293 protein-coding genes, 4 tRNA genes, 3 pseudogenes and 1 riboswitch (1 of these 301 cut by a window edge) are annotated in these 338,029 nt (G+C 66.5%); of the genes and pseudogenes, 119 read left to right on the forward strand and 181 right to left on the reverse strand.

Annotated elements, in window-relative coordinates; genetic code table 11:
• The 11 genes from truB to RCO38_RS18705 form a co-directional block, all read right to left on the reverse strand.
• Positions 1 to 760 carry the 5' portion of a tRNA pseudouridine(55) synthase TruB gene (truB, locus tag RCO38_RS18655; RefSeq protein WP_308329933.1) on the reverse strand. The gene continues 206 nt to the left of window position 1, outside the view, so only the first 760 of its 966 coding nucleotides appear in the window; the start codon lies at positions 758 to 760; the stop codon falls past the left edge of the window.
• 2 nt (positions 761 to 762) lie between these two features.
• Positions 763 to 1,137 carry a 30S ribosome-binding factor RbfA gene (gene rbfA / locus RCO38_RS18660; protein WP_066159687.1) on the reverse strand — a complete coding sequence of 125 codons (375 nt, stop codon included), beginning with the start codon at positions 1,135 to 1,137 and terminating at the stop codon, positions 763 to 765.
• A gap of 14 nt (positions 1,138 to 1,151) precedes the next feature.
• Complete coding sequence (gene infB, locus RCO38_RS18665; RefSeq protein WP_308329935.1) at positions 1,152 to 4,007, reverse strand: translation initiation factor IF-2; 2,856 nt, start codon at positions 4,005 to 4,007, stop codon at positions 1,152 to 1,154.
• Between the two features lie 32 nt (positions 4,008 to 4,039).
• The gene (nusA, locus tag RCO38_RS18670; RefSeq protein WP_308329936.1) at positions 4,040 to 5,539 is read right to left on the reverse strand and encodes a transcription termination factor NusA; all 1,500 of its coding nucleotides are present in this window, start codon (positions 5,537 to 5,539) and stop codon (positions 4,040 to 4,042) included.
• 48 nt (positions 5,540 to 5,587) lie between these two features.
• On the reverse strand, positions 5,588 to 6,163 hold the full coding sequence (rimP, locus tag RCO38_RS18675; protein ID WP_308329937.1) for a ribosome maturation factor RimP: 576 nt from the start codon (positions 6,161 to 6,163) through the stop codon (positions 5,588 to 5,590).
• A gap of 157 nt (positions 6,164 to 6,320) precedes the next feature.
• Positions 6,321 to 6,542: a DUF2788 domain-containing protein gene (locus RCO38_RS18680; RefSeq protein ID WP_066159673.1), complete on the reverse strand. Its 222-nt coding sequence runs from the start codon at positions 6,540 to 6,542 to the stop codon at positions 6,321 to 6,323.
• Between the two features lie 19 nt (positions 6,543 to 6,561).
• A complete protein-coding gene (locus RCO38_RS18685; protein WP_308329938.1) occupies positions 6,562 to 7,293 on the reverse strand; it encodes a DUF2189 domain-containing protein in 732 nt (243 codons plus the stop codon).
• A gap of 122 nt (positions 7,294 to 7,415) precedes the next feature.
• Positions 7,416 to 9,011 (reverse strand): ABC transporter ATP-binding protein, encoded by a 1,596-nt coding sequence (locus RCO38_RS18690; protein WP_308329939.1) that lies wholly within the window; start codon positions 9,009 to 9,011, stop codon positions 7,416 to 7,418.
• Positions 9,008 to 10,042, reverse strand: coding sequence for an ABC transporter permease (locus RCO38_RS18695; RefSeq protein ID WP_308329940.1), 1,035 nt, complete (start codon positions 10,040 to 10,042; stop codon positions 9,008 to 9,010). The genes RCO38_RS18690 and RCO38_RS18695 overlap by 4 nt, the downstream gene beginning before the upstream one ends.
• Positions 10,042 to 11,067, reverse strand: coding sequence for a microcin C ABC transporter permease YejB (locus RCO38_RS18700; protein WP_308329941.1), 1,026 nt, complete (start codon positions 11,065 to 11,067; stop codon positions 10,042 to 10,044). Before RCO38_RS18700 ends, RCO38_RS18695 begins: the two co-directional genes overlap by 1 nt.
• Position 11,068: 1 nt before the next feature.
• Entirely contained in the window at positions 11,069 to 12,850 is a 1,782-nt protein-coding gene (locus RCO38_RS18705; protein WP_308330222.1) for an extracellular solute-binding protein, read from the reverse strand.
• Between the two features lie 101 nt (positions 12,851 to 12,951).
• On the opposite strand from RCO38_RS18705, the gene fabI reads away from it, so the two are divergent.
• Positions 12,952 to 13,749 carry an enoyl-ACP reductase FabI gene (gene fabI / locus RCO38_RS18710; RefSeq protein WP_308329942.1) on the forward strand — a complete coding sequence of 266 codons (798 nt, stop codon included), beginning with the start codon at positions 12,952 to 12,954 and terminating at the stop codon, positions 13,747 to 13,749.
• A 28-nt stretch (positions 13,750 to 13,777) separates the two neighbouring features.
• Positions 13,778 to 14,659: a DNA ligase gene (locus tag RCO38_RS18715; RefSeq protein WP_308329943.1), complete on the forward strand. Its 882-nt coding sequence runs from the start codon at positions 13,778 to 13,780 to the stop codon at positions 14,657 to 14,659.
• A 13-nt stretch (positions 14,660 to 14,672) separates the two neighbouring features.
• Here the strand turns inward: RCO38_RS18715 and RCO38_RS18720 are convergent, their stop codons facing one another.
• Together RCO38_RS18720 and RCO38_RS18725 are read right to left on the reverse strand one after the other, a co-directional pair.
• Positions 14,673 to 14,888: a YdcH family protein gene (locus tag RCO38_RS18720; protein ID WP_308329944.1), complete on the reverse strand. Its 216-nt coding sequence runs from the start codon at positions 14,886 to 14,888 to the stop codon at positions 14,673 to 14,675.
• 30 nt (positions 14,889 to 14,918) lie between these two features.
• The gene (locus tag RCO38_RS18725; protein WP_308329945.1) at positions 14,919 to 17,201 is read right to left on the reverse strand and encodes an arginine/lysine/ornithine decarboxylase; all 2,283 of its coding nucleotides are present in this window, start codon (positions 17,199 to 17,201) and stop codon (positions 14,919 to 14,921) included.
• Between the two features lie 158 nt (positions 17,202 to 17,359).
• Between RCO38_RS18725 and RCO38_RS18730 the strand changes: the two genes are divergently transcribed.
• From RCO38_RS18730 to RCO38_RS18765, 8 genes are all read left to right on the forward strand, one after another.
• Entirely contained in the window at positions 17,360 to 17,785 is a 426-nt protein-coding gene (locus RCO38_RS18730; RefSeq protein ID WP_308329946.1) for an NfeD family protein, read from the forward strand.
• A 51-nt stretch (positions 17,786 to 17,836) separates the two neighbouring features.
• Positions 17,837 to 18,754, forward strand: coding sequence for an SPFH domain-containing protein (locus RCO38_RS18735; protein WP_308329947.1), 918 nt, complete (start codon positions 17,837 to 17,839; stop codon positions 18,752 to 18,754).
• 38 nt (positions 18,755 to 18,792) lie between these two features.
• A tRNA-Ser gene (locus RCO38_RS18740) sits at positions 18,793 to 18,882 on the forward strand.
• Positions 18,883 to 19,386: 504 nt separating this feature from the next.
• Complete coding sequence (locus RCO38_RS18745) at positions 19,387 to 19,947, forward strand: polysaccharide biosynthesis/export family protein (RefSeq protein ID WP_308329948.1); 561 nt, start codon at positions 19,387 to 19,389, stop codon at positions 19,945 to 19,947.
• Positions 19,948 to 19,949: 2 nt separating this feature from the next.
• A complete protein-coding gene (locus tag RCO38_RS18750) occupies positions 19,950 to 21,047 on the forward strand; it encodes a hypothetical protein (RefSeq protein ID WP_308329949.1) in 1,098 nt (365 codons plus the stop codon).
• A 14-nt stretch (positions 21,048 to 21,061) separates the two neighbouring features.
• Entirely contained in the window at positions 21,062 to 22,663 is a 1,602-nt protein-coding gene (locus tag RCO38_RS18755) for a GumC family protein (protein ID WP_308329950.1), read from the forward strand.
• A gap of 13 nt (positions 22,664 to 22,676) precedes the next feature.
• Positions 22,677 to 23,528, forward strand: a complete 852-nt coding sequence (locus tag RCO38_RS18760) for a CpsD/CapB family tyrosine-protein kinase (RefSeq protein ID WP_308329951.1) — start codon at positions 22,677 to 22,679, stop codon at positions 23,526 to 23,528.
• A gap of 129 nt (positions 23,529 to 23,657) precedes the next feature.
• The gene (locus RCO38_RS18765) at positions 23,658 to 25,205 is read left to right on the forward strand and encodes an O-antigen ligase family protein (protein ID WP_308329952.1); all 1,548 of its coding nucleotides are present in this window, start codon (positions 23,658 to 23,660) and stop codon (positions 25,203 to 25,205) included.
• A gap of 19 nt (positions 25,206 to 25,224) precedes the next feature.
• On the opposite strand, the gene RCO38_RS18770 is transcribed toward RCO38_RS18765, so the two are convergent.
• Together RCO38_RS18770 and RCO38_RS18775 are read right to left on the reverse strand one after the other, a co-directional pair.
• On the reverse strand, positions 25,225 to 25,527 hold the full coding sequence (locus RCO38_RS18770) for a hypothetical protein (protein WP_308329953.1): 303 nt from the start codon (positions 25,525 to 25,527) through the stop codon (positions 25,225 to 25,227).
• Between the two features lie 255 nt (positions 25,528 to 25,782).
• Entirely contained in the window at positions 25,783 to 28,209 is a 2,427-nt protein-coding gene (locus RCO38_RS18775; RefSeq protein ID WP_374694556.1) for an AMP-binding protein, read from the reverse strand.
• Between the two features lie 293 nt (positions 28,210 to 28,502).
• On the opposite strand from RCO38_RS18775, the gene RCO38_RS18780 reads away from it, so the two are divergent.
• From RCO38_RS18780 to RCO38_RS18835, 12 genes are all read left to right on the forward strand, one after another.
• Positions 28,503 to 29,468, forward strand: coding sequence for a glycosyltransferase (locus tag RCO38_RS18780; protein ID WP_308329955.1), 966 nt, complete (start codon positions 28,503 to 28,505; stop codon positions 29,466 to 29,468).
• Between the two features lie 115 nt (positions 29,469 to 29,583).
• Positions 29,584 to 30,279, forward strand: a complete 696-nt coding sequence (locus tag RCO38_RS18785; protein ID WP_308329956.1) for a WecB/TagA/CpsF family glycosyltransferase — start codon at positions 29,584 to 29,586, stop codon at positions 30,277 to 30,279.
• Positions 30,280 to 30,456: 177 nt separating this feature from the next.
• Complete coding sequence (locus RCO38_RS18790) at positions 30,457 to 31,356, forward strand: ExeA family protein (protein WP_308329957.1); 900 nt, start codon at positions 30,457 to 30,459, stop codon at positions 31,354 to 31,356.
• Between the two features lie 86 nt (positions 31,357 to 31,442).
• Positions 31,443 to 37,892 (forward strand): type I polyketide synthase, encoded by a 6,450-nt coding sequence (locus RCO38_RS18795; protein ID WP_308329958.1) that lies wholly within the window; start codon positions 31,443 to 31,445, stop codon positions 37,890 to 37,892.
• Positions 37,889 to 38,881, forward strand: a complete 993-nt coding sequence (locus tag RCO38_RS18800; RefSeq protein ID WP_308329959.1) for a glycosyltransferase family 2 protein — start codon at positions 37,889 to 37,891, stop codon at positions 38,879 to 38,881. The genes RCO38_RS18795 and RCO38_RS18800 overlap by 4 nt, the downstream gene beginning before the upstream one ends.
• 32 nt (positions 38,882 to 38,913) lie before the next feature.
• A complete protein-coding gene (locus RCO38_RS18805; protein ID WP_308329960.1) occupies positions 38,914 to 43,542 on the forward strand; it encodes a MupA/Atu3671 family FMN-dependent luciferase-like monooxygenase in 4,629 nt (1,542 codons plus the stop codon).
• Complete coding sequence (locus tag RCO38_RS18810; RefSeq protein ID WP_308329961.1) at positions 43,542 to 44,261, forward strand: 4'-phosphopantetheinyl transferase family protein; 720 nt, start codon at positions 43,542 to 43,544, stop codon at positions 44,259 to 44,261. Before RCO38_RS18805 ends, RCO38_RS18810 begins: the two co-directional genes overlap by 1 nt.
• A 44-nt stretch (positions 44,262 to 44,305) precedes the next feature.
• Positions 44,306 to 45,529, forward strand: a complete 1,224-nt coding sequence (locus tag RCO38_RS18815; protein WP_308329962.1) for a glycosyltransferase — start codon at positions 44,306 to 44,308, stop codon at positions 45,527 to 45,529.
• Positions 45,516 to 51,527 (forward strand): non-ribosomal peptide synthetase, encoded by a 6,012-nt coding sequence (locus RCO38_RS18820; RefSeq protein ID WP_308329963.1) that lies wholly within the window; start codon positions 45,516 to 45,518, stop codon positions 51,525 to 51,527. Before RCO38_RS18815 ends, RCO38_RS18820 begins: the two co-directional genes overlap by 14 nt.
• Positions 51,524 to 52,468, forward strand: a complete 945-nt coding sequence (locus RCO38_RS18825; RefSeq protein WP_308329964.1) for a hypothetical protein — start codon at positions 51,524 to 51,526, stop codon at positions 52,466 to 52,468. The genes RCO38_RS18820 and RCO38_RS18825 overlap by 4 nt, the downstream gene beginning before the upstream one ends.
• Positions 52,469 to 52,561: 93 nt before the next feature.
• Entirely contained in the window at positions 52,562 to 54,016 is a 1,455-nt protein-coding gene (locus tag RCO38_RS18830; protein ID WP_308329965.1) for an undecaprenyl-phosphate glucose phosphotransferase, read from the forward strand.
• The gene (locus RCO38_RS18835; RefSeq protein ID WP_308329966.1) at positions 54,006 to 54,902 is read left to right on the forward strand and encodes a hypothetical protein; all 897 of its coding nucleotides are present in this window, start codon (positions 54,006 to 54,008) and stop codon (positions 54,900 to 54,902) included. The genes RCO38_RS18830 and RCO38_RS18835 overlap by 11 nt, the downstream gene beginning before the upstream one ends.
• Before the next feature lie 22 nt (positions 54,903 to 54,924).
• Here RCO38_RS18835 and RCO38_RS18840 read toward each other — a convergent pair whose 3' ends face one another.
• The 7 genes from RCO38_RS18840 to RCO38_RS18870 form a co-directional block, all read right to left on the reverse strand.
• Positions 54,925 to 56,040, reverse strand: coding sequence for a polysaccharide deacetylase family protein (locus RCO38_RS18840; protein WP_308329967.1), 1,116 nt, complete (start codon positions 56,038 to 56,040; stop codon positions 54,925 to 54,927).
• A gap of 22 nt (positions 56,041 to 56,062) precedes the next feature.
• Positions 56,063 to 57,277, reverse strand: coding sequence for a glycosyltransferase family 4 protein (locus RCO38_RS18845; protein ID WP_308329968.1), 1,215 nt, complete (start codon positions 57,275 to 57,277; stop codon positions 56,063 to 56,065).
• Entirely contained in the window at positions 57,274 to 59,232 is a 1,959-nt protein-coding gene (asnB, locus tag RCO38_RS18850) for an asparagine synthase (glutamine-hydrolyzing) (protein ID WP_308329969.1), read from the reverse strand. The genes RCO38_RS18845 and asnB overlap by 4 nt, the downstream gene beginning before the upstream one ends.
• Positions 59,232 to 60,128, reverse strand: coding sequence for a glycosyltransferase family 2 protein (locus RCO38_RS18855; protein ID WP_308329970.1), 897 nt, complete (start codon positions 60,126 to 60,128; stop codon positions 59,232 to 59,234). The genes asnB and RCO38_RS18855 overlap by 1 nt, the downstream gene beginning before the upstream one ends.
• A gap of 184 nt (positions 60,129 to 60,312) precedes the next feature.
• Positions 60,313 to 61,956 carry a PKD domain-containing protein gene (locus RCO38_RS18860; protein ID WP_308329971.1) on the reverse strand — a complete coding sequence of 548 codons (1,644 nt, stop codon included), beginning with the start codon at positions 61,954 to 61,956 and terminating at the stop codon, positions 60,313 to 60,315.
• Positions 61,957 to 62,026: 70 nt separating this feature from the next.
• Entirely contained in the window at positions 62,027 to 63,031 is a 1,005-nt protein-coding gene (gene galE / locus RCO38_RS18865) for a UDP-glucose 4-epimerase GalE (protein ID WP_308330223.1), read from the reverse strand.
• 80 nt (positions 63,032 to 63,111) lie between these two features.
• Entirely contained in the window at positions 63,112 to 66,063 is a 2,952-nt protein-coding gene (locus RCO38_RS18870) for a sensor domain-containing protein (protein WP_308329972.1), read from the reverse strand.
• Positions 66,064 to 66,306: 243 nt separating this feature from the next.
• Here RCO38_RS18870 and RCO38_RS18875 point away from each other — a divergent pair, with 243 nt between their 5' ends.
• The 6 genes from RCO38_RS18875 (at position 66,307) to RCO38_RS18900 (ending at position 71,647) form a co-directional block, all read left to right on the forward strand.
• Positions 66,307 to 66,657 (forward strand): RNA-binding protein, encoded by a 351-nt coding sequence (locus tag RCO38_RS18875; protein ID WP_308329973.1) that lies wholly within the window; start codon positions 66,307 to 66,309, stop codon positions 66,655 to 66,657.
• Positions 66,658 to 67,019: 362 nt separating this feature from the next.
• Complete coding sequence (locus tag RCO38_RS18880) at positions 67,020 to 68,207, forward strand: ABC transporter substrate-binding protein (protein ID WP_308329974.1); 1,188 nt, start codon at positions 67,020 to 67,022, stop codon at positions 68,205 to 68,207.
• Positions 68,208 to 68,300: 93 nt separating this feature from the next.
• Complete coding sequence (locus RCO38_RS18885; RefSeq protein WP_308329975.1) at positions 68,301 to 69,164, forward strand: branched-chain amino acid ABC transporter permease; 864 nt, start codon at positions 68,301 to 68,303, stop codon at positions 69,162 to 69,164.
• Entirely contained in the window at positions 69,161 to 70,171 is a 1,011-nt protein-coding gene (locus RCO38_RS18890) for a branched-chain amino acid ABC transporter permease (protein WP_308329976.1), read from the forward strand. Before RCO38_RS18885 ends, RCO38_RS18890 begins: the two co-directional genes overlap by 4 nt.
• Positions 70,168 to 70,932: an ABC transporter ATP-binding protein gene (locus RCO38_RS18895; RefSeq protein ID WP_308329977.1), complete on the forward strand. Its 765-nt coding sequence runs from the start codon at positions 70,168 to 70,170 to the stop codon at positions 70,930 to 70,932. The genes RCO38_RS18890 and RCO38_RS18895 overlap by 4 nt, the downstream gene beginning before the upstream one ends.
• 1 nt (position 70,933) lies before the next feature.
• Positions 70,934 to 71,647 (forward strand): ABC transporter ATP-binding protein, encoded by a 714-nt coding sequence (locus RCO38_RS18900; RefSeq protein ID WP_308329978.1) that lies wholly within the window; start codon positions 70,934 to 70,936, stop codon positions 71,645 to 71,647.
• 6 nt (positions 71,648 to 71,653) lie between these two features.
• On the opposite strand, the gene RCO38_RS18905 is transcribed toward RCO38_RS18900, so the two are convergent.
• Positions 71,654 to 72,421, reverse strand: a complete 768-nt coding sequence (locus RCO38_RS18905) for an IclR family transcriptional regulator domain-containing protein (protein WP_308329979.1) — start codon at positions 72,419 to 72,421, stop codon at positions 71,654 to 71,656.
• A 140-nt stretch (positions 72,422 to 72,561) separates the two neighbouring features.
• Between RCO38_RS18905 and pobA the strand changes: the two genes are divergently transcribed.
• Together pobA and RCO38_RS18915 are read left to right on the forward strand one after the other, a co-directional pair.
• Positions 72,562 to 73,734 carry a 4-hydroxybenzoate 3-monooxygenase gene (pobA, locus tag RCO38_RS18910; RefSeq protein ID WP_308329980.1) on the forward strand — a complete coding sequence of 391 codons (1,173 nt, stop codon included), beginning with the start codon at positions 72,562 to 72,564 and terminating at the stop codon, positions 73,732 to 73,734.
• A gap of 67 nt (positions 73,735 to 73,801) precedes the next feature.
• Complete coding sequence (locus RCO38_RS18915) at positions 73,802 to 74,713, forward strand: CoA transferase (RefSeq protein WP_308329981.1); 912 nt, start codon at positions 73,802 to 73,804, stop codon at positions 74,711 to 74,713.
• A gap of 11 nt (positions 74,714 to 74,724) precedes the next feature.
• Here the strand turns inward: RCO38_RS18915 and RCO38_RS18920 are convergent, their stop codons facing one another.
• Positions 74,725 to 75,417 carry an aspartate/glutamate racemase family protein gene (locus RCO38_RS18920; protein ID WP_308329982.1) on the reverse strand — a complete coding sequence of 231 codons (693 nt, stop codon included), beginning with the start codon at positions 75,415 to 75,417 and terminating at the stop codon, positions 74,725 to 74,727.
• A gap of 112 nt (positions 75,418 to 75,529) precedes the next feature.
• Here RCO38_RS18920 and RCO38_RS18925 point away from each other — a divergent pair, with 112 nt between their 5' ends.
• Complete coding sequence (locus RCO38_RS18925; protein WP_308329983.1) at positions 75,530 to 76,003, forward strand: Lrp/AsnC family transcriptional regulator; 474 nt, start codon at positions 75,530 to 75,532, stop codon at positions 76,001 to 76,003.
• On the opposite strand, the gene RCO38_RS18930 is transcribed toward RCO38_RS18925, so the two are convergent.
• Positions 75,991 to 77,067, reverse strand: coding sequence for an AI-2E family transporter (locus RCO38_RS18930; RefSeq protein WP_308329984.1), 1,077 nt, complete (start codon positions 77,065 to 77,067; stop codon positions 75,991 to 75,993). The genes RCO38_RS18925 and RCO38_RS18930 overlap by 13 nt on opposite strands.
• A 118-nt stretch (positions 77,068 to 77,185) precedes the next feature.
• Here RCO38_RS18930 and RCO38_RS18935 point away from each other — a divergent pair, with 118 nt between their 5' ends.
• Positions 77,186 to 78,406, forward strand: a complete 1,221-nt coding sequence (locus RCO38_RS18935; RefSeq protein WP_308329985.1) for a glycosyltransferase family 4 protein — start codon at positions 77,186 to 77,188, stop codon at positions 78,404 to 78,406.
• Positions 78,403 to 79,182, forward strand: a complete 780-nt coding sequence (locus tag RCO38_RS18940) for a PIG-L deacetylase family protein (protein WP_308329986.1) — start codon at positions 78,403 to 78,405, stop codon at positions 79,180 to 79,182. The genes RCO38_RS18935 and RCO38_RS18940 overlap by 4 nt, the downstream gene beginning before the upstream one ends.
• Before the next feature lie 15 nt (positions 79,183 to 79,197).
• Here RCO38_RS18940 and RCO38_RS18945 read toward each other — a convergent pair whose 3' ends face one another.
• The 3 genes from RCO38_RS18945 to RCO38_RS18955 form a co-directional block, all read right to left on the reverse strand.
• Positions 79,198 to 79,710 carry a bacteriohemerythrin gene (locus tag RCO38_RS18945; protein ID WP_308329987.1) on the reverse strand — a complete coding sequence of 171 codons (513 nt, stop codon included), beginning with the start codon at positions 79,708 to 79,710 and terminating at the stop codon, positions 79,198 to 79,200.
• A 137-nt stretch (positions 79,711 to 79,847) separates the two neighbouring features.
• A complete protein-coding gene (locus tag RCO38_RS18950) occupies positions 79,848 to 80,672 on the reverse strand; it encodes a TraB/GumN family protein (protein ID WP_308329988.1) in 825 nt (274 codons plus the stop codon).
• A 1,446-nt stretch (positions 80,673 to 82,118) separates the two neighbouring features.
• A complete protein-coding gene (locus RCO38_RS18955) occupies positions 82,119 to 82,295 on the reverse strand; it encodes a hypothetical protein (protein ID WP_308330233.1) in 177 nt (58 codons plus the stop codon).
• Positions 82,296 to 82,324: 29 nt separating this feature from the next.
• On the opposite strand from RCO38_RS18955, the gene RCO38_RS18960 reads away from it, so the two are divergent.
• Entirely contained in the window at positions 82,325 to 83,665 is a 1,341-nt protein-coding gene (locus tag RCO38_RS18960; protein WP_374694563.1) for a PKD domain-containing protein, read from the forward strand.
• 100 nt (positions 83,666 to 83,765) lie between these two features.
• Here the strand turns inward: RCO38_RS18960 and RCO38_RS18965 are convergent, their stop codons facing one another.
• On the reverse strand, positions 83,766 to 86,105 hold the full coding sequence (locus RCO38_RS18965) for a YgiQ family radical SAM protein (protein WP_308329989.1): 2,340 nt from the start codon (positions 86,103 to 86,105) through the stop codon (positions 83,766 to 83,768).
• A 207-nt stretch (positions 86,106 to 86,312) separates the two neighbouring features.
• Between RCO38_RS18965 and RCO38_RS18970 the strand changes: the two genes are divergently transcribed.
• Positions 86,313 to 86,924, forward strand: a complete 612-nt coding sequence (locus RCO38_RS18970; RefSeq protein WP_308329991.1) for a GyrI-like domain-containing protein — start codon at positions 86,313 to 86,315, stop codon at positions 86,922 to 86,924.
• A 127-nt stretch (positions 86,925 to 87,051) separates the two neighbouring features.
• On the opposite strand, the gene RCO38_RS18975 is transcribed toward RCO38_RS18970, so the two are convergent.
• From RCO38_RS18975 to RCO38_RS18985, 3 genes are all read right to left on the reverse strand, one after another.
• A complete protein-coding gene (locus RCO38_RS18975) occupies positions 87,052 to 87,255 on the reverse strand; it encodes a DUF2783 domain-containing protein (RefSeq protein ID WP_308329992.1) in 204 nt (67 codons plus the stop codon).
• Positions 87,252 to 88,955, reverse strand: coding sequence for an FAD-dependent monooxygenase (locus tag RCO38_RS18980; protein WP_308329993.1), 1,704 nt, complete (start codon positions 88,953 to 88,955; stop codon positions 87,252 to 87,254). Before RCO38_RS18980 ends, RCO38_RS18975 begins: the two co-directional genes overlap by 4 nt.
• Before the next feature lie 82 nt (positions 88,956 to 89,037).
• Complete coding sequence (locus tag RCO38_RS18985; RefSeq protein ID WP_308329994.1) at positions 89,038 to 89,898, reverse strand: helix-turn-helix transcriptional regulator; 861 nt, start codon at positions 89,896 to 89,898, stop codon at positions 89,038 to 89,040.
• A 79-nt stretch (positions 89,899 to 89,977) separates the two neighbouring features.
• On the opposite strand from RCO38_RS18985, the gene RCO38_RS18990 reads away from it, so the two are divergent.
• The 11 genes from RCO38_RS18990 (at position 89,978) to RCO38_RS19040 (ending at position 100,184) form a co-directional block, all read left to right on the forward strand.
• A complete protein-coding gene (locus RCO38_RS18990; RefSeq protein WP_308329995.1) occupies positions 89,978 to 90,874 on the forward strand; it encodes a crotonase/enoyl-CoA hydratase family protein in 897 nt (298 codons plus the stop codon).
• A gap of 127 nt (positions 90,875 to 91,001) precedes the next feature.
• A complete protein-coding gene (locus RCO38_RS18995; RefSeq protein ID WP_308329997.1) occupies positions 91,002 to 91,541 on the forward strand; it encodes a bactofilin family protein in 540 nt (179 codons plus the stop codon).
• An 86-nt stretch (positions 91,542 to 91,627) separates the two neighbouring features.
• Positions 91,628 to 93,316: an ExeA family protein gene (locus RCO38_RS19000; RefSeq protein WP_308329999.1), complete on the forward strand. Its 1,689-nt coding sequence runs from the start codon at positions 91,628 to 91,630 to the stop codon at positions 93,314 to 93,316.
• 13 nt (positions 93,317 to 93,329) lie between these two features.
• Complete coding sequence (locus RCO38_RS19005) at positions 93,330 to 93,959, forward strand: general secretion pathway protein GspB (RefSeq protein ID WP_308330001.1); 630 nt, start codon at positions 93,330 to 93,332, stop codon at positions 93,957 to 93,959.
• Between the two features lie 61 nt (positions 93,960 to 94,020).
• Entirely contained in the window at positions 94,021 to 95,583 is a 1,563-nt protein-coding gene (locus tag RCO38_RS19010) for a glycosyltransferase family 39 protein (RefSeq protein WP_308330002.1), read from the forward strand.
• Positions 95,580 to 96,305 carry a class I SAM-dependent methyltransferase gene (locus RCO38_RS19015; RefSeq protein WP_308330004.1) on the forward strand — a complete coding sequence of 242 codons (726 nt, stop codon included), beginning with the start codon at positions 95,580 to 95,582 and terminating at the stop codon, positions 96,303 to 96,305. Before RCO38_RS19010 ends, RCO38_RS19015 begins: the two co-directional genes overlap by 4 nt.
• 391 nt (positions 96,306 to 96,696) lie before the next feature.
• Complete coding sequence (locus tag RCO38_RS19020; protein ID WP_308330005.1) at positions 96,697 to 97,650, forward strand: UDP-glucuronic acid decarboxylase family protein; 954 nt, start codon at positions 96,697 to 96,699, stop codon at positions 97,648 to 97,650.
• Positions 97,647 to 98,597 carry a glycosyltransferase gene (locus RCO38_RS19025; RefSeq protein ID WP_308330006.1) on the forward strand — a complete coding sequence of 317 codons (951 nt, stop codon included), beginning with the start codon at positions 97,647 to 97,649 and terminating at the stop codon, positions 98,595 to 98,597. The genes RCO38_RS19020 and RCO38_RS19025 overlap by 4 nt, the downstream gene beginning before the upstream one ends.
• Complete coding sequence (locus tag RCO38_RS19030) at positions 98,594 to 99,004, forward strand: GtrA family protein (RefSeq protein ID WP_308330007.1); 411 nt, start codon at positions 98,594 to 98,596, stop codon at positions 99,002 to 99,004. The genes RCO38_RS19025 and RCO38_RS19030 overlap by 4 nt, the downstream gene beginning before the upstream one ends.
• On the forward strand, positions 99,001 to 99,588 hold the full coding sequence (locus RCO38_RS19035) for a hypothetical protein (RefSeq protein WP_308330008.1): 588 nt from the start codon (positions 99,001 to 99,003) through the stop codon (positions 99,586 to 99,588). Before RCO38_RS19030 ends, RCO38_RS19035 begins: the two co-directional genes overlap by 4 nt.
• Positions 99,585 to 100,184, forward strand: coding sequence for an ABC transporter ATP-binding protein (locus RCO38_RS19040; protein ID WP_308330009.1), 600 nt, complete (start codon positions 99,585 to 99,587; stop codon positions 100,182 to 100,184). Before RCO38_RS19035 ends, RCO38_RS19040 begins: the two co-directional genes overlap by 4 nt.
• Before the next feature lie 14 nt (positions 100,185 to 100,198).
• On the opposite strand, the gene RCO38_RS19045 is transcribed toward RCO38_RS19040, so the two are convergent.
• On the reverse strand, positions 100,199 to 101,365 hold the full coding sequence (locus RCO38_RS19045) for an acyl-CoA dehydrogenase family protein (RefSeq protein ID WP_308330010.1): 1,167 nt from the start codon (positions 101,363 to 101,365) through the stop codon (positions 100,199 to 100,201).
• 110 nt (positions 101,366 to 101,475) lie between these two features.
• On the opposite strand from RCO38_RS19045, the gene RCO38_RS19050 reads away from it, so the two are divergent.
• From RCO38_RS19050 to RCO38_RS19070, 5 genes are read left to right on the forward strand one after another with little or no spacing between them, the layout of a single operon-like run.
• Positions 101,476 to 102,681 carry an acetyl-CoA C-acetyltransferase gene (locus tag RCO38_RS19050; protein ID WP_308330011.1) on the forward strand — a complete coding sequence of 402 codons (1,206 nt, stop codon included), beginning with the start codon at positions 101,476 to 101,478 and terminating at the stop codon, positions 102,679 to 102,681.
• Between the two features lie 19 nt (positions 102,682 to 102,700).
• Complete coding sequence (locus tag RCO38_RS19055) at positions 102,701 to 104,860, forward strand: 3-hydroxyacyl-CoA dehydrogenase NAD-binding domain-containing protein (protein WP_308330013.1); 2,160 nt, start codon at positions 102,701 to 102,703, stop codon at positions 104,858 to 104,860.
• A gap of 3 nt (positions 104,861 to 104,863) precedes the next feature.
• The gene (fabG, locus tag RCO38_RS19060) at positions 104,864 to 105,607 is read left to right on the forward strand and encodes a 3-oxoacyl-ACP reductase FabG (protein WP_308330015.1); all 744 of its coding nucleotides are present in this window, start codon (positions 104,864 to 104,866) and stop codon (positions 105,605 to 105,607) included.
• Positions 105,608 to 105,634: 27 nt separating this feature from the next.
• Positions 105,635 to 106,240 (forward strand): chromate transporter, encoded by a 606-nt coding sequence (locus RCO38_RS19065; protein WP_308330017.1) that lies wholly within the window; start codon positions 105,635 to 105,637, stop codon positions 106,238 to 106,240.
• On the forward strand, positions 106,237 to 106,833 hold the full coding sequence (locus RCO38_RS19070; RefSeq protein WP_308330019.1) for a chromate transporter: 597 nt from the start codon (positions 106,237 to 106,239) through the stop codon (positions 106,831 to 106,833). Before RCO38_RS19065 ends, RCO38_RS19070 begins: the two co-directional genes overlap by 4 nt.
• Before the next feature lie 6 nt (positions 106,834 to 106,839).
• Here the strand turns inward: RCO38_RS19070 and RCO38_RS19075 are convergent, their stop codons facing one another.
• The 4 genes from RCO38_RS19075 to RCO38_RS19090 all read right to left on the reverse strand — a co-directional run bounded on the left by RCO38_RS19075 (position 106,840) and on the right by RCO38_RS19090 (position 110,013).
• On the reverse strand, positions 106,840 to 108,078 hold the full coding sequence (locus RCO38_RS19075; RefSeq protein ID WP_308330021.1) for a Yip1 family protein: 1,239 nt from the start codon (positions 108,076 to 108,078) through the stop codon (positions 106,840 to 106,842).
• Between the two features lie 91 nt (positions 108,079 to 108,169).
• The gene (locus RCO38_RS19080) at positions 108,170 to 108,502 is read right to left on the reverse strand and encodes a hypothetical protein (protein WP_308330023.1); all 333 of its coding nucleotides are present in this window, start codon (positions 108,500 to 108,502) and stop codon (positions 108,170 to 108,172) included.
• Between the two features lie 36 nt (positions 108,503 to 108,538).
• A complete protein-coding gene (rlmB, locus tag RCO38_RS19085) occupies positions 108,539 to 109,282 on the reverse strand; it encodes a 23S rRNA (guanosine(2251)-2'-O)-methyltransferase RlmB (protein ID WP_308330025.1) in 744 nt (247 codons plus the stop codon).
• A 41-nt stretch (positions 109,283 to 109,323) separates the two neighbouring features.
• The gene (locus RCO38_RS19090; protein ID WP_308330026.1) at positions 109,324 to 110,013 is read right to left on the reverse strand and encodes an ABC transporter ATP-binding protein; all 690 of its coding nucleotides are present in this window, start codon (positions 110,011 to 110,013) and stop codon (positions 109,324 to 109,326) included.
• Here RCO38_RS19090 and RCO38_RS19095 point away from each other — a divergent pair.
• Positions 110,012 to 110,689 carry an arylesterase gene (locus RCO38_RS19095; RefSeq protein WP_308330027.1) on the forward strand — a complete coding sequence of 226 codons (678 nt, stop codon included), beginning with the start codon at positions 110,012 to 110,014 and terminating at the stop codon, positions 110,687 to 110,689. The two genes, RCO38_RS19090 and RCO38_RS19095, sit on opposite strands and share 2 nt — an antisense overlap.
• A gap of 7 nt (positions 110,690 to 110,696) precedes the next feature.
• Positions 110,697 to 111,782, forward strand: coding sequence for a tRNA 2-selenouridine(34) synthase MnmH (gene mnmH, locus RCO38_RS19100; protein ID WP_308330028.1), 1,086 nt, complete (start codon positions 110,697 to 110,699; stop codon positions 111,780 to 111,782).
• A 4-nt stretch (positions 111,783 to 111,786) separates the two neighbouring features.
• Here the strand turns inward: mnmH and RCO38_RS19105 are convergent, their stop codons facing one another.
• From RCO38_RS19105 to RCO38_RS19210, 22 genes are all read right to left on the reverse strand, one after another.
• Positions 111,787 to 111,975 (reverse strand): hypothetical protein, encoded by a 189-nt coding sequence (locus RCO38_RS19105; protein ID WP_308330029.1) that lies wholly within the window; start codon positions 111,973 to 111,975, stop codon positions 111,787 to 111,789.
• A gap of 33 nt (positions 111,976 to 112,008) precedes the next feature.
• A complete protein-coding gene (locus RCO38_RS19110; RefSeq protein WP_308330030.1) occupies positions 112,009 to 113,199 on the reverse strand; it encodes a PLP-dependent transferase in 1,191 nt (396 codons plus the stop codon).
• Between the two features lie 5 nt (positions 113,200 to 113,204).
• Complete coding sequence (locus tag RCO38_RS19115; RefSeq protein WP_308330031.1) at positions 113,205 to 113,729, reverse strand: phosphoribosyltransferase; 525 nt, start codon at positions 113,727 to 113,729, stop codon at positions 113,205 to 113,207.
• Positions 113,730 to 113,785: 56 nt separating this feature from the next.
• On the reverse strand, positions 113,786 to 115,174 hold the full coding sequence (locus tag RCO38_RS19120) for an adenylosuccinate synthase (RefSeq protein WP_308330032.1): 1,389 nt from the start codon (positions 115,172 to 115,174) through the stop codon (positions 113,786 to 113,788).
• 13 nt (positions 115,175 to 115,187) lie between these two features.
• On the reverse strand, positions 115,188 to 116,360 hold the full coding sequence (locus RCO38_RS19125) for an ATP phosphoribosyltransferase regulatory subunit (RefSeq protein ID WP_308330033.1): 1,173 nt from the start codon (positions 116,358 to 116,360) through the stop codon (positions 115,188 to 115,190).
• A gap of 68 nt (positions 116,361 to 116,428) precedes the next feature.
• A complete protein-coding gene (locus RCO38_RS19130) occupies positions 116,429 to 116,605 on the reverse strand; it encodes a DUF2065 domain-containing protein (protein ID WP_308330034.1) in 177 nt (58 codons plus the stop codon).
• 21 nt (positions 116,606 to 116,626) lie between these two features.
• Entirely contained in the window at positions 116,627 to 117,511 is an 885-nt protein-coding gene (hflC, locus tag RCO38_RS19135) for a protease modulator HflC (RefSeq protein ID WP_308330035.1), read from the reverse strand.
• Between the two features lie 26 nt (positions 117,512 to 117,537).
• Positions 117,538 to 118,878 (reverse strand): FtsH protease activity modulator HflK, encoded by a 1,341-nt coding sequence (gene hflK, locus RCO38_RS19140; RefSeq protein ID WP_308330036.1) that lies wholly within the window; start codon positions 118,876 to 118,878, stop codon positions 117,538 to 117,540.
• A 56-nt stretch (positions 118,879 to 118,934) separates the two neighbouring features.
• Positions 118,935 to 120,113, reverse strand: coding sequence for a GTPase HflX (gene hflX, locus RCO38_RS19145; RefSeq protein ID WP_308330037.1), 1,179 nt, complete (start codon positions 120,111 to 120,113; stop codon positions 118,935 to 118,937).
• Entirely contained in the window at positions 120,110 to 120,406 is a 297-nt protein-coding gene (gene hfq / locus RCO38_RS19150; protein ID WP_308330038.1) for an RNA chaperone Hfq, read from the reverse strand. Before hfq ends, hflX begins: the two co-directional genes overlap by 4 nt.
• Positions 120,407 to 120,446: 40 nt before the next feature.
• Positions 120,447 to 121,781, reverse strand: a complete 1,335-nt coding sequence (der, locus tag RCO38_RS19155; protein WP_308330039.1) for a ribosome biogenesis GTPase Der — start codon at positions 121,779 to 121,781, stop codon at positions 120,447 to 120,449.
• 51 nt (positions 121,782 to 121,832) lie between these two features.
• A complete protein-coding gene (bamB, locus tag RCO38_RS19160; RefSeq protein ID WP_308330040.1) occupies positions 121,833 to 122,960 on the reverse strand; it encodes an outer membrane protein assembly factor BamB in 1,128 nt (375 codons plus the stop codon).
• A gap of 11 nt (positions 122,961 to 122,971) precedes the next feature.
• Positions 122,972 to 123,643 (reverse strand): YfgM family protein, encoded by a 672-nt coding sequence (locus RCO38_RS19165; RefSeq protein WP_308330041.1) that lies wholly within the window; start codon positions 123,641 to 123,643, stop codon positions 122,972 to 122,974.
• 62 nt (positions 123,644 to 123,705) lie between these two features.
• Positions 123,706 to 125,001, reverse strand: a complete 1,296-nt coding sequence (gene hisS, locus RCO38_RS19170; protein ID WP_308330042.1) for a histidine--tRNA ligase — start codon at positions 124,999 to 125,001, stop codon at positions 123,706 to 123,708.
• A 42-nt stretch (positions 125,002 to 125,043) separates the two neighbouring features.
• Positions 125,044 to 126,336 carry a flavodoxin-dependent (E)-4-hydroxy-3-methylbut-2-enyl-diphosphate synthase gene (ispG, locus tag RCO38_RS19175; RefSeq protein ID WP_308330043.1) on the reverse strand — a complete coding sequence of 431 codons (1,293 nt, stop codon included), beginning with the start codon at positions 126,334 to 126,336 and terminating at the stop codon, positions 125,044 to 125,046.
• A 2-nt stretch (positions 126,337 to 126,338) separates the two neighbouring features.
• Positions 126,339 to 127,217, reverse strand: coding sequence for a RodZ domain-containing protein (locus RCO38_RS19180; protein ID WP_308330044.1), 879 nt, complete (start codon positions 127,215 to 127,217; stop codon positions 126,339 to 126,341).
• A gap of 7 nt (positions 127,218 to 127,224) precedes the next feature.
• Positions 127,225 to 128,100 carry a type IV pilus biogenesis/stability protein PilW gene (gene pilW, locus RCO38_RS19185; RefSeq protein WP_308330045.1) on the reverse strand — a complete coding sequence of 292 codons (876 nt, stop codon included), beginning with the start codon at positions 128,098 to 128,100 and terminating at the stop codon, positions 127,225 to 127,227.
• Positions 128,101 to 128,105: 5 nt separating this feature from the next.
• Positions 128,106 to 129,233 (reverse strand): 23S rRNA (adenine(2503)-C(2))-methyltransferase RlmN, encoded by a 1,128-nt coding sequence (gene rlmN / locus RCO38_RS19190; RefSeq protein WP_308330046.1) that lies wholly within the window; start codon positions 129,231 to 129,233, stop codon positions 128,106 to 128,108.
• Between the two features lie 21 nt (positions 129,234 to 129,254).
• Entirely contained in the window at positions 129,255 to 129,680 is a 426-nt protein-coding gene (gene ndk / locus RCO38_RS19195) for a nucleoside-diphosphate kinase (protein ID WP_308330047.1), read from the reverse strand.
• 112 nt (positions 129,681 to 129,792) lie between these two features.
• Positions 129,793 to 131,070 (reverse strand): pseudouridine synthase, encoded by a 1,278-nt coding sequence (locus RCO38_RS19200; protein ID WP_308330048.1) that lies wholly within the window; start codon positions 131,068 to 131,070, stop codon positions 129,793 to 129,795.
• Positions 131,039 to 131,695 carry an SMC-Scp complex subunit ScpB gene (scpB, locus tag RCO38_RS19205; RefSeq protein WP_308330049.1) on the reverse strand — a complete coding sequence of 219 codons (657 nt, stop codon included), beginning with the start codon at positions 131,693 to 131,695 and terminating at the stop codon, positions 131,039 to 131,041. The genes RCO38_RS19200 and scpB overlap by 32 nt, the downstream gene beginning before the upstream one ends.
• Positions 131,696 to 131,836: 141 nt before the next feature.
• Entirely contained in the window at positions 131,837 to 132,862 is a 1,026-nt protein-coding gene (locus tag RCO38_RS19210) for an RluA family pseudouridine synthase (RefSeq protein WP_374694557.1), read from the reverse strand.
• Between the two features lie 32 nt (positions 132,863 to 132,894).
• Here RCO38_RS19210 and RCO38_RS19215 point away from each other — a divergent pair, with 32 nt between their 5' ends.
• Entirely contained in the window at positions 132,895 to 133,698 is an 804-nt protein-coding gene (locus tag RCO38_RS19215; protein WP_308330226.1) for an outer membrane protein assembly factor BamD, read from the forward strand.
• Between the two features lie 90 nt (positions 133,699 to 133,788).
• A complete protein-coding gene (locus RCO38_RS19220) occupies positions 133,789 to 134,547 on the forward strand; it encodes a PP2C family protein-serine/threonine phosphatase (RefSeq protein WP_308330050.1) in 759 nt (252 codons plus the stop codon).
• Between the two features lie 27 nt (positions 134,548 to 134,574).
• Here the strand turns inward: RCO38_RS19220 and zapE are convergent, their stop codons facing one another.
• The 8 genes from zapE to RCO38_RS19260 form a co-directional block, all read right to left on the reverse strand.
• Positions 134,575 to 135,672, reverse strand: a complete 1,098-nt coding sequence (gene zapE / locus RCO38_RS19225) for a cell division protein ZapE (protein ID WP_308330051.1) — start codon at positions 135,670 to 135,672, stop codon at positions 134,575 to 134,577.
• 13 nt (positions 135,673 to 135,685) lie between these two features.
• Positions 135,686 to 137,113 (reverse strand): dihydrolipoyl dehydrogenase, encoded by a 1,428-nt coding sequence (lpdA, locus tag RCO38_RS19230; RefSeq protein ID WP_308330052.1) that lies wholly within the window; start codon positions 137,111 to 137,113, stop codon positions 135,686 to 135,688.
• Positions 137,114 to 137,178: 65 nt separating this feature from the next.
• Positions 137,179 to 138,444 carry a 2-oxoglutarate dehydrogenase complex dihydrolipoyllysine-residue succinyltransferase gene (gene odhB, locus RCO38_RS19235; protein ID WP_308330053.1) on the reverse strand — a complete coding sequence of 422 codons (1,266 nt, stop codon included), beginning with the start codon at positions 138,442 to 138,444 and terminating at the stop codon, positions 137,179 to 137,181.
• Between the two features lie 92 nt (positions 138,445 to 138,536).
• On the reverse strand, positions 138,537 to 141,413 hold the full coding sequence (locus RCO38_RS19240) for a 2-oxoglutarate dehydrogenase E1 component (protein ID WP_308330054.1): 2,877 nt from the start codon (positions 141,411 to 141,413) through the stop codon (positions 138,537 to 138,539).
• A gap of 246 nt (positions 141,414 to 141,659) precedes the next feature.
• Complete coding sequence (locus RCO38_RS19245; RefSeq protein WP_308330055.1) at positions 141,660 to 142,034, reverse strand: ArsR/SmtB family transcription factor; 375 nt, start codon at positions 142,032 to 142,034, stop codon at positions 141,660 to 141,662.
• A 136-nt stretch (positions 142,035 to 142,170) separates the two neighbouring features.
• Positions 142,171 to 144,072 carry a propionate--CoA ligase gene (locus RCO38_RS19250; protein WP_308330056.1) on the reverse strand — a complete coding sequence of 634 codons (1,902 nt, stop codon included), beginning with the start codon at positions 144,070 to 144,072 and terminating at the stop codon, positions 142,171 to 142,173.
• 107 nt (positions 144,073 to 144,179) lie between these two features.
• Positions 144,180 to 144,776: an isochorismatase family protein gene (locus tag RCO38_RS19255; RefSeq protein WP_308330057.1), complete on the reverse strand. Its 597-nt coding sequence runs from the start codon at positions 144,774 to 144,776 to the stop codon at positions 144,180 to 144,182.
• Between the two features lie 72 nt (positions 144,777 to 144,848).
• A complete protein-coding gene (locus RCO38_RS19260) occupies positions 144,849 to 145,640 on the reverse strand; it encodes a TetR/AcrR family transcriptional regulator (RefSeq protein WP_308330058.1) in 792 nt (263 codons plus the stop codon).
• Between the two features lie 271 nt (positions 145,641 to 145,911).
• Between RCO38_RS19260 and RCO38_RS19265 the strand changes: the two genes are divergently transcribed.
• On the forward strand, positions 145,912 to 146,475 hold the full coding sequence (locus RCO38_RS19265; protein ID WP_308330059.1) for a C40 family peptidase: 564 nt from the start codon (positions 145,912 to 145,914) through the stop codon (positions 146,473 to 146,475).
• A 98-nt stretch (positions 146,476 to 146,573) separates the two neighbouring features.
• Here the strand turns inward: RCO38_RS19265 and RCO38_RS19270 are convergent, their stop codons facing one another.
• From RCO38_RS19270 to aceE, 8 genes are all read right to left on the reverse strand, one after another.
• Positions 146,574 to 147,422, reverse strand: coding sequence for a 2OG-Fe(II) oxygenase (locus RCO38_RS19270; RefSeq protein ID WP_308330060.1), 849 nt, complete (start codon positions 147,420 to 147,422; stop codon positions 146,574 to 146,576).
• A 311-nt stretch (positions 147,423 to 147,733) separates the two neighbouring features.
• Positions 147,734 to 149,887, reverse strand: a complete 2,154-nt coding sequence (locus RCO38_RS19275; RefSeq protein ID WP_308330061.1) for a PAS domain S-box protein — start codon at positions 149,885 to 149,887, stop codon at positions 147,734 to 147,736.
• Positions 149,884 to 151,554: an apiosidase-like domain-containing protein gene (locus tag RCO38_RS19280; protein ID WP_308330062.1), complete on the reverse strand. Its 1,671-nt coding sequence runs from the start codon at positions 151,552 to 151,554 to the stop codon at positions 149,884 to 149,886. The genes RCO38_RS19275 and RCO38_RS19280 overlap by 4 nt, the downstream gene beginning before the upstream one ends.
• Positions 151,555 to 151,559: 5 nt before the next feature.
• Complete coding sequence (locus RCO38_RS19285; protein ID WP_308330063.1) at positions 151,560 to 152,720, reverse strand: rhamnan synthesis F family protein; 1,161 nt, start codon at positions 152,718 to 152,720, stop codon at positions 151,560 to 151,562.
• A gap of 18 nt (positions 152,721 to 152,738) precedes the next feature.
• Positions 152,739 to 154,184 (reverse strand): oligosaccharide flippase family protein, encoded by a 1,446-nt coding sequence (locus RCO38_RS19290; protein ID WP_308330064.1) that lies wholly within the window; start codon positions 154,182 to 154,184, stop codon positions 152,739 to 152,741.
• Between the two features lie 314 nt (positions 154,185 to 154,498).
• Positions 154,499 to 156,322 carry a dihydrolipoyl dehydrogenase gene (gene lpdA, locus RCO38_RS19295; RefSeq protein WP_308330065.1) on the reverse strand — a complete coding sequence of 608 codons (1,824 nt, stop codon included), beginning with the start codon at positions 156,320 to 156,322 and terminating at the stop codon, positions 154,499 to 154,501.
• Between the two features lie 15 nt (positions 156,323 to 156,337).
• Positions 156,338 to 157,999, reverse strand: coding sequence for a dihydrolipoyllysine-residue acetyltransferase (aceF, locus tag RCO38_RS19300; protein ID WP_308330066.1), 1,662 nt, complete (start codon positions 157,997 to 157,999; stop codon positions 156,338 to 156,340).
• Between the two features lie 18 nt (positions 158,000 to 158,017).
• Entirely contained in the window at positions 158,018 to 160,720 is a 2,703-nt protein-coding gene (aceE, locus tag RCO38_RS19305; RefSeq protein WP_308330067.1) for a pyruvate dehydrogenase (acetyl-transferring), homodimeric type, read from the reverse strand.
• Positions 160,721 to 160,923: 203 nt separating this feature from the next.
• On the opposite strand from aceE, the gene RCO38_RS19310 reads away from it, so the two are divergent.
• The 3 genes from RCO38_RS19310 (at position 160,924) to folD (ending at position 165,029) form a co-directional block, all read left to right on the forward strand.
• Positions 160,924 to 163,482 (forward strand): PAS domain S-box protein, encoded by a 2,559-nt coding sequence (locus tag RCO38_RS19310; protein ID WP_308330068.1) that lies wholly within the window; start codon positions 160,924 to 160,926, stop codon positions 163,480 to 163,482.
• Positions 163,479 to 164,105, forward strand: coding sequence for a response regulator transcription factor (locus RCO38_RS19315; protein WP_066257532.1), 627 nt, complete (start codon positions 163,479 to 163,481; stop codon positions 164,103 to 164,105). Before RCO38_RS19310 ends, RCO38_RS19315 begins: the two co-directional genes overlap by 4 nt.
• A 72-nt stretch (positions 164,106 to 164,177) precedes the next feature.
• A complete protein-coding gene (gene folD, locus RCO38_RS19320) occupies positions 164,178 to 165,029 on the forward strand; it encodes a bifunctional methylenetetrahydrofolate dehydrogenase/methenyltetrahydrofolate cyclohydrolase FolD (protein ID WP_308330069.1) in 852 nt (283 codons plus the stop codon).
• A gap of 10 nt (positions 165,030 to 165,039) precedes the next feature.
• Here the strand turns inward: folD and RCO38_RS19325 are convergent, their stop codons facing one another.
• The 25 genes and pseudogenes from RCO38_RS19325 to rpsB form a co-directional block, all read right to left on the reverse strand.
• Positions 165,040 to 166,476, reverse strand: coding sequence for a hypothetical protein (locus RCO38_RS19325; RefSeq protein ID WP_308330070.1), 1,437 nt, complete (start codon positions 166,474 to 166,476; stop codon positions 165,040 to 165,042).
• Positions 166,473 to 166,946, reverse strand: a complete 474-nt coding sequence (locus tag RCO38_RS19330; RefSeq protein ID WP_308330071.1) for a DUF4149 domain-containing protein — start codon at positions 166,944 to 166,946, stop codon at positions 166,473 to 166,475. The genes RCO38_RS19325 and RCO38_RS19330 overlap by 4 nt, the downstream gene beginning before the upstream one ends.
• Before the next feature lie 10 nt (positions 166,947 to 166,956).
• Positions 166,957 to 167,430: a transcription elongation factor GreA gene (gene greA / locus RCO38_RS19335; protein WP_127806302.1), complete on the reverse strand. Its 474-nt coding sequence runs from the start codon at positions 167,428 to 167,430 to the stop codon at positions 166,957 to 166,959.
• Between the two features lie 116 nt (positions 167,431 to 167,546).
• Positions 167,547 to 167,906: pseudogene (locus RCO38_RS19340) on the reverse strand (alpha/beta hydrolase); the annotation flags it as partial.
• 58 nt (positions 167,907 to 167,964) lie between these two features.
• Positions 167,965 to 168,228 (reverse strand): annotated as a pseudogene (locus RCO38_RS24290) (helix-turn-helix domain-containing protein); the annotation flags it as partial.
• A gap of 36 nt (positions 168,229 to 168,264) precedes the next feature.
• The gene (locus tag RCO38_RS19345) at positions 168,265 to 168,483 is read right to left on the reverse strand and encodes a hypothetical protein (RefSeq protein WP_308330072.1); all 219 of its coding nucleotides are present in this window, start codon (positions 168,481 to 168,483) and stop codon (positions 168,265 to 168,267) included.
• A gap of 102 nt (positions 168,484 to 168,585) precedes the next feature.
• Entirely contained in the window at positions 168,586 to 171,864 is a 3,279-nt protein-coding gene (carB, locus tag RCO38_RS19350) for a carbamoyl-phosphate synthase large subunit (protein ID WP_308330073.1), read from the reverse strand.
• A gap of 34 nt (positions 171,865 to 171,898) precedes the next feature.
• On the reverse strand, positions 171,899 to 172,261 hold the full coding sequence (locus tag RCO38_RS19355; protein WP_308330074.1) for a hypothetical protein: 363 nt from the start codon (positions 172,259 to 172,261) through the stop codon (positions 171,899 to 171,901).
• 25 nt (positions 172,262 to 172,286) lie between these two features.
• Entirely contained in the window at positions 172,287 to 173,441 is a 1,155-nt protein-coding gene (gene carA / locus RCO38_RS19360) for a glutamine-hydrolyzing carbamoyl-phosphate synthase small subunit (RefSeq protein WP_308330075.1), read from the reverse strand.
• A 178-nt stretch (positions 173,442 to 173,619) separates the two neighbouring features.
• Complete coding sequence (locus RCO38_RS19365) at positions 173,620 to 174,399, reverse strand: TrmH family RNA methyltransferase (RefSeq protein WP_308330076.1); 780 nt, start codon at positions 174,397 to 174,399, stop codon at positions 173,620 to 173,622.
• On the reverse strand, positions 174,396 to 175,025 hold the full coding sequence (rnhB, locus tag RCO38_RS19370; protein ID WP_308330077.1) for a ribonuclease HII: 630 nt from the start codon (positions 175,023 to 175,025) through the stop codon (positions 174,396 to 174,398). The genes RCO38_RS19365 and rnhB overlap by 4 nt, the downstream gene beginning before the upstream one ends.
• On the reverse strand, positions 174,997 to 176,136 hold the full coding sequence (gene lpxB / locus RCO38_RS19375) for a lipid-A-disaccharide synthase (protein ID WP_308330078.1): 1,140 nt from the start codon (positions 176,134 to 176,136) through the stop codon (positions 174,997 to 174,999). Before lpxB ends, rnhB begins: the two co-directional genes overlap by 29 nt.
• A 16-nt stretch (positions 176,137 to 176,152) precedes the next feature.
• The gene (gene lpxA / locus RCO38_RS19380; protein ID WP_308330079.1) at positions 176,153 to 176,941 is read right to left on the reverse strand and encodes an acyl-ACP--UDP-N-acetylglucosamine O-acyltransferase; all 789 of its coding nucleotides are present in this window, start codon (positions 176,939 to 176,941) and stop codon (positions 176,153 to 176,155) included.
• 19 nt (positions 176,942 to 176,960) lie between these two features.
• Complete coding sequence (gene fabZ, locus RCO38_RS19385) at positions 176,961 to 177,398, reverse strand: 3-hydroxyacyl-ACP dehydratase FabZ (protein WP_308330080.1); 438 nt, start codon at positions 177,396 to 177,398, stop codon at positions 176,961 to 176,963.
• An 11-nt stretch (positions 177,399 to 177,409) separates the two neighbouring features.
• Positions 177,410 to 178,453, reverse strand: a complete 1,044-nt coding sequence (gene lpxD / locus RCO38_RS19390; protein WP_308330081.1) for a UDP-3-O-(3-hydroxymyristoyl)glucosamine N-acyltransferase — start codon at positions 178,451 to 178,453, stop codon at positions 177,410 to 177,412.
• 10 nt (positions 178,454 to 178,463) lie between these two features.
• Positions 178,464 to 178,982: an OmpH family outer membrane protein gene (locus RCO38_RS19395; protein WP_308330082.1), complete on the reverse strand. Its 519-nt coding sequence runs from the start codon at positions 178,980 to 178,982 to the stop codon at positions 178,464 to 178,466.
• Positions 178,982 to 181,282 (reverse strand): outer membrane protein assembly factor BamA, encoded by a 2,301-nt coding sequence (gene bamA, locus RCO38_RS19400; protein ID WP_308330083.1) that lies wholly within the window; start codon positions 181,280 to 181,282, stop codon positions 178,982 to 178,984. The genes RCO38_RS19395 and bamA overlap by 1 nt, the downstream gene beginning before the upstream one ends.
• Positions 181,283 to 181,296: 14 nt before the next feature.
• Entirely contained in the window at positions 181,297 to 182,661 is a 1,365-nt protein-coding gene (rseP, locus tag RCO38_RS19405) for an RIP metalloprotease RseP (protein WP_308330084.1), read from the reverse strand.
• 64 nt (positions 182,662 to 182,725) lie between these two features.
• Complete coding sequence (gene ispC / locus RCO38_RS19410) at positions 182,726 to 183,913, reverse strand: 1-deoxy-D-xylulose-5-phosphate reductoisomerase (RefSeq protein ID WP_308330085.1); 1,188 nt, start codon at positions 183,911 to 183,913, stop codon at positions 182,726 to 182,728.
• Entirely contained in the window at positions 183,910 to 184,752 is an 843-nt protein-coding gene (locus RCO38_RS19415) for a phosphatidate cytidylyltransferase (RefSeq protein WP_308330086.1), read from the reverse strand. The genes ispC and RCO38_RS19415 overlap by 4 nt, the downstream gene beginning before the upstream one ends.
• Positions 184,745 to 185,512, reverse strand: a complete 768-nt coding sequence (uppS, locus tag RCO38_RS19420; protein WP_308330087.1) for a polyprenyl diphosphate synthase — start codon at positions 185,510 to 185,512, stop codon at positions 184,745 to 184,747. Before uppS ends, RCO38_RS19415 begins: the two co-directional genes overlap by 8 nt.
• A gap of 45 nt (positions 185,513 to 185,557) precedes the next feature.
• On the reverse strand, positions 185,558 to 186,118 hold the full coding sequence (gene frr, locus RCO38_RS19425; RefSeq protein ID WP_308330088.1) for a ribosome recycling factor: 561 nt from the start codon (positions 186,116 to 186,118) through the stop codon (positions 185,558 to 185,560).
• Positions 186,119 to 186,160: 42 nt separating this feature from the next.
• Positions 186,161 to 186,871: a UMP kinase gene (gene pyrH / locus RCO38_RS19430; RefSeq protein WP_308330227.1), complete on the reverse strand. Its 711-nt coding sequence runs from the start codon at positions 186,869 to 186,871 to the stop codon at positions 186,161 to 186,163.
• A 168-nt stretch (positions 186,872 to 187,039) separates the two neighbouring features.
• Positions 187,040 to 187,933, reverse strand: a complete 894-nt coding sequence (gene tsf / locus RCO38_RS19435) for a translation elongation factor Ts (RefSeq protein WP_308330089.1) — start codon at positions 187,931 to 187,933, stop codon at positions 187,040 to 187,042.
• A gap of 111 nt (positions 187,934 to 188,044) precedes the next feature.
• Positions 188,045 to 188,797 (reverse strand): 30S ribosomal protein S2, encoded by a 753-nt coding sequence (gene rpsB, locus RCO38_RS19440; RefSeq protein WP_308330090.1) that lies wholly within the window; start codon positions 188,795 to 188,797, stop codon positions 188,045 to 188,047.
• A gap of 298 nt (positions 188,798 to 189,095) precedes the next feature.
• Here rpsB and RCO38_RS19445 point away from each other — a divergent pair, with 298 nt between their 5' ends.
• Together RCO38_RS19445 and RCO38_RS19450 are read left to right on the forward strand one after the other, a co-directional pair.
• Entirely contained in the window at positions 189,096 to 190,313 is a 1,218-nt protein-coding gene (locus tag RCO38_RS19445) for an FAD-dependent oxidoreductase (RefSeq protein ID WP_308330091.1), read from the forward strand.
• Positions 190,310 to 191,887, forward strand: a complete 1,578-nt coding sequence (locus tag RCO38_RS19450; RefSeq protein ID WP_308330092.1) for an NAD(P)H-hydrate dehydratase — start codon at positions 190,310 to 190,312, stop codon at positions 191,885 to 191,887. Before RCO38_RS19445 ends, RCO38_RS19450 begins: the two co-directional genes overlap by 4 nt.
• Before the next feature lie 8 nt (positions 191,888 to 191,895).
• On the opposite strand, the gene RCO38_RS19455 is transcribed toward RCO38_RS19450, so the two are convergent.
• Both RCO38_RS19455 and rnr read right to left on the reverse strand, forming a co-directional pair.
• Positions 191,896 to 192,450 carry a YggT family protein gene (locus RCO38_RS19455; RefSeq protein WP_308330093.1) on the reverse strand — a complete coding sequence of 185 codons (555 nt, stop codon included), beginning with the start codon at positions 192,448 to 192,450 and terminating at the stop codon, positions 191,896 to 191,898.
• Positions 192,450 to 194,717 (reverse strand): ribonuclease R, encoded by a 2,268-nt coding sequence (rnr, locus tag RCO38_RS19460; RefSeq protein ID WP_308330094.1) that lies wholly within the window; start codon positions 194,715 to 194,717, stop codon positions 192,450 to 192,452. Before rnr ends, RCO38_RS19455 begins: the two co-directional genes overlap by 1 nt.
• A gap of 47 nt (positions 194,718 to 194,764) precedes the next feature.
• Here rnr and RCO38_RS19465 point away from each other — a divergent pair.
• Both RCO38_RS19465 and RCO38_RS19470 read left to right on the forward strand, forming a co-directional pair.
• Positions 194,765 to 194,849: transfer RNA gene (locus RCO38_RS19465), tRNA-Leu, on the forward strand.
• A gap of 115 nt (positions 194,850 to 194,964) precedes the next feature.
• Positions 194,965 to 195,049: transfer RNA gene (locus RCO38_RS19470), tRNA-Leu, on the forward strand.
• A 51-nt stretch (positions 195,050 to 195,100) separates the two neighbouring features.
• Here RCO38_RS19470 and rimO read toward each other — a convergent pair.
• The 5 genes from rimO to RCO38_RS19495 all read right to left on the reverse strand — a co-directional run bounded on the left by rimO (position 195,101) and on the right by RCO38_RS19495 (position 200,653).
• Positions 195,101 to 196,486: a 30S ribosomal protein S12 methylthiotransferase RimO gene (rimO, locus tag RCO38_RS19475; RefSeq protein ID WP_308330095.1), complete on the reverse strand. Its 1,386-nt coding sequence runs from the start codon at positions 196,484 to 196,486 to the stop codon at positions 195,101 to 195,103.
• Positions 196,487 to 196,517: 31 nt separating this feature from the next.
• Positions 196,518 to 197,015 carry a polyhydroxyalkanoate synthesis repressor PhaR gene (phaR, locus tag RCO38_RS19480; protein ID WP_308330096.1) on the reverse strand — a complete coding sequence of 166 codons (498 nt, stop codon included), beginning with the start codon at positions 197,013 to 197,015 and terminating at the stop codon, positions 196,518 to 196,520.
• Positions 197,016 to 197,254: 239 nt separating this feature from the next.
• A tRNA-Val gene (locus tag RCO38_RS19485) sits at positions 197,255 to 197,331 on the reverse strand.
• Positions 197,332 to 197,392: 61 nt separating this feature from the next.
• On the reverse strand, positions 197,393 to 199,675 hold the full coding sequence (locus RCO38_RS19490) for a RelA/SpoT family protein (protein WP_308330097.1): 2,283 nt from the start codon (positions 199,673 to 199,675) through the stop codon (positions 197,393 to 197,395).
• A 12-nt stretch (positions 199,676 to 199,687) separates the two neighbouring features.
• Complete coding sequence (locus tag RCO38_RS19495) at positions 199,688 to 200,653, reverse strand: alpha/beta fold hydrolase (RefSeq protein WP_374694558.1); 966 nt, start codon at positions 200,651 to 200,653, stop codon at positions 199,688 to 199,690.
• 37 nt (positions 200,654 to 200,690) lie between these two features.
• Here RCO38_RS19495 and RCO38_RS19500 point away from each other — a divergent pair, with 37 nt between their 5' ends.
• Positions 200,691 to 201,461 (forward strand): 3-hydroxybutyrate dehydrogenase, encoded by a 771-nt coding sequence (locus tag RCO38_RS19500; protein ID WP_308330098.1) that lies wholly within the window; start codon positions 200,691 to 200,693, stop codon positions 201,459 to 201,461.
• A 3-nt stretch (positions 201,462 to 201,464) separates the two neighbouring features.
• Here RCO38_RS19500 and RCO38_RS19505 read toward each other — a convergent pair whose 3' ends face one another.
• A complete protein-coding gene (locus tag RCO38_RS19505) occupies positions 201,465 to 202,205 on the reverse strand; it encodes an SIMPL domain-containing protein (protein WP_308330099.1) in 741 nt (246 codons plus the stop codon).
• Positions 202,206 to 202,211: 6 nt separating this feature from the next.
• Positions 202,212 to 202,496, reverse strand: coding sequence for a hypothetical protein (locus RCO38_RS19510; protein ID WP_308330100.1), 285 nt, complete (start codon positions 202,494 to 202,496; stop codon positions 202,212 to 202,214).
• 168 nt (positions 202,497 to 202,664) lie between these two features.
• Here RCO38_RS19510 and ompR point away from each other — a divergent pair, with 168 nt between their 5' ends.
• Positions 202,665 to 203,396, forward strand: a complete 732-nt coding sequence (gene ompR / locus RCO38_RS19515) for an osmolarity response regulator transcription factor OmpR (protein ID WP_066260180.1) — start codon at positions 202,665 to 202,667, stop codon at positions 203,394 to 203,396.
• Positions 203,396 to 204,805, forward strand: a complete 1,410-nt coding sequence (locus tag RCO38_RS19520) for an ATP-binding protein (RefSeq protein ID WP_308330101.1) — start codon at positions 203,396 to 203,398, stop codon at positions 204,803 to 204,805. The genes ompR and RCO38_RS19520 overlap by 1 nt, the downstream gene beginning before the upstream one ends.
• 12 nt (positions 204,806 to 204,817) lie before the next feature.
• Here the strand turns inward: RCO38_RS19520 and ispF are convergent, their stop codons facing one another.
• Both ispF and ispD read right to left on the reverse strand, forming a co-directional pair.
• The gene (gene ispF / locus RCO38_RS19525; protein WP_308330102.1) at positions 204,818 to 205,327 is read right to left on the reverse strand and encodes a 2-C-methyl-D-erythritol 2,4-cyclodiphosphate synthase; all 510 of its coding nucleotides are present in this window, start codon (positions 205,325 to 205,327) and stop codon (positions 204,818 to 204,820) included.
• The gene (gene ispD / locus RCO38_RS19530) at positions 205,324 to 206,037 is read right to left on the reverse strand and encodes a 2-C-methyl-D-erythritol 4-phosphate cytidylyltransferase (protein ID WP_308330103.1); all 714 of its coding nucleotides are present in this window, start codon (positions 206,035 to 206,037) and stop codon (positions 205,324 to 205,326) included. Before ispD ends, ispF begins: the two co-directional genes overlap by 4 nt.
• Positions 206,038 to 206,118: 81 nt before the next feature.
• Here ispD and mfd point away from each other — a divergent pair, with 81 nt between their 5' ends.
• From mfd to serB, 3 genes are all read left to right on the forward strand, one after another.
• Positions 206,119 to 209,610: a transcription-repair coupling factor gene (mfd, locus tag RCO38_RS19535; protein WP_308330104.1), complete on the forward strand. Its 3,492-nt coding sequence runs from the start codon at positions 206,119 to 206,121 to the stop codon at positions 209,608 to 209,610.
• A 115-nt stretch (positions 209,611 to 209,725) separates the two neighbouring features.
• On the forward strand, positions 209,726 to 210,232 hold the full coding sequence (locus RCO38_RS19540; protein ID WP_308330105.1) for a DUF4405 domain-containing protein: 507 nt from the start codon (positions 209,726 to 209,728) through the stop codon (positions 210,230 to 210,232).
• 35 nt (positions 210,233 to 210,267) lie between these two features.
• Positions 210,268 to 210,984 (forward strand): phosphoserine phosphatase SerB, encoded by a 717-nt coding sequence (serB, locus tag RCO38_RS19545; protein WP_308330106.1) that lies wholly within the window; start codon positions 210,268 to 210,270, stop codon positions 210,982 to 210,984.
• A 12-nt stretch (positions 210,985 to 210,996) separates the two neighbouring features.
• On the opposite strand, the gene RCO38_RS19550 is transcribed toward serB, so the two are convergent.
• Complete coding sequence (locus RCO38_RS19550; protein WP_308330107.1) at positions 210,997 to 212,367, reverse strand: TrpB-like pyridoxal phosphate-dependent enzyme; 1,371 nt, start codon at positions 212,365 to 212,367, stop codon at positions 210,997 to 210,999.
• 142 nt (positions 212,368 to 212,509) lie between these two features.
• Between RCO38_RS19550 and RCO38_RS19555 the strand changes: the two genes are divergently transcribed.
• Complete coding sequence (locus RCO38_RS19555) at positions 212,510 to 213,550, forward strand: AraC family transcriptional regulator (protein ID WP_308330108.1); 1,041 nt, start codon at positions 212,510 to 212,512, stop codon at positions 213,548 to 213,550.
• A 10-nt stretch (positions 213,551 to 213,560) separates the two neighbouring features.
• On the opposite strand, the gene RCO38_RS19560 is transcribed toward RCO38_RS19555, so the two are convergent.
• Positions 213,561 to 213,893 (reverse strand): hypothetical protein, encoded by a 333-nt coding sequence (locus RCO38_RS19560; RefSeq protein WP_308330109.1) that lies wholly within the window; start codon positions 213,891 to 213,893, stop codon positions 213,561 to 213,563.
• Positions 213,894 to 214,073: 180 nt separating this feature from the next.
• On the opposite strand from RCO38_RS19560, the gene RCO38_RS19565 reads away from it, so the two are divergent.
• From RCO38_RS19565 to RCO38_RS19575, 3 genes are read left to right on the forward strand one after another with little or no spacing between them, the layout of a single operon-like run.
• Positions 214,074 to 214,523 (forward strand): DUF3106 domain-containing protein, encoded by a 450-nt coding sequence (locus RCO38_RS19565; protein WP_308330110.1) that lies wholly within the window; start codon positions 214,074 to 214,076, stop codon positions 214,521 to 214,523.
• Positions 214,520 to 215,068 carry an RNA polymerase sigma factor gene (locus tag RCO38_RS19570; RefSeq protein ID WP_308330111.1) on the forward strand — a complete coding sequence of 183 codons (549 nt, stop codon included), beginning with the start codon at positions 214,520 to 214,522 and terminating at the stop codon, positions 215,066 to 215,068. Before RCO38_RS19565 ends, RCO38_RS19570 begins: the two co-directional genes overlap by 4 nt.
• Complete coding sequence (locus RCO38_RS19575; RefSeq protein ID WP_308330112.1) at positions 215,065 to 215,406, forward strand: hypothetical protein; 342 nt, start codon at positions 215,065 to 215,067, stop codon at positions 215,404 to 215,406. The genes RCO38_RS19570 and RCO38_RS19575 overlap by 4 nt, the downstream gene beginning before the upstream one ends.
• Positions 215,407 to 215,415: 9 nt before the next feature.
• Here the strand turns inward: RCO38_RS19575 and RCO38_RS19580 are convergent, their stop codons facing one another.
• Positions 215,416 to 215,775, reverse strand: a complete 360-nt coding sequence (locus tag RCO38_RS19580; protein WP_308330113.1) for a translation initiation factor Sui1 — start codon at positions 215,773 to 215,775, stop codon at positions 215,416 to 215,418.
• 37 nt (positions 215,776 to 215,812) lie between these two features.
• Here RCO38_RS19580 and RCO38_RS19585 point away from each other — a divergent pair, with 37 nt between their 5' ends.
• On the forward strand, positions 215,813 to 217,051 hold the full coding sequence (locus RCO38_RS19585; RefSeq protein WP_308330114.1) for a DEAD/DEAH box helicase: 1,239 nt from the start codon (positions 215,813 to 215,815) through the stop codon (positions 217,049 to 217,051).
• Positions 217,052 to 217,078: 27 nt separating this feature from the next.
• Here the strand turns inward: RCO38_RS19585 and RCO38_RS19590 are convergent, their stop codons facing one another.
• The 29 genes from RCO38_RS19590 to RCO38_RS19730 form a co-directional block, all read right to left on the reverse strand.
• Positions 217,079 to 217,987: a DMT family transporter gene (locus RCO38_RS19590; protein ID WP_308330115.1), complete on the reverse strand. Its 909-nt coding sequence runs from the start codon at positions 217,985 to 217,987 to the stop codon at positions 217,079 to 217,081.
• A gap of 46 nt (positions 217,988 to 218,033) precedes the next feature.
• Complete coding sequence (locus RCO38_RS19595) at positions 218,034 to 218,756, reverse strand: GntR family transcriptional regulator (protein WP_308330116.1); 723 nt, start codon at positions 218,754 to 218,756, stop codon at positions 218,034 to 218,036.
• Between the two features lie 9 nt (positions 218,757 to 218,765).
• The gene (locus tag RCO38_RS19600; protein WP_308330117.1) at positions 218,766 to 219,446 is read right to left on the reverse strand and encodes a cysteine hydrolase family protein; all 681 of its coding nucleotides are present in this window, start codon (positions 219,444 to 219,446) and stop codon (positions 218,766 to 218,768) included.
• Positions 219,447 to 219,448: 2 nt separating this feature from the next.
• Complete coding sequence (locus RCO38_RS19605; RefSeq protein WP_308330118.1) at positions 219,449 to 221,011, reverse strand: ABC transporter ATP-binding protein; 1,563 nt, start codon at positions 221,009 to 221,011, stop codon at positions 219,449 to 219,451.
• The gene (gene biuH, locus RCO38_RS19610) at positions 221,008 to 221,697 is read right to left on the reverse strand and encodes a biuret amidohydrolase (RefSeq protein ID WP_308330119.1); all 690 of its coding nucleotides are present in this window, start codon (positions 221,695 to 221,697) and stop codon (positions 221,008 to 221,010) included. Before biuH ends, RCO38_RS19605 begins: the two co-directional genes overlap by 4 nt.
• A gap of 3 nt (positions 221,698 to 221,700) precedes the next feature.
• Entirely contained in the window at positions 221,701 to 222,744 is a 1,044-nt protein-coding gene (locus RCO38_RS19615) for a formamidase (RefSeq protein ID WP_308330120.1), read from the reverse strand.
• 9 nt (positions 222,745 to 222,753) lie between these two features.
• Entirely contained in the window at positions 222,754 to 223,674 is a 921-nt protein-coding gene (locus RCO38_RS19620) for an ABC transporter permease (protein ID WP_308330121.1), read from the reverse strand.
• A complete protein-coding gene (locus RCO38_RS19625) occupies positions 223,671 to 224,741 on the reverse strand; it encodes an ABC transporter permease (RefSeq protein WP_308330122.1) in 1,071 nt (356 codons plus the stop codon). The genes RCO38_RS19620 and RCO38_RS19625 overlap by 4 nt, the downstream gene beginning before the upstream one ends.
• A 13-nt stretch (positions 224,742 to 224,754) precedes the next feature.
• Positions 224,755 to 225,861, reverse strand: coding sequence for a BMP family ABC transporter substrate-binding protein (locus RCO38_RS19630; RefSeq protein ID WP_308330123.1), 1,107 nt, complete (start codon positions 225,859 to 225,861; stop codon positions 224,755 to 224,757).
• A gap of 49 nt (positions 225,862 to 225,910) precedes the next feature.
• Positions 225,911 to 226,285, reverse strand: coding sequence for an oxalurate catabolism protein HpxZ (gene hpxZ / locus RCO38_RS19635; protein WP_308330124.1), 375 nt, complete (start codon positions 226,283 to 226,285; stop codon positions 225,911 to 225,913).
• The gene (locus RCO38_RS19640; RefSeq protein ID WP_308330125.1) at positions 226,282 to 227,685 is read right to left on the reverse strand and encodes an AtzE family amidohydrolase; all 1,404 of its coding nucleotides are present in this window, start codon (positions 227,683 to 227,685) and stop codon (positions 226,282 to 226,284) included. The genes hpxZ and RCO38_RS19640 overlap by 4 nt, the downstream gene beginning before the upstream one ends.
• 8 nt (positions 227,686 to 227,693) lie before the next feature.
• Positions 227,694 to 227,897 carry a DUF4089 domain-containing protein gene (locus RCO38_RS19645; RefSeq protein ID WP_308330126.1) on the reverse strand — a complete coding sequence of 68 codons (204 nt, stop codon included), beginning with the start codon at positions 227,895 to 227,897 and terminating at the stop codon, positions 227,694 to 227,696.
• A gap of 74 nt (positions 227,898 to 227,971) precedes the next feature.
• Positions 227,972 to 229,669 (reverse strand): allophanate hydrolase, encoded by a 1,698-nt coding sequence (atzF, locus tag RCO38_RS19650; protein WP_308330127.1) that lies wholly within the window; start codon positions 229,667 to 229,669, stop codon positions 227,972 to 227,974.
• Positions 229,670 to 229,920: 251 nt separating this feature from the next.
• On the reverse strand, positions 229,921 to 230,169 hold the full coding sequence (locus tag RCO38_RS19655) for a DUF2789 domain-containing protein (RefSeq protein WP_308330128.1): 249 nt from the start codon (positions 230,167 to 230,169) through the stop codon (positions 229,921 to 229,923).
• 36 nt (positions 230,170 to 230,205) lie between these two features.
• Entirely contained in the window at positions 230,206 to 230,358 is a 153-nt protein-coding gene (locus RCO38_RS19660) for a hypothetical protein (RefSeq protein ID WP_308330129.1), read from the reverse strand.
• A gap of 15 nt (positions 230,359 to 230,373) precedes the next feature.
• Positions 230,374 to 231,486, reverse strand: a complete 1,113-nt coding sequence (locus RCO38_RS19665) for an MgtC/SapB family protein (protein WP_308330130.1) — start codon at positions 231,484 to 231,486, stop codon at positions 230,374 to 230,376.
• Positions 231,483 to 231,986 carry an SRPBCC family protein gene (locus RCO38_RS19670; protein WP_308330131.1) on the reverse strand — a complete coding sequence of 168 codons (504 nt, stop codon included), beginning with the start codon at positions 231,984 to 231,986 and terminating at the stop codon, positions 231,483 to 231,485. Before RCO38_RS19670 ends, RCO38_RS19665 begins: the two co-directional genes overlap by 4 nt.
• 49 nt (positions 231,987 to 232,035) lie before the next feature.
• Positions 232,036 to 234,387: a heavy metal translocating P-type ATPase gene (locus RCO38_RS19675; RefSeq protein ID WP_308330132.1), complete on the reverse strand. Its 2,352-nt coding sequence runs from the start codon at positions 234,385 to 234,387 to the stop codon at positions 232,036 to 232,038.
• A gap of 57 nt (positions 234,388 to 234,444) precedes the next feature.
• Positions 234,445 to 235,095 carry a methyltransferase family protein gene (locus RCO38_RS19680; protein ID WP_308330133.1) on the reverse strand — a complete coding sequence of 217 codons (651 nt, stop codon included), beginning with the start codon at positions 235,093 to 235,095 and terminating at the stop codon, positions 234,445 to 234,447.
• Positions 235,092 to 235,376: a DUF2933 domain-containing protein gene (locus tag RCO38_RS19685; protein ID WP_308330134.1), complete on the reverse strand. Its 285-nt coding sequence runs from the start codon at positions 235,374 to 235,376 to the stop codon at positions 235,092 to 235,094. The genes RCO38_RS19680 and RCO38_RS19685 overlap by 4 nt, the downstream gene beginning before the upstream one ends.
• A gap of 17 nt (positions 235,377 to 235,393) precedes the next feature.
• Positions 235,394 to 235,966 carry a hypothetical protein gene (locus RCO38_RS19690; RefSeq protein WP_308330135.1) on the reverse strand — a complete coding sequence of 191 codons (573 nt, stop codon included), beginning with the start codon at positions 235,964 to 235,966 and terminating at the stop codon, positions 235,394 to 235,396.
• Between the two features lie 68 nt (positions 235,967 to 236,034).
• Positions 236,035 to 236,220: a hypothetical protein gene (locus tag RCO38_RS19695; protein ID WP_308330136.1), complete on the reverse strand. Its 186-nt coding sequence runs from the start codon at positions 236,218 to 236,220 to the stop codon at positions 236,035 to 236,037.
• 21 nt (positions 236,221 to 236,241) lie between these two features.
• The gene (locus tag RCO38_RS19700; RefSeq protein ID WP_308330137.1) at positions 236,242 to 237,903 is read right to left on the reverse strand and encodes a cbb3-type cytochrome c oxidase subunit I; all 1,662 of its coding nucleotides are present in this window, start codon (positions 237,901 to 237,903) and stop codon (positions 236,242 to 236,244) included.
• 2 nt (positions 237,904 to 237,905) lie between these two features.
• Positions 237,906 to 238,580, reverse strand: a complete 675-nt coding sequence (locus RCO38_RS19705; protein ID WP_308330138.1) for a hypothetical protein — start codon at positions 238,578 to 238,580, stop codon at positions 237,906 to 237,908.
• Between the two features lie 10 nt (positions 238,581 to 238,590).
• Positions 238,591 to 239,079 carry a DUF411 domain-containing protein gene (locus RCO38_RS19710; protein WP_374694560.1) on the reverse strand — a complete coding sequence of 163 codons (489 nt, stop codon included), beginning with the start codon at positions 239,077 to 239,079 and terminating at the stop codon, positions 238,591 to 238,593.
• A 156-nt stretch (positions 239,080 to 239,235) separates the two neighbouring features.
• Positions 239,236 to 239,574 (reverse strand): copper-binding protein, encoded by a 339-nt coding sequence (locus RCO38_RS19715; RefSeq protein ID WP_308330139.1) that lies wholly within the window; start codon positions 239,572 to 239,574, stop codon positions 239,236 to 239,238.
• A 41-nt stretch (positions 239,575 to 239,615) separates the two neighbouring features.
• Positions 239,616 to 240,110 carry a cupredoxin domain-containing protein gene (locus tag RCO38_RS19720; RefSeq protein WP_308330140.1) on the reverse strand — a complete coding sequence of 165 codons (495 nt, stop codon included), beginning with the start codon at positions 240,108 to 240,110 and terminating at the stop codon, positions 239,616 to 239,618.
• A gap of 68 nt (positions 240,111 to 240,178) precedes the next feature.
• Positions 240,179 to 241,567 (reverse strand): multicopper oxidase family protein, encoded by a 1,389-nt coding sequence (locus tag RCO38_RS19725; protein WP_308330141.1) that lies wholly within the window; start codon positions 241,565 to 241,567, stop codon positions 240,179 to 240,181.
• Positions 241,568 to 241,581: 14 nt separating this feature from the next.
• Positions 241,582 to 242,634, reverse strand: coding sequence for a TolC family protein (locus RCO38_RS19730; protein WP_308330142.1), 1,053 nt, complete (start codon positions 242,632 to 242,634; stop codon positions 241,582 to 241,584).
• A 199-nt stretch (positions 242,635 to 242,833) separates the two neighbouring features.
• Between RCO38_RS19730 and RCO38_RS19735 the strand changes: the two genes are divergently transcribed.
• A complete protein-coding gene (locus RCO38_RS19735) occupies positions 242,834 to 243,520 on the forward strand; it encodes a heavy metal response regulator transcription factor (protein WP_308330143.1) in 687 nt (228 codons plus the stop codon).
• Complete coding sequence (locus RCO38_RS19740; protein ID WP_308330144.1) at positions 243,520 to 244,908, forward strand: heavy metal sensor histidine kinase; 1,389 nt, start codon at positions 243,520 to 243,522, stop codon at positions 244,906 to 244,908. Before RCO38_RS19735 ends, RCO38_RS19740 begins: the two co-directional genes overlap by 1 nt.
• A gap of 7 nt (positions 244,909 to 244,915) precedes the next feature.
• Here RCO38_RS19740 and RCO38_RS19745 read toward each other — a convergent pair whose 3' ends face one another.
• From RCO38_RS19745 to RCO38_RS19770, 6 genes are all read right to left on the reverse strand, one after another.
• The gene (locus RCO38_RS19745) at positions 244,916 to 245,923 is read right to left on the reverse strand and encodes a zinc-binding alcohol dehydrogenase family protein (RefSeq protein ID WP_308330145.1); all 1,008 of its coding nucleotides are present in this window, start codon (positions 245,921 to 245,923) and stop codon (positions 244,916 to 244,918) included.
• 14 nt (positions 245,924 to 245,937) lie between these two features.
• The gene (locus RCO38_RS19750) at positions 245,938 to 246,897 is read right to left on the reverse strand and encodes a sugar kinase (RefSeq protein ID WP_308330146.1); all 960 of its coding nucleotides are present in this window, start codon (positions 246,895 to 246,897) and stop codon (positions 245,938 to 245,940) included.
• Positions 246,894 to 248,402, reverse strand: coding sequence for a mannitol dehydrogenase family protein (locus RCO38_RS19755; protein WP_308330147.1), 1,509 nt, complete (start codon positions 248,400 to 248,402; stop codon positions 246,894 to 246,896). Before RCO38_RS19755 ends, RCO38_RS19750 begins: the two co-directional genes overlap by 4 nt.
• A gap of 22 nt (positions 248,403 to 248,424) precedes the next feature.
• Positions 248,425 to 249,948 (reverse strand): UxaA family hydrolase, encoded by a 1,524-nt coding sequence (locus RCO38_RS19760; protein WP_308330148.1) that lies wholly within the window; start codon positions 249,946 to 249,948, stop codon positions 248,425 to 248,427.
• A 13-nt stretch (positions 249,949 to 249,961) separates the two neighbouring features.
• Positions 249,962 to 250,669 carry a FadR/GntR family transcriptional regulator gene (locus tag RCO38_RS19765; RefSeq protein WP_308330149.1) on the reverse strand — a complete coding sequence of 236 codons (708 nt, stop codon included), beginning with the start codon at positions 250,667 to 250,669 and terminating at the stop codon, positions 249,962 to 249,964.
• Between the two features lie 130 nt (positions 250,670 to 250,799).
• Positions 250,800 to 251,630 carry an IclR family transcriptional regulator gene (locus RCO38_RS19770; protein ID WP_308330150.1) on the reverse strand — a complete coding sequence of 277 codons (831 nt, stop codon included), beginning with the start codon at positions 251,628 to 251,630 and terminating at the stop codon, positions 250,800 to 250,802.
• A gap of 156 nt (positions 251,631 to 251,786) precedes the next feature.
• Here RCO38_RS19770 and RCO38_RS19775 point away from each other — a divergent pair, with 156 nt between their 5' ends.
• The 34 genes from RCO38_RS19775 to fdhA all read left to right on the forward strand — a co-directional run bounded on the left by RCO38_RS19775 (position 251,787) and on the right by fdhA (position 286,598).
• A complete protein-coding gene (locus tag RCO38_RS19775; RefSeq protein ID WP_308330151.1) occupies positions 251,787 to 252,545 on the forward strand; it encodes an SDR family oxidoreductase in 759 nt (252 codons plus the stop codon).
• 2 nt (positions 252,546 to 252,547) lie between these two features.
• Positions 252,548 to 254,071: a sugar ABC transporter ATP-binding protein gene (locus RCO38_RS19780; protein ID WP_374694561.1), complete on the forward strand. Its 1,524-nt coding sequence runs from the start codon at positions 252,548 to 252,550 to the stop codon at positions 254,069 to 254,071.
• A 21-nt stretch (positions 254,072 to 254,092) separates the two neighbouring features.
• Positions 254,093 to 255,094, forward strand: coding sequence for an ABC transporter permease (locus tag RCO38_RS19785; protein ID WP_308330153.1), 1,002 nt, complete (start codon positions 254,093 to 254,095; stop codon positions 255,092 to 255,094).
• Positions 255,095 to 255,193: 99 nt separating this feature from the next.
• A complete protein-coding gene (locus RCO38_RS19790) occupies positions 255,194 to 256,135 on the forward strand; it encodes an ABC transporter substrate-binding protein (protein ID WP_308330154.1) in 942 nt (313 codons plus the stop codon).
• A gap of 54 nt (positions 256,136 to 256,189) precedes the next feature.
• The gene (locus RCO38_RS19795) at positions 256,190 to 257,044 is read left to right on the forward strand and encodes a fumarylacetoacetate hydrolase family protein (protein ID WP_308330155.1); all 855 of its coding nucleotides are present in this window, start codon (positions 256,190 to 256,192) and stop codon (positions 257,042 to 257,044) included.
• A 1-nt stretch (position 257,045) separates the two neighbouring features.
• The gene (locus RCO38_RS19800; protein ID WP_308330156.1) at positions 257,046 to 258,335 is read left to right on the forward strand and encodes an L-fuconate dehydratase; all 1,290 of its coding nucleotides are present in this window, start codon (positions 257,046 to 257,048) and stop codon (positions 258,333 to 258,335) included.
• Positions 258,336 to 258,345: 10 nt separating this feature from the next.
• Positions 258,346 to 259,236: an amidohydrolase family protein gene (locus tag RCO38_RS19805; RefSeq protein WP_308330157.1), complete on the forward strand. Its 891-nt coding sequence runs from the start codon at positions 258,346 to 258,348 to the stop codon at positions 259,234 to 259,236.
• A gap of 32 nt (positions 259,237 to 259,268) precedes the next feature.
• Positions 259,269 to 260,045: an SDR family oxidoreductase gene (locus RCO38_RS19810; RefSeq protein ID WP_308330158.1), complete on the forward strand. Its 777-nt coding sequence runs from the start codon at positions 259,269 to 259,271 to the stop codon at positions 260,043 to 260,045.
• A 21-nt stretch (positions 260,046 to 260,066) separates the two neighbouring features.
• Positions 260,067 to 260,405 (forward strand): L-rhamnose mutarotase, encoded by a 339-nt coding sequence (locus tag RCO38_RS19815; RefSeq protein ID WP_308330159.1) that lies wholly within the window; start codon positions 260,067 to 260,069, stop codon positions 260,403 to 260,405.
• Between the two features lie 52 nt (positions 260,406 to 260,457).
• Positions 260,458 to 260,697: riboswitch (cobalamin riboswitch) on the forward strand.
• Positions 260,698 to 260,936: 239 nt separating this feature from the next.
• Positions 260,937 to 261,719: a precorrin-4 C(11)-methyltransferase gene (gene cobM / locus RCO38_RS19820; RefSeq protein ID WP_308330230.1), complete on the forward strand. Its 783-nt coding sequence runs from the start codon at positions 260,937 to 260,939 to the stop codon at positions 261,717 to 261,719.
• Positions 261,716 to 262,606 carry a sirohydrochlorin chelatase gene (locus RCO38_RS19825; protein WP_308330160.1) on the forward strand — a complete coding sequence of 297 codons (891 nt, stop codon included), beginning with the start codon at positions 261,716 to 261,718 and terminating at the stop codon, positions 262,604 to 262,606. The genes cobM and RCO38_RS19825 overlap by 4 nt, the downstream gene beginning before the upstream one ends.
• Positions 262,603 to 263,283 carry a precorrin-8X methylmutase gene (locus tag RCO38_RS19830; protein ID WP_308330161.1) on the forward strand — a complete coding sequence of 227 codons (681 nt, stop codon included), beginning with the start codon at positions 262,603 to 262,605 and terminating at the stop codon, positions 263,281 to 263,283. Before RCO38_RS19825 ends, RCO38_RS19830 begins: the two co-directional genes overlap by 4 nt.
• Before the next feature lie 2 nt (positions 263,284 to 263,285).
• The gene (locus RCO38_RS19835) at positions 263,286 to 264,485 is read left to right on the forward strand and encodes a cobalt-precorrin-5B (C(1))-methyltransferase (protein ID WP_308330162.1); all 1,200 of its coding nucleotides are present in this window, start codon (positions 263,286 to 263,288) and stop codon (positions 264,483 to 264,485) included.
• Entirely contained in the window at positions 264,482 to 265,834 is a 1,353-nt protein-coding gene (cbiE, locus tag RCO38_RS19840; protein ID WP_308330163.1) for a precorrin-6y C5,15-methyltransferase (decarboxylating) subunit CbiE, read from the forward strand. Before RCO38_RS19835 ends, cbiE begins: the two co-directional genes overlap by 4 nt.
• Positions 265,827 to 266,633, forward strand: a complete 807-nt coding sequence (cobI, locus tag RCO38_RS19845; protein WP_308330164.1) for a precorrin-2 C(20)-methyltransferase — start codon at positions 265,827 to 265,829, stop codon at positions 266,631 to 266,633. Before cbiE ends, cobI begins: the two co-directional genes overlap by 8 nt.
• On the forward strand, positions 266,630 to 267,409 hold the full coding sequence (locus RCO38_RS19850; protein ID WP_308330165.1) for a cobalamin biosynthesis central domain-containing protein: 780 nt from the start codon (positions 266,630 to 266,632) through the stop codon (positions 267,407 to 267,409). Before cobI ends, RCO38_RS19850 begins: the two co-directional genes overlap by 4 nt.
• On the forward strand, positions 267,406 to 268,557 hold the full coding sequence (gene bluB, locus RCO38_RS19855) for a 5,6-dimethylbenzimidazole synthase (RefSeq protein ID WP_308330166.1): 1,152 nt from the start codon (positions 267,406 to 267,408) through the stop codon (positions 268,555 to 268,557). Before RCO38_RS19850 ends, bluB begins: the two co-directional genes overlap by 4 nt.
• Positions 268,558 to 268,567: 10 nt before the next feature.
• Positions 268,568 to 268,750, forward strand: coding sequence for a CbtB domain-containing protein (locus tag RCO38_RS19860; protein ID WP_308330167.1), 183 nt, complete (start codon positions 268,568 to 268,570; stop codon positions 268,748 to 268,750).
• A 10-nt stretch (positions 268,751 to 268,760) separates the two neighbouring features.
• The gene (locus RCO38_RS19865) at positions 268,761 to 269,567 is read left to right on the forward strand and encodes a CbtA family protein (RefSeq protein ID WP_308330168.1); all 807 of its coding nucleotides are present in this window, start codon (positions 268,761 to 268,763) and stop codon (positions 269,565 to 269,567) included.
• Positions 269,557 to 270,567 carry a precorrin-3B C(17)-methyltransferase gene (gene cobJ / locus RCO38_RS19870; protein ID WP_308330169.1) on the forward strand — a complete coding sequence of 337 codons (1,011 nt, stop codon included), beginning with the start codon at positions 269,557 to 269,559 and terminating at the stop codon, positions 270,565 to 270,567. Before RCO38_RS19865 ends, cobJ begins: the two co-directional genes overlap by 11 nt.
• Positions 270,564 to 270,917 (forward strand): (2Fe-2S) ferredoxin domain-containing protein, encoded by a 354-nt coding sequence (locus RCO38_RS19875; RefSeq protein WP_308330170.1) that lies wholly within the window; start codon positions 270,564 to 270,566, stop codon positions 270,915 to 270,917. Before cobJ ends, RCO38_RS19875 begins: the two co-directional genes overlap by 4 nt.
• A 245-nt stretch (positions 270,918 to 271,162) precedes the next feature.
• A complete protein-coding gene (locus RCO38_RS19880) occupies positions 271,163 to 272,134 on the forward strand; it encodes a dipeptidase (RefSeq protein ID WP_308330171.1) in 972 nt (323 codons plus the stop codon).
• A gap of 124 nt (positions 272,135 to 272,258) precedes the next feature.
• The gene (locus RCO38_RS19885) at positions 272,259 to 273,077 is read left to right on the forward strand and encodes a glycine betaine ABC transporter substrate-binding protein (protein WP_308330231.1); all 819 of its coding nucleotides are present in this window, start codon (positions 272,259 to 272,261) and stop codon (positions 273,075 to 273,077) included.
• Between the two features lie 185 nt (positions 273,078 to 273,262).
• Positions 273,263 to 273,796: a DUF5943 domain-containing protein gene (locus tag RCO38_RS19890; RefSeq protein ID WP_308330172.1), complete on the forward strand. Its 534-nt coding sequence runs from the start codon at positions 273,263 to 273,265 to the stop codon at positions 273,794 to 273,796.
• Positions 273,797 to 273,821: 25 nt separating this feature from the next.
• A complete protein-coding gene (locus RCO38_RS19895; protein WP_308330173.1) occupies positions 273,822 to 275,882 on the forward strand; it encodes an NADH:flavin oxidoreductase in 2,061 nt (686 codons plus the stop codon).
• Positions 275,883 to 275,884: 2 nt separating this feature from the next.
• On the forward strand, positions 275,885 to 277,771 hold the full coding sequence (locus tag RCO38_RS19900) for a (Fe-S)-binding protein (protein ID WP_308330174.1): 1,887 nt from the start codon (positions 275,885 to 275,887) through the stop codon (positions 277,769 to 277,771).
• Positions 277,768 to 278,868, forward strand: coding sequence for an electron transfer flavoprotein subunit alpha/FixB family protein (locus RCO38_RS19905; RefSeq protein ID WP_308330175.1), 1,101 nt, complete (start codon positions 277,768 to 277,770; stop codon positions 278,866 to 278,868). The genes RCO38_RS19900 and RCO38_RS19905 overlap by 4 nt, the downstream gene beginning before the upstream one ends.
• Before the next feature lie 62 nt (positions 278,869 to 278,930).
• On the forward strand, positions 278,931 to 279,692 hold the full coding sequence (locus tag RCO38_RS19910; protein WP_308330176.1) for an electron transfer flavoprotein subunit beta/FixA family protein: 762 nt from the start codon (positions 278,931 to 278,933) through the stop codon (positions 279,690 to 279,692).
• A 12-nt stretch (positions 279,693 to 279,704) separates the two neighbouring features.
• On the forward strand, positions 279,705 to 280,961 hold the full coding sequence (locus tag RCO38_RS19915) for an aromatic ring-hydroxylating oxygenase subunit alpha (RefSeq protein ID WP_308330177.1): 1,257 nt from the start codon (positions 279,705 to 279,707) through the stop codon (positions 280,959 to 280,961).
• Positions 280,962 to 280,991: 30 nt separating this feature from the next.
• Entirely contained in the window at positions 280,992 to 282,095 is a 1,104-nt protein-coding gene (locus RCO38_RS19920; RefSeq protein ID WP_308330178.1) for a hybrid-cluster NAD(P)-dependent oxidoreductase, read from the forward strand.
• Positions 282,096 to 282,288: 193 nt separating this feature from the next.
• Positions 282,289 to 283,326 (forward strand): quaternary amine ABC transporter ATP-binding protein, encoded by a 1,038-nt coding sequence (locus tag RCO38_RS19925; RefSeq protein ID WP_308330179.1) that lies wholly within the window; start codon positions 282,289 to 282,291, stop codon positions 283,324 to 283,326.
• Positions 283,319 to 284,191, forward strand: a complete 873-nt coding sequence (locus RCO38_RS19930) for an ABC transporter permease (RefSeq protein WP_308330180.1) — start codon at positions 283,319 to 283,321, stop codon at positions 284,189 to 284,191. The genes RCO38_RS19925 and RCO38_RS19930 overlap by 8 nt, the downstream gene beginning before the upstream one ends.
• 18 nt (positions 284,192 to 284,209) lie before the next feature.
• Positions 284,210 to 285,274 carry a GlxA family transcriptional regulator gene (locus tag RCO38_RS19935; RefSeq protein WP_308330181.1) on the forward strand — a complete coding sequence of 355 codons (1,065 nt, stop codon included), beginning with the start codon at positions 284,210 to 284,212 and terminating at the stop codon, positions 285,272 to 285,274.
• Between the two features lie 121 nt (positions 285,275 to 285,395).
• Complete coding sequence (fdhA, locus tag RCO38_RS19940; protein ID WP_308330182.1) at positions 285,396 to 286,598, forward strand: formaldehyde dehydrogenase, glutathione-independent; 1,203 nt, start codon at positions 285,396 to 285,398, stop codon at positions 286,596 to 286,598.
• A gap of 1 nt (position 286,599) precedes the next feature.
• Here the strand turns inward: fdhA and RCO38_RS19945 are convergent, their stop codons facing one another.
• The 19 genes from RCO38_RS19945 to RCO38_RS20035 all read right to left on the reverse strand — a co-directional run bounded on the left by RCO38_RS19945 (position 286,600) and on the right by RCO38_RS20035 (position 308,535).
• Complete coding sequence (locus RCO38_RS19945; RefSeq protein WP_308330183.1) at positions 286,600 to 287,625, reverse strand: GlxA family transcriptional regulator; 1,026 nt, start codon at positions 287,623 to 287,625, stop codon at positions 286,600 to 286,602.
• A 10-nt stretch (positions 287,626 to 287,635) separates the two neighbouring features.
• On the reverse strand, positions 287,636 to 288,559 hold the full coding sequence (locus tag RCO38_RS19950; RefSeq protein ID WP_308330184.1) for a DMT family transporter: 924 nt from the start codon (positions 288,557 to 288,559) through the stop codon (positions 287,636 to 287,638).
• A 13-nt stretch (positions 288,560 to 288,572) separates the two neighbouring features.
• The gene (locus tag RCO38_RS19955; RefSeq protein ID WP_308330185.1) at positions 288,573 to 289,451 is read right to left on the reverse strand and encodes a formyltetrahydrofolate deformylase; all 879 of its coding nucleotides are present in this window, start codon (positions 289,449 to 289,451) and stop codon (positions 288,573 to 288,575) included.
• Positions 289,432 to 289,884: a dihydroneopterin aldolase gene (locus RCO38_RS19960; RefSeq protein ID WP_308330186.1), complete on the reverse strand. Its 453-nt coding sequence runs from the start codon at positions 289,882 to 289,884 to the stop codon at positions 289,432 to 289,434. Before RCO38_RS19960 ends, RCO38_RS19955 begins: the two co-directional genes overlap by 20 nt.
• Positions 289,881 to 290,486, reverse strand: a complete 606-nt coding sequence (locus RCO38_RS19965; RefSeq protein ID WP_308330187.1) for a sarcosine oxidase subunit gamma — start codon at positions 290,484 to 290,486, stop codon at positions 289,881 to 289,883. Before RCO38_RS19965 ends, RCO38_RS19960 begins: the two co-directional genes overlap by 4 nt.
• Positions 290,479 to 293,478 (reverse strand): sarcosine oxidase subunit alpha family protein, encoded by a 3,000-nt coding sequence (locus tag RCO38_RS19970; protein ID WP_308330188.1) that lies wholly within the window; start codon positions 293,476 to 293,478, stop codon positions 290,479 to 290,481. The genes RCO38_RS19965 and RCO38_RS19970 overlap by 8 nt, the downstream gene beginning before the upstream one ends.
• A complete protein-coding gene (locus RCO38_RS19975) occupies positions 293,475 to 293,783 on the reverse strand; it encodes a sarcosine oxidase subunit delta (protein WP_308330189.1) in 309 nt (102 codons plus the stop codon). Before RCO38_RS19975 ends, RCO38_RS19970 begins: the two co-directional genes overlap by 4 nt.
• 19 nt (positions 293,784 to 293,802) lie before the next feature.
• Positions 293,803 to 295,047, reverse strand: coding sequence for a sarcosine oxidase subunit beta family protein (locus tag RCO38_RS19980; RefSeq protein ID WP_308330190.1), 1,245 nt, complete (start codon positions 295,045 to 295,047; stop codon positions 293,803 to 293,805).
• A 26-nt stretch (positions 295,048 to 295,073) separates the two neighbouring features.
• Positions 295,074 to 296,450 (reverse strand): L-serine ammonia-lyase, encoded by a 1,377-nt coding sequence (locus RCO38_RS19985; protein ID WP_308330191.1) that lies wholly within the window; start codon positions 296,448 to 296,450, stop codon positions 295,074 to 295,076.
• Between the two features lie 16 nt (positions 296,451 to 296,466).
• A complete protein-coding gene (glyA, locus tag RCO38_RS19990; RefSeq protein ID WP_308330192.1) occupies positions 296,467 to 297,726 on the reverse strand; it encodes a serine hydroxymethyltransferase in 1,260 nt (419 codons plus the stop codon).
• 154 nt (positions 297,727 to 297,880) lie between these two features.
• Positions 297,881 to 299,545: a choline dehydrogenase gene (betA, locus tag RCO38_RS19995; RefSeq protein ID WP_308330193.1), complete on the reverse strand. Its 1,665-nt coding sequence runs from the start codon at positions 299,543 to 299,545 to the stop codon at positions 297,881 to 297,883.
• A 54-nt stretch (positions 299,546 to 299,599) separates the two neighbouring features.
• On the reverse strand, positions 299,600 to 301,057 hold the full coding sequence (betB, locus tag RCO38_RS20000) for a betaine-aldehyde dehydrogenase (protein WP_308330194.1): 1,458 nt from the start codon (positions 301,055 to 301,057) through the stop codon (positions 299,600 to 299,602).
• 10 nt (positions 301,058 to 301,067) lie between these two features.
• Complete coding sequence (locus tag RCO38_RS20005; RefSeq protein WP_308330232.1) at positions 301,068 to 302,000, reverse strand: choline ABC transporter substrate-binding protein; 933 nt, start codon at positions 301,998 to 302,000, stop codon at positions 301,068 to 301,070.
• Positions 302,001 to 302,223: 223 nt separating this feature from the next.
• Positions 302,224 to 304,344, reverse strand: coding sequence for an ATP-binding protein (locus RCO38_RS20010; RefSeq protein WP_308330195.1), 2,121 nt, complete (start codon positions 304,342 to 304,344; stop codon positions 302,224 to 302,226).
• A complete protein-coding gene (locus RCO38_RS20015) occupies positions 304,341 to 304,775 on the reverse strand; it encodes a hypothetical protein (RefSeq protein WP_308330196.1) in 435 nt (144 codons plus the stop codon). The genes RCO38_RS20010 and RCO38_RS20015 overlap by 4 nt, the downstream gene beginning before the upstream one ends.
• 83 nt (positions 304,776 to 304,858) lie before the next feature.
• Complete coding sequence (locus RCO38_RS20020; protein WP_308330197.1) at positions 304,859 to 305,500, reverse strand: response regulator transcription factor; 642 nt, start codon at positions 305,498 to 305,500, stop codon at positions 304,859 to 304,861.
• Entirely contained in the window at positions 305,497 to 307,599 is a 2,103-nt protein-coding gene (locus RCO38_RS20025) for a PAS domain-containing protein (protein ID WP_308330198.1), read from the reverse strand. Before RCO38_RS20025 ends, RCO38_RS20020 begins: the two co-directional genes overlap by 4 nt.
• Before the next feature lie 173 nt (positions 307,600 to 307,772).
• The gene (locus RCO38_RS20030) at positions 307,773 to 308,126 is read right to left on the reverse strand and encodes a hypothetical protein (protein ID WP_308330199.1); all 354 of its coding nucleotides are present in this window, start codon (positions 308,124 to 308,126) and stop codon (positions 307,773 to 307,775) included.
• A 31-nt stretch (positions 308,127 to 308,157) separates the two neighbouring features.
• The gene (locus RCO38_RS20035; protein ID WP_308330200.1) at positions 308,158 to 308,535 is read right to left on the reverse strand and encodes a DUF2231 domain-containing protein; all 378 of its coding nucleotides are present in this window, start codon (positions 308,533 to 308,535) and stop codon (positions 308,158 to 308,160) included.
• 45 nt (positions 308,536 to 308,580) lie between these two features.
• Here RCO38_RS20035 and RCO38_RS20040 point away from each other — a divergent pair, with 45 nt between their 5' ends.
• Both RCO38_RS20040 and RCO38_RS20045 read left to right on the forward strand, forming a co-directional pair.
• Positions 308,581 to 309,351, forward strand: a complete 771-nt coding sequence (locus tag RCO38_RS20040; protein ID WP_308330201.1) for an OBAP family protein — start codon at positions 308,581 to 308,583, stop codon at positions 309,349 to 309,351.
• The gene (locus RCO38_RS20045; RefSeq protein WP_308330202.1) at positions 309,341 to 310,666 is read left to right on the forward strand and encodes an NAD(P)/FAD-dependent oxidoreductase; all 1,326 of its coding nucleotides are present in this window, start codon (positions 309,341 to 309,343) and stop codon (positions 310,664 to 310,666) included. Before RCO38_RS20040 ends, RCO38_RS20045 begins: the two co-directional genes overlap by 11 nt.
• A 45-nt stretch (positions 310,667 to 310,711) precedes the next feature.
• Here RCO38_RS20045 and RCO38_RS20050 read toward each other — a convergent pair whose 3' ends face one another.
• A complete protein-coding gene (locus RCO38_RS20050; RefSeq protein ID WP_308330203.1) occupies positions 310,712 to 312,148 on the reverse strand; it encodes an aminotransferase-like domain-containing protein in 1,437 nt (478 codons plus the stop codon).
• A gap of 269 nt (positions 312,149 to 312,417) precedes the next feature.
• Between RCO38_RS20050 and ccoG the strand changes: the two genes are divergently transcribed.
• The 3 genes from ccoG (at position 312,418) to RCO38_RS20065 (ending at position 315,985) form a co-directional block, all read left to right on the forward strand.
• Entirely contained in the window at positions 312,418 to 313,827 is a 1,410-nt protein-coding gene (gene ccoG / locus RCO38_RS20055; RefSeq protein ID WP_308330204.1) for a cytochrome c oxidase accessory protein CcoG, read from the forward strand.
• A gap of 118 nt (positions 313,828 to 313,945) precedes the next feature.
• Positions 313,946 to 314,173: a hypothetical protein gene (locus tag RCO38_RS20060; protein ID WP_308330205.1), complete on the forward strand. Its 228-nt coding sequence runs from the start codon at positions 313,946 to 313,948 to the stop codon at positions 314,171 to 314,173.
• Between the two features lie 96 nt (positions 314,174 to 314,269).
• Complete coding sequence (locus RCO38_RS20065; RefSeq protein ID WP_308330206.1) at positions 314,270 to 315,985, forward strand: methyl-accepting chemotaxis protein; 1,716 nt, start codon at positions 314,270 to 314,272, stop codon at positions 315,983 to 315,985.
• On the opposite strand, the gene RCO38_RS20070 is transcribed toward RCO38_RS20065, so the two are convergent.
• From RCO38_RS20070 to mdlC, 5 genes are read right to left on the reverse strand one after another with little or no spacing between them, the layout of a single operon-like run.
• A complete protein-coding gene (locus RCO38_RS20070; protein ID WP_308330207.1) occupies positions 315,972 to 317,138 on the reverse strand; it encodes an alpha-hydroxy acid oxidase in 1,167 nt (388 codons plus the stop codon). The two genes, RCO38_RS20065 and RCO38_RS20070, sit on opposite strands and share 14 nt — an antisense overlap.
• Before the next feature lie 19 nt (positions 317,139 to 317,157).
• Positions 317,158 to 318,210: a TRAP transporter substrate-binding protein gene (locus RCO38_RS20075; protein WP_308330208.1), complete on the reverse strand. Its 1,053-nt coding sequence runs from the start codon at positions 318,208 to 318,210 to the stop codon at positions 317,158 to 317,160.
• Positions 318,211 to 318,262: 52 nt separating this feature from the next.
• Entirely contained in the window at positions 318,263 to 319,180 is a 918-nt protein-coding gene (locus RCO38_RS20080) for a ketopantoate reductase family protein (RefSeq protein WP_308330209.1), read from the reverse strand.
• 7 nt (positions 319,181 to 319,187) lie between these two features.
• Positions 319,188 to 320,639 (reverse strand): aldehyde dehydrogenase family protein, encoded by a 1,452-nt coding sequence (locus tag RCO38_RS20085; RefSeq protein ID WP_308330210.1) that lies wholly within the window; start codon positions 320,637 to 320,639, stop codon positions 319,188 to 319,190.
• A 45-nt stretch (positions 320,640 to 320,684) separates the two neighbouring features.
• Complete coding sequence (gene mdlC / locus RCO38_RS20090) at positions 320,685 to 322,307, reverse strand: benzoylformate decarboxylase (protein WP_308330211.1); 1,623 nt, start codon at positions 322,305 to 322,307, stop codon at positions 320,685 to 320,687.
• A 100-nt stretch (positions 322,308 to 322,407) separates the two neighbouring features.
• Between mdlC and RCO38_RS20095 the strand changes: the two genes are divergently transcribed.
• The 3 genes from RCO38_RS20095 (at position 322,408) to RCO38_RS20105 (ending at position 327,152) form a co-directional block, all read left to right on the forward strand.
• Positions 322,408 to 323,292, forward strand: coding sequence for a LysR family transcriptional regulator (locus RCO38_RS20095; protein ID WP_308330212.1), 885 nt, complete (start codon positions 322,408 to 322,410; stop codon positions 323,290 to 323,292).
• A gap of 401 nt (positions 323,293 to 323,693) precedes the next feature.
• Positions 323,694 to 324,965, forward strand: a complete 1,272-nt coding sequence (locus tag RCO38_RS20100; protein WP_308330213.1) for an HD domain-containing phosphohydrolase — start codon at positions 323,694 to 323,696, stop codon at positions 324,963 to 324,965.
• 42 nt (positions 324,966 to 325,007) lie between these two features.
• Positions 325,008 to 327,152: a PAS domain S-box protein gene (locus tag RCO38_RS20105; protein ID WP_308330214.1), complete on the forward strand. Its 2,145-nt coding sequence runs from the start codon at positions 325,008 to 325,010 to the stop codon at positions 327,150 to 327,152.
• 6 nt (positions 327,153 to 327,158) lie between these two features.
• Here the strand turns inward: RCO38_RS20105 and kdpE are convergent, their stop codons facing one another.
• From kdpE to kdpF, 6 genes are read right to left on the reverse strand one after another with little or no spacing between them, the layout of a single operon-like run.
• Positions 327,159 to 327,851, reverse strand: coding sequence for a two-component system response regulator KdpE (gene kdpE, locus RCO38_RS20110; RefSeq protein WP_308330215.1), 693 nt, complete (start codon positions 327,849 to 327,851; stop codon positions 327,159 to 327,161).
• Entirely contained in the window at positions 327,848 to 330,556 is a 2,709-nt protein-coding gene (locus RCO38_RS20115; protein ID WP_308330216.1) for a DUF4118 domain-containing protein, read from the reverse strand. Before RCO38_RS20115 ends, kdpE begins: the two co-directional genes overlap by 4 nt.
• 28 nt (positions 330,557 to 330,584) lie before the next feature.
• Entirely contained in the window at positions 330,585 to 331,205 is a 621-nt protein-coding gene (gene kdpC, locus RCO38_RS20120) for a potassium-transporting ATPase subunit KdpC (protein WP_308330217.1), read from the reverse strand.
• Positions 331,206 to 331,224: 19 nt separating this feature from the next.
• The gene (gene kdpB / locus RCO38_RS20125) at positions 331,225 to 333,303 is read right to left on the reverse strand and encodes a potassium-transporting ATPase subunit KdpB (RefSeq protein ID WP_308330218.1); all 2,079 of its coding nucleotides are present in this window, start codon (positions 333,301 to 333,303) and stop codon (positions 331,225 to 331,227) included.
• 2 nt (positions 333,304 to 333,305) lie between these two features.
• Positions 333,306 to 335,081 (reverse strand): potassium-transporting ATPase subunit KdpA, encoded by a 1,776-nt coding sequence (kdpA, locus tag RCO38_RS20130; protein ID WP_308330219.1) that lies wholly within the window; start codon positions 335,079 to 335,081, stop codon positions 333,306 to 333,308.
• Positions 335,078 to 335,170, reverse strand: a complete 93-nt coding sequence (gene kdpF, locus RCO38_RS20135) for a K(+)-transporting ATPase subunit F (protein ID WP_226465762.1) — start codon at positions 335,168 to 335,170, stop codon at positions 335,078 to 335,080. The genes kdpA and kdpF overlap by 4 nt, the downstream gene beginning before the upstream one ends.
• Before the next feature lie 555 nt (positions 335,171 to 335,725).
• On the opposite strand from kdpF, the gene leuA reads away from it, so the two are divergent.
• Positions 335,726 to 337,417: a 2-isopropylmalate synthase gene (gene leuA / locus RCO38_RS20140; RefSeq protein ID WP_308330220.1), complete on the forward strand. Its 1,692-nt coding sequence runs from the start codon at positions 335,726 to 335,728 to the stop codon at positions 337,415 to 337,417.
• Positions 337,418 to 337,541: 124 nt separating this feature from the next.
• Here the strand turns inward: leuA and RCO38_RS20145 are convergent.
• Positions 337,542 to 337,800: pseudogene (locus RCO38_RS20145) on the reverse strand (L(+)-tartrate dehydratase subunit beta); the annotation flags it as partial.
• Positions 337,801 to 338,029: the final 229 nt, after the last annotated feature.

Below are 338,029 nucleotides of genomic sequence, written 5' to 3' on the forward strand. Positions count from 1 at the left end.
TGTCGAGCGTGACAGCCGTGTGGTCTGGCAGCAGCGCCTGGACCGGCAGCAGCCGTTGCAGGCGCTGTTCTTCCGGCAGGACCTCCAGGGCTTCGACCGTGATGCACTGATCAGCCGTGAACGGACCGGTCTGCACCCGGCGCAGCAGGCGCAAATGGCCACCACAGCCCAGCGCCGCCGCGATGTCTTCGCCCAGCGTGCGGATGTAGGTGCCCTTGGAGCAGCGCACACGCAGGTGCAGACAGGGCTCATCGCCCTCGAGCTGAAACTCCAGCAGCTCCAGCTCGTGGATGGTGACCGCGCGTGGCTCACGCTCCACCGTGACACCTTCACGGGCGTACTCGTACAGCGCCTTGCCGTCCTTCTTGAGGGCACTGTGCATGGGCGGAACCTGCATGATCGGACCGGTGAAGCGGTCCAGCACCTCGACCACCTGCCCCACGCTGCAGGTCACCGGACGGGTTTCCAGCACATCGCCCTCGGCATCGCCGGTGGTGGTGGTCACGCCCAGGCGCACCACGGTCTCGTAGGTCTTGTCAGCGTCCAGGTGCTGCTGGCTGAACTTGGTGGCCGCACCGAAGCAGATGGGCAGGACGCCCGTGGCCAGCGGATCCAGCGTGCCGGTGTGACCGGCCTTTTCGGCGCGCAGCAGCCACTTGGCCTTTTGCAGCGCCTGATTGCTGGAGAAACCCAGCGGCTTGTCGAGCAACAGCACCCCATGCACAGGGCGCCGTGGCACCCTGGTGCTGTGGCGCTGCATGATCATTCCTCGTTCTTGGAACGCGACGCAACAGCCTTGGAGATCAGCGCATTCATGTCCGCCGCCCGTTCGGTGGTGCGGTCGAACACGAAGTGCAGCGTCGGCACAGTGTGGATGTGCAGGCGCTTGAACAGGCCGTTGCGCAGGAACCCCGCCGCCGCGTTCAGTCCCTGTGTCGTCTCGTCCGGATTGCCGGTGAGCAGGCTGAAAAACACCTTGGCGTGGGCGTAGTCGGGCGTGACCTCGACCGCATTGATCGTGACCATGCCCACCCGTGGATCCTTGAGCTCGCGCGCAATCAGCTCGGCCAGATCGCGCTGGATCTGGTCGGCCACGCGGAAGCCGCGGTTGGGGACGGAGGAAGCCTTGCGGGGCATGGTGGTGTCGATCCTTACAGCGTCCGCGCCACTTCCTTGACCTCGAAGAACTCCAGCTGATCACCTTCCTTGATGTCGCTGTAGTTCTTGAGCTTGATACCGCACTCGAAGCCTTCCTTGACTTCGCGCACGTCGTCCTTGAGGCGCTTGAGGGTGTCGATCTCGCCGGTGTAGACCACCACGTTGTCGCGCAGCAAGCGGAAGTGCGCATTGCGGGTGACCATGCCCGAGGTAACCATACAGCCTGCGACGGTACCGATCTTGGATGCCACGAACACGGTGCGGATCTCGGCCGAGCCGATGACCTCTTCCCGCTTTTCGGGGGCCAGCAGGCCGGACATGGCCGCCTTCAGATCGTCCACGGCGTCGTAGATGATGTTGTAGTAGCGCAGGTCGACGTCGTTGCCCTCGGCCAGCTTGCGCGCACCGACGTCGGCGCGCACGTTGAAGCCGATGATCACGGCCTTCGAGGCGATCGCCAGGTTGACGTCGGACTCGCTGATGCCGCCCACGCCGGAGAACACCAGCTGCACCTTGACCTCGTCGGTCGAGAGCTTGAGCAGCGAGGCACCCAGCGCTTCCTGCGAACCCTGCACATCGGCCTTGACGATGATGGGCAGCACCTTGACCTCGCCGGCCGACATGTCGGTGAACATGTTCTCCAGCTTGGCGGCCTGCTGCTTGGCCAGTTTGGTGTTGCGGAACTTGCCCGCGCGGTAGGTGGCGATTTCGCGCGCACGGCGCTCGTCGGCCATCACCATGAAATCGTCGCCGGCCTGAGGCACTTCGGACAAACCCTGGATCTCCACCGGAATCGACGGCCCGGCTTCCTTGATGGGCTTGCCGTTCTCGTCCAGCATGGCACGCACACGACCGGAGGTCTGGCCCACCAGCACCACATCGCCGGTCTTGAGCGTGCCGCTCTGCACCAGCACCGTGGCCACCGAGCCGCGGCCCTTGTCCAGGCGCGCTTCGATCACCAGGCCCTTGGCCATGGCATCGACCGGCGCCTTGAGTTCCAGCACTTCGGCTTGCAGCAGCACCTGCTCCAGCAGCGCGTCGATGCCTTCGCCGGTCTTGGCAGACACACCCACAAACGGCACATCACCACCGAACTCTTCGGGCACAACTTCTTCGGCCACCAGTTCGGAGCGCACACGTTCGAGGTTGATGCCCGGCTTGTCGATCTTGGTCATGGCCACCACCATGGGCACACCTGCCGCCTTCGCGTGTTTGATGGCTTCCTTGGTCTGCGGCATCACGCCGTCGTCGGCCGCACACACCAGGATGACGATGTCGGTGGCCTGGGCACCGCGGGCACGCATGGCGGTGAACGCCTCGTGACCCGGGGTGTCGAGGAACGACACCATGCCACGCGGAGTTTCTACGTGGTAGGCGCCGATGTGCTGCGTGATCCCGCCAGCTTCGCCCGCCGCCACCTTGGAGCGACGGATGTAGTCCAGCAGCGAGGTCTTGCCGTGGTCCACGTGACCCATCACGGTGACCACCGGCGCACGCGGCTTGAGTTCGGCCTGATGCTGGCCGGCTTCCTCGTCGGTGAAGGCTTCCGGATCGTCCAGGGCCGCCACCACAGCGGTGTGTCCCAGTTCTTCCACCACGATCATGGCGGTGTCCTGGTCCAGCGGCTGGTTGATGGTGACCATCTGGCCGAGCTTCATCAGCTGCTTGATCACCTCCGAGGACTTCAGGCTCATCTTGTGCGCGAGTTCGGCCACCGTGATGGTTTCCGGCACGTGCACCTCGATGACCTTGGCTTCAGTCGGGGCCACGAAGCTGCTCTGGGCATTGTCCCGGCTGTCGCGGTCGCCGCGGCGACCACCGCCCTTGGGACCACTGCGCCAGTTGGAGCGACCGGCGCTGGTATCGCCTCGCGTCTTGATCTCTTTCTTCTTCGCAGCGTCGTCCTTCCAGGTCGACGACAGGTTCTCGGACTTGACTTCCTTCTTGCCACCAGCGCCAGGGGTTGCCGGTGCACCCGCGGTGGCCGTCTTGGCGGCCGGCGTGCCCGCCGGCTTGTGCAGCGTGCCTTTGATGGCCTTCGGATCGGGCGTTGGTTCCGGTTTCTTGGCCACCAGGGTCTTGGCGGGGGCGGCCATCATCGCGCGGATGTTGGCGGCCTCGGCCTCGGCCTTGCGCCGACGCTCCAGCAGGTCTTGCGCACGCGACTCTTCGGCCTTGCGGGCTTCGGCCTGTTTGTCGGCCTCGGCCTTGGCAGCGGCTTCGCGCTCGGCCACCGCAGCAGCCCGGCGCTGCTCTTCCTTGGCCGCCTCTTCCTTGGCAGCGTCGACGGATGCAGCCGTCTTGGCCGCCGCCTGCTGTCTCGCCTGCGCAGCGGCCTCTTCGGCCTCGGCGGCCTGGCGCGCGAGTTCCGCCTGACGGGCTTCTTCCGCCTCACGCTGCTGGCGCTTGACCAGCAGTTCTTCTTCCTGACGGCGCAGCAGATCGGCTTGGCGGCGGGCCTCTTCCTCCCGGCGAGCGAGCTCGACCGGATCCACCGCCGGGGCTGCAGGTGCTTCAGCCTCCATCGGCGCTTCCGCCGCCACCTCGTCGTCTCGCTTGACGAAGGTACGCTTCTTGCGCACTTCAACCTGGATGGTGCGGGCGCGCCCGGTGGCGTCGGCCTGCTTGATTTCCGTGGTGGACTTCTTCACCAGGGTGATCTTCTTGCGCTCGGCACCGGCGGTTCCGTGACTGGCCTTGAGGTGGCCCAGCAGCTTCTGCTTGTCGGTCTCGGTGACCACATCGGTCCCTGCGGTTTTGGGCACCCCGGCAGCAGACAGCTGCTCCAGCAGGGTGGTGGTGGGCTTGTTCAGCTCAGCGGCCAATTCGGCGACGGTGGTACTGGTCATAGGTGTGTGTTCTCCGCTCGGGCCTGCGCGGGTCAGTTGGAGGCAGGCGACTCCTCACCGGAGAACCAGTGAGCGCGGGCGCGCATGATCAGGTTGGTAGCCTCTTCAGGCGTCTGTCCGGTCATGTCGGTCAGTTCGTCGGTGGCCAGATCGGCCAGCTCGTCGCGGGTGTGCACGCCGCCATCGGCCAGCTTGGCCACCAGCTCGGGCGTCATTCCTTCGAGGTCGCGCAGATCCTGCGACACCTCTTCCACACTTTCCTCACGGGCGATTTCCATCGTCAGCAGTGCGTCCTTGGCACGGGCACGCAGCTCGTTGACGGTGTCCTCGTCGAAGGACTCGATCTCCAGCATTTCCTGCAGCGGCACATAGGCCACCTCTTCGAGGCTGGTGAACCCTTCTTCGATCAGGATGTCGGCAATTTCCTGGTCCACATCCAGCTTGGACATGAACAGCTTGCGGATGCCGTCGGCCTCTTCGGCCTGCTTCTGCGCCGACTCGTCGGCGGTCATGATGTTGATGCGCCAGCCGGTCAGTTCCGAGGCGAGGCGGACGTTCTGGCCGCCACGGCCAATGGCGATCGCCAGGTTTTCCTCGTCCACCACCACATCCATGGCGTGTCGTTCTTCGTCGACCACGATGGACACGACGTTGGCCGGCGCCAGCGCGCCGATCACGAACTGAGCCGGGTCTTCGGACCAGAGCACGATGTCCACGCGCTCGCCCGCCAGCTCGTTGGTCACCGCGTTGACGCGGGAACCACGCACGCCGACACAGGTGCCGATGGGGTCGATGCGCTTGTCGTGCGAGAGCACGGCGATCTTGGCGCGCGAACCGGGGTCGCGGGCGCAGGTCTTGATCTCCAGCAGTCCCTGCTCGATTTCGGGCACTTCCTGGCGGAACAGCTCAATCATGAATGACGGCGCCGAGCGCGACAGCAGAATGGGCGCACCGCGCAGCGTCAGATCGACCTCCATGATCATGGCGCGCACGCGGTCACCGGTGCGGAAATTCTCTTTCGGGATCATCTCGCCGCGCTTGAGGCGACCTTCGACACGGCCGCTCTCGACGATCAGGTCGCCCTTGTCCATGCGCTTGACGGTGCCGACAAAGATCTTGTCGCCGCGGCTCATGAAGTCGTTGAGCAGCATCTCGCGTTCGGCGTCGCGGATCTTCTGCAGGATCACCTGCTTGGCGGCCATGGCGCCGATGCGGCCGATCGGCACGCTCTCCACCGGCTTCTCGATGTAGTCACCCTCTTCGATGTCCGGAATGTCGTCACGGGCGTCGCTCAGCAACTCCTCGGCGTCGGGGTTCTGCAAACCGGCCGAATCGGGCACCACGAGCCAGCGGCGGAAGGTTTCGTAGGCGCCGGTGTCCGGATCCATCGCGACACGGATGTCGACCTCACCCTTGTAGAGCTTTTTGGTCGCCGAGGCCAGCGCCTGTTCGACAGCACCGAGCACGACGTCGCGTTCGACGTTCTTCTCGCGCGAGATGGCATCGATCAGCATCAACATTTCGCGATTCATTTCAGTCGCCTACCTTTCCGTATCTCTTCTCTCAAATCACACAAAAACTCAGGAGCCGGCACGCCGCCCCTTGAAATTCACAATCGGCGCCAAACGGGCCTGCTGGACATCGGCCAAGGCAAACGTCAGCGCCTGAAGGGGCGCGGGCTCGCGCTTCTTGCTCACGCGCTGCCCCGGTTTGACGGGTGGCTCGTCGCTCCAGACCACTTGCCACATCACCCCGTCGGCGGCCCGCTCCAGCGTGCCGCGAAACTTTTTCCTGTTGGCGGCCACCGCACCGCCCGTGGCGCCGATCGGCGCCTTCAGGGTCAGATCAATGACCTCGCCCTGGAACCGCTGGTAGTCCACCTCGTGGCGCAGCGGCCGGTCGATGCCGGGCGAACCCACTTCCAGTCGCCGGTAATCCAGACCTTCGACCTCCAGCAGGTACTGCAGCTGCCGGGTGACCGTCTCGCAGTCTTCGACCGTCACGAACTGCTCGGGGGCGGCAGGCTCGCCGGGCTGCGGCGCGTGCCATGGCAGATCGATCGTCACCCGGAGCAAGCCACCAGCCGAACGCTCCAGATCCACCAGGTCAAAACCCAGTCCTGTCACGGTTTGCGCAATGGTGTCCTGCCAGCTCATCGGTTGTGTTGCAGCCTTGTGGGTGGATGGAATCGATATTCCGGAAAGCGTTCGGCCAAAAAAAAAGGGCCGGTATTTACCCGCCCATTTGGTCGTGAAGCCAGCATTGTACTCTGTACGGCACCTTTCTTGCAATAGCAATGAAGCCGGGAACCTCTCAGATCCCGAGCACCCACTGGATGACGTTTTTGGCCATGAAACCCATCATTCCGAGCGAAAGCACCAGAAAAATGATGAAGGTGCCGAATTTGCCGGCTTTGGACTCCAGTGCCAGGTTCAACACGATGAACAGCATGTAGAGAATGAAGGCCCCGACTCCAAAGGTCAGGCCGAACTGGGCGATCTGACCCTCGGTCAGACCAAATATCGTGTTTTCCATGACAGGGAAGCCGTCCGGCTCAGTGGGCAGAAGCCGGTGATGGGATGCCAGTGAGGTCGCGGTAGGCGTGCCAACTGGCATGGGCGATCAGCGGGATGACCACCACCAGCCCGACCAGAGCGGTGACCATGCCCAGTCCGACCAGCATTGCGATCAGGACCGCCCACCAGACCAATGGCCCTGGATGGTCGGCCACCGCACGCCAGCTGGCGTTCACCGCCATGCTCACGGGCACGCTCTTGTCGATCAGCATGGGAATGGCGACCACACTGGATGCAAAAACAGGAGCCGCCAGCAGCGAGCCCAGCACGAGCCAGGCCTCGAAAAGGCCGACCTCCTTGACCAGCACCACATGCCGGAAGAAGTCCACAGGCTTGAGGATGGGCGTCGTCGACCAGAGGGTGATCAGTCCAGCCGAAGCCATGACCCAGCCTGTTCCTGCCAGTCCCAGCAACACCCCGAAACGCACCAGCCGGCCGTCGAAGGAGCGCCAGAGCGCGACCACATCACGGAGCCCCGCCTTGCGGCCGGCGGCCCGCTCGCGGCTGATGTGATACAGGCCCGTCGCCAGCACCGGGGCCACGATCAGGAAGCCCGAAAACGCACCAGCCAGGAGCCAAAAGCGGTCCGCCGCCAGCCAGAGCAGCAGCCATCCGAACAGTGCCAGGGCCAGCCCATGCACCAGGCCCGGCAGCGGGTTTGCTCGCAAATCCTCCCAGCCGCGTTCGATCCAGCGGGTCGGCGAAATCATGTCCACGGGCATGGTACGTGTCGTCGCGGGCTTGGGAGCTTGGGTCATGGAAGGCAGCGTGTGGACGGGGGCGAGGCAGCTCGGCAAGGCGTCTGTGCGCCGGCTCTGATCCTAATGGAAGCTCAGGACGCGGCGCTGACAAGTGCCTGCGTGTATGCGTTTTTCGGGGCCCGAAGCACCTGCTCGACCGGGCCGCGCTCCATCACGACACCGTCCTTGAGCACCAGCACCTCGTGGGCCATGGCGCGGATCACCGCGATGTCGTGGGTGATCAGCAGGTAGCTCAGCCCGAGCTCCCGCTGCAGTCGCTGCAGCAGAGCCAGCACCTGCTGCTGGACCGTCACGTCCAGCGCGCTGGTGGGCTCGTCCAGCACCAGCAGCTGTGGCTGCACGATCAACGCGCGCGCGATCGCCAGGCGCTGGCGCTGTCCGCCCGAAAACTCATGCGGATAGCGCTGCAACCAGTCATCGGCCTGGCTCGGTTCGGGCACCAGGCCCACATCGGCCAGCGCCGCCCTCACCCGCTCCCGGCGCTGCGTGGCGTCCAGTCCGGGCTCGTGAACACTCAGTCCTTCGCCCACGATCTGCTCCACCGTCAGACGGGGTGACAGCGATGAGAACGGGTCCTGGAACACCACCTGCACCCTCCGGCGCAGCGCCTTGTCCCCTCCCGACTGGCGCGCCTGCGCCCAGCCGGTCTCGCCCACCCGCAGTTCGCCACTGTGGGGGAGAAGGCCCAGCGCAGCGAGTGCCAGGGTGGACTTGCCCGACCCGGACTCGCCGACCACTCCGAGCGTGGTGCCCGCAGGAACCGAAAAGTCGGCGCCCTGAAGTGCCACAAAACTGCCGCGCCGAAACCAGCCCCGCACACCCGGCAGGGGAACCGGGTAGCTGACCCGCAGGCCCTGGGCCTCCAGCACCGTCGGCGCCTCGGCGCGGGGCTCGGCCACATCGCGCCGGGCCTCGCTGGCGAGCAGGCGGCGGGTGTAGGCATGCTGCGGATCGGCGTACACAGACTGAACGCTACCCTGCTCCACCAGATGCCCCTTCTCCATCACGGCCACCCGGTCGGCGAAGTGGCGCACCAGGTGGAGGTCGTGGGTGATCAGCAGCACCGCCATGCCGTGCTGGCGCTGCAGCTCGGACAGCAGGGCCATGATCTGCGCCCGTACCGTGACGTCCAGCGCGGTGGTCGGCTCGTCGGCGATCAGCAGCTGGGGCTGCGACGCCAGCGCCATGGCGATCATGGCGCGCTGGCGCTGACCGCCGCTGAGCTGGTGTGGAAACGCCCCGGCGCGCCGGGCGGGTTCGGAGATGCCCGTCGAGGCCAGCAGCTCGATCGCGCCGGCGCGGGCCTGCGCGGTGGTCAGCCCCTTCTTGAGCTGGAGCACCTCGACGATCTGCTCGCCCACGCTGTAGAGCGGATTGAGCGCGGTCATCGGCTCCTGGAAGATCACCGCGATGCGGTCGCCGCGGATGCCGCGCAGCGCGTGTTCTTTCAGCGACAGCAGGTCGCTGCCGGCGAACTTCGCCGTGCCGCGCACCTCGGCGTTGTGCACCAGCTTCAGCAGGGACAGCGCCGACACCGTCTTGCCGGACCCCGACTCGCCGACCAGGGCCAGCTTCTCGCCGGCCGCGAGCGAAAAGTCGATGCCATGCACCACCTCCTGGGCGCCGAACGAGACGGTCAGGCCCTTGACCTCCAGCAGCGGCGTCATCGGTCGGCCTTTCGCGGGTCGAGCGCATCCCGCAGCGCGTCGCCCATGAAGGTCAGCAGCAACAGTGTGATGACCAGTACGCCAAAGGTCGATAGCGAGATCCACCAGGCGTCGATGTTGTTCTTGCCCTGGCTCAGCAGTTCGCCCAGCGAGGGTGTGCCCGGCGGCACGCCCAGGCCCAGGAAGTCCAGCGAGGTCAGCGCCAGGATGGCCGCACTCATGCGGAACGGAAGGAAGGTCACCACCGGGGTGAGGCTGTTGGGCAGCACATGGCGCCAGATGATCTGTGCATTGGACAGGCCCATGGCGCGCGCAGCGCGCACATAGTCCATCTGCCGGTTGCGCAGGCACTCGGCGCGCACGTAGTCGGACAGGCCCATCCAGCCGAACAGGCTCAGCAGCACCAGCAGCAGACCGATGCTCGGCGACAGCACGGCCGAGAAAATGATCAGCAGGTACAGCTCGGGCATGGAGGACCAGATCTCGATGAAGCGCTGGAACGCGAGGTCGGTGCGCCCGCCGAAAAAGCCCTGTATCGCACCGGTGACAATGCCCAGCACTGTCCCGATGAAGGTCAACGCCAGCGCAAACAACACGCTCACCCGAAAGCCGTAGATCAGCTGAGCCAGCAGATCACGCCCCCGGTCGTCGGTGCCCAGCCAGTTCTCTGACGTCGGCCGCGAGGGGTTGGGCTCCTTCGCGAAGTAGTTCAGCGTCTTGGGTCCGTAGGGGTTGGGGGCGTAGATTGCCCAGTTGTCCCCTTGGGTGATGCGCTCGCGGATGAAGGGATCGAGGTAGTCGGTGTCGGACTCGAAATCGCCGCCGAACGTGGTCTCGGGCAGGTCCTGCGCCATCGGAAAGTACGTCTTGCCTTCGTAGCGCACGAGCAGCGGCCGGTCGTTGGAGATCAGCTCGGCGAACAGGCTCAGCACCACCAACGCACAGAACAGCACCAGACTCCAGTAGCCCAGGCGATTTCGCCGGAAGCGCAGCCAGGCGCGGCGGGACGGTGAGAGGGAGGCGGCGGCCATCAGTCGAACTTCACCCGGGGATCGACCCACACATAACAGAGGTCCGACACCAGCTTGGTAATCAGCCCGATCAGGGTGAAGAGGAACAGCGTGCCCATGACCACCGGGTAGTCGCGCCGGATCACGCTCTCATAGCCCAGCAGCCCGAGTCCGTCGAGCGAGAACTGGGTCTCGATCAGCAGCGCTCCGGTGAAGAAGGCACCGATGAAGGCCGCCGGAAACCCCGTCACGATGGGGATCAGCGCATTGCGGAACACGTGTTTCCAGAGCACCTGCCGTTCGCTCAGCCCTTTGGCAAACGCGGTCATCACATACTGTTTGCGGATCTCTTCCAGAAAGGAGTTCTTGGTCAGCATCGCCGTGACGGCAAAGCTGCCCGCCACCATGGCGGTCACGGGCAGCGTGATGTGCCAGAGGTAGTCGGCGATGCGCGCACCCCAGGAAAGCTCTTCCCAGTTCGACGAAGTCAGGCCGCGCAGCGGAAACCACTGAAGCTGGCCGCCGAAGACCACGAGCAGAGCCACCCCGAGCACAAAACCCGGAATCGCGTAGCCCACCAACACAACAAGGGTGGTCACCAGGTCGAAGCGCGAACCCGCGCGCACCGCCTTGGCCACGCCCAGTGGCACGGCCACGAGGTAGCTGATGAAGAAGGTCCAGAGGCCCAGACTGACGGACACCGGGAGCTTCTCGATGATCAGATCCGACACCGCCTTGTTCTGGAAGAAGCTGGTGCCCAGGTCGAAGCGGGCGAACTGGCCCAGCATCTGCAGGAAGCGCTCGTGCGCCGGCTTGTCAAAGCCGTACAGGGCCTTGATCTGCTCAAGCCGCTTCGGGTCAACGCCTTGCGCGCCCCGGTAGACCGAGCCGCCCTCGGCGCCCGTGCCAGCCCCGGCACGCGCCTCCGCAAGGTACTGCTCGACCGGACCACCGGGCACGAACTGGATCACCACGAAGGTCAGCAGCAGCACCCCGAACAGTGTCGGAATCATCAGCAGCAGGCGCTTGAGGATGTAGGACCACATATCAGGGCTTCTTCCACCAGGTGTCGATCGCCCAGTCTTCGCCTGTGGCGTAGGGCGGCATGGCCTCAGGGCGTGCGAGGCGCCAAGCGTTGTACACCATGCGGTGCGTGCTGGAGGACCACTGAGGCACAAGGTAGTGGCTGTGCGTGATCACGCGGTCCAGCGCTCGGCAGGCGGCCAGGAAGTCGGCCCGGTCATCTGCGCCGACCATGCGGGCGACCAGTGCGTCCACCGCCGGACTTTTCACACCGGCCAAGTTGCCCGAGTCCTCGGTGTCGGCGGCCTTGCTGCCGAACAGGTCGGCGTATTCCGGACCCGGATTGTGGGTGCCGCCATAGGCGATGGAGGTGATGTCGAAGTTGAATGTGCGCAGCCGCTGCTGGTACAGCGCAAAGTCCACGGGGCGGAAGTTGAGCTGGACACCCAGCTTGGCCAGGTTGCGCGACCAGGGCGTCACCACGCGTGCGCCGGTTTCCTGGCTGTCCAGGTATTCGAGCACCATCGGTTCGCCCCTTGCATTGCGCAGCGCGCCATCCCTGACCGTCCACCCGGCCTCGCGCAACAGCGCCTGGGCCTTGCGCAGGTTGCTGCGCAGCGAGTCGTCCCCATCGGTGCGCGGCGAACGGTAGGCCGGGCCGAAGACGGCCGGCGGCAGCTGCGGCCGCCAGCGCGAGAGCAAGACCTGCTCGGCCGGCGATGGCACTCCTTCAGCCGCACAATCGGTGTTGCCGAACAGACCCTGCACCCGCTGGTAAGCGCCAAAGAACATCTGCCGGTTCATCCATTCGTAGTCCAGCGCCAGGCCCAGCGCCTGCCGAACGCGGAGGTCGTTCAGTGGCGGGCGGCGGGTGTTGAGCACATAGCTCTGGAAACCGGTGGGCTGCTTGTGGGTGAACTCCGCCTTGACCAGTTCGCCGCTGTCGAAGCGCTTGCCATTGACACGCCGCGCCCAGTCGCCCGCGGAGAAAAATCGCATCAGGTCGAATTCGCCAGCCTTGAGCGCCTCCAGCCGCGCGGTGTTGTCCTTGTAGATCTTGACCGTGATGCGGTCGAAGTTGGCGGTGCCGCGGCGCACAGGCAGGTCTTTCGCCCAGTAGGCCGGGTCGCGCACATAGGTGATGTCCCGGCCAAAGCGCACCGGACCGATCTTGTAGGGCCCGCTGCCGATGGGGATGTCCATCACCACCTGGTCGAAGGACTTGCGCTGGCCGGTCTTCGGGTCCTTCTCGTCGCCCCAGGCGCGGCTGAACACCGGCAGGCCACCGACCGTCAGCGGCAGTTCCCGGTTGAACTTCCGGAACCTGTAGCGCACCGTGCGTTCGTCGACGACATCGACGCCCGCCACGTCGTCCAGAATCGTCTTGTAGACCGGCGAGGTGTAGGGCCCGATCAGCGTCTCGTAGCTGTGCTTTACGTCCGCGGCCAGCACCTGCTGGCCATTGTGGAACTTTGCCTCCGGCCGGATGCGGAACGTCACCGACAGCCGGTCGGGCGCCAGCGACACGTCAGATGCCAGCAGGCCGTAGGCAGACCCGGTTTCGTCCTGCGCCCCCACCAGCAGGCTGTCGAACATCAGCGACGAGAGGTAGGCCGGTGCATTGCCCCGCAAGGTGAACGGGTTGTACTTGTCGAAGGTAGAGACCCGCAGGTTGCTGACCAGGCGCAATTCGCCGCCCTTGGGTGCGTCGGGATTGACGTATTCGAAGTGCGTGAAACCCGGCGGATACCGCAGTTCCCCCCACAGCGCATAGCCGTGCGCAGCCCAAGTGGGCAGCGAGACCATCACGGCGCCAACGGCAGGCAGGATGCGCCGTGGGCGAAGGGAAAGGACTCGACGGGCTTGCATGCGACAATTCTGCGGGAAATTTTTCTGGAGTCTGAACAATGGGTTTTCTCGCCGGCAAGAAACTGCTGATCACGGGCGTGCTGTCCAACCGGTCCATCGCCTACGGCATTGCCAAGGCCTGTCATGCGCAAGGGGCCGAACTGGCCTTCAGCTACGTGGGCGAACGTTTCAAAGACCGCATCACCGAATTCGCGGCTGATTTCAACTCGAACCTGATCTTCGACTGCGACGTGGGTGACGATGCCCAGATCGAGAAGCTGTTTGCCGACCTTTCGCAGACCTGGCCGACCTTCGACGGCTTCGTGCACAGCATCGGTTTTGCTCCGCGCGAGGCAATCGCCGGCGACTTCCTTGACGGCCTGACCCGCGAGAACTTCCGCATTGCCCACGACATCAGCGCCTACAGCTTCCCGGCGATGGCCAAGGCGGCCCTGCCCTACCTCAACACCAACGCTGCGCTGCTGACATTGAGCTACCTCGGCGCGCTGCGCACCATCCCGAACTACAACACCATGGGCCTGGCCAAGGCCAGCCTGGAAGCCAGCGTGCGCTACCTGGCCGAGTCACTGGGTCCGCGCGGCATGCGCGTCAACGGCATCAGCGCCGGCCCGATCAAGACCCTGGCGGCCAGCGGCATCAAGGACTTCGGCAAGCTGCTGGGTTATGTGGCCTCGGCCTCCCCGCTGCGCCGCAACGTCACGATCGAAGACGTCGGCAACGTGGCCGCGTTCCTGCTGTCGGACCTCGCTTCGGGCGTGACCTCGGAGATCACCTACGTGGACTGCGGCTTCAGCCAGACCGCGGGCATCAGCAAGGACAGCGACTCGGTGTCCTGATTTCCGTCCTCGCTGCCGCAACTCCCTGATGAACTGCACCAGCCGGCGCCGCTTTCTGGCCGCGCTCGCTGGTGCTTTTTTGTGCCCTGTCTCGACGTTCGCGGCCGAGGCACCTCCCGCGCTCATGCTCGCGGGAAAATACCGGCCGGGGCTGGACCTGTCGGCCTATTGGGTGAGCGAAAAATTCGATGGCGTGCGCGGCTACTGGGACGGACAGCGCCTGTGGACGCGTGGCGGCGAGCCGTTGTCACCGCCGGACTGGTTCATAGAAGGTTGGCCCGCCACGCCCATGGACGGCGAACTGTGGGCCGGGAGGGGGCACTTCGAGGAGGCCAGCGGCACCGTGCGACAGCGACAACCGGACGACCAGGCGTGGCGACGCATCCGCTTCATGGTGTTCGATCTGCCCGCTCATCCGGGCGTGTTCGACGAACGCATGCAGGCCTACCATGCTCTGCTTCAGCGCCTGGGTTGCGAGTGGGTGGTCGCGGTGCCACAAGAGAAAGTGACCGACCACGCCAGCCTGCAGCGCCGGCTGAAGGCGATCGTGCGGGCGGGGGCCGAAGGGCTGATGCTGCACCGCGGCGACTCGCTGTACCGTGCCGTGCGAGGTGACGACCTGGTCAAACTCAAACCTTTTGATGACGCAGAAGCCAAGGTGCTCTCCTACGTGCCAGGGAAGGGCCGGCATGCGGGCCGCATGGGCGCGCTCTGGGTCGAGACTCCCGAGGGCCTGCGCTTCCGGCTGGGCAGCGGATTCACCGACGCCCAACGCGAGCGGCCACCGTCCATCGGCAGCTGGGTGACCTACCGCCACCATGGGCTGCACGACAGCGGCCTGCCCCGTTTCGCAGCGTTCCTCCGCGAACGTCCCGACTTTCGGCCGCAGCCAATGCCGACGCCGCCCTGACGGTTAGGCTGCCTCAGGCGCTGACCTGGCGCAGGTGGGCGTAAATCTGGTCCTTGAGGGCCAGCTTTTCCTTCTTGAGCCGCTCGATGTCGAGCTGGGTGCCCGGCTCGATGTGGGCTTCCATGTTCTTGATCGTCTGGTCCAGCTCGTTGTGTTTGTCGAACAGACGCGTGAAGTGGTGGTCGGTGCCCTTGAGGCGGGTGATCAGATCGCGGTACTCAGGAAACATCGGCACTCCTCGGGAAGAAGAGGTGCCAGCTTACCCCGCCTTCACGCAGTCCGCAAAGTACCGGACCACGCCGTCCGGTCCGGACTCCTGCACCAGACCATGGATGTCCGTTTCAAAACCGGGGCACTCGCGGGCGAACTCGCGGTTGAACTTGAGGTAGTCGACGATCTTGCGGTTGAACACCTCACCCGGAATCAGCAGCGGAATCCCCGGCGGGTAGGGTGTGACCAGGCTGGTGGTGATGCGCCCCTCCAGGTCGTCGATGGCCACACGCTCGGTGGTGCGGTGCGCGATGTGCGCGAACGCGTCGGTGGGCTTCATGGCCGGCGTGTGGTCGCTCAGGTACATGTCCGTGGTCAGACGCGCGATGTCGTACTTGGCATACAGCGTATGCACGTGCTGACACAGGTCCCGCAAGCCCATTTGCTCGTAGCGCGGCTGCTTGGCGCAGAACTCCGGCATGATGCGCCACATCGGCTGGTTCTTGGCGTAGTCGTCCTTGAACTGTTGCAGCGCGGTCAGCAGCGTGTTCCAGCGGCCTTTGGTGATGCCGATGGTGAACATGATGAAGAACGAATAGAGACCTGTCTTCTCCACCACCACGCCGTGCTCGGCCAGGAACTTGGTGACGATGGAGGCCGGGATGCCGGAGACCTCGAAGCGCCCGTCCAGGTTCAGGCCCGGCGTGACGATGGTGGCCTTGATCGGGTCGAGCATGTTGAAGCCCGGTGCCATGTCGCCAAAGCCGTGCCAGTCGTCCTCGGTGTCCTTGTCGTCCTTCTTGCGGTTGAGCACCCAGTCGCTGGCGCGACCGATGCCCTCTTCCACCAGGTCGTCCGGTCCCCACACCTTGAACCACCAGTCGTCTTGTCCGAACTCGGCTTCCACCTTGCGCATCGCGCGGCGAAAGTCGAGTGCTTCGGCGATGCTCTCTTCCACCAGCGCCGTACCGCCGGGCGGCTCCATCATGGCTGCGGCCACGTCGCAGCTGGCGATGATGCTGTACTGCGGCGACGTGGAGGTGTGCATCAGGTAGGCCTCATTGAAGAGGTGGCGGTCCAGCTTGGTGCTCTGCGAGTCCTGCACCAGCACATGGCTGGCCTGGCTGATGCCCGCCAACAGCTTGTGAATGGACTGCGTGGCGTACACCACCGACTGCTGCGGGCGAGCGCGCTTCTTGCCCATGGCATGGTAGGTGCCGTAGAACGGGTGAAAGGCCGCGTGCGGCAACCACGCCTCGTCGAAGTGCAGGTTGTCGACATAGCCATCGAGCAGGTTCTTGATGGTCTCGGTGTTGTAGAGCACGCCGTCGTAGGTCGACTGCGTGAGGGTCAGGATGCGCGGCTTGACCGTCTCTGCGTCGACACCCGCCAGCAGCGGGTTGGCACGGATCTTCTCTTTGATGGCCTGGATCTCGAACTCGCTCTGTGGGATCGGTCCGATGATGCCGTAATGGTTGCGCGTAGGCTTGAGAAAGACCGGGATCGCCCCGGTCATGATGATGGAATGCAGGATGGACTTGTGGCAGTTGCGGTCCACCACCACCACATCGCCGGGCGCCACCGTGTGGTGCCAGACCATCTTGTTCGAGGTGGACGTGCCGTTGGTGACGAAGAAGCAGTGGTCGGCATTGAAGATGCGTGCCGCATTGCGCTCGGAGGCCCCAATGGCGCCGTTGTGGTCCAGCAGCTGGCCCAGTTCCTCCACGGCGTTGCAAACATCGGCGCGCAGCATGTTCTCGCCGAAGAACTGGTGGAACATCTGGCCAACGGGCGTTTTCAGAAAAGCCACGCCCCCCGAATGCCCCGGGCAGTGCCATGAATAGGAGCCGTCCTCGGCGTAGTCCAGGAGCGCCTTGAAGAATGGCGGTTGGATGCCTTCCAGGTAACTCTTGGCCTCCCGGATGATGTGGCGCGCCACAAACTCCGGCGTGTCTTCGAACATGTGGATGAAACCATGGAGTTCGCGCAGCACGTCGTTGGGCAGGTGCCGGCTGGTCTTCGTCTCACCGTGCACGTAGATCGGCACCTCGGCGTTCTTGCGGCGAACTTCCTCGATGAAGTTGCGCAGATTCAGCACCGCGGGGTCCAGGTCCGGCCCCGGCGTGAACTCCTCGTCGTCGATGGACAGGATGAAGGCACTGGCGCGCGACTGCTGTTGTGCAAATTGCGACAGGTCGCCGTAGCTGGTCACTCCCACCACTTCGAAGCCTTCGCTTTCAATGGCCTGGGCGAGGGCTCGGATGCCCAGACCCGAGGTGTTCTCGGAACGGAAGTCCTCGTCGATGATGACGATGGGAAAGCGGAATTTCATCGCGGATCTCCAGCCGGTTCAAGCCGGGGCGGGTGGGAAGAAAAGGAAAGCGCGCAAGTGTACGGAAATCACATGACGCTGCGCTTTTGCCATGGCCTTTTGACGCAGAATGTGGCGCTTGCCAGACAGGGTGTGGCACATACCGTGGAGGATGTTCAATGGACGAGCCAACCATGTGGTGGTTGATGGCTGCGGCACTGGTGGCGCTGGAGCTTTTTACGGGCACGTTCTACCTGCTCATGCTGGCGGTCGGTCTGGCCGCCGGCGCCCTCGCCGCTCATCTGGGAGTGTCTTTCGCAGGCCAGCTGGTGGCGGCGGCTCTGGTGGGGACCGCCGCGGTGGTCATCGGTCATCTGCAGCGTCGCAAGCACAAAGGGGATCCCTCGGTCCGGTCGCTGCGCAGCGTGAACCTGGACGTCGGTGAAACCCTGCGAGTGGACGACTGGAAGCCCGATGGCACCGCCAGCGTTCGCTACCGGGGGGCGCAGTGGACCGCCGTGCTCGAGCAGGGGCAGGTGGCCGAGGCGGGCAACTACCGAGTCACGGAACTCGTGGGCAACCGGCTCAAGGTCGAGCGGGTGTGATCCGCCCCGCAACGCGTTTTCATCAATCTTCAACAGCACAGGGACATCACCATGGAAATTGCTCTGTTTCTCTTCGTCATCGCGGCGGTCTTCATCATTCGGGCGGTCAAGGTCGTGCCCCAGCAGAACGCATGGGTGGTCGAGCGACTGGGCAAGTACCATGCCTCGCTGGCCCCCGGCCTCAACTTCCTCGTGCCGTTCATCGACAAGGTGGCCTACAAGCACAGCCTCAAGGAAATTCCGCTGGATGTGCCCAGCCAGGTCTGCATCACACGGGACAACACCCAGCTGCAGGTGGACGGAATCCTCTACTTCCAAGTGACCGACCCGATGCGTGCCAGCTACGGCTCGTCCAACTACATCGTCGCCGTGACCCAACTCGCACAGACTTCGTTGCGCTCAGTGATCGGCAAGTTGGAGCTCGACAAGACCTTCGAAGAGCGCGACATCATCAACGCCCAGGTCGTGCAGGCCATTGACGAGGCGGCGCTGAACTGGGGTGTCAAGGTGCTGCGCTACGAAATCAAGGACCTGACGCCGCCCAAGGAGATCCTGCACGCCATGCAGGCCCAGATCACGGCCGAGCGCGAAAAGCGCGCCCTGATTGCCGCCTCCGAGGGCCGCCGCCAGGAGCAGATCAACATTGCCACGGGCGAGCGTGAGGCCTTTATCGCACGCTCCGAAGGTGAAAAGCAGGCCGCCATCAACCAGGCCCAGGGTGAAGCCGCGGCGATCACGGCCGTGGCGGATGCCACGGCCCAGGCCATCGAGCGCATCGCTGCCGCCATCCGGCAACCCGGAGGGGAACAGGCCGTGCAGCTGAAGGTGGCCGAACGCGCCGTTGATGCATTCGGCAAGGTGGCCGCCGATGCCACCACCACCCTCATCGTCCCGGGCAACATGAGCGAGGTCTCGGCCCTGATCGGTTCGGCGATGAAGATGATTGGCACGACCAAGGCCAAGGAGTGAAAACGCGCTCTGCGGCCTGCTACAATGGCAGGCTTCGCGGAGAGGTGGATGAGCGGTTTAAGTCGCACGCCTGGAAAGCGTGTGTGGGCTAATCCCCACCGCGGGTTCGAATCCCGCCCTCTCCGCCAGAATATGCCCCAAGTGATTGAAGTCACTTGGGGCTTTTTGTTTTGGGCCGCCCAAAGGTGCCCCCAGACAACGCTGCACCCCAGCGCATTGGATATGGCCGCCATGTTTGCCTGGGTAGGCCTGAACGTTGCCAGCCGTGGACCATCGCCATCGCGAACACCGCTCTTCGTAATCAGAAAGAGAAATTTGCCGCACTGCCATGAGAACGCGTTCTGACTCGGCCTCCCGTTGCGAGACAAACGCCGCACAATGGCCCCATCCGGCGGGAACCGCTGGTCACGGCGTTCAGACCAAGGACGAGACCTCTGCCAGTGGTCCTTCCTGGCTCAGGGCTTCTCCTTGAGAGGGGAAGGACTGTGATCGCCCGGGCTTTGCCCTTACCGACTTGGCGTAAGATAAAGTTAGTAAAAATTTGAAACTTGGCTGCGTCCAAGCATGGAGAATTTCGTCTTCCAGCCTGTTCAACGGGCTCCCTGCAACGACTTTGACTCTTGGAGATTGCCATGTCTGCTCTGTTCAGGTTTGTGATGGCTGCAGCCTTGTTGGCAGCCAGCGGTTCCTTGATGGCTCAATCCGATGCTGCCTACAAATTGCGGCACGGCGATGCTTTGATGGTGTCGGTATGGAAAGACGAGGCGCTGCGGATGGAGGTGCGTGTGCTGCCGGACGGAAGCATTACGTTCCCGTTGGCCGGGCGCGTTTCCGTGGTGGGCCTGAGCACCCCGGAAGTCGAGGCCAGGGTGGCCGAGAAGCTCAAAAAGTACATCCCGGAACCTGTCGTGACCGTGGCCATTACGGCCACCGACGGCAATCAGGTGTTTGTACTGGGCAAAGTGGTCAGACCCGGCGCCGTGACCCTTACGTCGTCGGAGACCACCGTGCTGCAGATGCTCAGTCAGGTTGGGGGACTGGACCGGTTTGCGGACGGGAACTCCATCCGGGTCTTGCGCAATTCGCCTCAGGGCAAACGCGTGCTGCCGGTTCGCTACGACGACTTGGTCAAGGGCAACCAGCTCGACACCAACGTGGTGCTGATGCCCGGCGACACCATTCTGGTTCCCTGATCATGAAAGCGCAGCTCACCCCCCTGGCTCTCGCCCTTCAGGCGCTCGTATGGTCCCCCGTTCTGGCCCAGAACGCGCTGACCGTCCCCCTGGAGGCCGTCCGCATCAGCAACCCCGACCTCTCGCCTGAAAGCCGCGGCAGTGTCACGCTGTACCGTCTGCACCCTCAATACACGCTGCAGACCACCCAAGGCGCTTCGCGCACCGAGCTCGCGCTGGGTGCACTGATTGAAAAATCGAGCAATACCGCCCTGAGTGCCAACCGGACTCTGCCCAGCGTCCGTGTGCTGTGGGAAAACTCGAGTCCTGTCGCCGTTCTCGGACTGCGTGCCTCGTGGGAGGAAGCCTCCACCCGGGAAACAGAGTTCGCCGAATTTGGCCGGGTGACGTTGGACAGCAAGGAGCGCACCGGCGCGGTGGGCGGTACCTGGACCTACAACCTGACCGCCGGGACAGCACTCGAACTGGACTTTTCTCATGACCGCGTCACCTACGACACGCCTCTGCTGGTGAACCACAGGGAAACCAGCGGGTCGATTGCCTATCGCATCTCTGCAAGCGCCAACTCGCGTTACAGGCTCACGGCCGGAGCGTCGCGCCTGACGCCCGATGGAGGGCGTGAACGGCAATCGCGGAGCGAACTCAGTGCCGGGTATGAACGGGACATCAGTGAAGGCCTCGTGCTGAATGCGACAGCCGGCGCCGTGCGCACCAACACCGTGAGAGGCAAGACCGCGCCCGTCGGGGCCTTGCGTCTGACCTACACGGGAGAACGCGTCGGCTACTCCGTGGAGTGGTCCCGCGACGTCAGTGCAGACGGTTCGGTGGCCGGGTACACCCGCTCGCAGGTGTTCGATGTCTCTGCCAGCTACCCGCTCACCATCGATACCTCCTTGTCTTTGGGGGTCAGCCACGCCCAGTCCCTGGACGGAGAGCGCGACGCCGGTTCTGTGGCGTATGCGCGCATCCAGACCGAACTCACGAGGTTCTGGAGCCTGTCACTGGGCCTGGAACAGCGGCGGGCGAAACCTGCCGGCGGCCCCACAGCCAAAGGCCACTCTGTGGCTGTTGGACTGGTGTATTCGCACCCCGATTTCTAAACTGACGACCCCACATGCCGGCCGACTACCAACTGAGTTTCAATGACTACCTGTCCATCATCCGACGCCGGGCATGGGTGATCGTCCTGACCTTTGGTGCCGTGCTGGGGGCTTCGGTGGTCGTGGCACTGATGCTTCCGCGCGCCTACCAGGCCAGCGGCACATTGCTGGTCGAGGGGCCACCGATTGCCGGAGAGGCGGTGCAGCCTTCTTCGGGCGGCAATGCGGAACAGCGAATTCAGGCGCTGCGCCAACAAATCATGACCCGCGAGAGCCTGTTGCGCATCGCAGCCGAGCATCGTGTTTTTGACCCCCCACCGGGGGTGGTGCTGAAGGACACCGACATTGCCACCGCGATGCGGGCCAGCATCGGTGTGAATGTGCAGACAGGCAACATGCCAGCCTGGGAGCGGCCGTCCAACAACCTCGCGTTCACCATTTCGTTTCAACACAGCGAACCGGAAAAAGCCCTGGAAGTCACCAATGCACTGATCCAGCTGTTTCTTGAGAGCAGTGTGAGGGAGCGGGTCGAGCAAGCCTCCAGAGCCAACGAGTTTCTGAGCCAGGAGGCCGACCGGGTCAAGGCGCAACTTGAAAACCTGGAGCAACGCATCGCCGCCTACAAGCGCTCGCAAGGTGGCGCTTCGGAGGACGGCCAGGTGGTTGCCTTGACGAACATCCAGGCGCTGGAAAGCGATCTCAGAGCCGCAGAACGCGAGCATCGCATGGCGCTCGATGAGTTGCAGACACTGGAAGTGGAGTTGGCCGGGGCCCGCTCAGGCGTCCTGGCTCCCGGGACGGTCACGCCGTCCGGCCCATCGGCCGCAGAGCAGGATCTGGAGCGTGCCCGCTCGGAGTTGGCCCGCCTGCGAGGTACCTACACCGACGACCACCCGGACGTCCGGGCTCAGAGGCAGAAAATCGACCTGCTGGAGCGTACCGTGCGCACGGAGGCCACCGTCAGCAGCCCGACACGCGACGCCATGGCTGCGCAGGCCAGACTCGCCGTGTCACGGCTCGAGGCGCAAAGTCGAACTGCGCGAGCACGGGCAGATTTGCTTGCAGACCAGCAAAGGAGCCTCCGCAACGCCATCGCCCAGCAACGCTCTCAGGTGGCCCGTGCTCCTCAGGTAGAGCGCGACCTCACTGCGCTTCAGCGTGACTACGATGCCACTCGCACGAAGTACGAAGACCTGCGGTCCAAGCAACTCTCTGCGCAGATCGTTCAGAATCTTGAAGGGGGACGACAAGGAGAGCGCTTCACCTTGCTGGAGCCGCCACTGCTGCCCGAATACCCGATCAAACCGGACCGCCGAAAGCTCGTCGCCCTTGGTTTTTTCGTGGCGCTTGCGGCGGCCGCGGCGATCGTTGTCGTGCTTGAAATGATCTTTGCCCGCGTACGGGGGATCAACTCGCTCACGGCCCTGACGGGTCAGCGCCCCTTGGTGGTGGTCCCGTACATCACAACCGCCGACGAGGCACAGTCCACCCAAGTCCTGCGAAAGCGGCTTCTGAAGCTCGCAGCCGCCTTTGTGCTGGCTGGAATTGCAGTGATCCATTTCGTGTTCATCCCCCTTCAGACCCTTTTGATCTCCTTGTTCTCCCATCTGGGTTGAAGGAAGCCGTCACATGGAACGCATCAAGCTTGCAATCGAGAAGGCAAAGGCTTCCAGAGCCGATCTGATTTCTCCGGGCGCCCAACCTCACCCACACCATCGTGATTCAGGGATGTCCGGTGAGCAGGATGTTGGGGAGGAAGACACGCCCGATGACTTGGGAGCCGTGCAGTACGCACAGACCGCTGTCGTGTCTCTGGACCCTGAACACCTGGAACGTCACCGCGTGGTGGCGCATCAGAAAACCCATCCGGCAAGCTGGGCGTTTGATGTCTTGCGAACGCAAGTGCTGCAGAAGATGGACGAGGCTGGCTGGCGAACGCTCGCCATCACCTCCCCGAGCGTAGAGTCCGGCAAAACGGTGGTCTCCATCAATCTGGCCATCAGCATTGCCCAGCAGACCAACCGTACGGCGCTGCTGGTGGACTTCGACTTGCGCCGTCCCAGCGTGGCGCGGTCTCTGGGCTTGAGCCGCCCTAAGTCTCTCAACGAATTCCTGGAAGGGCATGCCAGCCTGGCAGACACCCTGGTCAACCCCGGGATCGAGCGGTTTGTCGTGTTGCCGACCAATCGGGCGGTCAATGGCGCATCGGAGCTGCTTTCGTCTACGAAAGTAGGCAAGCTGATCAAGGATCTGCGAGAGCGCTACAGTGATCGCATCGTGATCTTCGACCTGCCACCGGTTCTGGCCGCCGACGACGTCATGAGCGTGCTTCCACGGGTCGACTGTGTTCTGATGGTTGTCGGGAGTGGCGTGTCGACCCAAACGGAAGTCGAGGAGGCCATGACCCGGCTTTCGAAGGCCAATCTGCTGGGTGTCGTCCTCAACAAGGACGAATCGCCCCCCCAGAACGCCTACTACTGACTGTTTTCCCGACAGTGCCAGCGCTTTGGCAGCATGCAGCCGGCACGCATCTTCATCCAAGGACCTTCGGCCACGGCTGCTGCTGTGGTGAAGTTCGCCCCCCTGACTTGAGCCCACGAATTCACTGCTATGGCTGAACATGTGCGCGCTCTCATCGTGTTGTTGGCCCTCAGCCTGGTGTTCTTCCAGGTCGCCCGTGGCGCGATGACCCAGCTGATCCCAGAGGCCACCTACAAGCGCTGGCGCAATCTCTGGGTAGCGGCCACGCTGGTGCTGTTCTTGTCCAACAGCGTGTGGGTCTGCATTCTCGTGACGGGTGCTCTCCTACTTGTCTATCGGCGGCGCGAGGAGCACGTGATGGGACTCTATTTCGTCCTGCTGTTCGTCTCTCCTCCCGTGCCGGCAGAGATCCCCGGACTGGGCATCATCGACCATCTATGGGTGCTGGACCATTACCGGCTGCTCGGCGTGACCTTGTTGCTCCCGGTCGCATTGGTGCTACTCCAGCGATCCAGTACCTCGCGCATCGGCAGCTCACCCGTTGATTGGTGGGTGCTGGGCTATCTCTCGCTCATGTCGATGCTTGCATTTCGCCCCGGGAACATTACCAGCGGGCTTCGCACCGTGCTTACGCTTTGGGTGGACATATTCCTTCCCTACTACGTGGCTAGCCGGAGCATTCGCAACGAGGAAGGGTTCAGGCAGGCAATGACTGGCTTTGTCATTGCTTCGATGATTCTTTCACTTGTTGCGATCTTTGAAATGCTTCGCAACTGGAAGCTCTATTCTGCAGTTCTCGGTGCCCTTGGAGTGAACGAGTGGATGTTTGGCGGATATCTCATGCGCTCAGGCTTCTTGCGCCCCAATGCAACAGTTGGAAACTCGATCGTTCTTGGGTATGTTTTGGTCGTTGCACTTGGATTTTTCCTCTATCTGAAAGAGTTCCTGTCCACATCTCTGTCCAGATTTCTCGGCCTAGCCTTGCTAACGGGAGGCATCGTGGCATCCTTATCCAGAGGGCCTTGGATCGGCTGCCTGTTGCTTGTGGCAACTCACATCTCCATTGGGCCGAAGGCGCTCAAACGCCTGAGCATCTTGATGCTGAGCGCGCTCATCGCCTTCTCCGTTATGAGTCTGATTCCAAGCGGCCAGAGACTGATTGACATGCTGCCAATCATCGGAACCTCCGACCAAGGCAACGTCGAATACCGCGCAAATCTTATTGCTTCAGCATTGCCTGTGATTGAACGACATCTTCTGCTTGGCTCGTTTGACTTCCTGAGCGCCCCAGAACTGCAAGTGATGATGCAAGGTGAGAAAATTATTGACGTCGTCAATTCTTACGTCGGCGCCGCCCTCTACTCCGGAATAATTGGCCTGACTCTATTTGCGGGCATCTTCATAAGCGCACTTCATCAGCTTCGCAAGCATTCAAGAGACTCCAATCGGGCAAGCCCTAAGGCCGAAATAATGGGGCGCGCGCTGTTTTCCACGGTTTTGGCAACAATGTTCATCATCTACACGGTAAGCAGCATCATTGCAATCCCTGTTGTTTACTGGCCGCTTGTTGGCATGTGCGTGGCTTTCAGCGGGATGATCAGAGATCAAGCACGACGGTTTCATGAACCAGTTCGACGAAATGGTGCAATTGAAGCCCCCTCGAATTCTTGGTTGTAGCGGTGAAGCCCGTCGGCCGTCATGTCACGTCTTCCTGCAGTGACACGAAGACGCAGCAGTCCAGCACCTCGGTGCGGTAGGTCTTGTTGAATCGTTCGGCATAGGCCTTCTGCGCGGGGTGAGCGCCATGCGTCTGGATGAAGATGGTGACTACGGAGTCGTCATGCGCAAGGGGTCGGTGACGCAGCGTGGAGCGGGTAATGGTGCTGGCCTCGACGTCCTTGAGCGCGTGGTGCGTCGGTGCCGGGTCGGTGCACATGCGCTTGAGCTTGGCGTTCTCGTCCTGCAGTTGGCGAAGCTGCGCCAGGTGCGAGACCGTCATGCTCGAGAACTGGCTCTTTCACTTGTATTACGTCGGCTCGCTGATGCCGTGCTTCCTGCACGTCTCACCGACTGTGGCACCCATCTCTAGACCTCCATGAGGATGCCGACTGTCTGCGCTTCGCTGAATCTGGATTTCTTCATGCAGAGACCCTGCCTGGGGGAATTCAGGCCGTCACAATCACTGAAAATGACCAGGAGGCACTTATTCGTGGCACGCCACACATTTTGCAGAGCCTCAATCAATGTTCCGTGATTACTTTTGACCCCACCATCGATGCCGCCTGCCAAACGCCAACACACGACCCTCACCCCAATAATAGACACGGGCAAACAAAATACCACCGATCACCGCAGCAAAGAGCGCCACCCAGGGAGAAGGAGCATGAAATAACCGGGTCACTATAGATTTGACCTGGTAATGGCTGAGATACATGAACATGGATGCTCCGGCAATTTCACCAACCACCCTCTTGACGGACGCAGGAACTGAAATTTCGGGCCAGAACAACAACAGCGCGCAACCAGAGAGGATGTAATAGGTTGCCGAAGTGAATCCGTGATGAATTACAACAGCAACAGCCACAATCAGCATCACCATCAGGCGAGTGAGCACACCACGGGACGCAGCGCTGGCGATGAGCATGCCGCATGCCACCGTCCAAAGATACCAGGTCGGAGTACGATGATAAAGATAGTTGGTATCCCAAACAAACTCAGCAACATAACTCAACAGGATTGAAAATACGAGGAAAACCGAGCCACTGATTAGCGGCCGCACCCTGAACTCAATTCTAACCCTCTCAAAAGAGAACAAGCCCGCAAGCAGCAACAGCAGCTGCATATATATTTCGGCGAAATAGAAATACGCAACGCGATACTCGCGCGGATCAAACAGGTTGGAGATCAGCAACAAAGGCTTCAATTCCGTTTCGTGCGCCCAGATTTGCAGGGCCGCAACCACCATCACGGTCGGTACCGCAATGCGGAGCACCGTCCACAGAATCGTTCCCACCTTTCCGGTGCGGCTGATCTCGGGCCACTGGAAGCGCATGACGCTGTAGCCGGCCAAGAGGAACAAAAAGTAGGCGGCGCCCCAGTTGCTGCTGTACACAAAGGTGTCCAGGTGCAAGGCAACAATGCAGATCATGAAAAAAGCACGGGTCAGCGTGGCTGCCTCCAGCCGAGGAAGTGCTTTTTTCGGAGAAGAACGGACGGCTTCCTGCAACTGCGCGACAGTCAGGGACTCCCACCCGCTCGGCAGGGGACCAAACCGATCCTCGAACCCCATTGAAAACTGGATATAGCCCAGCGAGTCGCCGCCGAGTGCCTCGAAACTGGCGCCTTCATCGATCCTGCGTCCAGGGAAAAACTGCTGGAAGAAGCCCAGTACATCATTGGCCCGTGGCTGTGCGGCCTGGGGCGTGCTCCGCGCCTGCTTGGTTTCCTGAACAAACTCCTCCGTGAGCAGGCGGCGCAACGGCTTGCCTGTCGCTGTCTGGGGAATGGACGGCACGACCTTCACGTGCAGGGCCTCGCCGACGTCCAGGCCCAGCGCTTTCAAGGCATCGCTCGAAGCCGTCTTCAGCTGGGTGGGGGGCATGTCAGCGGACTCCGCCACCACAAGGACACCTTCCCCGCGGAGTGCATCGGGCACCTTGGCCACGACCAGCCGTCCGCTTTGCGGCAGCAGCTTGCCGATCTTCTCTTCCAGGATGTCGGGGTTGATCTTCACGCCACCGCTGTTGATGAGATCGTCCGCCCGTCCATCGAAGAAGAGATGCCCGTCTTTGAGATGCCCCAGGTCACCGGTGACCAGCCAGCCATCGGAATCGGGCAATGCACGCAGCTGATCGCCCTCGAGGCGCCATTGGGCCACGTGCGGGCCCCGAATCCTGATGCGACCCTCAGGGGAAATGCCCACCTCGGTTTTTCCAACCGCCCGCCCCACCGACTCAAGCAGTTCGTCGGAAGCCTCCGAGATCTGCAGAAACGTGCTGCGGGAGGCCTCGGTCAGGCCATAGTGCTGAATGATCCGTGCGTTGGGAAAGAGATCTCGGATGCCGCGCTTTTCCGCTGCGGTCATGTACTGGGAGCCGATTTCCATCCATCGCAGCTTCTTGCCCGCCTCACCGATGACCTGCGGCTTCTGGAGCAGGATTCGAAGCAGGGTCGGTACAGCGGACAGAGCATTCACTTCGCCGGCATCGAGCATGCGCGCCAACTCGAAGGGGTCGAAGCCACGCGAGGGGATGAAAGACTGTCCCCCCACCGCGCTCACAACACGAATACGCGCCATGCCAAAGCTGTGCGTGACAGGAACTCCGACATATTCGCGAACCTCCGCGGTCAGCCGCATCTGGTCGATGATTCGCTCGGCTGCGTCGGCCAGATTGGAATAACTGAGCACAATGCCTTTGGGTTTGCCTTCTGTTCCCGAGGTGAAGGTGACCTGTGCCGGCAGGTCGTCACGGATCAGCGCATGCCGCTGGCGGAACCAGCCCCCTCCCGCATCGGGAACGATGCAGTCTTCGATCACGATGCCCAGCGGCTCCCGGGCCGAAGCTTCATCCTGGAAGCTGACCAGTGGCTGGCGCCTCTCGTTCAGCGAAAACACATGCTCTATGAAAGAGAGTGAATTGCGCCGAATCAGACCGGTTGCACGCAATTGGGATATCTGCATTCTCAGCACCTGTGGTTCATTGACACGCAACACGGGGGAAGACCGGCGGCAGCATAGCACCGAGACTACAAACCGCTTACAGACGCCGCCGCGAGGTCCAGAGGCGTTGCGCGCCTGCATCAGTCCAGCTTTTCCTGCTTCGCCGAACGGAAAACGATGATCACCGTCCCCGACCTCACGGTCGACTGTTGATCAATGCTAGGATCGAACGGAAGTTTTAATACTTCTGAACTCCGACAAATGCGGAAGGCGTTGTGTATGTCGCCCTCCCGGCCATCGGGAAGACCATTCACATGCATGAACACAAGCTGGGTGTGGTTGCGATAGGGCGCAACGAAGGCGAGCGACTGCGAAGGTGCCTGCTGTCTCTGCTGCCCGCCGTGCCAGCCACCGTCTACGTCGACTCAGGGTCAACCGATGGGTCCAGCCAGATGGCCGCGGACCTCGGCGCGGTGGTCGTCGATCTCGACATGTCGCAACCGTTCACCGCAGCGCGCGCAAGAAACACCGGCTTGCGCCAACTCCTTCAGCGATTCCCCGATGTCACCCTTGTCCAATTTGTGGACGGAGACTGCGAGATGGTGCCCGGGTGGTTGCAGGCCGCCAGTCTTTTCCTGACGCAGCACCCGACGCACGCCGTGGTCTGTGGCAGGCGACGTGAGCGCTACCCCGAACGCACCATCTACAACGCAATGTGTGATGAGGAATGGGACACCCCCGTTGGCGATACGCAGGCATGTGGTGGCGATGCAATGATGCGCGTTGAGGCTCTCCAGGCCGTGTCTGGCTACAGGGACGGCATGATCGCCGGCGAAGAGCCGGAGTTGTGCTTCCGACTTCGACAGGCGGGCTGGCGTATCCACCGGCTCGACCTAGAAATGACCCTTCACGATGCAAACATCACCCGCCTTGGACAGTGGTGGGTGCGCACGGTCCGGTCGGGTCATGCGTTTGCGGAAGGAGCCTGGTTGCACGGATCGTCACCGGAACGCTTCTGGGTCAGGGAAGCACGCCGCGCCTGGTTGTGGGGAGTGTTGCTGCCGGCCTCCATTGTGCTTGCCGCGCTTCTCGCGGGTGCTTCTGCAGCAATCCTTGCGGCCATCTATCCCGTGCAATGGATACGTCTGCTGCTTCGAAGTGGCTCGTTGCGTGAAAGCAGCTTCATGCTCCTGGGCAAGTTCGCTGAAGCCCAGGGGGCCATGAAGTTCCATCTGTCGCGGCTTCGCGGCGGAACGCGCCACATCATCGAATACAAGTAGGTGGACAATACCAAGAGGCTACATCGCATCCGCGATGGTTCAGGCCTGCCCAACCGGAATACACCCCATGAGTGACCATTGCGTCCTGTGCGGCCTGCCCGTTTCGCGCGCAACCATGAAGCAGACGCTGGACAACATCCTCGCACGCATCGGGCAGAGAAAAGGCACCTGGGTGCTCACCTTGAACACCGAGATGCTTGCGCGTTTTGCACGCGATCCGCACGCCCGTGACCTCCTGGCCCAGGCAGACCTCATCACCGCCGACGGAATGCCTCTGGTATGGGCCTCGCGTGTCAAGGGACCCGATCAGGCCATCCCTCAGCGCACCACTGGTGTGGATCTTGTGGATGCCTACCTCCGGCTACCCAGCATTCCAGCCTATGCGGTGATCGGGGGCGTGAAGCCGGCCGCAACGTTGGCCAAATACGGCGAGCCCGCCGTCCGGGCCTGCCGATACCTGTTTGACGGGCGTGTGGATCTGAGCCCTGAGCAGATCCGGGAGTTTGCAAATGCGCTGCGGGAGAATGAGGTCAGAATGCTTTTTCTGGCCTTGGGCGGCGCCAAACAAGACCAGTTGGCCTTCATGCTCAGAAGCGCGGTGCCCGACCTGGTCTTGGCCGGCGTTGGCGGCAGCTTTGAAATACTTGGCCCCCAAGGGGAACGAGCGCCCAAGTGGATGCAAAACGCAGGATTGGAATGGCTGTTCCGTCTGACGAGGGAACCAGGCCGGCTGTGGAGGCGCTATCTGGTGTACTACCCGGCTGGCCTTGGCCTGCTGCTTCGCGATTGCCTCAAGCCTTCGCGCCGTTGACTGATTTCCAAAGGACCATAGGTAAGCTTTTTCAGTTGAAAGAGCCTATTTGAGAACAGATATTTCACTGTTCCGCATCCCCGCTTTGATCAAGCCTCTTCCTTCAGCACAAAACAAAGTGGCAACAAGCATGGCGGCAAGGCACGGGTGAAAAACCATTAATTTCAAGGCCAAAGCGTGTACGAAAACTTTTATGGGCTTCGGGAGAAGCCGTTCTCCATCCAGCCCGACCCGGACTTTCTCTACATGGGCAAGCGGCATTCACTGGCATACACCATGCTGCAGTACGCGATCTACAACCGCGCCGGGTTCACGGTCATCTGCGGAGACATCGGCTGCGGAAAAACAACCCTCATCCGCCGCCTTCTTCGGGAGCTGGGAGATGAGGTGTCCGTGGGGTTGGTCACCAACACCCACCCCGACCTGGCCGACCTGACCGAGTGGATCATGCTGGCCTTCGGGCTGCCGTACGACGGGCTGTCGCCCGTGGCTCGCTATGACGCGTTCCAGCGGTACCTCATTGCGGAATACGGGAAGGGGCGCAGGGTCGTGCTGATCGTGGACGAAGCACAGAACCTCAGCCCTCCGGCCATGGAGTCGCTGCGCATGCTGTCCAACATCAATGCGGACAAGGATCAGTTGCTGCAGGTGGTGCTGGTTGGACAACCCCAGCTGCGCGAACTGCTCCGGCGCCCCGAACTGCAGCAATTCGCCCAGCGGGTGGCCGCCGACTTCTTCATCTCACCCCTGAACACGGTCGAGGTGGGGGACTACATCGAACACCGGCTGAAGGTGGCGGGCCGCGACCGGCAGCTGTTCACGCCGTACGCCGCCGCCAAGATCGCCAAGGCGACCCACGGCATCCCCAGGAGCATCAACATCCTTTGCGACACAGCCCTTGTCTACGGATTTGCTTCGGAAGCGCGGTTGATCGACGTCCAGGTGATTGATGAGGTGTTGCGGGACCGGAGCGACTACGGCGTACTGGGCGACACCAATTTCAACGTGGGGCAACCGGGCAACAGCCAATGGGGGGACAGCAACTTTTCCACCCCTTCCGATCCCCCAAAAGTGTGAGTTGCCTCACATTAGGTAACAAATTGTTGAGTCATAATGGTTTACCCGAGGGGAGAAGACCGGGTGTCCATTCCTGAGAGATCTGTGTGACCACGCCTTCAGAAGATTCGAACGACATCGCCATTGTCGGTATGGCCGCCCACCTGCCAGGTGCGGCCAACCTGACGGCCTACTGGTCCAACCTTCGGGAGGGAGTGGAGTCCATCCGGCGACTGAGCGAAAGTGAACTGCTGGCCGCAGGTGAGAGCCCCGAACGCATGCGGCATCGCAACTATGTGCCCGCCGCCGCGCCGCTGGACGGATTCGAGCAGTTCGATGCGGATTTCTTCGGCTTCAGCCCCAAGGAAGCCGCGATCATGGACCCCCAGCACCGCCAGTTTCTGGAGGTCGCGTGGGAGGCCCTGGAAAACGCCGGCCATCCGCCGGAAGCGTTTTCCGGCCCCATCGCCGTGTACGCCGGATGCGGAATGGGGAGCTACTTTTACTTCAACATCTGCTCCAACCCCGACCTGGTGGCGAGCACCGGCATGTTCCTCTTGCGCCACACCGGCAATGACAAGGACTTCCTGTCCACCCGGGTGAGCCACATCTTTGACCTCAAAGGTCCCAGCGTCAACATACAGACCGCGTGCTCGACCTCTCTTGTCGCGGTGCACCACGCCTGCCAGTCCCTGCTGCTCGGGGAGTGCGACATGGCCCTGGCCGGTGGGGTCACCATTGAACTCCCCCATGCGCGTGGCTACATCTTCCAGGAAGGCGAGATCCTCTCGCCAGACGGCCACTGTCACGCCTTCGACCACCGGGCCCAGGGCACGGTGTTCGGTTCGGGCGCAGGGGTGGTGGTGCTGCGCCGCCTGGCGGATGCGCTGAAGGACGGGGATCACATCTGGGCTGTCATCAAGGGGACGGCGATCAACAACGATGGCGCGGCCAAGGCCGGCTATCTCGCCCCGAGTGTGGACGGTCAGGCCAAGGCGATTGCGGAAGCTCAGGCGGTGGCGGGGGTCGAGGCCGACACCATCGACTACGTCGAATGCCACGGTACCGGCACCTACCTGGGCGACCCCATCGAAGTGGCCGCGCTGACACAGGCGTTCCGCGAGACAGCATCGGACACCGGCTTCTGCCGCATCGGGTCGGTCAAGACGAACATCGGACACACGGACACGGCGGCAGGGGTCGCCAGCCTGATCAAAGTGGCCCTGGCCCTCAAGCACCAGGAGATTCCACCGAGCCTGGGGTACGAGAAGGCCAATCCCTCCATCGACTTCGAATCCAGCCCCTTTCAGGTCAATCACACCCTGAGCCCCTGGCGGTCGCACAAGGGTCCGCGGCGCGCCGGGGTCAATTCGCTGGGTGTGGGAGGCACCAACGCCCATGCGGTGGTGGAGGAAGCTCCTGCGCGCGAAGCGTCCGCGCCCTCCGACTGGCCGTTCCAGCTGCTCGTGTTGTCGGGCCGCACGCGGTCCGCCCTGGATGCCAACGCCAAGGCCCTCGCCGCACACCTCAGAGCCCATCCGGAACAGCCGCTCGCCGACGTGGCGTTCACCCTCAAAGAGGGGCGAAGGGCGTTCGAACACCGGCGTGTGCTGGTCGCCGAAAGCCATGAGGAGGCGGCGGCGCTGCTGGAAGGCGGGGACACCCGCCGTGTGTTCACCCACAGCCACCTGGAAGACGATCCTGAGGTGGTGTTCCTGTTTCCGGGCGGCGGCGCCCAGTACGCCGGCATGGCCCGGGAGCTCTATTCGACCGAACCGGTGTTCCAGGACTGGATGGACCGCGGACTGGACATCCTGCAGCGTCAGTTGGACTACGACGTTCGCGCTGTCTGGCTGCCTGCCCCTGACGAACATGCGGCCGCGGTCGAGAAGCTCAAGCAACCGTCGGTGCAGCTGCCGCTGATCATGATCGTCGAGTACGCGCTGGCGCAGCTCTGGATGTCGTGGGGCGTCAAGCCGGCGGCACTGGTCGGGCACAGCATGGGCGAGAACACCGCGGCCTGCCTGGCGGGCGTGATGTCGTTCGAGGATTGCATCGGGCTGGTGCTTCTGCGCGGCCGCCTGTTCGACACAGTGCCTCCCGGAGGCATGCTCAGCGTCCCGATGGCAGCGGATGCGGTGCGCAGTCTGATGGGGCCGGAACTGGACATGGCCAGCGTGAATGCACCGGAGCTGTGCGTCGTGTCAGGCCCCCAGGCGGCGCTGGACGAGCTGGAAGCCCAGCTGCGCGGGCGCGAGGTGGAGCCTCAGCGCATCCAGATCGACATTGCGGCGCACTCGCGCATGCTGGAGCCGATCCTGGGCCGCTTCGAGGCCTACCTGCGCAGCATCCGCCTTCAGCCGCCCAAGATCCCCATCGTCTCCAACCGGGACGGGCAGACGCTGAGTGCGGCCGACGCGACGGACCCGCTGTACTGGGTGCGGCACCTGCGCAACACGGTGCAGTTTGCCGACTGCCTCACCACACTGAAAAAAGTCGGTCAGCGGGTGTATCTGGAGGTCGGCCCCGGCAAAGCGCTGGGCTCGCTGGCGCAGGCCAATGGCATCCCCTCCTCCCAGGTGATCAACTCTCTGCGTCATGCGGACCACGCGGTGCCCGACGATGTGTGGTTCCTGGGCACCCTGGGCCGACTGTGGGCCAACGGGGTCCCGGTGGACTGGGAGCCCATCTGGGGCGATGCCCGCAGGCACCGGGTCCCCCTGCCCACCTACGCTTTCCAGCGCAAACCCTACTTCATCGCGCCCGGCAAGGCCCGGACCGCAGAGGAAGAGGCACCCCAGCTGCTGCGCACCGACGACATCGGCGCATGGGGTTACCAGCCCCGCTGGCGCCCGCGGCAGGCCGATGTCGACATCGACGTGACCCAGGATCTGGGGAGCACGCCCTCTCAGAGCTGGCTGGTGTTCGCCGATGAGGCGGGGCTTGCCGACCGGCTTGTCGCCCGCTTGCGCGACGCCTCGCACCGGGTCACCGTGGTGCGGGCCGGTGATCTCTTTGCGAAGCTGAGCGACACCGAGTACCTGCTGGCCCCGGAACGCGGGCGTGAAGGCTACGACGAACTGTTGCGTGATCTCGTGGCCTCGGGCAACACGCCACAGCGCATCGTGCACGCCTGGCTGGTCACCCAGGACGAGCGGTTCCGCCCTGGCAGCAGCTTTTTCCACCGCAACATCGAGCAGGGCTTCTTCAGCCTGCTGTTCCTGGTCCAGGCGATGGCGGAAGAAAACCTGCCCCGTCCCCAGCACCTTACCGTGCTGAGCTCTGGCGCGGCCCGCGTGCGTGACGAACTGCTGCACTACCCTGAAAAAGCGACCCTCATGGGGCCGGCAAAGGTCGCCCCCAGGGAACTGCCGGGGCTGACGTGCTCGGTAATGGATCTCACGCTGCCCACCGTGGACAAGGGCTGGCGGGCCAAACCCAATGCCCAGGACTGGGTGGCGCTGACCGACCGCGTGCTCGAAGAGCTGTTCGCGACACCGGAGAACCGGGTGGCGGCGCTGCGATTCGACAAGCGCTTCGAACTGGGCCACGTCCCGCTGCGGCTCCCGCCTGCCGAGGAGCTGGCCGATCTTCCCATGGGTTGTGTCTGCCTGCTCACCGGTGGCCTGGGTGGCATCGCGCTGACGCTGGCCGAGCGGCTGGCGCGCGAAAAGCAGGCACGTCTGGTGCTGCTCGCGCGTCAGCCCCTGCCGCCGGCCGACACGTGGGATGCCTGCCTGCGCAACACCGACCCGCTGGACCCTGTGCTTCAGCGGATCACCGCCGTGCGCCGTTTGCAGGGCCTGGGTGCGGAAGTGCTGGTGGTGGCCGCCGACGTGTGCAACGTCAAGGACATGCGGGACGCCGCCGAACAGGCCCGGCAGCGCTTCGGCCGCATCAACGTGGTGATCCACGCCGCCGGCGTCGTGGACGATGGCCCTCTGTTGACCAAGACATCGGGCGGCGTGGAGGAAGTGTTTGCCCCCAAGGTGCACGGGGTGCAGATCCTGCATGAACTGTTCCCGGACGGCAGCATCGACTGGCTGGTGCTCTTCTCCTCGACCAGCACGGTGACGGCCCCGGCGGGCCAGGTCGACTATGTGGCGGCCAACGAGTACCTCAATGCCTACGCCAGCAGCCGCGCAGGGCAAAGCACCAAGGTACTGGCCATCGACTGGGGCATCTGGAATGAAGTGGGGATGGCCGCGAAAGCCATGGCCAGCCGCCTTGGTGAGGCCGCGCCGCCCCCGCGCCACCCCGCCGGCAGCCCCTTGCTGGACGACGCGACCTTCGACGCCGCAGGTCACCGCCTGTTCACCGCGACCTGGCAGACCGAAGAGCGCTGGATCCTGGACGGTCACAGGACCAAGGCGGGTCAGGCCCTGCTGCCTGGGACCGGCTTTCTGGAGCTGGCGGCCGAAGCGCTCCGGGGCAACGGCGAAACCGGCCCCTTCGCCATCAACGACCTGTACTTCTTCCGCCCACTGGAGGCCAACGACGACCAGACGCGCGAAGTGCGCGTCAGGCTGGCGCGCAGCGACGAAGGGTATGCCCTGGAAGTGCGCAGCGATGTCCAGTTCGAGGGGCGCAAGGGCTTCCAGCTCAATGCGCAGGCCACGCTGGTCCCGGGTGCGCTCCCAGCGGCCCAGCGGATCGACACCGCCGCACTGCAGGCCCGTTGTTCCGACCGGCGCGACGAAGACGCCAACGGCCTGCGGTCGCCCCAGGAAGAACATCTGAACTTCGGACCGCGCTGGCGGGTGTTGCGCTCCGTGGCGTACGGGTCCAACGAAGGCATCGCCCTGCTGCAGTTGCCGCCCGCTTTTGAAGAGGACCTCGCCTCTGGCTACCTGCTCCACCCTGCCCTGCTCGATCTGGCCACCGGCTGGGCCATGCACCTGATCAAGGGCTACAAAGCCGAACACCTGTGGGTGCCGGTGTCGTACCAGTCGGTGAAGGTGCACCGCCCCCTGCCCGGCACGGTGTGGAGCTGGGTGCGCAATGCCCAGGCCAATCATGCCGACGCCCCTTTCGCCGTCTTTGACGTGACGCTGTGCGACGCCCAGGGCGAGGTCTGCGTCGAGGTGCGCGGCTTCTCGATCAAGCGGTTGCAAGAAGGAGGCTTCTCTGCCTCGAATACCCGGCTGGACGCACGCGAAGTGGTGTTCGAGAAGAGCGCGGGAGACCACGCGCAGGCCCGGCTGTCTCCCGCGGAAGAACAGCTCCAGCACGCGATGTCGCAAGGCATCCTGCCGCACGAGGGTGCCGATGCCTTTGGTCGCGCGCTGGCCGCCGGCCTGCCGCAGGTCATCGTTTCGTCCATGAACCTCGACGCCCTGGTGCGCAAGGCCAGCGAGGCGGCGCAAGCCGATGTGGCGTCCGGTCAGAAGTTCCAGCGCCCCGATCTCGACAGCGACTACGTGGCTCCGAGCAACGACGTGGAACGCACGCTGGTCGGTTTCTGGGAAGAGCTGCTCGGAGTTGATCAGGTCGGCGTTCAGGACAGCTTCTTCGATCTGGGCGGGCACTCGCTGATCGCGGTGCGTCTGTTTGCCATGATCAAGAAGGCTTACCGGGTCGAGTTTCCCATCTCCGTGCTGTTCGAGGCGCCCACCATTGCCTTGTGCGCAGCGCTGATCCTGGAGCGTATCGGCGACTCCGGCGCAGCGGCCGACGCATCAGCGGGCACCGGTGGCGCGACGCCGCCGCCCCGGCGCCGCTTCGTTCATCTGGTGCCCATGCACGACGGCGAAGGCGGCGAACAGACACCGTTCTTCCTGGTCGCGGGTATGTTCGGCAATGTGCTGAACCTGCGGCACCTGGCGCGCCTGCTCGGCACCGAGCGGCCGTTCTACGGCCTGCAGGCGCGGGGCCTCTATGGCGACCAGGCGCCACATGAAACCTTTGAAGAAGCGGCCGCCGACTACATCGCCGAAATGCGTCAGGTCCAGCCGCATGGCCCTTACCTTCTGGGTGGCTTCTCGGGCGGCGGCATCACCGCCAACGAGATCGCCCGCCAGCTGGAAGCCGCCGGCGAGCAGGTGGATCTCCTCGTGCTGCTGGATACACCGCTGCCGGTGAGGCCCCAGATCAACCGCGTGGACAAGGCCATCATCAAGCTGGCCGAGTTGCGCAAGAAGGGCTTGGGCTACCTGTGGACCTGGGCGCGCGGACGTCTGGACTGGGAACTCAACCGCTTGCGCAACCGGAACGCCGTGCCGATCCAGCCCCGCACGAACCAGCTGAACAACGAGGCCATCCAGGCTGCGTTCCTGGCAGCGCTGCCCCGTTACCGGATGCACACCTGGAACGGCTCCGCCGTGCTGTTCCGCCCGCCCCTCGACCTGCGCTGGAAAGTGACCGGAGGGCGCTGGGTCAGTGCCGAGCGGGAGTACGTGTATCCCGACAACGACTGGACGCGCTACATGCCGTCCCTTCGCGTTCTGGAGGTGCCGGGCGACCACGACTCCATGGTCCTGGAACCGAATGTGCGCGTGCTGGCCGGCCTGATGCGCGAGTGCATCGAGGCGGCCCAGCGAACGGAGGCCCGCCCATGAGCCAACCCTCGAAGGCCCGCGTACTGACGATCGTGCTCAACTACCGGACGCCCGAGCTGACGCTGCGGTCGGTGGAAGCAGCGTTGCGTGAGATGGAAGGCCTGGAGGGAAGCATCACGGTAGTGGACAACGACTCGGGCGACGGGTCGTTCGAGACCCTCACGCAGGCGGTCCGGGAGCGCAGCTGGAACCGCGTGCGGGTGTTCCAGTCAGGCCGCAACGGTGGCTACGGGGCGGGGAACAACTTCGGCGTCCGCCAGGGACTGCCCGACGGCTCATCGCCCGACTACGTCTACATCCTCAACTCGGACGCCTTTCCCGAGCCTGGCGCCATCCGTGTGCTGGCCGAGCACCTGGACGCCCACCCGGCGGTGGGGTTCGCCGGCAGCCGCCTGCATGGGGAGGACGGAGCCTTCCATCAGACGGCGTTCCGCTTTCCGACCGTGTTCAGCGAATTCGAGAACGCGGCGGCCACTGGTCCCATCTCGCGCCTGCTCCGTCGCTACATCGTGGCGCTCCCTGAGTCTCAGGAAGTGCAAGAGGTGGACTGGCTGGCCGGCGCCAGCCTCATGGTTCGCCACCAGGTCTTCGAACAAACCGGCGGGTTCGACGAGCGCTTCTTCCTCTACTTCGAAGAAACCGACCTGAGCCTGCGCGCCCGCAAGGTCGGCTGGCGGTCCGTTTACGTGCCGGCCAGCCGCGTGATGCACATCGGCTCCGTCTCCACCGGCATGAAGTCCTGGAAGCGCATTCCGCCGTTCTGGTTCGACTCTCGGCTGTGGTACTTCACCAAGAACCATGGTGTGTTCTACGCCGCTGCGGCCACGCTGGCCCATCTGGCGGGTGCCCTGGTTTCCCGGTTCCGGGGCATGTTCCAGACGACGCGCCGCGAGCAACCGGAGCACTTCCTCGGCGACCTGGTCTCGCATGCGCTGCGCTGCGCCTGGCAACGTCGGCTGGTCGGCCGACCTCCAGCCGCTTCCGCCTGACATTTCCGAATTGACCAACCCCGGAGTCCCCCATGAGCAATTTTCCCTGTGTGGTGATGGGCAATGAGTCCCTGCTGATCGAATGTGCCGAACAACTTCTGCGGGCGGGTGACCGCATTGGCGCGGTGATCACCCGCAACCCCGACATCCGGTCGTGGGCGGCGAACCACAGGCTGCGGGTGGAGGCGCCCGGCGAGGGCCTCGCCGACCGACTGTCCGACGTCGGCTTCGACTGGCTCTTCAGCATTGCCAACCTGGCGGTCATTCCCCAGCCGGTGCTGGCCAAGGCCACACGCGGCGCCATCAACTTCCACGACGGCCCCCTGCCTCGCCACGCAGGCCTGAACGCGCCGGTGTGGGCGATCCTGGCCCGGGAGAAGCGGCACGGCGTGACCTGGCACATGATCGAAGGCGGCATCGACGAGGGCGACATCGTCAAGCAGCGCCTGTTCGACATGGCGCCGAACGAGACCGCGCTCACCCTGAACACGCGCTGCTACGAGGCAGCGATCGAGAGCTTCTCCGAGTTGCTGGCAGACCTGCACGGCGCCGGACCCCAGCGCAAGCCGCAGGACTTGAGCCTGCGCTCCTACCATGCCCGCCTGGACCGCCCGGCTGCGGCGGCCTGCATCGACCTCTCCCGTCCTGCAGAGGACGTGCTGGCCCTGGTGGCCGCTCTGGATCATGGGAGCTACTGGAACCCGATCAGCTGCCCCAAGCTGGTGATCGGTGACCGGGTGCTGCTGGTGTCCACCGCCGCGATCGAGGCGGGTGTGGTCGCGGCACCGGGTGAAGTGCTGGAAGCCACCATGGGCGGTCTGGTGGTGGGCACCGGGTCTCAGCCGGTGCGCTTCGCTGGCCTTCGCGACGCCGAGGCGGCCCCCGTGTGCCCGACAACCGTGGCGAAGCCCGGTGACCGTCTGCCGCTGCCCGACGCCAACGCCACAGCGGCGCTCACGGAAGCCATGGCCCGTGTGGTCGCAGGCGAGTCCACCTGGCGGACCTGCCTGCAGGCGCCCGAAGGAGTCGATCTGCCACTGGTGTCCCCACCGTCCGGGCCTGCGCTCTGGCGTTCCCTGACCTTGAAGGCTCCGGACCATCTGACAGGAGACAGCCTGCTGGCCGCAGTGGCCGCGTGGGTCGCGCGCGTCAGCGGCAAGAGCCGGTTTGATCTGGCTTTCCGAGATGCGCACATTCCACAGGCCAAGGGCTTCCTGTCGACCTGGGTGCCGCTGCGCCTCGATGCCGCCAGCGACACAACGTTCTCGGCCTTCTCGGCCCGATGTGCCGAGGCCTTGTTGGTCGCACGGAAGGCGCCCGCATTCGCACTCGACCTGGTCGCCCGCGACCCGGCGATCAAGTCCCTCACCGTACCCCAGGTCGGGCTGAACACGGGCAGCGATGGCGCAGGCATTGAAGGCAGTGCGATCACGGTCCAAGTCCCTTCCCAGGGCCCCCTGACCCTGTGGTACGACGAAACCCGTCTGAGCGCCGAAGCCGCGTCCACCCTCGGCCAGCGCCTGCAGCGCGTGCTCGACGCCGTGAACGACACCACCACCCGGGACACGCTGCTGGGCCAGCTTCCCGTCATGAGCGAGGCCGAACGCGAACAGGTGCTCTATGGCTGGAACGACACCCGCTGTGACTACGAGCGCCAGACCTGCGTGCACCAGTTCTTCGAGCAGCAGGTCCAGCGGACGCCAGACGCCACAGCGGTGGTGTTCGAAGGCGAGTCGCTGAGCTACGCACAGCTCAACCGGCGCGCCAACCAGGTCGCCCATCGCCTCATCGCCATGGGTGTGTTGCCCGGCACCCTGGTCGGGCTGTACACCCCCCGCTCGCTGGACCTGCTGGTGGGCGCCCTGGCCATCCAGAAAGCGGGCGGCGGTTATGTGCCGCTGGACCCGGCCTACCCACCTGATCGCATTGCCCTGTACATCGAGGACAGCGGCGCGCCGGTGATCGTCGCCCAGTCCACGCTGATCGACAGCCTGCCCGCGCACCAGGCCCAGGTGCTGGTGATCGATGAGGACGCCACCATCGCCAGCCAGCCCGACACGGACCCGGCCAGTGGCGTGGGTCCGTCCGACATCGCCTACATGATCTACACCTCGGGCTCCACCGGCCGCCCCAAGGGCGTGATGGTCGAGCACCGCAACGTGGCCAACTTCTTCCGCGGCATGGACGACCGCATCCGGCACGACCCGCCCGGGGTGTGGCTGGCCGTCACCAGTCTGTCCTTCGACATCTCGGTGCTCGAGCTGTTCTACACGCTGGCGCGCGGCTTCAAGCTGGTGCTCAGCAGCGACGAGAACCGCGCGCTGGTGTCTTCCGGGCGCATCGCCAGCGGCCAGAAGATGGACTTCTCCATCTACTACTGGGGCAACGACGACGGCGCCGGCCCCAAGAAGTACGAGCTGCTGCTCGAAGGCGCCAAGTTCGCCGACACCCACGGCTTCTGCGCGGTCTGGACACCGGAGCGGCACTTTCACGCCTTCGGTGGCCCCTACCCCAACCCGTCGGTGACCGGCGCTGCCGTGGCGGCCGTCACCAAGAACATCGGCGTGCGTGCGGGCAGCTGCGTGGTGCCTCTGCACCACCCCGCGCGGATCGCCGAAGAATGGGCCGTGATCGACAACCTGACCAATGGTCGTGCCGGCCTGGCGGTGGCCTCCGGCTGGCACCCCGACGACTTCGTGCTGCGTCCCGAGAACACCCCCCCCGCCAACCGCCAGGCCCTGTTCGACGCGACCGAGCAGATCCGCCGCCTGTGGCGGGGCGAGGCCGTGGACTTCCCCACCAAGGGCGGCACCTTTGCGGTCAAGACGCAACCCCGCCCCGTCTCGAAGGAACTGCCGATCTGGGTCACCACCGCGGGCAACCCCGAGACCTGGCGCGACGCCGGTCGGGTCGGTGCCAACGTGCTGACCCACCTGCTGGGCCAGTCGGTCGACGAGGTCGCCGAGAAAATCGGCCTCTACCACGAGGCGCTGCGCGAAGCGGGGCACGACCCGGCCCACTTCACGGTCACGCTGATGCTGCACACCTACGTGGCGCGCGACCGCGAGCAGGCGCGCGAGACCGCGCGCGGCCCCATGAAGGACTACCTGCGCAGCGCCGCCGGCCTGATCAAGCAGTACGCCTGGGCCTTCCCCGCCTTCAAGAAGCCCAAGGGCATCAACAACCCCGCAGAGATCGATATCCGCACCCTGGACGCCGAAGAGCTCGAAGGCATCCTGGAGTTCGCGTTCCAGCGCTACTTCGAAGACTCGGGCCTGTTCGGCACGGTGGAGGACTGCCTCGACCGGGTGGAGCAACTCAAGCGCATCGGCGTCGATGAAATCGCCTGCCTGATCGACTACGGCATCCCCTCGGAAATGGTCATGGAAGGCCTCTACCCGCTGGCGGAGGTGCTGCGCCGCTCCAACGAAGGCGCCGGCCCCGCCAAGGACGATTTTTCCATCGCCGCCCAGATCGTGCGCCACGGCATCACGCACCTTCAGTGCACGCCCAGCATGGCGCGCATGATCGCCATGAACGACGAGGCCCGTCTGGCGCTGGGCAAGGTCCGGCACCTGATGATCGGGGGCGAGGCCCTGCCCGGCACCCTGGTGGGCGAACTGTCCCGGCTCGGTGCGGCCACCATCGAAAACATGTACGGCCCCACCGAGACCACCATCTGGTCGTCCACGGAAACCGCGGGCACCAGCGAAAGCATCGTCAACATCGGCCGCCCGATCGCCAACACCCAGATGTATGTGCTGGACGAGCACCAGCAGCCGGTGCCGGTGGGCGTGCCCGGCGAGCTGTACATCGGCGGCGACGGAGTGACGCGCGGCTACTGGCAGCGCCCCGATCTCACCGCCGAGCGCTTCCCCGCCGACCCGTTCGTGCGCCCGGCGTGCGTGGCGCCCGGTGGTGCGCGCATGTACCGCACGGGCGACCTGGCGCGCTGGCGTCCGGACGGGCGCATCGACTTTCTCGGCCGGGCCGATTTCCAGGTCAAGATCCGCGGTTACCGCATCGAGCTCGGTGAAATCGAGGCGGTGCTGGAATCGTCCGACGGCGTCCAGCAGGCCGTGGTCGTGGCCCGGGAAGACCAGCCCGGTGACCTGCGCCTGGTGGCCTACCTGCGAGCCGATGCCGGAGTCTCGACCGAACGCCTGCGCGAGTGGGCCGCCACCCGGCTGCCCGAGCACATGGTGCCTGCGCACTTCGTGATGGTGGACGCGTTCCCGCTCACGCCCAACCGCAAGGTGGACAGGAAGGCCCTGCCCGCCCCGTCGCAGACCACCCAGCGCGAGCGCACCGAAGCCTTCGTCGCCCCCGAGAACGAGATCGAGCAGAAGATCGCGGCCATCTGGTCCCGCGTGCTGGGGGTTCCGCAGATCGGATCGAAGGACAGCTTCTTCGCTCTGGGCGGCCATTCACTGCTGGCCGTGCAGGCCCACCGCGAGATCAAGCAGGCTCTCAACACCACCCGGCTGAGCATCACCGACATCTTCCGCTTTCCGACCCTCTCGGCGCTTGCGCAGCACCTGGACGACAGGCCGCGTGAGACCGCAGAGACCGCGGCCGAATCCTCCGAGCGGGCGCAGATGCGGGCCGATGCCATGTCGCGCCGGCGTGCGATGCGCTCAGGCAAGTTGCCGCAGGACTGATGGGCGCCGCTCAATGCCTCCCGGCCGCCACAGAGCCCCCGCCGCTGCAGTCCTTGCAACTGCGGCTGGCGCAGGCCCTTGGAGCCGCCGTTGGCGTTGCATGCAGAGACGTTGACGGTGACCCGGACCTGCTCTGGCCCTCGGAACGCACCAGCATCCAGAAGGCCGTGGCTACCCGTCAGCGCGAGTACGCCGCCGGGCGCGGCGCAGCACGCGAGGCGATGCGGCAGATCGGGTGTGCCCCTGCCTGCATCCCGAGTGCGCCCGACCGCTCACCGGTCTGGCCCGCCGGGCTGGCAGGCTCCATCGCACACGGTGGTGGCGTGTGTGTGGCGGTGGTCGGTCGGCGGCACCACGTGCACGCGGTGGGCATCGACGTCGAGAAAGACCTGCCGATGGAGCCCGCCCTGTGGCCGTCGCTCTGCACCGCCGACGAACTGGCCTGCGTCGAACAGCTGCCCCCGCACGAACGCGGTCGCCAGGTGACGTGGCTGTTTTGCGCCAAGGAGGCTTTCTACAAGTGGCAGTACCCGCAGACCGGGCGCATGCTGGACTTCCGCGATGTGCGGGTGGCGTTCTCCGACGATGCCACCCACTTTGACGTGCAGGCGGCCTCAGCCCACAACCCGGTCCCCCGCTGCTCACGGCTGGGCGGCCTGATCACCACCCACGGCCTCGCGTTGGCCTGGATGGTCGGGCCACCGGCGCCGGCGTCATGACGCCTGCAGATTGAACAGCCATGAGACACCTCGAAAGCAGTGAGATGAAACACCCCGGCGGCCGCCTGCTGTTGTACGCACCCGTTCCGCTGTATTCCGGCCAGGATGGCTACCTTCTGGAAGACCAGGCCTGCAATGGTCTGCGCCTGTGGGCAGAGAACTTCGAGCAGGTGACGGTGATGCATCCGCTGGAACCGGGCGCCGCGCCGCCCAGCTGGATTCCGGTGCGATCGTCGGCCATTGACCTGGAGCGCGTGCACCTTGTCGCGCTGCCCTCCGCTTACCGGCCCGACCGCTTCTTCCGTTTTCTCCCTTCGGTGCGCCGGCAGATCGCGCAGCTGATCGACGAAGCGGACTACCTGTCGTTCTCCATTGGCGGGCTGTTTGGCGACTGGGGTTCGGTGGCGGCCCTGGAGGCGCACCGCAAGGGACGTCGTTTTGCCGTCTGGACCGACCGGGTGGAGTCCGAAGTGGTGCGGCACGAAGCCCGCGCAGCCCGCACCCGCAGGGCACGGTTGAAAGCATCGCTCTATCACCGACCGATGGCTCTGCTGGAGCGGGCCATCATCCGGCGTGCGGCCCTGGGCTTGTTCCACGGTGCCGAAACCTACGCGACCTATGCACCTTATGCGGCCCAGGCCGAGATCGTGCACGACATCCACCTGCGGGAAGAAGATCGCATTCCGCCTGACGAGCTCCGGGACAAGGTGCAGGGCGCCATGGCGGGCCCGCTGAACATCTGCTACCTCGGTCGGGCCGACGTGATGAAAGGTGCCGACGACTGGATGCAGGTGATGGCGTCACTGAAGGAGGCTGGCGTCGATTTCCGGGCCACATGGTGGGGCGATGGAGAGCGGCTGCCGGCCATGAAGGCGCAGGTGGAACGCCTGGGCCTGACGGAACAGGTGGCGCTGCCTGGCTTCATCAGGGACCGCGCAGCGATCTTGAAGGTTCTGCGTGAGGCCCAGGTCTTCGTGTTCTGCCACAAGACCCCGGAGTCGCCGCGGAATCTGATCGAGGCTCTCGTTTCTGGAACACCGCTGGTCGGCTACGACAGCCCGTTCCCGAAGGACCTGATCGCGGCCCATGGCGGAGGGTTGTTGACCCCCAAGGACGACATCGGCGCGTTGGTGTCGAGTCTGGCCGGCCTGGCGCAGGACCGGCAGCGGCTGGCGGATCTGATCGGTCGGGCCGCGCTGGACGGCCACCCGTTCAACGATGTCGCTGTTTTCAGGCACCGCAGTGAGGTGATCCGTGCCCACCTCTGATGTCGGTTGTACAGATCTCTGCGAATTGCTGCACGCGCGTGCCGCAGAGCTCGGAGATCGCACGGCCTATGTGTTCCTCGGCACCGACCTCGAAGCCGGCCAGACGCTGAGCTACGCCTCGCTGGCCTGGTCGGCCGAAGCCATTGCCCGGCAGCTCCGGGCACATGCAGTCCCCGGTGACCGGGTCCTGCTCGCATTCGACAACAGCCTGGACGCCGTGAAACTGTTCTGGGGCTGCATCGTGGCAGGAGTGATTCCGGTGCCGGCGCCCGCGCCGGACAAGGGAAATGCACGGGTCGGTGGATCGCGTCTGGTGGGAATTTGCGACGACGCGGACGTGGCACTGGCCATGACCGATGACGGCCATATCGAGTCCGGTCGCGCCCAGGCCCCGGGCCGTCCATGGCGCACGCTCAATGCCCTTCTGAACGAGGCGCAGGGGCCTGATGCGCCCACTTCGGCATCCTGTTCCCGCGATCAGGACGCCGTGGCGTACCTGCAGTACACCTCCGGGTCCACCAGCGCTCCGCGGGGTGTCGAGATCACCCACCACAACGTGCTGGCGCAGTGCCAGGCATTGATGAGTGGCGTCGACACGCACGGGAAGACGGGGCTGGTGTGGCTGCCCTGGTTCCACGACTACGGCCTGGTGCACGGCGTGCTCCAGCCGCTGTACTCGGCCGGCACCTCGTTCCTGATGTCCACCGCGCAGTTCCTGCTGCACCCCTTGAAGTGGCTGGAAGCCATTGCCCGGCATGGCGTCACCCACAGCGGCGCCCCCAACTTCGCCTACGCGGCCTGCGTGCAGGCCCTGGCGCGAGCACCCCACTGGACCGCACGGCTGGATGGATGGCGGTACGCCAGTTGCGGGGCGGAGCCGGTCCGGGCCACCACACTCGACGCGTTCGCCAATGCGTTCGCGCGGTTCGGGTTCAACCGGACGGCGTTCGCGCCGTCCTATGGGCTGGCGGAAGCGGTCCTGGCGGTCACCGTGAAGAGTGCGCCCACCCCGCTGCTCCAGCTCACGCTGGATGCACAGGCCCTGGAACGCAACGAGGTGCGGGCAGCGGCCCGGGAAGCGGCCGCCACACGCACGCTGGTGGGCTGCGGTCCGGTGCTGCCGGGGTTCCAGTTGCGCATCGTCGATCCTGACACCGGGCGACCCTGTGCTTCCGACCGCGTCGGCGAGATCTGGGTGGCCGGACCGAGCGTGGCCCGGGGCTACCGGGGGCAGGCCGATGCCTCGACCGAGCACTTCGGCGGCACCCTCGCCCCCGGGGCCGCCGACACCGCACGTTACCTGCGGACCGGCGACCTGGGGTTCATTCACGGTGGCGAGCTGTTTGTCGCAGGCCGTCGCAAGGACCTGATCATCGCGAACGGTCGCAACCTGTACCCGCAAGACCTGGAGCAGACCGCCGAGGCGGCGCACCTCCACATCCGGGTCGGTGGCGTCATCGCGGTATCGGTCGACAAGGGAGTCAAAGAGACGGTTGTGGTGCTGGTGGAGTGCAGCCGGCGCCCTTCGCCCGACGTGGTCCGGCAGCTGGTCGACGCCGTCCACCAACGGGTGTCCACCGAGCACCAGGTCGATGTGCACGACATCGTGCCCTTGCGCACCGGTACCCTGCCCCGGACTTCAAGCGGCAAGCCCCAGCGCAGCGCGGCCCGGCGCCTCTATCTGCAAGGGCGGCTGGAGCCGCTGCGGATGTCGGCGCACCCGCCGTCATCCGCAGCGCTGTCGCCAGGACAAGCGCCCGACGACGCGCTGCTGGACACCCTTGCCCTGCTCTGGTCCGACGTCCTCGGGCGCGAGGTGATCGACCACGACGCGAGCTTCTTCGACCTGGGGGGCGATTCGCTGCTGGCCACCCAGCTGGTCTCGCGCCTGCGCGCCAGACTGGGTCTGGACCTGCCCATCAGCGCCGTGTTCGAAGCCCCCACGGTGCGGGGACTCGCCGACAGGCTGCGTCAGACGCCGGCTTCGCCGAATGGCGCCCCGGTCCCTTCATCGGTGGAAGTGGCGGCTCCACCGCCCGCGGCGCGCGGCCCCGGCAGCCCGGTTGGCCTCTCGTTCTCACAGGAACGCATGTGGTTCATGCACGAGCTGGCACCGCACGGCAGTGCGTACAACATTCCGCTGGCCATGCGCCTGATGGGTCCGCTGAACGTCCCAGCCCTGCAGGGCGCCCTGGCGCGTGTGGTCGAGCGCCATGAAATCCTGCGCACACGCTTTGTCAAGACAGCCGACGGCGTGTCCGGTGAAGTGGTGGTGCCTCCCGTGGCGACCATCCAGCAGGTGCAACTGAATAGCGATGGTCGCGAGCCCCCGGAACAACGGCTGCGCCAGCATCTGGCCGAAGTCACGTGCCAGCCCTTTGTCCTGGATCAGTGTCCTCTTTTCCGGGTGCAGCTCGTCCACATGGCCGGGCAGGACGCCGTGCTGCTGATCGTGATGCACCACATCATCAGCGACCAGTGGTCGTTTGCGGAGCTGGGGCAAGAACTGGGCGTGCATTACAGCGCCCTGGTGTCCGGAACAGAAGCTTCACTGCCAGAACTCCAGGTCCAGTACGCAGACTACGCGCGCTGGCACCGGGACTGGTTTGAAACCGAGCGGCGAAGCAGCGAACTCGCGTACTGGTCGCGAAGGCTGAACGGTCTGGAGCCGCTGCCATTGAACAACGACCTGCCGCGCCCGCTGGAGCAGAGCTTCCGTGGCGCGGCGCTGCGCTTCCCTCTGGAGGGTGAGCACATCGCCGGCCTGCGCGCGCTCGGCGCGGCACACGGCGCCAGCCTGTCCATGGTGCTGATCGCGGCGCTCAATGTCCTGCTGCTCCGGCACACCGGCAAGACCGACATCGGCATCGGCGTGCCGATTGCCAACCGGCACCACCTGGCCTCCGAGAACCTCATCGGCACCTTCGTCAACACCCTGGTGTTCCGGACCGATCTGGACGGCGACCCGGACTTCCGGACGGTGCTGTCGCGCGTGCGAGAAGTCTCCCTGGAAGCCTTTGCACACCAGGACATGCCCTTCGAGGTGCTGGTGCGCGAACTGGCGGCCCGGCCGGACAGCAGCCGGCAGCCGCTGTTCAATGTGCTCTTCAACATGGTGAACACCCGGGCCCGGGACTGCCATTTCGAAGGCCTCGACTGGTCTCGGCTGGACTTCGACCGGGCGTCGACCCAGTTCGACCTCAGCTTCGTGGTCGACGTGCTGTACGACCGGGCCTTCGTCATCGAGTACGCCACCGACCTGTTCCTGCCCGACACCGTGCAGCGCATGGGCGAGCATCTGCTGCAGATCCTGCGCACCGCCGTCCAGGCACCAGGCGTCCGCGTGGCCACGATCCCGCTGCTGGGCGAGGCCGAGCGAGACCGCCTGCACCGGTGGTCGCACGGCCCTGTCGAGGCGCTGAGCGCACGCACGGTCACGGAGTGGGTGGCCAGCGGATCCCGGCAGGCGTCTCAGCGGACGGCGCTCGTGTCTGGGGATGTGCGGCTGACCCATCAGGAACTGGACGAAGCCTCCAACCGGCTGGCGAGGCTGCTGCGCCAGCGGGGCGTCGCGCGGGGGAGCCGCGTGGGCGTCTGCCTGCCCCGCAGCCACGATCTGGTGGTCGTGCTGCTGGCCATCCTGAAAGCCGGCGCGGCCTACGTGCCGCTGGACCCCGACTATCCCCGGCAACGGCTGGTTGACCAGATGCAGGACGCCGAACTGGCGCTGCTGGTGAGCCACAGTTCGGTGGTACTGGAGGAGGACCAGACCCCCCGCCTGCTGGTGGATGGGGATCTCGGGCAGATCGACGCGACCGCACACCGGCTGCAAGACGATCCCCTGCGCGATGCGCGCCCGGAAGACCCGGCGTACCTGATCTACACCTCCGGCTCCACAGGGCGGCCCAAAGGGGTCGCCGTGCCGCACCGGGCCGTGGTGAACCTGCTGGAGAGCATGGCGCGAGCGCCCGGCTGCGCCGCGCACGACCGGCTGCTGGCGGTGACCACCCCCAGCTTCGACATCGCCGTTCTGGAACTGTTCCTGCCCCTGGGCACGGGTGGCACCGTCGTGGTGGCCAGCCAGGCCGACGCCACCGATGGCCGGGCGCTGGCAGAGCTGATGGTGCGAGAGGACATCACCGTACTGCAGGCCACGCCGTCGCGCTGGCACCTGTTGCTCGAAGCCGGCTGGGCCGGGAATCCACGGCTCAAGGCACTGGTCGGCGGGGAGCCCCTGACGCCCGACCTGGCCTCGCGGCTGCTCGCCCGGTGCGGCGAGGTCTGGAACATGTACGGCCCCACCGAAACCACGGTCTGGTCCAGCTGCTGGCGGGTGTCGCCGGACGCCATCCAGGCCATCGATCTGGGGCGCCCGGTGCTCAACACCGTGATCCAGGTGCTGGACCCGCACCTGCAACCGTGCCCGATCGGGGTGCCCGGGGAAATCTGCATCGGCGGCACGGGTGTGGCGATCGGCTATCACCGCCAGGCGGCACTGACCGCCGAGCGGTTCATCGAACAACCGGAAGCCCGGGACCCGCTCGCCAGCCGCATCTACCGCACGGGAGACCGCGGGCGCTGGCGCTGCGACGGTTCGCTGGAGCATGGCGGCCGGCTCGACGACCAGATCAAGCTGCGCGGGTTCCGGGTGGAGCTCGGAGAGATCGAGGCCCGACTGCTCGGCCACAGCGCCGTCGCGCGTGCGGTGGTGGTGCTGCGCGAGGACGCGCCCGGCCAGCCCAGGCTGGTCGCCTATGTGGTTCCCAGGGGGCCTATGCCTCCCCGCGAGGAGCTTCGCGAACACCTGCGCCGCTGGCTGCCCGACCACATGGTGCCGGGCCTTTTCATGGCGCTGGACCACATCCCCGTGCTCCCCAATGGCAAGACCAATCGCCGTGCACTGCCGGCCCCTTCGGCCGATCCGTCGCATGGGCGCACGCCACCGACCCCGCCGCGCAGCCCCACCGAGACGGTCATCCTGTCGATCTGGCAGGCCGCTCTGCAGAGCGAGATGATCGGCGTGCACGACAACTTCTTCGATCTGGGCGGCCATTCGATCCTGGCCGTGGGGGTGGTCAGCCGCATCGAGTCGGCCCTGCAAAGGCCCGTGGCCCTGGCCCTGCTGTTCAAGCACCCCACGGTGGCGGACCTGGCCGATGCACTCTCGCAGGCCCAGCCGGACGACCACAAGGACGTTCCGGTGGCCGTGCTGCAGCCCCAGGGCCGTGGCCCTGGCCTGTTTTTGCTGGCGGGCGCCGAGATGTACCGGCGCCTGGCGCAGCAACTGGACGCAGAGATGCCCGTGTACGGCGTCTTCTCCCAGACCGAGATCGACCTGCTCGAACAACCGGCGGACCTGCCACCGCCGGTGGTGACCGTGGAGACGCTGGCCCGGGAGTACGAGGCGCTGATCCGCGGCATCCAGCCGCACGGCCCCTATTTCCTCGGAGGCTTTTCCATCGGCGGCCTGCTTGCGTTCGAGGTGGCGCGGCAGCTGCAGGCGGAGGGTGAAACGATCGGCCTGATCGCGCTGCTCGACTCCAAGCTGCCCGGGCAGGGCTTCCGGCATCTCATGGCGGGCGTGGCCCGACGCCTGCGCCTGCTCCGCCGCCAGGGCCTTGGGCACCTCCTGCACATCTACCGCGTGTACCGGCACCAGGCCGAACACCGCCACGAACCCGGCAGCCGGCGCATCCACACCTATGCACAGGCGATCAGGGCCCATGAAGCCGTACCCTGCGATCTGCCCGCGGTGTTCCTGCAGGCAGGAGACGACCCGTCCACTGCGCCGGCCTATGGCTGGCGTGCGCTGGTGCCCGGGCTGGCCGTCGAACGCGTTCCGGGCAAACACATGGACATCCTGGAGCCGCCCCACGTGGACGTGCTGGCCTCGGTCATGCGCCAGCACATCGCCAGGGCCCGCGGCTCCGGCACTTTACCGGTCCTCACCGGTCATACTGCGGCGCCCCATCCAACCAGTGCCTCCACCACATCATGATGCTGAAACACTCGTTGAAGTACCTGCTGGCCCTTGCGCTCACCGCCTGCGGATGGCACAAGTCGCTCGATCCGGCCGAGCTCTCGGCGCTGTACGTCCAGCCGCTGCCACCGCCGGACAAGCCGCTGCGCGTCTTTCACATCGGCCACAGCCTGGTCAACAAGGACATCCCCATGATGCTGGAGCAACTGGCCGGAAAAGGCCACGACCACCGCTCGCAGCTGGGCTGGGGCGCCTCGCTCAGGTCGCACTGGGAGCCGGACGTGCCAGTCAACGGCTTCGATGTCGAGAACGCCCACCCCCGCTTTCAGGATGCGCACCAGGCGGTCAACAGCGGCCAGTTCGATGTGGTGGTCCTGACGGAGTCGGTGGAGATCAAGGATGCGATCAAGCACCACAACAGTCCCGAGTACATCCGCCAGTGGACGCGGGCGGCAAGAACGGCCAACCCCAAGACCCGGGTCTATCTCTACGAGTTGTGGCACGAGCTGGACGACCCCAAGGGCTGGCTCGAGCGGCTCGACGAAGACCTGGGGCGCTACTGGGAGGGTGTTCTGCTGGCGAGGGGACTGGCGCACGGCGACACCGGCGGGCCGGTGTATGTCATCCCTGCCGGCCAGGTGATGGCCCGTCTGGTGAGGGAGGTGGAAGCCCGCGGCGGCGTCGACCGTCTGCGATCACGCGAGGACCTGTTCTACCTCAGTGACAAGGGTGAACGCGACATGATCCATCTGAGTGCGCTCGGGAACTACCTGGTCGCCCTCACCCACTACGCGGTTCTCTATCACCGCCCCCCTCCGGCGGAGCCCCAGTCCATCCGGCTGGTCGACGGGACACAGTTGCCCACCATCTCGCCGGAGCTGGCCAAGCTGATGAGCGAAGTGATCTGGTCGGTGGTGACCACCTACCCCAAGACCGGCGTGGCACAGCGCCCCGGCTGAAGCCGGTGCGGTTGTGACGCAGCCGCCCGTGGTGGACGGCCTGCGCACGCCACGCCCGGCATTGAACGCTGTTGAAACCGATACATTTGTGCCATGGCATTCACCAAGCGATCTCACCGATCCATTCTCAAACGCCGAGGGAGCATTTCCACGGCGGTGCAGGCCGTGGTGGACCTGGTGGCCGTGATGGCGCTGTCCCTGCTGCTGATCCAGAAGCAGATTGGCGCCCTCACCCCTCCGTATACGGTGATGCTGCTCATCCTGGGCATGGGCATGGTGTTCGCCTACAACCGGTTTGGTGTCTACCGCAGCAACAGCAGCTTCACGCGCAAGGCGCTGACTCTCTTCAAGGCCTGGTCGCTGGCATTCGGTTTCCTCCTGGTGGTCGGTTTTGTGACCAAGCAGACCGAGGTGTTTTCCCGCCTGCTGTTGGGTCAGCTGTTCCTGGGCGGTTACCTGCTGCAGGTGTTGCTGCAGTACCTCAGCCGCGAGATCCAGATCCGGGTCATGGTGCACGCCGTGCCCGCCGAAAACGTGCTGATCGTCGGAACGGGCAAACTCGCCAGCTACCTGCAAAACAAGATCTCGGGCAATCCGTGGCTCAACCAGAAGGTGGTGGGCTGTCTGGAGCTGCCCTCTGCGGCACAGAACAGCCCCGCCAGGGCAGGCGCCACGCTGTACGAGAGCTCTGATTTCGCATCCCTGAAGGAACTCAAGGTCATCGGACCGTTGGACCAGATGCAGTCCATCATCGAGAGCCATGACGTGCGTACGGTGTACTTCGCCATTCCTCTGGGCGAGTCCGACCTGATCGAAGACCTGTATTTCCAGCTGCTGGACCGCCATGTGGCGGTGCACTGGGTGCCGGACATCTTCTCGCTGCTGCTGGTCAACCACAGCGTCCGAGAAATCGCAGGGCTGCCCGTGCTGACCTTGTCGGAAACCCCGCTGACGGGCACCCGCCTCCTGTTCAAGGCCCTGGAAGACCGTGTGCTCGGCCTGCTCATCCTGGTGCTGATTTCGCCAGTGCTGCTGATCATCGCCGCAGCCATCAAGCTGGACAGCCGGGGGCCGGTGTTCTTCCGGCAGGCCCGCAAGGGCTGGAGTGGACGTGTGTTCCACATCTGGAAGTTCCGCAGCATGTACGTGCACCAACCCGAGGCCGGCGTGATCCGGCAGGCCACCCGCAACGACCCCCGGGTCACGCGGGTGGGCGCCTTCCTCCGCAGAACCAGCCTGGACGAGTTGCCCCAGATCTTCAACGTGCTGAGGGGCGAGATGTCTCTCGTGGGGCCCAGACCGCACGCGGTCCAGCACGATGAGCTGTACTCCAAGGGCATCAACGCCTATTTCGCCCGGCACAACATCAAGCCCGGCATCACCGGACTGGCCCAGGTGCGGGGTCTCCGGGGCGAGACCAGCGAGATCGAACGCATGCAGGAACGCATCGAGGCGGACATCGAGTACATCAACAACTGGTCCCTGTGGCTCGACATCTCCATCCTGCTGCGCACCCTGGGCGCTCTGACGGGCAAGAATGCGTACTGATACTGACATTGCAAGGCCGGTGGAAGGCGCCCAGACCTTCTGGAACTACGAACCCAGCCAGCCACGGCCGCGCATCGTGGTCGCGCGCTGGCGGGCCCGCCGGACCCGCCAAGCCCCCCCCGCCTGGACGGCGCTGCGCCCGGTGAGCGAATCCGGCCGCTGGCTCATGTACTTCCTGTACGCACCCCAGGGTCAGCTCTCGACCCAGCACCGGTTCACGCTCCGGCGTCTCGCGGCCGAGAAGGCCTCGGTGATGATCGTGTGTGCGTGCCCTCTTGGACACCCGGTGCTCGAGGAGTTGGAGCGGTACTGCGATGCGCTGTACTGGAAAGGGACCGATGGCTTCGACTTCTCGGCCTATGCCATCTGTCTGAGCGAGCTGGCGCAGCGGGCCCCCGGCTCCGACGTGCTGATGTTCAACGACTCCACGCTCGGCCCCTTTTCTCCGCTGACTCCCTTCGTCGAACAGTCGCCCTGGCGGGTCGCAGGCCTGAGCGCCAACGCACTGGAGGAGAACCACCTCCAGTCCTTTGCCCTTATCGCCCGGCAGGTCGACGCGGAGCTGCTGCGGGTGATTGCACCAGTGGTCTCCTGCGAGTGGGCCTACAACTCCTCCGAATCGGTCATCCTGCTGCAGGAGACCCTGCTGGCCCGGGTGGCCAGCCCCCACGTGAGCGTGGGCGCGTACTGGTACACCGACGGCTCGCGGCATCAGGACCTGTGCCTGAACTGCCCCGAACAGATGATCGACGCCGGCTTTCCCCTGCTCAAGCGGTCCCTGTTCGGCAAGTTCGTGGGCCGCTTTCAGAGCATCGCGTCCATGCAGTCGCTGCTGCACCGGCTGGATCATCCGGCCGTGATGGGCTTTTCGCCCCGAACAGCCTGAGCATCGCCTGCCCGGCGCGCATTCACGCCGTCACGCCACCGCAGGGGTCCTGCCTCACGCGGTCCAGCCCCGGGTGCAGACCGCTCATCCGCCAGGCCAGGCGCGCTTCCGAGAAGCGCCCGAGCCGGTCCTGGGCATGTTGCGCGTTCATGTTGAAGCGCTGCAGCAGGTAAGGCTCGTCCCCAGGCAGATTGCTGCCCCAGCGGGTGGTGACGGCCGCCCGGTAGCCTGCAATGCGCGCCTGCGCCACGCACCGCGCATCCGCAGATCCGTTCGGATAACAGAAGGTGGTGACCGGCGTGCCGAGCGCCGCCTCGAGTTTCTGCCGCGAACCGGCAATCTCGACCCGCAGTTCATCGTCCGAGCACTGCGGCAGCAGCGCGTGGGAGTGGGAGTGGCTGCCGATCTCGTGACCGCGTGCCACCAGGTCCTTCATCTGTCCGATGCTCATGAACCCGTCCCAGCGGTGCCGCTCCGGTGGCGGCAACAGGCTTCTGGCACGCCGCATCCAGTCCTCGCGCTGGGCGGGGTTCCACCGTTTCGTCTGCTCGAGCGCAGCTTCCACGGCGGCATGGGGTGTCACGCGGCCAAGATCCACACCCGGCTGCAGCTCGGCCAGCAAGCCGAGCGCGCCTTGGCGCCCCGATGTCCGCAGGCCCGCAGTCTCGTGCACGAACTGGGAAACCAGCCAGGCGACCGAGCCCGCCATGGCGTCGTGCCACAGCGGCGTGGCGTCCTCCAGCACCTGGCTGGGGACATAGAAGCTCGCGGTGACGCTGTTCTTTTCGAGGACAGGCAGCGCATTCTCGTAGTTGTCGAGCTGGCCATCGTCGAAGGTGATTGCCAGCAGCGGTCGACCGGGGACATGGCCGCCCGCCCAGAGATCCAGAGCGGTGTGGAGCGACATGCACCGGAAATGACGGGTCAGGAACCGCAGGTGATCGTCCAGCTCCTCCGGCGTGACCGCCAGTCCCGGCAAAGGATAGAGCCGCCGCTGCGACTCCGTCAGCACGCGATGGAAGGTGACGATCGAGAGCCGTTGCCTCAGCCGGTTCTCGGGCGCAGTCAACCGGGCCAGTGACAGGACCTCACCGCAGACATCCCGAACCAGAGCCTTGAGGCCCGTCAGCCCACCCATGCCACTTCCTGGTTGTGTGTGATCATGCCGGCGCTCCAGAGAGTGGTGCAAAGGTCTGCCGGAGTTGTTGCGCCGACCGGTCCACATCGTGCCGTTCCAGCGCCCGGGCCCGCGCCCGTTCGCCCATGGCCTGAAGCTGCGGCGCGTCTGCTTCGAGGCACCGGCGCATGGCCTGCGCCAGCTCCATGGCGTTGCCCGGCGCCACGACCCAACCGTCCTGCCCGTCGCGCACCAGTTCGGGCACACCGGCGACGCGCGTGGCGATCACGGGCCTGGAACAGGCCATGGCCTCCATCAGCACCACCGGCAAGCCTTCCGCAAAGCTGCTGAGCACCAGCGCGCGCGAGGCCTCGATCTCCTTGCGAACGTCGGCGCCGGAAATCCAGCCCGTGATGCGGACACGGTCCGCGACGCCGCGCTGCTCGCAGTGGCGTTCGATGGCTGGCCGCAACTCGCCGTCACCCGCCAGCACCAGCTCGGCGTCCACCCCCTGGCGGCGCAACTCGCCGAGCGCGTCGATCAGGACGAACTGACCTTTCTCCGAACTCAGCCGCCCAACGCAGACGAAGCGCCGCACCTCATTGAACGGCCGACCAGGAGGCACGCGGTAGCTCTCATCCAGCCCGCAGTGCACCACCGACACCTTCTCCCAGTGAACAGGCTCCACCCAGCGGCACATCTGGCTGCGCATGTACTCGCTGACCGCCACCACGCGCGCGGCGCGGCGGACCTTCTCCGGAATGCCGATGAACTGGGCCGCGTCCGTTTCCACCGTGCCGTGCGCGGTGAAGCTGTAGGTGCCTCCATGGATCTGCGCCGCCAGCATCGCCACTGCGGCCGGATTCGAGCCGAAATGCGCATGCAGGTGCGCCACCTTCTCCTCCTCCATCCAGTTGGCGACGATGCAGGCTTCGACCAGATAGGCCACGTGGTGCAGCAGGCTTCGCTCGGCGCGGCGGGACAGCCTCCATGCAGACCGCGCCGCGCCGAAAAAGGCGCTCGGATGTTGGACCATGGCGCGCACCACATGGGCGAGTGTGGCCATGGCGCCCGCACCCAGCACATACCGCGTGCGATGGCGTTCCTCGACATCGGCCGAGTCGGGACTTCCGTCGGAGGGCCCGCGAATCGCATAACGCAGCACCTCGACGCCCAACCGCTCCAGCGCTGCGATTTCCCTGCGAATGAAGCTGTGGCTGACTTTGGGGTATTCGCTGATGAGGTAGGCCACCCTCATGGCACAGACTCCACGGAAAGGCCATGTCGACGGGCCCACACGGCCAGCGCATACAGGCACCAGATGCGGGTCCAGTAGAGGCCCGGGGCGCCCGCCTGATACGCCTGCCAGAGCTCGGCCACGACGCTCGGCGACAGGCCCACGCTGGCCATCAGGTCCCGGTCCGTGAGCACCGCGCCCACCTCCGAGCCCAGCGCGCCGAGCAGCCAATGGTCGTAGGGCAGCTCGAAGCCCGACTTGGGCCGGTCGAACAAGGTCGGGTCCAGCCCCTGAAGCCCCGCGCTGCGCAGCATCGACTTGGAGCGCACGGGGTGGAACCGGATGTCGTCCGGCAAGGCCGCCACCGCTTCCAGCAACTGCTGATCGACCAGCGGCAGGCGGGTCTCGATGGAGGCGGCCATGCTGGTGGAGTCGGCATCGCGCAGCAGCCGCTCGCCCAGGAACAGCCGCTGTTCCAGCACCGCAATGGACGACAGATCGCTGCGGCCCGCGACCTCGGCGCGCAGCGCGGCGACCACCTCGGGCGTCAGCCCCATGTAGTCCGCCGCCAGGCCTTGCGCCGCCGTACCCAGCAGGCTCCGGTGGGTCTCGGGCAGAAACAGCGCATAGGCACACTGGTACAGCGCCAGCTGGTCGTCCCTGGCCGACACCATGGCAGGCAGCTTGGCCCAGCGGGTCTGCGGCCGGAACGCACCACCTTCCGGCGCCTTCCAGCGCGCGATGGCCCGTGCCCCGACCTGGCGCAGTCCATCCGGGACAAAACCCAGGCGACGCGACCATGCCGCCATAGCTGGCAGGTCGCGAAACGAGGTATAGCCGCCGAAAAGCTCGTCGCCGCCGCTGCCCACCAGCGCCACCTTGAAGCCGGCCTGCGCAACCGCCTGCGACATGAAGAACGAATTCAGACCGTCAAAGCTGGGTTGGTCCAGGCTGCCCATGGCCTCGTCCAGCCGGCCGAGAAAGCCCTCCTGCCGCAGAACGATCTCGTGGTGCTGCGTCCCGATGGCCTTGGAGACCGCGCGCGCGATATCCCCCTCGTTGCGTTCCTGTTCGGCAAAGGCGAGCGTGAAGGAGTGGACCGGATCGCGGGACACGCGCTTGGCCACGTTGGCGATGGCGGATGAGTCGACCCCGCCCGACAGAAAAACGCCGAGCGGCACATCGGACGCCAGGTGGCGGCGCACACTGTCTTCAAGCGCCATCGCCACGTCCTGGTCGGTCGAAGAGCCGCTGGGGGGAAGCGCCGCCTGGGTCCAGTAGCGCTTGCGCCGCAATTCGCGACCGTCCTGCGCATAGACCCTCATTTCGCCCGGCCAGAGCGACTCGATGCCCTCGACGATGGTTTCCGGCGCCACCGTGAACCCGTTCCAGACCATGCTGGCCACGGCAGAGCGGCGCAGTCGGGGCTGGCGCAGCAGACCGGAGCGCAGCAGTGCACGCACCTCGGATGCGAACGCAAAGGTCCAGTCGCCCGACGCATCGGGATTGCGCATGAAGTACAGCGGCTTGATGCCCAGCGCGTCGCGCGCCAGCAGCAGCTCGCTGCGGCGCGGGTCCCACACGGCCAGCGCAAACATGCCGCGAAGCTCCTGCACTGCGTCGAATCCGTGCATGCTGATAAGCCGGAGCATGGCCGCCGTGTCACCGCTCGACCAGAGGGTCTGGCCCTGGCTGCCCAATGCCCGGCGGATGTCGATGTAGTTGTAGATCTCGCCGTTGAGCACGGTGACGTCGCCACGCTCCGGGTCGGTCATCGGCTGGGAGGCTGCGGAGGTGAGGTCGAGGATCGACAGCCGCCGATGCCCCAGCATGACACCCCGGCCGCGGGCGTCCGCCGGCCCCATCCAGATGCCGTCGCCGTCCGGTCCCCGATGCGCCATGGCATCCGTCATGCGTTGCAGCGCGAGGCGGTTGGCCTCTCCAACACGACCAACGATTCCAGCCAGGCCGCACATCAGGCACGCCCCGTCAGATCGCGCACGGCGCGGGCTTTGCCCACCACCAGCGCGCGCAGCTGGTAGGCGCGCAGGAAGCGCCGAAATTCCGGGTTGTCGTAGCGGGGCTTGCGCTGCAAGGCCGCCTTCAGCCAGCCCCACAACATGGCGGCGCTGCCCAGCACATAGGGCTTCTGATTGACGCGCGACAGCGCACTCGCGGCCATGAACAGGAAGCCGGTCCCCATGAAGTACTGGCCGTAGCCGTGGCGCATGCGACCGGTGTAGATGCTGTCCTGGCTGGAGCCCATGGGCCGCAGGTGCACGAACCGCAGCTCGGGGTCGTCCCAGCTGCAGGCCACCCAGCCCTTCATGCGGCACTGGTGGCAATCAATGCCATCCCACATCACTTCGCGCACAAACCCGCCGATCGCCTCGAAACAGCTGACCCGGTAGAACTTGGTCATGCCCAGCGACGTTTCATCGCCATGGCGCTCGGCGATCAGCTCTCCGCCCTCTTCCAGATACGCCTTGCCACTGCAGGTGGCGATCCGCGGGTCGTCCGACATGCGCTTCATCAATATCTCGAAATACCGGGGCGGCAACCGCAGGTCCAGATCGAGTTTGCAAACAAACTCGTAGTCCTGCGGATGGATCGCCGCGTAGCCGGAATAGAAAGCATCCACGACGCCCGGCCCCACGGCGCGATGACCGCGGTCCTGGCGGGTGACGATCTGGATCCAGTCGTGGCGGGCAGCGTACTCGGCCAGTATCTGCGGGGTGGCATCGGTAGACCCATCGTCCACGATGACCCACTTTGCGGGCCGCACCGACTGGCCGACCACCGTGTCCAGCGTCTGGCGCATGTACTGCGCCTCGTTGCGGCACGGCGAGATCAAAACATAGCGCTGTGTCATATGTCGCTTGGGTACGTCTGGGAGGGGGTCCCGCAACTGAGTCGGCAGTATTCAGCTGGGCTCTGGAACGGATGGTACACGCAACAATTTGTACCTGTTCCAGCGCGCACACTCGTCAGACGAACCGCCGGGGATGAGACGCCCGTTTGCAGCCGCCGGCCGGTCAACCTGCAAGGCCCAACAGCTACCGGGTGAAGAACGGGCCCACCCATTCGGGCGGCAGCAACTTGTAAGAATTGCCGAACTGGCTGATGTTGGGCACACCGCCGTCGGCCCGGGTGTTCCCCCGCGACGACATGCGACGACCCATCAGGATGAACTCGGTGTTGGTGTTCGGGCCGCGGTGGAACACGTTGTTCTCCAGCACCACGTCCTCCAGACCCTGCCGGCTGTCAGGGCCGTTGTTCTCGGGGCTGGCGCCACCGGTGAACGAGTTGTTGTCGGCGGCGTCTCCCAGGCGGTTGTTGGCAATGACGATCTGCCTCGATGCCCAGGTGCTGCCGGAGGTGGCGTAGTTGTCGTTGTACTCACCCAGACCGCCGGAGTGGATCTTCAGTGCATGGCGGATGCCGTCAGAGGACCGGCCACGCAGCGCGTTGTGTGCGATGAAGCCTTTGTGCATGCCCCACAGACGCACCGTGTGCTGCTGTGCGGTGCCCATGTCGTTGCCCATGATGACGAAGCGACTGCCTTCCCCCGCCATGTTCAGATGCGGGTTGGCGGTACTGCCACGCAACTGGTTTTCCACAACGAACAGTTCCCGTGGCTGGTGGTACTGGCTGGCGGCCAATTTGTGGTTCTGAACGACGTACGCCAGCGCGCTGGCCAGATTGATCTGGGCCGTGGTGAGATCACCCGTGGGCACATCGAAAGTGTTGCGATAGACCAGCAGACGCGACATGGTCACGAACTGCTCAAGGCTCTGAAGGATGTTGAGATCCATCACGGTGACGTCGCGGGGAAACGCCGATGAAGAAGGCCGTATGCCCCCCACCAGCACGCGGTTCACACGCGGCTTCTCCCCGCTTCCGAACGCCCCCACCTGCACGTTCTGGCTCCCGTGTCCGATCTCGATGGAGCCAAACGTCTCGCCTCTGCGCAGCAACACCCGACGGCCATTGAACGCAGACGAGCCCGGAACCATCGCCACGCGCGAGGCCCCGGCAGGACAGTCGGAGAAGTTACCCGCGGTAGACACACAGATGGTCGCCATCCCCGCATACACCACATTCGGATCCAGCACCTCCACGCTGACCACGCTTTCCGAATACCCCCCTGCCTGATCGGTGGCACGGACACGCACCTGGTAAGTGCCTGGCTGGTCAAACACGTGCGCGGCCAAAGGCCCACCGCTCTGCACATTCTTCGGCAGGCCCGAGACAGGCCAGACCTGGCCCCTCTCATCATCAAAGCTGAACGTATAACGCACCTGGTGAAACGGATGCTGGTTGGCAAGACCGGAGGTCGTTCCCGTGGCGTCAAACAGCACAGCCAACGGCGCCGGACCGCTCAGACGCGTTGCCTCCAGACTCGCCTCGATCGTGCGGGATGGCTGACCGGTCGCGGAAGCCGGTGCAGCGGCCGCAGACATCCGGCAGCCCTGCTGCTCGCGGTGCCCCCGGGCACGCGAGGACGAGTTCATGCAATTTACCGGAACACTGTCCGGCGCATCGCTCTGCTGACTGTTCGGTCTGTAGACCACCGGCATCAGCGAAGCCGCGGCCGTCGACGACGGCTCCGACCGCGCAGGACCACAGGCGGTCAAGGCCGGCACACTGACCAGCACAAAGACCGACAGAACCAGACATGGGCTGGTGGATAGCGGCATATGGTCCTCCTTCTTCCTGACGATGCAGGCAAATCGATCGGTTCAGGACATGGAGACCCAAGGAGCCAGCTTATCCGCCCGCAAGCCTGCTTTGAAATCCCCAGGCACTGGCGCACATGTCTTCCAGCGACCGCGTGGCCCGCCAATTCAATCCTTGCGCTGCGGAGCGGATGTCGGCATAGGAACAGGCCACATCGCCTTGCCGCCGGCCTGTGATCTCAAATGGAATGGAGCGGCCGGACTGGGCCTCGAAGGCACGAATCATTTCCAGGACGCTGTACCCTCTTCCGGTTCCCAGATTGAATGCATGCCAGCCGCTGTTGGACGACAGGTAATCGAGAGCCGCCACATGGCCTTCGGCCAGATCCATGACGTGGATGTAGTCACGCACCCCTGTGCCATCCGGAGTCGGATAGTCGTCCCCAAACACCTTCAGTCGCTCCAGTTCGCCTGATGCGACCTGAACCACATAGGGCATCAGATTGTTCGGAATCCCTCGCGGGCGGTCCCCGATCAGGCCGCTTGAATGGGCACCAACCGGATTGAAGTAGCGAAGGCAGACGGCACCCAGGGATGGACGCGAGACACAGACGTCCCTCAACATGTCTTCGATGTGCAGCTTGCTGCGGCCGTACGCATTGATCACATGCTGCGGATGCGATTCGTCCACGGGAAGGTACCGGGGGTCTCCGTAAATGGTGGCGCTGCTGCTGAACACGAGATGGGCAACCGACTCGGCCTCCATCGCCTCCAGCAGCCCGAGGGCCCCACAGACGTTGTTCTGGTAGTACTTCAGCGGCCACTGGACCGATTCGCCCACGGATTTGAAGCCCGCGAGATGAATGACCGAATCAACGGAATGCTCTCGAATGACATCCCGAACCAGCTTCACGTCGGCCACGTCTCCCCGATGGAATGCAGGCGATCTGCCCGCAATTTCGGAAATCCGGTCCACCACGCCCTGGTGACTGTTGGACAGGTTGTCCACAATGGCCACATGATGGCCCGCTGCCATCAGGACCACAGCCACATGGCTGCCAATGTATCCGCACCCACCGGTCAACAACACATTCATGGCCATTCACATCCATTCAATTGCAGACAGACCTGCAAAGCAATTGCATCCCTAAGCGGGGACAGCACCTTCCTCATCGCCTAATCCACCGCCATCGTCACGTCAGGTGACGGGTTGCGGAGAAAAGCGTCCAGGGTCTCGATGGGCAAGGCTGGTGCGAACAGGTGCCCCTGAAACTGGTCGCACCCGAGATAGGCCAGAAAGTCGCGGGCCTCCTGCGTTTCCACGCCCTCTGCCACCACCTGCAGGCTCAGGCTCTGCGCCAGCGCGATGATGGCGCGCGATATCGCCGCGTCATTGGGGTCGGTCAGCACATCGGCAACAAAGCCTTTGTCGATCTTCAACTGGTCCAGGGGCAGCCGCTTCAGGCACGACAAAGACGAATAACCCACCCCGAAATCGTCCAGCGACAGAGTGACACCCAGCTCCTTGAGCATGCCCATCTTCTGGATGGTGATCTCCATGCGGTCCGCCAGAAGGCTTTCGGTCAGTTCCAGCTTCAACCGGTGCGGACGAATGCCCGTGCGCTGGATGGCGGCCATCACCATGTCCACGAAGTTCGGATGGCGGAACTGGTACACGCTCACGTTCACCGCAATGCTGAGATGGGCGGTCTGCGCGCGCGAAGCCCATGCGGCCAGCTGCTCGCAGGCGGTTTCCAGTACCCACATGCCCAGAGGCAGGATGAGCCCCGTGTCTTCAGCCACCGGAATGAAATCGGCCGGTTTGATCAATCCCTTTTCGGGGTGCTGCCAGCGCACCAGCGCTTCCACCCCCGTGACGACACCCTGCCGGTCCACCTGTGGCTGGTAGTGCACCACGAACTGCTTCTCACGCAAGCCCACACGCAGTGCAACGCCGACCGCCGCGTTGGCACTGACCGAAGCCTGCATGTCCGGGTCGAAATAGCACAGGGTATTGCGCCCCAGTCCTTTGGCCTGGTACATGGCCAGATCGGCCTGCTTCAGCAGCTCGCTCACGTCGCTTTGTTCACCGCTGAACGATGTGGCCCCGATGCTGGGCGTGGCAAAGTGCTGGTGCCCGGCGATCTGAAACGGCTCGCGCAACACATTCAGCACCTTTTCGGCCAAGGTGCGCAGCTTGCTGGCCGCAGCCGTCGCGTCCGTGCTCAGGTCGTCGACCATCACCACAAACTCGTCGCCACCGAGCCGCGCCACCGTGTCGGTCTTGCGCACGCTCTTGGTCAGGCGCTGGGCCACCTGCTGCAGCAGCTGGTCTCCGACATGGTGGCCGAGCGTGTCATTGAGAATCTTGAAGTTGTCGAGATCAATGAACATCAGCGCACCGAACTGGCCGGAGCGGGCGCTTTGCGAAAGAGCCTTCTGCAAGCGGTCCAGCAGCAACTGGCGGTTGGGCAGATCCGTCAGGGGGTCGTAGAAGGCCAGGTGACGGATCATGTCCTCGGCGTTCTTGCGCTGGGTGATGTCCCGCCCCACCGCCACCCAGTGCGTCACCTCTTCGGCGCTGGCCTGCACAGACACCACCTCCAGCTCGATCCAGAACAGGGCTCCGTTCTTCCGGCGGATCATGAGTTCGGTGCGCGCCTGGCGCGTTTCCCTCAGCCCCCTGGCTTTCTCGAGCAGCTTGAACATCGCCGGATCTAGCTCCAGCAGGATCCTGGGCGTCTGGCCCAGCACATCGTCCCGGCTGTAGCCGGTTTGTTTTTCGAACGCGTCGTTGACAAACACGATGCGCGGTTCATCTTCCGGGCCCGCCCCCGCTTCGGCAATCGCGACGATGTCGTTCAGACGGGCCACACTGGTTTCCAGCAGCATCAGCTGCTCTTGAGAGCGCCTGCGTTCCGTGACGTCACGGAAGTACACCGCCAGGCCTTCGGCAAACGGATAAGCCCTCACTTCCAGCCACTTGCCCAGCGTCGGAAAGAAGTCCTCCAGTTCGACGCGCCGGTTGGTCTTGAGTGCCACCCCCAGCTGTGTCCGCAACCGCTGCGCCAAACCCTCGCTGAAGTCGTGCCACACCTCCAGTCCCAGAAGCTCGGCTGTGGTCTTCTGAAGGAGCCGCTCGCTCTCCTGGTTCAGGTAAGTGAAACAGCATTGGCGGTCCAGGGTCACAAATGCCTCGGTGATGCTGGCCAGCGTCGTGGTCAGCCGCATGGCCAGACGCAGCGTTTCCTGTTGTGCCTGCTTCTGAGCCGAAATGTCCTGCACCGCACCCTGTATGCGAACGATCTGCCCGTGTGCATCGCGTACGGCATTCCCCACGGTGCGGACCCACTTCGGACTGGCGCCAGGCACTTGCACCTGGATTTCTTCGTCGAACGCTTCACCTGTCTGGGCGCACCGTTCCAGCCGCTGGCGTATGCCGGTGCGCCACTCTGGCGTGTAACGCAGCACCATCGCCGCCAGATCTTCGACCGTTTCACCCTCGCCGAGTCCCAGGATACTCCCGTACTCGTCAGAGTGCTGTATGTGGCCTGTGTTGATGTCCACCGACCAGCTGCCCACCCCGGCGGTGTGCTCGGTAAGGTTCAACCGGCTTTCGCTTTCGTGGAGCGCCTTGCCCAGCAGCTCTTCCCTGCCCTGCGTCAGGTGTGCAGACTGCTGCTGTTGGTAGAGCAGTTCCTGCAGTTGCCCGGCATGGATGGCCAGCACCTGCAAGCCCGGAAGAACCGCCTTGACCTCTTCTACGTCCCGCGGCGCGGTGTCGAGCAACACCAGCCATGTCGGGTGGTGTGCAGGACCGGACGGTAGCGCCAGCACCAGACAAAAGCGGGCGTGCAGCGATACCAGCAGAGGATGGCCTTCCCAGTCAGGAAGTGCCGCCACATCCTGCGGGCTCACGTACAGTTCCGGGGAAGACGCAACCCCTGCGCACAGATCCCTGACAGCAGCATCGAGGCCCGCGGGCAAACCGCTTGCAGCCACCAGAAGCGGCCCCTCGGGAAAGCACCTGACCAGCAGTGCCGTCGCCACCTGCCCGACATAGGTCGCCAGTTGGGTGATCTGAGTCCACTCCACGCTGGACAAGGCAGTGTTTGAGGGCGTGGTCAAGGGAGTTGCTTCATCGTGTGGGTGTGCACGGTGTCCTTGTTGCATGGGGGCGCCCGCTTTTATCGAATGGTGGTTCAAGCATACCGTCTCACCCGCAGCCGTCCAGAGCGGGAAGGCCTCGCTCAAGGTCGGTCAGTTGTGGACTAGTTGGCAAGCCCCCTCGTTTTGGGGAGGAAAACACGTAACAAGCCCGTTGCAACTTGTAGCTTCCGTATTAACATTGCCTTGCGTCTGCAGTACCGAATGGATGATTCAGCATCTGAAACGGGCAAGGCGACAGAAAGGGCGAAAGTGAGCGCACTGGCAGAACTCCGGCAACACCGCGATGTGAACAGCCTGAGATCCGCATTGCATGAACTGTGCGGTCAGTTCGGCCGGATCACGCGGCTGGATATCCTTACAGCCATGCATGAAGGCACCAAGCAGGCGATTTGCTTCATGCGGATGGAAAGACCCGAGCAGGAACAGACGCTCATGAAAACCTTGGGCGTGGGGCGTTTCGGAGGTGAAGTGGTGTTTGTGCTGGACCTCAATGTCCCGGTGACCGCCGAGGATGCCGGCCCTTCCTCTCAATGGGCCGAGTCCAACTTCTGACCGGGCCACTCTGCCGGCGCACAAGGTCTGGCGCCGGCAGTCTCAGCACTGCAGTTCTCTGGTCCAGACGAGTCCAGACCCGCTGACCTCCCTTTCGTCCCCGGGTCCCACCATCGTGGAACCTTCGGCGGGCCCTTCCCCGTGACGCAATCCCCTTCCAGCAAGGGTTTTTACCTGTGTCCACACCTAACGACATGCAAGATACTGCATGTGACAGCAATATCTTGCAGCGAACTGTGATTCGACCCCGGTCGCACCATTCATTCCTAGATATTTCATGTCTAAAGTACGGGTAACTCTGGATCGTCTTCCGAGGACCCCGCACCTACAGTGGGTTCGTTCGACATCACAGGAGACATTTCATGACCACCCGCCGCCTCGTTCTCACCCGTTCCGCCGCCGTGATCGGAGCCGCTTCGACCGGTCTGCTGCTGCCGGACCTGGCGCGCGCACAGTCCGACAAAGTCCGCGTGGGCTTCATGCTGCCGTACACCGGCACCTTTGCGCAGCTGGGCGTGGCGATCGAGAACGGTTTCCGCATGGCCATCAACGAGCAGGGAGGCAAGCTCGGCGGCCGTGAGATCGAGTTCTTCAAGGTGGATGACGAATCGAACCCGGCCAAAGGCATCGAGAACGCCACCCGACTGGTGCAGCGCGACAAGGTCGACGTGCTGGTCGGCACGGTGCACTCGGGCGTGCAGATGGGCATCCACAAGGTCGCGCGCGAGTCGGGCGTGCTCAACCTGATTCCCAACGCCGGCGTGCACATCGCCACCCGCGCGCAGTGCGCCCCCAATGTGTTCCGGACCTCGTTCACCAACTCGCAGCCGACGCTGGCGCTGGGCAAGGCCATGGTGGACCGCGGCCACAAGAAAGCCGTGTGGATCACCTGGAACTACGCGGCCGGCGACGAGGCCTTCGAGGGCTTCGAGCAGAGCTACACCGCCGCGGGCGGCACCATCGTCAAGAAGCTGGGCCTGCCCTTCCCCAACGTCGAGTTCCAGGCCCTGCTGACCGAGATTGCCTCGCTCAAGCCCGACGCTGTGGCGTGCTTCTTCGCGGGCGGCGGCGCGGCCAAGTTCCTCAAGGACTACGCCGCCGCTGGCCTGAACAAGACCATCCAGCTTTACGGTTCGGGCTTCCTGACCGAGGGTGTGCTCGACGCGGCAGGTGACGCCGCCAACGGCGTGCTGACCACCATGCACTACAGCGACTCGCTGGACACCCCTGCCAACAAGAAATTCCGCCTGGAATACGCCAAGACCTTCAAGCTGCAGCCCGACGTGTACGCCGTGCAGGGCTACGACACCGGCCTGCTGATGGTCAAGGGCGCCAACGCGGTCAAGGGCGACCTGTCCAACAAGAAGGCCCTCTACGCCGCGATGGAAGGCGCCACCATCGACAGCCCGCGTGGCAAGTGGACCATGAGCAAGGCCCACAACCCGGTGCAGGACATGTACCTGCGCAAGGTCGAGAACAAGGAAAACAAGGTCATCGGCATCGCCCAGAAGGCCGTGGCCGACTCGGGCGCCGGCTGCAAACTGAGCTAACCCCCGCGCTGCCTTCGGCATCACCCCCCAGGGGGCGATGCCAGCCGCCCGGCAGAGCCGGTTCGGCGGCATCCTTGACCTCTTGGGTCTGCCATGGACTTCGCCAACTTCCTCATTCAACTGCTCAACAGCCTGCAGTACGGGCTGCTGCTGTTCATGCTGGCCGCAGGCCTGACGCTGATCTTCGGCATCATGGGTGTGGTCAACCTCGCACACGGCAGCTTCTACATGCTGGGCGCCTACCTGGCCTGGGCACTGACGGCACAGTTCGGCAGCCTCACGCTGGCCATCGTCGTGGGCTGTCTGCTCGCGGTGGCGTTCGGCTGGCTGCTGGAGTGGTTGCTGTTCCGGCACTTCTACCACCGGGACCACCTCGACCAGGTGCTGCTGACCTTCGGCCTCATCTACATCTTTGAAGAAGTCCGCTCCCTTTTCTGGGGCGACGACGTGCACTCGGTGGCCGTGCCCGAAGCGGTGAGCCAGTCGATCCAGCTGACCGAGAACCTGTCCTACCCGGTCTACCGGCTGGTGGTCTCGGGCGTCTGCATCGCACTCGCGCTCGGTCTCTACGGCCTGATCAGCAGGACGCGGCTGGGCATGAAGATCCGCGCCGGCGCGTTCAACCGGGAAATGACCGAAGCCCTGGGCATCAACATCCGCCTCATCCACGGGGTCGTGTTCGCGCTGGGCGTGGCGCTGGCGGCCGTGGCGGGCATGGTCGCCTCGCCGATCTCCAGCGTCTACCCCGGCATGGGCAGCTCCGTGCTGATCATGTGCTTCGTGGTGGTCGTGATCGGCGGCATCGGGTCGGTGCGGGGCGCCCTCGTCGCGGCCCTGCTGGTCGGCCTGGTCGACACCTTCGGCAAGGTGCTGCTTCCGCAGGTCGCCGGTATGGCGGTCTATATGCTGATGGCGGGCGTGCTGCTCTACAAGCCGGAAGGGCTGTTCAAACAATGAGTGCCGCCAAAGCCACCCTCGAAATGCTGCCGCGCTCCATCCAGGCCATCCTGGTGATCGGCGCGCTCGCCCTCGCCGCCTTTCCGTTGATCCCGCTGGACAGCCGCGACTTCTACCTGCAAATGCTCTCGCAGATGATGATCCTGGCGATCTTCGCGATGAGCCTGGACCTGCTGCAGGGCGTGACGGGACTTGTGTCGCTGGGCCATGCGGCCTACTTCGGCCTGGCTGGTTACGCGCTGGCCTTCCTCACACCGCCCGATACCCCCATCGCGCTGTGGTGGAGCCTGCCGCTGGCGGCCGCGGGCGCCGGCCTGGCCGCGCTGGTGATCGGCTTCTTCGTGGTCCGCACCCACGGCATCTACTTCATCATGGTGACCATGGCCTTCGCGCAGATGGTCTTCTACCTGTTCTTCGACAACAAGGCGCTGGGCGGCTCGGACGGCCTCTACGTCAACTTCCGTCCCGACGCTTCCGCCATCGGCCTGGACCTGGAGAACAAGACCCACTTCTACTACTTCACCTTGGCGGTGCTGGTCGGCGTCTACCTGTTTCTGCGCCGCGTGCTGTTCTCGCCCTTCGGCCGTGTGCTCGCGGGCATCCGCGTCAACGAGCACCGGCTGCGCGCCGTGGGCTACGGCAGCTTCGGCTACAAGCTGGCCGCCTTCACGCTGGCCGGCACACTGGCCGGCGTGGCGGGCTACCTCTGGGCCGCACAGACCGGCTTCGTGAACCCCGAGCTCATGGGCTTTCACATGAGTGCGCACGCGATCATGATGGTCATCCTCGGCGGCATGGGCAACTTCGCCGGCGCCATCGTCGGCGCCTTCAGTTTCGAGTATGTGATGCACGTCTTCAAGGACCTGCCCGCCATGGGCGGCTTCGAGACCGGCAAACACTGGCAGCTCTGGATGGGCCTGTTCATCGTGCTGGTCGTGATCGTGGCGCCACGCGGCCTGCTGGGCCTGGCCGAGAAGTTCCTGAACCGCAAGGAGACGTCCCGATGAGCGATGTCGCCCTGCTCGCGGCGGACAAGCTGACCAAGCGCTTCGGCGGCCTCGCCGCCGTCAACGAAGTCTCGGTCAAGCTCTACCGCGACCACCTGCACGCCGTCATCGGCCCCAACGGTGCTGGCAAGTCCACCCTGACCAACCTGCTCTCGGGCGACCTGCAGCCCACCTCCGGCAAGATCCTGTTCGGCGGCGAAGAGACTGCGGGCCACACGCCTGAGTCGATCTCGCGCCTGGGCCTGGGCCGCAGCTACCAGAAGACCAACATTTTCCTGCCCTTCACCGTCTGGGAGAACGTGCGCCTGGCTGCGCAGTCGCGCGAGCGCCACGCGCCCTGGAACCCGCTGCACTGGCTGCGCTCGGCGGCGTCCATGGCGGCGGTGAACCAGCGCTGCGAGCGCGCCATCGAGCTCGCAGGCCTCACCCACCGCGCGCAGACCGTCGCCGCCACCATCAGCCACGGCGAACAGCGCCAGCTCGAAATTGCGATGACGCTGGCCACCGAGCCGACCGTGCTGCTGCTCGACGAACCGCTGGCCGGCATGGGCCAGGCCGAGGCCGAGCGCATGGTCGAGCTGCTGCTCAAGCTCAAGAAGGACCACGCCATGATGCTGGTCGAACACGACATGGACGCGGTCTTCGCGCTGGCCGACCAGCTGACCGTGATGGTCAACGGCCAGGTGATCGCCAGTGGCACACCGGCCGAGGTGCGCGCCGACCCGCAGGTGCAGGCGGCCTACCTGGGGGACGGGCACTGACATGACGACGCCGCTGATCCAGGCCACCGGCCTGCACACCCACTACGGCCAGAGCCACATCCTGCGCGGCATCGACTTCACCGTCGGCCAGGGCCAGACCATCGGCCTGATGGGCCGCAACGGCATGGGCAAGACCACCCTGCTCAAGTCGCTCATGGGCATCGTCAAGCCCAGCGGCGGCACGGTGCAGATCAAGGGCCAACCCATGACCGGCGCCCCCACCTTCGAGATCGCGCGGCAAGGCATCGCCTACGTGCCCGAAGGGCGCGGCATCTTCGGCAACCTGAGCGTGAAGGAAAACCTGCAGATGGCGGCCCGTGCCGGCACCCGCGGCCAGCGCGACTGGACCTACGAGCGTGTGCTCGAAACCTTTCCGCGCCTGGCCGAACGCCTGGGCCACGGCGGGCAACAGCTCAGCGGCGGCGAGCAGCAGATGCTGACCATCGGCCGTGCGCTCATGACCAACCCCGACGTGCTGATCCTCGACGAGGCGACCGAGGGCCTGGCGCCGCTGATCGCGCGCGAGATCTGGCGCATCTGCGGCCTGATCCGCGAGTCCGGCATCAGCAGCATCATCGTGGACAAGGCGTGGAAGCAGGTCACGCAGATCACCGACCGCAATGTCATCCTCGTCAAGGGCGAGGTGGTGTTCGAAGGTTCGTCGGACGAACTGCTGGCCAGACCCGAACTGCTGGAACAGTACCTGGGCGTCTGAAGCGGCTCAGAGCAGCGGCCGCAGTTCGCGCGCCGCATCCAGCAGCAGCGGCAGCAGGTCCTGCCGCATCACCTCGGGCACCAGGCGCTCGGGCGACGCGACCACATTGAGCGCCGCCACCGTCTGGCCCTTCATGTTGCGCAGCGGCACGGCCAGCGCGTGCACGCCCAGCTCGTGCTCCTCGCTGGCCACCGCAAAGTCGTCGGCTTTCACCTGCGCCACGATGGCGCGCAAAGCCTTGTGGTCCACCGTGGTTTTCGGCGTGAGGCGCGGCAGCTCGCGGCCCTTGAGCCAGGCGGCGAACTGCGCCTTGGTCATGGCCGCCAGCAGCACCCGCCCGGTGGAGGTGGCGTGCACCGGCAGCCGCGCGCCCAGGTGCAGGCCGTAGGCCATCAGCCGCTGCCCGCCCACCGCCGCACTGCGCGCCACGATCACCACCTCCTCGCCGTCCAGCACCACCGCCGAGAAGGACTCGCGTGTCTGCGCCGCCAGCCGGTTGAGTGTGGGCTGCAGCAGGCGCGGCAGCCGGGCCGAGGCCAGGTAGCTGCCCGAGAAGCGCAGCACCTTGGCCGAGAGCCAGTAGTGCGTGCCATCGGTGTCCAGGTAGCCGAGGTAGGCCAGCGTGAGCAGATGGCGCCGCGCGGCGGCGCGCGTCAGGCCTGCGCGCTCGGCCGCCTGGGTGGCGTTCAGCCGCTGGCGCTCGGTATCGAAACTCTCTAGCACGGCCATGCCCTTGGCCATGCCTTCGATGAAATCCGCCTTGGCGATTTCCATGGGGTCTCCTGCGAAGTGTTGTGCGATGATCGCACATCACAAACATTGATCGCGCAAAGTCGTCTCGCAGGCATGGCGTTCCGGGGCTGGGCCACCTACAGTGCCTGTCACCCGTTCCACCCGTTCACAGGAGACATCTCATGCGCACCCAAGTCGCAATCATCGGCGGCGGCCCCTCCGGCCTCATGCTGTCCCAGCTGCTGCACCTCAAGGGCATCGACACCATCGTGCTCGAACGCCAGAGCCGCGAATACGTGCTCTCACGCATCCGCGCCGGCGTGCTGGAGCACGGCTTTGCCAAGCTGATGCGCGAAGCCCAGTGCGGCGAGCGCATGGACCGCGAGGGCGAGATCCACGACGGCTTCTTCATCTCCGACAACGGCAAGATGAGCCGTGTGGACCTGCACAAACACAGCGGCGGCAGCTCGGTCGTTGTCTATGGCCAGACCGAACTCACGCGCGACCTGTACGAGGCCCGCGACAAGATGAACGGCGTGGTGATCCACAACGCCGAAGACGTGCAGCCGCACGACCTCAAGAGCGACCAGCCCTACGTCACCTACCGCAAAGGCGATGAGGTGGTGCGCGTCGACTGCGACTACATCATCGGTGCCGACGGCTTCCACGGCGTGAGCCGCAAGTCGATCCCGCGCGACGTGCTCAAGGAATACGAGAAGGTCTATCCCTTCGGCTGGCTGGGCGTGCTCTCGCGCACCAAGCCGGTGTCGCCCGAACTGATCTACGCCAAACATGAGCGCGGCTTTGCGCTGTGCTCGCTGCGCTCCCAGGTGCTCAGCCGCTACTACATCCAGGTGCCGCTGACCGACTCGGTCGAGGACTGGAGCGACGACAAGTTCTGGGAAGAGCTCAAGCGCCGCCTGCCTGCCGATGTCGCCGAGCGCCTGGTCACCGGACCCTCCATCGAAAAGTCGATCGCGCCGCTGCGCTCCTTCGTGGCCGAGCCCATGCGTTACGGCAACCTGTTCCTGGCCGGTGACGCCGCGCACATCGTGCCGCCCACGGGTGCACGGGGGCTGAACAGCGCCGCTTCGGACATCTACTACCTCTACCACGCCATGGTGGCGCACTACAAGGACGGCGACGACTCCGGGCTGGAGAATTACTCGGCCAAGGCCCTGGCCCGGGTCTGGAAGGCACAGCGCTTCTCCTGGTGGATGACCACCATGCTGCACACCTTCCCGGACAGCCTGCCCTACGACCAGAAGCTCTCGCAGACCGAGCTGGAGTACCTCTTCTCCTCCGAGAAGGCCCAGGGCTCTTTGGCCGAAAACTACGTCGGCCTGCCGTTCTGACCGGCACCCGCCGCCGTTGTCACCCGGACGCTGGCCTGCCGGCCGGCTTCCGGGTTACAACCGGGTCATGACCTTCAAGACCCAGTCGCTCTCCTCCCCCGCCGCGCTCAAGCCCCTGCGCGGCTTTCGGGTGCTCAGCCTCGCGCTGAACCTGCCCGGCCCTGCCGCCCTCATGCGCCTCAAGGCCATGGGGGCCACCTGCCTCAAAGCCGAGCCGCCCGGCCCCAAAGGCACCAGCGGGGATCCGATGGGCCAGTACAACCCGCACGCCTATGCCACCATGCACGAAGGCGTCAAGGTGCTCACCGTCGACCTCAAGACCGACAAAGGGCAACAACAGCTACACAAGGAACTGGCCCGCACCGACGTGCTGCTGACCTCGTTCCGTCCGTCGGCGCTGCTCAAGCTCGGTCTGGGCTGGAAGGCGCTGCACAAAGCCTGTCCGGCGCTGTCAGTGGTGGCCATCGTCGGCGCCCCCGGCGCACGCGCCGAAGAGCCGGGCCACGATCTGACCTATCTGGCCGACGCTGGTCTGGTCACCGGGCTGGACCTGCCCCCGACCCTGTTCGCCGACATGGGCGGCGCGCTCATGGCCAGCGAGGCCGTGCTCAAAGCCGTGCTGGCGCAGAGGAACAGCGGCAAGGGCTCGTTCCAGGAAGTGGCGCTGAGCGACGCCGCCGCTTGGCTCGCCCTGCCCCGCAGCTGGGGGCTCACGCAAGCCCAGGGTGCCGTGGGTGGCGCGCACGCGGGCTACCGTGTCTACCCGTGCAAGGACGGGCGCGTCGCCGTCGCCGCGCTGGAGCCGCACTTTGCAGCGTCGCTCTGTTCAGCCGCGGGAGTGCCGATGGACGGCATGGCCACTCTGTTCAAGCCCGCCACCCACCGGGCCATCGCCGGTTTCCTCGCCGGCCGGACGCGCAAGCAGTTGGACGCACTGGCGGTTGCCCGCGACATCCCGCTGCACACGCTCGCCCGCTGACGAAGGCGGCGTCAGTTCGCCAGCGAAAACTCCACCGCGGCCAGTGCGTGAAGGGCCGTGGTGTCGAAGGTCGGTATCGGGCTGTCTTCGGGACGGATGATCAGCGGTAGCTCGGTGCAGCCCAGCACCACACCCTGTGCACCCCGCGCCTGCAGGTCGGTGATGCAGTCGGTGAACCACCGGCGCGAGACCTCGCGAAGTTCGCCGACGCAGAGCTCCTCAAAAATGATGCGGTGGATCTCCTGGCGCTGCACCTCGTCGGGCAGCACGCAGCGGATGCCGCGCTGGGCCAGCCGCTCGACGTAGAACGCGCGTTCCATCGTGAAACGCGTGCCCATCAGGCCCACGGTGTCCAGCCCCTGCGCGAGGATAGCGTCTGCCGTCACGTCGGCGATGTGGATCAGCGGCACGTCGGTGGCGGCCTGCACCTCCGGGGCGAGCTGGTGCATGGTGTTGGTTCCGATCAGAAGGCACTCGGCACCGGTGTCGGACAGGCGTCGCGCCGCGTCGCACAGGATGCCTGCCATACCTTCCCAGTCGCCAGCGCGCTGGCGCCGGGCAATGTCCTGGAAGTCGAGGCTGACCAGGTTCATGCGGGCACTGCTCAGGCCGCCGCGCCGGCGCGCCACCTCGCGGTTGATGATCTGGTAATACAGGGTGGTCGATTCCCAGCTCATGCCGCCGATCAATCCGATGGTCTTCATGGTTCTCCTTGGTGCGTGGAATGGAGAAAGTTTCCCAGCGGCCTTGAAGAAATGGCTTGCCATTTTGGGCTTCTGAAAGGCAACATTGAGCATTGATTTGCTCAAATTCACAATGAAAAGAAAACTGGATGCCACAGACCGGCTGATCCTGGCGATCCTGCAGCGCAACGCCGAAACCCCGCTGGCCGAGGTGGCCGCCGCCGTGCACCTCTCGTCCACGCCGTGCTGGCGGCGCATCCAGCGCCTGCGCGAACAGGGCTACATCACGCGCCACGTCGCCCTGGTCGACGCAGCGAAGATCAACCTTGGTGTCACCGTCTTCGTCTCGGTGCGCACCAGCCAGCACAACCAGGCCTGGTTCGAACGCTTTCGCGACGCGGTGCGCGACATCCCCGAGGTGGTGGAGCTCTACCGCATGAGCGGCGACGTGGACTACCTGATGAAGATCGTGGTGCCCGACATTGCGGCCTACGACCGCGTCTACCAACGCCTGATCCGCTCGGTGGACCTCTCGGACGTCAGCAGCAGCTTCGCCATGGAGGAACTCAAGAACACCACCGCGCTGCCGCTGGACTACGCCGACTGAGCTTTGCCCGGTCCTTCGTCCAGGCCGCGCACCCACTCGCGCCAGATGGCCACCAGCAGCGCCATCAGCACCGGCCCCACGAACAGGCCCACCATCCCCAGGGTGGTCACGCCGCCGACCAGGCCGAAGAAAGTCGGCAGGAACGGCAGCTTCACCGGCCCACCGACCAGGCGCGGACGCAGCGTCTTGTCAACAATGAACAGTTCGACCGATCCCCACGCGAACAGCGCCAGACCTGCCACCGCATCGCCCGATCCGACGAGATAGAGCGACACCAGGGTGAACGAGAGCGGCGCACCACCCGGAATCATGGCCATGAAACCCGTGATCACGCCCAGCAGCACAGGCGAGGGAACCCCGGCAATCCAGTAGGCCACCCCCAGCACCACGCCTTCGCCAATCGCGATCAGGCCCATTCCCGTGACCGTGGCACTCACCGTGGCCGGCACCACCCGGGAAAAACGCTGCCAGCGCCCGGGCAATAGGTGCTCGCCGACACGGTCCAGCTGGTCCACGATGCGTGCACCATCCTTATAAACAAAAAACAGCGTGATCAGCATGAACAGCACCAGCAGGAACAGACCAGCAAGGTTGCCGGCGGCGGCCAGCACGGTGCGCGAGATGTTGCCCACGTGCTGTCCGGAGAGCATCTGGATCCAGGCGCCCAGGGCGTGCGGTTCGCCGAGGTGCTCACGCCACAGTGCGGCCAGCTGCGCGCCGACCCAGGGCAGCGCCTCTATCCAGGGGGGCACGGCGGCGCCGCTGCGGTTGGCTTCGATGGCCCAGCGCACAAACTCGCCGGCTTCACGCATCGCATAGTGGATGGCCACCGACAACGGCACCACCAGCACCCCGAGCACCACCAGGATGGCCAGGCTGGCCGCCATCGGGGTTCGGCCGCCGCAGCGGATCACCAGTCGCCGGTACAGCGGCCAGGTCGCAAAGCCAATGATCAGAGCAGCCAGCACCGGGACCAGAAAACCATGAAAGAAATACACGCCTGCGGCGAGGATCAGCAGCAGCAGACCGCGGATGATGAGAGTGGCGCTGAGGACAGGAGGCATCCGTTCAGTGTGCCAGAGGCCCCAGGTCGTCGGACCGCGAGTCCGCCAACACCCCCGCGGTGATACCTTAAGCCACGCGCTGGCCGTGTGCGCCTCGCCCAAGAACAACACCCGAGCCATGCACGAGCCCTCCATCGAGCCACTGAGAGACTGGCGTCTGGTGGTGCTGGCCTCTCTGCCCGGCATCCGCACCCCCGAAGGCGACTGGTTGCTGCCAGCCAAGTTCGTCACCGGGGTGAAGCGGTACGCCGAACGCTGGCACGGCCCGGTGGTGGTGGGTCTGGAGGTTGGGCACAAACCCACCGGGGATCTGGACAACCGCTCCTGGCACCCCGACGAACTGCCGTTCGAGGTGCAACTGGTCGACTTCCGCGAGCTCGCCCGCAACGGAGGCGCGCTGCTGCACCACTCGATCGTGCTGGCCACGCTCAATCATTTGCTGTACGGCCTGGGCCATCGCTGCGATGAACAAGGCGGGATCCTCGTGGTCAACGCAGAGCTGACGCTCAAGACCCAGTTCCAGATAGCGAGGTCTGTCCACGGTTGGGGAACGGCTCTTGCCAAGACAGGACTCTGGCTGCTCCGCAATCACGGCCGCGCACTGCGGGAGATCCGGTCGGCCCAGGGCCTGCAGTGCAATGGCACCCCGACGTTCGAAGCGCTGGCCCGGCACAGCCGCGCGCCGATGCTCTATTTCGACAACCGCGTGTCGCATGAACACTGCGTGTCCCCAGAAGACATCGACGCCCGCTTTGAATCCCTGAGCCACGACCGGACGCTGCGCCTGATGTTCTCCGGCCGACTGCATCCCATCAAAGGGGTGCACCACCTGGTGCCAATGGCGCATCTCCTAAGGGAGCGCAACGTCGACTTCGAACTCCGCATCGCCGGAGACGGACCGATGAGGGACCTTCTTGAGCACCAGATCGCCGCCCACGGTCTGCACGGACAGGTGCGGCTGCTGGGCACGCTGGATTTCCTCGATCAACTCATGCCCATGTTGAAGCGAGAGGTCGATCTGTTTGTCTGCCCGCACCTGCAGGGAGATCCCTCCTGCAGCTATCTGGAAACGCTGTGTGGCGGCGTCCCCATCGTCGGATACGCCAATGAAGCCTGGCAAGGCCTGCAACGGCTTTCGTCCGCCGGGCGCGTCTGCGCCCTGGGTCGACCCGAGGCATTGGCCGCAGCCATCGAGGCATTGTCCTCCGACCTTGATGGGTTGCGGGCACTGTCCAACCATGCGCGCGACTTCGCCCTACAGCATGTCTTTGAGGTGGAGTTCGAACGTCGCGTCCTTCACCTGCAGCGGCTCTGCACAGCAGCGCAGCGACAGCCATGACAAGACTGTCCCATGCCTCCGGCGTGCGGTCGTGGCTCAACCAGCAGGGGATCGACCGCGTGATCGTTATTTCCCCTCACCTGGACGACGCCGTGTTTTCGATCGCCGGGTTCCTGAGCGCATGGCGTGAACAGGCTGAGGTGCTCACGGTGTTCACCGACGGAAAGGCGGGAGAGAGCACCCCTTGGGCCCGGGTATCAGGCTTTGCAGACAGCGCCGCAGAACACTTGGCGCGGCGCCACGAAGACGCGCTCGCCATGCACAGCGTCGGGTGCAGGTTTCGGCATCTCGGCTTTTGTTCGGGGGAAGTGAACGAGGGCGCGGTGGTCCAGACCGTGACCGCTATGATCCACGCGCGGCCGAGTGGCCTTGCTCGCACACTGGTGCTGCTGCCGGCAGGCGCCGGCGGTCCAACACCGGCGTCGCCTCTTTCGCGGCTGGCGTGGCGCCTGTTGCGACGCCCATGGGGATGCATGCCGCACGGGGAACATGAGCTGACACGCGATCTCTTCTGGAGAGCGCTGGCCGGTAGCCAGGTCCGATGTGGCTTCTATGCAGAGCTGCCTTATGTCTGGTCTCAGGGCAACGGCGCCCTGCAGGCACGTCTGCACAGGACATTGGGCTGCCGGACCGACCTTGTGACATACCGGCACGACCTCTCAGAGAAGCTGCGACTGACCGGCGCCTACCAGTCGCAGTTGATCCCCATCTTCGGTTCCAACTCGGCCTACCGGCGGCGGGTGCTGGAACGTGCCGAGTGTCTTCTCATAGCCTGAACAGTCCTGGCACCCTCACTCGTCGCTGCCGAACAGCCGGGCAAAGAAGCCCCGCTTCTTCTTCAGGTGCAACTCGCGGATCAGTTCCTCCTTGATCTGTGCCTTCATGTCGGTGTCACCATGCCCCACATTCTTCAGATACACCTTGACCGAGTCCGTGTAGCTGCGGTCATCGTTTCGGATGTGGTTGAACAGCCAGCGCGAGAGCATCGCGTGCAGGTCGGATGCCACGTCTTCTCCCGCCTCGAAGCGCATGCGGTATTCACCCACCTTGCGCGTAAACAACTCGTGAATCTTCTTATGCGGGCCGGCGAACATGTAGCCGGCATCCGTCATCAGCGATTCCTCGAACGCGAAGTGCGACAGCGTGTAATCGACCATTTCGTCGATAACCGCGCCGACCGCCTCCCGATCATGATGATCGCGGGCGTCATAGAGCTGATTGATGTAGTCGACGATGCGCTTGTGCTGGCCGTCGATTTCGCGAATACCAGTTTCAAGGTCCTGCGTCCAGTTCAGATGTGCCATGTCAGATGTCCTCGGACGGGCAACAGCCGTCACCCGGAAAGTGACAAATTGTGTTCAGTTTCCCGCGGCCAGGTGCGGGAAAACAGCCACATGCTGACCTATCTCAATCTATTGAGGTCACCCTGAGTACGTCCCACCTAGAACACGCGCTCAACCTTGAAACCTTTGGCCTGCAGCAGTGCGGGCAAGCCCTGCTCTCCCACCAGGTGCAACGCCCCCACTGCAGCGAACACGCTGACGCTGGTATGGAGCCTCTCGATGGCATCGGCCAGCCCAGGGTTGCGACCGTCCACCAGCCGTGCATACGCCTCGCGCTCGGTCGGGGTGTTCAGGCAATCGCACCACTCGGCATATTGCTCCAGATCTTTGAGATCGTTGTGCGCCCACGCATGGGCCAGCCTTTCCAGGCTGTGAGCCGCCAGGGGGCGCTGCAACTCCGCCAGCATCTCACGCACCATCGTCGCTGCTTCTTCATGGCTGCGCGCCAGCAAAGCCGAGAGTTGCGCTTTCACCGCCTCCAGGCCGACGACCGGCCTCTGGGCGCGCAGGTTGCGCATCAGCAGCACAGCCTCGGCCCCGTAAGGAGGAAACAGGCCAGCGCGACGAGCCTGCGCCACCGCCAGCTTCGTCGCGTGGTACTCCACAGCGCCCTCATCCAGATCGCTGAGGGGCAAGCATTCCGCCTCCCAAGCCTCGCGCAGAGCCAGCATCAGGTCGGCAGGCAGCGCTCGTGGTGTGCCCTTCGACACCGCACTCAGCTCCGCAAGCACCTCCGGGTCTGTCACATCGATTTCCAGTGCCAAGACACCTGATCGAAACAGCGAATCCTCCAGCTTCGGGCCAAGGGCAAACCACTCCGGCCGTCCTGCGTGGATCGTGCCATACACATAGGAAGTGCGCCCCCCGCGACCAATTCGCCAGAGGAACCCGCGGTCGGAGGCCTGCTGTTGAGCCTTGAGCATCAACGCACGGCTGGGCTGCGGAGACTGTGGCGGACAGGAGACGGCTCCGGCCCGCGAAATCGGAGCTGCCATACACACTCCGGCCATGACCATCACCAACTTGGCCAGCCAGTGTCGACAGGGAAAAACCAGCTGAATCAGCGGAGGGCATGGCGACCACGAGGCTGGAACTAGCATCTGAGTATCAACAAAACGACATCTGGCCTATGAACGAAGTACACAAACTTGGACGCGGGCTCGCCAAATGTTGTTATTCGTGGTTAAACTTGAGCAGGTGACGGAATACCGATTCCGCCACCTGTCTCACACATCAAGGCTGCGTACCTCTGTGTGCATCACAGTCGCTTCTGCGTTCTCCTGATGCAAACTGAGACCGACACCACCTCTCAGGTGGGCGCCTGGGCCGTCTTTCCGCAGACGGCCCCTTGACGCGATGAGCCGGCAGCAAGCTTGGCTCTCGGAACGCCACAAACAAGTCACCAGGCGCAACATTCAAACGACGAAAGGGCCACCTTGGGGCCTGAGCGCGCCCGCCCACATCCTATGCTGCAGCCCTCGAACAACAGACCGGTAACGCCATGAACATGATCGTAACTCTGTGAAACGGTTGGGCTTTTGGTCATTCAGTTCACCGAAACTCGGACGACAACAACCTCAGGCACCCAGCTAGATTGGGTACCGGGGGCGAGAATTTTGCTGTGGCCCGAGAGACAAGCACGGCGCGATGAGTCACCCAACAAATGATCAGGTGGCTATGTCGTTAGCAGACTTCCCATGACTCACCGTAGAGCCGGCAGTCAGGGGGCATGAATTGATGACTGAGCTACTACTGCCTTGTAGCCACAGGAGTTTACTCCTACACCGACAAGGCCGGAAGCGCGAAGTCGAACGTTTTAAGGATTGGTATGTTTTCGCGAACTTTTTCTCTGTTGCCTATGGTGCCTGTCTTTCCTGCAAAGTCAACATTGCATGCACTGGTAGGCGGGGCTTTGCTGTTGGCAGTCGCTGACGCTTCTGCTCAAACGACCAACACGCCCCCACAAGGCTATGTGCTGTGCGCCTCGGAATGGAACCAATGCCAGTTCACAGGCACTGCATCTGTTGTCTACGGCGCCCGCACTACGTGGACTGCCGCCCGGAGTTTCACCGGCGGAGTCGCATGCGACAACACCACATTTGGGGATCCCATCCCTGGTACGGCCAAGGCCTGCTACGTGAGGGCAACGACTTCGACGACCACCACTTCTTCGACGCGCACATCGCCCACAACCGTCAGCACCCTGCCAACGGGCTACACCTTGTGCGCGGCGGAGAATCAACGCTGCAGCTTCACGGGAGTGGCAAACGTTGTCTACGGCACTCGCACCACTTGGACTGCCCCTCGCACCTACTCGGGCGGCGTGGACTGCAACAACAGCGTCTTTGGTGATCCGTTGGTAGGCTCCGTCAAGTCGTGCTATGCGCTGGCGTCCACTGCTCCCGCACCTGCTCCCGCACCTGCACCTGCACCTGCACCTGCACCTGCTCCCGCACCCGCACCCGCACCCGCACCCGCACCTGCACCTGCGCCTGCACCTGCGCCTGCTCCAGCTCCAGCTCCAGCTCCAGCTCCTGCGTCCACAACTCAGACCTCTCAAAGTGTTGTTGCGCAACTGGAGGCCAACCGCCTGAGCGGCCCAGCACCGCTTGCCGTGCAATTCGATGCCTCAAGCACATCTTCCACCCTCGCTGACCAGCACCCGTTTCACCAAGTTAGATATGCGTTTAACTTTGGTGATGACCGCGGTACCGTGTGGTCAATTTCTGGCCAGTCAAAGAACGTCCAAGTCGGGGGTCCGATTGCGGCGCACGTATTCGACCAGCCGGGCACTTATCAGGTCAAAGTAAGAGCGACTGATCGGGTCGGCGGCTACTCAGAAAAGACAGTGACGATCCAGGTTCAGGACCCAAGCGCAGTGTTTCCTGGCACGCAAACAGTCTGCGTTTCGACCACTGCAAACTTCGCTGGTTGCCCCACCGGTGCCTCTCAAGTCACTGCCATGCCGAGTTCGGCAAGCTTCAACAATCGCCGTGTTCTGCTTCGTCGTGGAGAGACCTTCTCTTCGATCAGCCTTCCTCACGGAAGCCAAAACGTTCAGATTGGCGCCTTTGGCTCCGGGGCGAAACCGAGAATCAGCAGTATCGAAGTGGGCTCGCTGGCACCCAACTCGTCGTCATTCCCACGCGACATCTCGATCATGGACCTCAACTTCCTGCATCGCTTCGAGCAATACGCCACGATGTCTCGCCTGCTTCTCTATCGCAACACGTTTGATGCGCCTACCGGGGAGCTGGCCGTCGGGCAAATCAACCTCGCCAGTGCGCTGCAATACGTCGTTGAACACCACACGCTGGCGCCCAGTCAGTACATCCAGCCCCGCGAGTTGTTTGTGGTGGAGAACCAGTTGAGGGGCAGCACGACCAACCCGCACATCAACATGGTCGGGATCGGCAGCCAGTTCGTGATCATGGGCAACGACATGGGAACCGCGCAGCAACACACGCTCCGCCTCTACAACTTGAACAAAGGCTTCATCGCACACAATGCGCTGAGGGGGCGTTCCTCTGACGGTATCCGCCATGCACTGAAGATCCATTCCGGAGGGCTGGGTGCTTACAACGACAACTATGGGATCTCTGGCAGCACCTGGGCGTCGAGGCAGATCGTCATTGCCAACAACCGTCTCGGAGACGCCACGGACAACAACTCGTTCACAGGTGGTGCTGCCCCGCAGAACAACGGTCCCGACAGCCGGGAGGGTCTGGAGGACGTGGTGCTGGAGAACAACGTGTTCCACCGTGGCCCGAACACCAACACCGAGTTCATCCTGATGGGGCGTCGCATGTCGTCGCGGGGGAATACGCGGGCCGATGGTGGTGTGCCCAACATCAATCAGTTCGGTAACTCCTACCAGCTGCTCCCGGCCGAATGGGTGGGACCGTTCTACTACTGATCAACAGAACGCACCCCTAAAAACACCCGCTGGATGTGACATCCAGCGGGTGTTTTCTTTGCGAGGCTTGGTGCAAGCAAACGGCTGGTCGATGCCGGGGCTACCTGCCCTTACCCTTGACGCCGGGCCTCGGCGGCAAGCCGGTGTGCTGGGTCAGCATGCGCCCTTTCACTGGCTCCTTGCCTCCGCCGCTGCCAGAACGCTCAGCATTGCTCATGGCAGACGCCACCCGCCCGCCTGGTGTCGAATTCTTCTTGCGCGCACTCTGGTAGCTCCCATCGGTCATCGGCTGGAAGGTCGGGATCAGGTGGTGTTTGCCATTGCCGATCAGGTCGGCGCGGCCCATGGCCTTGAGTGCGTCCCGCAGCAGCGGCCAATTGTTGGGGTCGTGGTAGCGCAGAAAGGCCTTGTGCAGGCGGCGTCGTTTTTCACCGCGCACGATGTCCACGCGCTCGGCCCGCTCGTCGCGGTGCACGCCCTTGAGCGGGTTCAGGTTGCTGTGGTACATGGCCGTGGCAGTGGCCATGGGACTGGGGTAGAAAGTCTGCACCTGGTCGGCGCGGAAGCCGTTCTTCTTCAGCCAGATGGCCAGGTTCATCATGTCCTCGTCGCTGGTGCCGGGGTGCGCGGCGATGAAGTACGGGATCAGGAACTGCTTCTTGCCCGCCTCTTCGCTGTATTTCTCGAACAGGGCCTTGAACTTGTCGTAGCTGCCGATGCCTGGCTTCATCATCTTGGACAGCGGCCCGCCTTCGGTGTGCTCCGGCGCGATCTTGAGGTAGCCGCCCACGTGGTGCTGCACCAGTTCCTTGACGTATTCCGGGCTCTTGACGGCCAGGTCGTAGCGCAGGCCGGAGCCGATCAGAATCTTCTTGATGCCCTTGAGGGCGCGCGCCCGGCGGTAGATCTTGATCAGCGGGTCGTGGTTGGTGGTCAGGTTCTGGCAGATGCCGGGGTAGACGCAGCTGGGCTTGCGGCAGGCGGCTTCGATGGCCGGACTGCGGCAGCCCAGGCGGTACATGTTGGCGGTGGGGCCGCCAAGGTCGGAAATGACGCCAGTGAAGCCTTCGACCTTGTCGCGGATGTCCTCGACCTCCTTGATGATCGAGTCTTCCGAGCGGCTCTGGATGATGCGGCCTTCGTGCTCGGTGATGGAGCAGAAGGTGCAGCCGCCAAAGCAGCCGCGCATGATGTTCACCGAGAAGCGGATCATCTCCCAGGCCGGGATCTTGGTCGAGCCGTCGTGGCGACCGTGTTCGTCGGCGTAGGCCGGGTGCGGCCCGCGCGCGTACGGCAGGTCGAACACGTGATCCATCTCGGCCGTGGTCAGCGGGATGGGTGGCGGGTTGATCCAGACGTCGCGCGCCGTCGTGCCCTCACCATGCGCCTGCACCAGCGCGCGGGCGTTGCCGGGGTTCGTTTCCAGGTGCAGCACGCGGTTGGCATGGGCGTACAGCACCGGGTCGCTCTTCACCTGCTCGTAGCTGGGCAGGCGGATGACAGTCCGGTCGCGCGGCAGTTTGGCCACGCCGCCCGTGCCCTGCGGGCGGTGGATGGTGATCGGTTTGACCTGGAGGTCGCCCATCGGGGCGGACGCGCCCTCTTCCTTGGAGCAGCTCTGGCCTTGCGCCTGTGCCTGTTCGCTGGTGGTCAGGTAGGGGTTGATGTGGTCTTCCACGTGACCGGGCTGGTCGACCTCGGTTGAATCCAGCTCTATCCAGCCTTCGGCGGTCGGATCGCCGGGGCGGCGCACGAAGGCGGTGCCGCGCACGTCGGTGATCTGCTCGATCGGCTCGCGCGCAGCGATGCGGTGCGCCACCTCGACCAGCGCGCGCTCGGCGTTGCCGTAGAGCAGCAGGTCGCACTTGGCGTCCACCACGATGCTGCGGCGCACCTTGTCGCTCCAGTAGTCGTAGTGGGCGATGCGGCGCAAGCTGCCCTCGATGCCGCCCAGGACGATGGGCACGTCCTTGTAGGCCTCACGGCAGCGCTGGCTGTACACGATGGCGGCGCGGTCGGGGCGCTTGCCACCCACGTCACCGGGCGTGTAGGCGTCGTCGCTGCGGATCTTCCGGTCGGCGGTGTACCGGTTGATCATGGAGTCCATGTTGCCCGCCGTCACGCCCCAGAACAGGTTGGGCCTGCCCAGTGCCTTGAAGGGCTCGGCGCTCTGCCAGTCGGGCTGGGCGATGATCCCGACGCGAAAGCCCTGCGCTTCCAGCACGCGGCCGATCACGGCCATGCCGAAACTGGGGTGGTCCACGTAGGCGTCGCCTGTCACCAGCACGATGTCGCAGGAATCCCAGCCGAGCTGCTCCATTTCCGCCCGGCTCATGGGCAGGAAGGGTGCGACGCCGAAGCGCTTGGCCCAGTACGGGCGGTAACTGGTCAGCGGCTTGGCGTTGCGCGCAAAAAAGGAGACGTCGATGGGCGCGTTCATGGGGCCGTTCTGGGGAGCTTTCGGGGGGAACCCGCAAGTGTAGGCGTTGGACATCAACCTTGTTGCCGTCCGGGACCGCAAGAAAGGTCCGTATCCCACTGCAGATCTGGCGGCGCAGCGACCTGCAGAAAACCACGCTGGCAGACTACGAGCTCTGCCAGCCAGACGGCAGGATCAGCATCCACATCGGCGTTTCCGGGAGCCCGCATGAGCGAGAAGATTGATCTGAAGAAATCCATGAAGGATCTGTACCGGGCGTCGGTCAAGGCGCCGGCCGTGGTCGAGGTGCCGACGCTGCGCTACCTCATGGTCGACGGCGAAGGAGATCCCAACACCGCGCCGGCCTATGCCGAAGCGGTCGAGGCGCTGTTCTCGGTCTCGTACACCGTCAAATTCATGGTCAAGCGGGGCCCGCAAGCCATTGACTACGGTGTCATGCCGCTCGAAAGCCTGTGGTGGTCCGACGACCCGTCGGCCTTCCTCACCGGCGCCAAAGACCACTGGCAATGGACGGCGATGATCCTGCAGCCGGACTTCGCCAGCGATGCGCTGATCGGAGAGGCCATTGGCGAGGTGCGCAAAAAGAAGAAGCTTCCGGGCGTGGATCGCCTGCGGCTGGGGCAACTGACGGAAGGCCGCTGCGCGCAGATCCTTCACGTCGGGCCATTCTCCGAAGAAGGCCCGACCATCGAACGCCTGCATGCCTTCATCACCGACCGATCGGCGCTGCGTGGCCGCCACCACGAGATCTACCTGAGCGACCTCCGGCGCACGGAAGCGGAGAAGTGGAAAACCATCGTCCGGCAGCCGATGGCATGAGCGGCACGCCTGGCGCCGTGCTGCGCTACCGCGGCCCCTACACCAACATGCGCGACGCCTACCAGTGGCTCCCCGCGGGACACTGCGCGGGCTGGCCACAGCTTCTGCCGTCGCGGCCCGCTGAAGCTCAGAGGTCTTTCAGCGCCGCGTCGATGTGCACCTGGAACAACGCCGGATCGGCCAGCGCGTTCGCATTCATCAGCGCCAGCTTGACGAGGAACAGCTCGGTCTTCTGCGGCCCGACCGCGTCGATGGCGGTGGCGAGCTGGTCGTAGACCTGTTCGAGGCCCGGGACGGTCAGGGCATGGCTGCCGGGGTTCTGGCTGTTCATGCGGTGGCTCCCGTGGTCAGACCGGCTGCGGCGTGCAGGGCGGCACGCAACCGGTGGGGGTCCAGCAACGTCCAGCGCGCACAGACGTGCTGGTCGGGCCGCAGAAGGTAGGCGCTACCGCATCGCAAGCCGTACCGATCACGCACGTGGCCGTCCGGGTCGGGCAGCGTCCGGTCAGCGCCGGAAACCTGCAGGCTGCCGCCGACCGCGACGACCTGCAGCGGCAGGCCATCGGCGCGCAGTTCCTCGACCACCACCAGCAAATCGCGCGGCAGATCCGCCTCGGTGGCGAAGAGCAGCGTGAAGCGGTGGTCCACGTGGTCCAGCAGGAACTCGTCGTCCCCCAGCCGCACATTGCGCGGCGGTGCGCCATGGCCTGGCCCCATCGCGAACGCGGCGCTGTCGTCGTCCACGGCATTGAGTGGTGAGGCGCCGTACTCGTGCGGTCGCGAGGTGCGCCAGTGGTACAGCGGACCGACAAAGGGCTGGGTCAGCGAGAGCGACAAAACGGCGTCGCGCAACAGGCGGAAACCGCGGCTGGGCGGTGTCATGAAGCGCGTGCTCTTTCCTGCCTCGTCAATGATTTCGCGCGCCGCGCCGACGCGTTCGCTGCTGTAGCTGCGCAGCAGCGCGACCGGCGCCACGCCCTTGGCCACCAGTGCCAGCCGCCAGGCCAGGGCCTGCGCATCCTGAAAGCCGGTGTTCGCACCGCGCACGCCGAAGATGGGCAGCAGATGGGCAGCATCCCCGACGAACAGCACCCGCCCGTGCACGTAGTCGGCCAGCGTGAGCGCCCGCGCCGAATAGACCGAGCACCAGTCCAGTTCCCAAGGGGCTCCGGCGTGGCCGATCATGGCCAGCTGGGCGTCGATGCGCGCCTTCAGCGACGCGGGCCGCAGAGCGTCTTCGGGGGTTTCGCCGGGTGGCAACTGATAGTCCAGCCGCCACAGGCCATGCGGCTCGCGGTGCATGAGAATGGTGTTGCCGGGATTCCAGTCGGGATCGAAGAAGGCCAGGCGTTCTGTCGGCAGCGGCAGGTCGACCCGGATGTCGGCGATCACGAAGCGGCCTTCGTAGGACGCCCCCTCGAGCGTGAGGCCCATCTGCGCGCGCACCGCCGAGCGTGCGCCGTCGGCCGCCACCAACCAGTCGGCCTGCAGCTTGTATGGCCCCTCGGCCGTGTCCACCTGCAGCGCAGCTCCCGAGGCACCTTGTTCGACCAAGAGCAGTTTGTTTCCCCAGCGCAGTTCGACCAGCGGATGGGCGTCGCAAGCCTCGACCAGGTACTGCTCCAGGTACTGCTGCTGGATGTTGATCAGCGGGGAAAACCGGTCGTCCGGATCGTGCGGGTTCTCCATGCGGAACACGCGCCGGCCCCGGTAGAACGAGTTGCCGCAGCTCCACGGCAAGCCGTTGGCGGTGACGCAGTGCGCGACGCCCACCTGCTGGAGGATCTCCATCGAGCGTCGGGTGAAGGCGATGGCCCGACTGCCCTCGGACACCTGCCGTTCGGCTTCGAGCACCACGCAGCGTACGCCCTGCTGCGCCAGTGCCAGCGCGGTCACGAGGCCAATCGGACCGGCCCCCGCAATCACCGCAGGAGCGTGCTGTTCTTCCGGATGCAACGACGGCCGCCAGGCTTCGAACACCTGGTACTCGTAATAGATCGAGCGCCGTGGCTCGGCGTGGGGCTGGTGCATGGCGGGTCTCCTGTCTTGCGGGGCAGTGTAGAGAGCGCCCCGCACACCCATGTCCTGTTTTCAGGACATTCTCGCCTCAGGTTCAGCCACGGGACTGCAGCAGGGCCGCCAGCATTTCCCGTTGTCCCGCCACGCCCAGCTTCCGGTAAACGCGCTGGCAGTAGGTCTGGGCACTCGACGCGGTGAGTCCGAGGCGCCCGGCCAGCGCGGCCGTGTCCAGACCGTCCATCAGCGCAACCAGCACGTCCTGGTCGCGCTGGGTGAGTTGCGGCCAGCGCCGCACCGCGCGCGCCAGCAGCAAGCCGCCCAGGTCCTGGTGGACCGCAAGGCCCGTGTGGTGCAGGCGTACGGCCTGAACGATCAGCGGTGCAAAGGCCTCGACCACGGCAATGGCCGAGTCGTCGAATGGCCCGTGCTCGGTGCCACGGTAAAGGTGCACCGACAGCCAGCGCCGCCCTTCGTACAGTGCCAGCACCGCCAGGCGTTCGGCCACCTGCGGCAGCGTGTAGCAGGTCTGGCGATAGCCGGCGTGCGGTATGTCGGCACCGGTCTGCCGGTGCAAAAGGATGCGCGGCTGTTCCGCACCGGCCTTGTGCGCCGCGGCCCACTCTGCCTGCATCACGGCCGCCAGCCCGTCGAGCCGGTGGTAGCGGCTCACGTAGGCCTCGGCAATGTGGGGCAGCGCCTGGGTGCGCGAGCGGTCACCCACGGCCACCACGCTCGGCTTGCGTCCGGGTTCGAAGGCGAAGATGGTGCACTGTGCCAGTGGTGCGTGGGCACCGACCAGCCGCAGCAGGTGCTCGGCCACCGCATCCCGGGCGCCCTGGCCCAGATGGGTCAGCAGCGCGCTGGCCTGCGTCAACGGCAGGTCCAGAGCGGTCGGCGGACGGGAGCCCAGCACCCAGTGGCGTCGCAAGGGGGTGGGCACACGCGGCACGGACATGCGCGGCACTGTAGCGCAGGCGACGCCCCCGCACTGCGCAAGCCTCCTAGCATGCAGGCACGGCCACCGAGGAGACACCATGCCCGAATTCAGCACCCTGCGCATCTCGCCCGACCCGCAGCAGCCGCGCATCGCCCGCCTGCTGCTCAACCGCCCGGACCAGTACAACGCGATCAACGACGCCATGCCCGGCGAGATCCGGGCCGCGGTGGGGTGGGCCAATGCCGAGCCGGACATCCACGTCATCGTGGTGGAAGGATCGGGCAAGGGCTTCTGCGGGGGCTACGACCTTGCCGGCTACGCCGAACAGCGGATCGAACACCCCTGCCAGCAGGAAGCCCACCCCTGGGACCCGATGGCCGACTACGCCGTCATGAAACGAAACACCGAGGACTTCATGAGCCTGTGGCGCTCGTCCAAGCCCACGATCGCCAAGGTGCACGGTGCGGCGGTGGCCGGCGGCAGCGACATCGCAATGTGCTGCGACCTGCTGGTCATGGCCGAGGACGCGCGCATCGGCTACATGCCCACCCGCGTCTGGGGCTGTCCGACCACGGCCATGTGGACCTACCGGCTCGGGCCGCTGCGCGCCAAGCAGATGATGTTCACCGGCGACGTGATCGACGGCCGCACCGCCGCCGACTGGGGCCTGGCCAACGAGGCGGTCCCGGCGGAACAGCTGGAGGCGGCGGTGATGCGGCTGGCGGGGCGCATCGCCGGCGTGCCCTCCTCGCACCTGGCCATGCACAAGCTGGTGGTCAACCAGGCCATGCTGAGCATGGGGCTGGAGCAGACCCAGATGTTCGCCACCGTCTTCGACGGCATCACGCGCCACAACCCCGAGGGCTTGTGGTTCCGCCGGTACGCACAGGAACAAGGCTTCAAGGCAGCGGTGCAGTGGCGCGACAGTGGACGGCCGATCCCCGAAGGTGACGAGGCGCGCGCGCTGGTGCGGGAAATGGACACACGCAGATAGCAAGCGCGTGTTACGCAACAGCCGCAACGAGACGTACGGTTCATCTCGTTACCCCTCTTACGGCAGCGATCCGAATGTAAGCCCCACGGTCCGTAGCATGACCGCTTCACTTTCAGAAGGAGCTCGCATGGCACTGCATTTCGGAAAACGCGACAACGAACCCACCAACGCCCTCAACCAGGGGCTCAACACCCCCCGTTACGGCGCCAACAGCGTGAACACCCCGGCCTCCAGCACCCAGGCCGAAAGCCGCCAGGCCGCTTCGGCAGCGACGAGTGCCACGGTGCCCGAAGGCGGCAGCAAGCTCACGGTCGGCCCGAACATCAAGCTCAAGGGCGTGGAGATCACCGACTGCGACACCCTCGTCGTGGAGGGTCTGGTCGAAGCCACGATGGACTCGCGCGTGATCCAGATCGCCCAGCAAGGTGCCTTCAAAGGATCGGCCGAGATCGACATCGCCGAGATCCACGGCGTGTTCGACGGCAACCTCACCGTGCGCCAAAAGCTCGTGATCTACGCCACCGGCAAGGTCACGGGCAAAATCCGCTACGGCAAGGTGGTGATCGAAGAAGGCGGCCAGCTCTCGGGCGACATCGAGTGCTCGGTGGCCAGTTCCGCCAAGCCTTCCTCCTCGGTGGCCAAGCCCTCCATGGCCCTCGCCGCCTGAGCATCCCGCGCCCCTGAACCTCACCGCCCGCCCATGCGGGCGGTGTTCATTTGCGCCAGCCCCGGCGGCCCCGCTATCCTCTGGGCATGTACGCCGGCTATTTCGGTCTCCAGCAGACTCCCTTCTCCATCGCCCCGGACCCCCGTTACCTCCTGATGAGCGAGCGGCACCGGGAGGCGCTGGCGCTCCTTCTGTACGGGGTGCAGGGCGGCGGCGGTTTTGTTCTGCTCACCGGTGAGATAGGTGCCGGCAAGACCACCGTCTGCCGCTGCTTTCTGGAACAGATTCCAGAGAACTGCCGGGTCGCCTACATCTTCAATCCCAAGCTCACCGTCGGTGACCTGCTCAAGACCATCTGCCACGAGTTCCAGCTGGAAGTGCGGCATGAGGGCATCGGTCCCGCCACGATCAAAGACCACCTCGACCCGTTGAACGAATACCTGCTGCGCAGCCACGCGGCGGGTCAGCGCAATGTGCTGATCATCGACGAGGCCCAGAACCTGACGCCACACGTGCTGGAGCAGTTGCGTCTGCTGACCAACCTTGAAACCAATGAGCGCAAACTGTTGCAGATTGTGCTGATCGGTCAGCCCGAACTGCGCACCGTGCTGGCCCAGCCCGAGCTGGAACAGCTGGCACAGCGCGTGATCGCGCGGTTCCACCTGGGCGCCCTGAGCGCGGCCGAAACCCGGCAGTACGTGCGCCACCGCATGGAGGTGGCGGGCCTCCGGGGGCCTCTGCCGTTCAGCAACGAAGCGCTGGCACGGGTCCACGCGATCACACGGGGCGTACCCCGTCGCATCAACCTCCTGTGCGACCGCGCACTGCTGGGCGCTTACGCCACCGACAGCCGGCAGATCGGCCCGGCGATGGTGGACAAGGCGGCCAGCGAGGTGTTCGACATGCCCGCCAGCGTGTCGCCGCCACCTCCGGTCAGAACACTGGGCGGCCGCCCCTGGCACACGCTGGCGCTGGGCGCCCTGGCCGGCGCCGTGCTGGCCGCTGGCGTGGCCGCGCTCCTGTGGCAGCAGCGGGCGCCATTGCAGCCCTCGCAACCCCTTCCCGCCACCGGCTCATTGCCGGAAGCACCGGCGCCCAGCCCGGCCCAGGTTCAGCCCCAGCCACCCGCTGCGGTGGATGTGCCTGCGGATCCGCTCCCCGTGGCCGCCCCAGCGCCGCTCACCAGCCCACCCGGATCTGCCGACCTGCTGGGCTCCGAGGTCACGGCCTGGCGCGAGCTCGGTGCGCTCTGGGGCCAGCCCCTGGCCGGCGGCGACCCGTGCACGGTGGCGCTCGAGCAGCAGCTGCAGTGTTTCAGCACCCAGCGAATGACACTGCATGGACTGCGCCAGCTGAACCGTCCAGGCATCCTGCTGCTGCGCCCAGGCGGTGAAGAGCCGAGGCGCGCCATCGTCACCGCCATGACGGCAGAAACCGCCACGCTACAAGCCAACGGGCAGCGCTGGCTGATGCCGCTGACCGCACTGGCCGACATCTGGCGCGGCGACTATGCGACCCTCTGGCGCCAACCCGAGGGCACCCGCGGTCGCGTTGTTCAGAATCCCAAGGGAGCGGCCGGCGACTGGCTCGCGGCACAGCTCATCGGCCTGCAGACCCAGGGCCTGATACCCGCCGAGGCAAGCACCTTCGCCACCCGCCTGAAGGCCTTTCAGAAGACCCAGGGACTGGAAGCCGACGGTGTGGCCGGCTCCATGACCTTCATGCAGGTCAACCTGGCGGCTGGCGTGGACGAACCCCGCCTGAGCAAACCCTGAACGCCGTCGCGCCATGTCCTACATCCTTGATGCACTCAAACGGGCCGACGCCGAACGCGAACGGGGTCATGTGCCTGGGCTGCACAGCCAGGGCACGCCCGCTCCTGCAGCGCGCACGGCAAGGTCTCGGCAACCTGGCCTGCCCTGGGTGGCCGGGGGGATCGCCCTGCTGCTGGCCGCGGCCGCAGTCTTCTGGTGGTGGCGCGCAGCCTCCGGTGGACCCCAGCCGCCAGCCGCCACCGTGCAGGCGCCGGGCCACGCCCCGGTGACGGCCGAGGTGAACGCAGCCGCGCCGCCTACTGCGCCGGCCCCCGCATTGCCTATCCTGGCTCCAGCACCGCCCCCCCCTCCTGCTGCGGCGCCGCCCGCCACCGCACCCAGACCACCGGCGGCCGGCCCCGCCAGCAACGCGGCCAGCCCGGACGGGCAGCCCCCACCGGCCGGCGCGGCGCCCGCTTCGGCGCCGCCGGTCCAGATCTCCGGTGTCACCTATTCCTCGAACGCGTCGCACCGGATGCTGATCGCCAACGGCAAGGTGGTGCGAGAGGGTGAGGAGATCGAGCCGGGCCTGAAGGTGGAGGTCATTTCGCCCAGAAGCGCCATACTCAACCACCGTGGCTCCCGATACAACATCAACTACTGAACAGACCGGTCCGACGACACCGCGCGCCGCAACCCGTCCATGGGGCCGGGTGACGCTGTGGTTGGCACTGGCTGTCGGCATCGGATGGTTGCTGCGAGGTCGTCAGTACCTGTTCAACCGGTCGCTTTGGCTGGACGAGGCCTATCTGGCGGTCAACTTCCTCGAGCGCGATCTGGGACAGCTGCTGCTCGAGCCGCTCTCCAACGGCCAGGTGGCTCCGCTGGGGTTTCTCGCGCTGACGAAGTTGCTGACGGCCCTGCTGGGGGTTCAAGACTGGACGCTGAGGCTGCAGCCGCTGGCCGCCGGCGTGCTGACCTTGCTGGCGGCAGCGGCGCTGGCGCGCAGGACGCTGTCGCATGGCGCCGCCCAGGCCACGTTCGTGGGCCTGCTCGCCCTGTCCCCGGTGCTCGTCTACTACAGCTCCGAGTTCAAGCAGTACCAGAACGACGTGCTGGCTACGGTGGGTCTGCTCTGGCTGGCTGCGCGCTTCGATCTGCAACGGTGGCCGAGAGACGGTCTCATCCTGGCAGTGGCAGGTGCTTTCGCCATCTGGTGGTCGCACCCCAGCCTGTTCGTTCTCGCAGGCGTGGGGCTGGTGCTATGGAGCGAGGCGATCCGCCAGCGCCAGCGAGCCGCCTGGCTGGCGTTGACTGGCATGGGGCTGCTGTGGTTGCTGGCCTTCGCCTTGCACCACACCCTGGTGATGAACACCCTTGCGGGCAACCGGCACCTGCTGGACTTCTGGAAGTTCGCCTACGCACCGCTGCCCCCGGTCTCGCCGGGCGACTGGCGCTGGTACCTGGACAGTGCGCTCGCGCTGGTCTACCTCGCCATGCGCCATGTGGGCGTGGCGCACCACGGCATGCTGGCCTCGTGGTTCGACGGACTGAACATGGGTCTTCTGGCACTGTCAGCGGCGGGTTCGGTGGCGCTGGCATGGCGCGCACCACGGATCGCAGCCATCGGGCTCGCGGTGCTGCTGGCCACATTGGTTGCATCGGCGCTGCACCTCTACCCGCTCCGGTCGCGACCCACCCTGTTTCTCGTGCCGCTGGTGCACCTCGGTCTCGCGGCCACGGTCCAGGCGGTGCTGGACGGAAAAAAGCTGCCGGCGCGACAGCTGCTGGCCATGACCGTCACCGGCTTTGTGCTTCTCGTGCCTGCCGCCGCCTCGTGGAAGGTCGTGCGCAAGCCCCACAACGACCAGGACATGAAAGGTGCACTCCTGCACATCTCGGGCCAGATGCAAGCTGGAGACGGCGTCGTGATCGACTCCATGTCGCACAAGGCCTTCAACTTCTACTCGCGCACGCACGATCTGAGCGCCATGCCCGTCGTGGTCTTCCGCCCCACCCCCAACCAGCACCACGACGCGATCGCCACGGTGCGCCGCCTGTGCGGCGAACAGCCCATGCGGCGCAGCTGGGTCATCGTCACCCACCGGCTCCAGGCACGCGCCAGCTTCCTGGAACACATGGCCTCCGTTGCCCAGCCTCTGCAGCGGTGGAGCGGACAGGGTGCCGCTGCGCTGCTGCACGACTTCGGGGAGAGTGACTACTGCAGGACATACACCCCGCCCACCCGCACCACCGTGGCGCCCCCATCAGCGCCGCCAAGACAGTGACCGAATCCGGCCCATTCAGTTACAGCGGCACCGAACTCGACCTGTTTGCCACTGCGAGTCACTGGAAGACCTATTGGTCCCAGGTCATTGACCCCTATCTTGGCCAGCGTGTGCTCGAACTGGGTGCCGGAATCGGTGCCAACGCACGGGCGCTCCGACACCGCCACCTCGCCCGCTGGCTCAGTGTCGAGCCTGACGCAGCCATGGTGGGCCAAATCAAGGAGTCCATCACGCGAGGAGAGCTCTCGCCCCGCCACGAGGCGGTCTGCGGCACCTCGCTGAACCTGCCCCAGGACGAGCACTTCGACACCATCCTCTACCTGGATGTACTGGAGCACATCAGGGACGACCGGGCCGAACTGGAGCGCGTGACCCGACTTCTGCAACCGGGTGGACATGTTGTGATCCTGGCGCCGGCCCACAACTTTCTCTACACGCCTTTTGACAGAAAGATCGGGCATTTCCGCCGGTACGACAAGGCGATGCTGCGCGCCATCGTGCCGCAGGAACTTCGCATCCGCCGCCTGCATTACCTCGACAGCGTCGGGATGCTCGCCAGCCTCGCCAACCGGTTGCTGCTCCAGTCCGACTCGCCGTCGCCCGGCCAAATCCGGTTCTGGGATTCGGTCCTGGTGCGCATGTCCCGGCTGGTCGATCCGCTGACCGGTTTCCAGCTGGGCAAGAGCATCGTCTGCATCCTGGATAGGCCCGTGCACCTGTGAGCCTCCATCCGCATGAGCAATTCAATTCAGCTGCGAAATCGGACTTCGAAATCACCGCCGCTCGACATTTAATAAAGAAATAAGTCAGACAGGAGAAAATCCGATTCAGCCGAAGAATTCAAACATTTCCTCACACGGAAATGCATTCAAAAACAAAGCCTTGCCGGACCCCGCCGCGGCGCACCGGCATGCCGATGCAATCGGTCGAAACACGATCCTTCCGGTGGTTTAGGCGGCCCAATATGCGGCGCATTGCCGCGTCGGGCCAATTTGCACCTGGCCCGACGGCCAATCGGCCGCAACCGGCCTGCCAGTACAATGCCGCGGCCTGCGCCCCAGGCCATCGTCACTGAATCGAGCGAATCCTGCCCCACCCGCCCCGGAGCCCTGCATGCGCATTTCCAACAGAAAAAGAATCCTGATCACCGGGGGAGCCGGCTTTCTGGGCTCGCACCTGTGCGAGCGGCTGCTGGCCGAGGGCAACGACATCCTTTGCGCCGACAACTTCTACAGCGGCACCAAGGACAACGTCGCCCACCTGATGGGCAACCCGCACTTCGAGCTGATGCGCCACGACGTGACCTTCCCGCTGTACGTGGAAGTGGACGAGATCTACAACCTGGCCTGCCCCGCCTCGCCGGTGCACTACCAGTGGGACCCGGTGCAGACCACCAAGACCAGCGTGCACGGCGCCATCAACATGCTGGGCCTGGCCAAACGCACCAAGGCCAGGATCTTCCAGGCTTCCACCAGTGAGGTCTACGGCGACCCCGAGGTGCACCCCCAGCCCGAGAGCTACTGGGGCAAGGTGAACCCCATCGGCATCCGCTCCTGCTACGACGAGGGCAAGCGCTGCGCCGAGACCCTGTTCTTCGACTACCACCGCCAGCACAAGGTGGACATCAAGGTCGCCCGCATCTTCAACACCTACGGCCCGCGCATGCACCCCAACGACGGGCGGGTGGTCAGCAACTTCATCGTTCAGGCCCTGCGCGGTGAAGACATCACCCTCTACGGCGACGGCTCGCAGACGCGCAGCTTCTGCTACGTGGACGACCTGATTGAGGGCTTCATGCGCCTGATGGCCAGCCCCGACGGCGTGACCGGCCCCATCAACCTGGGCAACCCCAACGAATTCACCATCCGCCAGCTGGCCGAGGCAGTGCTCGCCAAGGTCGGCGGCAAGTCCCGCCTGGTCTGCAAGCCCCTCCCCTCGGACGACCCCAAGCAGCGCCAGCCCAACATTGAGCAGGCCAAGGCCGTGCTCGGCTGGCAGCCCCAGGTCCAGCTCGAAGAAGGCCTGGACAAGACCATCGACTACTTCCGCCGCTTTCTGCAATCATGAGCTTCGCGCAGCACGAGATCGTGATCGTGACCCCGGTCTACGAAGACCTGGAAGCCAGCGGTCGGCTGTTCAAGGAGCTGGCCAAGGAGTTCGGCCAGCGGGTGTTCGTGGTCGCGGTGGACGACGGATCGGTGCGCCAGCCCCTGACCATCGCCAGCCTGACCGATGCGCGCGTCGCCGGGGTGGTGCTCAAGCTGCGGCGCAACGTGGGCCACCAGCGGGCGATCGCCATCGGGCTGAGCTATGCGGCCGAGCATCTGACGGCGCATCAGAAGGTGGTGGTGATGGACTCGGATGGCGAGGACCTGCCCTCGACCATCCCGGAGCTGCTCAAGCCGCTGGACCGCAACGATGTGGACGTGGTGGTCGCGCAGCGCAAGAGCCGTGTGGAGACGCTCAAGTTCAAGGCCTTCTACCAGGTCTACAAGCGCTTCTTCAAGCTGATGACCGGGCGTCCGATCAGCTTTGGCAACTTCATGGCGCTCAAGCCAGCGGCGGTGCAGCGCCTGGTGGCGATGCAGGAGCTGCCCATCCATGTGGCGGCGGCCGTGCTGGCTTCCAAGCTGCGCACCAGCGTCTGCCCGCTGGACCGCGGCCCGCGCTACGCCGGCCAGTCCAAGATGAACTTCGTGGGCCTGGCGCTGCACGGCTTCAAGGCCCTGATGGTGTTCGCCGAGGACGTGCTGGTGCGGGTGGGCATCTTCAGCGCGGTGATCGCTGCGTTCTCGGTCGTGGGATCGGTCAGCGCCGTGGTGCTGAAGCTGCTGGGCTACTCCACGCCCGGCTGGTTCTCGCTGGTGCTGGGCATCTTCGTGCTGCTGTTCCTGCAGACCGGCGCCCTGGCGCTCATGACCCTCATGCTCACCGGCGTCATGCGCAGCGGCAGCGTGGTCACCGCCATCGCCCACCGCGAGTTCATCGCCGAGGTCATCGAGACCGCCCCATGAACGACGGCGTGGTCGCCTCCCATCCGCGCCACGAGCTGTTTCGGTTCGTCGTCAACGGACTGGTCGCCACCGCGGTCCACTACGCGGTGCTCACCTTCAATCTGAAGGTGCTGGGGTTCGGTTCCGCCGGGCTGGCCAACCTGTGCGCGGCGGTCGTCGGAATCACCAGCTCGTTCCTGGGCAGCCGTTTCTATGTGTTCGCCAGGTCCGCGCGACAACCCTGGCTGCCCCAGCTGCTGAAGTTTGGCGGCCTGTATGGCGCCATCGCGGTGCTGCACGGCCTGGTGCTGTGGCTATGGACCGACCGCCTCGGCCTGGACTACCGCGCCGGATTCGTCATCGCCACCGGTCTGCAGGTCTCGCTCAGCTACCTCGGCAACAAGTTCCTGGTGTTCAAACCCTCATGAAGCTCTTTCGCGCGCTCGCTGCCACCGCCCTGTTTGTCGTCCTGCTGCTGGCGGTCTACTACCTGCACATCCGTTTCTTTGCGGTCAACGTGGTGTTCTATTCGGCCATCGCCGACGGCGTGATCGCCGCCCTCCTCACAGGACTGATCATCTCGACCAGCCGCACCTTCAACGGTTTCGAGAAGCTGCAACTGGTGGTGATCTGGCTGCTCTCCGGCTACTGCTTCGCCATCTCGGTGCCGACCGTGATCGACCGCTCGCTGTCCTTCTACATCCTGGAGAAAATCCAGCAGCGCGGGGGCGGCATCCAGCAGAGCCGCTTCGCCGACGTGTTCACGCAGGAGTACCTCAAGGAACACCGGCTGGTCGATGTGCGGCTGACCGAACAACTCGAATCGGGCACCATCGCCATCCAGAACGGTTGCGTCAAGCTCACCGAAAAGGGCCAGCGCCTGGCCGCCGCCAGCCGATACTTCCGCCAGAACTTCCTGCCCAAGCAGCGCCTGCTGATGGGCCAGTACTCCTCGGACCTGACCGACCCGTTCCGCCAAAGCGCAGACGTCGTCGACTACCAGTGCCAGTGAGCGTGTTTCTGGAGATCCGGGACCTGGGCTTTGCCTGGCCCCGTCAGGCACCACTGTTTGCCCACCTAAACGCCTCGCTGGCACCGGGCCTGGCCCTGCTGACCGGCGACGAACAGCGCGGCAAGTCCACCCTGCTGCGCCTGCTGGCCGGCGAAATCCGACCGCAGGCAGGAACACTGCGTCTGGGCGGACAGGACATCGGTGAAGCACACGCCGGACTGCGGCCCAACATGACGCGTCCCGATCTGGACCCTGTGATCGTGGCCGACTGGCTGCGCGGGCAGGTGCCCCAGGGCCCGGCGCGCGACCGGCTGGAGGCCCACATCGACGGTCTGTCGCTGGGCGAGCACCTGCACAAGGGCTTCTACATGCTCTCCGCCGGCGGGCGGCGCAAGGTGGGTCTGGCCGCCGCCATGGCCCTGCAACCTCCGCTGACCCTGCTGGACCAGCCGTTCTCGGCGCTGGACCTGGCCTCGATCCGCTGCCTCACCGGCTGGCTGCGGGAACAATCCCAGATCACCGACCGGTTGGTGCTGCTGGCGGACTACAAGGCGCCCGCGGATCTGGCCATCTCTCAGCGCATCGACCTGGGCTGACGGCCTGGCGGGCCTCAGCGCCCGCCCAGGCCCATCGAGCGCGAGATCACCTCCTTCATGATCTCGTTGGTGCCGCCGTAGATGCGTTGCACGCGCGCGTCGGCGTAGGCGCGGGTGATCGGGTACTCCCACATGTAGCCGTAGCCGCCGTGCAGCTGCACGCACTCGTCCATCACCTTGCACTGGAGGTCGGAGCACCAGTACTTGGCCATGCTGGCGGTCGCGGTGTCGAGCTTGTTCTCGCACACCAGTTCGCAGCATTTGTCGACGAACACACGCGCCACCTGTACCACCGTTTGCAGCTCGGCCAGGGTGTACCGCGTGTTCTGGTAGCTGGCCACCGGCTGGCCAAACACCTTGCGGTCCTTCACGTACTGCACTGTCCAGTCGATGGCGGCCTGCGCCGAGGCCACGGCGCCAATCGCGATCTGCAGACGCTCCCAGGGCAGCTGCTCCATCAGGCAGATGAAGCCCTTGCCCTCGAACGCGGCGCCGCCCAGCAGGTTCCCGGCCGGCACCTTCACGTTGTCGAAGAACAGCTCCGACGTGTCCTGCGCCTTCATGCCCAGCTTTTTCAGGCGCTGGCCCTTGGAGAAGCCTTCCATGCCGCGTTCGACGAGGAACAGGCTGGTGCCTTTCGCGCCGGCCGACGGGTCGGTCTTGGCGACCACGATCACCAGGTCGGCGTGCCAGCCGTTGGTGATGAAGGTCTTGCTGCCGTTGAGCACATAGTGCGAGCCATCCGCGCTCTTGATCGCCGTGGTCTTCACACCCTGCAGGTCGCTCCCGGCGGCCGGCTCGCTCATGGCAATCGCCCCCACCATCTCGCCGGTGGCCAGCAGCGGCAGGTAGTGCTTTTTCTGCGCCTCGGTGCCGTAGTGCAGGATGTACGGCGCCACGATCTCGCTGTGCAGGCCAAACCCGATGCCACTGACGCCGGCGCGGGCGATCTCTTCCATCTGCGCGACCGAGTACAGCCGGTCGGCGTCCGCCCCGCCGTAGGCTTCGGGCATGGTCATGCAGAGGAAGCCGTTTTCACCGGCGGAACGCCAGACGGCGCGGTCCACATAACCCTGCTCTTCCCAGCCGTCGTGAAACGGGGTGACTTCCTTCTCGACAAAACGACGGAAGCTGTCGCGGAAGGCCTCGTGGTCGGCGTTGAAAAGCGTGCGGTCGATCATGGCTGTCACCTTTCGGACTGGGCAGGTTGATTTATACAAAGCAATTGCTTGGCAAAAGTCTATACTGATCCGATTGGGTCCGGCACCGGACTTTTCCCATAGGAGACACCATGAGCGAAGCCTTCGTCTACGACGCCATCCGCACACCGCGCGGCAAGGGCAAGAAGGACGGCAGCCTGCACGAGGTCAAGCCCGTCGACCTGCTGGCCGGCCTGCTGACCGAACTGCAGAAGCGGAACGACCTGGACACCACTGCTGTGGACGACGTGGTCATGGGCGTGGTCTCTCCCATCGGCGAGCAGGGTTCGGTGCTGCCCAAGGTCGCCGCCCTCAAGGCCGGCTGGGACTGGCGCTGCGCGGGTGTGCAGCTCAACCGCTTCTGCGCCTCGGGCCTGGAGGCCGTGAACATGGCGGCCATGAAGGTGAAGAGTGGCTGGGAAGACCTGGTGGTCGCCGGGGGTGTGGAGAGCATGAGCCGCGTGCCCATCGGTTCGGACGGCGGCGCGTGGGCGCAGGACCCGGAGACCAACAGCGCCACCCTGTTCGTGCCGCAGGGCATCGGCGCCGACCTGATCGCCACGCTCAACGGCTTTTCCCGGCAAGACGTGGACGCCTTCGCGCTGGAATCGCAGAAGCGCGCCGCGGCCGCGCGCGCAGCTGGTCACTTCGACCATTCGGTCGTGCCGGTGAAGGACAAGATGGGCCTGACCATCCTGGAGCAGGACGAGTTCATCAAGCCGGGCACGACCATGGAAGGCCTGGCCGGTCTCAAACCCGCGTTCGAGCAGTTGGGCGCCATGGGCTTCGACGCCGTGGCCTTGCAGCGCTACCCGCAGGTCGAGCGCATCCACCACGTGCACCACGCCGGCAACTCGTCCGGCATCGTCGACGGCGCGGCGGCCATCCTGATCGGCAGCGAGGCCGCAGGCAGGACGCACGGCTTCTCGCCGCGTGCGCGCATCGTTTCGGTCGCGCTCTCGGGCGCCGACCCGACCATCATGCTGACGGGCCCCATGCCCGCCGCGCGCAAGGCGCTGGCCAAGGCAGGCCTGACCATTCACCAGATCGACCTGTTCGAAGTGAATGAGGCTTTTGCCGCCGTGCCCATGAAGTTCATGCAGGAGATGGGCGTGCCGCACGAGAAGGTCAATGTCAACGGCGGCGCCATCGCGCTCGGCCACCCGCTGGGCGCGACCGGCGCGATGATCCTGAACACACTGATCGACGAACTGCACCGGACCGGGAAACGCTATGGCCTGGCCACTCTCTGTGTGGGCGGCGGCATGGGCATCGCCACCATCGTTGAGCGCGTCTGAACCAGCGGAGACCACGAACATGATCACGAAAACCATCCGCTACGACCTGTCCAACGGCATTGCCACCATCACCTTCGACGAGCAGGGTTCGCCGGTCAACACCATGTGCCTGCAGTGGCAGGACGATCTGGACGCCATCGCGGCCCAGGCCGTGAAGGACCGCGGGCAGCTCAAGGGCATCGTGCTCGCCTCGGCCAAGAGCACCTTCTTCGCCGGCGCCGACCTCAAGGCCGTGATGCGCTCGACCGAAGCCGACGGTCCGCGCGTGTTCCGCGAGATCGAACGCATCAAGAAGAACTTCCGCACCCTCGAGACGCAGGGGGTGCCGGTGGTGTCCTGCCTCAACGGCGCGGCGCTGGGCGGCGGCTTGGAGGTGGCCCTGGTCGGCCACCACCGCATCGCCGTGAACAACCCGAAGATCCAGTTCGGCCTGCCCGAGGTCACGCTGGGTCTGATCCCGGGCGGCGGCGGCATCACCAAGATGACACGGATGCTGGGCCTGATGGCGGCGCAGCCCTACATCCTGGAAAGCAAGCTCTTCGGCCCCGAGGAAGCGCTGAAGATCGGCGTGGTGCACGAGCTGGTCGCCACAGCCGAGGAGCTGATGCCGCGCGCGCTGGCCTTCATCGAAGCCGCCCAGGGCAAGCCGGACGCCTGCACCCACGTCTGGGACCGCAAGGATTACAAGATGCCCGGCGGCACGCCGAGCAACCCCAAGATCGCCGGCATGCTGAGCGTGGCGCCCGCCGTGCTCAAGCAGAAGACGCGTGGCCTGTACCCGGCGCCCGAGGCGGCGCTGGCCGCGATGGTCGAGGGCGCGATGGTGGACTTCGACACCGCCATGCGGGTGGAAAGCCGATACCTGGCCGGGCTGATGACTGGCAACGTGGCGCGCAACATGATCAACACCTTCTTCTTCAACATGAACGCCATCAAGGGCGGGCAGTCGCGTCCAAAGGACGTGGCGAAGTACCAGCCGAAGAAGGTCGGCATCCTGGGCGCCGGCATGATGGGCTCGGGCATCGCCTACGCGCAGGCCACGCGCGGCATCGCCACCGTGCTCAAGGACGTGAGTCTTGAGGCTGCCGAAAAAGGCAAGTCGTACACCACCAGGCTCACGCAGAAGCGGGTGGACAAGGGTCAGATGAGGGCCGAGAAGCAGCAAGGCATCCTGAACCTCATCACCCCCACCGCCAACGCCGCCGAGCTGCAGGGTTGCGACCTGATCATCGAGGCCGTGTTCGAGCAGCGCGAGCTCAAGGCCGTGGCGACGAAAGAAGCCGAGCCCATGCTCGCCGAGGGTGGCTTCTTCGCCAGCAACACCTCCACCCTGCCCATCTCCGGCCTGGCCTTGGCCAGCGCCCAGCCGGCCAAGTTCGTCGGCATCCACTTCTTCAGCCCGGTGGACAAGATGAAGCTGGTCGAGATCATCCGCGGCCAGACCACCGACGACGAGACCATCGCCCGCGCCTACGACTACGTGCAGGCACTGGGCAAGCTGCCCATCGTGGTCAACGATTCGCGCGGCTTCTACACCAGCCGCACTTTCGGCACCTTTGTCATGGAAGGCGCGGCCATGCTGGGCGAAGGCATCCCGGCGCCGGTGATCGAGAACGCCGCCATGCAGGCCGGCATGCCGGTGGGGCCACTGGCGGTGCTGGACGAAACCGCGCTGTCGCTGTCGGTGCACGTGCTGGAGCAGACCCGCATCGACTTCCAGAAGGAAGGCCGGCAGTACGTCGCCACACCCGGGGAGACCCTGGTCGAGCAGATGGTGAAACAGCACAACCGCCCGGGCCGCGCAGCCGGCGGCGGCTTCTACGACTACCCCGAGGGCGGCAAGAAGCAGCTCTGGCCCCAGCTCAAGGCGCTCTATGAAAAGCCGGGCGTCGAATGGAACCTGCAGGACGTCAAAGACCGCCTGCTCTACCGCCAGGCGGTGGAGACCGCGCGCTGCCTGGCCGAGGACGTGCTCACCAGCGTGCACGACGGCAACATCGGTTCCATCTTCGGCATCGGCTTCCCGGCCTGGACCGGTGGCGCGCTGCAGTTCATCTACGGCCAGGGCATCGAGGCTTTCGAGCAGCGCTGCACCGAGCTGGCCGCCCGCCACGGCAGCGGCTTCATACTCGCGGATGCGGTGAAGTCCGCGCTGCGTCAACACCAACCCCAGTACTGATTCATGAAACGACTCGAAGGAAAAATCGCCCTCATCACCGGCGCCGCACAAGGCATCGGCCTGGCCACGGCCCTGAAGTTCGCGCGCGAAGGCGCCACCGTCGTGGTCTGCGACGTCAAGCAGGCCGCGGTCGACGAGGCCGTCAAACAATGTCAGGCCGAAGGCGGCACCGCGGTCGGCTTCGTGATGGACGTGACCCAGCGCGAGATGGTCGACGCCGTGGTCGCGCAGGTGAAGGAGCGCTTCGGCCGCATCGACGTACTGGTCAACAACGCCGGCATCACGCAGGACGCGCGCCTGCAGAAGATGACGCTGGAGCAGTTCGACAAGGTGATCGACGTCAACCTGCGCGGTGTCTTCCACTGCGCGCAGGCCGTGGCCGACACCATGACCGCGCAGGGCAGCGGCGTCATTCTCAACGCCTCGTCCGTGGTCGGCATCTACGGCAACTTCGGCCAGACCAACTACGCTGCCACCAAATTCGGCGTGATCGGCTTCACCAAGACCTGGAGCCGCGAGCTTGGCCCCAAGGGTGTGCGCGTCAACGCGGTCGCCCCTGGCTTTATCAGCACGCCCATCCTGAACACCATCCCCGACAAGGTGATCCAGGAGATGGAGCACCGCGTGCCGCTCAGGCGCCTGGGCCAGCCGAAGGAAATCGCCAACGTCTACGCCTTCCTGGCCAGCGACGAGGCCAGCTACATCAACGGGGCGGTCATCGAGGTTTCCGGCGGCATGTCGGTGTGACCACCGGGCGCCCGGGATAATCCGGACATGCCCGAACACACCCCCGCCACCGACGCCCCACCCAACCGCCCGCGCTCGCGCACCGATCTCTTCCTGTCCTTCACCTGGCTGGCCCTGCAGGGTTTCGGCGGGGTGCTGGCGGTGGTGCAGCGCGAGCTGGTGGAGAAGAAGCGCTGGATGACCCGCGAACAGTTCGTCGAGGACTGGGCGGTGGCGCAGATCATGCCCGGCCCCAACGTGGTGAACCTGTCGCTGATGATCGGCGGCCGGTACTTCGGCCTGCCGGGCGCGCTGGCTGCGCTCTCGGGCATGCTGGCCGCACCGCTGGTCCTCGTGCTGCTGCTGGCCGCGCTGTACGGCAGCGTGGCCGACAGCGCTGCGGCACAAGGTGCGCTGCGGGGCATGGGGGCCGTGGCCGCCGGCCTGATCACCGCCACCGGGATCAAGCTCATCGCTGCGCTCGACAGGAACGCCATGGGCCTGTGGGTCTGCATCGCCCTGGCCGCCCTGACCTTCACCGCCATCGCCCTGCTGCGACTGCCCTTGGCCTGGGTGCTGCTGGTCATCGGCGGCGGCGCCTGCCTCTGGGCCTACCGGGTGCTGGGCCGCGTGAGCCAGGAGGCCCAGGCATGAGCATGGCGCCCACCTTCGCCAACTGGCTGGACCTGTTCCTGCACTTTGCCTCGCTGTCGCTGCTGGCCGTGGGCGGCGCCATCACCACTGCGCCCGACATGCACCGTTACCTGGTCGGCGAGCAGCATTGGCTCACCGACGCCCAGTTCAACTCGTCCATCGCCCTCTCGCAGGCCGCCCCGGGTCCGAATGTGCTGTTCGTCGCGCTGCTAGGCTGGAACGTGGGCCTGAACGCGGGCGGCGGCCCTTCGGCCGGCTGGCTGGCCTGGGCACTGGCGCTGCTGGGGGTGGTGGTGACGCTGGTGGCCATCATGCTGCCTTCGTCCATACTGACCTACACCGCCACGCAGTGGGGTCACCGCAACCGCGAACTGCGCGCCGTGCGGGCCTTCAAGACCGGCATGGCACCGATCGTGATCGCACTGCTGATCGCCACCGGCTGGCTGCTGAGTGCCGCACACGACGACCCGTCACGCGACTGGCCCCTGTGGCTGCTGACCGTCTGCGCCACCGTGCTGGTGTGGCGAACGAAGCTGCACCTGCTCTGGATGATCGGCGCGGGCGCGCTGGTGGGCGCCCTGGGCTGGGTCTGAACCGCTCTACTTCTGGCGCTGCAGGCCGGACAGGCCCTTGACGTCCAGCGCGTTCATCGCGGTGCGCACGCCGTCGATGTTCACGTTGTCGCCGCTGACCTCGATCAGCACGCCGTTGGCCAGCATCATCGACATCTCGGCGCGCGAACCATCCTTGCGGTACTCCTCCTTGAAGGCCACGCCGTCTTTCTTGTAGACCTTCTCGACCTCGTCCTGGGTTTCGCGGCTGACGGTGCTCTGCGCCCAGGCCCCCATCGCCATCATCAGGGCGGGCATGGCGCCGATGTCCTGCACCTTGACCTCGACGCGGCCGGCATAGTTGCGGAACTCCGAGCTGACACTGGAGAAGGTCATGCCCATGGCCGAATCCGAGCGGGCCTCGATGGCCGTGCGCTCCATGCCCGCGAGCTTGGCCGGCACGAAGGCCTGCAGCGCGTCGGGTGCGAACGGCTGACCGCCCTGGCCACCGCCCATGGCCGCGCCCATCATCTCGCCCAGCGCCTTGCCCGCGGCCTCCGAGTCGCCCTTGGCCTGGGCCGCCTCCATCTGCTTGCTGGCCGCTTCCATCTTCTTGGCCGCTTCTTCCAGCTGCGTGGTGTTGATGGTGACTTCAGAGCCGGGCACCTTGATGCTCACGTCGCCCGCGGGAACGCTGGCGCCGCCCATCATCATGCCGGCGCCGCCGCTGAACAGGCTGCCCACGGTCATCACCAAGATGCTGGCGACGATGCCGCAGACGATCAGCACGGCGGTGAAACCCAGCGCCTTGCCCTCGGGCACCTTCATCATCACCGGCACACCGGTGTAGAGCAGGTAGATCGAGTAGAGCGCGGCCAGCAGACCCAGCATGGACAGCGCCGGCAGCAGGTTGAACACCCCGCCCAGCAGACCGGCGGTGGCGCCGTAGGCGACCAGCTTGAAAGCCTTGCCCATGTCCTTCTGGCCGCCAAAGCTGGGGGCCAGCGCATTGGCCACGAGTGCCAGCACATAGATCATCACCAGCGTCAGCACAAATCCGACCACCATGTTGGCCAGGCCTGCGAGGACCGGCACCCGGAAGTGGATACCCATCATGCCAGTGCCGATCAGGCTGAAGCCGATGAAGGCCGCCACCGACGACACGCCGGCCAGATAGACCAGATAGTTCTTGTAGAGGCCCGGAATGTCGTCCGGCTCGCCTTCGATGAGCGGCCAGGTGGTCTTGGGCTTGAGCAGGATGGATTGCACGCGTTCAACCAGGTTCATGGGTTCCTCCTCGGGGACATTGCTGACACAGAAATGCGAATACGGTCCCGCAACACAAACCATACCGCCATCCACGGCGGCGGGCCACTTTTCAGCGAGGGCTTTCGAAGAACACCGCGTTGGTGTAGTCGCTGATCTCGAAGTAGACCTTTTTCTCGCCCGGATCAACGACCATGTTCTGGTTCTCGTCGAGCACGCCGTACCCGTAGCGGTAGGCGCGCGGTTTGCCGTCGTCCGTGCCCAGGGCCGTGCTCATCTTGTCGATGGACAGAAAACGCCGGGCCAGCTTCTCCCCCGCGTAGATTTCGAGCACGCCGTTGGTGCCGGTCCAGTTCTGGATGTCGCGGCTGATCTTGTTCTGTTGTTCCTGGGTACAGCCGGCGAGCAGCACGGCCCCCAGAACACAGGCCAACGCGGACGTCATGGGCTTCATTCGGGCCTCCCTTGAGCAAAAAAAGAATCAGCCGCGCTGGCGCAGTGCCTCGTACAGGCACACCCCGCTGGCCACCGACACGTTCAGGCTCTCGACGCCACCCTTCATGGGGATGGCCACCAGCTCGTCGCAGGTCTTGCGCGTGAGCTGGCGCATGCCGTCGCCCTCCGCGCCCAGCACCAGGGCCACCGGCCCCTTGAGGTCGACCTGGTAGAGCGTCTTGGGCGCATCATCGCTGGTGCCGATGACCCAGATGTTGCGTTCCTTGAGTTCGTTCAGGGTGCGTGCCAGATTGGTCACCATGAAATACGGGATGGTCTCGGCCGCCCCGCTGGCCACCTTGGCCACCGTGGCGTTGATGCCCACCGCATGGTCCTTGGGCGCGATCACCGCGTGGGCGCCGGCACCGTCGGCCACGCGCAGGCAGGCGCCCAGGTTGTGGGGGTCGGTGACACCGTCGAGTACCAGCAGCAAGGGCGCAATGCCGTCGGCCTCCAGCTTCTCCAGCAATTCATCGAGCGAATGGGCCTGTTCCAGCGCGTTGACCCGGGCCGCCACGCCCTGGTGACCATGGCTGCCTGCGAGCTTGGCCAGGCGCAGGCCATCGGCCTCGATCAGGCGCACGCCCGCTTCCTTGGCGCGCTCGATGAACTGCCGCATGCGCTGGTCACGCCGGGTCGGTTCGAAATAGATCTCGATGATGGATTGGGGCGCGGTTTTCAGGCGCACGCCCACGGCATGGAAGCCGAACAGGACTTTGGGGGAGGACATGCCCCCGATTATCCCGCCCCCACGCTCTGTTGCCGGACCGTTCAGGCGGCGGCCTCGGCCGGCTCGCTCGCCTGGCCCGCTTCGATGGTGATGCGCCGCTCGCAACGCTGGGCGATGCCCCGGTCGTGCGTCACCAGCACCAGCGTGGTGCCCTGCTCGCGGTTGAGCTCGAACATCAGCTCCATGACCCTTTCGCCGGTGGCGAAGTCTAGGCTGCCCGTGGGCTCGTCGGCCAGCAGCACCGCGGGCTGCACCACGAAAGCACGCGCCAGGGCCACGCGCTGCTGTTCGCCACCGGACAGCACCTTGGGATAGTGACCCAGGCGTTCGCCCAGGCCGACGCGTTGGAGCATGGCGGTGGCCGCGCTGCGCGCATCTCGCCGCCCTGCCAGTTCCAGCGGCAGCATCACGTTCTCCAGCGCGGTCAGATTGCCCAGCAGCTGGAAACTCTGGAACACGAAACCGAGCTTCTGGGCACGCAGCGCAGCGCGCTGGTCCTCGTCGCGTGCAAACAGGTCGACGCCATCGATGAACACGGTGCCGCGGGTCGGCGTGTCCAGCCCCGCGATGATGGACAGCAGGGTGCTCTTGCCCGAACCCGAGGCACCGACGATGGCGGCGGTTTCCCCTTGGCGCAGGGAGAAATCGATATCGCGCAAAATCGTCAGCGTGCCTGTGGAGTCGGTGACCGACTTGAACACATGCTGCACCACAATCATTTCTTGTGCCATGAAGCCGCCCCGAAAGGCCCGCCAGTTGAAACGCCGCCACTTTAACGCCCTCCTCTGCGCCGCCGCCCTCACGGGGTCAATCGGGCCCGCCGCGGCGCAAACCGCGGCCACCGCCGCCACCGTGCTGGTGGTCGGCGATTCGCTCAGCGCCGAATACGGCCTCAAACGGGGCAGCGGCTGGGTGCAGATCCTGCAGGAGCGGCTGCTCAAGGAAGGCATCCCCGCGCGCATGGTCAACGCGGGCATCAGCGCCGACACCACCTCCGGGGGGCGCTCCCGCCTGCCGGCGCTGCTCAAGCTTCACAAGCCGGCCGTGGTGATCATCGAGCTGGGCGCCAACGACGCGCTGCGTGGCCTGCCGCTGAACATGACGCGCGACAACCTGACCGCGATGGCGAGAGCCTCTAAGGCGGACGGCGCGAAGGTGGTCATCGTCGGCATGCAGGTGCCGCCCAACTACGGCAGCCAGTACACCCGTGACTTCCGGGACCTGTTCCAGCAGGTGGCCAGCGCCGAGAAGGCCTCGCTGGTGCCCTTCCTGCTCAAAGGCGTCGCCGACCTGCCGGATCCGACGCTGCTGTTCCAGGAGGACCGCATACACCCCAACGAGGCGGCGCAGGCCACGATCGCCAACAACGTCTGGCCGGTGCTCGCGCCCTTGCTGCAGAAACGATAATCGGCGGATGCCCGTCCGTACACTGCCTGCCACCGAGGTGTTGCACCGCCTCAGCGAATTCGACGCCATCATCGACGCCCGCTCCGAAGACGAGCATGCGCTCGACCACGTGCCGGGTGCGCTGAACTGGCCCAGCCTGAACAACGCCGAACGCATCCTGATCGGCACCATGTACAAGCAGGTCGATGCCTTCGAGGCCAAGAAGCGCGGCGCCGCGCTTGCAGCACGCAACATCGCCACCCACATCGAACGAGAAGTGCTGGACAAACCCAAGGGCTGGAAGCCGCTGGTCTATTGCTGGCGTGGCGGTAACCGCAGCGGCGCACTGGCCACCATCCTGGGCGCCATCGGCTTCCAGGTCACCCTGATCGAAGGGGGCTACAAGGCCTGGCGCGCCGCCCTTGTGGACGACCTGCCCGCGCAGGCCCAGCGCCTGCACTACCGCGTGGTATGCGGCCCCACCGGCAGCGGCAAGACCCGCCTGCTGCACGCGCTGGCGGCCGAAGGTGCGCAGGTGCTGGACCTCGAAGGCCTGGCCCGCCACCGCAGCTCGGTGCTAGGGCACATCCCGGGGGTTGAACAGCCTAGCCAGAAACGCTTCGACAGCCTGGTGTGGGAGGCCCTGCAGGCCTTCGATCCCTCACGGCCGGTGTTTGTCGAGAGCGAGAGCAAGAAAGTGGGCAACCTGCGGGTGCCCGACGCACTCATCGACGCGATGCGCGCGAGCCCCTGCATCGACCTGCGACTGCCCGACGGGGAGCGCGTGGCGCTGCTGATGGAAGACTACGATTTTTTTGTGAAGGACAGCGAGCACTTCTGCCGTCGCCTGGAGGCCCTGACCGAACTGCGCGGCAAGGCGGTGGTCGCTGAGTGGATCGACAAGGTACGCGCCGGGCGCACACAGGAAGTGGTGCTGGACCTGCTCAAGACGCACTACGACCCGACGTATGCGGCTTCAATCGACCGCAACTTCGCGCTCTATTCCCAGGCAGTGGTGTGCAACCTCCACTCCGGCTCGGACCAGGCGATGCGCGTCGCCGCACGTGCCCTTCTGAGCCAGACGTACACGCGGCCCCTCAAGGACCCGGGCTGACCGCTCAGTTGGCAGAAGACGGACCGGAATCGGCGCTGTCGCCGGACTCTGGCCTTTGGCTGGCATCCTGCTCATCGGTGCCGCCATCGCCGTGCGACTTGCGCTCGGCCTTGTTGCGCAGCTTTTCTTCTTTCTTCTGCTTCTTGGCGAGCTCGCGTTGGCGTTTTTCGTATCCGTAGTTGGGTGTGGCCAAGGGAATGTTTCCGAGGTTGGGGAAGTGAATCGGTCAGGTGTGAAGGGCCACCAGGGCTTGAGCCAGGTCGGCCCTGAGATCATCGACGCTTTCCAGGCCGATGGCAAACCGCACCAGCCCACCCTTGTGAGCCCAGGGCCGGGTCCGGATGGACGGCACGTTGTACGGCGCACACAGGCTGATCGGACCCGCCCAGCTCCAGCCTGGCCGGAACAGACGCAGGCGGTCGCAGAAGGCATCGATCTGTGACTGGGAAAAGCGGTCGTCGAACACGGCACTGAACAGGCAGGCGGCCGCCGTCGCATCACGTGACCATGCCTCATGACCGGGCGAACCCGGCAGCGCCGGATGCAGAACACGCACCACGCCCGGCTGGTCCTGCATCCAGGTCGCCAGCGCCCGCGTGGCCGCATCCTGTGCCTGGTAGCGCAAGGACATGGAGGCCAGCCCCCGCAATACCAACTCGGTGTCGTTGCCGCTCACGCCCAGGCCCAGGCGCATGTGGCACATCAGCAACTGGTGGTGCAGCGCGTGGTCGCGCGTCACCACGGAGCCCATCAGCACGTCGGCGCCCCCGCTGGGGTATTTGGTCAGCGCCTGCATGGACAGGTCAACGCCCAGGTCAAACGGGCAGAACGCAACGCCGGCACCCCAGGTGTTGTCCAGCGCGGTCAGGATGCGGCGCTCCCCCCCCCTGCCCTGGTTGGCGCTACGCACCACCGCAGTCAGTGCAGGAACATCAGGGAACTCCAGCGTGATCGAACCGGGAGCCTCGATCCACACCAGGCGCGTGGTCGGCGAGAGGCGGCTGGCCAGGTCGCCCGGATCCAGTGGATCGTAATAGCGGTGGGTGATGCCCCAGTGCGAGAGCTCGCTGGCCGCAAACGACTTGCCCGGACCGTAGGCGTTGTCGGGCAGGAGCACCTCGTCGCCCTGGCGCAGGAAGCTCATGTCGACCAGGGTCAGCGCCGACAGGCCGCTGGGCGCCAGCACGCAATACTGGCCGCCTTCGAGAGTCGCGATGCGCTCTTCCAGCGTGAAGGTGGTCGGTGTGCCGTGCAGGCCGTAGGTGTAGCCGCTCTTGTCGGCCCACTCCTGCGTGCGCAGGGCGTGCACGTCCTTGAACAGGACCGTCGACGCCTTGTGCACACCGGGCGCGACGGAGTCGAAGCCCTCGGGAGGGCGGTAAGGATGATGGATCAGTCGGGTGCAGAGGTCTGACATCGAGATCAGAGTTTCCACTTTTCCAGCAGTTGCGCCGGCCGCATGCTGTCGTAGCTCTCGAACGGCTGATGGATCCAGGGGTTGGTCGGAAGGAACTCGACCGAATAGTCGGGCGTGAACACCGACACCGCCTTGGTCCAGATCACAGCGCTGCGCAACTCCGTGATCGGCGCGTAGTTGTTCTTGAGCATGCCGATGACGGCGTTGAGCGTGTGGCCGGAGTCGGCCAGGTCGTCCACCAGCAGCACCTTGCCGGCAATTTCGCCCTTGGGTGTGGTGATGTAGCGGGCGATGTCGAGGTTGCCCTGCTCGGTGCCCGCGTTGGCGCGGTAGGAGCTGGTCGACATGATCGCGAGGGGCACATCAAAAATGCGGGAAAGGATGTCCCCGGGCCGCATGCCACCGCGCGCCAGGCAGAGGATGGTGTCGAACTCCCAGCCCGACTGGTAGACCTTGAGCGCCAGCTTCTCGATCAGGTTGTGGTATTCGTCGTACGAGACGTAGAGGTGTTTGCCGTCTTCGGTCAGCATGCGTGTCTTCCGTTCGTGGTCGCGGTTGGAATCATTCTGCACCAGGGCCGCAAGGCTCAGGCGCTGAACGGATGGTGAAGCAGGATGGTGTGATCGCGGTCAGGGCTGGTGGACACCACATGGATGGGCACACCGGTGGCCTCCTGGATGCGGTCCAGATAACGCTGCGCGTTGACCGGCAGGTCTTCGTAGCGCGTCTTGCCCACCGAGCTCTCGGTCCAGCCCGGCAGGGTTTCGTAGATCGGCTTGCAGCGCGAGATTTCATCCGCACCAGCGGGCAGGATGTCGATGGTTTCGCCGTCCAGCTCATAGCCGGTGCACAGCTTGAGTTCGGGCAGCCCGTCGAGCACATCGAGCTTGGTGATGCACAGCCCTGTAAGACCATTCACCTGGGCCGAGCGCTTGAGCAGCGCAGCGTCGAACCAGCCGCAGCGGCGCGACCGGCCTGTGGTCACGCCCTTTTCGGCGCCCACCGTACTCATGTGGTAGCCGGGCGTGCCCGGCACTTCCCAGTCCAGTTCCGTCGGGAAAGGGCCGCCGCCCACGCGGGTGCAGTAGGCCTTGGTGATGCCCAGCATGTAGTGCAGCATCTGCGGCCCGACGCCGGAACCGGCCGCCGCATTGCCTGCCACGCAGTTGCTCGATGTCACGAAGGGGTAGGTGCCGTGGTCAATGTCCAGCAGCGTGCCCTGTGCACCCTCGAACAGGAGGTTGGCTCCGGCCTTGTGGGCATCATTGAGCTCGCGCGAGACGTCGGCGATCATGGGCTTGACCAGTTCGGCCTGCGCCATGGCCTCGTTGTACACCGCGTCGAACTGGATCTCGCCGTCCTTCATGTACACCGCGAGCTTCTCGTCCCAGGCCAGTTCGGCAGAGTGGAGGAAGGTCTTGAGCACATGGTTGTGGAGCGCCAGCAGCTCGCGCAGCTTGGATGCAAAGCGCTCGGGGTACTTGAGGTCCATCACGCGGAGCGCGCGACGGGCGATCTTGTCCTCATAGGCCGGGCCAATGCCGCGGCCCGTGGTGCCGATCTTCTCGGTGCCGGCCTTGACCTTGGCGGCCTCGCGGGCGATGTCGATGGCGGCGTGGAAAGGCAGGATCAGCGGACAGCCCTCGCTCACGCGCAGACGCGAGCGCACTTCCACACCCGCCTTCTCCAGCCCTGCAATCTCTTCGAACAGCTTTCCCACCGAGAGCACCACACCATTGCCGATGTAGCACTTCACGCCCGGCCGCATGATGCCGCTGGGAATCAGGTGCAGCGCGGTCTTGACGCCGTTGATCACCAGCGTGTGACCGGCGTTGTGGCCGCCCTGGAAGCGCACGACGCCCTGGGCGGATTCGGTCAGCCAGTCGACCAGCTTGCCTTTTCCCTCATCGCCCCATTGCGTGCCCACGACCACCACGTTGCGTCCCGCAGAAGCGGCGCTGCTGTTCTTGCTCATTGCTTGATTCCGGTTAAAGGGATTTCACTGTCCAGGCACCCGCGCGGGCCGGATCGGGCACCAGCTCGCGGTCGCAGTGGAACTCATTGACTTCATGCTCATGCCCCGGGAGGGCACAGACGACGGTATGGCCCTCGGCTCGCAACGCCGCAACCGCGTCGCGCAGGCCGGGTTCCATGCCCCAGGGGGAGCGGATGGCCGCCACCAGAGGGCGCGGCGCCACGGCCGCCACCAGCTCCTTCAGGTCCAGGCTGAACCCCACCGCAGGACGCTTGCGCCCGAAGACGGCGCCCACCTCGTCGTACCGGCCACCGCGAGCCAGCTCCATGGCCGCGCCTTGCGGGCCCTGGGCAAACACGGCGAAACGCATGCCTGTGTAGTACGCGTACCCGCGAAGGTCGGCCAAGTCCACCGTGACCAGCATGTCATCGCGTGCGGCATGGTCGGCCAGCCATTGGAGATCGTCCAGTGCGGCCGACAAGGCGGCCGAGGGAGTCAGCAGCGCACGCGCCTTGGAGATGACCGAGGCGTCGCCGAACAGGCCTGGCAACGACATCAGATCGCTGCGCACAGCCTCGGGAAGACCCTGCGCCAGTTCGGCCAGTCCGGGCACATCCTTGCCCGCCAGCGCAGCGTGAATGGCGCGCACCGTGTCGGAAGACAGTTGCACCGGCGCCAGGACCGCGTCGATCACACGCACATCTGCCAGATCAAGCTGCAGCCTCTGAACGCCTGCGTGGCACAGGCAGGCCCTCACCAGCTCCACCACCTCCAGATCCGCTTCCAGGCCCGCATGGCCATAGATTTCTGCGCCGAACTGCAAGGGTTCACGACTGGCCAGGGGACGGTCGACCCGTGTATGGACGACCGGTCCGCAGTAGCTCAGCCGTGCCACGCCTCGCCGGTTGAGCAGATGGGCATCGATGCGGGCCACCTGCGGCGTGCTGTCAGCGCGCAACCCCAAGGAACGGCCAGAGAGCTGATCGACCAGCTTGAACGTCATCAGGTCCAGCGCTTCGCCGGTGCCGGTGAGCAGCGATTCCAGATGCTCGACCATCGGCGGCATCACCAGTTCGTAGCCGTAGCCACGCGCGGTGTCCAGCAAACCCCTGCGAAGTTCTTCGATGTGGCGTGCCTCGGATGGCAGGACATCGGCAATGTGATCCGGGAGGACCCAGGCAGACATGTGAAATGGAGGGGGCTGTTAAAAACGCAATTTTACCGGCTGCAGCGCCGGCATTCGGCGGGCGCGGCTCAGGCGACCCAGGACCAGAGCGCAATGCCGCTGACGATGCAGATCAGGCCGAAGAACCGGATCTGCCCGTCGCGCAACCTGAGCATCTCGGCAAACACGCGGCGCCATGCCCCGGGGGCCACGAACGGCATCAGTCCTTCAAAGACCAGAACCAGCGCCAGCGCTGGCCAGATCACGTCCGCAAGTGAGGTCTCCACTCAGCGGGACGCCGGAGCGCCGCGCATGGCCTTGAAGAACTCCGACGATGGGTCCAACACCATGACGTCGGACTTGCCCGTGAAGCTGGCCTTGTAAGCCTCCAGGCTTCGGTAGAACTGGGCGAACGCCGGGTCTCTGCCGAACGCCTCGCCGTACAGCGCGGCCGCCTTGGCATCGCCCTCACCCTTGACCGCCTGGGCCTGCTTGTAGGCGTCGGCCAGAATCACTTCGCGTTGGCGGTCGGCGTCGGCGCGGATCTTCTCGCCCTCGGCAAAGCCGGTGGATCGCAATTCGTTGGCCACCCGTTTGCGCTCGGTTTCCATGCGCTGATAGACCGAGGCGGTGATGCTCTCGGCGTAGTCCACGCGCGTGATGCGCACGTCCACCACGTCCATGCCCCAGGGCTTCTCGGCACCTGCTACCGCGCGGAGCACCTCTCGCTTGACGTCTTCCATCAACTCTTCACGACGGCTCGACAGCAGTTCGTTGAGTGTGCGTTTGTTCACCTCCTGCTGGAAGGAGTTGCGCACGACGCGGTTCAGTTGCAACGCGCCGGCACTTTCATTCAGACCAACGTTGCGGATGTACTGCTGCGGCTCGCTGATGCGCCAGCGCACATACCAGTCAATGACCACACGCTGCTTCTCTGCTGTCAGCGTCGGCTCCGCATCACTGCTTTCCAGCGTCAGCAAGCGCTTGTCGATGTAGGACACGTTCTGGACCAGCGGAATTTTCCAACCCAGCCCGGGTTCCGTCACGACCTTCTTGATTTCACCCAGTTGAAACACTACGCCGAACTGACGCTGGTCCACCACGAAGAATGTGGCACTCAGAAATGCCAAAGCCACCAGAAAGGAGGTGACGATAAATCCAAGCTTGTTCATGTCTCGAAATCTCCGGACGTCTTGCTTCAGCGGCTCTCACGCTCGCGCGAGCGGGCGTTGCTGCTGTTGGTGGTCGCGGGCGCCGGGATCGGCGCGCTGGTCACGGGCGGCGTCGACGCAGAGGACGTCGCTGGGGTCTGGGCGACCTGCTGCATCAGCTTGTCCAGCGGCAGATACAGCAGATTCGAGCCGGACTTGCTGTCGACCATCACCTTGGTGACGTTGGAGTAGATCTCCGACATCGCGTCCAGGTACATGCGGTCGCGAGTCACCTGGGGCGCGCGCTGGTATTCCGCCAGAACAGCACGGAAACGCTGGGCATCACCATCGGCCTGACCGACGATGCGCGCACGGTAACCCTCTGCCTCAGCGGCCAGACGCGAGGCCGCACCCCGCGCCCGGGGCACGACGTCGTTGGCATAGGCCTGGGCCTCGTTCTTGGCTCGGTCGCGCTCCTGGCTGGCCTTGAGCACGTCGTCAAAGGCCGCCTGCACCTGCTCGGGTGGCCGCACATGCGTCAGGTTGACACCTTCGACGACGACCCCCACCTTGTAGCGGTCCAGGATGGTTTGCATCAGCGTGCGCACCCTCGGTGCGATCTGGTCGCGCTCTTCCACCAGAGCGGCGTCCATCTTCATCTTGCCGACCACTTCGCGAACCGCGGTTTCCGCCGCCTTCACGACAGCGGACTCGGGGTCGCGGCTCTCGAAGAGGTAGGCCCTGGCATCGCTGAGGCGGAACTGCACGACCAGCTTGATGTCGACGATGTTCTCGTCCGCCGTCAGCATCGACGACTCGCGCAAGCCGGTGGCGGGCACGACCGTGTCGCGACCGACGTCCACCGAACGCAACTGGGTCACGGCCACCGTCTCATGCCGCTCGATGGGATACGGCATGCGCCAGCTGATGCCGGCACCGACCGTGTTGCTGTATTTGCCAAAGCGGGTGATGACCGCCTGCTGGCCTTCCTGCACGATGAAGAAACCGGTGCCCAGCCAGATCAGCAGCGCCACGAGTCCGATCAGGCCGGCGCCGATACCCGCCGACTTGGGGCTGGGGTTGAAGTTCGGAGCTCCGCCTCCATTGCCCCCGCGACCGCCGCCCCCCTTGTTGCCGAGCAGGCCTCCCAGCTTCCGATTGAAGTCGCGCCAGAGTTCGTCCAGATCCGGAGGGCCCTGATTGGGCCCTTGGGGGCGCTGCCCCCTCGGCTGAAGGTCGTCCTTTTCACCGGGCTTGGGATCGGAATCGCCGCGCGATGGCTCATCACCCCTGCCCCACCGGGGATCGTTCAGGTTGAACACACCCAGCAGCCGCGCCCGCCACCCCGGACGAACCCCGGCACCAGGACCGCCGGAGGGAGATTCCATATTCACATTCATGGATGGTCAACTCTTGTTTCGGATCAAAACCACATTGTGCCCAATCAGGGCGCCGGATCACCGGGAGGGAAATCTCCCTCGCGGGACTCCCCGGCAGGAACGCGCTCCAGCACGATCGACGCCAGCAGGGCCCGCAACTCGGGCAGACCAGTTCCGGCGAGCGCGCTCACAAAGATACGAGGCACGCTCTGGCCATCGAGTTCCATGGTGTCCTGCAACACACGGGGGGCGCTGGCGGGCTCCATGGCATCGAGCTTGTTGAAGACCAGCACCTGCGGCACCTGGCTGGCCCCGATTTCCTGCAGCACGCCCTGCACCGATTCGATCTGCTCCAGGTGCGAGGGGTTGGAGGCATCCACCACATGCAGGAGCAGGTCGGCATCGGCCGCCTCCTGCAGCGTCGCCGCGAAGGCATCCACCAGTCCGTGCGGCAGATCGCGAATGAAGCCCACCGTGTCCGAGAGGGACACCGACCGGCCCGCCTCGCCGAGGTACAGCTGCCGCGTGGTGGTGTCCAGCGTGGCGAACAACTGGTCCGCGGCGTAGGCACGCGCTTTCACAAGGGCATTGAACAGCGAGGACTTTCCGGCGTTGGTGTAGCCCACCAGGGAGATCGCAAACGCATCGCGCCGCTCCCGCTGACGACGCTGGGTCGCCCGCTGCTTCTTGACCTTCTCCAATCTGTCCTTGGTCCGCTTGATGGCGTCGGCGATCATCCGACGATCCAGCTCGATCTGCGTCTCACCCGGACCGCCGCGCATGCCAATACCACCGCTTTGGCGTTCCAGGTGGGTCCAGCGCCGGACCAGGCGTGTAGAAAGATACTGAAGGCGCGCCAGCTCCACCTGGAGCTTGCCCTCGTGGCTGCGCGCGCGCTGCGCAAAAATCTGGAGGATCAGCAACGTCCGGTCGTTGACTGGCAGTCCCAGTGCCCGCTCGAGGTTGCGCTGCTGTGCTGGACTCAGGGCCTGGTCGAACAACACCTCGCTGGCACCGGAAGACTGCGCAAGCATCCTGATTTCTTCCGCCTTGCCGGTACCGACGAACAGCGCCGGATCAGGCGCCTTGCGTTTGCAGGTCACCCGGTCGGCCACAGAAAAGCCGGCCGTCTGCGCCAGCAGGCCGAGCTCCTCGAGCGAGTGGTCGAAGTGGGGCAGACCAAAGTCCACCCCGACAAGAACAACCGACGGATGTGTCGGCGCAGGGGTACCGGAGGGGATCAAGAGCCGGACGATTCGTCCGCACCGACGGCGGAGAACTGGACCGGGCGACCCGGCACGATGGTGGAAATCGCATGCTTGTACACCATCTGGGTCACGGTGTTGCGCAGCAGCACGACGTACTGGTCGAACGACTCGATCTGACCCTGCAGTTTGATCCCGTTGACCAGGTAGATCGAAACGGGCACATGCTCCCGACGCAGCTGGTTCAGGAAAGGGTCTTGCAAGAGTTGGCCTTTGTTATTGCTCACGATATGCTCCGTGTTCAAAATGAAGTGGATAAGGAGCCGCACCATACCACACCGGTGGCGCGCTCAGGAAGACGCCCGGGCGGACCTATTCCTTGTAGGGATTGTCGGAGGTCTTGAACTCGATCCGCAGGGGCGTCCCCACCAGATCGAACGCCTTGCGGAAACGCCCTTCGAGAAAGCGCTTGTAGGCGTCCGGCACGTGCTCCAGCGAGTTGCCGTGAATCACGATCACCGGAGGGTTCATGCCACCCTGGTGCGCGTAGCGCATCTTGGGCCGGTACATGCCCACCTTCTGGGGCGCCTGGAAGGCCACCGCCTCCTGCAGCAGACGGGTCAGCATGGGCGTCGGCATTTTGCGCATGGCCGACGCCTGGGCCCGCACGATGGACTTCCAGACCGGGCCGAGGCCCTGGCGCTTGCGCGCAGAAATCAGGTGGAGGGTTGCAAACTTGAGGAACGCCAGTCGGGTTTCAATCTGCCGTTCGATCTGCTCGCGCTGGTAGCTGTCCACCGCGTCCCATTTGTTGATGGCAAGCACCACGGCCCGTCCGCTCTCGAGGATGTATCCAGCGATGTGCGCGTCCTGATCGGTCACCCCTTGGGTGGCGTCGAGCAGCAAAAGCACCACATGGGCGCTTTCGATAGCTTGCAAGGTCTTGACGACCGAAAACTTCTCGATCGCCTCGAAGACCCTGCCCTTGCGGCGCAGCCCCGCGGTATCGATCAGTTCGAACTTCTGACCGTCGCGTTCGAACGGGACGGATATCGCGTCGCGCGTGGTCCCGGGCAGGTCAAAGGCCACGAGGCGCTCTTCGCCCAGCCAGGCGTTGATCAGGGTCGACTTCCCGACATTGGGCCGACCGGCCACCGCCAGCCGGATCACCCCTTCAGCCGGTTCGACCTCCTCCTCATCGCCCTCGGAGAAGCCGGGAACGGCGTTCAAGGCGCTTTCCAGCATGCCCCGTACACCTTGTCCGTGGGCGCTCGACACAGGCAGCACCTCGCCCAGCCCGAGCTCAAAGAATTCGGCGAGCTGGACACCCTGGGTCATGCCTTCGGCCTTGTTCGCCACCAGAATGGTGGGCTTCCCCAGGCGGCGCAGGTACTGCGCAATTTCATGGTCCTGAGCGCTCAGGCCGGCGCGGGCATCCACGACGAACAGAACCACGTCGGACTCTGCTACCGCCTGACGGGTCTGTTTGGCCATCTCGCGGTAGATACCCTCGCCTGCGTCGGGCTCAAAGCCGCCCGTGTCGATGACGATGTACTCGCGCTTGCCCAGATGTCCGTTGCCGTAATGACGGTCGCGTGTCAACCCCGCGAAGTCGGCCACGATGGCGTCACGGGTGCCGGTCAACCGGTTGAACAGGGTGGATTTGCCCACATTGGGCCGCCCCACCAGGGCGATCACGGGTTTCACGGACAGGAACTTTCGATCAGCTCGCCCCGAAGGCGAAGAAAAACTTACGGCTTATTGCGAACGCCAGGCAAACACGCCGCCATTGCGCGTCTGCACCACCAGAGCGGGACCAGACAACACGGGCTGGGCGAGCACCGCCGAGCCGTCGGTGGCAAGGCGCGTGAGCTCACTGCCATCGGCCGTCGACAACAAGTGCACCTGTCCGGACTGGTCACCCACTACCAGCAGCCGGCCAAGAACCAGCGGAGCCGTCAGGTCGCGGTATTTCAGGCGATCCAGCTCCCAGACTTTCTCGCCACCGGCGCGCTGCCAGACCAGCACCCGCCCGTCGGCCTCGGTACCTGCGACCCACTGTGCATCGCCATGCACCCCCACCACGCCTTGTGCGGCCTTGTTCCAGACCGATCGGCCGGTGTCGGTATCCACACAGGCCACCGCAGAGTTGTACGCGCGGGCGCAGACGCCGGCACCCTGCCGGCTCGCCGGACCGACCAGATCCACCAGGCGTTCCACCTCGTTGGTGCCACGGGAGTTGGCCACCGGCACATCCCAGCGTGGAGTGCCGTTGTCCGGATTCAGTCCCACCAGGCGACCCGACAGGCCAGCGACCAGTGTGTCGCCGACCGCCATCAGAACCCCGCCTTGCCGCAGCACCAGGGGCTCCCCGGGGCGGGTCTGCGTCCACAATTTCGCGCCGGTGCGACCGTCGAACGCCAGCACGCTTCGATCAGCCGTCAACACGAACACCCGCCGCCCTGCAACGAGCGGCGACGTGTAGGACGCGGCGGGGAGTTGCACCCGCCAGAGTTCCCTTCCGTCCGCCATGGCCACCAGCAGGTGTCCCTGGGACACGACGGCGGCGATGTCCCCATCGCTGCCCACGCCGGTGGACAGCGGCGTGTTGAGGTTCAGCCGCCAGACATCGCGGCCAGAAGTGGCATCGACCACGGCCACGGTGCCAGTCCCACCCGCAAGGTAGACACGCCCCTGATGCGCAAAGGGGGTCAGCGGGACCGCCGAGGCCCCCACCTGGGTGGACCAGATCTGCTGGGCCGAAGCCCGGTTCGCGGGCGGCGGCAGCTCCGCCGGCTTGACCTTGGCCGGCCCGGATGAACAGGCCGTGAGCACAGCCAACGCCGCAGCCGCCATCAGGCGCCTTCCCATGAGAACGGAACCCATGGCCGCCGGCTTCACTGCGACACCCCGCTCGTCGTCGAAGGCGCCACGTTCACGCCCAGCGCTGCCAGCTTGACCTGCACCAGCTGGCGGTACTCGGTGCGCTCGCTCATGGCGTCCCAGGCCTTCTGGTACTGCGCCTTGGCCTCGTCCGCCTTTCCCTGCGCCATCAGCACATCACCCCGGCGGTCGGCGACAAGCGCCGCGTAGGCCTCTGGCATCGGCGCTTCCAGCGCCTTCAAAGCCTCTTCGTAGGCCTGGGCCTGCAAATGCACGCCCGCCAGTCGCAGGCGGGCCACCGCCTTGTAGGAGTCGTCAGAACCGCTGTTGGCCACCCATGACAGTGCGGCCTTCGCCCCGTCGGACTTGCCGGCCTCGAACAGGCTCTGGGCGGCCAGCATCGCCCCCTGGGCCGCGAAACTGGTACCGCCGAATTTGTCCTTCATGTCGGCCAGCGCACGCTCGACCTTCTCGGGATCTCGCGCATCCGCGGCCCGCTCGATTTCGTCGTAGAGCGCCGCCGCCTTGATGGACTGGCTGCGCTGCCACCAGTTCCAGCCATTCCAGGCGGCGAACCCGCCGAGCACCACGATCAGCACCCAGGTGATCAGGTTGCCGTACTGCGCCCAGAAGTGCTTGAGCTGGTCAATCTGTTCCTGCTCTTCGAGGTCTAAATGAGTGGCCATGGCTGTCGTTTGGTTGAAGTCGTCGGATTGTAGGTCGTGGGGTCGGGCGCACCGCCCCCGGGTCAGGTGCTGCGCAGTCCGGGCCCCCAGGCAGCCACTTCCGCCAATGGCCGCAGCTGCTGCCCGGTCTCGGCGGCGCGATCACCACGCAGGAACTTGAGCGCCACCATGCTCTGCTCCAGCTCCTGGGCGCCGAACACCAGCGCATACCGAGCACCGCTTGCGTCGGCCTTCTTGAACTGGGACTTCATGCTGCCCATGCCCTCGGCGCCCCCCGCATGCATCGCGACCGACACGCCATGGGCGCGCAGTTGCCGAAGTAGCGGCATGGCCACCGACAGGGCCGCGGCATCCGGAATCACCGCATAGGCATCGGGAGCGGCGGGCTCGGGCAGCTTGCCCTGTTCCTTGAGCAGCTCCAGGATGCGCTCCATGCCCAGCGCCCAGCCTACCGCCGGCGCCGGTTTGCCGCCGATCTGCTCGAACAGGCCGTCGTAGCGCCCGCCGGCACACACGGTGCCTTGCGATCCGAGCTGGGTGGTCACGAACTCGAACACCGAAAGGTTGTAGTAGTCCATGCCGCGCACCAGGCGCGGGTTGATGCGGTAGGCGATGCCTTGTGCGTCGAGGAGCGCGCGCAGGCGGTTGAAATGATCGAGGGACTCGGCGCCCAGGAAAGCCATGAGGTGAGGCGCACCATTGACCATGGCCTGCATCGCCGGGTTCTTGGTGTCCAGAATGCGCAACGGGTTGGAGTGCAGCCGGCGCCGGGCGTCCTCGTCCAGCAAGTCCGCGTGCTCCTCCAGATAGCTGATGAGCGCCTGACGGTGCGCCAGGCGCTCGGCCGGCTGCCCGAGGCTGTTGATCTCCAGCTCGATACCCTCCAGCCCCAAATGCGTCCACAGGTCGCAGGCCATCACGATCAGTTCGACGTCCACGTCGGGCCCGGCGAACCCGAGGGCCTCGGCGCCGAACTGGTGGAACTGACGGTAGCGACCGCGCTGAGGGCGCTCGTGACGGAACATCGGCCCCATGTAGTAGAGGCGCTTGCCGCCGTCATAGAGCATCGAGTGCTCGACCGCTGCGCGCACCACGCCCGCCGTGTTCTCCGGGCGCAGCGTCAGTTGCTCGCCGTTGAGGCGATCCTCGAAGGAGTACATCTCCTTCTCCACGATGTCCGTCACCTCGCCAAGACCGCGGACAAACAGCGCGGTCGGCTCGACGATGGGCGTGCGCACATTGCGGTACCCGTAGCAGCGCATCAGCGACCGCAGCGTGTCTTCCAGCCACTCCCAGTGTGCGGACACGGGAGGGGCGATGTCGTTCATGCCTTTGACGGCGCTCAGTTTCTCTGCCATGGATCTGCTCAGCAATGTAGGGCGGCGGGAGCCGCCGTCGGCTCAGGCGGGGGCGCCGAACCGCTTCTGGATGTAGTTTTCGACGATCTGCTGGAACTCGACGGCGATGGTTTCGCCACGCAGCGTCATCGCCTTCTGGCCGTCGATGAAGACCGGTGCAGCAGGCGCCTCACCGGTTCCCGGAAGGCTGATGCCGATGTCGGCGTGCTTGCTTTCGCCCGGTCCGTTGACGATGCAGCCCATCACGGCCACCTTCATGTTCTCCACACCGGGATAGCGCGCACGCCAGACGGGCATCGATGCCCGCAGGAAGTCGTCGATCTGCTTGGCCAGCTCCTGGAAGGTGGTGCTGGTGGTGCGGCCACAACCCGGACAGGCGGTGACGCTGGGCACGAAGGTGCGCAGCCCCAGCGCCTGAAGGATCTCGGAAGCCACCACGACCTCCTGCGTCCGCGCCTCACCAGGCTGCGGGGTGAGCGACACACGGATGGTGTCACCGATACCCTGCTGCAACAACACCGCCAGCGCCGCGGCGGAGGCCACCGTGCCTTTCACGCCCATGCCGGCCTCGGTCAGTCCCAGGTGCAGCACGTGGTCGGTGCGGAGCGCCAGTTCCTGGTAGACCGCGATCAGGTCCTGCACGCCCGACACCTTGCAGGACAGCGTGATGTTGTTGGGGTTCAGTCCGATCTCTTCTGCACGGCGAGCGGAGTCCAGGGCCGAGGTGATCAGCGCCTCGTACATGACCTGACGCGCATCCCAGGGTTCGGCACGCCGTGCGTTGTCGTCCATCAGACGCGCCAACAGGTCCTGGTCGAGGCTTCCCCAGTTGACCCCGATGCGGATTGCCTTGTCGTGGCGGGCGGCGATCTCGACCATCTGGGCGAATTGCCGGTCGCCTTTGTCGCCGCGCCCCACGTTGCCGGGATTGATCCGGTACTTGGACAGCGCCTCGGCACAGGCCGGGTGATCGGTCAGCAGGCGGTGGCCGTTGTAGTGGAAGTCGCCGATCAGCGGCACATGGATGCCCATGCGATCGAGCTGTTCGCGAATGTGCGGCACCGCCTGCGCCGCCTCGTCGTTGTTGACCGTGATCCGAACCAGCTCGGAGCCTGCCAGTGCCAGTTCCTTGACCTGAATGGCGGTTCCGATGGCGTCGGCAGTGTCGGTGTTGGTCATCGACTGCACGCGCACCGGCGCGCCGCCACCGACGGTCACGTGGTGATCGCGCCAGCTCACCACACCAGCACGGCTACGCCGCAGGCGCGGCGCACTCAGCGCGATGGGACCCGGTTCGCCAAACTGAATTGGATCGGAAGCTGCAACTGTGGGCATTGTCATTTCACCTGGAAGCGTGCCACGCTGTTGCGGGCAAGGGGCATCACGTCAAAGCTCTGACCGCGCACCGTCACCTGGACCGCATCGGCCCGCCCCACCACCACCGAATAAGGCGGCAACGCGGAAAAGTCCAGCGAATCGCCAGGCTTGAGCACACGTTGCACCTGGGACGCGCCCTTGCCGTCCACCACCTCTACCCACGACTCGCCGATGGCCTGGATGCGCAACAGCGCGGCGCCATTGGCATCCGTCGGCGTGGCTGACGCATCGGGCGCGGTCGGCGCCGAAACTGCCGGAGCGGCCCCTGTCACCGCGTCGGGGGACGGGACTGCGGCGGATGTCCCACCAAGGGGCACTTCGACGGTCCCGGTCGGGCCAGCGGACAGCGGCACGTCGGGTCCGGGTTCCACCCGCTCCGGGGAGGTGGCCGTTGTCGCTGGCGCCGACTGCCCAAGCTGGCCGATCGAGGTTCCCCAGTCCGGGGCCAGCAGCAGTCCGCCGGCGGCCAGCACGAGCAACAGCGACGCCAGCACCGCGGGACGGCGCAGCCACTCGGCAGCGGGAGAGCTGGCGCCTTCCTGCGCGGGCTTGAAGGGTGCGTTGATGGTGTTGGGCGTGTCGCCCAGCATCGGGGTGCGGCTGAACGGAATCTGTTCCAGCACCGGCGCCGGATCAATCTTCAGATGCCGGCAGGCGCTCGAGGCGAGCGCCCTGGCAAAGGTCAGGTCAGGCAACTCTTCGTACCGGCCGGCCTCCAGCGCCTCCAGTTTCTTGACCGGCACCTTCAAGGCCGCGGCCAGCGCGCCGATGTGCAGGCCAGCGGCTTCTCTCGATTGCTGCAGCAGCACCGGCCGCGTCCAGGCGGTGTCCTGGGACATGGTCGCCTCACTCATTGAACGCTCCCCGCTGATAGGCCGCCCACTCTTTGGAGCGAGGGAAACGGCGCTGCAGCTGCTGTGCCAGTTGCTCGACCACCTGGACATTGTTGAGCCTGCGCTCGATCCTGATCCCGAGCCAGAGGGTCTCCGAGTTGGCCTGTTCGGAGTTGTTGATGCGGCGGATCACAAACTGTGCCTTGGTGAGTTCGCCCCGAAGGAACTCCAGGTTGGCGAGGTTGTATCCCACATAGGGATTGGCCGGATCGAGCTCATAGGAGCGCGAAAAGCTGGCCTCTGCCTCGGCGGCCTGCCCCATGCGCAGCTGGCAGGTGCCCTGCATCATCAGCGTCTTGGCCTGGTTGGCGTAGAGCGGATTGGACAACGCACGCCGGAAGAGGCCCACCCCCTCGGCATGCCGCTGCTGCTGACAGAGGAAGACGCCGTAGTTGTGCATGGCATCGGCGTCCCGGGAATTGATCTGGAGCGCGCGGCGAAAGCTCTCCTCGGCCAGCGCCGGTTCGTTCAGCCGCATGTACACCAGGCCGCGCAGCGAGTAGGCAGGTCCGAAGCCGGGATCGGCCGCCAGAGCCTGCTTGATCTGATCGAGGGCCACCGAGGTCTGCCCCTGCTCGAAATAGCCGGCCGCTAGCTCCAGCCGGATCCTGGCCCGCTTGCGCCCTTCGGGCTCATCGGATTCGGTGATGGGCTCGGTACCGCTCCCCGCGCTGGCATTGGTACCCGACGGCGGAGCGGCGCAGCCCCCGAGCCCCAGCAAGACGCCCAGCAGCAGGAGCATCCCCAACGCGCGACCCAGCCATGCAGATGGATTGGCCCACGGGGCCGGTCCGCGCGGAGTCTCTGATCGCACGCTGAAATCGTTCATGCCTGTCATTCCTTGGCTGGGTGCACAAATCGGATGGGTTGCGCCGCAGCAATCCGCCGGGCGACCTGGGTCCGGTCCATCACGTCTCCGGCCAGCTGGCCACAGGCCGCATCGATGTCGTCACCGCGCGTCTTGCGCACGGTGGTCACGACGCCGGCCTCGCTGAGGATCCTCGCAAACGCCTGCACCACCGGACGTGGGGAGCATTTCAGACCGGAGTCGGGAAACGGGTTGAAGGGTATCAGGTTGAACTTGCACGGCACACCGCGACCGCCGTGGTGCCGCACGAGGTCCAGCAGTTGCGCGGCGTGTTCGGGCTGGTCATTGACCCCGTCCAGCATGCAGTACTCGAAGGTGATGAAGTCGCGCGGAGCGGCCGGCAGGTAGCGCAGGCAGGCGTCCAGCAGTTCTGCGATCGGGTACTTGCGGTTGATCGGCACGAGGACGTCGCGCAGCGGATCGTTGGGCGCGTGGAGCGACACGGCCAACGCCACCGGACAGTCCTTGGCCAGGCGATCAATCATGGGCACCACACCCGAGGTCGACACGGTGACGCGGCGCCTGGACAACCCATACCCATGGTCGTCCAGCATCACCTTCAGCGCAGGCACCAGGGCGCCGTAGTTCTGCAGGGGCTCCCCCATTCCCATCATCACCACGTTGGTGATCACGCGCTCGGACGACTTCAAGTGCTGGCGCAGGAAGTGTTCGGCGTGCCACAGCTGGGCAAGGATTTCTCCGGTCGTCAGATTGCGCGAGAAGCCCTGATGACCGGTGGAACAGAAGCGACAACCCACGGCGCAGCCCGCCTGTGAGGACACGCACAGCGTGCCGCGGTCGTCTTCGGGAATGAACACGGTCTCGACGGCGTTGCCGTCGCCCACATCGAACAGCCACTTGATGGTGCCGTCGGCCGAGTCCTGGCGCGAAAGCACCGGCAGGCCGGAGATGGAGCAGACCGAAGGCAGCTTTTCGCGCAGGCTTTTGGCGAGATCGCTCATCTCGTCAAAGCGCGACGCACCCTTCTGATGAATCCAGCGAAACAGCTGAACGGCGCGGAAGCGCTTTTCGCCCAGCTGTTCGCAAAAGGCGGTCAGGCCCTCGAGATCGAAGTCGAGCAGATTGACCGTCATGATGGCATGGTCAGCCCGCGATCAGCGCGAGTAGACATTCATGCCGGGGAAGAAGAAGGCCACTTCCACGGCAGCGGTTTCAGGAGCGTCGGAGCCGTGCACGGCGTTGGCGTCGATGCTGTCGGCGAAGTCGGCGCGGATGGTGCCGGCGGCGGCCTTCTTGGGATCGGTGGCGCCCATCAGGTCGCGGTTCTTGAGGATGGCGCCCTCACCTTCCAGGACCTGGATCATCACGGGGCCGGAGATCATGAAGCTCACGAGATCCTTGAAGAAAGGACGCTCCTTGTGCACAGCGTAGAACTGCTCGGCTTCGCGCTGCGACAGGTGGGCCATCTTGGCGGCCACGACCTTCAGGCCGGCCGCTTCGAAACGGGCGTAGATCTGGCCGATCACGTTCTTGGCGACGGCGTCGGGCTTGATGATGGAGAGGGTGCGTTCGATGGCCATGATGGTCCTTGGAGCGGGTTATGAAACAGGAATCGTGCGCCTTGCGGCAAAGCCCTTGATTCTACATCGCACCTATGAACGGGCACCCGATGCCCACAGGGGCGCACAGGGCTCAACGCCCCCCGGACCGACCGGTCTTGCGCCCCTTCGGCGGCTTGTTGTCACGCGACGCATCGCGCTCCCTGCGCCGCTGCAGCGAGTCTTGCCCGATGTACCCGTACGAGGTTTTCATGGGGTCGGGTTGTCCACCTGCGCTCGCGTCTTTTCCGGAACCCTTGGCAGGCCTCTTTCCAGCGCCCCTGCCACCCACCCCGGTAGGCTTTCCTTCACGGTCAAAGGACGAACCGGCACGCGGCACGCCTGCTTTTCCATCCGGGCGAGGCCCCTGCCCGAAGTGCCGACCTCGACCACCCGCGTTGCGGACAGGCGAACGCCCTTCGCCTCCCTGAGGCATGCCGGCCGCCGTGGTCAGGCGCTCAATGTCCCGATGGTCCAGTTCTAGCCAGACGCCACGCTTGAGTCCGCGTGGGAGCATCATGGCCCCGTAGCGAATGCGGATCAGCCGGCTGACAGCATGCCCAACCGCCTCGAACATGCGACGAACCTCGCGATTGCGCCCCTCGGCAATGGTCACCCGGTACCAGCAGTTGGCCCCCTCGCCACCGCCCTCTTCGATGGACGCAAACTGGGCCATCCCGTCGTCGAGCTTCACCCCATCAAGGAGACGCTGCTTTTCTTCACCGGACAGCGCACCCAGCACACGAACGGCATATTCCCGCTGCAATCCAAACCGGGGGTGCATCAGCCGGTTGGCCAGTTCGCCGGAGTTCGTGAGCAGCAGCAACCCCTCCGTGTTGAGGTCCAAGCGCCCCACCGACTGCCACTTGCCAGTCTGCAACCTGGGCAGACGGCGGAACACCGTGGGCCGGTTCTGCGGATCGTCGTGCGTCACCACCTCGCCAGCCGGCTTGTGATATGCGAGCACCCGCGGCGGAGGCGGAGCAATGCGCACCCTCACCGGCTTGCCGTTGACTTTGATGGTGTCGCCGAACTGGATGCGCTGGCCGATGTGGGCCGGCTCTCCGTTGACAGAGATGCGCCCCTCGAGAATCAGCTGCTCCATCTCCAGGCGGGAGCCCAGCCCCGCTTGGGCCAGCACCTTGTGGAGTTTGGGCGCATCCGCCTCGGGCTGAAGCACGCGCTTGCCAGGCAAGGGCAGCTCCTGCTCCTGCACCGCATCAAACGCCCCGCTGACAACATCGTCAAAGGCCATGTCGCCGGAAACCGGAGTGGCGGCGGGCTGGGGCGCCGGTACGGACCCGCCTGGCCCTGCGGCCAGACCTTCGTCGGGATCGGTCTCACTCGGCGGGCGTGGGGGCACGATGTTCATGCTGTTCCTGGAAAAGTTCGGATGTCTGGGATTCCACAGGTTCGCCGGCCTGCTCCGGAGCACCGACGCTCAACGCCCCGAAGTCCAGTCGTCCCAGCGCGGACTCCTGAACCTCGCTGCTGTCCAGCGGCGGCAACTGATCGAGCGACGACAGGCCAAGGTCGTCCAGAAACTGCCGAGTCGTGGCAAAGAGAGCGGGCCGCCCAACGGTCTCCCGGTGGCCGATGACCTCGATCCAGCCCCTGTCTTCCAATTGCTTGAGGATCAGGGAATTGATGGTCACGCCGCGGATGTCTTCCATGTCGCCCCGCGTCACAGGTTGCCGGTACGCAATGATGGCCAGCGTCTCCATGGCAGCCCGCGTGTACTTGGGCGGCTTCTCGGGATGCAGCCGATCCAGAAACGGCCGCAGCTCGGGGCGACTCTGAAAGCGCCAACCGGAAGCCACCTGGACCAGCTCGACGCCCCGACCGGTCCACTCCGCCTGAAGGTCGGTCAACAGGGTCTTGAGCGTGTCGGCCGACACTTCTCCATCGAAGAGCACACCCAGCTCCTTCAGGGACAAAGGCTGGGAAGCACAGATGAGGGCCGTCTCGACGACGCGCCGGGCATCCGAGGTATTCATCGGGGGTGCCTGAAAATGAGTGTTGGGGTCCTGACAAAACCGCAGCAGCGGCAGCTGGCGTCGCGCAGGACCGACCGGGTGTACAGGGACCGGAGAATGGACGCCGCACCTCACAGGCCCTGGGGGCCGTCGGAACCGGGTCTACAGATCCCCATCATTGTAACGGAGGCCAGATGCCTGCAGAGTGGCCAGGAAATCCGCAGGCGGCTCGCTGGAGAAAGCCAGCTCGGCGCCGGACACGGGATGATGCAGGCGCAGGCGGGCAGCATGCAGAGCCTGGCGCTGTATACCCCACGCCGGGCGCCCCCCATACAGCGCATCCCCCACCAGCGGATGGCCCAGCCAGGCCATGTGGACCCTGATCTGGTGGGTCCGGCCAGTGTGGAGCTTGCAGGCCACCAGCGAGGCCTGCTCGACGGCATCCATCAGCCGGAACGTCGTGCGCGCCGGCTTGCCCGCCGGGCTGTCCTTGCGCAGCACCGCCATTCGCAGACGATTCCCCGGATCGCGCCCCACAGGCTGATCGACTTCGCAGACATCTTCACGCGACCATCGGCCATGGCCGATGGCCAGATACTCGCGCTGGACCTCGCGTGCCGCAATCGCCCGCACCAGAGCATCCACGGCACGGCGGCTCTTGCCCACCAGCATGAGCCCGGAGGTGTCCTTGTCCAGCCGATGCACGATGCCGGCGCGGGGCAAGCTGGCAGCACCGGCGTGATGGGCCAGCAGGCCGTTGAGCAGCGTGCCGCTCCAGTTGCCGGCGGCCGGATGGACCACCAGCCCCACCGGCTTGCAGATCACCATCAGGTCGTCGTCCTCGTGCACGATGTCCAGCGCCATCGGCTGGGCCACGAAAGCCATCGCCTGCTGCGTGGGACGCAACTCTGCGCGAAGCCGACCGCCGGCCACCACACGCGCCGAAGGCTTGGTGGCGGGCCGACCGTCCAGCGACACCGCACCCTCCCCCATCAGTTGCTGAAGATATGACCGGGACAACTCGGGCACCAGGGTCGCCAGCGCCTTGTCGATGCGCCAGCCATGCATGTCGGCGGGCACCAGAAGGTCCCGCACCTCCGCCTCCGCCAGCACATCACCGGTATCGCTGTCACCCTCGTTCGCACCGGGGCCGTTCACCCCCCCCGTCGATATAATTTCTGCAGCCAATCCGGTGTTCCAGTTGTGAAGGTAAGCGTGTGATTCCTCGTTCGAGATTATCGGTCGTGCCCCTGTGTGCCGTTGCCGCCGCGCTCAGCTTCTCCGGTTGCAGTTCCACCCCTGTCGACCCGACCAAGGACTGGAGCCCCAACAAGATCCACAGCGAGGCGATGGACGAGCGCAACGCCGGCAACTACGAGAAGGCCATCGGCCTGTACGAGAAGCTCGAAGGACGAGCGGCCGGCACGCCGCTGGCGCAGCAGGCCCAGCTCGAGAAGGCCTACACGCAGTACAAGTCCGGCGAGCAGGCCCAGGCGCTGGCCACCATCGAGCGTTTCCTGCGCCTGCACCCGGCCAGTCCCGCCCTGGACTATGCGCTGTACCTCAAGGGCCTGGTGACATTCAACGAAAACCTCGGCCTGCTGGGCTCGCTGGTCCAGCAGGATCTCTCCGAGCGCGACCAGAAAGCGGCCAAGGAGTCGTTCGAGGCGCTGCGAGAGCTGACCACGCGGTTTCCGGAATCGCGCTACGCGCCGGACGCCCGGGCTCGCATGACGCACATTGTCAACTCGCTGGCCCAGTCGGAAGTGCACGTGGCCCGCTACTACATGAGCCGGGGTGCGTACCTTGCTGCGGTGAACCGGGCGCAAACTGCCATCACCGACTATCCCAAGGCCCCGGCTCTGGAAGAAGCCCTCGCGATCCTCGTGGGCAGCTACGACGCCCTGGGCATGACCCAGCTGCGCGACGACGCACGCAGGGTGCTGCAGTCCAGTTTTCCGAACAGTGCCTACCTCGGGCGTCCCACGAGCACCGGCGGCAAGCCATGGTGGAAGCTCTGGTGACACACCGCAGCCAGCCGCAGGGGGCTGGAAATTAGTGGTTACCATGCGGACCAGTGCAGGCAGCCCGCCCGCTCCACACGACCTCTTCCCATGACCAAAGGCTATCGCATCCATGCGTCCACCGGCATCCACCGCGGTGACCGTGACTACCAGCAGGATCAGGTCTGCCTGCTGCACCATCCTCGCGAAAGCGGTTGCCTGCTGGCGGTGGTGGCCGATGGCATGGGTGGCCGAAGCGGAGGGCGAAAAGCGTCGGACCAGGTGATGCTGACCTCGCGCCAGCTGTTCGAGCGCTACGACCCGGACACCGACGATGCGGCCGCCATGTTGCGCCAGGTCGTGGAAGAGTCTCACCTCGTGATCAAGCTCACCGCTGTGTCGGCCGAGCAAGAGCCCCATAGCACGATTGCCGCGTTCCTGCTCACTCCCAGCGGCAGCAGCCACTGGGTACACGCGGGCGACTCAAGGATCTACCACTTCCGCAACGGCAAGATGGTGTTCCGCACGATGGACCACTCCTACGTGCAGTCGTTGGTGAACCAGGGGGAGATCAGCGAGGAAGAGGCGCTGGACCACCCGCACTCGAACATCCTGATGGGCTGCCTGGGCACCGACAGCGATCCGCCGGTGGACCTTCACGTGGTCCCGCAGCTGGGCCCCGGCGACGCGATCATGGCCTGCAGCGATGGTGTTTGGCACTACTTCACGCCGGACGAGTTGGCCAGCACGGTGGCCATGCTCACGCCCCGTGAAGCCTGTGAGTTTCTGATCCAGAAGGCCCGGTCGCGGGCCAAGGGCATGGGCGACAACCTGTCGCTCACCATTGTCAAGCTCGACCCGCTGACCTGATCGGCGCTCGCCGTCAGCCGGGGCTGATCAGGTCAGCCCGGTGTCGACGGTCCGGTGCGCCAGCGCCAGGTATTCGGCCGACTGCATCTCCCCCAGACGCGACACCGTCCTGGGGAATTCATGTGCCATAGGGCCATCGGTGTACAGCTGTTCGGGCGGAACTGCAGCCGACATCACCAGCTTGACCCGACGGTCGTAGAGCACATCGATCAGCCAGGTGAAGCGGCGCGCCTCGGAGGCCTGACGAACCGCCATCTGCGGCACGTTGGACAGCAGCAGCGTGTGGAACTGGGTGGCGATTTCCAGGTAGTCGTTCTGCGAGCGCGGCCCGCCGCACAGTGTCTTGAAGTCGAACCAGATCACGCCACCGGCCCGCCGCTTGGACTGGATCTCGCGCGACTCGATGTGCATCACCGGGTCTTCGTCATGCGCTTCGGCCAGCTCACCGAAGGTCTTGTCCATCGCTGTATCGGCGGCTTCGCCCAGCGGACAGTGGTAGAGCTCGATGTGCGTCAGCGTACGCTGACGGTAATCGGTGCCGTTGTCGACATTGATGACTTCGAGCTTCTGCTTGAGCAGTTCGATGGCCGGCAGGATGCGATCGCGGTGCAAGCCGTTGGGATAGAGGCCGTCCGGATGGAAGTTGGAGGTGGTGACAAATCCGACCCCTGCCTTGAACAGCGCGTCCAGCAGGCGGTGCAGGATCATGGCGTCGGTCACGTCCGCCACATGGAATTCGTCGAAGCAGATCAGCTTGTAGCGCTCGGCAATGCGTCGACCCAGCTCGTCCAGTGGGTTGACCGTGCCCTGCAAATCGCGCAGTTCGCGGTGCACTTCCCGCATGAATTCATGGAAGTGCAGCCGCGTCTTGCGCCGGATCGGGACCGCGTTGAAGAAGCAGTCCATCAGGAAGCTCTTGCCCCGCCCCACCCCGCCGAACATGTAGACCCCGCGCGGAATCTCGGGATGGACGAACATCTTCTTGAGCGCATTCGAGCGCTTCTGCTTGTAGTTCGTCCACTCCAGGGCGCACCGCTCCAGCGCGTCGATGGCACGCTGCTGGGCAGGGTCGGTGGTGTAGCCGCGCTGCTTCAGCTCGGCTTCGTAGGTGGCGCGGACCGACAAGAGCGAACCCGGATCAGAAGTTCAGGGTGCGCTTGTCCACGGCCAGGGCCGCTTCCTTGGTCGCTTCCGACAGCGAAGGATGCGCGTGGCAGATGCGGGCGATGTCCTCGGCGCTGGCCTTGAACTCCATGGCCACCACGGCTTCGGAGATCAGCTCGGACGCCATCGGGCCCACGATGTGCACACCCAGGATCTCGTCCGTCTTGGCGTCGGCCAGGAACTTGACCATGCCGGTCGTATCGCCCAGCGCGCGCGCGCGACCGTTGGCCAGGAACGGGAAGGTGCCCGCCTTGTACGCCACGCCGTCCGCCTTGAGCTGCTGTTCGGTGCGGCCAACCCAGGCGATTTCCGGGCTGGTGTAGATGACCCAGGGAATGGTGTTGAAGTTGACGTGTCCGTGCTGGCCGGCGATGCGCTCGGCCACTGCCACACCCTCTTCTTCCGCCTTGTGCGCCAGCATGGGGCCACGCACCACGTCACCCACCGCCCAGACGCCGGGCAGGTTGGTCTTGCAGTCGCCGTCGACGACGATGGCACCGCGTTCGTCCAGCTGCAGGCCCACGGCCTCTGCATTCAGGCCGATGGTGTTGGGCACGCGACCGATCGAGACGATCAGCTTGTCGGCGTCCAGCGACACCGCTTCGCCCTTGGCGTTGGTGTAGGCGACGTTCACACCCTTCTTGCCGGTCTTGATCTCGCCGACTTTCACGCCCAGCTCGATCTTCAGGCCCTGCTTGTCGAAGGCCTTCTTGGCTTCCTTGGCGATCTGCTCGTCCACCGCCCCCAGGAAGGTTGGCAGACCTTCAAGGATGGTGACCTCAGCACCCAGGCGGCGCCAGACCGAGCCCATTTCCAGGCCGATCACGCCGGAGCCGATCAGGGCGAGCTTCTTGGGCACGGCGCCGATGCGCAGCGCACCGTCGTTGGACAGAATGTTCTCTTCGTCGAACGGCACACCGGGCAGCGCACGGGCGTTGGAGCCGGTGGCGATCACAACCTGCTTGCCGGTGATGACCTCTTCGGCGGCACCGGCCACCTTGACCTGGTAGCCGCCCTCGGCAGCGGCCACGAAGGAACCGCGGCCGTGGAAGAAGGTGACCTTGTTCTTCTTGAACAGGTAGAGGATGCCGTCGTTGTTCTGCTTCACGACAGTGTCCTTGCGCCCCACCATCTTGGCCACGTCCATCGTCACCTTGCCGGTGCTGATGCCGTGGTCGGCGAAGTGGTGGTTGGCGTGCTCGAAGTGCTCGCTGGACTGCAGCAGGGCCTTGGACGGGATGCAACCGACGTTGGTGCAGGTGCCGCCAGGGGCGGGGCCGCCGGCCGCGTTTTTCCATTCGTCGATGCACGCGACCTTGAAGCCCAGCTGGGCTGCACGGATGGCGGCGATGTAGCCGCCGGGGCCGGCACCGATCACGACGACGTCAAATGCTTGAGACATGTTCTTTTCCAGAAATGGGGTTGGACAAACGCCCCCGAAGGGGCGTCTGCAAAGTCACTGGTCGATCAGATGTCGAACAGCAGACGGGCCGGGTCTTCCAGCGCTTCCTTCATCGCCACCAGACCCAGCACGGCTTCGCGGCCGTCGATGATGCGGTGGTCGTAGGACATGGCGAAGTAGTTCATCGGACGCACCACCACCTGGCCGTTCTCGACCATGGCGCGGTCCTTGGTGGCATGCACACCCAGGATGGCGGACTGCGGCGGGTTGATGATGGGAGTGGACATCATCGAACCGAAGGTACCGCCGTTGGAAATGGAGAAGGTGCCACCGGTCATGTCGTCGATGCCCAGCTTGCCGTCCTTGGCCTTCTGGCCGAATTCGGCGATCTTCTTCTCGATGTCGGCGAAGCTCATCTGGTCGGCATTGCGCAGGATGGGCACCACCAGACCGCGCGGCGAACCGACAGCGATGCCGATGTCGAAGTAGCCGTGGTAGACGATGTCGTTGCCGTCGACCGAAGCGTTGAGGATCGGGAACTTCTTGAGGGCGTGCACCGCAGCCTTGACGAAGAAGCTCATGAAGCCGAGCTTGACGCCGTGTTCCTTCTCGAACTTCTCCTGGAACTTCTTGCGCATCTCCATGACCGGGGCCATGTTGATCTCGTTGAAGGTGGTCAGGATGGCGTTGGTCGACTGCGACTGCAGCAGGCGCTCGGCCACGCGGGCGCGCAGACGCGTCATCGGCACGCGCTCTTCCGGACGGTCACCCAGGTCGGGCGCGACCACCGCCACTTGCGGCAGCACCTTGGTGGGCGCGCCGGTGGGGATGGCGGCGGGTGCTGCGACCGCGACCTTGGGCGCGCTGGCAGCGGCCAGCACGTCGCCCTTGGTGACGCGACCGTCCTTGCCTGTGCCGGCCACGGAGCCGGGCGCCATGCCTGCGTCGGCCATCAGCTTGGCGGCTGCGGGCATGGCCACACCGGCCTTGCTGGCGGAAGCTGCCGCCACAGAGGCTGCAGCAGCAGCCGGTGCAAGTGCAGCCGCCGCTGGAGCGGGTGCAGCGGCCGGAGCGGCGGCTCCCGCCACCGCGGCGGTGTCGATCTTGGCGATGACCTGATCGGCGGCGACGGTCGCGCCGTCGCCCTGCACGATCTCGACCAGCACGCCGCCAGCAGGTGCCGGGCACTCGAGCACGACCTTGTCGGTCTCGATCTCGATCAGGATCTCATCAGCGGCGACAGCTTCGCCGACCTTTTTCTTCCACTGCAGCAGGGTGGCCTCGGCCACGGATTCGGAGAGCTGCGGAACCTTGACTTCTACGATTGCCATGTTTGTTCTACCTGGAATGTTTCGAGGGGCGCGGCCCAAGGGCTGCCCCGGCACGGGAAGGCCGGGGCGCGGGGCTCACAGCGCCGGAACGTTTATTTGGTGAGGATGAAGCCCTTGAGCTTGGCGAAGGCGGCCTCGATGAGGGCCTTCTGCTGGTCCTGGTGCAGGTGGGCGTACCCCACGGCCGGCGAGGCCGAGGCAGCGCGGCCGGCGTAACCGAGCTTCTGCCCTTCCAGCATGTTCTCGTGCACCTGGTGCTGCACGAAGAACCAGGCCCCCTGGTTCTGCGGCTCGTCCTGGCACCACACGATGTCGGTGGCGTTCGGGAACTTCTTGAGTTCGGCGCCGAACACCTTGTGCGGGAACGGGTAGAGCTGTTCAACGCGGATGATGGCCACGTCGTCGGCGCCCTTTTCCTCGCGCTTCTTGACCAGGTCGTAGTAGACCTTGCCCGAGCAGCAGATCACGCGCTTGACCTTGTCGGCCTTCTTGATCACGGCCTCGTTCTGCTCCGGGATCACGGTCTGGAAGCCACCCTTGGTGAACTCGGACAGCGGCGAGGTCGCGTCCTTGTTGCGCAGCAGGGACTTGGGCGTGAAGATCACCAGCGGCTTGCGCAGGTTGCGCACCATCTGGCGGCGCAGCAGGTGGAAGATCTGGCTGGCCGTGGTGGGCTGGCACAGCTGCATGTTGGTGTCGGCCGCCAGCTGCATGAAACGCTCGACGCGGGCCGAGCTGTGCTCGGGGCCCTGACCTTCGTAACCGTGCGGCAACATCAGCGTCAGGCCGTTGGCGCGGCCCCACTTGACTTCACCGGAAGCGATGAACTGGTCGATCACCACCTGGGCGCCGTTGGCGAAGTCGCCGAACTGGGCTTCCCAGACCACCAGCGTGTTCGGGTCGGAGCCCGCGTAGCCGTATTCGAAGCCCAGCACCGCTTCTTCGGACAGGATCGAGTCGATCACCACGAACGGGGCCTGGCCCTCGCCCACGTTCTGCAACGGCACGTAGGTGCCTTCGTTCCACTTCTCGCGGTTCTGGTCGTGGATCACGGCGTGGCGGTGCGTGAAGGTACCGCGGCCGCAATCCTCGCCCGACAGGCGCACCGGGTAGCCCGACGCGACCAGCGATGCAAAGGCCATGTGCTCGCCCATGCCCCAGTCGACGTTGATCTCGCCACGGCCCATGGCGGCGCGGTCGTCGTACACCTTCTTGACCAGCTGGTGCGGGGTCACGGTGGCGGGAATGGTCGTGATCTTCTCGGCCAGGCGCTTCCACTCGGCCAGCGGAATCGCGGTGTCGGCCTGATCGGTCCACTTCTTGCCCAGGAAGGGCGACCAGTCGACCGAGTACTTGCTCTTGAAGTTGGTCAGCACCGGATCGACCGTGTGCTTGCCCGCGTCCATGGCGGCGCGGTAGGCCTTGACCATGTCGTCACCCAGCGACTCGCCCAGACCTTGCGCGGCCAGCTTGTCGGCATACAGCTTGCGCGTGCCGGGGTGCTGGGCAATCTTCTTGTACATCAGCGGCTGGGTCAGGCTCGGGGTGTCCTGCTCGTTGTGGCCCAGCTTGCGGAAGCAGATGATGTCCACGACCACGTCCTTGCGGAAGGTCATGCGGTATTCCAGCGCCAGCTGGGTCGCCAGCACCACGGCTTCCGGATCGTCGCCGTTGACGTGCAGCACCGGCGACTCGACGCCCTTGACGATGTCCGTGCAGTACAGCGTGGAACGCAGGTCGCGCGGGTCGGAGGTGGTGAAACCGATCTGGTTGTTGATGATCAGGTGCACCGTGCCGCCCGTGGTATAGCCACGGGTTGCGGCCAACGCCAGGGTTTCCTGGTTCACGCCCTGGCCGGCAAAGGCGGCATCGCCGTGCACCAGCACCGGCAGCACCTGCTTGCCCAGCGGGTCGCCGCGGCGGTCCATGCGGGCGCGCACCGAGCCTTCGACCACCGGGTTCACGATTTCCAGGTGGGAGGGGTTGAACGCCAGCGAGAGGTGGACCGGACCGCCCAGGGTGGTCACGTCGGAGCTGAAGCCCTGGTGGTACTTCACGTCACCGGCGGGCAGCTCTTCGGGCGCGGTGTGGTCGAACTCGGCGAACAGGTCCTTGGGCATCTTTCCCAGGGTGTTGACCAGCACGTTCAAGCGGCCGCGGTGGGCCATGCCGATCACGATTTCCTGCACGCCCTGTGCGCCGGCCTGCTGGATCAGCTCGTCCATGGCCGCGATGAAGCTTTCGCCACCTTCGAGCGAGAAGCGCTTCTGGCCCACGTACTTGGTGTGCAGGAAGCGCTCCAGGCCTTCGGCCGCCGTCAGGCGGTCCAGGATGTGCTTCTTCTTCTCGGCATTGAACGACGGCTTTGAGCGGATCGACTCCAGCTTTTCCTGCCACCAGCGCTTCTGGGCCTGGTCGCTGATGAACATGTATTCCGCACCGACGCTGCTGCAGTAGGTCTCGCGCAGCGCGTTGATGAGGTCGCGCAAGGACATGACTTCCTTGCCGAAATAGGTGTTGCTCGTGTTGAAAACAGTTTCGAAGTCCGCGTCGGAGAAACCGTAGAACGAGGGATCGAGTTCGGGAATGTGCTCGCGCTCGGTGCGCTTGAGCGGGTCCAGGTCGGCCCAACGACAACCAACGTTGCGGTAAGCGGCAATGAGCTGCTGCACGGCCACGCGCTTGCGACCCAGATCGGAGTCGGCACCTGCGGCCACGACGACTTTGGTACCGCCTTGCTTGGCGCGCTCGGCGAAGGCGTTGATGACGGGCTGGTGGGGAACATCGCGGGCATCGGTGCCATCAACCGCAGGCACGTGCTGCAGGGCATCGAAGTAGCCGCGCCAGTTGTCTGGCACGCTGCCCGGGTTCTCCAGGTATTTTTCGTACATCTCTTCGACGTAAGGGGCGTTGCCCCCGAAGAGATACGAGTTGCCCTTGTAGGCAACGTAGACGTTCGTCTCGCTCATTGATCCGCTGACCTCCGTTTCCCTCAGGGAAACATTAGCTGGTTAAAACAACCTTCCGCGACACGGCTGAACCGGTTGGCGGATGCGACAGTGACTTTGGAAGGACCTGACTGCAGCCCGAGATTGTGCCACCACGAGCCCACCCCGGCAAATGAAATGCCAGGGGAATTGCATACCAGCTCAGGAAAGTGGCGCAGGATGTTGCTTGCTGGCGAAGAGACCGCCCACACCGTCAGCCGTTGGAATTCAGGCGCCTACGCGCGGGGACAGCCGCTCGGACGCCGGCACGGCACTGGGTTCGTCCATCTCGATGGCGATCTGCGTGCACACGGTGCGACACAGCGTCACTGCCTTCTCGCTCTGCACTCGGTAGATCACCTGTGTGCCTTCCTTGCGCTTGGCCAAGACGCCGGCGCGGTACAGCAGGTTCAGGTGCTGGGACAAATTGGGCTGTGTGGTTTGGATTTCCTGCAGCAGCTGCGAGACCGACTTCTCCCTGTCGCACAGCGCGCTGAGGATGCGCAGCCGCATCGGCGTGGCGAGCACTCCGAACAACTCTGCCGCCAATTCGAACACCCGGACTTTCTCGGTTTGGGCATCCGCCCCGATCATTTGCTCCATGGCTCACCACAAGGTTGTCAATATAAGCATGCATGATACTGACAAGCTCGGACAAACCGACACCTTTCATACACCCAGGAGTTCAAAAAAAGGCGCCACAAGGGCGCCTCTTATTTTGAGCAGGAAAAAACAGGGATCAGGATTGCATGTCTTTGATCTGCTGCAGCGCAGCCGGATCGTCCATGGTGGTCAGGTCGCCCGGGTCGCGCCCCTCGCAAACCGCTTGGATGGCCCGGCGCAGCAGCTTGCCGCTGCGGGTCTTGGGCAGTACGCTCACGAAGCGCACACGGGCCGGACGGGCGACCGCACCGAGTTGCTCGTCCACCAGCTTCATGACCTCGCCCTCGAGCTTGAGCAGTACTGCCTCATCGCCAAACAGCGAGGTGTCCTTGAGCACGGCGAACGCCATGGCCACCTGTCCCTTGAGCTGGTCGGCAACGCCCACCACCGCAACCTCGGCGATCTTCGGGTGGCTGGAGATGCTTTCTTCGATCTCGCGCGTGCCCAGGCGGTGCCCCGCCACGTTGATCACGTCGTCGGTGCGACCGAGGATGAAGTAGTAACCGTCTTGGTCGCGAATGCCCCAGTCGAAGGTGCTGTAGACCTGACGACCCGGCACGCTCGACCAGTAGGTCTTGACGAAGCGCGCATCGTCGCCCCAGATGGTCTGCATGCAGCCCGGGGGCAGCGGACCCTCGACGGCCACCACGCCCTTGACGTCACCGCCCTCCAGTTCTTCGCCGGTCTGGTCGTCGAGCAGCTTGACGTTGTAGCCATAGACCGCCCTGCCCGGTGAGCCGAACTTGCTCGGCGCCTTCTCGACCCCGTTGCAGATCGCCAGGATCGGCCAGCCGGTCTCGGTCTGCCAGTAGTTGTCGACGATGGGTTTGCCCAGTTCGTCGGAGATCCATTTGGCGGTGGGTTCGTCCAGCGGTTCACCAGCCAGGAACAGGGCCTTGAGCGAGGACAGATCGTATTTCTTGATAAACGAAGAATCGTACTTCTTGAGCACGCGCACCGCCGTCGGTGCGCTGAACATCACCGACACCTTGTATTTCTCGACCAGGCTCCACCAGATACCGGCGTCCGGGCGGATCGGCAGACCTTCGTACATGATGGTCGCCATGCCACCGATCAGCGGGCCATAGATGATGTAGCTGTGGCCGACCACCCAGCCGATGTCGCTGGTGGAGAAATAGGTCTCCCCGGGCTCGCCCATGTAGATGTGCTTCATCGACGCGGCCAGGGCCACCGCGTAGCCACCGGTGTCGCGCTGCACGCCCTTGGGCTTGCCGGTGGTGCCGCTGGTGTAGAGCGTGTAGCTGGGATGTGTCGCGTCGACCCACTCGCAGGGCACGAGCGCGTCCATGACCTTGGCGCGCTCGGTCGCATAGTCGATGTCCCGACCTTCGACCGCGGTGAAGGCAGCCAGGCCACGGTTGACCATCACCACCCTGTGCGGCTTGTGAGACGACAGCCGGATGGCCTCGTCCAGCAACGGCTTGTACTCGACCACCTTGCCGCCGCGCGAACCGGCGTCTGCGCTCACGATGGCCACCGGCGAAGCGTCCTCGATGCGACTCGCCAGAGAGTGGCTGGCGAAACCACCAAACACCACCGAGTGGATGGCACCGATACGGACGCAGGCCAGCATGGCGAATGCAGCCTCGGGAATCATCGGCATGTAGATCAGGACACGGTCGCCTTTCTTGACGCCCTGCGCCTGGAGGATGGCGGCCATGCGCTGCACCTCGGTGTGCAGTTCGCGGAAGCTGTAGGTCTTCTCGATGCTGGTCTCCGTCGACACGAAGATCAGCGCGTTCTGGTCCGGCCGGTCCTTCAGATGGCGATCGACTGCGTTGTGGCAGAGGTTGGTCAGGCCACCCTCGAACCAGCGGGCAAACGGCGGGTTGTCATAGTTGCAGACACGATCAAACGGCTTGTGCCAGTCCACCAGCTGCGCCTGCTCGGCCCAGAATGCGTCGCGGTCGGTGATCGAGCGCTGGTGAAAGGCGGCGAAGCCCTGCGGGTTGCCCATGTGAGTCTCCTGCGTGGTGGATCAAACTGAATTCATAATTATGAATCTCAGACTTTCTGGAGACTGACAAGGCCCTGGCAACGCCAGCGCCCCACCAGGACCACACCTCATTTGATCAGCGCCTGAATCTCGCGGAAGTCCGGGTGTTCGGCCGAACGCAGCCACTCGAACAGCACCATCTCGGTGGTCACCAGTTCACAGCCCGTGCCCGCGAGCCTGTCGAAGGCCGCATCACGGTTGCGCTCGGTGCGCGAGGCGCAGGCATCGGTGACCACCCACACATCCATTTCTTCTTCCACCAGATCCAACGCCGTCTGGAGCAGGCAGACATGAGCCTCACATCCGGCGAGGACCACGGTGTTCCTCGGATGGGCCGCAGCAGACGGCTTCTGGAGGTGTTTGGGCAGGCTGCGTGCGTTGCCCCCCTTGGCTGCGGGGCGCAGACAGTCCAGCAGACCATCGGGTACGGCACTGAAATGCATCTTGGAGAGCGTGCGCTGGCACAACTCGCGCAGAGCCGGGTCGTTCTGCCCCAACTTGGAGGGGTTCTGCTCGGTCCCCCACACCGGCACCCGCAGACGCCGGGCCGCCTGGGCCAGCCGGCGCGCATTCGCCAACACGGACTCGCGCTCCGGCAACGCGGCCATCAGTCGCTCCTGGTAGTCCACCAGAACAAGTTGGGAGTCCGAAGCTTCGAGCAACATGAAAAAATCCTGAAACCGTCCGCACGGGCTGCGCGAACCGACCGGCGATTGTGACAAACAGACGCCGTGCGATCACGCGGAGAAGAGATCGCCCTGTCCCGCCACATCTGCATCCTGCAGGGTAGCCGCCAAAGCCACATCCATCCATCGCTGGAGGCTATGCACAAAACGCGTTTCCATCAGCGCCTGACCCTCTCCCCGTTTGGGGCCCTGCAGCACCAGCAGACCCAGCCCGTAGGCCAGCACCTCGTCGTGCAACTGCTGAGCGGCATCCGGCGCCAGACCGCACGCCTGAAGGGTTTCGAGGCAGGGCTGGAGGGCAGCGGCCAGGCGGGCCAGCAACACCGACGCAGGCCCGCCCGTCTCGCCCGCCGCATCCGGCAGACCGTGTCCGCCATGCAGGACCAGCTGCAGCCGCTGGGTATCGCCCGCCAGCCAGGCCCACCACGCCACCGAGCGCTCGATGAACAGGCCCCGCGCCTGCACGACTTGCACCGAAGACACCGGACCGCCTTCCCGCCGCGATCTGGTCGGACGCTCGCCGCGCGGCGCCTTGATGCCCGCCACCAGCTCGGCCAACTCCTGTACCACGCGCTGCTGCAGCGCAGACAGGATCGCCTCCCTTCCAGGGAAATAGGCGTAGAGCGCTCCGGCGGTGTAACCGGCGCGCTGTGCCAGTTGCCGCATGTTGAAGCCCTGCCCGCCTGCCTCCTGCCAAAGGGCCCAGGCCACATCCAGCAGTTGCTGCCGCCGCTCGTCCCCGAAGCGCTGTTGCCGCGCCTGGCGATCGGCCATGCGTTGCTGCTGTTGGCGGAGTTGCTCCGGGCTCAGGACCGGTGTGATGGCATCGAATTTGACCGACATTTCTCTTGGCGAAGCCTGGTTATGCTCATGGTTCGATTATATGAACACAGTTCATTTATCTGAACATAATAGATCAATTTTTTATGAGTTTTGTAGAACAAAACCGCAACAGACCAATGAGATTGCATTCTTTCCTCCGAACAAAGTACAAGTGATCAAACATCTGATGGCCCATCGAAGCCATAAAAAAGCCAAAAAATCCAACAGAATCAAACAACTGAACGACAAAGCTCGCTTGACTTGGCAGCAAGGCTTCGCGTAAGCTGCTTCGATGCGTTTTTTCTGCGTCGTTGCTCTCCTTCTCGGATGGTCCTTGTGCCAAGCGGCCCCCACCGACCAGGCGCCTGACGAGATGGCAAGGATGCTGGAAGAACGCGGTGTGATCGCCCGCCTCGGCTCACAACTTCAGCAGGCCCGCAGCGACGTGGGGGAACGCGCCTCGGATCTGGTGATGCGAGCAATGGGATTCCTGGGGGTGCCCTACCGCTACGGCGGCAACAGCGAGGACACCGGGTTTGACTGCAGTGGCCTGGTCAGGGCCGTCTATGAACAGTCCTTCGGAAAGATCCTTCCCCGGCGGGCCGACCAACAGGCGGCGGCCACGGAGGTCATCGACCGCAGCGACCTCAAACCCGGCGACCTTGTCTTCTTCAACACCATGAGGCGCGCATTCAGCCATGTCGGCATCTACCTAGGCGAGGGCAAGTTCATCCACGCGCCCCGCGCTGGCGGTGCAGTGCGGGTGGAGGACATGCGTGTGGCCTACTGGCAGACCCGATTCAACGGCGCGCGCAGGGTCCCCATCAGCGCACCGGACACCACCAGCAGCCCTTGATCCCGGCTCCTGGCAGATCTCTTTCCTGCCCCTCGCGCGGCCTCACCCCCGAAAAAAAGGCGCCCCGTTGGGCGCCCTGACAGAAAGAAGGCAGGCACTCAGCCGCGCTTCTGTATGGTGCGCTTGAAGTAGCGTTCACGCACACGGCGCGCCGTACGCCAGAGCACCGGAGGGGCAAAGTCCTGGCCCAGGCGCCACATCACGCCGGAGAAGCTTTCTTCCGGCCGCGACTTGAAGATGGTGGTGTGGATGCCATCCGCCTCCCCCTTGGGACGTCCATTGGTGTAGTAGTACAGCGCCAGCGACTTGCGGGTCATGTCTTCCGGGCAGTTCAGAGGGTCGGGATGCCCGTGGAAAGAGTCGCTGGTGGTGGTGAAGATCGCCAGCCGATTGAACACCGGCAGGATCTTGTCACCGCACACCTTTGTATCCTTGTCCCACATCTCGAGGTACCCGCCGTACTCCTCTTTCCAGTCTTTGTTCAGGTACAGCAGCACGTTGATGCGGCGGTCCAGGAAGGTGCTGTCGTGCTTGTTGAAGTCGGCGTGCAGCTTCAGGAGACCACCTCGGCGGATCTGGTGCAGGCCGCCGCCCCGCAGCAGCGGATCGGGAATCAGGTTGTCGATGCCGGTGAGTTTCTCCAGGAACTGCAGAAACGGGATCGAGTGGAACTGGTAGAACAACTGGCGGGTGACCGGGCCGAACTGGGTTTCGTCGGCACACACCAGCTTGATCTCGGTCTGGCGGTTGTAGTTGTGCCAGTCGATGTCGGCGGGCTTGGGGAACTCTGCAAGCACCGCCTCGGCCACATCCGGAGGCAGGAAGTTGTCGAAATGGATGTGGGGAAATGGATCGCCCTTGGCGTACCGCTCCGCGTTATCCAGTGCCAGTTGGCGGTACTTGGGATCGTCAAAAACAAAACGATCGCTCAGATCCACGGTGGACATGTCCATGCGCTCCTCAGGATGGGTCGGTTCAATCCGACAAACCCGTCGATGCTAGGCTGCAAGACTTAAGGTGCGTTTAAGCGAGCGTTGCTCCAGAGGGACACGGGGTCTTGCCCGTGACATCCGTCCGGGGCAGCACCCGCCCACCGCCTGGTTTTCCGTTGCCTGTTCGCAACGGAAGAGCGCCCCGCTGAACAACCAATGTTGAGAAGCGTTCTCAGGTTTTAAGCGCTGGATGAGACATGACTTTGGCCTCATTCTCAAAACGCATTCGCATTCTTGAGAGCCAAGCCATTAGAGAAGGTGCGCGCTCACGTGGATGGCAAGGCGATGCAGAAGGTGGCGCCCCGGCCAGGAGCGGCCGTGGCAGCCATCTGGCCGCCATGGCGGTGCACGATGCGCTGCACCGTCGCCAGGCCGATGCCGATGCCCGGAAACTGGTCTTCGCGGTGCAGGCGTTGAAACGGCTGGAACAGACGGTCGGCGTGGGCCATGTCGAACCCCGCACCGTTGTCCGTGACGCAAATGCCCTGAAGTCCGTTCGCTTCGCCGGCGTGCACGCGGATCTCGGGGTCTGCGGTCGCGCCGGTGTACTTCCAAGCGTTGTCGATCAGGTTGGTCATCACGGAAGCCAGCATGCGCTCGTCACCGACGACCACCAGCCCGTTCTCGACCGAGACACGCACCCGCCGCCCCGACTCATCGGCCAGTTGCCCCAGCCTCTGGCGGGCCAGCGCGGACAGGTCCACCCGGTCGTGGCGCAGCTCGCCGCGGTTGCTCCTGGACAGCGCCAGAATGCCCTCGATGAGCTCGCCCATGCGTGCGGCGGCCTGATGGATCCGGTCCAGATAGACCCTGGACTGGACCGGGAGGCTCTCGCCAAAGTCCTCCTGTAGCGCCTGCGAGTAGCCACTGAGCGCGCGCAACGGTGCGCGCAGATCGTGCGAGACGGCGTAGGCGAAGGTTTCCAGTTCCCGGTTGGCGGCGCTGAGCTCGGCGGTGCGTTCGGAGACGCGGGCTTCCAGCGTGGCATTCATCTCCCGCAGCGTGGCCTCTGCGGACTTGAGCGCATCGATGTCGGTGTGGGTGCCCAGCATGCGCAACGGCCGCCCATCGGCGGACCGCTGCTCGATCTGTCCCAGAGAGAGGATCCACTTCCAGCGCCCGTCCCGGGTGCGCAGGCGGAACTCGACGCGGTAGGACTCCTCGCGACCCGCCAGATAGTCCTCCAGCAGACTGGCGGCACGGGCTTGGTCATCCGGGTGTAGTCTCTGGCGCCACGACACCAGGGACTCACGGAAATCGGCCGGGTCGTGTCCGAGCATGGCGGCGTACTCCGGACTCACGGTGGCTTCACCGGTTTCCAGATTGAGGTCGTACAGCCCCTGGCTGGCTGCGGCCAGGGCCAGGCGCAGGCGCTCCTCACTGTCGTGAAGGGCCAATTCAGTGGCCCGCCGGCCGCTGATATCAAGAAATGTCACCGCGCACAGCCCCTCACCTGCTCGGAAAGCCGACACCGACAGAAAGGTGCCCAGGTGCTCGGACCCCTGCTCGAACTGCCTGGGTTCACCCGTCAGTGCGACCCTTCCATAGGTGCCGATCCAGTCCGCCCTGTCGTTCTCGATGCCGGGCAACACCTGCGTCAGCCGCTGCCCCGTGACGTGGGCCGGATCGAGTCCGGTGACGTCTGCAAACTGCTGGTTGGCGGCGAGGATCAGCAGATCCACCGGAGTCCCCTGCCCGTCCTGCACCAACTCGAACAGGACAAAACCGGAGTTCATGTTTTCAAACAAGGAGCGATAGCGGGCCTCGGACTCGATCAGCCGCTGCTTGGCCTGGTTGCGCTCTGTGACGTCGCGCGCCATACCGAAGGTGCCATGGATATGTCCTTGCGCATCGCGCAACGGCCCCTTGGTGGTCAGAAAGACCCGCGGCCCCTGGGCCGTGTCCAGGCGCTCCTCGTAGGTCTCCACCCGGCCGGACGTCAGCACCCGCCGGTCGACGACCCTGATCTGTTCCGCCTGCCCGGCAGGAAAGGCCGCACCGTCGTCCTGGCCCAGCATGGCGTCGGCGGGCCGGCCCATGTAGCGGGCCGCGGCGTCGTTGACCAGCAGGTAGCGACCCTGTTCGTCCTTGGCGAAGATCGCGTCACCGGAGCTTCTGGCAATGGCCGTCAGCAGATCCTGCGCCCTCGCCTTTTCTTCCGCCTGGGCCTGTTCGCGCCTGTGGGCAGCATCAAGCTGTCCGACCAGTTGCCGGACCAGCACGTACAGCAGCAGCGTGGTGACCGCGACAAAGAACCAGCCCTTGAGCATGCTGGCACGCACCAGCGCCTCAGGGTCGTGCCACAGCAAGCCCATAGCGCGGTCCGACAGCAGAATCCACAGACCTGCAAACGCGGCATACACCAGCGCCACCCTCAGGGCACCGCGCACCAGATCAACCCGTTGGTTTGATGTGTTCACGACACCTCGCTGACCGGCTGCAACAGCAGCAGCCAGTCGCCGTCGCCGGCCGCGTTCCTGGCGGGTGGTGTGGCCTTCAGGCAGGTTCCTCGCAAAACGAAGTCTGCAGGAAGGGTCTCGAAGCTGGTCGGATCCACCCAGCGCCCCTTCAGGGGCTCCGCCACACCCCTCAGATCCAGCGTGAAGGCCCGGTTTTCGATGGTGTAGGCGAGCACCGTGGACCGGGCGTCGGCCACCCCCACTGCGATGGGATCGGGCGAAGTAGGCCGCCACCCGAACTTGAGCAGCAGCCGTTGCAGGCGCGTGCTGCGAGGCAGGAAGCGCTCTCGACGACCGGGCTGGGGGAGCGGCGCGAACCCGTGCCACGGCAGGGTGGCGAGGAACGACCGGGCCAGGCCGATGTGGCGGGCGCCAGGCAACTGCATGGCCTGCGGCCACGGCAGGTTGCCCCAGCAGGAGCCTGACGGCGACGGCCCGAATGGTCGCTGTCCGGTGTTGACCTGCCAGATCCCGTTGGCGCCGTAGGTGTGTCCGGCCAGGCCGCTGCCGAGCGCATGCGCCCAGAAGGCCTCGCGCGCGTCGCGCGCCGTGACGGTGGGGTGGATATCCAGGGCTTCGTATCGGGACTCCCCGCTGATCACCGGCATGCGGGGCTCGGCGTTCCAGCCATCCTGCGCACGCCGCGCGTGGTGCAAGGTGGGCTGCCCGTGACCGGTCTGCTGCATCTCGAAGTCGAGCAAGCCCACGTCCGTGACCGATTCGCGGGCGCTGGTGACCGGGTGCGTGGAGATCAGGCGGTCAAAGGCGTTATGCCGGCGAATCTGGCGGATCACCTCGGTCCATTCCGTGCGCAGCCGGGCCCGCGAGGCGTCTTTCTGCAGAGGACCTTCCAGGTACCACGGCATGGTCTGCTCGCCGGCCGCCACCCAGACGACGGGCAGGGCCCCCCAGCGCGCGATGAGGTGGCGCCAATGGCGCTGCATGTTGTCCAGACCGATCATGGGCAGGTAGTAACCCCAGGCCCCCAGAATGCACGGCACCAGACCCTGCTCGACCAGGTGAAAAATCCGCTGGTCCGCCTCGTCAAAAAAGGCCGTATTGATCCGGCCCAGGTCGGGCTCCCAGCTGAAGCCGCTTTCACTCAGACCTCGCTCGTCGAACAGCGGCATGTCCGGGTACAGACCGGCGACCAGCTGGATCAGATTGAACCCGCGCTCCTTGCGGTTGCGCGCCAGCGCCTGGAAATCATCCGGCCAGGAGAGGCGGCCGCACAGGCCCATCCACCAGGTGTCGCCCAGCCAGAAAAAGGGCGTGCCATCGGTGTGGCAGAAGTGCCGCCGGTCCTCGGCCACCCGGATGCCGCCATGCCGGTACAGCGGGTTGTCACCCTCATAGGCCGTGACCTCGACCACCCCTGTCTGGTCATGCAGGCCTGCGTTGCCCGCGTCGCTGCAGCGGGTGGTGAAGCGATGGACCCCGGGCTCGGCGGATGAATACCGCACGCACCAGGTGTCTCCTCCGCGCCAGAACGCCGGCACCTCCAGAATCCGCTGACCGGGCGAGACGAACACCACGTCCAGCTGCACGTCCCTGAACGGCTCCGGGTATGCGGCGCCGGATTGGAAGCGGATCTCGACCGCCTTGTTCTGATGGGTACTGAGCGTCACGTGGTTCACCTGTCCCCGCGCGCCAGCCGACGCGCCTCTTCGAGCATGGGCGCGTCGCCGTAGCGCTCGATCAGTGATTCCGTGATCTGCGCCGTGGGTCCGCTCAGCCACATCGGCGACTTCTTCAGAAAGCCAAAACCCTGTTCGGGCAACGACCAGTGCGGCAAGGCATAGGCCGGCCCGGTGGCGGCCGTGGCCCAGAGAATGAAGCGGCGCAGCGCCTGCGGATCGGCCGCGGACCCGGGGTGCGCGGTCAGCGCCTGCTGTTCTTGCCGCAGCCGGGTGTCCTCGGGGATGACCAGGTTCGCGGCCAGTTCGCGCAACTGGGCGGCGTCCATGCGCTCCAGGTGCTGATCGAACCGGGTGATGTCCAGCGTTTCCGCGTGGCGGTAGCCTCGGTCGATGACCCAGCGGCTGAGGCCCACCTCGCCACGGCGAATCGTCTCCAGCTTGTCCGCCGTGAGCGTCAGGCCCTGCCAGAACTTGCGGAAGCCCGGGTCCTTCAGGATGCGCACGCCGAACAGCAGTGCGAAGGAGCAGTAGTGCAGCTGCGGCGTGCCTGCATCGGGCACCCAGGGCCGCCCGCGGCCCGGGTCCGCCAGGAAGTCCAGCCAGCCGTCGTTGGACACCGCCCCCACCAGATCCATGTCCAGCGGCTCGGCCTGCGCTAGCCAGTCCGCCGTGGCCGGCACCGGGAACCACGCGGAGTCGTTGGCCATCAGCAGCCGGTCGAGCCTGGGCAATTCGTCAAGGGCCATCAGCACGCCCTCCCGGTAGGCGCCAAAGTCGTAGCCGTAGTTGGGCCGCTCCACCAGCCGCCAGCACAGCGGTCGCAAGCGTTCGCGCTCCTGCGGTGCCAGCGGCAGGTTGCTGACCACCAGCGGGACATAGCCCTTGCGCGCCAGGTAGGCCAGCGACGAGACATGGGACTCCTGCAGCCCAAGGCGTGGGTACATGACATACACCGCACAGCGCCGCTCGGCCGTCAATGCGCCGGCGGTGGTGCGCACCCGGCGCCGGAGCCAATGGTCGTGCCACAGGTTGCCGAAGCAGTGGTTGACAAGCAGGCCGGGCAACCGCCGCACCCGGCTCCAGCGCCAGGCCAGATGGTCGCGCAGCCGGGTAAGCCAGCGGCCGGCGGTCTGCGCGTGTGAGTCCAGCCCCATGTTGCGCCTCGGTGCGGCTCAGGACACCGAGCGCCGGAGCATGGGCAGCACCAGCCGGTGGCCCAGCGGCGCAAACACCGCCACCTCCATCAGTCCCAGCAGCATCAGGCGCACGAACGGATGCTGCCCGGCCACCCAGGCCAGTTGGTGCACGAACCACCAACCCAGGGCCGAGGCTCCGATCATCAGGAACAGCAGGAGGCTCTCCATGCGCAGATTGCGCAGGCCCAGCTTCCAGCCCAGGCACTGGCTCGTCGCCCCGGTGACCACCTCGGCACTGAGCACCGCCAGCACGGCCGTCTCGATGGAGTAGTCGAACTGGAGGTAGAGCCCGAGGAACAGCAGGAACGAGAGCACCTTGACCGCGCTGACGATGGCGATCCACTGCGGTTTGCCCATGGCCATGAAGGCCGCGCCGTAGATGCCGCTGAGGCTGCTGAACCAGACGCCCATGGCCAGCAGGGGCAGGAAGTCGCCTCCTTTGGCGTAGCGGTCGTCGTAGGCCAGATCGAAGAAGCTGCTGGCCCCGGTCACCAGCAAGACCACCAGAAAGGTCACCACCAGCATCAGCGGCACGCGCGTGCGCCGGAAGGCCTCTTTCAGGGGCACCCCGTGGTCCAGCATGCGCGAGTACCAGGGGAACACGATGGAGGACTGCAGCGTCCCCACCAGCACCGCCACCATCAGCGACAGGCTGGTGGCGATGGAATAAACCCCCACCTCGGCCAGCGGGAAGATCGCAGCCAACAGCACACGGTCGATCTGCAGCGCCAGGAAGGAGATCATGGTGCTCAGGAACACCCACTTGCCGAAGCCGAAGATCGCTTTCACCGAGTCGCGGTCGAGCCGGAACCGGTCGGTCATCCCCGACAACATCGCATACGACAGCCAGACCCGCAGCCCGCTGCTGACCACACCTGCGATCGCCAGCGCATACACCGACCGCAGGTACCATGCCAGCCCGACCATCAGCACCGCGTTCAGCACCTGCACCAGGATCTCGATCTTGGTCATGCTGGCGATGTCCATCCGGCGGGCCGCGGTGAGCATGCGCGAAGACTGAAAGCCATCGGCGATGGCCCCAAGGGCCACCAGCGGGATCAGCCAAAGCAGCTCGCGGGCCATCGGGTCGTTGGCGCCATAGATGTGGGCCATGGGCCACGCCAAGGCCGTCGCACCGACGAACAGGATCCCCCCCCGGATGACCTGCAGTGTCCAGGCGGTCTGCAGGAAGATCGGCTCGTCACCGCGCGGGTTCTGCACCACACTGGGCTTGAGCCCGAGGTCGGAGAACATCGCCAGACCCTGCATCACGGCCGCAACCAAAGCCATCAGGGCAAAGGCTTCTTGGAATAACAGAGAGGCCAGAGCAATGTTCGATGCCAGACGGATGATCTGCCCGCCACCAAAGGCGATGACGATCCAGAGCGTCCCGGTCCGGGCACGGGCGGAAATGTTGGCCATAGCGGCCTCGCCAACATGCGCGACGGGTGTCACTGAATCGGTCAAGCAGCACTCCCAGGTGCCACATCATGAGCAGCTTGCAATCGCACCATTGGATACATCACGGTTGGTTCTGGTGCTCGGGCAGGCACCCTGTTGCGCTCAGACGAATAAGAAAGTTCACCTGAGCGGAGCAAATTATCGCGAAGATTTCCCCTCCAGCGCGGTCAAGGCAAGACGCCCACGACAAAACGCCCTCCGGAACACATGATCCCGGAGGGCGAATTGATCTCTTTGCAGCCAACCTTCAGGATTCTGACGGCGGACGACAAGAATTACTTCTTGCTCGGAGGCAGGTCCGTGCAGGACCCGTGTGCCACCTCCGCCGCCATGCCGATGCTCTCGCCCAGCGTGGGGTGCGGGTGGATGGTCTTGCCGATGTCCACCGCGTCCGCGCCCATCTCGATGGCCAGCGCGATCTCGCCGATCATGTCGCCGGCGTGGGTGCCCACCATGCCGCCGCCCAGGATCTTGCCGTGGCCATGGGCCTCGGGCGAATCGTCGAACAGCAGCTTGGTGAAGCCTTCGTCGCGGCCGTTGGCAATCGCGCGGCCTGAGGCCGTCCAGGGGAACAGGCCCTTCTTGACCTTGATGCCCTGCGCCTTGGCCTGGTCCTCGGTCAGGCCCACCCAGGCCACTTCGGGGTCGGTGTAGGCCACACTCGGGATCACGCGGGCGTTGAAGGCGGCCGCAGCCAGTTCCTTGTTGCCCTGCAGTTCACCGGCGATGACTTCCGCCGCCACATGCGCCTCGTGCACCGCCTTGTGCGCCAGCATCGGCTGGCCGACGATGTCGCCGATGGCGAAGATGTGCGGCACGTTGGTGCGCATCTGGATGTCGACGTTGATGAAGCCGCGGTCGGTCACCGCCACGCCGGCCTTGTCGGCGGCGATCTTCTTGCCGTTGGGCGTGCGGCCCACCGCCTGCAGCACCAGGTCGTAGGTGCCCTCGCTCTTCGTGCCGTCCAGGCCCTCGAACTGCACCTTGATGCCTTCGGGCGTCGCCTCAGCCCCGACCGTCTTGGTCTTGAGCATGATGTTGTCGAAGCGGCCCTTGTTCATCTTCTCCCAGACCTTGACCAGGTCGCGGTCGGCGCCCTGCATCAGGCCGTCCATCATCTCGACCACGTCCAGGCGGGCGCCCAGCGTGCTGTACACCGTGCCCATTTCCAGGCCGATGATGCCGCCGCCGACGATCAGCATCTTCTTGGGCACGCCCTTGAGCGCCAGCGCGCCGGTCGAGTCCACGATGCGATCGTCCTGCGGGAAGAACGGCAGGCGAACCGCCTGCGAACCGGCGGCGATGATGCACTTCTTGAAGGCCACGACCTTCTTGCTGCCGGTCTTGTCCTGGCCGGTGCCCGTCGTCTCTTCCACTTCGACGTGGTTCGGGCCGACGAAGGCACCGTAGCCGCGCACGGTGGTGACCTTGCGCATCTTGGCCATGGCCGCCAGGCCGCCGGTCAGCTTGCCGATGACCTTTTCCTTGTGGGCGCGCAGCTTGTCCACGCTCACCGTGGGCTTGCCGAACTCGACGCCCAGATCGCCCAGGTGCGAGACCTCGTCCATCACCGCGGCCACGTGCAGCAGCGCCTTGGACGGGATGCAGCCCACGTTCAGGCAGACTCCACCGAGCTGGGCGTAGCGCTCGACGATCACGACCTTGAGCCCCAGATCGGCGGCGCGGAAGGCAGCGGAATAGCCGCCAGGGCCGGCGCCGAGCACCAGCACGTCGCAGTCGATGTCGGCCGAGCCGCCGAAGCTGGCGGCCGTGGGGGCCACGACCGGCGCAGCGGCCGGAGCCGCGGCGGGCGCGGCAGCAGACGCCGGTGCCGCGGCCGGCGCGGGTGCCGCCGCAGCGCCCTCCGCGTCCAGCACCAGCACGACCGAGCCTTCGCTGACCTTGTCGCCCAGCTTGACCTTGAGCTCCTTGACCACGCCGGCGTGCGACGAGGGAATCTCCATCGAGGCCTTGTCGGACTCGACGGTGATGAGGCTTTGCTCGGCCTTGACGGTGTCGCCCGGCTTGACCAGCAGTTCGATGACCGCGACTTCGTCGAAGTCGCCGATGTCGGGAACCTTGATGTCCATGAGTGCCATGTTCAGATTCCCTTCTTACAGCAGCACGCGACGGAAGTCGCCGAGGATCTGGCCCAAGTACGCGTTGAACCGCGCAGCCGCAGCGCCGTCGATCACGCGGTGGTCCCAGGTCAGCGACAGCGGCAGCATCAGGCGCGGCTGGAAGGCCTTGCCGTCCCACACCGGCTCCATCTGGCTCTTGCAGACGCCCAGGATGGCGACTTCGGGCGCGTTGATGATGGGCGTGAAGTAACGGCCACCGATACCGCCCAGCGAGGAGATGGTGAAGGTGGCGCCTGACATGTCGGCGGGGCCCAGCTTGCCGTCGCGCGCCTTCTTGGCGAGTTCACCCATTTCCTGGCTGATCTGCAGCACGCCCTTCTTGTCGGCGTCCTTGATCACGGGCACGACCAGGCCGTTGGGCGTGTCGGCCGCGAAACCGATGTGGTAGTACTGCTTGTAGACCAGCGAGTCGCCGTCCAGCGAGCTGTTGAACTCGGGGAACTTCTTGAGCGCGGCGACCGACGCCTTGATCAGGAAGGCCAGCATCGTGACCTTGACGCCGCTCTTCTCGTTCTCCTTGTTGGTGGAGACGCGGAAGGCTTCGAGGTCGGTGATGTCGGCGTCGTCGTGGTTGGTGACGGCCGGGATCATCACCGCGTTGCGCAGCAGGTTGGCGCCGCTGATCTTCTTGATGCGGCCCAGCTCCTTGCGCTCGATCGGTCCGAACTTGGCGAAGTCCACCTTGGGCCAGGGGATCAGGCCCAGCTCGGAGCCGCCACCACCGCCCGACGCCGGTGCCTTGGCAGCCTGCGCCTTGGTCTGCACCGCGCCGGCCATGACCGACTTGGTGAAGGACTGGATGTCTTCGGCCGTGATGCGGCCCTTCAGGCCCGAGCCCTTGACCTCGTCCAGCGGCACGCCCAGTTCGCGGGCGAACTTGCGCACCGACGGCGAGGCGTGCGGCAGGCCCAGCGCCGGGGTGGCGGTGGGGTTGTGGGCCGGTGCGGCGGCAGCGGGTGCAGACGCCGCAGCGACCGGAGCGGCCACGGCAGCGGGAGCCGCAGCGGGCGCAGCCACCGGAGCTGCAGCGGCCGGCGCCGGCGCGGCGGCGCCCGCAGCACCCTCCAGGATCGCCAGCAGGTCACCGATGTTGACCTTGTCGCCGACCTTGACCTTGATCTCCTTCAGCACGCCAGCGTGCGAGGACGGGATTTCCATCGAGGCCTTGTCGGACTCGACCGTGATCAGGCTCTGCTCGACCTTGATGCTGTCGCCGGGCTTGACGAACACCTCGATGACCGCGACGTCCCTGAAGTCGCCGATGTCGGGCACGCGCACTTCCACCGGGCCCGCGGCAGCAGGCGCTGCGGCCGGAGCAGCCACCGGGGCTGCCGCAGGGGCCGGAGCCGGTGCAGCGGCGGCAGGTGCCGCAGCAGGAGCCGGCGCAGCGGCCTCGCCAGCGGCTTCCACCACCAGCACCACCGAACCTTCCTTCACCTTGTCGCCCAGCGCCACGCGCATTTCTTTCACCACGCCCGCCGTGCTGGACGGGATCTCCATCGAGGCCTTGTCGCTCTCAACCGTGATCAGCGACTGCTCGGCCTTGACCGTGTCGCCCACCTTGACCAGCAGTTCGATGACCGCCACTTCGTCGAAGTCGCCGATGTCCGGGACTTTCACTTCTACCAGTGCCATGTTGTTGTCTCCGGATGTTTAAGCGTAGAGCGGGTTGACCTTGTCCGTCTTGATGCCGTACTTCTTGATCGCCTCGGCGACCTTGGCCAGCGGCAGCTTGCCCTCGTCGGCCAGCGCACGCAGGGCGGCGACCACGATGTAGTGGCGGTTGATCTCGAAGTGCTCACGCAGCTTGCTGCGGAAGTCACTGCGGCCGAAACCGTCGGTGCCCAGCACCTTGTATTCGCGGCCCTTGGGAATGAAGGGGCGGATCTGCTCGGCGTAGTTCTTCATGTAGTCGGTCGAGGCGACCACCGGACCGGCGTGCTTTTCCAGCTGCTGCGCCACGAAGGGCACGCGCTGTTTCTCGGTCGGGTGCAGCAGGTTGAAGCGCTCGCAGTCCTGGCCGTCGCGGGTCAGTTCGTTGAAGCTCGGGCAGCTCCACACGTCGGCCTGCACACCCCAGTCGGTGGCCAGCAGGGCCTGCGCGGCGATGCTCTCGCGCAGGATCGTGCCGGAACCCAGCAGCTGCACGCGCTTGTCACCCTCGGCACCCGGCTTGCACAGGTACATGCCCTTGATGATCTGCTCTTCCGTGCCGGCGGTCAGGCCGGGCATGGCGTAGTTCTCGTTCAGCAGTGTCAGGTAGTAGAAGACGTTGTCCTGCTTCTCCACCATGCGCTTGAGGCCGTGGTGCAGGATCACGCCGACCTCGTGCGCGAAGGTCGGGTCGTAGCTGATGCAGTTCGGGATCGTGCCGGCCAGGATGTGGCTGTGGCCGTCTTCGTGCTGCAGGCCTTCGCCGTTCAGCGTGGTTCGGCCGGAGGTGCCGCCAAGCAGGAAGCCGCGGGCCTGCATGTCGCCGGCCGCCCAGGCCAGGTCGCCGATGCGCTGGAAACCGAACATCGAGTAGTACACGTAGAACGGCACCATGATGCGGTTGCTGGTGCTGTACGACGTGGCGGCCGCGATCCAGCTGCTCATGCCGCCGGCTTCGTTGATGCCTTCCTGCAGGATCTGGCCGGCCTTGTCTTCCTTGTAGTACATGACCTGGTCTTTGTCCACCGGGGTGTACTGCTGGCCAGCCGGGTTGTAGATGCCGACCTGGCGGAACAGGCCTTCCATGCCGAAGGTGCGGGCCTCGTCCACCAGGATGGGCACCACGCGCGGCCCCAGTGCCTGGTCGCGCAGCAACTGCGTCAGGAAGCGCACATAGGCCTGCGTGGTCGAAATCTCGCGACCTTCGGCGGTCGGCTCCAGCACGGCCTTGAAGGTTTCCAGCGAGGGCACGGTGAAGCTCTCGTCGGCCTTGGTGCGGCGCTTGGGCAGGTAGCCACCCAGGGCCTTGCGGCGCTCGTGCAGGTACTGCATCTCCGGCGTGTCGTCGGCGGGCTTGTAGAACGGGATCTTGGGCAGCTCGCTGTCCGGGATCGGGATGTTGAAGCGGTCGCGGAAGTATTTGATGTCCTCGTCGGTCAGCTTCTTGGTCTGGTGGACGGTGTTCTTGCCTTCACCGGCCTTGCCCATGCCGAAGCCCTTGACCGTCTTGATCAGCAGCACGGTCGGCTGGCCCTTGTGGTTCACGGCCTGGTGGTAGGCGGCGTACACCTTCTGCGGGTCGTGGCCGCCGCGGCGCAGGTTCCAGATGTCGTCGTCGCTCATGTGCGAGACCAGTTCCAGTGCCTTGGGGTCGCGGCCGAAGAAGTGCTTGCGCACGTAGGCTCCGTCGTTGGCCTTGAAGGCCTGGTAGTCGCCGTCCAGCGTCTCCATCATGATCTTGCGCAGCGCGCCGTCCTTGTCGCGCGCCAGCAGCGGGTCCCAGTTGGAGCCCCACAGCAGCTTGATCACGTTCCACCCGGAGCCGCGGAACTCGCCTTCGAGTTCCTGAACGATCTTGCCGTTGCCGCGCACCGGGCCGTCCAGGCGCTGCAGGTTGCAGTTCACCACGAAGATCAGGTTGTCCAGGTTCTCGCGCGCGGCCAGGCTGATGGCGCCCAGCGACTCGACCTCGTCCATCTCACCGTCGCCGCAGAACACCCAGACCTTGCGGTTCTCGGTGTTGGCGATGCCGCGCGCGTGCAGGTACTTCAGAAAGCGGGCTTGGTAGATGGCCATCAGCGGGCCCAGGCCCATCGACACCGTCGGGAACTGCCAGAACTCAGGCATCAGCTTGGGGTGCGGGTAGCTCGAGAGGCCCTTGCCGTCCACCTCCTGGCGGAAGTGCAGCAGTTGCTCTTCGGTCAGGCGGCCTTCCAGGTAGGCGCGGGCGTACACGCCGGGCGACACATGGCCCTGGATGTACAGGCAGTCGCCCCCATGATTTTCGGATTCGGCGTGCCAGAAGTGGTTGAAGCCGGCGCCGAACATGTGGGCCAGCGAGGCGAACGAACCGATGTGACCGCCCAGGTCGCCGCCGTCGTCGGGGTTGTGGCGGTTGGCCTTGACCACCATGGCCATGGCGTTCCAGCGCATGTAGGCCCGCAGGCGTTCTTCGATCTCGATGTTGCCGGGACAGCGGGCCTCTTCGGTGGCCTCGATGGTGTTCACGTAACCGGTGTTGGCCGAGAACGGCATGTCGATGCTGTTCTGGCGGGCTTCCTCGAGCAGTTGCTCCAGCAGAAAGTGGGCGCGCTCGGGGCCCTCTTTTTCAATGACGGCGGCCAGCGCCTCCATCCATTCGCGGGTTTCCTGGGCATCGATGTCCCCGGCACCACGGTTGTTCTGAGCGTCGGACGCTGACATGGCTGTCTCCTGTGGGTTTGAAATAAAGCTTACGGCGGTGATTCCGCAGTGTCACGGATTTTTCCACAGATCCCTTTCAATTTCAACATGTGCTTGTTAATTTCTTTATATGAAATACACAAATGCAAATTGTGTAGCGTTTGACGCGCGCGCCGCCGCTCCGGATGCCCTTATTTCGGGGGCCGCCCCGTACACTCGACCGGATGATTCCCGCCCCCGAACAACCACCAGCAGGCCCGCCTGTCGGCACCCCGCTGGACTGGTGGCGCCGCTGGTGGCGCCGCCTCCCTCCCTCGCGCCAGGACCGCTTCGCCACCTTGGCGCCGCTGCTGTCCGTCCTGCTGTTTCTGTCGGCCATCGCGGTGGCCATCACCTACCTGCGCTACGAAGAACTCGAACGCGAGCAGGAGGCGGTCACGCGCGACGTCGAGTACGCGCAGCAGCGCATCCGGCTGCGGCTGCTCGAACGCCAGGAGCAACTCATGCGCCTCGCAAGGGAAGTGGACAACAAGGAAATCAGCGCCGACGAGTTCGAGTTCCAGGCCGAGACGCTCATCAGCCAGTTCCCGGAGCTGCAGGCCATCAGCTGGGTCGACGCCCGCCGAATGGTCCAGGCCAGCCACGCCTCACCCAGTGCACCGCTGGCGCTGCTTCGCCCCAAGGGCAGCTCGATGGCGGCGGGGGACGGCGATGGCTCGTTTGAGCTGGCGCGCGACCTGCGCCAGCCGATCTATTCGAGACCGCTCGGTGACGACGCTCGCCAGTCGACCCTGATGTTGCAGGTGCCGCTGACCGAACAGGGCCGCTTCTCGGGCACTGTCATGGGCGAGTACTCCATCGACGGACTGATGCGGTTCGGAATGCCGCCGGAGATCATGGCCCGCTATGCCGTGGCCCTGCTCGACGACCGCGGGCGGGTGCTCGCAGGCAACCTGCAGTCACCCAGCGCGGTGCTGCGGCTGCTGCCCTGGTCGCCGCAGCCGCTGGAGCACGAAGTGCCGGTTTCTCCGGTCGGCAACGGTCTGATCCTCAAGGCCCAGGGCTACCGCACCTCGCAGGACATCGTGGGCAGCGGCTTTTTCTGGGTGATTGGCGCGCTCTCGGCCCTCACCGTGTGGATGCTGCTCGGCACCTGGCGACACACCCGCCGCCGCGTGCAGGCGCAGCAGGCGCTGATGTCGGAAACCAACTTCCGACGTGCGATGGAAAACTCCATGCTCACAGGCATGCGGGCACTGGACATGCAGGGTCGCATCACCTATGTCAACCCTGCGTTCTGCTCCATGACGGGCTGGACCGAAAGCGAGCTGGTCGGCCGCACCGCACCCTTTCCCTACTGGCCGGAGGACGACCACGAGCAACTGGCCGCGCGGCTGGAGGACGAGCTCAATGGGCGGTCCACACCCGGTGGCTTCGAGGTGCGGGTGCAGCGCCGCGACGGCAGCATCTTCGACGCGCGGATGTACGTCTCACCCCTGATCGATCCGAGAGGCCACCAGACCGGCTGGATGACCTCGATGACCGACATCACCGAACCCAAGCGCATCCGGGAAGAACTTTCCGCGTCCTACGAACGCTTCACCACGGTGCTGGAATCGCTGGACTCGGCGGTGTCGGTGGCGCCGCTGGGCAGCGACGAAATGCTGTTCGCCAACAAGATGTACCGCCTCTGGTTCGGCACCCGCGGCCAGGGCCACCGGCAACTGGTGGACCTGGCGGGCGACCAGCCCACGCCCAGCCCCGACAACGGCGATGCGGTGGACGCCTTCGCAGGCATGCCGACCGACACCCTGACCGATGCCGGCGCCGAAAACGCCGAAGTCTTCGTCGAAGAACTGGATCGTTGGCTGGAGGTCCGCACGCGCTACCTGACCTGGGTCGACGGCCGTCTGGCCCAGATGGTGATTGCCAGCGACATCACCCCGCGCCGCAACGCCGAAGAACAGGCCGCGCGCCAAGCCGAGCGCGCACAGACGGCCAGCCGCCTGATCACCATGGGCGAAATGGCCTCGAGCGTCGCGCACGAACTCAACCAGCCGCTGACGGCCATCAGCAACTATTGCAACGGCATGATCTCGCGGCTGAAGGAGCAGCGCATCACCGAAGAGGACATGCTTGCCGCGCTGGAGAAAACCGCCCGCCAGGCCCAGCGCGCCGGCCAGATCATCCAGCGCATCCGCGCCTTCGTGAAGCGCAGCGAACCCAACCCCATGCCCTCGGACGTGGCGCAGATGGTGAGCAATGCGATCGAACTGGCCGATATCGAACTGCGCCGCCACCAGGTGCGTCTTTCGCCCTACGTCGCCGCGCGCCTGCCCAGCCTGATGGTCGATCCGATCCTGATCGAACAGGTGCTGATCAACCTGCTCAAGAACGCGGGCGAGGCGATCGCGCAGGCGGGGCGTCCCCCTGGCGAGAGGTACATCGAGCTGCGCGTCGGTCCGCGCCGGCTCGACGACCAGGAGGTGGTGGAGTTCTCGGTGCGCGACTCCGGCAACGGCGTGCCCGCTGAAATGATCGAGCGCATCTACGAGGCGTTCTACAGCACCAAGAGCGAAGGCATGGGCATTGGCCTCAAGCTGTGCCGCAGCATCGTCGAGTCGCACCACGGCCGGATGCAGGTGCAGAACATCTACAATGGGGACGAAGTCGTGGGTTGCTGCTTCAGTTTTTGGATTCCGGTGCAGTCGCGTCTGACCCAGGAATCCGCGCCGGAAGCTCCCGCCGCGTCGTCGTTGACGGACACCGAAAGAGCGAGATGAGTTTGATTCCCAAAAAAGGCACCGTCTATGTCGTCGATGACGACGAGGCCGTTCGTGACTCCCTGCAATGGCTGCTCGAAGGCAAGGACTACCGGGTCCGCTGTTTTGAATCCGCCGAAGCCTTCCTCAGCCGGTACGACGCGCGCGAGGTGGCCTGCCTGATTGCCGACATCCGCATGGGTGGCATGACCGGCATGGAGCTGCAGGAAAAGCTGATCGAACGCCAGTCCCCCCTTCCCATCGTCTTCATCACCGGTCATGGCGACGTGCCGATGGCGGTGGAATCCATGAAGCGCGGCGCGCTGGACTTCATCCAGAAACCCTTCAAGGAAGACCAGCTGGTGCTGCTGGTCGAACGCATGCTCGAAACCGCGAAGGAAGCCTTCGCCACCCACCAGCAGGCCGCCAGCCGAGACGCCCTGCTCTCCAAGCTCACGGGCCGCGAAGCCCAGGTGCTGGAGCGCATCGTAGCTGGTCGCCTGAACAAGCAGATCGCCGACGACCTGGGCATCAGCATCAAGACCGTGGAAGCGCACCGCGCCAACATCATGGAAAAGCTGGGCGCCAACACCGTGGCCGATCTGCTCAAGATCGCCTTGGGGCAGACACCCGCCAAGGCCTGACCCTCGACTCCCCCAGCCAACGCCCGCCCTTCCCGGCGGGCGTTTCCGTTTCCCCTCCTCCGCCTGACCACCATGACCGCCCAACTCATCGACGGCAACGCCCTTTCCAAACAGCTCCGCACCGATGTGTCGGCCCGCGTGACAGCCCTCAAAGCCAGGGGGATCACACCCGGTCTCGCGGTGATCCTGGTGGGCGACAACCCGGCCAGCCAGGTCTACGTGCGCAACAAGGTCAAGGCCTGCGAGGACACGGGCATGCACTCGGTGCTGGAGACCTGGCCCGTCACCATGACCGAGGCCGAGCTGCTGGCCCGCGTGGACGCCATGAACCGCGATCCGAGCATCCACGGCATCCTGGTGCAGCTGCCGCTGCCGGCCCACATGAACGCCCAGAGGGTCATCGAGGCCATCTCGCCCGAGAAGGACGTGGATGGTTTCCACATCGCCAGCGCAGGCGCGCTGATGACCGGCCTGCCCGGCTTCTGGCCTTGCACGCCCTACGGCTGCATGAAGATGCTCGAGTCCATCGGCTACGAGCTCAAGGGCAAACATGCCGTCGTCATCGGCCGCAGCAACATCGTGGGCAAACCCATGGCCATGATGCTGCTGCAACAGAACGCCACCGTCACCATCTGCCACAGCGCCACCAAGGACCTGAAGGCCATGACGCTGCAGGCGGACGTGATCGTCGCTGCGGTGGGCAAGCGCAACGTGCTGACCGCCGACATGGTCAAACCCGGTGCCGTGGTGCTGGACGTGGGCATGAACCGCAACGACGAAGGCAAGCTCTGCGGCGACGTGGACTTTGCAAGCGTGAAGGAAGTGGCCGGCTGGATCACCCCGGTGCCCGGCGGCGTGGGCCCGATGACCATCACCATGCTGATGGTCAACACGCTCGAATCGGCGGAGCGGCGCGCCGCCTGAGGTCCTGGTTTCAGCGCAGCAGCTCGCAGGGCGCCGGGTACAGCCTCAACAGCGGCTCCGACGGTGCCCCGGCAGCCAGCGGGCCCAGTCGCTGCCGCTCCATCAGGTCCCACTGTGCCTGGCGCCCGAGCCAGCCAGGCTGGAACTGTGCCCTGACGTCCAGCGCCTGCAGGCGGGCGTCTGCGGCGGCCACCGCTCCACTGGTGCGGTACTGCTCCAGCCAGCACAGCTTCATGCCCGCGTAATAGCGGCCCAGCAGGTAGGCCTCGCGGGTTTCCGGCACCACGCGCACGGTGAACAGAAGCAGCATGACCAGCAGCAGAGGCGCCAGCCGGTCGCGCTGCCGGAACAGCAGCAGGTACACCGCCAGCAGACCCGGTAGAAGCAAGGCGGTGTAGCGCGAGGCCATTGCCGCCCCCACTCCCAGCTGCGCGCGCCCGTAGGCAGTCAGCAGGACAAACAACAGGCTGCAGCCCGTGAGCACCACGCACGCCTGCCACAGCGGACACACACCCTCCCGCTCACCGGAGGGTCGCACGAGGCGGCGCACACCCCACCCCCATGCGCCGACCCACGCCGCCAGCAGCAACGCGCCCGCCGGATACAGAACCCATGCCGAAGGGCGCTGAACAGTGAGCAGGAAATGGCTCAGCATGGCGGCCATGAACCTCAGGTAGTCGGTGGGGTCTGGCCGCAGCACCTCAAAGCCCTCGGCCGACACCACGAACTGGTAGCGGTGCAAGAACGCCAGCAGCGTGAGTGCGCCGGACGCCAGCACCACCATCCCCCGCCGCCGCAAGGCCCCAGTGCTGCGCCAGACGTCGATCAGGGCCACCAGCATCACGGCCGGCAAGGCCGTGAGACCAAAACCGGTGAAGCCCAGGCACACCACCAGTGCAATCACCGCCACGTGATTGAGAAAGCCGGGTGTCGCCAGCCACACATTGAGCAGCAGCATCAAGAGCAACAGCGGGAAGATGCTGTGCGACGCATTTGGAGCCACGATCACGGTCTCGAAGGTGCACACGCCCCAGAATGCGAGCAACAGCACCGCATCCCAGAGCGACCAGGGTGCCGGCAGCAGGCGCCGCCGCAAGCGCAGCGCCAGCAGGCCGGCCGCCAGTTGCACCCCGGCGGTCCAGAGGCTGTCCCAGCGCACGTTCCAGTCGCTGAAGTGGTAGGCCGGCAGGACCAGGGAGAAGTTCAGTCCCTGCCGGTGAGGACCGTGCTGCCATATGAAGGCGACGGCGGCGTCGCTCCACTGGAAGCCGTTGTACAGACGGGTGAGCAAGGCCCACTGGTCGGAAAAAGGCACATTGACCGCCAGCAGCCAGGTGAGTCCCAGCAGCCGCACGGCCAGCAGCGCCGCGGTCAGCGCCAGCAACCCGGTGACGATGGACGGAGGCAGCGCCGTCAGCCGCTGGGCCAGACGCTGCAGGACAGTCATGCCTGGGTCACCCGCGGCTGGGGTCCGGCCAAGCGCCACAACACGCCCCCCGCACACAACCATTGCCCCAGCACCAGCACGAAGCCCAGGCTGTGCCAGAGGCGCAGGTCGCCACCGGTCGCACGCGCCGTCACGATCTTCCGTGCCACGCCAAACTCCTGCACCATGGCCAGCAGCACGGCCAGCACCACCAGGGCCATGGTCCACGTCAAGGCCCGAAGGTGCGACAGTCCCTGTTCAGAGCCTTCCGGGGAGAGTGATGCGCGCTGTCGCCGCAACACCAGCATCAGCCCCACGCCCAGCACGAGTCCGATCCAGCACTGAAAGGAAAAAAGCTGGGCCGCCACAGGTCCCGCCGTCATCGGGCTTCCCAGCTTGGCGAACAAGGTGGGCACCGCCACGAAGCTCAGCCCCGTGATGCCCCCCCACCAGAGCGCGGCGATGAGGACGGACAGGCGGTGCAGCGGCATGCGGGCCGGCTCAGACGTAGCGCACCGCCACAATCTCGAAACGGCGCGTGCCGCCGGGGGTCTGCACCTCGGCGGTGTCACCCTCTTCCTTGCCGATCAGCGCCCGCGCGATCGGGCTGCTGATGTTGACCAGCCCTTGCTTGAGATCGGCCTCGTCTTCGCCCACGATCTGGTAGGTCATCTCGTTGCCGCTGTCCTCGTCCGACAGCTCGACCGTCGAGCCGAACACCACACGGCCGCCCGCGTCCAGCGTCGAGGGGTCGATGACCTGCGCCGCCGAGAGCTTGCCTTCGATCTCGGCGATCCGGCCTTCGATGAAGCCCTGGCGCTCCTTGGCCGCGTCGTAGTCGGCGTTCTCGCTCAGGTCCCCCTGCGCGCGCGCTTCGGCAATGGCCTGGATCACGCCCGGGCGTTCCACGGTCTTGAGCTTGTGCAGCTCGGCCTTGAGCATTTCAGCGCCACGCTTGGTGATGGGATAGGTCATTTTTCGAACTCCGGGATCGGCAAAAAGCAAACCGCCGATCGTTTCCGGTCGGCGGCCAATGGTCCGGATTATGCATCGAAACCCGGGTTCTCAAGCCCGGGAAACCGCGGTTGCGCTCAGTCGCGGCCAGCCCGTTCGATCGCGTCGGCCGGCCGCTGCGGATCGGTGAAACACAACTCGTGGTTGCCACGGCACTCCACCAGCCGGAACAGGCCCAGCCGTTCGGACAGCCGGGGGTGCCAGGGAAGGCTGTGGGGCAGCGCCGTGTCCTGCTGGCAGTTGATGTAACTCTTGCCAAGGCTCATGGCCACCAATGGCGTCGACAGCTTCGCCGGGTCGGTGAAGGTCCTGTACGGCTGGGGGTTGAGCCATCCGTAAGTCTTCTCGGCCAGCGCGGCGATGCCGTCTTACAGGGCCACATACTGTGGAGGCACCAGGTCGTTGAGGCTCTCGCCGTCCAGCGGCACGAAGGCGTTCCACGCGATGGACGTCGCGCCTGAAATGGGAGGCGTCGGCGTAACCGCAGCGCCGTCCCACCTCGGCCATGTTCAGCCTGGACAGCCGGGGCTGCGCGAGCAGTTCGCACGCGCGCTCGATGCGCTCGTGGCGCCAGCGTCTCATCACCGTCTCACCCGCATCGGTAAACGCCCGGTGCAGGCTGCGCACCGACACCTGCAGCTGCGCCGCGAGCTCGTCGGCCCGCCAGCCAGGCTCCCCGCAGCGCTCCCTCATCAGGGCCACGGCCCGCTCGCGCAGATCAACGGCACCGGGTGTGCCGTGATGCGCCACAGGCTCCATCGACGCCGCGAGCAAGGCACCAAACTGGTCCTCCAGTCAGTCGGGCGCCGTCTCAAGCGCTAGTTCGGGCTGGCGCCCCAGTTGCGGGCTCAGCGCCGAGAGCATCGCGCCCCAGCCCTGTTCGCGGTGCGCCACGCGCGCCTGCGGCACGTCCATGGCCTGCAGCCACTGCCCGACCCAGGCGCGCGGCATCTGCACCGACAGGCAGGTGACCGAATGAGGGAAGTGCAGCTCGTAGGCCTGGGCGGCGTCCACCAGCACCACATCAGAACTCAGGCGATCCGGCGCTGGGCCGCCCCAAGCCGGATCAGCCCCCTCGGGGGGCAGCGACCCGCGCCAGCGGCGGAGCGTGGGGGCTCACAGCAACGCGTGCATCTCCTGCACCGAGATCACGCCCAGGCTGTCCATGTGCCGCATGCCCTCCACCGCCGCTTCCGCCCCCGAGATTGTGGTGAAGGTGGTCACGCGGGCCAGCAGCGCCGAGGTGCGGATGGCGCGCGAGTCGGCGATCGCGTTGCGGCGCTCCTCGACCGTGTTGATGACCAGCGCGATCTCGCCGTTCTTGATCATGTCCACGATGTGCGGACGGCCTTCGGTGACCTTGTTGACCGTCTGCACCGGAATACCGGCGGCACCGATGGCCGCCGCGGTGCCCCGCGTGGCCACAAGTTCGAAACCGAGCGCCACCAGCTGGCGCGCCACTTCCACGGCGCGCGGCTTGTCACCGTTCTTCACGGTAAGGAACACCTTGCCCGATCGTGGCAGCTTGGTGCCCGCGCCCAGTTGGCTCTTGACGAAGGCCTCCCCGAAGGTCTTGCCCACGCCCATCACCTCGCCCGTGGACTTCATCTCGGGGCCAAGGATGGTGTCCACGCCCGGGAACTTCACGAACGGGAACACGGCCTCCTTCACGCTGAAGTACGGCGGGGTGACCTCGGCGCCGATACCCTGCTGGTCCAGCGTCTGGCCCGCCATGCAACGCGCCGCGACCTTGGCCAGCTGGATGCCGGTGGCCTTGGACACGAAGGGCACCGTGCGCGAGGCACGCGGGTTCACTTCCAGCACGAAGATCACGTCGGTCTTGACGCCGTTCTCCTCCTTCTCCTGGATCGCGAACTGCACGTTCATCAGACCCACCACGTTCAGGCCCTCGGCCATGGCCGCTGTCTGGCGCTTGAGCTCGTCGATCGTGGCCTTGGACAGGTAGTACGGCGGCAGCGAGCAGGCGGAGTCGCCCGAGTGCACACCGGCCTGTTCGATGTGCTCCATCACGCCGCCGATGAAGACGCGGCCCGCGCTGTCGCGCACCGCATCCACGTCGCACTCGATGGCGTCGTTCAGGAATCGGTCCAGCAGCACCGGCGAATCGTTGCTCACCTTGACAGCCTCGCGCATGTAGCGTTCCAGGTCGCGCTGCTCGTGCACGATCTCCATCGCGCGGCCGCCCAGCACGTAGCTCGGGCGCACCACCAGGGGGTAGCCCAGGGCCGATGCCTTCTCCAGCGCTTCCGGCTCGGCGCGGGCCGTGGCGTTGGGCGGCTGGCGCAGACCCAGGTCGTGCAGCAGCTTCTGGAAGCGCTCACGGTCCTCGGCGGCGTCGATCATGTCGGGCGTGGTGCCGATGATGGGCACGCCGTTGGCCTCCAGGCCGAGCGCGAGTTTCAGCGGTGTCTGGCCGCCGTACTGCACGATCACGCCGACCGGCTTTTCCTTGTCGACGATCTCCAGCACGTCTTCCAGCGTCAGCGGCTCGAAGTACAGGCGGTCGCTGGTGTCGTAGTCGGTCGACACGGTTTCCGGGTTGCAGTTGACCATGATGGTCTCGTAACCGTCCTCGCGCATCGCCAGCGCGGCGTGCACGCAGCAGTAGTCAAACTCAATGCCCTGGCCGATGCGGTTGGGGCCACCGCCCAGCACCATGATCTTCTTCCTGTTCGTCGGCTCGGCCTCGCACTCGCCGTCACCATGACCCTCGTAGGTCGAGTACAGGTAGGCGGTGTCGGTGGCGAACTCGGCCGCGCAGGTGTCCACGCGCTTGTAGACCGGGCGCACATTGAGCTGCTTGCGGCGTTCGCGCACGGCGGCGTCGGTGGTGGCCAGCAGCTTGGCCAGGCGGCGGTCGGAGAAGCCCTTCTTCTTCAGGCCGCGCAGCGTGTCGGCGTCCAGGCTGGTCAATGCCTGGTTACCCTTCTCGGCGACCAGCTGGTCCATCGCCATTTCGAGCTTGATGATCTCTTCGATCTGGATCAGGAACCACTTGTCGATCTTGGTGAACTGGTGCACCTCGTCGACCGACCAGCCGGCTGCGAAAGCATCGCCCACGTACCAGATGCGCTCGGGGCCGGGCTCGCCCAGCTCGCGCTCCAGGGTCTCGCGGTCCTGGGTCTTCTCGTTCATGCCGTCCACGCCGACTTCCAGGCCGCGCAAGGCTTTCTGGAAGGACTCCTGGAAAGTGCGGCCCATGGCCATCACCTCGCCCACCGACTTCATCTGGGTGGTCAGGCGGCTGTCCGCGGTCGGGAATTTCTCGAAGGCGAAACGCGGGATCTTGGTGACCACGTAGTCGATCGAGGGTTCGAACGAGGCCGGCGTGGCACCACCGGTGATCTCGTTGCGCAATTCGTCCAGCGTGTAACCCACAGCCAGCTTGGCGGCCACCTTGGCGATGGGGAAGCCGGTGGCCTTGGAGGCCAGAGCCGACGAACGCGAGACGCGCGGGTTCATCTCGATCACCACCATGCGACCATCGGCCGGGTTGATGGAGAACTGCACATTCGAACCACCGGTGTCCACACCGATCTCGCGCAGCACGGCCAGAGAGGCGTTGCGCAGGATCTGGTACTCCTTGTCGGTCAGCGTCTGTGCCGGCGCCACGGTGATCGAGTCACCGGTGTGCACACCCATCGGGTCCAGGTTCTCGATCGAGCAGACGATGATGCAGTTGTCCGCCTTGTCGCGCACCACCTCCATCTCGTACTCTTTCCAGCCGAGCAGAGACTCTTCGATCAGCAGCTCGTTGGTGGGCGAGGCTTCCAGGCCGCGCTTGCAGATGGTCTCGAACTCTTCAGGGTTGTAGGCGATGCCGCCGCCGGTGCCGCCCAGCGTGAAGCTGGGGCGGATCACGGTCGGGAAGCCGGTCATCTTCTGAACCGCCCAGGCCTCTTCCATGCTGTGAGCGATGCCCGAGCGGGCGGAACCCAGACCGATCTTGGTCATGGCGTCCTTGAACTTCAGTCGGTCTTCAGCCTTGTCGATGGCCTCGGGCGTGGCGCCGATCAGCTCGACGCCGTAACGCGCCAGCACGCCGTTGCGCCACAGGTCCAGCGCGCAGTTCAGCGCCGTCTGGCCGCCCATGGTCGGGAGGATCGCGAAGCCTCCGGGCGTGAGGGGCCGCTCCTTGGCAATGATCTTCTCGACCGTCTGCCAGGTGATGGGCTCGATGTAGGTGACGTCGGCCGTGGCCGGGTCGGTCATGATCGTCGCCGGGTTGCTGTTGATCAGCACCACGCGGTAGCCCTCTTCGCGCAGCGCCTTGCAGGCCTGCACGCCCGAGTAGTCGAACTCGCAGGCCTGGCCGATGATGATCGGGCCAGCTCCGATGATGAGGACGGTCTGGATGTCTGTTCTTTTCGGCATGGATTCGCTTGTGTGTCTTGGCGGCAGGTCGGGCTCAGGCCTGGCGCTGGGTTTCCAGTTTGTTCAGCAGGGCCTGCACGCGTTCGGCAGGCACGTTCTTCTGCATCAGCTGCAGCAGGCCGTCGCCTTCGATGATCGGGCGCAGCACCTCGATTTCGGCGGGATAGAACAAGACATCCCACTCAGCCATTTCGGTGTTGAAGGTCTCGTCGTCCCAGGACTTGCCCTTGGCAATCAGCGTCACCAGCGGCATGGCCTTGTTCTCGATGAAGGCTTTGCGGTAAGGCTTCTGCGTCCAGCGCTGCGCGAACCACTCTTTGTGGGGCGGCTCCAGTCCCAGTATGCGCTTGGCGATGGCTTTCTCGATCGCGAACACCGGGAAACTGAAGAGCTTCATGAAGGGTCCTTGTTGCGCAGCGGGTTCAGGCCTTGGCCTGCATCAGACCGATGAAGCGGTCGAACAGGTAGCCGATGTCGTGCGGGCCGGGCGAGGCTTCCGGGTGGCCCTGGAAGCAGAAGGCCGGCTTGTCGGTGCGGGCCAGGCCCTGCAGCGTGCCGTCGAACAGGCTCACATGGGTGGCGCGCAGGTTGGCCGGCAGGCTCTTCTCGTCGACGGCAAAACCGTGGTTCTGGCTGGTGATGGAGACGCGGCCGCTGTCCAGGTCCTTGACCGGGTGGTTCGCACCATGGTGGCCGAACTTCATCTTGAAGGTCTTGGCGCCGGAGGCCAGCGCCATGATCTGGTGACCCAGGCAGATGCCGAAGGTCGGCGTGCCGGTCTCGATCAGTTCCCGCGCGGCGGTGATCGCGTAGTCGCAGGGCTCCGGGTCGCCGGGGCCGTTGGACAGGAAGATGCCGTCAGGCTGGTGCCTGAGCACTTCGGCGGCCGGCGTCTGCGCCGGCACCACGGTGACCTTGCAGCCGCGCTCGGCCAGCATGCGCAGGATGTTCTTCTTCACGCCGAAGTCGTAGGCGACGACATGGAACTTCGGTGCGGCCTGCTCGCCGTAGCCGGAGCCCAGCTTCCACTCCGACTGCGTCCAGGGGTACGGCGCGGTGGCGGACACCACCTTGGCCAGGTCCTGGCCGGCCATGCTGGGCGCAGCCTGGGCGGCGGCGACCGCCTGCGCGCGGTGTGCGTCGGTGACGGCCTCGCCGGCCGGCAGCGCGACGATGCAGCCGTTCTGTGCGCCCTTGGTGCGCAGCAGCCGGGTCAGCGCGCGCGTGTCGAGGTCCGCGATGGCCACGGTGCCTTCGCGCTGCAGGTACTGGGACAGCGTCTCTTCGCTGCGGAAGTTGGACGCCAGGAGAGGCAGGTCTTTGATGATCAGGCCAGCGGCGTGGATGCGGTCGGCTTCCACGTCCTCACGGTTCACGCCGGTGTTGCCGATGTGGGGGTACGTGAGGGTGACGATCTGCTGGCAGTAGCTCGGATCGGTGAGGATTTCCTGGTAACCGGTGATCGAGGTGTTGAACACCACCTCGCCGGTCGTCTGACCGGTGGCACCGATGGAAATCCCGGTAAAGACCGTGCCGTCGGCGAGCGCAAGAAGGGCTTTCGGATGGACGGGAAGCACGGTTTTCTCCAGAGGTTTTTCGGACGCACCCGCGCCCGCCATGGGGCACAACCGGGGAGATTCGCGCCCGCTCCCGCATCGTCGCAAGCGGGAGCGACAGCAGGGTTGGGACGGGGAACCTGGGCAGGAAGCCGGGGCGGACGCAGCAAGATGCGTCGATTGCGGGTAAACCCCGGAATTATAGCGGCAGGGCCCTGGCCGCCGCGCTGGCGTGCAGACAGATCGCTGCGGCAGCGGCCACGTTCAGCGACTCCTCGCCACCCGGCTGGGTGATGCGGACCGACCGGCTCGCCAGAGCCTCCAGTTCGGGGCGCACGCCCTGCCCTTCGTGTCCCATGACCCAGGCACAGGGCCAGGGCAGTTCGGACCGGTGCAGAAACTCGCCGCGGTGGGAACTGGTCACCAGCATCGGCACGGTGAGCGCGCGCAGATCGTCCGGCGCCAGCCCTTCGACCAGACGCAGCGCGAAATGAGCGCCCATGCCCGCCCGCAGCACCTTGGGCGACCACAGCCCGGCGGTGCCCTTGAGCGCCAGCACCTGGCCAAACCCCATCGCGGCGGCGCTGCGCAGGATGGAGCCGACGTTGCCGGCGTCCTGCAGCCGGTCCAGCACCACGGTGGCGCCCGCGAGATCCGGTGTCTGTCCTTGCGGCAAGCCCCAGACAAAGCCCATGCCGGCCGGGGATTCCAGCCCGCTCAGCCCAGCCATCAAGACCTCCGGAACCACCACCCGGTGCTCGCAGGCATCGCGCAGGTCGTGCGGAGCGCCCGCCCAGCAGCGTTCGGTGAATACCGCGGTGACCGGGCGTTGCCCCCGTGCCAGCAGCGCACGGCAGAGATGATCCCCCTCCAGCCAGACCTGGCCCTGCTTGCGATAGGCCGTGCCGTCCTGGGACAACAGGCGCAGCCGTTTGAGCAAGGGGTTGTCCCGCGAGGTGACCTGGGTCGGCTCTTTCACGCCACGTGCTCCTTGGTTGCCTGGGCCACGGGTGCGAACGAGCGCCGGTGCTCGGGCAAGGGACCGTGTTCGCGCAAGGCCGCCACATGCTGCGCGGTGCCGTAGCCCTTGTGGCGATCGAACCCATAGAGCGGGTGCAGGGCATGAAGCTCGTCGAGCATGCGGTCGCGCGTGACCTTGGCCAGGATGGATGCGGCAGAGATGGCGGGCACCAGCGCGTCACCGGACACGATGGCCTCAGCGACCACATCCAGCACCGGCAGGCGGTTGCCGTCCACCAGCACCTTGGCGGGCTTCAGGCGCAAGCCCTTGACCGCGCGCTGCATGGCCAACATCGTGGCCTGCAGGATGTTGAGCCGGTCGATTTCCTCGACCGTCGCGAGAGCCACACTGCAGCACAGGGCCTTGGCCCGGATCTCGTCGAACAGTTTTTCGCGTCGCAAGGCCGTCAGCTTCTTGGAGTCGGCCAGCCCCTTGATCGGCTGGTGGTCGTCCAGGATCACTGCCGCCGCCACCACCGGCCCGGCCAGAGGCCCGCGGCCGGCCTCGTCCACACCAGCGACCAGCCCGGGAACGTCCCAGGCCAGAATGGCCTGCTCAGCCTGCAAGAACTTTTTCGATCGCATCGGTGGCCAGGCGCGCGGTATCCCGCTTGAGCAAGTGGTGCAGTTGGATGAAGCGATCCTCCAATGCCGCGACGCGCTGCGGGGAGTCCAGCCACGCGAGCGTCGCGTGGGCCAGGGCCTCCGGAGTCGCGGCGTCCTGGAGCAGTTCCGGGACCACGAACTCGCCACTGAGAATGTTGGGCAAGCCCACCCAGGGCTGCAGCTGCTTGCGGCGCATGATGATCCACGACAGCCAGTGCATGTTGTAGGCGATCACCATGGGACGCTTGAACAGCGCCGCCTCCAGCGTGGCCGTGCCCGACGCAATCAGCGTCACGTCGCAAGCGGCCAAGACCTCGTGAGAGCGGCCCTGGACGATCAGCACCTCCTGCAGCCCGGCATCTCGCGCATGCCCCTCGATGGCTTCGCGCAAGGCCGGGACTGCAGGCACCACGAAGCGCAGATCCGGTCGGCGCGACCGCATGAGCACCGCCGCGTCGAAGAACCGGCGGGCCAGGTACTGCACCTCCGAGCGGCGGCTGCCCGGAAGAATCGCAACGACCGGACCCGCCGCGTCGATGCCCAACGTGCGGCGTGCGGCCAGGCGGTCCGGCACCAGGGGGATCACGCTGGCGATCGGATGGCCCACGTAGGTGGCCCCGATACCATGGCGCGCGAGCAGTTCGGGCTCGAACGGGAAGATGCACAACACGTGATCGGCGCTGCGGCGGATCTTCTCCACCCGCTCCGGACGCCAGGCCCAGATCGATGGACAGATGAAGTGGACCGTCTTCACGTCCGCCGAGCGGAGGTCGCCCTCGAGGTCGAGGTTGAAATCGGGTGCATCGACACCGATGAAGACATCGGGCCGCTCCCACAGCAGTCGCTGCCTGAGTTGCGTACGGATACCGGCGATCTCGCGGTAGTGGCGCAGCACTTCGACATAACCACGCACCGCCAGCTTGTCGCTGGGCCACCAGGCTTCGAAGCCTTGCTTCGCCATGGCCGCACCACCGATGCCCACCGCGGACAGGTCGGGCCACCGGCCCCGGAGCCCCTGCAACAGCAGACCGGCCAGCAGATCACCCGACGTCTCGCCGGCGACCAGCGCTACACGGCGGGACGCGTTCATCGGTGAAGCAGTGCGGTCAGCGGGCGATGCCGCGAGTTGCAGCGGACAGGAAGCGGCCCATCAGGGCCACGTCCTCTGCCGCCTCTGGCGTCTCGGCGGCCAGCGCATCGATACCGGCCCGCGCGGCCTCCAGCGTGAGGCCCTGGCGGTAGAGCAGCCGGTGCATCTGCTTGATCGCGGCGATCCTTGCCGCAGAGAAGCCGCGCCGCTTGAGACCCACGGTGTTCAGGCCTCGCACCGACAGCGGATTGCCATCCACCAGCATGTAGGGCGGCACGTCCTGCGACACCGCACTGGCGAAACCGATCATCGCGTGCGCCCCCACCGAGACGAACTGGTGAATGCCGGTCAGGCCCCCCACGGTCACCCAGTCGGCCAGCAACACATGCCCTGCCAGGGTGGTGTTGTTCGCCAGCGTGGTGTGGTTGGCCACATGGCAATCGTGCGCAATGTGGGTGTAGGCCATGATCCAGTTATGGTCGCCCACCGTGGTCCGGCCGCCTGCACCCGGCACCCCGAGGTTGAAGGTGCAGAACTCGCGGATCGTGTTGTGATTGCCGATGATCAGTTCGGTGGGCTCGCCCGCGTACTTCTTGTCCTGGGGCACCGCGCCGATCGAATTGAACTGGAATATGCGGTTGTCGGTTCCGATGGTGGTGCGACCCTCGATCACACAGTGCGCGCCAATCATGGTGCCGGCACCAATCTTCACATGGGGCCCGATGATGGTGTACGGGCCGACCGACACCGATTCGTCGAGATCGGCAGAGGGGTCCACCAGCGCGGTGGGATGAATCTGCGTCACGTCAGCAGCCCCCCGACACTCAGGACACCGTGCGCATGGTGCACATCAGTTCGGCCTCGCAGACCACATCGTCGCCCACCCGGGTCACGCCCTTGAACTTGTAGATGCCGGCGCGCACGCGGTCCAGTTCGATGTCCATCACGAGCTGGTCCCCGGGTTCCACCGGGCGCTTGAAGCGGGCACCGTCAATCCCGGCGAAGTAGTACACCGTGTTGTCGTCCATCGTGACGCCGGCGGTGTCGAAAGCCAGCAGCGCGGCTGCCTGGGCCATGGCCTCGAGCATGAGCACACCCGGCATGACTGGGCGGTTCGGAAAATGCCCGCCGAAAAACGGTTCGTTGATGGTGACATTCTTCAGCGCCTTGATGCGCTTGCCTTTGTCGATTTCCAGCACACGGTCCACCAGCAGGAACGGGTAACGGTGAGGCAGTTGCTTTCGGATCTGGTGGATGTCCATTGTGTTGATGCTCAGCTTTTCGGAATATCGTTGTCAATGCGTTGTTCGAGGGCACGCACGCGCTCGCGCAAGCGACCGAGTTGCTTGAGCGATGCGGCGTTCTTTTCCCAGGCCGCATTGTCGTCGATGGGGAACATGCCGGTGTACAGCCCCGGCTGATGAATCGACCGGGTCACCACCGTCGCAGCGGAGATGTTCACCCGGTCCGCGAGCGTGAGGTGACCAAGCACGATCGCGCCGCCGCCAACTGAGCAGTGGGCACCGATGGTCGCTGTGCCGGCTACGCCGACACAACCGGCCATCGCCGTGTGATCGCCGACGCGCACGTTGTGGCCAATCTGGATCAGGTTATCGAGCTTGACCCCATGGCCGATGACCGTGTCGTCCAGCGCACCGCGGTCGATGCAGGTGTTGGCACCGATTTCGACGTCGTCGCCGATACGCACTGCGCCCAGTTGTTCGATCTTCACCCACTCGCCCTGGTTCGGCGCAAAACCGAAACCGTCGGCACCGATGACCACCCCGGGATGGAGAATGCAGCGCTGGCCCAGCACGCAGCGGTCGCCGACGCTGACCCGCGCGTAAAGAATCGATTCCTCACCCACCAAGGCATCCCTGCCCAGCACGCAGTGCGGCCCGATCCGTGCGCCGGCACCGACCCGGGCCCCTGGACCTACGACGGCGAACGGTCCGATCGAGACCCGATCCCCGATGTACGCGGTCGGGTGGATGCTCGCGGAAGGGTCGACCCTGGGATCCTCGGCCGGCTCGTGCGCCGCTCGCCACCACTGGGTCAGCCGGGCGAAGTAGAGATAGGGATCGTCTGCGACGATGCAGGCGCCTCGCGAAGCCGCCGAGTCCTTGAGAGCGACAGGCACGATCAGGGCACCTGCTGCCGTGGTCTGGATCTGGCTGGCGTAGCGGGCCTGGGCGACAAAGGAAAGCTCGTCGTGCAGGGCCGTCGCGAGCGGCGCCAGACGGCGGATCGAGAGACCAGCGTCCCCGACAAGCTCCCCGCCCAGGGCGTCGACGATGGCGCCCAGAGACCGGGACATGATCAAGCCCTTACTTGGCGCTGTTCAAGCCACTGAGCACCTTGTCGGTGATGTCGTGCTTGGGGTTGATGTACACCGCCTCCTGAAGGATGAGGTCGTATTTTTCGGTTTCCGCGACCTGCTTGATCACGCGGTTGGCCTTTTCAAGCAGTTGCTGCACTTCTTCGTTCTTGCGCATGGTGACGTCCTCCTGGAACTCACGCTGCTTGCGCTGGAAATCGCGATCCTGATCAACCAGTTGCCGTTGGCGGGTCACCCGTTGCGCTTCGGGCAGCGTCGGCGCATCGCGCTCAAGCTTCTCGGACGCGGCCTTGAGCTGTGCAGCCAGACCCTGCAGATCTTTCTCGCGACGCGAGAACTCCTGCTCCAGTTTGGTCTGCGACGCCTTCGCCATGTTGGCCTCGCGCAGGATGCGCTCGGTGTTGACAAAACCCACCCTGAAATCCTGGGCCACCGCCGTCAAGGTCACGCAGGTGGCTGCGAGAAAAACGGCCAGGTGACGGGCAAAACGGCGCTGCGAGGTCTTCATCAAAACGATGTTCCGATCTGAAACTGGAATTTCTGGATTCTATCGCCGGGGAACTTGCGCACCGGATTGGCCAGGGCGAAACGCAGAGGACCCACCGGCGAGATCCAGCTCAAGCCGATGCCCACCGACGACCGCATCTTGCTGAAGTCGACGCTCTCGGACTCGCCATAAACGTTGCCGGCATCCACAAACGCAAACCAGCGCAAGGTGCGGTCGTTGCCGGCCCCGGGGAACGGCGCAATGAACTCGGCATTGAGGACGATATTGCGTGCTCCACCGATGTTGACCGTCTCACCTGTTGTTGACCCGATGACCGCGGAGGTGGGGCCAAGAGTGCCCTGCTCGAAACCGCGAACCGAGCCGAGGCCACCACCGTAAAAGTTGCGCAGCACGGGAAAAGGCTTGCCGCCGAGGCCCTTGCCGACACCCAGTTCGGTGTTGAAGGCAAAGGTGTATTGGCGCGTGATGGGCAGGTATTGCTGGAACTGATAGGTCAGCTTGGCGTACCGCCGGTCACCGCCCAGGCCAAACTCGGAATTCAGGCGCTGCAAACGCCCTTCCGTCGGCACCAGCGCGCTGTCCCGGTTGTCTCGGGCCCAGCCGATGGTGGCGGGCAGATAGGTACCACCCTGGTCTTTGTACGCCTCGGGCAGCTGGTCGCCTTCTTTCACCTTGACCCGTTCCGCACCCGCCCCGAAAAACACAGTGTCGGTTTCGGTGAACGGCACGCCAAACCGCACGCCCACACCCGGCGTCGCGATCTCGTAGTCCCCACCCTGCGCGTCATAAGGGCGGGTGGTCTTGTAATACAGGTCGAAGGTCCGCGAGACGCCGTCCTGCGTGAAGTACGGGTCGGTGGTACTCAACACAAACTGGCGGTTGTATGAACTTGTGTTGAGATCCAGCCCCAGATAGTTGCCGGTGCCGAACACGTTTTCCTGCTTGATGCTGGCAATCAATGACAGCTTATCTGCCTGCGAATAACCCGCCCCGACGGACAGGTTGCCCGTGGGCTTCTCCGCCACGGTCACGGTGAGGTCGACTTGGTCATTGGTTCCGGGTACGGGCTCAGTGTCGATGCCGACTTCCGTGAAAAACCCCAACCGGTCGACACGGTCGCGCGAAAGCCGGATCCGGTCACTGTCGTACCAGGCCGACTCAAACTGACGGAACTCGCGGCGGATGATTTCATCCCGCGTCCGGTTGTTGCCTTCGACGTTGATCCGGCGGACGTACACCCGGCGCGAGGGCTGGGCCTTGAGAGCAAACGCCACGCGGTTGTTGGAACGATCAATCACCGGCACCGCTTCAACCTGGGCAAACGCATATCCGAAGGCACCGAAGTAGTCGGTGAACGCCTTGACGGTGCGGGCCACCTCTTCGGCGTTGTAGGCTTCACCGGCGCGAATGCTCACCAGCGATTTGAACTCCTGCTCTTTGCCGAGGTATTCACCCTCCAGAGCAACGGAGGACACCACAAACCGGCTGCCTTCGGTGATATTGATGGTGACCGAAATGTCTTGCTTGTCGGGCGAGATGGCCACCTGGGTGGAGTCGACCTTGAACTCGAGATAACCGCGCGCCAGGTAATACGAACGCAGGGTCTCAAGGTCGGCATTGAGCTTGGCACGGGAGTAGCGATCGGCCTTGGTGTACCAGCTCATCCAGCCACCGGTGTCCAGATCGAACAGGTCACGCAGCGCAGACTCGGAGAAGGCCTGATTGCCAACGATCCGGATGTCCTTGATCTTGGCCACCTCGCCTTCAACCACGCTGAAGTTCAGGTTGACCCGGTTGCGTTCACCAGGCGTCACGGTGGTCACCACCTGGGCCGCGTACATGCTGCGATTGATGTACTGGCGCTTGAGCTCCTGCTCGGCGCGGTCCGCCAGCGCTTTGTCAAACGGCCGCCCTTCGGCGAGACCCACCTCGCGCAAGGCCTTCTTGAGGACCTCGGCGTCGAACTCCTTGATGCCGGTGAAGCTCACATCGGCCACCGATGGACGCTCCTCCACGATCACCACCAGGACGTCGCCGTTGATCTGCAAGCGCACATCCGAGAAGAGCCCGAGGCCGAACAGCGCCCGGATGGCGGACGATCCTTTGTCGTCGTTGTACTGGTCACCGATGCGAAAGGGCAGGGAGGCGAACACGGTGCCCGGTTCGACGCGCTGGAGGCCTTCGACGCGGATGTCCTTGAGCGTGAAGGTATCCACGGCCCAAGCGGGCAGGGCCATCAACAGGGACGTGGCAACGGCGGACAGCTTGAGTCCACGCAGGCTGGGTGCAAATGGTTTCATGAGAGAGAGATCGTTCAGCCCACGAGACGGGTGATATCGTTGAAGAGGGCAACGCACATGAGGGCCAGCAACACAGCCACTCCCCCTCGCTGCAGCCGTTCCAGCCAGACGTCGGAAACCCCGCGGCCGGTCACACCCTCCCAAAGATAATACATCAGGTGTCCACCATCGAGGACCGGCAACGGCAGCAGGTTCAGCACCCCGAGGCTGACACTGATCAGTGCCAGGAACACGATGTAGGACGTCAGTCCCATGCTGGCGGATTTGCCGGCGTAATCTGCAATGGTGAGCGGGCCGCTGATGTTCTTGAGCGAGGCCTCTCCCACCAGCATCTTGCCCATCATCTTCAGCGTCAGCCAGGACACCTCCCAGGTTCGCTGGACACCCAGCCACAGTCCTTCCAGTGCGCCGTGACGCACCGTGGTCATGGCCGGCGCCGCACCGACATACGCGCCGATGCGACCGATCCAGGCGTCACCGGACTGCTCTGGCTTGGGCTCCACGGTCAGGCTCAGCGTGCGCCCGTCCCGGGAGACTTCCCACGTTTGTGGCTGTGTCCGGCCTTGGGCGTCGACACCGCTGCGGATGCGCTGCCTCAGGGCGGCGCCGTCGCTCACCGGCCGACCATCGACCCGCAACACCCGGTCCCCTGCCCTCAGCCCGGCGGCGGCGGCGGCACCACCGTCCACGACATCGCCCATCACCGGTTCGGTCCACGGTGACAGGATGCCAATGCGCTGGAACAGGCTGGCATCGGCTTCTTTCACATCCAGCTGACCGAGCGGCAGCGTCAGTTCGCGAGAAGCGCCCCCTTCGTCACGAGACACCAGCAGCTGCATGTCCTGTCCCGACAGCGCCGCCTGGGTGAGTCGCCAGCGCAGATCCTCGAACGACCTGACGGGCGACACCTCGTCACCGCTCACGTAAGCGCCCTGCACCCACTCCCCGCCGACAAGACCGGCCTTCTCCGCCAAAGAACCCGCCACGGGCGCCGCCAGCACCGGCTTGGGCTCCTCCACGCCACTCCAGTTCACCACCGCATACAGCAACACCGCCAGCAGCAGATTGACTGCTGGCCCGGCCGCCACAATGGCGGCGCGCGAACGCAGCGGCTGGGTGTTGAATGCCAGATGACGCTCTGCGTGGTCCACCGGCGCCTCTCGCTCATCCAGCATCCGCACATACCCGCCCAGCGGCAGCGCACACAGCACGAACTCCGTCGGACTGCCGGCACGTTGCCAGCGCAGCAGGGGCTTTCCGAACCCGACGGAGAAGCGGAGCACCTTCACGCCGCAGGCCACGGCCACCCGGTAGTGGCCGTACTCATGCACAGCAATCAGCAGGCCCAGGGCCACGACAAAGGCAATCAGGGTGGTCATAGGTCCCTCGAAACATCCAATCGGCAGCCCCCACCTTGTCGTGGGGGGCTGAAGCAAGACCCGCTCAGCCGCGGCAGCGATCCACGTGGACCGAGGCCACCGCCCGCGCCTGCGCATCCAGCGCCAGCAGCGCTTCCAGGCCTTCGGTCTTGGAGGGTGCCAGGGCTTCCAAAGTTGCACGGTTGACCACGTGAATGTGATCGAAGCGCAGGCGCCGCTCCAGGAACGCTGCCACCGCCACCTCGTTCGCCGCGTTGAGCACGGCGGTGGTGCCCGTCGGTCCGTCCAGCGCCTCCCATGCCAGCTGCAGGCCGGGAAAACGGAGGTTGTCGGGTTTCTCGAACGTCAGGGCACTCAACGCCGAAAAATCCAGCGCGGGCGCGCCCGACGCCATGCGCTCGGGCCACGAGAGACCGTAGGCAATCGGCACCCGCATGTCGGGTGTGCCGAGCTGGGCCACCACCGACCGGTCATGGAACTGAACCATCGAATGCACCACGCTCTGCGGATGGATCACGACCTCGATCTGAGACGGGTTCACGCCGAACAGATACCTTGCCTCGATCACCTCCAGCGCCTTGTTCATCATCGTCGCGGAGTCGACCGAAATCTTGCGCCCCATCACCCAGTTCGGGTGGGCACACGCCTCTTCCGGCGTCACCGCATGCAGGGTGGACGGATCACGCTGCCTGAAGGGGCCGCCCGAGGCGGTCAGCAGGATCTTCTCCACCCGCCGGGGCCAGGTCGAAGGGTCTTCGGGCAACGACTGGAAAACGGCCGAGTGCTCGCTGTCAATCGGTAGCAACCGGCCTCCGCCCTGCGCCACGGCCGCCATGAACCACTCACCACCGACGACCAGCGATTCCTTGTTGGCCAGCAACAGCTTCTTGCCGGCCCGCGCCGCAGCGAGGCTCGGCTCCAGGCCTGCCGCGCCGACGATGGCCGCCATCACGGCGTGGACCTGCGGGTCGGCACTGACCTCGCACAAGGCACGGGCGCCCGACAACACCTGCACACGCAGACCTTCAGCCTTCACACGGTCCGACAGCACCTGGGCATGTTCCGGGCTGGCCATCACCGCGTAGTCGGGACGATGCATCTTGCACTGTTCGAGCAGGGCCTCCACCTGGGTCGAGGCCGTCAGCGCGAACACCCGGTACTTTTCCGGGTGACGGGCGATGACATCCAGGGTGTTGGTACCGATCGACCCGGTGGACCCGAGCACGGTGATGTGTTGTACGGACACGCTCATTTCTCCAGCAGGTGGGCAAACAGCATGGCCACCGGCAACACGGGCAACAGGGCGTCCACGCGGTCGAGGACACCACCATGGCCAGGCAACAACCGGCTCGAATCTTTCATGCCGGCACCGCGCTTGACCAGCGACTCGAGAAGATCGCCCACCACGCTGGCTGCGGTCAACAGCAGCAGCGCCACGAGGGTCCAGACCGGCCCGGCCTCCCACAACCGGCTGAACAGGCTGGGGGCATCCGAGGGGAAGCGCAGGTCGAACCACAGCCAGAACAATGCCAGCAGGACAACCCCGAGGAGACCGCTGAACACCCCTTCCCAACTCTTGCCGGGGCTCAGGGTCGGCGCGAGCTTGCGGCGTCCGAATGCCCGTCCGCCCGCATAGGCGGCGATGTCCGCAGCCCATACGAGGGTCAACACCGAGAGCAGGAACAACAAGCCTGTCTGCCGGGCCTGCACCAGAGCCAGCCACGCACACGCCAGCATCAACAGCCCGCCCGTCAAGCGCGAAGCCACAGGCCAGCGCTGCCATCCCGGCACCCCGCGCCTGAGCATGAGCAACGCCAGTGACAGCCAGACACCCGCCGACAGCCACCAGACCACAGGCCACGACCGGTCCAACCCTCCCCCGGCCCAGAAGAGCAGCAGCAGCGCACCCAGCCCGCCGCCGATCAGCAGAGCCGGACGACCCGACAGGGTATTCATACGGGCCCACTCCCAGCCGGCGGCGGCAACCATGACCACCGCCAGGGCGGCAAACGGAACGACCGAGGTGTGGAACATGGCCGGCAGCACCACGGCCAGCAGCACCAGGGCGGTGATGATGCGCTGCTTAAGCATGCGAGCCGCTGGCCGCCGGCAGCTGACCGGACGGTCCCACCTGTTCGGAGGTGAGTCCGAACCGGCGCTCACGCCCCGCATAGTCCCGGAATGCCCGGTCCAGTTCCTCGGCGTCGAAGTCAGGCCACAGACAGGGCGTGAAAAACAGCTCGGAATAGGCGCATTGCCATAACAGGAAGTTGCTGATGCGCATCTCGCCACCCGTGCGGATCAGCAGATCGGGGTCGCCCACATGGGCGAGTGCCGTTGTTTCGCACAGGCCTGCCTCCGTGATCTCCCGCCCTTGGGCCACCAGCTGCCTGGCCGCATTCACAATGTCCCAACGACCGCCGTAGTTGAAGCAGACATTGAGAACCATGCGGTCGTTGTGGGCGGTGGTCTGTTCGGCATTGCGGAGCCCTTGAAGCAGGCGGGGCGACAAGCCCGAAGATTCACCCGGGAAATGCAGTCGCACGCCGTTCTTGTCGAGCTTGGGCACCTCCCGCGACAGAGCCAGCACCAGGAGATCCATCAGCCCGGAAACCTCCTCGGCAGGCCGGTTCCAGTTCTCGGAAGAGAAAGCGAAGACTGTCAGCACCTGGACCTGCCGCTCCAGACAGGCCCGGACGGTGCGCCGAAGCGCATCCACGCCTTGCTTGTGTCCCGCCACTCGGGGCAGAAGACGCTTCTTGGCCCAGCGGCCATTGCCATCCATGACGATGGCCACGTGCCGAGGCACACCGATGGCATTCGGCACACCGGGCTGGGGATTGGAAGACATCGGCAAGCGGACCTGGTGGGGGATGGGAGCGAAGGCGGCAGCGGATCAGACAGCCAGAATGTCCTGTTCCTTGGAAGCCACGATCCTGTCGACCTCCGCAATCATCCGGTCGGTCAGCTTCTGAATGTCTTCCTGCGCACGGCGCTCGTCGTCTTCCGATACCAGCTTGTCCTTCAGAAGCTTCTTGACGTGTTCGTTGGCATCGCGGCGCAGGTTGCGGACAGCAACTTTCGCTGCCTCACCCTCGCCTTTGACCACCTTGGTCAGCTCCTTGCGACGCTCTTCCGTCATGGGGGGCATGGGCACGCGGATCAGGTCACCCTGGCTCGCGGGGTTCAAACCCAGATCCGATTCGCGGATGGCCTTTTCGATCTTGGCGCCCATGCCCTTTTCCCAGGGAGCCACCCCGATGGTTCGGGCGTCCAGCAGAGACAGGTTCGCCACCTGCGACAGCGGCAGCATGGAACCGTAGTACTCGACATGCACTGTGTCCAGGATCTGCGGATTGGGCCGACCTGTGCGCACCCTGGAAAGGCTGTTCTTCAGCGCTTCCAGCGACTGGCTCATCTTGTGTTCAGCGTTCTGACGGATCTCGGCGATGCTCATGAATGCTCCTATGGAAGACGGGTGCTCTCTACCAAACGCCGGTCAGACGTGGACGAGTGTTCCCTCGTCGCCGCCCAGCACCACATTGCGCAGCGCTCCGGGCTTGAAAATCGAAAACACCTTGACGGGCAGTTTCTGGTCGCGGCACAGGGCAAAGGCCGTGGCGTCCATCACCTGAAGGTTCTTGGCCATGGCTTCGTCGAAGGTCAACGAGGTGTAACGGGTGGCCTTGGGGTCCTTGTTGGGATCGGCGGTGTAGACACCGTCGACCTTGGTGGCCTTGAGCACGATTTCGGCGCCGATTTCGGCGCCGCGCAGCGCCGCGGCAGTGTCGGTTGTGAAAAACGGGTTGCCTGTACCCGCAGCAAACACCACCACCTTGCCCTCTTCAAGGTACTGCAGGGCTTTGGGGCGCACGTACGGCTCCACCACCTGCTCGATGGCGATCGCCGACATCACACGGGCCACCAGACCGGCCTTGTCCATGGTGTCCGCCAGCGCCAGCGAGTTCATCACGGTGGCAAGCATCCCCATGTAATCGGCTGTGGCACGATCCATGCCGACGGAGCCGCCGGCGACGCCACGGAAGATGTTGCCGCCACCGATCACGATGGCCACCTGGACCCCCAGACGGGTCACTTCGGCAATCTCCTCGACCATTCGGACAATGGTCGCTCGGTTGATGCCGAATGCATCGTCGCCCATCAGGGCTTCACCGGAGAGTTTCAGAAGAATGCGCTGGTAGGACGGCATGGGAATTCCTGTGTGACGACTCTTGTTGTATGGGCAGCCCGGCAAGTGTAGCGAGGAGCTGCGGGCGATTCGCGGCTCTGCGCCGCCAGACGCCGGAAAATTCGGATACCAGATATGACAACGGGCCTTGCGGCCCGTTGTCATGGTCGGCTAGGCATTACAGCGGAATCAGGCGCCTTTGGCTGCGGCCACCTGGGCGGCCACTTCAGCAGCGAAATCGTCCACCTTCTTCTCGATGCCCTCCCCCACCACGTAGAGGGTAAAACCCTTGACCGTGGTGTTGGCGGCCTTGAGGTACGCCCCCACCGTCTGCTTGCCGTCGGCGGCCTTCACGAAGACCTGGTCGAAGAGCGAGACTTCCTTGAGGTACTTTTGCACCGATCCCTCCACCATCTTGGCGGCGATGTCGGCGGGCTTGCCGGACTCGGCGGCCTTGGCGGCCGCCACCGAGCGCTCCCGCTCGATCAGTTCCGCAGGAACGTCGGCCGAGGTCAGCGACACGGGCTTCATGGCGGCCACATGCATCGCGACATCCTTGGCGGCCGTGGCGTCACCGTCGAATTCCACCACCACGCCAATGCGCGTGCCGTGCAGGTAGGAAGCCAGCTGACCACCGTTGGCCCAGCGCTTGAAGCGACGGAAGGACATGTTCTCGCCGATCTTGCCGATCAGGCCCTTGCGCACGTCTTCCAGCGTGGGGCCGAAGCCGTCCTGTTCGTAGGCCAGGGCACCCAGAGCCTCGATGTCGGCCGGGTTGTGCTCGGCCACCAGCTTGGCGGCGGCGCTGGCCAGTGCCAGGAAGCTGTCGTTCTTGGTCACGAAGTCGGTTTCACAGTTGACTTCGATGAGGGCTCCGGTGTTGCCGCTGATGGCAGCAGCCACCACGCCTTCGGCGGTCACGCGGCTGGCAGCCTTTCCTGCCTTGGTGCCCAGCTTCACGCGCAGCAGCTCCTCGGCCTTGGCCATGTCGCCATCGGCCTCGGTCAGGGCCTTCTTGCACTCCATCATGGGGGCATCGGTCTTGGCGCGCAGTTCAGCGACCATGCTTGCGGTAATTGCCATTTCAGTTCTCCGTTGATCCAGGCCCGCGCAGCGGGCCCACACTGTTCAATGATCGGTTTCGCTTGTGAAAAAGGGGCTACAGGAGCCCCTCGTTCGCACAGGCTGCGAGGCTCAGGCCGCCGCGTCTTCCTTGACTTCGACGAACTCGTCGGCGCCTTCAGAGACAGCCTTGACCACGTCGGTCACGGCATTGGCACGGCCTTCGAGAATGGCGTCGGCAATGCCACGGGCGTACAGAGCCACGGCACGAGCCGAGTCGTCGTTGCCAGGGATCACGTAATCAATGCCCACGGGCGAGTGGTTGGTGTCCACCACGCCGACCAGCGGAATGCCCAGCTTCTGGGCTTCGGACACGGCGATCTTGTGGAAGCCCACATCGATGATGAAGATGGCATCCGGCAGCGCGGTCATGTCCTGGATGCCGCCAATGTCCTTCTCCAGCTTCTCCATCTCACGGGCAAACATGAGCTGCTCTTTCTTGCTCATGCTGTCCAGACCGGCCTCTTTTTGAGCCTGCATGTCCTTCAGGCGCTTGATCGAGGTCTTGACCGTCTTGAAGTTGGTCAGCATGCCACCGAGCCAGCGCTGGTCCACGAAAGGCACGCCAGCGCGACGGGCTTCCTGGGCGACGATGTCGCGCGAGGTGCGCTTGGTGCCGACCATCAGGATGGTGCCGCGGTTGGCAGACAGCTGCCGCACGAACTTGGCGGCCTCTTCAAACATCGGCAACGTCTTTTCGAGGTTGACGATGTGAATCTTGTTGCGATGGCCGAAAATGAACGGAGCCATCTTGGGGTTCCAGAAGCGGGTTTGGTGACCGAAGTGGACACCGGCTTCCAGCATTTCGCGCATGGAGATCGACATGATGCATTCCAGAGGTTGGGTCTAAAATCCAGCCCCGATTGCTTCGGGCTCGCCCTTCGAAGGGACCTTGAACCGCGGAGCAACACCTGGTTGGGCTGGTTTGGGATTTGCCTGACGCCAGCACCCCTCAAACGGACCACCAGCAGCAAAGCCCGACGATTATAGCAGCACCACTTTTGGTGCACGGCCGCCTCCAGCCCTGCACCTGTCACACGCCTCGCCCCCGACCATCCATGACCTGTGCCGACCGATCCTGCCCGCCTTGCGCACGCCGCCACCACTTCCGCAGGAGCCGCGATTGAAGCTGGCTGTGCTGGGCGCTGGTGTGACCGGGGTCACCACCGCCTTTGAACTGGTCCAGGACGGCCACGAGGTCACCGTTTTTGAGCGGCGCCAGACCCCCGCAGAGGAGGCCAGCTTTACTCCAGGCGGACTGCTGGCCCCGGAATGGGCCGCAGCCCGAGCCACTCTGGAATGGGAACAGTCGGGCAAGCGCCCACCATGGTGGGCGAAGCTGCTGGGGAAGCGCCGCCCGGTCGGATCCAACCCCGGCCCGGCGCTGCTCGCCATGGCCTGTCATTCGCTTGAACGGCTTTCCGAACTGTCTGAACAGCTGATGCCGTCCCTGGGTGAACAGCAGGGATTGCTGGCCGTGTGGCGCGACCAGCCGGGACACCCGATCGCCGCCCGGTTGCACAGCCTCCTTGCGGACTATGGCTGCAAGGCCTACCTGACCGACGCCGAACAGGCCAGGCAGCTGGAAGTGGCACTGAATCCCGACACCGCGCTCGCAGGATCACTGGTCGTTCCTGAGGCCTGGTCCGCCAACTGCCGGCAGTTCGTGCTCCAACTCAAAGCCCATGCCCGACAGTCAGGCTGCCGCTTTCATTTCGGCACCGAAGTTCTGGGCGTGGAGCAGATGCCAGACCAACGCGGCGTCCGCGTCCGTATCAATCAAAAGAACGCCCGCGCCGAGCAATTCGATGGAGTGGTCGTTTGCACTGGCCAGGCATCACCCGAACTGCTGAAAACATGCGGGCTGAACCTCCCGCTGGACATCCGGGTGGCCCATGCACTGTCCGGGTCCATGCGCGAACCCCTGGACGCTCCGTCCGCCACGGTGCACGATCTTCAGCAGGGCATCACGATCGCCCGCAGCGGGCAGTGGGTTCGTGCGGTCGGCCCTGCCCTGGGCGTATCTCGTGGGCCCCGTGGTGAGGCCGCGTTCAAGCCGTTGTATGCCGCCCTCAGCGACTGGTTTCCCGGAGCACTCAGGACCGGCGCGTCAGGCGCCGTGCAGGAGTGGACCGGCACAGTAGCGACCACCCCCGATGTACTGCCATTGCTGGGCCCGACAAGCACTCCTGGGGTCTGGATCAACGTGGGACACGGCATGCATGGCTGGCTGCTGGCCTGCGGCTGTGCCCGGGTGCTGGCGGACCAGGTGTCAGGCCGGCCACCAGCACTCGACACCGCCCCGTTCCACGCACAGCGAAGCCTGCCACTCGTGGCTTGACGGACCTGCCCAAGCCGACCACCATGGGCCACGTGAGACGCATTGAAGCCTTCCGCAGCGAGCAGCTGCATGACACCCATGCCACGGGCGTGCTGGAACGCTGCATGGCCGAATCCCTGCCCCCCCATGAACTGATGGCGCGCGCAGGGCGCAGCGTGGCCCACCTGTCCCTGGCCCTGGCCCCCCACGCCCGCCGCGTCTGGATCGCCTGCGGCCCAGGGAACAACGGAGGGGATGGCCTGGTGGCCGCTCGCCACCTGTTCCTGCGAGCCAAGGAGCATCCTGGCCGGCCAGAGGTCGTCATCACGCTCAGCGGCGACCCCAGCCGACTCCCCCCGGACGCCGCACATGCGCTGGCCCAGGCGCTGGAGGCCGGCGTGCCACTCGCGTCTTCGCCGCCGGAGGCATTCGACCTTGCGATCGATGCCCTTTTGGGCATCGGCACCACCCGCCCGCCCTCGGGCGAAATAGCCGCTCATCTGGATCACATGCACCGCTCCGGTGCCACAGTGTTGTGCGTGGATGTGCCCAGCGGCCTCCTGGCCGACACCGGCGAGTACCTGGGCCCTGCAGCGGCACTGCCCAACGGCGCTCGCCACACGCTTTCCCTGCTGACACTCAAGCCGGGCCTGTTCACTGCATCGGGAAGGGACCAGGCTGGAACCGTATGGCTCGACACCCTGGGCGCGGCAGACGCCAACAAACCTGAACCGGTTGCCATGCTGCACGGCGCCGCCGATGCCCGGACGGGCCGCGCGCACGCCGCACACAAGGGCAGCCAGGGAGACGTGGTGGTGATCGGCGGCCAAGGGCTCGCCACCACCGGGGCGGGCATGACAGGAGCGGCCATCCTCGCCGCGAGGGCGGCACTCCACGCCGGCGCCGGTCGGGTCTATGTCGGGCTGCTCGCGGACGATGCTCAGGCGCCTTCCTGGGATCCCCAATGCCCTGAATTGATGTTCAGACGAACAGCCACCCTGCTCGCCGATGCAGCACTGCTGCGGCAGGCCGCGGTGGTGTGCGGCTGTGGCGGTGGGCAGACGGTGGCCGAGCATCTGCCCCACATCCTGTCGGCCTGCCCGTCTCTGGTCCTGGATGCGGACGCATTGAACGCCATCGCCCGCGATGACGCATTGCGCAGCCTGCTCACCCAGCGCCTCTCCCGTGCATGGACCACCGTCGTCACGCCCCACCCGCTGGAAGCAGCTCGTCTGCTCTCGACCGACACCTCGTCGGTGATGAAGGACCGGCTCGGCGCAGCGCGCCAGATCAGCGAGGGACTGAACGTGATCGCCGTGCTCAAGGGATCGGGAACGGTGATCCATGCACCGGGGAGGCTCCCCCGCATCAACGCCAGCGGCAACCCCGCTCTCGCCACCGCAGGCACCGGCGATGTGCTCGCCGGCTGGATGGGTGCCGCCTTGGCCGTGGCATCCGGCCAGTCAGTGGCGCCGTTGGACGCGGTGCTCAGGGCTGTGTCGGGTCACGGACACCTTGCAGACCAGTGGGTGAAGCATCATGACAACACGCTCACGGCCGGGCGGCTGGCCGAGCGCATTCTCGGAACACACTGAACCCCACGTCATCCCAGCAGGATCAAGCCGACCTGGAGCAGAACAATGAGCACCAGTACGGACAGATCCACACCGCCGACCCGCGGCACCACTCTCCGGATGGGACGCAGCAGGGGCGAGCACAGCCGGTCCAATGTGCCCATCACCGACGCCCCGGGTTGCACCCAGGAAAGCACCGCGTACACGAGCAGCAGGAAGATAAGCCCCTGAAGCAGGACGCGGACCAGCAGGTAAAAGGCCAAACCTGGAATTGCGATGACTGGAGCCATCACGCCCCCAAGCGACGGCGCCAGTGCCGCACCGAGCAACAAACGCAGGCCGCCGTATGCAATGGCCAGCAGAACCGCCGCCAGCAGACTGCCCCAGTCGACCCGGCTCTGAGCCATGGAGCGTGGCAGGATCTTTCGCACCGGACCGACCAGCCAGTGTGTCAGCGCCATGGCAAAGCGGCCAGGCTGCCCCGACATGTTGATGCGAAGGTGGTTCATCCAGGCGCGCAGAAGCGCGGCGCCCACTAGCAGAAAAAACACCGTCTCGAGCAGGAAAAAGAGAGCCGCAGCCATCAGCGACGCCCCTTGCGCGTCTTGCCCGCACCGCCCCGAGCGTTGCCCCTGGCCTCCTTGCGTCCGCCTCCCTTGGCAGACGCGCCCTTGCCAGGCGCCGAGGACGCGCGGGAGGATGCCTTGCCCTGGGCCCGTTCGTCGCGCTCGCGCGGGCGTCTGCCCTGATCCGGCTCACCCCCTCCGCCGGTTTTGTCGCGCATCGCGCGCAGCACCGCGTCGTCGTTACCGGACACAAGCCTGAAGTCGATGCGCCGCCCGTCCAGGTCGACCCGGCTCACCTGAACCTGCACCCGCGACCCTAGGGCGTAGCGAATGCCCGTGCGTTCTCCGCGCAGCTCCTGCCGCGCCTCGTCAAAACGGAAGTACTCGCCACCCAGTTCGGTGATGTGCACCAGGCCTTCCACATACATCGCATCGAGCGTGACAAACAGACCGAAGCTGGTCACCGAGGTCACGACCCCACTGAACTCCTCGCCCAGGTGCTCGCGCATGTATTTGCACTTGAGCCAAGCCTCCACATCGCGACTGGCTTCGTCGGCACGGCGCTCGTTGGCGCTGCAATGCAGGCCGGCCGCCTGCCACGCAAGCAGATCGGCCGAGGGCTTCTTTGCCGTTTCTCCGGCCACGGGCGGACGAGCCCGGCTGGCCAGTCGCTTGCTCAGCTTGGCGTGCGCCTCCCCAGGTGTCGGCAAGGCCGGCAACTGGTACTTCTGTTTGGTCAGAATGGCCTTGATGACCCGATGGACCAGCAGATCCGGGTAACGGCGGATCGGGCTGGTGAAGTGGGTGTAGGCATCAAACGCGAGGCCGAAGTGCCCCTGGTTCATGGGCGTGTAGATGGCCTGCGACATGGAGCGCAGCAGCATGGTGTGGATCTGCTGGGCCTCGGGCCGGTCCTTGGTCGCCTCGGCAATCTGCTGGAACTCGGACGGATGAGGGTTGTCGCTGATGGACTGCGGCACCCCCATGGCCTTGAGGTAGTTGCGCAAGGTCTCCTGCTTCTCCGGCGTAGGTCCCTCGTGCACACGGAACAGGCCGGCATGTTTGCTCTGGCCGATGAAGTCGGCAGAGCACACATTCGCCGCGAGCATGGCCTCTTCGATGAGCCTGTGGGCATCGTTGCGCGTGCGCGGCACGATCTTTTCGATACGGCCGGACTCGTCGCACACGATCTGGGTTTCCACCGTTTCAAAATCGACGGCCCCGCGCTTGTTCCGAGCCGCGACCAGCGCACGGTAGACATCGTGCAGGTTCAGCAGGTGAGGAACCAGCGCCTTCCGGTTCTGCGCCTCGGGGCCCCGCGTGTTCTGCAGAATCGCAGCCACCTCCGTGTAGGTGAAACGCGCGTGGCTGTGCATCACCGCCGGGTAAAACTGGTAGGCGTGCACTTCTCCCTTGGCATTGACCAGCATGTCGCAGACCATGCACAGGCGATCCACATCGGGGTTCAGCGAGCACAGCCCGTTGGAGAGCTTTTCCGGCAGCATCGGAATGACCCGCCGAGGGAAATACACGGACGTGGCCCGGTCGTACGCATCCACGTCGATCGGCGCACCGGTCTTCACGTAATGGCTGACATCGGCAATGGCCACCAGCAGACGCCAGCCCTTGCCACGCCCCACCCTGGCCGGTTCACAGTACACCGCGTCGTCAAAGTCACGCGCATCTTCACCGTCGATGGTCACCAGCGCCACATCGCGCAGATCGACGCGCTGCTTGAGGTCCGAAGGCCTGACTTTGTCCGGCAGTGCGCGCGCCTCCGCAAGCGCCGAATCCGAAAACTCGTGGGGCACACCGTACTTGCGCACCGCGATTTCGATCTCCATGCCCGGATCATCGATCTCTCCAAGCACCTCCTTGACACGCCCGACGGGCTGTCCGTACAGCGCCGGGGGCTCGGTCAGCTCGACCACCACCACCTGCCCGGTCTTGGCTGACCCCGTGGCCCCTTTGGGAATCAGGACATCCTGCCCATAGCGTTTGTCTTCCGGAGCTACGAGCCACACCCCGCTTTCCTGGAGCAGGCGACCGATGATGGGCGCGGGAGGGCGCTCGATGATCTCCGTCACCCGCCCTTCGGGTCTGCCTTTGCGATCCAGCCGCACGATACGGGCCTTCACCCGGTCCTTGTGCAGCACCGCCCTCATTTCGTTGGAAGGAAGATAGATATCGGGCTGTCCGTCGTCACGGATCACAAAGCCATGTCCGTCGCGATGACCGGAGACGACACCTTCAAATTCGGCCAGAAGATTGTTTTTTTCGTTCAAGATTTTGAGGGGAGTTTTTACTGCTATACTAGCTGTCTTCCTGAGATGCCCAGGTGGCGGAATTGGTAGACGCACTAGTTTCAGGTACTAGCGCCGAGAGGCGTGGAGGTTCGAGTCCTCTCTTGGGCACCAATCATAAGGGCTTGCAAACACAGAGTTTGCAAGCCCTTTTCTTTTTTTGGTCTGCACCGCAGACAGCCTGCAAGGACACGCCGCACTGCAGGCTATAATGCCAGCTTCCTGAGATGCCCAGGTGGCGGAATTGGTAGACGCACTAGTTTCAGGTACTAGCGCTGAGAGGCGTGGAGGTTCGAGTCCTCTCTTGGGCACCAAACACAAGGGCCTGCAAACGACATGTTTGCAGGCCCTTTCTGTTTTTCGCATCAGATCGGCCGGGCCACCAGGTCGTGACCGTCTGCCGCGACGACGCGGGCACGCGTGAACTCCCCCACTTTGAGCGTCTTGCTGATCTTTTCCGGTGGCAGCAGGCGCACCACCCCATCGATCTCCGGCGCATCCGCGTAACTGCGCCCCACCCCGCCCTTCTTGCCCAGTCCCGGCGCCGAATCCACCAACACCTGCATCGTCGCGCCAACGCGTGCACCAAGCTTTTCAGCAGATACCCGCTCTGCAACGGCCATGAAACGGGCCTGGCGCTCGGCACGCACCTCATCCGCCACAGGATCCGCAAGGGCGTTGGCGGCCGCGCCTTCGACAGGGGAATAAGCAAAACAGCCCGCACGATCAATGCGGGCCTCATCCACAAAGTCCAGCAGATGCTGGAACTCGGCCTCGGTTTCACCCGGGAAACCTGCGATGAAAGTGCTGCGCACCACGATCTCGGGGCAGAGTTCACGCCAACGCGCGATGCGCTCCAGGTTCTTCTCGCCGCTGGCCGGCCGTTTCATGCGACGCAACACGTCCGGATGACTGTGCTGCAGCGGCACATCGAGGTAAGGTAACACCAGCCCCTCGGCCATCAGTGGAATCACATCGTCCACATGCGGATACGGGTACACGTAGTGCAAACGCACCCAGGCGCCGTAGCCTTTTGCCAGCTCGCCCAGCGTGCGCACCAGATCCAGCATGCGAGTCTTGACCGGCTTGCCGTCCCAGAACCCGGTGCGGTACTGCACGTCCACGCCGTACGCCGAGGTGTCCTGACTGACCACCAGCAGCTCTTTCACGCCAGCCTCGAACAGCTTGCGCGCCTCTGTGAGCACATCGCCAACGGGGCGGCTCACCAGATCGCCCCGCATCGACGGGATGATGCAGAAGGTGCAGCGGTGGTTGCAGCCCTCGCTGATCTTCAGATACGCGTAGTGCCGCGGAGTGAGCTTGATGCCTTGCGGCGGCACCAGATCAACAAACGGATCGTGTGGCTTGGGCAGGTGCCTGTGCACCGCCTCCATCACCTCATGGGTAGCGTGCGGCCCGGTCACCGCCAGCACGCTCGGGTGCATCTGTTGAACCAGGTTGCCTCCGCCCTCACCCTCCCGCGCACCGAGACAACCGGTGACGATGACCTTGCCGTTTTCGGCCAGGGCTTCACCGATGGTGTCCAGGCTTTCCCTGACGGCGTCGTCGATGAAGCCACAGGTGTTGACGATGACGATGTCAGCACCAGCAAAGGTCTTGGAGGTCTGGTAACCCTCGGCGCTCAGTTGCGTGAGGATCAGTTCGGAGTCCGTCAGAGCCTTGGGACAACCCAGACTCACAAACCCGACTTTGGGCGCCGCAGCGACCGGAGAAACAGGGGATTCGCTCATCCCCCGATTGTCTCAGACCGACCCGACAGGGTCAGCGTTTGATGCCAAAAGCCGCCAGCATCTGTTCGCTGTTTTTCTGCATCTGCTCCTGCATCTGCGTGAAGGCACTGCGCGACTGCTCCAGATAGGTGCCCATCATGCCCTGCATCATGGGCGACTGGACATTCATGAACTGCTTCCAGACTTCCGGATTGAGCCCCTTCGACTGCTCTGCCATCTTGGCCTGCAGGTCCATGAATATCTGCACGTTCTTTTCGAGATAGGACCCCATGAAGTCCTGCATGGCATGCCCGTAGAAGCGAATGATGTTGGCGAGCACCTGCTCGGTGAAGATGGGCACGCCGGCCGTCTCTTCTTCCAGGATGATCTGCAACAGGATGCTGCGGGTCAGGTCCTCATTGGTCTTGGCATCTCGCACGACAAAGCGCTCGTTGTCCATGACCAGAGACTTGACTTCCGCAAGCGTGATGTAGGACGACGTGTCGGTGTCGTACAGGCGGCGGTTGGGGTATTTTTTGATGACCCGCACGGCACCTGGAGAGGAACCATGGGCATCGGCCTTGCTTTTTTGCACTACAGGACCTTCACGTGAAGACGGAGGGCCTCCGTGCTGGGGAGGCCTGCTGTTGCGCCGGATTCTAGGAAGTCCCCCGTGGGCTGCCAGATGGGTTTTCCCTGTGCGCACCGCAGATGATGCCACGCCCACAGGCGGCGCCAAAAAGAAAAAGGGCCTGACGAACGTCGGGCCCTTGCGGTTTCGGAAATGTTTGGTAGGCGCGATTGGACTCGAACCAACGACCCCCACCATGTCAAGGTGGTGCTCTAACCAGCTGAGCTACGCGCCTGCAAACTGTCCGAAGCCTCGCAGTATAGCAGCTAATTCGGCGACATGTCCAAACTGATTGATCATTTGCGTCTGACCATGCGCACACCGGCCACATCGCCGACCACCGACATGGCCCGGGACACCTGCCTCGCATCACTGACCTCGATGGTGAAGGTCATCCAGGCAATCCCCCTGACCGACTGCGTCTGAACCCCGATGACGTTCATCTTCTCTCGCGCAAACACGTCGGAGATGTCCCTCAGCAACCCCTGCCGGTCAACCGCCTCCACAGCCACGTCCACCGGGTACACCGCAGAGGCACCGTCCCGGATACCCGAGACAGCCCCCCCCCACTGGACATCGATCACCCGGTCGGGACTGGTGCGCTGCAGATGGGCGAAGTCGCTGCAGTCGCTGCGGTGGATGCTCACCCCCTTGCCGCGGGTCACAAATCCCCGGATGTCGTCTGGCGGTGCGGGTTTGCAGCACTTGGCCAACTGGGTCATCAAGGAGTCGACACCGACCACCAGCACGCCCCCGCTCGAAGCCGAGCGCGCAGGGCGCGGCTTCTTCAGCCAGGGCGGAACATCCTCCACGACCGGCTGGTCACCCTGCCGCAACAGCACTTCCAGCGTGCGAAGCGACAGTTCGTCCTTCCCGACCTGCTCGAACAGCTCCTGCGCGGATGGAAGCCCCGCGGAACTGGCCAGTTCCTCAAATTTCAGCGCCGTGCGGCCCTCCCGCTGGAGGAGACGCTCTACCGCTTCACGCCCCCGTGCGACGGTCTCCTCCATGGCCAGCTGGTTGAACCAGGCTCGCACCTTGCTTTTGGCACGGTGACCGACCAGGTAGCCCAGCTCCGGGTTGAGCCAGTCGCGCGAAGGCCCCCCCTCCTTGGCCGCGATGATCTCGACCGTCTGCCCGTTCTGCAGCGCCGTGTTCAGCGGGACCATGGCCCCGTCCACACGGGCGCCCCTGCAACGGTGGCCGAGGTTGGTATGCACCGAATAGGCGAAATCGACCGGCGTGGCGCCTTGCGACAACTCCACAATGGCGGCATCCGGTGTCAGGACATAGATGCGATCGTCGAAAAGGCCTTGTGACGCCCCGCTGAGGTCCCGCTCCCAAGCCAGCAGCTGCCGGAGCACCGCGATTTTCGCGTCGTATTCGGAGCTGGCCGACACCCCCGCATATCCCTTCGTTCCCGCCTCCTTGTAGGCCCAGTGAGCGGCCACCCCGTGTTCGGCGTGGTCGTGCATGGCCCGGGACCGGATCTGGATCTCGAACGCCCTGCCCTGCGCGTCACGCACCACCGTGTGCAGCGACTGATAGCCATTTGGCTTGGGTTTGGCGATGTAGTCGTCGAACTCTTCGGCCACAGGCGTGAACTGTGAGTGCACCAGCGCCAGCACCGCGTAGCAGTCGTCGGTCGAAGGGACCACGACACGCAGCGCCCGGATGTCGAACACCCGGTCGAAGTCCAGCGACTTGCCACGCATCTTCTTGACGATGCTGTAGATGTGTTTGGGCCGCCCCTGAACGGACGCATGGATGCCATGCCCTTGCAAGTCCTGCTCGAGCTGCAGCCGCACCTGTTCGATGTGGACCTCGCGCTCCGCCCTCTTTTCATCCAGCAGACGCGCCACTTCCTTGTATGTGTGGGGCTCCAGGAAACGGAAGGCCAAGTCTTCCATCTCCCATTTGATCTGCCAGATGCCCAACCGGTTGGCGAGCGGGGCGAACACATGCAGCGATTCGCTGGCCAAGGCGTGACCGGGATCGCCCTTGCATCCAGCGAAATAACGCAGCGTCTGCAGACGCGAGGCCAGCCGGAGCATCACCACCCGCAGGTCGCGCGAGAACGCCAGCAGCATCTTGCGCACGTTTTCGGTCTGGCTGGCCGCGAGCTCGGACACCGGGGCCTTGCCCGGAGACGCCACAGGCAGCGCTGCCTCCTGCGCAGCGAGGCGCTCCTCCGTCTTCCGGCTTTGAACCTCGGCGGACTTGATACGGGCCTGCCGCTGAAGCTGCACCAGCTTTGTGGTCTCGAGCGCCAGTGCAGCGAAGTTCTCGCCGAACGCCTTGGCAATCACCTCCTGCGGCCGGTTGAGGTGCTGGCAGGCGTACACCAGGTACGCTGCGGCCTGCATGGCCTCCGAACCACCAATGTCGCGCAGCACCGCCGCAACGGCATCTGCGTGCGAGAGGATGTTCTCACCGGTGTCCAGCTGCTCGCTGGACAGCAAAGGCTCCGCAAACGCCCTGGCGCGCGCCAAAGCCTGGGCCTGCTGCGGCAGGCTGTCCGATGTTGCGGCGACGATGGCCGACGTCGGTGGAGGCGGGACGGAAGTCGAATACTGCATGACAACGTCCGCTCAGGCCTGCCCGAGGAAGTCAGCCACGGCCGACACCTGGTCTGGCGCCACCAGGGTCGGTGCGTGCCCGACGCCTGGAAACTCAATGTACTGGGCCCGAGGACCTCGTTCGGACATGGCCCTCGCCGTCTCGCGGGTCAGGAGGTCCGAGTCCGCGCCTCGAAGCAACAAGGTGCGGGCCGATATGGCGTCGTACAACGCCCACAGGGCGGCCTCACCGTCCGCGACCGCCTGGCGACCCACGGAATCGTCGACGCTGTGTGTCAGTGCTCGAATGGGAACAGCGAGCGCCGGATCGTAGTGCAGCCACCAGCGCCCATCCCGCTCGCGCAGCATGGGCCGTGACAGCGCCATCCACTGCTCCCGGTCATGAGGACCGAAACCGGCCGAGATGGTCCGCAGATAGTCCGCGGCCTCCTGCTCACTGGCAAAAGACGGGTTGAGTCCAAGATAAGCGCCGATGCGCCGCAAAGCGTCCCACTGGATCACCGGCCCCACGTCGTTGAGCACCAGCCTGCGAATGCCGACGGCCGGCTGCGCAGCCAGTGCCATGCCGATCAGGCCACCCATGCTGGTGCCCACCCAATCGATCTGGAGTGTCGGATCGTTCGACCGCAAGTGCGCAATGAGGGTCCCCACATCCGTCGCGTAGGTTCCGACTTGGTAGGCCATGGGGTCTGCCAGCCAGTCGCTGCATCCACGGCCGGCGACGTCCACCGCAATGACACGCGCCTGCGCCGAAAGGGCCGTGGCCAGCACATCAAAGTCACGGCCCTGGCGGGACAGGCCATGCACGCACACCACGACCCGATGGGCATCGGCCCCCGGTTGCGGCAGCCAGTCCCAGTACGCCAGTCTGCGCTGCTGGCCTGTGGTGGCCGCAGCCCCGGAAACGGCGATGAAACGCAGCTCAGGCATGGGGCAGGAACTGCTCATTCCTCGGGACTCCGTGATAATGGTTTGCATGTTGTTCAACCAATCGTAATGGAACTGGAGATCCCTCATGCTTGCCAACAAAACCGCCCTCGTCACAGGCTCGACCAGCGGCATCGGACTGGGCATTGCCAAGGCGCTTGCGCGCCAAGGCGCGAACATTGTGCTCAATGGTTTTGGCGACGCAGAAGGCCCTCAGGCAGAAATCGCAGCCCTGGGTGTGCAGGTGGCTTACCACGGCGCCGACATGAGCAAGCCCTCGGACATCGAGGACATGATGAAGTTCGCGGCAGACCGTTTTGGCCGTGTCGACATACTGGTGAACAACGCCGGCATCCAGCACGTGGCGCGCGTGGAAGACTTTCCGGTCGAGCGATGGGACGCGGTGATCGCCATCAACCTCTCAAGCGCCTTCCATGCCACGCGCCTGGCATTGCCCGCCATGCGCGCGGCGAACTGGGGACGCATCATCAACGTGGCCTCGGTGCACGGCCTGGTCGCATCGGCGGAAAAGTCGGCCTATGTCGCCGCCAAACATGGCGTGGTGGGTCTGACAAAAGTGACTGCCCTCGAAAATGCAACCACCGGCGTGACCTGCAATGCGATCTGTCCGGGCTGGGTGCTCACCCCGCTGGTGCAGAAACAGGTGGACGCCAAGGCGGCGGCCCTGGGCCTGTCGAATGAGGATGCGAAGAAGCAGCTGCTGGGTGAGAAGGAACCCTCGATGCAGTTCACCACGCCGGAGGAGCTGGGGGAACTGGCAGTGTTCTTCTGCTCACCGGCCGGCGCCAACGTGCGGGGCGTGGCCTGGAACATGGACGGCGGCTGGGTGGCGCAGTGACGCTCAACGAAGCTGCACCGACCCCGACACCGTGACCGTCAACAGGCTCTTGCCTGCCTCCACGGGAACGGGTGCGTCAGACGACGCCGCAACGGTCGACTCGGCGCGCATCCGGTACATCGGGCGCTCCCCTTGGTCGGCCGGGCTGACCGACACCTCTCTCAGCGAGTAGCCCTCAAAGCCGAAGGCCTTGGCCACTTCCCCCGCCTTGGACTTGAAGCGCTCGATGGCCGAGGCCTGCACCTCGGACTCGAGCTTCTGCTGCGCCTCCCGCGACAGCGAGAACGCCACATTGCCGACCACCATCGGCGTCATCTTGCCGGCGGTGGTGCTGATACGAACAAAGTCACGTCCTTCCAGCACCAGTTCGGCCGATCCTTGCCAACCGCTGATACGTCCGTTGCTGCCATGGCGCGGATACACGCCGAAAGATCCGGTTTTCACCTCCAGCTGCTGGGCAGAGGCCTGAGGCTTGGCGATCGCCAGGGCCGCCTCGATGGCCTGGCGCAACTGGCTCTGCACCGCGGCGGCGTCGCTGCCGTCGCGCGAGGTGGTCAGGGTCATGGTGAGCCAGTCCTGGGTCACTTCACGCTGAGCACTGGCCGATACCACCACCACGTTGAGCGGAGCGCCCGCCGGCATGGGCTGGGCGGACAGGGTGCTGGTGACCAGCAGACCCGAAAGTGACAGGGCGAACACGCCCGCGCGGCGGCGGGCTGGCGCCACCCGTTGATTGTTGGTCATGGGAGATTATTTGTTTTTGGCCGACCGCTCTGGCAGCCCGCGAAGCTGTTCGCGCAGACGCTGCCGTTCCTCGGCAGACAGCCGGAAGGGCTTGCTGGCGGCGTCGCCCTCGGCCAGCGGCTGTCGCAAGGAGTCGCGCAACCGGGCCCGCCCATCCGGGGATTCGGCAGGCGCCACGGCCAACGGCTCTGCAGCGACGGGGCGGGCGGGCTGCTCGCGCAACTCCAACGCTGCGGAAAGCAGTGGCGCTCCCAGCAACACCGCGGACACGGAGTATTTGTGCTTGATCATGGATCTGGCTGAACTGAAGGATGGGGGCATTCTGAGCGGGCACCTGGTAACGGTGTGCGGGGGGCGGGCAACAGATGTAACAGCCTGTCAAAAAACCAAAAAACAAGCCCTGACAAGCACTTGGCGCTGCCACAATCGCCTTTGTTACATTTACCGGGAGTTGCTTCCATGCCACAAAACACCGCCCGCCCGAACAAGATCCTGGTGGTCGATGACGATGTCCGCATCCGCGACCTGCTGCGCCGTTACCTGATGCAGGAGGGCTTCGAGGTCATGCTGGCCGAAGACGGCAAGGCGCTGAACCGAGTGTTGCAGCGCGAAGCTGTGGATCTGATCGTGCTCGACCTCATGATGCCTGGCGAAGACGGTCTGTCGATCTGCCGGCGGCTGCGCGCCAACGGTGACCGCACGCCGATCATCATGCTCACGGCGAAAAGCGAGGACGTGGATCGCATTGTCGGCCTGGAGGTGGGCGCGGACGATTATCTAGGGAAGCCGTTCAATCCCCGCGAGTTGCTGGCCCGCGTGCACGCCGTGCTGCGGCGCCGCCCCCCGGCCGAAGTGCCGGGTGCCCCCTCCCAGGACGCCGAGGTGGTCAACTTCGGCCCCTTCGAGTTCGACCTGAGCCTGCGCACTCTGCGCAAGGACGGAGCCGATCTGCCGCTGACCACCGGCGAATTCGCCATGCTCAAGGCCCTGGTGCGCCATCCACGCCAGCCGCTGTCCCGTGAGAAGCTTGCCCAGCTGGCCCGCGGCCGGGAATTCGAGCCGTTCGATCGCAGTCTGGACGTGCAGGTCTCCCGCCTGCGCAAGCTGATCGAAGAGGACGCAGCTTCGCCGCGCTACCTGCAGACAGTGTGGGGCGTGGGTTATGTGTTCGTGCCGGACGGCAACGCCTGATGATCGACGAGTCGCGGGTCCCCACCTTCGAAACCGAGCCGGCGGCGCTGGAAACGGCTTCCGCGCCGCTGGAGAGCAAACCCACGCGCGAGGTGAGCCTGTTCTGGCGCACCTTTTTTTTGCTGTCCCTGCTGCTGGTGGGCTGCATCGTCGCTTGGCTTCAGACGTTCCGGGCGCTGGAATACGAGCCGCGCACCTTGCAGAGTGCGCAGCAGCTGGCCTCTTTGGTGAACCTGAGCCGCGCCGCCCTGGTGCACTCCGACTCCATCGCCCGGGTCTCTCTGGTCAAGACCATGGCCGACGAAGAGAAGGTCCGGATCGCGCCGCGTGAGCCAGGAGACAAATTCCGCCTCTACGACACGGATTCGCTCAGCAGGACGGTGAGTGCCCAGCTCAGCGCACGGCTCGGTCCGGACACTGTGGTCGCACGCGAAGTCAACGGCACCCCGGGACTGTGGATCGGTTTTTCCATCGATGAGGACCCGTACTGGCTGCAGACCGACCCGTCGCGGGTGGAGCTGGTGACGGGCAAGACCTGGTTGATCTGGCTGGCCACCGCCGCCGTGCTGTCGCTCATGGGAGCTGCGCTCATCGCACGCCTGATCAACCGCCCGCTGCAGAAGCTGTCGTTTGCCGCCAGCCGCGTGCGCGACGGCGATTTCAACTCCAGCCGCCTCAACGAGGCCGTGGCAACGAGTGAAATCCGGCAGGTGAACATCGGGTTCAACCAGATGGCGCAGCGACTGTCCAAGATCGAACAGGACCGTGCACTGATGCTGGCGGGCATTTCACACGACCTGCGCACACCACTCGCCCGGCTGCGCCTGGAGACGGAGATGAGCGTGGCCGATGCCGAGGCGCGGGAGCACATGTCGGCCGACATCGAGCAGGTCAATGCCATCATCGACAAGTTCCTCGACTACGCCCGCCCGGACCACATGGAAACCCAGCGGGTGAGCCTGAACGAGGTCATCGAAGCCGCGGTGTTTGCGCTGGGCAACCAGCCGGACGTGGCGGTGAAGACCAGCATTCCCCCCGACACCTGGGTGATGGGCGACGCGGTTGAACTCAACCGCGTTTTCTCCAACCTGTTGCAGAACGCCGTGCGCTACGGCCGCAATCAGACCACCGGCGTGGCGGAGATCGACATCGGGGCCAAGACCAAGGACCAATGGGTACTGGTCAAGCTGCGGGACCATGGTCCAGGCGTGAATCCCGAGATGCTCAGCCAGCTCACACAGCCGTTCTTCCGGGGAGATGCCTCCCGCAGCGCCGCCACCGGCACCGGCCTGGGACTGGCCATCGTCGAGCGCGCCATCGCCCGCATGGGGGGGCGCTTTGCGCTGGCCAACAGCAGTTCGGGCGGGCTCGCCGCCCACATCAAACTGCCGGTCGGCAAGACCGCCTGATTCGTCCCGCGCTCAGCCCGGTCGGCGCACCAGCAGGGCCACGGCCCGGGCCTCGATTGACAGCCCCTGGCCGACCGGGCCCAGCTTCTCCGCGGTCTTGGCCTTCACATTGACAGCGTCCGAGGGCAGGCCCAGCGCCTGCGCAATGCGCGCGCACATCGCCGGAATGTGCGGGCCCAGCCTGGGTGCCTGCGCCACCACCGTGCTGTCCACGTTGCTGATGTCGAAACCCGCCTCGCGCACCCGCCGCGCCACCTCTTTCAGCAGCACCAGCGAATCCGAGCCTTTGAAGCGCGGATCGGTGTCCGGGAAGTGCCGCCCGATGTCGCCAAGGGCCGCAGCACCCAGCAAGGCATCGGTGATGGCATGCAGCAGCACATCGGCGTCCGAATGGCCCAGCAGCCCGGTCGTGTGGGGAATGGTGACACCGCCGATGATGAGCGGGCGGCCCGGCACCAGGGCGTGGACGTCCCAGCCCTCACCGACTCGAAAGGGAATGGACGGAGTGGCGGCAGTGCTCATGTTCGGCTCGAAAGAATGGCTTCGGCAAGGGCGAAGTCTTCGGGGTAGGTGACTTTGAAATTCTGTGCGCTGCCCGCCACCAGCAGCGGCCGGTGGCCTGCCATTTCCATAGCGCTGGCCTCGTCGGTCACACCGGCAAAACCGCTGTCGGCCTGCGCCGCAAGCGCGCTGCGGAGCAGGCCCAGCCGGAACATCTGGGGAGTCTGGGCCAGCCATTTGTCCGAGCGGTCCACGGTCGCGGCCACCCGCCCCTCGCGTCCGGTCTTGAGCGTGTCGGGCAGCTTGAGTGCCAGCAGACCGCCCACCGGGTCGTCCTGGCAAGCGTCGATCAGCGCATCGATCTGGCGGGGGGTGATCAGGCAGCGCGCAGCGTCGTGCACCAGCACCCAGTCGGCGTCGGCGGCGCCCCGGTCCCGCAAGGCGTCCAGACCATTGAACACACTGTGCGCACGGGTCGCACCGCCGCAGCGCGCGAGCAGCAGGTCCGGGTGATCGACGCTCAGGAAGCGGTCCTCGGGCGCCACCACCAGCACCGTCTGAGCGACGCGGGGCGTGGCGCTGAACGCGGCCAGGGTGTGCAGCACCATGGGCAGGCCCGCCACGGGCTGGTACTGCTTGGGGCCGGCGGTGCCGGCACGCGAACCGGTGCCCGCGCAAGGCAGCAGGGCGTGGCAGCGCACAGCAGGGGGATTGGGTGAGGTGGGGTTCATGTCGCGAGGGGCATTCTAGAATCCCTGTCTTCACCCCCCTGTCTCGGCGACCGGGGGGTTTTCGTCATTCGCGACCGCCCCATGGACCTGCCCAAGCTCAAACCCGGCCAACGTTTCCACCTGCCCCGCCCCGCCGGCGCGGCCGACGCACTGCTGCTTGCGCAACTCGCAGCGCGGGAGAAAGCCGCCGGGCGGCCCGTGGCCATCGTCACCGCCGACGCCACCGACGCGCAGCGGCTGATGGACGAGATGGCGTTCTTCGCACCGGAACTGCGCTGCGCACTCTTCCCCGACTGGGAAACCCTGCCCTACGACAGCTTCTCGCCGCACCAGGACCTGATCAGCGAGCGCCTGGCCACGCTGTGGCGCATCCAGCAGCGCGACAAGGACACCGGCGCCGACATCGTGCTGGTGCCGGCCACCACCGCGCTCTACCGGCTGGCGCCGCCGTCCTTCCTGGCGGGCTACACCTTCCAGTTCAAGGTCAAGCAGAAGCTGGACGAGGCCAAACTGAAAGGCCAGCTCACGCTGGCGGGCTACAACCATGTCACCCAGGTCGTCAGTCCCGGCGAATACGCGGTGCGCGGCGGCCTGATCGACCTCTTCCCCATGGGGTCCCAGGTGCCCTACCGGGTCGATCTGTTCGACGACGAGATCGACAGCATCCGCACTTTTGACCCCGACAGCCAGCGCAGTCTCTACCCCGTGCCCGAGGTGCGCCTGCTGCCCGGCCGCGAATTCCCCATGGACGAGCCGGCGCGGGCGCGCTTCCGAAGCCGCTGGCGCGAACTGCTCGAGGGCGACCCGACCAAGAGCCGCATCTACAAAGACATGGGCAACGGCGTCGCCACCGCCGGCATCGAGTACTACCTGCCGCTGTTCTTCGAAGAGACAGCCACCGTGTTCGACTACCTGGGCGAGCAGGCCACCGTCGTGCTACACGGCGATCTGGAACCAGCCTTCCAGCGCTTCTGGCAGGACACACAGGACCGCTACCGCCTGGTCAAGGGCGACCCCGACCGTCCCGCCCTGCCCCCAGAGAGTCTGTTCCTGTCGATGGAGCAGTTCTACGCCCAGGCCAACGCCCACGCCCAGCTCGCCATCCGGCCCGCGGTGGAGGACATCGCCGACAACGCCTTTGCCCAGAAGCTGGGCAATCTGGCGGCGGTGCGCGGCGCAGAAGACCCGTTGTCGCGCCTGCAGGGCCACATCCGCAACACCGCCCACCGGGTGCTGCTGCTGGCCGAGAGCGACGGCCGGCGCGAGAGCCTGCTGGACTTCCTGCGCGCCAGCGGCCTGAATCCGCCCGCCTTTGATTCGCTGGCCGAGTTCCAGGCCAGCGACGAGAAGGTGGGAATCGCCACCGCGGGCCTCACCATCGGCTTTTCCTGGCTGGAAGAGAGCCTGGACTTCGTCACCGAGACCGAGCTGTTCGCCGCCGGACCGACCACGCGCCGGCGCAAGAAGCAGGAACAGGTCAGCGACGTCGACGCGCTGATCAAGGACCTGTCCGAACTGAACGTGGGCGACCCGGTGGTGCACAGCGCGCACGGCATCGGCCGCTACCGTGGGCTGGTCAACCTGGACATGGGCGACAAGAACCCCGACGGCACGCCCGCGCTGCAGGAGTTCCTGCACCTGGAATACGCCGACAAGGCCGTGCTCTATGTGCCAGTGAGCCAGCTCAGCCTGATCGGCCGCTATACCGGGGTGAGCGCGGACGAGGCGCCGCTGCACAAGCTGGGCAGCGGCCAGTGGGAGAAAGCCAAGCGCAAGGCCGCCGAACAGGTGCGCGACGCCGCCGCCGAGCTGCTGAACATCTACGCCCGGCGCGCCGCGCGCCAGGGCCACGCTTTCCGCTTCAGCGCGCAGGACTACGAGGTCTTCGCCAACGACTTCGGCTTTGAGGAAACCGCCGACCAGAAGGCCGCGATCCACGCGGTCATCCAGGACATGATCAGCCCGCAGCCCATGGACCGCCTGGTCTGTGGCGACGTGGGTTTCGGCAAGACCGAGGTCGCGCTGCGCGCCGCCTTTGTGGCCGTCACCGGCGGCAAGCAGGTGGCGTTTCTGGCGCCCACCACGCTGCTGGCCGAACAGCACTATCAAACGCTGAGTGACCGCTTCGCCAAGTGGCCGGTGAAGGTGGCGGAGATGAGCCGCTTCCGCTCGCAGAAGGAGATCACCGCCGCGATGAAGGGCATCAGCGACGGCAGCGTGGACATCGTGGTCGGCACGCACAAGCTGCTGTCGGAAAAGACCCAGTTCAAGAACCTGGGCCTGCTCATCATCGACGAGGAACACCGCTTCGGCGTGCGCCACAAGGAGGCGATGAAGCAGCTGCGCGCCGAAGTGGACGTGCTCACACTGACGGCGACACCGATCCCGCGCACGCTGGGCATGGCGCTTGAAGGCCTGCGCGACCTGTCGGTCATCGCGACCGCGCCCCAGCGCCGCCTGGCGATCAAGACCTTCGTGCGCAACGAGGGCACAGGCGTGATCCGCGAAGCCGTGCTGCGCGAATTGAAGCGCGGCGGCCAGGTCTACTTTCTGCACAACGAGGTCGAGACCATCGAGAACCGCAAGCAGAAGCTCGAAGAGATCCTGCCCGAGGCGCGCATCGCCATCGCCCACGGCCAGATGCCCGAGCGCGAGCTGGAGCGCGTGATGCGCGACTTCGTGGCGCAGCGCTACAACCTGCTGTTGTGCTCGACCATCATCGAAACCGGCATCGACGTGCCCACGGCCAACACCATCGTCATGAGCCGCGCCGACAAGTTCGGCCTGGCCCAGCTGCACCAGCTGCGCGGCCGCGTGGGACGCAGCCACCACCAGGCCTACGCCTACCTGCTGGTGCCCGAGATCGAGGGCCTGACCAAGCAGGCCGCCCAGCGGCTGGACGCCATCCAGCAGATGGAGGAACTGGGCTCCGGCTTCTACCTCGCCATGCACGATCTGGAGATCCGCGGCGCCGGCGAGGTGCTGGGCGAGAACCAGAGCGGCAACATGCTCGAAGTCGGCTTCCAGCTCTACAACGAGATGCTGAGCGAGGCGGTCAAGGCACTCAAGGCGGGCCGCGAGCCCGATCTGCTGAGCCCGCTGAGCGTCACCACCGACATCAACCTGCACGCCCCGGCCCTGCTGCCCAACGACTACTGCGGCGACGTGCACCTGCGCCTGTCGTTCTACAAGAAGCTGGCGACCGCCAAGACGGCCGACCAGGTCGACGGCCTGCTGGAGGAAATCGTGGACCGCTTCGGCAAGCTGCCGCCGCAGACCCAGACCCTGATCGACGTGCACCGCCTGCGCGTGCTCTCGCAGCCCTACGGCGTGGTCAAGGTGGATGCGGCGCCGGGTGTGATCAACATCACCTTCCGCGCGAACCCGCCGATCGAGCCAATGAAAATCATCGAGCTGATCCAGAAGAACCGGCACATCAAGCTGGCGGGCAACGAGAAGCTGCGCATCGAACGCGCCCTGCCCGAGGTGAAAGACCGGGTGCAGATGGTGCGCGACGTGCTGCGCTCGCTGGGCCAGCCGCTGAAGACGGAAGCCACCGCCGGCGCTGCTTGATCTGCATCAAAAACAGGAGCAACAAAGGCACGCGTTCACCAGCCGTTCACACAGCGGCGACCAGACTTCAACACAGGAGCTCCAGCATCGGGGCTTTCAATTTGAAGGAACAACAATGAACCTGTCCGCCCAACGCCCCTGGATCACACCCGTCGTCATGGGTGCCTTTCTGCTGTCCGCCGTCACCGGCGTGTTGATGTTTTTCCATCTCGATTCGGGCCTGAACAAGACCGCGCACGAGTGGCTGAGCTGGGCCATGGTGATCGGTGTCGGCCTGCACGTGCTGCTGAACATGCCGGCGTTCAAGCGCTACCTGAAACAGACCACCGGTCGGGTGGTGATCGGAGCGTTTACGGTGGTTCTGGCGCTCAGTTTCATCCCGGCCGGTGGCAGCAGCGGCAGCGAACCCGGCTTTGCGCCGCCCGTGCGTGCGCTGGCCAAGGCCCCCATCACCGTGCTCGCCCAGGTGGCCGGCACGAGCACCGAGGACGTGAAAGCCCAGCTGCAGGCCCAGGGCCTGACCGTGACCAGTGATCAGCAGTCGGTGGCCGATCTGGTGGGGCCGGACCTGCGCAAGCAGATCGGCACGATCTCCAAGGTGCTGCCGGCGGCCAAGTCCTGACCGGGGCGTCATCCGGCTCCCGCGATAATTCCGGGATGACCTCTTCCACCGAATTCGCCCCCGGCCTGACCGTGCAGGGCGTCACGCCGCCCCTGAACCTGCGCGACTTCAAGCTGATCGCGTTCGACATGGACTCCACGCTGATCAACATCGAATGCGTGGACGAGATCGCCGACGCCGCCGGCCGGAAGGCAGAGGTGGCAGCCATCACCGAAGCCGCCATGCGCGGCGAGATCACCGACTACAAGGACAGCCTGCGCCGCCGGGTTGCCCTGCTCAAGGGCGTGACCGAGGAACACCTCGCGCATGTCTACCGCGCGCGCCTGCGCCTGAACCCCGGCGCGGCCGAGCTGGTGCTGGCCTGCAAGGCGGCGGGGCTCAAGGTGCTGCTCGTCAGCGGCGGCTTCACCTACTTCGCCGAACGCCTGCGCGACCGGCTGGCGCTGGACTTCGCGCGCAGCAACCAGCTGGAGATCGTCGACGGCCAGCTCACCGGCCGCCTGCTGGACCAGAGCTGGGGCGACATCTGCGACGGTGCGATGAAGAAGGAGACCCTGCTGCGCACCTGCAGCCTGATCGGCTGCTCCCCGGCACAGGCGATCGCCATGGGCGACGGCGCCAACGACCTGGAGATGATGGGCGTGGCCGGTCTGTCGGTGGCCTACCGCGCCAAGCCCAAGGTGCGCGCCCAGGCCAAGGTCGCCATCGACATGGGCGGGCTGGACCGCCTGCTCGAACTGTTCCAGCCCTGACCCTACCGGAACTTAAGCGGGTTCGGGCACGCTGGGCAGGCCCGACAGCGCCATGGCCAGTTCCTTTTCGTCGTACTGCTCGTCCTTGAGCTCGCCTGCGAAGTACTTCTGGTAGGCCGCCATGTCGAAGTGGCCGTGGCCGCAGAGGTTGAACAGGATGGTCTCGCTCTTGCCTTCGCGCTTGCAGCGCAGGGCCTCCTCGATGGCGCCCTTGACCGCGTGGTTGGCCTCGGGCGCGGGCACGATGCCCTCGGCGCGCGCGAAAGTCACGCCGGCCTCGAAGCACTGGCCCTGGGTGTAGGCCACGGCGTCGAGCAGGCCCAGCTCCTTGCAGTGGCTCACCAGCGGTGCCATGCCGTGGTAGCGCAGGCCGCCGGCGTGGAAGCCCGGCGGCGTGAAGGTGCTGCCCAGGGTGTGCATCTTGGTCAGCGGCGTCATGTGCCCGGTGTCGCCGAAGTCGTAGGCGTACTTGCCGCGCGTGAGCGACGGGCAGGCCGCCGGCTCGACCGCCACGATGCGCGACTGGCGGCCGCCGCGCAGGGCGTGGCCGATGAAGGGGAAGGCAATGCCCGCGAAGTTCGACCCGCCACCGGTGCAGCCGACCACCACGTCCGGCCAGGCGTCGGCCATCTGCAACTGTTCCATGGCTTCGAGGCCGATGATGGTCTGGTGCATCAGCACGTGGTTGAGCACCGAGCCCAGCGCGTACTTGGTGTCCTCGCGCTGCACCGCCAGCTCAACCGCTTCGGAAATCGCGATGCCCAGGCTGCCGGGGTGGTCGGGTCGCTGGGCCAGCACGCTGCGGCCGTATTCGGTCTGGTTCGACGGTGAGGGCAGGCAGCGCGCGCCGTAGGTTTCCATCACCGCGCGGCGGTAGGGCTTCTGGTCGTAGGACACGCGCACCTGGAACACCAGCACTTCGAGGTCGAACAGCGAGCCCGCGAACGACAGCGAGGTGCCCCACTGGCCGGCGCCGGTCTCGGTGGTCAGGCGCTTGACGCCCGCCTGTTTGTTGTAGAAGGCCTGCGGGATGGCGGTGTTGGGCTTGTGGCTGCCGGCAGGGCTGACGCCTTCGTACTTGTAGAAGATCTTGGCCGGCGTGCCGAGCGCCTTCTCCAGCCGGTGGGCGCGGTACAGCGGCGCCGGGCGCCAGAGCCGGTAGATGTCGCGCACCGGTTCGGGAATCTCGATCTCGCGCTCGGTGCTGACCTCCTGCATGATCAGCTCCATCGGGAACAGCGGCGCCAGGTCGTCGGGTCCGATGGGCTGCAGGGTGCCGGGGTGCAGCACGGCGGGCAGCGCCTTGGGCAGGTCGGCCTGGATGTTGTACCAGAACTTGGGCATCTGGCTTTCGTCGAGCAGGTACTTGGTCTGCAGGTTCATGGCGGCTCTCCTCGTGAAGTGGAACAAGGTGTGGACAGCGAACCGGGCCATTCTGGAAGCGGGCCGCCGCGCAGACCATCCGAAGAACGAACGCGGGTATCCGATAAGTGAAAAACCCCGGGTAATCACTAACATGCCCCGCATGGCACCCAGCCCAGCGCCCTCCCCCCGACCGCTCGCCGCGCCCGCGTGGCTGGACCGGGCCGCCCCCAGTGGTCCGGCCTGGGCGCCGCTGTCGGTGCTGGCCTCCGACGACCTCGACGAAACCCGCGAGCAGATCGCGCGCATCTACAAGCCGCACGAGCTGTCGGTGATCGGCGGCCGCCAGCGCGTGCGCGCCCGCATGCACCACCGCGCCCTCGGCCCCTCGGTCTCGCTCAACCGCCTCGCGCACGGCGCCGCGGTGCGCATCGACCCCGACCGGCTGGGCGACTTCTTCCTCGTGCAGATGCCGCTGGCCGGCGAGGCGGCGGTCTGGCACCAGAACGCACGGCACCTCAGCGCCGCTGGCGAGGCCACGGTGATCTCGCCGCAGGACGCGGTGCGCATGGAGTGGTCGGGCGACTGCGACCAGTTCATGCTGCGCATCGACCGCCAGCGGCTGCTGCACGTGGCGGCGGCCCTCAGCGGCAACGAGACCGCCGCCGCCCTGCGCCTGGCACCCCGGCTGGACCTGCGCCAGGGGTCGGGCGCGCACTGGTGGCAGCTGATGCACTACCTCGCCGCACTGCTGCAGCCCGGCGGCGAACACCCGTCCTCGGGGCTGCACACCGCCATGCTGGAAGACCATGTGCTGGCCATGCTGCTGCGGGTCGCCTGGGCGCCGGCCACGGTGAGCCGCGCCCCCGCCTGTGCGTCGGTACCTCGGCTGCGGCAACTGGAGGACCACATCGAGGCCCACCTCGACCAGCCACTGACCGTGGCCGACCTGGCGCGAGCGGTCAACAGCAGCGTGCGCCTGGTGCAGCAGCTGTTCGCCCGCGAGCGCGGCACCACGCCGATGGCGCACATCCGGCGCCTGCGGCTGGAACGCGTGCGGCACGACCTGCTGCATCCGGGCACGGACACCCGGGTGCTGCAGACCGCGGCGCGCTGGGGCTTCGAGCACCCCGGCCGCTTTGCCGCAGCCTACCAGCAGGCCTACGGCGAAAGCCCCAGCACCACCTTGGCGCGGAGCCGCTGAGCCTGATTTTTCAGTTCCTCCGGTTGTGCTTCTTTCGGTGGATGTTCCGGCTCGCCCGGTCCTGCGCGTGCTCCATGCGCACCGCCTCCCGGCCCGTGACCTTGCCGTCACTCTCCATGCGGTGCTCCATGTTGGCGATGTGCTGCTGCTGGTGTTCCAGGCGCTTTTCTTCGCGCCGTGTCAGCTGGCCCGAGGCCACGCCCTGGTCGATGCGTTCGGCCTGCCGCGCCTGGCGGTTGTCGACGCGCCGGGCCTGGCGCTCGGCCGGCGTCATGGCCTGGGCGGCGGTGACGGCGCCCAGCACCAGGACCGATGCGGTGAGGGGTTTGAGCCAGAATGACATGGTGGTTTTCCTCCTAGGTGGTGCACGGACCACCCCGGCCCGTGTGCCTGTTGAACCGCGGCCGCCCCGCACGCCTTACGGGCCGACGTCCATGGCCGAGAAAAACAGTCGGAAAAGCGTAAGTACCACGGACTCCGGAGGTTGAACCGGTGCCGCCCCACTGTCTTTTCCATCCGCTCCATGCCGTTACGGTTCCATCGACTGCTGTCTTGCTGCCTGCTGGCTCTGGCCACACATGGCCTACCCGCGCAGGCCGCGCCGGTGCCTGTGCCCGACGCGCAGGAATGGCAGCGGCTCACACCCGCGCAGCGCCTCCAGCGCCAGGCCGACATCCGCGAGCGGCTCAAACGCGCCACCCCGGAAGAACGGCAGGTGTTCCGCGAGCGGCTGCGTGCGCTGCTGGTCAGCCTGCCGCCGCACGAACGGCAGGCCCTGATCGACGACGCCCGCGACCGCTGGCAGGCCATGTCACCGGAGGAAAAACGCCGGCTGGCCGACGAACGCCGCGAGAAGTTGCGCGAGATGACACCCGCCGAACGCAGCGCCCTGCTGCGTGAGCGCCGCGAAACGCTGGAACGGATGACCCCGGCCGAACGCCGCGCGCTGCGCGAGAAGCTGCGCACGGAATGAGCAGCGACTGGGCCATGTGGCGCGCCGCCTGCGAGGGACACGAACCCAGCGCGATCCAGCTGGTGCGCCGCCTCACCCCTCAGGCCATGGGGCTGGCGCGGCAACTTCTGACCAAACCGGAGGACGCCGAAGACGTGGTGCAGGAGTCCTTTCTGCGGCTCTGGGGTGCCCGGCCGTCCGAGACCGGTGGCGCCGCCCTGGCCACCTACTTCAACACCATCGTGATCAACCGTTGCAAGACCTGGCTCGTCCGGCGCCGAGAACTGAGCACCGACCCCGAACAGCTGGCCGAATGGATCGACGCCGGTCCGGCTGGCTGCGACGCCAGCGGTCCCGCCGGTGAGTGCCTGGATGCACGCAGGCTGCAGGCCGCCATGCTCCGGCTGCCGGCCCGCCAGCGCATGGCCCTGGCCATGTGGGCCTACGCCGATGCGGATGCGGCCGGGATCGCACGCTCACTCGAACTCGACACCAACGCCGCCCACCAGCTGCTGCACCGGGCCAAAGCGGCCCTGCGACGATGCCTCCAGGAGACCCCGTCATGAACACTTCCGCCCCCCACGACCGCGACACTGGACACGACGAGGCGCTCCGGGAGCAGCTGAAGCACACGCTGGCGCAGGGCACCGACGAAGGCTCCGACGCCCTGCAGGCGCGCGTGCTCGCGCAATGGCGCCAGGCCCGGCCTCCGGCGGTGATGGCGACCTGGCACGGCCCGCTGGCCTCGTTGCAGGCGGGTTGGCGCCTGCACCCGGTCCTGTGGACCGGTGCGCTGGTGGCGCTGGCCATGGCACTGTGGATGCTGCGACCGTCCCAGGACCCCGCGCTGGAGGAGTTGATGCAGCCCGATGTGCTGACACTGATCTCCGCCGGGGAACTCTGAAAAGCGCACTCAGCCGCCCGCGCGCTTGACCGAGTGGCCCTGGGCCTTGAGCGCTTCGATCACACGCTCGACGTGGTCGCCCTGGACCTCGATCACACCGTCCTTGACCGTGCCGCCGCTGCCGCAGAGCGTGCGCAGCTGCTTGCCCAGCGCCGCCACACCCGCCGCATCCAGCGCCGCACCTTTGACCACGGTCACCGCCTTGCCGCCCCGACCCTTGGTCTCGCGCGAGACGCGCAGCACGCCATCGCCCTTGGGCGCAGCCGGCTCGCCACAGCGGCACGAAGCCACCGGCTGGCGGCAGCCCGGGCACATGCGCCCCGATTCGGTCGAATAGACGAGGCCGCCAGAAGAAGGTCGTGATTTCATGGGCCGGGATCGTAGCGCGTCACCGACAATCGGGGCCATGCCTTTTTCCTCCCTGGGCCTCGCGCCCGCCCTCGCCCAGGCCGCTGCCGGCCTTGGTTTCAGCGCCCCCACCCCCATCCAGACCGAGGCGGTTCCAGCCGTGCTCGCCCGCCGCGATCTGCTGGCCAGCGCCCGCACCGGCTCGGGCAAGACCGCCGCCTACGCCCTACCCCTGCTGCAGCGCTGGCTGGACAGTGCCGGCATTGGGCCGCGCCGCACCAGGGCGCTGGTGCTGGTGCCCACGCGCGAACTGGCGGCCCAGGTCGGCGAGGTGCTGCGCTCTCTGGCGCAGGCGCTGCCCCGGCGGCCGAAACTGGTCGTCGCCTTCGGAGGCGTCTCGATCAACCCGCAGCTGATGGCGTTGCGCGGAGGCGCCGACGTGGTGGTGGCCACGCCCGGCCGGCTGCTGGACCTGGTGGAGCACAACGGCCTGCGGCTGGACGCGCTGGAGCTGCTGGTGCTTGACGAAGCCGACCGCCTCCTGGACCTGGGCTTTGCGGACGAGCTGGCGCGCGTGCTGGGCCTGCTGCCGGCCAAGCGCCAGAACCTGCTGTTCTCGGCCACGGTGCCTCCGGCGGTCGAAGCCATGGCGCAACGGTTGCTGCGCGACCCGGTGCGGATCGACGTGCCCACGCCCGAGGGCGACCCGACCGCACCGGTGGTGCAGCAGCGCGCCTTTGCCGTCGACGAGAAGCGACGCACCCAGCTGCTGCGCCAGCTGATGAAAAACGAAGGCTGGAAGCCGGTGCTGGTGTTCGTCGCCACGCAGTACGCGGCCGAGCGGCTGGCCAACAAGCTGCATCAGGGCGAGGTCTACGCCACGGCTTTCCACGGAGGCATGAGTCAGGGCGCGCGACAGGCCACGCTGGACGAGTTCAAGGCCGGCCGCTGGGACGTGCTGGTCACCACCGACCTGGCCGCGCGCGGCATCCACATCGAAGGCCTGCCGGTGGTGGTGAACTTCGACCTGCCGCGCTCGGCGGTGGACCATGTGCACCGCATCGGCCGCACCGCCCGAGCGGGGCAGAACGGGCTGGCGGTCAGCTTCGTGACCGCCGCGTCGCTCGCGCACTGGCGTCTGATCGAGAAGCGTCAGGGTCTAAGCCTGCCACTGGAGACCGTGGAAGGTTTCGAACCAACCGAGACGCCACCACCGCCGGCCCCGGGCAACGGGGGCGTCAAGGGCAAGCGCCCCAGCAAGAAGGACAAGCTGCGCGCCCTGGCGGCGAAACCGTAGCCCCACGCTCCACCACTGCGCGGGAGGTCAGCGGCGCCGCAGCCCCAGCCACATCACGGTGGCCACCACCAGCAGGCCACCGAGCACCTGCACCGGCGCCACCTGCTGCCCGAGCACCGCCCAGGCCAGCACCAGCGCAAAGATGGGCTCCACGTTCATGATCGGCGAGCCGCCCACCACGCCCAGCTTGGGAAGCACGGTGAACATGATGGTGAAGGCCGTGCCATAGAGCACCGTCAGGCCCAACAGGCCCCACCAGCCGGCGGACGCCTGTGGCAGCGACCAGCCTCCCTGCCCCGCCACACCGGCCAGGGCTGCCAGCGCCACGAGGGCCATGGTGGCGGCGGTGCGCACACGGCCATCCAGCCCCACCGTTTCGTGCTGCGTGAACACCAGCGCCAGACCGAACGAGGCCGCGGCCGCCAGCGCAAAAGCCACCCCTGCGCCGATGCGCCCCCAGTGCGCCGAAGCCCCCATCCCCGACGCGGCGCCTGCCACATCCAGGGCCAGCGCCAGCCCCAGCAGCAGCACCGGCATGGCGCGCAGCAGCGCGGGCTCCACCCGCTCGGCCTTGAGCGTGCGCGCCCACAGCGCCGTCCACAGCGGGTAGGTGTTGAAGGCCAGCAGCGCCAGTGCCACCGGCAGACGCGCCACGGCCGAATACAGGCACAGGCTCTGCACACTGATCAGCACGCCGATCTTCAGCAGCGCCCGCTTCTGCCCGGCGGCCAGGTTCACCGGCACCCCCGCCATGCGCACGATCAGCCAGACCACCAGGGCCGTGGCGCCGCTGCGGAACAGCACCGCGGTGGACACGGTGACTCCGTGGTCAAAGGCCAGTCGCGCCGCAACGTGGTTGGCGCCCATCATGAAAGCGATGAGCAGCAAGGTGGCGAAAGCGGAACCGGAAAGGGATTTTGTCGAGGGTGCAGACATCGGGCGATTGTGCGCGGCCGGCCCAGAACCAGCCGGCCCACACGGCTCACCCCGCCACCGCCTGGCGGGCCAGAAACACCTGGTGCAGCGTGATCTTGCGCACCTCCACCTGGCTGGACTGGATGTGCGAGCGAAGCAGAAGCTCGGCACGGTCGGCCTTGCGCGCCAGGATGGCGCGCAGGATCTTGGCGTGTTCCTCGTAGGTCGCGTCGATGCGCATCTGCTTGAGGAAATCGAGCCGCCGGATGATGCGGATGCGCTCGGTCACCTCGTGGTGCACGCGCGCCATTTCGGGGTTGCCCGCGGCCTGCACCAGGGTTTCGTGGAAGGCTTCGTCCCAGGCGGCCACCTGCGCGGCGTCGCTGCTGCGCTCGCCCACCGGCACCAGCCAGCGCTCCTTCAGGCCTTCCAGCAAGGGCGATGGTTCGACCGCTTCCTGCTGGCAAAGGCGCTGTGCCGCGGCGGTCTCCAGCACCATGCGCAGGTCGTAGAGCTGGTCGAAACGGTCGAAGTCGAACGGCAGCACGCGCCAGCCGCTGCGGAACATCACCTCCACCAGCCCTTCCTGCTGCAGGCGGAACAGGGCCTGACGCACCGGCGTGCGCGAAACCGCCAGGCGGTTGCAGATGTCGTGTTCGCTGAAGCGGTCCCCGGGCACCAGCCGGAAATCGGCAATGTCCCGCTTGAGCTGCGCATAGACCTCTTCGGCACGCGAGGGCTGCGAAGAAACGGGATCGATGGGGTGGACGGTCGCGGTGGTGTTGCTCACGGAGAAACTCTAGCAGTGTTGTCCGGCCACCGATCCGAGTGCGGTCAGGACGGCCGCGCTGGGTGCGGTCCAGCCGACGATGCCCCCCTGGGCGCGCAGCATGTCCAGCGTGGCAGCCTTGAAGTGCGGGAAATAGCTCTCGGTGCAGTCCTCCAGCAGCAGGCTGTCGTAGCCCCGGTCGTTGGCTTCGCGCATGCTGGTCTGCACGCAGACCTCGGTGGTCACGCCCATGAACAGCAGGTGGCTGATGCCGTGGTCCTGCAGGATCTCGTGCAGCCCGGTGGCGCAGAAGGCGCCCTTGCCCGGCTTGTCGATCACGATCTCGCCATCCACCGGCGCGAGCTCGGGAATGATCTGGTTGCCCGGCTCGCCCGCCACGAGGATGCGCCCCATCGGCCCTTGGTCCCCGATGCGCAGCGCGGGGTTGCCGCGCAGGCGCTTGGCAGGCGGGCAGTCCGAGAGGTCGGGCCGGTGCGCCTCGCGCGTGTGCACCACCAGGCCACCGGCGCCGCGCCAGGCCTGCAGCACCGCCTGGCAGGCCGGCACGATGGCCGACAGCAGCGACACGTCGTTGCCCAGGGTTTCGCCAAAGCCGCCAGGTTCGATGAAATCGCGCTGCATGTCGATGATCACCAGCGCGCTGTGCGCCAGGTCGAACTCGTAGGGGAAGGGTTGTGCCGGGATCAACATGGTCAATGTCCTCCGCCCATGTGGGCACCGATTTCATGTCGCTCGGCGTTCGCGGCCAGTGTCTCGAACACGAAGCGGCCCTCGCTCATCACCACGATGCGGTCGGCCAGTTCCAGCAGTTCGTCCAGGTCCTCGCTGATCAGCAGCACCGCCCCGCCCTGGTTGCGCACGCCGCGCAGCCGGGTGTGGATCTCCTTGACCGCCGCGAAGTCCAGACCGAACACCGGGTTGGCGGCAATCAGCACGCTGATGTCGCCGTGCAGCTCGCGCGCCAGCACGGCGCGCTGCACGTTGCCACCCGAGAGGCTGCGGATCGGCGCGTCCTCGCCCTGCGTCTTGATGCCGTAGCCGGCGATCCATTCGCGTGCACGGCTGCGCCACTGGCCAAAGCGCAGGTGGCCCCCGCTGCACAGCGGCGCGCGGTCGAAATCGCGCAGCGCCATGTTCTCGGCCACCGAGAGATCGCCCACGCAGGCGTTGCGCAGCGGCTCCTCGGGCAGGCTGCGAACTTTCAGGCGGTGGTTCTCCTCGCGCCGCGCGCCATAGGGCTGGCCCTGCACCGTCACCGTGCCCGCCGCGCGGGGGCGCTGGCCCACCAGCGCCTCCACCAGTTCGCGCTGGCCGTTGCCCGACACGCCGGCCACGCCCAGGATCTCGCCGCGTGCCACGGCCAGGCTGAGGTCCTGCACGGCCAGCGTGCCGCGGTCGCCCATCACCTGCAGGCCGTCGACCGCCAGCGACACCTCGTCGCTGGCCGGCGCACCCGCTGTAACCATCGGCTCTGCAGACATCACGCTGTCGGCACCGCCGCCCACCATGGCCTGCGCCAGCAGCACCGGCGTGGTGTCCGCCACGGCGCAGTGGTGCACCGCGCGGCCGCGCCGCAGCACCGTCACGTCGTCGGCGTAGGCCATCACCTCGCGGAACTTGTGCGTGATGATCAGCACCGTGCACTGGCCGCTGCGCGCGAACTCGCGCACATGACCCAGCACCTCGTCGGCCTCCTGCGGCGTGAGCACCGAGGTGGGTTCGTCCAGGATCAGCAGCCGCGGCTTCAGGTAGAGCTGCTTGAGCAGTTCCAGCTTCTGCTTCTCCCCCGCGGCAAGTTCCTGCGGGCGCGCGTCCAGGTCGAGCTGGAACGGCGTGGTCTTGAGGAACTGCGCCAGGTCGGCGCGCTGGCGCTTCCAGTCGATGACGCCCGGCGTCTGGCCGCCGGCCAGCAGCAGGTTCTCGGCCACGGTCATGCCCGGCGCCAGCGTGAAGTGCTGGTAGACCATGCCGATGCCCAGGGTGCGCGCCACCACCGGGTTGGGAATGGCCTGTTCGCGCCCGTCGATCAGGATGCTGCCGCTGGTGGGCCGCTGAAAGCCCGCCACACACTTCACCAGCGTGCTCTTGCCGGCGCCGTTTTCGCCCAGCAGGGCGTGCACCGTGCCCGGCGCGACCTTCATGCTCACGCCCTGCAGCGCCTGGAAGCTGCCGAAGCGCATGCCCATGTCGTAGGTGTCCAGCGCCAGAGCGCCGGTGGCTGGCGGCAGGCCGCCAATGGGTGCGTCGTCGGTCATGCGAGGGCCTCCAGAACGGCGGCAGACGGGGCGTGCGCGCCGAACACGCCGCCCTGCATGGTGATCATCTTGAGCGCGGCCTCGTGGTTGCCGCGGTCGGTCGCGGCGGTGCAGTCCGACAGCAGCAGGCACTCGAAGCCGCGGTCGTTGGCGTCGCGCATGGTGGTGTGCACGCAGACGTCGGTGGTGATGCCGGCGAGCAGCAGGTTGCCGATGCCGCGCGTGCGCAGCAGCAGTTCCAGGTCGGTGGCGTAGAACGAGCCTTTGCCCGGCTTGTCGATCACCACCTCGCCCGGCAGCGGCGCGAGTTCGGGAATGATCTCCCAGCCCGGCTCGCCGCGCACCAGGATGCGCCCGCAGGGCCCGTCGTCGCCGATGCCCACGCCGTTGGTGCCGATCTGGCGCGAGCGCCAGCGCTTGTTCGCCGGCAGGTCCGAGAGGTCGGGCCGGTGGCCTTCGCGGGTGTGCATGACCGCGTAGCCGGCGCTGCGCATGGCGGCCATCAGCGTCTGCAGCGGCGCAATCGGTGCGCGCGTGAGCGAGATGTCGTAGCCCATCTGGTCCACATAGCCGCCGATGCCGCAGAAGTCGGTCTGCATGTCGATCACGATCAGCGCGGTGTTCTCGGGCCTCAGATCACCGTTGTAGGGCCAGGCGTAGGGGTTGGCGTCGATGAAGCGTTCCATGGTTCAGGCCGCCTTCTTCAGGTTGACCACCGCCGAATCCGGCACCAGCGGGTGCGTCTCCGGGCCTTTGTACGAGCGCGTGGGCGCGTCGAAACCGCAGGGCGTGCCGTCGGTCACGTCCACGGTCCAGGGCAACCGGTAGGCGCCGGCGGCCATGTCGTGCATGTAGGTGTAGGGGCAGTCCTGCGCCCCGCCCTTCACCGCCACGTAGCCCCGGTGGTAGAGCTGGTAGATGTTGTTCTCCACACCCCAGCCCTGGCGCGCCTCGCGCACCAGGTCGGGCCGCAGTTCGGCGGTGATGATCTCGTCGGCGCGACCGCCGCCTTCGGTGATCACCGTGCCGTCGAAGCTGCAGAACATGCCCTCGCCCATGGAGTCGAAGCTGCCGTCGCTGCCGCACAGGCAGACGCTGGCGGTGATGGCCAGGTTCTGGAAGGCGTTGGCTTGGTTGGTGATCTTCCAGGCGTGGCGGATGGGCGCGGTGTAGCCGGCGGTGCGCAGGATGATCTCGGCGCCCTTGTAGGCCGCCTCGCGCGCCATCTCGGGGAACATGCCGTCGTGGCAGATGATGAGCGAGAGCTTGCTGCCGTTGGGACCAATGCACACCGGCACACCCAGGTTGCCGGGCTCCCAGGGCTCCACCGGCACCCAGGGGTGCAGCTTGCGGTAGTAGAGGCGGATCGCGCCGGTGTCGTCGATGATGAGGCCGCTGTTGTAGGGGTTGCCGCCGGGGTTGGCCTCCATGATGGAGAAGCAGCCCCAGATGCGGTGGTCCACGCAGGCCTGCTTGAAGGCCGCCACCTCGGGGCCGTCCAGCGACACCATGAGCTCGGGTGCCGTGCTCATCGAGAGGCCGTGCAGCGCGTACTCGGGGAACACCACCAGGTCCATGCTGCCCTGGTTGCGCCGGGCCTTGCCCACCAGCTCGCAGATGCGCTGCGTCTGCGCCGCCAGCTGTGCCGGCGTTTCCACCACCGGCAGTTGCAGCTGCACCAGACCCACGACCACGCCGTGCTTCGATTTGTTGAGACCGCCGAGTCCGCTCATGGGTTTCTCCTAGCGTGTGGACGAGAGTTCGCCCGGGCTGCCCGGCACCACCACGCCCGGGCGGCAGGTGAGCACCAGGATCAGCAGCGTGAGCACATAGGGAACGATGTTGAAGAGGTGGTAGCCCCAGCCGATGCCGACCGACTGCAGCGCCGGCCCGATGGCGCCCGCGCCACCGAACAGCAGCGCCGCACCGACGCAGCGCAGCGGGCTCCAGCGCGCGAAGATCACCAGCGCCACCGCGATCAGGCCCTGGCCGCTGGAGATGCCCTCGTTCCAGCTGCCGGGGTAGAACAGCGTGAACGAGGCGCCACCCAGCCCGGCGATGAAGCCACCCGCCGCGGTGGCCGCGATGCGGATGCCCGAGACCGAATAGCCCAGCGCCCGCGTGGCGTTGGCCGAATCGCCCGCCAGGCGCACCAGCAAACCCAGGCGCGTGTTCGCAAACGCCCACCACAGCAGGACGGCCATGAGCAAGCCGAGCGGCAACAGCGCGTTGACCTCCAGCGCCGCGCGCACCGCGGGCGAGTCGCTCCAGCCGCCGAGCGACAGCGCCGGCAGCTGCGGCGCCTGCGGCTGGATCAGCGGCTTGCCGAGGTAGAAAGCCAGGCCCATGCCCAGCAGCATGAGCGCGATGCCGGTGGCGACGTCGTTGACCCGCGGCAGCGAGCACAGCAGGCCGTGCAGCGTGGCCAGCAGCGCACCGGCCACGGCTCCGGCCATCACACCCAGCCAGGGTGAACCGCTGAGGTAGGAGGCACCGAAGGCCGTCATGGCCGAGAGCACCAGCACGCCTTCAAGACCCAGGTTGATGCGGCCCGACTTCTCGGTCAGGCACTCGCCCAGACTCACGAACAGAAAAGGCACGCCCACGCGCAACGCGCCGCCGACGATGCCGGAGAGGAAGATGATCAATTGGTCCGCGGTCATGCCTTCTCTCCTTGTGGCGCCGGTCCCTCCGACGGGACACGGGCGAGCTTGGCGAACCAGGCCTTCCAGTCGGTGTCGCGCAGCGCTTCGCTGGCCAGGATCAGCACGAAGGCGATGCCTTGCAGCAGCAGCACCGACGCATCGGGCAGGCCCAGGCGGCGTTGCAGCAGGCTGCCAGCCGCCCCGAAACCACCGAACAGAATGGCCACCGGGATCACCGCCAACGGGTGGTGGCGCGCCATGAACGAGACCAGGATGCCGGCGTAGCCGTACCCGGCGATCAGCGCGGCGTTGGCGCTGGTGTGTACGGCCGCAACTTCCACCGCGCCGGCCAGACCGGCCGCCGCGCCGCCGAGTGCGCAGGCCAGCAGCACCAGCCGCGTGGCGGGCAGGCCCACCAGCTGGGCCGCGCGCGGGTTGCCGCCGACCACACGCACCGCAAAACCCGAGGGCGTCAGGCGCAACCACAGGCCTGCGGCCAGACACGCCACCACCCCGACCACCAGGCCCCAGTGCACGTCGGAGCCTGCGATGGTGCCAATGAGCAGGCCTTCGTCGAGCGCGGGCGTGGACGGTTTGTTCAGGCTGGCCGGGTCGCGCAGCGGCCCTTCCACCAGGTGCTTGAACAGGCCGATGGCCACATAGGCCAGCAGCAGGCTGCTGATGGTCTCGTTGATGCCGCGGTACTGGCGCAGCCAGCCCGCCAGCGCCACCCACAGGCCCCCGGCCAGCGCCCCGGCCACGCACACCATCACCGTTCCGGCGAGGCCGCCCGGCAACGGCAGGGCCTGCGCCAGCGCGGCACTGGCCAGACCACCGAGCACCAGCGCGCCCTCCCCGCCGATGACCACCAGCCCCGCCCGGGCGGGAATCGCCACGCACAGGGCGGCCAGCATCAGCGGCGCGGCGCGCTGCAGCGTGTTCTGCCACGAGTACCAGTCGCCGAACGCGCCCTTGAACAGCAGCACCCAGACCTCGACCGGGCTCACCCCCGCGAACGAGACGATGAGGCCGAACAGCAGCAGGGCCACGGCGATGGCGCCGACGGGAAGGAGGACGTTGCGCATGGCCGCCGCGCCTTCAGACGGAGCCGATCACGCCTTCGACCAGGTAGTTCATCTTCTCCAGCTCCAGGTCGGTCTGCTTGAACGCCTTGCCGGCCGGGATGATGGTGGCGCCCTTGTTGTCCTTGAGCGGGCCCTTGAAGATGTCGAAGCTGCCGGCCATCATCTGCGCCTTCACGCCGTCGGCCTGCTTCTTGGCCGCGTCGGTGACCGCGGGGCCGTAGGCCGACATCTTCACGAAGCCGTCCTTCAGCCCGCCGCGCACGAAGTTGGGGTGCGGCTTGCCGCTGCGCGCCGCGTCGATGAAGCTTGTGTAGGCGGTCAGCCAGTTCCACTCGGCGCCCGTGAGGTAGGCCTGGGGCGCGAGCTTGGCCTGGCTGGCGTGGTAGCCGCAGACCATCTTGCCGCGCTTGGCCGCCGTCTCCACGATCACCTTGGGGCCGTCCACGTGCATGGTGAACACGTCCACGCCCTGGTCGGCCAGGCTGTTGGTGGCTTCGGCCTCCTTGACCGGCATCGACCAGTCGCCGGTGAAGATCACGCTGCAGGTGATCTTCGGGTCGACCGAGCGCGCGCCCATGGTGAAGGCGTTGATGTTGCGCAGCACCTGCGGGATCGGCTTGGCGGCGATGAAGCCGATCTTCTTGCTCTTGCTCATGTGCCCGGCGATGACGCCGTTGAGGTACTGGCACTCGTCGATGTAGCCGAAGAAGCTGGCCGTGTTCTTCGGGTGCTTGCCCTCGGTCCACATGCCGCCGCAGTGGGCGAAGCGCACATCGGGGTACTTGGCGGCCACCGCCAGCATGTGCGGGTCGAAGTAGCCGAAGGACGTGGGGAAGACGAGGCTCGCCCCGTCCTGCGCGATCATGCCGGTCATGGTGCGCTGCACCGCCGCGGTCTCGGGCACGTTTTCCTCCTCCACCACCTTCACACCCGGCATCTTCTTGAGCATGGCCGCGGCTTCGGCCTGGGCCTGGTTGTAGCCGTAGTCGTCGCGCGGTCCGACGTAGATCACACCCACGGTGATGGGCTTCTGCGCGAAGGCAAAGGGACTGCTGGCCGCCGCGCCGAGCGCGGCCAGGGTCTTGATCGAATCGCGGCGGTTGAAGAGGACATGGCTCATGGGAAAAGCTCCTGGTGGGGGGGGTGGAGGGAAGCGGTGGTGAACGGAATCAGGTCAGCAGGCTCACGTGGGCCGAGACCACGCGCCAGCCCTCGGGCGTGCGCATCCAGGTCTGGCTCTGGCGACCGGTGCGGTCGCTGCCGGCGCGGAAGAACTCGGTGTTGGCGGTGGCGAAGTCGCGGCCGTAGGTGGTGATGACGGTCTTGCCCAGCGTGCGCGCCAGCCCGGCCGAGGGGCGGCCGGCGCGGAATTCGCGGATGGCGTCGTAGCCGTAGAGGTTTTCGGTGGCGCCATAGCGCAGCGTGTGCGGGCTGTTCCAGAACAGCTCGTCGAGCACGGCCACGTCGTTGCCCACCAGGGCGATTTCGTAGCGCTCGAACACAGCCGTCACTTCGGCCAGCACATCGGGCTCATTGATCATCACAACAAGGTCTCCTTCACTTTCGCCACGCCCGACTGCGCCAGCGCCCAGCCGGCGCGCAGCGCCAGGTCTTCGCGCCAGGGCGCAGCAATCAGCTGCACGCCAATCGGCAGGCCGCCAGTGCCACCCGGCCACATGGGCGCGGCCACCACCGGGCAGCCCGAGAACGACACTGGTTGCGTGAGCAGCCCGATGGAGGGCCGGCACGGCAGACGCTGGCCATTGATGTCGACCCACTCGCTGCCGATGGCCGGCGCGGCCAAGGGCGTGGCGGGCGCGATCAGCACGTCCCAGTCGCGGAACAGGGCATTGACCCGGTCGCGGTAGCGGCGGCGGAAGCGCTGCGCGCGCACGTACCAGGCGGCCGGCTGCAGCGCGCCCGCGATGAGGCGGTCCACCGACAGCGGCTCGTGGTCGGCCGCCCGCGTGCGCAGGCTGTCCAGGTGCAGCTGCCCGCCCTCGCTGGCGGTGACGATGAAGGCCGCGGCGCGCGCGGCGGCGGCGTCGGGCCATTCGACACCGCGCTGCACGGCGGTGTGAGCGCCCAGCGCGTCGGCCGCCAGGGCCACGGCCTCGCGCGCCGCCGGTGTGGCCATCGCCTCGAAGTAGCCACCGAGCACGCCCACGCGCAAGCCCTCCACGCCCTGGGCGAGCGAGCCCGTGGTGGGCTCCACCGCGGTCGCGAAGCAGCCCGGGTCCAGCCGGTCGGCGCCCTGCAGCGCGTCGTAGGCCAGGGCCAGGCCCGGCAGGTCGTCGGCGAAGGGGCCGAGGTGGTCGATGCTGTGCACGAAGGGGAAGCTGCCGCGCCGCGAGAGCCGCCCGAAGGTGGGCTTGAGGCCCCAGATGCCGCAGAACGATGAGGGCACGCGGATCGAACCGTTGGTGTCGGAACCCAGCGTGAGCGGCACCTGGCCCGCGGCCACCGCCGCACCCGAACCGCCCGAGGACCCGCCGGCCGTGCAGTCCGGGTTGTGCGGGTTCCGCGTCGGGCCGTAGTGGGTGTTTTCGGTGGTGAAGCCGTAGGCGAACTCGTCCATGTTGAGCGAGCCCACCAGCACCGCGCCCGCGGCCTGCAGGCGCTGCACCAGCACCGCGTCGGTGGTGGCGGGCGGGCGCGAGCGGTTCACCTTGGAGCCGGCCAGCGTGACCTCGCCCGCGATGTCGAACAGGTTCTTCACCGCGAACGGCACGCCGGCCAGCGGTCCCAGGGCATCGCCACGTGCGCGCCGGGCGTCCACCTGTGCCGCCTGTACGCGGGCCGCGTCGAAGCGGGTGCCGGTGAAAGCGTTCACGCGGGCGTCGGTGGCCTCGATGCGGGCGATGCAGGTCTCCAACACCTCGGCGGCGCTGCACTCGCCGCTGGCGATGGCCTGCACCGTTTGAGAAAGTGAAAGCGTGGGCATGGCGCGGCTCAACGGGGCTGGTCGAAGGGCGCCGGGCAAAACAGCTCGGCCGGCTCGTCGTGCGGTTCCAGCGGGACGTCTTCCAGCGTGGCCGCGAGGCCGGCCGTGCGCTGCAGGTGCACCGCCACGCGCGCAATCTGCTCGTCGTCCAGCGGCAGGCCCACCACCGCCGCGACGGCCCGCACATAGGCCAGGGTCTGCTCTTCCGTCATCGCCCTCTCCCTTTCCGGGCGATGGCAGCGCTGCTTCCCCATCGGTGTTGTTTCATGTCTGGACTCCTGCGGGTTCAGGGAAAGGCCAGGCGCGCCGGCGCCACGGAAGCCAGGTAAGCACGCCAGCCACCCAGGTGGGTGATGTCGGCCGCGCCCTGCAGCGCCCGGGGCTCGCACAGGAAGCCCTGCACGCTGCTGCCGTCGGCCAGCTGCAGGCTGCCGATGGACAGGGGCGCGGGCACCAGCGCGACAAAGCCGCCGTATTCGGAGAGCGGCATCTCCCACACCTCGATCTCGATGCGCCCGCCCTCCCCCGGCGCCACGCGCAGCAGGCCGGGTTTGGGCGGCGTGATGTCGGGCAGCGCGTAGAGGCGGTAGACCGGCGCGGTGTGGGTGCGGCAGATCAGCGTGGCGCCGCGTTCGGTGAGCTGGCCGTTGAGCGGCATGCCCGAGAGGTGCGCCCCGACCACGGCCACACGCACGCGCGGCGGCGCGGCCTGGGTCAGGCCCGCGATGGGCTGGGGCTCGGGCAGCGGCCGGCCGGTGGCGCCCTGGGTCAGACCGGCGGCATGGTGGTAGCGCTGGCCCAGCTCGGCGAGCTGCCAGTCGCTGCCGCAGCGGCCGATCAGGGTGATGCCGAACGGCAGGCCGTCCGTGCGGAAGCTGCTGGGCACCGACAGCGCGGCGTAGTCCAGCAGGTTGACGAAGTTGGTGTAGGCCCCGAGCTGGCGGTTCAGCACCACCGGGTCGGCGAGCATCGCTTCGATGGTGGGGTGCGTGGGCGCGGTCGGCACTACCATGAGGTCCAGCCCGCGCCACAGCGGCTCGGCCTGCTGGGCCAGGGCCGCCAGGCGGGTCTGCGCGGCCACCAGATCGGCCGCGCTGTAGGGGCGGCCGGCGCCGACGATGCTGCGCACCGGCTCGATCAGTTCTTCCTCGTGCGCATCGAAGAAGCCGCGGATGGCTTCGTAGCGCTGCGCCACGAGCGCGCTGCCGTAGAGCATGTCGGCGCAGGCCGTGAACACGCCGAAGTCGACGGGCACGGCCTCGCCGCCCAGGTCCTTCAGGCGCTGGACCGCCTCGTCAAATGCGGCGCGCGCGGCCTCGTCGCCAAAGAATTCGGGCGAAGCCGGCAGGCCGAAGCGGAAGCGCGCACCGAAGGGCGTGCTGGCCAGGGACAGCGTGCGCGAGTACGGGTCCACCGCATCGGGCCCCAGCGCGGCGGCCAGCACCTGCGCGGCGCGCGCCACCGTGGTGGCGAAGATGGACACGCAGTCCACCGCCTGCGCAGCAGGCACCACGCCCCGGGCGCTGATCAGCCCGCGCGAGGGCTTCAGGCCCACGATGTTGTTCAGCCCGGCCGGCACGCGGCCCGAGCCCGCCGTGTCGGTGCCGAGCGCGAAGTCCACCTGACCGGTGGCCACCACATAGGCCGAGCCCGAGCTGGAGCCGCCCGACACATACCGCGGGTTGAGCGCATTGGGCACCGCGCCGTAGGGCGAACGCGTGCCGTTCAGACCGCAGGCGAACTGGTCGAGGTTGGTCTTGCCCTGCAGCGACGCACCAGCATCGAGCAGCTTCTGCACCACGGTGGCGTGGGCGGCGGCGGTGTAGGCAAACGCGGGACAGGCCGCCGTGGTCGGCCATCCGGCCACGTCGATGTTGTCCTTGACCGCAAACGTCAGCCCCGCCAGCGGCCCATCCACCGTCCCTTGAACGTGCTGGGGCGGCTGGAACAGCCAGGCGGCGGATCGGTCGCGGTCTTGCACCATTTCGATTCATCCCATCTTGGATACAAGTTGTAATGCAAGATGAATGCCAGATGCAGGGCGACCTCCCCTGCCCTGCCCAAAAAACGGGCAACCTCGCCGCAAGCCTTGTGCGGCGCCCACTTGGCGCAGATGTCCGGGACATATCCACAGGCTTACCCCCTGCGGCTGGGTGCAACCGTTCAGGTGACTGCGGTCACCCGGCCAGCATAGGCACCGGCTGCCCGGTCACCGTGGCGCTCTCGACCTGCGGTTCACCTCTCGCCCGCAGGGCTTCGCAAAGCGGCGTTGAGCTGATCGACCACCTCGGCCCAGTCGGCATCTTCCTGAAGTTCTTCTCGCAACAGCGCCGCCTGCGCCGGTGTCCAGAACGGCGCGTCGGCCAGCAGCACGTCGCCAGGCAGGGGGGAGTGGGTCTGCAGGAAGGCCCTGATCTCTGCCTCGTCCATGCGCAGACCCAGTTGCGCAAACAGTTCAGAGAAGCGGTGGAATGGTTTTTCCATGGTGGAGATGTCCTTTCTTTGATCAGCGCCGACACATCACGGATAGGCTTGAGCCAGCACCAGAACGGCGGCACCACCGGTGACGGCCACCAGGTACCCGACCAAGACGCCTCGGCCCATCCGCGAACCGCCGGTCGTCCAGGCGATGCCGATTTTGGTGAACAAATTGCTCAGCGTTGCGAGCGCCATGGCCGTCAGCGTGGTCTAGGTGGACAGCTCGCCCGATCCATGCAGCTGGCTGAGCGAAATCAGGATGGCATCGACGTCGGCCAGTCCGGAGACCGCCGACAGGACGTAGAGCCCACCGGTGTTCAGCCATTCCCGGGCCGCAGGCACCAGCACACTCATCACGGCCAGGAACCCACCGAACCCGAGCGCGGTCCCCAGACTGAAGGGCGGCATGGTTTCAATCCCGCCCTGGCCCGACGCGGTGGGTGCGTGCCGCCGCCAGCGCCACACGGCCCAACCCAGCGACACCAGACCCATCGCCAGCAGGCCGCTGCCAAAGCTGGACAGCAGCGAGGGCTGCAACGCCATCAGCAAAATGAACATGCGAAAGAACATGACGCCACAGGCCGCCACGGCGCCGGAGACGGCTGCGTCCGCCAGGTCCGGTTGCTGGCGCGCGTATCGCGCCAGGGTCATGGTGGAGGCCGTGGAGGACGCCAGTCCGCCCAGGATGCCCGTCCACAGGATCCCTCTGTGCGCGCCGGTGACGCGCATCGCGAAATGGCCCGTGAGCGAGAGGCCGGCCACCAGGATGACGGCCCGCCACAACCGGTACGGGTTGATGGCGCCGTAGGGGCCCAGACCGGTGTCGGGCAGGTGGGGCAGGACGACCATGGTCAACACCAGCAGCTGCAGCGACGCCCGCAGCTCCCCGTGGTCGATCAGCCGCAGCCAGCCGTGCAGGGTGGGCTTGAGATCCAGCAGCACGGCGCCCACCACGGCCGCCGAGAGCGCCAGGGTGACGTTGCCATGTGCGGCAAAGGCGCCGAGCACCAGGGTCAGGAGCATGGCCACCGGTGTGGTGGCGCTGCGATCGCCCGACACCGTGGCATGGCGGCTGTACGACACCGTCACCAGCAGGGCCAGGCCGAGCAGCCCGGCGACCAGCGGCCAGGCACCGAAACCCGGCTGCAAATGGCCCAGAACGCCCCCGAGCATGCCGGTCAGGGCGAAGGTGCGCAGGCCGGCCACGCGGCCGCCCTCAGGCTGTTCCCGTTCCTTCCAGCCACGTTCCAGACCCATCACCAGCCCCACGGCCAGCGCGCCGATCAGGCCCTGTGCACCGGACGGCAGCGCCCACTCGTTCACCGGACCTCCGCCTTGAAGTTGTGTGTCACGGCCCGCAGCATCTCACGCAGGCACCAGTCGGCATAGACAGGGGCCAGCCATCGAGCCAGCCCGCGCAACCAGCCGCCTGACGGCAGGCTGTAGTCGATCCAGATCCGCACATGGGTGCCGGCGGGTTCGGCGCCCAGTTCAAATCCCATCCTGTAATGTCCAATCACCAGCAGCCTGGGTTGGCCCCGTGTTTCCCAGACCTTGCGCCGTGGCGGTAGGCGTTCGATGACGGCTTCCTCCAGCCACAGGGCCAGCCCCAGGAAGCGGCCGGACATCCGGATCACCGATCCCACCTGCTGCCCCCGCTGTTCGTCGGTTTCGGTGCGCATGGTTCCGCCGGCCATCATGGGCGAACGCCGGTTCATGTGCTGTCCCAGCAGGCGCGGGTCGTCCAGCACCTTGAAGACCGCCTCCGCACGGGCGCCGCCCACCCGTGCGCTGCGCTCTCGATGGAAAGGGTGGTCGTTCAACGAAAGGCTCCCGATGGGCCGGTGGCTCTGGGTGTGATGCCGATGCCTGTCAATGCCTGCGCCCGCGCAGGCGCAAGGCGTTGCCGATCACCGAGACCGAGCTCAGGCTCATGGCCAGGGCCGCGATCAGGGGCGAAAGCAGCCACCCGGTCACGGGATACAGCACACCGGCCGCGATCGGAACCCCGAGCGCGTTGTAGAGAAAGGCGAACATCAGGTTCTGCTTCATGTTGCCCACCGTCGCTTCGGACAGCGAACGGGCAATCGCAATCCCGCGCAGATCGCCTTTGACGAGCGTCACCTGCGCGCTGTTCATCGCCACATCGGTTCCGGTGCCCATGGCCACGCCCACATCCGCCTTGGCCAGCGCCGGCGCATCGTTGATGCCGTCGCCGGCCATGGCGACCACCCGGCCCTCTTTCTGCAGCCGCTCCACCAGTTGCAGCTTGTCGGCGGGTTTCACCTCGCCGTGGACTTCGTCGATGCCCAGGCGGACGGCCACGGCCCGGGCGGTGGTCAGACCGTCCCCGGTGGCCATCACGATGCGCATGCCGGCCGCCTTGAGGGTGGCCAGCGCTTCGGGCGTGCTGGCCTTGATGGGGTCCGAAACCGCCAGCAGGCCCATCAGCCGCCCGTCGGCGGCGAGGTACATGACGCTGGCCCCCTCGGCCCGCAAGGCCTCGGCCTGCGGGATCAGATCGGCCACCGACACCCCCACCTGTTCCATCAGCGCGGTGTTGCCCAGGGCCAGCCGGCGTCCCCCCACCTGGCCCTGCACACCGATGCCCGAGCCGGACTCGAAGTCTTCGGGTGTTTCCAGCGCCATGCCCCGCTCACGGGCGGCCCGCACGATGGTGTCGGCCAAGGGGTGTTCGCTGCCCTGGTCCAGGCTGGCGGCCAGCCGCAGCACCTCGTCGGCGTCACCGCCCGGCACCGGTACGGCGCGTTCGAAACCGGGGCGCCCCTCCGTGAGCGTGCCGGTCTTGTCGATGATGAGCGTGTCGATTTTGCGCATGTTCTCGATCGCGGCCGCATCGCGGAACAGCACACCCTGGGTGGCGCCCCGCCCGGTGGCGACCATGATCGACATCGGCGTGGCCAGGCCCAGGGCGCAGGGGCAGGCAATGATCAGCACCGCCACCGCGTTGATGAGCCCGAACACCCACCGGGGCTCGGGCCCGAACAGGCCCCAGCCGAAGAAGGTCAGCAAGGCGATGCCGACCACCACCATTACGAAGTAACCTGCCACCAGGTCGGCCATGCGCTGCATGGGGGCCCGCGAGCGCTGGGCCTGCGCCACCATCTGCACGATCTGCGACAGCATGGTGGCCGCGCCCACACGCTCCGAGCGCATCACCAGCGCCCCGCTGGTGTTCAGGGTCGCACCGATCACCTTGTCGCCCACCCGCTTGGCCACCGGCATCGGCTCGCCGGTGAGCATGGATTCATCGACCGCACTGCTGCCTTCGGTGACCACGCCATCGACGGGCACCTTCTCGCCGGGACGCACGCGCAGCAGGTCGCCCACATGCACATGGGTCAGCGGCACATCCTCCTCGGCGCCGTCCGGGCGGATGCGCCGGGCCGTCTTGGGCGCCAGGCCGAGCAGCGATTTGATCGCCGCCGAGGTCTGCGAGCGGGCCTTGAGCTCCAGCACCTGCCCGAGCAGCGTGAGGGAAATGATCACCGCGGCCGCCTCGAAATACACCCCCACACGGCCCATCGAGATGAACGAGGCCGGGAACAACTGAGGCGCGACCGTGGCCACCACGCTGTAGACAAAAGCCGCTCCGGTGCCCAGCCCGATCAGGGTCCACATGTTCGGGCTGCGGTTCACGACCGATTGCCAGCCCCGCGCGAAAAAGGGCCAGCCGGCCCACAGCACGATGGGGATCGACAGCACGAACTCGATCCAGGTCTGTGTTCTCACGTCCAGCCCGGACAGCTGGTGACCGAACATGGCCAGCACGGTCACCACAACGGTCAGCGGCAGCGTCCACCAGAAGCGTCGCTGGAATTCCCGCAGCTCGGGGTTGTCGTCCTCGTCCAGCGCCGGCAGCATGGGCTCCAGCGTCATGCCGCACTTGGGGCAGTTGCCGGGGTGGTCCTGCCGGATCTCCGGGTGCATCGGGCAGGTGTAGACGCTTCCCTCCGCAACCGGTTGTGCCGGGGCCGGATGGGCGGGCGCTGCAGCGGGAGTTCCCATGTACTGCATCGGGTTGGCATCGAACCTGGCCTTGCATTTGGCGCTGCAAAAGAAAAAGCTGTGACCCATGTGCTCTGCGCGGTGTGCCGACTGGGCCGTAACGGCCATGCCACAGACCGGGTCTTTGAGGGCAGCGTCCGCGTCAGGTGGAGCGCTGGCTGCGGCATGCCCAGCATGGTGTGCGTTGGTCTGCATGGCAAAAGGCCTTCCATTCAATGGTGCGTCACCGAGCCATTCGGTGCCATGAAGCGCTCAGGAGGCGGCTGCATCCTGGCTCCACCGCGGGATGAACCGCGGAGTCTTCTGGGCATAACGCTCGAACTCTGCACCGAATTGCGCGTGCATTTCGGCTTCCTCGGTCACTGCCAGACGCCCATACATCAGCAGCAACACCGGGAACATCAGCAAGGTCAGCACCGTGGGCCACTGCAACAGAAAGCCCAGCAGGATCAGCACAAAGGCCACGTACTGCGGGTGGCGGATGCGGGCATAGGGGCCTGCGGTGGCCAGGGTGTGCCTGCGCTGGGCGTGGTACAGCACGTTCCAGGCCGTGGACAGCAGGTAAAAACCCAACCCCAGCAAGACGTAACTGGCGATGTGCAACACGCCGAAATGCGGATCGCCCTTTTCGCCCAGCAGGGTGGACCACAGGTGGCCGGCGTCGTGCGAAAGAATGTCCAGCTGGGGGAACCGGGTCTGCAGCCAGCCCGACAGCAGGTAGATGGTCAGCGGAAACCCGTACATCTCGACAAACAGTGCCACGATGAAGGCCGAGTAGGCGCCAAAGCTGCGCCAGTCGCGTGCCGTGGCCGGCTTGAAAAAGCTGTGGGCGAACAGGATGAAGATGGCCGAATTGAGGGCGACCACACCCCACAGGCCGTAGGCAGACGGTTCGTGGTTCATGATGGCCTTCCTGGTTCTTGTGGGCCACTGGAGGCAGCGCCGGAATCGTCCTGGCCATGGTGATGCCCATGCCCCCCGTGCCCCCCGTGCCCATGGTGCATGAAGACGTGCATCAAGGGACAGGCCAGCAAAAGGAGATAGGGCAAGGCTCCGGCCACGTGGGCAAGGTGTTCGGTCAGCAGGAAGTACGCGGCCACTGCACCGACCACGATCAGGCCGACCGCGTACCGGGAACGCCAGAAGCCGGGAGGAGCGTCGTGCCCTGGATGCTCATGGTTCATGGTGGTGGCCTTCTGAATTACCTGGTGGCGGGCATCTGCATGCGGTCCATCATCATCTGCATCATGGACTGCATCATGTCCATGCGCTTTTCCATCATCTGGTGTTTGCCCATCATGTCCATGGGCATCTTGCCCATCATGCCACCCTTGTCCCCCATGCCCATGCCACCGCCGCGCATGCCGTCCATCATGGACATGGCCTCCTGCAGGGTCTTCATGTGTTCGGGCATCAAGGCCATGCGCTCTTCCGGCGTCTTGGCGGCCATGAACTTCTCATGCATCTCCTGCATGATCTTCATCTTGGCGTCCATCTGACCCATTTTTTCCACAGCCCCTTTGTCCATTGCTGCCGGCGGGACCTTGGCCGATGCGGGTTTGGCAGCAGACTGGGGCTCGGCGGGTTTCGGCGCAGCGGCTTTGGGCGCAGCGGCTTTGGGCGCAGGCTTGGGGGCAGAGGCGGCATCGGCCGGATGGTGGGCCGTGTGGTCTTCGGTCTTGCTGTCCTGCGCCCACACACCCGCGCCGACAAACGCCAGCGACAGGGCCAGGACCAGACGCGATGCGGACAACCCAACAGTACGGGATTCCATGGTGAACTTCCTTTCGATGTCGTGTTGCCGCGCCGGAGCAACGAAATGGAAAGGGGCCATGGCTGGTGCTACGCCTTGCCTGACGCCGAAGTGCGGCGCAGCAACAAGCCACCCAGACCCATGAACAGTACGGAGCCGAAGCCCCAGACCCAGGCGTAGCCGATCATGTCGCCCCAGGGCGCCAGGGCATACAGCACACCGAGAATCGCCCAGACGATGGCCACCGGGACGATGAGCCAGAAATCTTCGTTCATACCAAGCTCTCTTTCCTGTGTTCAGTGTCCACCGCCGCCCGAGGCACTGAGGGGCAAAGACTGCATCAGCTCAAAACCCACGGCGGAAAACACATACATGGCGGCCACGATGAGCAGGATGGACAACGGGCCCACCCAGGCTCGGGCACCCGCCGTCACATCGGTACCACCCCAGCGCACCGGCGGCTGAATGTCTGCGGTGTCGGCCCGACGAGGGGACAGCAGGCTGGCTGCGATGCCTCCGGCGAATACCAGCAAGGCCATCGCCATGACGCTTCCGCCCACGGCCACCGCCAGCATGAGGCTGTGCCAGACCGCCGGAGCCTGCTGCTGGTAGCTGATGTCCATGACCCGTCGCGGCACCCCCATGTAGCCGGCCGCGATGCCGGCGGCGCCGAACACTAGCAAGCCTGCCAGGGCCAGCCAGGGCATCCAGCGCAGGACACGGGGCTTCCACAAGGCACGGCCACCGATGGCGGGCAAGACCACGGACAGCGCGGCCAGCAGCGTCATGCTGACCGTGCCGACCGTGAAGAAGTGGAAGTACCCGGGCACGAAGAACGTATCCGACAGCAGCGGTGCCAGTTGCCCCTGGATCAGGACGAAGGCGAACACCAGCCCGAAAGCCATGCTCAGCACCCCGGCCCCGACCGCGGCCATGGCCGGATGGCGCCAGGGCAGCAACCGAATCCAGCCGAACAGGCCGCGCCCGCCGTGGGTGCGGGCGTGCACCTCCAGCGAGGCGACGATGATCAGAAAGGCGGTCAGCGTCGGCACGCTGACGAACAGCGACAGCATGGAGCCGGCCACCTGCACCACCTTGGGCAGGTCCGGCTCCAGGAACATGTGGTACAGCGAGGTCGGCGGTACGAACACCAGGTACATCGAGAAAACGATCTTCGAGAAGCGTTCGCCGAACACCGACTTGACGCCGGTCAGTGCCTGCACCAGCACGTACCACAGGATCACCGTGGCCATCAGCGGCAGGTAGTGCATGTTGTGGAAAACGATGTGCCAGCGCGTGCCATGGCTCAGCGGGAAGGGGCCGGCGCCCAGCGCCCACAGCACGCCGGGAACGAAGGTGTAGAGCGCCGCGAAGCCGGTCACGACCAGGAAGCCGGCCCAGGCAAACAGGGCAAACCCGACGGCACTGAGCTTGTCCTGCCGGCCTTGCCAGCGCGGGCGCAGCAGCGTCACGATGGCGCTGGCGGGCAGCAACATCAGGCCCAGACCCAGCAGGCTGTAGCCGGTGTTGAACAGCAGCAGGTCGCGCGGGTTGTCGCGCACCAGCTCGGGCGAGCCGTTGTAGAGCAACGGGGTGCCGGACACGGAACCCGCCATGCTCAGACCCAGGCCCAGCAGCATCAGGCCAAAGGCCGCCCATGCGAGCGGGCGCCACGCCAGGCCTTTGCCGTGCTCGCAGGCGGCCAAGCCCAGCAGCAAGGCGGTCTGGGCAGTGAACAGCCAGTAGAAGAAGATGCCGACCCCGTGGACGGTGAGGAAGCGGTAGCCGTCGGCCATGGGCACGCTGAGCAGGCCGCCACGCACCAGAGCCGTGGCCACACCGGCCAGGACGCCGATGAACAAGGCCAGCAAGGCCACGGCGGCCATGCTTTTGAGGAGCGTGCGATCAGCGCCGGGCAAAGCGTTCAGGCGCTGGGGATAGGTGGGTGCGTGTGCCATGGTCAGACCACCTCGATCGTTGCCTGCATCAGTTGGTGCGCCTCACCGCAGTAGACCGTGCAGTACATCAGATAGCGCCCCGGCTTCTGGAAGGTCATGGTGGCTTCGGTGATGCGTCCGGGCTGCACCCGCATCATGCGTCCCGCCGTGCCCAGCTGGATGGAGGCGCCGTGGGCGATGTCCACCGACATGATCCTGAAGCGGTAGGCCTGGCCAGCGTCCAGGCGCAAGGCGGTGGGCAGGTAGTACCACTTGCCGGCGGTCATCAGCACATCGATGGGCTGGTTTTTGTCGGCAGGCGCTACTGGCATGGTATGGCCGGCATGCGGATCCATGGCGGCCATGCTGCCGGCCATGTGGCGCGGATAGACGCTGCCATCGGGCATGCGGTAGCGTTCGGCAAACTCGGCGGTCTGGTGGCTGAACTCTTCGGCGTCCGGCCCGACTGCCGCAGCACCGTGTCCGCCGTGTCCTGCGGAGGCCGCTGCCGGAGTCTGCGGGTCGGTACCAGCATGTTCTGCGTGGCCGTTCGGCGCTGGGGGGTGATCCAGTCCCAGCAGGGCAAAGGGGCCGGGCGCAGCGCCATAGGCGGCCCACAGGCCGTACAGGCTGATGCCGCCAAAGCCGCTGGCAGCGATGAAGCCGCGCCGGGTGCTGAAATGCGGGGTCCGGTCCATGCTGCAACCCTCAGGCGTATTTCTGGTACACCGCCGTCTGCCCATCGGACAGCACCAGCAGCACCGCATACGGATCGCTGCGTCCGTTGTAGAGGGGGCCGTCCATGCCGGGCGAACCGACCACCATGCCGGGTACGGTCAAGCCGATGGCCTGGGGCTTTTCGCGCAGCAGGCGCTGGATTTCGCGCACCGGCACATGCCCTTCGATCACGTAGCCACCGACTGTGGCGGTATGGCAGGAACCCAGCTTGGCGGGCATTCCCAGCTGGGCGCGTTTGGCGTTGTTGCCGGTTTCATGCACCCGAACGGGAAACCCCGCCTTTTCCACAATGGCCACCCAATCCTTGCAGCAGCCGCAACTGGGGTCCTTCCAGACCTCGACCAGCGGCAAGGTCGGCTGAGCGGCCCACGTCGCCCAAGGCAGACACAGCGCAGCTGTCAGCCAGGCACGTCGGTGCAGTGAGGGGGCGGCGAGCTTCTCTGGGCTGGGTGTATGCACGGCACGTTCTCCTTGTATCGATTCCGTCTTGCCATGCAGTCTAGGACCGGGATTCCAGCGACGAGATGACGGCAAGATTGCATTTTTGTCAGCTTGGTGGCCGGCCAAAAAAAAGCCGCGCTGGGGCGCGGCTTGTGGCTGGAACAGCGGTGGGCCTCACTTCGCCGGCTGGATGTCGGTCACCGTCATCTGGCCATTTTCGCTGGTGGCCATGAACAGGATCCTGGCGCCGACCGCGGCTTTGTCCAGCAGGGCCTTGTCCTTGGCCACGAACACCATGGTCATGGGTGGCATGTCCATGTGCTTGATTTCACCGTGCTTGATGGTGATCTTGCCGGCGTCCTTGTCGATCTTTCGCACCTCGCCTTCGGTCATTCCGGGTGTGGCCGCCATGTCCGTCTTGGCGTGGTCCATGTTCATCTGGGCAAACACAGGATGGATGGCAAAGGCTGTGAACGCCAGTGCGCCCGCACTCAAAATCACTCGCGGCTTCATCTTGGATTCCTTTCGTTGGGTGAACATCGCCAGAAAGGCGCTCACTTGGCCGCCACCTTGACCTGGCCCTTCATGCCAGCGTCGAAATGGCCCACGTGCAGGCACGCGAAATCCACGGTGCCGGCCCTGGTGAACTGCCAGATGACCTCGCCCTGCTTGCCGGGCGCCAGCGAGATCTTGTTGGGCTCGTCGTGCTCCATGTCGGGGAATTTCTTCATGACCTCGTAGTGCTCCGCCAGTTCCTGGGGCGTGCCCAGGCTGAACTCGTGCTTGACGCTGTCGGTGTTCTTCAGGACGAAGCGGACGGTTTCACCCCGCTTGACCTGGATGTCCGACGGCTTGAAGCGCATGCCGTTGCTCATGTCGACCTGGATCGTGCGTGTGACCTTGGCGGCGACACCCGGTTTGCCAATGGGTGACTCCTCGTGGTGGCCGCCGCTGTGAGTGCCACCGGCGAAGGCAGCCGACGAGGCCAAAGTGGCCGCAGCGAACGCAAGGCCGGCACGGGAGATGAAGTGGGACTGGAAGGATTTCATGGTTGTCTTTGGGTTCTGGTTGTGAAAGCGGTTGAGGGAAAGCGGTGGTGAGGCCTGTCACGGCCCTTTCAGTGCGACATGCCTTTGGCGGTCGGTTTGACCACCTGCGCGGCAGCGGGCGTCTTGTCGCTGCTGGCCGCAGGGCGTGGTGTCGGGGGTAGCGCCCCGGTCCATTCGTAGGCCACGGTGCCCTGCGGGAACTTGTAAGGGCCGGGGTCCTTGTAGTCGCCCGGTTTCTGGTCCTTGCGGACCTTGAAGACCGTGAACATGCCGCCCATTTCCAGAGGGCCGAACTGGCCGGTGCCGGTCATCATGGGCGCCGTGTTGTCGGGAATCTGCATCTGCATCTCGCCCATGTCGGCCATGCCGCGTTCACCCATGAGCATGTAGTCGGGCGCGACCTTCTGGATCTTCTTGACCAGACCTCGGTGGTCCACGCCGATCATGGTCGGCACATCGTGGCCCATGGCGTTCATGGTGTGGTGGCTCTTGTGGCAGTGCAGGGCCCAGTCGCCTTCTTCGTCGGCGATCAGCTCGATCTGGCGCATCTGCCCCACGGCCACGTCGGTGGTGACTTCGTACCAGCGGGTGCTGGGTGGGGTCGGTCCGCCGTCGGTGCCCGTGACCAGGAACTCGTGGCCGTGCAGGTGGATCGGGTGGTTGGTCATGGTGAGGTTGCCCACCCGGATGCGCACGCGGTCGTTCAGGCGCACGTTGAGCGTGTCGATGGCCGGGAACACCCGGCTGTTCCAGCACCAGATGTTGAAGTCGGTCATGGTGTTGACCTTGGGCGTCTTGCTGCCGGGCTCCACGTCGAAGGCGTTGAGCAGGAAGCAGAAGTCGCGGTCCACCTCGTTGATGTGCGGGTGTTTGGCCTTGGGGTGGGTCACCCACATGCCCATCATGCCCATGGCCATCTGAACCATCTCGTCGGCGTGCGGGTGGTACATGAAGGTGCCGGGGCGCCGCGCCTCGAACTCGTACACATAGGTCTTGCCCACGGGAATCGCGCGCTGGGTCAGGCCGCCCACGCCGTCCATGCCGCTGGGCAGGCGCTGGCCGTGCCAGTGCACGGTCGTGTGTTCGGGCAGCTTGTTGGTCACGAAGATGCGCACCCGGTCGCCCTCGACCACCTCGATGGTCGGGCCGGGGCTCTGGCCGTTGTAGCCCCACATGTTGACCTTGAAACCGGGCGAGACCTCGCGCACCACCGGCTCGGCCACCAGGTGGAATTCCTTGACGCCGTTGTTCATGCGCCAGGGCAAGGTCCAGCCGTTGAGTGTGACCACCGGGTTGTAGGGCCGGCCGGTCTGGGGCAGCAGCGGCGGCGCGGTGTCGACCGAGGTCTGGATGACGGGTTCGGGCAAACCCGCCAGGGCGGAACGGGCCACGGCCAGGCCGGCCACGGAGGCGGCGGCACCGGCGAAAAACTGTCGTCTGGAGTGGGTGTTCGTCATGTTCTGGTGTCCTTTCAATGCGCTGCTGCGGCCGGGGCATCGCCACCGGCGCCTCCCAGGCCGACAAAGCTGTCCGGCTCGCCGCCTTGCAGGACCCACTGCAGATCCGCCTCGGCCAGCCAGAAGTCACGCTGCGCGCCGATGGCGTCCACGGTGGCCTGGGACTGGTTGCGCACCTCGTCCAGCAGGTCCCACACGCTCTTGAGCATGCCGTTGTAGTGCAGCACCGTCTCTTCGGTGATGAACTCGCGGGTCTTCAGAATGTCCCCCTGGCTGTCCTGGGCCAGGGCGTGGGCGGCCCGATAGGTGCTCATGGCCGTCCTGGACAGTGCACGGTTGCGCAGGCTCTGCGCCACCGGCAACTGGTTGCGAACCGCCTCGGCGCGCTTTTGCAGATCAGCCGCGGCCATGGGCTGGGCTGGAATGTCTGGCAACCGGTCCGGCAGCGCAAAACCATCCTGCAGGCCTGTTTGTCCCATGGACTCGACCAGCTTGGACTGGGCCTGGGCGGCGGCATGCTCTGCCCGTCGCAGATTCATGCGTGCGTTGGACAAAGCCAGTTGAACCGGCGCCAGTTGCAGCTTGCTCCAGTTGCCCACGGTCACCATGCGCTGACCCAGTTCATGCGCGGCCTGGGCAGCCTCCAGCATGTCGCGCTGGTGCTTCAGCACCTGTTGGGCAGCCACGGCTTCGATCCAGGCTTTGCGGCCGGCCGCAGCCACCTCCAGCACCTCACTGGCATCCTCGACGCGGCGTTGAAGGCTGGGGTCGAGTTCCGTCCAGCGGCCCTCGGCAATCAGCCGCTCGTTCTGGTCGCCCAGTCGCGCCAGCGGGCGCGCCAGTTCTTTGTGCACACGCCATGCCATGCGGACCGCGGCCTCGGGGGTCGCGACCGCAGCACCGGTCGGCGCCGCCGCCGGGTTGCCGGCGGTCGGGTTGGCCTGCTCCCACTTGAGTACGTCGACATGACCCCGTTTGAATGCGCCCACCGCGTCGTTGGCGCGACGCCAGTCGGCTTCCTGCGACGGGCTGGTGGTCTGCGCCGCAAGCGCGAAGGGGAGGCTCAAGAGGCTCGCAGCCAGCAGATGGTGGCCGGCCCGATTGAGGAATGAAGTTGTCACTGGTGTCGCTCCGTTTTGATATGGATCAAGCGGAGCGGATTCTGGAGGTGCCTGGCCGACACTCTCCTGTCGGTCAGATTACAAAAATGTCATGTTTGAACCGACGCGTTTCAAGGCAGGCACACTTGCGGTCAGGAGAACGCATGTGAAGATCCTGATTGTTGAAGACGAGCCCAAGGCCGGCGACTACCTGCGGCAGGGCCTGCGCGAGGCGGGCTATGCCGTGGACCTCGTCACCAACGGCGTGGACGGTCTGCACCACGGCCTGGAAGGCGACCACGACCTGTTGATCCTGGACGTGATGCTGCCGGGCATGGACGGCTGGCAGGTGCTGCGCAACCTGCGCGCCCAGGGGCGCCAGATGCCGGTGCTCTTCCTCACCGCCCGGGACCAGGTCGAGGACCGCGTCAAGGGCTTGGAGCTGGGCGCCGACGACTACCTGGTCAAGCCGTTCTCGTTCGCCGAACTGCTGGCGCGGGTGCGCACCATCCTGCGAAGGGGTCGTTCCGGCATGGAGGCCACCACCCTGCAGGTGGCCGACCTGGAGCTGGACCTGCTGCGCCGCCGCGTGAGCCGGTCCGGCAAGCGCATCGACCTCACCGCCAAGGAGTTCGGTCTGCTGGAGCTGCTGATGCGCCGGCAAGGCGAGGTGCTGCCGCGGTCGCTGATCGCATCCCAGGTGTGGGACATGAATTTCGACAGTGACACCAATGTGATCGAGGTCGCCATGCGACGCCTGCGGGCCAAGGTGGACGACCCCTTCGAGCCGCGTCTGATCCAGACCGTCCGGGGCATGGGCTATGTGCTGGAAGCGCCCGAGGGCGCACGCTGATGCCGGGGCGGCTCTCCCTCACCGCGCGGCTGACCGCGTTCTACACGCTGGTGTCGGCCCTGGTGCTGATCGGCATGGGGCTGCTGGTTTCGCAGGCGACCGGGCGGCACTTCGTCGAGCTGGACCGGGACTACCTGAAAGACAAGATCGGCCTGGTCCAGAAGATCGTCCGGGAATCGCCTACGCAGGCCGAGCGCTCGGCCCGTCTGGACGAGTTGCTGGGCAGCCACCATGGGCTGCGCATCGAACTGCGGCAGGGTGAGCGTCTCGTGTACGGCCGGGAAGGCTCGGGGTTTCCCGCCAACCTGCCCGCCGCGGATTCCGGCGCCGATCCGGTCGACTGGACCGAGGGCCGCCAGAACCTGAGAGGACTGTCGGCCCGGGTCGACGCCCCTCCGGGCGCCGGAGACGACCCGGCGACGGCGCTGCAACTTCGCATGGCCCTGGACACCGAGCACCATGCGCATTTCCTGCATGGGCTGCGCCACACCCTGGCGCTGTACCTGCTGGGCGCCATCCTGCTGAGCGGTCTGCTGGGCTGGTGGGCGGCGCGCCGCGGCCTGGCGCCACTGCGGGTCATCAAGGAACGCGCCATGACGGTCACGGCCCAGAAGCTGGATCAGCGCATGCCGGTGGACGCGGTGCCGGCCGAGTTTGCCGACCTGGCGCGGAGCCTGAACACCATGCTGGAGCGTCTGCAGGCCGACTTCGCGCGGCTGCAGGACTTCTCCAGCGACCTGGCGCACGAACTGCGCACCCCCATCAACAACCTGCTGACCCAGACCCAGGTGTCGCTGGCGCAGAAACGGGACGCGAGCGCCTACCGGGACATCCTGGCCTCCAACGCCGAGGAGTTCCAGCGCCTGGCCCGCATGGTGTCGGACATGCTGTTTCTGGCCAAGACGGAGCACGGCATCGAACTGCCCAACCCGGAGGCCATCGCGCTCCACCAGGAAACAAGGGCGCTGTTCGAGTTCTACGACGCAGTGGCCGAGGACCGGCGCGTGCGGCTGACGCTCGCGGGCGAAGCCGTGGTGATGGGCGACCGCCTGATGGTGCGCAGGGCCATCGGCAACCTGCTGTCCAACGCCCTGCGGCATTCGCCGGACGGTGCGGAGGTGGCGGTGGTGATTGGACAACACGGCGCAAACACCACCCTGTGCCTGTCCAACAGCGGACCCACCATTTCGCCCGAAGTGCTGCCCCGGCTGTTCGACCGTTTCTTCCGGGTGGACAAATCGCGCAGCCACCCGGACTCCGACGGCACCGGCCTGGGTCTGTCCATCACCCAGGCCATCATGGCAGCCCATGGCGGCACGGTGACGGCCAGTTCCCGCGACGGTCTCACGAGCTTCTGCCTGTTGTTTCCCGGATCGAGTTCCGGCTGACCGGCAGTCAGCACTCCACGATGGCCTTGATCACCCCGGCCGCCGGGTCGAGCAGGCTCTGGAAACGGGTGGGCACCTCGGCCAGCGCAATGCGGTGGGTGTTCAGGCTGTCCGGGATCTGGCCGGCGCGCATGGCGTCGAGCACAGTGACGAAGTCTTCGGCGGTGGCGTTGCGGCTGCCCAGCAGCGTCATCTCGCGCTTGTGGAATTCGGGATCGGAGAAGCTGATGGTTGCGCCCACCACCGAGATCAGCACGTAGCTGCCGCCGTGGGCGACGAAGCGGAACCCGCGCTCCATGGCCTGGGGGTTGCCGGTGGCATCGAACACCACGTCGTAGAACTCTCCGCTGGTCAGTGAGGCCAGCTGCGCTTCGTCGCCTTCGCCCAGCGGAACCCCCGCGTGAACGCCCAGCGAGCGGGTGCAGAAGTCCACCCGGTCCTGGCGGCCGTCCAGCGCGGTGACCTTGGCGCCGCGCAACTGCGCAAAGATCATCGCCGCCATGCCGATGGGGCCGGCGCCCACCACCAGCACGCGCTGTCCGGCGCGCAGGCCCGAGCGGCGCACGGCGTGGGCGCCGATGGCCAGGAACTCCACCATGGCGGCCTGGTCGAGTGTCACGCCTTCGGCCTTGTGCACGAATTGCTGCGGCACGCTGAGGTATTCGGTGAAGGCGCCATCGCGGTGCACGCCCAGCACCTGGATGTGGGTGCAGCAGTTGGTCTTGCCGGCGCGGCAGGCAACGCAGGTGCCGCACGACAGGTAGGGCATGACGTAGGCGGCGTCGCCGGGGCGCAGGGCGCTGTCGGCCGGGGCGGCTTCGACGATGCCCGAGAGCTCGTGACCCATCACGCGCGGATAGCTCAGGTAGGGCTGCTTGCCGGTGAAGATGTGCAGGTCGGTGCCGCACACGCCCACGCGCCTGACCCGCAGCAGCACGTCGTGGGGGCCGCGTTCGGGCATGGGGCGTTCCTGGGCCAGCAAGGTGCCGGGGGTTTCGCAGACGACGGTCAGCATGGTGTTCCTTGGGTTCAGTCGAAGTTCTGTTCGTTGAGCTCGCGCCGGGTGGGCAGGCCTTCCATGTCGCCGATCACCTGCAGCGCGCGCGAGGCGATCCAGTTGGCGCGGCGCAGGGCCTGGTGCCATGAAAGCCCTTCAAGCCGGGCGCTGACGATGCCCACCGCAAAGGCGTCGCCCGCGCCCACGGTGTCCACCACCACGGGCACCGGCACGCCGGGCACAGTGCCCTGCCCGCCTTCGGCCGTGCGGAAGTAGGCGCCCTGGGCCCCCAGCTTCACCACCACGGCTTTGGCGCCCCGGTCGAGGTACCAGGCGGCGATGTCGGCGGGCGTACGCTGGCCCGTCAGCAGCCGGCCTTCCTCGATGCCGGGCAGCATCCAGTCGGCGTGGCGGGCCAGTTCGTTCAGGGTGTCGCGCATGGTGGCGGTGTCGGGCCACAGGCGGGGGCGCAGGTTGGGGTCGAACGAGACGCTGCGGCCCGCCGCGCGCAGGCTCTGCATGGCGTGCGCCACCACCTCGTGGGCTGCGGGCGACAGCGCGGGCGTGATGCCGGTGGCGTGCACGTGGCGGGCGCGCAGTGCATAGGACGGCGGCAGGTTGGCCAGCCCGAGCTGGCTGGCGGCGGAGTTGCGGCGGTAATACTCGATGGCCGGGTCGCTGCCGTCCAGGCTGCGCGCCTTGAGCATGAAACCGGTGGAGCGCGTCGGGTCCACCGCCACCTGCGAGGTGTCCACGCCCTCGGCCTCAATGGCCTGGCGCACATAGCGGCCGAACGAGTCGTCCCCCAGGCGGCTGACCCAGCCCACCTTGAAACCCAGCCGCGCCAGCCCGATGGCCACGTTGCTGTCGGCGCCGGCCAGGCGCTTGCTGAAGGTCTGCACCTGGTCCAGCGGCCCGGGCTCCTGGGCCACCAGCAACGCCATGGTCTCGCCCAGCGTCAGGACATCGAGTGGTTCGGGGGCTGTGCTCATGCGGCCAGCTCCCCGCGGTTCACGGCGTCCAGCGTGGCCTGCACGCCGCGCGCCTGCAACGATTGCAAGGGGCCGAGCAGCGCCGCGGCCAGCACCGCGTTGCCCGCGAGGTCGCCGAACACCGGTGCGTAGGACAGCATGGCCTGCACGGCCTCTGCGCTGGCACCCTGCCCCAGCGAGCGCTGGTACAGCGCCGTCAGGTCGGCGGCATGGGGGTCGTCGACGGCATAGGCCTGGCCCCGCTCGTCCACGCCGCGCAGGTAGTGCATCCAGGCCGCCACGCCCAGGGCCATGCGGGGCACGGGCAGGCCGGCGGCCAGCCTGTCGCGCACCGTGCCCAGCAGGCGCTGCGGCAGCTTCTGAGAGCCGTCCATGGCGATCTGGTGGGTGCGGTGCGCCAGCGCCGGGTTGGCGTAACGGGCCAGCAGGTTGGTGCGGTAGGCGGGCAGGTCCAGCCCCGGCAGCGCCGCCAGGGTGGGCTCGATCTCGTCGCGCATCAGCGCTTCGATGTGCCCGCGCAAGGCCGGCTGCGCGATGGCCTGGTCCACCGTCTGCCAGCCGGCCATGGCGCCCAGGTAGGCCAGGCTGGAGTGCGTGCCGTTGACCATGCGCAGCTTGAGCCGCTCGTAGGGTTCGGCGTCCGCCACGAAGCGCGCGCCGCCCAGCGTCCAGTCGGGCCGGTCGGCGGCGAATTCGTCTTCCACCGCCCAGTCGAAAAAGGGCTCGCCCAGCACCGGCCAGCGGTCTTCGGCGCCCAGCGCCTGCGACACGGCGGCGCGGTCGGCGTCGGTGGTGCGGGGCACGATGCGGTCCACCATGGAGCTGGGAAAGCGGCAGCCGTCGGCGATGCGCCGCGCCAGCGCCGGGTCCACCGCTTCGGCGAAGCGCAGCACGGCGCCGCGCAGCACGCGGCCGTTGGCGGGCAGGTTGTCCAGCGACATCAGCGTGAGCGGGCTGCGGCCTTCTGCGAAGCGCCGCCGCAGACCGGACACCAGCATGCCGATGGCCGAGCGCGGCGCTTCGGGGTGGGCCAGGTCGTGCACGATGTCCGGGTGGTCCAGCCGCAGGGCGCCGGTGGCCGGGTCGTGGCAATAACCCTTCTCCGTCACGGTCAGGCTCACGATGCGGGTGTCGGTGGCGGCGATGGCGTCCAGCACCGCTTGCGGGTTCTCGGGCGCCACCAGCAGCCTGCGCACCGCGCCGATCACCTGCAGGCGCTGGCGCGGCCGGCCTTGCGCATCGGCATCGCGGATCGCCAGGGTGTACAGGCCGTCCTGAGCTTGCAGCGCATCGCGCGTGTCGGGCTGGCGCAGCGAGACGCCGACGATGCCCCAGCGCGGATCGCCCGCGGCGATGGCCGCTTCGGTGGCGGCGGCGAGGTGGGCGCGCATGAAGGCACCGATGCCCAGGTGCACGATGCCCAGCTGCAGGCGCTGGCGGTCGTAGGGCGGGCGGGCCGCGTCGGCGGACAAGATGTCCAGATACAGGGGGTGCAGTCGGTGCATGGTGGGTCAGGGGTGGGTCTGCTCACATGACGGCGCCGAGCGCCCAGGGCACGAACTCGTTCTGGCCGTAGCCGTGTTGTTCGCTCTTGGTCTTGCGGCCCGAGGCGGCGGCCAGCATCTCCTGGAAGATGCGTTCGCCCAGTTGCTCCACGCTCTCGCTGCCGTCGATGACGGTGCCGCAGTTGATGTCCATGTCCTCCTCCTGCCGGGCCCACAGCGCGCTGTTGGTGGCCAGCTTGAGCGAGGGCGACGGCGCGCAGCCGTAGGCCGAGCCGCGCCCGGTGGTGAAGCAGATCAGGTTGGCGCCGCCCGCCACCTGGCCGGTGGCCGACACCGGGTCGTAGCCCGGTGTGTCCATGTAGACAAAACCTTTGGCGGTGATGGGCTGGGCGTATTCGTAGACGTCCACCAGCGGCGTGGTGCCGCCCTTGGCGATGGCGCCCAGCGACTTCTCCAGGATGGTGGTCAGGCCGCCGGCCTTGTTGCCGGCCGAGGGGTTGTTGTCCATCTCGGCGTGGTGGCGGGCGCAGTAGTCGGTCCACCAGCGCAGGCGGGCTTCGAGCTTGTCGGCCACGGCCTGCGACACGGCGCGCTGCAGCAGCAGGTGTTCGCCGCCGTAGATTTCGGGCGTTTCGGACAGCACGGCCGTGCCGCCGTGGCGCACCACCAGGTCCACCGCCGCGCCCAGCGCCGGGTTGGCGCTGATGCCGGAATAGCCGTCGGAGCCGCCGCACTGCAGGCCCACCACCAGGTGGCTGGCGGGCACGGGCTGGCGCCGCACCGCGTTGGCCTCGGGCAGCAGGGCCCGCACCGCCTCGATGCCGCGCGCCACGCTTTTGGCGGTGCCGCCGGTGTCCTGGATGCCGAAGGTCACCAGCTTCGCGCCCTCGCGCAGGCCTTCCTGCTCCAGCAGGCCCTGGATCTGGTTGGTCTCGCAGCCCAGGCCCACCACGACGACAGCCGCGAAGTTGGCGTGCCGCGCGTAGCCCGCCAGCGTGCGGCGCAGCACCTGCAGCCCCTCGCCTTCGCTGTCGGTGGCGCAGCCCGCGCCATGGGTCAGCGCCACCACGCCGTCCACGTTCGGAAAGGCGGCCAGCGCCCCGGGGTGGATGTCGCGGCGGAAGTGGTCGGCGATGGCGCGCGCCACGGTGGCCGAACAGTTCACGCTGGTCAGCACGCCAACGTAGTTGCGCGTGGCCACGCGGCCATCGCTGCGCACGATGCCCTCGAACGTGGCCGGCGTGTCCACATAGGCCACGGGCCGCACGTCGCCACCCACGGCGTGGCCGCGGTCGAAGCGACTGAAGGCCAGGTTGTGGGTGTGCACGTGCTGCCCGGGCGCGATGGCCTGGGTGGCGGTGCCGATGATCTGGTTGTAGCGGCGCACCGGCTCGCCCGCCGCGATGGCGCGCACGGCGATCTTGTGGCCCGGCGGCACCAGGCCCGACACGGTGATGCCTTCGGTGTCGATGCGCGTGCCGCCCAGCAGTTGCTGGCGGGCGATGACGACGTCGTCGTGGGGGTGGATGCGGATGACGGGGTTCATGGGAACGGCCCCTTCAGGGCGTGTCGGTGGGTTCGCCGGTCAGCCAGCCGGCCGAGAAGCGCTCGTGCGAATGCTCCAGGTGGCTGCTCATGGCCTGGAGGGCGGCCTGCGGGTCGCGCCGCTCGATGGCATCGACCACCGCCCGGTGTTCGGCCACCGCCTGCTGCCAGGTGGCCTCGCGTTCAAAGTGGCTGCCCAGGCGCGCAAACAGCGGGCCGTTGCGCTCGTCGAACAGCTGGGTGACGATGGCCAGCAGCGGGCTGTTGTCGCTGGCCTGGGCGATGCGCAGATGGAAATGCCGGTCGCCGCGGATGGGGGGCGTGCGCGCGGCGATGTCGCTCTCCATCTCGCGCAAGGTGTCCCGCAGGTCGGGCACCAGGGTCGCGTCGTCGGTGTGCGCGGCCACGGCGGCGAGTTCACCTTCGATCAGCTGGCGCGCGCGGATGATTTCCAGCGGACCGTGGGCGTTGTCGAGCAGCTGCACCGGTTCGCGGCCGACGACCACGATGCCCGAACCGCCGCGCACCTCGATCAGGCCCTGCACCTCCAGCGCGATCAGCGCCTCCCGCACGGACGGCCGCGACACCCCCAGCTGGACCGCCAGGTCGCGCTCGGCTGGCAGGCGCGAGCCGATGGCGAACTCGCCGCTCTGGATGAGCAGGCGCAACTGGTCGGCAATCTGCCGGTAAAGACGGCGCGTTTCGACAGGCTGGATGGGCATGAACGGACAAATCTGGTAAATTGGTCTGACCAATTTACCAGATTTCAAGTCCACCCCGCATCGCCAAGGGCCTTTTCACATGACATTGCTTGCACCGCGCCGGCCTTGCCGACGGCACCCCGCAGGGTGTTCAGGGGGTGCTCATGCCCTGGGTGAGCGACAGGGCGGCCGCGGCTTCGCGCAGGTACTCGCGCACCTGCGCCATGTCGGGTCCGACGTGGCGGTCGATGCGGCGGATGTAGGGACAGGTCAGCGTCGCCAGCGCCGTGTTGTCGGGGCCGAGGATGGGGAAAGAAATGTCCACCACGCCCAGGGTCTGCGCACTCTCACGCTCCAGGTAGCCCGTGGCGCGGATGCCGGCCAGCGTGGCCTGCAGCTGCTCCAGGGTGATCGGCACCTCGCCATCGAGCGGGGTGTGCTCGGCCAGCATGCGGTTGAAGCGGCCTTCGTCGGCATACGCCAGCAGCAGGTGGCCCGAGGCCGTGTCCAGCAGGCCCACGCGCGCGCCGCGCTGCACCGCAAAGCTCCAGCCGCTGGGGCTGTTGACCTGCGCACTGATCAGCACGTTGCCCCGGTCGTACACCCCCATGTGGCACGACTGTTCGGCCTTGCGGGTGAACTCGTCCATGATGGGCAGCGCCTGGTTGATCAGGCGGCTGAGCGGCGGGTGCATGTGGGCCAGCGCGAACAGCTTGAGACTGAGCGCATAGCGGTCGCCCGAGGGCGTTCGCATCACGTACTGCCGCGCCACCAGGCGCTCGAGCATGCGGTAGATCTCGCTCGCGCTGCGGTCCATCTCCTTGACGATTTCCGCCCGCGTCAGCCCGAGGGGCTGGGTCGCCAGCAACTCCAGGATGTCCAGTCCCTTGTCCAGCGCCGGCGCCCGGTAACGGTCGTCGCTGTCGGGGCTGGCATCGGCCTTGGGGCGGCGTCCACGGGGCTTGGGTGTGCTGGCTTGCATGCGGCTCTCTTCTCAGGGTGGCGGGTGTCGTGCTGCTTTGTACCGCAGAGCACGACTAGGGAAAGTACCGAGCGTGGCGCGGCGGTGTCGTGCCTATGATTTATTCATACATGGATATTATGTTCATCTGTGAATTCAACAAACAAGGCTTACCCCATGCATGAAGGTCGACTCAAAGACAAGACGGTGCTCATCACCGCGGCGGCGCAAGGCATCGGCCGCGCCAGTGCGCTGGCCTGCGCCGCCGAAGGAGCGCGGGTGATCGCCACCGACATCAACGCGCCCCTGCTGGAACAGCTGGCCGCCGAACGCGCCGGCATCGAGGTGGTGACGCTGGACGTGCGCGACGGCGACGCGGTGCAGGCGCTGGCGCAGCGCACGCCGGCGCTGGACGTGCTTTTCAACTGCGCGGGCATGGTGGCCAACGGCAGCCTGCTGGACTGCTCCGAGGCCGACTGGGACCTGAGCTTCGACCTGAACGTCAAGAGCATGTTTCGCATGACGCGGGCCTTCCTGCCCGGCATGCTGGCGCACGCCGGCGCGCAGGGCAGCGTCTCGGTGATCAACATGGCGTCCATGGCGTCGAGCATCAAGGGCTTTGTCAACCGCTGCGCCTACGGGGCCACCAAGGCCGCCGTGATCGGTCTGACCAAGTCGCTCGCGGCCGACTACGTGAAGCAGGGCCTGCGCGCCAACGCCCTGTGCCCGGGCACGGTGGACACCCCTTCCCTGCGCGGTCGCATCGCCTCCGCGGCCGACCCGGTGCAGGCCGAGAAGGACTTCATCGCCCGCCAGCCCATGGGCCGCCTGGCCACGGTGGACGACATCACGCCGATGGTGGTCTACCTGGCCAGCGACGAATCGCGCTTCGTGACCGGTCAGGCACTGCTGGTCGACGGCGGCGTGACCATCTGACGATGGACCCCACGCGCACACCAGGTGAATCCGTGGCGCCCCTGATCTCGGTCGAGAACCTCAGCAAGTCCTTCCCCGGCGTGAAAGCGCTGGACCGGGTGCGGTTCGACCTGCGCCCCGGCGAGGTCCACGCGCTGATGGGCGAGAACGGCGCGGGCAAGTCCACGCTGATGAAGATACTCGCCGGCGTCTACCGCAAGGACAGCGGCGAGGTGCTGCTCGACGGCGAGCCGGTGGACATCGAGAGCCCGGCGCACGCGCAGTCGCTGGCCATCGGCATCATCCACCAGGAGCTGCACCTGATGGGGCACCTCACCGCCGCCCAGAACATCTTCCTGGGCCGCGAGCCGCGCAAGCTGGGCGGCCTGCTGCTGGACGACGAGCAGCTCAACCGCGATGCGCAGGGGCTGTTCGACCGCATGAACCTGGCGCTGTCCCCCACCACCGTGGTGGGCCAGCTGACCGTGGCGCGCCAGCAGATGGTGGAGATCGCCAAGGCGCTGTCGCACAAGTCGCGCGTGCTCATCATGGACGAGCCCACCGCCGCGCTGAACAATGCCGAGATCGAGGAGCTGTTCCGCATCATCCGGCAGCTGCGCAGCGAGGGCGTGGGCATCGTCTACATCTCGCACAAGATGGACGAGATCCAACGCATCGCCGACCGCATCACCGTGATGCGCGACGGCACCTACATCGCCACCGTGCCGGCCACCACCCCCATGGCGGAAGTGATCGCCATGATGGTCGGGCGCACGCTCGACCAGGCCGAAAAGCACATTCCGGACACATCCTCCGGCGAGGTGCTGCTGGACGTGCGCGGCCTCAACCGGGGGCGCGCCATCCGCGACGTGAGCTTCACCGTGCGGCGCGGCGAAATCCTGGGTTTTGCGGGCCTGATGGGCGCCGGCCGCACCGAGGTGGCGCGCGCGGTCTTCGGCGCCGATGCGATCGACTCGGGCGAGGTGCGGGTGCGCGGCGAACCCATCCGCCTGCGTTCGCCGCAGGACGCGGTGCGCGCGGGCATCGGCTACCTCTCGGAAGACCGCAAGCACTTCGGCCTGGCCACGGGCATGGACGTGGAATCCAACATCACGTTGCCCAGCCTGCGGCGCTGGCTCAAGTGGGGTGTGTTCCTCAACCAGCCCGCCATCCACGCCATCGGTCAGCAGATGGTGGCGAAGCTGCGCATCAAGACCCCCTCGCTCACGCAGACGGCGCGCCTGCTCTCGGGCGGCAACCAGCAGAAGGTGGTGATCGCCAAATGGCTGGTGCAGGACTGCGAGGTGCTGATCTTCGACGAGCCCACGCGCGGCATCGACGTGGGCGCCAAGAGCGAGATCTACAAGCTGCTCAACGAGCTGGCCGCGCAGGGGCGCGCCATCGTCGTCATCTCCAGCGAGCTGCCCGAGGTGCTGCTGCTGAGTCACCGCATCGTGGTGATGTGCGAGGGCCGCATCACCGGCGAGGTGCCGGGCGATGCCGCCACACAGGAAAGCCTGATGGCCCTGGCCACCCGGCGCGATTGATCAGAGACAACAGGCTTAGCCATGACCGACAACAACGCATCCCCTTCCTGGCTGGCCCGCCTCTCCGGCGGTCAGGCCAAACAGAAACTGCTGGCCTTTGCCAGCCTGATCGCGCTGATCGTGGTGTTCAGCGTGCTCAAGCCCGATGCCTTCATGACGCAGGACAACATCATCGGCATCCTGCAGTCCACCACGGTGATCGGGGTGCTGGCGATTGCCAGCACCTTCATCATCATCACCTCGGGCATCGACCTCTCGGTGGGCGTGCTGATGACCTTCTGCGCCGTCATGGCGGGCGTGTTCATGGTGAACCTGGGCCTGCCGATGCCGTTGGGCATCGTGCTGGCCATCGGCATGGGCGCGCTCTCGGGCTGCATCTCCGGCCTGGCCATCACCAAGCTCAAGGTGCCGCCGTTCATCGCCACGCTGGGCATGATGATGCTGCTCAAGGGCCTGTCCCTGCTGATCACGCAGACCCGCCCCATCTACTTCAGCGACGTCGAGGGGTTTGACCAGATCTCGCTCGGCTCGCTGCTGGGCGACCTGATCCCGGCGCTGCCCATCCCCAACGGCGTGCTCATCATGTTCCTGGTGGCCGTGGTCGGCGCCGTGGTGCTGAACAAGACCGCCCTGGGCCGCTACACCTTTGCCCTGGGCAGCAACGAAGAAGCGGTGCGCCTGTCGGGCGTGAACGTGGACCGCTGGAAGGTGATCGTCTACACCTTCTCCGGCGGCATCTGCGGCATCGCCGGCCTGCTCATCGCCTCGCGCCTGAACTCGGCACAGCCCGCGCTGGGCCAGGGCTACGAGCTCGACGCCATCGCCGCGGTGGTGATCGGCGGCACCTCGCTCAGCGGCGGTGTGGGCACCATCCTGGGCACCATCATCGGCGCCTTCATCATGAGCGTGCTGATCAACGGCCTGCGCATCATGTCCGTGGCGCAGGAATGGCAGATGGTGCTCACCGGTCTGATCATCATCCTGGCGGTCTACACCGACAACCTGCGCCGCAACAAGCCATGAGGAGGCCGCACCACGCCACAAGCCTTTCACTTTGACCCGCCCTTCCCTTTCCCCTTCCGTGAATCACTTCAACACCACCCACTTCAGATGGAGACAAGCATGAACACCAAAAGAACACTGCTGGCACTGACCGCCGGTCTGGCACTGGCCGGCTTCACCAGCTTCGCATCGGCCCAGGAGGTCTACATCCCCCTGGTGTCCAAAGGCTTCCAGCACCAGTTCTGGCAGGCCGTGAAACAGGGCGCCGACCAGGCCGCCAAGGAGTACAAGGTCAAGGTGACCTTCGAAGGACCGGAGACCGAGCAGCAGGTCGACAAGCAGATCGACATGCTCTCGGCCGCCATGGCCAAGAAGCCCGCCGCCCTGGGCTTTGCCGCGCTCGACAGCAAGGCCGCCGTTCCGCTGCTGAAGAAGGCCCAGGCCGCCAAGATTCCCGTGATCGCGTTCGACTCCGGCGTGGACAGCGACATCCCCGTCACCACGGCCACCACGAACAACGTGGCCGCCGCCGCCCTGGCCGCCGACAAGATGGCCGAGAAGATCGGTGGCGAAGGCGAAGTGGCCGTGATCGCCCACGACCAGACCAGCCGCACGGGCGTGGACCGCCGCGATGGCTTCCTCAACCAGATCAAGGCCAAGTACCCCAAGATCAAGGTGGTGGACGTGCAGTACGGCGGTGACCAGCTGAAGTCGGCCGAGATCGCCAAGGCCCTGCTGCAGGCCCACCCCAAGCTCAAGGGCATCTTCGGCACCAACGAACCGGGTGCCATCGGCGCGGGCAAGGGCATCAAGGAAGCCAAGAAGACCGGTCTGGTCATCATCGGCTTCGACTCCGGCAAGGCGCAGAAGGACATGATCAACGACGGCACCATCGCCGGCGCCATCACCCAGAACCCGGTGGGCATTGGCTACAAGACCGTGGAAGCGGCGGTGAAGACGCTCAAGGGCGAGAAGCTGCCCAAGATCATCGACACCGGCTTCTACTACTACGACAAGTCGAACATGAACGACCCCAAGGTCGCCGCGGTTCTGTACGACTGATCAACCCCCTCCCCGCCCGCTGGCGCGGCGCGGGGGGGTATCCAAGGACTCATCGTGAAACTCTTGCGCTACGGATCCCCCGGCCAGGAAAAACCCGGCGTGCTCGACGCCCAGGGGCGCGTGCGCGACCTCTCCGGCGTGATCGCCGACGTGGCGGGCGCGGCCTTGCTGCCGGAGAGCCTGGCGCGCCTGCGCGGCCTCGACATCGACAGCCTGCCGCTGGTCGCCGGCACACCGCAGCAGGACCTGCGCCTGGGCCCCTGCGTGGGCCAGGTGGGCAAGTTCATCTGCATCGGCCTGAACTATTCCGACCACGCGGCCGAGAGCGGCATGCCGGTGCCGCCCGAGCCGGTGGTGTTCAACAAATGGACCAGCGCCATCGTGGGGCCCGACGACGACGTGGAGATCCCCCGCGGTTCGGTGAAGACCGACTGGGAAGTGGAACTGGGCGTGGTGATCGGCAAAGGCGGCCGCTACATCGACGAAGCCGAGGCGATGTCCCATGTGGCGGGCTACTGCGTGGTCAACGACGTGTCCGAACGCGAGTACCAGCTGGACCGCAGCGGCACCTGGGACAAGGGCAAGGGCTGCGACACCTTCGGCCCCACCGGCCCCTGGCTGGTGACCGCCGACGAGGTGCCCGACCCGCAGGCGCTGCGCATGTGGCTGGAGGTGGACGGCCAGCGTTACCAGGACGGCAGCACCGCCACCATGGTCTACGGCGTGGCCTTCCTGATCAGCTACCTCAGCCGCTTCATGAGCCTGCAGCCGGGCGACATCATCTCCACCGGCACCCCGCCCGGCGTGGGTCTGGGGCAGAAGCCGCCGGTCTACCTGCGCGCCGGACAGACCATGCACCTGGGCATCGAGGGCCTGGGCACCCAGACCCAAAGGACCGTGCAGGCCTGACATGAGCACCATCACCGCCCTGCGCGTCATCGACGTGCGCTTTCCCACGTCCCAACATCTGGACGGTTCGGACGCGATGAACCCGGACCCGGACTATTCCGCCGCCTACGTCATCCTGGAGACCGACCAGCCCGGGCTCGAAGGCCACGGCCTGACCTTCACCATCGGGCGCGGCAACCAGATCTGCTGCGCCGCCATCGAAGCCATGCGCCACCTGGTGGTGGGCCTGGACATGGCCTGGGTGGCCGAGGACATGGGCCGCTTCTGGCGCCACATCACCTCCGACAGCCAGCTGCGGTGGATCGGCCCCGACAAGGGCGCCATCCACCTGGCCACGGGCGCGGTGGTCAACGCCGTGTGGGACCTGTGGGCCAAGCAGGAAGGCGTGCCGGTGTGGGCACTGGTGGCGCGCATGAGCCCGGAGGAAATCGTCAAGCTGATCGACTTCCGCTACATCACCGACTGCATCACGCCCGAAGAAGCGCTGGCGCTGCTCAAAGAGCGCGCCGTGGGCAAGGGCGAGCGCTGGGCCACGCTGCAGCGCGAGGGCTACCCCTGCTACACCACCTCGGCCGGCTGGCTGGGCTATTCGGACGAGAAGCTGCGCCGCCTCGCGCAGGAAGCGGTGGATGCGGGCTTCAACCACATCAAGCTCAAGGTCGGGCGTGACAAGGCCGACGACATCCGCCGTCTGCGCATTGCGCGCGAGGTGCTGGGGCCGGACCGGCACCTGATGATCGACGCCAACCAGGTGTGGGAAGTGCCGCAGGCCATTGCATGGCTGGAGGAACTGGCCTTTGCCAGGCCCTGGTTCATCGAAGAACCCACCAGCCCCGACGACATCGAAGGCCACCGCCAGATCCGTGAGGCGATGCTGGGCAAGATGAAGGTGGCCACCGGCGAGATGTGCCAGAACCGCATCGTCTTCAAGCAGCTCATCATGCGCGGCGCCATCGACGTGGTGCAGATCGACTCGTGCCGCCTGGGCGGTGTGAACGAGATCCTGGCCGTGATGCTGATGGCCGCCAAGTACAACTTGCCGGTGTGCCCGCATGCGGGTGGCGTGGGCCTGTGCGAGTACGTGCAGCACCTGTCGATGATCGACTACCTGTGCATCGCCGGCACCACCGAAGGCCGGGTGATCGAGTACGTGGACCACCTGCACGAACACTTCAAGGAGCCCTGCGTCGTGCGCGGCGCCGCCTACATGCCGCCCACGGCCCCGGGCTTCTCGATCGAGATGAAACCCGAATCCCTGAGGCAGTACGAATTCAGGCCGGGCGCTGCATGAAGGTGGCCTCGTGAAGATCGACACCCACCAGCATTTCTGGCGCTACAACGCACCGGAGTTCCCCTGGATCAGCGAGGCCATGCCCGCCCTGCGCCGGGACTGCCTGCCCGGGGACCGCGCGCAGGCGATGCACGAGGCCGGCATCGGCGCCGCACTGGCGGTGCAGGCTCGCACCGATCCGTCCGAGACCGACTTCCTGCTGCAGATCGCCGCGCAGCACCCCGAGGTGGTGGGCGTCGTGGGCTGGGCCGATCTCGCGGCCGACGACCTGGAGGCCCGGCTCGACGCCTGGGGCGATCACGCGGCCTTCAAGGGCCTGCGCCACATCCTGCAAGACGAGCCCGACGTGCCCGCCTGGGTCGACGCGCCACGGATCCAGCAGGGCCTGCGCGTGCTGCAGAGCCGCCAGCTGGTGTACGAGGTGCTGGTGTTCGAGCGGCAGTTGGAAGCGGTCGCCCTCTTCTGCGCCCGACACGACCGGCACTGGCTGGTGCTGGACCACGTGGGCAAGCCCGCGCTGCGCGACTGGGGAACAGGCCACCAGGCGGCGCGGCAATGCTGGCGCGAGAACCTGCTGCGGCTGGCGGCCCTGCCGCATGTGATGTGCAAGCTCTCCGGCCTGGTCACCGAGATGGACTGGCCCCACCAACCCGCCCCGTCGCCGCTGGACGTCGAGCACGCGCTGTGGTGCTTCGACGAGGCGCTGGACGCCTTCGGTCCGCAGCGGCTCATGTTCGGATCGGACTGGCCCGTGTGCCAGCTGGCCGCGCCCTACGCCGCCGTGCACGCGCTCGCGCAGCGCTGGGCGCAGTCGCGCCTGAACGCCTGGGAACAGGATGCGTTCTGGCGCAGCAATGCCATGCGCTGCTACGGTCTGGCCGTGCCGGCGGCAACGGCCTGACGGCCCCACCCCTTTTTCACCCTCACCATCCCATGGACCTGCATCTGAAAGACAAGGTTGTCATCGTCACCGGTGGCGCCAGCGGCATCGGCGCCGCCATCTCGCTGACCCTGGCCGAAGAAGGCGCCATCCCGGTCATCCTGGGCAAGAGCCCCATGTCCTCGGAGTTCATGGAGCAGCTCAAGGCCAGGACCGCGCAACACCTGTTCGTCCAGGTCGAGCTGTCCGACGACGCGGCCTGCCGCGCGGCGGTGGAGCAGACGGTGGCGCGCTTCGGCCGCATCGATGGCCTGGTGAACAACGCCGGGGTGAACGACGGCATCGGCCTGGACGCCGGCCGCGAAGCCTTCATGGCCTCGCTGGAGCGCAACCTGGTCCACTACTACGTGATGGCGCACTACTGCGTCCCCCACCTCAAGGCCACGAAGGGTGCCATCGTGAACGTGTCGTCCAAGACCGCCCTCACCGGCCAGGGCAATACCAGCGGCTACACCGCCTCCAAGGGCGCCCAGCTGTCGCTGACGCGGGAGTGGGCGGCTTCGCTGCTGAACGACGGTGTGCGCGTGAACGCATTGATCCCGGCCGAGGTGATGACCCCGCTGTACCAGCGCTGGATCCAGACCTTTGACAGCCCCGAGGAAAAGCTCGCCAGCATCACGCGCAAGATCCCGCTGGGCCAGCGCATGACCACCTCGGAGGAGATGGCGCGCACCTGCGTGTTCCTGCTCTCGGACGCCTCCTCCCACACCACCGGACAGTGGGTGTTTGTCGACGGCGGCTACACCCATCTGGACCGCGCCCTGACCTGAGCTTTCTTTCAAGGAACCCGCATGCGCTACGCCCTGGCCCTCGATCTGGTGGACGATCCCCAACGCATCGCCGACTATGAAAAGGCCCATGAGCGCATCTGGCCCGAGGTGCGCGACCACCTGCGCGCGCAGGGCGTGCTGGGCATGGAGATCTACCGCCTGGGCACGCGCCTGTTCATGGTGATGGAGGTCGACCCGGCGGTGTACAGCGTTCAGGGCATGGCCGAGGCCTCGCTGGCCAACCCCGACATCCAGCGCTGGGAGGCGCTGATGTGGACCTACCAGCAGCCCACGCCCTGGACGCCACCGGGCGAGAAGTGGGTGTTCATGGAGCGCATCTTCGATCTCGCCAGCCAGTGAGGGCTGTTGACGGCCCATCGCAATGGGTTCGCTGTCGGACCGTTTGGCGCGTATAGAATAAAAAGCTGTTGGTGCTCGCGATGCTGTTCAGGCATCGCAGTTCAACGGGAAGCAGGAGGGCGAGTCCCACACGGACGAACCTAACCTGCGCTGCCCCCGCAACGGTAAGCAGACGGGTGGTCCACGGCATTGCCAGGGCCCCCATTTCTCAAAAATTGCCACTGGGTCACACCGGGAAGGCTTTGGGAAACGTTCTGTCAGCCCGGATACCGGCCAACAAGGAGGCTGCGCCCCAAGCGCAGCTGCATTACCCAAACACCGTCGGGGAAGGCGGTGAGGGGTCTTTGTCGGTGTCCTCATGTCGTCCCTTCGCATTGCTTTGCGAGTCTGTGCCAGCGCCTGCGCGTGCGCTCGCCGGGGGCTGTCCGTTCGCCGATGGAACCTGTCCTCGCCTCTCCCCTGGGTCTTTGCCGACTTTGCAACCGCGTTGTGTCCAACGCACCGAACCCAAGGAGTCACTTCATGCGCAGCATGGCCAACGGAACGGTCTGGTTTGTGGGGGCGGGTCCGGGCGACCCGGACCTGGTCACGGTCAAGGGGCGCGACCTGATCGCGCGCGCGGGGGCCATCCTGTTCGCCGGTTCGCTGGTGAACGAGGCGGCCACCCGCTGGGCACCGCCGGGCTGCCTGATTGCCGACAGCAAGGACATGACGCTGGAGCAGATGTCGGCCTGGCTGATCGCGAACGCGGCGCGTTGCGACACCGTGGTGCGCCTGCAGACCGGTGACCCCGCCCTCTACGGCGCGCTGATCGAACTGGTGCAGCCGCTGGATGCGGCCGGTGTGCCGGTGGCGGTGGTGCCGGGCGTGTCATCGGCCATGGCTTCGGCGGCCGCGGCGGTGGAGAGCTTCACCCTGCCCGAGGTCACGCAGACCACCATCTTCACCCGGGTCGAGGGGCGCACGCCCATGCCCGACGGGGAGGACCTGGCCGCGCTGGCAGCGCACCGCACGACCCTGTGCATCTTCCTGTCCATCACGCTGCTCCACAAGGTCGAGTCCGGCCTGCGCGCCGCCGGCTGGGCCGAGGATGCGCCCATGCTGGTGGTGCACAAGGCCAGTTGGCCGGGCGAGGAGCGCATCGTGCGCGGCACGCTGGCCACCATCAAACAACAGTGCCGCGACGCCGGCATCGTCAGCCAGGCCATGGTGATCGCCAGCCCCACGCTGGGCGCGCGGCAATGGCCCGAGCTCGCCAGATCCAAGCTCTACGACCCGAACTTCACCCACCGTTTCAGGAAGGCCACGACATGAACCACACCACGATCCTGCTGGTGGGCCACGGCTCGCGCGAGGACTCCGGCAACCAGGAAATCCGCGACTTCGTCGATCAGTGGCGCGCGCGTCAGCCGGCCTGGCACATCGAGGTCTGCTTCATCGAATTCGCCGCGCCCTCGCTGCACGACGGCCTGCTGGCCGCGGCGCAGTCGGCGCGCCGCGTGCTGGTGCTGCCGCTGATCCTGAATGCCGCCGGCCACGCCAAGATGGAGATTCCAGAAGCCATCGAGCACGCCCGCGAACATGCGCCCGGCGTGGAATTCCTCTACGGCCCTCACCTGAGCGCCTGCGACCCCATCCTCACCATCCTCCGCCGCCGCCTGCGCCAGGCCATGGCCACGCTGGACATGCCCGACCCCACCACCACCGGCGTGGTGTTGCTGGGCCGTGGCTCGTCCGACCGCGGCGCCAACGGCGACATGGCCAAGATGGCGCGCTGGCTGCAGGAAGAAAGCGACCACGAGCTGGTGGACCTCGCCTTCACCGGCATCACCTGGCCACGGCTGGAGCGCGTGGTGCAGCGGCAGGTGCTGATCGGCCTGCGCCAGATCGTGGTGCTGCCCTACTACCTTTACACCGGCACGCTGATGCAGCGCATCCACCGCCAGGTCGAGCACCTGCGCTTGCAGTACCCGCAGATCCGCTTTGCCTGCGGCACACACTTCGGCTTCGAGAGGGAGATCTTCGAACTGGTGGAGCAGCGCGTGCACGACCTGCTGGCTGGCGTGCCCGACAGCCGGCTGCCCTGCGACGGCTGCAGCTACCGCGAGATCGCGCACGACCTGGGGCATGGGCATTCGCACGAGCACACGCACACCGCCGTGCATGTGCATCCGCACACCGCACAGGTGCAGCCTGCATGAGCACCGTCAACACCGTCACCGAGCAGCTCACCGCCGCGGGTCAGGCCATCGAGCACGACAGCTTCGCCATCATCGACGCCGAGGCCGGCCCGCACGGCTACAGCAAAGGCCAGTGGCCGATCGTGCGCCGCATGATCCACGCCAACGCCGACTTCGAGTTCAACGGCCTGACCGACTTCCACCCCGACGCGGTGCGTGCGGGCGTGACTGCGATGCTGCGCGGCGGCACGCCCGTGGTGGCCGACGTGGAGATGATCTGTTCGGGCCTGTCGCGACCTCGTCTGACCCATTTCGGCATGGCCACGCACCAGTTCATCAGCGACGCCGACGTGATCGCGCAGGCGCAAGCCGAAAACACCACCCGCGCCGTGCAGGCCATGCGCAAGGCGCACCGCCTGGGGCTGCTGCAGGGCGCCATCGTCGGCATCGGCAACGCGCCCACCGCCCTGATCGAACTGGTGCGGCTGATCGTGGAGGACGGCGTGCGCCCGGCCCTGGTGGTCGGCATGCCGGTGGGCTTCGTCTCGGCCGCGGAGTCCAAGGACCTGATGGCGCAGATCGCCGACGTGCCCTGGATCGTCATCCGCGGCCGCAAGGGCGGCTCCACCCTGGTGGTCGCCGCCCTGCATGCGCTGCTGGCGCTGGCCGAGGCGCAGCAACGCGCCAAGGGCGCCTGAGCATGGAAAGCAACAGCCCGCGCGGCACCCGCACCGGTTTCACCACCGGCGCCTGTGCGGCCGCGGCCGCCAGGGCCGCCGCACAGGGGCTGGAAACCGGTGCGGTGCCCGAGGCCATGGAGAGCCTGCTGCCCAACGGCCAGCGGGTGCGCTTCGCGGTGCACGACGGACGCTGCGATGGGCACCGCGCCCACGCCATGGTGGTGAAGTTCGCGGGCGACGACCCGGACTGCACCGACGGCGCCCACCTCACGGTGGACCTGCGGCTGCTGCCCGGCCATGCGGGCGAGATCCGCTTCCTGGCCGGCGACGGCGTGGGCACGGTGACGCTGCCCGGCCTGGGGCTGGCCGTGGGCGGACCAGCGATCAACCCGGTGCCGCGCCAGAACATCGCCGACAACCTGCACGAGGCCGCGCCAAGGCTGCTGGCACAGCACGGCCTGGAAGTCACCGTGAGCGTGCCCGGCGGCCAGGAGATGGCGAAGAAGACCACCAACGCGCGGCTGGGCATCCTGGGCGGCATCAGCATCCTGGGCACCACCGGCATCGTCAAACCCTATTCCACCGCCGCCTGGCGGGCCAGCGTGGTGCAGGGCATCCAGGTGGCGGCCACGCTGGACCACGGCGTGGTGGCGCTGACCACCGGCGGCCGCACCGAGACCTTTGCCATGCAGACGCTGCGCGCCGAGCGGCCCGGCCTGCCCGCCGCCTGCTTCGTGCAGATGGGCGACTTCCTGCGCTACGCGCTCGACGAGGTGGTGGCCCAGGGCCTGCCCGAGGTGGTGCTGGGCGTGATGGTGGGCAAGCTCACCAAGATCGCCCAGGGCGAGACCATCACCCACGCCAACCGCAACGTGGTGGACACCGATCTGGTCGCCGACATCGCCCGGCAGATCGGTGCCACAGCCGAGGACTGCGCGGCCATCGCCGCCGCCGAGACCGCGCGCTTCGGCGCCGAGCTGATGGTCGAACGCGGCCTCGGCCCGGCCTTCCACCAGGCGCTGGCGCAGCGCGCCATCGACACCCTGACCGCGCCCGACCGCTACGGCCACGCCTTTGCGCTGCGCGTGCTGGTGTGCGACTTCAGCGGCCAGCCGGTGGCCGACGTGCGCTCGGCGCCGGCCGAGGCGCGGCCCCGCCCCGCCACGGCCGGGCGCACCGGCATCGGCCACACCCACCACAGCGACTTCGACACCGAATGAACGACCTGCCCACCCACGATCCCAACCGCTGCCGCGTCATCGGCGTGCTCGACGACGGCGTGGCCAGCCTGAGCGCCACCGCGCTGGCCCACCTGCGCACGGCCGACGTGGTGATCGGCGGCGCGCGCACGCTGGCACTGTTCCAGGCGGCACTCAAACCCGGCGCCCTCACCCGCGACCTGACCGGCCAGCTGAAAGCCGTGCCCGGCTGGGTGAGCGCCGCGCGCGCGGCCCACCAGTCCTGCGTGGTGCTGGCCACCGGCGACCCGCTGTGCCACGGCATCGCGCCCTACCTGGCCCAGCACCTGTGCCTGGACGCGCTGGAGATCCTGCCCAACCTCTCGACCCTGCAACTGGCCTGCGCCCGCGTCGGCCTGGCCTGGCAGGACGCGCGCATCGTCTCCGTGCACGCCGCCGACGCGGGCGAGTGGCAGCGCGGCGCCCCGCCCTCGCACGGCCTGTACACCCTGGCCCAGGCCCTGCGCGCCGAGCAGCGCCTGCTGCTGCTGACCAGCCCGGCCAACAGCCCCGACCGCGTCGCCCGCCTGCTGCTCGCCGAAGGCCTGGGCAGCGACTTCCACATGGCCGTGGCCGAAAACCTGCTGCAGGCCGACGAACAGGTGCATGCGCAACTCAGCCCCGCCGACGCGGCCCGCATGCGCTTTGCCGAGCTGAACGTGGTGCTGCTCTGGCGCACCCGGCCGCGGCCGCAACCGGTGCGCTTCGGTCTGCCGGACAGTGCCTTCGAGCAGCGCCAGCCCGAGAAGGGCCTGATCACCAAGCAGGAGGTGCGCGCCGTCAGCCTGGCGCGGCTGCAGCTGCGCGCCGACAGCGTGGTCTGGGACATCGGTGCCGGCAGCGGCTCGGTGGGCCTGGAGGCCGCCCGTCTGTGCCCGAAGGGCCACGTGTTCGCCATCGAAAAGAACGAGGCCGACCACGCCATCGCCCGGCGCAACCACGCGGCCTTCGGTGTCAGCAACTACACGCTGCGGCACGGCAAGGCGCCCGAGGGGCTGGAGGACTGGCCCGACCCGGACGCGGTGTTCGTCGGCGGTTCGGGTGGCGAGCTGGCCGGGCTGATCGGCCGGGTGCTGCGGCGCCTGCGGCCCGGCGGCCGGCTGGTGATGAACTTCGTGACGCTGGAGAACCTGGCCACCGCCACCCAGGCGCTGCAGTCTCTGAACGCCGACTGGGACGTGCTGCAGCTGCAGGCCGCGCGCAGCCGCCCCATCCTGCACATGCACCGCATGGCGGCCGAAAACCCGGTGTGGCTGGTGTGTGCGGGGGTGGGCCCCATGGGCCACGGCCAGGCCGAGCCGCTGGTGGCGGAGGAGACCACACATGGCTGAACCCGCCACGCCCATGGGCACGCTGCACGGCCTCTCGCTCGGCCCGGGCGACCCCGGCCTCATCACCCGCACCGCCTGGGCCGCGCTGCAGCGGCGCGACGCGGTCTGGGTCTACCCCGTGCGCAGCGGCAAGACGCCCAGCTACGCGCTGGACATCGTGCAGCGCGCCGGCCTGGTGCCGCCCGAGACCCACACACCGCTGCTGTTCCCGATGACGCACGACGGCGAGAAGCTGGCCCGTGCCTGGCTGAAGGCCGCACACACGGTGCTGCCCTGGCTGCAGGCCGGGCGCGACGTGCTGTTCCTGGTCGAGGGCGATGCGTCCACCTACGCCACCTTCGGCCACCTGGCGCGCACCCTGCGCGCGCTCGACGAGCGCGTGCCGGTGGAGGTCACCGCGGGCGTCAATTCCTTCACCGCCGCCTGCGCCGACGTCGGCGAGCCCTTCGCCGAGCAGGACGACACCGTGGCCATCGTGCCGGCCGCCTACGGCGTGGGCGCGGTGGACCGGCTGCTGCCCGACTTCGACACCCTGGTGCTCATGAAGATCAAGCCGCTGATCGAGGACCTGCTGGACTGGCTGCAGGCGCGCGGGCTGCTGGCCGGCGCGCACTTCGTGGAGCGTGTGGGCGCGCTGGACGAGCGCCGGCTGTCCGGCCCCGAACTGCTCACGCTGCGCGGCAGCAAGGTCAGCTACCTCTCGCTGCTGATCGTGAAGAACCCCCACCGCGTGCGCGGCGAGCGCATCAAGGGCTGCCTGAAAAAGAACACTCCGCCACCACTGGAGACCACCCCATGAACCCGGACATCACCGCCCCTCCCCGCGTCTGCCTGGTCGCCATCACCAAACACGGCGCCGCCCAGGCGGCCACGCTGGCGCGGCAGCTGCCGCAGGCGTGGCTTTGTGTCGCGGCCAAGTTCGCCGACGCCACCCAGGGCCTGTCCAACCCGGTGCAGGCCTACGAGGGCGCGTTCAAGGACCGGATCGGGCCACTCTTCCAGGCCTTCGACCAGATCGTCTTCTTCGTCTCGCTGGGCGCGGTGGTGCGCCTGATCGCACCGCACCTCAAGAGCAAGGACGAAGACCCCGGCGTGCTGGTGGTGGACGACGCCGGCCAGTTCGTCATTCCCGTGCTCTCGGGCCACGTGGGCGGCGCCAACGCCATGGCGGACACCGTGGCCGCGCTGCTGGGCGCCACGGCGGTGCTCACCACCGCGTCCGACGTGGGCAAGACCATCCCCGTGGACATCCTCGGCCGCGAGCTGGGCTGGCGTGTCGAAGCCCCCAAGATCAACATCACCCGGGTGTCCGCCGCCGTGGTCAACGAAGAACCGGTGGCCCTGGTGCAGGAGGCCGGCAGCCCGCACTGGTGGACCCGGCCCACGCCCCTGCCGCAGAACATCCACCGCCACACCCGTCTGGAAGACGTCGACCTGGGTCGCTACCAGGCGGTGCTGTGGATCACCCACCGACCGGTGGACGACACGCTGTGGCAGACGCTGCACGAACGGCTGGTGGTGTACCGCCCGCCGCAGGCCATGGGCACCAGCACCCCCGCCGGGGCCGCGGCATGAAGGTGGCCCTGGGCATTGGCTGCGACCGCGGCACGCCGCTGTCCACGCTGGAGCGGGCGGTCGATGAAGCACTGGCCATGGCCGGCCTTCAGCGCGGACAGGTGACCGGCGTGGGCAGCATCACGCTCAAGGCCGACGAACCCGGGTTGCTGGCGCTGGCCGCGCAGGCGGGCTGGCCGCTGCACTTCTACCCCGCCACCCAGCTGGCCGAGGTGGTCGTACCCCACCCGTCGGAGACCGTGCGCCGCCACACCGGCACCCCCTCGGTGTCCGAAGCCGCCGCCCTGCTCGCCGCCGGCACCACCGAGGCCTCGGCCCTGTGGGTGGAGAAGCACCGGCTGCGCGGCGACGACGGGCGCAACGCCACGGTGTCGGTGGCGCGGGTGGAGCCTCGCGCGGCGACCCCGCCACTGACGGCCAATGCCGACCCCGACCGCCGTTTCACGGCCGCCGAGCGGGAGGCGGTGCAGTCGCTGATGCAGGTGCGGCGCGACATGCGCCACTTCACCGCGGGTGCGCAGGTCGCCGAAGACGTGCGGGCGCGTCTGCAGGCGGCGTTGCTGGCAGCGCCCTCGGTGGGGTTGATGCAGCCCCTGCGGGTGCTGCGCATCACCGCCCCGGCGTTGCGCGACCGGCTGGCCGCCGCCGTGGACGAGGAGCGGATGCGCACCGCCCAGGCCATGGGGTCGCGCGCGGCCGAGTTCCTGGCGCTGAAGGTCGAAGGGGTGCGCGAGTGCGCCGAACTGTGGGCGCTGGTGCTGGCGCCCGACGACGGCACGCTGTTCGGTCGCCGCACCCTGGCGAGCGAAATGGCGTGGTGCTCGGCGGGCGCCGCCGTGCAGAACCTCTGGCTGACCGCGCGCGCCGAACACCTGGGTCTCGGATGGGTGTCGCTGTTCGAACCCGGCGACCTGCACACGCTGCTGGCGCTGCCCGCGGGCGCCGTGCCACTGGGCCTGCTGTGCATCGGCCCGGTTGACCGCTTCTATCCGGTGCCCATGCTCGTCCAGGAGGGCTGGCGCCAGAAGCGCCCGGCCACAGCCCTCTTCGCCGAAAACTCGTGGGACCCGACCTGGTGCGATGGCGCCGCATCGCCGGGCACCCTGCCTTCCGTTTCCCTGTCCCCCTGTCCTGTCTCATTCACTTAAGGAGCACCACATGAGCACCCAAGTTCAATCCGTCGCACGGCCTCGCGCAACCACATCTACGGCCTGGCCGGCCCTGGCCGGTGCCGCAGCACTGGCCCTGGTGGTGCTGTATGGCGTCGCCTTCGCCAACAGCCCGCTCGCCCACAACGCCGCCCACGACGTGCGCCACGTCACGGTCAAGCCGTGCCACTGAGGAACGTCCCATGAGGCTGTTCCACCGACTGATCTGGGCCGCCCTGGCGGTGGCCCTGGCCGTAGGCACCCTGCAGACCGCGCTGCACCAGCTCTGGGCCGTCCCCCTCCTTCTCGAGGCCGAACGCTTCGAGGACCAGAAGGCGGTGGCCGCACCCCCTGCGGCCCACGCGCACAACGAGGAGCACGCGCATGTCCACGACGAAGATGCATGGGCGCCCGCGGACGGCGCCGAGCGCACGTTCTGGACCTGGGTCGCCAACGTGCTGCATGGCTTCGGACTGGCGCTGCTGGCCCTGGTGGCGCTCACGGCCTGGGTCTGGCGCCGCGGGTCCGGGCCTGCCTCACCGGAACGGACCACGCCCGTCTGGTTGCTGGCGATGGGCGTGGCGGCCGCGGGGTTCCTGAGTCTCCACCTGTGGCCATCGCTGGGCCTGCACGCCGAGATCCCCGGCATGGACGCCGCCGAGCTGGGCGCGCGCCAGCGCTGGTGGCTGCTGTCGGCGGTCAGCGCCGGCGCAGCCTGTGCCTGCCTGGCGTTTGCCCGCGGCCACTGGCGCTGGGCCGTGGCGGCAGCGCTGCTGGCACTGCCGTTTGCCGTGGGTGCACCGCAGCTGCAGGCCGACCCGCTGGCGGGATTCGCACCCGAGGCCCAGGCGGTGCTGCGCCCGCTGGGACAACAGTTCGTCGTGGTCACACACGGCGTCGCTGTCGGTCTCTGGATGTCCCTGGGTCTGGCCTGTGCCTGGGCCTTCGCACGCTGGGTGAACCCCCTGGTAACCGCACCGCACCACGAAGGAGCCACCCATGGTGCCTGACGCCACCACGATCAGACAGACCACGGGCGGTTGCATCAGCCTGGTGGGCATCGGTCCCGGCCACACCGACCACATGACCGCGCGTGCGCGCGCCGCCATCGCCGAGGCCGATGTGGTCGTGGGCTATGTCACCTACATCAAGCTGGTGGCCGACCTGCTGGACGGCAAGGAAGTCGTGCGCAAGGGCATGACCGAAGAGCTGGACCGCGCCGTCCATGCGCTGGAAGCGGCCCGCGCGGGCAAGAAGGTGGCGCTGATCTCCTCGGGCGATGCCGGCGTCTACGGCATGGCCGGCCCGACCTACGAGGTGCTGTTCCAGGCCGGCTGGACGCCGGAGGACGACGTGACGGTGGAGATCGTGCCCGGGGCCTCGGCGATCAACGCCTGCGCCGCCCTGGTCGGTGCGCCCCTCACGCACGATTTCTGCTCCATCTCGCTGTCGGACCTGCTGACGCCCTGGCCGGTGATTGCACGGCGCCTGGACGCGGCCGCCGCGGCCGACTTCGTGGTGGCGCTCTACAACCCCAAGAGCGGGCGCCGCACGCGCCAGATCGTCGAGGCGCAACGCCTGTTCCTGCGCCACCGCCGCGCGGACACGCCGGTGGCCATCGTCAAGAGCGCCTACCGCCGCCGCCAGCACATCGTCCATACCACGCTGGACCAGATGGCCGAACAGGACATCGGCATGCTCAGCACCGTGCTGATGGGCAACAGCAGCACCTTCCTGCGGGAGGGGTTGATGGTCACACCGCGCGGCTACGCCCACAAGTACGACGTGGACCAGGGCTTCGAGACCCGCGCCGGCGAGAAGGCCGGGCGTTCGCTCTCCAGCGGCCTGCTGGGCTGGATCGAGGGGCTGCGCACCGAGCACGCCGCCGGCATGGGCCTGACCGAACTCGCCAGCCGCCATCGCCTGCCGGCCGACTACATCGAACAGGTGCTGGCGACGCCCGACGAACCCACCACGGCCGATGCCGGGACCGAGGAGGCCGAGCAATGAGCGGCACGGAAAAACCCCGCATCGGCGACTACCGCCGGCACCTGCTGGTCTGCACCGGCACCCGCTGCACGCAGGACGGCGCATCGCAGGCGCTGTTCGACAGCCTGGGCGAGAAGTTCAAGGCGGCCGGGCTGCACGAGGGCGCGTTGCGCGTCAAGCGCAGCCGCGTGAGCTGTTTTGCCGCCTGCAAGGGTGGCCCCATTCTGTGTGTGCAGCCCGACGGCACCTGGTACCACGGCGTGACGCCCGCGCACATGGACCGCATCATCGAACAGCACCTGGTGGGCGGCCAGGTGGTCGCCGACCTGGTGTTCCACCAGGGGCCTGGGAGCTGCGACCCGGGCGCCTGAGCCCCCCCGGCCCGCGCAGGGCCCTGCAGAGTCTCCGCCGCTCTGATTTTCCGACTGGCCAGGGTTGACCCGGCCCCCCCGGGAGGGTTGAGCCGCATGCCGCCAGGCATGTCGGTTCTGGACAAGTGTGCGTCTGCGGCGCACAAGCCGCCGTGCGACCGCGCCTCAACAATGCGCGCACCGGACAGCGTTTCCTAGCAGAAAACCAAGTCCTCTTCGCGTAAACCCTTACCCACCGGACAGCCATGAGCAACTCGCACCAGGACGCCATCGTCATCGACGGTCTGATCATCTCGAAGTGGAACCGCTCGGTCTTCGAGGACATGAAAAAAGGCGGGCTGACCGCGGCCAACTGCACCGTCTCGGTGTGGGACGACTTCAAGAGCACGGTGCACAACATCGCCGAGATGAAGAAGTCCATCCGCGAGAACAGCGACCTGCTCTGCCTGGTGCGCAGCACGGCCGACATCGAAAAGGCCAAGAAGGACGGCAAGACCGGCATCATCCTGGGCTTCCAGAACGCCCACGCGTTCGAGGACCACCTCGGCCACATCGAGGCCTTCGCCGACATGGGCGTGCGCGTGGTCCAGCTTTGCTACAACACGCAGAACCTTATCGGCACCGGCTGCTACGAACGCGACGGCGGCCTCTCGGGCTACGGCCACGAAGTCATTGCCGAGATGAACCGGGTCGGCATCATGGTCGACCTCTCGCACGTCGGGGCCAAGACCAGCGAGGAGGCGATCCTGGCGTCCAAGAAGCCGGTGACCTACAGCCACTGCCTGCCCGCGGGCCTGAAGGAGCACCCCCGCAACAAGAGCGACGAGCAGCTCAGGTTCATCGCCGACCGCGGCGGCTTCATCGGCGTGACCATGTTCCCGCCCTTCCTCAAGCGCGGCATCGAGTCCACCGTGGACGACTATGTCGAAGCCATCGACTACGTGATCAACCTCGTCGGCGAAGACTGCGTGGGTGTCGGCACCGACCACACGCAGGGCTACGGCCAGGACTTCTTCGACCACATCACGCACGACAAGGGCCGTGGCCGCCGCCTGACGAATTTCGGCACCGTGCAGAACCCGATGGGCATCCGCACCATCGGCGAAATGCCCAACCTGACCGCCGCCATGGAGCGCGCCGGCTGGCCGGCAGCCAAGATCACGAAGGTCATCGGAGGCAACTGGCTCCGGGTCTTCGGTGAAGTGTGGAGTGTGTGAACCCGTTTCTCTTCCGTTCGAACCGTTCCCGTCGTTTCCCCCAAACCCCAGGAGTGTCCCCACCATGAAGCCGTCGTCGATGTCCGTCCGTCCCCGCCGCAAGTTCCTCGCCCAGACCCTGGGCATGACCGCCCTGGCCGCCACCGGCGCCGGTGCCCTGGCCCAGGCCAAACCCACGCTCAAGATAGGCTTCGTGGACGGCTGGTCCGACAGCGTGGCCACCACCCACCTGGCCGCGGCCATCATCCGCAGCAAGCTGGGCCACCAGGTGGAACTGGTGCCGCTGGCCGCCGGCATCATGTGGCAAGGCGTGGCGCGCGGTGACCTGGACATGACGCTGTCGGCCTGGCTGCCGGTGACGCACGAGGCTTACCTGGCCAACTTCAAAGACAAGGTGCAGATCGTCGGTGCGAACTACCCGGGCGCCAAGATCGGCCTGATCGTGCCCGACTACGTCAAGGCCACCAGCCTGGCCGACCTGAACACCCACCGCACCGATTTCGATAACCGCATCGTCGGCATCGACGCGGGCGCCGGCGTGATGAAGAAGACCGAAGAAGCCATCAAGGCCTACGGTCTGGAGATGCGCCTGCTGCCCAGCTCCGGCCCCGCCATGGCCGCCGAACTGGACCGAGCCTACCGCGCCAACAAGGCCATTGCGGTCACCGGCTGGATCCCGCACTGGATGTTCGCCAAGTACAAGCTGCGCTTCCTGGCCGACCCGAAGAACGTCTACGGCGCCGAAGAGCATGTGGACAGCGTCATCAACCCCGGCCTGAATACCAAAGCGCCCTCGGTGGTGGCCTTCCTCAAGAAGTTCTCGTGGAAGCCCGAGGAGATCGGCGCCGTGATGCTGGCCGTCGAAGGCGGCAGCAAGCCCGCCGCGGCCGCAGAAAAGTGGATGGCCGACAACGCCGCCCGCGTGGCGGAGTGGACGACCTGACCTGACACCCCCTGCGCCGCTTCGCGGCTTCCCCCTCACTGACGCCTTCGGCTTGGAGGGGGACGCACCCTGTGGCCGGGCCAAGCCCGTTCCACGGGTGCCCTGGACCAGACGCCTCCATACGTGACAGGTCGGGCGCCAGCGTGGCCGAGCGACTCCGACTTTCCCAAAATCGAGACCCCACGATGAATCCCCAGCTTCCCATCGACGTCGACGCGCAGACCGGCATCTGGACCACCGACGGCCTGCCGATGATCTACGTGCCCCGGCACTTCTTCGTCAACAACCATGTGGAGACCGAGGCGGTGGTGGGGCGCGATGTGTACGCCCCGGCGCTGTACAAGGCCGGCCACCGTTCGGCCTGGTTCTGGTGCCAGAAAGAAGCCGCCACCCACGGCCTCTCTGGCATGGCCGTGTACGAGCACTACCTCAAGCGCCTGTCGCAGCGCGGCTGGGGCCTGTTTTCCTTCATCGAGGCCGACGCCACCACCGGCCACGCCCGCATCCGCCTGGAGCACTCTGTCTTCGTGCTGGCCCAGGGCATTGCCGGCGTGCCGGTGGACCACAGCAAGGTCTGCTACCTGTTCGCGGGCTGGTTCTCGGGCGCCATGGACTGGGTGCTGGAGACCGCCGGATCGGCGGTCCGCACCACCAGCGAAGAAACGCAATGTGCGGCGGAAGGCCACGGCCACTGCGAGTTCACCGTCCGCCCCCTCTGACTTCCCTTCCGAACCAGCCGCCGCCATGCGTTACCCGCACCTGTTTGAACCCCTGAAGCTGAACCAGGTCCTGCTGCGCAACCGCATCGTCAGCACGGCCCACGCCGAGGTGTACGCCGAGGGCGGCCACACCACCGAGCGCTATATCCGCTACTACGAAGAGAAGGCCAAGGGCGGCGTGGGACTGGCCATCTGCGGCGGCTCCAGCCCGGTCTCGCGCGACAGCCCGTGGTCGTGGTGGAGCTCGGTCAACCTGGCCACCAACACCGTGATCGAGCCGCTGGCCAACCTGGCCGAGACCATGCACAAGCACGGCGCGAAGATCATGATCCAGGCCACCCACATGGGTCGCCGCAACGCCTGGCACGGCTTCGACTGGCCGCACCTGGTCAGCCCCTCGGGCATCCGCGAGCCGGTGCACCGCGGCAACGCCAAGATGATCGAGATCGAGGAAATCCGCCGCATCGTGGCCGACTACGGCCGCGCCGCCAGACGCGTCAAGGACGCGGGTCTGGACGGCATCGAGATCTCCGCCGCACACCAGCAGCTGATCGACCAGTTCTGGAGCCCGCGCGTCAACCGCCGCACCGACGAATACGGCGGCAGCCTGGAAAACCGCCTGCGCTTCGGCATGGAAGTGCTGCAGGCGGTGCGCGAGCAGGTGGGCGCCGATTTCTGCGTCGGCATGCGCATGTGCGGCGACGAATTCCACGAAGACGGCATCAGCCATGAGATGGCCAAGGAGATCGCCCAGGCCATGTCGGAAAGCGGCCTGATCGACTTCCTCAGCGTGGTCGGCTCCGGCGCCGACACCCACAACACGCTGGCCAACTGCATGCCGCCCATGGCACTGCCGCCCGAGCCTTTCGTGCACCTGGCCGCCGGCATCAAGTCGGTGTCGAAGGTGCCGGTGATGCACGCGCAGAGCATCCGCGATGCTTCGCAGGCCGAGCGCATCCTGGCCACGGGCATGGTGGACCTGGTGGGCATGACGCGCGCCCAGATCGCCGACCCGCACATGGTCATCAAGATCCGAGACGGCCGCGAAGACCAGATCAAGCAGTGCGTCGGTGCGAACTACTGCATCGACCGCCAGTACAACGGCCTGGACGTGCTGTGCGTGCAGAACGCCGCGACCAGCCGCGAACAGACCATGCCCCACGTCATTCAGAAGACCACCGGCGTGCGCCGCAAGGTGGTCGTGGTGGGCGCTGGGCCCGCAGGCCTGGAAGCCGCCCGCGTGGCCCGCGAGCGCGGCCACGACGTGGTGCTGTTCGAGAAGAACACCACGGTCGGCGGACAGGTGAACCTCGCCGCCAAGCCACCCAAGCGCGAACAGATGGCCGGCATCATCCGCTGGTTCGACATGGAGACCCAGCGCCTGGGCGTGGACCGCCGCCTGGGCGTGGCGGCCACGGCCGAGATGATCCGCGCCGAGCAGCCGGACATCGTGGTGCTCGCCACGGGCGGCACGCCGCACACGGGCCAGACCCCAGCCTGGGGCGCGGCCGAAGGCCTGTGCGTCAGTGGCTGGGACATCCTCTCGGGCGTGGTGGCGCCGGCCGAGAACGTGCTGGTCTACGACAGCATCAGCACCCACGCCGGCACCGGCGTGGCCGACTTCATCGCCGCGCGCGGCAAGTTGGTGGAGATCGTCACGCCCGATGTGAAAGTGGCCGACGACACTGGCGGCACCACCTTCCCGATCTTCTACCGCCAGCTCTACTCCAACGGCGTGATCCAGACGCCCAACCACTGGCTCGAACGCGTCTACCGCGAGGGCGACAAGCTGATCGCCGTACTCAAGAACGAGTACACCGAGGCGCTGGAGGAGCGCGCGGTCGACCAGGTGGTGGTGGAGAACGGCATCACGCCCAACGACAGCCTCTACTGGCAGCTCAAGCCCCTGTCGCTCAACAAGGGCCAGACCGACATCGACGCCCTGTTCGACGCCAAGCCGCAACCGGCGCTGAGCCTCGACACCACTGGCGACAACTTCCTGCTGTTCCGTGTCGGCGACTGCGTCTCGATGCACAACATCCACGCCGCGATCTACGACTCGCTGCGCCTCTGCAAGGATTTCTGAACATGCTGCTCCAGCACCTGGTGAGCGTCCTGTTCTGGCTGGCCGTTCTGGGCCTGGTCATCGGCCTGGCCCGGCGCGCGGCGATCTGGCGCGGCGGCCGGTCCGCGGCGGTGGACTTGGGCGGCTTGCTGCAGATTCCCAGGCGCTACTTCGTCGACCTGCACGACGTGGTGGCGCGTGAACCCTTCGTGGCGCGCGCCCACGTCGGGGTGGCCGGCGGCACGCTGCTGGCGCTGCTCATGGTGGCGTTGAACTACGGCCTCGGGCTGTACTCGACCGCCCTGGATGTGGTCCTGCTCATCGCCGGCCTGCTGGCCGTGGCAGGCGCCGCAGCGATGGCCTGGCGCCGCCGTTCCGCGCCGGCCCGGCTGTCGCGAGGGCCGTGGGACCGCCTGCCCTACGCGCTGCTGGCCTTCGCCGTGGCCGTCATCCTGACCGGCGCCGTCGCCCTGACCGGCACCGCCCTCGCCCCCTGGCTGGCCGGCCTCATCAGCCTGGCCTTCGCGGCCGGCGTGGCCGAACTGGCCCTGGGCATGGGCCTGGGTGGACCCATGAAGCACGCCGTCGCCGGCCTGCTGCACCTGGGCCTGCACCCCCGCCCTGAACGCTTTGGCGACCCACGTTTCGCCACCGCCCTCAAGCCCCTGGCCCTGACCCCCGAAGACATGGGCGTGGGCAAGCCGGCCGACTTTGCGTGGAACAAGCTGCTGTCCTTCGATGCCTGCGTGCAGTGCGGCAAGTGCGAAGCGGCCTGCCCCGCCTTCGCCGCCGGCCAGCCGCTCACGCCCAAGAAGCTGATCCAGGACCTGGTGACCGGCATGAGCGGCCGCACCGACGCCGCCTACGCCGGCCGCCCCTACCCCGGACGCACGCTGGGCGAACACGGCGGCGCCCTGCAGCAGCCCATCGCCAGCGGCCTGATCAACCCCGAGACGCTATGGTCCTGCACCACCTGCCGCGCCTGCGTGCAGGAATGCCCGATGCTGATCGAGCACGTGGACGCGGTGGTGGACATGCGCCGCCACCTGACCCAGGTGCGCGGCGAGGTGCCGAACAAGGGCGCCGAAGCGCTGGAACAGCTGCGCGAGACCGACACCGTGGGCGGCTTCCCGCTGACCGCGCGCCACCATTGGGCGGCCGACCTGAACCTGCCGGTGCTGGCCGAAGGCGAGCAGACCGACTGGCTGCTGCTGGTGGGCGAAGGAGGCTTCGACATGCGTTACCAGCGCACCCTGCGCGCCTTCGTCAAGACGCTGCAGAAAGCCGGCCTGAAGCTGGCGGTGCTGGGCGCGGCCGAAACCGACTGCGGCGACCTGGCACGCCGGCTGGGCGACGAAGCGGGCTTCCAGCGCCTCTCGCGCCAGCTCATCGGCACGCTCAAGGCACGCCGCTTCCAGCACATCGTCACCCCAGACCCGCACATCTTCCACTCGCTTAAGAACGAGTACCCCGCCATGGGGGGCGAGTTCGACGTCTGGCACCACACCCAGCTGCTGGACCGGCTCCTGGCGCAGGGCACACTCCAGCCTACGCGCGCCGCCACGCAGGAAACGGTCACCTACCACGATCCGTGTTACCTCGGCCGCTACGGCCGTGAGGTGGACGCACCGCGCCGCCTGCTCAAGGGCATCGGCATCAAGGTCGTCGAGATGGAACGCCACGCCGAACGCGGCCGCTGCTGCGGTGGTGGCGGTGGCGCGCCGTTCACCGACATCCCGGGCCAGACCCGCATTCCCGACATCCGGATCGCCGACGCGCGGCAGACCGGCGCCGCCGTGGTCGCGGTGGCCTGCCCCAACTGCACCGTCATGCTCGAAGGCGTGGTAGGCCCCCGCCCCGAGGTGCTCGACGTGGCCGAACTGGTGGCCCGTGCCGTGGAGGTTGCATGAACACCAACGCACCTGTGCGCCGCGTCGATCCGCGCCGCCCTGCCTTCCTCACGCCGCAAGGCCTGCGCCGCATCGTGCTGGGCAGCAGCGAGGGCGAACGCCTCGCCATCGGCCGCGCCCACGCCGAACAGGCCAGGCCGGTGCGCAGCACCGGCCCGTTCCGGGAAGTGACGCTGGTCGTGGCGCACGCGGACCGCGGTGCCCTGGGCGACGGGGCGCGCCAGGCCATCGCCGCCGCCGCCATCCTGGCCGCCCCCCACACCGAGGTGGTGCTCGCGGTGCTCGGCGCCTGCCACGACGACGTGGCGGCCCTGGGTGTGGACCGGGTGCTGGTGGCGCACGCCTGGGACGCCCGGGCCTACCAGCCCATGGCCGGCGTGCAGTGGCTGCAGGCCCTGCAGCAGCAGCTGGCCCCCGCGCGCTGGCTCATGGCCGACGCGGGCGCCGACGGCCAGCTCGGCCGCCGCTTCGCCACCCGCACCGGCCTGCGGCTGGCCGCGGGCGTGGCCGAACTCACCGCCGACAGCCTGCGCGTGCCCGCCGGCCCCAGCCAGGACTGGCAGCAGGGACACGCCGACGTGATGCTGCTGGCCAAAGGCGCCGTCAACCCGCACCTGCCCTTCGTGGGCCTGGGCGTGGTGGGCGAGGCGCCGCACTGGAGCCCCGTGGCGGAAGCCGCCGTGCAGGACCTGGGCGTGCAGACCGGCGACCCCGCCACCATGGCGCTGGAAGAGGCCGACTTCATCCTGGCCGCCGGCAACGGCGTCACCGACCTGCCGTTGTTCCACCGCCTGGCCCAGGCGCTGGGCGCGGCGGTCGGCGCGTCCCGCGTGGCGGTGGACGACGGGCGCTTCGCGCGCACCCAGCAGGTCGGCGCCACCGGCAAGACCGTGACCGCGTCGGGCTACCTGGCGCTGGGCATCTCTGGCGCCGTGCAGCACCTGCAGGGCATCAAGGACTGCCGCCACGTGATCGCGGTGAACCTCGATGCCTCGGCCCCCATCACCCGGCGCGCGGACCTGAGCGTGGTGGAAGACAGCCGCGCCCTGATGCAGGCCCTGCTCGACCTGGTGCGCCAGCACAAGGAGGCTCCATGAGCGCAGCGCCGGGCCGTTCCCAAGCAAGCTCGCACCGCAGCCCACAGGGTGGAGGTACTTCAATGACTCACATCACCGTCCTGGTCGCCGGCCGCCAACACCCCGTCAGTGGCCGTGCCGTGCGCAGCCGCGCCGACGCCGTGGCCGCCGCACTGGCGCTGGGCGTGTCGGACCAGGTGCGCCTGCTCTCGGCCGGGGACATGCCCGACGCCGTGGCGCGCGACTACCTGGCCCTGGGCGCACCACGCATCGAACTGCTGCCCTGCCCCTGCGGCGCCGACCCCACCGCCCTGCTGGCCGCCGAGCTGCGGGACGTGGCCTGGGTGCTCACCGGCACGCGGCAGGGCATCGAGCCCGGGGAAGGCGTGCTGCCGTTTGCGCTGGGCGCCGCCCTGGACCGGCCCGTGGTCTGCGACGTGCTGGCCGTGCGCCCCGACGGCGACGCCTGGGTCGTCACCCAGGCCCTGCCCAAGGGCGCCCGCCGCCAGTTGCGCGTGCACCCGCCCGCGGTGCTGGCGGTGAGCGCCGCCGCGCCCGTGGCGCTGCGCCACGCCGTGGCCAGCGCGGGCGCCGGCCAGGTGCTGCGCAGGAACGCCGCCCCCGCCCCGCAGGCAGGTGCCCAGTCCGTCCACCGCGAGGCCGTGCCGGCCCGCAAGCGCCGCCAGGTGCTCGAAGCCCGCCACCAGCAAAGCGGCCACGCCCGCATGCTGGGCGCCATCGACTCGCCCTCGACCGGCGGCACGGTGCTCAAGGCCGGCGATGCGCGCAGCAAGGCCCAGGCCTTGCTCGACTACTTGCGCACCCATTCTCTCGTTGACTTCTGAAGGGACACCCACATGACCACCCCGATCTCCGCCCAGACCCTGCTGACCCGCGAACTGCTGGCGCGCCGCCGTCCCGGTTACAGCCTGGAGGCGCCCTTCTACCTCAGCGAAACGGTGCTTCAGGCCGACATGGAGCACATCTTCGGCAAGCACTGGATCTTCGTCGCCGTGGAGCCGCAGATCCCCGAGCCCGGCGACTACATCGCGGTCGAGTTCAGCAACAAGTCCATCCTGATCGTGCGCGACGACGACATGGGCGTGCGCGCCTTCCACAACGTCTGCCGCCACCGCGGCTCGCGGCTGTGCGAGAGCCACCAGGGTCAGCTGGGCAACATCGTCTGCCCCTACCACCAGTGGACCTACGACCTGTCGGGCAAGCTGATCCACGCCAAGCACATGGGCGCCGACTTCGACCCCTCGGAGATGAGTCTCAAGTCGGTGCACGTGCGCACGCTCGGCGGCCTGATCTTCATCTGCCTGGCGCAAGACCCGCCGCAGGACTTCGAGCAGATGGTGGCCGAGATGACGCCCTACCTCGCGCCGCACCGCCTGCAGGACTGCAAGGTGGCGGCGCAGGTGGACATCATCGAGGACTGCAACTGGAAGCTCACGATGGAGAACAACCGCGAGTGCTACCACTGCGTGGGCAACCACCCCGAGCTGACCGTCTCGCTCTACGAGTTCGGCTTCGGCTACCAGCCCAGCGCGGAGAACGCGGCCGAGCAGCAGCGCTTCGTGGACATCACCAACGCGGCCCGCGAACGCTGGGAGAGCATGGGCCTGCCCTCGGCCGAGATCGAGCGGCTGGACGACCGCATCACCGGCTACCGCACGCAGCGCCTGCCGCTGGACCGAGCGGGCCAGTCGCAGACCCTGAACACCGAAGTCGCCTCCAAGAAGCTGCTGGCCGACTTCACCGACCCGGCCCTGGGCGGCCTCTCGTTCTGGACCCAGCCCAACTCCTGGCACCACTTCATGAGCGACCACGTGGTGAGCTTCTCGGTGCTGCCGATCTCGGCCGGCAAGACCCTGGTGCGCACCGTCTGGTGCGTGCACAAGGACGCGGTGGAAGGCGTGGACTACACGGTGGAGAACCTCACCGCGGTGTGGAACGCCACGAATGCGCAGGACCGCCGCCTGGTGGAGGAGTCGCAGATCGGCATCGCCACCGGCGCCTACGAACCCGGCCCCTACTCGCCCTACACCGAAGGCCTGGTCGAGAAGTTCTGCAACTGGTACGTCAACCGCCTGGGTGAACACACCCGCTGACACCTCCTCCACCACGACACAGCCCACGCCATGGCCAGCTCACCGCACATGCCCGACCTTGCCGCCCCGCCCCCGGCGGTGTGGGACTCCGACCGGGACGAGACCCTGCAGTGCGTGCAGGTCCGCCAGGAGACACACGACGTCAAGACCTTCGTGCTGGCGGCCGAGGGCCCGCGCAGCTTCCGCTACCTGCCGGGCCAGTTCATCACGCTCGAACTGGAGATCGGCGGGCAGAAGATCAACCGCTGCTACACGCTCTCGAGCACGCCCACCCGCGCCGACCTGGTGAGCATCACCGTCAAGCGCGTGCCCGGTGGCCCGGTGTCGAACTGGCTGCACGACCACCTGCGCGCCGGCATGCGCCTGAACGCGATCGGCCCGTCCGGCGAGTTCAGCTGCTTTCACCATGCGCCCGCGCCGCGCTACCTGTTCCTCTCCGGTGGCAGCGGCATCACGCCGCTGATCTCGATGACGCGGGCCCTGCACGACCTGGCCAGCACCGCGGACGTGGTGTTCGTGCACTGCGCCCGCTCGCCGGCCGACCTGCTGTTCCCCGAAGAGCTCACCCTGATGGCGCGCAACATGCCGCAGCTGCGGCTGGCCATGGTGTGCGAGCAGCACACGCCGGGCAGCGCCTACGCCGGGCACCTGGGGCGCATGGACGCGGCGCGCATGGCCCACATCGCCCCGGACTTCCTGCAGCGCGACGTGTACACCTGCGGCCCCGCGCCCTTCATGGCCGCGGTGCGCCAGCTGCTGGGCGCCGCCGGCTACGACATGGCGCGCTACCGCGAAGAGAGTTTCTCGTTCGCGGCCCCCGCACAGCCCGAGGCCGCGGCCACCGCGCCAGCCGCCAGCGACACCGCGGCGGCGGCCCACCGCATCGTGCTGTCCAACAGCGGCCAGTCCTTCAACTGCCTCAGCGGCCAGACCCTGCTGCAGGCCGCACAGGGCGCCGGTCTGCGCCTGCCGTCCTCCTGCAGCAACGGGGTGTGCGGCACCTGCAAGACTCGCAAGACATCGGGCGAGGTGGAGATGAAACACAACGGCGGCATCCGCCCGCGCGAGATCGCACAGGGCTGGATCCTGCCCTGCTGCAGCACGCCGCTGAGCGACGTCGCACTGGAACGGTGAGCCATGAGCATGCGCGCACTGTTTCAGCCTCCCCGCATGCGAACCACCCCAGCGAAGTGGTGCACGAACGTCACCACTGGTGCTTGTCCCATACCCAAAACGCGTGCGCTGACAGAACATCCGTGGTTCTGTCGATGGCATGCAGCTTGCTCAAAAAAATAACACCCCATCGACAGAGACCCGAGGACCCACGATGCAACAACCCAAAGTCAGTGTGCGAGGTCTGTACAAGATCTTCGGCGACAACATCTCAGAAGCGCAGAAGCTGCTGGCCCAGGGGCTCGGCAAGGACGAAGTTTTCTCACGAACCGGTCACGTGGTCGGCGTGAACAACGTGAGCTTCGACGTCGCGGCCGGCGACATCTACGTGCTCATGGGCCTCTCGGGTTCGGGCAAGTCCACGCTGATCCGGCTCATCAACCGTCTGGTGGAACCGTCCTCCGGCTCGATCAACATCGACGGCGAAGACATTGCCAGGCTGCCACCGCACGAGCTGGTGAAGTGGCGCCGCCGGCGTGTGGCCATGGTGTTCCAGTCGTTCGCGCTGATGCCGCACCGCAGCGTGCTGGACAACGCGGCCTTCGGCCTGGAGATGGCCGGCGTGGACCGCAGGACGCGCGAGGAACGCGCCATGGCCGTGCTGGGCCAGGTGGGCCTGCAGACTTACGCGGCCAAGTACCCCTCGCAGCTCTCGGGCGGCATGCAGCAGCGCGTGGGCCTGGCGCGCGCGTTGGCGGTGGACCCGGACATCCTGCTCATGGACGAGGCCTTCTCGGCGCTCGACCCGCTCAAGCGCGTGGAGATGCAGGGCCTGATGCTGGAGCTGCAGCGCGAGCATCGGCGCACCGTGATCTTCGTCTCTCACGACCTCGAGGAAGCGCTGCGCATCGGCAGCCGCATCGGCATCATGGAAGGCGGCAACCTGGTCCAGGAAGGCACGGCGCACGAGATCATCACGCGCCCGGCCAACGACTATGTGCGCCGCTTCTTCAAGGGCGTGGACACCTCGCGCTACCTCACCGCCGTGGACCTGCTGGACAGCTCCCTGCAGGGCCAGAGCTTCGGCGACCACCAGCGCATTGCGGCCAGCACCCCGCTGCCCGAGGCCATGAAGATCGTGCTGGGCATCGACCAGCCGGTGAGCGTGTTCGACGACACCAACCGCCTGCTGGGCGCCATCTCCGCCCGCAGCCTGCTCCAGAAAATCGCACAAGAGGCCCGCCATGTCTGATCTGCTGTCCCAGGTAACCCAAGCGTCCGAGAACATGCTGCCCCTCGGGCGCTGGGTCAACGCCGGCGTGCAGCTGATGCTGGAGCACGGCGCCGCCGTGTTCAACGGCATCGGTCTGATCGTCGAGCAGTTCGCCCAGTGGGTCGAGATCGTGATGCTGGCCATCCCGTTCTGGCTGGTGATCCTGGTGGCCATCGCGGTGAGCGTGCGGCGAGTGGGCTGGCGCTTCGGTGGTTTCGTGGCGCTGTCCGCGGCGCTGATCGTGGTGACCGGCTTCTGGCAGCAGACCATGGTCACGCTGGCGCTGACCCTCTCGGCCACCTTCATCAGCCTGTTCTACGGCATTCCGCTGGGCATCTGGTGTTCGCGCGCACCACGCGTCAACGCGGTCATCCGGCCGATGCTGGACTTCATGCAGACCATGCCGGCCTTCGTCTACCTGATCCCCGCGGCCATGCTGTTCGGCCTGGGCCGCGTGCCCGGCATCCTGGCCACCGTGATCTTCGCCATGCCGCCGGTGGTGCGCCTGACCAGCCTGGGCATCCGCCAGGTCAGCGCCGAGCAGGTGGAGGCCGGGAACGCCTTCGGCTGCACCTCGACCCAGCTGCTGTTCAAGGTGCAGCTGCCGATCGCGCTGCCCACCATCATGGCGGGCGTGAACCAGACCATCATGATGGCGCTGTCGATGGTGATCATCGCGTCCATGGTCGGCGCCGGCGGGCTGGGCAACGATGTGCTGGCCAGCATCCAGCGGCTGGACATCGGGCTCGGGTTTGAAAGCGGCCTGGCCGTGGTGCTGCTGGCCATCATCCTGGACCGCATCACTGAAAGCTTCGGCGCCGCCCGCGAGAAAAACCGCAGCTGACCTCACGAGGAGCGCCCCATGACACGCCCCGCCCCCGCAGAGCCCCAGGCCAACGCCGCGCGCACGCCGCCCGCCGAGGGCTTCCACGTCGGCTTCGTGCTGCTCGACAACTTCTCCATGATCGCGTTCGCCAACGCCGTGGAGACGCTGCGCATGGCCAACTACATCAGCCGCCGCCCGCTCTACCGCTGGACCGTGGTCGAAGCCGACGCGACCCAGCCAGTGGCCAGCAACGGGCTGACCGTGTCGTCCAGCGGGCGCGCGGAAGACCTCGCAGCCTGCGACCTGGTGCTGGTGTGCGGTGGCATCAACGTGCGCCAGGTCACCACCGAGCCGGTGCGCCGGCTGCTGCGCCAGTGCGCGGCCCGCGGCGCGGCCATGGGCGCGCTGTGCACCGGCTCGTTCGCGCTGGCCGGCGCCGGCCTGCTCGACGGCTACCGCTGCGCCATCCACTGGGAGAACCTGGCCGCCATCAGCGAAGAGTTTCCGAAGGTGCGCTTCACGCCCGAGGTGTTCATCTTCGACCGCGACCGCATCACCTGCTCCGGCGGCACCGCGCCGCTGCACCTGATGCTGCACCTGGTGCGCGGACATCACGGCGCCAAGCTGGTGATGGCGATCTCCGAACAGTTCATCGTCGAGCGGCTGCGCGCCAGCAGCGACCGCCAGCGCATCCCGCAGCCCGAGTGCATCGGCCCGGGCTACCAGCACCTCACGGAGGCCGCCGAAATCATGGCGGCCAACATCGAGGAGCCGATCTCTCTGATCGAGCTGGCCGGCTTGGTCGGGCTGTCGCTGCGCCAGCTCGAACGCCTGTTCAACCGCTACTTCAGCATGAACCCGGCGCAGTACTACCTGAACCTGCGGCTGCGGCGCGCGCAGGAGCTGCTGACGCACAGCAGCCAGCCCATCATGCAGGTCACGGTGGCCTGCGGCTTCCAGTCCTCGTCCCACTTCTGCAAGGCCTACCGCAATCTCTTCGGCCATGCGCCCAGCGACGAGCGCCGCCGCCAGGCACAGGAGGCCGCCACCGGCCGTGCCCAGGCCGTCCGCGACAAGCCGGTGCTGATGCGCGCGGCCTGACGCGCCGCGCCCTGCCGCCGCAGGGCAACTTGGCGTCGCCGGAAGTCAAGTGATGCCGCCCTGATCTGTGAAATTCCCTCCGGGGGGAACCATCCCCCCGCATCCAACAGAGGAGATACACATGTCAGCCAACCGAGGTGTCGTCTACATGGGCCAGGGCCAGGTCGAGGTCCAGTCCATTCCCTTTCCCGAACTGTTGAACCCGATGGGCCGCACGGCCCAGCACGGGGTCATCCTGAAGGTGCTCACCACCAACATCTGCGGCTCGGACCAGCACATGGTGCGCGGCCGCACCACCGCCCCCACCGGCCTGGTGCTGGGGCACGAGATCACCGGCGAGGTGCTCGAAGTCGGGCGCGATGTCGAGACGCTGCAGCGCGGCGACATCGTCTCCGTGCCGTTCAACGTGGCTTGCGGGCGCTGCCGCACCTGCAAGGAGCAGCACACCGGCGTCTGCCTGAGCGTGAACCCCTCGCGTGCGGGTGGCGCCTACGGCTATGTCGACATGGGCGGCTGGATCGGCGGCCAGGCCGAGTACGTGATGGTGCCCTACGCCGATTTCAACCTCCTGAAGTTCCCGGACCGCGCACAGGCGTTCGAGAAGATCCGCGACCTGACTTGCCTCTCCGACATCCTCCCCACGGGCTACCACGGCGCCGTGACGGCCGGTGTGGGCACGGGCAGCACGGTCTACGTGGCCGGCGCCGGGCCGGTCGGTCTCGCAGCCGCGGCCTCGGCGCGACTGCTGGGCGCGGCGGTGGTCATCGTCGGCGACGTCAACCCGGCGCGTCTGGTGCATGCGCGCAAGGTCGGCTTCGAGACGGTGGACCTGTCGCAGGACGCCGGCCTGGGCGAACAGATCGCCCAGATCCTCGGCACGCCCGAGGTGGACTGCGCCGTCGACGCCGTGGGCTTCGAGGCGCGCGGCCACGGCCACGCCGGCTCGCAGGAAGAGGCGCCCGCCACCGTGCTCAACTCGCTCATGGAGGTCACACGCGCGGCTGGCAAGATTGGCATCCCGGGCCTGTATGTGACGGAAGACCCGGGCGCGGCCGACAAGGCGGCCAAGAGCGGCTCGCTGAGCATCCGCCTGGGCCTGGGCTGGGCCAAGTCGCACAGCTTCTTCACCGGGCAGACCCCGGTCATGAAGTACAACCGCGCCCTCATGCAAGCGATCCTGTGGGACCGCATCCACATCGCCGACGTGGTGGGCGTCGAGGTGATCTCCCTCAAGGACGCGCCCCGGGGGTATGCGGCCTTCGACGCGGGCGCGCCGAAGAAATTCGTCATCGACCCGCACGACCAGCTGAAGCTGGCCGCCTGAGTCAGGAGCCGGCAGGGTCCGCGCCAGTCCCCGACAGCGAGGGGGCTGGCGCGCCGGCCCGCTGGCGCACGCTGGAAGGCGAGACGCCGAACTCGGCGCGGAAACGGCTGGCAAAGTGCGACGGGTTCTTGTACCCGCACTTCAGCGCCACCGCGTACAGCGGCTCGGTGGCCGTGTGCAGCAACTGCCGCGCTCGCTCCAGCCGGAACTTCTCCCCGAACGCCGAGGGCGTCATGCCCAGGTCCCGCACGAACAGCCGCTCCATCTGGCGCGTGCTCAGGTGCACCCGCCGCGCCACCTCCTCCACCGCCAGCGCCTGCTCGCAGGTCTGCTCGATCAGCAGCACCGCCTTGCGCACCCTCGGGTCCATCGCCGTCGCCTGCGGCAGCGACAGCGGCTGCGGCGTCGAGGCCGGCAGCTGCTGCTCCTCGATCAGGATGCGCAGCGCCTTCTGCGCCCGCTCCCGCCCGCCGTGCGCGGCGATCAGGTGCGAGGCCGCGTGCACGACGCTGGTCCCCCCCGCGCAGGTGATGCGGTTATGGTCCACCACGAACAGCTCGGCCGAGGTGGCGCTGAGCTCCGGGAATTCGGCGGCGAAGGCCTCGTGGTGGTACCAGCTGACGCAGCAGCGCCGCCCCGTCATCAGGCCCAGCCGCGCCAGCACGAACGAGCCGGTGCACAGGCCCACCAGTGGCACCCCTTTGGCATCGGCCTGCACCAGGTACTGCTGCAGCGCCGGCGCGCACCGCGGTCCGTCGGTCAGGCCGCCGACCACCACCACGTAGTCGAAGCTGGCCGGGTCCACCAGCTCCGAGGTGGGCCGCACCTCCAGCCCAGAGCTGGAGCGGATCGGCCGCATGTCGTGGCTGAGCACCGTCCAGCGGCAGTGGATCGGGCGGCTGCGGTCGCCCTCGTCGGCCGCCAGGCGCAGCGCGTCCACAAAGGCCGACATCGCCACCAGCGTGAAGTTCGGACACAGCACGAACCCCACCCAGAGCGACGGGCCGCGGCGCTCCAGCGTTCTCATCGGCCGGCCCTCACGACGGCACACCCGCCGTGGTGCGCAGCGGCACCGGGCGGGAGGCCAGGTAGACACCGGGCAACAGCAGCGCCGCGCCCCACAGGTGGTACCAGCCCAGCGACTCGCCCAGCAGCCACCAGGCCGCCAGCGCACCGTAGAGCGGGCTGAGGTACAGCGTCGCGGCCACCTTGCTGGCGCCCAGGATCTGCTGCGACCAGCCGTACAGGCCGAAGGCCATCAGGCCCGGGATCAGGGCCGCGACGATGCCCATGAGCCAGGCCTGCGGGCCGATCACCGGGGTGCCGGGCTGCGCCATCTCCCAGGCGGTGCCCGCCGCCAGGAACGGCACCGATCCCCAGGCGATGACGGCCAGCCGCGCGGCGGCGCCGAGCGGGCTGCGCCAGTGGGCCAGCAGCAGCGCATAGAGCGCCCAGCAGACCACGCCGGCCAGGATCCAGAGATCACCTTCGACGAAGCGGAAGTCGGCCAGCCCCGCCCACTGCCCCTGCACCACCACGTGCAGCACGCCGAACAGGGCCAGGGCCACCCCCAGCCACTGCAGCGGCCCCATGCGCTCGTGCAGCCACAGCGCCGAGCACACCGCGATCAGCGCAGGCGCGGCGGAATAGATGAGGCCGATGTTGGTGGCCGTGGTGGTCCGGCCGCCGATGTAGACCCAGGCCCCGCAGGCCACCATGCCCAGGAAGCCCAGCACCAGGTGGTGGTGCCAGGTGCGGGCAATGTGCACCCATTCGCGCCGCAGCTCCTCGTGCACCAGCACGGTCAAGAGCACCCCGGCGATGCCCCAGCGCATCAGGCCCAGCGTGTAGGGCTCGACCACGCCCGGCGCCACGCGGGCCATCAGGTTGTTGAGCGTCCACAGCAGCGGGATCAGCCAGATCGACAGCCGGGCCAGCCGGACATGGGCGGGGTTGTGCATCGGCCCCGGCGCCCTAGCGCAGCACCACCGTCCGCAGCCCATTGATGAATACCCGGTGCTCCAGTACATAGCGCAGCGCCCGGCCCAGCGCCAGGCACTCCACGCTGCGGCCGGTGCTCAGCAGCTGCTCGGGGCTGTAGGCATGGTCCACGCGCTCCAGCGCCTGCTCGATGATCGGGCCCTCGTCGAGGTCGCTGGTGGCGAAGTGGGCCGTGGCGCCGATCAGCTTGACGCCACGCGCGTGCGCCTGTTCGTAGGGGCGCGCTCCCTTGAATCCGGGCAGGAAGGAATGGTGGATGTTGATGACGCGGCCGGCCAGCTTCTCGCACATCTCCTCGGACAGCACCTGCATGTAGCGCGCCAGCACCACCAGCTCGGCCTCGTGCTGCTCGATGCAGGCCAGCAAGGCGGCCTCCTGCTGCGGCTTGGTGTCGGCGGTGATCGGCAGATGGTGGAAGGCGATGCCCTCGGCCACCGCCAGCGGGCCCAGGTCGGCGTGGTTGGACACCACCGCCACCACGTCCATGTTCAGCTCCTTGCGGCGCCACTGGGCCAGCAGGTCGCGCAGGCAGTGGTCGGCCTTGGAGACCATGATCATCACGCGCATCGGGCGGCTGAGGTCGTGGATGCCGCCCTCGGCGCCGACGAAACTGTCCATCAGCCGCGCATAGGCCTCGCGCAGCGCGGCGATGCCGCTGGCCTTGGCGCCGTCGAGACGGAACACGATGCGCACGTAGAAGCGCGAGACCAGGGCGTCGTCGAACACCGCGAACTCTTCGATGTAGGCGCCGTGCTTCTCCAGCAGGGCCACCATGGCGGCCACCTGGCCCTGGGCGCTGGTGACCGCCAGGGTCAGCACATAGCGGTGGGTGTCATTGCGCGAGGCTTGCATGGGGTTCCCCGTGGGTGGTGAGGGTGTGGATCAGGGCCTGGGTCGCGGCCGTCTGCCGCTGCAGCGCCTCGAACTCGGCGCGCGTGCAGGCGCGCTCCATGCCGACCGCCAGCGCCTGCTGGCTCACGCGCTGCTTGTAGAGACCGACCCAGACGTGGCGCACGCGCGGGTCGGTGGCGAACAGGAACCCGATCACCTGGTTGACGCGCGTCTCCAGCAGCGGCGTGTGCGGCGAGGCCGGCCACTCCTGCGTCAGCCAGCGGCACAGCGGCTCGTAGTCGAAGCATTCCTGCAGCGCACCGGGCGCGGCGGCGGCCTCGCCGGTCGCGGTCAGGCTCACCCACACCGGCTGGGCGTCCCGCTCGTGCTCGTAGATGCCCACGGGCAGCTGCGTCGCCAGCCGCTCGATGCGCACAGTCCAGGTGGCGTTCATGGGAAGCGCCGGACCACCAGGCCGCACTCGGGCGTGCAGCGCTCCAGCATCAGCCAGACGTAGCGCTGGAAGCTGTTGCGCACCAGCACCTCGTAGGCCGGGGCGGCCTCGGTCTGCCACAGCCACACCGAGGCTTTGAAGAACACCGAACCCGCGGCCGATCCCGGCTGGAACACGCGCGGGTGCAGGTCCAGCGGGCAGCCCTGTGCCAGCACCTCGCGCACCGGCTGGCCGCTGAGGTGCAGCACGGTGTAGCCGCTGCTGACGTCGGTGACCGCGACGTGCTGGCCGGCCAGGGCCTGCCGAAGGCGCGCCTCGATCGTGGCGGCCTTCCCCTTGGCGCCGATCACGAACCAGTCGTCCGGCCCCACCCAGACGATGCGGTGGGTGTCGTTGGCCAGCGTGGTGCAGGCCCCGGTGGGCAGCTCCAGGCCCAGGGCCTGGGCCACGCCTTCGCGGAAGGCCGCGTCGTCGGGGTTGCCGCGCAGGTTGAGCACGGACAGGCCGTGGCGCCAGCCGGCCAGCAGGGACTGTTCGGTGGAGGCGCGGGCGGTGGGCACGCGGCCCATGGCCGCGGCAGGGCGGTGGGAGGTATCAAGCATTCTGGCGCTCCGATTTCGGGTCGAAGAAGACCGGGCTGGCGATGGTGGCGGTGTGGACGACCGGGCCGTGGGGGCCGCCCTGGGAGATGTGGACCTTCTCGCCCATGCGGTTGAGTCCTCCCTTGACCAGGGCCATGGCAATCGAGCGGCCCAGGGTCGGGCTCATGTAGCTGGAGGTCACGTGGCCGACCATGGGGGCGGTCGGGCCGGTGGGCGCCTGGTTGAGGATCTGCGCGCCCTCGGTGAGCACCACCTTGGGGTCGTCGGGCAGCAGGCCGACCAGCTGCTTGCGGTCGGTGCGCACCGTGTCTTCGCGGGTCAGCGAACGCTTGCCCAGGCAGTCCTTGGTCTTGGTGACCAGGCCGCCCATGCCCAGGTCCATCGGCGTGACGGAACCGTCGGTGTCCTGGCCGATGATGATGTAGCCCTTCTCGGCACGCAGCACGTGCATGGTCTCGGTGCCGTAGGGGGTGATGTCGAACTCGGCCCCCGCGGCGTGGATCGCTTCCCAGGCCTTCAGCCCGTCGTTGGCCGCCACATTGACTTCGTAGCAGCGCTCGCCCGAGAAGCTGATGCGCATGATGCGGGCCTTGAAACCGGCCACCGTGCCTTCGCGGTAGGACATGAACGGGAAGGACGCGTCGTCGAAGTCCACGTCCTTGCAGACCTTCTGCAGCACGGCACGGCTCTTGGGGCCGGCCACGATGGAGGTGGACCAGTGGTCAGTCGCGCTGGTCAGGTAGACCTTGAGGTGCGGCCACTCGGTCTGCAGCCAGCGTTCCATCCAGGCCAGCACGCGCGCCGCGCCGCCCGAGGTGGTGTGCATCAGGTAGTGGTTCTCGGCCAGGCGCACGGTCACGCCGTCGTCGAACACCATGCCGTTCTCGTCCAGCATCAGGCCGTAGCGGCACTTGCCGATCTCCAGCTTGGACCAGGCGTTGCTGTACATCCAGTTGAGCAGCACGCTGGCGTCCGGGCCCTGGATGTCGATCTTGCCCAGGGTGGAGCCGTCCAGCGTGCCCACGCCGTTGCGCACGGCCAGGGTCTCGCGGTGCACGGCGGCGTGCAGGTCTTCGCCCGGCCTGGGGTAGTACCAGGGGCGCTTCCACTGGCCCACGTCCTCGAACAGCGCCCCCTGCTTCACGTGCCAGTCGTGCATGGCGGTGGTGCGCACCGGGTCGAAGGCCTCGCCCAGCTCCAGGCCGGCCACGGCGCCGAAGGTGACCGGCGTGTAGTTGGGGCGGAAGGTGGTGGTGCCGACCTGCGGGATGGCCTTGCCCAGCGCCTGGGCCACGATGCCCATGCCGTTGATGTTGCCGGTCTTGCCCTGGTCGGTGCCGAAGCCCATGGCCGTGTAGCGCTTGACGTGTTCGATGGACTCGAAGCCTTCGCGCACCGCGAGGTGGATGTCGGACGCAGCCACGTCGTTCTGCAGGTCGACGAACTGCTTGGGCGCACGGCTCACCGGCTGGGCGTGGGGCACCAGCCAGAGGGCACGGATGCCACCGGGGTCCCGCGCGGCCACGGCGGGAGCGGCCGCGCCGGCGGGCAGACCCAGGGCCTTGAGCGCCTGGGCCGCGGCCGCGGCGGCGCTGTCGGCGCAGGCCTTGAGCGTGAGCCGGCCCGCACAGGCACCGGCCGAGCGCTCGGACTGGGCCGCAGGACCGGGCAGGAAGGCCGCGAGCTCGTCGCTCCAGGCGGCTTTGCTGCCGGCCTGGCACTGCAGGTGGATCACCGGGCTGAAACCGCCGGAGAGCGCGACCAGGTCGCAGGCCAGTGCGCGGGGCTCGCCGGTCAGTCGGTCCTGGCCGTCGATGGCCTGCACCACCACGCCGGACACGCGCTTGCCGCCTCGCGCTTCGGTGACCACCTGGCCGGCCAGCACGGTGATGCCCGCGGCCTTGGCCTTCTGGCTCAGCGAGCCCGAGGGCTGGGCGCGCGCGTCGACCACCTGCACGCTGGCACCGGCGGCCTTGAGCGCCAGCGCCGCGTCGTAGCCGGCGTCGTTGTTGGTGAAGACCACGGCATTGCGGCCCGGCAGCACCGCGTAGCGGCGGATGTAGGTGGACACCGCGCCGGCCAGCATGATGCCGGGCAGGTCGTTGTTGCCGAACACCAGCGGGCGCTCGTGGGCACCGGTGGCGATCACCACCTGTTTCGCCCGCACACGCCACAGGCGTTCACGGAACACCGGTGCCTGGTCGGCGCTCAAGTGGTCGCCGCGGCGCTCGACCAGGGTCACCATGTCGTGGTCCTGGTAGCCAAAGGCGGTGGTGCGCGGCAGCACGGTCACGTCGGGCAGTGCGCCCAGTTCGGCCAGGGCCTGAGCCCCCCACTGGGCCGCCGGCTGGCCATCGACCTGTTCATCGCTGGACAGCAGCCAGCCACCGGCCTCGGCCTGTTCGTCGCACAGCAGCACGCGGGCCCCGGCGCGGGCCGCCGACAGCGCAGCCGTCAGGCCGGCGATGCCGGCACCGACCACCAGCACATCACAGTGTGCGAAACGTTTGTCGTAGCGGTCGGGGTCGTGTTCGGTGGGCGAGACGCCCAGGCCGCTGGCCTTGCGGATGTGCTTCTCGAAGAAGTGCCAGGCGGCCTGCGAGGCCATGAAGGTCTTGTAGTAGAAGCCGGCCGGGATCAGGCGCGCAAACCAGCCGTTGAGCGCGCCGGTGTCGAACTCGATGCTGGGTTTGGCGTGGATGGACCGGGCGCTCAGGCCCTCGACCAGCGACACCTCGGTCATGCGCGCGTTGGGCACGGTGCGGTTGCCGTCGAACAGCTGCACCAGCGCATTGGGTTCCTCCACGCCGGCCGACAGGATGCCGCGCGGGCGGTGGTACTTCCAGCTGCGCGCGACCATGCAGACGCCGTTGGCCAGCAGGGCCGAGGCCAGCGTGTCGCCCTCCAGGCCCTGGTACGGGCGGCCGTTGAAGCGGAAGTTGAGGGCGCGGCGGCGGTCGACGCGGCCACCGGCGGACAGGCGGGCGCTCATTTCGAAGCTCCTTGGTTCACATGGGCGGCGAATTCGGCGGGCACGGGTTCACCGATCTTCCAGGTCGCTTCAAAGCGGTAGTTCACGGTGTGGCGCAGCGCGTTGAACCAGCGGCCGCAGCCGGCCGAGTGGCGCCACTGCTCGTGGTGCAGACCCTTGGGGTTCTCGCGCATGAACACGTAGTCGCCCCACTGGCGGTCGTCCATGGCCTCGGAGTTCAGCGGGCGCACGATGCCGCCCTCGCCACCGCAGGTGAATTCGATCTCGGCACGGGTGCCGCAGTACGGACAGTTGATTTGCAACATGGTCGGGTTCCTCAGTGGCTCAGTGGGCGACGCCAGCCGCGCCGTGTTCGTCGATCAGGTGGCCGTTGTAGAAACGGTCCAGGCACAGCGAGGCGTTGAGTTCGTGCGGCCGGTCCTGTGCGACCGTGTAGGCCATGGCCCAGCCCGATCCCGGCGTGGCCTTGAAGCCGCCGGTGCCCCAGCCGCAGTTGATGTAGAGCCCCTTGACCGGGGTCAGGCCGATGATCGGGCAGGCGTCGGGCGAGACGTCCACGATGCCGCCCCACTGGCGGTTCATGCGCACGCGCGAAAACATCGGGAACATCTCGACGATGGCCTGCAGCGTGTGCTCGATGGTCTGGTAGCTGCCGCGCTGGCCGTAGCCGTTGTACTGGTCCACACCGGCACCGATCACCAGGTCGCCCTTGTCGGACTGGCTGATGTAGGCGTGGATGGCGTTGCTCATCAGCACGCAGGGGAAGATGGGCTTGAGCGGCTCGGACACCAGGGCCTGCAGCGGCTTGCTCTCGATCGGCAGGCGGATGCCGGCCATGCTGGCGATCACGCTCGAATGACCGGCCGAGACGATGGCGACCTTCTTGGCCTTGATGAAGCCCTTGACCGTGTCCACGCCGGTCACCTGCCCGCCCTCACGGCCGATGCCGATGACTTCGCAGTTCTGGATGATGTCCACGCCGCGCGCGTCGGCCGCGCGGGCAAAGCCCCAGGCCACCGCGTCGTGGCGCGCCACACCGCCGCGCCGTTGCAGCGAGGCGCCCAGCACCGGGTAGCGCGTGTTGAGGTTGATGTACGGGATCATTTCCTTGATCTGCGCGGGCGTCACCACCTCGCCGTCCACGCCGTTCAGGCGGTTGGCGTTGACGCGGCGCTCGATGTCGCGCATCTCCTGCAGCGTGTGACCCAGGTTGAGCACGCCCCGCTGGCTGAACATCACGTTGTAGTTCAGGTCCTGCGACAGGCCTTCCCACAGCTGCATGGACTTCTCGTACAGCGCCGTGGACTCGTCCCACAGGTAGTTGGAGCGCACGATGGTGGTGTTGCGCGCCGTGTTGCCGCCGCCCAGGTAGCCCTTCTCGATCACGGCGACGTTGCGCACGCCGTGTTCCTTGGCCAGGTAGTAGGCGGTGGCCAGGCCGTGGCCACCGGCGCCGACCACGACCACGTCGTACTCGCGCTTGGGCTCGGGCGAGCGCCACTGCTTCTGCCAGCCCTCGTGGTAGGACATGCTGTTGCGCAGCAGGGACCAGATGGAAAAGTTCTGCATGGTGGGAGGTCTTTCTCTCTACTCTTTCAGCACTCGACGATGTTCACGGCCAGTCCGCCTCGGGACGTTTCCTTGTATTTGGTCAGCATGTCCGCGCCGGTCTGGCGCATGGTCTTGATGACCTTGTCCAGGCTGACGAAGTGGGTGCCGTCGCCGCGCAGCGCCATGCGCGCCGCGTTGATGGCTTTGACGGATGCGATGGCGTTGCGCTCGATGCAGGGGATCTGCACCAGCCCGCCCACCGGGTCGCAGGTCAGGCCCAGGTGGTGTTCCATGCCGATCTCGGCCGCGTTCTCCACCTGCTCGGGCGTGCCGCCCAGCACCTGCGCCAGCGCACCCGACGCCATCGAGCAGGCCACCCCCACCTCGCCCTGGCAGCCGACCTCGGCACCGCTGATGCTGGCGTTTTCCTTGTAGAGGATGCCGATGGCCGCGGCCGTGAGCAGGAAGTCGATCACCCCCTGCTCATTGGCACCGGGAATGAAGCGTGCGTAGTAGTGCAGCACCGCGGGCACGATCCCCGCCGCGCCGTTGGTGGGCGCCGTCACCACGCGGCCTCCGGCGGCGTTCTCTTCGTTCACCGCCAGCGCGTACAGGTTGATCCAGTCCATCACCTGCAGCGGGTCTTTCAGCGCGGCCTCTGGATGTGCGGTCAGCGAGCGGTGCAGCTCGCCCGCGCGGCGCTTGACCTTGAAGCCGCCGGGCAGAGTGCCTTCGGTGGCGATGCCGCGCTTGACGCAGGCCTGCATCACGGACCAGATCTTGAGCAGGCCGGCGCGCACGGTGTCGGCGTCGCGCCAGACCAGCTCGTTGCGCCACATCACCTGCGCGATGCTCAGCCCGCTTTGCTGGCAGCGCTGCAGCAGCTCGTCGCCGGTGGTGAAGGGGTATGGCAGCGGCGTGGCGTCGGGCACCAGGGCGTGCTGGCCGGCCTCGTCCTGACCGATCACGAAACCGCCGCCCACCGAGTAGTAGGTCTTGTCCAGCAGCACAGCGCCCTGCGCGTCCATCGCCCACAGCCGCATGCCGTTGGGGTGGAAGGGCAGCGGCTTGCGCAGCATCTTCAGGCCCTCGCGCTCGTCGAAAGCGATGGGGTGCGTGCCCAGCAGGCTCAGGGTCTTGCTCTCGCGCAGCGCCGCCAGGCGCGGCGCGATGCTGTCGGGGTCCACCAGGTCGGGCTCTTCGCCCTCCAGGCCGAGCAGCACGGCCTTGTCGCTGCCATGGCCCTTGCCGGTCGCGCCCAGCGAGCCGTACAACTCGCAGCGCACGGCCTGCACGGCGTCCAGCAGGCCGCCGTCGCGCAGGGCCAGCGCGAACCGGTGCGCCGCCCGCATAGGCCCCACGGTGTGCGAGCTGCTCGGACCGATGCCGATCTTGAAGAGGTCGAAGGTGCTCAGTGCCATCTTGGGCTTCCGGGCTTCAGCCGTAGACCGGGAAGGCCGCGGTCAGCGCGGCCACATCGGCGCGCACGCGGGCCATCACCGCCTCGTCGGTCGGGTGGTCCAGCAGATCGGCGATCAGGTGGCCGACCTTGATCGCTTCGGCTTCCTTGAAGCCGCGCGTGGTCATGGCGGGCGAGCCCAGGCGCACGCCGCTGGTCACCATCGGCTTCTCCGGGTCGTTGGGGATGGCGTTCTTGTTGACCGTGATGTGGGCGCTGCCCAGCAGGGCTTCGGCGGCCTTGCCGGTCATGCCCTTGGCGCGCAGATCCACCAGCATCACGTGGCTCTCGGTGCGGCCGCTGACGATGCGCAGGCCGCGCGCCACCAGGGTGTCGGCCAGCGCGGCGGCGTTCTTCACCACCTGCTGCTGGTAGGCCCTGAACTCGGGGCTCAGCGCCTCACCGAAGGCCACGGCCTTGGCCGCGATCACGTGCATCAGCGGGCCACCCTGCAGGCCGGGGAAGATGGCGCTGTTGATCGCCTTCTCGTGCTCGGGGCGCATCAGGATGATGCCGCCGCGCGGTCCGCGCAGGCTTTTGTGCGTGGTGCTGGTGACGATGTCGGCGTGCGGGATGGGGTTCGGGTACTCGCCCGCCGCGATCAGGCCGGCGTAGTGCGCCATGTCCACCATCAGCAACGCGCCGACGTCCTTGGCGACCTTGGCGAAGCGCTCGAAGTCGATGCGCAGGGCGTAGGCCGAAGCGCCGGCGATGATGATCTTGGGCTTGCTCTCGTGGGCCTTGCGCTCCATCGCGTCGTAGTCGATTTCTTCCTTCTCGTTCAGGCCGTAGCTGACGACGTTGAACCACTTGCCCGACATGTTCAGCGCCATGCCGTGCGAGAGGTGGCCGCCTTCGGCCAGGTTCATGCCCATGAAGGTGTCGCCCGGCTTCATGAAGGCCATGAACACGGCCTCGTTGGCCTGTGCACCCGAGTGCGGCTGCACGTTGGCACCCCAGCCGTGCGCGTCGGCACCGAAGAGCTGCTTGACGCGATCGATCGCCAGCTGCTCGGCCTGGTCGACGAATTCGCAGCCACCGTAGTAGCGCCTGCCGGGGTAGCCCTCGGCGTACTTGTTGGTGAGCTGGCTGCCCTGGGCCTGCATGACGGACGGCGAGGTGTAGTTCTCGCTGGCGATCAGCTCGATGTGCTGTTCCTGGCGCTGGTGCTCCTGCTGGACGATGGACCACAGGGCCGGATCGGACGCCTGCAGGGACTGCTTCTGGTAGCTGAACATGGGTGTTTCCTCGGGTCTTGTAGGGAGATTCGAACTGGGACGAATCTTCGTTTTCCTGACCCGGTGGCGCTGCGCTGGACACGCCAATTTCTGTTCCCATTCCGACATCCGCAGGCGTCTGATTCCGACATGTGTCGGCCGGCGCCCGCGGGGGTCAGCGCTGCTGCGCCTGCCAATTCGGATGCAGCCACACCGGTGCGTCCGAGGGCGGCAGCGCCCGGCCCTTGATCGCGTCCGCGATCTTCTCGGCCATCATGATGGTGGGCACGTTGAGGTTGCCGCTGACGATGACCGGCATGATGGACGCGTCCACCACACGAAGGCCCTGCACGCCGTGCACCCGGCCCTGCCCGTCCACCACCGCCAGCTCGTCGTGCCCCATGCGGCAGGAGCAGCTGGGGTGGTAGGCCGTCTCGGCCTGGCTGCGGATGTGTTCGTCGATCTCTGCGTCGCTGCGCACCTGGGCCGTGGGCGACAGCTCCTGGGCGCGGTAGCGGTCAAAGGCCTGCTGCGCGAACACCTCGCGGGTGAGGCGGATGGCCGCACGGAACTCCTTGCGGTCCTGCTCGGTGCTCATGTAGTTGAAGCGGATCTCGGGCGCGTCGCGGTGGCTGGTGCTGCGGATGCGCACATGGCCGCGGCTGGTCGAGCGCATGGGCCCCACATGGGCCTGGAAGCCGTGGCCTTCCACCGTGGCGCTGCCGTCGTAGCGCACCGCCATCGGCAGGAAGTGGTACTGCAGGTCGGGGTGCTTGACACCCGCGTCGCTGCGGATGAAGCCGCCGGACTCGAAGTGGTTGGTCGCCCCCAGGCCGGTGCGCGTGAGCAGCCACTGCGCACCGATGGCCCCCATGGCCAGCGGCTTGGTGGCCGCGTAGAGCGTGATCGGTTCCTTGCAGGCGTACTGCACATAGGTTTCCAGGTGGTCCTGCAGGTTCTCGCCCACACCACGCCGGTCCGCCACCACCGGGATGCCCAGTGATCGCAGCAGGTCCGCGGGGCCCACGCCCGAGAGCTGCAGCAGCTGCGGCGACTGGATGGCCCCGGCGCTGAGGAGGACCTCGCGCCGCGCCCGGTACACCACCTTCTGCCCGCCCTGCTCCACCTCCACCCCGACCGCGCGGGGCTGCGCCCTGCCCTCGAACACGATGCGCGAGACCGCGGTGCCGGTGTGCAGTGTGACGTTGCCACGCTGCAGGGCCGGACGCAGGTAAGCCATGGCCGTGCTCCAGCGCCGGCCCTTGTGCACCGTCATGTCCATGGGGCCGAAGCCTTCCTGCCGGTGGCCGTTCATGTCGGCGGTGTAGCCGTAGCCGGCCTGCTGGCCGGCCTCGACGAAGGCGTTGTAGAGCGGGTTCTTGCACGCCCCGGTGGACACCTTCAGCGGGCCGTCCGAGCCGCGGTACTCGTCGCCGCCCCGCTCCCGGGTCTCGGACTTGCGGAAGTACGGCAGGCAGTGTGCGTAGCGCCATTCGGGCAGCCCGAACTGTTCGGCCCAGCCGTTGTAGTCCTCGGCGTGGCCGCGGATGTAGACCATGCCGTTGATGCTGCTGGAGCCGCCGATGGTCTTGCCGCGCGGGCAGTGGATGCGACGGTTGTTCATGCCGGGGTCCGCCTCCGCCTCGAACTGCCAGCTGTAGCGCGGGTTGGCCATGGGGTAGGCGAACGCGCTGGGCATGTGGATGAACAGGTGGTGGTCCATCGGGCCGGCCTCCAGCACCAGGACCTTCAGGTCCAGGTCTTCGCCCAGCCGGTAGGCCAGGGTGCTGCCGGCCGAACCGGCGCCGATGATGATGTAGTCGAATTCTGCGGCTCGCATGGTCATCCGGACAGGCGCGCGCGGCGCTGGAAAAGAGGAAGAGCGGAAGCGGTGTCAGCGGTAGCCGGTCGCCACCTCGCCCAGCTCGACGTACACCGTCTTGAGCTGGGTGTAGTGGTCCAGCGCGGCCATGCTGTTCTCCGAACCGATGCCGGACTCGCCCACGCCGCCGAAGGGCATTTCGATGGGCGCGATGTTGTAGTTGTTGATCCAGCAGATGCCCGCGCGCAGCTGCGCCGCCACGCGGTGCCCCCGCTGCAGGTCGGAGGTGAACACGCCCGCGGCCAGTCCGAAGCGCGAGCGGTTGGCACGTGCCACGGCCTCGGCCTCGGTGTCGAAGGTGAGCATGGACAGCACCGGCCCGAAGATCTCTTCGCGCACGATGCGCATGTCGTCGCGGCAGTCGGCGAAGATGGTGGGCGCCACGAAGTTGCGGCCCAGGCCGTCCACGGCCACCCGTTCGCCACCACACACCAGGGACGCGCCCTCGGCCACGCCGCTGGCGATGTAGTCCATCACCTTGTCGGCATGGGCCTCGGAAATCAGCGCGCCGATCTCGGTGGCGGGGTCGGCCGGGTCGCCCACGCGCAGCAGCGCCGTGCGTTCCTTCAGCCGCGCCAGAAAGCGCGGTGCGATGCCCTTCTGCACGAAGACGCGCGTGCAGTGGGTGCAGACCTCGCCCTGCGTGTAGAAGTTGCCCATCATCGCGGCGGCCACCGCCTGTTCCAGGTCGGCGTCGTCGAACACCAGCAGCGGCGACTTGCCGCCCAGCTCCATGGTCACGCGCTTGAGCGTGCCGGCGGCGGTTTCCATGACGCGCTTGCCGGTGGGCACGGAACCCGTGACCGAGACCTTGGCCACGTCGGGGTGCGACGCCAGCATCGCGCCCACCGCGCCGCGCCCCTGCAGCACGTTGAACACACCCGGCGGCACACCGGCCTCCAGATAGATCTCGGCCAGCTTGACGGCGGTGGCCGGGGTCAGCTCGGAGGGCTTGAAGACCATCGCGTTGCCCGCCGCGAGCGCAGGCGCCGACTTCCAGCAGGCGATCTGCAGCGGGTAGTTCCAGGCGCCGATGCCCACGCACACGCCCAGCGGTTCCCTGCGGCTGTAGGCGAAGGCGTTCTTCAGCGGGTACTGCTGGCCGGACAGCGTGGCCGCCGCGCCCGCGAAGTACTCGATGCAGTCCGCCCCGCTCACCACGTCCACCACCAGGGCCTCCTGGATCGGCTTGCCGCAGTCCTGCACCTCCAGCGCGGCCAGCTCGTCGTTGCGCTGGCGCAGGATGTCGGCCGCGCGGCGCAGGATGCGGCCGCGCTCGGTGCCGGTCATGGCCGACCACAGCGTGAAGCCGGCCTGCGCGGCCGCCACAGCGCGGTCCACGTCGGCCTGCGTGACTTCGTGCACCACGGCCCAGGCCAGCCCGGTAGCGGGGTTGATCGACTCGAACCCGGCTCCGCCGCCCTGCACGGGTCCCCCGCCGACGAAGCTGGGGAGAATGGGAAGGCTCATGGCGGGACGCTTACTTCGCCAGTGCGGCCTTGACCGCTTCCAGGCCGGGCTTGCCGTCGAAGGTGGTCACGCCCACCAGCCACTTGTCAACGGTGTCCGGGTGCTTCTTGAGGTAGGCCCGCGCCGCGGCGTTGGGCTTGACCTTGTTGAGGATCGGGCCCATCACCTCGTTCTCGATGCCGGTGCTGAACTGCAGGTTCTTGAGGAAGGCGTTGACGTTGGGACAGCGCTTCTCGTACGACGGCGGAATGGCGGTGTAGACCTTGGCCTCGCCCAGGTTGGGTCCGAACACCTCGTCGCCGCCCGAGAGGTAGCTCATCTTGAGCTGCACGTTCATGGGGTGCGGCTCCCAGCCCAGGAACACGATGGCTTTCTGCTCCTTGACCGCGCGCTGCGCCGAGACCAGCATGCCGGCCTCGCTGGACTCCACCAGCTTGAACGACTTCAGGCCGAACTTGTTGTCCTTGATCATGCCGGCGATGAGGGCGTTGCCGTCGTTGCCAGGCTCGATGCCGTGGATCTTGCCGTCCAGCTCCTTCTCGAACTTCGCGATGTCGTTGAAGGTCTTGAGGCCCTTGTCGTACAGGTAGGTCGGCACGGCCAGCGTGTACTTCGCTCCTACCAGGTTGGGCGTGTCCAGCACCTTGATGTCACCCGCCTTCACGAAGGGCTCGATGACCGGCGTCATCGACGGGTTCCAGTAGCCCAGGAACGCGTCGATCTGTTTCTTCTTCATGCCGGCGAACACGATGGGCACGGATGCGATGGTGACCTTGGGCTGGTAGCCCAGGCCTTCGAGCACGACCGAGGCCAGCCCTGTGGTGGCGGCGATGTCGCTCCAGCCCACATCGGCGAAGTTGACGGTCCTGCAACTGGCGTCGTCGGCGAGCGCCTGCTGTCCTGTCAACAAGCTCACTGCGGCGAGTACTCCTGCTACCTTCATCTGCATGTCTGCTCCAGCTGGAAAAGGCGACGCCGACCCGCTGGACCGTTGACCAGAACGGGCCGCGCCAGTGGGGAACACTTCCCCAAGGAAGTGCGCGGATTGCGCCCGTCACCGCGGTCAGCGGGTGGTGGTGCGCCGCTGCATGTTGCGGCGCCTCGGCGACCTGCGGTTAGCTGCAGACGCCAGTTTCTGGCCTGATTCCGACACCCGGTTCGCTGAATCAGCGGCCGGCCATGTAGCCGTCGAAGCAGTGCCGCAGGCGCCCGATGGCCGGGGTGAGCAGGGTCAGCAGTTCCAGTGCCCGCTCGGCCCTGATGCTGCGGCCGGCATGTTCCATCTCGTGCAGCAGCTCGGCCACGAAGCGGGCGCCGCTGGCCCGGGCCGAGGATTTCAGCCGGTGCGCGACACCCGTGAAGGCGGACCAGCGCGCCTGTTCGGCGTGCTCGTGCAGCTCGACCAGGCCGCGGTCCAGCGCGGTCATCAGCAGGGTCAGCACGGTGCGGTGGTCGTCGGGGTCGTCGCCCAGCATGTCCACCAGCACCTGGGGGTCGTGGTCCGGCAGCACGGCCGCGGCGTCCGACCCGGCGGGCGGGACGGGCATCCAGCGCTGGAGCGTCTGGCCCAGCTGCTGGATGGACAGCGGTTTGCAGAGGTAGTCGTCCATGCCGGCCTGCTGGCAGCGCAGGGCCTCACCGCGCAGGGCGTTCGCGGTGAGCGCGATCACCGCGCAACGCGCCGGCGGATCGGCCTGGCGCAGGGCCTGCGTGAGTTCGTAGCCATCCAGACCGGGCATGTGCAGGTCGGTCAGCACCAAGCTGAAGCGGCCCGCGCGGGCCGTCCATTGCCGCAGGGCCTGGCGGCCGTCCTCGGCCAGCTCCACCGGCACGCCCAGTTGCTGCAGCTGCCGCTGGATGACCATGCGGTTGACCGCGTTGTCTTCGGCGACCAGCACCGGCTCCAGCTGTTCGGTCCGCCAGACGGGCAGCGGCTGTCCCTCGGCGCGCACCACATCGGGCGCCGCCGGTGCCGGTGCGTCGCAGAGCCGCAGCGGCAGGCGCACGCAGGCCACGGTGCCCTCGCCGAGGCGCGAATGCAGGTCGATGTCCCCGCCCATGGCCTCGACCAGCCTGCGGCAGATCGCCAGACCGAGTCCGGTCCCGCCGAAGCGCCGCGTGGTCTGTGCATCGGCCTGCTGGAAGGGCACGAACAGCCGGGCCAGCTGATCGGCGGCGATGCCCACCCCGTTGTCTTCCACCTCCAGCAGCAAGGTTTCGTTCCGTTCGGCGCTCACGCAGATGTTCACCTGGCCCTGACGGCCCTGACCGGAAGAAAACTTGATGGCATTGCCGCCCAGGTTGAACAGGACCTGGCGCAGCCGCAGCGGGTCACACAGGATGTGGGTGGGCAGCGCGGGCGAGAGCCGGACCTGCAGCTCGGTGCCGTGGGCCTCGGCATTGGCCCGCAGGCTGTCGCAGGCGCCCTGGACCAGGTCGCGCAGATCGGTCGGGCTGTCGTGCAGGTCCATGTGGCCCGCCTCGATCTTCGCGAAGTCCAGGATGTTGTCGATCAGCCCCAGCAGGATGTGGGCCGACTCGTGCACGGTGTGGCAGAGCTGGCGCTGGTGGGAGTCGATGGGGGTGCGCTCGAGCAGTTCGAGCATGCCGAGCACGCCGTTCATGGGGGTGCGGATCTCGTGGCTCATGGTGGCCAGGAAGGCGCTCTTGGCGGCATTGGCCTGTTCGGCCCGCTGGCGGGCCTGCTCCAGCTCCTGCGTGCGCGCCGCCACGCGCGCCTCCAGCTCGCTGGCGGCGGCTTCGAGCCGGGCGCGCTGGGCCAGGTGTTCGCTGCGTGCGCGCAGCCAGTGGTTGATCACCCCGGCCAGGTCCTGCAACTGCTGTCGCTGGCCCTCGGTGAGCTGGCGTGGCAGGCTGTCGGTCACGCACAGGGCGCCCAGGCGATGGCCGCCGAGGCCGATCGGCACCCCGGCGTAGAAGCGGATGCCGGCCGGCCCGAGCACCATTGGATGGCTTGCAAACCGGGGGTCCTGAAGCGCGTCCTGCACCTCCAGCAACCGGTCGGACTGGATGGTGTGGTGGCAGAAGGCATCGGAGCGCGGCACGTTGGCCGGACCGGCCGTGGCCGCCTGCGTGCGCTGATCGGTAGCGTAGATGAAATTGACCATGGCGGCCGGCGCGCCGACCACGCCCGCCGCCACCCGCGCCAATCCCTTCAGCGCGGCATCGTCCAGCACCTCGTGCAGCCGGAGCTCTTCCAGTGCCTGCTGGCGCAGGGCTTCTCTCGCGCCGGACGGCGTCGTGAGTATGGGCTGACGGGCGTTCACAAGACCCCCGCCTCTTCGCTCCTGCCGTGCAGACCCGGTGCATGCGCCACTGGCTCCCAGTGGCGCAGCAGCATGGGCACCTCGTCCCAGTGCAGGGTGTCGTGGTGCGCCGCACCGCCCACGGGTTGCCCGCGCTCATGGCAGGTGTAGCAGACGCTGCCTTCGAGGGTGCGGGCCAGATGCCGGCGCAGCAAGGGCGCGCGGTCGCCGTTGAGACGCGCGTCGATGAGCACCAGCTCCGGGCGCACCTGCTGGGCCAGGTCGATCGCCAGCCGGTCATCGCGCGCCCATTCGACGTGCAGCCGGTGCTGGCGCCCCTTGGCCAGCGCGCGCAGGGTCTGCACATGCTCGACATGGCTGGTGACCACCAGCAGGGTGGTCCGGTGGGTGGGGCCGCGGTGCAGCCGCTGGGAGGCGTAAGGCAGGGTCATGATGGCCCCGACTGTGCCGCCAGGGCGCGCGGGCGCCTGCCGGGAAACCTTGACCGGGTGTGTGCGGGATCCCGGTCGAACGCTCAGCGCTCCTGCGCGCTGATCAGGCCTTCGCGGATGGCCAGCCGCACCAGGCCCGTGACATCGTTCACACCCAGCTTGGTCATCAGCCGGCTGCGGTAGGACTCGACCGTCTTGGGCGAGAGGTTCAGGGCTTCCCCGATGGCTGCACTGGTCTGGCCGCGCACCACCAGCAGCAGCACCTGCTGCTCGCGCACCGACAGGCTGGCCAGGGCTTGCGACTCGGGCGACTCGGTGAGCCCCTGCACCGCCAGCTCGGCGGCTTCGGGGCCGAGGTGCCGACGTCCGGCCAGCACCGCGTCGATGGCTTTCAGCACCTCGGCCGCGGGCGCTCCCTTGAGCACATAGCCGGCGGCCCCCAGCCGCAGCGCCTCGGCCACATGGCGGGGCTGGGCAGACATGGTCAGCACCACCGTGCGCACCGGCAGCTTGCGCAGCCGGACCTGCTCCAGCAGCTCCAGGCCTGAGCGGTCGCCCAGGTGCAGGTCCAGCAGCATCACGTCCGGCAACAGCCGCTGCAGATCGGCCAGCGCGGGCGCGGGATGGTCGGCCTCCCCCACGACCCGGTGACCGGCGTCCTCCAGCACGGCGCGCAGGCCGTCGCGCATCAGGGCGTGGTCGTCGACCAGGTAGATCGTGCTCATGGGGTGTCGGTCGGGACGGGGGGCTGGGTGTTGGCGGGCCACTGGAGTGTGACGCACAAACCATGCGGCTGCGCCGGCCCCACCCGCATGCGCGCGCCGATGGCCAGGGCGCGCTCGCGCATGCCGACCAGGCCCAGGTGGCCGGGTCGCGCACCGGGCCGGTCCTCCGGCATGCCTTCGCCGTCGTCCTCGATGCTGAGCACCAGATGGTCCGGCGCGCCCTTGAGCACGAGCCGGATCTGGCGGGCGTGGGCATGGCGCACAGCATTGGCGATCGCCTCGCGAGCGACCATGAAGGCGGCGTGCTCCACATCGGCCGGCCACCGGGTGAGCGCGGCCAGCGGCTCGGTGTCCAGCCGCAACTCGGCGGGCGCCGCTTCGTTGCGGCGCATCTGCACCTCGTTGTCCAGCGCCGCCGCCAGGCCCAGGTCCTCCAGCAGCGGCGGGCGCAGCTCCACCAGCGCCTGGCGCACCTGTGCGACGGCCTGGTCGATCAACAGCCCCAGGCGCTGCGCGCGGTCGCGGTGGCGCTGGTCGCTGGCCGCCCCCAGCACCGGCTGCAGGGTGTCGAAGGCCAGGCGCACCGCGCCCAGGGTCTGGCCAAGCTGGTCGTGCAGCGTCTGCGCCAGCCGCCGTGTGGTGGCCTGCTCCTGCTGCATCAGGCGGTGGGTGAGCTCGGCCAGATCGTCCTGGTGCTGTGCCGCGGCGGTGGCCGCGTGCACCCGCTCCGTGATGTCGCGCACCAGCACGATCTGGCCCAGCGATTCCCCCTCGGGTGAGCGCAGGGGCAGCAGGCGCCACTCGCCCCAGCGCTCCAGCCCGGAGCGCGTGACTGTCCGGGCCTCGAAAGCCCGCAGCTGGTCGTCGGCGGACGGCTCCGCGTCGTCGTGCACACGGCCGGGCAGCAGCTCGTCGATGGGCCGGCCCAGCGCCTCCTCGGGTGACCAGCCGAAGACCGCGGCCGCCTGCTGGTTCCAGAAGCTCACCCGCCCCCCGGTGTCCAGCAGGTACACCGGTGTCGGCAGCTGGTCGAGCACCTGGTGAAGGCGCTGGGCGTCCTGCAGCAGGTGCTCCAGCAGCGCCTGCGATCCCTGGTCGATGTCCCATGCGGGCGCGAGCCGGCGCATTGCATCGGCCACAGCCCGCAGGAAGGCCCCGGGCTCCCCTCCGTCCTGCCGGGGCCGGGCGGTCGAGACGGCGTCGAAGACCTGCTGGTAGGGCCGCGCCAGACGGCGCGAGATCCACACCCCCAGACCACCGATCAGCAACGCGGCGGGCAGGCCCCATCCCAGCAGGCCGCTTTCAAGCTGGGTGGCCGGTTGCACGGCGGCTTGCAGCGGCTGGTGGGCGAGCGCGCGCCAGGGCACCTTCACATCGGAATCCACGCCCGCCAGAGCGGTGAGCCCTTCGACCGCCTGCAGCCCCGGGGCCGCGACGGCACCCAGGGCCACGGAGTCCTGGGGCGCCAGCAGCGCCAGCTCCAGGGAGCGCCGCGCCACCGGGTCGCCGAGCGCGAACTGGCGCAGGGCCTCGAAGTAACGCTGGTCCAGCAGGGCCACCAGCGCGCCGGCGGGCGCGTTCTGCGCTGTGCGCAACGGGACCACCAGCACCCCGAGGGCCGACGCCGTGGGCAGCGACGCCCAGGACGGCAGCACCCCCACGGTCAACAGTTCGGCGGAGCCGGCCTGCGCCCGCGCGGGGTCCAGCAGCACTTGTCCGGTGCGGGCCGGCTCGGCAGGCGACGACACCAGCAGCCGGCCCTGGGGATCCACCCACCCGATCCAGACATAGGCGGTGGACTGCCCCCGCAGATGGTCCAGTTCATCGCTGCTGCCGGTCGGCTGGGACGGGTTGCCCTGTTGCAGCAGGCGTCCGGTGAGCTGCAGCTCCGACACGCGGCGGGACACGGTGCGGGACACCAGTTCGGCAAAGACCCTGGAGACCTGCGCCACGCGGTAGCCGGCCCGCTGCTCCAGTTCGTGCTCGATGATGAGGTGGTTGGCCACCAGCACCAGCGCCAGCAACACCACGGTGGCCAGACCAGGCAGCAGCGGCAGGGCCACCCGGGGGCCGATGCGGTGGAGTCGGTGTGTGGACATGCGCGCATTGTGGCGGCCGGCCGGGTGGTTTCGGAAACCGGGCCCGGCTTGTCCCCACGCGCCCTGAAAAAGCCTGTGGATATCTGGTGAACGGATGCGCCGAACCCGCGCCCCTGCTGGCCTTGCGAGGAGTTGCTCAAAAAACTGGCAGGCGGTTTTCTTTCTTTGGGGGCTCAGGGAGGCTCACCCGGTGCGTCGTGGGTGGGAAAGGGCCACGGGCCTTCGGAGGGCCCGGTCGCGCGCGTGTCGCGCGCGCTGGCCGCGAAATGAGGCTGCGACGCTTCCAGAAACGCATGGTGCAGCTGTGCCAGTTCGCGCGCGCATTCCTGGGCCTGTTCCCGCGCCGCCGGGTCGCCGCCGCGCATGCGGCGCACCGCCTGCTCGAACGTCACCGTGGCGGCCTTCCACCGGTCGTACGCCGCTTCGAACTCCTTCAATGAAGGGGTCGCGCCTTCCACGAGCGCGCCACCTCCGGCAGGGCCGTGGCCGGCCGACGGGTCTGTAGGGGGAATGTGAGTCTGGTTCATGGACACAGCCGGCAAGGCGCGTTCCTGAACCTCACGACCGGCCGACGCTGCGCGGGGCGTCCAGGCCGGCGTCTTCGTCCACGCCGACGCCCAGGCGGCACACCAGTTCACCGCCGAGCCATGCGGTGACCAGCGCGCCAGCCACGGCCAGCCAGGCACAGACCAGGGAGTTGAGCGGGGGCACCGACCGGGGCTCGCGCAGCAGCCAGGCTGCGAGAAACAGCAGCGAAACAATGGTGTTGCCGCCGCCATGCAGCGCGCCGATGCGGCGCGCGCGGGTGCCGCGCGGGATGGCGGTCCAGTCCATGAAGCCGAACGGAGCGGCGACCGCCGCACCGGGCAGACCACCGGTCAGCACCCAGTAGGGCGCCGTGAAAAGGACCGCGCGTGCGCTGTTCAGGAATGCCACTTGCCGCTCCACGGAGGTGTTGGGGCACCACCGAGCGCAAACACAGTGAAAAGATTCCATCCTTCCCTCCTGGTCCTGTTCCTCGCGGCCTGCGGCGGCAAGAACAGCGGCTCCAACGTGACCGCCCCCGGCGCGCCGGCGTCGCCGAAAACCGGGCTGCTGGAACAAGGCGCCAACCTGCTGCAGAACAAGCCGCCCATCGAAGCCCTGAACACCTACCTGGATGGCTTTCACTTCTACAACGGCCACATGAAGGCGCAGATGGAGGCGCACCACTACTGCTCGGTGGTCAACGAAGACGTGACGCAGTGCGTGATCTACGACGGCAACGTCCGGGAGGCCAAGATCATGGGCGTCGAATACATCGTGAGCGCAAGGCTCTTCAGGACGCTGCCGCCACAGGAGAAGGCGCTGTGGCACAGCCATGTGCACGAGGTCGCCTCGGGCCAGCTCATTGCGCCAGGGATTCCCCAACTGGCCGAAAAGGAGCTGATGAAGAAGCTCATCGGCACCTACGGCAAAACCTGGCACACCTGGCACACCGACCAGCAAAAAGGGCTGCCACTCGGGGTTCCCCGGCTGATGATGGGTTTCACCGCGGACGGCCAGGCCGACCCGGCGATGGTGGCCGAACGGGACCGGCGGTTCAACGTGTCGAGCGCAGAGAAGAGAAAAGACCGCGCGGACATCCCGGCGCCGCCCATCGATCCCGGGGCGGACGCCTGGGCGGAGGGTCGGGTGGTGCAGATCCCGGACCCCGCCCCGGCATCCGATGGGGGGACGGTGGACGGCTCCCCGGGCGGCCATGCGAAATGAACGTCCCTTTGCCCGGCCACCCCACGGCACGGTGATCGTCGGCGGCGGCGCCGGCGGCCTGGAACTGGCGTGCGCGCTCGGCCGCCGTCTGGGCGCGGAGCAGGTCACTCTGGTGGACCAGCAACTGTTCCACATCTGGAAGCCTTCGCTGCACGAGGTGGCGGCCGGCACGCTCGACATCCACCAGGAAGGCCTGTCGTATGAAATGCTGGCGCACGACAACGGCTTCGACTTCTGCCTCGGCGCCATGACCGGCCTCGACGTGCCGGGCAAGGTGCTGCAGGTGGGGCCCGTGCGCGACGAGCGCGGCGAGGAGCTGCTGCCCGCGCGCGAGCTGGTGTTCGACCAGCTGGTCATTGCCGTGGGCAGCACGGCGAACCACTACGGCGTGCCCGGCGCAGCGGATTTCACGCTCGCCCTGAACCGCCCGGCCGATGCCGAGCGCTTCCGGCGCGACATGCTCAGGCTGCTCACGGCGGCCGACCTGCGCAGGAGCGTGGGCGAGGCGGGGCAGGTCCGCATCGTGATCATCGGCGGCGGCGCCACCGGCGTGGAGCTGGCGGCCGAGCTGCGCGAAGCCAGCGTGGTGCATTCGCGCTACGGCTTCCGCCGGCTCGACCCGCAGCGGGATGTGCAGATCACACTGCTCGAAGGTGCCGGGCGCATCCTCGCGCCCCTGCCCGAGAAGGTGTCGGCCGCCGCGGCGCGGCTGCTCGGGGAACGCCACGTGAGGGTCGAAGTCGGCTGCCGGGTGGCGCGCGTCACGCCGCAGCAGGTCGAAGACGCGGCCGGCCGGGTGTTCGCCGCCGACCTGGTCGTGTGGGCCGCCGGCATCCAGGCGCCCGCCGTGCTGGCCACGCTGGGCCTGCCCACCAGCCGCGCGGGGCAGTTGCAGGTGAGCGACCGCCTGCTGGTGCAGGGCCAGACCGATGTGTACGCGCTGGGCGATTGCGCCGCCTGCCCGATGGCCGACGGCGGCTGGGTGCCGCCGCGTGCCCAGGCCGCGCACCAGCAGGCCCGTTATCTGCTCGCCGCCCTCACCCGCCGGGCCCGCGGACGGCCGGCACCGGACCGCCCCTTCGTCTACCGGGACCACGGCTCGCTGGTGTCTCTGGGCACGCGCTCATCGGTCGGCAACCTCATGGGCAACCTGTTCCGCTCCACCTGGTTCGTGCAAGGCACGCTGGCCCGCACCATGTACATGGGCCTGCACCTGATGCACCACCTGGCCGTGCTGGGTGCACTGCGCACCGCGGTGCTGGCGCTGGCGCGATTTCTGGTGAAGCGGGCCACACCGCTCGTGAAGCTGCATTGAGAGGCGGGTGGCAGCACCTTCTGCCACCGGCCGCAACCGCCCGGCTCAGGCTGTCGCGATCTGCTCCCTGGCCATGCTGCCCAGCAGCTTCAACGCGGCCCTGACCGGCGGACCGACGGGATGCCCGACGTTCAGGCGCAGGTGGCGCGTGAAGCGCCGGTCGGCCGAGAACAGCACGCCAGGCGCCGTGCTGATGGACTGCGCCATGGCCCGGTGGTGCAGGGCCAGCGCGTCCACGCCCGGCGGCAGCTCCAGCCATACGAAGTAGCCGCCCTGCGGCTCGGTCATGCGGGTGCCCTTCGGAAAGAAGCGCTCGATCAGCGCCCGGGCCGCCGCGTGCTGGGTCCTGAGGGCTTCGCGCAAGTGGCGCAGATGGCGCTCGAACCCGCCCTGCACGAGGTACTCGGCCACGGCCAGTTGCGGCGGTATGGGCGAGGCCAGCGAGCTCATCATCTTCAGGCGCTCGACGTCGCGCGCATAGCGCCCGGCGGCCGCCCAGCCCACCCGGTAACCGGGCGCCAGCGATTTGGAGAACGACGAGCAGTGCAGCACCAGCCCCTCCTGGTCGAAGGCCTTGGCGGGCAAGGGCCGGCGTGCGCCGAAGTGCAACTCGGCGTACACGTCGTCCTCGATGAGCGGCACCCCGTGGCGGGCCAGCAGCTGCACCAGGGCCTGCTTCTTGGCGTTGGACATCAGCGCACCCAGCGGGTTCTGGAAGGTCGGCATGAACCAGCAGGCCGCCACCTTCTGGCGCTGGAGCAAGGCCTCCAGCGCGTCCAGCCGCACACCTTCGACCGGGTCGGTCTCGACCTCCACCGCTTTCAGGTGCAGGCGCTCCAGGGCCTGCAGGGCGGCGTAGAAGGTGGGCGACTCGACCACCACCACATCGCCGGGCCGGGTCACCGCCTGCAGGCACAGGTTGAGCGCCTCCATGGCGCCGTTGGTCACGATGAGCTCGTCGGGCCGCAGCGACACCCCGTTGAGCGCGTAGCGCCGGCCCACCTGTGCGCGCAAGGTTTCATCGCCGGCGGTCAGCGCACCCGAAATCTGGGCCGGCCGCAGGCGCCGCATGGCCCGCGCCCCGCCCCGCGCCAGCGCCTCGAACGGGAACAACCCGGGCGCCGGAAACGCCGAGCCCAGCGGCACCACGTCCACATCGCGCGTGGAGCCCAGCAGTTCGAACACCAGCTCGCTGATGGCCACGGGGGTGACGCGCCCGCTGGGCGCTGCGGCTTCCGGGGGCTGCCCCGAGAGGGGTCGCCGCGCCCGCACGAAATAGCCCGACCGCACCCGCGCCTCGACCAGCCCCTCGGATTCCAGCTGGGCATAGGCCTGGAAGATGGTGGAGGGACTGACCCCGCGCTGGCGGCGCAGCTCGCGCACCGAGGGCAGCCGGTCGCCCGGGCGCAGCACCCCCGTGCGGATGCTGCCCGCCAGTTCATCGGCGAGCTGCTGGTAACGCGTCAAGATGCCGGACGACATGTCTTCGAGAACCCCAAGAAAAGGACCCGATGGTATGACGCCGCTGGGAACGAATGCCATCTGATGGAGTGTGCGGGCGGTTTCGTTTCCAGATGCGTATCAGATGGCCGCATATCGCAAGGGAGCAGCGGGCCCCTGATACGGTCGGTTTTCAAAGCATCTGCATCCTGCGCACCAGACGGTCCCGCGCGACCATCGGCGCATGCCGACCGATACCGCTTCCTCCACGATCCCGCAGCGGTGAACCCACAACCACCCACGAGACCACCATGCCAAAGGTCATTCCCATCCAGCCCGAGAACCCCTGGGTCGCAGGAGAAAAGATCCACGCCCGCGCCGTCACAGGCACCTTCGCCCGGTGGCGCTGGACTTTTGTGTGGCTGACGCAGGCCCTCTTCTACGGCGTGCCGTGGCTGACGTGGAACGCGCGGCAGGCCGTGCTGTTCGACCTGGAAGCCAAACGCTTCTACCTGTTCGGTGCCGTGCTCTTTCCGCAGGACCTGATCTACCTCGCCGCCCTGCTGGTCATCAGCGCCCTGCTGCTGTTCTTTGCCACCGCGGTGGTCGGGCGGGTGTGGTGTGGCTTCGCCTGTCCCCAGACCGTCTACACCTCCCTCTTCATGTGGCTGGAAAACCGGTTCGAGGGCAGCCACCAGAACCGCAAGCGCCTGGACCACGCCGGCTGGGGCCCGGAGAAGCTGCTGCGCCGGGGCGGCAAGCACCTGGCCTGGGCGGCGTTCGGCCTGTGGACGGGCTTCACCTTCGTGGGCTACTTCACCGCCATCCGGCCGCTGGCGGCCGACGCGCTGTCGCTGGCCGTGGGGCCCTGGACCGGCTTCTGGGTCCTGTTCTACGGCCTGTTCACCTACCTCAACGCCGGCCTGGTGCGCGAGAAGGTCTGCCTGCACATGTGCCCCTACGGACGCTTCCAGGGCTCGCTGATGGACGAGCGCACGCTGAACGTGGCCTACGACCAGCGGCGCGGCGAACCGCGGCGTGGAACGCTGACCGGCGACCGCCGCGCCCCCGGTGACGGCCACTGCATCGACTGCACCCTGTGTGTGCAGGTCTGCCCCACGGGCATCGACATCCGCAACGGCCTGCAGGCGGCCTGCATCGGTTGCGGCCTGTGCATCGACGCCTGCGACGACGTGATGGGCAAGGTGCGCGCGCCCAGGGGCCTGATCCGCATGGCCTCCCTGCACGAACTGGGCGGCGCCGCCGGCAGCCCGCGCCCCTTCCTGCGGCGCGTATGGCGCACCCGGGTCTGGGTGTACGGAGGCCTGCTGGGCCTGGTCATCGCGACCACCGTCGCGGCATTCGCCACCCGGCCGGAGGTGCGGATGAATGTCATCCGGGACCGCTCAATCATGGCGCGCCAGGTGGACCAGGGGGCGGTGGAGAACGTCTACACGCTGCAGCTGATGAACGCGTCGGACCACGCCAGGACAGTGGTCGTGGGCGTGGAACCCGCGCACCTGGTGGACCTTCGCCACCCCCTCACCGCCCGACTGGGGCCGGCGCAGGCCACCACCCTCACCGCCACCGTTCGCATGCCCGGCGTCGAGGCGGCACGGCATGCGGGCGGGGTGGTGCCCATCCACTTCGTGGTGGTTTCGCCCGAGGCGGCCGGCGCGCCTGAAGCGGACGAGCCTTCCACCTTCCTGGTGCCGAGATAGTCCGGTGGATCCCAGGCCCGCCCGGAACCCCTGAACCGCGCCGCACCGCCTGTCCGGCATGCGGTTTGCCAGCCAAGAAGGCGGCATTTTCTGCCGTGACTTCAACAGGAGAACCAGCATGAACCAGCAGTCGAACGACCAGAACCGGGGCCAGGGCCAGAACCAGGGCAAACAGCAGGAAGCCCAGGGCGGCCAGCGCAACCAGCAAGGCCAGGGCCAGAAGCAAGGCAACCAGCAGCAGGAGGCCCAGGGCGGTCAGCGCAATCAGCAGGGCCAGGGCCAGAACCAGGGCAACCAGCAACAGGAAGCCCAGGACGGCCAGCGCAACCAGCAACAGCGCCGTTGAGTCCCGGCCTGAAGGACGAGCCGCCCTTCGGGGCGGTTTTTTTTTGGGACGGGTAACAATTGCCGCAAGACAGACACCACTTTTTTCAAGCTGCGTGTGGTCTACGGCGGCATCACTCCCGCCGGATATTCAGCCTCTGCAACGATTGAGCCCCCGCAACGGCAAGGCCGGCTCAAGTCGCCGGGCCATCACCCGATATCCCCGTTTGTGCACCGCACAACCCGACGCGTCTGCGCGGCAAACTCACCGGGGAGTCCCATGTATTGGTTGTCCAAGATTTCCGTACGAACCAAGCTCTTGTTGCTGATGGCCATCTGCACAAGCGGCATTCTTGGCGTTGCCGGCGCCGGCTGGTACAGCCTGAACCACGCCGTTCAAACCAGCCAGGCCCTGGTTGAAAGCGAGGTCACGGCTGTTCGCAGCCTCGGCGGCATCCGCGCATCGATAGGCAACATGCGCCGCTACGAAAAAGACCTGTTCCTCAACCTGGCGGACGAAGCAGTGCTTGCCAAGTACGAACAGTCATGGAAGGGACAGGTGGTCGAGACGCGCAAGCTCATGGACCACATCCATCCGCTGCTGCGACCCGACGAGCAAGCGGCGCTGCAACGCATGCAGGCCGGCATCACCGCCTACTCTGCGGCGGTGGAAAAGATCATCGTGGGCATCCAGCGCGGAGAGGTCAACGACCCCTGGCGCGCCAATCAGCTGATGGAGCCTTCCAAGGCCGATATCCGGGCCGCCGACAGCGCGCTGGCCGAGATCGGAACCAGTGTCGAAGAACGGGTCAATGCCGCGGTGGCCGGCCTGGCGAACCTGCAGCAGCGGGCATCGGCCCTGATGATGGTGTTCGCGCTGGCGGTGGTGTTCATCGCGGCCGGGTTCGGATACGTCATTTCCCGCCGCATCACGGTGCCGCTCCAGGCGGCTGTGGACGCCATCGAGCGTGTGAGCCGGGGAGACCTCAGCCATCCACTGGTGCACGCGGGGGAGGACGAGACCGCGCGGGTGCTGGCGGGCATCTCCCGCATGCAAGGCTCTCTCAAATCGATTGTGGGTGAGATCCGCCAGGGCGTCGTGTCCATGACGGAGGCCAGCACGGAGATCGCCTCAGGCAATGCCGACCTGTCCAGACGAACAGAAAGCACAGCCGCCAGCCTGGAGGAAACCGCCGCCTCCATGGACGAGATTGCCGGCGCGATGCAGCACAGCAGCTCCGCCGCAGGACAGGCTCGTCACATGGTTGAAACAGCCAAGGAGACCGCTGCGCGGGGGGGACAGGCCATGGGGCGGGTGGTGGACACGATGCACGAGATCAACGCCAGCAGCCAGCGCATCAGCGACATCGTTTCCGTCATCGATGGCATCGCCTTCCAGACCAACATCCTCGCATTGAACGCGGCTGTCGAGTCGGCCCGGGCGGGTGAACATGGCCGCGGGTTCGCCGTGGTGGCCAACGAGGTGCGGACACTGGCCAAACGCAGTGCAGACGCTGCCAAGGAAATCAAGGCCCTGATCAGCGAGAGTGTGGACCGGGTCGAATCGGGTTCGCGACTGGTCGAGCAGGCGGGCGCCACCATGAACGAAATCGTGGTGTCGGTGGACCGTGTCACCGGCATCATCACCGACATCGCCAGCTCCGCCGGAGAACAGAACCTGGGCGTTCAGCAGATCCACACTGCCATCAACCAGCTCGACCAGATGACGCAGCAGAACTCCGCCCTGGTTGAGCAGAGCTCTGCCGCGGCCGAGAGCCTGCTCGATCAGGCCGCCAAACTGGAAGGTCGGGTCGCCGTCTTCAAACTCGCCTGACGTGGTCGGTGTGGGGGAACGGGTCTGCTGTCGATCGACTGACACGCAACGCGGCGACGTCGGGCTCACCGAGCAAAATCATCGTGCGCTCCAGTTCGCTGGCCAGGGTCGCCAGGACACGTTCGATGCCGGATTGACCTTGGACCGCCAGCCCGTACAGCACGGGCCTTCCGATCAACACGGCATGTGCACCACTGGCCAGGGCCCGGGCCACATCCGAACCGCGGCGGATGCCGCTGTCCATCAACACGGGAATGGCACCACGAACGGCATCCACCACACGTGGCAACTGGTCGATGGATGTGGGCGCCACATCCAGCTGCCGTGCCCCGTGATTGGAAACAATCAGCGCGTCGACACCTTCCTGCTGCGCCCGCCGCGCGTCCTCGGGGTGAAGAACACCCTTGACCAGCAGGGGGCCGTCCCAGTGCCGCCTCAGCCAGGACAACGCGGACCAATCCAGGCCGCGGTCCATGGCCCGGGCCAACAGCGCGGCCTGGGCCTGGGCGGACATCCTGGCCTTGGTGTCTTCCACCAGGTTGACGAATTTCGGACCACCGCCCATGGCCTGGCGCAGTGACCAGGCAGGGTGGCGCGCCAGATCGATGGCCAAGGGAAGGGATGGCTTGAACGGCAGCTTGAAGCCATTGCGAATGTCCTTCTCGCGCAAGCCGCTCACAGGAACATCCACCGTCAGCACCAGGGCCGAGAACTTCGCGGCCTTGGCACGCCGCAGCAACTGCTCGGCGACGCTGCGGTCCTCCATCACATACAGCTGCAGCCACAGCTGCGCCTGAGGCGCGGCCTCGCGCACCGCTTCCAGTCGTTCGTTCGATGCCGTCGAAAGGACGAACGGCACGCCCATGGTTTGAGCCGCGGCCGCACCCATGAGGTCACCGCCCGGTCTGATCAGACCGTTCAGACCGGTGGGGGCAATGGCGAATGGCTGGGCCCAGGTCTGGTCAAACAGGGAAACAGCGGGGTCGATGCGGCGGATGTCGCGCAAGATGCGTGGCGTCAGCGAGATGGCGTCCAGCGCGCCGCGGTTGCGCGCAAGGCACCGCTCGTCTTCGGCCGCTCCGTCCACATACTCGTAGACAAAGCGCGGAAGCGTCCGTCGCGCCGCCGCCCTCCAGTCGTTCACGGTCAACATGTCAGCAGCGCGCCAATGTTCACTTGCTGTACTGCCCGACCAGCGCGCGCGCCTCCTCCAGCAGCTTCCTGCCGTCGGCGCCCTTGGCCGACGACTCCTTGATCCATTCGTCGTCCACGGAGTCGGTCGCCTTGACCCAGCGCTGGTACTCGGCCGGGCTGAGGTTCACCAGCGTCCCGCCCGCATCCTTGGCCGCCCTCTTGTAGGGCTCCACCACGGCATCGAAACCGACTTCACCGGCCCAGGCCGAGGTGGCCAGGCCGCTGTTGTTGTCGATCACCTTCTTCAGGTCCGCAGGCAGCGCGTTGTACTTCTGCTCGTTCATGCCGAAGAGGAAGATGGTGTTCGAGATCCGCGGCACACCGTTGGGCACGTCCAGGTGGTACTTGGTCATGTCCGCGAGGCGGATGGCGGGGGTTCCTTCCCACGGCACCGCCGCACCGTCGATCAGGCTCTTGGAGAGCGCGTCGGGAACGGCGGGCAGCGCCATGGGAACCGGCGTCGCCCCCAGCGCGGCAATCATCCGGGCATTGGCGCGGGTGGCGGCCCGGATCTTCAGGCCCTTGATGTCTTCCAGGGTCTGGGGCGTCTTGTCCTTGAAGTGAAAGAGAGCACCATCGTGCAGGTGCATGAAGAGACGGCGCACGCCCTTGAACTCGTCCTGCGCGTTCTTGTCGACATAGGTCCACAGCGCCTGGCTGCCGGACTTGGCCGTGGTGGCCATCCAGGGCAGCTCGAACACTTCGGACTTGGTGAAACGCCCGGCGGCATAGGTCGGCACGGTCCACACGATGTCCACCACGCCGTCCCGGACCTGGTCAAACAGCTGCGCCGGCGACCCTCCCAGCTGCATGGACGGGAAGATCTGGCACTTCAGACGATCGGCGGACTCCTTGGCGATCTTGTCGCACCAGGGCTGGATCAGCTTCACCTGCGCGCTGGAGGTCGGTGGCAGGAAATGGTGCACGCGCAGGGTCACCTGCTGGGCGGCCGCAGGCAGCGCCGCCATGGCAGCGAGCGCAGCCAGGAGGCCGGCCACCAGCGTCTGGGGCCTGAAGGTTGAACGGGTCATGTTTGTCTCCTTGGGTTGACATGGAACGGGTGGATCGGAAGGGTGCGCAGGTTCAGGAAGCCACGGCCTCGATCTGTTGGACCAGGGTGTGCAGGGTGGACACGCAGGGTGTGGGAACGCCGTGCCGCTCACCGTGCGCCCTCACCTGGCCATGAATGGCCTCGACCTCGGTCGGTCGCCGGGCCAGCAGGTCCTGCAACATCGACGGCTTGTGGTGCACGTGGTGTGCCATGGCGTGGTCGAGGTCGTGGTGCACGCCGTCGGCATCCACCACCACACCCGCGGCCCGCGCCACGTCGATGACCTCCTGCGAGGTCCGGTGCACCAGGGCGCGGGTGTCGGCGTGCTGGCCAAGCTGGCCCACCGTGCTGCCGGTGACCGCGCAGATGCCGTTGAGCGCAGCGTTGAAGGCCACCTTGCGCCAGATGGCGGCCAGCACCTGGTCGTCCAGCTCACAGCTCAGGCCGGCCTGGTTGAAATCCGCCGCCAGCTGGACCAGCGCGGGGTTGCGCTGCCGGTCTGCCGACATGAAGCGGCTGTGGCCCTGGCCGTGCGACTGCACGTGGCCCGGCCCCTTCATGTCGGCCGGCACCGTGGTGACGCCGATGGCGATGCGCCCACGGGGCAGAAAGGCTTCCAGCTTTTCCAGATTGCCCAGCCCGTTCTGCAGGCTGAGCACGCCGGTTTGCGGCCCTATCAGGTGCTGCGCAGCGCGCAGGGCCGCGTCGGTGTGCATCGTCTTGGTGAAGACGATCAGCCAGTCCGGCGGGGTCGAGCCCTGCTCGGGTCGGCAGGCGTTCACGCGCACGTTCAGGCGGCCCTGGTCCGTATCGAGTGTCAGACCGGCACGCTGGATTTCAGCAATGTGCCGTTCGTTGAGGTCCAGCAGTTCCACGGCGTGGCCTTGCGTGGCCAGCAGACCGCCGAACAGGGAACCCATGGCCCCTGCACCCAGGATGGTGTACTTCACGGCGCGCTCAGAACGGGTAGTGGCGCGGCGTGGTCTGCAGCGTGATCCAGCGCAGGTCGGTGAAGGCCTCGATGCCGGCCTGGCCGCCGAAGCGCCCCCAGCCGCTGGCCTTGACGCCGCCGAACGGCATCTGCGCCTCGTCGTGCACGGTGGGGCCGTTGACGTGGCAGATGCCCGACTCGATGCGCTGCGCCACGCGCCAGCCGCGCGCGGTGTCGGCGGTGAAGACCGCGGAAGACAACCCGAAGGCGTTGTCGTTGGCGCAGGCGATGGCCGCCTCTTCGCCGTCCACGCGCACGATGGCCTTGACCGGGGCGAAGGTCTCTTCGCTGTAGATGCGCATCTCGCGCGTCACGTGGTCCAGCAGCGTGGCCGGCATCAGGGTGTTCTCGGCCTTGCCGCCGCAGACCAGCCTGGCCCCTTTGGCCAGGGCATCGTCGATCAGTTCGTTGACCCGCCTGACGGTGGACATGTCCACCACCGAACCCAGCACCACCGGCCCCTGGCGGGGGTCGCCCAGCGGCAGCGCCTGGGCCTTGGCGGCAAGCTTCGCGACGAAGGCATCGGCCACCTTGGCATCGACCACGATGCGTTCGGTGGACATGCAGATCTGCCCCGAGTTGGCAAAGGCGCCGAAGGCGGCGCCGTTGACGGCGGCGTCCAGGTCGGCATCGTCCAGCACCAGCAGCGGCGCCTTGCCGCCCAGCTCCAGCACGGACGCCTTGAGATGGGCGGCGCACTTGGTGGCGATGATGCGGCCGACGTGGGTGGAGCCGGTGAAGTTCACCCGCTTGACCGCCGGGTGGGCGATCATGGCTTCCACCACCTGGGCCGCGTCGGCCGGGGCGTTGGTCACGAAGTTGACGACACCCTTGGGCAGGCCTGCTTCCTGCAGCGCCTGGATGATCAGGCCGTGGGTTGCGGGGCACAGCTCGCTGCCCTTGAGGACCACGGTGTTGCCGCAGGCCAGCGGCACGGCCACGGCGCGCACACCCAGGATCACCGGGGCGTTCCAGGGCGCCATGCCCAGCACCACGCCGGCGGCCTGGCGCGTGGCCATGGCCAGGCTGCCCGGCACGTTGGACGGGATGACCTGGCCGTTGATCTGGGTCGTCAGCGCCGCGGCTTCGACCAGCATGTCGGCCGCCAGGTGCACGTTGAAGCCGGCCCAGAGGCCGGAGGCGCCGATCTCGGCGGCCATGGCGGCGGTGAACTCGGCCGCCTTGGCCTCCAGCGCGTGGGCCGCCTTGAGCAGCAGGGCTCGGCGTTCGCCGGGCGAGGTCGCGGACCAGGCTGGGAAGGCCGCGGCAGCGGCCTCGACCGCGGCGACCGCATCCTGCACGGACGCGGCGGGTGCGGTGGTGGCGACCTGGCCGTCCAGCGGGTTGGAGCGGTTAAAGCTTGCGCCGCTTTGCGCCCGCACGGCTTCTCCGTTGATGAGCATGTGGATGGTGGTCATGTCTTGTCTCCTGTGGATGGGTGTGTTGAATGAAAGCGTCGGCGCTCAGCTGACGACGAGCTCGATGAGGTACGGCCCCCTCGCCGCCAGGGCGGCCTCCAGACTCTGGGCGAGGTTTTCCGGTCGCTCGACACGGCAGGCCGGAACGCCCTGCCCTTCGGCCAGCGCCACGAAATCGAGGTGGGGCAGATCGGTGCCGGCGGGCTTGTCGCCCTTGGCATAGCCGAACACCGGAGCAAAGTCCTGCAGCGCGGCGTAGCGCCGGTTGTTGAGGATGACGAAGGTGAGGGGCAGGTTCAGTTGCGAGGCGGCGTACAGCGCCTGGATCGAATACATGCTCGACCCGTCGCCCATGAGCGCGATGGTGCGGCCCTTGAGCTTGTGCTTCTGGCGTCCCAGCGCGACGCCCACCGCCGCCGGCATGCCGAAGCCGAGACCGCCGCTGGCCATGGTGTAGAAGCTGTCCGCGCCGCCCATGGGCAAGTGCTGCTGCATCACGCCGCGCGAGCCCGGCGCCTCCTCGACCACCACGTCCTGGGCACCCCGAGCCTGGTCCAGCGCCTGCAGCACGTAAGCCACGCTCATCGGCTGGCCGGCCTCCTCGGGGCGGGGGGCCGGGCGCCGGGGCGGTGCGCGGCGCTGGACGGGCGTCGTGCCCTCGACGAGGGCGGCGATGGCCAGATCCAGACTGGCGACCACGCTGTTTCCGCCGGGCGTCCAGGCCGCCGTGTGCGGGTCGTCCACGATCTGCCAGAGCGTGGTGCCCTCGGGCACGTGCGGCCCCTGGCCTTCGACGTGGTACGAAAACGCCGGCGCGCCGAGCACCAGCACCAGGTCGTGCGGTGCGAGCGTGGCGACGATGCGCTCGCGCATGGCCGGCAGGAAGCCGCCGAACAGCGCGTGCTGTTCCGGGAAGCCGCAGCGCGCGCTCATGGGGGCCGTGTAGACCGCCGCGCGGTGCTGTTCGGCCAGGCCCACCAGCAGGTCCACCGCGCCGTCGCGGTCCACGCCCGCGCCCGCGACGATGGCCGGGCGTTTCGCCTTCTGCAAGGCCTTGGCCACGGCGCGCAGGGCCACCGGGTCCGGCGCGATGGACCGGGTCACCGTGCGGGGCGTCACCCAGTCGGTGGTCCGGTCCCAGTCGTCGGCGGGGATCGACACGAACACCGGGCCGCAGGGCGGCTGCATGGCCAGGTGGTAGGCCCGGGCCAGCGCCAGTGGCACGTCTTCGGCGCGCGCCGGCTCGCAGGCCCACTTGACGTAGGGCTTGGGCAGATCGGTGGCCTGCGCCGCGAACAGGAACGGGTCGAACGGCAGGATCGAGCGTGCCTGTTGGCCGGCGGTGACGATGAGCGGCGTCTGGTTCTTGAAGGCGGTGAAGATGTTGCCCATCGCGTGCCCCACGCCCGCCGCCGAATGCAGGTTCACCAGGGCCGCGTTGCGGGTCGCCTGCGCGTAGCCGTCGGCCATGCCCACCACCACCGACTCCTGCAGGCCCAGGACGTAGCGGAAGTCCGCGGGGAAGTCGCGGAACATCGGCAGCTCCGTCGAGCCGGGGTTGCCGAACACGGTGTCGATGCCCACGTCGCGCATCCACTGGTGCACCGCCTCGCGCACGGTGGGGCGCCGGGCCGGTCGGCTTGTCTCTTTTGCGTTCTTGCGCTTCATGGGCTTCCTCGTCTGAAAACGCCTGCAGTGTGGGCGCCTTGGCCCAATTCGCCAATTAGATAAGCCTACTAAGTAACATGCCTGATTCTTATAATTTGGCATGGACCTGAACCTGCTCCGCGTCTTCGACGCGATCTACGCCGCGCGCAGCATCAGCAAGGCGGCCGAACGGCTGGGCATGTCGCAGCCCGCGTGCAGCCAGGCGCTGAGCCGGTTGCGCATCGAACTGCGGGACCCGCTGTTCGAGCGCACGGCGGGCGGTGTGAAACCCACCGAACGCGCAGACCGGCTGGCCCGTTCGGTCCAGGCAGGGCTCGCCCTGCTCGAAGAAGGGCTGCGCGAGCCCGATGCGTTCCACCCGCAGACCAGCCGGGCGGAACTCCGGATCCACCTGACCGACATCGGCGAGATGCGCTTCCTGCCCCGGCTGGTGCAGGCGCTGCAGTCCCGGGCGCCCGGTGTGCAGGTGCTGTCCAGCCCCTGGCCGCAGAAGGACATCGCCGAAGCCCTGCACAACGGTGACCTGCATCTGGCCATCGGCTTTCTGCCCCAGACCCAGGGCACGCAGAAGACCGAACTGCTCAAGGACCGGTATGTGCTGATGGTCAAGACTGGGCACCCGCTGATCCGGGGCCGCAGCAGGGGTGGCATTTCCACCCGCGCCCTGAGCCGCTTCGACTTCGTCACCGTGCGCTCGCACAGCGAGACCCAGCGCATCCTCAGCGTGCTCCAGATGGAAGAGCGCATCCGGCTGAGGGCGTCGAGCTTCCTGGCCTTGCCAGCGATCGTGCGCTCAACCGACCTGGCGGTGGTGATCCCCAAGGCGATTGCGCAGGAGTTCGAGCCCCGCGAGGAGTTTCATCTGCTGGACGCCGACCTGCCCCAGCAGGATTTCACGGTATCGCTGCACTGGGGACGGCGGCACGAGCACGATCCCTTCCTTCGCTGGGCACGCGCCCTGGTGATCGAGCTGTTCAGGCAGTAGCCCACGTTCCCCGGGATACCCCGACAGGTCAAACAGCGAAGGGCCGACGGCGGCACGCCGGTGCCGGACGTGTGCCGCCAGAGCGGGACCCAACCGGGAATCTGGCAGCCCGAAACAGTGCTATTTGGCACATTGAGCGACTGAATCTGCACCACCCTTTGCCGATAAACAGGGAGCTTTCGACTTCCCTCTCTGTGAGACGCTTCGACCACCCCTCATCGGCTCCCCAATCGGCTGTGGCAGACATGAACAAAGAACCGACACCCCCGGAGCGAGCCGCCGCAAGCGACGCTGCCGGGTGGGACTCAAGCGCCAAGGCGCCTGGGTGTTCCAGGGAGGAACACAAGAACACGACCGCACCCGGCAGCGCAGTACCGAATGCGCCGCCCATCGTTCTGACGGTGGACGATGAACCTTCGATCCTGAATGCGCTCCGGCGCCTGCTGCGCCTCAACGGCATCACCACCCTGCAGGCCACCTCCGGCCGGGAGGGACTGGATCTGCTCAAGGCCCATGAGGTCGATCTGGTCATCTCCGACATGCGCATGCCGGAGATGGACGGCGCCCGCTTCCTGGAACTGGTCAAGGAACACGACCCGAGGATCATGCGCGTGCTGCTCACCGGCTACTCCGACATGGAGTCGACCATCGCAGCCATCAACCAGGGCTCGATCCACCGCTACCTGGCCAAACCCTGGGACGACCAGGAACTTCTGCTGGCGGTCAGGGACGCCCTGGGCCGTCGCCAGCTCGAACGGGAGAACGCCCGCCTGGCACGCCTGACCGAGGAACAGAACCTCCTGCTGCGCGATGCCAACGCCCAGCTGGAAAACCGGGTGGCCGCCAGAACGGCGGAACTCTCGCAGATCAACGACATGCTCGAAGCCTCGTACCAGGACCTGGACGACTCCCTCCATGCCTCCTTTCGGGTGCTTTCCAACCTGATCGACCTGCGCCACAACGAATCCGGGCATTCGAGCCGGGTGGCCGAGATGAGCCGCGAGGTCGCCAGAGAACTGGGGCTTTCGGAACGGGAAACCCGGGACATCTACCTGGCCGCCCTGGTGCACGACATCGGCAAAAACGGCTATCCCGACGCCATGCTCACCAAGGCGGTGTCCGCCTACAGCCCCAAGGAAATGCAGCGCCACCACCGCCACCCGCTGGACGGTGAAACCGCCCTGATGTCCTTCCAGCATCTTGGCGCGGTCGCACGCATCGTTCGCCAGCACCACGAACGGATCGATGGCAAAGGCTTCCCCGATGGACTGTCGGGCGCGGACATCTGCATCGGCGCCAAGATCGTGGCCGCGGCCAGCGATCTGGACCAGTTGCAACACGGCTCTCTGGGCGACCAGCGCCACGATGCGGAGAGCGCCTGCCAGCTCGTCTTCACGGGAGCAGACACGCGCTACGACCGGCGCGTGGTCGAGACGCTGATCAAGGTCTGGACCCGGATGGAGTCGGCCGCCAGGAGCGATGTGCAGATCGATGTGCGCGATCTGCAGGTCGGCACGGTGCTCGCGCGCGACCTGGTCTCCAGCACCGGTGCGGTGTTGCTGGCTGCGGGTTATGTGTTCGACGAGAAGATCGTGCGGCAGGTGACCAGCTACGCCACCCGCCAAGGGGTGCAGATGTCCCTGTGGATACGCCGGGAATCCGTGAACGCCTGAGCGACCTCGTCTTTCTCCAAAGGACCGAACGTGGACCCAGTGATGGATGATGCAGCCGCGGTGTCGCTGGCCGAAGAGATCGTGGGTGCCTTTTCGGTGCCTGTGGCCCTCGTGCGCGGGCGTCACGTCTGGATCGCCAACGACGCACTGGGCCGGCTGACCGGACGCACGCGGCGCGAACTCGCGGGCATGGCGTTCGACACCTGCCTGGACCACGAGGGCCTTTCCCGTTGGATCGACGCGCTCAACCGGTGCCTGGAAGGCAACGATCTGCCACCGGCCATCGACACCCACATCACCACGTCCTACGGCGGTCAGCGCCCGGTCGAATTGCACCTCAAGCCGATCCGGGTGGCCCAGCGCCGCTGCGTCCTGGTCACCTGTGTGGACCTGAGCGACGTCATGCACGTGCAAAGCAGTCTGCTGGGCATGGCGGAGATGTTGCGCCAGACCATCGACGGGGCGTCCGTGGCGTCGTTCGTCATCGACCAGAACCACCGCGTCACGCACTGGAACACCGCCTGCGAGAAGATGACCGGCGTGCACCGGACCAAGGTGCTGGGAACGACCGATGGCTGGCGCGCCTTCTACACCAGCGAACGCCCGCTGCTGGCCGACCTCGTGGTCGACCAGGCCAGCGAGGATGCGTTCAAAGTCCTGTACGGCGATCAGATGCAACGCTCCGCGGTGATCGCCGGAGGAATCGAGGTGGAGGGTTTCTTTCCTCACTTCGGCAACGGGGGCATGTGGCTGTTCTTCACCGCGGCGCCGCTGCGCAACACCCAGGGCGAAATCATTGGCGCGATTGAAACCCTGCAGGACGTGACCGCCCGACGCAATTCGGAAGACGAGCTGCGCCGCCACCGTGAGGAACTCGAAGAGCGGGTGCGCCAGCGATCGGCCGAACTGGCCGCCTCGGCCAGGGAGCTGGAGCTGTTCGTGTCCAACTCTCCCATCGCCGTGGCGTGCACGGTCGAAGGCGTGATCCGGAAGGCCAACCCGGCCATGGGCGCCATGTTCGGTTACCGCAGCGCGGACATGCTGGGCATGCTCGGCCAGGACTTCTACCGGACCGAAGACGAGTACAGGGCCTTCGGGGCAATCGCAGGTCCGCTGCTTTCGCTGGGTCTTCCCGTGCACACAGAGATGTGGATGCGGCACAAGACAGGAAAAAACATCTGGGTCCAGGTCGACGCGCACGTGACCGACCCCGACGATCCCTCCCGCGGCACCTGGTGGATGATGCAGGACCGCTCGGAGATCCTCCACGCACAAGGCCAGCTTCAGCACCGGATCGAGGAACTCAACGAGACCAACCACAAGCTTGAGGAGGCGCAGAACCAGCTGCTGCAGCAGGACAAGCTGGCCTCCATCGGGCAACTGGCCGCCGGCGTGGCGCACGAAATCAACAACCCGATCGGATTCGTCAACTCCAACGTCAACACACTGAAGAGCTACACCCAAAGCCTCCTGGCCGCCGAGGCCGCCCTGGACGAAGCGGTCAGGCAACACGGGCACGAGCCGCTGACACAGACCGTCGGGCAAATCCTGAAGCAACACGAGATCGAGTTTCTGCGCGAGGACGTACCGGTCCTGCTCGACGAGTGCATGGATGGTCTGGAACGCGTCAAGCGGATCGTTCAGGACCTCAAGGACTTCTCACGCGTCGATCATTCGGAGTGGCAGGAGGCCGACCTCAACCGAGGACTGGAGTCCACCCTCAACGTGGTGCGCAACGAAGTGAAGTACAAGGCCGAGGTGGTCCGGCGGCTGGGCGACATCCCGCTGGTGCATTGCCTGGCGGCACAGCTCAACCAGGTCTTCATGAACCTGATCGTCAACGCGGCCCACGCCATCCCGGAAAAAGGCACGATCACCATCGCAACCGGCGTCGATGGTCCCTGGGTCTGGGTGCAGATCGAGGACAACGGCTGCGGCATGCCGCCGGACGTCAAGCGCCGCATCTTCGAGCCCTTCTTCACCACCAAGGCCGTCGGCAAAGGCACCGGCCTGGGCCTGTCGATGTCGTTCTCCATCGTGCAGAAGCACCGGGGGTTGATCGAGGTCCGAACGGCACCCGGGGTGGGCACCGCGTTCCGGGTCTGGCTGCCCGTCGCCGGGCCGGAGAGCTGCAACGAGGGCGCCACGCCGCCGGAGTGGACATGGTCTCCTCCTGGCACCAAATAGTCACATTCAGCATTTGAAGCGGTAGCCGATCCCTGTTTCGGTGATCAGGTGCCTGGGCATCGACGGCTGGTCCTCGACCTTCTTGCGCAGGTTGGCCATGTGGACGCGCACGTAGTGCATGTCTTCCTGGTGCCCGGGCCCCCACACGGCCTTGAGCAGTTGGGCGTGTGTGATCACGCGGTCGGGCTGCGAGGCCAGGTGCGTCAGCAGCTTGTATTCGATGGGGGTGAGGTGCAGCGTCTCGCCCGCGCGCTCCACCACGCGGCGCACGAGGTCGATGCGGATGTCGCCGAACGCGATCAGCGGCTCGCCGGCCGGCGTCCGCTGCTGGTGGCGGCGCAGCTGGGCGCGCACGCGCGCGCTGAGTTCGCCGGAGCCGAACGGCTTCACCAGGTAGTCGTCGGCGCCGGCGTCGAGGGCCGCAATCTTGTTTCCTTCGGCGCTGCGGGCCGAGAGCACGATCACCGGGATGGCGGACCATTGCCGCAGCTCGCGGATGAGCTCCACGCCGTCGCCGTCTGGCAGTCCCAGATCAAGTACCACCAGGTCGGGACGCCGCGTGCCGGCCTCGATCAGGCCCCGCTGACAGGTCTCGGCCTCATGCACCGTGTGGCCCTCGGCCTCCAGGGTGAGTCGCACGAAACGGCGGATCTGGGCATCGTCTTCGACGATGAGAATCTGGCTGCCGGGTGGGTTCATGGTGCGTGAAGTTCGTCTTCGGAAGCGGCCGTTCCCAGGTCGGACGGCGGCGTGCCGCAAGGCAGGGTGATGTCGAAACGGGCGCCTTGCACGACACCTTCCGCCTCGCGGTTGTACCCCTCGATCGTGCCACCGTGGGCCTCCACGATGGCGCGACAGATCGCCAGCCCCAGACCCACCCCCGGGGTGGCGCTTTCCCGCTGGCCGCGTTCGAACTTCTCGAAGACCCGTTCTTCGCGGCCCCTTGGCAATCCGGGTCCGTGGTCGTCCAGCGTGAGCACCACGGAGTCGCTGCGAACGCGGGCCGCGATGTGGATGGCGCTGACGGCCGGGGTGTACTTGCCGGCATTCTCCAGCAGGTTCACCAGCACGCGCTCGATCAGCACGGCGTCCAGGTGCAGCAGCGGCAACCCGTCTGACAGGTCCACGCGGATGTCGCGCCCGGCCAGCAGGCCGCCGCAGGCGGCCAGTGCACTGCCCACCACCTCTTCCAACGGCTGCCATGCGAGGTTGAGCCGTACGGCACCGGCCTGCAGGCGGGCCATGTCCAGCAGGTTGTTCACCAGCGCGCTCATGCGCCGGGCAGACTGCCGCATGGCACTGGTCACCTCGCGCTGCGCCTCGCTCAGGCCGGGTGGCGTGAGCTCCAGCGCATCGGCCAACCCGACCATGGACGTCAATGGCGTGCGCAGATCGTGCGAGATCGCAGAGAGCAGCGAGTTGCGCAGGCGTTCGGATTCGATCTGCACCGTGCTGCTCTGCGCCACATCGATGTAGTGGATGCGTTCCAGCGAAATCGCCAGCAGCGAGGCGCAGGTCTGCAGCAGGCGGCGCTGTTCCAGTCCCCAGGGGCGCGGTCCCGGTGGCTCGATCACGAGCACGCCGCGCACGCGCATCGGAGCCTTCAGCGGCAGAACCAGGCAGGTGCTGGCGGGCAGGGAATCGGTGCCGCGCCCGGCCTCCTCGCCCCGGTCGAAGGCCCATTGGGCCACGGCGGTGTCCACTGGTGCGGTGGCGCCTTCCACCGTCTGCAATCGGTCCTGTTCGTCGGCCACGAGCAGGGCTGAACGCGCGCCGAACTCTCCGGTGAGAAAGCGCGCTCCGATCTCGGCCACCTGCGAGGTCATCAACGCGGCGGAAAGGTCACGCGACATGTCGTACAGACTGCGCACACGGTGTTCGCGCTGGGTGGCCGCTTCGGCCTGCTGCTTCAGGCCCGCAGTGAGCTGGCCCACCACCAGCGCCACCACCAACATGACGGCGAAGGTGACCAGGTATTGCACGTCGCTCACAGCAAAAGTGAAGCGAGGCGGCACGAAGAAAAAGTCGAACAGGCCCACGCCCAGGAAAGCGGCCAGCACCGCCGGTCCCCGGCCAAACACCAGGCCCACCCCCACCACGGTCAGCAAGAACAGCATGACGATGTTGCTGAGTTCCAGCACGCGCAGCAACGGCGTCGCCAGAAAGGCGGTGGCGCCGCAGACGGTGGCGGCCCACAGGTAGCCGCGCCAGTGCCCCTCTGCGTGCTCCTCGGGCGCCGTGGAGGGCCGACGTTCGGCGTTGGCGGGCTGCCCCACCTGCACCAGATCGAGGTCGTCGGCCTGAGCGCCGATGCGATCCGCCACGCTGCGCGGCCAGGGCCACCGGCGCGCGCGGCGCCCGAGCACCAGCCGGACCAGGTTGTGTTCGCGCGCATAGCGCACCAGGGCCGTGGCGGCGTCAGGTGACGAGAGCGTGGCGGTGGTCGCACCCAGCGACTCAGCGAGTCGCAACGTGCGCTGCGCGGCCTCGCCCAGAGGGCGCCCCGGTGTTTCCACATGCACCGCGTGCCAGGGCACATCGATCTGGGCCGCCATGCGTGCGGTGCTGCGCACCACCTTTTCGCCCCGGACGCCCGGACCCACGGCGGCCAGCAGGGCCTCGCGGTTGGGCCACACCGGTTTGTCCGCACTGCCCTGGCGGTAGGCGCGCATCTCGCCGTCCACCCGGTCGGCGGTGCGGCGCAGCGCCAGCTCGCGCAGCGCCAGCAGGTTGCCCTTGCGGAAGAAGTGGGCGGCCGCCCGTTCGGCGCGGTTGTCGCCGTCGCGAGGCAGGTAGACCTTGCCGGCCTTCAGGCGTTCCAGCAGTTCGTCCGGCGGCAGATCGACCACCACCACCTCGTCGGCTTCGTCAAACAGGCGGTCGGGTACGGTCTCCCAGACGCGGATGCCTGTGATGCCGCTGACGATGTCGTTCAGGCTCTCCAGGTGCTGCACGTTCATCGTCGACCAGACGTCGATGCCGGCGGCCAGCAGCTCTTCGGCGTCCTGCCAGCGCTTGGGGTGGCGTGAGCCAGCCACATTGCTGTGAGCCAGCTCGTCGAGCAGCACCAGCGCCTGCTCGTGTTGTGCACCGAAGGCGAGCGCCGCGTCGAGGTCGAATTCGTGCAGCTGGTGGCCCCGGTAGGCCACGGACCGAAGCGGCAGGCGCGGCATATCGCGCGCCAGCGCTTCGGTGTCGGGCCGGCTGTGTGTTTCGACCACGCCGATGGTCACCGGCGTGCCTTGCGCGTGGGCCGTGCGGGCGGCGGCCAGCATGGCGTAGGTTTTGCCCACGCCGGCCGAGGCACCAAAAAAAATCTTGAGGCAACCGCGTCGCGCACGCGCTTCCTCCTGCTGCACCCGGGCAAGCAGGGTGTCTGGGTCGGGGCGGGCAGGCTCGGTCATGGGCACGGCCATTGTCGCCCGGCACCGCTCAGGGCCTGGCCTGGGCGTCCAGCGCCAGGTTCAGTGCCAGCACGTTCACGCGCGCTTCCCCCATGAAACCGAGCCACGCGCCCTCGGTGTGCTGGTCCACCAGGGCGTTCACCTGCTCGGCCGGGAGGCCACGCACGCGCGCCACCCGCGCCACCTGGTAACGCGCCGCGGCCAGACTGATGTGGGGGTCCAGGCCGCTGGCGGAGGCGGTGACCAGGTCCACCGGCACCGGCGCGGTGTTGGCGGGGTCGGCCGCTCGCAGCGCACCAATGCGCGCCTGCACCGCTTCGGCCAGCGCCGGGTGGCCGGGGCCTAAATTGGAGCCGCCAGACGCCGCGGCGTTGTAGGCCATGGGAGCGGTCGCCGAGGGACGGCTCCACAAGTGGCCGGGCTGGGAGAACGGCTGGCCGATGAGTTTGGAACCGACCGTCTGGCCGTCGCGCTGGATCAGGCTGCCGTTGGCCTGGTGCGGAAATGCCGCCTGCGCCACGCCGGTGACCAGCAACGGGTACAGCAGGCCGGTGAGCAGGCTCAGCACGACGAACAGCACCAGGGCCGGACGCAGCAACGGGCTCTTGTCGTCGGGCTCAGGGGCGGTGGTTTGAATCGGGTGGTTCATGGCATTACCTCGGAAAGGTTCAAGCGAAGCCGGCGGCGGAAATCAGCAGGTCGATCACCTTGATGCCGATGAAGGGCACGACCACACCGCCCAGGCCGTAGATGGCCAGGTTGCGGCGCAGCAGCGCGGCGGCGCTGACGGCGCGGTAGGCCACTCCCTTGAGTGCCAGCGGAATCAGGAACACGATGATCAGCGCGTTGAAGATCACCGCCGACAGGATGGCCGAGTTCGGGCTGGCCAGCTGCATCACATTCAGCGCGGACAGCTGCGGGTAGGTGGCGACGAAGGCCGCCGGCACGATGGCGAAGTACTTGGCCAGGTCGTTGGCAATGCTGAAGGTGGTGAGCGCGCCGCGCGTCATCAGCATCTGCTTGCCGGTCTCGACGATCTCGATCAGCTTGGTCGGGTTGCTGTCCAGATCGACCATGTTGCCGGCCTCCTTGGCGGCCTGCGTGCCGGTGTTCATGGCCACTGCCACGTCGGCCTGGGCCAGCGCGGGCGCGTCGTTGGTGCCGTCTCCCGTCATGGCCACCAGCCGGCCCTGTGCCTGGTGCTCGCGGATCAGCCTGAGCTTGGCCTCGGGCGTGGCCTCGGCGAGGAAGTCGTCCACGCCCGCCTCGGCGGCGATGGCCGCCGCCGTCAGGCGGTTGTCGCCCGTCACCATCACGGTCTGGATGCCCATGCGGCGCAGTTCCGCAAAACGTTCCTTGATGCCACCCTTGACGATGTCCTTCAGTTCGACCACGCCCAGCACCCGGGTGCCGTCGGCCACCACCAGCGGCGTGCTGCCGCGGCGCGCCACGTCGTCCACGGCGGTCTGCAGTGCCGCGGGGAAGTTGCCGCCCATCGCCTCGACATGGCGGCGGATCGAATCGGTCGCGCCCTTGCGCACGGCGCGCCCCTTGCCGTCCGGCCCCTGCAGATCGACACCGCTCATGCGGGTCTGCGCCGTGAAATGAACGAACGTGGCGCCGAGCGCGGCCACATCGCGTTCGCGCAGGTTGAACTTCTGCTTGGCCAGCACCACGATGCTGCGACCCTCGGGCGTTTCGTCGGCCAGCGAGGCGAGTTGTGCGGCGTCGGCGAGCTCCGCCTCTTTCACGCCCGGCGCCGGGATGAAGGCGCTGGCCTGGCGGTTGCCGAGCGTGATGGTGCCGGTCTTGTCCAGCAGCAACACATCCACGTCCCCGGCGGCCTCCACTGCGCGGCCCGAGGTGGCGATCACGTTGGCCTGCATCAGCCGGCTCATGCCCGCCACGCCAATGGCGCTGAGCAGGCCGGCAATCGTGGTGGGGATCAGGCAGACCAGCAGGGCAACCAGCACCACCAGGCTCACCGGCTGGCCAGCCCCGCTGGCCGCCACGCCAAAGGTGGAGAACGGCAGCAGCGTGACCACCACACCGAGGAACACGATGGTCAGCGCCACCAGCAGGATGGTCAGCGCAATCTCGTTGGGCGTCTTCTGGCGTTTGGCGTTTTCCACCATGGCGATCATGCGGTCCACGAAGGTCTCGCCCGGGTTCACCGTGACGCGCACGACGACCCAGTCCGACAGCACGCGCGTGCCACCGGTCACGGCACTGAAGTCGCCACCCGATTCACGGATCACCGGGGCCGACTCGCCGGTGATGGCGCTCTCGTCCACCGAGGCCACGCCGTCGATCACCTCGCCGTCGGCGGGCACGTTGTCGCCGGCTTCGATCAGCACCAGATCGCCCCTGCGCAGGTGGTCGGCCTCCAGCGGATGCCAGTGCATGGCGGTGCGCGGCGTGCCGCGCGCGTGGCCTGCTTCAAGCTTCTTGGCCCAGGTCTGCTTCTTGAGGCCCCGCAGGCTGGCGGCCTGGGCCTTGCTCCGGCCTTCGGCCATGGCTTCGGCGAAGTTGGCGAACAGCACCGTGAACCACAACCACAGTGCCACCGCGGTGGTGAAGCCCTCGGGCCGGGCGATGGCCAGTGCGGTGGTGAAGGCGCTGCCCACATAGACCACGAACATCACCGGGTTGCGGCGCTGCACGCGGGGATCGAGCTTGCGCAGCGCGTCGAACAGGGCCGGACGCATCAGCGCGGGGTCAAAGAGGGAAAGTGTCTGGCGACTCATGTTTATCTCCCGGCCCACAGCATCAGGTGCTCGGCCACCGGGCCCAGCGCCAGCGCAGGCACATAGTTCAACAGGCCGACCAGCAACACCGTGCCGATCAGCAGGGCCACGAACAGCGGACCGTGGGTGGGCAGGGTGCCGTCGGTGGCGGTGGCGCGCTGCTTGGCTGCGAGCGAGCCAGCCATGGCCAGCACCGGCACGATCACGCCGAAGCGGCCGAACACCATCGCCAGGCCCAGCAGCACGTTGTAGAACGGCGTGTTGGCCGACAGGCCGGCGAAGGCGCTGCCGTTGTTGTTGGCCGCCGAAGACAGCGCGTACAGCACCTCGCTGAATCCGTGCGCGCCCGGGTTCAGGATGCCGGCGCGACCGGCGTCGGTCGTCACCGCCACGGCCGTGCCCACGAGCACCAGCAAGGGCGTGGTCAGGATGGCGATGGACACCATCTTCATTTCGTGCGCCTCGATCTTCTTGCCCAGGTAGGCCGGCGTGCGCCCGATCATCAGGCCGGCGATGAACACCGCCATGATGGCAAACACCAGCATGCCGTAGAGCCCCGCGCCGACCCCGCCGAACACCACCTCGCCCAGCTGCATCAGCACCATCGGCACCATGCCGCCCAGCGGCGTGAAGCTGTCGTGCATGGCGATCACGGCGCCGCAGCTCGCGGCGGTGGTGATCACCGCGAACAGGCTGGACGCATTGATGCCGAAGCGCACCTCCTTGCCTTCCATGTTGCCGCCGGCCTGCAGGGCACTGGCGGCCTGGTCGGCACCGAGCGTGGCCAGCACCGGGTTGCCTTGCTGCTCGAAGTGCGTGGCGGCGACCACGAAGCCGATGAACAGCACCGTCATTGCGACAAGCACCGCCCGCCCCTGGCGCGGGTCACCCACCATGCGGCCGAACACGAAACACAGTGCAGCAGGAATCAGGAAGATGCTGAGCATCTGCACGAAGTTGGACAGCGGCGTGGGATTCTCGAACGGGTGCGCCGAGTTGGCGTTGAAGAAACCACCGCCGTTGGTGCCCAGCATCTTGACGGCCAGCTGCGAGGCCACCGGCCCCATGGCCAGGGTCTGCGTGGAGCTGCTGTGCGCTTCGGTCTGCGCGGGTGGTCCTTCGGTCGTCGGGGTGCTGGTTTCCCAGCTCACGGTCTCCAGGGTCTTCACCTCAGTGTAGGGAGAGAGGTTCTGGACCACCCCCTGGCCGGCAAAGAACAGCGCCAGCACCAGCGACAGCGGCAGCAACACCCACAGCGTGATCCGCGTGAGGTCCACCCACACGTTGCCGATGGCCTGGGCCGAGTGGCGAGAGAAGCCGCGCACCACAGCGATCACCACCACGATGCCGGTGGCGGCCGAAAGAAAGTTCTGCACCGCCAGGCCGAGCATCTGCGTCAGGTAGCTCATGGTGGTCTCGCCGCCATAGCCCTGCCAGTTGGTGTTGCTCATGAAGCTGATGGCGGTGTTGAAGGCCGAGTCGGCCGTGACGGCACCCATGGCCTGCGGGTTCAGTGGCAGCACATGTTGCAGACGCTGCAGCCCATACACCGCCAGCAGGCCCAGCGCGTTGAACAACAGCAGGCCCAGCGTGTAACGCAGCCAGCCTGATTCGCGCTCGGGCCGCACACCGGCCAGGCGCCAAAGTGGCGCCTCGATGCGCCGACCGAGAGCGAAGCGACCCGCCATCACGGCATCGATCGCGCGCGCCAGTGGCCAGGCCAATGCGAACAGCAAGGCGAGAAAGACGGCGAGTTGCAGCCATGCCAGGGTGTTCATGAAAAGTCCTCCGGCCGCAGCAGCACGGCCACCAGGTAGATCAGAAGGCCGCCCGCGAGCAGTGCGGCCAGCAAGGTCCAGCCATTCATGGGCGCCCCCCACCGGCGGGTTGCAGGAGCCGGCAAACCAGTGCCAGCCCCCAGATGGCGAGACCGCATGCGGCGGCCAGACCGAGGTAGATGAAGTCCATGGAGTTCTCCGTTCAAGACATGCCGCCGATGCTAGGTAGCGGTGCGTCAAGACAGGGGAAAGACTCGTTGTGCGGATATCAAGAACGCATCAAGAACGCGCTGCGATGTACCTGTCCCGGCCGGACTGCGTGCACTGAAGCCCTTCGACTCCTGGCACCGCGCGGCCCGCTGGGCGGGCGCACCAATCTTCCCAAACAGGCTATAGTGCGCTGCTATGCAACGCACGCGCGCCCTCTCCCTATCGCTAAGCCTAGTGCTTGGCCGGGGTCTGCCTGCGTTCGCCTCCCGTGCCTGACACCGTCAGCGCACCACCGACTTCCCCCTGACCCCGGCCCACGAACCAGCCTTCGCTTGATGCGAAGGGCTGCAGGGGTTGTCGTCTCCTTTGTGTTTTGACACCGGCCTGAGCCAAGCCATTTCTTGCGGCACAGGCCAAAGTTCGTGGAGCCCCTCATGATTTCAAACCCTTCGACCAAATACCGTGCCTTCCCGCCGGTTTCCCTCAACGACCGCACCTGGCCTGGCCGCATCATCACCCAGGCACCGCGCTGGCTCTCGACCGACCTGCGCGATGGCAACCAGGCCCTGTTCGAGCCCATGAACGGTGAACGCAAGATGCGTCTGTTCATGGAACTGGTGCGGATCGGATTCAAGGAGATCGAGGTCGGGTTCCCCGCGGCATCGCAGACCGACTTCGATTTCGTCAGAAAGCTCATCGACGAGCGGCTCGTGCCCGACGACGTCACGCTGATGGTGATGACCCAGTCGCGCGAGGACTTGATCGCCCGAACAGTCGAGTCGCTGAAGGGGGCGCCCCGTGCCATCGTGCATGTCTACAACGCCACTGCCCCGGCCTGGCGCCGCATCGTCTTCGGCATGAGCGTTCCACAGGTGATGGATCTGATCTCGCACCACGTGGGCTACCTGAAGACGCTCACGGACGAGCACCCGGAAACCCAGTGGACCCTGCAGTACTCGCCGGAGACCTTCAGCTCGACCGAGCTGGAGGTCTCGCTCCAGGCCTGCCAGACAGCGATCTCGGCATGGCGTGTCGGTCCTGACCGGCCCATCATCATCAACCTGCCCACCACCGTCGAAAACGCCACACCCAACGTCTTTGCCGACCAGATCGAGTGGATGCACCGGCACCTGGTGCCGCGCGAACACATCGTCCTGTCGGTGCATCCCCACAACGACCGGGGAACCGGTGTCGCCGCTGCGGAGTTCGCCGTCATGGCAGGCGCGGACCGCGTGGAGGGTTGCCTGTTTGGCAACGGCGAGCGCTGCGGCAACGTGGACATCGTGACCCTGGCGCTGAACCTCTACACCCAGGGCGTCCACCCGGGGCTGGATTTCTCTGACATCAACTCGATTGCCCGGGTGGCAGAAGAATGCACCTCGATCCCGGTGCATCCCCGGCACCCCTATGCGGGTGACCTGGTGTTCACCGCGTTTTCCGGCTCGCACCAGGACGCCATCAAGAAGGGGTTTGCGGCTCAAGCCCCGTCCGGTATCTGGGAGGTGCCGTACCTTCCGATTGATCCCGCCGACCTGGGCAGAACCTACGACAGTGTGATCCGGGTCAACAGCCAGTCCGGCAAGGGTGGCATCGCGTTCCTGCTCGAGCGGGAACACGGCGTGGTCATGCCCCGCAGGATGCAGGTCGAGTTCAGCGCCGTCGTCCAGCGCCAGACCGACGAGAGTGAAACCGAAGCGACAGCCGATGAACTCTGGCGGCTGTTCCAGTCGACCTACGCAACGGCGCAAGACCACCAGGCGGACGTCCGGTACGTCGCACACAAACTCGATGACAGCGGACAGGGCATTGAACTGGAGGTCATCGTCGATGGTGTTCGGCAGCACCTGCGCGGGCATGGCAACGGGCCGATTGCGGCCACCGTGGATGCGTTGGGGCTTCCGATCAGGCTGGACACCTACGAGGAACGAGCCACGGGACATGGCGCCAATGCGCAGGCGCTGGCGATCATCGAGGCCGCACTTGAAGGCGTTCCCGGATCCACCTTCGGCATCGGTCTGAGCCACAACATCCTGACGGCATCGGTCATGGCGGTGATCAGCGTGGCCAACCGCCTGACCGCCAGCAGGCAGCGCCAGGAGAAGTCCCACATCGAATTTTCCGCCTGACCGATGGATTCAGGGGGGCGGGCAGCACGCCAGCGAGCAGCTGCTCGCCCCTTGCGCGACTCTTTCGCGATGTGGCACAGGCCGGTGGTGCAGCGATGGCCGGCTGTGGGGGCCAAGTGTCAATTCACTTGATGAAGCGCACCTGCTGGTTGATGCGCTCCAGAATGGGCTTCTTCTTTTCGTTGAAGACCGCCTTGTTCTCCTCGATCAGGTTCCTGCCCTTGGTGTCGATGGAGATGATCAGCGGGCCGAACTCCCTGACCCGGTTGACCCACAGGGTCTCGGGCATGCCCAGGCTTCACACCAGTCTGTTCGATGAAGGCCTTTTCGAATTTCTCCATGCGCATGCTGGTGGTCGGTCCGATGGAGACCATCTCGTATTCAACCGATCGGCCAGGGAAGGCGGGTTGAATGAGCGGTTGAGGCATTCGCGGACATGCAAGGGTCACGAAGCCGGAACAGCGCTGCCAGGGGCCTTCATCCGCCAGACCGACCAGCAGGCGTCAGCCATTTCTGCATCTTGGCTTGACCAGCTTGCTGGTCCGCGTGATAGCTGGAGCGCACCATGGCGCCCACGGCGGCGTGGGTGAAGCCCATCTCGTAGGCCTTTTC

This window comes from Hydrogenophaga pseudoflava (genome assembly GCF_031020795.1).
GTDB lineage: Bacteria > Pseudomonadota > Gammaproteobacteria > Burkholderiales > Burkholderiaceae_C > Hydrogenophaga > Hydrogenophaga pseudoflava_A.

Bases quoted from the DNA above. Each gene is read 5' to 3' on its own strand.
- rbfA (WP_066159687.1), bottom strand. From the start codon at position 1,137: ATGCCCCGCAAGGCTTCCTCCGTCCCCAACCGCGGCTTCCGCGTGGCC.
- infB (WP_308329935.1), bottom strand. From the start codon at position 4,007: ATGACCAGTACCACCGTCGCCGAATTGGCCGCTGAGCTGAACAAGCCC.
- nusA (WP_308329936.1), bottom strand. From the start codon at position 5,539: ATGAATCGCGAAATGTTGATGCTGATCGATGCCATCTCGCGCGAGAAG.
- rimP (WP_308329937.1), bottom strand. From the start codon at position 6,163: ATGAGCTGGCAGGACACCATTGCGCAAACCGTGACAGGACTGGGTTTT.
- RCO38_RS18680 (WP_066159673.1), bottom strand. From the start codon at position 6,542: ATGGAAAACACGATATTTGGTCTGACCGAGGGTCAGATCGCCCAGTTC.
- RCO38_RS18685 (WP_308329938.1), bottom strand. From the start codon at position 7,293: ATGATTTCGCCGACCCGCTGGATCGAACGCGGCTGGGAGGATTTGCGA.
- RCO38_RS18690 (WP_308329939.1), bottom strand. From the start codon at position 9,011: ATGACGCCGCTGCTGGAGGTCAAGGGCCTGACCGTCTCGTTCGGCGCC.
- RCO38_RS18695 (WP_308329940.1), bottom strand. From the start codon at position 10,042: ATGGCCGCCGCCTCCCTCTCACCGTCCCGCCGCGCCTGGCTGCGCTTC.
- RCO38_RS18700 (WP_308329941.1), bottom strand. From the start codon at position 11,067: ATGTGGTCCTACATCCTCAAGCGCCTGCTGCTGATGATTCCGACACTG.
- RCO38_RS18705 (WP_308330222.1), bottom strand. From the start codon at position 12,850: ATGGTCTCGCTGCCCACTTGGGCTGCGCACGGCTATGCGCTGTGGGGG.
- fabI (WP_308329942.1), top strand. From the start codon at position 12,952: ATGGGTTTTCTCGCCGGCAAGAAACTGCTGATCACGGGCGTGCTGTCC.
- RCO38_RS18715 (WP_308329943.1), top strand. From the start codon at position 13,778: ATGAACTGCACCAGCCGGCGCCGCTTTCTGGCCGCGCTCGCTGGTGCT.
- RCO38_RS18720 (WP_308329944.1), bottom strand. From the start codon at position 14,888: ATGTTTCCTGAGTACCGCGATCTGATCACCCGCCTCAAGGGCACCGAC.
- RCO38_RS18725 (WP_308329945.1), bottom strand. From the start codon at position 17,201: ATGAAATTCCGCTTTCCCATCGTCATCATCGACGAGGACTTCCGTTCC.
- RCO38_RS18730 (WP_308329946.1), top strand. From the start codon at position 17,360: ATGGACGAGCCAACCATGTGGTGGTTGATGGCTGCGGCACTGGTGGCG.
- RCO38_RS18735 (WP_308329947.1), top strand. From the start codon at position 17,837: ATGGAAATTGCTCTGTTTCTCTTCGTCATCGCGGCGGTCTTCATCATT.
- RCO38_RS18745 (WP_308329948.1), top strand. From the start codon at position 19,387: ATGTCTGCTCTGTTCAGGTTTGTGATGGCTGCAGCCTTGTTGGCAGCC.
- RCO38_RS18750 (WP_308329949.1), top strand. From the start codon at position 19,950: ATGAAAGCGCAGCTCACCCCCCTGGCTCTCGCCCTTCAGGCGCTCGTA.
- RCO38_RS18755 (WP_308329950.1), top strand. From the start codon at position 21,062: ATGCCGGCCGACTACCAACTGAGTTTCAATGACTACCTGTCCATCATC.
- RCO38_RS18760 (WP_308329951.1), top strand. From the start codon at position 22,677: ATGGAACGCATCAAGCTTGCAATCGAGAAGGCAAAGGCTTCCAGAGCC.
- RCO38_RS18765 (WP_308329952.1), top strand. From the start codon at position 23,658: ATGGCTGAACATGTGCGCGCTCTCATCGTGTTGTTGGCCCTCAGCCTG.
- RCO38_RS18770 (WP_308329953.1), bottom strand. From the start codon at position 25,527: ATGACGGTCTCGCACCTGGCGCAGCTTCGCCAACTGCAGGACGAGAAC.
- RCO38_RS18775 (WP_374694556.1), bottom strand. From the start codon at position 28,209: ATGCAGATATCCCAATTGCGTGCAACCGGTCTGATTCGGCGCAATTCA.
- RCO38_RS18780 (WP_308329955.1), top strand. From the start codon at position 28,503: ATGCATGAACACAAGCTGGGTGTGGTTGCGATAGGGCGCAACGAAGGC.
- RCO38_RS18785 (WP_308329956.1), top strand. From the start codon at position 29,584: ATGAAGCAGACGCTGGACAACATCCTCGCACGCATCGGGCAGAGAAAA.
- RCO38_RS18800 (WP_308329959.1), top strand. From the start codon at position 37,889: ATGAGCCAACCCTCGAAGGCCCGCGTACTGACGATCGTGCTCAACTAC.
- RCO38_RS18805 (WP_308329960.1), top strand. From the start codon at position 38,914: ATGAGCAATTTTCCCTGTGTGGTGATGGGCAATGAGTCCCTGCTGATC.
- RCO38_RS18810 (WP_308329961.1), top strand. From the start codon at position 43,542: ATGGGCGCCGCTCAATGCCTCCCGGCCGCCACAGAGCCCCCGCCGCTG.
- RCO38_RS18815 (WP_308329962.1), top strand. From the start codon at position 44,306: ATGAAACACCCCGGCGGCCGCCTGCTGTTGTACGCACCCGTTCCGCTG.
- RCO38_RS18825 (WP_308329964.1), top strand. From the start codon at position 51,524: ATGATGCTGAAACACTCGTTGAAGTACCTGCTGGCCCTTGCGCTCACC.
- RCO38_RS18830 (WP_308329965.1), top strand. From the start codon at position 52,562: ATGGCATTCACCAAGCGATCTCACCGATCCATTCTCAAACGCCGAGGG.
- RCO38_RS18835 (WP_308329966.1), top strand. From the start codon at position 54,006: ATGCGTACTGATACTGACATTGCAAGGCCGGTGGAAGGCGCCCAGACC.
- RCO38_RS18840 (WP_308329967.1), bottom strand. From the start codon at position 56,040: ATGGGTGGGCTGACGGGCCTCAAGGCTCTGGTTCGGGATGTCTGCGGT.
- RCO38_RS18845 (WP_308329968.1), bottom strand. From the start codon at position 57,277: ATGAGGGTGGCCTACCTCATCAGCGAATACCCCAAAGTCAGCCACAGC.
- asnB (WP_308329969.1), bottom strand. From the start codon at position 59,232: ATGTGCGGCCTGGCTGGAATCGTTGGTCGTGTTGGAGAGGCCAACCGC.
- RCO38_RS18855 (WP_308329970.1), bottom strand. From the start codon at position 60,128: ATGACACAGCGCTATGTTTTGATCTCGCCGTGCCGCAACGAGGCGCAG.
- RCO38_RS18860 (WP_308329971.1), bottom strand. From the start codon at position 61,956: ATGCCGCTATCCACCAGCCCATGTCTGGTTCTGTCGGTCTTTGTGCTG.
- galE (WP_308330223.1), bottom strand. From the start codon at position 63,031: ATGAATGTGTTGTTGACCGGTGGGTGCGGATACATTGGCAGCCATGTG.
- RCO38_RS18875 (WP_308329973.1), top strand. From the start codon at position 66,307: ATGGATGATTCAGCATCTGAAACGGGCAAGGCGACAGAAAGGGCGAAA.
- RCO38_RS18880 (WP_308329974.1), top strand. From the start codon at position 67,020: ATGACCACCCGCCGCCTCGTTCTCACCCGTTCCGCCGCCGTGATCGGA.
- RCO38_RS18885 (WP_308329975.1), top strand. From the start codon at position 68,301: ATGGACTTCGCCAACTTCCTCATTCAACTGCTCAACAGCCTGCAGTAC.
- RCO38_RS18890 (WP_308329976.1), top strand. From the start codon at position 69,161: ATGAGTGCCGCCAAAGCCACCCTCGAAATGCTGCCGCGCTCCATCCAG.
- RCO38_RS18895 (WP_308329977.1), top strand. From the start codon at position 70,168: ATGAGCGATGTCGCCCTGCTCGCGGCGGACAAGCTGACCAAGCGCTTC.
- RCO38_RS18900 (WP_308329978.1), top strand. From the start codon at position 70,934: ATGACGACGCCGCTGATCCAGGCCACCGGCCTGCACACCCACTACGGC.
- RCO38_RS18905 (WP_308329979.1), bottom strand. From the start codon at position 72,421: ATGGAAATCGCCAAGGCGGATTTCATCGAAGGCATGGCCAAGGGCATG.
- pobA (WP_308329980.1), top strand. From the start codon at position 72,562: ATGCGCACCCAAGTCGCAATCATCGGCGGCGGCCCCTCCGGCCTCATG.
- RCO38_RS18915 (WP_308329981.1), top strand. From the start codon at position 73,802: ATGACCTTCAAGACCCAGTCGCTCTCCTCCCCCGCCGCGCTCAAGCCC.
- RCO38_RS18920 (WP_308329982.1), bottom strand. From the start codon at position 75,417: ATGAAGACCATCGGATTGATCGGCGGCATGAGCTGGGAATCGACCACC.
- RCO38_RS18925 (WP_308329983.1), top strand. From the start codon at position 75,530: ATGAAAAGAAAACTGGATGCCACAGACCGGCTGATCCTGGCGATCCTG.
- RCO38_RS18930 (WP_308329984.1), bottom strand. From the start codon at position 77,067: ATGCCTCCTGTCCTCAGCGCCACTCTCATCATCCGCGGTCTGCTGCTG.
- RCO38_RS18935 (WP_308329985.1), top strand. From the start codon at position 77,186: ATGCACGAGCCCTCCATCGAGCCACTGAGAGACTGGCGTCTGGTGGTG.
- RCO38_RS18940 (WP_308329986.1), top strand. From the start codon at position 78,403: ATGACAAGACTGTCCCATGCCTCCGGCGTGCGGTCGTGGCTCAACCAG.
- RCO38_RS18945 (WP_308329987.1), bottom strand. From the start codon at position 79,710: ATGGCACATCTGAACTGGACGCAGGACCTTGAAACTGGTATTCGCGAA.
- RCO38_RS18950 (WP_308329988.1), bottom strand. From the start codon at position 80,672: ATGCTCAAGGCTCAACAGCAGGCCTCCGACCGCGGGTTCCTCTGGCGA.
- RCO38_RS18965 (WP_308329989.1), bottom strand. From the start codon at position 86,105: ATGAACGCGCCCATCGACGTCTCCTTTTTTGCGCGCAACGCCAAGCCG.
- RCO38_RS18970 (WP_308329991.1), top strand. From the start codon at position 86,313: ATGAGCGAGAAGATTGATCTGAAGAAATCCATGAAGGATCTGTACCGG.
- RCO38_RS18975 (WP_308329992.1), bottom strand. From the start codon at position 87,255: ATGAACAGCCAGAACCCCGGCAGCCATGCCCTGACCGTCCCGGGCCTC.
- RCO38_RS18980 (WP_308329993.1), bottom strand. From the start codon at position 88,955: ATGCACCAGCCCCACGCCGAGCCACGGCGCTCGATCTATTACGAGTAC.
- RCO38_RS18985 (WP_308329994.1), bottom strand. From the start codon at position 89,898: ATGTCCGTGCCGCGTGTGCCCACCCCCTTGCGACGCCACTGGGTGCTG.
- RCO38_RS18990 (WP_308329995.1), top strand. From the start codon at position 89,978: ATGCCCGAATTCAGCACCCTGCGCATCTCGCCCGACCCGCAGCAGCCG.
- RCO38_RS18995 (WP_308329997.1), top strand. From the start codon at position 91,002: ATGGCACTGCATTTCGGAAAACGCGACAACGAACCCACCAACGCCCTC.
- RCO38_RS19000 (WP_308329999.1), top strand. From the start codon at position 91,628: ATGTACGCCGGCTATTTCGGTCTCCAGCAGACTCCCTTCTCCATCGCC.
- RCO38_RS19005 (WP_308330001.1), top strand. From the start codon at position 93,330: ATGTCCTACATCCTTGATGCACTCAAACGGGCCGACGCCGAACGCGAA.
- RCO38_RS19020 (WP_308330005.1), top strand. From the start codon at position 96,697: ATGCGCATTTCCAACAGAAAAAGAATCCTGATCACCGGGGGAGCCGGC.
- RCO38_RS19025 (WP_308330006.1), top strand. From the start codon at position 97,647: ATGAGCTTCGCGCAGCACGAGATCGTGATCGTGACCCCGGTCTACGAA.
- RCO38_RS19030 (WP_308330007.1), top strand. From the start codon at position 98,594: ATGAACGACGGCGTGGTCGCCTCCCATCCGCGCCACGAGCTGTTTCGG.
- RCO38_RS19035 (WP_308330008.1), top strand. From the start codon at position 99,001: ATGAAGCTCTTTCGCGCGCTCGCTGCCACCGCCCTGTTTGTCGTCCTG.
- RCO38_RS19045 (WP_308330010.1), bottom strand. From the start codon at position 101,365: ATGATCGACCGCACGCTTTTCAACGCCGACCACGAGGCCTTCCGCGAC.
- RCO38_RS19050 (WP_308330011.1), top strand. From the start codon at position 101,476: ATGAGCGAAGCCTTCGTCTACGACGCCATCCGCACACCGCGCGGCAAG.
- RCO38_RS19055 (WP_308330013.1), top strand. From the start codon at position 102,701: ATGATCACGAAAACCATCCGCTACGACCTGTCCAACGGCATTGCCACC.
- fabG (WP_308330015.1), top strand. From the start codon at position 104,864: ATGAAACGACTCGAAGGAAAAATCGCCCTCATCACCGGCGCCGCACAA.
- RCO38_RS19065 (WP_308330017.1), top strand. From the start codon at position 105,635: ATGCCCGAACACACCCCCGCCACCGACGCCCCACCCAACCGCCCGCGC.
- RCO38_RS19070 (WP_308330019.1), top strand. From the start codon at position 106,237: ATGAGCATGGCGCCCACCTTCGCCAACTGGCTGGACCTGTTCCTGCAC.
- RCO38_RS19075 (WP_308330021.1), bottom strand. From the start codon at position 108,078: ATGAACCTGGTTGAACGCGTGCAATCCATCCTGCTCAAGCCCAAGACC.
- RCO38_RS19080 (WP_308330023.1), bottom strand. From the start codon at position 108,502: ATGACGTCCGCGTTGGCCTGTGTTCTGGGGGCCGTGCTGCTCGCCGGC.
- rlmB (WP_308330025.1), bottom strand. From the start codon at position 109,282: ATGTCCTCCCCCAAAGTCCTGTTCGGCTTCCATGCCGTGGGCGTGCGC.
- RCO38_RS19095 (WP_308330027.1), top strand. From the start codon at position 110,012: ATGAAGCCGCCCCGAAAGGCCCGCCAGTTGAAACGCCGCCACTTTAAC.
- RCO38_RS19090 (WP_308330026.1), bottom strand. From the start codon at position 110,013: ATGGCACAAGAAATGATTGTGGTGCAGCATGTGTTCAAGTCGGTCACC.
- mnmH (WP_308330028.1), top strand. From the start codon at position 110,697: ATGCCCGTCCGTACACTGCCTGCCACCGAGGTGTTGCACCGCCTCAGC.
- RCO38_RS19110 (WP_308330030.1), bottom strand. From the start codon at position 113,199: ATGTCAGACCTCTGCACCCGACTGATCCATCATCCTTACCGCCCTCCC.
- RCO38_RS19115 (WP_308330031.1), bottom strand. From the start codon at position 113,729: ATGCTGACCGAAGACGGCAAACACCTCTACGTCTCGTACGACGAATAC.
- RCO38_RS19120 (WP_308330032.1), bottom strand. From the start codon at position 115,174: ATGAGCAAGAACAGCAGCGCCGCTTCTGCGGGACGCAACGTGGTGGTC.
- RCO38_RS19125 (WP_308330033.1), bottom strand. From the start codon at position 116,360: ATGTCTGCCTGGGTCCTCCCGGATCACATTGCCGATGTCCTGCCATCC.
- hflC (WP_308330035.1), bottom strand. From the start codon at position 117,511: ATGAACAAGCTTGGATTTATCGTCACCTCCTTTCTGGTGGCTTTGGCA.
- hflK (WP_308330036.1), bottom strand. From the start codon at position 118,878: ATGGAATCTCCCTCCGGCGGTCCTGGTGCCGGGGTTCGTCCGGGGTGG.
- hfq (WP_308330038.1), bottom strand. From the start codon at position 120,406: ATGGTGCGGCTCCTTATCCACTTCATTTTGAACACGGAGCATATCGTG.
- bamB (WP_308330040.1), bottom strand. From the start codon at position 122,960: ATGGGTTCCGTTCTCATGGGAAGGCGCCTGATGGCGGCTGCGGCGTTG.
- RCO38_RS19165 (WP_308330041.1), bottom strand. From the start codon at position 123,643: ATGGCCACTCATTTAGACCTCGAAGAGCAGGAACAGATTGACCAGCTC.
- hisS (WP_308330042.1), bottom strand. From the start codon at position 125,001: ATGGCAGAGAAACTGAGCGCCGTCAAAGGCATGAACGACATCGCCCCT.
- ispG (WP_308330043.1), bottom strand. From the start codon at position 126,336: ATGCCCACAGTTGCAGCTTCCGATCCAATTCAGTTTGGCGAACCGGGT.
- RCO38_RS19180 (WP_308330044.1), bottom strand. From the start codon at position 127,217: ATGTCCCAGGACACCGCCTGGACGCGGCCGGTGCTGCTGCAGCAATCG.
- pilW (WP_308330045.1), bottom strand. From the start codon at position 128,100: ATGAACGATTTCAGCGTGCGATCAGAGACTCCGCGCGGACCGGCCCCG.
- rlmN (WP_308330046.1), bottom strand. From the start codon at position 129,233: ATGACGGTCAATCTGCTCGACTTCGATCTCGAGGGCCTGACCGCCTTT.
- ndk (WP_308330047.1), bottom strand. From the start codon at position 129,680: ATGGCCATCGAACGCACCCTCTCCATCATCAAGCCCGACGCCGTCGCC.
- RCO38_RS19200 (WP_308330048.1), bottom strand. From the start codon at position 131,070: ATGAACATCGTGCCCCCACGCCCGCCGAGTGAGACCGATCCCGACGAA.
- scpB (WP_308330049.1), bottom strand. From the start codon at position 131,695: ATGAATACCTCGGATGCCCGGCGCGTCGTCGAGACGGCCCTCATCTGT.
- RCO38_RS19220 (WP_308330050.1), top strand. From the start codon at position 133,789: ATGACCAAAGGCTATCGCATCCATGCGTCCACCGGCATCCACCGCGGT.
- lpdA (WP_308330052.1), bottom strand. From the start codon at position 137,113: ATGTCTCAAGCATTTGACGTCGTCGTGATCGGTGCCGGCCCCGGCGGC.
- odhB (WP_308330053.1), bottom strand. From the start codon at position 138,444: ATGGCAATCGTAGAAGTCAAGGTTCCGCAGCTCTCCGAATCCGTGGCC.
- RCO38_RS19240 (WP_308330054.1), bottom strand. From the start codon at position 141,413: ATGAGCGAGACGAACGTCTACGTTGCCTACAAGGGCAACTCGTATCTC.
- RCO38_RS19245 (WP_308330055.1), bottom strand. From the start codon at position 142,034: ATGGAGCAAATGATCGGGGCGGATGCCCAAACCGAGAAAGTCCGGGTG.
- RCO38_RS19250 (WP_308330056.1), bottom strand. From the start codon at position 144,072: ATGGGCAACCCGCAGGGCTTCGCCGCCTTTCACCAGCGCTCGATCACC.
- RCO38_RS19255 (WP_308330057.1), bottom strand. From the start codon at position 144,776: ATGTTGCTCGAAGCTTCGGACTCCCAACTTGTTCTGGTGGACTACCAG.
- RCO38_RS19260 (WP_308330058.1), bottom strand. From the start codon at position 145,640: ATGTCGGTCAAATTCGATGCCATCACACCGGTCCTGAGCCCGGAGCAA.
- RCO38_RS19265 (WP_308330059.1), top strand. From the start codon at position 145,912: ATGCGTTTTTTCTGCGTCGTTGCTCTCCTTCTCGGATGGTCCTTGTGC.
- RCO38_RS19270 (WP_308330060.1), bottom strand. From the start codon at position 147,422: ATGTCCACCGTGGATCTGAGCGATCGTTTTGTTTTTGACGATCCCAAG.
- RCO38_RS19285 (WP_308330063.1), bottom strand. From the start codon at position 152,720: ATGGGGCTGGACTCACACGCGCAGACCGCCGGCCGCTGGCTTACCCGG.
- RCO38_RS19290 (WP_308330064.1), bottom strand. From the start codon at position 154,184: ATGGCCAACATTTCCGCCCGTGCCCGGACCGGGACGCTCTGGATCGTC.
- lpdA (WP_308330065.1), bottom strand. From the start codon at position 156,322: ATGGCACTCATGGACATCAAGGTTCCCGACATCGGCGACTTCGACGAA.
- aceF (WP_308330066.1), bottom strand. From the start codon at position 157,999: ATGGCACTGGTAGAAGTGAAAGTCCCGGACATCGGCGACTTCGACGAA.
- aceE (WP_308330067.1), bottom strand. From the start codon at position 160,720: ATGTCAGCGTCCGACGCTCAGAACAACCGTGGTGCCGGGGACATCGAT.
- RCO38_RS19310 (WP_308330068.1), top strand. From the start codon at position 160,924: ATGATTCCCGCCCCCGAACAACCACCAGCAGGCCCGCCTGTCGGCACC.
- RCO38_RS19315 (WP_066257532.1), top strand. From the start codon at position 163,479: ATGAGTTTGATTCCCAAAAAAGGCACCGTCTATGTCGTCGATGACGAC.
- folD (WP_308330069.1), top strand. From the start codon at position 164,178: ATGACCGCCCAACTCATCGACGGCAACGCCCTTTCCAAACAGCTCCGC.
- RCO38_RS19325 (WP_308330070.1), bottom strand. From the start codon at position 166,476: ATGACTGTCCTGCAGCGTCTGGCCCAGCGGCTGACGGCGCTGCCTCCG.
- RCO38_RS19330 (WP_308330071.1), bottom strand. From the start codon at position 166,946: ATGCCGCTGCACCGCCTGTCCGTCCTCATCGCCGCGCTCTGGTGGGGG.
- greA (WP_127806302.1), bottom strand. From the start codon at position 167,430: ATGACCTATCCCATCACCAAGCGTGGCGCTGAAATGCTCAAGGCCGAG.
- carB (WP_308330073.1), bottom strand. From the start codon at position 171,864: ATGCCGAAAAGAACAGACATCCAGACCGTCCTCATCATCGGAGCTGGC.
- RCO38_RS19355 (WP_308330074.1), bottom strand. From the start codon at position 172,261: ATGAAGCTCTTCAGTTTCCCGGTGTTCGCGATCGAGAAAGCCATCGCC.
- rnhB (WP_308330077.1), bottom strand. From the start codon at position 175,025: ATGCGATCGAAAAAGTTCTTGCAGGCTGAGCAGGCCATTCTGGCCTGG.
- lpxB (WP_308330078.1), bottom strand. From the start codon at position 176,136: ATGAACGCGTCCCGCCGTGTAGCGCTGGTCGCCGGCGAGACGTCGGGT.
- fabZ (WP_308330080.1), bottom strand. From the start codon at position 177,398: ATGGACATCCACCAGATCCGAAAGCAACTGCCTCACCGTTACCCGTTC.
- lpxD (WP_308330081.1), bottom strand. From the start codon at position 178,453: ATGTCCCGGTCTCTGGGCGCCATCGTCGACGCCCTGGGCGGGGAGCTT.
- RCO38_RS19395 (WP_308330082.1), bottom strand. From the start codon at position 178,982: ATGAAGACCTCGCAGCGCCGTTTTGCCCGTCACCTGGCCGTTTTTCTC.
- bamA (WP_308330083.1), bottom strand. From the start codon at position 181,282: ATGAAACCATTTGCACCCAGCCTGCGTGGACTCAAGCTGTCCGCCGTT.
- rseP (WP_308330084.1), bottom strand. From the start codon at position 182,661: ATGACCACCCTGATTGCCTTTGTCGTGGCCCTGGGCCTGCTGATTGCT.
- ispC (WP_308330085.1), bottom strand. From the start codon at position 183,913: ATGAGCGTGTCCGTACAACACATCACCGTGCTCGGGTCCACCGGGTCG.
- RCO38_RS19415 (WP_308330086.1), bottom strand. From the start codon at position 184,752: ATGCTTAAGCAGCGCATCATCACCGCCCTGGTGCTGCTGGCCGTGGTG.
- uppS (WP_308330087.1), bottom strand. From the start codon at position 185,512: ATGTCTTCCAATCCCCAGCCCGGTGTGCCGAATGCCATCGGTGTGCCT.
- frr (WP_308330088.1), bottom strand. From the start codon at position 186,118: ATGAGCATCGCCGAGATCCGTCAGAACGCTGAACACAAGATGAGCCAG.
- pyrH (WP_308330227.1), bottom strand. From the start codon at position 186,871: ATGCCGTCCTACCAGCGCATTCTTCTGAAACTCTCCGGTGAAGCCCTG.
- tsf (WP_308330089.1), bottom strand. From the start codon at position 187,933: ATGGCAATTACCGCAAGCATGGTCGCTGAACTGCGCGCCAAGACCGAT.
- rpsB (WP_308330090.1), bottom strand. From the start codon at position 188,797: ATGTCGATCTCCATGCGCGAAATGCTGGAAGCCGGTGTCCACTTCGGT.
- RCO38_RS19455 (WP_308330093.1), bottom strand. From the start codon at position 192,450: ATGGCTGCGGCTCTCTTTTTCCTGCTCGAGACGGTGTTTTTTCTGCTA.
- rimO (WP_308330095.1), bottom strand. From the start codon at position 196,486: ATGAGCGAATCCCCTGTTTCTCCGGTCGCTGCGGCGCCCAAAGTCGGG.
- RCO38_RS19490 (WP_308330097.1), bottom strand. From the start codon at position 199,675: ATGCAGTATTCGACTTCCGTCCCGCCTCCACCGACGTCGGCCATCGTC.
- RCO38_RS19495 (WP_374694558.1), bottom strand. From the start codon at position 200,653: ATGCAAACCATTATCACGGAGTCCCGAGGAATGAGCAGTTCCTGCCCC.
- RCO38_RS19500 (WP_308330098.1), top strand. From the start codon at position 200,691: ATGCTTGCCAACAAAACCGCCCTCGTCACAGGCTCGACCAGCGGCATC.
- RCO38_RS19505 (WP_308330099.1), bottom strand. From the start codon at position 202,205: ATGACCAACAATCAACGGGTGGCGCCAGCCCGCCGCCGCGCGGGCGTG.
- RCO38_RS19510 (WP_308330100.1), bottom strand. From the start codon at position 202,496: ATGATCAAGCACAAATACTCCGTGTCCGCGGTGTTGCTGGGAGCGCCA.
- ompR (WP_066260180.1), top strand. From the start codon at position 202,665: ATGCCACAAAACACCGCCCGCCCGAACAAGATCCTGGTGGTCGATGAC.
- RCO38_RS19520 (WP_308330101.1), top strand. From the start codon at position 203,396: ATGATCGACGAGTCGCGGGTCCCCACCTTCGAAACCGAGCCGGCGGCG.
- ispF (WP_308330102.1), bottom strand. From the start codon at position 205,327: ATGAGCACTGCCGCCACTCCGTCCATTCCCTTTCGAGTCGGTGAGGGC.
- ispD (WP_308330103.1), bottom strand. From the start codon at position 206,037: ATGAACCCCACCTCACCCAATCCCCCTGCTGTGCGCTGCCACGCCCTG.
- mfd (WP_308330104.1), top strand. From the start codon at position 206,119: ATGGACCTGCCCAAGCTCAAACCCGGCCAACGTTTCCACCTGCCCCGC.
- RCO38_RS19540 (WP_308330105.1), top strand. From the start codon at position 209,726: ATGAACCTGTCCGCCCAACGCCCCTGGATCACACCCGTCGTCATGGGT.
- serB (WP_308330106.1), top strand. From the start codon at position 210,268: ATGACCTCTTCCACCGAATTCGCCCCCGGCCTGACCGTGCAGGGCGTC.
- RCO38_RS19550 (WP_308330107.1), bottom strand. From the start codon at position 212,367: ATGAACCTGCAGACCAAGTACCTGCTCGACGAAAGCCAGATGCCCAAG.
- RCO38_RS19555 (WP_308330108.1), top strand. From the start codon at position 212,510: ATGGCACCCAGCCCAGCGCCCTCCCCCCGACCGCTCGCCGCGCCCGCG.
- RCO38_RS19560 (WP_308330109.1), bottom strand. From the start codon at position 213,893: ATGTCATTCTGGCTCAAACCCCTCACCGCATCGGTCCTGGTGCTGGGC.
- RCO38_RS19565 (WP_308330110.1), top strand. From the start codon at position 214,074: ATGCCGTTACGGTTCCATCGACTGCTGTCTTGCTGCCTGCTGGCTCTG.
- RCO38_RS19570 (WP_308330111.1), top strand. From the start codon at position 214,520: ATGAGCAGCGACTGGGCCATGTGGCGCGCCGCCTGCGAGGGACACGAA.
- RCO38_RS19575 (WP_308330112.1), top strand. From the start codon at position 215,065: ATGAACACTTCCGCCCCCCACGACCGCGACACTGGACACGACGAGGCG.
- RCO38_RS19580 (WP_308330113.1), bottom strand. From the start codon at position 215,775: ATGAAATCACGACCTTCTTCTGGCGGCCTCGTCTATTCGACCGAATCG.
- RCO38_RS19585 (WP_308330114.1), top strand. From the start codon at position 215,813: ATGCCTTTTTCCTCCCTGGGCCTCGCGCCCGCCCTCGCCCAGGCCGCT.
- RCO38_RS19590 (WP_308330115.1), bottom strand. From the start codon at position 217,987: ATGTCTGCACCCTCGACAAAATCCCTTTCCGGTTCCGCTTTCGCCACC.
- RCO38_RS19600 (WP_308330117.1), bottom strand. From the start codon at position 219,446: ATGTTGATCCCGGCACAACCCTTCCCCTACGAGTTCGACCTGGCGCAC.
- RCO38_RS19605 (WP_308330118.1), bottom strand. From the start codon at position 221,011: ATGACCGACGACGCACCCATTGGCGGCCTGCCGCCAGCCACCGGCGCT.
- biuH (WP_308330119.1), bottom strand. From the start codon at position 221,697: ATGGAACGCTTCATCGACGCCAACCCCTACGCCTGGCCCTACAACGGT.
- RCO38_RS19615 (WP_308330120.1), bottom strand. From the start codon at position 222,744: ATGAGCGGACTCGGCGGTCTCAACAAATCGAAGCACGGCGTGGTCGTG.
- RCO38_RS19620 (WP_308330121.1), bottom strand. From the start codon at position 223,674: ATGACCGCGGACCAATTGATCATCTTCCTCTCCGGCATCGTCGGCGGC.
- RCO38_RS19625 (WP_308330122.1), bottom strand. From the start codon at position 224,741: ATGCGCAACGTCCTCCTTCCCGTCGGCGCCATCGCCGTGGCCCTGCTG.
- RCO38_RS19630 (WP_308330123.1), bottom strand. From the start codon at position 225,861: ATGAGCCATGTCCTCTTCAACCGCCGCGATTCGATCAAGACCCTGGCC.
- RCO38_RS19640 (WP_308330125.1), bottom strand. From the start codon at position 227,685: ATGCCCACGCTTTCACTTTCTCAAACGGTGCAGGCCATCGCCAGCGGC.
- RCO38_RS19645 (WP_308330126.1), bottom strand. From the start codon at position 227,897: ATGACGGAAGAGCAGACCCTGGCCTATGTGCGGGCCGTCGCGGCGGTG.
- atzF (WP_308330127.1), bottom strand. From the start codon at position 229,669: ATGGTGCAAGACCGCGACCGATCCGCCGCCTGGCTGTTCCAGCCGCCC.
- RCO38_RS19655 (WP_308330128.1), bottom strand. From the start codon at position 230,169: ATGGAAAAACCATTCCACCGCTTCTCTGAACTGTTTGCGCAACTGGGT.
- RCO38_RS19660 (WP_308330129.1), bottom strand. From the start codon at position 230,358: ATGGCGCTCGCAACGCTGAGCAATTTGTTCACCAAAATCGGCATCGCC.
- RCO38_RS19675 (WP_308330132.1), bottom strand. From the start codon at position 234,387: ATGCAGACCAACGCACACCATGCTGGGCATGCCGCAGCCAGCGCTCCA.
- RCO38_RS19680 (WP_308330133.1), bottom strand. From the start codon at position 235,095: ATGAACCACGAACCGTCTGCCTACGGCCTGTGGGGTGTGGTCGCCCTC.
- RCO38_RS19685 (WP_308330134.1), bottom strand. From the start codon at position 235,376: ATGAACCATGAGCATCCAGGGCACGACGCTCCTCCCGGCTTCTGGCGT.
- RCO38_RS19690 (WP_308330135.1), bottom strand. From the start codon at position 235,966: ATGGAATCCCGTACTGTTGGGTTGTCCGCATCGCGTCTGGTCCTGGCC.
- RCO38_RS19695 (WP_308330136.1), bottom strand. From the start codon at position 236,220: ATGAACGAAGATTTCTGGCTCATCGTCCCGGTGGCCATCGTCTGGGCG.
- RCO38_RS19700 (WP_308330137.1), bottom strand. From the start codon at position 237,903: ATGGCACACGCACCCACCTATCCCCAGCGCCTGAACGCTTTGCCCGGC.
- RCO38_RS19705 (WP_308330138.1), bottom strand. From the start codon at position 238,580: ATGGACCGGACCCCGCATTTCAGCACCCGGCGCGGCTTCATCGCTGCC.
- RCO38_RS19715 (WP_308330139.1), bottom strand. From the start codon at position 239,574: ATGAAGCCGCGAGTGATTTTGAGTGCGGGCGCACTGGCGTTCACAGCC.
- RCO38_RS19720 (WP_308330140.1), bottom strand. From the start codon at position 240,110: ATGAAATCCTTCCAGTCCCACTTCATCTCCCGTGCCGGCCTTGCGTTC.
- RCO38_RS19725 (WP_308330141.1), bottom strand. From the start codon at position 241,567: ATGACGAACACCCACTCCAGACGACAGTTTTTCGCCGGTGCCGCCGCC.
- RCO38_RS19740 (WP_308330144.1), top strand. From the start codon at position 243,520: ATGCCGGGGCGGCTCTCCCTCACCGCGCGGCTGACCGCGTTCTACACG.
- RCO38_RS19745 (WP_308330145.1), bottom strand. From the start codon at position 245,923: ATGCTGACCGTCGTCTGCGAAACCCCCGGCACCTTGCTGGCCCAGGAA.
- RCO38_RS19750 (WP_308330146.1), bottom strand. From the start codon at position 246,897: ATGAGCACAGCCCCCGAACCACTCGATGTCCTGACGCTGGGCGAGACC.
- RCO38_RS19755 (WP_308330147.1), bottom strand. From the start codon at position 248,402: ATGCACCGACTGCACCCCCTGTATCTGGACATCTTGTCCGCCGACGCG.
- RCO38_RS19760 (WP_308330148.1), bottom strand. From the start codon at position 249,948: ATGAACCCCGTCATCCGCATCCACCCCCACGACGACGTCGTCATCGCC.
- RCO38_RS19765 (WP_308330149.1), bottom strand. From the start codon at position 250,669: ATGCCCATCCAGCCTGTCGAAACGCGCCGTCTTTACCGGCAGATTGCC.
- RCO38_RS19770 (WP_308330150.1), bottom strand. From the start codon at position 251,630: ATGCAAGCCAGCACACCCAAGCCCCGTGGACGCCGCCCCAAGGCCGAT.
- RCO38_RS19775 (WP_308330151.1), top strand. From the start codon at position 251,787: ATGCATGAAGGTCGACTCAAAGACAAGACGGTGCTCATCACCGCGGCG.
- RCO38_RS19780 (WP_374694561.1), top strand. From the start codon at position 252,548: ATGGACCCCACGCGCACACCAGGTGAATCCGTGGCGCCCCTGATCTCG.
- RCO38_RS19785 (WP_308330153.1), top strand. From the start codon at position 254,093: ATGACCGACAACAACGCATCCCCTTCCTGGCTGGCCCGCCTCTCCGGC.
- RCO38_RS19790 (WP_308330154.1), top strand. From the start codon at position 255,194: ATGAACACCAAAAGAACACTGCTGGCACTGACCGCCGGTCTGGCACTG.
- RCO38_RS19800 (WP_308330156.1), top strand. From the start codon at position 257,046: ATGAGCACCATCACCGCCCTGCGCGTCATCGACGTGCGCTTTCCCACG.
- RCO38_RS19810 (WP_308330158.1), top strand. From the start codon at position 259,269: ATGGACCTGCATCTGAAAGACAAGGTTGTCATCGTCACCGGTGGCGCC.
- RCO38_RS19815 (WP_308330159.1), top strand. From the start codon at position 260,067: ATGCGCTACGCCCTGGCCCTCGATCTGGTGGACGATCCCCAACGCATC.
- cobM (WP_308330230.1), top strand. From the start codon at position 260,937: ATGGCCAACGGAACGGTCTGGTTTGTGGGGGCGGGTCCGGGCGACCCG.
- RCO38_RS19825 (WP_308330160.1), top strand. From the start codon at position 261,716: ATGAACCACACCACGATCCTGCTGGTGGGCCACGGCTCGCGCGAGGAC.
- RCO38_RS19830 (WP_308330161.1), top strand. From the start codon at position 262,603: ATGAGCACCGTCAACACCGTCACCGAGCAGCTCACCGCCGCGGGTCAG.
- RCO38_RS19835 (WP_308330162.1), top strand. From the start codon at position 263,286: ATGGAAAGCAACAGCCCGCGCGGCACCCGCACCGGTTTCACCACCGGC.
- cbiE (WP_308330163.1), top strand. From the start codon at position 264,482: ATGAACGACCTGCCCACCCACGATCCCAACCGCTGCCGCGTCATCGGC.
- cobI (WP_308330164.1), top strand. From the start codon at position 265,827: ATGGCTGAACCCGCCACGCCCATGGGCACGCTGCACGGCCTCTCGCTC.
- RCO38_RS19850 (WP_308330165.1), top strand. From the start codon at position 266,630: ATGAACCCGGACATCACCGCCCCTCCCCGCGTCTGCCTGGTCGCCATC.
- bluB (WP_308330166.1), top strand. From the start codon at position 267,406: ATGAAGGTGGCCCTGGGCATTGGCTGCGACCGCGGCACGCCGCTGTCC.
- RCO38_RS19860 (WP_308330167.1), top strand. From the start codon at position 268,568: ATGAGCACCCAAGTTCAATCCGTCGCACGGCCTCGCGCAACCACATCT.
- RCO38_RS19865 (WP_308330168.1), top strand. From the start codon at position 268,761: ATGAGGCTGTTCCACCGACTGATCTGGGCCGCCCTGGCGGTGGCCCTG.
- cobJ (WP_308330169.1), top strand. From the start codon at position 269,557: ATGGTGCCTGACGCCACCACGATCAGACAGACCACGGGCGGTTGCATC.
- RCO38_RS19875 (WP_308330170.1), top strand. From the start codon at position 270,564: ATGAGCGGCACGGAAAAACCCCGCATCGGCGACTACCGCCGGCACCTG.
- RCO38_RS19880 (WP_308330171.1), top strand. From the start codon at position 271,163: ATGAGCAACTCGCACCAGGACGCCATCGTCATCGACGGTCTGATCATC.
- RCO38_RS19885 (WP_308330231.1), top strand. From the start codon at position 272,259: ATGACCGCCCTGGCCGCCACCGGCGCCGGTGCCCTGGCCCAGGCCAAA.
- RCO38_RS19890 (WP_308330172.1), top strand. From the start codon at position 273,263: ATGAATCCCCAGCTTCCCATCGACGTCGACGCGCAGACCGGCATCTGG.
- RCO38_RS19895 (WP_308330173.1), top strand. From the start codon at position 273,822: ATGCGTTACCCGCACCTGTTTGAACCCCTGAAGCTGAACCAGGTCCTG.
- RCO38_RS19900 (WP_308330174.1), top strand. From the start codon at position 275,885: ATGCTGCTCCAGCACCTGGTGAGCGTCCTGTTCTGGCTGGCCGTTCTG.
- RCO38_RS19905 (WP_308330175.1), top strand. From the start codon at position 277,768: ATGAACACCAACGCACCTGTGCGCCGCGTCGATCCGCGCCGCCCTGCC.
- RCO38_RS19910 (WP_308330176.1), top strand. From the start codon at position 278,931: ATGACTCACATCACCGTCCTGGTCGCCGGCCGCCAACACCCCGTCAGT.
- RCO38_RS19915 (WP_308330177.1), top strand. From the start codon at position 279,705: ATGACCACCCCGATCTCCGCCCAGACCCTGCTGACCCGCGAACTGCTG.
- RCO38_RS19920 (WP_308330178.1), top strand. From the start codon at position 280,992: ATGGCCAGCTCACCGCACATGCCCGACCTTGCCGCCCCGCCCCCGGCG.
- RCO38_RS19925 (WP_308330179.1), top strand. From the start codon at position 282,289: ATGCAACAACCCAAAGTCAGTGTGCGAGGTCTGTACAAGATCTTCGGC.
- RCO38_RS19930 (WP_308330180.1), top strand. From the start codon at position 283,319: ATGTCTGATCTGCTGTCCCAGGTAACCCAAGCGTCCGAGAACATGCTG.
- RCO38_RS19935 (WP_308330181.1), top strand. From the start codon at position 284,210: ATGACACGCCCCGCCCCCGCAGAGCCCCAGGCCAACGCCGCGCGCACG.
- fdhA (WP_308330182.1), top strand. From the start codon at position 285,396: ATGTCAGCCAACCGAGGTGTCGTCTACATGGGCCAGGGCCAGGTCGAG.
- RCO38_RS19945 (WP_308330183.1), bottom strand. From the start codon at position 287,625: ATGAGAACGCTGGAGCGCCGCGGCCCGTCGCTCTGGGTGGGGTTCGTG.
- RCO38_RS19950 (WP_308330184.1), bottom strand. From the start codon at position 288,559: ATGCACAACCCCGCCCATGTCCGGCTGGCCCGGCTGTCGATCTGGCTG.
- RCO38_RS19955 (WP_308330185.1), bottom strand. From the start codon at position 289,451: ATGCAAGCCTCGCGCAATGACACCCACCGCTATGTGCTGACCCTGGCG.
- RCO38_RS19960 (WP_308330186.1), bottom strand. From the start codon at position 289,884: ATGAACGCCACCTGGACTGTGCGCATCGAGCGGCTGGCGACGCAGCTG.
- RCO38_RS19965 (WP_308330187.1), bottom strand. From the start codon at position 290,486: ATGCTTGATACCTCCCACCGCCCTGCCGCGGCCATGGGCCGCGTGCCC.
- RCO38_RS19970 (WP_308330188.1), bottom strand. From the start codon at position 293,478: ATGAGCGCCCGCCTGTCCGCCGGTGGCCGCGTCGACCGCCGCCGCGCC.
- RCO38_RS19975 (WP_308330189.1), bottom strand. From the start codon at position 293,783: ATGTTGCAAATCAACTGTCCGTACTGCGGCACCCGTGCCGAGATCGAA.
- RCO38_RS19980 (WP_308330190.1), bottom strand. From the start codon at position 295,047: ATGCAGAACTTTTCCATCTGGTCCCTGCTGCGCAACAGCATGTCCTAC.
- RCO38_RS19985 (WP_308330191.1), bottom strand. From the start codon at position 296,450: ATGGCACTGAGCACCTTCGACCTCTTCAAGATCGGCATCGGTCCGAGC.
- glyA (WP_308330192.1), bottom strand. From the start codon at position 297,726: ATGTTCAGCTACCAGAAGCAGTCCCTGCAGGCGTCCGATCCGGCCCTG.
- betA (WP_308330193.1), bottom strand. From the start codon at position 299,545: ATGCGAGCCGCAGAATTCGACTACATCATCATCGGCGCCGGTTCGGCC.
- betB (WP_308330194.1), bottom strand. From the start codon at position 301,057: ATGAGCCTTCCCATTCTCCCCAGCTTCGTCGGCGGGGGACCCGTGCAG.
- RCO38_RS20005 (WP_308330232.1), bottom strand. From the start codon at position 302,000: ATGAAGGTAGCAGGAGTACTCGCCGCAGTGAGCTTGTTGACAGGACAG.
- RCO38_RS20015 (WP_308330196.1), bottom strand. From the start codon at position 304,775: ATGACCCTGCCTTACGCCTCCCAGCGGCTGCACCGCGGCCCCACCCAC.
- RCO38_RS20020 (WP_308330197.1), bottom strand. From the start codon at position 305,500: ATGAGCACGATCTACCTGGTCGACGACCACGCCCTGATGCGCGACGGC.
- RCO38_RS20025 (WP_308330198.1), bottom strand. From the start codon at position 307,599: ATGTCCACACACCGACTCCACCGCATCGGCCCCCGGGTGGCCCTGCCG.
- RCO38_RS20030 (WP_308330199.1), bottom strand. From the start codon at position 308,126: ATGAACCAGACTCACATTCCCCCTACAGACCCGTCGGCCGGCCACGGC.
- RCO38_RS20045 (WP_308330202.1), top strand. From the start codon at position 309,341: ATGCGAAATGAACGTCCCTTTGCCCGGCCACCCCACGGCACGGTGATC.
- RCO38_RS20050 (WP_308330203.1), bottom strand. From the start codon at position 312,148: ATGTCGTCCGGCATCTTGACGCGTTACCAGCAGCTCGCCGATGAACTG.
- ccoG (WP_308330204.1), top strand. From the start codon at position 312,418: ATGCCAAAGGTCATTCCCATCCAGCCCGAGAACCCCTGGGTCGCAGGA.
- RCO38_RS20060 (WP_308330205.1), top strand. From the start codon at position 313,946: ATGAACCAGCAGTCGAACGACCAGAACCGGGGCCAGGGCCAGAACCAG.
- RCO38_RS20070 (WP_308330207.1), bottom strand. From the start codon at position 317,138: ATGTTGACCGTGAACGACTGGAGGGCGGCGGCGCGACGGACGCTTCCG.
- RCO38_RS20075 (WP_308330208.1), bottom strand. From the start codon at position 318,210: ATGACCCGTTCAACCTTCAGGCCCCAGACGCTGGTGGCCGGCCTCCTG.
- RCO38_RS20085 (WP_308330210.1), bottom strand. From the start codon at position 320,639: ATGACCACCATCCACATGCTCATCAACGGAGAAGCCGTGCGGGCGCAA.
- mdlC (WP_308330211.1), bottom strand. From the start codon at position 322,307: ATGAAGCGCAAGAACGCAAAAGAGACAAGCCGACCGGCCCGGCGCCCC.
- RCO38_RS20095 (WP_308330212.1), top strand. From the start codon at position 322,408: ATGGACCTGAACCTGCTCCGCGTCTTCGACGCGATCTACGCCGCGCGC.
- RCO38_RS20105 (WP_308330214.1), top strand. From the start codon at position 325,008: ATGGATGATGCAGCCGCGGTGTCGCTGGCCGAAGAGATCGTGGGTGCC.
- kdpE (WP_308330215.1), bottom strand. From the start codon at position 327,851: ATGAACCCACCCGGCAGCCAGATTCTCATCGTCGAAGACGATGCCCAG.
- RCO38_RS20115 (WP_308330216.1), bottom strand. From the start codon at position 330,556: ATGACCGAGCCTGCCCGCCCCGACCCAGACACCCTGCTTGCCCGGGTG.
- kdpC (WP_308330217.1), bottom strand. From the start codon at position 331,205: ATGAACCACCCGATTCAAACCACCGCCCCTGAGCCCGACGACAAGAGC.
- kdpB (WP_308330218.1), bottom strand. From the start codon at position 333,303: ATGAGTCGCCAGACACTTTCCCTCTTTGACCCCGCGCTGATGCGTCCG.
- kdpA (WP_308330219.1), bottom strand. From the start codon at position 335,081: ATGAACACCCTGGCATGGCTGCAACTCGCCGTCTTTCTCGCCTTGCTG.
- kdpF (WP_226465762.1), bottom strand. From the start codon at position 335,170: ATGAATGGCTGGACCTTGCTGGCCGCACTGCTCGCGGGCGGCCTTCTG.
- leuA (WP_308330220.1), top strand. From the start codon at position 335,726: ATGATTTCAAACCCTTCGACCAAATACCGTGCCTTCCCGCCGGTTTCC.